Annotated in this window: 457 protein-coding genes and 7 tRNA genes (1 of these 464 cut by a window edge); 235 read left to right on the top strand and 229 right to left on the bottom strand. The window is 68.5% G+C overall.

Translation table 11 applies throughout. From position 1 onward, the window contains the following. Together NOW55_RS14700 and NOW55_RS14695 are read left to right on the top strand one after the other, a co-directional pair. Positions 1–1,649, top strand: partial view of an ATP synthase subunit A gene (locus NOW55_RS14700; protein WP_256400867.1) — the 3' portion only. It extends 121 nt beyond the left edge of the window; 1,649 of the gene's 1,770 nt are visible here — the last part of the coding sequence; the start codon falls outside the window, past its left edge; it ends in the stop codon at positions 1,647–1,649. 2 nt (positions 1,650–1,651) lie between these two features. Next, positions 1,652–3,067, top strand: a complete 1,416-nt coding sequence (locus NOW55_RS14695; RefSeq protein ID WP_256400866.1) for an ATP synthase subunit B — start codon at positions 1,652–1,654, stop codon at positions 3,065–3,067. 60 nt (positions 3,068–3,127) lie between these two features. Here the strand turns inward: NOW55_RS14695 and NOW55_RS14690 are convergent, their stop codons facing one another. Beyond that, positions 3,128–3,292, bottom strand: a complete 165-nt coding sequence (locus tag NOW55_RS14690; RefSeq protein ID WP_256400865.1) for a DUF8143 family protein — start codon at positions 3,290–3,292, stop codon at positions 3,128–3,130. Positions 3,293–3,358: 66 nt separating this feature from the next. Between NOW55_RS14690 and NOW55_RS14685 the strand changes: the two genes are divergently transcribed. The 3 genes from NOW55_RS14685 (at position 3,359) to NOW55_RS14675 (ending at position 4,768) form a co-directional block, all read left to right on the top strand. Further along, positions 3,359–3,577 (top strand): zinc ribbon domain-containing protein, encoded by a 219-nt coding sequence (locus NOW55_RS14685; protein WP_256400864.1) that lies wholly within the window; start codon positions 3,359–3,361, stop codon positions 3,575–3,577. A 72-nt stretch (positions 3,578–3,649) separates the two neighbouring features. After that, positions 3,650–4,333, top strand: coding sequence for a V-type ATP synthase subunit D (locus NOW55_RS14680; RefSeq protein WP_256400863.1), 684 nt, complete (start codon positions 3,650–3,652; stop codon positions 4,331–4,333). Between the two features lie 42 nt (positions 4,334–4,375). Beyond that, positions 4,376–4,768, top strand: a complete 393-nt coding sequence (locus NOW55_RS14675) for a DUF6276 family protein (RefSeq protein ID WP_256400862.1) — start codon at positions 4,376–4,378, stop codon at positions 4,766–4,768. A 123-nt stretch (positions 4,769–4,891) separates the two neighbouring features. Here the strand turns inward: NOW55_RS14675 and NOW55_RS14670 are convergent, their stop codons facing one another. From NOW55_RS14670 to prf1, 3 genes are all read right to left on the bottom strand, one after another. Beyond that, the gene (locus NOW55_RS14670) at positions 4,892–5,656 is read right to left on the bottom strand and encodes a helix-turn-helix transcriptional regulator (RefSeq protein ID WP_256400861.1); all 765 of its coding nucleotides are present in this window, start codon (positions 5,654–5,656) and stop codon (positions 4,892–4,894) included. A gap of 44 nt (positions 5,657–5,700) precedes the next feature. After that, positions 5,701–6,183, bottom strand: coding sequence for a hypothetical protein (locus tag NOW55_RS14665; protein WP_256400860.1), 483 nt, complete (start codon positions 6,181–6,183; stop codon positions 5,701–5,703). A gap of 158 nt (positions 6,184–6,341) precedes the next feature. Further along, positions 6,342–7,583, bottom strand: coding sequence for a peptide chain release factor aRF-1 (gene prf1 / locus NOW55_RS14660; RefSeq protein WP_256400859.1), 1,242 nt, complete (start codon positions 7,581–7,583; stop codon positions 6,342–6,344). A gap of 261 nt (positions 7,584–7,844) precedes the next feature. Here prf1 and minD point away from each other — a divergent pair, with 261 nt between their 5' ends. Together minD and NOW55_RS14650 are read left to right on the top strand one after the other, a co-directional pair. Then, the gene (gene minD, locus NOW55_RS14655; RefSeq protein WP_256400858.1) at positions 7,845–8,771 is read left to right on the top strand and encodes a cell division ATPase MinD; all 927 of its coding nucleotides are present in this window, start codon (positions 7,845–7,847) and stop codon (positions 8,769–8,771) included. Positions 8,772–8,824: 53 nt separating this feature from the next. Continuing rightward, positions 8,825–8,956: a hypothetical protein gene (locus NOW55_RS14650; protein ID WP_256400857.1), complete on the top strand. Its 132-nt coding sequence runs from the start codon at positions 8,825–8,827 to the stop codon at positions 8,954–8,956. A 1-nt stretch (position 8,957) separates the two neighbouring features. Here NOW55_RS14650 and argS read toward each other — a convergent pair whose 3' ends face one another. From argS to NOW55_RS14635, 3 genes are read right to left on the bottom strand one after another with little or no spacing between them, the layout of a single operon-like run. Beyond that, positions 8,958–10,712, bottom strand: coding sequence for an arginine--tRNA ligase (gene argS, locus NOW55_RS14645; RefSeq protein ID WP_256400856.1), 1,755 nt, complete (start codon positions 10,710–10,712; stop codon positions 8,958–8,960). Positions 10,713–10,761: 49 nt separating this feature from the next. Then, complete coding sequence (locus NOW55_RS14640) at positions 10,762–10,986, bottom strand: hypothetical protein (RefSeq protein ID WP_256400855.1); 225 nt, start codon at positions 10,984–10,986, stop codon at positions 10,762–10,764. A 51-nt stretch (positions 10,987–11,037) separates the two neighbouring features. Continuing rightward, positions 11,038–12,228: a DUF7544 domain-containing protein gene (locus NOW55_RS14635; protein WP_256400854.1), complete on the bottom strand. Its 1,191-nt coding sequence runs from the start codon at positions 12,226–12,228 to the stop codon at positions 11,038–11,040. Positions 12,229–12,561: 333 nt separating this feature from the next. On the opposite strand from NOW55_RS14635, the gene twy1 reads away from it, so the two are divergent. Further along, positions 12,562–13,539, top strand: coding sequence for a 4-demethylwyosine synthase TYW1 (gene twy1 / locus NOW55_RS14630; protein WP_256400853.1), 978 nt, complete (start codon positions 12,562–12,564; stop codon positions 13,537–13,539). Here twy1 and NOW55_RS14625 read toward each other — a convergent pair. Then, complete coding sequence (locus NOW55_RS14625) at positions 13,533–16,061, bottom strand: sensor histidine kinase (protein WP_256400852.1); 2,529 nt, start codon at positions 16,059–16,061, stop codon at positions 13,533–13,535. The genes twy1 and NOW55_RS14625 overlap by 7 nt on opposite strands. A 438-nt stretch (positions 16,062–16,499) precedes the next feature. On the opposite strand from NOW55_RS14625, the gene NOW55_RS14620 reads away from it, so the two are divergent. Continuing rightward, positions 16,500–17,204, top strand: a complete 705-nt coding sequence (locus NOW55_RS14620; protein ID WP_256400851.1) for a DUF120 domain-containing protein — start codon at positions 16,500–16,502, stop codon at positions 17,202–17,204. Continuing rightward, a complete protein-coding gene (ribB, locus tag NOW55_RS14615) occupies positions 17,188–17,907 on the top strand; it encodes a 3,4-dihydroxy-2-butanone-4-phosphate synthase (protein ID WP_390293479.1) in 720 nt (239 codons plus the stop codon). The genes NOW55_RS14620 and ribB overlap by 17 nt, the downstream gene beginning before the upstream one ends. Before the next feature lie 108 nt (positions 17,908–18,015). On the opposite strand, the gene NOW55_RS14610 is transcribed toward ribB, so the two are convergent. From NOW55_RS14610 to NOW55_RS14600, 3 genes are read right to left on the bottom strand one after another with little or no spacing between them, the layout of a single operon-like run. Next, entirely contained in the window at positions 18,016–19,026 is a 1,011-nt protein-coding gene (locus NOW55_RS14610; protein WP_256400850.1) for an ABC transporter ATP-binding protein, read from the bottom strand. Then, positions 19,019–20,947: an ABC transporter permease gene (locus NOW55_RS14605; RefSeq protein ID WP_256400849.1), complete on the bottom strand. Its 1,929-nt coding sequence runs from the start codon at positions 20,945–20,947 to the stop codon at positions 19,019–19,021. The genes NOW55_RS14610 and NOW55_RS14605 overlap by 8 nt, the downstream gene beginning before the upstream one ends. Positions 20,948–20,951: 4 nt before the next feature. Then, the gene (locus tag NOW55_RS14600) at positions 20,952–22,034 is read right to left on the bottom strand and encodes a thiamine ABC transporter substrate-binding protein (RefSeq protein ID WP_256400848.1); all 1,083 of its coding nucleotides are present in this window, start codon (positions 22,032–22,034) and stop codon (positions 20,952–20,954) included. Positions 22,035–22,184: 150 nt separating this feature from the next. Between NOW55_RS14600 and NOW55_RS14595 the strand changes: the two genes are divergently transcribed. Next, a complete protein-coding gene (locus NOW55_RS14595; protein WP_256400847.1) occupies positions 22,185–23,399 on the top strand; it encodes an AI-2E family transporter in 1,215 nt (404 codons plus the stop codon). Here NOW55_RS14595 and NOW55_RS14590 read toward each other — a convergent pair. After that, positions 23,396–24,175, bottom strand: coding sequence for a sulfurtransferase (locus NOW55_RS14590; RefSeq protein ID WP_256400846.1), 780 nt, complete (start codon positions 24,173–24,175; stop codon positions 23,396–23,398). The genes NOW55_RS14595 and NOW55_RS14590 overlap by 4 nt on opposite strands. Positions 24,176–24,452: 277 nt before the next feature. On the opposite strand from NOW55_RS14590, the gene NOW55_RS14585 reads away from it, so the two are divergent. From NOW55_RS14585 to thsB, 4 genes are all read left to right on the top strand, one after another. Then, a complete protein-coding gene (locus NOW55_RS14585) occupies positions 24,453–25,313 on the top strand; it encodes a sulfurtransferase (protein ID WP_256400845.1) in 861 nt (286 codons plus the stop codon). 103 nt (positions 25,314–25,416) lie between these two features. Then, positions 25,417–26,535 (top strand): hypothetical protein, encoded by a 1,119-nt coding sequence (locus NOW55_RS14580; protein ID WP_256400844.1) that lies wholly within the window; start codon positions 25,417–25,419, stop codon positions 26,533–26,535. Between the two features lie 25 nt (positions 26,536–26,560). Beyond that, entirely contained in the window at positions 26,561–27,316 is a 756-nt protein-coding gene (locus NOW55_RS14575; RefSeq protein ID WP_256400843.1) for an SOS response-associated peptidase, read from the top strand. A gap of 205 nt (positions 27,317–27,521) precedes the next feature. Then, on the top strand, positions 27,522–29,174 hold the full coding sequence (gene thsB, locus NOW55_RS14570; RefSeq protein WP_368407771.1) for a thermosome subunit beta: 1,653 nt from the start codon (positions 27,522–27,524) through the stop codon (positions 29,172–29,174). A gap of 128 nt (positions 29,175–29,302) precedes the next feature. Here thsB and lrp read toward each other — a convergent pair whose 3' ends face one another. After that, entirely contained in the window at positions 29,303–29,761 is a 459-nt protein-coding gene (gene lrp, locus NOW55_RS14565) for an HTH-type transcriptional regulator Lrp (protein WP_256400842.1), read from the bottom strand. 126 nt (positions 29,762–29,887) lie between these two features. Here lrp and glnA point away from each other — a divergent pair, with 126 nt between their 5' ends. Further along, entirely contained in the window at positions 29,888–31,240 is a 1,353-nt protein-coding gene (gene glnA, locus NOW55_RS14560; RefSeq protein ID WP_256400841.1) for a type I glutamate--ammonia ligase, read from the top strand. Between the two features lie 51 nt (positions 31,241–31,291). On the opposite strand, the gene NOW55_RS14555 is transcribed toward glnA, so the two are convergent. The 3 genes from NOW55_RS14555 to NOW55_RS14545 form a co-directional block, all read right to left on the bottom strand. Continuing rightward, positions 31,292–31,969: a ribonuclease BN gene (locus NOW55_RS14555; protein WP_256400840.1), complete on the bottom strand. Its 678-nt coding sequence runs from the start codon at positions 31,967–31,969 to the stop codon at positions 31,292–31,294. Beyond that, positions 31,962–32,846, bottom strand: a complete 885-nt coding sequence (locus NOW55_RS14550; protein WP_256400839.1) for a YihY/virulence factor BrkB family protein — start codon at positions 32,844–32,846, stop codon at positions 31,962–31,964. Before NOW55_RS14550 ends, NOW55_RS14555 begins: the two co-directional genes overlap by 8 nt. Positions 32,847–33,014: 168 nt before the next feature. Continuing rightward, complete coding sequence (locus NOW55_RS14545; protein ID WP_256400838.1) at positions 33,015–34,124, bottom strand: tRNA (guanine(26)-N(2))-dimethyltransferase; 1,110 nt, start codon at positions 34,122–34,124, stop codon at positions 33,015–33,017. A gap of 275 nt (positions 34,125–34,399) precedes the next feature. Here NOW55_RS14545 and NOW55_RS14540 point away from each other — a divergent pair, with 275 nt between their 5' ends. Then, on the top strand, positions 34,400–35,479 hold the full coding sequence (locus tag NOW55_RS14540; protein ID WP_256400837.1) for a hypothetical protein: 1,080 nt from the start codon (positions 34,400–34,402) through the stop codon (positions 35,477–35,479). On the opposite strand, the gene NOW55_RS14535 is transcribed toward NOW55_RS14540, so the two are convergent. Next, positions 35,480–36,094 (bottom strand): hypothetical protein, encoded by a 615-nt coding sequence (locus tag NOW55_RS14535; protein ID WP_256400836.1) that lies wholly within the window; start codon positions 36,092–36,094, stop codon positions 35,480–35,482. Between the two features lie 223 nt (positions 36,095–36,317). On the opposite strand from NOW55_RS14535, the gene NOW55_RS14530 reads away from it, so the two are divergent. After that, a complete protein-coding gene (locus tag NOW55_RS14530; RefSeq protein WP_256401429.1) occupies positions 36,318–36,638 on the top strand; it encodes a hypothetical protein in 321 nt (106 codons plus the stop codon). Here the strand turns inward: NOW55_RS14530 and NOW55_RS14525 are convergent. From NOW55_RS14525 to hisH, 3 genes are all read right to left on the bottom strand, one after another. Then, positions 36,635–38,863, bottom strand: a complete 2,229-nt coding sequence (locus NOW55_RS14525) for a PPC domain-containing protein (protein ID WP_256400835.1) — start codon at positions 38,861–38,863, stop codon at positions 36,635–36,637. The genes NOW55_RS14530 and NOW55_RS14525 overlap by 4 nt on opposite strands. A 227-nt stretch (positions 38,864–39,090) precedes the next feature. Next, entirely contained in the window at positions 39,091–39,828 is a 738-nt protein-coding gene (locus NOW55_RS14520) for a PPC domain-containing protein (RefSeq protein ID WP_256400834.1), read from the bottom strand. A gap of 180 nt (positions 39,829–40,008) precedes the next feature. Then, positions 40,009–40,671 (bottom strand): imidazole glycerol phosphate synthase subunit HisH, encoded by a 663-nt coding sequence (gene hisH / locus NOW55_RS14515; protein ID WP_256400833.1) that lies wholly within the window; start codon positions 40,669–40,671, stop codon positions 40,009–40,011. Between the two features lie 464 nt (positions 40,672–41,135). Between hisH and NOW55_RS14510 the strand changes: the two genes are divergently transcribed. The 3 genes from NOW55_RS14510 to NOW55_RS14500 are packed head-to-tail and all read left to right on the top strand — an operon-like array spanning position 41,136 to position 43,807. Further along, positions 41,136–41,963: a PhnD/SsuA/transferrin family substrate-binding protein gene (locus NOW55_RS14510; RefSeq protein WP_256400832.1), complete on the top strand. Its 828-nt coding sequence runs from the start codon at positions 41,136–41,138 to the stop codon at positions 41,961–41,963. A gap of 37 nt (positions 41,964–42,000) precedes the next feature. Further along, positions 42,001–42,756: a phosphonate ABC transporter ATP-binding protein gene (phnC, locus tag NOW55_RS14505; RefSeq protein WP_256400831.1), complete on the top strand. Its 756-nt coding sequence runs from the start codon at positions 42,001–42,003 to the stop codon at positions 42,754–42,756. A gap of 1 nt (position 42,757) precedes the next feature. Further along, a complete protein-coding gene (locus NOW55_RS14500; protein WP_256400830.1) occupies positions 42,758–43,807 on the top strand; it encodes a PhnE/PtxC family ABC transporter permease in 1,050 nt (349 codons plus the stop codon). Here the strand turns inward: NOW55_RS14500 and NOW55_RS14495 are convergent. The 3 genes from NOW55_RS14495 to NOW55_RS14485 are packed head-to-tail and all read right to left on the bottom strand — an operon-like array spanning position 43,804 to position 45,198. Beyond that, positions 43,804–44,403 (bottom strand): uracil-DNA glycosylase, encoded by a 600-nt coding sequence (locus tag NOW55_RS14495; RefSeq protein WP_256400829.1) that lies wholly within the window; start codon positions 44,401–44,403, stop codon positions 43,804–43,806. The genes NOW55_RS14500 and NOW55_RS14495 overlap by 4 nt on opposite strands. A 56-nt stretch (positions 44,404–44,459) precedes the next feature. Continuing rightward, positions 44,460–45,017, bottom strand: a complete 558-nt coding sequence (locus tag NOW55_RS14490; RefSeq protein ID WP_256400828.1) for an endonuclease dU — start codon at positions 45,015–45,017, stop codon at positions 44,460–44,462. Positions 45,018–45,021: 4 nt separating this feature from the next. Continuing rightward, positions 45,022–45,198 (bottom strand): DUF5786 family protein, encoded by a 177-nt coding sequence (locus NOW55_RS14485; protein ID WP_256400827.1) that lies wholly within the window; start codon positions 45,196–45,198, stop codon positions 45,022–45,024. A gap of 145 nt (positions 45,199–45,343) precedes the next feature. On the opposite strand from NOW55_RS14485, the gene NOW55_RS14480 reads away from it, so the two are divergent. Beyond that, complete coding sequence (locus NOW55_RS14480; RefSeq protein WP_256400826.1) at positions 45,344–45,958, top strand: MBL fold metallo-hydrolase; 615 nt, start codon at positions 45,344–45,346, stop codon at positions 45,956–45,958. Between the two features lie 69 nt (positions 45,959–46,027). Here NOW55_RS14480 and NOW55_RS14475 read toward each other — a convergent pair whose 3' ends face one another. The 4 genes from NOW55_RS14475 to NOW55_RS14460 all read right to left on the bottom strand — a co-directional run bounded on the left by NOW55_RS14475 (position 46,028) and on the right by NOW55_RS14460 (position 49,518). After that, positions 46,028–46,177 (bottom strand): 50S ribosomal protein L40e, encoded by a 150-nt coding sequence (locus NOW55_RS14475; RefSeq protein ID WP_089732234.1) that lies wholly within the window; start codon positions 46,175–46,177, stop codon positions 46,028–46,030. 496 nt (positions 46,178–46,673) lie between these two features. Then, positions 46,674–47,171 carry a DUF367 family protein gene (locus tag NOW55_RS14470; protein ID WP_256400825.1) on the bottom strand — a complete coding sequence of 166 codons (498 nt, stop codon included), beginning with the start codon at positions 47,169–47,171 and terminating at the stop codon, positions 46,674–46,676. A 36-nt stretch (positions 47,172–47,207) separates the two neighbouring features. Further along, a complete protein-coding gene (locus NOW55_RS14465; protein ID WP_256400824.1) occupies positions 47,208–47,624 on the bottom strand; it encodes a hypothetical protein in 417 nt (138 codons plus the stop codon). Positions 47,625–47,763: 139 nt separating this feature from the next. Next, on the bottom strand, positions 47,764–49,518 hold the full coding sequence (locus NOW55_RS14460) for a Rieske 2Fe-2S domain-containing protein (RefSeq protein WP_256400823.1): 1,755 nt from the start codon (positions 49,516–49,518) through the stop codon (positions 47,764–47,766). 111 nt (positions 49,519–49,629) lie between these two features. Here NOW55_RS14460 and NOW55_RS14455 point away from each other — a divergent pair, with 111 nt between their 5' ends. Together NOW55_RS14455 and NOW55_RS14450 are read left to right on the top strand one after the other, a co-directional pair. After that, entirely contained in the window at positions 49,630–50,508 is an 879-nt protein-coding gene (locus NOW55_RS14455; protein ID WP_256400822.1) for a redoxin domain-containing protein, read from the top strand. 73 nt (positions 50,509–50,581) lie between these two features. Beyond that, positions 50,582–50,926, top strand: coding sequence for a nuclear transport factor 2 family protein (locus NOW55_RS14450; protein ID WP_256400821.1), 345 nt, complete (start codon positions 50,582–50,584; stop codon positions 50,924–50,926). Positions 50,927–50,953: 27 nt separating this feature from the next. Here the strand turns inward: NOW55_RS14450 and NOW55_RS14445 are convergent, their stop codons facing one another. Beyond that, complete coding sequence (locus NOW55_RS14445) at positions 50,954–51,184, bottom strand: SHOCT domain-containing protein (protein WP_256400820.1); 231 nt, start codon at positions 51,182–51,184, stop codon at positions 50,954–50,956. A 61-nt stretch (positions 51,185–51,245) separates the two neighbouring features. After that, complete coding sequence (gene serS / locus NOW55_RS14440) at positions 51,246–52,622, bottom strand: serine--tRNA ligase (protein ID WP_256400819.1); 1,377 nt, start codon at positions 52,620–52,622, stop codon at positions 51,246–51,248. 142 nt (positions 52,623–52,764) lie between these two features. Here serS and uvrB point away from each other — a divergent pair, with 142 nt between their 5' ends. Both uvrB and NOW55_RS14430 read left to right on the top strand, forming a co-directional pair. After that, positions 52,765–54,834 carry an excinuclease ABC subunit UvrB gene (gene uvrB / locus NOW55_RS14435; RefSeq protein ID WP_256400818.1) on the top strand — a complete coding sequence of 690 codons (2,070 nt, stop codon included), beginning with the start codon at positions 52,765–52,767 and terminating at the stop codon, positions 54,832–54,834. Between the two features lie 81 nt (positions 54,835–54,915). After that, positions 54,916–55,647, top strand: coding sequence for a DUF4013 domain-containing protein (locus tag NOW55_RS14430; RefSeq protein WP_256400817.1), 732 nt, complete (start codon positions 54,916–54,918; stop codon positions 55,645–55,647). Here NOW55_RS14430 and NOW55_RS14425 read toward each other — a convergent pair. The 3 genes from NOW55_RS14425 to NOW55_RS14415 all read right to left on the bottom strand — a co-directional run bounded on the left by NOW55_RS14425 (position 55,644) and on the right by NOW55_RS14415 (position 60,402). Beyond that, a complete protein-coding gene (locus tag NOW55_RS14425) occupies positions 55,644–57,395 on the bottom strand; it encodes an excinuclease ABC subunit C (RefSeq protein ID WP_256400816.1) in 1,752 nt (583 codons plus the stop codon). The genes NOW55_RS14430 and NOW55_RS14425 overlap by 4 nt on opposite strands. A gap of 468 nt (positions 57,396–57,863) precedes the next feature. After that, positions 57,864–59,948 (bottom strand): DEAD/DEAH box helicase, encoded by a 2,085-nt coding sequence (locus tag NOW55_RS14420; protein ID WP_256400815.1) that lies wholly within the window; start codon positions 59,946–59,948, stop codon positions 57,864–57,866. Between the two features lie 82 nt (positions 59,949–60,030). Then, entirely contained in the window at positions 60,031–60,402 is a 372-nt protein-coding gene (locus NOW55_RS14415; protein ID WP_256400814.1) for a cupin domain-containing protein, read from the bottom strand. A gap of 98 nt (positions 60,403–60,500) precedes the next feature. Between NOW55_RS14415 and NOW55_RS14410 the strand changes: the two genes are divergently transcribed. Then, on the top strand, positions 60,501–61,664 hold the full coding sequence (locus tag NOW55_RS14410; RefSeq protein WP_256400813.1) for a CBS domain-containing protein: 1,164 nt from the start codon (positions 60,501–60,503) through the stop codon (positions 61,662–61,664). A gap of 430 nt (positions 61,665–62,094) precedes the next feature. Here the strand turns inward: NOW55_RS14410 and NOW55_RS14405 are convergent. Next, positions 62,095–62,167: transfer RNA gene (locus NOW55_RS14405), tRNA-His, on the bottom strand. A gap of 123 nt (positions 62,168–62,290) precedes the next feature. Between NOW55_RS14405 and NOW55_RS14400 the strand changes: the two genes are divergently transcribed. Then, complete coding sequence (locus NOW55_RS14400; RefSeq protein WP_256400812.1) at positions 62,291–62,749, top strand: DUF5814 domain-containing protein; 459 nt, start codon at positions 62,291–62,293, stop codon at positions 62,747–62,749. On the opposite strand, the gene NOW55_RS14395 is transcribed toward NOW55_RS14400, so the two are convergent. Beyond that, positions 62,746–63,159: a DUF8146 domain-containing protein gene (locus tag NOW55_RS14395; RefSeq protein ID WP_256400811.1), complete on the bottom strand. Its 414-nt coding sequence runs from the start codon at positions 63,157–63,159 to the stop codon at positions 62,746–62,748. The genes NOW55_RS14400 and NOW55_RS14395 overlap by 4 nt on opposite strands. Positions 63,160–63,345: 186 nt before the next feature. On the opposite strand from NOW55_RS14395, the gene NOW55_RS14390 reads away from it, so the two are divergent. Then, entirely contained in the window at positions 63,346–64,074 is a 729-nt protein-coding gene (locus NOW55_RS14390) for an SHOCT domain-containing protein (protein ID WP_256400810.1), read from the top strand. A 43-nt stretch (positions 64,075–64,117) separates the two neighbouring features. On the opposite strand, the gene NOW55_RS14385 is transcribed toward NOW55_RS14390, so the two are convergent. Beyond that, the gene (locus NOW55_RS14385; protein ID WP_256400809.1) at positions 64,118–64,720 is read right to left on the bottom strand and encodes an RPA family protein; all 603 of its coding nucleotides are present in this window, start codon (positions 64,718–64,720) and stop codon (positions 64,118–64,120) included. A gap of 1 nt (position 64,721) precedes the next feature. Beyond that, on the bottom strand, positions 64,722–65,651 hold the full coding sequence (locus NOW55_RS14380; protein WP_256400808.1) for a replication factor A: 930 nt from the start codon (positions 65,649–65,651) through the stop codon (positions 64,722–64,724). A 271-nt stretch (positions 65,652–65,922) separates the two neighbouring features. On the opposite strand from NOW55_RS14380, the gene NOW55_RS14375 reads away from it, so the two are divergent. Both NOW55_RS14375 and NOW55_RS14370 read left to right on the top strand, forming a co-directional pair. Further along, positions 65,923–66,213 carry a DUF7091 family protein gene (locus NOW55_RS14375; RefSeq protein ID WP_256400807.1) on the top strand — a complete coding sequence of 97 codons (291 nt, stop codon included), beginning with the start codon at positions 65,923–65,925 and terminating at the stop codon, positions 66,211–66,213. Further along, complete coding sequence (locus NOW55_RS14370; protein ID WP_256400806.1) at positions 66,207–67,214, top strand: mannose-1-phosphate guanylyltransferase; 1,008 nt, start codon at positions 66,207–66,209, stop codon at positions 67,212–67,214. Before NOW55_RS14375 ends, NOW55_RS14370 begins: the two co-directional genes overlap by 7 nt. A 3-nt stretch (positions 67,215–67,217) precedes the next feature. On the opposite strand, the gene NOW55_RS14365 is transcribed toward NOW55_RS14370, so the two are convergent. Next, positions 67,218–67,655, bottom strand: coding sequence for a type II toxin-antitoxin system VapC family toxin (locus NOW55_RS14365; RefSeq protein WP_256400805.1), 438 nt, complete (start codon positions 67,653–67,655; stop codon positions 67,218–67,220). A gap of 5 nt (positions 67,656–67,660) precedes the next feature. Further along, the gene (locus tag NOW55_RS14360) at positions 67,661–67,858 is read right to left on the bottom strand and encodes a hypothetical protein (RefSeq protein WP_256400804.1); all 198 of its coding nucleotides are present in this window, start codon (positions 67,856–67,858) and stop codon (positions 67,661–67,663) included. A gap of 116 nt (positions 67,859–67,974) precedes the next feature. Between NOW55_RS14360 and NOW55_RS14355 the strand changes: the two genes are divergently transcribed. Next, positions 67,975–69,375 carry a hypothetical protein gene (locus tag NOW55_RS14355; protein ID WP_256400803.1) on the top strand — a complete coding sequence of 467 codons (1,401 nt, stop codon included), beginning with the start codon at positions 67,975–67,977 and terminating at the stop codon, positions 69,373–69,375. Positions 69,376–69,417: 42 nt separating this feature from the next. Here NOW55_RS14355 and NOW55_RS14350 read toward each other — a convergent pair whose 3' ends face one another. Beyond that, the gene (locus tag NOW55_RS14350; protein WP_256400802.1) at positions 69,418–70,200 is read right to left on the bottom strand and encodes an SDR family oxidoreductase; all 783 of its coding nucleotides are present in this window, start codon (positions 70,198–70,200) and stop codon (positions 69,418–69,420) included. Positions 70,201–70,628: 428 nt separating this feature from the next. Further along, a complete protein-coding gene (locus NOW55_RS14345) occupies positions 70,629–71,099 on the bottom strand; it encodes a TRAM domain-containing protein (RefSeq protein WP_256400801.1) in 471 nt (156 codons plus the stop codon). Between the two features lie 303 nt (positions 71,100–71,402). Between NOW55_RS14345 and NOW55_RS14340 the strand changes: the two genes are divergently transcribed. Both NOW55_RS14340 and NOW55_RS14335 read left to right on the top strand, forming a co-directional pair. Further along, the gene (locus tag NOW55_RS14340) at positions 71,403–72,896 is read left to right on the top strand and encodes a M61 metallopeptidase family protein (RefSeq protein WP_256400800.1); all 1,494 of its coding nucleotides are present in this window, start codon (positions 71,403–71,405) and stop codon (positions 72,894–72,896) included. Positions 72,897–72,956: 60 nt separating this feature from the next. After that, on the top strand, positions 72,957–73,637 hold the full coding sequence (locus NOW55_RS14335) for a hypothetical protein (RefSeq protein WP_256400799.1): 681 nt from the start codon (positions 72,957–72,959) through the stop codon (positions 73,635–73,637). On the opposite strand, the gene NOW55_RS14330 is transcribed toward NOW55_RS14335, so the two are convergent. The 7 genes from NOW55_RS14330 to NOW55_RS14300 form a co-directional block, all read right to left on the bottom strand. Further along, positions 73,638–73,898 carry a hypothetical protein gene (locus NOW55_RS14330; RefSeq protein WP_256400798.1) on the bottom strand — a complete coding sequence of 87 codons (261 nt, stop codon included), beginning with the start codon at positions 73,896–73,898 and terminating at the stop codon, positions 73,638–73,640. It abuts the gene before it with no gap. 114 nt (positions 73,899–74,012) lie between these two features. After that, entirely contained in the window at positions 74,013–75,008 is a 996-nt protein-coding gene (locus tag NOW55_RS14325) for a radical SAM protein (protein ID WP_256400797.1), read from the bottom strand. A gap of 183 nt (positions 75,009–75,191) precedes the next feature. Then, on the bottom strand, positions 75,192–75,491 hold the full coding sequence (locus NOW55_RS14320) for a putative quinol monooxygenase (protein WP_256400796.1): 300 nt from the start codon (positions 75,489–75,491) through the stop codon (positions 75,192–75,194). Positions 75,492–75,591: 100 nt separating this feature from the next. After that, a complete protein-coding gene (locus NOW55_RS14315; RefSeq protein ID WP_256400795.1) occupies positions 75,592–76,167 on the bottom strand; it encodes a cysteine hydrolase family protein in 576 nt (191 codons plus the stop codon). After that, positions 76,164–76,946 (bottom strand): YqcI/YcgG family protein, encoded by a 783-nt coding sequence (locus NOW55_RS14310; RefSeq protein ID WP_256400794.1) that lies wholly within the window; start codon positions 76,944–76,946, stop codon positions 76,164–76,166. The genes NOW55_RS14315 and NOW55_RS14310 overlap by 4 nt, the downstream gene beginning before the upstream one ends. A gap of 90 nt (positions 76,947–77,036) precedes the next feature. Then, positions 77,037–78,119: a molybdopterin-dependent oxidoreductase gene (locus NOW55_RS14305; protein ID WP_256400793.1), complete on the bottom strand. Its 1,083-nt coding sequence runs from the start codon at positions 78,117–78,119 to the stop codon at positions 77,037–77,039. A gap of 832 nt (positions 78,120–78,951) precedes the next feature. After that, positions 78,952–80,166, bottom strand: a complete 1,215-nt coding sequence (locus NOW55_RS14300) for a potassium channel family protein (RefSeq protein ID WP_256400792.1) — start codon at positions 80,164–80,166, stop codon at positions 78,952–78,954. A gap of 128 nt (positions 80,167–80,294) precedes the next feature. Here NOW55_RS14300 and citZ point away from each other — a divergent pair, with 128 nt between their 5' ends. Then, positions 80,295–81,431, top strand: coding sequence for a citrate synthase (citZ, locus tag NOW55_RS14295; RefSeq protein ID WP_256400791.1), 1,137 nt, complete (start codon positions 80,295–80,297; stop codon positions 81,429–81,431). A gap of 346 nt (positions 81,432–81,777) precedes the next feature. On the opposite strand, the gene NOW55_RS14290 is transcribed toward citZ, so the two are convergent. Beyond that, complete coding sequence (locus NOW55_RS14290) at positions 81,778–82,230, bottom strand: DUF8060 family membrane protein (protein ID WP_256400790.1); 453 nt, start codon at positions 82,228–82,230, stop codon at positions 81,778–81,780. After that, on the bottom strand, positions 82,227–83,237 hold the full coding sequence (locus NOW55_RS14285) for a DUF7490 domain-containing protein (protein ID WP_256400789.1): 1,011 nt from the start codon (positions 83,235–83,237) through the stop codon (positions 82,227–82,229). The genes NOW55_RS14290 and NOW55_RS14285 overlap by 4 nt, the downstream gene beginning before the upstream one ends. Positions 83,238–83,355: 118 nt before the next feature. Between NOW55_RS14285 and NOW55_RS14280 the strand changes: the two genes are divergently transcribed. After that, positions 83,356–84,810, top strand: a complete 1,455-nt coding sequence (locus NOW55_RS14280) for a sensor histidine kinase (protein ID WP_256400788.1) — start codon at positions 83,356–83,358, stop codon at positions 84,808–84,810. Between the two features lie 9 nt (positions 84,811–84,819). On the opposite strand, the gene NOW55_RS14275 is transcribed toward NOW55_RS14280, so the two are convergent. Then, entirely contained in the window at positions 84,820–86,187 is a 1,368-nt protein-coding gene (locus NOW55_RS14275) for an MATE family efflux transporter (RefSeq protein WP_256400787.1), read from the bottom strand. Between the two features lie 78 nt (positions 86,188–86,265). On the opposite strand from NOW55_RS14275, the gene NOW55_RS14270 reads away from it, so the two are divergent. Together NOW55_RS14270 and ilvA are read left to right on the top strand one after the other, a co-directional pair. Next, positions 86,266–86,667: a gamma-glutamylcyclotransferase family protein gene (locus NOW55_RS14270; RefSeq protein WP_256400786.1), complete on the top strand. Its 402-nt coding sequence runs from the start codon at positions 86,266–86,268 to the stop codon at positions 86,665–86,667. A gap of 304 nt (positions 86,668–86,971) precedes the next feature. Continuing rightward, positions 86,972–88,183, top strand: a complete 1,212-nt coding sequence (gene ilvA, locus NOW55_RS14265) for a threonine ammonia-lyase (protein WP_256400785.1) — start codon at positions 86,972–86,974, stop codon at positions 88,181–88,183. Here ilvA and NOW55_RS14260 read toward each other — a convergent pair. Continuing rightward, positions 88,159–89,085: a hypothetical protein gene (locus tag NOW55_RS14260; protein ID WP_256400784.1), complete on the bottom strand. Its 927-nt coding sequence runs from the start codon at positions 89,083–89,085 to the stop codon at positions 88,159–88,161. The genes ilvA and NOW55_RS14260 overlap by 25 nt on opposite strands. A 53-nt stretch (positions 89,086–89,138) precedes the next feature. Between NOW55_RS14260 and NOW55_RS14255 the strand changes: the two genes are divergently transcribed. The 4 genes from NOW55_RS14255 to NOW55_RS14240 all read left to right on the top strand — a co-directional run bounded on the left by NOW55_RS14255 (position 89,139) and on the right by NOW55_RS14240 (position 90,558). Further along, complete coding sequence (locus tag NOW55_RS14255; protein WP_256296294.1) at positions 89,139–89,519, top strand: Rid family detoxifying hydrolase; 381 nt, start codon at positions 89,139–89,141, stop codon at positions 89,517–89,519. Continuing rightward, the gene (locus NOW55_RS14250) at positions 89,516–89,716 is read left to right on the top strand and encodes a DUF7981 family protein (RefSeq protein ID WP_256400783.1); all 201 of its coding nucleotides are present in this window, start codon (positions 89,516–89,518) and stop codon (positions 89,714–89,716) included. Before NOW55_RS14255 ends, NOW55_RS14250 begins: the two co-directional genes overlap by 4 nt. A gap of 48 nt (positions 89,717–89,764) precedes the next feature. Continuing rightward, a tRNA-Ser gene (locus tag NOW55_RS14245) sits at positions 89,765–89,846 on the top strand. A gap of 97 nt (positions 89,847–89,943) precedes the next feature. Continuing rightward, a complete protein-coding gene (locus NOW55_RS14240) occupies positions 89,944–90,558 on the top strand; it encodes a rubrerythrin family protein (RefSeq protein ID WP_256400782.1) in 615 nt (204 codons plus the stop codon). Position 90,559: 1 nt separating this feature from the next. Here the strand turns inward: NOW55_RS14240 and NOW55_RS14235 are convergent, their stop codons facing one another. The 5 genes from NOW55_RS14235 to NOW55_RS14215 all read right to left on the bottom strand — a co-directional run bounded on the left by NOW55_RS14235 (position 90,560) and on the right by NOW55_RS14215 (position 95,664). Beyond that, on the bottom strand, positions 90,560–90,832 hold the full coding sequence (locus tag NOW55_RS14235) for a DUF7553 family protein (protein WP_256400781.1): 273 nt from the start codon (positions 90,830–90,832) through the stop codon (positions 90,560–90,562). Next, a complete protein-coding gene (locus tag NOW55_RS14230; protein WP_256400780.1) occupies positions 90,829–92,307 on the bottom strand; it encodes a hypothetical protein in 1,479 nt (492 codons plus the stop codon). Before NOW55_RS14230 ends, NOW55_RS14235 begins: the two co-directional genes overlap by 4 nt. Before the next feature lies 1 nt (position 92,308). Further along, a complete protein-coding gene (locus NOW55_RS14225; RefSeq protein WP_256400779.1) occupies positions 92,309–93,226 on the bottom strand; it encodes a hypothetical protein in 918 nt (305 codons plus the stop codon). Positions 93,227–93,316: 90 nt separating this feature from the next. After that, complete coding sequence (locus NOW55_RS14220; protein ID WP_256400778.1) at positions 93,317–94,258, bottom strand: DUF7536 family protein; 942 nt, start codon at positions 94,256–94,258, stop codon at positions 93,317–93,319. Positions 94,259–94,311: 53 nt separating this feature from the next. Beyond that, positions 94,312–95,664, bottom strand: a complete 1,353-nt coding sequence (locus NOW55_RS14215; RefSeq protein ID WP_256400777.1) for an MFS transporter — start codon at positions 95,662–95,664, stop codon at positions 94,312–94,314. A gap of 193 nt (positions 95,665–95,857) precedes the next feature. Here NOW55_RS14215 and NOW55_RS14210 point away from each other — a divergent pair, with 193 nt between their 5' ends. The 5 genes from NOW55_RS14210 (at position 95,858) to NOW55_RS14190 (ending at position 100,361) form a co-directional block, all read left to right on the top strand. Beyond that, positions 95,858–96,571 carry a hypothetical protein gene (locus NOW55_RS14210; protein WP_256400776.1) on the top strand — a complete coding sequence of 238 codons (714 nt, stop codon included), beginning with the start codon at positions 95,858–95,860 and terminating at the stop codon, positions 96,569–96,571. Between the two features lie 88 nt (positions 96,572–96,659). Further along, positions 96,660–97,616, top strand: a complete 957-nt coding sequence (locus NOW55_RS14205) for a succinylglutamate desuccinylase/aspartoacylase family protein (RefSeq protein WP_256400775.1) — start codon at positions 96,660–96,662, stop codon at positions 97,614–97,616. A 78-nt stretch (positions 97,617–97,694) separates the two neighbouring features. After that, the gene (locus NOW55_RS14200; RefSeq protein ID WP_256400774.1) at positions 97,695–98,804 is read left to right on the top strand and encodes a pyridoxal-phosphate dependent enzyme; all 1,110 of its coding nucleotides are present in this window, start codon (positions 97,695–97,697) and stop codon (positions 98,802–98,804) included. Continuing rightward, positions 98,805–99,338, top strand: a complete 534-nt coding sequence (locus tag NOW55_RS14195; protein WP_256400773.1) for an NUDIX hydrolase — start codon at positions 98,805–98,807, stop codon at positions 99,336–99,338. Positions 99,339–99,425: 87 nt separating this feature from the next. Continuing rightward, positions 99,426–100,361, top strand: a complete 936-nt coding sequence (locus NOW55_RS14190; RefSeq protein ID WP_256400772.1) for a branched-chain amino acid transaminase — start codon at positions 99,426–99,428, stop codon at positions 100,359–100,361. Between the two features lie 10 nt (positions 100,362–100,371). Here NOW55_RS14190 and NOW55_RS14185 read toward each other — a convergent pair whose 3' ends face one another. The 9 genes from NOW55_RS14185 to NOW55_RS14145 form a co-directional block, all read right to left on the bottom strand. Next, positions 100,372–101,106, bottom strand: coding sequence for an ABC transporter ATP-binding protein (locus tag NOW55_RS14185; protein WP_256400771.1), 735 nt, complete (start codon positions 101,104–101,106; stop codon positions 100,372–100,374). After that, positions 101,103–101,933, bottom strand: coding sequence for an ABC transporter ATP-binding protein (locus NOW55_RS20825; protein WP_256400770.1), 831 nt, complete (start codon positions 101,931–101,933; stop codon positions 101,103–101,105). Before NOW55_RS20825 ends, NOW55_RS14185 begins: the two co-directional genes overlap by 4 nt. 3 nt (positions 101,934–101,936) lie before the next feature. Further along, positions 101,937–102,980, bottom strand: a complete 1,044-nt coding sequence (locus tag NOW55_RS14175) for a branched-chain amino acid ABC transporter permease (RefSeq protein ID WP_256400769.1) — start codon at positions 102,978–102,980, stop codon at positions 101,937–101,939. Beyond that, positions 102,980–103,858, bottom strand: a complete 879-nt coding sequence (locus NOW55_RS14170; RefSeq protein ID WP_256400768.1) for a branched-chain amino acid ABC transporter permease — start codon at positions 103,856–103,858, stop codon at positions 102,980–102,982. Before NOW55_RS14170 ends, NOW55_RS14175 begins: the two co-directional genes overlap by 1 nt. An 18-nt stretch (positions 103,859–103,876) precedes the next feature. Further along, complete coding sequence (locus NOW55_RS14165; RefSeq protein ID WP_256400767.1) at positions 103,877–105,220, bottom strand: ABC transporter substrate-binding protein; 1,344 nt, start codon at positions 105,218–105,220, stop codon at positions 103,877–103,879. A 187-nt stretch (positions 105,221–105,407) separates the two neighbouring features. Continuing rightward, entirely contained in the window at positions 105,408–106,157 is a 750-nt protein-coding gene (locus tag NOW55_RS14160; protein WP_256400766.1) for an SDR family NAD(P)-dependent oxidoreductase, read from the bottom strand. A 47-nt stretch (positions 106,158–106,204) separates the two neighbouring features. Beyond that, a complete protein-coding gene (locus NOW55_RS14155) occupies positions 106,205–107,674 on the bottom strand; it encodes an aldehyde dehydrogenase family protein (protein ID WP_256400765.1) in 1,470 nt (489 codons plus the stop codon). Positions 107,675–107,722: 48 nt separating this feature from the next. Beyond that, on the bottom strand, positions 107,723–108,376 hold the full coding sequence (locus NOW55_RS14150; RefSeq protein ID WP_256400764.1) for a DUF502 domain-containing protein: 654 nt from the start codon (positions 108,374–108,376) through the stop codon (positions 107,723–107,725). 39 nt (positions 108,377–108,415) lie between these two features. Beyond that, positions 108,416–109,255 (bottom strand): proline dehydrogenase family protein, encoded by an 840-nt coding sequence (locus NOW55_RS14145; RefSeq protein WP_256400763.1) that lies wholly within the window; start codon positions 109,253–109,255, stop codon positions 108,416–108,418. Between the two features lie 326 nt (positions 109,256–109,581). Between NOW55_RS14145 and NOW55_RS14140 the strand changes: the two genes are divergently transcribed. The 7 genes from NOW55_RS14140 to NOW55_RS14110 all read left to right on the top strand — a co-directional run bounded on the left by NOW55_RS14140 (position 109,582) and on the right by NOW55_RS14110 (position 117,397). Beyond that, positions 109,582–110,127 carry a CDP-2,3-bis-(O-geranylgeranyl)-sn-glycerol synthase gene (locus tag NOW55_RS14140; RefSeq protein WP_256400762.1) on the top strand — a complete coding sequence of 182 codons (546 nt, stop codon included), beginning with the start codon at positions 109,582–109,584 and terminating at the stop codon, positions 110,125–110,127. 472 nt (positions 110,128–110,599) lie between these two features. Beyond that, positions 110,600–111,130: an orotate phosphoribosyltransferase gene (gene pyrE, locus NOW55_RS14135; protein ID WP_256400761.1), complete on the top strand. Its 531-nt coding sequence runs from the start codon at positions 110,600–110,602 to the stop codon at positions 111,128–111,130. 181 nt (positions 111,131–111,311) lie between these two features. Next, on the top strand, positions 111,312–113,255 hold the full coding sequence (thrS, locus tag NOW55_RS14130) for a threonine--tRNA ligase (RefSeq protein ID WP_256400760.1): 1,944 nt from the start codon (positions 111,312–111,314) through the stop codon (positions 113,253–113,255). 102 nt (positions 113,256–113,357) lie between these two features. Further along, positions 113,358–114,074 (top strand): phosphoribosyltransferase family protein, encoded by a 717-nt coding sequence (locus NOW55_RS14125; RefSeq protein ID WP_256400759.1) that lies wholly within the window; start codon positions 113,358–113,360, stop codon positions 114,072–114,074. 34 nt (positions 114,075–114,108) lie between these two features. Continuing rightward, entirely contained in the window at positions 114,109–115,005 is an 897-nt protein-coding gene (locus NOW55_RS14120) for a DUF4129 domain-containing protein (protein ID WP_256400758.1), read from the top strand. Beyond that, positions 115,002–116,912, top strand: coding sequence for a DUF58 domain-containing protein (locus NOW55_RS14115; RefSeq protein ID WP_256400757.1), 1,911 nt, complete (start codon positions 115,002–115,004; stop codon positions 116,910–116,912). The genes NOW55_RS14120 and NOW55_RS14115 overlap by 4 nt, the downstream gene beginning before the upstream one ends. Beyond that, the gene (locus NOW55_RS14110; RefSeq protein WP_256400756.1) at positions 116,909–117,397 is read left to right on the top strand and encodes a DUF7519 family protein; all 489 of its coding nucleotides are present in this window, start codon (positions 116,909–116,911) and stop codon (positions 117,395–117,397) included. The genes NOW55_RS14115 and NOW55_RS14110 overlap by 4 nt, the downstream gene beginning before the upstream one ends. 23 nt (positions 117,398–117,420) lie before the next feature. Here the strand turns inward: NOW55_RS14110 and NOW55_RS14105 are convergent, their stop codons facing one another. Beyond that, complete coding sequence (locus NOW55_RS14105; protein WP_256400755.1) at positions 117,421–119,343, bottom strand: DEAD/DEAH box helicase; 1,923 nt, start codon at positions 119,341–119,343, stop codon at positions 117,421–117,423. A 246-nt stretch (positions 119,344–119,589) separates the two neighbouring features. Here NOW55_RS14105 and NOW55_RS14100 point away from each other — a divergent pair, with 246 nt between their 5' ends. The 3 genes from NOW55_RS14100 to NOW55_RS14090 all read left to right on the top strand — a co-directional run bounded on the left by NOW55_RS14100 (position 119,590) and on the right by NOW55_RS14090 (position 121,762). Continuing rightward, positions 119,590–121,101 carry an NCS2 family permease gene (locus NOW55_RS14100; protein WP_256400754.1) on the top strand — a complete coding sequence of 504 codons (1,512 nt, stop codon included), beginning with the start codon at positions 119,590–119,592 and terminating at the stop codon, positions 121,099–121,101. A gap of 68 nt (positions 121,102–121,169) precedes the next feature. Then, on the top strand, positions 121,170–121,415 hold the full coding sequence (locus NOW55_RS14095; protein WP_256400753.1) for a glutathione S-transferase N-terminal domain-containing protein: 246 nt from the start codon (positions 121,170–121,172) through the stop codon (positions 121,413–121,415). A gap of 74 nt (positions 121,416–121,489) precedes the next feature. Continuing rightward, entirely contained in the window at positions 121,490–121,762 is a 273-nt protein-coding gene (locus NOW55_RS14090) for a DUF5808 domain-containing protein (protein WP_256400752.1), read from the top strand. Position 121,763: 1 nt separating this feature from the next. Here the strand turns inward: NOW55_RS14090 and NOW55_RS14085 are convergent, their stop codons facing one another. Further along, entirely contained in the window at positions 121,764–123,419 is a 1,656-nt protein-coding gene (locus tag NOW55_RS14085; protein WP_256400751.1) for an NADH-quinone oxidoreductase subunit D, read from the bottom strand. Positions 123,420–123,539: 120 nt separating this feature from the next. On the opposite strand from NOW55_RS14085, the gene NOW55_RS14080 reads away from it, so the two are divergent. The 4 genes from NOW55_RS14080 to NOW55_RS14065 all read left to right on the top strand — a co-directional run bounded on the left by NOW55_RS14080 (position 123,540) and on the right by NOW55_RS14065 (position 126,059). Further along, entirely contained in the window at positions 123,540–124,193 is a 654-nt protein-coding gene (locus tag NOW55_RS14080; protein ID WP_256400750.1) for a helix-turn-helix domain-containing protein, read from the top strand. Between the two features lie 65 nt (positions 124,194–124,258). Then, positions 124,259–124,822: an XTP/dITP diphosphatase gene (locus tag NOW55_RS14075; protein WP_256400749.1), complete on the top strand. Its 564-nt coding sequence runs from the start codon at positions 124,259–124,261 to the stop codon at positions 124,820–124,822. 214 nt (positions 124,823–125,036) lie between these two features. Beyond that, positions 125,037–125,816: an SDR family NAD(P)-dependent oxidoreductase gene (locus NOW55_RS14070; protein ID WP_256400748.1), complete on the top strand. Its 780-nt coding sequence runs from the start codon at positions 125,037–125,039 to the stop codon at positions 125,814–125,816. Positions 125,817–125,855: 39 nt separating this feature from the next. After that, positions 125,856–126,059, top strand: coding sequence for a hypothetical protein (locus NOW55_RS14065; RefSeq protein ID WP_256400747.1), 204 nt, complete (start codon positions 125,856–125,858; stop codon positions 126,057–126,059). On the opposite strand, the gene NOW55_RS14060 is transcribed toward NOW55_RS14065, so the two are convergent. The 4 genes from NOW55_RS14060 to NOW55_RS14045 all read right to left on the bottom strand — a co-directional run bounded on the left by NOW55_RS14060 (position 126,060) and on the right by NOW55_RS14045 (position 128,368). Next, the gene (locus NOW55_RS14060) at positions 126,060–126,530 is read right to left on the bottom strand and encodes a DUF7384 family protein (protein WP_256400746.1); all 471 of its coding nucleotides are present in this window, start codon (positions 126,528–126,530) and stop codon (positions 126,060–126,062) included. Continuing rightward, on the bottom strand, positions 126,520–126,654 hold the full coding sequence (locus NOW55_RS14055; RefSeq protein ID WP_256400745.1) for a hypothetical protein: 135 nt from the start codon (positions 126,652–126,654) through the stop codon (positions 126,520–126,522). The genes NOW55_RS14060 and NOW55_RS14055 overlap by 11 nt, the downstream gene beginning before the upstream one ends. After that, positions 126,651–127,514 (bottom strand): dihydrodipicolinate synthase family protein, encoded by an 864-nt coding sequence (locus NOW55_RS14050; RefSeq protein ID WP_256400744.1) that lies wholly within the window; start codon positions 127,512–127,514, stop codon positions 126,651–126,653. Before NOW55_RS14050 ends, NOW55_RS14055 begins: the two co-directional genes overlap by 4 nt. A gap of 197 nt (positions 127,515–127,711) precedes the next feature. Further along, positions 127,712–128,368: a potassium channel family protein gene (locus NOW55_RS14045; protein ID WP_256400743.1), complete on the bottom strand. Its 657-nt coding sequence runs from the start codon at positions 128,366–128,368 to the stop codon at positions 127,712–127,714. Between the two features lie 217 nt (positions 128,369–128,585). On the opposite strand from NOW55_RS14045, the gene NOW55_RS14040 reads away from it, so the two are divergent. The 7 genes from NOW55_RS14040 to NOW55_RS14010 are packed head-to-tail and all read left to right on the top strand — an operon-like array spanning position 128,586 to position 136,350. After that, complete coding sequence (locus tag NOW55_RS14040; RefSeq protein ID WP_256400742.1) at positions 128,586–129,848, top strand: ABC transporter substrate-binding protein; 1,263 nt, start codon at positions 128,586–128,588, stop codon at positions 129,846–129,848. 3 nt (positions 129,849–129,851) lie between these two features. After that, positions 129,852–130,871 (top strand): branched-chain amino acid ABC transporter permease, encoded by a 1,020-nt coding sequence (locus NOW55_RS14035; RefSeq protein WP_256400741.1) that lies wholly within the window; start codon positions 129,852–129,854, stop codon positions 130,869–130,871. Further along, positions 130,868–131,980, top strand: coding sequence for a branched-chain amino acid ABC transporter permease (locus NOW55_RS14030; protein ID WP_256400740.1), 1,113 nt, complete (start codon positions 130,868–130,870; stop codon positions 131,978–131,980). Before NOW55_RS14035 ends, NOW55_RS14030 begins: the two co-directional genes overlap by 4 nt. Beyond that, positions 131,977–132,846: an ABC transporter ATP-binding protein gene (locus NOW55_RS14025; protein ID WP_256400739.1), complete on the top strand. Its 870-nt coding sequence runs from the start codon at positions 131,977–131,979 to the stop codon at positions 132,844–132,846. The genes NOW55_RS14030 and NOW55_RS14025 overlap by 4 nt, the downstream gene beginning before the upstream one ends. Next, on the top strand, positions 132,843–133,601 hold the full coding sequence (locus NOW55_RS14020) for an ABC transporter ATP-binding protein (RefSeq protein ID WP_256400738.1): 759 nt from the start codon (positions 132,843–132,845) through the stop codon (positions 133,599–133,601). Before NOW55_RS14025 ends, NOW55_RS14020 begins: the two co-directional genes overlap by 4 nt. A 14-nt stretch (positions 133,602–133,615) precedes the next feature. Continuing rightward, positions 133,616–134,122 (top strand): LUD domain-containing protein, encoded by a 507-nt coding sequence (locus tag NOW55_RS14015; RefSeq protein ID WP_256400737.1) that lies wholly within the window; start codon positions 133,616–133,618, stop codon positions 134,120–134,122. Further along, complete coding sequence (locus NOW55_RS14010; RefSeq protein WP_256400736.1) at positions 134,119–136,350, top strand: LUD domain-containing protein; 2,232 nt, start codon at positions 134,119–134,121, stop codon at positions 136,348–136,350. Before NOW55_RS14015 ends, NOW55_RS14010 begins: the two co-directional genes overlap by 4 nt. On the opposite strand, the gene NOW55_RS14005 is transcribed toward NOW55_RS14010, so the two are convergent. The 4 genes from NOW55_RS14005 to NOW55_RS13990 all read right to left on the bottom strand — a co-directional run bounded on the left by NOW55_RS14005 (position 136,284) and on the right by NOW55_RS13990 (position 141,174). Continuing rightward, positions 136,284–137,867, bottom strand: a complete 1,584-nt coding sequence (locus NOW55_RS14005) for an Hvo_1808 family surface protein (RefSeq protein ID WP_256400735.1) — start codon at positions 137,865–137,867, stop codon at positions 136,284–136,286. The two genes, NOW55_RS14010 and NOW55_RS14005, sit on opposite strands and share 67 nt — an antisense overlap. 45 nt (positions 137,868–137,912) lie before the next feature. Continuing rightward, the gene (locus tag NOW55_RS14000) at positions 137,913–138,512 is read right to left on the bottom strand and encodes a class I SAM-dependent methyltransferase (protein WP_256400734.1); all 600 of its coding nucleotides are present in this window, start codon (positions 138,510–138,512) and stop codon (positions 137,913–137,915) included. 62 nt (positions 138,513–138,574) lie between these two features. After that, entirely contained in the window at positions 138,575–140,749 is a 2,175-nt protein-coding gene (locus NOW55_RS13995; RefSeq protein ID WP_256400733.1) for an amino acid permease, read from the bottom strand. Continuing rightward, entirely contained in the window at positions 140,746–141,174 is a 429-nt protein-coding gene (locus tag NOW55_RS13990) for an NAD-binding protein (protein WP_256400732.1), read from the bottom strand. The genes NOW55_RS13995 and NOW55_RS13990 overlap by 4 nt, the downstream gene beginning before the upstream one ends. Positions 141,175–141,407: 233 nt before the next feature. Between NOW55_RS13990 and NOW55_RS13985 the strand changes: the two genes are divergently transcribed. Then, positions 141,408–141,905 carry an Lrp/AsnC family transcriptional regulator gene (locus NOW55_RS13985; RefSeq protein ID WP_256400731.1) on the top strand — a complete coding sequence of 166 codons (498 nt, stop codon included), beginning with the start codon at positions 141,408–141,410 and terminating at the stop codon, positions 141,903–141,905. Between the two features lie 65 nt (positions 141,906–141,970). On the opposite strand, the gene NOW55_RS13980 is transcribed toward NOW55_RS13985, so the two are convergent. From NOW55_RS13980 to NOW55_RS13965, 4 genes are all read right to left on the bottom strand, one after another. Next, a complete protein-coding gene (locus NOW55_RS13980) occupies positions 141,971–142,342 on the bottom strand; it encodes an Hsp20/alpha crystallin family protein (protein WP_256400730.1) in 372 nt (123 codons plus the stop codon). A gap of 215 nt (positions 142,343–142,557) precedes the next feature. Beyond that, positions 142,558–143,802 carry an RNA-guided endonuclease InsQ/TnpB family protein gene (locus NOW55_RS13975; RefSeq protein WP_256400729.1) on the bottom strand — a complete coding sequence of 415 codons (1,245 nt, stop codon included), beginning with the start codon at positions 143,800–143,802 and terminating at the stop codon, positions 142,558–142,560. Between the two features lie 103 nt (positions 143,803–143,905). Continuing rightward, positions 143,906–143,977 (bottom strand) — tRNA-Thr (locus NOW55_RS13970). Positions 143,978–144,032: 55 nt separating this feature from the next. After that, positions 144,033–144,707, bottom strand: coding sequence for a DUF7114 family protein (locus tag NOW55_RS13965; protein WP_256400728.1), 675 nt, complete (start codon positions 144,705–144,707; stop codon positions 144,033–144,035). A 59-nt stretch (positions 144,708–144,766) separates the two neighbouring features. Here NOW55_RS13965 and NOW55_RS13960 point away from each other — a divergent pair, with 59 nt between their 5' ends. From NOW55_RS13960 to NOW55_RS20820, 3 genes are all read left to right on the top strand, one after another. After that, positions 144,767–145,456, top strand: coding sequence for an enoyl-CoA hydratase/isomerase family protein (locus NOW55_RS13960; protein ID WP_256400727.1), 690 nt, complete (start codon positions 144,767–144,769; stop codon positions 145,454–145,456). 77 nt (positions 145,457–145,533) lie between these two features. Further along, positions 145,534–146,190 (top strand): SDR family oxidoreductase, encoded by a 657-nt coding sequence (locus tag NOW55_RS13955; RefSeq protein ID WP_256400726.1) that lies wholly within the window; start codon positions 145,534–145,536, stop codon positions 146,188–146,190. Between the two features lie 58 nt (positions 146,191–146,248). Then, positions 146,249–146,881, top strand: coding sequence for a MoaD/ThiS family protein (locus tag NOW55_RS20820; RefSeq protein WP_256400725.1), 633 nt, complete (start codon positions 146,249–146,251; stop codon positions 146,879–146,881). On the opposite strand, the gene NOW55_RS13945 is transcribed toward NOW55_RS20820, so the two are convergent. Then, positions 146,882–147,679 (bottom strand): NAD+ synthase, encoded by a 798-nt coding sequence (locus tag NOW55_RS13945; protein WP_256400724.1) that lies wholly within the window; start codon positions 147,677–147,679, stop codon positions 146,882–146,884. It lies immediately after the preceding gene. A 183-nt stretch (positions 147,680–147,862) separates the two neighbouring features. Here NOW55_RS13945 and NOW55_RS13940 point away from each other — a divergent pair. The 3 genes from NOW55_RS13940 to NOW55_RS13930 all read left to right on the top strand — a co-directional run bounded on the left by NOW55_RS13940 (position 147,863) and on the right by NOW55_RS13930 (position 148,770). Then, positions 147,863–147,933 (top strand) — tRNA-Gly (locus NOW55_RS13940). Positions 147,934–148,328: 395 nt separating this feature from the next. Further along, on the top strand, positions 148,329–148,589 hold the full coding sequence (locus NOW55_RS13935) for a hypothetical protein (protein WP_256400723.1): 261 nt from the start codon (positions 148,329–148,331) through the stop codon (positions 148,587–148,589). A gap of 1 nt (position 148,590) precedes the next feature. After that, positions 148,591–148,770: a hypothetical protein gene (locus NOW55_RS13930; RefSeq protein ID WP_256400722.1), complete on the top strand. Its 180-nt coding sequence runs from the start codon at positions 148,591–148,593 to the stop codon at positions 148,768–148,770. Between the two features lie 97 nt (positions 148,771–148,867). Here the strand turns inward: NOW55_RS13930 and NOW55_RS13925 are convergent, their stop codons facing one another. The 4 genes from NOW55_RS13925 to NOW55_RS13910 all read right to left on the bottom strand — a co-directional run bounded on the left by NOW55_RS13925 (position 148,868) and on the right by NOW55_RS13910 (position 151,440). Then, positions 148,868–149,020, bottom strand: coding sequence for a DUF7331 family protein (locus tag NOW55_RS13925; protein WP_256296383.1), 153 nt, complete (start codon positions 149,018–149,020; stop codon positions 148,868–148,870). A gap of 63 nt (positions 149,021–149,083) precedes the next feature. Next, the gene (locus NOW55_RS13920) at positions 149,084–149,362 is read right to left on the bottom strand and encodes a DUF7577 domain-containing protein (RefSeq protein WP_256400721.1); all 279 of its coding nucleotides are present in this window, start codon (positions 149,360–149,362) and stop codon (positions 149,084–149,086) included. Between the two features lie 57 nt (positions 149,363–149,419). Further along, positions 149,420–150,505 (bottom strand): PQQ-dependent sugar dehydrogenase, encoded by a 1,086-nt coding sequence (locus tag NOW55_RS13915; protein ID WP_256400720.1) that lies wholly within the window; start codon positions 150,503–150,505, stop codon positions 149,420–149,422. A 35-nt stretch (positions 150,506–150,540) separates the two neighbouring features. Next, complete coding sequence (locus tag NOW55_RS13910) at positions 150,541–151,440, bottom strand: acyltransferase (RefSeq protein ID WP_256400719.1); 900 nt, start codon at positions 151,438–151,440, stop codon at positions 150,541–150,543. Between the two features lie 298 nt (positions 151,441–151,738). Here NOW55_RS13910 and NOW55_RS13905 point away from each other — a divergent pair, with 298 nt between their 5' ends. Continuing rightward, complete coding sequence (locus tag NOW55_RS13905) at positions 151,739–152,791, top strand: aldo/keto reductase (protein ID WP_256400718.1); 1,053 nt, start codon at positions 151,739–151,741, stop codon at positions 152,789–152,791. A gap of 324 nt (positions 152,792–153,115) precedes the next feature. Here NOW55_RS13905 and NOW55_RS13900 read toward each other — a convergent pair whose 3' ends face one another. After that, positions 153,116–154,621, bottom strand: coding sequence for a heme-binding protein (locus NOW55_RS13900; RefSeq protein ID WP_256400717.1), 1,506 nt, complete (start codon positions 154,619–154,621; stop codon positions 153,116–153,118). Positions 154,622–154,761: 140 nt separating this feature from the next. Between NOW55_RS13900 and NOW55_RS13895 the strand changes: the two genes are divergently transcribed. Continuing rightward, positions 154,762–155,289: a PadR family transcriptional regulator gene (locus tag NOW55_RS13895; RefSeq protein ID WP_256400716.1), complete on the top strand. Its 528-nt coding sequence runs from the start codon at positions 154,762–154,764 to the stop codon at positions 155,287–155,289. Between the two features lie 305 nt (positions 155,290–155,594). On the opposite strand, the gene NOW55_RS13890 is transcribed toward NOW55_RS13895, so the two are convergent. The 4 genes from NOW55_RS13890 to pyrH form a co-directional block, all read right to left on the bottom strand. Then, a complete protein-coding gene (locus NOW55_RS13890; protein ID WP_256400715.1) occupies positions 155,595–157,382 on the bottom strand; it encodes a site-2 protease family protein in 1,788 nt (595 codons plus the stop codon). A 94-nt stretch (positions 157,383–157,476) separates the two neighbouring features. After that, entirely contained in the window at positions 157,477–157,674 is a 198-nt protein-coding gene (locus tag NOW55_RS13885; protein WP_256400714.1) for a hypothetical protein, read from the bottom strand. Between the two features lie 23 nt (positions 157,675–157,697). After that, complete coding sequence (lysS, locus tag NOW55_RS13880) at positions 157,698–159,356, bottom strand: lysine--tRNA ligase (RefSeq protein WP_256400713.1); 1,659 nt, start codon at positions 159,354–159,356, stop codon at positions 157,698–157,700. 101 nt (positions 159,357–159,457) lie between these two features. After that, on the bottom strand, positions 159,458–160,174 hold the full coding sequence (pyrH, locus tag NOW55_RS13875) for a UMP kinase (protein ID WP_256400712.1): 717 nt from the start codon (positions 160,172–160,174) through the stop codon (positions 159,458–159,460). A 90-nt stretch (positions 160,175–160,264) separates the two neighbouring features. On the opposite strand from pyrH, the gene NOW55_RS13870 reads away from it, so the two are divergent. From NOW55_RS13870 to NOW55_RS13855, 4 genes are all read left to right on the top strand, one after another. Next, on the top strand, positions 160,265–161,095 hold the full coding sequence (locus NOW55_RS13870; RefSeq protein ID WP_256400711.1) for a molybdopterin synthase: 831 nt from the start codon (positions 160,265–160,267) through the stop codon (positions 161,093–161,095). Positions 161,096–161,359: 264 nt separating this feature from the next. Next, positions 161,360–161,611, top strand: coding sequence for a DUF7123 family protein (locus NOW55_RS13865; RefSeq protein ID WP_256400710.1), 252 nt, complete (start codon positions 161,360–161,362; stop codon positions 161,609–161,611). A gap of 263 nt (positions 161,612–161,874) precedes the next feature. Further along, positions 161,875–163,017 (top strand): site-2 protease family protein, encoded by a 1,143-nt coding sequence (locus NOW55_RS13860; protein WP_256400709.1) that lies wholly within the window; start codon positions 161,875–161,877, stop codon positions 163,015–163,017. A 194-nt stretch (positions 163,018–163,211) separates the two neighbouring features. Further along, a complete protein-coding gene (locus NOW55_RS13855; protein WP_256400708.1) occupies positions 163,212–164,183 on the top strand; it encodes a formyltetrahydrofolate deformylase in 972 nt (323 codons plus the stop codon). Here the strand turns inward: NOW55_RS13855 and NOW55_RS13850 are convergent, their stop codons facing one another. Then, complete coding sequence (locus NOW55_RS13850) at positions 164,184–164,360, bottom strand: DUF7576 family protein (RefSeq protein WP_256400707.1); 177 nt, start codon at positions 164,358–164,360, stop codon at positions 164,184–164,186. A gap of 74 nt (positions 164,361–164,434) precedes the next feature. Then, a complete protein-coding gene (locus NOW55_RS13845) occupies positions 164,435–166,273 on the bottom strand; it encodes a DEAD/DEAH box helicase (RefSeq protein WP_256400706.1) in 1,839 nt (612 codons plus the stop codon). 112 nt (positions 166,274–166,385) lie between these two features. Here NOW55_RS13845 and NOW55_RS13840 point away from each other — a divergent pair, with 112 nt between their 5' ends. Next, positions 166,386–166,853, top strand: a complete 468-nt coding sequence (locus NOW55_RS13840) for a GNAT family N-acetyltransferase (RefSeq protein ID WP_256400704.1) — start codon at positions 166,386–166,388, stop codon at positions 166,851–166,853. A gap of 39 nt (positions 166,854–166,892) precedes the next feature. Here the strand turns inward: NOW55_RS13840 and NOW55_RS13835 are convergent, their stop codons facing one another. After that, complete coding sequence (locus NOW55_RS13835; RefSeq protein ID WP_256400702.1) at positions 166,893–167,912, bottom strand: phosphoribosylaminoimidazolesuccinocarboxamide synthase; 1,020 nt, start codon at positions 167,910–167,912, stop codon at positions 166,893–166,895. Between the two features lie 458 nt (positions 167,913–168,370). On the opposite strand from NOW55_RS13835, the gene cofH reads away from it, so the two are divergent. Beyond that, a complete protein-coding gene (gene cofH / locus NOW55_RS13830) occupies positions 168,371–169,777 on the top strand; it encodes a 7,8-didemethyl-8-hydroxy-5-deazariboflavin synthase subunit CofH (RefSeq protein WP_256400701.1) in 1,407 nt (468 codons plus the stop codon). A 68-nt stretch (positions 169,778–169,845) separates the two neighbouring features. Continuing rightward, positions 169,846–170,127, top strand: coding sequence for a hypothetical protein (locus NOW55_RS13825; protein ID WP_256400700.1), 282 nt, complete (start codon positions 169,846–169,848; stop codon positions 170,125–170,127). Between the two features lie 15 nt (positions 170,128–170,142). Here NOW55_RS13825 and NOW55_RS13820 read toward each other — a convergent pair whose 3' ends face one another. The 6 genes from NOW55_RS13820 to NOW55_RS13795 form a co-directional block, all read right to left on the bottom strand. After that, complete coding sequence (locus NOW55_RS13820) at positions 170,143–170,421, bottom strand: winged helix DNA-binding protein (RefSeq protein ID WP_256400699.1); 279 nt, start codon at positions 170,419–170,421, stop codon at positions 170,143–170,145. A 69-nt stretch (positions 170,422–170,490) separates the two neighbouring features. Beyond that, positions 170,491–171,636 (bottom strand): 7,8-didemethyl-8-hydroxy-5-deazariboflavin synthase subunit CofG, encoded by a 1,146-nt coding sequence (gene cofG, locus NOW55_RS13815; RefSeq protein WP_256400698.1) that lies wholly within the window; start codon positions 171,634–171,636, stop codon positions 170,491–170,493. A 259-nt stretch (positions 171,637–171,895) separates the two neighbouring features. Then, positions 171,896–172,513 (bottom strand): 2-phospho-L-lactate guanylyltransferase, encoded by a 618-nt coding sequence (cofC, locus tag NOW55_RS13810; protein WP_256400697.1) that lies wholly within the window; start codon positions 172,511–172,513, stop codon positions 171,896–171,898. A gap of 43 nt (positions 172,514–172,556) precedes the next feature. Beyond that, positions 172,557–173,372 carry a DUF4398 domain-containing protein gene (locus NOW55_RS13805; protein WP_256400696.1) on the bottom strand — a complete coding sequence of 272 codons (816 nt, stop codon included), beginning with the start codon at positions 173,370–173,372 and terminating at the stop codon, positions 172,557–172,559. Further along, positions 173,350–174,522, bottom strand: a complete 1,173-nt coding sequence (locus NOW55_RS13800) for a tubulin/FtsZ family protein (protein WP_256400695.1) — start codon at positions 174,520–174,522, stop codon at positions 173,350–173,352. Before NOW55_RS13800 ends, NOW55_RS13805 begins: the two co-directional genes overlap by 23 nt. 205 nt (positions 174,523–174,727) lie before the next feature. Beyond that, positions 174,728–175,633, bottom strand: a complete 906-nt coding sequence (locus NOW55_RS13795) for a complex I NDUFA9 subunit family protein (protein WP_256400694.1) — start codon at positions 175,631–175,633, stop codon at positions 174,728–174,730. A 256-nt stretch (positions 175,634–175,889) separates the two neighbouring features. Between NOW55_RS13795 and tmk the strand changes: the two genes are divergently transcribed. Continuing rightward, complete coding sequence (gene tmk / locus NOW55_RS13790) at positions 175,890–176,477, top strand: dTMP kinase (RefSeq protein WP_256400693.1); 588 nt, start codon at positions 175,890–175,892, stop codon at positions 176,475–176,477. Here tmk and NOW55_RS13785 read toward each other — a convergent pair whose 3' ends face one another. After that, the gene (locus NOW55_RS13785; protein ID WP_256400692.1) at positions 176,478–176,801 is read right to left on the bottom strand and encodes a DUF7991 family protein; all 324 of its coding nucleotides are present in this window, start codon (positions 176,799–176,801) and stop codon (positions 176,478–176,480) included. It lies immediately after the preceding gene. A 71-nt stretch (positions 176,802–176,872) separates the two neighbouring features. On the opposite strand from NOW55_RS13785, the gene pdhA reads away from it, so the two are divergent. Further along, the gene (gene pdhA / locus NOW55_RS13780; RefSeq protein ID WP_256400691.1) at positions 176,873–177,919 is read left to right on the top strand and encodes a pyruvate dehydrogenase (acetyl-transferring) E1 component subunit alpha; all 1,047 of its coding nucleotides are present in this window, start codon (positions 176,873–176,875) and stop codon (positions 177,917–177,919) included. Positions 177,920–177,939: 20 nt separating this feature from the next. Here the strand turns inward: pdhA and NOW55_RS13775 are convergent, their stop codons facing one another. Continuing rightward, positions 177,940–178,170, bottom strand: coding sequence for an Lrp/AsnC family transcriptional regulator (locus tag NOW55_RS13775; RefSeq protein ID WP_256400690.1), 231 nt, complete (start codon positions 178,168–178,170; stop codon positions 177,940–177,942). A 98-nt stretch (positions 178,171–178,268) separates the two neighbouring features. Here NOW55_RS13775 and NOW55_RS13770 point away from each other — a divergent pair, with 98 nt between their 5' ends. Next, positions 178,269–178,955: a potassium channel family protein gene (locus NOW55_RS13770; protein ID WP_256400689.1), complete on the top strand. Its 687-nt coding sequence runs from the start codon at positions 178,269–178,271 to the stop codon at positions 178,953–178,955. A 2-nt stretch (positions 178,956–178,957) separates the two neighbouring features. Then, entirely contained in the window at positions 178,958–179,188 is a 231-nt protein-coding gene (locus tag NOW55_RS13765) for an Lrp/AsnC family transcriptional regulator (RefSeq protein WP_256400688.1), read from the top strand. Between the two features lie 7 nt (positions 179,189–179,195). Here NOW55_RS13765 and NOW55_RS13760 read toward each other — a convergent pair whose 3' ends face one another. The 7 genes from NOW55_RS13760 to NOW55_RS13730 all read right to left on the bottom strand — a co-directional run bounded on the left by NOW55_RS13760 (position 179,196) and on the right by NOW55_RS13730 (position 183,004). Then, entirely contained in the window at positions 179,196–179,684 is a 489-nt protein-coding gene (locus tag NOW55_RS13760) for a DUF5813 family protein (RefSeq protein WP_256400687.1), read from the bottom strand. Between the two features lie 58 nt (positions 179,685–179,742). Continuing rightward, positions 179,743–180,297, bottom strand: a complete 555-nt coding sequence (locus NOW55_RS13755) for a DoxX family protein (RefSeq protein ID WP_256400686.1) — start codon at positions 180,295–180,297, stop codon at positions 179,743–179,745. A 52-nt stretch (positions 180,298–180,349) separates the two neighbouring features. Next, entirely contained in the window at positions 180,350–180,748 is a 399-nt protein-coding gene (locus NOW55_RS13750; RefSeq protein ID WP_256400685.1) for a DUF7522 family protein, read from the bottom strand. Between the two features lie 587 nt (positions 180,749–181,335). Then, a tRNA-Leu gene (locus NOW55_RS13745) sits at positions 181,336–181,420 on the bottom strand. A gap of 40 nt (positions 181,421–181,460) precedes the next feature. Then, positions 181,461–181,802, bottom strand: a complete 342-nt coding sequence (locus NOW55_RS13740) for a ferredoxin (protein WP_256400684.1) — start codon at positions 181,800–181,802, stop codon at positions 181,461–181,463. 65 nt (positions 181,803–181,867) lie between these two features. Then, positions 181,868–182,380 (bottom strand): hypothetical protein, encoded by a 513-nt coding sequence (locus NOW55_RS13735; RefSeq protein ID WP_256400683.1) that lies wholly within the window; start codon positions 182,378–182,380, stop codon positions 181,868–181,870. Positions 182,381–182,461: 81 nt separating this feature from the next. Continuing rightward, positions 182,462–183,004 carry a peptidylprolyl isomerase gene (locus NOW55_RS13730; protein ID WP_256400682.1) on the bottom strand — a complete coding sequence of 181 codons (543 nt, stop codon included), beginning with the start codon at positions 183,002–183,004 and terminating at the stop codon, positions 182,462–182,464. A 159-nt stretch (positions 183,005–183,163) separates the two neighbouring features. Between NOW55_RS13730 and NOW55_RS13725 the strand changes: the two genes are divergently transcribed. After that, positions 183,164–184,144, top strand: a complete 981-nt coding sequence (locus NOW55_RS13725; RefSeq protein WP_256400681.1) for a succinylglutamate desuccinylase/aspartoacylase family protein — start codon at positions 183,164–183,166, stop codon at positions 184,142–184,144. 21 nt (positions 184,145–184,165) lie between these two features. On the opposite strand, the gene NOW55_RS13720 is transcribed toward NOW55_RS13725, so the two are convergent. Further along, positions 184,166–184,576 carry a cytidine/deoxycytidylate deaminase family protein gene (locus NOW55_RS13720; RefSeq protein ID WP_256400680.1) on the bottom strand — a complete coding sequence of 137 codons (411 nt, stop codon included), beginning with the start codon at positions 184,574–184,576 and terminating at the stop codon, positions 184,166–184,168. 90 nt (positions 184,577–184,666) lie between these two features. Between NOW55_RS13720 and NOW55_RS13715 the strand changes: the two genes are divergently transcribed. Next, positions 184,667–185,275: a class I SAM-dependent methyltransferase gene (locus NOW55_RS13715; RefSeq protein ID WP_256400679.1), complete on the top strand. Its 609-nt coding sequence runs from the start codon at positions 184,667–184,669 to the stop codon at positions 185,273–185,275. Between the two features lie 24 nt (positions 185,276–185,299). Here the strand turns inward: NOW55_RS13715 and NOW55_RS13710 are convergent, their stop codons facing one another. After that, entirely contained in the window at positions 185,300–186,370 is a 1,071-nt protein-coding gene (locus tag NOW55_RS13710) for an anthranilate phosphoribosyltransferase (RefSeq protein WP_256400678.1), read from the bottom strand. 129 nt (positions 186,371–186,499) lie between these two features. Between NOW55_RS13710 and ahbB the strand changes: the two genes are divergently transcribed. The 6 genes from ahbB to NOW55_RS13680 all read left to right on the top strand — a co-directional run bounded on the left by ahbB (position 186,500) and on the right by NOW55_RS13680 (position 192,572). Further along, positions 186,500–187,555, top strand: a complete 1,056-nt coding sequence (gene ahbB, locus NOW55_RS13705; protein ID WP_256400677.1) for a siroheme decarboxylase subunit beta — start codon at positions 186,500–186,502, stop codon at positions 187,553–187,555. A gap of 442 nt (positions 187,556–187,997) precedes the next feature. Next, positions 187,998–189,239, top strand: coding sequence for a proteasome-activating nucleotidase Pan2 (gene pan2 / locus NOW55_RS13700; RefSeq protein ID WP_256400676.1), 1,242 nt, complete (start codon positions 187,998–188,000; stop codon positions 189,237–189,239). 78 nt (positions 189,240–189,317) lie between these two features. Then, positions 189,318–189,791, top strand: coding sequence for a pyruvoyl-dependent arginine decarboxylase (locus NOW55_RS13695; RefSeq protein WP_256400675.1), 474 nt, complete (start codon positions 189,318–189,320; stop codon positions 189,789–189,791). Between the two features lie 437 nt (positions 189,792–190,228). Beyond that, on the top strand, positions 190,229–191,521 hold the full coding sequence (locus tag NOW55_RS13690; RefSeq protein WP_256400674.1) for a phosphoglucose isomerase-related protein: 1,293 nt from the start codon (positions 190,229–190,231) through the stop codon (positions 191,519–191,521). A gap of 37 nt (positions 191,522–191,558) precedes the next feature. Then, positions 191,559–192,377, top strand: coding sequence for a CPBP family intramembrane glutamic endopeptidase (locus NOW55_RS13685; RefSeq protein WP_256400672.1), 819 nt, complete (start codon positions 191,559–191,561; stop codon positions 192,375–192,377). 57 nt (positions 192,378–192,434) lie between these two features. After that, a complete protein-coding gene (locus NOW55_RS13680; protein ID WP_256400671.1) occupies positions 192,435–192,572 on the top strand; it encodes a CopG family transcriptional regulator in 138 nt (45 codons plus the stop codon). Here the strand turns inward: NOW55_RS13680 and NOW55_RS13675 are convergent. The 3 genes from NOW55_RS13675 to NOW55_RS13665 form a co-directional block, all read right to left on the bottom strand. Continuing rightward, positions 192,569–193,033, bottom strand: a complete 465-nt coding sequence (locus NOW55_RS13675) for an NOB1 family endonuclease (RefSeq protein ID WP_256400670.1) — start codon at positions 193,031–193,033, stop codon at positions 192,569–192,571. The two genes, NOW55_RS13680 and NOW55_RS13675, sit on opposite strands and share 4 nt — an antisense overlap. Then, positions 193,034–193,279, bottom strand: coding sequence for a PRC-barrel domain-containing protein (locus NOW55_RS13670; protein WP_089736018.1), 246 nt, complete (start codon positions 193,277–193,279; stop codon positions 193,034–193,036). It lies immediately after the preceding gene. 85 nt (positions 193,280–193,364) lie between these two features. Then, positions 193,365–193,631, bottom strand: a complete 267-nt coding sequence (locus NOW55_RS13665) for a hypothetical protein (protein ID WP_256400669.1) — start codon at positions 193,629–193,631, stop codon at positions 193,365–193,367. 131 nt (positions 193,632–193,762) lie between these two features. Between NOW55_RS13665 and infB the strand changes: the two genes are divergently transcribed. Beyond that, complete coding sequence (gene infB, locus NOW55_RS13660) at positions 193,763–195,574, top strand: translation initiation factor IF-2 (RefSeq protein ID WP_256400668.1); 1,812 nt, start codon at positions 193,763–193,765, stop codon at positions 195,572–195,574. A 19-nt stretch (positions 195,575–195,593) separates the two neighbouring features. Here infB and NOW55_RS13655 read toward each other — a convergent pair whose 3' ends face one another. Continuing rightward, on the bottom strand, positions 195,594–196,055 hold the full coding sequence (locus tag NOW55_RS13655) for an NUDIX hydrolase (protein ID WP_256400667.1): 462 nt from the start codon (positions 196,053–196,055) through the stop codon (positions 195,594–195,596). A 45-nt stretch (positions 196,056–196,100) separates the two neighbouring features. Further along, complete coding sequence (locus tag NOW55_RS13650) at positions 196,101–196,496, bottom strand: DUF5811 family protein (RefSeq protein ID WP_256400666.1); 396 nt, start codon at positions 196,494–196,496, stop codon at positions 196,101–196,103. Between the two features lie 159 nt (positions 196,497–196,655). Between NOW55_RS13650 and NOW55_RS13645 the strand changes: the two genes are divergently transcribed. Continuing rightward, entirely contained in the window at positions 196,656–197,282 is a 627-nt protein-coding gene (locus NOW55_RS13645) for a DUF8526 domain-containing protein (protein ID WP_256400665.1), read from the top strand. On the opposite strand, the gene NOW55_RS13640 is transcribed toward NOW55_RS13645, so the two are convergent. Then, positions 197,283–197,939: an ArsR/SmtB family transcription factor gene (locus NOW55_RS13640; protein WP_256400664.1), complete on the bottom strand. Its 657-nt coding sequence runs from the start codon at positions 197,937–197,939 to the stop codon at positions 197,283–197,285. A gap of 60 nt (positions 197,940–197,999) precedes the next feature. After that, positions 198,000–198,905 carry a hypothetical protein gene (locus tag NOW55_RS13635; RefSeq protein WP_256400663.1) on the bottom strand — a complete coding sequence of 302 codons (906 nt, stop codon included), beginning with the start codon at positions 198,903–198,905 and terminating at the stop codon, positions 198,000–198,002. A gap of 176 nt (positions 198,906–199,081) precedes the next feature. On the opposite strand from NOW55_RS13635, the gene NOW55_RS13630 reads away from it, so the two are divergent. The 5 genes from NOW55_RS13630 (at position 199,082) to hisS (ending at position 204,433) form a co-directional block, all read left to right on the top strand. After that, complete coding sequence (locus tag NOW55_RS13630; RefSeq protein ID WP_256400662.1) at positions 199,082–199,480, top strand: DUF5802 family protein; 399 nt, start codon at positions 199,082–199,084, stop codon at positions 199,478–199,480. A 77-nt stretch (positions 199,481–199,557) separates the two neighbouring features. Next, positions 199,558–200,451: a Vms1/Ankzf1 family peptidyl-tRNA hydrolase gene (locus NOW55_RS13625; protein WP_256400661.1), complete on the top strand. Its 894-nt coding sequence runs from the start codon at positions 199,558–199,560 to the stop codon at positions 200,449–200,451. A 222-nt stretch (positions 200,452–200,673) separates the two neighbouring features. Then, on the top strand, positions 200,674–201,687 hold the full coding sequence (locus NOW55_RS13620; protein WP_256400660.1) for an N-acetyltransferase DgcN family protein: 1,014 nt from the start codon (positions 200,674–200,676) through the stop codon (positions 201,685–201,687). Beyond that, complete coding sequence (locus NOW55_RS13615) at positions 201,684–202,709, top strand: dipeptide epimerase (RefSeq protein WP_256400659.1); 1,026 nt, start codon at positions 201,684–201,686, stop codon at positions 202,707–202,709. The genes NOW55_RS13620 and NOW55_RS13615 overlap by 4 nt, the downstream gene beginning before the upstream one ends. A 410-nt stretch (positions 202,710–203,119) precedes the next feature. Beyond that, positions 203,120–204,433 carry a histidine--tRNA ligase gene (gene hisS / locus NOW55_RS13610; protein ID WP_256400658.1) on the top strand — a complete coding sequence of 438 codons (1,314 nt, stop codon included), beginning with the start codon at positions 203,120–203,122 and terminating at the stop codon, positions 204,431–204,433. Between the two features lie 12 nt (positions 204,434–204,445). Here hisS and NOW55_RS13605 read toward each other — a convergent pair whose 3' ends face one another. Then, a complete protein-coding gene (locus NOW55_RS13605) occupies positions 204,446–204,865 on the bottom strand; it encodes a hypothetical protein (RefSeq protein WP_256400657.1) in 420 nt (139 codons plus the stop codon). Positions 204,866–204,960: 95 nt separating this feature from the next. On the opposite strand from NOW55_RS13605, the gene truA reads away from it, so the two are divergent. Continuing rightward, positions 204,961–205,782 carry a tRNA pseudouridine(38-40) synthase TruA gene (gene truA / locus NOW55_RS13600; RefSeq protein WP_256400656.1) on the top strand — a complete coding sequence of 274 codons (822 nt, stop codon included), beginning with the start codon at positions 204,961–204,963 and terminating at the stop codon, positions 205,780–205,782. Position 205,783: 1 nt separating this feature from the next. Here the strand turns inward: truA and NOW55_RS13595 are convergent, their stop codons facing one another. Continuing rightward, on the bottom strand, positions 205,784–207,091 hold the full coding sequence (locus tag NOW55_RS13595; protein WP_256400655.1) for a M28 family peptidase: 1,308 nt from the start codon (positions 207,089–207,091) through the stop codon (positions 205,784–205,786). A 151-nt stretch (positions 207,092–207,242) separates the two neighbouring features. Here NOW55_RS13595 and pepF point away from each other — a divergent pair, with 151 nt between their 5' ends. Then, positions 207,243–209,036, top strand: coding sequence for an oligoendopeptidase F (gene pepF / locus NOW55_RS13590; RefSeq protein WP_256400654.1), 1,794 nt, complete (start codon positions 207,243–207,245; stop codon positions 209,034–209,036). 57 nt (positions 209,037–209,093) lie between these two features. Here pepF and NOW55_RS13585 read toward each other — a convergent pair whose 3' ends face one another. The 8 genes from NOW55_RS13585 to NOW55_RS13550 all read right to left on the bottom strand — a co-directional run bounded on the left by NOW55_RS13585 (position 209,094) and on the right by NOW55_RS13550 (position 215,899). Further along, a complete protein-coding gene (locus tag NOW55_RS13585; protein WP_256400653.1) occupies positions 209,094–209,351 on the bottom strand; it encodes a DUF8006 family protein in 258 nt (85 codons plus the stop codon). 49 nt (positions 209,352–209,400) lie between these two features. Then, positions 209,401–209,616: a DUF7996 family protein gene (locus tag NOW55_RS13580; protein WP_256400652.1), complete on the bottom strand. Its 216-nt coding sequence runs from the start codon at positions 209,614–209,616 to the stop codon at positions 209,401–209,403. A gap of 201 nt (positions 209,617–209,817) precedes the next feature. Further along, positions 209,818–212,916 (bottom strand): FAD-binding and (Fe-S)-binding domain-containing protein, encoded by a 3,099-nt coding sequence (locus tag NOW55_RS13575; protein ID WP_256400651.1) that lies wholly within the window; start codon positions 212,914–212,916, stop codon positions 209,818–209,820. A gap of 93 nt (positions 212,917–213,009) precedes the next feature. After that, positions 213,010–213,159 carry a hypothetical protein gene (locus tag NOW55_RS13570; protein ID WP_256400650.1) on the bottom strand — a complete coding sequence of 50 codons (150 nt, stop codon included), beginning with the start codon at positions 213,157–213,159 and terminating at the stop codon, positions 213,010–213,012. A 397-nt stretch (positions 213,160–213,556) separates the two neighbouring features. Continuing rightward, positions 213,557–214,144, bottom strand: a complete 588-nt coding sequence (locus NOW55_RS13565; RefSeq protein WP_256400649.1) for an archaellin/type IV pilin N-terminal domain-containing protein — start codon at positions 214,142–214,144, stop codon at positions 213,557–213,559. A gap of 51 nt (positions 214,145–214,195) precedes the next feature. Further along, positions 214,196–215,083, bottom strand: a complete 888-nt coding sequence (locus tag NOW55_RS13560) for a haloalkane dehalogenase (protein ID WP_256400648.1) — start codon at positions 215,081–215,083, stop codon at positions 214,196–214,198. Between the two features lie 76 nt (positions 215,084–215,159). After that, a tRNA-Ile gene (locus tag NOW55_RS13555) sits at positions 215,160–215,233 on the bottom strand. Positions 215,234–215,311: 78 nt separating this feature from the next. Then, a complete protein-coding gene (locus NOW55_RS13550) occupies positions 215,312–215,899 on the bottom strand; it encodes an FxsA family protein (protein WP_256400647.1) in 588 nt (195 codons plus the stop codon). 138 nt (positions 215,900–216,037) lie between these two features. Between NOW55_RS13550 and NOW55_RS13545 the strand changes: the two genes are divergently transcribed. The 5 genes from NOW55_RS13545 (at position 216,038) to NOW55_RS13525 (ending at position 221,598) form a co-directional block, all read left to right on the top strand. Continuing rightward, positions 216,038–216,799, top strand: a complete 762-nt coding sequence (locus NOW55_RS13545) for a hypothetical protein (RefSeq protein ID WP_256400646.1) — start codon at positions 216,038–216,040, stop codon at positions 216,797–216,799. 412 nt (positions 216,800–217,211) lie between these two features. Further along, positions 217,212–218,093: a hypothetical protein gene (locus NOW55_RS13540; protein WP_256400645.1), complete on the top strand. Its 882-nt coding sequence runs from the start codon at positions 217,212–217,214 to the stop codon at positions 218,091–218,093. A gap of 459 nt (positions 218,094–218,552) precedes the next feature. Beyond that, the gene (locus NOW55_RS13535; protein WP_256400644.1) at positions 218,553–220,226 is read left to right on the top strand and encodes a DUF255 domain-containing protein; all 1,674 of its coding nucleotides are present in this window, start codon (positions 218,553–218,555) and stop codon (positions 220,224–220,226) included. A gap of 115 nt (positions 220,227–220,341) precedes the next feature. Further along, positions 220,342–221,145, top strand: a complete 804-nt coding sequence (locus NOW55_RS13530) for a TrmB family transcriptional regulator (RefSeq protein WP_256400643.1) — start codon at positions 220,342–220,344, stop codon at positions 221,143–221,145. Positions 221,146–221,208: 63 nt separating this feature from the next. Beyond that, positions 221,209–221,598, top strand: coding sequence for a hypothetical protein (locus NOW55_RS13525; protein WP_256400642.1), 390 nt, complete (start codon positions 221,209–221,211; stop codon positions 221,596–221,598). A gap of 13 nt (positions 221,599–221,611) precedes the next feature. Here NOW55_RS13525 and NOW55_RS13520 read toward each other — a convergent pair whose 3' ends face one another. Further along, positions 221,612–221,890: a DUF7521 family protein gene (locus NOW55_RS13520; RefSeq protein ID WP_256400641.1), complete on the bottom strand. Its 279-nt coding sequence runs from the start codon at positions 221,888–221,890 to the stop codon at positions 221,612–221,614. A gap of 24 nt (positions 221,891–221,914) precedes the next feature. Next, positions 221,915–222,445 carry a DoxX family membrane protein gene (locus NOW55_RS13515; RefSeq protein WP_256400640.1) on the bottom strand — a complete coding sequence of 177 codons (531 nt, stop codon included), beginning with the start codon at positions 222,443–222,445 and terminating at the stop codon, positions 221,915–221,917. 162 nt (positions 222,446–222,607) lie between these two features. On the opposite strand from NOW55_RS13515, the gene NOW55_RS13510 reads away from it, so the two are divergent. Then, complete coding sequence (locus NOW55_RS13510; RefSeq protein WP_256400639.1) at positions 222,608–224,143, top strand: amidohydrolase; 1,536 nt, start codon at positions 222,608–222,610, stop codon at positions 224,141–224,143. A gap of 18 nt (positions 224,144–224,161) precedes the next feature. On the opposite strand, the gene NOW55_RS13505 is transcribed toward NOW55_RS13510, so the two are convergent. Together NOW55_RS13505 and NOW55_RS13500 are read right to left on the bottom strand one after the other, a co-directional pair. Then, on the bottom strand, positions 224,162–224,488 hold the full coding sequence (locus NOW55_RS13505) for an AzlD domain-containing protein (protein WP_256400638.1): 327 nt from the start codon (positions 224,486–224,488) through the stop codon (positions 224,162–224,164). Continuing rightward, positions 224,485–225,234, bottom strand: coding sequence for an AzlC family ABC transporter permease (locus NOW55_RS13500; RefSeq protein ID WP_256400637.1), 750 nt, complete (start codon positions 225,232–225,234; stop codon positions 224,485–224,487). Before NOW55_RS13500 ends, NOW55_RS13505 begins: the two co-directional genes overlap by 4 nt. A 196-nt stretch (positions 225,235–225,430) precedes the next feature. Between NOW55_RS13500 and nadA the strand changes: the two genes are divergently transcribed. The 4 genes from nadA (at position 225,431) to NOW55_RS13480 (ending at position 229,836) form a co-directional block, all read left to right on the top strand. Further along, positions 225,431–226,555, top strand: coding sequence for a quinolinate synthase NadA (gene nadA / locus NOW55_RS13495; RefSeq protein WP_256401428.1), 1,125 nt, complete (start codon positions 225,431–225,433; stop codon positions 226,553–226,555). Between the two features lie 3 nt (positions 226,556–226,558). Continuing rightward, positions 226,559–228,061, top strand: coding sequence for an L-aspartate oxidase (locus NOW55_RS13490; protein WP_256400636.1), 1,503 nt, complete (start codon positions 226,559–226,561; stop codon positions 228,059–228,061). After that, the gene (gene nadC / locus NOW55_RS13485; protein WP_256400635.1) at positions 228,061–228,870 is read left to right on the top strand and encodes a carboxylating nicotinate-nucleotide diphosphorylase; all 810 of its coding nucleotides are present in this window, start codon (positions 228,061–228,063) and stop codon (positions 228,868–228,870) included. The genes NOW55_RS13490 and nadC overlap by 1 nt, the downstream gene beginning before the upstream one ends. Positions 228,871–229,017: 147 nt before the next feature. Continuing rightward, positions 229,018–229,836 carry a hypothetical protein gene (locus NOW55_RS13480; RefSeq protein WP_256400634.1) on the top strand — a complete coding sequence of 273 codons (819 nt, stop codon included), beginning with the start codon at positions 229,018–229,020 and terminating at the stop codon, positions 229,834–229,836. A 31-nt stretch (positions 229,837–229,867) separates the two neighbouring features. Here the strand turns inward: NOW55_RS13480 and NOW55_RS13475 are convergent, their stop codons facing one another. After that, positions 229,868–230,125: a DUF5789 family protein gene (locus NOW55_RS13475; protein ID WP_256400633.1), complete on the bottom strand. Its 258-nt coding sequence runs from the start codon at positions 230,123–230,125 to the stop codon at positions 229,868–229,870. Between the two features lie 129 nt (positions 230,126–230,254). Between NOW55_RS13475 and NOW55_RS13470 the strand changes: the two genes are divergently transcribed. Further along, complete coding sequence (locus NOW55_RS13470) at positions 230,255–230,722, top strand: hypothetical protein (protein WP_256400632.1); 468 nt, start codon at positions 230,255–230,257, stop codon at positions 230,720–230,722. A 2-nt stretch (positions 230,723–230,724) separates the two neighbouring features. On the opposite strand, the gene NOW55_RS13465 is transcribed toward NOW55_RS13470, so the two are convergent. Further along, positions 230,725–231,624, bottom strand: a complete 900-nt coding sequence (locus tag NOW55_RS13465; protein WP_256400631.1) for a DUF7351 domain-containing protein — start codon at positions 231,622–231,624, stop codon at positions 230,725–230,727. Between the two features lie 378 nt (positions 231,625–232,002). Here NOW55_RS13465 and NOW55_RS13460 point away from each other — a divergent pair, with 378 nt between their 5' ends. Further along, entirely contained in the window at positions 232,003–233,211 is a 1,209-nt protein-coding gene (locus NOW55_RS13460; RefSeq protein WP_256400630.1) for an MFS transporter, read from the top strand. 78 nt (positions 233,212–233,289) lie between these two features. After that, complete coding sequence (locus NOW55_RS13455; protein WP_256400629.1) at positions 233,290–233,754, top strand: pyridoxamine 5'-phosphate oxidase family protein; 465 nt, start codon at positions 233,290–233,292, stop codon at positions 233,752–233,754. Between the two features lie 20 nt (positions 233,755–233,774). On the opposite strand, the gene gpmI is transcribed toward NOW55_RS13455, so the two are convergent. Together gpmI and NOW55_RS13445 are read right to left on the bottom strand one after the other, a co-directional pair. Continuing rightward, complete coding sequence (gpmI, locus tag NOW55_RS13450; RefSeq protein ID WP_256400628.1) at positions 233,775–235,349, bottom strand: 2,3-bisphosphoglycerate-independent phosphoglycerate mutase; 1,575 nt, start codon at positions 235,347–235,349, stop codon at positions 233,775–233,777. Positions 235,350–235,766: 417 nt separating this feature from the next. Then, positions 235,767–236,024 (bottom strand): hypothetical protein, encoded by a 258-nt coding sequence (locus tag NOW55_RS13445; protein ID WP_256400627.1) that lies wholly within the window; start codon positions 236,022–236,024, stop codon positions 235,767–235,769. Positions 236,025–236,127: 103 nt separating this feature from the next. Here NOW55_RS13445 and NOW55_RS13440 point away from each other — a divergent pair, with 103 nt between their 5' ends. Beyond that, positions 236,128–237,387, top strand: coding sequence for a DNA double-strand break repair nuclease NurA (locus NOW55_RS13440; protein ID WP_256400626.1), 1,260 nt, complete (start codon positions 236,128–236,130; stop codon positions 237,385–237,387). 18 nt (positions 237,388–237,405) lie between these two features. Here NOW55_RS13440 and NOW55_RS13435 read toward each other — a convergent pair whose 3' ends face one another. Continuing rightward, positions 237,406–237,741 (bottom strand): DUF7113 family protein, encoded by a 336-nt coding sequence (locus NOW55_RS13435; RefSeq protein ID WP_256400625.1) that lies wholly within the window; start codon positions 237,739–237,741, stop codon positions 237,406–237,408. Between the two features lie 114 nt (positions 237,742–237,855). Between NOW55_RS13435 and NOW55_RS13430 the strand changes: the two genes are divergently transcribed. After that, complete coding sequence (locus NOW55_RS13430) at positions 237,856–239,703, top strand: ATP-binding protein (RefSeq protein ID WP_256400624.1); 1,848 nt, start codon at positions 237,856–237,858, stop codon at positions 239,701–239,703. An 80-nt stretch (positions 239,704–239,783) separates the two neighbouring features. Beyond that, on the top strand, positions 239,784–240,212 hold the full coding sequence (locus NOW55_RS13425) for a universal stress protein (protein WP_256400623.1): 429 nt from the start codon (positions 239,784–239,786) through the stop codon (positions 240,210–240,212). A gap of 2 nt (positions 240,213–240,214) precedes the next feature. Here the strand turns inward: NOW55_RS13425 and NOW55_RS13420 are convergent, their stop codons facing one another. Next, a complete protein-coding gene (locus NOW55_RS13420) occupies positions 240,215–241,441 on the bottom strand; it encodes a KaiC domain-containing protein (protein WP_256400622.1) in 1,227 nt (408 codons plus the stop codon). A gap of 217 nt (positions 241,442–241,658) precedes the next feature. On the opposite strand from NOW55_RS13420, the gene NOW55_RS13415 reads away from it, so the two are divergent. From NOW55_RS13415 to hmgA, 4 genes are all read left to right on the top strand, one after another. Continuing rightward, entirely contained in the window at positions 241,659–242,483 is an 825-nt protein-coding gene (locus NOW55_RS13415; protein ID WP_256400621.1) for an NAD(+)/NADH kinase, read from the top strand. Between the two features lie 66 nt (positions 242,484–242,549). Beyond that, on the top strand, positions 242,550–243,482 hold the full coding sequence (gene mptA / locus NOW55_RS13410; protein ID WP_256400620.1) for a GTP cyclohydrolase MptA: 933 nt from the start codon (positions 242,550–242,552) through the stop codon (positions 243,480–243,482). A gap of 309 nt (positions 243,483–243,791) precedes the next feature. After that, the gene (locus NOW55_RS13405; RefSeq protein ID WP_438266576.1) at positions 243,792–246,650 is read left to right on the top strand and encodes a vWA domain-containing protein; all 2,859 of its coding nucleotides are present in this window, start codon (positions 243,792–243,794) and stop codon (positions 246,648–246,650) included. A gap of 39 nt (positions 246,651–246,689) precedes the next feature. Continuing rightward, a complete protein-coding gene (hmgA, locus tag NOW55_RS13400) occupies positions 246,690–247,901 on the top strand; it encodes a hydroxymethylglutaryl-CoA reductase (NADPH) (protein ID WP_256400618.1) in 1,212 nt (403 codons plus the stop codon). Here the strand turns inward: hmgA and NOW55_RS13395 are convergent, their stop codons facing one another. Genes NOW55_RS13395 through NOW55_RS13385 form a run of 3 tightly spaced genes read right to left on the bottom strand, consistent with a single transcriptional unit; the run spans position 247,902 to position 249,152 of the window. Beyond that, the gene (locus tag NOW55_RS13395) at positions 247,902–248,255 is read right to left on the bottom strand and encodes a hypothetical protein (protein ID WP_256400617.1); all 354 of its coding nucleotides are present in this window, start codon (positions 248,253–248,255) and stop codon (positions 247,902–247,904) included. Positions 248,256–248,304: 49 nt separating this feature from the next. Next, positions 248,305–248,634 carry a hypothetical protein gene (locus NOW55_RS13390; protein ID WP_256400616.1) on the bottom strand — a complete coding sequence of 110 codons (330 nt, stop codon included), beginning with the start codon at positions 248,632–248,634 and terminating at the stop codon, positions 248,305–248,307. Then, the gene (locus NOW55_RS13385) at positions 248,631–249,152 is read right to left on the bottom strand and encodes a DUF5817 family protein (protein WP_256400615.1); all 522 of its coding nucleotides are present in this window, start codon (positions 249,150–249,152) and stop codon (positions 248,631–248,633) included. Before NOW55_RS13385 ends, NOW55_RS13390 begins: the two co-directional genes overlap by 4 nt. A gap of 82 nt (positions 249,153–249,234) precedes the next feature. Here NOW55_RS13385 and NOW55_RS13380 point away from each other — a divergent pair, with 82 nt between their 5' ends. Then, positions 249,235–250,650, top strand: coding sequence for a PAS domain-containing protein (locus NOW55_RS13380; protein WP_256400614.1), 1,416 nt, complete (start codon positions 249,235–249,237; stop codon positions 250,648–250,650). Positions 250,651–250,659: 9 nt separating this feature from the next. Here NOW55_RS13380 and NOW55_RS13375 read toward each other — a convergent pair whose 3' ends face one another. Together NOW55_RS13375 and icd are read right to left on the bottom strand one after the other, a co-directional pair. Continuing rightward, positions 250,660–251,037 (bottom strand): hypothetical protein, encoded by a 378-nt coding sequence (locus tag NOW55_RS13375; protein ID WP_256400613.1) that lies wholly within the window; start codon positions 251,035–251,037, stop codon positions 250,660–250,662. Between the two features lie 271 nt (positions 251,038–251,308). After that, a complete protein-coding gene (icd, locus tag NOW55_RS13370; protein ID WP_256400612.1) occupies positions 251,309–252,583 on the bottom strand; it encodes an isocitrate dehydrogenase (NADP(+)) in 1,275 nt (424 codons plus the stop codon). A 179-nt stretch (positions 252,584–252,762) separates the two neighbouring features. Here icd and NOW55_RS13365 point away from each other — a divergent pair, with 179 nt between their 5' ends. Together NOW55_RS13365 and map are read left to right on the top strand one after the other, a co-directional pair. After that, positions 252,763–253,668: an isoaspartyl peptidase/L-asparaginase gene (locus NOW55_RS13365; RefSeq protein ID WP_256400611.1), complete on the top strand. Its 906-nt coding sequence runs from the start codon at positions 252,763–252,765 to the stop codon at positions 253,666–253,668. Positions 253,669–253,995: 327 nt separating this feature from the next. Further along, positions 253,996–254,898: a type II methionyl aminopeptidase gene (gene map / locus NOW55_RS13360; RefSeq protein ID WP_256400610.1), complete on the top strand. Its 903-nt coding sequence runs from the start codon at positions 253,996–253,998 to the stop codon at positions 254,896–254,898. 39 nt (positions 254,899–254,937) lie between these two features. On the opposite strand, the gene NOW55_RS13355 is transcribed toward map, so the two are convergent. Further along, positions 254,938–255,138 (bottom strand): DUF7835 family putative zinc beta-ribbon protein, encoded by a 201-nt coding sequence (locus tag NOW55_RS13355; protein ID WP_256400609.1) that lies wholly within the window; start codon positions 255,136–255,138, stop codon positions 254,938–254,940. A 257-nt stretch (positions 255,139–255,395) separates the two neighbouring features. On the opposite strand from NOW55_RS13355, the gene NOW55_RS13350 reads away from it, so the two are divergent. The 3 genes from NOW55_RS13350 (at position 255,396) to NOW55_RS13340 (ending at position 257,350) form a co-directional block, all read left to right on the top strand. Beyond that, positions 255,396–255,950 (top strand): HIT family protein, encoded by a 555-nt coding sequence (locus NOW55_RS13350; RefSeq protein WP_256400608.1) that lies wholly within the window; start codon positions 255,396–255,398, stop codon positions 255,948–255,950. Positions 255,951–256,031: 81 nt separating this feature from the next. After that, positions 256,032–256,955 carry a cation diffusion facilitator family transporter gene (locus NOW55_RS13345; protein ID WP_256400607.1) on the top strand — a complete coding sequence of 308 codons (924 nt, stop codon included), beginning with the start codon at positions 256,032–256,034 and terminating at the stop codon, positions 256,953–256,955. A gap of 50 nt (positions 256,956–257,005) precedes the next feature. Further along, on the top strand, positions 257,006–257,350 hold the full coding sequence (locus NOW55_RS13340) for an avidin-fold protein (protein WP_256400606.1): 345 nt from the start codon (positions 257,006–257,008) through the stop codon (positions 257,348–257,350). A gap of 91 nt (positions 257,351–257,441) precedes the next feature. Here NOW55_RS13340 and NOW55_RS13335 read toward each other — a convergent pair whose 3' ends face one another. Both NOW55_RS13335 and NOW55_RS13330 read right to left on the bottom strand, forming a co-directional pair. Further along, entirely contained in the window at positions 257,442–258,182 is a 741-nt protein-coding gene (locus NOW55_RS13335) for a competence/damage-inducible protein A (protein WP_256400605.1), read from the bottom strand. Positions 258,183–258,215: 33 nt separating this feature from the next. Further along, complete coding sequence (locus NOW55_RS13330; protein ID WP_256400604.1) at positions 258,216–259,472, bottom strand: tRNA (N(6)-L-threonylcarbamoyladenosine(37)-C(2))-methylthiotransferase; 1,257 nt, start codon at positions 259,470–259,472, stop codon at positions 258,216–258,218. A 168-nt stretch (positions 259,473–259,640) separates the two neighbouring features. Here NOW55_RS13330 and NOW55_RS13325 point away from each other — a divergent pair, with 168 nt between their 5' ends. Next, positions 259,641–261,557 carry a PGF-CTERM sorting domain-containing protein gene (locus NOW55_RS13325; RefSeq protein ID WP_256400603.1) on the top strand — a complete coding sequence of 639 codons (1,917 nt, stop codon included), beginning with the start codon at positions 259,641–259,643 and terminating at the stop codon, positions 261,555–261,557. An 18-nt stretch (positions 261,558–261,575) separates the two neighbouring features. Here the strand turns inward: NOW55_RS13325 and deoC are convergent, their stop codons facing one another. Next, positions 261,576–262,217 carry a deoxyribose-phosphate aldolase gene (gene deoC / locus NOW55_RS13320; RefSeq protein WP_256400602.1) on the bottom strand — a complete coding sequence of 214 codons (642 nt, stop codon included), beginning with the start codon at positions 262,215–262,217 and terminating at the stop codon, positions 261,576–261,578. A gap of 126 nt (positions 262,218–262,343) precedes the next feature. Between deoC and NOW55_RS13315 the strand changes: the two genes are divergently transcribed. The 4 genes from NOW55_RS13315 (at position 262,344) to NOW55_RS13300 (ending at position 266,372) form a co-directional block, all read left to right on the top strand. After that, positions 262,344–263,471, top strand: a complete 1,128-nt coding sequence (locus tag NOW55_RS13315; protein ID WP_256400601.1) for an Ig-like domain-containing protein — start codon at positions 262,344–262,346, stop codon at positions 263,469–263,471. Between the two features lie 99 nt (positions 263,472–263,570). Next, on the top strand, positions 263,571–264,530 hold the full coding sequence (locus tag NOW55_RS13310) for a ribose 1,5-bisphosphate isomerase (protein ID WP_256400600.1): 960 nt from the start codon (positions 263,571–263,573) through the stop codon (positions 264,528–264,530). An 84-nt stretch (positions 264,531–264,614) separates the two neighbouring features. Beyond that, positions 264,615–265,490, top strand: a complete 876-nt coding sequence (locus NOW55_RS13305; protein WP_256400599.1) for a DUF63 family protein — start codon at positions 264,615–264,617, stop codon at positions 265,488–265,490. Continuing rightward, positions 265,491–266,372: an ATP-dependent ribose-1-phosphate kinase gene (locus tag NOW55_RS13300; RefSeq protein WP_256400598.1), complete on the top strand. Its 882-nt coding sequence runs from the start codon at positions 265,491–265,493 to the stop codon at positions 266,370–266,372. It abuts the gene before it with no gap. An 8-nt stretch (positions 266,373–266,380) separates the two neighbouring features. Here NOW55_RS13300 and NOW55_RS13295 read toward each other — a convergent pair whose 3' ends face one another. Together NOW55_RS13295 and NOW55_RS13290 are read right to left on the bottom strand one after the other, a co-directional pair. Next, positions 266,381–266,590, bottom strand: coding sequence for a hypothetical protein (locus tag NOW55_RS13295; RefSeq protein WP_256400597.1), 210 nt, complete (start codon positions 266,588–266,590; stop codon positions 266,381–266,383). Between the two features lie 72 nt (positions 266,591–266,662). Beyond that, positions 266,663–266,884, bottom strand: a complete 222-nt coding sequence (locus NOW55_RS13290) for a hypothetical protein (protein WP_256400596.1) — start codon at positions 266,882–266,884, stop codon at positions 266,663–266,665. 86 nt (positions 266,885–266,970) lie between these two features. Between NOW55_RS13290 and NOW55_RS13285 the strand changes: the two genes are divergently transcribed. From NOW55_RS13285 to NOW55_RS13265, 5 genes are all read left to right on the top strand, one after another. Further along, entirely contained in the window at positions 266,971–267,372 is a 402-nt protein-coding gene (locus tag NOW55_RS13285) for a VOC family protein (RefSeq protein ID WP_256400595.1), read from the top strand. A 41-nt stretch (positions 267,373–267,413) separates the two neighbouring features. After that, entirely contained in the window at positions 267,414–267,851 is a 438-nt protein-coding gene (locus NOW55_RS13280) for a hypothetical protein (RefSeq protein WP_256400594.1), read from the top strand. 37 nt (positions 267,852–267,888) lie between these two features. Next, a complete protein-coding gene (locus tag NOW55_RS13275) occupies positions 267,889–268,620 on the top strand; it encodes a guanosine phosphorylase (RefSeq protein ID WP_256400593.1) in 732 nt (243 codons plus the stop codon). A 128-nt stretch (positions 268,621–268,748) separates the two neighbouring features. Then, positions 268,749–270,224: an HPP family protein gene (locus tag NOW55_RS13270; protein WP_256400592.1), complete on the top strand. Its 1,476-nt coding sequence runs from the start codon at positions 268,749–268,751 to the stop codon at positions 270,222–270,224. Between the two features lie 66 nt (positions 270,225–270,290). Then, positions 270,291–270,695, top strand: coding sequence for a DUF7522 family protein (locus tag NOW55_RS13265; RefSeq protein ID WP_256400591.1), 405 nt, complete (start codon positions 270,291–270,293; stop codon positions 270,693–270,695). Here the strand turns inward: NOW55_RS13265 and NOW55_RS13260 are convergent. Next, a complete protein-coding gene (locus NOW55_RS13260) occupies positions 270,692–271,879 on the bottom strand; it encodes an NAD-binding protein (protein ID WP_256400590.1) in 1,188 nt (395 codons plus the stop codon). The two genes, NOW55_RS13265 and NOW55_RS13260, sit on opposite strands and share 4 nt — an antisense overlap. 131 nt (positions 271,880–272,010) lie before the next feature. On the opposite strand from NOW55_RS13260, the gene NOW55_RS13255 reads away from it, so the two are divergent. Genes NOW55_RS13255 through NOW55_RS13245 form a run of 3 tightly spaced genes read left to right on the top strand, consistent with a single transcriptional unit; the run spans position 272,011 to position 274,771 of the window. After that, positions 272,011–273,261 carry a potassium channel family protein gene (locus NOW55_RS13255; protein WP_256400589.1) on the top strand — a complete coding sequence of 417 codons (1,251 nt, stop codon included), beginning with the start codon at positions 272,011–272,013 and terminating at the stop codon, positions 273,259–273,261. Next, positions 273,258–274,454, top strand: coding sequence for a TrkA C-terminal domain-containing protein (locus NOW55_RS13250; RefSeq protein ID WP_256400588.1), 1,197 nt, complete (start codon positions 273,258–273,260; stop codon positions 274,452–274,454). Before NOW55_RS13255 ends, NOW55_RS13250 begins: the two co-directional genes overlap by 4 nt. Before the next feature lie 20 nt (positions 274,455–274,474). After that, positions 274,475–274,771, top strand: coding sequence for a ubiquitin-like small modifier protein 1 (locus tag NOW55_RS13245; protein ID WP_256400587.1), 297 nt, complete (start codon positions 274,475–274,477; stop codon positions 274,769–274,771). Positions 274,772–274,792: 21 nt separating this feature from the next. On the opposite strand, the gene NOW55_RS13240 is transcribed toward NOW55_RS13245, so the two are convergent. Both NOW55_RS13240 and gatD read right to left on the bottom strand, forming a co-directional pair. Next, positions 274,793–275,743 carry a GNAT family N-acetyltransferase gene (locus NOW55_RS13240; RefSeq protein ID WP_256401427.1) on the bottom strand — a complete coding sequence of 317 codons (951 nt, stop codon included), beginning with the start codon at positions 275,741–275,743 and terminating at the stop codon, positions 274,793–274,795. A gap of 2 nt (positions 275,744–275,745) precedes the next feature. Further along, entirely contained in the window at positions 275,746–276,993 is a 1,248-nt protein-coding gene (gene gatD, locus NOW55_RS13235; RefSeq protein WP_256400586.1) for a Glu-tRNA(Gln) amidotransferase subunit GatD, read from the bottom strand. Positions 276,994–277,275: 282 nt separating this feature from the next. Here gatD and NOW55_RS13230 point away from each other — a divergent pair, with 282 nt between their 5' ends. Together NOW55_RS13230 and NOW55_RS13225 are read left to right on the top strand one after the other, a co-directional pair. Further along, complete coding sequence (locus tag NOW55_RS13230) at positions 277,276–277,794, top strand: DUF8056 family protein (RefSeq protein WP_256400585.1); 519 nt, start codon at positions 277,276–277,278, stop codon at positions 277,792–277,794. A 45-nt stretch (positions 277,795–277,839) separates the two neighbouring features. Beyond that, positions 277,840–278,313 (top strand): DUF5812 family protein, encoded by a 474-nt coding sequence (locus NOW55_RS13225; RefSeq protein WP_256400584.1) that lies wholly within the window; start codon positions 277,840–277,842, stop codon positions 278,311–278,313. Positions 278,314–278,341: 28 nt separating this feature from the next. Here the strand turns inward: NOW55_RS13225 and NOW55_RS13220 are convergent, their stop codons facing one another. After that, the gene (locus tag NOW55_RS13220; RefSeq protein ID WP_256400583.1) at positions 278,342–278,659 is read right to left on the bottom strand and encodes a DUF7968 family protein; all 318 of its coding nucleotides are present in this window, start codon (positions 278,657–278,659) and stop codon (positions 278,342–278,344) included. Between the two features lie 171 nt (positions 278,660–278,830). On the opposite strand from NOW55_RS13220, the gene secF reads away from it, so the two are divergent. Together secF and NOW55_RS13210 are read left to right on the top strand one after the other, a co-directional pair. After that, on the top strand, positions 278,831–279,736 hold the full coding sequence (gene secF, locus NOW55_RS13215; RefSeq protein WP_256400582.1) for a protein translocase subunit SecF: 906 nt from the start codon (positions 278,831–278,833) through the stop codon (positions 279,734–279,736). Then, complete coding sequence (locus tag NOW55_RS13210; protein ID WP_256400581.1) at positions 279,733–281,292, top strand: preprotein translocase subunit SecD; 1,560 nt, start codon at positions 279,733–279,735, stop codon at positions 281,290–281,292. Before secF ends, NOW55_RS13210 begins: the two co-directional genes overlap by 4 nt. 18 nt (positions 281,293–281,310) lie before the next feature. On the opposite strand, the gene NOW55_RS13205 is transcribed toward NOW55_RS13210, so the two are convergent. From NOW55_RS13205 to NOW55_RS13195, 3 genes are all read right to left on the bottom strand, one after another. Then, complete coding sequence (locus tag NOW55_RS13205) at positions 281,311–281,736, bottom strand: universal stress protein (protein ID WP_256400580.1); 426 nt, start codon at positions 281,734–281,736, stop codon at positions 281,311–281,313. A gap of 36 nt (positions 281,737–281,772) precedes the next feature. Beyond that, positions 281,773–282,414 (bottom strand): ribonuclease HII, encoded by a 642-nt coding sequence (gene rnhB / locus NOW55_RS13200; protein WP_256400579.1) that lies wholly within the window; start codon positions 282,412–282,414, stop codon positions 281,773–281,775. Between the two features lie 593 nt (positions 282,415–283,007). Beyond that, positions 283,008–284,324, bottom strand: a complete 1,317-nt coding sequence (locus NOW55_RS13195) for a tRNA pseudouridine(54/55) synthase Pus10 (protein WP_256400578.1) — start codon at positions 284,322–284,324, stop codon at positions 283,008–283,010. A gap of 508 nt (positions 284,325–284,832) precedes the next feature. On the opposite strand from NOW55_RS13195, the gene NOW55_RS13190 reads away from it, so the two are divergent. From NOW55_RS13190 to katG, 5 genes are all read left to right on the top strand, one after another. Next, complete coding sequence (locus NOW55_RS13190; protein ID WP_256400577.1) at positions 284,833–285,864, top strand: lysylphosphatidylglycerol synthase transmembrane domain-containing protein; 1,032 nt, start codon at positions 284,833–284,835, stop codon at positions 285,862–285,864. An 86-nt stretch (positions 285,865–285,950) separates the two neighbouring features. Then, positions 285,951–286,406, top strand: coding sequence for a 30S ribosomal protein S19e (locus tag NOW55_RS13185; protein WP_256400576.1), 456 nt, complete (start codon positions 285,951–285,953; stop codon positions 286,404–286,406). 51 nt (positions 286,407–286,457) lie between these two features. Continuing rightward, on the top strand, positions 286,458–286,808 hold the full coding sequence (locus NOW55_RS13180) for a DNA-binding protein (RefSeq protein ID WP_256400575.1): 351 nt from the start codon (positions 286,458–286,460) through the stop codon (positions 286,806–286,808). Continuing rightward, positions 286,808–287,398, top strand: coding sequence for a DUF7411 family protein (locus tag NOW55_RS13175; protein ID WP_256400574.1), 591 nt, complete (start codon positions 286,808–286,810; stop codon positions 287,396–287,398). Before NOW55_RS13180 ends, NOW55_RS13175 begins: the two co-directional genes overlap by 1 nt. 177 nt (positions 287,399–287,575) lie before the next feature. After that, entirely contained in the window at positions 287,576–289,723 is a 2,148-nt protein-coding gene (gene katG, locus NOW55_RS13170; RefSeq protein ID WP_256400573.1) for a catalase/peroxidase HPI, read from the top strand. Between the two features lie 53 nt (positions 289,724–289,776). On the opposite strand, the gene NOW55_RS13165 is transcribed toward katG, so the two are convergent. The 3 genes from NOW55_RS13165 to NOW55_RS13155 all read right to left on the bottom strand — a co-directional run bounded on the left by NOW55_RS13165 (position 289,777) and on the right by NOW55_RS13155 (position 291,905). Beyond that, the gene (locus NOW55_RS13165) at positions 289,777–290,493 is read right to left on the bottom strand and encodes a transcriptional regulator TbsP domain-containing protein (protein ID WP_256401426.1); all 717 of its coding nucleotides are present in this window, start codon (positions 290,491–290,493) and stop codon (positions 289,777–289,779) included. Positions 290,494–290,573: 80 nt separating this feature from the next. Continuing rightward, positions 290,574–290,915 (bottom strand): DUF7972 family membrane protein, encoded by a 342-nt coding sequence (locus NOW55_RS13160; RefSeq protein ID WP_256400572.1) that lies wholly within the window; start codon positions 290,913–290,915, stop codon positions 290,574–290,576. 117 nt (positions 290,916–291,032) lie between these two features. Next, on the bottom strand, positions 291,033–291,905 hold the full coding sequence (locus tag NOW55_RS13155; protein WP_256400571.1) for a PspA/IM30 family protein: 873 nt from the start codon (positions 291,903–291,905) through the stop codon (positions 291,033–291,035). Positions 291,906–291,959: 54 nt separating this feature from the next. On the opposite strand from NOW55_RS13155, the gene NOW55_RS13150 reads away from it, so the two are divergent. Continuing rightward, complete coding sequence (locus NOW55_RS13150) at positions 291,960–292,562, top strand: alpha/beta hydrolase (protein WP_256400570.1); 603 nt, start codon at positions 291,960–291,962, stop codon at positions 292,560–292,562. 3 nt (positions 292,563–292,565) lie between these two features. On the opposite strand, the gene NOW55_RS13145 is transcribed toward NOW55_RS13150, so the two are convergent. The 7 genes from NOW55_RS13145 to trmY all read right to left on the bottom strand — a co-directional run bounded on the left by NOW55_RS13145 (position 292,566) and on the right by trmY (position 298,087). Next, a complete protein-coding gene (locus NOW55_RS13145; protein WP_256400569.1) occupies positions 292,566–293,159 on the bottom strand; it encodes a P-loop nucleotide/nucleoside kinase family protein in 594 nt (197 codons plus the stop codon). Between the two features lie 96 nt (positions 293,160–293,255). Beyond that, a complete protein-coding gene (locus tag NOW55_RS20815; protein WP_256400568.1) occupies positions 293,256–295,052 on the bottom strand; it encodes a DUF4013 domain-containing protein in 1,797 nt (598 codons plus the stop codon). Between the two features lie 118 nt (positions 295,053–295,170). After that, on the bottom strand, positions 295,171–295,566 hold the full coding sequence (locus tag NOW55_RS13135; RefSeq protein ID WP_256400567.1) for a type II toxin-antitoxin system VapC family toxin: 396 nt from the start codon (positions 295,564–295,566) through the stop codon (positions 295,171–295,173). 233 nt (positions 295,567–295,799) lie between these two features. Further along, positions 295,800–296,459: a hypothetical protein gene (locus tag NOW55_RS13130; RefSeq protein WP_256400566.1), complete on the bottom strand. Its 660-nt coding sequence runs from the start codon at positions 296,457–296,459 to the stop codon at positions 295,800–295,802. 119 nt (positions 296,460–296,578) lie between these two features. Beyond that, positions 296,579–296,651 (bottom strand) — tRNA-Pro (locus NOW55_RS13125). A gap of 54 nt (positions 296,652–296,705) precedes the next feature. Then, positions 296,706–297,440 (bottom strand): hypothetical protein, encoded by a 735-nt coding sequence (locus tag NOW55_RS13120; RefSeq protein WP_256400565.1) that lies wholly within the window; start codon positions 297,438–297,440, stop codon positions 296,706–296,708. 50 nt (positions 297,441–297,490) lie between these two features. Further along, a complete protein-coding gene (gene trmY, locus NOW55_RS13115; protein WP_256400564.1) occupies positions 297,491–298,087 on the bottom strand; it encodes a tRNA (pseudouridine(54)-N(1))-methyltransferase TrmY in 597 nt (198 codons plus the stop codon). Between the two features lie 590 nt (positions 298,088–298,677). Between trmY and thiL the strand changes: the two genes are divergently transcribed. From thiL to NOW55_RS13095, 4 genes are all read left to right on the top strand, one after another. Next, positions 298,678–299,583: a thiamine-phosphate kinase gene (gene thiL, locus NOW55_RS13110; protein ID WP_256400563.1), complete on the top strand. Its 906-nt coding sequence runs from the start codon at positions 298,678–298,680 to the stop codon at positions 299,581–299,583. A 93-nt stretch (positions 299,584–299,676) separates the two neighbouring features. Further along, a complete protein-coding gene (gene purS, locus NOW55_RS13105) occupies positions 299,677–299,931 on the top strand; it encodes a phosphoribosylformylglycinamidine synthase subunit PurS (RefSeq protein WP_256400562.1) in 255 nt (84 codons plus the stop codon). Continuing rightward, positions 299,928–300,608: a phosphoribosylformylglycinamidine synthase I gene (gene purQ, locus NOW55_RS13100; protein ID WP_256400561.1), complete on the top strand. Its 681-nt coding sequence runs from the start codon at positions 299,928–299,930 to the stop codon at positions 300,606–300,608. The genes purS and purQ overlap by 4 nt, the downstream gene beginning before the upstream one ends. Positions 300,609–300,722: 114 nt before the next feature. Continuing rightward, positions 300,723–303,866, top strand: a complete 3,144-nt coding sequence (locus NOW55_RS13095) for a PAS domain S-box protein (RefSeq protein WP_256400560.1) — start codon at positions 300,723–300,725, stop codon at positions 303,864–303,866. On the opposite strand, the gene NOW55_RS13090 is transcribed toward NOW55_RS13095, so the two are convergent. The 5 genes from NOW55_RS13090 to NOW55_RS13070 form a co-directional block, all read right to left on the bottom strand. After that, a complete protein-coding gene (locus NOW55_RS13090; protein ID WP_256400559.1) occupies positions 303,867–304,970 on the bottom strand; it encodes an archaeosine biosynthesis radical SAM protein RaSEA in 1,104 nt (367 codons plus the stop codon). It abuts the gene before it with no gap. Positions 304,971–305,022: 52 nt separating this feature from the next. Next, positions 305,023–305,304 carry a DUF7521 family protein gene (locus NOW55_RS13085; RefSeq protein ID WP_256400558.1) on the bottom strand — a complete coding sequence of 94 codons (282 nt, stop codon included), beginning with the start codon at positions 305,302–305,304 and terminating at the stop codon, positions 305,023–305,025. Then, positions 305,301–305,672 carry a winged helix-turn-helix domain-containing protein gene (locus NOW55_RS13080; RefSeq protein ID WP_256400557.1) on the bottom strand — a complete coding sequence of 124 codons (372 nt, stop codon included), beginning with the start codon at positions 305,670–305,672 and terminating at the stop codon, positions 305,301–305,303. The genes NOW55_RS13085 and NOW55_RS13080 overlap by 4 nt, the downstream gene beginning before the upstream one ends. A gap of 64 nt (positions 305,673–305,736) precedes the next feature. Then, complete coding sequence (locus NOW55_RS13075; RefSeq protein ID WP_256400556.1) at positions 305,737–306,798, bottom strand: halocyanin domain-containing protein; 1,062 nt, start codon at positions 306,796–306,798, stop codon at positions 305,737–305,739. A 32-nt stretch (positions 306,799–306,830) separates the two neighbouring features. Then, entirely contained in the window at positions 306,831–307,232 is a 402-nt protein-coding gene (locus NOW55_RS13070; protein WP_256400555.1) for a VanZ family protein, read from the bottom strand. Positions 307,233–307,319: 87 nt separating this feature from the next. Between NOW55_RS13070 and NOW55_RS13065 the strand changes: the two genes are divergently transcribed. After that, positions 307,320–307,733 (top strand): GIY-YIG nuclease family protein, encoded by a 414-nt coding sequence (locus NOW55_RS13065; RefSeq protein WP_256400554.1) that lies wholly within the window; start codon positions 307,320–307,322, stop codon positions 307,731–307,733. Here NOW55_RS13065 and NOW55_RS13060 read toward each other — a convergent pair whose 3' ends face one another. After that, positions 307,734–308,147, bottom strand: a complete 414-nt coding sequence (locus NOW55_RS13060; protein ID WP_256400553.1) for a DUF8048 family protein — start codon at positions 308,145–308,147, stop codon at positions 307,734–307,736. Positions 308,148–308,373: 226 nt separating this feature from the next. Between NOW55_RS13060 and NOW55_RS13055 the strand changes: the two genes are divergently transcribed. Next, the gene (locus NOW55_RS13055; RefSeq protein ID WP_256400552.1) at positions 308,374–308,976 is read left to right on the top strand and encodes a riboflavin synthase; all 603 of its coding nucleotides are present in this window, start codon (positions 308,374–308,376) and stop codon (positions 308,974–308,976) included. Here NOW55_RS13055 and arcS read toward each other — a convergent pair whose 3' ends face one another. The 9 genes from arcS to NOW55_RS13010 form a co-directional block, all read right to left on the bottom strand. Further along, positions 308,977–310,728, bottom strand: coding sequence for an archaeosine synthase subunit alpha (arcS, locus tag NOW55_RS13050; protein WP_256400551.1), 1,752 nt, complete (start codon positions 310,726–310,728; stop codon positions 308,977–308,979). It abuts the gene before it with no gap. A gap of 76 nt (positions 310,729–310,804) precedes the next feature. Continuing rightward, positions 310,805–312,280, bottom strand: coding sequence for a tRNA guanosine(15) transglycosylase TgtA (tgtA, locus tag NOW55_RS13045; RefSeq protein ID WP_256400550.1), 1,476 nt, complete (start codon positions 312,278–312,280; stop codon positions 310,805–310,807). Positions 312,281–312,347: 67 nt separating this feature from the next. Then, positions 312,348–312,524, bottom strand: coding sequence for a hypothetical protein (locus NOW55_RS13040; RefSeq protein WP_256400549.1), 177 nt, complete (start codon positions 312,522–312,524; stop codon positions 312,348–312,350). 175 nt (positions 312,525–312,699) lie between these two features. After that, positions 312,700–312,876, bottom strand: coding sequence for a hypothetical protein (locus tag NOW55_RS13035; RefSeq protein WP_256400548.1), 177 nt, complete (start codon positions 312,874–312,876; stop codon positions 312,700–312,702). 54 nt (positions 312,877–312,930) lie between these two features. Continuing rightward, complete coding sequence (locus NOW55_RS13030) at positions 312,931–313,488, bottom strand: NUDIX hydrolase (RefSeq protein WP_256400547.1); 558 nt, start codon at positions 313,486–313,488, stop codon at positions 312,931–312,933. A 45-nt stretch (positions 313,489–313,533) separates the two neighbouring features. Continuing rightward, entirely contained in the window at positions 313,534–314,424 is an 891-nt protein-coding gene (locus tag NOW55_RS13025; protein WP_256400546.1) for an alpha/beta fold hydrolase, read from the bottom strand. A gap of 65 nt (positions 314,425–314,489) precedes the next feature. After that, positions 314,490–314,957 carry a pyridoxamine 5'-phosphate oxidase family protein gene (locus NOW55_RS13020; RefSeq protein ID WP_256400545.1) on the bottom strand — a complete coding sequence of 156 codons (468 nt, stop codon included), beginning with the start codon at positions 314,955–314,957 and terminating at the stop codon, positions 314,490–314,492. A 90-nt stretch (positions 314,958–315,047) separates the two neighbouring features. After that, positions 315,048–315,839, bottom strand: a complete 792-nt coding sequence (locus NOW55_RS13015; protein ID WP_256400544.1) for an ABC transporter permease — start codon at positions 315,837–315,839, stop codon at positions 315,048–315,050. Then, positions 315,836–316,762: an ABC transporter ATP-binding protein gene (locus NOW55_RS13010; RefSeq protein ID WP_256400543.1), complete on the bottom strand. Its 927-nt coding sequence runs from the start codon at positions 316,760–316,762 to the stop codon at positions 315,836–315,838. The genes NOW55_RS13015 and NOW55_RS13010 overlap by 4 nt, the downstream gene beginning before the upstream one ends. A gap of 422 nt (positions 316,763–317,184) precedes the next feature. Here NOW55_RS13010 and NOW55_RS13005 point away from each other — a divergent pair, with 422 nt between their 5' ends. From NOW55_RS13005 to NOW55_RS12990, 4 genes are all read left to right on the top strand, one after another. Then, complete coding sequence (locus tag NOW55_RS13005) at positions 317,185–318,486, top strand: LVIVD repeat-containing protein (protein WP_256400542.1); 1,302 nt, start codon at positions 317,185–317,187, stop codon at positions 318,484–318,486. Positions 318,487–318,803: 317 nt separating this feature from the next. Then, the gene (locus NOW55_RS13000) at positions 318,804–319,043 is read left to right on the top strand and encodes a hypothetical protein (RefSeq protein ID WP_256400541.1); all 240 of its coding nucleotides are present in this window, start codon (positions 318,804–318,806) and stop codon (positions 319,041–319,043) included. Between the two features lie 36 nt (positions 319,044–319,079). After that, positions 319,080–319,352, top strand: coding sequence for a hypothetical protein (locus NOW55_RS12995; RefSeq protein WP_256400540.1), 273 nt, complete (start codon positions 319,080–319,082; stop codon positions 319,350–319,352). Between the two features lie 64 nt (positions 319,353–319,416). Further along, a complete protein-coding gene (locus tag NOW55_RS12990; protein ID WP_256400539.1) occupies positions 319,417–319,749 on the top strand; it encodes a hypothetical protein in 333 nt (110 codons plus the stop codon). Positions 319,750–319,751: 2 nt separating this feature from the next. On the opposite strand, the gene NOW55_RS12985 is transcribed toward NOW55_RS12990, so the two are convergent. Further along, a complete protein-coding gene (locus tag NOW55_RS12985) occupies positions 319,752–320,540 on the bottom strand; it encodes a M14 family metallopeptidase (protein WP_256400538.1) in 789 nt (262 codons plus the stop codon). A 162-nt stretch (positions 320,541–320,702) separates the two neighbouring features. On the opposite strand from NOW55_RS12985, the gene NOW55_RS12980 reads away from it, so the two are divergent. From NOW55_RS12980 to NOW55_RS12960, 5 genes are read left to right on the top strand one after another with little or no spacing between them, the layout of a single operon-like run. Beyond that, positions 320,703–322,346: an ABC transporter substrate-binding protein gene (locus NOW55_RS12980; RefSeq protein ID WP_256400537.1), complete on the top strand. Its 1,644-nt coding sequence runs from the start codon at positions 320,703–320,705 to the stop codon at positions 322,344–322,346. A gap of 6 nt (positions 322,347–322,352) precedes the next feature. Continuing rightward, the gene (locus NOW55_RS12975; protein WP_256400536.1) at positions 322,353–323,402 is read left to right on the top strand and encodes an ABC transporter permease; all 1,050 of its coding nucleotides are present in this window, start codon (positions 322,353–322,355) and stop codon (positions 323,400–323,402) included. Beyond that, a complete protein-coding gene (locus NOW55_RS12970; RefSeq protein ID WP_256400535.1) occupies positions 323,402–324,469 on the top strand; it encodes an ABC transporter permease in 1,068 nt (355 codons plus the stop codon). The genes NOW55_RS12975 and NOW55_RS12970 overlap by 1 nt, the downstream gene beginning before the upstream one ends. Then, a complete protein-coding gene (locus NOW55_RS12965; protein ID WP_256400534.1) occupies positions 324,466–325,665 on the top strand; it encodes an ABC transporter ATP-binding protein in 1,200 nt (399 codons plus the stop codon). The genes NOW55_RS12970 and NOW55_RS12965 overlap by 4 nt, the downstream gene beginning before the upstream one ends. Continuing rightward, complete coding sequence (locus tag NOW55_RS12960; RefSeq protein WP_256400533.1) at positions 325,662–326,759, top strand: ABC transporter ATP-binding protein; 1,098 nt, start codon at positions 325,662–325,664, stop codon at positions 326,757–326,759. The genes NOW55_RS12965 and NOW55_RS12960 overlap by 4 nt, the downstream gene beginning before the upstream one ends. Before the next feature lie 13 nt (positions 326,760–326,772). Here NOW55_RS12960 and NOW55_RS12955 read toward each other — a convergent pair whose 3' ends face one another. Both NOW55_RS12955 and NOW55_RS12950 read right to left on the bottom strand, forming a co-directional pair. Next, on the bottom strand, positions 326,773–327,537 hold the full coding sequence (locus tag NOW55_RS12955) for a hypothetical protein (protein ID WP_256400532.1): 765 nt from the start codon (positions 327,535–327,537) through the stop codon (positions 326,773–326,775). A 23-nt stretch (positions 327,538–327,560) separates the two neighbouring features. Next, the gene (locus tag NOW55_RS12950) at positions 327,561–328,064 is read right to left on the bottom strand and encodes a GNAT family N-acetyltransferase (protein WP_256400531.1); all 504 of its coding nucleotides are present in this window, start codon (positions 328,062–328,064) and stop codon (positions 327,561–327,563) included. A 126-nt stretch (positions 328,065–328,190) separates the two neighbouring features. Between NOW55_RS12950 and pyrG the strand changes: the two genes are divergently transcribed. Continuing rightward, positions 328,191–329,873 (top strand): CTP synthase, encoded by a 1,683-nt coding sequence (gene pyrG, locus NOW55_RS12945; protein WP_256400530.1) that lies wholly within the window; start codon positions 328,191–328,193, stop codon positions 329,871–329,873. After that, positions 329,873–330,790 carry a glutamine-hydrolyzing GMP synthase gene (gene guaA, locus NOW55_RS12940; RefSeq protein WP_256400529.1) on the top strand — a complete coding sequence of 306 codons (918 nt, stop codon included), beginning with the start codon at positions 329,873–329,875 and terminating at the stop codon, positions 330,788–330,790. The genes pyrG and guaA overlap by 1 nt, the downstream gene beginning before the upstream one ends. A 221-nt stretch (positions 330,791–331,011) precedes the next feature. Here guaA and NOW55_RS12935 read toward each other — a convergent pair whose 3' ends face one another. After that, positions 331,012–331,440, bottom strand: a complete 429-nt coding sequence (locus NOW55_RS12935) for a GNAT family N-acetyltransferase (protein WP_256400528.1) — start codon at positions 331,438–331,440, stop codon at positions 331,012–331,014. Between the two features lie 76 nt (positions 331,441–331,516). Between NOW55_RS12935 and thiC the strand changes: the two genes are divergently transcribed. The 3 genes from thiC to NOW55_RS12920 all read left to right on the top strand — a co-directional run bounded on the left by thiC (position 331,517) and on the right by NOW55_RS12920 (position 335,607). Beyond that, positions 331,517–332,932: a phosphomethylpyrimidine synthase ThiC gene (gene thiC / locus NOW55_RS12930; protein ID WP_256400527.1), complete on the top strand. Its 1,416-nt coding sequence runs from the start codon at positions 331,517–331,519 to the stop codon at positions 332,930–332,932. A gap of 66 nt (positions 332,933–332,998) precedes the next feature. Then, a complete protein-coding gene (locus tag NOW55_RS12925) occupies positions 332,999–334,426 on the top strand; it encodes an alpha/beta hydrolase (RefSeq protein ID WP_256400526.1) in 1,428 nt (475 codons plus the stop codon). Positions 334,427–334,707: 281 nt separating this feature from the next. Continuing rightward, positions 334,708–335,607, top strand: coding sequence for a PhzF family phenazine biosynthesis protein (locus tag NOW55_RS12920; protein ID WP_256400525.1), 900 nt, complete (start codon positions 334,708–334,710; stop codon positions 335,605–335,607). Here NOW55_RS12920 and NOW55_RS12915 read toward each other — a convergent pair. After that, positions 335,604–336,299, bottom strand: a complete 696-nt coding sequence (locus NOW55_RS12915; RefSeq protein WP_256400524.1) for a hypothetical protein — start codon at positions 336,297–336,299, stop codon at positions 335,604–335,606. The genes NOW55_RS12920 and NOW55_RS12915 overlap by 4 nt on opposite strands. 114 nt (positions 336,300–336,413) lie before the next feature. Here NOW55_RS12915 and NOW55_RS12910 point away from each other — a divergent pair, with 114 nt between their 5' ends. After that, positions 336,414–336,908: a CinA family protein gene (locus NOW55_RS12910; protein WP_256400523.1), complete on the top strand. Its 495-nt coding sequence runs from the start codon at positions 336,414–336,416 to the stop codon at positions 336,906–336,908. Next, positions 336,905–337,405 (top strand): metal-dependent hydrolase, encoded by a 501-nt coding sequence (locus NOW55_RS12905; RefSeq protein ID WP_256400522.1) that lies wholly within the window; start codon positions 336,905–336,907, stop codon positions 337,403–337,405. Before NOW55_RS12910 ends, NOW55_RS12905 begins: the two co-directional genes overlap by 4 nt. A gap of 11 nt (positions 337,406–337,416) precedes the next feature. Here NOW55_RS12905 and NOW55_RS12900 read toward each other — a convergent pair whose 3' ends face one another. Next, on the bottom strand, positions 337,417–338,151 hold the full coding sequence (locus NOW55_RS12900) for a PHP-associated domain-containing protein (protein ID WP_256401425.1): 735 nt from the start codon (positions 338,149–338,151) through the stop codon (positions 337,417–337,419). Between the two features lie 219 nt (positions 338,152–338,370). On the opposite strand from NOW55_RS12900, the gene NOW55_RS12895 reads away from it, so the two are divergent. The 5 genes from NOW55_RS12895 to NOW55_RS12875 all read left to right on the top strand — a co-directional run bounded on the left by NOW55_RS12895 (position 338,371) and on the right by NOW55_RS12875 (position 343,823). Then, positions 338,371–339,333, top strand: a complete 963-nt coding sequence (locus tag NOW55_RS12895; RefSeq protein ID WP_256400521.1) for a phytoene/squalene synthase family protein — start codon at positions 338,371–338,373, stop codon at positions 339,331–339,333. 43 nt (positions 339,334–339,376) lie between these two features. Beyond that, positions 339,377–339,583, top strand: a complete 207-nt coding sequence (locus NOW55_RS12890; RefSeq protein ID WP_256400520.1) for an HVO_0649 family zinc finger protein — start codon at positions 339,377–339,379, stop codon at positions 339,581–339,583. 63 nt (positions 339,584–339,646) lie between these two features. Next, a complete protein-coding gene (locus tag NOW55_RS12885; RefSeq protein ID WP_256400519.1) occupies positions 339,647–340,549 on the top strand; it encodes an HFX_2341 family transcriptional regulator in 903 nt (300 codons plus the stop codon). Positions 340,550–340,628: 79 nt separating this feature from the next. Then, positions 340,629–340,958 carry a hypothetical protein gene (locus NOW55_RS12880; RefSeq protein ID WP_256400518.1) on the top strand — a complete coding sequence of 110 codons (330 nt, stop codon included), beginning with the start codon at positions 340,629–340,631 and terminating at the stop codon, positions 340,956–340,958. A gap of 237 nt (positions 340,959–341,195) precedes the next feature. Further along, positions 341,196–343,823 carry a valine--tRNA ligase gene (locus NOW55_RS12875; RefSeq protein ID WP_256400517.1) on the top strand — a complete coding sequence of 876 codons (2,628 nt, stop codon included), beginning with the start codon at positions 341,196–341,198 and terminating at the stop codon, positions 343,821–343,823. A 19-nt stretch (positions 343,824–343,842) separates the two neighbouring features. On the opposite strand, the gene NOW55_RS12870 is transcribed toward NOW55_RS12875, so the two are convergent. Together NOW55_RS12870 and NOW55_RS12865 are read right to left on the bottom strand one after the other, a co-directional pair. Further along, a complete protein-coding gene (locus NOW55_RS12870; RefSeq protein WP_256400516.1) occupies positions 343,843–344,676 on the bottom strand; it encodes a type II CAAX prenyl endopeptidase Rce1 family protein in 834 nt (277 codons plus the stop codon). A gap of 60 nt (positions 344,677–344,736) precedes the next feature. Continuing rightward, positions 344,737–345,960, bottom strand: a complete 1,224-nt coding sequence (locus NOW55_RS12865; protein WP_256400515.1) for an MFS transporter — start codon at positions 345,958–345,960, stop codon at positions 344,737–344,739. Positions 345,961–346,111: 151 nt separating this feature from the next. On the opposite strand from NOW55_RS12865, the gene NOW55_RS12860 reads away from it, so the two are divergent. Then, the gene (locus NOW55_RS12860) at positions 346,112–346,540 is read left to right on the top strand and encodes a hypothetical protein (RefSeq protein ID WP_256400514.1); all 429 of its coding nucleotides are present in this window, start codon (positions 346,112–346,114) and stop codon (positions 346,538–346,540) included. Between the two features lie 89 nt (positions 346,541–346,629). Here NOW55_RS12860 and NOW55_RS12855 read toward each other — a convergent pair whose 3' ends face one another. Next, positions 346,630–347,004 (bottom strand): Ig-like domain-containing protein, encoded by a 375-nt coding sequence (locus NOW55_RS12855; protein WP_256400513.1) that lies wholly within the window; start codon positions 347,002–347,004, stop codon positions 346,630–346,632. A 34-nt stretch (positions 347,005–347,038) separates the two neighbouring features. Further along, complete coding sequence (locus NOW55_RS12850; RefSeq protein ID WP_256400512.1) at positions 347,039–347,776, bottom strand: DUF1405 domain-containing protein; 738 nt, start codon at positions 347,774–347,776, stop codon at positions 347,039–347,041. A 483-nt stretch (positions 347,777–348,259) separates the two neighbouring features. On the opposite strand from NOW55_RS12850, the gene pdxS reads away from it, so the two are divergent. Further along, entirely contained in the window at positions 348,260–349,168 is a 909-nt protein-coding gene (gene pdxS / locus NOW55_RS12845) for a pyridoxal 5'-phosphate synthase lyase subunit PdxS (protein WP_256400511.1), read from the top strand. Positions 349,169–349,178: 10 nt separating this feature from the next. Here the strand turns inward: pdxS and NOW55_RS12840 are convergent, their stop codons facing one another. Genes NOW55_RS12840 through NOW55_RS12830 form a run of 3 tightly spaced genes read right to left on the bottom strand, consistent with a single transcriptional unit; the run spans position 349,179 to position 350,847 of the window. Further along, complete coding sequence (locus NOW55_RS12840; protein ID WP_256400510.1) at positions 349,179–349,610, bottom strand: hypothetical protein; 432 nt, start codon at positions 349,608–349,610, stop codon at positions 349,179–349,181. Between the two features lie 4 nt (positions 349,611–349,614). Next, complete coding sequence (locus tag NOW55_RS12835) at positions 349,615–349,926, bottom strand: hypothetical protein (RefSeq protein WP_256400509.1); 312 nt, start codon at positions 349,924–349,926, stop codon at positions 349,615–349,617. Positions 349,927–349,965: 39 nt separating this feature from the next. Continuing rightward, on the bottom strand, positions 349,966–350,847 hold the full coding sequence (locus tag NOW55_RS12830; RefSeq protein WP_256400508.1) for a homoserine kinase: 882 nt from the start codon (positions 350,845–350,847) through the stop codon (positions 349,966–349,968). 535 nt (positions 350,848–351,382) lie between these two features. Here NOW55_RS12830 and NOW55_RS12825 point away from each other — a divergent pair. Further along, the gene (locus tag NOW55_RS12825; RefSeq protein ID WP_256400507.1) at positions 351,383–352,762 is read left to right on the top strand and encodes an NAD(P)/FAD-dependent oxidoreductase; all 1,380 of its coding nucleotides are present in this window, start codon (positions 351,383–351,385) and stop codon (positions 352,760–352,762) included. Positions 352,763–352,960: 198 nt separating this feature from the next. Further along, positions 352,961–354,187, top strand: a complete 1,227-nt coding sequence (locus NOW55_RS12820) for an outer membrane protein assembly factor BamB family protein (RefSeq protein WP_256400506.1) — start codon at positions 352,961–352,963, stop codon at positions 354,185–354,187. A gap of 98 nt (positions 354,188–354,285) precedes the next feature. Here NOW55_RS12820 and NOW55_RS12815 read toward each other — a convergent pair whose 3' ends face one another. Beyond that, complete coding sequence (locus NOW55_RS12815; RefSeq protein ID WP_256400505.1) at positions 354,286–354,876, bottom strand: DUF6149 family protein; 591 nt, start codon at positions 354,874–354,876, stop codon at positions 354,286–354,288. 115 nt (positions 354,877–354,991) lie between these two features. Here NOW55_RS12815 and NOW55_RS12810 point away from each other — a divergent pair, with 115 nt between their 5' ends. From NOW55_RS12810 to NOW55_RS12750, 13 genes are all read left to right on the top strand, one after another. Next, complete coding sequence (locus tag NOW55_RS12810; protein ID WP_256400504.1) at positions 354,992–356,245, top strand: NAD(P)/FAD-dependent oxidoreductase; 1,254 nt, start codon at positions 354,992–354,994, stop codon at positions 356,243–356,245. A 97-nt stretch (positions 356,246–356,342) separates the two neighbouring features. Then, on the top strand, positions 356,343–356,579 hold the full coding sequence (locus NOW55_RS12805) for a hypothetical protein (RefSeq protein ID WP_256400503.1): 237 nt from the start codon (positions 356,343–356,345) through the stop codon (positions 356,577–356,579). 61 nt (positions 356,580–356,640) lie between these two features. Then, complete coding sequence (locus NOW55_RS12800; RefSeq protein ID WP_256400502.1) at positions 356,641–357,048, top strand: DUF7124 domain-containing protein; 408 nt, start codon at positions 356,641–356,643, stop codon at positions 357,046–357,048. 50 nt (positions 357,049–357,098) lie between these two features. Beyond that, complete coding sequence (locus tag NOW55_RS12795) at positions 357,099–357,365, top strand: hypothetical protein (RefSeq protein ID WP_256400501.1); 267 nt, start codon at positions 357,099–357,101, stop codon at positions 357,363–357,365. Between the two features lie 45 nt (positions 357,366–357,410). Then, positions 357,411–357,941, top strand: coding sequence for a DUF5815 family protein (locus tag NOW55_RS12790; RefSeq protein ID WP_256400500.1), 531 nt, complete (start codon positions 357,411–357,413; stop codon positions 357,939–357,941). A 75-nt stretch (positions 357,942–358,016) separates the two neighbouring features. Then, the gene (locus tag NOW55_RS12785; protein WP_256400499.1) at positions 358,017–358,253 is read left to right on the top strand and encodes a helix-turn-helix domain-containing protein; all 237 of its coding nucleotides are present in this window, start codon (positions 358,017–358,019) and stop codon (positions 358,251–358,253) included. Between the two features lie 206 nt (positions 358,254–358,459). Beyond that, complete coding sequence (carB, locus tag NOW55_RS12780) at positions 358,460–361,798, top strand: carbamoyl-phosphate synthase large subunit (protein ID WP_256400498.1); 3,339 nt, start codon at positions 358,460–358,462, stop codon at positions 361,796–361,798. A 98-nt stretch (positions 361,799–361,896) separates the two neighbouring features. Beyond that, positions 361,897–363,456 (top strand): methyl-accepting chemotaxis protein, encoded by a 1,560-nt coding sequence (locus NOW55_RS12775; protein WP_256400497.1) that lies wholly within the window; start codon positions 361,897–361,899, stop codon positions 363,454–363,456. Next, complete coding sequence (locus NOW55_RS12770) at positions 363,453–364,439, top strand: 2Fe-2S iron-sulfur cluster-binding protein (RefSeq protein ID WP_256400496.1); 987 nt, start codon at positions 363,453–363,455, stop codon at positions 364,437–364,439. The genes NOW55_RS12775 and NOW55_RS12770 overlap by 4 nt, the downstream gene beginning before the upstream one ends. After that, positions 364,436–365,089: a hypothetical protein gene (locus NOW55_RS12765; protein WP_256400495.1), complete on the top strand. Its 654-nt coding sequence runs from the start codon at positions 364,436–364,438 to the stop codon at positions 365,087–365,089. Before NOW55_RS12770 ends, NOW55_RS12765 begins: the two co-directional genes overlap by 4 nt. Continuing rightward, the gene (locus NOW55_RS20810; RefSeq protein WP_256400494.1) at positions 365,086–365,682 is read left to right on the top strand and encodes a plastocyanin/azurin family copper-binding protein; all 597 of its coding nucleotides are present in this window, start codon (positions 365,086–365,088) and stop codon (positions 365,680–365,682) included. The genes NOW55_RS12765 and NOW55_RS20810 overlap by 4 nt, the downstream gene beginning before the upstream one ends. An 11-nt stretch (positions 365,683–365,693) precedes the next feature. Then, positions 365,694–365,846 carry a hypothetical protein gene (locus NOW55_RS12755; protein ID WP_256400493.1) on the top strand — a complete coding sequence of 51 codons (153 nt, stop codon included), beginning with the start codon at positions 365,694–365,696 and terminating at the stop codon, positions 365,844–365,846. Between the two features lie 130 nt (positions 365,847–365,976). Next, positions 365,977–366,708, top strand: coding sequence for an NAD(P)H-binding protein (locus NOW55_RS12750; protein ID WP_256400492.1), 732 nt, complete (start codon positions 365,977–365,979; stop codon positions 366,706–366,708). A gap of 131 nt (positions 366,709–366,839) precedes the next feature. Here the strand turns inward: NOW55_RS12750 and carA are convergent, their stop codons facing one another. Beyond that, the gene (carA, locus tag NOW55_RS12745) at positions 366,840–367,904 is read right to left on the bottom strand and encodes a glutamine-hydrolyzing carbamoyl-phosphate synthase small subunit (protein ID WP_256400491.1); all 1,065 of its coding nucleotides are present in this window, start codon (positions 367,902–367,904) and stop codon (positions 366,840–366,842) included. A 104-nt stretch (positions 367,905–368,008) separates the two neighbouring features. Here carA and NOW55_RS12740 point away from each other — a divergent pair, with 104 nt between their 5' ends. Beyond that, entirely contained in the window at positions 368,009–368,422 is a 414-nt protein-coding gene (locus NOW55_RS12740; RefSeq protein WP_256400490.1) for an Lrp/AsnC family transcriptional regulator, read from the top strand. Positions 368,423–368,587: 165 nt separating this feature from the next. Beyond that, positions 368,588–368,854 (top strand): hypothetical protein, encoded by a 267-nt coding sequence (locus NOW55_RS12735; protein WP_256400489.1) that lies wholly within the window; start codon positions 368,588–368,590, stop codon positions 368,852–368,854. Between the two features lie 89 nt (positions 368,855–368,943). Here NOW55_RS12735 and NOW55_RS12730 read toward each other — a convergent pair whose 3' ends face one another. Further along, positions 368,944–369,591, bottom strand: coding sequence for a PHP-associated domain-containing protein (locus NOW55_RS12730; protein WP_256400488.1), 648 nt, complete (start codon positions 369,589–369,591; stop codon positions 368,944–368,946). Between the two features lie 53 nt (positions 369,592–369,644). On the opposite strand from NOW55_RS12730, the gene NOW55_RS12725 reads away from it, so the two are divergent. From NOW55_RS12725 to NOW55_RS12715, 3 genes are all read left to right on the top strand, one after another. Then, positions 369,645–370,538, top strand: a complete 894-nt coding sequence (locus NOW55_RS12725) for a diacylglycerol/lipid kinase family protein (protein WP_256400487.1) — start codon at positions 369,645–369,647, stop codon at positions 370,536–370,538. A gap of 42 nt (positions 370,539–370,580) precedes the next feature. Then, positions 370,581–371,159 carry an NUDIX hydrolase gene (locus tag NOW55_RS12720; RefSeq protein WP_256400486.1) on the top strand — a complete coding sequence of 193 codons (579 nt, stop codon included), beginning with the start codon at positions 370,581–370,583 and terminating at the stop codon, positions 371,157–371,159. Positions 371,160–371,253: 94 nt separating this feature from the next. Continuing rightward, positions 371,254–371,568, top strand: a complete 315-nt coding sequence (locus tag NOW55_RS12715) for a DUF7853 family protein (protein WP_256400485.1) — start codon at positions 371,254–371,256, stop codon at positions 371,566–371,568. On the opposite strand, the gene NOW55_RS12710 is transcribed toward NOW55_RS12715, so the two are convergent. Then, entirely contained in the window at positions 371,565–371,891 is a 327-nt protein-coding gene (locus NOW55_RS12710; protein WP_256400484.1) for a DUF7977 family protein, read from the bottom strand. The two genes, NOW55_RS12715 and NOW55_RS12710, sit on opposite strands and share 4 nt — an antisense overlap. Continuing rightward, complete coding sequence (locus NOW55_RS12705; protein ID WP_256400483.1) at positions 371,881–372,921, bottom strand: zinc-binding dehydrogenase; 1,041 nt, start codon at positions 372,919–372,921, stop codon at positions 371,881–371,883. The genes NOW55_RS12710 and NOW55_RS12705 overlap by 11 nt, the downstream gene beginning before the upstream one ends. A gap of 89 nt (positions 372,922–373,010) precedes the next feature. Between NOW55_RS12705 and NOW55_RS12700 the strand changes: the two genes are divergently transcribed. After that, complete coding sequence (locus NOW55_RS12700) at positions 373,011–373,571, top strand: MogA/MoaB family molybdenum cofactor biosynthesis protein (protein WP_256400482.1); 561 nt, start codon at positions 373,011–373,013, stop codon at positions 373,569–373,571. 497 nt (positions 373,572–374,068) lie between these two features. Here the strand turns inward: NOW55_RS12700 and NOW55_RS12695 are convergent, their stop codons facing one another. Further along, on the bottom strand, positions 374,069–374,392 hold the full coding sequence (locus NOW55_RS12695; protein ID WP_256400481.1) for a DUF7126 family protein: 324 nt from the start codon (positions 374,390–374,392) through the stop codon (positions 374,069–374,071). A gap of 147 nt (positions 374,393–374,539) precedes the next feature. On the opposite strand from NOW55_RS12695, the gene NOW55_RS12690 reads away from it, so the two are divergent. Both NOW55_RS12690 and NOW55_RS12685 read left to right on the top strand, forming a co-directional pair. After that, on the top strand, positions 374,540–375,232 hold the full coding sequence (locus NOW55_RS12690) for a phosphoribosyltransferase (RefSeq protein ID WP_256400480.1): 693 nt from the start codon (positions 374,540–374,542) through the stop codon (positions 375,230–375,232). Between the two features lie 108 nt (positions 375,233–375,340). Beyond that, complete coding sequence (locus NOW55_RS12685; RefSeq protein WP_256400479.1) at positions 375,341–375,886, top strand: YbhB/YbcL family Raf kinase inhibitor-like protein; 546 nt, start codon at positions 375,341–375,343, stop codon at positions 375,884–375,886. Between the two features lie 72 nt (positions 375,887–375,958). Here NOW55_RS12685 and NOW55_RS12680 read toward each other — a convergent pair whose 3' ends face one another. Further along, a complete protein-coding gene (locus NOW55_RS12680; protein ID WP_256400478.1) occupies positions 375,959–377,404 on the bottom strand; it encodes an MATE family efflux transporter in 1,446 nt (481 codons plus the stop codon). A 134-nt stretch (positions 377,405–377,538) separates the two neighbouring features. Between NOW55_RS12680 and NOW55_RS12675 the strand changes: the two genes are divergently transcribed. The 4 genes from NOW55_RS12675 (at position 377,539) to NOW55_RS12660 (ending at position 380,585) form a co-directional block, all read left to right on the top strand. Then, positions 377,539–378,726 (top strand): outer membrane protein assembly factor BamB family protein, encoded by a 1,188-nt coding sequence (locus NOW55_RS12675; protein WP_256400477.1) that lies wholly within the window; start codon positions 377,539–377,541, stop codon positions 378,724–378,726. After that, complete coding sequence (locus tag NOW55_RS12670; protein ID WP_256400476.1) at positions 378,719–379,189, top strand: hypothetical protein; 471 nt, start codon at positions 378,719–378,721, stop codon at positions 379,187–379,189. The genes NOW55_RS12675 and NOW55_RS12670 overlap by 8 nt, the downstream gene beginning before the upstream one ends. A 32-nt stretch (positions 379,190–379,221) precedes the next feature. Beyond that, positions 379,222–380,079 (top strand): S-methyl-5'-thioadenosine phosphorylase, encoded by an 858-nt coding sequence (gene mtnP, locus NOW55_RS12665; RefSeq protein WP_256400475.1) that lies wholly within the window; start codon positions 379,222–379,224, stop codon positions 380,077–380,079. Positions 380,080–380,147: 68 nt separating this feature from the next. Continuing rightward, positions 380,148–380,585, top strand: coding sequence for a hypothetical protein (locus NOW55_RS12660; RefSeq protein WP_256400474.1), 438 nt, complete (start codon positions 380,148–380,150; stop codon positions 380,583–380,585). Between the two features lie 19 nt (positions 380,586–380,604). Here NOW55_RS12660 and NOW55_RS12655 read toward each other — a convergent pair whose 3' ends face one another. The 6 genes from NOW55_RS12655 to NOW55_RS12630 all read right to left on the bottom strand — a co-directional run bounded on the left by NOW55_RS12655 (position 380,605) and on the right by NOW55_RS12630 (position 388,247). After that, positions 380,605–381,555 (bottom strand): HEAT repeat domain-containing protein, encoded by a 951-nt coding sequence (locus NOW55_RS12655; protein ID WP_256400473.1) that lies wholly within the window; start codon positions 381,553–381,555, stop codon positions 380,605–380,607. Positions 381,556–381,877: 322 nt separating this feature from the next. Continuing rightward, positions 381,878–382,543, bottom strand: a complete 666-nt coding sequence (locus NOW55_RS12650) for a helix-turn-helix domain-containing protein (protein ID WP_256400472.1) — start codon at positions 382,541–382,543, stop codon at positions 381,878–381,880. 95 nt (positions 382,544–382,638) lie between these two features. Continuing rightward, the gene (locus tag NOW55_RS12645; protein WP_256400471.1) at positions 382,639–383,808 is read right to left on the bottom strand and encodes a segregation/condensation protein A; all 1,170 of its coding nucleotides are present in this window, start codon (positions 383,806–383,808) and stop codon (positions 382,639–382,641) included. Next, entirely contained in the window at positions 383,801–387,388 is a 3,588-nt protein-coding gene (smc, locus tag NOW55_RS12640; RefSeq protein WP_256400470.1) for a chromosome segregation protein SMC, read from the bottom strand. Before smc ends, NOW55_RS12645 begins: the two co-directional genes overlap by 8 nt. Positions 387,389–387,421: 33 nt before the next feature. Then, positions 387,422–387,757, bottom strand: a complete 336-nt coding sequence (locus NOW55_RS12635; protein ID WP_256400469.1) for a DUF7518 family protein — start codon at positions 387,755–387,757, stop codon at positions 387,422–387,424. An 82-nt stretch (positions 387,758–387,839) separates the two neighbouring features. Next, positions 387,840–388,247 (bottom strand): hypothetical protein, encoded by a 408-nt coding sequence (locus NOW55_RS12630; RefSeq protein ID WP_256400468.1) that lies wholly within the window; start codon positions 388,245–388,247, stop codon positions 387,840–387,842. A gap of 532 nt (positions 388,248–388,779) precedes the next feature. Here NOW55_RS12630 and metG point away from each other — a divergent pair. Then, the gene (gene metG / locus NOW55_RS12625; protein ID WP_256400467.1) at positions 388,780–390,885 is read left to right on the top strand and encodes a methionine--tRNA ligase; all 2,106 of its coding nucleotides are present in this window, start codon (positions 388,780–388,782) and stop codon (positions 390,883–390,885) included. Positions 390,886–390,918: 33 nt separating this feature from the next. On the opposite strand, the gene NOW55_RS12620 is transcribed toward metG, so the two are convergent. Further along, positions 390,919–391,206 carry a GYD domain-containing protein gene (locus tag NOW55_RS12620; RefSeq protein WP_256400466.1) on the bottom strand — a complete coding sequence of 96 codons (288 nt, stop codon included), beginning with the start codon at positions 391,204–391,206 and terminating at the stop codon, positions 390,919–390,921. Between the two features lie 139 nt (positions 391,207–391,345). Between NOW55_RS12620 and pyk the strand changes: the two genes are divergently transcribed. From pyk to NOW55_RS12595, 5 genes are all read left to right on the top strand, one after another. Further along, a complete protein-coding gene (gene pyk / locus NOW55_RS12615) occupies positions 391,346–393,115 on the top strand; it encodes a pyruvate kinase (RefSeq protein ID WP_256400465.1) in 1,770 nt (589 codons plus the stop codon). Between the two features lie 24 nt (positions 393,116–393,139). After that, positions 393,140–393,493, top strand: a complete 354-nt coding sequence (locus NOW55_RS12610; protein WP_256400464.1) for a DUF7312 domain-containing protein — start codon at positions 393,140–393,142, stop codon at positions 393,491–393,493. Positions 393,494–393,547: 54 nt separating this feature from the next. Beyond that, positions 393,548–394,120, top strand: a complete 573-nt coding sequence (locus tag NOW55_RS12605; protein ID WP_256400463.1) for an NfeD family protein — start codon at positions 393,548–393,550, stop codon at positions 394,118–394,120. 68 nt (positions 394,121–394,188) lie between these two features. Further along, positions 394,189–395,364, top strand: coding sequence for an SPFH domain-containing protein (locus NOW55_RS12600; protein ID WP_368407775.1), 1,176 nt, complete (start codon positions 394,189–394,191; stop codon positions 395,362–395,364). 61 nt (positions 395,365–395,425) lie between these two features. Continuing rightward, positions 395,426–396,043 carry a winged helix-turn-helix transcriptional regulator gene (locus NOW55_RS12595; protein ID WP_256400461.1) on the top strand — a complete coding sequence of 206 codons (618 nt, stop codon included), beginning with the start codon at positions 395,426–395,428 and terminating at the stop codon, positions 396,041–396,043. Here the strand turns inward: NOW55_RS12595 and NOW55_RS12590 are convergent, their stop codons facing one another. Then, positions 396,044–396,505, bottom strand: coding sequence for an HTH domain-containing protein (locus NOW55_RS12590; RefSeq protein ID WP_256400460.1), 462 nt, complete (start codon positions 396,503–396,505; stop codon positions 396,044–396,046). A gap of 191 nt (positions 396,506–396,696) precedes the next feature. After that, entirely contained in the window at positions 396,697–396,930 is a 234-nt protein-coding gene (locus tag NOW55_RS12585; protein ID WP_390293600.1) for a DUF7123 family protein, read from the bottom strand. A 196-nt stretch (positions 396,931–397,126) separates the two neighbouring features. Here NOW55_RS12585 and NOW55_RS12580 point away from each other — a divergent pair, with 196 nt between their 5' ends. Next, the gene (locus NOW55_RS12580; RefSeq protein ID WP_256400458.1) at positions 397,127–398,962 is read left to right on the top strand and encodes a flippase-like domain-containing protein; all 1,836 of its coding nucleotides are present in this window, start codon (positions 397,127–397,129) and stop codon (positions 398,960–398,962) included. Here NOW55_RS12580 and yjjX read toward each other — a convergent pair. Then, a complete protein-coding gene (gene yjjX, locus NOW55_RS12575) occupies positions 398,959–399,477 on the bottom strand; it encodes an inosine/xanthosine triphosphatase (RefSeq protein ID WP_256400457.1) in 519 nt (172 codons plus the stop codon). The two genes, NOW55_RS12580 and yjjX, sit on opposite strands and share 4 nt — an antisense overlap. A gap of 232 nt (positions 399,478–399,709) precedes the next feature. Between yjjX and NOW55_RS12570 the strand changes: the two genes are divergently transcribed. From NOW55_RS12570 to NOW55_RS12555, 4 genes are all read left to right on the top strand, one after another. After that, the gene (locus tag NOW55_RS12570) at positions 399,710–400,672 is read left to right on the top strand and encodes a transcription initiation factor IIB (protein WP_256400456.1); all 963 of its coding nucleotides are present in this window, start codon (positions 399,710–399,712) and stop codon (positions 400,670–400,672) included. A 120-nt stretch (positions 400,673–400,792) separates the two neighbouring features. Beyond that, positions 400,793–401,470: a type I 3-dehydroquinate dehydratase gene (locus tag NOW55_RS12565; RefSeq protein ID WP_256400455.1), complete on the top strand. Its 678-nt coding sequence runs from the start codon at positions 400,793–400,795 to the stop codon at positions 401,468–401,470. A 241-nt stretch (positions 401,471–401,711) separates the two neighbouring features. Continuing rightward, positions 401,712–402,092: a zinc ribbon domain-containing protein gene (locus tag NOW55_RS12560; protein WP_256400454.1), complete on the top strand. Its 381-nt coding sequence runs from the start codon at positions 401,712–401,714 to the stop codon at positions 402,090–402,092. A gap of 221 nt (positions 402,093–402,313) precedes the next feature. After that, positions 402,314–403,810, top strand: coding sequence for a DUF7289 family protein (locus NOW55_RS12555; protein ID WP_256400453.1), 1,497 nt, complete (start codon positions 402,314–402,316; stop codon positions 403,808–403,810). 1 nt (position 403,811) lies between these two features. Here the strand turns inward: NOW55_RS12555 and NOW55_RS12550 are convergent, their stop codons facing one another. The 4 genes from NOW55_RS12550 to NOW55_RS12535 form a co-directional block, all read right to left on the bottom strand. Further along, entirely contained in the window at positions 403,812–404,156 is a 345-nt protein-coding gene (locus NOW55_RS12550) for a DUF7347 domain-containing protein (RefSeq protein ID WP_256400452.1), read from the bottom strand. After that, the gene (locus NOW55_RS12545) at positions 404,149–404,865 is read right to left on the bottom strand and encodes a hypothetical protein (RefSeq protein WP_256400451.1); all 717 of its coding nucleotides are present in this window, start codon (positions 404,863–404,865) and stop codon (positions 404,149–404,151) included. Before NOW55_RS12545 ends, NOW55_RS12550 begins: the two co-directional genes overlap by 8 nt. A gap of 186 nt (positions 404,866–405,051) precedes the next feature. Then, on the bottom strand, positions 405,052–406,233 hold the full coding sequence (locus tag NOW55_RS12540) for a 3-dehydroquinate synthase II (RefSeq protein WP_256400450.1): 1,182 nt from the start codon (positions 406,231–406,233) through the stop codon (positions 405,052–405,054). Between the two features lie 249 nt (positions 406,234–406,482). Next, positions 406,483–407,799 (bottom strand): phosphoribosylamine--glycine ligase, encoded by a 1,317-nt coding sequence (locus NOW55_RS12535; protein WP_256400449.1) that lies wholly within the window; start codon positions 407,797–407,799, stop codon positions 406,483–406,485. A 183-nt stretch (positions 407,800–407,982) separates the two neighbouring features. On the opposite strand from NOW55_RS12535, the gene NOW55_RS12530 reads away from it, so the two are divergent. Continuing rightward, entirely contained in the window at positions 407,983–409,251 is a 1,269-nt protein-coding gene (locus tag NOW55_RS12530; RefSeq protein WP_256400448.1) for a carboxypeptidase regulatory-like domain-containing protein, read from the top strand. A 32-nt stretch (positions 409,252–409,283) separates the two neighbouring features. On the opposite strand, the gene NOW55_RS12525 is transcribed toward NOW55_RS12530, so the two are convergent. Continuing rightward, positions 409,284–409,802: a gamma carbonic anhydrase family protein gene (locus NOW55_RS12525; RefSeq protein WP_256400447.1), complete on the bottom strand. Its 519-nt coding sequence runs from the start codon at positions 409,800–409,802 to the stop codon at positions 409,284–409,286. Between the two features lie 150 nt (positions 409,803–409,952). Here NOW55_RS12525 and NOW55_RS12520 point away from each other — a divergent pair, with 150 nt between their 5' ends. From NOW55_RS12520 to NOW55_RS12510, 3 genes are read left to right on the top strand one after another with little or no spacing between them, the layout of a single operon-like run. After that, positions 409,953–412,028: a type II/IV secretion system ATPase subunit gene (locus NOW55_RS12520; RefSeq protein ID WP_256400446.1), complete on the top strand. Its 2,076-nt coding sequence runs from the start codon at positions 409,953–409,955 to the stop codon at positions 412,026–412,028. Next, positions 412,025–414,082: a type II secretion system F family protein gene (locus NOW55_RS12515; protein ID WP_256400445.1), complete on the top strand. Its 2,058-nt coding sequence runs from the start codon at positions 412,025–412,027 to the stop codon at positions 414,080–414,082. The genes NOW55_RS12520 and NOW55_RS12515 overlap by 4 nt, the downstream gene beginning before the upstream one ends. A 16-nt stretch (positions 414,083–414,098) precedes the next feature. Then, positions 414,099–415,766, top strand: a complete 1,668-nt coding sequence (locus tag NOW55_RS12510) for an Ig-like domain-containing protein (protein WP_256400444.1) — start codon at positions 414,099–414,101, stop codon at positions 415,764–415,766. Positions 415,767–416,020: 254 nt separating this feature from the next. Here the strand turns inward: NOW55_RS12510 and NOW55_RS12505 are convergent, their stop codons facing one another. Together NOW55_RS12505 and NOW55_RS12500 are read right to left on the bottom strand one after the other, a co-directional pair. Further along, the gene (locus NOW55_RS12505; protein WP_256400443.1) at positions 416,021–417,058 is read right to left on the bottom strand and encodes an NAD(P)/FAD-dependent oxidoreductase; all 1,038 of its coding nucleotides are present in this window, start codon (positions 417,056–417,058) and stop codon (positions 416,021–416,023) included. A gap of 212 nt (positions 417,059–417,270) precedes the next feature. Beyond that, entirely contained in the window at positions 417,271–418,467 is a 1,197-nt protein-coding gene (locus NOW55_RS12500; RefSeq protein ID WP_256400442.1) for a redox-regulated ATPase YchF, read from the bottom strand. A 212-nt stretch (positions 418,468–418,679) separates the two neighbouring features. Between NOW55_RS12500 and msrB the strand changes: the two genes are divergently transcribed. After that, complete coding sequence (gene msrB / locus NOW55_RS12495; RefSeq protein ID WP_256400441.1) at positions 418,680–419,096, top strand: peptide-methionine (R)-S-oxide reductase MsrB; 417 nt, start codon at positions 418,680–418,682, stop codon at positions 419,094–419,096. 24 nt (positions 419,097–419,120) lie between these two features. Here the strand turns inward: msrB and NOW55_RS12490 are convergent, their stop codons facing one another. Then, complete coding sequence (locus tag NOW55_RS12490; protein WP_256400440.1) at positions 419,121–420,059, bottom strand: PfkB family carbohydrate kinase; 939 nt, start codon at positions 420,057–420,059, stop codon at positions 419,121–419,123. 99 nt (positions 420,060–420,158) lie between these two features. Between NOW55_RS12490 and NOW55_RS12485 the strand changes: the two genes are divergently transcribed. After that, entirely contained in the window at positions 420,159–421,115 is a 957-nt protein-coding gene (locus tag NOW55_RS12485) for a nucleoside hydrolase (RefSeq protein WP_256400439.1), read from the top strand. A 30-nt stretch (positions 421,116–421,145) separates the two neighbouring features. Here the strand turns inward: NOW55_RS12485 and NOW55_RS12480 are convergent, their stop codons facing one another. The 4 genes from NOW55_RS12480 to NOW55_RS12465 form a co-directional block, all read right to left on the bottom strand. Beyond that, a complete protein-coding gene (locus NOW55_RS12480; RefSeq protein WP_256400438.1) occupies positions 421,146–421,997 on the bottom strand; it encodes a VOC family protein in 852 nt (283 codons plus the stop codon). A 133-nt stretch (positions 421,998–422,130) separates the two neighbouring features. Further along, on the bottom strand, positions 422,131–423,177 hold the full coding sequence (locus NOW55_RS12475) for a hypothetical protein (RefSeq protein ID WP_256400437.1): 1,047 nt from the start codon (positions 423,175–423,177) through the stop codon (positions 422,131–422,133). 330 nt (positions 423,178–423,507) lie between these two features. Then, a complete protein-coding gene (locus NOW55_RS12470; protein WP_256400436.1) occupies positions 423,508–424,851 on the bottom strand; it encodes a S8 family serine peptidase in 1,344 nt (447 codons plus the stop codon). A 156-nt stretch (positions 424,852–425,007) separates the two neighbouring features. Further along, a complete protein-coding gene (locus NOW55_RS12465) occupies positions 425,008–426,420 on the bottom strand; it encodes an FAD-binding oxidoreductase (protein ID WP_256400435.1) in 1,413 nt (470 codons plus the stop codon). Between the two features lie 143 nt (positions 426,421–426,563). Between NOW55_RS12465 and NOW55_RS12460 the strand changes: the two genes are divergently transcribed. Further along, positions 426,564–427,481: a helix-turn-helix transcriptional regulator gene (locus NOW55_RS12460; RefSeq protein ID WP_256400434.1), complete on the top strand. Its 918-nt coding sequence runs from the start codon at positions 426,564–426,566 to the stop codon at positions 427,479–427,481. 328 nt (positions 427,482–427,809) lie between these two features. Here the strand turns inward: NOW55_RS12460 and NOW55_RS12455 are convergent, their stop codons facing one another. The 3 genes from NOW55_RS12455 to NOW55_RS12445 form a co-directional block, all read right to left on the bottom strand. Next, positions 427,810–428,025 (bottom strand): hypothetical protein, encoded by a 216-nt coding sequence (locus NOW55_RS12455; protein ID WP_256400433.1) that lies wholly within the window; start codon positions 428,023–428,025, stop codon positions 427,810–427,812. Positions 428,026–428,282: 257 nt separating this feature from the next. Beyond that, the gene (locus NOW55_RS12450; protein WP_256400432.1) at positions 428,283–428,558 is read right to left on the bottom strand and encodes a hypothetical protein; all 276 of its coding nucleotides are present in this window, start codon (positions 428,556–428,558) and stop codon (positions 428,283–428,285) included. Between the two features lie 111 nt (positions 428,559–428,669). Beyond that, entirely contained in the window at positions 428,670–429,746 is a 1,077-nt protein-coding gene (locus NOW55_RS12445) for a DUF7972 family membrane protein (RefSeq protein WP_256400431.1), read from the bottom strand. 358 nt (positions 429,747–430,104) lie between these two features. Here NOW55_RS12445 and NOW55_RS12440 point away from each other — a divergent pair, with 358 nt between their 5' ends. After that, positions 430,105–432,285 (top strand): hypothetical protein, encoded by a 2,181-nt coding sequence (locus NOW55_RS12440; RefSeq protein WP_256400430.1) that lies wholly within the window; start codon positions 430,105–430,107, stop codon positions 432,283–432,285. A gap of 61 nt (positions 432,286–432,346) precedes the next feature. On the opposite strand, the gene NOW55_RS12435 is transcribed toward NOW55_RS12440, so the two are convergent. The 4 genes from NOW55_RS12435 to NOW55_RS12420 form a co-directional block, all read right to left on the bottom strand. Continuing rightward, positions 432,347–432,796 carry a universal stress protein gene (locus NOW55_RS12435; RefSeq protein WP_256400429.1) on the bottom strand — a complete coding sequence of 150 codons (450 nt, stop codon included), beginning with the start codon at positions 432,794–432,796 and terminating at the stop codon, positions 432,347–432,349. A 42-nt stretch (positions 432,797–432,838) separates the two neighbouring features. Beyond that, on the bottom strand, positions 432,839–432,997 hold the full coding sequence (locus NOW55_RS12430) for a DUF7978 family protein (protein ID WP_497007274.1): 159 nt from the start codon (positions 432,995–432,997) through the stop codon (positions 432,839–432,841). Further along, positions 432,961–433,218 carry a hypothetical protein gene (locus tag NOW55_RS12425; RefSeq protein WP_256400427.1) on the bottom strand — a complete coding sequence of 86 codons (258 nt, stop codon included), beginning with the start codon at positions 433,216–433,218 and terminating at the stop codon, positions 432,961–432,963. Before NOW55_RS12425 ends, NOW55_RS12430 begins: the two co-directional genes overlap by 37 nt. Before the next feature lie 62 nt (positions 433,219–433,280). Continuing rightward, entirely contained in the window at positions 433,281–434,054 is a 774-nt protein-coding gene (locus tag NOW55_RS12420; RefSeq protein ID WP_256400426.1) for a Nif3-like dinuclear metal center hexameric protein, read from the bottom strand. A gap of 309 nt (positions 434,055–434,363) precedes the next feature. On the opposite strand from NOW55_RS12420, the gene NOW55_RS12415 reads away from it, so the two are divergent. The 6 genes from NOW55_RS12415 to NOW55_RS12390 all read left to right on the top strand — a co-directional run bounded on the left by NOW55_RS12415 (position 434,364) and on the right by NOW55_RS12390 (position 440,106). Next, positions 434,364–435,197, top strand: coding sequence for an RAD55 family ATPase (locus NOW55_RS12415; RefSeq protein WP_256400425.1), 834 nt, complete (start codon positions 434,364–434,366; stop codon positions 435,195–435,197). A 57-nt stretch (positions 435,198–435,254) separates the two neighbouring features. Beyond that, positions 435,255–436,139 (top strand): AAA family ATPase, encoded by an 885-nt coding sequence (locus tag NOW55_RS12410; protein WP_256400424.1) that lies wholly within the window; start codon positions 435,255–435,257, stop codon positions 436,137–436,139. After that, the gene (locus NOW55_RS12405; RefSeq protein WP_256400423.1) at positions 436,136–436,711 is read left to right on the top strand and encodes a DUF8135 domain-containing protein; all 576 of its coding nucleotides are present in this window, start codon (positions 436,136–436,138) and stop codon (positions 436,709–436,711) included. The genes NOW55_RS12410 and NOW55_RS12405 overlap by 4 nt, the downstream gene beginning before the upstream one ends. An 18-nt stretch (positions 436,712–436,729) precedes the next feature. Continuing rightward, complete coding sequence (locus tag NOW55_RS12400; RefSeq protein WP_256400422.1) at positions 436,730–437,050, top strand: transcription factor S; 321 nt, start codon at positions 436,730–436,732, stop codon at positions 437,048–437,050. Between the two features lie 84 nt (positions 437,051–437,134). Beyond that, a complete protein-coding gene (ppc, locus tag NOW55_RS12395; RefSeq protein WP_256400421.1) occupies positions 437,135–439,822 on the top strand; it encodes a phosphoenolpyruvate carboxylase in 2,688 nt (895 codons plus the stop codon). Positions 439,823–439,914: 92 nt separating this feature from the next. Beyond that, positions 439,915–440,106, top strand: a complete 192-nt coding sequence (locus NOW55_RS12390) for a DUF7576 family protein (protein WP_256400420.1) — start codon at positions 439,915–439,917, stop codon at positions 440,104–440,106. A 41-nt stretch (positions 440,107–440,147) separates the two neighbouring features. Here NOW55_RS12390 and NOW55_RS12385 read toward each other — a convergent pair whose 3' ends face one another. Continuing rightward, positions 440,148–442,460, bottom strand: a complete 2,313-nt coding sequence (locus NOW55_RS12385; protein ID WP_256400419.1) for a bacterio-opsin activator domain-containing protein — start codon at positions 442,458–442,460, stop codon at positions 440,148–440,150. Between the last annotated feature and the right edge of the window lie 206 nt (positions 442,461–442,666).

Here is a 442,666-nt window from a genome sequence, read left to right as displayed (position 1 = left end):
ACGAGGGCCTGATGGGCGAGGTCATCGAGATCGAAGGGAACCTGTCCACGATACAGGTGTACGAGGAGACCTCGGCGGTCGCGCCGGGCGAACCCGTCGAGAACACGGGCGAGCCGCTCTCCGTGGACCTCGGGCCGGGCATGCTGGACACCATCTACGACGGCGTCCAGCGCCCGCTCGACGTTCTGCAGGAGAAGATGAACTCTGCGTTCCTCGACCGCGGTGTCGACGCGCCGGGTATCGACCTGGAGCGGACCTGGGAGTTCGAGCCCGCCGTCGAGGTCGGCGACGAGGTCGAACCTGGGGACGTGGTCGGCATCGTCGAGGAGACCGTCACCATCGACCACAAGGTCATGGTGCCGCCGGGGTCGGAGGGCGGCGAGGTCACCGCCATCGAGGCGGGCAACTTCACCGTCGAGGACACGGTCGCCGAGCTGGACAGCGGCGAAGAGATCCAGATGCGCCAGGAGTGGCCCGTCCGGTCGCCGCGCCCGAGCGCGGACAAGCAGACGCCGACGACGCCGCTGATCTCGGGTCAGCGCATCCTCGACGGCCTGTTCCCGCTCGCGAAGGGCGGGACGGCCGCGATTCCGGGCCCGTTCGGCTCCGGGAAGACCGTCACGCAACAGAGCCTGGCGAAGTTCTCGGACGCGGACATCGTCGTCTACATCGGTTGTGGCGAGCGCGGCAACGAGATGACGGAGGTCATCGACGACTTCCCGGACCTGCCGGACCCCCAGACCGGGAACGCGCTGATGGCCCGGACCTGCCTCATCGCGAACACGTCGAACATGCCGGTGGCGGCGCGTGAGTCCTGTGTGTACACGGGCATCACCATCGCCGAGTTCTACCGCGACATGGGCTACGACGTCGCGCTGATGGCCGACTCCACCTCCCGGTGGGCGGAGGCCATGCGCGAGATCTCCTCCCGGCTGGAGGAGATGCCCGGTGAGGAGGGCTACCCCGCGTACCTCGCCGCGCGCCTCTCGCAGTTCTACGAGCGCGCCGGCTACTTCGAGAACATCAACGGCACCGAGGGCTCGATCTCGGTCATCGGGGCGGTCTCGCCGCCGGGCGGTGACTTCTCCGAGCCGGTCACCCAGAACACGCTGCGCATCGTGAAGACGTTCTGGGCGCTGGACGCCGACCTCGCCGAGCGTCGGCACTTCCCCGCCATCAACTGGACCGAGTCGTACTCGCTGTACCAGGACCAGCTCGACCCCTGGTACCGAGAGAACGTCGCAGAGGACTACCCCGAGGTGCGCCAGTGGGCGGTCGACACCCTCGACGAGGAGGGCGAGCTCCAGGAGATCGTCCAGCTCGTCGGCAAGGACGCCCTGCCGCCGGACCAGCAGCTCACGCTCGAGGTCGCGCGCTACCTGCGCGAGGCGTGGCTCCAGCAGAACGCGTTCATCGAGGTCGACCAGTACTGTCCGCCGGAGAAGACCTACGGGATCCTCACGGCGATCAAGCACTTCAACGACGAGGCCTTCGAGGCACTCGACGCAGGCGTGCCGGTCGAGGAGATCCAGAACATCGACGCGGCACCGCAGCTGAACCGCATCGCGACGACTGAGGACGACGAGGCCGAGGAGTTCACCGAGGAACTCGAAGCCAACATCACGGAGCAGCTCCGGGAGCTGTACTAACAATGAAGGAGTATCAGACAATCACGGAGATCAGCGGTCCGCTGGTGTTCGCCGAGGTCGACGAGGACATCGGGTACGACGAGATCGTCGAGATCGAGACCCCGAACGGCGACATCAAGCGCGGTCAGATCCTCGAATCCAGCAGTGGCCTCGTGGCCATCCAGGTGTTCGAGGGGACCGAGGGTATCGACACGAAGTCGTCCGTCCGGTTCATGGGCGAGACGATGAAGATGCCCGTCACCGAGGACCTCCTCGGGCGGGTGCTCGACGGCTCCGGCAACCCCATCGACGGCGGGCCGGACATCGTCCCCGACGAGCGTCGGGACATCGTCGGCGCGGCGATCAACCCGTACGCTCGCGAGTACCCCGAGGAGTTCATCCAGACGGGTGTCTCCGCCATCGACGGCATGAACACGCTGGTGCGCGGCCAGAAGCTGCCGATCTTCTCGGCGTCCGGCCTGCCGCACAACGACCTCGCACTCCAGATCGCCCGGCAGGCGACCGTGCCGGAGGAGGACGAGGGCGAGGAGGACGAGGACGGCTCCGAGTTCGCAGTCGTCTTCGGTGCGATGGGTATCACCGCCGAGGAGGCGAACGAGTTCATGGCCGACTTCGAGCGCACCGGTGCGCTGGAACGCTCCGTCGTCTTCATGAACCTCGCGGACGACCCCGCAGTCGAGCGGACGGTCACGCCGCGGCTCGCACTGACGACCGCGGAGTACCTCGCCTTCGACAAGGGGTACCACGTGCTCGTCATCCTGACGGACATGACCAACTACTGTGAGGCACTGCGCGAGATCGGTGCCGCACGCGAGGAGGTGCCGGGCCGCCGTGGCTACCCCGGCTACATGTACACCGACCTCGCCCAGCTGTACGAGCGCGCCGGTCGCCTGAAGGGCGTCGAGGGCTCCATCACGCAGATCCCCATCCTCACGATGCCGGGTGACGACGACACGCACCCGATCCCGGACCTGACCGGGTACATCACCGAGGGCCAGATCATGATGGACCGCGACCTGGAGAGCCAGGGACTGAAGCCGCCGATCAACGTCCTGCCCAGCCTCTCCCGGCTGATGGACGACGGTATCGGCGAGGGTCTCACCCGTGCGGACCACGGGGGGGTCTCCGACCAGCTCTACGCCGCGTACGCGGAGGGTCGGGACCTGCGCGACCTCGTGAACATCGTCGGTCGCGAGGCGCTGTCCGAGCGTGACAACAAGTACCTCGACTTCGCCGACCAGTTCGAGTCCGAGTTCGTCGACCAGGGCTTCGACACGAACCGCAACATCGACGAGACGCTGAACATCGGCTGGGACCTCCTCTCGACGCTCCCGAAGACGGAGCTCAACCGTGTCGACGAGGAGCTCATCGAGAAGTACTACCAGGAAGACACCGAGGCCGAGGCCGTCGAGGCCTGAGTCCGGACGGCGTTTCTCTCTCTCACTCTCGTCTCGACCACCCGCCAGCGGCGCGGCCGGTCACTCCCGGCGGTCGCCGTCGTCGGTGTCGTTGCGAACCCGGCGCGCGGCCTCGCTGCGGTCCAGCACCTCGTTACCCGTCGTCTCGGATTGGATGACGGCATAGAGCACCAGCGGGCCGACGACGGCGAACAGGAGTATCAGGAGGACGAACAGCCCGGTCATGGTTGCACGGTCGTCTTTTCACCGGAGGTGACAAAATATTCAGGGAACGAGCCGGTAGATGGGAGCATGTGCCCTCCGACCACAGACGACTACGACGACGGCTGTCCGAAGTGCGGTCACCGCGAGACCGAGATCGACCAGATATCGACGACCGGCTCCGGCCTCTCGAAGATGTTCGACATCCAGAACCGTCGGTTCAAGGTCATCTCCTGTGTGAACTGCGGCTACTCCGAGCTGTACAAGGGGACCTCCGACGGCGACCTCGCCGACCTGTTCCTCGGCTAGGGCCGGTCTCACGCGCTCGCACGCGGGACCAATCGTAAAGGGTTAACAGGCTGGCCGCGCAAGCCTCCCCTAATGGCCAAGGACGTCAAGCCCACCCGGAAGAACTTGATGGCGATCGAGGACCGCATCGAGTTGTCCGAGCGGGGCCACGACACGCTGGAGCAGAAGCGCGACGGCCTCATCATGGAGTTCATGGACATCCTCGACGAGGCACAGGACGTCCGTTCGAACCTGGAGTCGGACTACGACACCGCCCAGAAGAAGATCAACATGGCCCGTGCCATGGAGGGCGACGTCGCGGTCCGTGGGGCTGCGGCAGCGCTGAAGGAGCACCCGGAGATCACCACCGAGTCGAAGAACATCATGGGCGTGGTCGTCCCGCAGATCGAGTCCTCGAAGGTGAAGAAGTCCCTCGGCGAGCGTGGCTACGGCGTCCTCGGCACGTCCGCCCGCATCGACGAGGCCGCCGAGGCCTACGAGGAACTGCTGGAGAGCATCATCCTCGCCGCGGAGGTCGAGACGGCGATGAAGAAGATGCTCACCGAGATCGAGACGACCAAGCGCCGCGTCAACGCACTGGAGTTCAAGCTCCTGCCCGACCTCCGGGAGAACCAGGAGTTCATCGAGCAGAAGCTCGAGGAGCAGGAGCGCGAGGAGATCTTCCGCATGAAGAAGATCAAGGACAAGAAGGAGGCCGAGGAGGCCGAACTCGAGGCCGAGGCGGAGCGCGAGCGAGAGGCCGTCAGCGCGGACTGATTCCTGCCTAGCTTTTAGAGGTGCCCCTCCCTTGTGGGGCGTATGCAATGTTCGAACTGTCGCTCTGATACGGTCGCGTTCGCCGTCCCCGACGACGTCTCCGAGTTCGCACCCGGAAACGGCTCTGCGGCGGCTATCTGCACGTCCTGTCTGAATGTCTATGCCGTCGAGTCGCCCGACGAGGACGCGGACCTCACCGCGGTCAGCGAGGCGTTCGACGTCGACGAGGAGGCCGCCGTCGAGATGGCGCTCGTGGTCGGCCTGCTCTCCTCGCTCGCGCTGAACCGGTCGAAGATCGAGACGCTGCTCGAACACGTCGAGGACCGAGGGGTGGACCCGATGCTCGTCCTCGAGGAGCTGGAGGCCGACACGGGCCTGAAGCCCACGGTCGCCATCGGACGCCGCCGCAGTCAACTCGAACAGCTCATGGGTTGACGAAGCTTTTTTGTACCGGAACTCGGCCGGTGAGCGCCCCCGTCGGCAGGTAACGCTACTTCGGCACTCGCCATAGCAACCAGCGCCGCGCGATGCGGCCAGACGGGGCAGGTCGTCGACGGACTACGGGGGACGACTCTCGGCACGCGCGCTGTACCTGTCGAACACCTCGGTCGCCCAGGCGACGGCGGCCGGGTTCTCGTTGAACAGGATGCCGGCGAGTCTGGACGACGGGCCGTAGACGAGGACTACGGCCATCGCCCAGTCGTCGGCGAAGCCGACGCCGAGACCGAACGGGAGGTGGTCGACCACGCACATCTCGAAGCCGGCCTGCCCCATGGGGGGTATCTTGTCGCCGAGATTCGACTCCAGATGAGCGGCCATCTCGCGGGTGAACACGAAGGAGAGGTCGAGTCCCTCCTCGACCACCTGGTCGTGGAAGAACTGACCGAAACCCGTCCCGGTGTCCATCGCCGACATCCCCAGGTAGCGGTCGGACCGGCGGATGGTCTCCTTCAGTCGTTCCAGCGGCGCGGCCGGCGACGGCGGTTCGGCCCGCTCGACCTCGACGCCGGCCAGCATCTCGCGTCCGAGTTCGCCGCCGTCGTCCAGCAGGTCGAGCAGCGGCCCGGCGCGGTCCACGCCGTCGAGTTCGGCGACGTGTGCCGCCCGTGACTCCGCAGCGAGCCGGCCCGAGACGGTCGCCGCGTAGCCGCCGTTCGTCCGCTCGACCAGCCCGACCGCTTCGAGGTCGCGGATGCCCCGGTCGATGGTGGACCGGGAGGCGTCGACGCGCTCCTCCAGTTCGCGTTTGGCGAGCGGTTCCGCGACCAGCAACGCGAGCAGGTCGCTGCGGCGGTGCAGCGTCCGTGCCAGGTCGTCGACCATTCGTCAGACTCGTCGGTGTGGACCGACTTACCGTTGATGGGTGGTCACTCGCCCGATTTCCAGTGGTAGTGGATGTGGTAGTACTGGTCGTCGAGTTCGACGAAGAACTCGTCCTCAAACAGCGTCCCGACGGTGTTGCGGAGGTATTCGACGGTCGCTTCGGCAGCGTCGCTCGGTGGCTCCGACTCGAACGTGCCGTCTCGAATCGTCGTCCGTAGCGTCTCCAGAACCTCGATATCGACCGATACCGGGTCCACGGAGTGGACGAGCCGGTCGAGGGTGAATTCGCAGAACTGCTCCTGCGTGTCGAATGCGTGTTCGACACTGTACTCCGCTTCGTCGTCGCCGGTAATCGTGATGTCGATGTAGAAGTAGTTCGTCTCGTTGCTGACGAACAGTGCCTCTTCGAAGGCGTAGTCGCCGGTCGCGTTCCCAGTCTCGATCGCTTCTTCAACAGGACCGATATGCCTCCTATCGACGTTCTCGACCGCTCTCAACGGCCACGAGCAGACGTCAGACTGGGTCATCGGCTCGGATTCGAGCCGAATCTTCGAACTGCCTCCGGTGTTCCACAGACACCCGGATAGTCCAACGGCTGACAGGGAAGAAATACCAGCAGCAATCACCGAGCGTCGGTTCATATCACCGACGATGACCAATCCCCGTAAATGTCTTCTGCAGAGATTTAGACTCCCGTAGAGTACCGCAGCAGGCCCGAGATGCCGCCGAAGGCGTTGTAGAGCTGGTCGCCCTTCTCGAAGTCGGTGGAGATGAACTTCGTCTCGGTGCCGCGCTGGTCGGCGATGTTCATGAGGAACTCGATGGCGTCCTCGCGCTCCTGCACCTCGGCCTCGGTGCCGTCGTCGCAGGTGTGGGTCGGCGTGTTCTTGCGGGAGTCGATGAGCTCGTACTCCTCGGTGCCGTCGGGGCAGTCGTAGGTGACGACGTCTTTGCGGAGGTCCTCGGAGATGAGCAGCGTCTCGACCGACCCCATGACGAGGTTCTCGCGGGTGGGCTCGAAGCCGTATGTGGCCTTGTTGCCGTCGTGGAGCTGCTTGAAGAACTCGTTCATCAGGTCCTTGTCCTCCATGATCTCCGCGTCGGCGAGCACGTCGTCGGCGGCGTCGACGAGGTCGTAGAGGCCGGACTCGTCGGTGTAGGCCACGTCGAACTTGCCCAGCACCTTGTCCTGGAGCTCGTGGTGGAGGTAGTCGCCGTCGAGGAACTCGTCCTTCGTCGGGGAGGGACCACCGACGAGCACACCCTGGAGCTCGTGGCGCTCGGGGACGAACAGGTCGTTCGCCATCTCCGCGACCTCCTGGTAGAAGTTGTCGATTGCCTCGAGACGGAGGCGGGCGAAACGCTGGGCGGACTGGCCACCCTTGCGCTGCTTGCCCGGGACGAGCGAGGAGGCGGACTTGACGGGCTCGACGCGCTTGCCCCGGAGCCAGCCGACGTTGGCCTCGCGCCGGTCGAGCACGATGAGGCCGTAGAGGCCCTTGTCCGCGAGCATGTGCTCCAGCGGCTCGGTGAGGAACGCCGAGTCGCAGTGGTAGCGGAACGACTCGACGGACTGGGGCGGCGATTCGAGCACCTTCGTGACCATGTCGGTCTGGCCGCCGCCGGAGTTGACCGCGCCGGAGAACAGCACCATGCCGTTCTCGGGCGGGTTGTCGTAGTACCGCAGCCGGTCCTTGATGCTGGTGAGCGCGTCCTGGACGTTCGTGCGGGTCTGCTTCGACTTGATGTTGGACGCCTCGCTATGCTCCTGTGTGACGTGGGCGACCACGTCGCTGATCCGCCGGTCCTCGGGGACGTAGATGGTGACGAGCTGTGTTCCCGACCCCTCGTAGTCGTCGAGTTCCTCGATAACCCTCCGGAACTCGTACTTCTTGCGGTCGGACTCCTCGCCCTCCTGCTGACTCATTGGCGGTTCTAGGCCCCGCAGGCGGTAAGTAACTGTTCCTTGCACGGCAGACTATCGCGTGCGGCGGGTTCTCAGTCGTACGCCGGGCCACGGTTTATGTACGAGCGGGCGGCCAGGGCCGGCGTGACCTGACGACGGTCGCCCCGGCGGCCGAGGCGGGTGTGCGGCAACCCCCGGGGTGTGCGGTGATTGCCGCCTGCTCGACACTCCGGAGCCGTGGCTTCATGTTTTATTAGTCGTCCGTGACTCTATCCGAGATACATGAACACGCAGGAGACGGTGTACGCCATCGCCAGCGGCAAAGGCGGCGTGGGCAAGACCACGACGACGGTGAACCTGGGCACTGCGCTCGCGGGGGCGGGCAACCGCGTCGTGATCGTCGACGTCGACCTGGGCATGGCGAACCTGGCCGGATTCGTGAGCCTCTCGCCGGAGGACACGACGCTCCACCAGGTCCTCGCTGGCGAGGCCGACGTGACGGAGGCGACGTACGAGCTCGCGGACGGGATCTGGGCGGTCCCGAGCGGTATCGAGCTCGACAGCTACGCGTCCGTCAAGACGGAGAACCTCCGGGACGTCGTGACGGAACTCCGCGAGCAGTTCGACTACGTCCTCTTGGACGTCGGTGCCGGCGTCAGCCACGAGACGGTGCTCCCGCTCGGGCTGGCCGACGCCGTCGTGCTCGTCTCGACGCCCGAGCCGGCATCGGTACAGGACGCCCAGAAGACCTGTGACCTGGCCGACCGGGCCGGCGGCACCATCGCCGGACTCGTCCTCACCCGCACGCGGCCGTCGGGCGACATCGACCACGAGGGAATCGCGGAGAAACTCGACGTCCCGCTGCTGGTCACCATCCCCGAGGACCCGACGGTGCGGGAGAGCGTCTACGCGGGGACGCCGCTGGTCGTCCACGACCCCAAGAGCCCCGCCTCCCGGGCGTACCGCTACCTCGCGGCGCGCCTCGTCGGTGAGGCCGACCCCGAGGACAGACCGACGTTCGAGGCACCGACGCAGTCCCGTTCGCAAGCACCGTCGAGCGGTGGACGCGAGGACGACAGCGGGGAGGACGAGGCCAGCGCCGCGAGCGAGGACGACGTCTCCGCCGCCATCTCCGAGATCGACGCCGACTCCGAGACGGACGGTGGCCAGCCACGCATCGACATCCCCGACGCCGAGTCCGATACGTAGGCCGACGGACGCGACTGGAAACCGTTATGGGTCGCCACGTCGCAGTATCGACCATGGCAAACGACGATAACTCGGTTCCGCTCTCCTGGGTACTGTTGTTCGTCGCACTGGCACTGGGCGCCGGCGTCGCTGCGGTCATCTTCGCCGGTGGAAGTCTGATGGCGTGGACCGCACCCCTGTTCTAACTCACATCGAGCGCGGCGCGGCCACGCCCAGCGCCGAGAGTGCGTTCGCGATCGTATGCCGTGCGGCTGCGACCAGCGCGATGCGCGCGTCACGCACCGCCTCGTCCTCTGCGCCGAGCACCCGGCACTCGCGGTAGAAGGCGTTGAACGTCTCCGCGAACTCGCGGGTGTAGGTCGCGACGGTGTGGGGTTCGAGGTCGTCCGCGGCCTCGTCGATGACGCCGGGGAACCGTGCGATGACACGGAGCAGGTCGCGTGACTCCTCGCGTTCGAGGACGCTGGCGTCGACCGACTCCGGCACGGAGTCGACCTCGTCGAGGATGCCACAGCAGCGCGCGTGGACGTACTGGACGTACGGCGCGGACTGTGCCTCGAAGTCGAGCGCCTGGTCCCACTCGAACGTGATGGCCTTCGTCGGCTGCTTGGAGACGATGTCGTAGCGGACGGCACCGATACCGACCTGGTGGGCGATGCGCTCGACGTCCTCCTCGTTCAGGTCGTCGTCGCGGATACGCTCCTCCATGCGCGTCTCGACCTCGTCACGGGCGCGGTCGATGGCCTCGTCGAGCAGGTCGTCGAGGTCGACGCCGGTTCCTGCGCGGGTGGACATCCCGAGGCCACCCGGGAGATTGACCCACGAGAAGATGACGTTCTCCAGCTGATCGACGTCGTTGCCGAGCAGGTCGAGCGTCTGTCGGAGCTGGTCGGCCTGCAGCTTGTGGTCCTCGCCGAGGACGGTGACGGCGCGGTCGTAGTTCTCGAACTTCCACTCGTGGTGGGCGAGGTCGCGGGTCGTGTAGAGGCTGGTGCCGTCCGAGCGCAGGAACACCATCTTCTTGTCGATGCCGTACTCGGAGAGGTCGAGCTGCCAGGCGTCCTCCTCGTAGACGGCCTCGTCGAGCTCCTGCAGGCGGTCGACCACGTCGTCGGTGGTGCCGTCGAACATGAACCGCGTCTCCTTGACGAACTCGTCGAACTCGGCGGGCAGACGGGCGAGGCACTCCTGCATCCCGGAGAGCACCTGGTCGACGACCTCGCTGACGCGCTCGTAGGTCTCTTCGTCGTGCTCCTCCAGTCCCTGCATGATGGACTGGATCTCGGCCTCGGCCTCGTCGACCTTGTCCGCGGGGCCGTCCTCGAGGAACGCGTTGCCCGTGCGGTAGTAGCGCACGAGGTCGTACTCGATGCGGTCGCGCTCCGGTTCGGCGTCGAGGTCCGCCTCGTCGAAGTGCTCGTAGGCCCACGTGAACACGGCCATCTGCCGGCCGGCGTCGTTGACGTAGTAGTGGCGCTCGACGTCGTAGCCGGCGAACTCCAGCACGTTCGCGACGGCGTCGCCGACGATGGGGTTGCGGGCGCGGCCGACGTGGACGGGCCCGGTCGGGTTCGCGGAGGTATGCTCGACGACGACGCTTTCGTCGCGGTCGGGGAGGTGGCCGTAGTCATCGTCCTGTGCGGCCGCCAGCGTCGCCTCGAAGTACGCCTCGCTCGGAAGGAAGTTGATGTACGGTCCCTGCGTGGTCACGTCGCCGACGTAGTCGAACGTGTCGGGGTCGATCTCGTCGGCGATGTCGGCGGCGACCTTCGGCGGTGGCGCGCCGACCTCGCCGGCCAGCCGGAAGGCGACGCTCGACGCCAGCACGGCGTCGACGTCTTCCGGTGGCTCTTCGATGCCGAGGTCGTCTGTCGGGAGGTCGAGCGCGTCGAGGGCAGCCTCGATGGCGGCCGCGACCTCCTCGCGGACGGCGATGAACATACCGCCACGTACCGCTGGCGACTGTAAATGGGTTTCTGAATGGGATACCTCAGGTCTCGGCTGTCACGGCGACCGCCTCGCCCGGTTCGTCGTCGCCGCTGGTCAGCAACCAGAGGAGGATGAGCACACCCTCGATTCTGGCGGCCGTGTACACCCACCGTCGGAGCTCCACGTCGTCGGACTTCGTCGCCAGTCCCATCCAGAAGTCGACGACGCGACGGGGTGCGAGCAGTTCGGCCAGTCCGAGGAGCGCCAGGAGCGTTCGGAACATCATACGTTAACGTACACCATGGTAGCGCAAGAAGCTACCCCCTGACCGGACCGGTCAGACGGCCATCTGTTCGCTCCAGTACCGGTCCTCGTCGCCGCGCCAGCGAGCGTGGTCGTCCTGCTCGGCGGTGCCGGTGTCGTTGCGCGCCCCGTCGTCACCGCCCCCGTCGCCGTCGCCGTCACCGCCGCCGTCGCCGCCACCATCGCCACCCCGGAGTCCGCCCGTGCCGTCGTCCTCATCGTCCTCGTCGGACCCCCGGACCGCGGCGCGCTGGTCCGGCACCACGTCGAAGCCGGGTTCGATGTCACCGAGGACGAGCAGCGCGTAGTACCGGAGATAGGTCTGCACCGGCACCTGGACGAGCGCGGCGGCCGCGAGGACCGCGAGCCCGAACAGCACGGCCGTCACGGCGAGGACCGCGAGCCCGGCCGGCTCGAACACCGCGAACAACCCGACGCCGAGCACCGCGAGCAGGCCGAACGGAATCAGCAGGACGAGCGCGACGACACCCGTGGCGATGGCGACGACCATCCCCCCGACGAACGACAGCACCACGCCCGCGACGGCGTAGGCGAGGTACTGGGTCCAGTGGCGGCGGATGGAGCCCCAGAGCCGGCCCCACGCCGAGAGCACGGTGCGCTCCTCGCGCAGCATGATTGGCACGACGAACACGGTGGTGAACCCGTCGACCACGCCGACGACGATGGCGAGCACGATGAAGAGCGGGAGCAACAGCAGGAACGCGCCGACGGCGAGCCCGCCGGTCGTCGGTCCGCCGTCGAGGCCTGCGAGGAGGAACGGCAGCGCGAGCACGGCGACGCTCCCGACGACGACGAGCCCGAGCACGAGCCGGAAGCCGAACAGCCGCCCCCCACGTCGCCAGTGCTCGTTCCAGTAGCCCCGGATCTCGACCGTCTCGCGCCGGAGCGACTCGACGAAGACGAACTCCATCACCGCGCCGACGAAGGCGAACGCGAGCGCGACGAGCAACACGACCAGCACCACGGCCCCGACGACCAGCCAGAAGCCGCCGCCGGGGTCCTGGAACGGCTGGCCTGGCTGCATCGTCCCGCCGCCCGAGTCCCCGCCGAAGCCGAGCTGTCCGGAGTTGCCGCTCACGCCGGGCAGCCCGAGGAAGAACACGACGACGGCCAGCTTCACCCAGAGCGTCCGGTCGATGGGCGTGAGGAGGTTCCGCGTCGCCCGGTACGCGTCGTCGATGGCTTCCAGCGCGTAGAGCGTCATGCGGCACCGTTCGGCGGAGAGCGATATTGGTAGCCGGTGATTACGGTTCCCTGGCGTGCAGCTAGCGCCGGCCGCGGAACGACCCGAGCCCGCCCGAAAGTTTACGACTATTGTAAACTTCATCCGGGTCATCGCCCGCCCAGCCGGTATGGCGTGCGGGGGGCGAGATTCGAGGTGCGGTCGCTGGCGGGCGGACTGACAGCGGCGAGACGCACGGGGGGTTCTGGCTGTTGGCGGTCGCCAGCGAGTCGGCGTGGCGAGTGCGCAGGGGGCACGAAACACCGAGCACGGGAGGAACGGATTCTTTAGGACTGGGGCCCGTCCACTCGTCCAATGAGCGAGTCCGACGGCCCGATGCAGGTCGACGACCCGAACTACCACAGCGTCAACCACACCGCGGCCCAGACCTGCGGCTGGACGAAGAACGCGCTGACGGGCGAGGGGAAGTGCTACAAGTACGCCTTCTACGGCATCGAGTCGCACCGCTGCATGCAGATGACGCCGGTGGTGAAGTGCAACGAGCGCTGTGTGTTCTGCTGGCGGGACCACGCGGGCCACGCCTACGAGCTGGGCGACGTGGAGTGGGACGACCCCGCCGCCGTGGCCGACGCCACCGTGGAGCTCCAGCGCGAACTGCTGTCGGGGTACGGTGGCAACGACGAGGTGCCCCGGGAGGTGTTCGAGCAGGCGATGGAGCCGCGCCACGTCGCCATCAGTCTGGACGGCGAGCCGACGCTGTATCCCTACCTCCCCGAGCTCATCGACGAGTTCCACGCCCGCGACATCACGACGTTCCTGGTCTCGAACGGCACGAACCCGGAGATGCTGGCGCGCTGTGAGCCCACCCAGCTGTACGTCTCGGTGGACGCGCCGGAGCGGCACACGTTCGACAGCGTGGTCAAGGCCGTCGAGGACGACGCGTGGGAGCGCCTCGTCGACACGATGGACGTGCTCGCCGGGAAAGCGGAGACCCGCACCGTGCTGCGGACGACGCTGGTGAACGGCGAGAACATGCGCGACCCGGACTGGTACGCCGCGTTCTACCGGCGCGCGAAGCCGGATTTCGTGGAGCTGAAGGCGTACATGCACGTCGGCCACTCGCGGGGCCGGCTCGACCGGTCGGCGATGCCCGACCACGAGGACGTGCTCGCGTTCGCCGAGGATGTCGCCGCGCACATGCCCGAGCACGACGAGATCAAGGACGTGCCGAGCTCGCGGGTCGCGCTGCTGGCCCGCGACGCGGACACGTGGGTGCCGAAGCTGAACAAGGACACCGAGTTCTGGGAGCAGGACCCGCTCGTCGACTACTGACCGCGGAGCTGCAGTACGACGACGCTTCCCTCCGCCGGCGTCTCGAACGTGAGCGTCCCGCCGAAGCTCTCGACGATCCAGTTGATCGCCCAGAGGCCGAGCCCGCTGCCGTGCTGGAGCTGGGTGATGTCGCGCTCGCCCGTGACGAGGTCGCGCTCCTGTTTCGGGATGCCCGGGCCGTCGTCGGCGACGCGTATCTCGACGCCCTCGTCGGTCGCCTCGACGGTCACGTCGACCGAGGGCTGCTCGTCGTTGTGGTCGACCGCGTTCTCGATGGCGTTCGACAGCGCGAAGACGAGCCGCCGGTCCGCGACCGCGGTCGCCGACTCGGGTGTCGACACCGTGAGGTCGGCGTGCGGGAACCGTTTCCGGGCCGTCTTCGCGGCCTCGTCGACGTACCGTGTCACGTCCGTCGGGCCGAGGTGGTCGCCGTCGCGGTCGAGCGCGCGCTCGACCCGGCGGGCGGTGTCGCTGAGGTCCGCCACCTGGTTGGCCTCCCGCCGGATGGCGTCGAGCAGGGCCGGGTCGTCGTCGTACCGTCGCTGCAGCTGCTCGGCGTACCCCTCGATGAGGTTCATCTCGGTGCGGAGGTTGTGCCGGAGGACCGTATGCAGCACCTCCAGCCGGCTCTCGCGCTCCTTCTGTTCGCTGATATCGGTGTAGATGCAGAACCCGCGGCGGTTCGTGCCGGCCCCGAAGCTGACGCCCCGGAAGAGGAAGTGGCCGAGACCCGTACTCGTCGAGCGCTCGACCTCCTTCGTCTTGACCTCGCCGTGGACGACGGCGTCGTCGAGCTGTTTCGCCTGCTCGCGGTACTCCTCCGGTACGATGAGGTCGTTGACCGACTCGCCGACGGCGTGCCCGGCGCTGATGCCGAACGTCCGCTCGAAGGCGGGGTTGACGCTCTCGACGATGGGGTCCGCCTCCTCGAAGGTGAACTCGACGAGTGCGTCAGGGATGTGGTCGAACAGGTACCGGAACCGTTCGTTCTCGATGGCGAGGCGCTGTCGCGTCTCTTGGAGCGCGCTCACGTCGCGGACGACCGCGACGGTGCCGGGGTCGTCGCCGTCGTCGTTCGGTAGGAGGGCGATGTCGACCTCGACCGGCCGGCGCTCGCCGTCACGTGTCTCGACTTCCGTCTGGATGGTGCGCGAGCGCTCGTCACAGCTGCGGAGCTCCGCGACGACCTCCCGACTGCGTTCGAGCGTCTCCCGGTCGACGACCACGGCGGGCGACGCGCCGACGAGCTCCTCGCGGTCGTAGCCGCTGAACTCCGCGAACGGCTCGCTGACGTAGACGAAGTGGCCGTCGGCGTCGAGGACGTACAGCATGTCCTCGACCGACTCGATGACACGCTCGAACAGCTCGAGCCGTTCGCGGCGTTCGGTCCGGTCGAGTGCGGTCGTCGCGTTCGCCGCCAGCAGCTCTGCGGTCTGGCGTTCGACCGCGCCGAACTCCTCGCCGGGCGCGACGCCGGCCGAGAGGGTGCCGTGCTCGCCGAGCGGCAGGTACAGCACCGCCGACACGCCCTCGACGTCGACCGTGTCGCGGTAGGACGGCTCACCGGCGTCGAACACGGTCCCGGGGCCACCCTCGCCGACGGCGTAGGTCGGGCGGTCGCCGAGCGTCTCGGAGATGGCGGTCGTCCCCTCGACGGGGACGAGCCCGTCGGTCCCGGGCTCGTGGAAGCGGACGACCGAGAGGTCGAGCGAGAGCAGCTCCTCGGTCGCGGCAACCAGCTGGCTGGCGATCGCTTCGGGCGATTCGGCCTGCATCATGTCGTGGGTCGTCTGGAGCAGTCCGGGCAGCATCTCCTCGTACCGCTTGCGCTCCGTGATGTCGTGGAAGAACACGGAGAGGCCGTCGTCCGTTGGGTACGCCCGGTTGGAGGTCCACAGCTCGAGTGGCTCGTAGTACTCCTCGAACGAGACCGGCTCGCCCGTTTCCACGGCGTGTGTGTACTGTTCGTAGTACGTGTGCTCGGTCGCCGCCGGGAAGGCGTCCCACACGTTCTCGCCGACGAGGTCGTCCGGGGTGGTGTCGAGCATTTCGGCACCGCGTTCGTTGATGTACGTGAAGTTCCAGTCGGTGTCGAACGAGAGGTACGCCTCGTCGATGCGTTCGAGCACGGATGCCTGGTCGTCGGGGTCCTCCACCGGCGCGACCATGCTCCCGGTGGCCGCCGGCGCATCGTCCACGACGGCCCGGATGCGCTCGACCACGTCGTCGCCGCCGTGGAGGTAGTGGACCGCGCCCCGTGCCGCGGCGGCGGATGCGGCCTCGCCGTCCGGCTCCGCGGTCCGGTAGAACACCGGACAGTGGGCGTCGATGGCGTCGAGGACGGCGAGCCCGTCGCGACCGTCGCCGAGTTCGTGTTCGAGGAGCACGCAGTCGACGTCCGCATCGAGTCGGTCGTTCGCGGCGGCCGCTGACGACGCGGTGACGATAGTCCAGCCCCGTGGGACACTCGGCGAGGAGTCACCGGGACGACGGACGTGGAGTAGCGTCGCTGTCTCCGACACGATAGTTCGACAGTCGTTTGCCTATCACCGAAGATAACGCTTCTGGCCTCCGCGGGGTGCAGCCCGCGTTCGACCGCGGTGCCGGCCGTCGACTCGGTGACCGCCAGCTCGCCGCCCAGCGACCCGACGGCCGTCGCGACGACCACCGCCGTGTTCGGGCCAGGTGCTGTCACGCTCGCCGGCGACCAGCGCCTGCTCGTGTGACGGGAGACCGGGCCGGTCGCCGCCTCGCTCACGTGCCACACGAGGCTGGATTCGAGCTCACGGGTCTGGCCTGTGCCACCCGCCGCGACCGACGCGTTTTAGTCACACGACGACAACTTTCCACACGAGTCTCGTTTCTACGATGCCGTCACGACCGCGTGACGCCACCGTCACGAATATGTTACGCATTCCGGATTCGGTATGCTTATCCGGAACGAGTCCCAACTTCGAGCCATGTCAGAGACAGCGTCGTACGCGGTCGGCCACGACGAACTCGCCGTCGCGAAGCTTCTCGCGCTCGATGGCGGCATCGACGGCGAGCTGAAGGTGTCCTGCTCGGGGCTCGCCGGGCGGCTCGACGCATCCACCCAGACCGCCTCCCGACGCCTCCAGCGACTCGAGGACGCCGGCTACATCACCCGCGAGACCGTCAGCGACGGCCAGTGGGTCCAGCTCACCGACGAGGGCGAACGCGCCCTGCGCGCCGAGTACGAGGACTACCGCCGCGTCTTCGAGGGCACGACGAGCGTCGAACTCACCGGGACGATCACCAGCGGGATGGGCGAGGGCCGCCACTACATCTCCCTGCCGGGCTACATGCGCCAGTTCGAGGAGAAGCTCGGCTACGAGCCGTTCCTCGGCACGCTCAACGTCGATCTCGACGACGAGAGCGTCCGCCGGCGCACCGCCATGTCCGCCATCGAGCCGGTCCACATCGACGGCTGGGAGGACGACGAGCGAACGTACGGGCCCGCCGTCTGTTTCCCCGCCACCGTCGAGACCGTCGACGGGACCACCTACGAGAACGCACACACCATCGCCCCCGAGCGCACCCACCACGACGAGGACCAGCTGGAGGTCATCGCGCCCGAGAAGCTCCGCGACGCGCTCGACTTGGGGGACGACGCCGAGGTGACCGTCAATGTCCGGGAGCAGTGAGATGACCCGGTCACAGCACCACGACGGCGAGGTCGACGCGGACGTCCCGGTCGACGCCGACGACGCCGTCGACCGCGCCGTCGCGGCCTTCCGCGCCGGCGAACCGGTCTGCATCCACGACGCCGCCGACCGCGAGGGCGAGACGGACATCGTCTACCCCGCCCACGGCGTCACGCCCGACGCCGTCCGCCGGATGCGCAACGACGCCGGCGGCCTCGTCTGCGTCGCCCTGCCCGACCAGGTGGCCGACGCCTTCGACCTGCCGTTCATGCAGGAGGAACTGGACCACCCGCTCGCCGCCGACCACGAGCTCGGCTACGACGAGCGCTCGTCGTTCTCACTGACGGTGAACCACCGCGACACGTTCACCGGCATCCCCGACGACGACCGCGCGCTCACCATCACGAAGCTCGCCGAGGCCGCCACCGACCCCGACGGCTTCCCGTTCGTCGACGAGTTCCGCGCGCCCGGGCACGTCCACCTGCTCCGGGCCGCCCCCGGCCTGCTCGACCATCGCCTCGGCCACACCGAACTCGGCATCGCCCTCGCCGAGGAGAGCGAGGTCGCCCCCGCCGTCGTCGTCTGCGAGATGCTCGACGACGAGACCGGCGGCGCGCTCACGCCCGCCGACGCACGCGCCTACGCCGACCGCGAGGGCATCCCCTACGTCGAGGGGGCCGACCTCGTGGCGCGGCTGGGCTGACGGACCCGTCGTATCTCCCGGCTCGGACCCGACGGTACGGACCGGACACAGCACTGTAGAGCCCGCCATCTCGCGTGCCGGCCGTCTCCCCCTGGGCCCGACCGTCTTCTACAGCAGACGACCGTGCTCCGGAGCGAAGCCCAGTTCGACGCGCTCCCCACGCTCGGGCACCCCATCGTCGGTCCGCCAGACGACCGTCCGCCCGTCCCAGTCGCAGTGGACGCGGGTCGCCTCGCCGAGGAACTCCGACTGCTCGACGGTGACCGAAAAGCGGTTCTCGGGCGCGTCCCGGCGGAGGTGCTCCGGGCGCACGCAGAGGGTGGTGTGGCCGGAACCGGCGTCGAGCCCGTCGACGGTGAACGTGGTGCCGTCGACGCGGACGCCGTCGGCGACGCGCTCGCCGTCGAACAGGTTGTTCTCGCCGACGAACGAGGCGACGAACCGGCTCCCGGGCTCGCGGTACACCTCGCGGGGCGTCCCGACCTGCTCGACGCGGCCGTCGTGCATGACGGCGACGCGGTCGGAGATGGCGAGCGCCTCCTCCTGGTCGTGGGTGACGTAGACCGTCGTGATGCCGAGCTCGGTCTGGATGCGCTTCACCTCGCGCCGGAGCTCCTCGCGGAGCCTGGCGTCGAGTGCGCTCATGGGCTCGTCCAGCAGCAGCACGTCCGGCTCCGGGGCGAGCGCGCGGGCCAGCGAGACGCGCTGTTGCTGGCCGCCGGACAGCTCGGTCGGGTCGCGGTCCTCGAAGCCGTCGAGGTCGACGAGCGAGAGGAGCTCGGCCACCCGGCTGTCGGGGTCGTCGACCTCGTGGAACCGAAGCCCGTAGCCGACGTTCTCCGCGACGGTCATGTGCGGGAACAGCGCGTAGTTCTGGAAGACGACGCCCACGTCGCGCCCTTCGGGCGGGACGCCGGTCATCTCGCGGCCGCCGAAGCGGACCGAGCCGGCGTCGGGTTCCTCGAAGCCGGCGATGGTGCGGAGCGTCGTCGTCTTGCCGCAGCCGGAGGGGCCGACGAGCGTGAAGAACTCGCCGTCGGCCACGTCGAGGTGCACGTCCGAGAGCGCGACCGCGTCGCCGTAGCGCACCGAGACGCCATCGAGGGTGAGCTCAGCCACGCTCGACCCTCCCGCCGAGGCGGTCGACCACGACGAAGCTGGCGGCGGTGACGACGAGCAGGACGGTTCCCATAGCCATCGCCGGCCCGAAGCGACGGCCGAGGTAGCGCTCGACGGCGACGGGCATCGTGTAGGTCACCGTGTCGCCTGCCACGTCGCTCGCCAAAATCACCGTCGAATCGAACTCGCCGATGCTGATGGCGAACGCGAACGCGGCTCCGGCGACGAGCCCGGTCGCGGCCAGCCGGAGTTCGATGTCGAGGAACGCCCGCACCCGGCTCGCACCGAGGCTCCGGGCGGACTCGACGAGGCGGGGGTCGACGCCGGCGAGCTGTGGCGCGACGTTGCGCACGACGAACGGGTAGGCGGCGACGGCGTGGGCGGCGACGATGGCGACCGCGCCGGTGAGGACGAACCGCCAGCCGCCCGGGAGCGAGATACCGAAGACGAGCCCTCGGAGCAGGCCGATGCCGAAGACGATGCCCGACACGGCGAACGGGAGCATCGTCGCCGTCTCCAGCAGCGACCGCCAGCGTCCCTCGCCGGTGCTCGCCACGGAGACGACGAGCCCCATCGGGACGGCGATGGCGACCGTCGCGACCGCGAACAGCAGCGAGTTCCGGATGGCCGGCAGCGGCTTCGTCTGGAAGCTCGCGCCCGCGGCCTGTCGCTGGAGGAGGAACTCGTAGTGCCGGAGCGTGAAGCCGCTCCCGTCGGTGAGTCCCTCCAGCACCATGGCCGCGAGCGGGCCGACGAACAGCACGAACACGACGACGGCGTAGCCCGTGATGGCGAGCCGGCGGGCGTCGAGCAGGCCCGCGAGACGGGGGCCGGAGAGCCGGGAGGGGGTGGCGTCGCGTGCGCGGCCGAACAGCCGCTCGCGTGGTGGCCCCTCGCCGGGACTCGCGGCGCGCTGTGCGGACTCGTAGCGCAGGTAGGCGTAGGTCACGCCGAGCGAGATCACCGTCTCCAGCACCGCGAGCGTCGCGGCCTCCTCGAACGCGAGGGTCTCGGTGAGCCGGTGGTACACCCAGACCTCGACCGTCGCCAGCTCGAGGCCGCCGATGGCGAGGACGATGGGGAACGTGAGGAACGTGAAGAGGAACGTCAGGAGCGCGCCGGTCGCGATGGCGGGCGTGAGCTGCGGGAGCACCACGTCGCGGAAGGCACGGCGGCGGTTCGCGCCGAGGCTCCGGGCGGTCTCGACGGCCCGGTAGTCGACGGACTCCCAGGCGGCGGTGGCGACCCGGGTGACCAGCGGCGCGTTGTAGAACGCGTGGGCGAGGATCACGACGAACAGCGGGTTCGTCTCGATGAGCTGCTGTGGCCCGAGTCCGACGACTGCGAGCACGTCGTTCAGCAGCCCGGCCTGGCCGAACGCGGCGTAGAAGCCGCTCGCGACCATGATGCCCGGGAGGACGAACGGGACGATGGTCAGCGACCGGAGCGTGCGCCGCCCCGGGAACTCGAAGTTCGCCAGGACGTACGCCCCTGGCAGGCCGATGGCGACGCTGGCGAGCGTCGACAGCGCGGCCTGATACGCGGTGAAGCCGAACAGCCCCTTCCGGAGCGGCGGCGTGTCGACACCGCCGAGCCCGACCGAGACGCCGCCGAACCACGAGAGCACGTTGTCGACGTGATAGCCGACGGCGAGCGGCCGGGCGAACACCTCGGCGAGCACGCCGGTGTAGAACGGGTCCGTGAGGGTGGTCACGAACGAGTCGAACGGGCGGGCACCGCCGAACGCTTCGGCGAACACCAGGCCGACCGGGAAGTAAAGCACCAGCAGCAGGACGAGCGCGGTGACGACCGTCGCGACGACGGCGAGTCCCCGGAGCGTGCGGTCGGTCGACACCGTGCGCTTCCGGTCGGCGTCGGCCGGTCCCCGCTCGGCGACGTCGTCCCGCGCGCCCCGGCTCATCGCGTCAGTTGCTCGCGATGGTGCGGGCCCACTCCTCGACCCAGCCCGAGAGGTTGCCGTCGAGCTCCTCGTAGCCGAAGGAGACGGGCTCGGGTGGACGGAAGGCGTACTGTGCGAACGAGTCGTCGAGGTCGACCTGGTCGTCGCTCACGGCGGGGAACTGGACGTTCCGGACCGCGATTTCGGCCTGGGTCTCGCCCCGGAGCATGAAGTCGAAGAAGTCCGCGGCGAGGTCGACGTTCCCGGTGCCCTCGACGACGGCCATCCCCTCGGGGTTGGCGTAGCCCTGGTCGTTGAGGAAGCCGATCTGGTGCCGGCTCATCGGGAGGTCGTCGACGTTGGCGAACACCTGGTCGGTCGAGTAGGAGACGACCATCGGCCGCTGGGACTCGAGGTACGCGCTGTAGGACTCCCACCAGCTGCCGAGGATGCGAACGTCGTTGGCCTGGAGGTCGCGCCAGTAGTCGAGGTAGCCGTCGGTGCCGAACTCGTTGATCGTCCAGAGCAGGAACGCCTGCCCGGAGTCGGCGCTCTGGGCGTTCTGTGCGAGCAGCGTGCCCTCGTAGGCCGGGCTGGTCAGGTCCTCGAACGTCGTCGGCTCGTCGACCTCGTCCTCGTCGTACACGAGGCTGATGTAGCCGGTGTCGTAGGGGAGGACGCGGCTCTTGGGGTCGCCGAACTCCAGCTCGGGGCGGACGTGGCTCGCGTTCGGGACCGAGTCGCGGTCGAGTTCGGCGAACAGGCGGGTGTCGTCGCCGAGTGTGGCGTCGATGGTCACGAGGTCGTCGACGTTCAGCCCGACGTAGACGTCGGCGTCGACGGACGCGCCCTGTTGCTTGCGCTGAACGTAGTTCGTGACGCCGTTCTCGGGCGTGACGTACTCGACGGTCACGTCGTCGTACTCCGCCTCGAAGTTCTCCTTGATCCACCCGCCGGGGCTGGACGACGGCGAGTCGACGAAGGACTCGTACGTCGCGACCGTCAGCGTGCCGCTCGGCTCGCCACCACCACCGTTCTGGGTCAGGCAGCCGGCGAGCGAGAGTGCGCCCACCGACCCTGCCCCACTCAGGAACGCTCTGCGTCTCATTATCGGGTAATTGCACTCGGTGGTACAAAAGGGGCGTGATGTGGCGAGACGGCCACGAGGCCGGCGGTTTGTGGCGATTCCCGGCAGCCCACGTCGGTCGAGTCGGGTGGGCGATGTATTTTTTGCCCCTCGGGGTGACGTATGCAAGCGATGCAGTTGAACCGCCGACTCGGACTCGCGCTGGTCGTCGTCGCCGCGGGGGCGCTCACCTGGTGGGTCATCTCCGAGGTGTTCGGCACGGTGTTCTTCGCGTTGACGGTGGCGAGCGTCGTGCTCCCGCTCCAGAAGCGACTGGTCGGGCGTGGCCTCCCGAAGTACTGGGCGGCGGTCGTCACCACCGGTGCCACCTTCATCGGTGGCGTGCTCGTGTTCTCGCCGCTGTTCGTGGTCGCGTACCTCCGTCGCGAGCAGCTGTTCGGACTCGTCGAGACGCTCCCGGAGACGTTCTCCGTGGTCGTCTTCGGGCAGACGTACGAGCTCTCCTTCGAGGAGATGCAGGCGATGGTGCTCGACTTTCTGACGGTGGTACTGGAGGACGCGGCACGCGCCGCGCCGGACCTCAGCCTGAAGATGCTCGTGTTCGTGATGGTCCTCTTCGGCTTCCTCATCGGACAGGACCACGCCTACCGGACCGCCCTCGGCGTGGTGCCCGTCGAGTACCGCGATGCGGCGCAGGCGCTCCACGAGCGCACGAAGGACACGTTGCAGGCGATCTACCTGCTCCAGATCGCCACGGCCGTCGGGACGTTCGTGATGGCGCTGCCGACGTTCTGGGCGCTGGGCTACGACTACCCCGTCACGATGGCGGTCATCGCGGGCGTCCTGCAGTTCCTCCCGGTCATCGGGCCGAGCCTGCTCATCGGCGCGGTCGCGCTCTATCACCTGAGCGTCGGCGACGTGGACGCGGCGATCCTCATGGTCATCGTCGGAGGCGTCGTCATCGCGTACCTGCCGGATGCAGTCATCAGGCCACGACTGGCGTCGATGACCGCCGACATGCCGGGCAGCCTCTACTTCGTCGGCTTCATCGGCGGCCTGCTCACGGTCGGCCCGGTCGGGGTCATCATGGGCCCCCTCGCCGTGGCGCTGTTCACCGAGAGCGTGAATCAGCTCTCCGAGGAGGTGCCCGAGGTTCCGGTGCCGGAAGAGCAGATGCCGACCGACGATGAAGCGGAACAGACTGGGGACGACGGCGTCGGGAGCGACTGGACCGAGAGGGTCGAGGGACCGCCGTCGGATGCCGGACCGGACACGGATAGCGCCGGGCCGGACGGTGATACCGGCTCCGGCAGCGGTGCCAACACGAACGGCGGAACAGATGCCGGGACCGCATCCGACGACCCGTCCCCGAGCGGCCACGACTAGCTGGTCTCGATGGGGCCGTCGACGGTCTCCCACTCGGTGAGGCTCCCCTCGAAGAAGGAGACATCTTCGTAGCCGAGGTGGTCGAGAACGAGGTAGGTGTGGCTGATGCGCCGGGCGGTGTTGCAGTAGAGGATGACCCGCCGGTCGGGCGTGATTCCGCGCGACTCGAGTAGTTCCCTGAGCTCGGCCTCGGGTTTCAGTCCACGTGTCTCCTCGTCGACGAACTCGCGCCAGTCGAGCAGCTGCGCGCCGGGGATGTGGCCCTCCTCGTACTCCCAGTCCTCCCGGGTGTCGACGAGGACCGCGTCGGTGTCGAGTGCGGCGAGTACGTCCTCGGCGTCGACCAGCGGCCAGTCGTCGTCGAACCGGCCCTCGTACTCGGTCTCCTCGACGTTCGGGCTCCCGCTCTCGGTCGCGTGGTCGAGTCGCCACGCGGAGAAGTCACCGTCGAGCAGGTGGACGTCGTCGTGTCCGTACGCAAGTGCGGTGACGACGAACCGAGCGGCGAACACGCCGTGGGTGTCGTCGTAGACGACGAGCGTGTCGTCGTTCGCGACACCCGCCCGGGAGAGCAGCGCGTTCCAGTCCTCGACGTCGGGGAGGGTGCCGGGGGCGTCGCCTTCCTCGTCACGGAACGAGTCGAAGGGGACCGACACCGCACCGGGGATGTGGCCGATGCCCTCGTACTCCCAGGCGTCGCGCACGTCGACGACTCGCACCGGGTCCAGTTCGGCGGCGAGCCACTCGCGGGAGACCACCCGTGGCACGTCTGTCATGGGCGGTCGTACGGGACGGGCCGGTTAAGCACCCACGATGCCGGCGGAACCCCCCGTCTCGTAGAGCGCGGCAACCGTTGCCGATTGTTGGCCCGCGAACACATGTCCGCCGATGGAGGGTTCGGGGGGTGACCGCGCCGTGGGGGCCGCCCGTGCACCAGCTGCTCACGACCACGACCCGGACAACCACCGGCGATTCTCTCCGCTTCGGCCGATGACCGGCGGACGATGCCGGTGTGGAACAGGAATATACCCCTGTAGCGATAACTAGGGGTGTATGACTGACTACGCGAAAGACGTGCTCGTCTCGGCCGACTGGGTCGAGGGGCACCTCGACGAGTTCCAGAGCGACGACCCCGCACACCGCCTCGTGGAGGTCGACGTGGACACCGAGGCGTACGACGAGGGCCACGCCCCCGGCGCCATCGGCTTCAACTGGGAGACACAGCTCCAGGACCAGACCACCCGCGACATCCTCACGAAGGCGGACTTCGAGGAGCTGCTCGGCAGCCACGGCATCACCGAGGACTCCACGGTCGTGCTGTACGGCGACAACTCGAACTGGTTCGCGGCGTACACCTACTGGCAGTTCAAGTACTACGGCCACGACGACGTGAAGCTCATGGACGGCGGCCGCGACTACTGGCTCGAACACGACTACCCGCTCACGACGGACGTGCCGGAGTTCGACGCCGTCGAGTACACCGCCAGCGGCCCGCGCGAGAGCATCCGCGCGTACCGCGAGGACGTCGAGAACGCCATCGAGCGCGGCGTCCCCCTCGTCGACGTGCGCTCGCCCGAGGAGTTCACGGGCGAGATCCTCGCGCCCCCGGGACTGCAGGAGACCGCCCAGCGCGGCGGCCACATCCCCGGCGCACAGAACATCTCGTGGGCGGCCGTGACGAACGACGACGGCACGTTCAAGACCGCCGACGAGATCAAGGAGCTGTACGCCGACAAGGGCATCGACGGCGACTCGACGACCGTCGCCTACTGCCGCATCGGCGAGCGCTCGTCGGTCGCCTGGTTCGCGCTCCACGAGCTGCTCGGCTACGAGGACGCCATCAACTACGACGGCTCCTGGACCGAGTGGGGCAATCTCGTGGGCGCACCCATCGAGAAGGGCGACGCGGAGTAGGCGACTCCCGACTCCATCGCGACTCCAGTGGTACCGTTTTCTCCAGCCTCGTTCCTGACAGCGGGCAGTAACTTTATCGCATCGTCGCGTGTTGGCGATGGACATGAGGGAGGACCTCGATTTCCGACACGCGACGGCGATGGGGGTCGTCGTGACGCTGCTCATGCTCGCGTTGCTACCGACAGCGCCCGCAGTCCCGCTCCTGTTCGGGCTGACGGCGACCGTCGTGCCGATGCTGCTCGCGACGGCGGAGCGGAAACGGTACGCGGTGGCCGGGACCGCGTACTGCCTCGCGCTGGGGCTCGCGCTGGCGGTGGTAGATACGGTCCTCGGGCTGGCCGAGGGCAACACGCTCGTCACCGGGCTGCTCGTGTTCGGCGCGGGGAGCCTGCTCGTGGTCACGGCGAAGGCGGTCGGGCGGCGGCTGGCCAGGCGGACGATCGGCCTGCTCGTCGGCGAGGAGTACGCCGCCCGGGTGTTCGACGCGATAGCCTCCATCGCGGCGCTGGCCGGACTGGTGTGGACGGTGCTGACCGCTGCGGAGAAGGTGAGCCGCTACGCGGGCTTCGGCGTCGGCGGCACGGCGACGCTCGCACTGAGTCTGGTGGGTGTCGAGTACAACGTGACGGTGCCGATGCTCGGCGGGGAGGTCGACGCCGTGCTGTTCCTGTTCGTCGGCTGCATCCTCGCGGGCTTCTACACGTTTGAGTCGCTGCACACGACCTGGCTCGCGGCGAAGGAGACCGCGAAGAAGAGCGTCGACGCGGGCGGGACGGTGAAGTCGAAGACGGCCGCGGCGGTGGCCGACCGGCGGGGCGGCGGCTCCGGCGGCAGCGAAGGGCGCTACGACCCGGACGTCGAACCCGGGGAACCGGAGCCCACCGAGGCACGGACGAGCCGGCGCGACCCGGACCGGCGTCGTGACCGCGACGGTCGACGGGAGCGGCGTGGACGGAGCGACCGCGACCGGCGGGGCCAGCACGACAGGCGCAGCCGGGACGAGCGTCGGGAACGGCGTGGGTCCGACGAGCGCCGGGAGCGGCGTGACACCGACCGACGGCGGGAGCGGCGTGGGTCCGACGAGCGCCGGGAGCGGCGTGACACCGACCGACGGCGGGAGCGGCGTGACACCGACCGACGGCGGGAGCGGCGTGACACCGACCGACGGCGACGCGACCGCCGTGGGGAGGACGAGGACGACGACCGCGATGCACGCTCGTAAGTAGGTCCCGTGCGTACGTGCGGCCATGTGTGGACGGTACAGCCTGTTCGTCGACTCCGACGAGCTGGCGTCGGCGTTCGACGTCCGGGTCCCCGAGCGGTTCGAGCCGCGGTACAACGCCGCCCCGGGGCAGGACCTCCCGGTGATCCGGAGCGACGGCGACGACGAGCTGACGTACGCGAACTGGGGACTGGTCCCGTCGTGGGCCGACGACCCGGCCGACGCGAGCAAGCCCATCAACGCGCGCTGTGAGACCGTACGGGAGAAACCGACGTTCCGTGGGGCGTTCGAGTCGAACCCGGGGGGCGACGGTGGCGACGACGAGGCCACGGCCGGCCGTTGTCTCGTCCCCGCCGACGGCTTCTACGAGTGGGTCGAGACCGGTAGCGGCGGCAGCAAGCAGCCCTACCGGGTGACGATGCAGGACGACGAGCCGTTCGCGATGGCCGGCCTGTTCGCGGTCTGGGAGGGCGTCGAGCGCCAGCCCGGCCTCGACGCGTTCGCCGGCGGCTCGGCGGAGCCGGAGACGAAGCACCACGTCTCGTTCACCGTGCTGACGACGGAGCCGAACGAGCTGGTGGCGGACCTCCACCACCGGATGGCGGTGCTGCTCGCGCCCGAGGAGTACGGGACGTGGCTCCACGGCGACGCCGACGAGGCGGCGGCCCTGCTCGACCCGTATCCGGCCGACGGGATGCGGGCCTATCCGGTGTCGACGGCGGTGAACGACCCGTCGAACGACGGGCCGATGGTGGTCGAACCGGTCGACGCAGAGGGGTAGCCCGACGGGTTCGTCGGAAGTATATAAAAGACCGGGTGAGGGTCGAAGTCGGCCCGCCTGTGTCGTGTTACTTGTTGTCAATGTGTGCCACAGAGCCGGGCATTGTATTGCGGTTTCACCGGCCACTCCCCGTTCGTGGGTAGTCGGCGACTCGCACCAGACCACCAACTTTTATATAGAATCACATTCATAGATTCGAGTGACCATGAGCCAGCGAATGCAGCAGGGACAGCCGATGATCGTGATGTCCGAAGAATCCCAGCGCGTCAAGGACCGCGACGCGCAGGACTACAACATCCAGGCCGCTCGCGCGGTCGCCGATGCCGTACGCTCCACACTCGGCCCGAAAGGGATGGACAAGATGCTCGTCGACTCGATGGGCGACGTGACCATCACGAACGACGGTGTGACCATCCTGAAGGAGATGGACATCGACAACCCGACGGCAGAGATGATCGTCGAGGTCGCCGAGACCCAGGAGGACGAGGCCGGCGACGGCACCACGACGGCCGTCGCGATCGCGGGTGAGCTCCTGAAGAACGCCGAGGACCTCCTCGACCAGGACATCCACCCGACCGCCATCATCAAGGGCTTCCACCTCGCCAGCCAGCAGGCCCGCGAGGAGATCGACGACATCTCCGAGGACGTCGACGCCGACGACGAGGACCTCCTCCGGAAGGTCGCCGAGACCTCGATGACCGGCAAGGGTGCCGAACTCGACAAGGAGCACCTCGCCAACATCATCGTCGAGGCCATCCGCTCGGTCACCGTGGAGGGTCAGGTCGACATGGAGTACCTCAACATCGAGACCCAGACGGGTCAGTCCGCCTCCAACTCCGAGCTCCTGAAGGGCGCGGTCATCGACAAGGACCCCGTCCACGACAACATGCCGAAGTCCGCCAAGGAGGCGAACATCCTCCTGCTCAACGAGGCCGTCGAGATCGAGGAGACCGACGTCGACACCGAGGTCAACGTCACGGACCCGAGCCAGCTCCAGCAGTTCCTCGACCAGGAGGAGAAGCAGCTCAAGCAGAAGGTCCAGCAGATCATCGACTCCGGCGCGGACGTCGTCTTCTGCCAGAAGGGCATCGACGACCTCGCCCAGCACTACCTCGCGAAGGAGGGCATCCTCGCCGTCCGTCGCGTGAAGAAGGCCGACGTGCGCTTCCTGCGTGAGATCCTCGGCGCGAACATCGTCTCCGACCTCGACGACTTCGGTCCCGAGGACCTCGGCTTCGGCAACGTCGAGCGCGACGAGGAGGACGAGCTGTTCTACGTGAAGGGCGCGGAGAACGCCCACGGCGTGACGCTCCTCCTGCGCGGCTCCACCGACCACGTCGTCGACGAGCTGGAGCGCGGCGTCACCGACGCGCTCGACGTCGTCGCCCAGACCGTCTCCGACGGCCGCGTCGTCGCCGGCGGCGGTGCCATCGAGGTCGAGGTCGCGGACCGGCTCCGCAACTTCGCCGACGGCGTCGAGGGCCGCGAGCAGCTGGCCGTCGAGGCCTTCGCCGACTCGCTGGAGCTCGTCCCCCGCGTCCTCGCCGAGAACGCCGGGCTGGACTCCATCGACACGCTCGTCGACCTGCGCGCCGCCCACGAGAGCGGCGAGAAGCGCGCCGGGCTGAACGTCTTCAGCGGCGACGTCGAGGACACGTTCGAGGCCGGCATCGTCGAGCCCGCTCACTCCAAGGAGCAGGCGCTGACCTCCGCCACCGAGGCCGCGAACCTCGTCCTCAAGATCGACGACATCATCGCCGCCGGTGACCTGAGCACCGACAAGGGCGACGACGAGGGCGGCGCACCCGGCGGCATGGGTGGCATGGGCGGTATGGGCGGCATGGGCGGTGCGATGTGAACACCGGCTAGGTACCCCACATCCCCACCTGCGCCCGGACAGCTCCCGAACGAGTTCTTCTTTCGCGGACCGACCCGGAGAGCGGCGGCTCCGTCGGAGGTGCTGACGGGGCGAGAACAGCCGACGCCTCAGTCGCTCAGTTCGAGCGCGAACTGCTCGTTCTCGCAGACCGAGTTCAGCACGACGCTGGTGTTCGACTCCTTGATGTCGGGGTCGGTGAGCAGCCGCTTGATCTGGTCGTTCATCCCGTCGGTGTCGGTGAACTTCCCGATGGCGATGACGTCGTAGTCGCCGGTGACCTCGTAGACCGAGACCATCTGCTTCTCCGAGCGGAGCCGCTCGGTGATGTCGGGCAGCGCGTTCCCCTCGACCTTGAGCTGGAGGACGGCGGTCACGTCGTAGCCGAGCAGGTCGTAGTCGACCTTCGGTGTGTAGCCCCGGATGACGCCCTCCTCTTCGAGGGCGGAGACGTGGTTCGAGACGGTCGTCACGGAGACGTCGAGCTGCTCGGCGAGACTCCGCAGGCTCGCGTCACCGTTGTCCAGAAGTGCATTCACCAACTTCGCGTCGAGATTTTCGTACGTCATTGTATCCACGGTACGGCTCCAGCCATTAGAAGTTTACGAACATCCAATTTCATCCCCAGCAGTCGAGATTTGCGTATAACAGCAGGGTTTTAGTACTGGCAATAGTTGGATTAGCCGACCAGAAAGATGACAAGCGGAAACTTCAGCGCGGAGGAGGAGGCGGTGCTCGAACAGATCGAGGAACAGAACGTGGACTTCCTGCGGCTCCAGTTCACGGACATCCTCGGCACCGTCAAGAACGTCTCCGTCCCGGCGAGCCAGGCCGAGAAGGCGTTCGAGGAGGGGATCTACTTCGACGGGTCGTCCATCGACGGCTTCGTCCGCATCCAGGAGTCGGACATGCGCCTCGAACCCGACCCGAGCACCTTCGCCGTGCTCCCGTGGCGGAAGACCGAGGAGAGCGCCGCGGCACGGCTCATCTGTGACGTGATGGACACCTCCAGCGGCGAGCCGTTCTCGGGCGACCCGCGTGGCGTCCTCAAACGCGCCATCGAGCGCGCCGAGGAGCTCGGGTACGACATCAACGCCGCCCCGGAGCCGGAGTTCTTCCTGTTCGAGGAGGACGAGGACGGCCACGCGACGACGAAGACCAACGACGCCGGCGGCTACTTCGACCTCGCGCCGAAGGACCTCGCCAGCGACGTGCGCCGTGACATCATCTACGGCCTGGAGTCGATGGGCTTCGACATCGAGGCGTCCCACCACGAGGTCGCCGAGGGCCAGCACGAGATCAACTTCACCTACGACGACGCGCTGTCGACGGCCGACAACGTCGCGACGTTCCGGTCGGTCGTCCGCGCCATCGCGGCCGAGCACGAGCTGCACGCGACGTTCATGCCCAAGCCCATCCCGCGCATCAACGGCTCCGGCATGCACACCCACATCTCGCTGTTCCAGAACGGCGAGAACGCGTTCCACGACGACGACGACGAGTTCAACCTGAGCGAGACGGCCAAGCAGTTCACCGCCGGTATCCTCGAACACGCGCCCGCCATCACCGCCGTCACGAACCCGACGGTGAACTCCTACAAGCGCCTCGTCCCCGGCTACGAGGCCCCGGTCTACGTCGCGTGGTCCGACCGCAACCGCTCCGCGCTCATCCGCAAGCCCGCCGCCCGCGTCCCGGCGGCGAGCCGCATCGAGGCCCGCTTCCCGGACCCGTCGTGTAACCCGTACCTCGCGTTCGCCGCGCTCATCCACGCCGGCCTCGACGGCATCGAGAAGGGCCTCGACTGCCCCGCTCCCGTCCGCGAGAACATCTACGAGTTCGACGAGGCAAAGCGCGAGGAGTACGGCATCGAGACGCTCCCGTCGAACCTCGGCGAGGCCGTCGACGCGCTGGAGGAGGACGAGGTCGTCGCGAACGCACTCGGCGAGCACGTCTACGAGAAGTTCGTCGAGGCCAAGCGCTCCGAGTTCAAGGACTACCTCGTCGACGTCTCCCAGTGGGAGCTCGACCGGTACCTCGAGAAGTTCTAGAGCTCGACCCGTCTTTTCGTCGTTTCGGCGTCCGGCCAGCGAGCGTCGGCGCTAGCTCGACCGCCACTCCTGCACGCGGTCCCGGAGCCGCCCCGGAATCCCGAGGACGGAGAACGTCAGCCCGAACAGCACGAACAGCACGTAGAGCCCGAGCGTCGACAGCCAGATGATGATCATCGCGAGGACGACCCAGCCGTCGCCCTGGAGCCGCGGCGTGTAGAGCAGCCCGAGCGTCATCACGGTGCCGTAGAGCAGGACGACGTACGGGCCCCAGCCGCGGGCGTGACCGCGGCGGAGCTTCCGGCGCACGTAGCGCTTGAGCTCGCCCCGCATCTCGTCGCGGTCGACGGTGCGGGACTGGACGTCGTCCTCGAACTCGGCGAGCTCCTCGCGGAGGTCGGCGACGGAGTCCTTGCTGGCGCGGCTGCCCGCCACCTCGTCTTCGAGGTCGGCCAGCCGCTCGTACAGCCGGTCGATCTCGCGTTCACGGTCGGTCCGGTCGTCTTCGTCGTCGCCGGAGCCGTCGCTGCCGGTTCCGCCGTCGCCGTCTGGACCCCCGTCGCCGGGCCCGTCGCCACCTGCGCCGCCAGCGTCGCCGGAGGTATCGCCATCGTCCGGTCCGTCGTCCGCGGGCGGTTCCCCGCCCGCGTCCTCCTCGCTCGCTGGTGCGTCGTCGTCGGTCGCGTCGGTGCCCTGCTCGGTGGGGTCGTCCGTCTCGTCCTCAGGCATCGTCGCTGTTCCTTGTCGCTTCGTCCTGTCGCAGGCCCGCGCTTTGAAGGTGCCGGTCGAGCGTCGCGTCCAGCTCCTCGGTCGCGATGGGCCGGCCGGCGAGCACGGCGTTCAGGGACGCCCCGACGAGCAGGACGAGCGCGCCGAGGTAGAGCCACGTCACCAGCAGCAGGATACCGCCGACGAAGCCGTACACCGCGTACGCCGTGGCGTAGTCGGTCGCGTAGACGGAGAAGACGATGCTGAGGACGGTCCAGCTCAGCGCCGCGAACACCGAGCCGGGCAGCGCCTCGCGGATGGTCACCTCGGCGTGCGGGAAGATGTAGTACAGCGGGAAGAACACCAGTCCGAGCGCGACGATGGTGACGAGCGCGCCGACGACGCTCCCGTACGGCAGGTCGAGCAGGCTGACCGCGACCGTGACCACCGCCGCAACCACGCCGGCGAGGCCGACGGCCGCGAGGCCGATGCCCGCCTCGACGAGCTGCTCGCCGAGTGGCTCCTCCAGCCCGCGGCCGTACACCGCCGAGAACGACCGGTCGATGGCGCGGAACACCTTCAGCGCGGACCAGACGAGCACCACGAGGCCGACGATGGTCGCGCCGCTGCGGCCCTGGCCGCCGACCAGTGCATCCCGTAGCACCTGCTGGCTCGCCGGCGTGAGCGTCTCGCCGAGCATCGCGACCACGTCGTTCGCGAGCTCCTCGCCGCCCACCGCCGTCGCCACCGCGACGACGAGCAGTGCGAGCGGGAACAGCGAGACGAACGCGTAGTAGGCGATGGCCGCCGCGAGGAACGTCAACTGCTCGTCCCGTGCGATGGCGACGACCGCCACGACGAGCGACGCGACACGCTTGACCGCTGGCGGTAGTGACACACCGTCAACTACGACGACTCGCCCAAAAAGCCCGTCGCCGAAGTGATGAATCCGGGGTCCCGGAGCCGACATCGACCGGGACATCCCCTGTTCCCGGCCCGGAAGTTTACGAATATTGTGAACTATCGCCCCGCGGGATGGCTGCATCGGCGTCCGACCACCCCGGACTCAGATCTCCTTCGTCGCCTCGCGCATCTCGGGGATCGCCGCGTCGCTCTTGAACGTCGTGCCGCCGTAGTGCGCCCGGGAGGCGGCGAACCCGGCCTCGCGAAGCGCCGCCAGAAAGTCGTCCATGCCGCTGGCCCCGCGGCCCCAGAGCTTGCAGAGTCGGTGCTGGTCGTAGTGGCTGGGCTCGTCGAGCTCGGATTCGAGGGTGTCACAGAGGTCGCGTGCGCGGTCGGCGGTGCCCATGTCGTCCGTGATGCGCGCTCGGACGTCGGCGACGAAGCCGGGGTCGCGGTAGGGGCCGAGCCAGAGCGGCCCGGCGGTGAGTACCCGGTTGCCGTCGCAGCGGGGGCACGTCTCGGGCGGGTGCGGAATAAGGCCCTGCTCGGGGTCGCGCCGGAGGCAGTCCTCGCAGTGGTGGAGGAAGCCGAGTTCGTCCATGCTGGCGTTGGCGTCGGTCGCCCGTCCGGAGAGGTCGAGGTAGGTCCGGACGTAGTGGCTCGTCGCGTGGGTGAAAAGCGGCGTGATGCCGGTGTCCCAGCGCGCGCCGGCCCGGGCCAGCGCACCGAGCAGGATGCGGACGCCCATCTCGGCGTGGTAGTCGGTGTTGCGCGGGACGGCGGCGTACGAGCGCACGCCGGAGTCGAAGTGCGCGCCACAGAGCGGGGCGGTGTCGGTGGCGGTGATACAGAGCAGGTCCCGGGTGTTGGCGAAGGCGGCGTCGGCGAAGGGCATCGGCGTGCCGAACGGGTCGAGGTCCACCACGTCGAAGTAGTCGTCGTGCATGAGGGCGTTGACGTTCCGGTGGACGACCGCGCCGTCGAGGTCGTTCCGGGCGAGGTTCTCTCTGGCGAGTTCGACCGCCTCCTCGTCGATGTCACAGCAGGTCACGTCCCAGCCCTCGGCGGCAGCCCGGGCGCCCCTGACTCCGGAGGCCGTCATCGCGTCGAGGTAGGTGTCGGCACGCTCCTCGTGCTCGCGGTACGCCCGGAGGACCGCGACGGTCAGGTCGCGGTTGAACTCCTGGACCGGGTTGAAGAAGACCGACTCGTGGGTGCCCTCGCCGTCCTGCTCGGGCACCGAGACCGTGACGTTGCCCTCCGTGACGTCCATGCGGGTTCGTGGGCGGCGGTGGGCGAAAAGGGATGCGATGTGGTCGTTTTACCTCCGCTCTCCACGAACACAAGTTATTTGCAGGCACTATTGGTACTGGCTATTGGAAATTCATGAAGTTGAGAGGTTCGAAACTTGAACGAATGGGCCGGCGTCGATTTATGAAAGTAGCTTCAGCAATCGGTATTTCGGCTTCTTCTCTCCGATTGGGTTCCCAAGACGGACTAGTTTCTGCTATGGGTAACCCGAGAAATGAGGTCTCATATGTTAGCCGAATGGAAGTAGTTGAGGATGATGATGGCACGCCTATTGCACGGGAGCCTGTATATAAGACGTGCCCGCGAGACATATGGGTCGATATTAAAACATCCGTTGCCGCACAGAATCAGGTCTCTCAAATCGTCAATAGACGATTTAATTCCGACAATCTTGAGGTCACGATGGCTAAAAACCGGAACTCGCCGACAGGATACGTAATCAATGTAGAATACTGTGTGACCAATCTTCCGGATGGTTCCACCGAGGAGCCACAAGCCTCATTTGAGACCGTTCAGGACACACTCCCAAGCACAGTTGGAGCGACAGTCGGACAAGATCAATGGCGAGCTAGTCGGGACAGTATTCCGGTCCACCTCAATAGATCTCGTAAAGAACAACTTCAGGGGTCGGGAGATGCTGAATATGCGCCCAGCAACGACTGTGACAGTAATCCAGTTAATTATAGCCATGACTGGTCAAACATACCGGCAGGATGTGCTCTCACTGGGTATCCCGCTGGTGGTTCCGCCACAGCGAACGGAACCTTCTGGCATTGGGATTACTCAGAATACTGCCTAATCACAGTCGGGCACACAGTAAAAGATCCTGACTCGACCTATGCGACCTGGGGAAATCCCGATAAGTCATCGATTGATGGCTATGTGTTGGATAAAGTAGAAGAACTCCCTCGGGATTATGCGTTGTTGAGGACACACGACGGAGACACCCAACAAAGAATTCGATCTGGAGGGAATAATCCGACGACAGATTTTGATGTTCTTGGTGGTGTGACTGACGACGAGATACAGACGGAATATCTGGAGAACCAGAGTCAAATTAAACTACAGGGACATACGAGTGGTCGTCTATCTACTTTCGCAGTGGAATGGGAAGGACTCCCGTCTGAAACAGGATTTAGTCGAGTTATCGTTGATGAAGAAGTCTGTACTGGAGATTCAGGTGGGTTAATTTTCGACGAAACGGATGATGGTATTGGCGCAAATATTCTAGGGATGATCGCTCGTGATGATGTTGGACAGACAAGATGTATAACTGCGGAATCAATTGAGAATGCGTACAACGGATTTTATCATTAGCTAGGCTGTGCTTCTCGACTCATAATTTGTGGCTGGACCCAATTGCTCTACCTCCACGTATCTCACAAAGACTGAGAATCTATGAGTAGCCGTCCTACCAGCAAACCGGATTGTTGACTCAACTGTTTTTGGTGTTTCATTGATTAGCTGAGAGAGACTGACATCTGGTTCAGCTACGACATCGCCCGAATCGTCTACTGCCACATTGTATTTCATCAACAATTCGAAATTTGACTCATCAGTATGGGCGACAGACGAGTTGAGATGGTCCATTGAGGCGACCTGATCAACTAGATGCTCGTGTACTGCGATAGCCCCCTCAGTTGCAGATTTTACATGTGCCCAATCTTCAAATGGCTCGTGACTATATTCTGGCTCGTCCCATCCTCCGCCAGTCGCGGGGTACCGAACGGTATTGTTCGATTCGATGTACTCGTACTCTGGACTATCTACCTCGGTTCGGGTGGATATCTCCTCACCTTCTGCTCGGGTTTGTTCGCCGGCTGCTAATTCCGGTGGTGTGGATCCACTTCCTCCAGAGTTGAGGCCAGCGAGACAACCAGCGATGGCGATTGCTGTGCCAGTCGTAACGAGAAGTCGTCGTCGGGAGGGCATACCCTAACCAACGGTGATATTCAATAAATGTCTTCGGGAAAGTGAAGTAGACGTTCCGTGTCGAACCCAGCCGCTATCACTCCGCACAAGCAACGACCCCTACCCGGACCGAACTGTTTTCACACCCCCGACCGAACGACGGGACAGTGACCGAGGGCATCGTCGCCGGGTGGTTCGCGTGACCGACGCGGAGCGCGAGCGTGCGGTCGCGGAGTGGCAGGCGATGCTCGAGGAGGCGGGCGAGCTGACCCCTTCTGCGGTCGAGAAGATCATGGCCGTCCACGGCGACCGCGGCAAGCACGCCATCGAAGCGGTCTCCGAGGAGCGCGTGAAGCGGTACCGGGATTTCACCGTCGTCGTCGGCTACGAGGACGAGTACATCGTCGAGGACGGCGGCTGTACGTGCAAGGACGCCGAGTACAATCTGGACCCGGACGACCCGACGGAGTTATGCTGGCACGCCCTGGCGGTCCCCATCGCCGAGCGGGTCGGCGCGGTCGACCACCACGACATGTGGTACTCCGAGGTGCGGGAGTTCCTCTAGGCCCGTCGGACCGTGAGCTCGTACTCGAACGTCGCGCTGTACGAGAAGCTGGTGGCGATGATGGTGTACTCGCCGGACTGCAGCGTGACGCCGGTGATGGCGGAGTCGAGGCCGCTGTAGTCGTCGTTCTCGCCGATGACGGTCCCGCTCGGGTCGAGCAGGTAGAGGTAGGTGTCGCCGTCGGACGTCATCGAGATGTCGACAGTCGTCGTGCTGTCGATGGTCAGCGTGACGGGCTCGTAGTAGCCGTTGAACCGGTCCTCACGAGGGTCGCTCGTATCGAGGACACCGGTGCGGGTCTCGCCGACGGAGATGGACCGGAGGTCGCTGTCAATCTCGGTGACGGAGAGCTCGTACTCGAACGTCGCGTCGTACGAGAAGCTGGTGGCGATGATGGTGTAGTCGCCGCTCTCGGAGAGGGTGAACGCCGGAATCTCCGAATTGAGGCCGTTGTAGTCGTCGTTCTGGGCGACGATCTGTCCGCTCGGGTCGAGCAGGTAGAGGTAGGTGTCGCCGTCGGAGTTCATCGAGATGGTCACCGTGCTGCCGGTCGGCGCGTCGAGCGCGATGGGCTCGTGGTAGCCGTTGAACCGGTCGCTCTGGGGGTCCTCCGGTCCCAGTTCGCTGGTCAGCGTCTCGCCGGGGGCGATCGACTGCTCGGGCGACAGGTCCGTCCCCTCGGTGACGGAAAGCTCGTACTCGAAGGTGTCCTCGTCGGAGAAGCTGGTGGCGATGATGGTGTAGTCACCGCTCTCGGAGAGGGTGAGCCGGTTGATGCGAGAGTTGAGGCCGTCGTAGTCGTCGTTCTCTGCGACGACGGTTCCGCTCGGATCGAGGACGTAGAGGTAGGTGTCGCCGTTCGCGGAGCTCATCGAGACGTCCACCGTCGTGCCGGTGGGTGCGTCGAGCGTGACCGGCTCGTAGTAGCCGTTGAAACGGGATTCACGGGGGTCGTTCCCGTCGATGCCACCGGTGCGGGTCTCGCCGAGCGAGATGGAGCGCAGGTCCGGGAGCGGCTCGCTCTCGGTGACCGAGAGCTCGTAGGAGAACGTCGCGGTCGGGTCGAAGCTGGTGGCGAGGATGGTGTAGTCGCTGTCCGGGCCGACCGCGAACCGCGAGATACGCGAGTCGAGGCTGTCGCCGGCGTCGTCGTTGGCCGCGACGACAGCGCCCTCCGCGTCGAGGACGGCCAGCAGGGTGTCGCCGTCCGGGGAGGACATCTCGATGTCGACCGTGACGTCGCTGCTGACGTCGAAGCCGATGAAGTCGTAGTAGCCGTTAAGCGCCGCGCTCTGGGCGTCGTCTGCGGAGAGCTCGCCCTGGACCGTCTCGCCGACCGAGACGGTCTGCGACGGGGTCGCGTCGGAGACGGAGAGCTCGTACGAGAAGGTCGCGTTCGGCTCGAAGCTGGTGGCGATGATGGTGTACTCGCCGGGCTCGGGGAGCCGGAGATTGAGGATCATCGAGTTCAGGCCGTTGAAGTCGTCGTTCTCCGCGATGACGTTGCCGTCCGGATCGAGGAGGTAGAGGTAGGTGTCGTCGTCCGCCGAGGACATCGCGACGTTCACCGCCATCTCGCTCCCGACGTCGAGCGTGACCGGCTCGTAGTAGCCGTTGTACTCGTCGCTCTGGGGGTCGCTGCTGTCGATGGTCCCGGTCCGGGTCTCGCCGACGGCGATGGAGCGCAGGTCGGACTGCACCTGCGTGAGCGAGAGCTGGTACTCGAAGTCGATGGTGTCGCTGAAGCTCCCCGCGAGGATGATGTAGCCACCGTCGGACGGGAGCTCGAACCCGCCGATCGCCGAGTTGAAGCTCGTCGCGTCGTCGTCGTTCTCCTCGAGTACGTTCCCCTGTTCGTCCAGCAGGAAGAGGTAGGGGTCGCCGCCCGGAGAGGTCATCGATATCTGCACGACGTCGCCGGCCGAGCCGACGAACGTGTACGGCTGGTAGTACCCCTCGAACTGGGGGTCCGACGGGGCGCTGGCCGTGAGCTCGCCCGAGACGCTCGCGCCGTACTCGATGCGCGTTGCCTCGCCCTCGACGGGGAGGTCGATGGGTTCCGCGGTCGTCGTCGGGGCCGTCGGCGTCGAGTCCGTGGTCCCGTTCGCGGTGCCGTCTTCCAGATCTGTTTCGTCGAGTAGTCCTGTACACCCGGCGAGTCCACCGGTCAAGGCTGTCGCACCGGCCAGCAGGAACGACCGGCGTCGTTTGTCTTCGAGAGACATTACTACACAGATGAATGTTTTCAGGTGATTATTCTTTTGGTAGATGGCTCGTCGTAATATGGGCGTGCCTCTGCGGTAGTTCGGCGGTCTGTCGGCGTCATGTCCCGGTTCCCCGCGTTCCGGCGCGCAGGGACATCTCCGACGGAAATAGTCACTGGACGTTCAAAATCGGAAACATGTCGAGGATTCGAGCAACGGGCCGCACGTACGGTGCCGCCGTTGGGCCACTACACCGCCCGGACGGTGAGGTCGTAGACGAACGTCGCGTCCGGCGAGAAGCTGGTGGCGATGATGGTGTAGTCGCCACTCGCGGAGAGGGTGGCGTTCGGGATACGCGAGTTGAGGCCGTCGTAGTCGTCGTTCTGGGCGACGACGATGTCGTTCGGGTCGAGCAGGTAGAGGTACGTGTCGCCGACGGTGGAGGTCATCTCGATGTCGACCGTCGTCCCGCTCGCGGCGTCGAGCGTCACGCGCTCGTGGTAGCCGTTGAACTGGTTGCTCCTCGGGTCGTCTATGTCGAGCGTGCTGGTCTTGGTCTCGCCGACGGCGATGGAATCGATGTTCGCCTGCACCTTCGACAGGCCGAGCTCGTAGCCGAAGCCGACGCCGGACGCGTAGCTCCCGGCGAGGATGCCGTAGCCACCGTCGGCCGGGAGCTCGAACCCGCTGATGGCCGAGTTGTAGTTCCCGAAGGACACGTCGTCGTCCGATTCGAGCGTGTTCCCGTCCTGGTCGATGAGGAAGAGGTACGGGTCGCCGCCACCCGACCGCAGGGTGATGTGTACGATGTCGCCCTCGGACCCGCGGAACGCGTACGGGTCGTAGTAGCCCTCGTAGTCGCGGTCGGAGGGCGAGTCGGTCGTCAGGCGGCCGCTGACGGACGCCCCGTAGTCGATCTGCTCGGGGTTGCCGTCGACGGAGAGGCTGACACTGCCGCCCCCGGTCAGGCTGTCGATGGTTCCCATGCAACCCGCCAGTCCACCACTGAGCACCGCGGCTCCTGCCGCCAGGAACGATCGGCGTCGCGTGTCGTCGAAAGACATTGTTCTCAGATGACTGTTTCTCCGTGATTATTCTTTTGGCTCCCCCTCGGATGAAAACTGGGCTGTCCGGGCCGCGAAGCGGTGTGGCTCTCCGTCCCGCCGTCACTCCGCGCAGAGGTCGACGAAGTTGCGCAGGATGGTGAGTCCGGTCTCGCCGGACTTCTCGGGGTGGAACTGGGTGCCGAAGACGGTGCCGTCGTCGTTGGCGACGATGGCCGGGAACGAGCGGCCGTAGTCGGTCGTCGCGACGACCGCGTCCTCGTCGTCGGGGACGGCGTAGTAGGAGTGGACAAAGTAGGCGTAGCGGCCGTCGACGCCCTCGACGAGCGGGTGCTCGCGCTGCACCGAGAGGTCGTTCCAGCCCATGTGGGGGACCGTCTGGCCCGCCTCGAAGCGGACGTTCCGGCCCGGGATCAGGTCCAGGCCCTTCACGTCGCCCTGTCCCTCGCGTTCGGCCTCCTCGCTCTCGGTCAGCAACATCTGCATCCCGAGACAGATACCGAACAGCGGCGTGTCCGACTCGGCGACATCGACGAGTGCGTCCCGCACCGACTCGGCGTTCTCCATCCCCTCGCCGAACGCGCCGACGCCCGGGAGGACGACGCCGTCGGCCGCCGCGAAGGCCTCGGGGTCGCTGTCGATGCTGACCGACGCGCCGGCCCGTTCGAGTCCACGGGAGACGCTCCGGAGGTTCCCCAGCCCGTAGTCCACCACGACGACATCCGCGAGGGTCTCCCGCTCGCGCTTCCGCGACTGCGTGCTCATGGCGGTAACTTGCTCCCCGCCGCGCAAGTGCGTTTCCGTTGCGGTGACGCTCGCCTCGCCGACGCTCTGTACGGATGTCCGAAGGCCGAATCTCCGCCCCGTAACCGACGTACAAAGCACCCTCCACTCTACATAGTGTCGACGAACGCTACCGGCCCCGGGGCGGAACCGGACGGGGTGTCCATCCTCTATCGAGAGGACATATCGTTCGAACTATCGGAGAGTGGAGGACGGAACATCCGCCGGCCGCTGCGGAATCGGAACTGTCCACGTGCGGTCCTACAGACTGTCCCGTACGTAGGCCTATGTAGATAGATTAGGAACTTTTATTAGAGACATCAAGAACTATGAATTGATTCGCAATGGAAAGTCGACGCAGCTTCCTCAAGGCCGCTGGCGCAGCGACAACGGCTGGGATGGTGGGTACCGCAGGATGTCTCGGTTCGTTCGGAGGCGACCCGTACGTGGACGGGAGCCTGACGTTCCTGATGTCCCCGACCGAGCCACAGGACCAGATGAAAGCACAGTACGAGCCGATCGGCGAGCGCCTCGTCGACCACCTCGACCCCATCGGGGAGGACGACCTGGAGATGCGCTACTCCGAGAACTACGCCGCGACGCTCGAAGGACTCAACAGCGGCAACGCCGACGTCGCCGAGACGGGGCCGTTCGCCGCCGCGCTCGGCGTCAACTCCGACAAGGTCGACATCGTCCTCCAGCGCAAGGCGTTCGGTGGCTGGGAGTACTCCAGCTTCATCGTCGCCCCCCAGGGCTCGGACATCACCGAACCCGCGGACCTCGAGGGTGCCGACATCGCCTTCGCCGACGCACTGAGCGCGAGTGGCTCGCTCTACCCGCTCGCGATGATCAAGGAGGAGAGCGACCTCTCGCTCCCCGACGAGCCCGGGTCTGCGACCGGTGCGGACTTCAACCCGCAGTGGACGACCCACATCGAGGCGTCCAACGCGGCGGCCGACGGACAGGTCGACGCGGCCGGCGTCGGCGACTTCGCCTACTACGCGAACGAGGACGACCTGCAGGTCGTCGCAGAGCGCAGCGGGATTCCCCGCGCGCCGATCGTCGTCTCGCCCGAACTCAGCGACGACGAGAAGGAGAAGATCATCACCGCGTTCACCGAGGCACCCGACGAGATGTACTACGGTGCCGACGGCGAGGCTGACACCGACGACGACGTGTGGTTCGACGACGTCCGCGAGCGGGGCGTCGACACGTACGAGCCGGTCGTCGAGACCGCCGAATCCCTCGGCTACGGCGAAGAGATCTTCGGGTAGAACTGGTCGACAGCCAATTTCGTTTTAGCACCGCACAATGGCAACGATTTCCGTCAACAACGTATCGAAAATCTACGGCGACACGGTCGCACTCGACGACGTCTCGTTCGAGATCTCTGACGGCGAGTTCGTCGTCCTGCTCGGTCCGTCCGGAGCCGGGAAGTCGACACTGCTTCGGATACTGAACGGCCTCACGACGCCGACGGAGGGGACGGTCGAGTTCAACGGACAGGTCGTGGACTCGATGCCCACGAGCGACGTCGGCATGGTGTTCCAGATGCACTACCTCGTCGAAGGGCTCAGCGCGTACAAGAACGCACTCTCCGGTGCGCTCAGTCGCTCCTCCACGGTCGGAAGCCTCCTCAACCGCTTCAGCGAGGAGGACAAGCGGATGGCGCTCGAGGCGCTGGACACCGTCGGCCTCCTCGAGGAGGCCGACCAGCGTGCGAGCAGCATGAGCGGTGGGCAGCAACAGCGCGTCGGCATCGCGCGTGCGCTCACCCAGAATCCGGAGCTCCTGCTCGCGGACGAACCGGTCGCCAGTCTCGACCCGAAGGCCGCCCAGGACGTCATGGAGTACATGCGTCGGGCGGCGATGGACAGAAACCTCACGTCCATCGTGAGCCTCCACCAGGTCAACATCGCCCGCGAGTTCGGCGACCGCTTCATCGGCCTGAACGAGGGCGAGCTCATCTTCGACGGGGACCGCGATGAACTGACGATGGACGTCGTCGACCGTATCTACTACGGCGACGAGACGGTGCAGAGCGACGAAGGAATCCAGCACATCTAACATGGCGACAGAAGACTCACCACGAGACGACAGCCGGATTCGAGAGAAGCTCGCACAGCTTGACCGCGCCTCCCGGAACCGGCAGCTCCTCTATCTGGCCGGCATCCTCGTACTGCTCGCGGTGACGGCCGCCGGGCTGTGGTTCGTCGAACTCACCGTCGGGCTACTCTACCGGAACCTTCCGGGCTGGACCGAGTTCCTCGGTGGCTTCTTCCCGCCGGACTTCGTCGACTTGACACAACAGACGAAGGAGCGCGGTATCGGCGGTCTCGACGCCATCGTCCAGACGATACTGCACCCGCAGTGGTTCGTCTCGTCGGTCCTCAACGCCGAACTGGGCGAGGCGAGCGTGCTCGTCAGCGCGGCCGTCCTGACCGTCATCATGGGGTTCCTTGGGACGGTTCTGGGCTTCCCCCTCGCGCTCCTCCTGGGCATTCTCGGTTCCGAACGGGTCGTGCCGTTCCCGTTCAACTTCCTGTTCCGGGGCATCATGAGCACCATCCGGGCGGTGCCCGCACTGATCTGGGCGCTCATCTTCGTCCCGCTGACCGGCTTCGGTCCGGTCACCGGGGTGCTCGCCATCGGGACCGACACGATCGGCAACCTCGGCCGCCTGCTGACGGACGAGCTCGAGGAGGTCGAGGACGGGCCGATAGAGGCCGTCGGGTCGACCGGTGCGTCCCGTCCGCAGACGATCATCTTCGGGATGCTGAGCCAGGTGTACAACGGCTACGTCGCCTGGACGCTGTACGTCCTCGAGATCAACACCCGCATCGCCATCGGCCTCGGGGTCGTCGGCGTCGGTGGCATCGGGCAGTACATCGACGCGAAGATCAGCCTCGGTGCGTTCGGGACGCCGAGCGCGTACCCGCAGGCAGCCGCCGGGATCATCGTCGTCATCGCCATCGTCCTCACCGTCGAGATGCTCTCGTCGCGCATCCGGTCGTACATGCGCCCCGGCGAGAACGAGGGGCGTGGGCTGCTGGACATCATCCGCGGCCTGGGTGACACCAAGAAGTGGCTGGGGACCGAGAACCCCAAGAAGGACTAGAACTCGCCGAGACGGGACTGCCCGTCGCTTCCCTCCTCGCGGCCGCCGACCAGTTCGGCAGCAGTTTCGAGCGCCGAGCGGAACGTCTCCTTCTGGCTCGGGTCGTACAGCGTCGCCGCCGGGTGGACACAGACGAGCACGCGCCGTGGCTCGCCCTCGATGCGGACGTCGGTCACCTCGCCGGCCTCCTTCGTCACCGCCACGGAGCGCCCGAGCAGGTGTTCGGCGGGCACCTTCCCGAGCGTGACGAGCACCTCGGGGTCGACGAGGTCGACCTCGCGTTCGAGGTAGGGCCGACAGTTCTCGAGCTCGTCGGCGTGGGGGTCGCGGTTGTCCGGGGGCCGGCAGCGCACGCAGTTGGTGATGCGGACCGTCTCGCGGTCGAGGCCGACCTCGCGGAGCGTCTCGGTGAGCACGTCGCCGGAGCGGCCGACGAACGGCTCGCCCTGCTCGTCCTCGTTCGCGCCGGGGGCCTCACCGACGAACAGCACGTCGGCGTCCGCGGGGCCGACGCCGTTGACGATCCGGCTGCGAGAGTCACAGAGCGCCGGACAGCGCTCGCAGTCGTGGACCTCCAGCCCGTCCATGGTCTCCATACGTCTCCACGCGTGGGCGGGCCACCTAACCGCTACGCTCTGGTATCGCCGGCGTCTCACTCCGCTCGACGGAGCGCGTCACCGGCACGCGCTGCGAACCGGGCGACACGCAGCGGCTCCGGTCGGCCGCCCTCGGGCGTGAACGCCCGGACCACGTCGCGGGCCTCGCTGTCGTCGACGCCGACGGCGCGGACGTACACCGTCTCGCCGTTGACCTCGACCGGTGTTCGCGGTGGCTGGCGACGGTACAACGCGAGTCGTCGCTCGCGTTCTTCGCCGTCGAACGCCTCCTCGATGGCGGGTTCGAGCCCGGGGCTCGCCTCGAACGTCACCGAGAGGACGGGCCGGTCGACCGCGTCGGCGACGGCGCGGAGGTCGACGACGTTGTACCACGCCAGCGCGATCCCGGCCAGGACGACGTAGCGCACGTCCTCGCGGCCGAGTCGCTCGAACGTCTCGACGACGGCGTCGGTCGCGTCGCTCCCGCCGACCGTACACGTCGCAAAAGAGAGGCCATCGACAGTCCGATCCGCTCTCACGACGACACCGGCGAGCGTGCTCACGTTCCCCTGCGTGGACTCGGCGATGCCGACCGCCCGCACGCCGGTCTTCATCGTGTCAGCCGTCGTCTTTGATGTCTTTCAGTCGGTCGATGAGTTCGTCGTTGCTCGCCCCGTTCTCGAACTCGATCCGTCCCTGGTGGTCTGTCTCGCGCGAATCGACCGATTCTTCGTCGAGATCTGTGTCGATGCTCTGGTTGTCCTGTTCCGATTCGTCGTAGCTCCCGAAACCCATACACTGTACAATAATCGTGGAGGACTCAAAAAAATCACGGCGGCCGTCCCGTCTGTATCGCCCCCAGAGATTACCACCGGAGTCCAAATAGGTACTCGTTGCAGGCTCCAGTCAGCACTTAAGGACCGCTGCCATACGCCGCTGTATGGAAGTCCACAACGTCACTGCCGACGCGGAGACGTTCACCTGCAACGCCTACCTCGCCGTCGGCGACCGGACGGTGCTCGTCGACGCGGGGGCGATGGACGGCGTCGTCGACGTCGTCCGCGAGCACACCGACCACCTCGACGCGGTCGTGCTCACCCACCAGCACGGGGACCACGTCGCCCAGCTCGACGCCGTCTGCGAGGCGTTCGACGACCCGGACTGTTACGCCTACGGCGACCACCCACGACGCACCCACGCCATCACCGACGGCGACGACCTCGTCATCGGTGACGAGCGCTTCGAGGTCGTCTACACTCCCGGGCACGCCGCCGACCACGTCTCCCTGGTCAGCGACACCAGCCTGTTCAGCGGCGACGTCGTCGTCCACGACGACGGCGCGTTCGACTACGGCAGCTTCGGGCGCACCGACATGGCCGGCCAGTCCCGCGAACGCCTCATCGAGAGCATCAGCACGCTGCTCGAACGCATCCCCGACTCCGTCGAGCACATGTACGCCGGCCACGGCAGCGTGTTCCACGGCGACGTCCGCGACGTGGTCGAGACCGCGCTCGCCCGCGCCGAGAAGCGCGAACCGAAGTACCCCGACGAGTAGGGACGACCGACAGCTCGCGTGTGAGCGTCGCCACTCCGCACACGAGTGAGACGAGAAAGACGACCGCGATTATGCCGCGCGCGCTTCCTTCGCCTTCGGGCGGAGCTTCTTGTAGCCGCACTTGCGGCACTTGTCCGCCCGCTTCGGGTTCCGCGCGTTGCAGCGCATGCAGATCATCTTCTCGAGCGACCGTTTCTCCGCAGCCTCGAATCGTGCCATACTCCTCCCTACACCGTGCTGCGGGTAAAAGCGTTTCCGAGTGCGTCCGCGAGCTGTAGTCTGTTTCGAAGTTGGAGAGGGGACCGATTCGAACAGCCGGAACGTCCGGTCTGTCGTTGGAGACTCTGCTGTCGACAACAGCCAGAAAGCCCCAAGGCGCTCGGCTCCCGCGACTCGCTGCGCGCTTCACTCCGTTGCAGTGCTTGCGTCGTGGGGGTTCGCCGAGCGCCTCGTCCCTTTCAGTCCGCCCGACCGCACCGCACCTCGTGCCTCCCCAGCCGATTCGCTCGGTCGCAGGCTCCCTCGCGCGAGTTCGGCTCGCGGCCTTCGGCACGCGAGACAGCCGCACGCCGGTAGGAACGCCCGGCGACTATCGCTGAGCAATCATTCAAATACGAAGCCGGAGCCAGAACCGCCGTGACCTGAGAACGGTCGCGCGGGGGCCGAGGCGGGAGCACGGCACACCCCTGCGCGCCAGCAGCGTGCCGTCTGTTCGCTATTCCGATTCCTCGGCGAGGTAGTCGTCCTGGACCGCGACGACCTCGGTGGAGTCGGCACAGTCCGCGTAGCGCCGCAGCGGCTCCTCGTTGAGTTCGAGGAACGTCTCGCCCCAGGTGAACTTCGCGAGGATGCGCTCGGCGTGGTCGCGCTCGCCGAGGATGCACAGCGCCGCGGCCAGCGCCTCGACGGTCGTCAGCGCGAACGGCTTCCCGAAGTTCACCGGGTTGGCGGCGACGAGAAACGGGAGCGCCCGGTGGTCGCCGCGGAGGTCGAACGCGTCCACGTCCGCGCTCTCCCACGAGCAGTCGAGCGCGACGAGGGTGTCGGGGTCGTCGGCCGGCGAGAGCGCCTGCTCCGCGTGCGGGTCCAGCACCAGCCCGTACGGCGTCGCCCGGTTCGAGCGGTGCAGCTCGGCGAGGTCGAACTTCGCGAGCTTCCGGGCGGTGCACTTGTCGGGGTCGTCGTCGCCCTCGTACCGGACGTGGAGCTTCACACTCCCAGTACCCCGCCGGTGGCCAAAAGCGACACGCTACACCAGCCGGTCGTACAGGGCGTCGAGGTCGACCAGCGTCAGCTCTCGCTCCTGCATCGTCGCGATGTGGTCGGCGCGCTCGCCGACCGTCTGGCCGTCCATCGACTCGAACAGCTCCGCGAGGAACGGCTCCATGGCGTCCTGCAGCTCGTCGTAGGTCGTCTCCACGTGGCCCATCCGAAGGTCGACGAGGACCGTTCCACCACGCTCGGCCACGTCGTAGCCGAGGAACCGCGGGTGGACCACCCGCTCCAGCCGCGCGAGGTCGTAGAGCCGCAGCAGGGCGTGGATCGAGCCGTAGCCCTGGTACACCGTGTCGCCGTCGGTCTCGACGGCGAACTCCACGTGGTCGGACGGGCCTGTCACCGCCGCCTCCCAGCCGCCGTGGACGCCGTCGAGTCGAAACCGTACCATGGTCGAGGGGTGGTTCCGAACCGGGTAAAAGGATTCGAGAGTCGTCGGCCCGCGGTACCGAGGCCGACTCCCTCGCTGGGCTGCTCGCGGGTCGCTGCGCTCCCCGCTCGCGGTACCGAGGCCGACTCCCTCGCTGCGCTCAGTCGTCGGCCTCGCCTTCCTCGTGAACCGCCTCACCACGAAGCAGCCGCGACGCGATGGTGAACGTCTGCTCGGCCTCCCGGCGCGTCGGGAAGTGCGCCGCCAGATAGCGCGCGACGGCGACCATGGCGACACGCCGGTCGTGGTCGTCTGTCGCACAGTCGAACTGGCGGAAGCCGGCTTCGAGCGCCTGCAGCGTGTGGAACCCCGCGTCCTCGCGGAGCAGCGCGTGGCCGAGGCGCCGTTTCAGGTCGGCAGGGTCACCGCCGGAATCGAGGAACCCGGCGACGAGCCGGCCGGCCTCGTTCACCCGGCCCTCCGTGTCGAACATCTCGTCGAGGTCGTCGAGGATGGCGTCGGGTGCGCGCTGCGTCTTGCCGGGTCCCGGAACTGGGGCTGGCGGCGTGTTGAGGAACCGGTCGAGGTAGACGTTCACCGCGCCGTCGAGCACGCCCCGGTAGAGCACCGGGTCGTCGACCCGCCGCGTCGCCTGGTGGACCGCGTTCGCGTAGGTGAACGTGTGGTGCACCGTGTTCCAGTCCGAGAACTCGTTGCTCGTCCCGAACTGGGCGACGCGGGTCGCGGCGGCTGCGGCGACCGCGCTCGCGAGCTGCTGCGGGGTCGCCCCCTCGGCGATGGCGTCGCGGATGCCGTCCACGATGGCGTGCGGGTCGTCCGAGAGCAGGAGGTCCCGGAACTCGTCGGGTTCGGTCCACGAGTCGTCCGCACCGCGAGCCGCGAGGTCGTCCAGCTCCGCGGTGACGTCCTCGACCAGTCCCGCGAGGTCGACCGGCTGTCGCCACGAGGAGAGCTCCTCGCTGCGCTCGGCGTCGGTCAGCGACGGGATCAGGCTCGCGAGCGTGTCGTCGGCGTGGTCCCAGCCGACGTGGTCGAGCGTCTCGATGGCCTTGTTCACGAAGTCGAACGTGTGCCCGGTGTCGAGGTAGCGGTGGTCGGTCGCGGCCGCGTATAGCATCCGCTCGACGGCATCGCGGTCGCAGGCGGCGACGGCGGTCCGGAGCACGCGCTCCGCGCCGTCCTCGTCCCGTACTTCGACGTTCTCGCGGAACCACGACGCGAGCCGGTCGGGGTCCACGTCCTCGCGCTCGAACGGTGGCTGTGCGAATCGCGGCGGCTCGCCCGCACAGTCCGAGGCGACGTGCCGGAGCCCGGTGTACATCGCCCGTTTTCGGTCGTCCGGGTCGAGTTCGAGCGCGACGTTCGCCATCGCGGCGAGGATGGTGAGGCCGGACGACCAGCCGCCCTCGCGGTACTGCGTGCCAAAGCGGACGCCCCGGTCGAGCACGTCGGTCCGGTCGACGCCGGCGTCGTCGAGCCCGATGACTGCCTTCGCGACGACGAGCCGCAGGTTCTCCTCCAGCCCGGTCTGGAGCCGACTCCGCCAGTGCTCGGCCGGCGGTGCGTCCCGTCGTGGCTGCGGCCGGACGAACACCTCGCCGTCGCGCACCTCGACGGGGTACGTCGCCACGTCGTCGGCCCAGGGGTCGAACGTGTCGCCGCAACCGAGTTCGAACCGGGCGTGATGCCAGTGACAGGTGAGGACCCCCTCGTCGACGGTGCCCTCGACGAGCGGGAAGCCCATGTGGGGGCAGCGGTTGTCGACGGCGCGGACCTCTCCTTCGTGGTGGAACAGCGCGATGGCGTGGCCGCCCTCGGTGACGAGTGTGCGGCCCTCGTCGCGGAGTTCGGCGAGGGTGCTCACCCGGACGAACTCCTTGTCGGTTGTTGCCATGGGTGGTGTTGGCGTGCCAGCGTGAAAACCGTTGGCTGGCGGCGGTGTCGCCCCGTGGCCCCCATCTGGTGAGCAACCACGGTTAAGTCGACGGGGCCGATAGAGTGGCGCATGCTTTCTGTCGGCTCCGAAGCCCCGAACTTCTCCCTGCCCGGCGTCGAAGGGGACGAGTTCGACGAGTTCTCCCTCGCGGGCGCGCTCCGCGAGGACCTCGTCGTCATCGCCTTCTACCCCGCCGACTTCAGCCCGACCTGCACCAGCGAGCTCTGCACACTGCAGGATATGGACCTGCTGAACCTCGACGCCGACGTGACCCTCTTCGGCATCTCCGGGGACTCGATGTACAGCCACCGGCGCTTCGCCGAGGAGTACGACATCTCGTACCCGCTGCTGGCCGACAGCATGGGCGAGGTCGCCGCGGAGTACGGCGTCTGCATGCCGGACTGGCGCGGGCACCGGAACGTCCCGAAGCGGTCGGTGTTCGTCATCGACGAGCGCCAGCGGGTGCGCTACGCCTGGTCGACCGACGACCAGAGCGTGCTCCCGGACGTGGGTGCGGTCCGCGCGGCCATCGACGACGTGCGCGACGACCGGACCGCAGTTCAGCGGTACGCTCGCGGGCACGAACACCTCGGGGCTGGCCGGGGCCGGTTCGAGACCGCCTGGAGCGAGTACGAGGTCGGCGCGTGGCTCGGCGCTGTCGAGCACTTCGACGAGGCGGTGGCGTACTTCGACGCGGCGAGCGAGAGCCTCCGCTCGGCCGAACGCTTCGCGGAGTCCGAGCGCGTCGAACGGGCGTGCCAGGACGCCGGCGACCGGGCCGACGACTACCGGCAGGCGGCACGGTGGTACGCCCGCTCGGCGGAGCACTACGCCGAGGGGGACGCGGAGCTTGGCGACGAGTACCGGAGCGACGCGGAGGGCCCGCACGAGGCCGCCAGCACGGGCGACGAGCTCCCGCCCCCGTCGTCGCTGTTTCCGGAGGAGTAGTTGCGGCGCGCGGCCGACCGACGCTCGTCTCGCGGACCACTGGGTTTCTGTGGCCGGCGACCGAAGCCGGTGTATGCCCACCGACGACCCGGTCGCGACGTACTACCGTACGCTCGACGACCACGACTACGAGACGCTCCGGTCGGTCCTCTCGCGCTCGTTCGTCCAGCACCGGCCGGATCGCACGTTCGAGGACCGCGAGTCGTTCGTCCGGTTCATGCGCGACGACCGGCCGTCGTCGGAGACGACGCACGAGCTGGATGGGCGTTTCCGGCGGGAGGACGACGAGTCAGAAGCGGGTTCGACCGTGCTGGTGCGCGGCCGGGTTCGAAACGGTGAGGAGACACTGCTCCGGTTCGTCGACGCGTTCACGCTCGCCGACGGGCACATCGAACGCGTGGAGACGTACACGCGGTAACAGGGTCGGTGATAGCGAGGTGTGCGGTCACTCGCTCTCCAGCGTCTGCTTCCGGCGCTCGAACTCGGCCTCGTCCATCTCGCCGCGGGCGTAGGCGATGCGCAGTTCTTCGAGGGCACGGTCCGAAGATGACTGCTGGGAGCGCGCCGCGTGGAGAACGCCCGCGAGGAGTACCAACGCGACCGGGAGCGAGAAGACGAACAGGATGATGACGAGCTCGGGAGCCCCGACGCCGCCGAAGAACGCTGGAGGGAACATACGATAGCCACGCCGCCACGCGGAAAAAGCGTTTCGCGGGCGGTAGGCCGCCAGTGTCGGGTTACTCGTCCGTGCCGAGCGCGCTCTCGCCGACCTTCTCGTGGCCCTCGATGACCTCCGTGCCGCCCATGTACGGCTGGAGGGGTTCGGGCACGTCGACGGTGCCGTCCTCGTTCTGGTAGTACTCGAGGATGGCGACCATCACGCGGCCGACGGCGGTGCCGGACGCGTTGAGCGTGTGGAGGTACTCGGCCGATTCGTGGTGCTCCGGCCGGTAGCGGATGCCCGCCCGGCGCGCCTGGAACTCCTCGAAGTTGGAGGCGCTGGAGACCTCCAGCCAGCGGCCGCCCATGCCCTCGGGGGCGTCGTCGCTGTCGGTGCCGGGGGCCCAGACCTCGAGGTCGTACGTCTTCGCGGAGGCGAACGTGAGGTCACCCGTACAGAGGTCGAGCACGCGGTAGGGGAGCCCGAGTCGTTCCAGCACCTCGGCGGCCTCGGCCGTGAGTTCTTCGAGGCGGTCGTAGCTCTCGTCGGGCTCGACGAAGTTGACCAGCTCGACCTTGTTGAACTGGTGGACGCGGACGATGCCTCGCGTCTCGGTGCCGTGTTCGCCCGCCTCGCGCCGGAAGTTCGGCGTGTACGCCTGATGCTTGAGCGGGAGGTCCTCCCGGAGGAGGATGTCGTCGCGGTACATGTTGGTGACCGGTACCTCCGCGGTGGGGCAGAGCCAGAGGTCGTCGTCCTCGTACTCGTCGAACTCGTCGCCGCCGATGCGGTAGGCGTCCTCGTTGAACTTCGGGAGCTGCCCGGTGCCGCGCATCGAGGTCGACTTCACGGGGACCGGGGGGAACACGTCGACGTACTCCTGCTCGCGGTGGACGTCCAGCATGAACTGGATGAGCGCGTGCTCGAGCCGCGCGCCGTCGCCCTTCAGGAAGTAGAAGCCGGCACCCGTGGTCTTCGCGCCGCGGGCCTCGTCGATGATGTCGAGCTCCTCGCCGAGGTCGTAGTGCGGGGTCACCTCGTCGGGCAGGTCGCGCAGGTCGTCGAAGCCCCGGCGTTCGACCTCGACGTTGTCGGCCTCGTCGTCGCCGACGGGGACGCTCTCGTGGGGGACCTGCGGGAGTTCGAGCATGGCCTCCGCCAGCTCGTCCTCCAGCTCGTCGGTCCGGTCCTCGATGTCGGCGAGCTCCTGCTTGAGCTCGCTGGACCGCTCGATGGCCTCCTCGGCCTCCTCGTGCTTTCCGTCCTGTTTGAGCTGGCCGATCTGCTTGCTGACCTCGTTGCGTTCGTGTCTGAGGTCGTCGCCTCGCGCCTTCAGTTCGCGCCACTCCTCGTCCAGTTCCAGGATCGCGTCGAGGTCCACGTCGTAGCCTCGATCGTCGAGGCTCTCGCGGACTTCCTCGGGATTCTCCCGGAGGTATCGGCGGTCGAGCATTTGCAAGGTGGTTGCTGTGGGTCGGGGAAAACCGTATCGGATGTGTGTTGTGGCGTGTCAATGCCTCTCGGTGTCGTGGGACGCGACCGCCGTCACCCGCGAACGCACGACTCTTTGCCCTGGCTCGCATACGGTGGCCAAGATGAGCGACGCCAACTCCGGCCCTCTCTCTCCCGACCGTCCGGACGCCCAGACGCCGTTCCGGGTGGACGCACCGTTCGAGCCGGCGGGCGACCAGCCCGAGGCCATCGAGTCGCTGGTCGACGGCTTCGAGTCCGGCGCGACCGAGCAGACCCTGCTCGGCGTGACGGGGTCGGGCAAGACCAACACGGTGTCCTGGACCGTCGAGGAGCTCCAGGAGCCGACGCTGGTCATCGCACACAACAAGACGCTGGCGGCACAGCTCTACGAGGAGTTCCGCGAGCTGTTCCCGGACAACGCGGTCGAGTACTTCGTCAGCTACTACGACTACTACCAGCCGGAGGCGTACGTCGAGCAGACGGACACCTTCATCGACAAGGACGCCTCCATCAACGACGAGATAGACCGACTCCGGCACTCTGCCACACGTTCGCTGCTCACCAGAGACGACGTCATCGTCGTCGCCTCGGTGTCGGCCATCTACGGGCTGGGTGACCCGGCGAACTACGTCGACATGGCGATGCGGCTGGAGGTCGGCGAGCGGGTGGGTCGCGACGAGCTGCTCGCCCGGCTGGTCGACCTGAACTACGAGCGCAACGACGTGGACTTCACACAGGGCACGTTCCGGGTGCGTGGCGACACCGTCGAGATCTACCCGATGTACGGCCGATACGCGGTCCGGGTGGAGCTCTGGGGCGACGAGATAGACCGGATGGTGAAGATGGACCCGATGCAGGGCGAGGTCGTGAGCGAGGAGCCCGCGGTGCTCGTCCACCCGGCGGAGCACTACTCCATCCCGGAGGAGCGTCTGGAGCGTGCGATGGCGGAGATCGAGGAGGACATGGCCGACCGGGTGCGGTACTTCGAGCGCAAGGGCGACGCCGTCGCCGCCCAGCGCATCGAGGAGCGCACGACGTTCGACCTGGAGATGATGCAGGAGACGGGCTACTGCTCGGGCATCGAGAACTACTCGCTGCACCTCTCCGACCGCGAGTCCGGGGAGGCACCGTACACGCTGCTCGATTACTTCCCCGACGAGTTCCTCTGTGTCATCGACGAGTCACATCAGACCCTTCCGCAGGTCAAGGGCCAGTTCGCGGGCGACAAATCGCGGAAGGACTCGCTGGTCGAGAACGGCTTCCGGCTGCCGACGGCGTACGACAACCGCCCGCTCACGTACGAGGAGTTCTTCGAGAAGACCGACAAGCGGCTGTACGTCTCGGCGACGCCGGGGGACTACGAGCGCGAGCACAGCGACAACATCGCAGAGCAGATCGTCCGCCCGACCCACCTCGTCGACCCCGCCGTCGAGGTCGCCCCGGCGACGGGGCAGGTCGACGACCTGATGGACCGCATCGACGAGCGCGTCGAGCAGGACGAGCGCGTGCTCGTGACGACCCTCACGAAGCGGATGGCCGAGGACCTCACCGAGTTCCTGGAGGAGTCGGGCGTCGACGTGGCGTACATGCACGACGAGACGGACACCCTGGAGCGCCACGAACTCGTCCGCGCGCTCCGGCTCGGCGACATCGACGTGCTCGTCGGCATCAACCTGCTACGGGAGGGGCTGGATATCCCCGAGGTCAGTCTGGTGGCCATCCTCGACGCCGACCAGGAGGGCTTCCTCCGCTCGGAGACGATGCTCGTCCAGACGATGGGCCGGGCAGCAAGAAACGTCAACGGCGAGGTGGTGCTGTACGCCGACGACCACAGCGACGCGATGGACGCCGCCATCGAGGAGACACAGCGCCGACGGCGCATCCAGCAGCAGTACAACGAGGAGCACGGCTTCACGCCGACGACCATTGAGAAGGAGGTCGGCGAGACCAGCCTCCCCGGCGCGGAGACCGACACCGGTGGGCTGGCGAGCGACGAAGCCCCCGAGGACGCCGAGGCGGCCGCCGCGCGCATCCAGCGCCTCGAGGACCGGATGCAGGAGGCCGCGAACAACCTGGAGTTCGAACTCGCCGCGGATATCCGCGACCGCATCCGCGACCTCCGACGGGAGTTCGAGGCGCTCTCCGACCCCGAGGACGGTACCATCGAACCCGAGCCCGACCCCGAGTTCTGAACGGGCCTTCTCACCGCAGTCAGGGTCGATTCGTCGTATCGATGTCCGAACATTTTTCAGCTGCGCGCTGGACTTCGACCCATGGTAGTGGACTCACTGAAGTTCCCGACGAAGGGAGAGGACGGGATGATGCGGGCCATCATCGGCGGTGGCCTGCTGCTCGCCTCGGCCATCATCCCGCTGCTCCCGCAGCTGATCGTGAACGGCTACAGCCTCCAGTCGATGCGGGCCGGCGCCCGGAACAACCCGAACCCGCCGGAGTTCGAGGACTGGGAGTCGCTGCTGAAAGACGGCGCGCTGATGTTCGGCGTGACGCTCGTCTACACCCTGATACCGGTGATGCTGCTGTTCGGGGTGTTGTTCCTCGGCTTCTTCGTGTTCTCCTTCGGCGCGGCGGCCGGGAGTGCCGCCGGTGAGGGTGGCGCAGCCGCCGGCGGCGGTATCGGACTCATCGTCATGCTCCTCCTCGGGGGACTGGCGTTCCTCCTGCTCATGCTCGCGTACTACCTGATGCCCGCCGCACTGGTCGGCGTCGCGACCGAGGAGGAGTTCATGGCGGCGTTCGACTTCGACTCCGTCCGCGAGATTGCGTTCACGAGCGACTACTTCGTCGCGCTCGTCGTCGCCGCCGTCGTGAACTTCCTCGCGTTCCTCGTCATCTTCCCGCTGATGTTCCTGCTCGTCGGCTTCCCGCTCGCGTTCATCATGCAGGCTGGCATCTTCCACTACCTCGGCACCGTCGCCCGCGACATCGCGACGACCGGAACCGGGGGGCCCCGCACCAGCGAACCCCACACCGGCGACGCCTTCTAGAGCCGCCGACGCAGCTGTTCTGCGGTCTTCTCGCCGACGCCCTCGACGGCCAGTAGCTCGTCGACACTGGCCTCGCGGACGTTCTCGACGCTCCCGAACCGCCCGAGCAGCCGCCGCCGCGTCTCGGGGCCGACTCCGGTCACGTCGTCGAGCACCGTCGACACGTCGTCCCGGATCGTCTGGTGGTACTGTACGGCGAAGCGGTGGGCCTCGTCGCGGACGCGCTGGAGCAGGTGGAGCTGTGGCGCGTCGTCGTCCCAGTCGAACGTGCGGTCGGGCGTAATCACGAGCTCTTCGGCCTTCGCCAGCGCAACGCATGGGACGTCCCAGCCCGTCGCTTCGAGCGCATCCATGGCCGCCGCGAGCTGGCCCTCGCCGCCGTCGATGAGCAGCAGGTCGGGGTCGGGGCGGTCGTCACGCCCCGCCAGCGCGCGCTCGGCCCGCCAGCGGACGAGGGCCCGCATGTTCGCGTAGTCGTCGTTCGTCTCGTCGAGCTTCTTCCGGCGGTAGTCCGACTTCTCGGCGCTCCCGTCGACGAAGCAGACGTTCGAGCCGACGACGGCCGTCCCCTGGGCGTGGCTCACGTCGAACCCCTCGATTCGGGAGATTCGGGGACGTCCCAGTTCGTCGGCGAGCGCCGCCGACTCGTCGCGGCGACCGACGTTCCGGCGGGCGTTCTTCAGCGCCAGTTCGACCAGCTTCGCCTCCCGGCCCGCGCCCGGTACCCGGACCGCAACGTCCGCCGCGTCCAGCCACGCCGCCACCTCCTCGTCGCCGTGGTGCTCGGGGAGGATGATCGCGTCGGGCAGCGACCGCTCCGCGTAGTACTGCACGAGGAACGCCGCGAGGACGGACGGGACCGCATCCCCCGACTCGCGGTCGGTTCCCTCCGATGCGGCGACGGCGTGGCGGTCCCGTTCGACCAGCTGGCCACCCTCCGCGTGGAGCCTGGCGACCGTCGCATCGTCGCCCCGCAACGCCACTCCGAGCACGTCGACCGACCGTTCGTACTCGTCACGGCCGCTGACCGCCTCGCCGCCGCTGCCGTGGAACGACGCCACGACTTCGAGCCGGTCCCGCAGGTTCGCCGCGCGCTCGAACGACTGCGACTCGGCGGCCTGCTCCATCTCCCGGCGGAGCGGGTCGGCCAGCACGCCCGTCTCCCCGGCGAAGAACTGCGTGACGGCGTCGACGTCCGCGATGTAGTCCTCCCGGGAGATCTCGTCGGTGCACGGCGCGGTACAGAGCCCCATCTCGTGGTCGAGGCAGGGTCGCTCGCGTCCCGCGAACTTGTGGTCCGAGCAGCCCCGCACGCCGAACGTCTCCCGGAGCGCCTTCACGACCGTCTCGACGGTGCCCATGCTCGTGTACGGGCCGAAGACGGTCGCGCCCTCGTTCGGGTCACGGGTCACCTCGATGCGGGGGAACTCGTGGTCGGTCAGCTGGACGAGGGGATACGACTTGTCGTCCTTCAGCCGCACGTTGTACCGCGGCTGGTGGCGCTTGATGAGGTTCGCCTCCAGCAGCAGCGCCTGCGTCTCCGTGTCGGTGACCGCCACGTCGAGGTCGTCCGCCCGCTCGACCATCCCCGCGATGCGAGCCGACCGCGGGTCCGCGTACGACCGGACGCGCGAGCGCAGATCCACCGCCTTCCCGACGTACAGCACCGTGTCGCCCTCGAAGAACTGGTAGACCCCCGGCTCCGTCGGGAGGTCGGTCGCGTGCTCGCGGACCGTCTGCGCGTCCATCGGTTCTGATTTGGTTAGGTGGCGCGACGGCATGGGGGTTACGTCTGCGGTCGCGAATCCGGCGTCGAGACGCCGAAAGTTTACAATATACGTAAACCTTCGTCGACGGCATCGCCCCGCCAGCCGGGTGGCGCGCGGCTGGGGAGCGTGCCGAGCGTAGCGAGGCCGCGAGCCATCCGCGCGAGGGACGAGGAGCGCAGCGCCAGCGAGCACCGGAGTCGGCTGGGGAGGATTGAGGGGCGGTGCGGTCGCTGTGGGCGGGACTGAAAGGGGCGACGTGCTCGTCGAGCGAGACGAGACTAGGACCGCAGCGGAGCGAGGACCGCAGCGAGTCGCAGCCGACGAGCACGTCGGGGCTTTCAGGTTGTTGGAGTCGGCGTGCTATCCCCGGACAAGCGGGGCTTTCTGGCTGTTCGAGTCACCAGCAACAGCACTCACGGGAACGTGTCGGTCAACAGAAACGCAACCTCACAGCTCCGTCTCGCGCAGCTCCAGGTCGGCGACGACCTGGTACGGGTGCTTCTCCTTGCGAATCCCGTCCAGAATCGCGAAGGCGTCGCCGGGCGTCAGGAAGTGCTCGCACACGACCCGCCCGAGCGGCGTCGGCTCGAAGCCGTCGATGAAGCCGTACTCCAGCAGCTTGCCGATGGCGTGTTTCGTGGGGATGTCGCCGAGCATCCGGTCGTTGAGCGCCTTCGCGGACTTCCCGGCGACCGCCACGTTGGCCAGCGTCTCCTCGACGGCGGCGTCCTCGTCGTACCGGGTGATGACGGGCTCCATCTCGCCCTTGAGCAGCTTGAACGCGACCTCGTCCTCGGACATCTCCATGGAGTTGTGGTAGGTGCACTCGGGCTCGACGAGCATGTACACCTTCCCGCGGTCGTGGTAGTCCGGGCGGCCCGCCCGCCCGAGCATCTGGCTGAACTCCTGCACCGAAAGCCACTCGATGCCCATGGCGAGCGAGTCGAAGATGACCTGCGAGGCGGGGAAGTCGACGCCCGCCGCCAGCGCGGCCGTGGTGACGACCGCGGAGATCTCCTGGTCGCCGAACATGCGCTCGACCTTCTTCCGGCGGCCGTAGTCCAGCCCGGCGTGGTAGGGCGCGGCGCTGTACTCCAGCTTGCGGGAGATCTCGTGACAGCGCCGCCGCGAGTTGGTGAAGACGATGGTCTGCCCGCGGTAGCCCTTCGAGGACTCGCGGTCGAACTCGCGTTTCACGAGCCGGTTGATGATTCTGGGCTTCTCGCGGCCGTCGGCGAAGGTGACGTGGCGCTCGATAGGGACGGGTCGCTCCTCGAACTCGATGAGCTTCGCGCGGAGCCCCCGGGCGAGTTCGGTGGGGTTGCCGACGGTCGCGGAGAGGTACACCCACTGCGCGCCGTCGTATCCCTGGCGGCGTTTCTGACGCTGCTCGCTGTAGTGCTTCAGCCGGGAGATGAGCCCGTCGAGGCGGTGCCCTCGGCCCTCCTCCTTGAGCGTGTGGACCTCGTCGATGACCACGGTGCCGATGTCGCCGAGGTCCTTGCCGGTCCGCAGCGCGTGGTCGATGCCCTCGTAGGTGCCGACGATGACGTCGGCGGAGGGGTCGAAGCGCGAGCCGGAGTCGTTGACGCGGCTCGCCCCGACCCGGATGGTGACGTCGACGAGGTCGCCGTACTCGTCCGCGAAGTCCTCGTGCTTCTGGTTGGCGAGCGCGACCAGCGGGACGAGGAAGAGCATCTTCCCCTTCCCGTCGAGGACGTTCTGCAGGCCGGCCAGCTCGCCGATGAGCGTCTTCCCGGTCGCCGTCGCGCTGACGACGAGCTGGTCGTCGCCCATCCCCCGCGGGCCATCGCCGTTTCGCTCGCCGAACAGGCCGTTCTCGACGGCGAGGCTCTGGACGGGCAGCAGGGTGTCGAACCGCTGTTCGAGCAGCCCCTGCAGCTCCGGATGCAGGTCGAGGCCGTCGACGGGGACGAGGTCGATGTCGTCCGTCGTCGCCGATATCTCGTCGAACTTCGTCAGGTCCGGGTCGAGCTCGCCCTTGAGCAGGTTCTTGATGCGTTCGATGTCCTGCACGTCGAGCAGCAGCTCCTCCAGGCGCTCCTTCGCGGCGCTCGTGAACTCGCCGTGGAACGCGAGCTCCTGTTCGAGCTCGCGGCGGGCGCAGTCGGTGCAGATCCAGTCGTCGCCCGACCTGACCGCGGTGTCGGTCGTGACCGGGGAGTAGCGGCCGGCGGAGGCGCAGTAGCGGCAGGTCCGGACGACCTTCGCGTCGAGCTGGTAGCCGTCGAGCATCGCCTGGAGCTCCTCGCGAGCCCGGGTGGAGGTCTGTTCGGAGATGCGGATTCGGCCGGCGCGTCTCGCGATCTCGACGAACTCCTCGGGGCTGCGTGGCTCCTCGCTGGAGTCGCGGACGACCCGGAACTTGCCGGGTCGGGGACCCGCGCTCGTCTCCTTGAGCTCGAGCTTCGAACGGAAGACCCGCTCGCCGTCGCGCTCGACGACCGCGAGGTAGTTCCTGCCGGCCTCGTGGAGGAACAGGGTGTCGACGCGCTGGACCTGTCGTGACACGCGATTCGGTACGAGAGCGGGGTATTTCAGGGGTTCGGAACGGTCTGCGGGAGGGCGGTGTGGCCGTTCGGTTCCGTCGCCCCTACTCCTGCAGCTGTATCTCGTCGTCGCCGTTGGGCACCGCACAGAGGAACGCCCCCTGCCCGTCGCCCTCGTTGCGGTACCAGTGGACGACGCCGGCCGGGATGAGGAGCGAGTCGCCGGCCGAGACGGTGTACTCCTCGTCGTCGATTCCCACCACGTACTCGCCTTCGAGCACGTACTGCTCGTGCTCGACCGCGTTCGTGTGCCTGGGCACCTCGCCCCCGGCGTCGAGGGTGAACCGTCGGATGGCGAAGTTTGGAGCACCGTCGTCGGCGTCGATAAGCACACCCTTCGACAGCCCCTCGGCGGCGTCGACTGGTTCGTACGAGACGTCATCGCTGCGGCGGAGCACGGCTGTCGGGTCGGACATGCACGACGGTACGGCCGAGGGGCACTTAACCGGTTCCGACCCGCCGGCCGACGGTTATCGTCCCCCAATTTAAGAGTGGTCGGCGGCTACTCCGTAGCATGCGAAGCTTCAGGATCGGGTCGGTGTTCGGCATCCCCATCAAGCTGGACCTGACGTTCCTGCTGGTGCTACCGCTCTTTGCGTTCCTCATCCAGCAGCAGGTGCGCTCGGTGACGGACCTGCTCAACCAGACGATGGGGGCGAACCTGCCGGTCGACCCACTGCTGGCCGGCTGGATGCCGTGGGTGCTCGGGTTCGCGGTCGCCATCGGCCTGTTCGTCGGCGTCGTGCTCCACGAGCTCGGGCACTCGGTCGTCGCGATGCGCTACGGGTTCCCCATCGACTCCATCACGCTCTGGATCTTCGGCGGCATCGCCTCGCTCTCGGAGATGCCCGAGGACTGGAAGCAGGAGCTCCAGATCGCCATCGCCGGGCCGGTCGTCTCCATCGCCGTCGGCGGTCTCTCCTACGGCGCGTTCCTGGCCGTTCCAACGGGCCTGCCGTCGGCACGGTTCGTCCTCGGCTACCTCGCGCTGATGAACGTCGCGCTCGCCCTGTTCAACATGCTGCCCGGCTTCCCGATGGACGGTGGCCGGGTCCTGCGTGCGCTGCTCGCCCGCACCCGACCGTACGCGAAGGCGACGCAGATGGCCGCCGAGGTCGGGAAGGTGTTCGCGCTCCTGCTCGGGCTGTTCGGCCTGCTCAACTTCCAGTGGCTGCTCATCGGTATCGCCTTCTTCATCTACATCGGCGCATCCTCCGAGGCCCAGCAGGTCGTGATGAAGGCCGCCTTCGAGGGTGTGACGGTGCGGGACGTGATGACGCCCGCCCCCGACCTGCACACCGTCACGCCCGACACCAGCGTCTCGGAGCTGATGTCGCGGATGTTCTCCGAGCGCCACACCGGCTACCCGGTCATGACCGACGGCGACCTCGTCGGCCTCGTCACGCTGGAGGACGCTCGCGGCGTCAAAACCGTCGAGCGCGACGCCTACACCGTCGAGGAGATCATGACCCGGGAGCTTCACACCATCCCCCCGGAGGCCGACGCGATGGAGGCCCTCCAGACGATGCAGTCCGAGGGCGTCGGCCGCCTGCTCGTCGTCCGTGGCGAGGACCTCGTCGGCCTCATCTCACGGTCGGACCTCATGACCGCCTTCGACGTGGTTCAGGAGACCGGCTCGGTCGAGCCGAGCCGCCGGACGTCCGTCCGGGAGACGTGACCTGCCGCTGGTGAACCCTGTCAGCCGCCGCCACCGTCCGCGCCGTGAGCGGGCTTCTCCACCTCCTCCTTCCGTTTCTTCAACTTCCGTTCCTTCCTTCCGCCGTCTTCGGTTCCTGCGGCCCCGCGTTCGCCTCTCGTTCGGCCTCCGTGTGGCTCATCTGCACGGCGACGCAGGCGAGAGCGACCAGAAACGACGGGGCGGCGTAGTCACGGTGTGCCTCGCCCTCGTAGCCGAGCACCGCGAGGCTGCGAGTGAGGTTCGGTTCTCGCCTTTCGGCCTTGTCACTCCTCCCTGCGGTCGTCGTGAAAAGGTCCGGGTGCGAGAATCGAACCGAAGCCAGACGTGCTCGCTCCGCTGCGCGCGACTGGCAGGGTTCGATTCCCTTACGACGGACCTACCGCTCCTCACGTCCGTTCGTCGCGAGAAGGTCCGGGTGCGAGAATCGAACCCGCGTCTCAGCCTCCACAAGGCTGAAGGATAGTCCACTACCCTAACCCGGACACGCACCAGAACGTACCCGGGTCGAACTCAAATACGTTACGACTCGGTGGGGGCTCCGTCATGCGGTGTCACGGTCGGAACCGCGACGCTTTTGCCCGTCACGACGCTACCGTGGGTCAAGCGTGGCCATCACGGACAAGATATACGTCAAGAACCACCGGCAGCTGAGCTCCCAGCTCGACACGAACATTCCGAAGGGCGTGTTCAAGGGGGCGACGCTGGACATGCTGTTCAACGGTGGTGAGGCGCTGGAGAAGCTCGACGAGACGACGCGCGAGCGTGTCCTCGACTTCTCGAAGGACTTCATGGACTGCGGCTGTGACAACAGCCCGTACTGTGGCCACCCCGAGGAGAAGTTCGTCCGCTACCTGCTCGAACTCCGCGCACAGGGCCTTCGCCCGTCGGCTATCGTCGACGTGATGGGCGACGACTACATGGTGTACGCCTACGAGGGCGACGTGCTCTCCTTCCTCGACAACTCGGTCCGCACGCTGGAGGCGATGGAGGAGCTGGCGCGGGTCGAGGGCAACGAGGAGGCCCGGAAGGCCGCGAAGCGCGAGAAGGAGACGCTCTCCGGTTAGCCGAGCTGGTACGGCTCGTCCTCGTCGTCCTCCGCTCCGTCCAGATCTTCGAGGTGGATGACGTCCTCCTCGCCGCCGTCGTCGACGCGCTCGCGGAGGTAGGTGACGTACTGCTTGTACTCGTCGAGCTGCTCGCGAAGGTGGTCGGCCTCGAGTTCGAGGCGTTCGTGCTCGCGGACGAAGCTCTTCGGCACCTCGACCTTCGGCGGCCACCCTTCGTCGACCGACTTCTCTTCCGGTGCCTCGTGCTCGGGCACCACCGCGACCTGCCCGTCGTGAGCGACGAGCATGTCGACGTAGTCGCGGAACACCGCCGACAGCGAGATGTCGCGCTCCTCGGCGATTTCCTGCAGCGTCTCGAACGCGTCCTCGTTGACGCGGAACGAGACCGTCTTGTTCTTGTTGCCCATGCTACCCGTAACTGTCACACAGCCACTTGAACGTTCGTCAGACGCTCGGTGCGGTGGTACCGCTGGCCGCCGGACGGGGCAGCAGTGCTCGGTCGGTTCGCCCGGACCGACACCGTCAGCTCCGAATCCGGACGGCAGCGTCGTCCCGACCACAATCTTCTTTGTTCGTTTCAGCGAGTGTTGGGTATGAATGGTACCGATGGGCCACGCGTCGAACCGTCGGGGACCGGTCCGACGCCAGTGCTGGTCGGTGCCATCCTCCTGAGCGTCCTCGTCGTGCTCGCCACCACCCTGCTCCCGCTGTTTTTCGTGTTCGGGTTCGGCGGCGGTTCCCTCGGGACCCTGCTCTGGTACCTCCCGTTCCTGGTGCCGTTCCTCGTCGTCGGGGTCGTCGGTCTCACCGTCTGGCTGTCGGTCCGCGGCTCGTCGGCGCAGGCAGGCGACGACGAGCACGCGGCGGCGGACCCCCTGGACGTCCTCGAAGCCCGGTACACGGACGGGGAGATAGACCTCGAGGAGTACGAACACCGGCTGGAACGGCTCTTCGAGCTCGACGGCGAGTTCGACGCACATCCACGGGTCGAACAGCTGGCGATCCGCTACGCACGCGGCGGAATCGACCGGGACGCACTCGCCGCCGGCATCGAGCGTCTCGACGCGGCCGAACCGGCGGTCCGACCGGAAGAGCTCGACCAGTTCCTCGGGTCCGACACCACGGCCGCTGGAGGTCCTACCGTGTTCGATGACGACGTGGCGAGCGTGACGTTCACGGTCGACCGGGTCGCGGGGCAGAACGACGACCCGACCGCAATCGAGCTCCTCCGGCAGCGGTACGCCGAGGGCGCGATCTCCGACGAGGAGTACGAACGGCGACTCGAACTGCTCCGCGAGACCGAACGCGGGACGGAGCGGTAGCTCGCGGTCGCTTCCGAGACGGAAAACATCGCCGGGTGGCCCTTCAGGCCGTCGCTTCCGGCTCCTCGTCGACGTCGACGCCGTCGAGGCTCTCCAGCGCGGTCAGGACCTCCTCGCGGTAACTGTCGAGCAGGCTCGCGTCGTAGCGCTCGGTCGCCATCGCGGCGTACTCGTTGGTGTCGTCGTCGTACGCCTCGATGCGGTCGAGGGTTCGCTCGGCCGTCTCGACGACCCAGCGGTCCCGGGTCGCCTCGTCGACGGCGGTGATGGACTCGGGTCGCAGCGAGACGTTGATGCTGCCGTCGTCGGTCTCGAACGTCCGGGGCTTGCCGACGACCGAGACGTACGCCGGCGGCTCCGTATCGCGGAGGAACGCCGCCGCCTCGGGCTGGTACTGCCCGGCGTAGATGAAGAACGTCCCCGTGGGGTCGACCACGCGGCCGCGCCAGTACTCCGAGTCGTCGCCGATGTCCTCGGTCTCGGTGAGCGTGCCGACGACGAACACGCGGTTCGCGCGGTCGCCCGTCGGCAGGAGCGCGAAGTTCGGTGCGCGCTCCTCGTCGGACTCCTTGAACGTGTACGTCGCGTCGTTGAACTCGCGTGCGAAGACGCGCTTTGCGACCTCGCGGGTGGGTGCCTGGCTCATGTCACATCGACCTCGCTCGGATGAGCGTCGCCTCGGTGTCCGGACGCTCGGTCAGTTCCTCGACGTCGTCGGCCAGCACGTACCGGCCGAACGTCGGGCCCGTCACGCGGTAGTACACTCCCATGACCTCGTCGCGGATCTCGTCGGCGACGACAGTCGTGTCGAGTGCGTCCATGGCCATGTCCTTGGCCTCCTCCAGCGAGATGTCCGCGACGTCCTCCGTCGCGGCCTCGTTGAAGATGACCTCGTGGGCGTCGACGCCGTCGTCGATCACCGCCTTGATGCGCAGGTCGAAGGTACCCTCGACCTCGCCGTGTTCCGCACAGCGTCCGTTCTGCAGGACGCGCGTGCAGTCCTCCTCCGGACAGCGCTTGATGAGGCCCGAGCCGGACTGGATGTCGACGAGCGCGCCCTCGATGGTGACGTCGTCGTCGCCGACCTCGATCTCCTCGTCGAACTCCTCGATGGTCGTGGTCCGGTTGAGCTTCACGGAGTACTGACCCTCGTACTCGTCGGTGACGACGTTCGAGAGGCGGTACACCGCCCCCTCCTCCAGCTCCGGCAGCTCGGAGGTGGTGAACGAGACGAACTTCTTGGTGCCGGACTCGTCGCCGACCAGCCCGACCTGGGCGATGGAATCGGAGCGCGGCTCCCAGAGCTGGGTGACCTTCACCGTCAGGTCGACCCACTGCTCGTCCTGGTCGATGTCGCCCAGCTCTACCTCCTGGCTGGACCCGCCCGCGAGCTCGTCGCGGTCGACACCGGTCTCGTCGACGTAGTGGCTCCGGACGCTGCGCGTTGCCTCGTCCATCGGCACCTTGAACTCGTCGACCAGTCGTTCCAGTCGTTCCTCGATTTCGTCGACGGACACGTCCGCGTGTCCGGAGAACTGTTCGTGTAGGTCTTCGGCGTGCTGTCGCACATCGGTCATGGTTGGCTCTGTCTCCGCGTGTGTTCAGTGGGAGACGTATCGACGTTGGGTCGCGATGGTATTTAAGCTGTGGTAAGCGCGGTGAAAGTGGAATCGGTGTCTGGGTGCGAAACGACGGTTTCTGGGCGTGAACCGGCCCTCTCGCCCGGTTCGGGCGGGGGCGAAGGTGGACGACCGACGCGACTTTGTGGCCCGCCCCGCTACGGATGCCCATGCGAACCGGTCCGCGCCGACGCCACGCTCGAACGCCCGCCGCCGGGCGGTGGTCCCGGTGACCGACGGGGGAGCCGGCGACGACGGCATCGGCGGCTACATCCGCCGCGCCATCCGCTCGGCCGGCCGCCAGTACGAGCAGTCCCGGGAGCAGTTCACCACCGGACGCACCGTGAACCGGCTCCCCGCCGACGAGTACGGTCGCGCGAAGATCGTCTGCCGTCGCCACGCCGACCGGCGCGCCGTCATGCTCTCCGAGCAGGGCGTCCCGCCGTGTTTCGACGCCGAGAACCGCGACTGCCAGGGCTGTCTGGAGGACATCCGCGAGGGAGTGATAGAGACGTGGTGACGACGGTCGCGCTGGTGCTCGCCGGTGGCACCGGCACCCGGCTCTACCCCGCCAGCAGGTCTGACCGCCCGAAGCAGTTCCTCGACTTCGTCGGCGACGGCTCGCTGCTCGCCAGAACGGTCGACCGCGTCGCCTTCGCCGACGAGGCGTACGTGCTCACCGGCGAGCGCTACGCCGAGGCGGTCCGCGAGCACGCGCCCCGTGCCGGCGTGCTGGTCGAGCCGGAGGGGAAAGATACGGGTCCCGCACTCGCCTACGCCGCCCGGCGAATCCGCGAGCAGGTCGACGACGCCGTCCTCTGCTGTGTGCCGAGCGACCACCACGTCGACGGCGACTTCGCCACCGTCGCCGAGCACGCCTGCCAGGTCGCCGTCGAGACGGACGGGCTGGTGACGATGGGCGTCGAGCCGACCAGAGCGGCGACCGGCTACGGCTACATCGAGCCGGCGGACGACCTCGCGGATGGCGTCGCGCCTGTCGCATCCTTCCGCGAGAAACCAGACGCCGAGACCGCCCGCGAGCTGGTCGACGACGGCTGTCTCTGGAACGCCGGCATCTTCGCGTGGACGCCCGACGCCTTCCTCCGGGAGTGCCGGGGGACGCCGCTCGACCCCATCGCCACGGCCGACGACCCCGCGGAGGGGTTCGCCCGCGCCGAGGCCGTCAGTGTGGACTACGCCGTGCTCGAACGCACCGACGACGCCTACGTCGTCCCGGCGACGTTCGACTGGGACGACCTCGGCGCGTGGGACGCACTGGAACGGCTGACCGATGCGGGCCTCGGCGTCGAGAATCAGGGCGGAAACGCGATGCTCGGCGACGGACTCAGCATCGACGCGTCAGGGAACGTCGTCGCCAGCGACGACAAACACGTCTCGCTGGTCGGCGTGGACGACCTCGTCGTCGCCGCCTTCGACGACCGGGTGCTGGTCGTGCCGAAAGGAGAGGCCCAGCGGGTTCGGGAGGTCGTTTCGGAGTTGCGCGAGGAGAACCTGTTCTGACGTTCAGCCGTCCGGATTGACGGTCTGCAGTCCACGGTCGTTCGCGACTGCGACAAGGTCCGAATCGGCGGAGACGAATACGACATCCGCCTCCTCCCCATCCAGCGCGAGGGCGGCGGCAAGCTGGAGACTGTCGAGGGTGCGGAGGTCGTCTTCCAGTATCAGGTCGAAGGAGAACTGCTGAATCGACTCTTCCATCGGGACGATAACGAAGTCGTCCAGTGCCTCCCTGAAGAACGCAGCGAGCAGGTCGTCGGTGTCGGACTCCGATATCTGGTCGCGGTTGTACTTCCGTCTGAACGCCGAGATGGTCTCGATGACGGCAAGCGAGGTGATGGTCACCCTGCGGTCGTCCTCGACGAGGTCGTCGACCAGCTCGGTTCCCGGTTCCTCGTAGTACCGCTTGACGAGCGCAGACGTATCGAAGAACAGAACCTCCATGGCCGCTACAGCCGCTCGTCGCGGTCAGCCCGGACGATCTCGGACAGGTCGTCACCCTCCCGGACGGCTCGGCGGAGTTCCTTCAGGTCGGCCTCGTTGCGGTCCGAGACGAACTCGCGCATTCGCCGCCGGAGCGCCCCCGTCTTCGCCTTGTCCAGGACCCGTCGCCCGTCGAACTCGGGGTCGTCCGCGGTGTCGCTCATGCCCCCACGTTGGGCGTCACCTCTTAAATTCCTTCGCCGGCCAGCGACGCCCGTCGAGCGTTCGGGGAGTAGGTATATCAACTCGTAATCACAAGCGACCGAGAGAGGAGATTCCAGTGGGCGAGAACGATTCTGCCGACGCTATCGAGGAGTGCTCGGGTGGCGACGCCGTGTGGACGCGACGGCGCGCGCTGAGTGCGCTGGGTGCAGGTGGCGTCGGCCTGCTGGCCGGGTGTACGGGCGGGTCAGACGAACCAGCACAGACCACCGAGCGAACGAGGACGGCGGCGACCAGCGCCCGGCCGGAGACCGCGACGCCCACCGCGACGGAGGAAACGACGGCGACGACCGACCGACTGCGGAACTACCGACTGCACCTAATTCTGGGACGGAACCGGAGCGTTCGGGACGAGATCTCGACCGACCAACTCGACCAGTACCGCGAGGAGTTCGGCACGGACGTCGTCACGGAGGCCAGCGTGTTCTCGGAGCCGGCCGAGGACCGCTGGCGGAACATGGAGGTCGACCTGCTCGCGCTGGAGTGGTGGCACGACAACGATTACGAGAACATCCAACACGACGAGGGCTCGCAGTTCGTCGAATCAATCGGAACAGAATCAGAACCAGGAACAATCGAACACCAAGCCAAAAACAATCCAAGAAGGTATATTTATCCAAATGCTGAAGAAGATGGTTTTGGAAGTTTTAACTATAGCGAATTTTCTAGTTCAGAATCGGTCGGAGAAGCGCTTAACTGGCTTCAAAAATACTTATTTGAGTGGCAAAGAAACTACAACGACTCCGGTCCAATCTCAACAGACGATGAACTATACGCAGCAACCCTACAAGAAAGCCTAGATACCCATACTAACATAGACTCACATTTCTGGGCGTTCGACCTACCAGAAGCCAGTAGAAGCACACACGGAAACGGACTTGTATACGACCAAACCAACAATGAACTCCGGATCATGGAAACAATAGGGAGTCCAGAAACATGGGATGAAGAAAATGGGCCTCAGTACCATCCTCTTGTTGAAGATTCTAACTATCTTAACGAGGATCATGATGCTTATGATGCTTGGTGGCACCCACTACGGTTCGCAGACGACCACCAGCAGAACACAGTTGAAGGATTTTCTGACAGCCTAGACTTCGAAGAAAGGAAGAAGTCAGCAGCTTCAATGCTACTGGGAATGGCAACAGGGTCTGATACCGACATAGAGATTGGAAGTCTCACCGATGTCGGAATTACTACAGAATACCTCGTAGACTTTACAGAAAAGCTGAGAAACTGGAATACAACTGAAGAATACGATGCCGCCTTCTTCGAAGAAATCCAAAGTCAGGCCAAAGTCTACAACAAACTAGCATCAGAAGAAGACGAAAACTACGTTATCTACGGTACAGTCGACGATCCACAGTTCGCTCGGGTCGATTCCAGAAATCTAATAGACCGAATCTGGGGAGACCAGCGCGGAAGGTACGACGACTTCGGCGAACATATCGAAACCTGAGCACGCCGCGACGCTTTGAACCGCTACACGTTTGTTATCCCTTTAGCTCCGAAGCCGCCCACCGTCGACCGGCACCGACGCCCCGGTGACGAAGCTCGCGCGGTCCGACGCGAGGAACGCCACCACGTCGCCGAGCTCGTCGGGGTCGCCGATGCGGCCCATCGGGATGCCGTCGGCCCAGTCCTCCAGGCCCTCCTCGTAGGTGGTGTACTCGCCGCGCTCCAGGGACTGCTCGACCAGCTCACCGATGCGGCTGGTCTCGTGGGCCGCGGGCAGGACGACGTTCGCGCGCACGTCCGGGGCCCACTCGCGGGCGACGGTCTTGGCGACGCCGACGACCGCCCGACGGACGCCGTTCGAGAGCACGAGCCCGTCGATGGCCTCCTGGACGCTCGTGGAGGTGATGGCGGTCCAGGTCCCGCCGTCACCGTCGGCGAGGTGGGGGTGGGCCTCCTTGAGCGTCCAGACCGCGCTCATCACGAGCAGGTCGTACGCCTTGTAGAAGTCCTTCTCCGTCATGTCGAGGAACGGCCCCGAGCGTGGCCCGCCGGCGGAGGTGACGACGTGGTCCAGCCCGCCGAAGGCCTCGACCGTGGTCTCCACGAGGTCCGTGATGTCGTCGGGGTCGGTGATGTCGCGCTGTCGTGCGAGCACGTCGCCGTCCAGTCCTTCGAACTCCGCCTCGGCTTCGGCCAGCCGGTCGGCGTCCCGGCCGCAGATGGTGACGTTCGCGCCCTCGCGGGCGAGTGCCTTCGCGCTCGCGAGCCCGAGCCCGGCCGAACTCGCCGTGACCAGTGCCGTATCGCCGTCGAGATGCAGGTCCATGTTCCGGTGGACGCGCGCCGAGGACTAAGCGTTAGGGACGGCGGAAAACCCGGGCTGTGTCCGCGTAGCGACTATCGACCATCCGCGCGAGGGACGAGGAGCGCAGCGCCAGCGAGCACCGCAGGAGGCTGGGGAGGCGTGAGGTGCAGGGTGGGACTGAAAGGGGCGAGGTTCTCGGCGAACCCGGAGCCCGCAAGCACCGCAGGAACGAGGAGCGCAGCGCGGCTCCAGGGAGTCGAGAACCTCGGGGCTTTCTGACTGTTCGAACCTATTGAGTCACTTTCCAGAGCACGAATCTTCGGGGTCACCTCAGTGAGGCTGCGTCTCTGTACAACATGAGCGACTCTACAACTCAGGTTGCGAACTCAGACACAGAATAGGCCGGTCGGTGGACTGTCCAGGTGCCACGACGCGGGTTCGGTTCGCCGTCAGTTGCCCCAGAAGTTATCGCGGCTTCCGAGGCGTTCGCGCTTGGGCGGTCTGTTGCTCGTGTCCTCCTCTCCCTCGTCCTCGCCGTCGTCGGCGTCGCTCTCCTCGCCGTCGTCGTCTTCGTCGAGCTCGCCCTCCATGGGGAGGCGTTCGACCTCGTCGGCGCGGGCGTGGTTGTTGTGGACCTTCGTGATCTTCACCTTCGCACGGGCCTCGGGGAGGACGCCATCGACCATGACGATGAAGCCGTCCTCGGTGCGGCCGACGCCGGCACCGGACTCGTGGATGTCGGTGACCTCGACGACGATCTCCTCGCCGCGTTTGACGGGCTGGGTCTTCAGGTCCGAGATGGGCTGGTCGTAGTGGCCACACCACTCCATGCCACCGCGGTCACCGTAGTGGTTGCAACCCATCCCCGAGATCCGCTCCTGAAAACTGGGGCAGTCGTCTGCGAGTGGACAGTCCGGCATGGAATCGTGTAGCGGGGCGGGCGTCTAAACGCTTGCGCATCGGGGGACGGACCGGCTGGAGCGGCCGTAGCTGCCGTGAGGGCGCGGACTGGCTTCGGGCTGTCCAGCCCCGCGACGATATGGGTCGTCCGGCCCCGCGAACGACCGCCAGCACGCTCGCACGCGAGCCGGTTCCTCGCACAACCCGATTTGGTATTACGGGTGCAGTATTGCAAGAAAAGCGCAGGTAGCGGCCCTCTACGGCCCGAATCGTTAACAGTTACCGTCGCTTCGAACCGGATACAGACGGAGTGCGGAGACCAGATGACAACCGCCCGCCAACTACAGTCTGTGGCGGCGGTGCTCGTCCTGCTGCTCGTCGCGACGCCGCTGGTGGGGGCCACGGTGGTCGACGCGAGCGCGGCCTCGCCGCGTCCGGACGACGCACCGGCGACGCAGCCACGGTCGGGGGTTGGGGGAGCGTCCGACGACGGACTGTCGGTCCGGTACGAGCTGTCGCCGGTCGACGCGGCCGACGGACGCGTTCGCGTGCGTGCCCAGTTCCGACTCTCGGAGTCGGTCTCGCGGGTCGCCATCGCCGTCCCGGACGGCGCGAGCGTCGAGTCCGTCGCCGGCTTCCACGACGCGGAGGACGGATACGACTACCGGTGGGCACAGCGGGGCGACGCCTCGATAACCTACGTCGTCGACGCCACGCGCTTCGCCAACGGCGGGCTGGAGTCCATCTCGACGCAGGAGTGGTCGTTTATCCACGAGCGGGCCGTCGGCCTCGCCACCCTCGACTGGTGGTACTACGGCGAACAGCCGGGGAGCAGCCGCACCCTCGCGCTCGGCGAAGACGTCGAGGGCTGGGCGGGCGACGACGTCGCGGTGGTCGGCCCGGTCACGGTCACCGAGGAGCACCGCGACGGACACACCTATCGGGTCGTCAGGCCCGACCGGGCCGACGGCGCGCGACCGACCGACGAGATCCTCGACCTGCTCGCCGCCGCCGACGAGTCCTTCCCGGTTGGCGACCGCGGCGAGTCCACGACGGTCGTCCTCCCGCCGGCGGCCATCCGCTCGGGTGGGCTGGCGACCGTACGTCGTGGTCCCGACCGCGAGCTCTGGGCACACGGCTCCACGGAGGTGTTCGCCCACGAACTCGTCCACGTCCGCCAGACGTTCACGCTCGCCGACGGCAGCGACGGTCCGTCGATGCGCTGGCTGCTGGAGGGGCTGGCCGAGTACCAGACCGCCGTCGTCGAGCTCCGCGCCGGCCGACTGTCGGTGGACCGGTTCCGCGAGCGCGTCACCACCGACGCACACGCCGACGCGACGCTCGCCGACCGCTCGACCGGGGAGTCGTCGAACGTCCCGTACGACAAGGGCGAGCGGGTGGTCGCCGCGCTCGACGCCGAGATACGGCTGGCGACCGACGGCGAGCGCAGCATCGTCGACGTGTGGCGACTGCTGAACGCCCACGACGGCCCCGTCAGCTACGCCGACTTCGTGGCGATGGTCGAGGCCGTCGCCGGAACCGGGATGGAGAGCTGGCTCGACCGCTACGTCCGGACGGACGCGGCCCCGACCGTGCCCGAGGAGGCACCCGGACTGGACACGATTCCAGACGAGCCGCCGACCGCGCTCGACGCCGACGTGGCAGCGGCCGGTGGTGACGCCGCCGACCCCGCCGCCTCGCCCGCGGACACCACGAGCGTGGCCGCACTCGGCGTCCAGCCCGCCGTCGCGGGGGTGCTCTCGCTGATCGCGGCCTTCCTGAGCGTGGTACTCGGCCTGTTCGTCGTGGGCGAGTAGTCGCGCGGAGACACAGCCGCGAGCGTAACCGTTTCCCCCGTTCCACCCCGAGCCGTGGGTATGTCCCGGCGGGTCCCTGAGATGGCCATCGTCGTCGGCGTGCTGTTCGCGTCAGGCTGGCTCGCGTTCGTCCTCCTCGTCGAGGGCGACCGGCTGCTCCGCGAGCTCGCTGGCATCCTCCCGGTCGTGCTCGTCGCGGCCGCCCTCTGCTACCCCTTCGCGGCGTGGGCCGTCTACTTCGACGACGACCCGGCGTCGACGTTCCCGCCGATTCCGGTCGCGGGCGTCGCCGGTCTGGCCGCGCTCGTCCCGGTCGTCGCGGGCGCGCTCGGCGGCCAGCCGCTGTTCGGACTGCTGGTCGGCACCGTCGTCGCGCTCCCGCCGGCGGCCTACGCGCTGGTCTACGGCGACTCGCTCCCGCCGGCCCGGGCGACGCTCGCAGGCGGGACGGTCGTCGGCGTGGGCGTGGCGGCCGTCGGTGTCGTCGCCGGCCAGCCCTACCTCGCCGCGCCGGTCGCGCTGGCCGCGTTCCTCGGCGGCGTCGCCGTCCACGACCGCGCCGGCGCGCCGCTGCTCTCGGCGACGCTCGTCTTCGGCGCGACCGCGCTCGTCGTGTGCGCCCTCGTCGCCGGTAGCGTCGCCCTCGGACGCACCCCGTCGGCGTCGCTCGCGACGGCGCTCACGGTCGGCTTCGGCGGTGCGGTGGGTGCGCGGTTCCTCTCGCGGCCGTCGCGCTGGTAGTCAGAGCAGACTGATTCCCCACGCGACCAGCGCGAGCGCCGCGAAGACGGCGACGATGACGAGGCCGGGCGTCTCCGGCACCGCCGGGTCGTCGGCCGTGAGCTGTTCGTAGGTAGCCGCGAGCACCATCCCGACGCCACCGACGGCCATCAGGACGCCGCTGACGCTGAACTCGCCCGCGATGAGCGATGGGAGGCTGACGGCGGCGAGGACGCCGCCTGAGACGACGAGCGACGCGTGGTAGAGGAGGGCGCGTTCCATGGACGACGCTTCGTCGCTATCGCTGATATATCCTTTCGTGGAGAGGTCCGGCTGTCGCGGTGGGTCGCTCGACACGAAACCGGGGGTGGAAAAGACGCGTCTCGACCTGCGTTCTTACGCCAACGGCGTCCGCTCGACCACCTGACCGTCGTACGTCGGGTACTGCTCGACGATCTCGCCCTCGTCGAGGTCGCCGTCCTGGATCATCTCCTCGAGCAGCCACCAGGCGACCTCGACGTGGGTCGACTTGACCGTGTAGAACTCCTCGGGGACGCCCAGCGCCTCGAAGCGCTCGGGTTCCGTGTACGTCTTCCCGTAGACGAGCGTGCCGTCGTCGGTCACGTCGTCGAACTCCCGGCGGACGTTCCGGGCCATGCGCTTCAGCCGGCGGCGGTGCTGGGCGGCGTCCTTGAAGACGCTCGTGCAGAAGTACACCCGGTCGTGGTCGCCCATCACGTCGAGGATGGCCTCGCGCGACCCGTCGACCGCGCTCATGTGGTCCTCCTTCAGCTCGAATCCCTCCTCCTGCATGCGGCGGTAGTTCCCGTCGCTCATCTCGAACTCGTTGACGTTACAGAAGTCGGCCGCGCCCTCGTCGAGGAACTCCAGGAACTCCTCCTCGGGCCGGATGCCCGGGATCTCGAACGCCGGGGTGAGGCCCTCCTCGCGGGCGATGTAGAGTATCTCCTCCCACTCCGTGCCGTGCATGTCGCCCCAGAGTTCGAGGGGCGGGTGGAAGCGGATCTCGTCGAGGCCCGCCTCCGAGAGCCGGCGCATGTTCTCCCGGCCGCCCGGGATACCGGTGTAGAGGTGCGTGTGGTGGTCCTCGCCGAACTCCTCCTTGAGCAGCGAGAGGTAGTGACACGTCCGGTCCATCGCCTCCTGGGGCTCGCCGCCCGTGATGGACGTTCCGAGCGCGTCCATCCGCTTCGCCTCGATGATGACGTCCTCGTCGGACTCGACGAGGCGCTCGTTGGCGTAGACGTCGGTGACGTTCTTCCGGTTCTCCCCGAGCGGGCAGTAGAAACAGTCGCGCTGGTCGCAGTAGCCGTAGACGAACATGACCATCTTGCCGCCCTCGGCGCACTGTTCACAGCCCTTGGAGATCATTCGTTGTACTGTTTGACTACCCGGAGCGGGAAAAAGCGTGCGAAACGCGGTCGGAGAAGTGGGTGCTGGTGCGTCGGGAGGATTGGTGGTGGATAGTTCGTGGAACGACGCTCACTGGGTGGACACTCCGAACGGGCAGTGAACCGACCGCCGAACGAGAAACAGGCACATCCGTGTGTGGATTCACGCAGACGGATGCTGAGTCGATTTCTGCTCGATGAACTCGAGCTCGGTCAGTTCGGGCTGGCCTTTCACGCCTGCCTCTTCCAATCGCTCCTGCATCTCCTCGGATGCGAAGAATGCACGCGGGTCTTCCCCGTCAGCCCACTCGAAAAGGACGACGGCCTCGTGTGGGTCGTCTACGCTCTGGAAGACCTGATATCCCTGTTGTCCGTGGTCTGTACGGAAGTCCTCGAACCCGTCGAACGCCGATTTCCACTCGTCGAAGTTCTCGACAGACGCTTTTCCAAGTAGGTACGTCAATTTCTACACCAACTTCCATGTAGGATTCGCGGGCGGATTAAGCTAGCGCAGTCTAAGATGACACTGGGTAGGCAAGATGGCTTCATCTTCCGTCTCTCGTCTACCGTTCTCGAGACGTGTCGAGCAACGAACCGGTCGTCACGACCTCGGCGAACTCCCCGGACAGCTGCGCCAGTGCGGCGCGGTGGTTGTCTTCCGCCGAGATCGTCCCGCCATCGGGAACCGCCCGCGCGTACGTCGCCGTCGCGTCGGAGACCACGACCGGTTCGAACCCCCGGTTCTCGGCCATCCGGGTCGTCGTCGAGACGCAGTGGTCGGTGGTGAACCCGCAGACGACGACGCGGTCGTGGGGCGTCTCGCGCAGCCAGGGTTCGAGGTCGGTCCCGACGAACGCGCCGTTGACCGACTTGGCGAAGACCGGCTCGTCGTCGTGGGGTTCCAGCCCCTCGATGAAGGCGTGGCCGGGGGCTTCGGGCCGGAGCGTGGAGTCGGGCTCGGTCGAGTCGTGTCTCGCGTGGGCGACGGGCCAGCCCTGTTCGCGCCAGTGGGCGAGCAGGTCGGCGATGCGGGCCTCGGCGTCTGGGTTGTTCCGGTCGCCGCGGTCGGGGTCCTCGAAGGCTCGCTGGGCGTCGATTACGAGCAGTACGTCCGGGCTGCCGGTCGACTCGTCGTTCACACCCGGACCTCCAGCGGGCAGTCCGCCAGCTCGCGCTCGTCGTTCGGGAGCACGTACTGCTTCCACTCGTGGCTCTCGTCGTCCTCCCAGTCGCCGAGGTGGGCGTGCGGGCAGACGTCGTCGTAGCCCTCCAGGCGGTCGTGGATGTCCTCGCGTGCGCGCCGGCCGGCCACGGTGTCGCCGGTGACGCCGTCGAAGACGCTCCGGGGCTGGACCGTGACTTCGAGGCCATGGGGGTTGAACCGGCTGTGTCGGCGGTCGTGTGCAGGCGTGCGGGCCGTCGGGAAGACGGGCTCGCCGGCGTAGCAGAACTCGAACTGGTGGTGGTCGGGGTCCGCCGGGAACGCCTCGGGCCAGGGCTCGGGGTCGTGGTCGTGGAGGAACTGGAGTACCTCCCAGTAGCGGTCGTGCCAGTGCTCCTCGGGCTGCTCGCCGTCGACGTTCCTGAAGAACGCGACGAGCGACGTCCGCGGCGAGTGGTGCTCCTGGGTGCGGAGGTACGCCCGGGTCACGTCGGCGAAGCGCGCCAGCGACTCGTCGTCGAAGCCGGGGACGAACGTGTACAGCGCCCAGCCCTGCTTCTCGGAGTCGACGCCGAAGAAGCAGGGGAAGGGCGTGCCGTCGCGCTCGCCGAGCATGTCGGCGCGGAAGGTCTCGTAGTGCTCGCGCGCCCAGTCGGGGAGCGCCCCAGCCGCGAGGCGGTCGTGCAGGCGTTCCTGGTCGAACAGGCGGACGAGGTCGGTGTCGGCCAGTGTCGGGGTGGTGGCCGTCCTGCTCATACGAACACGTTCGGGCGTGCTGGCTTGTACCTGTCGCGGTTTCCCAGCGACTGGAAGCGCGTCCAGTTCCGCCGCCTCGTTGCCTCGCGGTCAGCTGTCGCCGTCGAACCCCGAGACGAGCGTCGCCACCCACTGCGCCGGGTCGGGGTCGTGGCGTACCTCGACGGCCTCGACCCACTTCACCCACTGGAAACCCCGGCGACCCGGCGCAACGAGTCTGCACGGGAAGCCGTGGCCGTGCGAGAGCCGCTCGTCGTCGACGTGCGTCGCGAGCAGGGCGTCCCGGGCCTCGCTCGTGGGCAGACTCCACCGGTAGCCCGTCACCGACCGGAACCGAACGTAGCCCGCGTCGGGGTCGGCCCCGGCGGCGTCGAGCAGCTCCCCCACCCCGACCCCGCGCCAGTCGTGCTCGGAGTACCAGCCGCTCGTGCAGTCGAGCAGCGCGCGCTGGTCGGTGCCGGCGGTCGGCGCGTCGCCGTCGGATTCGGGCGCGAGCAGGGTACCCTCGGAGAGCGACAGCTCCTCCGCGACCGCCCCGCGCACGTCGAGCGTCCACGACGCCGCGTCGACCGGCTCGGGGTCGTCGGCGACCCACGAGGTGACCGGGAAGGCGTTCCCCTCGTCGCTGCCTTCCTCGCGGGAGCCGGTGAACCGGCGGCTCGGGACGAGGTCGCCGGCGACGGACTGCTTGAGCCGCCAGGCCGCCGCGCCGCCGACGAGCAGCCCGCCGACCCGGAGCGCCTGCCGTCGCTCGGTCACCGTCTCGCGGTCGGGCAGCCGGAACCGCGCCGCGAGGTGGACGAGGAGCACCGGGAGGAGGAGCGCGCCGAGGTAGCCGTGGAGCACCAGCAGCGTGACTCCCGAGATCGGCGATTCCGCGCCGAGCGTCCACGCGACACCGGTCACGAGCGCGGCGACGGCCAGCATCGAGAGGAGCACGCTCACGGCGACCGTCCGGGTCCACGAGCCCGCGACGCGCTTCCAGACGCGGCGGAACTTGAACCCCAGCAGGACGACGAGCGTCACCCCGACGACGCCGTGGACGACGAACACCCAGCCGTCGTCGGGTCGCGCGGTCAGGCTCAGGAGCCCGGTCGCGCCGGCGACGAGCACCGACACGAGGATGCCCGCGTCGACCACCCGGGGCGACGGTTCGAACGGGAGACGCCGCATACCCGCGAGTTGGGCCCCGAGGCGTAAGAGCGCTCGTGTCGGCGGGGCTGGGATGGCATCTGAACCGCCAGAGTTTACAAATATTGTCAACTATCGGCGTGCGTCGACCTCTGACCAGCCGGCAGGCGCGCGGCTGTCTCGGAATCGCGGAGCGATTCCGATGGCCAGTGAGAGCTTGCTCTCACCCTGGCGAGACTGCGCGAGCGGTGCGCGGTTCGGAGCGAGCGAGAACCGCGACTGCGAACGGGGAGCTTGCGGCCCGTGAGCGACAGCGAGCGCGTCGAGCCATCCGCGCGAGGGATGAGAAGCACAGCGAAGCGGGCATCGGTCACGAAACGCGTGCGTTTCGTGAGCCCGCCGGAAATCTCTGATTTCCGGAGATGCAGTCGGCTGGGGAGGCGTGAGGTGCGGTTGCGGTGCTGTCGGGTGTCCCCGTGAGCGAGCCTGCGAGCGAACGGGGGCTCGTCGGACCACAGGTCCGACGGTGGGACTGAAAGGGGTGGGCGTCTCGACGAACCCCGGCGACGCTCCCGTGAGTGAGCGCTAGCGAGTGAACGGGAGGCGGCGAGACGACGGAGGAGTCTCGCCAGCTAAGCACCGCAGGCACGAGGACTGTGGTTCGAGAGAGCGAAGCTCTCTCGTCATCACGAAAGACGCCGGAGGCGTCTTTCGAACGACAGCGAGCCGCGGGAGTCGAGACGCTCGGGGCTTTCTGGCTGTTGTCGGTGCAAGCAGTTCTCACCGATGAAGGGGCTTTCTGGCTGTCGTCGGCTCCAGCGATTCCCACGGCTCACAGGACTCTCTCACCGGTTTTCTCGTTAAAATTCAGTTCTCAGTCCACGTCGAGCGAGTCGTCACCCGTCAGCGCCGACAGCCGCTCCGCTCCGGCCCGGGTCCCCTTCGCGATGAGCACGTCGCCGGGCTGGAGCAGGGTCTCGGGGCCGGGAGAGATCTCCCAGTCGTCGCCGTCGGCGTCGGTGTGCCGGACCGCGATGACCCGCATCCCGGTCTCGGTGCGGACCATCCGCTCGCCGAGGGTTGTCCCCGCCAGCCCGGAGTCGGGGACGACGTCGAGGCGGACGACGACCTCGTCGGACTCGAAGACGGCCTCGGCGACGACGGGGTGGGTGCCCATGCCGCGGAGGACGCCCTCGGCGATCTCCAGGGCGGCGTCGGAGATGACCTCGGTCGCCTCCGCGATGTGCATCAGCCCGCGCAGCGAGACGGGGTCGTCCACCCGGCTGGCGGCCCGGAGCACCCACGCCTCGAAGCGGGATTGGAGCGCGTCGACCTCGGCTTCGAGTTCGGCGACCTCCTCGGCGAGTCCCTCGCTGCCGTACAGCACTGAGCCGTAGGCCAGGTCGACGCTGAGTTCGCTCATGTTCTTCATGAGGACGATGGAGTCGACGGCGCGATCCAGGTCCTCGATGCCGGCCTCGACGGGCTCGGGGGCGACGTACTCGCTCCCGGTCACGTCGGCGTAGACGGGCGCGACGTTCCCCTCGGTACCGCGCAGGAGGAGCACGTCGCCGGCGTGGATGTAGTCGTCGCGGTCCGGGTTCAGCAGCCAGTCGCCACCGCGCCGGATTGCGATGACGCGCACGCCGGTCTCGGTCTCCAGATTCAAATCGCGGAGGGTCCGCCCGGCGACCGGCGAGTCCTCGGCGACCGTCGCCCGCGCCACCGTCTCGATGGCCTCGGGGAGCGCGGTCCGGAGTGCGTCGGGGAGGCCGATCTCCTCGATGACGACCTTCGCCACGTCGCCGGTCGCGTCGCTGATCTTCTCGGTCGCGCCGACGACGCCCAGCACGGGCGCGAGCGCCTCGGCGTCCTCCGGCGACCGGGCGGCCATCATGAGGCTCATCCGGGCGCGCATCTGGAGCACGTCCATGCGCTCTTCCAGCTCCAGCACCTCCTCGGCGACCTCCCGGCTCCCGAGCAGCACCGCCGAGAACGACATGTCGATCATCAGCTCGGCGGTGTCCTTCATCTCCGCGAGCACGGCCTTCACGCTCACGGGCTCGTACTCCACGTCGCCGACGTCCATACGTCGGGGTTCTCCGGGACGGAAGAAAAGCGTTCGGCCGCCTGTTCGGGACGACAACCGGCAAATTAGCACGGTAGGGTAGCGAGTAAAGGGCAATGTTTTTCGGTGAAGGTTCTAAAGCTCAGCGTATGTCTGACGACCTCAAGAAAGGGCTGGAGGGTGTTCTCGTTGCCGAGTCCGAGCTGAGCTTCATCGACGGCGACGAGGGCCGCCTCGTCTATCGTGGCTACGACATCGAGGACCTCGCCCGAGACGCCAGCTACGAGGAGGTGCTCTACCTCCTCTGGCACGGCCGACTCCCGAATCGGGACGAGCTCGACGAGTTCTCCGAGTCGATGGCCACCGCACGGGAGATCGACGACGGCGTCATGGCGACGGTGCGCGAGCTCGCCGCCGCCGACGAGGAGCCGATGGCCGCGCTCCGGACCGTGGTGTCGCAGCTCTCGGCGTACGACGACGACGCCGCGGCAGACCCGACGGACGAGGCGGCGAACCTCCGGAAGGGCCGGCGCATCACGGCGAAGATCCCGACCATCCTCGCCGCGTTCGTCCGCGTCCGCAACGGCGACGAGCCCGTCGCACCCCGCGAGGACCTCGACCACGCGACGAACTTCCTCTACATGCTGAACGGCGAGGTGCCCGACGACGTGCTCGCCGAGACGTTCGACATGGCGCTCGTGCTCCACGCCGACCACGGCCTGAACGCCTCGACGTTCACGTCGATGGTCATCTCCTCGACGCTCGCGGACCTGCACTCCGCGATTCCGGGCGGTATCGGCGCGCTCTCGGGTAGCCTGCACGGCGGTGCGAACCAGGACGTGATGGAGGCGCTGCTCGAACTCGACGACTCCGGCAAGGACCCCGTCGAATGGGTCGAGGACCGCCTCGATGCCGGCGAGCGCGTCCCCGGCTTCGGCCACCGCGTCTACAACGTCAAGGACCCCCGCGCGAAGATCCTCTCCGAGAAGTCCGAGGCGCTCGGCGAGGCCGCGGGCACGCCCCAGTGGCACGACTACTCCGTCGCCATCGAGGAGTACCTCACCGAGGAGAAGGGCCTCGCGCCGAACGTCGACTTCTACTCCGCCTCGACGTACTACCAGATGGGCATCCCCATCGACATCTACACCCCCATCTTCGTCATGAGCCGTGTCGGCGGCTGGGTCGCCCACGTGCTGGAGCAGTACGAGGACAACCGGCTCATCCGGCCGCGCGCCCGCTACGTCGGCCCGATGGACGAGGAGTTCGTGCCGGTCGACGAACGGTAGAGCGCGACCGCCTTCTTTCTGCGGAACAGCCGGTCGGACGGCCACGACCGGAGGGAGTAGCCGTTTCACCGCGGCGTACGGAGTGAGCCGCGACCGTTTTTGGCCCAGCTTTTTCGAGGAGTGGTGCGCCGGGGGCGCACCCGACGACGAAAAAGGTGGTCAGTCGGCACCGGCGCGTTCTCGCCAGCCGCAGGCGGGACACAGCAACGAGCCGCCGGCATCGTGGGCGGCGGTCGTACAGCGTGGACACGTCATGTGGGTCACCTCTTCCCACGTAGGAGGCGACCGGACGGCTTGACCGTTGCGTGAGTCTGCGACGCAGGGGCGGGCCCAGTGCTGGTGGCGGTCACCCGGCCAGCTCCCGGGTGATGCGCACGACGCCGACGAGCGTCAGGCACAGCAGCACGAGCGAGACGGCGCTGCGGACGAGCGAGCGGTACTCGGGGCCGACCCAGTCGGTGATGGCCTGCATGGTGCTGCCGTAGAACTGGAACAGCAGCACGACGCTGAACAGGCCGAGGACGGCCAGCGCGACCCAGAGGACGTACCGTCGGACGCGGCCGCCCTCGTGTTCGTCCCCGGGACGCTCCGGTTCGGCCTCGTCGACGACCGGCTCGTCGGCCCGGTCCGGTTCGGTGGTGGCGGGGTCGTTCTCGGCCTCGGTGACAGGCGGCTCGTCGGTGGACGGGTCGTCGACGGGAGGGCCCTCTCGGGGTGCGTCCTCGTCGAACTCGAACCCGGCATCGGAGTCGGTCGTGTGCGGTTCGTCGCCGTCGTGGGTGGTGTCGTCGTCGGTCATCGTCGGAGCCTCCGTGCGAACAGGGCGGTCGCGAGCAGTCCGGCGAGGGCGACCGGGACGCCGAAGCCGGGCTGGCCGCCGCCGTCGGCCGCCGCCTCGGTCCTCTCCGGGGGGCGGCCGGCCCCGCCGTCGTCGGCGAAGTCACCGCTCCGGAAGCCGTCGGTGTCGGTGGGTTCGTCGACGCTGAGGCCGGTTCCCGGGCCGAGGTTGGCGACCGACCGCTGGGTGTCGACGACGGTGTCGCCGCGCCAGAGGATGGCGTCGAGGTAGTAGTCGTAGCCGTCGGGGACGGTCAGCTCGGCGGTCGGGGTGACGGTCTCGCCGGGGTCGACCCGCCCGACGTCGACGGTCGTCCGGTCGGCGACGACGTTCGAGCCGTTCTGCCGTGCCTTCAGGACGAACCGGAGGTCGTCGGCGGGCGCGTCGCCGGTGTTCGTGAGGTACGTCGTCACGTCGAGGGTGGCCTCGTCGGCCGACACCGAGGCGATGCTGTACTCGATGACGGGGAGGTCGGCACCCGCGAAGTCGTGGAAGGCGACGGGCGTCCGCTCGTACTCGGGGACGAGGCTGTCGACGCCGGAGACGGTCCGGCTCCCGGTATCGAGCCGGCGGCCGTCGCGGTAGAGGACGGCCTCGATGCGGTAGCCACCCTCGCGGGGGACCGCGAGCGTCCCGGTGGCGTTGACCTCCCGCCCGCCGGTGAGTTCGCCGAGCGGGAGCGTCCGTGTGTCGGCGACGACGCCGCTCTCGTCGTCGACGGCGCGGAGGACGACGCTGACGTTCGGTGCGGGGTTGCCGCGGTGCTCGATGTACGGGGTCACGGCGAACGTCGCCGTCCCACCGGAGACGTTCTCGACGGCGATGGTCAGGTCGGAGATGGAGCCGACGCCGGGGTCGGTGGGCTCCGACGTGGGGGACTGGACGGCGTCGGGGACCGCGACGAGCACCCCGGCGGTGGCCACGAGCACGAACAGGGCGACCCCCGCCAGGACTGCTTCGGTTCGCATACGGCCATGTCCAACGGTGTCTGTAAATGCTTTGTGTGGGCTGTCGTGTGAGGACTGGCCACAACCCATTTCATTCCCTCACCCGTCTACCGACCGTACTCGGGGCACGAACACTGGCATGTCCGACACGCAACGCCCGTCCGTCCTCTGTGTCGTCGCGGCCGACGAGCGTCGTGCCTCCCTCGTCGATGCGTTCGACGAGAGCATCAGTGTCGAGACGATGGCGTCCGTCGATGACGCGGTGGCGATGCTCGAGACATCAGTCGGCATCCACTGCGTGCTGCTGGGCGACGACGTTCGAGACGGCGACCTCGTCGAGGCCATCGAGCAGTTCGATGGGCTGATCCTCGACCCGCCGGTCGTCGCCGTCGCCGAGGACCGGGTCGACGTGGCGGCGGCGGCGCTCGACGCCGGTGCGGTCGACGTGGTCGACGACGGGAGCGCGGTGGCCCGCCGGCTGGCGGTCGGACGGGCTGTCCGTGCCGCCGAGCGCTGGATCCGGGAGACGGAGTCCCGCTCGATGTCGAAGGTCCGGACGCTGTTCGAGAACACGAGCGACGGCATCGTCGAGGCGAAACTCTCCGGCGAGACGGCCATCATCCAGCAGGCGAACCACGCCTTCGCGTCGATGTTCGGCGCGGAGCCAGGCACGCTGGTCGGCCAGGACCTCGACGAGGTGGTGCTCCCGCCGTCACGACGGACCGAGGGACGCGACATCAACCGCCGCGTCGCGAACGGCGAGCGCGTCGAGACGGAGGTGCGTCGGTTCGCCGCCGACGAGGTCCGGACGTTCCTGCTCAGGAGCGTCGCCGTCACCAGGGGAAGCGACCGGGCGTACTTCGTCTACACGGACGTGACCGAGCGACGCGAGCGCGAGCGCGAGCTCCAGCGCCAGAACGAGCGCCTTGACGAGTTCGCCGGCATCGTCAGCCACGACCTCCGCAACCCGTTGACGGTCGCCCGCGGCCACCACGAGCTGCTCGACGACGAGTACGACCACCCCTCGCTCGACGAACTGGGCTGGGCGCTCGACCGCATGGAGTCGCTCATCGCGGACGTGCTCCAGCTGGCACGGACGGGGAAGACCGTCGACGACCCCCAGCCGGCGTCGCTCAAGCACGTCGTACGGGAGGCGTGGTCGTACTGCGACACCGCGTCAGCGAGCCTGACCGTCGTCGAGCACGACGGGGCGCTGCTGGCCGACCCGGAGCGCCTGAGCGCGCTGTTCGAGAACCTCTACCGGAACTCGGTCGCCCACGTCGGCGACGACGTGGCGGTCACCGTCGAACGCGCCGCTCGCGGCTTCGCGGTCGCCGACGACGGCCCCGGACTGCCCGTGACCGACGCCAGTCGGGCGTTCGAGCAGGGGTTCACGACCGCCGAGAACGGCACGGGCTTCGGACTGGCCATCGTCGAGGACATCGCCGAGGCCCACGGCTGGACGGTCAGGGTCGACCCGACCCACGACGGCGCGCGCTTCGTCTTCGAGGGCGTCGAGTGGGTCGACGCCGACCGGCTCGACCCCGGCGAGCAGTCGGGTGATGCGGCGGTCGACGAGGACGCCGGGGTCTGAAGCCGGGCGTCAGTCCGCCCCGCTCCCACGTTCTGCCATCATCCGTGCGGCCCGGCTCGCCCAGTCGCCGTACCGGAAGCCGAGCGCGACGACGACCGCCGCGAGCCCGTAGTAGCCGATGATACCGCCGTACGCGCCGACGACGCCGTAGCCGAGGACGACGCCGACGACGTAGCTGAAGCCGAGGAAGAAGACACCGAGCCCGAGGATGCGGGCGACGAACGGCGTGCGCGTCTCGCTGCCGCCCTGCAGGCTGCCGGAGAAGACGACGAACGTCACGAGCGCCGGTGCCGCGAGGCCGTAGGCCCGGGCGAAGTCGACGGCGTAGCCGACGGTCGCGGGGTCGCGGGTGAAGATGCGCACGAACAGCGGTGCGGTCACGACCAGGACGAGCCCGATGCTCCCGACGGTGACGAGCCCGAGCAGCGCGGTCGCGTAGCCGTTCTCGCGGGCCCCCTCGGGGTCGCCGTCGCCGAGGGCCTGTCCGACGACGACGCTCGCGGCGACGCTGTACCCCCGCGAGAGCGGCCCGGTGACCTGCTGGTAGAGTCGACGACCGACCTGGAACGCGGCGTTGACCTCGGTGCCGAAGCCGAGCAGCAGCGCGTTGAACGGGAACTCCGCGAACGTCTCCACGAACCCCTCGACGACCCGGGGTGCGGAGACGACGACCAGCTGGCGGGCGATGACGGGGTCGGTGGGCCGGGCGAAGCTCGCGCTCGTCCGGCCCGCGAACATCACCGCACAGAGCACGACCGCGGTGAACACGTTGCTGAAGGCGGTCGCGGCCCCGACGCCGACGATCTCGTAGCGCGGCACGCCAAAGAGTCCGAGGCCGAGCACGACGCTCCCGACGATGTTCAGCCCGTTCGAGACGACGTTGACGTACATCGGCGTACGCGTGTCGCCGGTGCCCTGCAACGACCGGGCGGCGATGAGCGACACCTGGCGGGCCGGCGCGGTCGCGAAGACGATGGCGAGGTAGGTGCCGCCGAGGCTGGCGACGGTGTCGTTCGCGCCGAGCAGGGCGATGGCCCAGTAGCCGAACAGCAGCCCGAAGACGGCGAACGGGATACCGGTGACGAGTCCGAGCAGGACCGCCTGCGTGACCGCCTCGTCGCGGTTCGCCGCCGCGCCCGCGCCGGTGTCCTGGCTCGACAGCGCGATGGCCCCACCGCCGAGCCCGAGGCCGATGCGGAGCGGGAAGCGCGAGTAGAGGTCGGCCAGCCCGATGGCCGCGATGGCCGCCGGCGAGAACAGCCCCGTGACGATGATGTCGGTGGTGCGCATCGCGGTGCGCACCGTCTGCTCGACCATCACCGGCCACGAGAGCCCGAGGACCCGCCGCCAGACAGCGTACAGCCGACCCCGGTCCATGGTCGGTCTGCGTCGCTCGGTGCCTTTGTGCTGTCGGAAGCGGAAGGGTGACGGCCGCGGCCGCCGTCGTCGAGACCGATGGACGTCTTCGTCTACGGGACTCTCACGGACCCCGACCGCGTCGCTGCCGTGCTCGACGACTGGTCGCTCGGGCCGGACGCCGTCCTCCGGGGTGCCCACCGCGTGGAGGGCCGGTACCCGACGCTCGCCCCCGGCGGTGAGACGGTGGGTCGTCTCCTCCGAACGTCGGATATCGACGCGCTCGACCGCTACGAGGGCGTCGAGCGCGGGCTGTATCGACGCGTCGCTGTTCCACGCGGTGACGGCCGGGCAGGCGAGCCGGTACAGGTGTACGTCGGCGACCCTGCCAGGCTCGGCGCGGCCGACGGGTCGACGTGGCCGGACGGCGACCCGCCGCCGCTCGCCGTGCTGGCCGAACTGGTTGCGGCCGGCTGTACCGTGGTATCGTCGCCCGAATGACACCCGGCAGACGAACGTCTGACGGCCGTTTCGAGACGCCGCAGTCTTGCGGTTATACTTTCACCCCGGATGGCTGGCGTTTATATACATCCGGTTCGAGAATTCAGTTGCACGTCACACGCGTGCTATCCCGTATTCCCCTTTGGGCGACCTCGGTGGGCTCCCCGTACCCCCGACGGGCGTCTCTTTCCGACACCGCCGAGCCGCAGGCTCGCGTGTGACCCGCAGAGGAGCGCCGTCCGCGACGACAGCATCGGGTACCGATACGGCAATATTAACCGGGCGGCGGTCCAACCCCGCGATTATGCTCGAACTCGACGACGTTCTCGCCGCGGAGCCGCGAGTCAGGGAGACATCGCGGCACACACCCATCGAGTACACGCACACCTTCTCGGACATGACGGGCGCGGAGGTCCACCTGAAGATGGAGAACTTCCAGCGCACCGGCTCGTTCAAGATCCGGGGGGCGACGAACCGCATCGCCACGCTCTCCGAGGAGGAGAAGGCGGCGGGCGTCGTCACGGCGAGCGCGGGCAACCACGCACAGGGGGTCGCACTGGCGGCCACCCGCTCGGGCGTCGACGCGAAGATCGTCATGCCGGAGTACGCACCCATCTCGAAGATCAAGGCGACCCAGAGCTACGGCGCGGCGGTCGTCCTCCACGGCGCGGACTACGACGAGGCCGCCGAGAAGGCCCACGAGTTAGAGCGCGAGGAGGGCCGCACCTACGTCCACGCGTTCGACGACGAGATGGTGATGGCCGGGCAGGGCACCATCGGCCTGGAGATACTGGAGGACCTCCCCGAGGTCGAGACGGTCGTCGTCCCCATCGGCGGCGGTGGACTCATCTCCGGCATCGCGACCGCTATCAAGGCACAGAGCCCGGACACGCGGGTCATCGGCGTGCAGGCCGAGGGCGCGTCGAGCGTCGCCCAGTCGCTCACGAAGGGCCACCGGGTCGAGCTCGACCGCGTCGACACAATCGCCGACGGTATCGCGGTTCGCGGTCCCGGCACGCTCACCTACGAGGTCATCAAGGAGCGCGTCGACGAGGTCGTCACGGTCTCCGACCCGGAGATCGCGATGGCGCTGACGTACGTGCTGGAGCGCGGGAAGACGCTGGTCGAGGGTGCCGGCGCGGCACCGCTCGCGGCGCTGCTGTTCGACAAGTTCGACTACGAGGAGGGCGAGGTCATCGTCCCGGCGATGTGCGGGGGCAACATCGACCTGAACATGCTGACGACGGTCATCATGCGCGGTCTCGTCGCGACGGGCCGGTACGTGAAGATACGGACCGTGCTCCGTGACCGTCCCGGCTCGCTGGAGGACCTGCTGCACGTCATCAGCGAGAAGAAGGCGAACATCTACGCCATCCAGCACGACCGCACCTCGCGACAGATCGGCATGGCCGACACCGAGGTCGAGGTCGACCTCGAAACCCGGGGGAGAGACCACATCGACGAACTCCTCGAGGCCATCCGCGACGCCGGCTACGAGGTCGAGGTACTGGTCTGACCGGCGTACCTGACCGTCAGGAACTGTCGCCCGCACAGCCACATCTCGTGGGTGGCGACGACGGCGGCCCCCTCCGTTCTCCGCACGTCCGTCGGCGCAGCCGCCGAGTCCGCGGGCCACACCCGGAACCGCTGTGCCATCGGCAGCTCGAACGCGCCCGCCGGTGTCACCAGATAGAGGCCTGGGTCGCCCGGTGCCTCGGTCGTCAGCTCGACCGCGCCGCTGTCCAGATTCCGGAGCGAGAGGACCGTCGAGAGGTTGCACCCTGGGAGGGGGACCGCGATGTTGACGTACCGCTCGCCGTCGGCGACGTGCGAGCCGTAGGCAGCGACGAACACCCCCTCACCGGTGTCGGTGTCGGTGCGGACCCACATCCGCGCACCGTCCCGCGGGTCCAGTGCTGGGTCGATGCGTTCGAACTGGCTCTCGAGTCGGACCGTCCGGCCGTCGCCCGGGGCGGGCAGGTTGAGCTGCTCGATCGTGCCCGTCAGGAAACCCGCCAGCCACGCGCCGGTGCGGAAGGGGCGGTGCCACTCCGCAGTCAGGGAGAGCTCGTACTCGCTGGTGCGCTCGTAGAACGCCCGAACTTCGGGGTCGACCAGTCCGGGGTCGAAGCCGTCGTGGGCGAAGGCGGTCATGTCGTCCATCTCGCCGACGGGGTGGTCGCCGGTGCCGACGCCGGCGCGCGCGACCCAGTCGCCGCCGATCCGGCCGCCGGCGGTCAGCGGACTCAGGGGGATATCTGTCACGCGCGAACCAGCGAGTCGGCGGGCTGCGTAGCCCAGGCCGACGAGCGCGACGGCTCCGGCGAGGGCCTGGCCGGCGGTTCCACGACGCTCGTCCATCGTCCCGATACGTGCGGGCGGTGGGTCAAGGAACGTCCGGTTCCAGACGACCGGCACCCCTGCTCGGGAAGTCGTCAGTGTTTAAGACGGAGGGCTTCGTCGCCCCGAGTATGAAGCGAACCATCAGCACCTCCGACGCCCCCGCGGCCGTCGGCGCGTACAGTCAGGCGACGACCAACGGCGACGTCATCTTCACGGCCGGCCAGATCCCGATGACGCCCGACGGCGAGCTGCTCGACGACGAGTCCATCACCGTCCAGACGCGCCAGTCCCTGGAGAACATCGAGGCCATCCTCGACGAGGAGGGCGCGAACATGACGGACGTGCTCAAGGTGACCGTCTTCATGGACGACATCGAGGACTTCGACGAGATGAACGACGCCTACAAGGAGTACTTCGTCGACAACCCGCCGGCCCGCTCGGCCGTGGAGGTCGCGAACCTCCCGAAGGGCGTCGGCGTCGAGATCGAGGCCATCGCCGACGCGGAGTGAACGAACGCACGAAGTCGGCCCTGCTGTGGGGTGCGGTCGGCGTCTTCGCCTTCCTCACGCTGCACCAGGGCTACGTGGCGCTGGGCGGCGAGAGCATCGGCATCCTCCCAGCAGTCGGCCTGGGATTCGTCGTCGGCACGGTCGTCGCGGCGGCGGCGTACGTCGGCGAGGTCCGGCTGTTGCGGCGCGGTCGGTGACCGAAGAAACGTAGCCGTTAAATGCGGCACCCGAGTATCGACGAACGAGCCAGGATGGCCGAACGGTAAGGCGCACGCCTGGAAAGCGTGTTCCCTTTCGGGATTCAGGGTTCAAATCCCTGTCCTGGCGTTTTTCGCGACGCAATACGGCGAGTCATACGTCACGAACCCCGGCAGGTCGTGCGGCCGACGGAGGTTACAAGCGCCCACGCGTCGAACCGCCGGCCATGGACACAGCGGCATTCGTCGAGGCGGTCGAGGACGGGAACCGGACGGAGCTGTCGCGGCTCGGCTCCTCGAAGTCACTGTACGCGCTGACGGGCGGGGAGATGGACGAGGAGCACATCTTCGCCGTCGCCGAGGCGCTCGCGAGCGCGCAGGCCGACCGGTACGAGGCGTGGGCGGCGGACGCGGACGGCGAGCTGGCCGACGCGCTCTCGGCAGCGGCCGACGCGGAGCGGGAGCGGGCGGCCGACGCCGCGGGCGAGACGGACGAGACCGTCGAGGGCGGACTGTTCGACGGGCTCGACGACTGCGAGGGCGCGGTCGAGCACGCCGGCGGCTTCGTGGCGGCGACCGTCGTGACCAAGAAGCTGCAGGAGCAGCTCGTCGGCTTCTTCGTCGGGCAGGCCGACCCGACGACGGCCCAGACGTTCCGGAGCTACGGCGAGGAGCTGGGCGAGCGACGGGAGGCGGCGCTGGCGGCGCTCGAATCGGTCTGTGCGGACGAGTCTGACTGGGAGCGCGCGGAGGAGGCGGCTGGTGGCGTGGTCACGACGGCGTACGAGGTGTACGTCGACCGGCTGGAGGCGATGGGCGTGAACCCGAAGCCGGTCTGCTGACTCAGACGCCGGGCAGCGTCTCGCGGTAGGTGTGGACGTGGTCGAGCGCGGCGTCGATCTCCTCGCTGACCTCGCCGCCTTCCTCGGTCGCGATCTCGCCGAGGATGCTCTCGTGGCGGGCGAGGCGACCGTGGTCGGGGCCGCGCTCGGCCTCGGCGTGGCGCTCGAACTCATCTGCCTGTCGGGACAGCCGGTCTCGGGCGTTGGTGTCGGTGGCTGCCTGTGCAGCGGCGCGGACGTGCTCGGCGGCGGTCTCGAGCTGCTCGCGTGTCATGCGTGGACGTACGACGGCTCGGGGGTTGTCGTTTGTGGTGCTGGCGATGCCTGCGCGAACCGAGGAGGCGGTGCCGTGGAGACGAACGGTGGCGAGGACGGCGAACCGGCGGTCACGGGTCCGGTCGTCGCCGTGGCGACCGCAGGTGCGGCGTCGGTGGTCGCGGTGGCGTTCGCCGCCGACAGGTTCGTCGTGAGGACGACCGTCTCCCGGTCGAGGGACACGTCGAGCGCGTCCAGGAGGCTATCTTCGCCGACCGCGACGACGACCGTGGTGTCGTCGGGGCGGACGGTCGTCGCTCGAACGTCGTCGAGTCGCCAGCGGTCACCCGTCCGCTGGCCGTCGGCGTCGAAGGTTGCGTTCATCGCGTCGCGGAACTCGGTCGCGTCGGCCGCGGTGTCCCACCGGGTCACCCAGACGAAGCTCGCGTTCGCGGTCGGCCGCTCGCGGTAGGTGACGAGGCGGTCGTTCCCCCAGCCGGCCGCGGCGTCGGCCGCCGTCGGGACGGCGACGCCGTTCTCCAGGACGACGCGGGTGTACGCCTCGCCGAGCGTGTCGGTGGTCGAGCCGCGCCAGGTGTTCCCCTCGGCGATGGTCCGGACGTACAGCTCCACGGGCGGTTCGCTGCCCGGGTCGAGACCGTGAAGCACCTGCTCGCTGGTCGTCGGGGGGCGCTCGTAGAGCCCCTCGACCCTGTCGAGCCCGGACGACTTGTTGCGGACGTACTCGTAGCCGAACAGGTACGCGCCCTGGCCGTGACGGAAGGGTGTACCGGGGGTCGCCTCGCTGTACAGCGTCGTCGTGCGCTCGCCGCCGGTCGGGGCGTCCAGCCCGTACGTCTCGACGTACCGTGTCTCCGTCCAGACGGCGACACCCTCGACGATACTCCGCGAGGTCCAGCGGGCGTCCGTGCTCGTGCCGCCGACGTTCCGGCGGACCGCGGACACCTGGTTGCGCTGGAACTGGACGACGTGGACGAACTCGTGGGCGAGGACGACCTCCAGCGCGACCGACGAGCCGTCGCCGGGGTAGATGCTGACGCCGCCGAAGGGGCTCGTCGCGCCGTTGGGCGTCCCCCGAAGGTCGGCGTCCCTGCCGTCGGTCTCGACGCCGACCAGCGCGCCGAAGCGGCCCGTCCCGGTCGGTCGTGGTCGGTCGGTCGCGTTCGTCCGGAACCACGAGGAGGCGTTCTCGACGGTGACCTCGGCCGGTGGGTCGGCGGACACCCCGAGCAGCGACTCCACACGGTCGAACACCGGTGCAGCGGCGAACGAGAGGCTGTCGCCCCGGTAGCGGATTCCGGTGTCGGCGTCGTCCGCCGGAGCGTCGGTGGTGGCGGCGGGGCGCTCGGTCGTCGTGGCCGGTGCCGTCGTGGCCGCGGCCGTCTCCGGGCGGCTGACCTCCTGTGCGCCACAGCCCGCGAGGACGACCAGCAGGGCACAGGCAAGGACGCCCAGACGACGACCGCGACTCATCTCAGGCACTCACCCGCCGTGTGGTCGTGGCGACGCTCCGGTTCCCGCCGATGGGGACCGCGCCGTCGGCCTCGGGCGGCAGCGTGACGGTCGCGCCCTGGTCGTAGGCGACGAAGTCACGTTGCACGTCGACGACCTGCTGGAGCTCCTGTCCGCGGATGGTGACTGTCTCGTTCACGTGGATGTCCGAGCGCAGCACGCGGTCCGTCTCGGTCGAGACGTAGAGCGTGGCGTCGAACCTGTGGACCTCGCCGCCGGCGAAGTTGACGCCGCTCAGCTCGGCCAGTTCGGCGTCGCTCGGCCGGAGCGAGAGTACGTACGCCTCCTCGCCGCGGACGGTCTCGGTACCGGTGACGCTGAGGTTCTCGGTGACGTTCAGCAGGTTCGTGTGCAGCGAGAGCGCGCTCCGGTTCCGCCAGAGTCCGTCGTAGCGGTCGGCGACGTTCTGGGTCACCCACTGCGAGCCGTACTGCTGCTCGAACGCCGGGCTCCGGACGTACAGCGAGTCGTTCAGCAGGTACGTCGTCTGGTTCAGGGTCCGTCCCCCCGTCCGGACGGTCTGGTCGACGACGAGCCGGCGCTGCTCTGCGTCGATGGTCACGCCGAACGTCGCGCTGGTGGACTGGCTGGCGGCCGCCGTCGAGACGGTCTGGTCGAGCACGCCCTCGAGCCGGACATCGGAGACGCCGCGGAGCGCGGTCAGCGCGGACCGACGGATCTCGCGCTCCTCGGCGTCGGAGAACGCGGACTCGCCGTCGTCGGTCGGGGCCGTGGTGGCGTCGGTCGCCGATACTTCGGTCGCCGTTCCGTCCGCCGGTGCGGTCGTCGCCAGTCTGCCGTCGCCCTGGTCCGCACAGCCGGCCAGCACCGGCGTCGCGAGCAGGACGACGACCAGGAGGAGGGCCCTCGTTCGTTGCATCGTCTATTCCCGGCTTGGGACCGGGTACCTATAACCCGTCGGGCGGCTTTTCGCGGTCGGAAAACTCGGCCGTTCGTCGGCGCGGCGGGTTCAACTGCCGTCGTCGAGCAGGGAACCGACCTCGTCGGGCGACCAGTTCGCGGGCGTCGGCGAGCCCCGGAGCGCGACCCCGAGGGCGACCCAGGCGAGGGCGGCGGGGACGACCGCGACCGCGCCGGAGACGGCGACGACGTCCGCGAGTGCGACTGCGACGGTCAGCGCGCCCAGCGCCGAGAGGGCGATGGCCGCGTCCGCGAGCAGCCCGAGCTCGTCGCGCGCAGCGGCCGCGAGCAGCGCGGTGCCGACGGCGAGCGTGCCGACGCTCGCGACGAACGGTGTGAGCGCGGGCTCGACGCTCGCACCGAGGAACGGCTCCGGTGTGAGCAGGGCGGCGACGTGGACGCCACCGACGCCGGCAGTCGCGATGACGGTGCCGACGCGGTCGAGCGGACTCCCGAGCCGCTTGACCCGGGTGTGGGCCGCCCAGACACCGGCCACGACGAGGAGGACGGGGACCGAGATCCACGGCCGGACGGCGTCGGCGGCGGGCGCGAAGCCGGCGAGCGTGCTGGCCGTCCAGAGCAGCCCGCCGACCGCCGCGAGACCGCCGCCGCGGCGGACCCACTTCGGCGGCGAGGCGACGGCCCGTGCGAGGGTGCGCACGGTCAGCGCGGTCGTGACGAACAGCGCGGTGGCGACTGCGACGACGAACCCGAGGACGACGTACAGCAGCGGCGACTCGGGGCGTCCCCGGACGCCGGGCGCGACGCTCGGAACCGTGACGAAGAAACCGTACAGCGCGACGGCCAGCACGATGCCGGCGACGACACCGACACGGGCGTGCCGGCGGAACCCGAGCGCCTCGAAGAACCGGAGGAGGGGTGGCCGGCCCGGCCGGTGGTCGTCGGGTGCGGTGGCCTCGGGGCCGGTCGCCACGGTGCCGTCGGCCTCGGCTGCCGGGTCGCCGTCGGCGGACTCGGTGGCGTCTGTCACGGGCGGGTGTTGGGACGAGAGCGACAAATCGGCGTCGGTCTTCTGCCGACGGCTCAGGCGTAGGCCGCGAACTCCTCGCCGCGGAGGAGGAAGTACGCCGTGCCGAGCAGGCCGACGACGGTCGCGAGACCGAACGCGACGGCCGGGCCTGAGTAGCCGAGGTAGCCCGCTGACCCGTACAGCAGTCCGCCGAACGCGGCGCTCGGGATGGTGAGCGTGTTCCGGACGAGGTAGTACGAGCCCGTCACCCGCCCGCCGGTGTTCTCCTCGGCGGGGCCGACGATGAGCGCCTTGTGCGCCGGGAGCCCGGCGAACCGGAGCCCCGAGAAGGCCCAGATAGCCCCGACGACGACCGCCTCCGAGAGCGCGACCGTGCCGAGGATGGGCAGCGAGTCGAGGACGACGCCGCCGTCGGGAGCCGCCACGAGCATGACGGGGAAGACGGCGTAGACGAAGAAGCCGAGGCCGACGACGGGCTTGAGGCCGACCCGTCGTGCGAGGTTCGCCACGGGCACCATCGTCACCAGCGCGACGGCCATCTCGACGGCGAGGAACACCCCGAACAGCGCCGCCGGGGAGAGGTAGAACCCGAACAGGGTGGCGTCGGTCGCCAGGTAGCGCGTGACGACGAGGACGGCGAAGCCGTACACCATCCCGTTGGCGAACCGGACGAGCGTGTCGCCGACGAGCAGCGGCCGGAGCGGGTCCGGCAGGTTCGCGAGGTCGGACCTGATCTGCGAGATGCCCTCGAACTCCTTGCCCAGCGAGTCCTCCTCGGCCTCGTACAGCACGTGCTGGGTGAGCGTCCCGACGAGCGCGAAGCCGACCGCCACGGCGAGCACGTACTGGAACCCGGGGTCGAAGCCGTAGGCGGCCAGCAGGCCGGCGGCGACGAGCGGGCCGATGAGGAACGCGGTCCGGCGGAACGTCTCCGTGCTGGCGAACCCGGTCGCGAGCCGGTCGTTCGACACGCTCTGTTTCACGACGGCGAACGTCGCGCCCAGCCCGAACGACTTCCACGCCTGCGCGAGCACCAGTCCGACGAACACCCACACCCACGCCGGAATCCCGGCGATGGCGAGCGCCGGCGCGAACACCCAGACCGCGAAGCCCAGTGCCGAAGCCAGCCCGAACAAGGTGAGCGCGGTGCGGGAGCCGATGCGGTCCGAGATGGCCCCACCCGGATAGGGGTACGCCGCGCCGATGAGGTTCCCGAAGCTACCGTAGAGGCCGACGACGAGTTCGGTGCCGCCGAGGAAGAGGATGTACTCGCCCATGTACCGGCCCGTCATCTGGAAGCCGAGACTGAACGCGAACATGGCGACCGAGAGCACGAACACGTCCCGCTCCAGCGCGAAGAACTGCCGGAAGTAGGTGAACGCGCCGGGCGTGTCGGCGTCCGCCATGGATGGCTGGAGGTGCGTGCGTCGCCGGTATAGAAGGTTCGGTCGCGGAGTACGGAGAGAACGTAGTCGTATCGAGTTCGGCGTACCCGACGACCTGGATGACGAGAGAGCTGCTGTATTCGTCTATAGGCCTCATCGCCGTCCGAGAACAGCCGTCCCAAAACACTTGCCACAGCCTTCGGTACTACTCTCCATGCTCTCCCCGACGCGCCGGCGGCTACTCGGAGCAGCCAGTACGGCTCTCTCCCTGGTGGTCGCCGGGTGCTCCTCCTCGGAAGGAGGACAGGATGGACCGCCACCAACATCTCTGGGGCCGACTGAACGGACGACACACACCGAATCACCCCCGACAACGACCGAGGCCGCTACGGAACCGACGACCACGACATGGACGCCCGTAGACGACGGAACCGCCGACCCTGCCCCCACGTGCGGGGAGAAGTACCAGTCCATCGAGCCGTACTGGGTCGTCCAGAGCTACGACCCACTCGCGGGGTTCGAACTCAAGCTCGATAGCCAGTCCATTTCGATTGGAGAGCGGTTCGGAGCAACCCTCACGAACATCTCGGGCGAGTACAACGGCACCGGAAACAGGAGAAAAATCGACATCCAGTACCGCAGTGAAGACGGCTGGCATACGATTCTGGGTTGGGAAGAGGCGTTCGCTGGCTGGACGGATATCGGCGTGGGGCACGACCCCGGAGAGGGGTTCCGGTGGGAGTTTCCCTTCACTCAGGAGGGTATCTCGGAAGCAGTAAATCGTCGACTGGAGTTCCACGCGTGTCGCCCCATCCGTGCCGGCGAGTACCGGTTCGTGTACTGGGGCGTGACGACCGAGCTGGCGGTCGAGGAAGACTACGAGACGGACTACGCCATCGCCGCGCCGTTCACCGTGGTCGCGGAGTGACCCGACTGGGAATCACGGGTCGTGACAGCTACGGGCCGCCCCACCGCAGACAGAACACCTAAAGGCGGACCGGCCTTTGGCTACGCTAATGACGACCCTGGGAACGGCCAGCGCTGCTCCCGGCGAGGTCGACACCGGTCGCCTCACCGTCGGGGAGACCCGCGACGGCAGTCCCGTCGGCCTGCCCGTCGCCGTCGTGAACGGCGAGCGCGAGGGCAAGACGCTCTACATGCAGGCGGCGAGCGACGGGAACGAGTTGAACGGCGTCGGCGTGATTCGCGAGGTGTTCCCGAAGCTGGACCCCGCCGAACTCGCCGGCGAGATCCGCATCGTCGGCATCGTGAACTTCCACGGCTTCCAGATCGACTCGCACCGGAACCCCATCGACGACACGAAGCTGAACCGGACCTACCCCGGCGACCACGAGGGTACCTCCTCCGAGCGCATCGCGGCGGCGACGTTCGACGCGGCGCGTGACGCCGACCTCATCCTCGACCTCCACCAGGGGTCGGACAGCCGGATGATACACGAGACGCGGGTGCGGTGTGGCCGCCGACACCGGCTGCACCAGCAGTGTCTCGAACTGGCGAAGGTGTTCGGCGCGGGGCACATCCTCGACCAGAAGGGTCCGGACGGCCAGCTCGCCCGTGCGGGCCCGGACGAGGGCATTCCGACCATCGACCCCGAGCTCGGCGGCACCGTCGGCTTCGACACGGGGAGCGTCGCCGTCGGCGTCGAGGGCGTGTTCAACGTGCTCCGGCACTACGAGTTCATCGAGGGCGACGTGGACCTGACGCCACAGACCCGCGCGTCGGGGTTCGACCAGTACGGTGCGCCCGCCGGCGGGCTCGTCGACTTCACGGTCGACCTCGGCGACCGGGTCAAGCGCGGTGACACGCTGTTCCGCGTCACAGACCCGTTCGGTCAGCTCAAAGCCGAGGTGACCGCGGACTCGAACGGCCTGTTCTGGCGGACCCGCCGGCTCCCGCAGGTCGCGACCGGCGAGTACGTCTGCTCGGTCGGCACCGACCTCGACAGCTACTGATTGCCCGGCACACCTATCAGCCAGCCCTTCGACCACCCAGTCAGACGCGACATCAGTCACACACCTCCACCCCCTCACATGACACTCCAGAACCTCTACTGCCAGGCCTGCGGTGCGGAGTACGACGCCGGTCCTGACGAGCCGTGGCGCTGTTCCTGCGGCCACGCGCTGGACCTCGAGACGCCACCCCTCCCCGACGGCGACCCGCTGCCGGTGAGCCAGCTCGACACCCGGCGCGGGCTGTGGACGTTCCACGAGTTCCTCCCGGTCGACCGCGCGGTCACCCTCGGCGAGGGTTTCACACCGGTCGTCGATGCGGACCGCTGGGATGCCGAGTTCAAGCTCGAGTACGTCTCCCCGAGCGGCTCGTTCAAGGACCGCGGCGCGACGACGACGCTCTCGCGGGCCGCCGCGCTCGGCGTCGACAAGGTCATCGAGGACTCCTCGGGCAACGCCGGCGCAGCCATCGCGACGTACGCGGCCCGCGCGGGCATCGAGGCCGACGTGTACGTGCCCGCCGACGTGAAGCAGTCGAAGCTGATGGCCATACAGCGCTCCGGCGCTCGCCCGGTCCGAATCGAGGGCAGCCGCGAGGACGTGACCGACGCGGCCATCGAGGCCGTCGAGGCGGGCGAGGGCTGGTACGCCAGCCACTCCTGGAACCCCGCGTTCTACGCCGGCACGATGACATTCGCCATCGAGCTCGCGGCCCAGCGCGACTGGACGGTGCCCGACTCGGTCGTCCTCCCGGTCGGTCACGGCACGCTCGCGCTCGGCGCGTACCGCGGCTTCGACCTGCTCGAACGCGCCGGCATCGTCGACGACGTGCCGCGACTGCTCGCCGGGCAGGCCGCCGGCTACTCCCCCCTCGCCGACGAGTTCCGGGGGCTCGTGGCCGAGGACGAGGACGACACCGAGAACGAGATCGCAGACGGCATCCAGATCGCCGAACCGGCGCGCCACGACCAGCTTCTGGCAGCCATCGAGGACACCGACGGCGACGCCATCGCCCTCGGCGAGCACGTCGTCGAGAACACGCTCGACACGCTCCACCGCGACGGCTTCTACGTCGAGCCGACCTGCGCGGTCGCCCCGGCTGCGCTCACGAAGTACCGCGAGCTCGGGGTCGTCGACGACGACGAGGACGTGGTCGTCCCGCTCACCGGGAGCGGCCTGAAGACGATGTAGATGACGACCTACCCCGCCAGCTTCTGTCCCGACTGCGGCACCGAACTCGTGGAGCGTCACCTCGACGGGCGCGAGCGTCGTTACTGCGAGTTCTGCGAACGGGTCGTCTGGCACAACCCCGCGCCGTGTGCCGGTGTCGGCGTCGTCGGCGAGGACGGTGTCTTGCTCGCCCAGCGGGACGTGCCCCCCGGCCGTGGCGAGTGGAGCATCCCGGGCGGCCACCTGGAGGCCGACGAGCCCGCACCCGTCGCCGCGGCACGCGAACTCGAAGAGGAGACCGGACTCCACGTCGACCCCGACGAACTCGTGCTGGTCGACTGCTTCCACACCAGCAACGGCGACGGCAAGTACGTCGTCTCAATCGGCTACGCGGTCGCCGCTGACCGCTGTGCAGGGACGGCGACGGTCCGCGACGAGGTGCAGGCCGTCGGCTGGTTCACGCCCGAGACGTTCGCGGCGCACGACGGCGTCCTCCACGGTGACCACAGGGGGCGGTTCCGTGCCGCCTGGGACTGGTTCGGTTCGCGGGCCTGAGCGCCGCTCCCGACCGTTCTCGCGACGATGGTGACCGTCGGGAGCAAATCGCCCACACCTATATGGGACGCAAGCGTTGCCACGAGCATGAGCTTCGCCGAGATGGACGTGGACACGATCTGGATGGACGGGGAGTACGTCGACTGGGAGGACGCACAGATTCACGTGCTCACCCACGGACTCCACTACGGGACGGGCGTCTTCGAGGGCGCGCGGTGTTACGACACGGAGAAGGGCCCGGCCATCTTCCGCTGGGACGACCACGTCGAACGGCTGTACGAGTCCTGCAAGCCGTACGAGATGGAGATCGACCACGAGCCCGCCGAGATCACCGAGGCGACGAAGACGCTCATCGCCGAGCAGGACCTCGCCTCGTGTTACATCCGGCCCATCGTCTTCTACGGCTACAAGAGCCTGGGCGTCTCGCCGGGTGACTGCCCGACCCGGACCGCCATCGCGTGCTGGCCGTGGGGCACCTACCTCGGCGAGGACGCACTGGAGAACGGCATCAAGGTGAAGGTGTCGTCGTGGCGCAAGCACGCCTCCAGCCAGATCCCGACGAACGCGAAGACGACCGGTCTCTACGTCAACAGCCTGCTCGCCGGCGAGGAGGCCCGTCGCAACGGCTTCCGCGAGGCGATCGTCCTGAACAAGGAGGGCAACGTCGCCGAGGGGCCCGGCGAGAACATCTTCCTCGTCCGCGACGGCGAGCTGTACACGCCCGGGCTCTCCGAGAGCATCCTCGACGGCATCACCCGCAACACCGTCATCACGCTCGCCGAGGAGATGGGCTACGAGGTCCACGACAACGTCTCCATCTCGCGTGGCGAACTCAACACCGCCGACGAGCTGTTCTTCACCGGCTCCGCCGCCGAGGTCACGCCCATCCGGCAGGTCGACAACGTCGAGATCGGCGACGGCTCGCGCGGGCCGGTCACCGAGGAGATCCAGCAGCGCTTCTTCGACGTGGTCAACCGGCGCACCGACGACCACGAGGAGTGGTTCGACTACGTCGACGCCTGAGGTCGGCGACTCACGTTCCGAGGTAGAGGTCGCGGACGCGCTTCGAGTCGCGGATGGTGTCGGCGTCCGCCTCGAACCGGTTCTCGCCCATGTCGAGGGCGTACGCGCGGTCGGTGACCTCGAGTGCGGCCAGCACGTTCTGCTCGACCATCAGCACGGCCGTCCCGGCCTCGCGGATGCGGTCGACGTGGTCGAACGCACGCTCGATGAGCTTCGGCGCGAGCCCCGCCGACGGCTCGTCTATCAACAGGAGGTCGGGGTCGGGGACGAGCGCCCGCGCCATCGCGAGCATCTGCCGTTCTCCACCCGAGAGCGTCGACGCGTCCTGGTCCTGTCGCTCGGCGAGCCGCGGGAACAGCTCGTACATCGTCTCGCGGCGCTCGGCCGGTGCCTCGGCGTGGATGGAGCCGATGTCGAGGTTCTCGGAGACGGTCAGGTTCGGGAAGACGTTCGCCGTCTGTGGGACGTAGGCGACGCCGTTTGGCACCATCTCGTTCGAGCTGAACCGGGAGAGGTCCCGGCCGTCCAGCTCGATGGTGCCGGCCCAGAGCGGGAGCTGCTTGAACAGCGCCCGCATCAGCGTCGACTTCCCGGCACCGTTGGGGCCGAACAGCAGCACGACCTCGTCGGCCTGGACGTCGATATCGACGCCGTAGAGCACCTGGAGGTCGCCGTAGCCGGTCTCGATGTCCCGTGCGGAGAACAGCGCGTCGTCGAACCGGCGCACGGACCCGATGTCGCTCATCGGTCGACACCTCCGAGGTAGGCCTCGACGACCCGTTCGTCCTGCTGGACGATCTCGGGCGGGCCGACGGCGAGCGTCCGGCCGTCGTGCATCACGACCACGCGGTCGCAGTGTGCCATCACGACGTCCATGTCGTGTTCGATGAAGAGGATGGTCCGCCCGCGGTCGTTCAGCTCCTCCAGCCGCGCGAGCAGCTCCTCGGTCAGCGACGGGTTGACCCCGGCGACCGGCTCGTCGAGCAGGATGATCCGCGGGTCCATCATCAGGACCCGGCCGAGTTCGAGCAGCTTGCGCTGGCCGCCCGAGAGACCGCTCGCGTACTCGTCGGCGAGGTGGTCGAGCTTGAGGAACTCCAGCGTCTCGTCGACGGTCGCCTGTATCTCCGCCTCCTCATCGCGGATGGTCCCCGGCCTGAACAGCGCGCCGAGTGCTGTCTCGCCGGTCTGCTCGCGGGCCGCGAACGCCATGTTCTCGCGGACGGTCATCCCCCGGAACGTCTTCGGGGTCTGGAACGTCCGCCCGACGCCGCGTCTCGCGACCTTCGTCGGCGAGAGCCCGTGGATGGGCTCGCCGTCGAGACGGACCGCCCCCTCGTCGGGCGTGTGGACGCCGGTGATGCAGTCGAACAGCGTCGACTTGCCGGCCCCGTTCGGGCCGATGAGCCCCGTGATGGACGCCTCCTCGACGCCGAAGGTGACGCCGTCGTTCGCGACGAGGCCGCCGAAGTGCTTCACGACGCCGTCGACTTCGAGGAGGTCGGCTCCGTCGTCTGTGGTGCTGCCGTCGGGTGCGCTGCCGTCGGTCGGCGACTGCTGGTCCGTGCTCACGGTTCAGTCCTCCTCCCCGAGCGCCTGTATCTCGGAGGGGTCGCCGAACAGCCCCTCGGGCCGGTACCTGATGACGAGCACGAACAGGACCCCGATGACGACGAAGCGCATGCTCGGGATGAACGACGGGTTGTTCGGGAGCGGCCCGAACAGCGCGGGGAGCACGCCGCTCAGCGCGTCCGGCAGTGTCGACTGGATCCAGTTGTACACCGTCGTGATGAAGCGGGTCGACTCCTGGAACGCGACCACGGTGAACGCGCCGACGACCGCCCCGGTGTTCGAGGCGGCTCCGCCGAGCAGCATCGCGGCGTAGACGGTGAACGTCACCGCCGGGACGAACTGCGCGGTCACGACGCTCCCCAGGTAGTGGGCGTAGACGCCGCCGGCGAACCCGGCGATCATGCCGCCGATGACGAACGACTTCAGCTTGACGACGTTCGTGTCCTTCCCGAGCGTCTTCGCCGCCGCCTCGCTCTCGCGAACGCCCTTCAGCAACCGGCCGAACGGCGCGCCCATCAGGCGTTCGAGGAGCAGGTAGACGGCGAGCATGCTGCCGGCGGCGAAGATGAGGTACGAGAGCTGCCAGACGTCGGCCGAGAGCATCGCCCGGCCCGGCTTCGGGACGTTGTTCATCCCGAAGGAGCCGTTGGTCAGCCACGCCTCGTTGACGAGCACGTCGCTGAACACGCCCGCGAGGGCGAACGTCGCGATGGCGAGGTAGTGGGTCCCGAGCCGGACACTCGTCAGCCCGATGAGGAACGCGAGCGCCCCACCGACGACGGCGGCCGCGGCGAGGCTCACCGGGAACGCGTACGGCATCGGGAGGTTGAACCAGATCTGGTAGCTCGCGTTGGTCACCTGCGACGGCGGGGGCATCGTCACGATGGCCGAGGCGTACGCGCCCGCCGCGAAGAACGCGACGTGCCCGAAGTTCAACAGCCCCGTGTAGCCGTAGTGGACGTTGAGCCCCAGCGTCAACAGCCCGTAGATGCAGCCGATGGTCGCCACGGTGACGAGGAACGCCGCCCAGCCGGTCAGCAGCGCCATCAGAACTCACCTCCCCTGATGCCCTCGGGCCTGACGAGCAGGACCGCCACCAGGATGACGAAGGCGTACGCCCGGGTGTAGTTCGCCGAGAGGAACGCCGAGCCGAAGTTCATCGTGATGCCGATGGCGAACGCCCCGAGCATCGCACCGTAGGGACGGCCGATGCCGCCGAGCAGCGTCGCGGCGAAGATGACGATGAGGTACGTAAAGCCCACGCCGGGGCGGAACGGCGCGAACAGGATGGCGTAGAGGACGCCCGAGAGCGCCCCCGCCGCCGCGGAGATGAACCACGTCTGCCGGACGACACGCCGCGTGTCGATGCCGGCGATCTCGGCGAGCGACCGGTTCCCGCTGGTCGCGCGCATCCGCTTTCCCAGCATCGTGTGCTGGAGCAGCAGATGCACCAACAGCATCGTCACCACGCCGACGACGACGACGCCGACCTCGAGGTCGGTCAGCTGGACGCCGAAGTAGTCCTTCCGGCGCAGCAGCGGGATGGGGAGCTGGCGTGCGTCGACGCCGACCCACCCCTGGAGCAGGTTCCGGAGGATGAACGAGACGCCGATGGACGTGATGAGCAGCGGGAGCGCCCCACGGTGGGAGATGGGCTCGAAGAACACCCGCGAGACCAGGACGCCGAGCAGCCCGACGAGGACGACCGCGACGGCGATGGCGGCCGGCAGCGGGAGCGACAGCCCGAACAGGCCGCCCGCGATGAACACCGTGAGGTACGCGCCGTAGGTGAGGAACTCGCCGTACGCGAAGTTGATGAACCGCGTGACGCCGTAGGAGAGGGTAAGGCCGACCGCACCGACGGCGATGACGCTCCCCTCGACGATGCCGAACACGAACGTCTGTATGAGATTGTCGAAGACCATGCTAGAGGGGGCGGCGGCTCAGAGCGCCTCGGGCGGCAGCCGGCCCGCCTCGGTCCACTCCCCGTCCTGGGCTCGCTTGATCGAGAAGGGGGCGACGATGTCGCCGTCGTCGTCGAAGTCGATGGGGCCCACCAGCCCCTGGTAGTCCACGTCGGTGCCGTCCGCGATGGCCGACGCACCGTCGGTGTAGTTGGTTACCTCCTGCTCCGGCGGGCGGGCGACCGTCGGGATGGCAGACGCGATGTTCGCGCCGGTCATGTCGTCGCCGTCGGCCGCGACCTGGGCCATGGCGAGTCCGAGCACGTTCATCGCGTCGAAGGTGTTCGTCGCGAACACGCGCGAGCCCTCGTCCCAGCCCGCGTACTCGGTGATGGCGTCGAAGAACTCCTGGAGCCGGCCGGCCTCCTCGGCCGGCTGGTACGTCGCGGCGTTCAGGCCGAGCATGTCGTTCGTGACGCGGTTGTCGCTCTGGGAGAGGAAGTCCTGGTTGGTCTGGTCCTGGGTCGCGAACCAGTTGCCCTCGTAGCCCGCCTGGAACCCCGCCTCGGTGATCTTGATGCTGTCCTCGACCGACGCGACGAGCACCGTAATCTCGGGGTCGGAGTCCATCATCGACTGGACCTCCGAGGTGTAGGAGGCCTTGCCGGTCCGGATGTCCATCGCCGTGGTGATGGTCCCGCCGAACTCCTCGAACGCGGACTGGATCGGCTCCTTGAACGACTGGAACACCTCCTCGTTGCCGACCATGAGCGCCATCCGTTCGTAGTCCTGGATGGAGTTGTACTGTTGGTCGCGGGCCGCCCGGGCGATGGCTCGGCCCCCGAGCGAGTCGGAGGAGACCGTCCGGAAGACGTACTCGCCACCACGGTCGTCGAGCGAGGTCGTCCCCGCCGTCGGCGTGACGACCGGTACCTCGTTCTCGACGAGCGTGTCGATGACCGCCGACATGGTGATGCTCGTCGGGCCGATGACCGCGTGGACGTTCTCGACGTTGACGAGGCGGTTCGTCGCCGAGACGGACGCGTCCGGCGACGCCTCCGTGTCGCCCTGGACGATGCTCACCTGTCGGCCGTCGATGCCGCCGCCGTCGTTGATCTCCTCGACGAGCATCTCCACGACAGGCAGGACGTTCGCGCCGACCCAGGCGTAGTCGCCCGAGAACGGCAGCAACACGCCGATGCGGATGTCGTCACCGCCACCGCCGCCGGCACCACCGCCACCGCCGTCCGTGTCGGTGTCGTCGCCCCCGCCCGGGGCCGTGGTCTCGCCGTCCCCGCCGTCCCCGCCGAGACAGCCGGTCAGCGCGGTGAGCCCTGCCAGTCCGCCCGTGTACTTGATGAGTCGACGTCTGTCGATAGCCATGCACACATATCACTATTTTCCATTATAAAGTCGTTTGTAGAGGGGAAAAACTCGCCAGAAGCCGGTCGAACGGCGGGAACGTCGGTGGTCTCGTCGAACGGGGCCGCCCCGCCGGCCGTGCAGCCGGTGCAGTCGTCGCTCCGACGCGTCGCCGGAGCCGCGGACTGGCTCTCCAGTCACACGGGGGTCAGATGTCCCGCCCGCCGTCGACTTCGAGGGCCGTCCCGGTTATCATCGACGCCTCGTCGGACGCCAGGAACGCCGCCGCGCTGGCGACGTCGCCGGGCTCTGCGAGCCGGCCGAGCGGGATGGTGTCGGCCATGTCGGCGACGGAGAGCTGGCCGCTCGCGAACTCCGGAAGCATCTCGGTGTCGGTGGCGACCGGGCAGATGGCGTTGACGCGGATGCCGTCCTCGGCGAGCTCGTGTGCGAGCTGCTTCGTGAGGGTGATCATCCCGCCCTTCGACGCGGCGTAGGCCGACAGGCCGGTCCGGGGCCGGATGCCCGACGTCGAGGCGGTGTTCAGGACGACGCCCGCCGCGGCCTCGCGCAGGTGCGGGACGGCGTACTTCGCGCCGAGGAACGCGCTCTTGAGGTTCACGTCCTGTATCCGGTCCCACGTCTCCTCGGTCACGTCCTCGACCGGCGTCGACCGCTGTGGGATGCCGGCGTTGTTGTGCAGCACGTCGAGCCCCCCGTAGGTGTCGACGGCCCGGTCGACGAACGCCTGCACGTCGTCGGGGTCGGACACGTCGGCGACGACGGGCTCGGCCTCGCCGCCGTCGGCGACGATCCGGTCGGCGGTCTCCGTCGCGCGTTCCTCGTCGAGGTCGACGACGACGACCGACGCGCCCCGCTCGGCGAACAGCTCGGCGGTGGCCCGTCCCATCCCCGCCCCAGCACCGGTGACGACGGCGGTCCTGTCTTCGAGTGTCATGGACTCACAGAGACGGAGTGACGACAAAAGCCTCCGGGTCCCCCGTCTCAGGCCCCGGGGAGGTCGTCGCCGGCCCCGGAGTCGAGGTTGACGGCGACGTTCTTCGTCTGGAGGTAGGAGTCCAGCGCCGCGAGACCCTTCTCACGGCCGATACCGGAGCGCTTGTAGCCGCCGAAGGGGGTCTGGTTCGTGTCCCCGAACCACTTGTTGACGTAGACGTTCCCGGCTTCGAGGCGCTGGGCCGCGCGGTGTGCGCGGCGAACGTCGTTCGTGAACACCCCGGCGACGAGGCCGTACGCCACGTCGTTGCCGATGGCGACGGGGTCCTCGTCGTCGCCGTAGGGGATGACGGCCAGCACCGGGCCGAAGATCTCCTCCTGGGCGACCCGCATGTCGTTGTCGACGTCCGTGAGCACCGTCGGTTCGACGAAGTAGCCGTCCCGGTCGAGCGCTTCGCCGCCGGTCGCGACCGTCGCGCCCTCGGCGATACCGACGTCGACGTAGTCGAGCACGCGCTCGAAGTGGTCGGCGCTGTTCAGCGGCCCCATGTCCGGGTCCTCGTCGCCGGGGGCCAGCTCGTAGGCCTCGGCGCGCTCGACGATGCGCTCGACGAACTCGTCGTAGTGGTCCTCGTGGACGATTGCCCGGTCGGCCGCCGAGCAGACCTGCCCAGCGTTCGTGAAGATGCCGCGGTCGACCCACGAGACGGCCTCCTCGAGGTCCGCGTCGGGGTAGACGATTGCGGGGTTCTTCCCGCCGAGTTCGAGCGTGACCGGCGTGACCTCCGCCGCGGCCGCCTGCATCACCCGCTGGCCGGTGGCGACGCTCCCGGTGAACGTGATGGTGTCGACGCCCTCGTGACCCGTCAGCGCCGCGCCGGTCTCGCCGCCGCCGGAGACGACGTTCACGGCGGACTCGGGGACGCCGGCCTCGTGACAGAGCTCCGCGAGCCGGTAGGTCGACAGCGGCGTCGTCGGGGCCGGCTTGACGACCGCCGTGTTCCCCGCTGCCAGCGCCGGCGCGACGCCCCGGGCGAACAGGTTGCCCGGGAAGTTCCACGGCGTTATCTGGGCCGAGACGCCGTACGGCTCGCGGACGGTGAAGTCGACCTGGCCCGTGCCGACCGGGACGCTCGTGCCCTCCAGCTTGTCGGCGGCTCCGGCGTAGTACTCGAAGTAGCGGGCCGCACTCAGCACGTCGGAGCGGGCCTGCGAGAGCGGCTTCCCCTGGTCCTGGGTCTCGATCTCGGCGAGCTCGTCGGCGTGTGCCCGGATGCGTTCGGCGGCCCGGAACAGCGTCCGGCCGCGCGTTGCGGGGTCGGTGTCACGCCACTCGGGGAAGGCTGCCCTGGCCGCCCCGACCGCGCGGTCGACGTCCGACTCGCCGGCGACTGCGACCGCCGCGAACGACTCCCCGGTCGCCGGGTCGACGGTATCCACGTACGCCCCCTCCGCCGGTGGGACGCGCTCCCCGCCGATGAGCAGGTCGTATCGTTCGGTCGAGCGCGCTCTCTCCATGACCCAGCCTACTGTCGCTGGTCACTTGATACCCGCAGTTGGGGGCAACTACTCGTCGTCCTCGACCTCGACCAGGTCCTCGACCGCCGAGCCACCCATCCGGTCGGAGTCGCCGAACCCGGCCGAGAGGATGCGGGTGAGTGCGTCCTCGACGCGCTCGTCCGTCTCCTCGATGTCCGCGGGGTCGACCTCGATGACGAACCCGGTGGTGATGTTCGGCGCGGTCGGGAGGAACACGACCTCGCGGCCGTCCTCTGTCGACTTGCCGGTCTTGAACGCGGTCATGCGCATCCCCTGCCACGGCTCGACGCGGACGGGCGTCTGGAGTGAGTCGGTGCCGCCGAGTGCGGTCTCGGCGGCCATCTTCGAGGCGTTGTAGACCACGCGCAGGCCGGGGACGCGGTTGGCCATGTTGTCGATGAGCCCCTCGGCGAGGTTGCCGACCGCGGTCCGCATCAGGTAGCCGACGGAGAAGACGAAGACGACGAAGACGGCGAGAACCACCAGCACGCGGAGGGGTTCGACGAGCGCGTTCGCGACGGCGGAGGACACCCCGAGGTCGGTGAGCAGGCCGACCTTGATGACGCGCTGTGGGGTGATGGCGGAGATGACGCCGTACAGCCAGGCGATGACGTAGGCGCTGACGAGCACGGGCAGGACGACGATGAGACCCGACGCGAAGTCCCGTTTCCACGACGACATACACGCGACAAATCCCACTGCGGGGTTATGTCTCTGTTCCTATCGGCCGAGGACCGCCCGTAACGCGAACCTGACGTTTTCTTTCCGTTCACGGACCCGGCGGTAGAAGTACGAGAGCCACTTCCCGCCGTAGGGCGCGTACTGCCACACCTCGACGCCCTCCGCGGCGAGGTCGAACTGCGCGTCCTCGCGCACGCCCATGAGCATCTGCACCTCGTAGGGGGTGCCGTGTTCGGCGTGGAGGTCCCGCGCCATCGCGATCATCTCCGGGTCGTGGCTGCCGACCGCGATGCCGTCGTCGAACTCCTCGAACATCTGCTTGAGGAGGTCGCGGTACTGCTGGTCCACCCGGGACTTCTCCTTGTACGCGACCGACTTCGGCTCGTCGTAGGCACCCTTCACGAGGCGCACCTTTCCGGGTACGTCGGCGAGCCGTTCGAGGTCCTCGGGCGTGCGCTTCAGGTTCGCCTGGATGCAGACCCCGACGTTGCCGTCGGTCTCGTGGGCGTACTTCTCGAACGCGTCCAGCGTCGCGTCCGTCGTGTGCCGGTCCTCCATGTCAACCCAGACGAACGTGCCACTCCGGTCGGCGACCTCGACGATCTCGCCGAGCAGCTCGTCGAACACGTCGTCGCCGACGTCCAGCCCGATCTGACTCGGTTTGATGGAGATGCAGGCGTCGACCTCGGTGTCGCCGATGTCCGCGACCAGCTGCTTGTACGTCTCGGCGTCCGCCTCCGCTGGCCCGCGCTCGTCGTAGTGCTCGCCGAGCAGGTTCAGGATGACCTTCACGTCCCCTTCGTTCAGCTCCCGGGCGTGCGCCAGTGCCTCCGCTGGTGTCTCCCCGGCGACGAACCGGCTCGCGATGGGTGGAATCATGCCCGAGAGTGGGGGCCCGTGGTACAAGAGGATTGATGTACCGGGCTGGACCGTGTCGACGGTGATTCCGTGGGTGTCCTGGGATGCGCGTCGTTGGGAGTTTACGGAGATCGTAAACCTCCGACCTGCACCGACACCTGACTAACCGGGTGGCGCGCGGCTCGCGAGACCGCGAGCGCAGCGAGTTCCACGTCTGCCGAGGTCGTCTGACTGTTCGCGGTATCCGTCATCCAGTAGCCGCACGCGAACCACCTTCCGGCAACCCGGACACGACATATCGACGACAACCCAGACGCCTTAAGGGGGCCGGTCCACATCCCTCGAACATGGACGTCGTGTCGACGCTGGTCGTCGCCTTCTGGGCGATGCTCCCCGCGTACGTGCCGAACAACGCGGCGGTGCTCGTCGGCGGTGGGCGGCCCATCGACGGTGGCCGGAACCTCGGCGAGCGCCGCATCCTGGGCGACGGGAAGACCTGGCGCGGGACCGTCCTCGGGACGCTCACCGGCGTCGCGCTCGCGCTCGTCCTCACCGAACTCGCCGCACCGGTCGGGGACGCCGCCGGCATCCCGCTGCCGACGTTCCCGCTGCCGGTCGCGTTCGGGCTGGCGTTCGGCGCGATGCTCGGCGACGTCTCCGCGTCGTTCCTCAAACGGCGGACCGGTCGGGACCGTGGGGCCGCCTTCCCCGGCCTGGACCAGCTGGACTTCGTCGTGGGCGCGCTCGCGCTCGCCGCCGTGGCGGACCCGGCGTGGTTCGGCGAGTGGTTCACCATCCCGGTGCTCGCGGTGGTGGTCGTCGTGACGCCGCTGCTGCACATCGGGACCAACGGGGTAGCGTACGTGCTCGACCTGAAACAGGAACCGTGGTGACGAGGGTGCTGGTCTGATTCTGTTCGATCTGGTTGTGGAGTCCCTGGACGTTCCTCGGTAGTCCTCTCAATCGTGGGGATTGCTGGAACCACGAACAGCCAGAAAGCCCCGGCAGGCTACGCTCCCGCGACTCGATGTGCTCCTCGTTCCTGCGGTGCTTGCTGCGTCGGGGTTCGCGTAGCCTGCCGCCCCTTTCAGTCCCGCCCACCGTAACCGCCCTCGAACCTCCCCAGCCTCCTGCGTCCCCAGAAATCTTCGATTTCTGGTGTGCTCACGAGACGCGGAGCGTCTCGTGACCGGTGCTCGTTCCTGCGCTCCTCGTCCCTCGCGCGTGCACGACGAGCGACACTCGCTGCGCTCGGTACGCTCGTCGGCGCGCGCCACCCGGCTGATTCAGTTTCATCGCCACCAGCCAAAACACCCGCGAACGAATCCACGGGCCTTATTGTCGCCGGGTGCCCCTCTCAGTGCAATGACCGACGACGACCTCATCGCGGCGCTGGTGGCGGCCGACGCGGTGCGCTTCGGCGAGTTCGAGCTGAGCCACGGCGGCACGAGCGAGTACTACGTGGACAAGTACCTGTTCGAGACGGACGTGGACTGCCTGCGTCGCATCGGCGACGCGTTCGCGGAGCGCGTCGAGGACACGAAGCTGGCGGGCGTGGCACTCGGCGGGGTTCCGCTCGTGGTCGCGACTGCGCTGGCGGCGGACCTGCCGTACGTCATCGCTCGCAAGCAGCAGAAGGAGTACGGCACCGCGAACCTGGTCGAGGGCCGCCTGGAGGCCGGCGAGGAGGTCGTCGTGGTCGAGGACATCGCCACGACGGGGCAGTCCGCCGTCGACGCCGTGGAGGCACTCCGCGATGCCGGCGCGGTCGTGAACCGGGCGCTCATCGTCGTCGACCGCGAGGAGGGCGGCCGCGAGAACCTCGCCGACGCCGGCGTCGAGATGGAGGCACTCGTGACGGCGACCGACCTGCTCAGTCATGCCGACGACGCGTAGAATCGTGCGATAACGTACCACAGCGCGCATCGCAACCCTTTTCTTGCAGTCTCGGCTATTGAGATGTACGATGGTAGGTGTCTGCTTTACAGGCCGGGCGGCAGCCCACTTCTAACAACATCAACGTCCACCTACCGTTCTCCGCGTTCGCAGACACCGACCAGCAACATCCACAACAGCCATGTCCCAGTCAGAATCCGAGTCACAGATAGCGGTCGTACTACCGGACGGATCGGAACTCTCCGTCCCCGAGGGAGCCAGCGTCGAGGACGTCGCCTACGAGATAGGCCCCGGCCTCGGCCGCGACACCGTCGCGGGCAAGATAGACGGCGACCTCGTCGCCAAGGAGGCCGTCGTCCACGACGGCGCGGCCATCGAGATCGTCACCGACGGCTCCGACGAGTACCTCGACGTGATGCGACACACGGCCGCCCACGTCCTCGCACAGGCGGTGAAACGACTGTACCCCGACGCGAAACTCGCCATCGGCCCACCGACGGACGAGGGCTTCTACTACGACTTCGACGACATCGACGTCGACGCCGACGACCTCGCCGACATCGAGGCCGAGATGGCCGACATCGTCGAGGCCGACCTCGAACTCGAACGTGAGGAAGTGTCCTACGAGGACGCGACGGAGCGCCTCGCCGACGAGCCGTACAAGCTCGAGCTGCTCGACGAACTCCACGAGGAGGGGGCGGAGATCACGTTCTACTCGCAGGGCGACTTCGAGGACCTCTGTGCCGGCCCGCACGTCGAGTCGACGGGCGAGATCGGCGCGTTCGACCTGCTCGAGATCGCCGGCGCGTACTGGCGCGGTGACGAGGACAACGAGATGCAGACGCGCATCTACGGGACGGCGTTCGAGAGCGAGAGCGACCTCGAACAGTTCCTCGACCGGAAGGAGGAGGCCGAGCGACGCGACCACCGCAAGATCGGCAACCAGATGGACCTGTTCTCCATCCAGGACGTGACGGGACCGGGGCTGCCGCTGTACCACCCGAACGGGAAGACGGTGCTGCGCGAGCTCGAACGGTTCATCGAGGACCTCAACCTGGACTCCGGCTACGAGTACGTCGAGACGCCGCACCTGTTCAAGACGGACCTCTGGAAGCGCTCGGGCCACTACGACAACTACGAGGACGACATGTTCCTCTTCGAGGTCGACGACGACGAGTTCGGCCTGAAGCCGATGAACTGCCCGGGCCACGCCGCCATCTTCCAGGACCAGTCCTGGAGCTACCGCGAGCTCCCGGTGCGCTACGCCGAGGACGGGAAGGTGTACCGCAAGGAGCAGTCAGGCGAGCTCTCCGGGCTCTCCCGCGTCTGGGCGTTCACCATCGACGACGGCCACCTGTTCGTCCGCCCCGACCAGATCGAGGCCGAGGTGGAGCAGATCCTCGACGCCATCGACACGGTGCTCGACACGTTCGAGCTCGACTACGAGGTCGCCCTCGCGACGCGCCCCGAGAAGTCCGTCGGCAGCGACGAGATCTGGGAGAAGGCCGAGTCCATCCTCGAACGGGTCATCGAGGAGCACGAGGACGACTACGTCGTCGAGGAGGGTGACGGCGCGTTCTACGGCCCGAAGATCGACTTCGCGTTCGAGGACGCCCTCGGCCGCAAGTGGGACGGCCCGACGGTCCAGCTCGACTTCAACATGCCCGAGCGCTTCGACCTCTCCTACGTCGGCGAGGACAACGAGCACCACCGCCCGGTGATGATCCACCGCGGCGTCTACGGCTCCTACGAGCGCTTCTTCATGGTGCTCATCGAGCACTTCGAGGGCAAGTTCCCGTTCTGGCTCGCGCCCGAGCAGGTCCGCATCCTCCCCATCTCGGACGACAACCTCGACTACGCCCACGAGGTCGCCGAGGAGTTCGGCGAGTTCCGCGTCGAGGTCAACGACCGCGACGCCACCATCGAGCGCAAGATCCGGGGCGCGCACAACGACCGCGTGCCGTACATGATCATCGTCGGCGGCAACGAGGAGGAGGCCGGCAACATCTCGGTGCGCGACCGCAACGAGAACCAGGAGTACGACGTCGGTATCGACGAGTTCCGCGACCACCTCCGCAGCGAGCGCGACGAGAAGCACGTCGCGCCGGACTTCCTGCTGGACTGAGCGGTCTCGCGGATTCGACGGGACGGATGTTACACGACTGTGTGTAATCACCGGCCTATTCGTTTCGACGTATTCATAGTTGTGTAGTCGTGTATACTCGCTATGAACCGCGCAGAGAAGGCGGCGCTCCAGCTTCGCGCCGTCGACGTGCTCCAGATGCTGAAGGAGACGCGCACCTACGACGAGCTCGCGGAGGTCACCGGTCTCCCGGCGGGCGATCTGAACCGCTACGTGAACGGTCACGTCCTCCCGAGCGCCGAGCGCGCCCGCGAGGTCGTCTCCGGCGTCGGCCACGACGCCCTCGGCGACGAGCTCGAGGCCAGAATCGAGGTCGACGACGAGGGGTACGTCGACAACTCCGCCGCCGTCTTCGACCAGGCGTTCCTCGACCTCGTCGCGCCCGTCGCCACCGACGCCTACGAGTTCGAGCGCCCCGACGCCGTCCTCACGGCCGCCACGGACGGCATCACGCTCGCGGCGGCGATGGCGAGCTACTTCGGCGCGCGCTGTGTCTACGCGAAAAAGAGCAAGGAGACCGCCGTCGAGGAGTTCGTCGAGGCCCGCCAGCGCCTCCAGTCCGGCATCGAGCTCACCTACTACCTGCCCGCCTCCTCCCTCTCCCCCGGCGACACGGTCCTGGTCGTCGACGACCTCATCCGCTCCGGCGAGACCCAGGAGCTGCTGCTCGACATCGCGGACCACGCCGGTGCGGAGGTCGGCGGCGTCTTCGCCCTCATCGCGGTCGGCGACGACGGCATCGAGCGCGCGGCCGCGCTCACCGACGCGCCCGTCGGCGCGCTCGTCGACGTCGAACCCTGAGCCTTTTCCTCGCCGCGCTCGCGCTTGTGACCGGATGCGACCTCGCGCCCTCCTCGCGACGGCCGTCGGCCTCCTCGGCATCGTCGCGCTCGCAGCAGCCCTCTCGACGTCAGAGACGCCCGTCACGGCCAGCGTCGGAACCGGTGGCGGGCGGGGCGTCGCCCGTGCGTTCGTGGCGGCCGTCAGCCTGTTCGCGCTCGTCGCCGTCCCGCTGCTCCTGCCCGCGCTCCGACGGGAGAACCCGACCGAGACCGTCGACCCCTGGCTGGCCGGGGTCGCTGTCCTCTCGCTCGGTGCTCTCGTCGCGGTCGTCGCGTTCCTGCTGACGACCGCCGTCGGTGGCGGCACATCGAGGCCAGCCGGTGGCGGGCTGGCTCCCCTCGGGGCCGGGAACCGGTCCGCGTCGATGCCGGCGACGGGCCCCGGCGGCACGGGACTCGCCGGGCTGGCCGTCGTCGGGGCCGTCGGGCTCGCTGGCCTCGGGCTCCTCTGGTTCCGACTCCGGAACCCGGAGCCGTCGCTCGACGAGGGAGCCCCCGACGACGCGGCGGCCCGGGAACGCGTCGCCGCGACGGCCGGCACTGCCGCTGACCGCCTCGCCACAGGCGACCGCCCCGTCGACAACGTCGTCTATCGGGCGTGGCGCGAGATGACGGCCGCACTCGACGTCGGGGAGCCAGCGGCGACGACGCCCGGCGAGTTCGCCGCGGCGGCGGTCGACGCGGGCCTCGGCCCCGACGCGGTCGCCGAACTGACCGACGTGTTCGAGACGGTGCGCTACGGCGAGGCCGACCCCGCGAGCTACGCGGACCGGGCACGGCGGGCGCTGGAGCGCATCGAGCAGACGACCGACGTGGACGACGCCGCCCCGACGACCGATGTGGGCGACGCCGACCCGACGAGCGAGGGCGACGTGGAGGGGGACCGATGAACCGCCCGCTCACGGTCGGCGGTGCGGTCGCCGTCGCCGTCGGCCTGGGTGGGCTGCTCGACGTCGGGACCGCTGGCGCGGTCGTCGCTGCCGTCGCGGCGCTCGGCCTCACCGCGTGGCTCGCCAGCAGCGTGGTCCTCGCCGAGGACGACGACCGCGGACTCCCCGCCGTCGAGTTCGCAGCTGGCACCGACCCGCCGGGGGCGACCCTCACGACCGCACTTGGTCAGTTCGTCGGCAGCGGGCGTGTCGGACGCGCCACCCGCGACCTACGGGGGGCACTCTCGGCGGCCGCCGTCTCGGTGCTCGTGCGCGACGGCGACCGAACTGTGGCCGAGGCCGAGGCGGCGCTCGCGGACGGCAGCTGGACCGCCGACGAGCGTGCAGCTGCGTTCCTCGCCGACAGCGAGTCGGGGGAGAACAGCGACGAAGACCGCTCCTGGGCCGACCGCCTCCCGTTCCGTGGCGGGCCGTCGGTCCGGGACGACGTGCGGCGGACGGTCGACGCGCTGGCCACCGTCGCTGGCGTCGGCCACTCCGGCGACGACCCTGGCTGGTTCGCGGTCGAGACGTCGCGGCCGGTCGAGACGGTGCCGTCGCTGCCCGCCGACCACGACGGTGGCCCGGTCGTCCGCGAGCGCCGTTCCACGGGACGCTGGCGCGGGCTCCGCGCGCTCGGCGTTGGCACGCTCGCCGTCGGAACGCTGCTGCAGTCCCCGTCCGTCGTCCTGTTCGCCGCCCTCCCGTTCGGCTACCTCGGTGCGGCACGGCTCGGGTCCGCGGGGCTCAACGGGGAGTACGTCCCCGAGCTCGCCGTCGAACGCTCGCTGCCCGACGATGGCGTCGCCCCCGGCGACCGCGCCCCGGTCGAACTCGTGGTGCGGAACGAGGGCGACGAGCGCGTCGCTGACTGCCGTCTGGTCGACGGGGTCCCCGCCGGCATCCGTGTCGTCGACGGCTCCCCACGTGCTGCGGTCGCGCTGGCACCGGGCGAGTCGACGACCCTTCGGTACGCTGTCGCCGCCCGCCGCGGCAGCCACACGTTCGACCCGACGCTGGCGGTCGTCCGGGATGCCGCGGGGACGACCGCGGTCGAGTGCCTGCTCCCCGCGGATTCGACGCTCCGGGTGCGGCCCCGGTTCGAGGCCGCGTCGACGGTGCCGCTCCGTCGGCAGGGGCCCCGCGCAGCCGGCGAGATACGGACCGGCGATGGCGGCGAGGGGACGACGTTCCACGCGACCCGCGAGTACCGCCGAGGCGACCCACTCTCGCGGGTGGACTGGCGGCGCTGGGCCCGGACGGGGGAGTTCGCGACCGTGGAGTTCGAGCGCGAGCGCGCCGCGACCGTCGTCTTCGTCGTCGACGCCCGGGGCGCGGGCTACGTCGCCCCCGACCGGGAGTCCGAGCACGCCCTCGACCGGGCACTCGGCGCGGTCGCGTCGCTGTACCCGGCGCTGACCGCTGCCGGGAACCGGGTCGGCCTCTCCGCCGTCAGCACGGCCGATTGCTGGGTGCCACCCGGGGCGGGGAAGGCCCATCGCGCCCGGTTCCGCGAGACGCTCGCGACGCACCCCGCACTGTCGTCGGCCCCGGAGGGGACGAACCTCGCCGCACGGACCGCCGTCGAACGGCTTCACCGGCGGCTCCCGACGGGCGCGCAGGTGCTCCTGCTCTCGCCGCTCTGTGACGACTACGCCGCGCAGGTCGCCCGACGGTTCGAGGTCGGCGGCCACCCCGCGACGGTCGTCAGCCCGGACCCGACGACGACCGACTCGCCCAGCGGGACGCTCGCACGGCTCGCCCGGCAGAACCGGGTCCACGACCTGCGGGAGGCGGGCGTGACGGTCGTGGACTGGGCCTGGGACGAGCCGCTGTCGACCGCACTCGAACGGGGTGAGCGACTGTGAGCCGCGCCGGACACACGGCGGCGTGGGCGAGCCTCGTCGCCGCCGGGGTCGCGGTCGTCGTCGCCGCCCTCGCTGGTGTCGCCACTCTCGGGCTCGCCACCGTCGGTGTTGCGCTCCTCGCCGCGGGGGTGTGGCGTCGTGTCGGGGCCGCCGTCACGTTCGGCGCACTGGGACTCCTCTTCGCGGTCCTGCTCGCCGGGACAGTGCTCGCGCCACTGCCGACGCTGCTCGGCGGGCTGGGTGCGATGGTCGCGTGGGACGCCGGCCAGCACGCGAGCGAGCTCGACCGTCAGCTCGCCCCCGAGAGTCCGACCAGAGCCGTCGAACTCCGCCACCTCGGCCACTCGCTCGTCGTCGGGGCGGTCGGCGTCGGCGTCGCCTACGGCGGGTACCTGTTCGCAGTCGGCGGCTTCGAGGCTGGCTCGGCGGCGCTCCTGTTCGTCGGGTGTGTCGCACTGCTGGTCGCGTTCGGGCGGGAGTTCTGACCGCCTGCACGCGCCGCCTCCGCTCAGGCCTCCCGCTCGACCAGCGCCTCGCGTGTCTCGCGGATGACCCGGGCGACGCGCTCGACCTCGCCGCCCTCGTCGGCGATGTAGCCCGCGATGGACTCCGTGGCAGCGAGCAGCCACGCCGCCCGTTCGGCGATGCGGCCCACGTCGCCCGGCCCGACGCCGTACTGCTCGGCGAGCTCGTCCAGCGCGACGCCGTCGGCCCAGTCTGCGAGCATCAGCGCGGTCTTGAACACGTCCAGCCAGCGCTGGAAGTCGCCGTCGAAGCTCATCACCGACTTCGTGAGCTCGCCCTCGCGCCGGGTCGCCGCGTCCGTCACCCTGCCGGCCTCGTCGTTGCGGACGTACAGCGTCGGCATGTCGCTCGTATCGCAGACGAGTTCGAGCACCGTCAGCGAGGTCACACGTGGGAGGTCGCCGGCTCTTTCGATGGCGTCGACGACGGACCGGCCGGTGACGGGGTCGACGTAGACGCGGGAGACGAGCGTGCCGAGCCGGGTCGCGGCGAGCCCGTCGCGGCGGTCGAGCATCCCCGCCGCGGCGAGGTAGTCGAGCACGTCGCCGACGACGGAGCCGAGCTCGTCGGCGGCGCGCTGATGACCGTAGAACGTCTCGTCGAGCAGGTCGAGCACCTCGGCTCTCGAATCTGCGAACCCCGACGCGACCGTCGAGAGCACGTGCGTGCGCAGCGCGCGTTCGCTGTCGAGCTTCGAGGTGACGCGCTCGGGCTCGGCACCGACGTACCGGCCGCGCAGCTCGTCGGCCTCGCCTGCGTCGCTGGCGACGAGCAGCGCCTCGCCGTAGGGGTCGAGGTGGGGTCGGCCGGCCCGGCCGAACATCTGGTGGACCTCGAGGACGGGGAGCGAAGCCATCCCCTCGCCGTCGAAGCGCTCGTGGTCGCGGACGACGACCCGGCGGGCCGGGACGTTCACCCCGGCGGCGAGCGTCGGTGTGGCGACGATGACCTTCAGCTCGCGGTCCCGGAAGGCGTCCTCGACGACCCGGCGCTGGTCCGCCGAGAGTCCGGCGTGGTGGAACGCGACGGCGTTCGCCGCCGAGCGTGCGAGGTCGGTGCCGGTGCCGGTCGTCGCCAGAAGCCGGAGTTCCTCCGCGACCTCGGCGGCGTCGTCGAGGAACTCGTCGCCGAGGTCCTCGGCGAGCGCCTGTGCGGACCGGCGCGAGGAGACGAACACGAGGCACTGCCCGCCGTCGTCCACGGCGTCGCGGGCGAGCGCGATGGCGGGCTGGTCGCCGCCGGTCGGGATGTCGCGCTCCTCGCCGTCGTCGAAGACGGCCGTCTCCTCGGCGTAGACGCCGGTCTTCAGCTCGACCGGTCGCCAGTCGCTCGCGACGAGTTCGGCGTCGAGCCAGTCCGCGATCTCGGCGGCGTTGCCGACCGTCGCGGAGAGGCCGACGAGCTGGATGTCGGGGGTGAGCCGGCGGAGCTTGGCGACGGTCACCTCCAGCGTCGGCCCGCGGCCGTCCTGGTCGAGCAGGTGTATCTCGTCGACGACCGCGCAGTCGACCGCCGAGATCCACTCGGCCCCGTTCCGAATCGCCGAGTCGACCTTCTCGCTGGTGGCGACGACGATGTCGTGCTCCGCGAGGTCCTCGTCGGTCGCGTCGAAGTCGCCCGTCGCGATGCCGACGCTCACGTCCGGCAGTTCGGTGAACTCGTCGTACTTCTCCGTCGCGAGCGCCCGCAGCGGGACGACGTACACCGCCGGGCCGTCGCTGGTGAGCATCGCCAGCTGGGCGACGAACGTCTTGCCCGACGCGGTGGGGACAGCGGCGAGGACGCGCTCGCCCTCGCAGACCCCCGCCTCGACGGCCGCCACCTGCGGCGGGTAGAGCTCCTCGACGCCCTGGGCCTCGAAGTGCGCGACGAAGCGCTCGGCCAGCGGCAGGTCCGCGACGTGCATCTACCACCGTGTTCGGCGGGATGGTATAAAAAGTGGAGCCGCGAGCGGGGGGTGTGGACGGCCGCAGCCGGTGCTCGTGCCGAGGCAGCCGTGCCCGGCCGACCGGGTGAGCCGTCGGGCAGGGCCACCGACGGGGCTCCGTTTCCCGGGGTACAATCGTGTAATTATCCACGTGCGTGTACAACTTCTCGCCTGTTTTCCGAAATGGTTTAGTACGGCAGATTTGTGGTTGGTCGTACGTGCATTATGGGTTCCAGTGACAGTGCGGCGGGTGGCTCGGACTCGGGTGGTGGGTCCAGCTGGTTCGCCGACTACTTCGGATTCGGAGCGCACGGTACAGACCTCAGAACCGAGCTACTGGCGGGGTTGACGACGTTCCTGACGATGAGCTACATCATCGTCGTCAACCCGGCCATCCTGAGCATCGTCATCACTCCCGAGGCGCTCGGGGTCGAGCCAGGGATGGAGTTCCAGCTCCTCGCTGTGACCACCATCATCTCCTCCGTGGCGGCGATGCTGGTGATGGCGTTCTACGCGAACCGACCGTTCGGGCTCGCCCCCGGGATGGGCCTGAACGCCTTCTTCGTCGCCGTCGTCCTGACGATTCCGTCGGTGACGTGGCAGGTCGCCCTCGCGGCGGTCTTCGTCGAAGGGTTGCTGTTCATCGGGCTGACGCTGGTCGGTCTGCGCGAGTACGTCATCAACCTCTTCCCCGAGCCCGTGAAGTACGGCGTCGGGCCCGGAATCGGGCTGTTCCTCGCGCTCATCGGGCTCCAGCAGATGCGAATCATCGCCGGCGACATCGGTATCGTCGAGGTGCCGACCGACGCCGGGAACTTCGTGACGCTGAACCCGGTCCTCGCACAGGACGCCATCGCGGTCGTCTCCATCGTCGGCGTGTTCCTGACGCTCGTGCTCTACGCCCGCGGCGTCAAGGGCTCCATCGTCGCCGGCATCCTCGGGACGAGCGTCATCAGCTACGTCGTCGCGGCGCTGGGCGTGACAGCCGACATCGGGTCGCTCCCGGTCGAGGGCGAGGGCATCAAGCTCGCCGCCGCGACGTCGAGTCTCGCACCCGGCGTCGGCGACCTCAGCTACTCCGCCGCCGACTACGACATCACGCCGCTGCTCGGCGCGTTCCTCGACGGGTTCGCGGACGTCGGGGCGCTGACGTTCGCGATGGTGATGTTCACGTTCTTCTTCGTCGACTTCTTCGACACCGCCGGCACGCTCGTCGGCCTGTCCAACGCCGCGGACATGACCGACGAGAACGGTGAGGTCCCCGAGATCGAGAAGCCCCTGCTCGCCGACGCAGTCGGAACGACCGTCGGCGGCATCGTGGGCACCTCCACGGTGACGACGTACATCGAGTCCTCGACCGGCATCGAGGAGGGCGGCCGCACCGGCATGACCGCACTGGTCGTCGCCGCGCTGTTCCTGCTCGCCCTGGTCGCCATCCCGTTACTCTCGGTCATCCCGTCGTTCGCACCGTACGTCGCGTTCGTCATCGTCGCGGTGTTCATGCTGCGGAACGTCACCGACATCGACTGGCAGGACAACGCGAGCGCGGTCACCGGCGGGCTGACCATCTTGCTGATGCCGCTGACGACGTCCATCGCGACCGGCATCGCTGGCGGCCTGCTCGCGTACCCCCTCGTCTCGGCGGCCCAGGGCGACTTCGAGGACGTACGTCTCGGCCACTGGGCGCTGGCTGGCTTCGTCGTCGTCTACTACGTCGTCCGGACCGTCTACATCTGACTGGTCTGGCGACCGCGGCGCACACGACCGCCGTCCCTTTTATGACGAGGCACCAACCGGTGACCAGCATGTCCACGCTCGAACTGTACGACCTGCCCGGCTGTCCGTTCTGCGCGAAGGTGAAGACCAAGCTCGACGAGCTCGGCCTCGAGTACGAGACCCACGAGGTCCCACGCTCGCACGGTCAGCGAACCGAGGTGAAGGCGGTCAGCGGCCAGACGGGCGTCCCTGTCCTCGTCGACCCCGACAACGGCGTCGAGGGGATGCCAGAGTCCGACGACATCGTCGCGTACCTCGAGAAGCACTACGCGTAGGACCCCTCCTCGCCGTCGGGGGAACGGTCGGCGCGACGACAATCTTCTTAAATCAACCGCACGTACGTACAGGTATGCCCAAGAAACCGAGTTCTGGCGAGATTCTGGGGGTTCCGTACAACTTCGAACGGCCGAGCCTGAGCCGCATGGTCTCCTCGTACTGGGAGCCCGGCGAGGGGATGCTCGTGAAGAAGCCGTTCGGCATCGGCTACACGCTGAACCTGGCGAACTGGCGCTCGTGGGTCGTCATCGCGGTCGCCGGCGGGCTGCTCTGGCAGGAGCGCGGCTCCAGCTCGGAGGCCGGGGAAGAGGAGGACGAGGCCGTCGAGGTCATCGTCGAGGACTGACTCAGCGGTCGACTTCTCCCATGATCGTATCGAGGCTGCCCAGCGACGCGACCAGGTCGGGGACGTACTCGCCCTCGGCGATGGCGGGCAGCGCGGAGAGGTTCGAGAAGCACGGGCTCCGGATCTTGAACCGGGCGGGCTCGTCGGTACCGTCCGAACGGATGTAGATGCCGAGCTCGCCCTTCGCGCCCTCGACGGCGCGGTAGACCTCGGTGTCGGCCTCGGGCTTGAGGGTGCGTGGGACGTTCGACTGGATGGTGCGGTCTTCGTCGGGCCAGTCCTCGAGGACGTCGACGCACTGCTCGATTATCTTCGCGGACTCCTCGACCTCCTGCAGGCGGACGAGGACGCGGGCGAAGTTGTCGCAGCCGTCGCGCGTGACGACGTCCCAGTCGAGCTCGTCGTAGTAGCCGTACGGGTCGTCGCGGCGCAGGTCGTAGTCGATGCCGGAGCCGCGGGCGACGGGGCCGGTGCAGCCGTACTCCTTCGCGACGTCGGGGTCGAGGTGACCGGTGTCGACGCAGCGGAGCTGGAAGACCTCGTTGCTCGTGAGCAGGTCGTGGTACTCCTCCAGCGCGGGCGGGAGCGTCGCCAGGGTCTCGCGCACGTCCGCGAAGAACGCCTCGCGGGGGTCGGGGAGGTCCCAGGCGACACCGCCGAGTCTGAGGTAGTTGAACATCATGCGCTGGCCGGTGAGCTGTTCGAGCAGTCCCAGCGCCTTCTCGCGGTCGCGGATGCCGTACTGGAAGACGGCGGTGAACTCGCCGAACACGTCGAGCGCGTACGTCGCGATGGCGAGCATGTGCGAGGCGATGCGGCAGAGCTCCGCCCCCATCGTCCGGATGACCTGTGCGTACTCGGGCACCTCGATGTCCGCCAAATCTTCGGCGGCACGGGCGTACGCCCACTCGTTCAGCAGGCCGGAGGAGGCCCAGTCCCAGCGGTCGGGATAGGGCATGATCTGGTGGCGGTAGGTGCCGTTCTGGCACAGCTGCTCCTCGCAGCGGTGGATGAAGCCGATGTCCGGGTCCACGTCGACCACGGTCTCGCCGTCGAGGACGGTCTCGACGTGCAGGACGCCGTGGGTCGACGGGTGATGCGGCCCGATGTTGAGGAAGAGCGTGTCCTGTTCGCGTTCGTCGTCGTGCAGCGGGTTCGCGTGCTCCTCCAGCGGGACGACCTGCGGCTGGTCCTGGTCGTAGTCCAGCGAGAGCGGGTGGCCCTGCCACGTCCGGGGCAGGAGGATACGCCGCGGGTCGGGGTGGTCGCCGTAGTCGATGCCGACCAGGTCGTACGCCTCCCGCTCGTGCCAGTTCGCCGTCTCGTAGACGGGTGCGGCGGACTCGCTCCACGGCTCGTCGACGGTCGTCGGGACCACGACGCTCAGCTCGTCGGTCGGGTCGTCGTAGCTCTTGAGGTGGTAGATGGTCTCGTAGCGGTCCTCGTACTGCTGGGCGGTGACGCAGGAGCAGTGGTCGTAGCCCGCCTCGCGCTTGAGGAGTGCGAGGACGGTCCGGACCTGGTCGGGCCGGACGACGATGCCCGGCGCGTTCAGGTGCTCCTCGCGGTCGAGGACGTACTCGCCAACCAGCCCGTCGATGTCCGGCTCTGTCGCCCGTTCCGGCGACACAAGCGTCTCGGCCGTCCCCCCGCTCATCGCACGATACCCCCTGTGGGACTCGTCGGTCGCTCCATACCGGCATTCGTGGCCGCGGTGCCACGGCGCTTCGGTCGCAGTCGCTAGGGGATTTAAGTCACACGTGCGAACCCGTGGTCGATGAAGTACCTGCAGGTCACACTCAGGCACTCGGCGGAGACCATCCACCCGATGCACGAGTTCGTCTGCGACCACGGGGGGTACGACGAGTACGACCTCGTCAACTGGAACTTCGCCACGCCCGACGCGAACACGCTCCTCTTCCACGTCCGCGGCCCCCGCGAGCCGTACGAGGCGGCGTTGCGGGAGGTCGATGGCGTCCGGTCGTTCGAGGTGGCCCCGCTCGGTGACGACCGCTTCTACGTCTACGTCATGGACGACCCCGACGAGACCGGCGAGGGCCTGATGGCGGCGTTCTCGCGACCGAGCATCGCGGCCGTTCCGCCGCTGTCCTACCGGATGGACCGCTCGGTGTCCATCGGCGTCCTCGGGGAGCCCGACCGCCTTCGGGAGGTGTTCGAGGCGACGCCGGACGGCATCCGTGTGGACATCGAACGCGTCGGCGAGTACGCCGCCGACCCCGCAGCCGCCGGGGCGCGACTCACCAACCGCCAGCGCGAGGCCGTCCAGGCGGCACAGGATCTGGGCTACTACGAGGTTCCTCGCGAGGCGACGGTCGCCGACGTGGCAGACGAGCTCGACTGCTCGACGGGCACCGCCGCCGAACACCTCCAGAAGGCCGCCGCGGAGCTGCTCGGCGACCTCGACTGCTGACGCCCGTCCGTCGCGGCTCGCCCGCGACCGACGGCTCTTTGGCCCCGACCCGCCGACGCTATCGCATGACGATTCGCTTCGTGACGAGCAACGAGGGGAAGGTCCGCGAGGCCCGCGAGTACCTCGCCGAGCCCGTCGAGCAGGTGAACTACGACTACACCGAGATACAGAGCGACGACCTCGGCGACATCGCCGCCCACGGCGCCCGCGAGGCGTTCGAACACCTCGGCGGCGAGGAGCCCGTGCTGGTCGACGACGCCGGGCTGTTCTGCGACGCCTTCGACGGCTTCCCCGGCCCGTACTCGGCCTACGTCCAGGACACCGTCGGCGTGCAGGGCGTGCGCGACCTCGTCGCCACCGCCGACGACGACCGCGCGCGCTTCCGGACCGTCCTCGCGTACTGCGACGGCGACGAGGTCAACACGTTCGAGGGCGCAGTTCAGGGCCGTATCGTCGACCCGCGCGGCGACGGCGGGTTCGGCTACGACCCCATCTTCGAGCACGACGGACAGACCATGGCCGAGATGAGCACCGCCGAGAAGAACGCCATCAGCCATCGCGGTCGCGCGCTGGCGAAGTTCGCGGACTGGCTCGCCGCCGAGCCGGCGGAGCGCAAGGGCCCCCGCTAGTTCCTCACCGGTCACCCGACAGTTCAAGTCCGAAGCCGGGGCCAGGCTCGGCGTGTACTGACTACCGGCCCCCGGCGGCCGAGGCGGGTGCGTGGCGCACCGCCGGGGGCACTGCCGCGCCGCCTGTCCGCTACTCCCTGTCCGCCAGTCCGGACTCTCCGTCGGTCCAGCCGAAACCCGAAGCGTTACTCTCCCGGCGTCCGCCGTTGCCGATATGACACGCGACACCGCCCTCATCACCGGCGCGTCCAGCGGCATCGGCCGCGAGCTCGCCAGACAGTTCGCCCGCCACGGCCACGACGTCGTCGCCGTCGCCCGCAGCGAGGACATCCTCGACGGGGTGGCCGAGGAAATCGAATCCCGGTACGCCGTCGACGTGACGCCGCTCGCGATGGACCTCGACCGGGACGGCGCGAGCCAGGAGCTGTACGACGCGGTCCACGAGCGCGACCTCGGGGTCGGCATCCTCGTGAACAACGTTGGTATCGGCACCTACGGGCCGTTCGCCGACGCCGACCTTGACGAGGAGCGCACCCAGCTGCGGCTGAACGTCGTCACGCTCGTCGAGCTCACCCGGTTGTTCCTCGACGACTTCACCGACCGCGACCACGGGAAGATCCTCAACGTCGGCTCGACGGCCGGCTTCCAGCCCGGGCCGTTCATGGCCGGCTACTACGCAAGCAAGGCCTACGTCAACTCCTTCACCGAGGCGCTCGCCGAGGAACTGCGCGACACCGGCGTCTCCGCGACGGTTCTGGCCCCCGGGCCAGTCGACACCGACTTCCAGTCCCGCGCCGGCATGGAGGACTCCGCGGTCGGCTCGACGTACAAACAACCCGTCGAGGACGTCGCCAAGGCGGGCTACACGGGACTGATGAAGGGCAAGCCGGTCGTCGTCCCCGGGCTGCCGATGAAGGCGCTCTACCTGCTCTCGCGGGTGACGCCACGACCGATCCTCCGGCGGGTCGCCCGGCGGGTCAACGAGGAGCGGTAATCGGAAGTTCTATCGGGGCCACGTCCCGCGGTTTCGGTGATGTCCTCCGACTCGATGGTCCAGCGACTCGGTCCCCATCAGGCTGCCCTGTTCGCCGCCACCGGAAGTGCCATCATGCTCCTCCTGGCGGCTGGAGTGCTCTTCGTGTCTGACTCCTCGGTATACTGGGTCCTCCTCGCGGTCGCACCCGTGGACCTCGCGCTCGTCTACGTCCTCCTGAAGCGAACCTTCGAACGGACCTGATCAGGCTCTCGGGTCGCGGTCCGGCCCAGGGTACTCGCCACCGACGACGGCCTCGTACAGGCTCTCGGCGTCGAACAGCCGCGCGAACGCGTCCGGCGTCCGGACGCTGAGCGACATCCGGCGGTTCAGGTTCGCCCCGGCGTCGACGCTCCCGAGTCCCTCGTCGAAGCTCAGGAGGTGGGCGGCCTGCCCGCGGTAGGCCGACGCCAGTCCGGGATGGTCCGTCGCTGGATGGTCCACCGGCTCGCGCTCGGCCTCGATGCGCTCGCGCCAGTCCGCCGCGAGCGACGCGTCCGTCAGCTCCGAGAGGACCGCCTCGGCGTCGTCGAGCAGGTGGTCGCTCGCGACGAGGGTCACCCAGTCGTGTCGCCGGACGTGGTCCATGGCCGCACGGCTCGCCCCGCCACAGCAGACGTCGGCGGCGAGCACGTCGGCGTCGGCGACGACGCGGGCGGCCGACTCAGCGCTCATCGTCGCCTCCGTCGTCGGCGTTCTCGTCGCCCCTCTCGCGACGGTGCTCGGTGAGCGTCTCGCGCACGTCCTCGACGGTCACGTCGTATTCGGCGGCCCGGTCGAACAGCTCGCCCCAGCTCATCGTGCGGCCTCCACGAGTTCGGCGAGCTCGGTCGCGGCGTCCTCGTCGACCGGGCGGAACGGCCGTCGCACGTGCCCGGCGGGGAGCGACCGCGAGCGCATCGCGGCTTTCAGTCCGGGGACGCCGTACCGGGCGGTGACCGCGCGGTTCAGCTCGACGAGCGACCGGTTCAGGTCGCGTGCGCCGTCGGCGTCGCCCTCGGTGTGACGGTCGTAGATGTCGCTCGCGAGGCCGGGGACGACGTTCGCCAGCGCGAGCACCCCGCCGGCTGCACCGTGGTCGAGGCCGGCGGCGTAGATGCTCCCGCTCCCGACGAGGGCGGAGAAGTCGGCGTCTTCGGTCATGGCGGCCGTGCGCTGGAGTCGTTCGAGGTTCCCGCTGGAGTCCTTGATGCCGCCGACGTTCGGGTGCGTCGCCAGCGACTCGACGGTGCGCGGGTCGAGCGCCGTCTCGGTGTACTTCGGCACGCTGTAGAGGTAGACCCGGATGGGGCTCTCGTCGGCGAGGTCGCGGTAGTACGACGCGAGCGCCCTCTGGTCGTGCCGGAAGTAGTACGGGGTGACCACGAGCGCGGCGTCGGCACCGGCCGCGCCGGCAGCCTCGGTGTCGGCGAGTGTCTCGCGGTAGCCCGGCTGGCCCGTGCCGGCGAGGACGGGGACGTCGCTCCGGTCGGCGACGATCTCGACGACGCGCCGGCGCTCTGCCGCGGTGAGCAGTGGTGCCTCGCTGTTCGACCCACACGGGACGATGAAGTCGACGCCGGCGTCGGTGACACGGTCGACGAGCGCGCGGAGCGCGGGTTCGTCCACGTCGCCCGCCTCGTCGAAGGGTGTCACGAGCGGCAGTCCGGTGCCTTGCATGGTGGGAGTGAGTCGGCGGGGCGTCAAAAGCGAACCGCTGGTGGGGTATCGCCGCCACCGTGTGACGAACGTCTGACGTAACTTTAAGGCCAATCGAGGTCACGCACCGGTAGGGCGCGCACGACGGCCTCGAACTCCCATCCTAAACGTCGCGCGCCCGGTAGCTGTCTCTTCCCCCCCTTTCCGCCGACACGACCTCAGGCCGCGGTGAGTGCCTGCCGTACCGAGTCGACACCCGTCTGTTCGACGACGACGGCGAGTCGGTCGCCCGCGTCGATCGACGTCGAGGGGAGCGGAATCGTGAGCGGGCCGTCGCTCGGCCCGTGGGCGTAGACGCGCGCCTGCTCGGGCAGGTCGACCTCGACGACGCGCTTGCCGACGAGCTTCGAATCTTCGGGAATCTCGAAGACGGAGAACTGCAGGTTCTCGGTCACGTCGGCGAGGACGTTGAAGTCGCCGCCGAGCATCGCGGTCTTCGCGCCGGCGGCACCCAGCCGCTCGGGGTAGATGACCTCGTCGACGTCGCTGGCGTACTTCTCGTAGATGTCCTCGCGGTAGTCCTCGTCGATGCGGAGGACGGTCCGCGCGCCGTTGTGCTTCCCGATCATGCAGGCGGTGAAGTTCGCGTTCAGGTCGGGCGTGAGCGCGGCGATGGCGTCGGCGTCGGCGATGCCGGCCTCCTGGAGTACGTCCTCGTTCTCGGCGTCACCCTCGACGACGGTGAAGCCGTCGTTGCGCGCGCGGGCCACGCGGTCAGGGTCGTTGTCGACCACGACGACGTCGTGGCCCTCCTCGCTGAGGATGCGGCAGGTTCTCGTTCCGACGCGACCGTATCCCACGATAACGAACTTCATGGGGGACGCTACGCGAGCGGGGGGTAAAAAAGATAGTCCCGGGACGGCCGGGCGATGCGGCGTCGTTCAGTGGCCCCCGTCGGTCCCCTTTCGACGTGACGGTCGTGACGGCCGTTCGTTCGAGTGGCTTGAACCCACCGGTCTGACAGGCTGAACCCGCCGTCCACACTCGATTTCACTACGTAGGTTTATTTATGGTCGATTGTTAGTCCAGTTCATGAGTGGCAACAACACTCGGGAAACGGTGGACAGGCGCACGGTACTCCGCGCGGCTGGCGCGGCAGGTATCGGTGGACTCGCGGGCTGTCTCGGCGGCGGTGGTGGCGAGGGCGGGGCCAACGAGCTGACGGTCGGCTACGCAACGTCGCTGTCGGGGCCGTTCGCGGTGTTCGGCCAGTCAGCTCTGGACGGGGCGATGCTCGCGGCCGAGGACCTGGAGGAGGAACTCGACGTCAGCATCACGGTCGAAGAGGGCGACACGCAGCTCGACCCGCAGACGGGCGTGAGCCAGCTCCAGCGGATGGTCACCGAGGCCGAGGCGGACTTCACGATGGGGGCTGTCTCGTCGAGCGCCGCGCAGGCGATGGCCTCCTGGGCGAACGAGAACGAGGTCATCTACATGCCGACGGGGGCACACGGGGACGGCCTGACCGGCGAGGCGTGCGGGCCGTACTCGTTCCGTCCAACGGCGTCGAACTCCATGCTCGCGGCGAGCATCGGCGCGGAGATGGCCGAGAGCGCGGACAGCTGGTACCTGCTCTACTCGGACTACGCGTGGGGCCAGACCGCACAGTCGGCGGTGACCCGCATCCTCGAGGAGCAGGGCAAGGAGGTCGTCGGGCGGTCGGCGACGCCGTTCCCGGCGGACGACTACTCGCCGTACCTGAACGAGGCGGACAACTCCGGCGCGGAGGGCATCGGGATGCTCATCGCCGGACTGGACCTGCGGAAGGCGACGAACCAGCTGGTCTCACAGGGCATGCAGGGGAACTACACGCTCGCGATGCACCAGCTCGAGGACGCCGTCTTCTGGGGACTGGACCGTGAGTCGGCCGGAATCCTCGACTCGGCGGGGCAGGTCTGGGGGCCGGCGGTCGACACCGACGCGAGCGTCGACTTCTGCGAGCGGGTCGCGGAGTACTCGGACACGGACCCGTACGTCCGGCACTTCCTCGGGTACCTCTCGATGGACCAGGCGGTGCGCGCGGCCGTGCGGGCGGACTCGACCAACGCCGACGACATGCGCGGGGCTCTGGAGGGCCACGAGGTGACGTCCGTGGCCGCCGACATCAAGGGCGGCGACAGCGGGATGTACTGGCGCGAGGGCGACCACCAGCTCATCCAGCCCACCTACACCGTGGAGGCGCTGCCGGTCGAGGAGATGTCCGAGGACCCCTACAAGCGGTGGTTCCAGGTCGTGAACACGTTCGACGGCGACGACGTGGCGCGCCCGGTGTCCGAGACCGGCTGTTCGATGTGATCGATGAGCACGACGGAACTCACCCGTGAGGACCTCGCGACGGTCTCGCCAGCCTGGTGGGCCGCCGCGGTCCTCACCATCGTCCTGCTTGCGGTCACGTTCGCGGTCGAGCCGGGGCTGTTCATCGACCAGGCCATCGGCGGCCTCGTGTACGGGATGGTGCTCGTGCTCGTCACGCTCGGGCTCTCGCTCATCCTCGGCCTGATGGGTATCGTCAACTTCGCCCACGGCGCGTTCTTCATGCTGGGGGCGTACCTCTCGTACTCGGTCGTCGTCACGCTCGGCCTGCCGTTCTGGGCGGCGCTGATACTCGCACCGCTCATCGTCGGCGTGGTCGGCGTCGTCCTGGAGATCACCGTGCTGCGATACCTCTACGGCTCGGACCCCATCGTCAGCCTGCTCGCGACGTTCGGCCTGACGATGATGATCGAGGAGGTCATCCGTGCGTACTGGGGGACCGCCCCGCTCGAGATCTCCCGACCGGCGGTGCTCACGCGCGGGACGGACCTCGGCGTGACGACGGTGCCGACCTACCGGCTGTTCCTGGTCGGCGTGGCGGTCGTCACCATCGTCGCGGTGTACCTGCTCATCTCGCGGACCGACTTCGGGCTCACGGTCAGGGCCGGGGTCCAGGACGGCGAGATGACCGAGTTCGTCGGGGTGAACCTCCCGGTTCGCTTCACCGCGATGTTCTTCCTCGGGGCGGCGCTGGCCGGCTTCGCCGGCGTGCTGTACTCCGCCGAGACGGGCATGCGGACGACGATGGGCGAGACGTTCGTCATCCTCGCGTTCGTGGTCGTCGTGGTCGGGGGTATCGGGAGCCTGTTCGGGAGCGTGGTGAGCGGCATCCTCATCGGCGTGTCGGCGTACCTCACGCCGGTCGTGCTCACCGCGCTCGCGGAGGTGACGAACCAGCCGTGGCTGGCGCTCCAGATCCGGGACCTCGTCCCGTACCTCGTGATGATACTCATCCTGCTGTACCGGCCACGGGGGCTGTTCGGCGAGGAGGGGTTCCTCGAATGAGCGGCGAGACGGCGACCGGCGGCGGGTCGACCGAGACGCTGGACCGCGCCCGGGCGCTGTTCTGGCGCTACCGGGTGCCGCTCGGGCTCGTCCTGGTCGTCCTGCTGTTGCGCCCGGTCATCTCGCACCCGCTGTTGCTGGGCTACGAGGCCGTCGCGGCGACCATCCTCATCTGGATGGTGTTCGTCGCGGCGTTCAACCTGCTCTTCGGCTACGCGGGGCTGCTCTCGTTCGGGCATGCGATGTTCCTCGGCTTCGGGATGTACGCCGCGGCCATCGGCGTCTCCGGCCGGGCCGGCGCGCCCGAACTGCCGTTCCCGGTCGCCGCCGCCATCGGCATCGGCGTCGCGGCGACGGTCGGCTACCTGCTCGGGCGGCTCACCGTCGAGAAGGGCGAGATCTACTTCGCCTTCCTCACGCTGGCGGTCGCACAGGCCGTGGAGTTCACCGCGAACCGGAACCCGCTGAACCTCACCGGCGGCTCGAACGGCGTCACGCAGAACGTGCTGCCGTCGTGGATCGAGTCGACCCGGGGCCAACTCGTCGTCGTCTTCGGGGGCCTCGAGGTCGACTGGTACTGGTTCGTCTCGGTGGTGTTCCTCGTCGCGATGCTCGCGCTCTGGCAGATCGTTCGCTCGCCGTTCGGGCGGTCGCTCATCGCCATCCGCGAGAACGGCGACCTCGCACGGGCGATGGGTATCGACACGACCCGGTACAAGGTGCAGGCGTTCACCATCAGCGCCGCGTTCTCGGCGCTCGCCGGGTCGGTGCTGATGGTCGACCGGTACGGCGCGTCACAGGAGACCCTCAGCGTCATCACCAGCGGCGACACCGTGCTGATGGCCGTCCTCGGCGGAGTCCGGTACTTCTTCGGCCCCATCGCGGGCGTGTTCGTCTGGCAGTTCGCCGAGGAGTTCCTCAACGAGTTCGAGGTGCTGCACCTCGGGTTCGCGAGCGTCGACCTCTCGGGGGTGCTGACGCACTGGCACTTCTTCCTCGGCGCGCTGTTCGTCGTCATCGTCGTGGTGGCCCCGCTGGAGGGCATCTGGGGCTACCTGCGTGACTGGATGCGCGGCCTCTACGGTCGGCTCAAGGGGGTGGCAGAATGAGCGACACCGCCGACGCATCCGGCGAGGCTACCGACGACGTGGGAGCGACGGACGCCGGCCACGAGGCCGACGCGGTGCCGTCGCCGGACCCCGCCGTCGACCCGACCGACGCCGTGCTGGCGACCGACGAGCTGCACCGGACGTTCGGCGAGGTCACGGCGGTCGACCACGTCTCGCTCGGCGTCGAGCGCGGCGAGCTCCGGGCCATCATCGGCCCGAACGGCGCGGGCAAGACGACGCTGTTCAACACCATCATGGGGACGCTCCCGCCGACCGACGGACGGGTGTTCCTCGACGGCGCGGACGTCACCGACCGCGCCGAGCACGAGCGACCGCACCTCGGACTGGCGCGGTCGTTCCAGTCGAACGAGCTGTTCGAGGACCAGACGGTACTGGAGAACGTCCGCGTGGTCGTCCAGACGACCCAGCGCGGCGCGTTCAGCTTCGACCTGTTCCGTGACCATCGGTCCGTGGGCAGGGAGCGAGCACTCGAACTGCTCGACACGGTCGGGCTCGACGCCCCGCCGACGACGCTCGCGAAGAACCTCCCCCACGGCAACCAGCGCCGCCTCGGCATCGCGATGGCGCTGGCGACCGACCCCGAGGTGCTGCTGCTCGACGAGCCCACGTCGGGGATGAGTCCCGGCGCGACGACGGCGACGGCGACCCTCATCGAGGAGATACGGGACGAGCTCGGGCTGACGGTCGTCCTCATCGAGCACGACATGGACGTCGTGCTCTCCATCTCGGACCGCATCTCGGTGCTGAACCGCGGCTCGGTCATCGCGACCGGGCCGCCCGAGGAGATACAGGCGAACGACGCGGTACAGGACGCGTACCTCGGCGGTATGCGGGAGGAACTATGAGCTCTGACTGGGACGCCAGCACGGCAACGGACACGACGGAACCGACCACCCCGCTGCTCGAAATCGACGGCCTCGAAGCCGGCTACGAGACCGGGCAGGTGCTGTTCGACGTGGACCTCGCCATCGACGAGGGCGAGCTCGTCTCCCTGCTCGGCCGCAACGGCGCGGGGAAGACGACGACGATGCACGCAATCATGGGGGCGGACGAGCCCGCCGTACTCGGCGGCGACGTTCGCTACCGCGGCGAGTCCATCGTCGGGTGGCCGTCGCACCGGCGGGCGAACGCCGGCATCGCAATCGTCCCCGAGAAGCGGCGCTGCTTCCCACGGCTCTCGGTCGTGGAGAACGTCCGGCTCGCCATCAACCACGCCGAGAACCCGCTCGGGCTGGACGAGGCGCTCGCGTTCTTCCCGGAGCTGGACGACATGCGCAGAAAGGAGGCCCGCAACATGAGCGGCGGCGAACAGCAGATGCTCGCCATCGCCCGCGCGCTCGCGGCGAACCCGGACCTGATGCTGCTCGACGAGCCGTTCGAGGGGCTCGCGCCGTACATCGTCCGGCGCATCGAGGACATCGTCGCGGACATCAACGCCGAGCAGGGCATCACGGTGTTCTTCGTCGAGCAGAACGTCGCGGCCGCACTCGCCATCGCGGACCGGCACTACGTGCTCGACGAGGGTCGCATCGTCGACGAGGTGACGAGCCAACGCATCCGCGAGGACGCGGAGTTCCGTCAACGATACCTCGGTGTGTGACGTTGCATCGGACAGTGACAGTCACCGACGACTTTCTGGACGCGCTCGCCGACCTCGGCGTCTCGCACGACCAGACGACGCTCGACGACCTGCCGGCGACACTGGCCGACGCGGTCGACGACCCGGCGGTCGGTGTGCCGCTGCACGTCGACGCCGCCCTGCCCGAGTCGGTCGCGACGACGTTCACGCCGAGCGAGCTACAGGACGCGGCGACGGGCGTCACGCCCGCCAGACTCGGCATCGCCGAGTACGGGAGCGTCCTGATACGGTCGAGTGCGGGCGGTGACGAACCCGTGAGCCTCTACCCGGAGCGACACGTGGCCGTCCTCGCAGCCGAGGATGTCGTGGCGACCGGCCGCGACGCGGTCGACTGGCTGGCCGACGAGGTCGCCGCCGGTCGCGGCTCGCACGTGCTCGCGACGGGAGCGTCCGCGACGGCGGACATGGGTGGGCTCGTGGAGGGCGTCCACGGCCCGAACGAGGTCCACGTCGTGCTCGTCGAGGAGGTGAGCGACGAGTGAGTTCGGAACGCAAGCGGAAGGCAGCTCACATCCGGCATCTGCTCGACACGGAGGGGCCGCTCATCGGTCCGAAGGTCAGCTCGAAGAACCGCGACCGCTACGATGCGGCCGAACGGTTCGAGTCGTGGGATAGCGCCCGCGACGAGGCCCGCGCGATCAAGGAGGCCGCCATCGCGGACCTGCCGGACCTGATCGAGCGGCTGCGGGAGTCGGTCGAGGAAAACGGCGGCACCGTCTACGTCGCCGACGACGCGGCCGACGCGAACCGCTACGTCACCGAGCTCTGCGCGGAGCAGGGTGCGGAGACGCTCGTGAAGTCGAAGTCGATGACGACGGAGGAGCTGGACCTGAACGACGCGCTCGCGGCCGCCGGCGTGGACACCTACGAGACGGACCTGGGCGAGTTCGTGATACAGCTGGCCGACGAGACGCCGAGTCACATCGTCGGCCCGGCGCTGCACAAGTCCAGAGAACAGATCGCCGACCTGCTGAACGACGTGTTCGAGCCCGACGAGCCGCTGGAGACGGCCGAGGAGATGACCCGGTTCGCCCGGGACTACCTCGGCGAGCGCATCCGGGAGGCCGACGTGGGTGTGACCGGCGCGAACTTCGTCTTCGCGGAGTCGGGCTCGATGGCGCTCGTGACCAACGAGGGCAACGCCCGGAAGTGCGCGGTGACGCCCGATACGCACGTCGCCGTCACCGGCATCGAGAAGATACTGCCCTCGGTCGACGACTTCGGCCCGTTCGTCGACCTCATCTCGAAGGCGGCGACCGGGCAGGACATCTCGCGGTACGTCTCGCTGTTCACGCCACCGACGGCCTCGCCGACGCTGGACTTCGAGTCGGACGAGCCCATCGAGTTCGGCGATTCGACCGCCGCGTCCGGGGCGACCGCGAGGACCGACGACCCGAACCCCGACCGGGAGTTCCACCTCGTGCTCGTCGACAACGGCCGCACCGAGATGCGCGAGGACGACCAGTTGCGGGAGACGCTGTACTGCATCCGGTGTGGCGCGTGCTCGAACTCGTGTGCGAACTTCCAGGCCGTCGGCGGCCACGGCTTCGGCGGCGAGACGTACTCCGGCGGCATCGCGACCGGCTGGGAGGCCGGCGTCCACGGCATGGACAGCGCCGCCGAGTTCAACGACCTCTGCACCGGCTGCTCGCGCTGCGTCGACGCCTGCCCCGTCAAGATCGACATCCCGTGGATCAACACGGTCGTCCGCGACCGGCTGAACCGAGACGCCGACCCGGACACGTTCGACCACCTCGTCTCCGGGCTGACGCCGGACGAGGAGCCGTCCGGGCTCGCGCTGGACAAGCGCCTGTTCGGCAACTTCGAGCGGCTCGCGAAGCTCGGCAGCGCGACCGCCCCCGTCTCGAACTGGCTCGCCGACGCCGGGCCGGTCCGGGCCGGGATGGAACGGTTCGCCGGCGTCGACCGTCGGCGAGACTTACCGAAGTTCCAGCGGGAGACGTTGGTCGACTGGTTCGACGGACGGGGGCCGCGAGTCGCCAGCGACGACGCCGAGCGCGAGGCGGTGCTCTACCCCGACGCGTACACCAACTACGTGCTGGTCGACCGCGGGAAGGCGGCGGTCCGGGCGCTGGAGGCACTGGACGTGCGCGTCCACGTGCCCCGCGTCCGGTCCTCGGGGCGCGCGCCGCTCTCGCAGGGGATGATCTCCACCGCGGAGGACCACGCCCACCACGTCTACGCCGGGCTGGCCGAACACATCGACGCCGGGCGCGACGTGGTGGTCGTCGAACCCTCCGCGCTCGCGATGTTCGAGCGGGAGTACGGGCGACTCCTGACCCCGAAATCCGCAGACCGGCTGGCCGACGCGAGCTACGAGGTCATGGAGTACGTGTACGGCCTGCTGGAGAACGGTGGCTCGCCCGACGCGCTCGGGAGCCCGCCGGAGGCCGTCGCCTACCACAGCCACTGCCAGGGTCGCACGCTCGACCTCGAACCGTACACCGTTGCCGTGCTGGAAGCGTGCGGCGCGACGGTCCGAACCTCCGACGTGGAGTGCTGCGGGATGGCCGGCAGCTTCGGCTACAAGGAGACCTACTACGAGCTGAGCATGGACGTCGGCGAGGAGCTCGCCGACCAGTTCGCCGACGAGCCGGTCGTCGCCGCGAGCGGCACGTCCTGTCAGGAGCAGCTCGACGCGATGCTCGGCGGCGAGGTTCCGCACGCCGTCGAGTTGATCGCGCCCTGAGCGGGCGAGACGTCGGCTGCGGTCACCCGGCTGTTCTCCGGATGCACCTCCGACAGCGCCGACCGGTCCGGCCCGTTGACGATGGTCACCGTCTCGCCGGAGACGCGGACCGAGAAGGCATCGGCGAATTCACCGTCCGGAACGACCCAGCGGCCGTCGTCGCGCTGGCCTGCGCCGTGGTACTCGAGGAGGTCCCGATACGCGCTCGCGAACTCGCGAGCCTCGGCGCTGGAGTCCCACTCGATGCGCCAGACGTAGCCCGACTCGTCGCCGTTGCGGTAGGCGTACAGGCGGTCGCCGCCCCAGCCGGCGCTCGGGGCGAGGTCGTAGGTGAGCCGTGGCCCCGGGCCGTCCTGCCGGAGGAACGCGTCCCGCTCGACGAGACTCCCCTCCCGGTCGTCGTACAGCGTGTAGGCGAACATCGTCGCGAGGCTCGCCTCGCCGAGGGTCCGGCCCGCCGGCTCGCCGGCGGTCACGCGCTCCCAGTCGTCGCTGCTGCGGTCGGGGACCGAGACTGACTCGGCCTCCTCCGGATCCGAGTCCCAGTGGATGACCTGCTCGCTCGACAGCGGCGGTTCCTGGTAGAGTTCGGCGACGCCGTCCCAGCCCCCGCGCTCGTACACCCCGGCGACCATCGACTCACCCGCGGCGTACGGGAAGTACGACTGGAGGTAGATACCCACGTTCGGACCCGCGCTGCCGGCGGCTGCGTCGCCGCCCCCGCCGCCACCGGAGCCCCCGTCGCCACCGTCCGAATCGCTGCTGCTCTCGTCGGCCCAGTCGCTTCGACGCAGGCAGTCCCACTCCTCGCCACAGCGCGCCTCGTACCGGCGCTCGGCGAAGTTCGCGTCGCCCTCGATGAGCGCCCGGAGCGCGACGATGCCGTCCTGCGAGATGTTCTGGGGGATGCGGGTCTGCCGGAGCGGCCCACGGAACTGGTAGGCGTGGACGAGTTCGTGGCCAAGCGTCAGCTCGGCCAGTCTGGGCGAGTCCGAGTTCGAGACGACGACGATGCGGTCCTGCTGGGTGTCGTAGTAGCCCTGGACGGACGCCTCGCGGGTCGCCTCCTCGGCCTCGCCCGCGTCGGTCGTCTCGCCGACGACGAACAGCGCCTCGAACTCGGCAGCGCGTTCGGCCGCGGCGGCGCGCTGGGCAGCCGTCGTCGACCCGTCGCCACCGCCGCCCGCGCTGTACTCGGAGCGGTTGATGAGCTCGACGTCGACGGGCTCGTCGAACTCCACGTCCCTGACGACCTCGACGCGGGCCATCGCGCGGGAGACGAGCGCCTGCAGCTCGGCCTCGGTCAGGCCGTCCTCGGGGTCGACGTCCAGTGACTCGTTGTGCCAGTAGCCCCGTTCCCAGCCCTGCACGTCCGTCGTCGGGTCGGTGACGGTGGGGTCCGCCGCGAGCGAGTCGTCCCCCGCCGGCGGGTCGGCCTCCTGTGCACCGAGCGCGGTGCAGCCTGCCAGCGCGACTATCGCGAGTGTGACGACGACGAGCAACGAGGACCTGCGCATTCACCCGTCGTTCGGACCGGCCGGACAAAAGGCGTCCGCCCGTCGCTACGCCACCCGAGCGACCACCTGCACCCAGCCGTCCTGGCTCGCGACCTCCTCGGCGTCGGCCGTCTCGACGTGGGTCGGGTCGAAGCCGGCGTCGACCAGCAGTTCGCGCACCGCGTCCGCCGTGTGGCGCTCGAAGAACCGGCCGTCCCCGTCGAAGCCGCTCTCGTCGCCGCGCTTCAGCGAGCAGTACAGGGTCCCGCCGTCGTCGAGCACCCGCGCGAACTCCGCGAGCGTCGCCGGCATGTCCTCGCGTGGCACGTGCAGCAGCGACGCGCAGGCCCAGACACCGTCGAAACTGTCGTCGGCGAACGGGAGGTGGCGCATGTCGCCCAGCGCGAACCGGGCGTCGGGGACGTTCGTACGGGCGCTTTCGAGGAACGACGGCGTCACGTCCAGCCCGGTCACGTCGTCGCCGCGGTCGGCGAACGTCTCCGCATCCGAGCCGGGACCGCAGCCCACGTCGAGGATTCGCCGGCCGTCGAGCGCGTCGAAGAAGGGCTCGCCGAACCGCTCGGCGATGGACTCGCGTCGGTACTTCTCGACGAAGGCGTCGCTGTTGGACTCGTAGATGGACCGTGTTCGGGCGACTTCGTCCATGTCGTCGTCTGCTCCGCGTCCAGTCATCAATCTTTGGCGTGCGGTCGACGACCCGTGCCGGCTCAGTACACCAGCCGTTCGAGCAGGCGGCGCAGGAGCCCGGGCCGCCCGGACTGCGTGGGGTAGACGGTGACGGTCGTACACTGCGGGCTCGGGAACGCCGGACGGTCGTCGAACAGCACGCTCCGGAGCCGGTGGTCGGCACCGCGACGGACGACCACGTCCGGGCGCGATTCGCGGCCACCGTCGGTGCGGACGGGTGTCGACTCGACCGGCACGGAGAGGAGCGACGACAGGTCGGACTGGTACGCCCCGACGGTGGCCCGGTACTGCTCGGGGGTGTCGCTGTCGACGGGGTACCAGAGCGAGATACGGCCGTCGTTGGCCCTGGCGACGGTCTCCGCGACCGAGACGGCGAGGGGGTCGTACGGGCCGACGCCCGCGAGGACGACGTGCTGGGGGCGGTCGTACCCGAGGTTGTCGACGAGCAGCACGTCACACGGCGCGTTGCGGACGACCCAGTCGATGGGGTCGCCGAACAGCCGGGAGCGGAGCCGGAGCGGCTCGTGCTCGGCGAGCACCGTGTCGACCCCGCGGTCGGCGGCGACGTTGACGATGGCGTGTTTCGTGTCGTGGCTGACGACCTCGTCGGCCTCGATGTCCACACCGAACTCGCCCGCGAGCTCCGTGACCCGCGTCTCGAACGAGAGGTCCGACGAGGACTGCACGGTCATCTCCTCGGTCAGCGGGGCCTGGTCCGGGACCTCCTCGAAGCGGACCGCGACCACTCGCCCGTCGTGTGGACGGACGAGGTCGGCAGCGAGCGCGACCAGCGAGCGCTCCCGGTCTGCACCGATGTCCTTCGTGAGGGCGACGAGCACCTCGTGGGTCGGCTCGGACGGGCCGTCCGCGACGTCGGTCAGTGCGGAGCGACTGACCTGCCGACGGATGGCGTCCTTCGCGGTCCCCTCCCGGTCGACCCGCGGTCGGACGTAGAGGAGGTACCAGCCGATGCTCGCGACCGTGATGACGACGGCCCCGACGAGCGCGACCGTCCCCATCTGGGTCAGCAGGGCGACGCCGGCGACGACTCCGAAGATCTGTACCCAGGGGTACAGCGGCGAGGTGAACTCGGGTTCGTACGTCGCCTCCCCCTCACGGAAGGCGATGACGGCGAGGTTGATGAGCGCGAACACGAGTATCTGGAACGCGCTCGCGAGCTTTGCGATCTCCAGGATCGGCACGAACGCGATGAGCACGAGGAGCACCGCTCCGGTGAGGGTGATGGAGGTCACGGGCGTTCCGAACCGCTCGCTGATGGACGAGAGCGACGGCGGTGCGAGTTTGTCCCGGCTCATCGCGAACGGGTAGCGCGACGAGGAGAGGATACCCGCGTTCGCGGTCGAGATGAGTGCGAGGATGGCGGCGAGGATGACGGCGAACACGCCGGCGGGCCCGAGCGTCTGCTCCGCCGCGACCGCGACGGGCGTGAGCGACCCGGCGACGCTGCCGGGGTCGGTCACCCCCACCAGCACGGCGACGATGGCGACGTACAGGACGGTCGTGAACGCGAGCGACCCGAGGATGCCCAGCGGGATGTTCCGGCCCGGGTCCTCGACCTCCTCGGCGACGCTCGCGACCTTCGTCACGCCCGCGTAGGAGACGAACACCAGCCCGGTCGCGGCGAGGAGCCCGCCGACGCCCGCGTCGAAGAAGTTCGCGTAGTTCGCCGACTGGACGGCGGGCGCGCTTCCGGCGGCGAACCAGCCGAGTGCGGCGAGCATCACGACGACGATGCCGAGCTGGAGCTGTCCGGTCTGCTTCGCGCCGACGACGTTCACCAGGATCAGGAGCGAGGCGAGCCCGAGCGCGACGGGCTTCAGCGGCAGGTCGAACAGCAACAGCAGGTAGGGCACCCCGCCAACGAGCGCGAGGGCTCCCTTGAACGAGAGCGAGAACCACGTTCCCACGCCCGCGATCGTGCCGAGCAGCGGGCCCATCCCACGCTCGATGTAGATGTACGTCCCGCCGGCCTCCGGCATCGCCGTCGCCATCTCCGACTTCGAGAGCGCCGCGGGAACGACGAGGATTCCGGCCAGGAGGTAGGCGACGATGACGAGCGGGCCCGCGATGCCCAGTGCCAGCGCCGGGAGGATGAAGATGCCGCTCCCGATCATCGCGCCGATGCTGATGGCGAGGACGGACGGCAGCCCGAGGTCCCGTTCGAGTTCCTTCATAACGCCTCCGTGACGCTGACCGAGAGGGCGGTCGTCGCACAGATCGACTCGTGGCCCGCGTCCTCGAGCAGACGGACCGTTTCGGGACTGTTCGCCAGGACGACGATCCGGTCCGGCTCCAGGTGGACCCGGACGAGCTGTGCCACGAGCAGGTTCCTCCCGTCGTCGTCGGTCGTCACCACGACCGTCGAGCCGGGCCCGATGCCGGTCTCGGTGAGCGCCCTGACGTCGGTGGGGTCGACGCTGTGGGACGGAACCACCGACGACTCGTGGGTGTCGTCGACGAAGCTGGCGGTGTGGCCTGCTTCCCCGAGGTATCTGGCGATCTGTTCTCCGACGTGACCGCCGCCGAGGACGTACCAGGCCTCGTCGGCACTGGCTGTCGATGGCTCGTCTCGGCCGCGTGTGTTCGAGGCATATCTCATGGTCAATCTCGGTGCTGGCCGGACGGAGTCCGTGCGGCCACACCTGACTGCGTACACCACTGTCGGAGACGGAACAGCATAAACTAGCCGATTTATTTGACGAACCGTCAAACAAAGCCGAATAAATATCCATTACTGTCTTCTAACTGGCGTTGCCCGGTCACGCCTCGTTCACGGGGCCGCGGCCGGAGCCAAACAATGAATACCTGGCTGGCCGAGGACACAGACAGTAGATGAAAGACGGAACACTCGACACTGTCGACAGACGCATCCTCTACCACCTCCAGCAGGACGCCAGGCACACCTCGTCGAGCGACATCGCCGAGCAGCTCGACATCTCGCCCAGCACCGTCCGGACCCGCCTCAACGCACTGGAGAAGAGCGGCGTCATCCGGGGCTACCACGTCGACATCGACTACGACCTCGCCGGCTACCCGCTCTACACGAAGATAATCTGCACCGCGCCGGTCCCCGACCGCGACAGGCTCGCGAACCGCGCCCGGGAGGTCGACGGCGTGACCGCAGTCCGCGAGATCATGACCGGCGAGCGGAACGTCTACGTCAACGCCATCGGGACGGACCACGACGACCTCAACCGGATCGCACAGGAACTCGACGAGCTCGGACTCAAGGTCGTCGACGAACAGCTCATCCGCGACGAGTACGTCTGTCAGTACCACGGCTTCCTCGACGACGACGGGGAGCCACCCGGGTCTGACTCCGACGCGTAATCGCGACGAGAATGAGGTCCGGAGCCCGTACCTCCCCGTCGAGGCCCCGGACGGTGCGGCTCCGGTCAGCTCTCGACCGGAATCTGCTTGCCGGTCGCGGTCGCGTCCGCGACGACCGGCAGCGTCACTTCGAGGATTCCGTTGTGGTACTCGGCCGTGATGTCGTCGTCCGCGACGGCCTTCGGGAACCGGAACCGGCGGTGGTACGTCTTGCGCTGGTTCCGGGCTTCGTCCGCCTGCTCGGCCGCGATATTCAGGACGCCCTCGTCCCACGCGACGGTGATCTCCTCGGGGTCGAACCCGGGGAGCTCGACGCGCAGGACGAACTCGTCCTCTTCCTCGTACAGTTCGTAGTCGTCACGACCGGTTCGGAACAGCTGGCTCGGGAAATCGAGGCTCTGCATCCACGAGTTCGGTGTACTCCTGGGCAGTGCCATTGCTGGTCACCTCGAATGCAGATAGTTCTATGTTCGCGGTTCGCAAAGAATTTTTCTGATGGTTCGTGACAGATTGGAAGTGTGATTGGTCGGTGCTGTGACGGAGTCCTCGTCGGGGTGGACGCTCTATCGGAACGAGCTGTCGCTTCCCATTGGGTGTCTCGCGAGAAAAGCCTAGGCCGGGATATCGACTGTCCACCCCCGCTTCGCTCAGTCTACAACTTCGCTTCCGATGGGGCGGACTCGTCCGTGAACTCGGCCTCGAACCCGTCGGGGTAGGCGGTGAATCCGCCGTTCGGCGTCACAGTTCCGGACTTCAGGGCGAGTCGACCGTCGCCCGTCCGCCGGGACGACTGGTGGCCCCTGCGGACGTACCGCATACCGATGTTCTTCGCTGCGTTGTAGTCCGCGTTCGCTGCCGCGCCACACTCCTGGCAGCGGAACTCGTCGCGCGAACGCCGGTTCTCGGCGGCCGTGAACCCGCACTCGACACAGCGTCGTGACGTGTTCGCTGGTTCGACCCGTTCGACCGCGATGCCGACCGCCTCCGCCTTGTAGGCGACGTACTCGGAGAGCGTTCGGAACGCCCAGCGGTGTCCCCACGCCGCACGGGTCTGGGTTCGAATCTCCGTGAGGTCTTCGAGAGCGATGACGTCGCAGTCGTACCGCCGTGCCTCTCCGACGATTTCGTTCGCTGCGTTGTGGAGCACGTCCCGGACGTACCGGAGCTGGCGTCCGCTCGCACGGTCGAGTGTCCGGTGGGCGCTCCGCGTGCCGGCCTGCTGGAGTCCGGCGCGTGTCCGCTCGAACTCACAGAGCCGATGGGTGAGTTCGCGGCCGTTCACGAAGCAGGCGGTGCTCGTGACGGCGAGGTTCTCGATACCGAGGTCGACCCCGAGGACCGTCCCGTCCTCGGCGGTCGTTTGCCCGGTATTCGGCCGTCGGAACCCGAGATGCAGGAAGTACGCGCCGTCACGCGCCTTGAGGGTGCTCTCGGTCAACTCCCATTCGTCGGTATCGAGGAACTGCCACTGGTAGCCGTCCCCGTCGTCCGGAAGCACGAGCGGACACCGGACACGGTCCTCGACCGTCGCCAGCGACACCGTCCCGTCGTCGAACAGGGTCATCGTCCGTGCGTCGTAGGTCACCGTCGGTGCGGTGAAGCGAGGTTTGCTGGTCTTCTTCCCCGTGCGCTGTCGTTCGACACAGCCGGTGATCGCGTCTGCTGCCTGGTGGGTCGCCAGCACGGCGTGCTGGCTCCCGAGACGTGTCTTCTCGCGAACAGCGTCGTACGCCAGCGGTTGCACATCCTGCTTCGTGTGGCATCGGTTCCAGGCCATCTCGGTCGCGAGCTGACAGCCACGCTTCCACTCGGCAATCGTCTCCTCCAGCGTTATGCGCTGCTCTCGCGTGACCGACAGTCTGGTTATCGCAGTCCGTCGCACGTAGGTCGCTGCCACAGTTTATTTCGTGGCCCTAACTGTGAAAACACTTCGGGTGTGGCGACTCCGATAACCCTACGGATACCGGCACGAGGAACCAAACCGACTCGGGGAAGAAGCAAGCCTGAGGCGGGATTTGAACCCGCGCTCTCGTCCTTACCAAGGACGCGCTTTACCGCTAAGCTACCCAGGCACCGAAGTGCATCCTATCGTTGCCCGGTGTAGTTTTAATGGGTTTCGATTCTGGCCTACGAATCCGTCGCCGACTGGCGGACGTGGTCGTCGGCCCTGCTGGCGGTCTCGTTGGCCGTCGCGCCGACGTTGAGGTCGGTCGCGGCGGGGAGTGCGTCGACCGCTGGCAGCGGCTCGCTCCCGTCCGTGGGCACGAGGCCGGTGAGCTGGGCGAACAGCTCTGTGGTGGGGGTGGCACCGACGGCGGTGGTGCCGGCGACGGCGGCGAGTTCGAACACGTCGCGTTCGAGGCTGGCGTCGAGGGCGGTCGTGTCGGCGTCGGGCTGCCGGCGGTCGGTCTGGTCGCGGCCGAAGTCGCGGACGGTGTCGACGGCCGTGACGGCGGCGTCGGTCCGCGCGAGTAGGTAGAAGCCGCGGGAGACGAGCACCGTGGCGGCCAGCGAGTCGAGGTTGGCCTGCGTGTGGTCGTCGTCGTGGGTCCAGGGCTCGTCGTGGGCGAGCGAGCGAGTGAGCCGGAGGCCGTCGTAGACGAGCTGCACGCCGGCGGCCCGGTCGACGACGCTCTCGACGTCGACGTCGTCGTCGCAGGCGCGGGCGCAGCGGAGCGTCACCACGCCGGGGGCCATCGGCGCGGCTGCCAGGCGGGTCGCGATGTCATCGCGGAGCCGGTCGGGGTAGATGTCAGCGAGCGCCTCCTGGGCGGCGCGCCTGCACGTTGCGGCCTCGTCCATTGCCGTCGACTAGCGGGGGGAAAGGCAAAGACCTTTGGAAAGCGAAGACTCGCCAAGGTATGATCGAGACGGCAGTCGACGGCGGGGTGACCCGGGTGATGCTCTCGCGACCGACCCGCCGGAACGCGTTCACCGAGGCGGGACTGCGAGCGTTGCGGTCGGCGGTGACCGGGGCGGAGACGCCGGTAGTGCTGCTCACCGGCGCTGGCGACGCGTTCTCTGCGGGAGCCGACCTGGCGGTCGTCGCGGGACTCGACCGCGAGGGGGCGCGCGAGTTCGCACGGCTGGGCCAGTCCGTCGCGACCGCCATCGAGGAGGCCGAGGCGGTGGTCGTCGCGGGCATCGACGGGCCGGCACGGGGCGGCGGCGTGGAGCTGGCGCTCGCCTGCGACGTCCGGGTCGCCACGCCGCGAGCGACGTTCGCCGAGACGGGCGTCTCCCTCGGGCTGTTCGGGGCGTGGGGCGGGACGGCTCGGCTCCCGCGGGTCGTCGGCGAGGGCGAGGCGATGGACCTCGCGCTGTCGGGTCGGACGGTCGACGCCGACGAGGCCCTGCGGATGGGGCTCGTCTCGCGCGTGGTCGACGAGCCGGCGGCGGTGGCAGCGGAGATCGCCGCGAACGACCCCGCCGCGCTGCCGGTGCTGAAGCGACGGATGCGCGACGACGCGGACCAGGCGGTCCAGCACGCCCGCGAGGCCGACGCGTTCGCCGACCTGGTCGAGCAGAACGCGTCCGACCTCTCGTGGTGACGGCACCAACCTGACACCTGTACTACCAAACCGCGCTTCAGCGAGCGCTTTTGGGCCCGTCGGCACTGGCTCTTCACATGACAGGAACCGCAGTGATCGCGGGTGTCGGACCGAAGATCGGCGAGGCGGTCGCACGCGAACTCCACGACGCTGGCTACGACGTGGGGCTGTTTGCCCGGACGGAGGCGTTCATCGAGGACCTGGCCGCGGACCTCGGAGCGGGTGCGCTCGCCGTTCCGACGGACGTGACCGACCAGGCGTCCGTCGAGGCGGGGATGGCCACGGTGCGGGAGACGTTCGGCCCCGTCTCGGCGCTGGTGCTGAACGCGACGGGCGGGGGCGGCCGCCCCGTCGGGCAGGCGAACGCGGACCGACTCCGTGCTATCTTCGACGTGCGCGTCGCCGGGTCGCTCACCTGCGTCAACGCCACCTTGTCGGACCTGCGCGAGACCGAGGGCACGGTAATATTCAGCGGGACGACGTACGCGGACTCGCTCGTCCCCGAGCAGCTAGAGTGGGGCGCGGTCGGCCCGGCGGCGCGGGGCCTCTCGAAATCGCTCGCGACGGCGCTCGACGACGTGCAGGTCACCTACGTCCGCATCGGGAGCCGGGTCGACCCTGTGGGCGAGGTCGATGACGACGCCCTGAGCGCTGCCGAGGTGGCGTCGACGTACCGCGGGCTGGTCGAGCGCGACGCCGCGGTCACGCGGGAGCTGGACCTGCGGCGACGGTAGTGCGTTTCGAGGGCGACGACACGGAAAATATGAGTACTCTCGGGTCCAGGTGGGGGATGTGCACGAGTGCGACTACTGTTCGGAGTCGTTCGAGGACGAGGAACCGTACCTCGAACACCTGCGGGACGAGCACGGCGATGACCTCGGCCCCATCGAGCAGCGACGGGTCGACGCGCTGGGCGGCGACGACGACGGGATACCGGGGTTGGTCTACGCCGCGGTCGCCGTCGTCGGCCTCGTCCTGCTCGGGGGTGTCGTCGTCGGCCTGCTCGGTGGTGGCGGCGGTGGTGGCAACGGGCAGCTGAACGACAGCGCGCCACAACAGCCGGTCGGGCTGGGAACCATCCACGAACACGGCGGGATGACCGTCACCATCGACGGGCGCACGCTCGACTTCAGTCAACCGCAGTACCAGGTCTCTCAGACGGGCGAGCGGTACTTCCACTACGAGAACGGCGACGGCTCGCGGTGGCACGTCCACGGCGACGGCGTCACGCTGGAGTACGCGCTGGAGGCGCTGGACATCGAGGCTGCGTCCGACGCGTTGGCCTTCGACGGGACGGTGTATCGGACCAGCGAGGGTGACACGGTCCGCTTCGTCGTCAACGGACAGCCGGTGGACCCGACGACGTACGAACTCCAGCAGGGCGATCAGGTGGAGGTCGTGGCGACGAGCAACTCGAGCGCCTGATTACAGGTCGGCCGGTTCGGGTGCGGGCGGCATCGACCGCTTGTGGGCGCTGTTCTCGTACAGTTCGCGGACAGTTCCGACGACGCTCTCCTCGACGCCGAGCTCGCGGGCCGTCGCGACGGTGGAGACCCCGCCCTCGATGTGCAGCGCGATGACCGCGTCGACGACGTCGTAGCCGACGCCCATCTCGTCCTCGTCGGTCTGGTCCGCCCAGAGCTCCGCCGTCGCGGGCTTCTCGGCGAGTTCCTCCGGTGCGCCGAGGTCGCGGGCGAGCTGGCGGACCTGCTGCTTGTAGCAGTTGCCGATGGGGTTGCAGTCGACGGCCTGGTCGCCGTACTTCGTGAAGTAGCCCGTCAGCGCCTCGGCCTTGTTCCCGGTGCCCAGCACCACGCGGTTCTCCTCGTTGGCGACGTAGTAGTTGAGGACGCCCCGCACGCGTGCAGCGGTGTTGCCCACGGCGACGGTGTCCTCCCGTGCGTCCGGGATCGAATCGACGATCTCGTCGACGATGCCGCCGATCTCGACCACGTCGTACTCGATGCCGAGGTCCTCGGCGACCCGTTCGGCGTCGCTCATGTTCGCCTCGCTGGAGACGCGCGAGGGGAGGACGAGCCCGTAGACGTGCTCGCGACCGAGCGCCTCGACGGCGAGGTAGGCGGTCGTCGTGCTGTCGACGCCACCCGAGAGCCCCAGGACGGCCCCGTCCGCCCCCGCGTCGTCGACGACGTCCTGGATGAAGCTCACGATGTGGGCACGCTGTGCGGCCAGTTCCTCGTCTCCGAACCGGAGGTCTATCATCGTGCATCGCTTGGGTGTACAGGACCAATAACGTTCCTCGCCCGTCGCTGGAACTGGACGAGCGTCCAGTCCGGCGAAACGCTACGTTCAAGTGGCATCGGGGGGAAGGAAGTGATGGAATCACTGCGAGTGAGCGCCGTTGGTCGACGGAGCGAAGCGATGTCGACCGCGGCGAGTGACCGAGCGCCGTTGGTCCAGTGGTAGGACAGTGGCTTCCCAAGCCACTAGCCCGGGTTCAATTCCCGGACGGCGCATGCTTGTCTCGAACGAAGTGAGAGACAGCATCGCCAACGGGAATTGAATCAGGGAGCGAGCGAAGCGAGCGACCGTGGTTCAATTCCCGGACGGCGCATGTTCTGCCGAGCGAACGACCGTGGCGGTCGCCACGAGAGGGGTGCCCCCGTCCGTGTTCTACAGGCCCCGATTGAACGCGAGAAACCTGTGGTTTCGAGCCTGTGGCGAACGGTCATCGGAATCGGTTCGAAATCACCCCGTAACAGCTTCCTGCCGCTCGGAATCCCGGGAGGGGACGACGAATTGAAGACGGCATTATCTGCCTCCGGTCGCTTACACCCGACAGTCCGTTGAGGTAATCGGTGGTTAGCTATGTCATCCGGTATCAATGTTATGGCCGGGGAGTTGGAAGGCCGTGAGTCAGAACGTACACTCCGATACTGGGGGTATCGATCCACCTGCGGCGGGTGAGACGCAGCAGACGGGGGAGTCACTCGTGTTCGACGTGCTCTCCGATTCGACCGTGACGGAGCGGTGGCCACAGCTCGCACGTGGCTACTCGGGGAACGATTTCGCGACCATCCGTGCCACCGTCGCGGTCGAGTGGGACGACATCGAGCACGAGGACCTCGACGTCGAGCCGGCGGACCTGCTCGACTGTGCGGAGGGGGACTGAGATGCGCTTCCCGACCATGGTTCGACTGGTGGTCGGTCTGGCGCTGTTCGCGCTGGCCGCACTCGGCCTCGCGTGGTCGTTCGAGGGGGCGATGTACGCGCTGGGCTCGGTCGGCATGCTCGCAGTCTGTCTGTTCACCGTCGCACTCGCGCTCGAACCGGAGCTCCGGGGCGCGTACTGATCCCACACCGGCGTCGTCCCACTGACGCCGTCGATCTCGGTGACGGGACAGCCGTGGCTCCGGAACGTGAGCGACGTAGAACCGGGGACTGGGTGGCCTACCGCGAGGGCGACGACCGATGGTCCGTCTGCTCGGTGATGGCGACGGTGGTGTCGGACTCGATCCAGGCGTCCAGGTTCTCCCGGTCGTAGATGATGAGTCCGTTGACCGTCTCGCGTCCGACGTACCGTTCGGAATCCGTGTCTTCCATTCGAGTCGATACAGGATTCCGCCGGGCTGGGCTTATGTTTGCTGGCCGGAATGGCCACAACACCTAAGCCCCGGACAGCGATTTCGCGCAGTTGCGGCAGTACCGGTAGCGCGAGTCGGGCTCGTTCGACGCGCCGCAGTGTGGACAGCGTCGACTGTCGGTCGCTCCGGTGTCGCGGACCGACGTGTTCGCCACGACCCGGTCGACGCCCGCGGGGTCACCACCGGCCGGGTCGGGCGTGGGGTCGTCGTCGACCTGCCGGCGGTAGTAGACGTACACGGCGAGCTGGAGGACGGCGAACACGACGAGGTAGCCGAGGGTCCAGTCCCAGACGTTCGCCATACTGTGACATTGTGTGTCACGGGACTTATAGCGTTCGACGGTGGCGGGTGGGGTGTGTCACGGCGGCCGAACGCGGTAGATCTCGTCGTCGGTGGGGTCCGGGTCGCCGCGACCGTCCTGATTGCTCGTCGTGAAGTAGAGGTGGTCGTCGGGCCCGGTGAACGTCGTCCGGATTCGGCCGAGGTCGCCGTACAACGTTCGCTGCTCGGGGTCGCCGTCGCCGAAGGTGACCTGTCGGAGATGCGTCCCCGTGAGCGCGCCGACGAAGAAACTGCCCCGCCAGCGGTCGATGGGACCGGTGTAGTGGGTGATGCTTCCGGGGCCGATGAGTGGGTCCTGCCACGAGAGCACGGGGTCGACGAACCGGTCGTCGTCGGCAGCCCCGGCGACCTCGGGCCAGCCGTAGTTGCCGCCGCGTTCCAGGCGGTTGAGCTCGTCGACCAGGTCGGGTGTGTTCTCGACGACGTAGACCGCGTCGTCGGCGAACGTGAGCCCGCGCGGGTTACGGTGGCCGTAGGTGTACACCGGGGAGTCGAACGGGTTGTCGGGATGTGCCTCGCCGTCCCGGGTGACCCGGAGCACCTTCCCGGCCAGCGAGACCCGAGACTGGGCGTTCTGGGGCTCGCCGGCGTCGCCCGTCGTGACCCAGAGCGCGCCCTCGGGGCCGAACGCGATCCGGCCCCCGTTGCTTACGGTGTTGCCCGGTATCCCGTCGAGGACGACCGAATCCACCGCGAACTGTCGGCTGGCGTCGAGCCGGAGCACCCGGTTCCGTAGGCCGTTCTCGCCGTCGTACGTCTGGTAGACGTAGAGGTCCGTCGGTTCGGTGGGGTCGAACGCCAGCCCGAGGAGGCCGGCCTGCCCGTAGGCGGCCGTGTCTCCAGTCAGGTCCCCGACCGGCCCGAGGTTGTTCCCGGTCGCCCTGACCACCCGGCCGGGGCGCTCCGTGACGAAGAGGCTCCCGGTTTCGGGGTGGAACGACGCACCCCACGGCGTCTGGAGCCGCATCCGCACGCGTTCGAGGCGCAGGGGAGCGTCCTCGTCGATCGGCGTCTGCTCGCCGTCACCGGGCGGATCGAGACAGCCGGCGACGCCGCTGGCGAGGCCAGCACCGACCGTGGCGAGGAGGCGACGACGCTTCATCACCCCGACCTTTCACACGACAGAGTAAAAACCTGTTACTTCGGGGGCGACAGGTCACGGCCGAACTCGTCGAAGGTGTCGAGGTCCTCGGGCAGTTCGTACGCGAGCTCGCGGTCGTCCCGGCGGTCGACGTTGGCGTCGTCGAGCGGTTCGGCGATCTCCTCCCAGCCGGGCTTGACGCGGACACTCTTAGCCGGCTGGCCGACGGCGACGTGGTGGTCGGGGACGTCGCTGCCGACGATGCTCTTCGCGCCGACGACGGCGTTCTCGCCGATGCGACAGCCCGCCCGGACCATCGAGTCGTAGGTGACGCGGGCGTCGTCCTCGACGATGGTGTGGTAGTTCGAGACCGCGGTCTGGTCGACGATGTCGTGGTCGTGGCTGTAGATGTGGGCGTCGTCGGAGATGGAGACGCGGTCGCCGATGGTCAGCTTCCCGCGGTCGTCGAGGTGGACGTCGTCGTGGACGACGACGTTGTCGCCGACGCTGATGTTGTGGCCGTAGGTGAACGAGATCCCTTTGAAGAACCGGCAGTTCTCCCCGCACTCCTCGAACAGATGACCAGCTAGCATCCGTCGGAAGCGCAGCGCGAACTCGACGTTGTCGGCCATCGGTGTGGCGTCGAACTGCCGCCAGAGCCACTGGAGGTGCTTCGAGCGGACGAACCGCTCCTCGTCCTTCTCGGCGTAGTACTCCGACTCCAGCGTGGTGTTGCACGGGTCGTAGCCCTGGAGGCGGACGCGCTCGGCCGGCGAGACCTCGGCGTCGTTCTGCCAGCGCTCGTACGCGTCGCGGTCCCCGTGCAGGTCGACCAGCGTCTCCTCGACGACCGTACAGGTGTCCTCGTCGGACGAGAGTCGCTCGTCGACCTCGTCGATGAACGCCCGAACACCGGCCTCCGCGTCAGCCGGGAGCGAGACGTGCCGTTTCGTCATGCCCGCCCATTCGGCGGGCAGCCGTATGGACCTTCTGTTGTCCGAACTCCGTGCATCACCGGGAGGGCGTCGGGGCGATACGGTCGCTCGACCCGATATCACGACCCGGTGGCGACGACCCGTGCGCCGAAGAAGCACTGGCAGTTCCCGGGGTTACGGTCGTCCTAACGCTCGTCCCCGCCGTCGCGCTCGTGTTCGCGTTCGACGCGGACCTGGTGGAGGCCGAGCCGAGGCGACCGTTCCCGCGCGCCGAGAACGAAACACACCCGCTAAGTGCCACCGTTCCCTAGCCGGGGATATGCAGTACCGCGAACTCGGTGACTCGGGCGTCGAGGTGTCGGAAATCGGCTTCGGCGCGTGGGTCGTCGGCACGGACTGGTGGGGCGACCGCACGGAGGAACAGGCGGTCGAGATGCTGCAGTACGCCCACGACCAGGGAATCACCTACTTCGACACCGGTGACGTGTACGGCCACGGCCGCAGCGAGGAGCTCGTCGGCGAGGCCCTCGGTGACCGTCGCGACGAGGTGACCGTCGCGACGAAGATCGGCTACGACTTCTACAACAACCCACAGGCCGGCCACGGCGAGCTCCCGAAGGAGATCACACCGGAGTGGATCCGCACAGCCACCGAGCGCAGCGTCGACCGCCTCGGCTTCGACCATATCGACGTGCTCCAGCTGCACAACGCGAACGTGGACGAGGTCGACGCGGACGTGCTCGAGGTCCTCGACGAGCTCCGCGAGGAGGGTCTCGTCGATGCCGTCGGCTGGGCGCTCGGGCCCTCCATCGGCTGGCTCGCCGAGGGCGACATGGCCATCGAACAGGAGTTCGACTCCCTCCAGCTCGTCTGGAACGTGCTCGAACAGGAGGTCGGCGGCCACTTCCTCGACACCATCGAGCGCACTGGTTCGTCGACGAGCCTCATCCCCCGTGTCCCGCACTCCTCCGGTCTGCTGAACGAGCAGGTCACGCCGGACACCGAACTGGACGACGACGACCACCGCTCCTACCGGCCCGACGAGTGGTACGAGACGGGCTGGGAGAAGGTCGAGGCGCTGCGGTTCCTGGAGCGAGACGGCGAGCGGACGATGTCCCAGGCCAGCATCCAGTGGCTACTCTCGCACAGCGAGGTCGCGACGGTCACGCCGACGTTCCGCACGACGGCGGACATCGACGAGTGGGCAGCCGCGAGCGAGGTGCCGCCGCTCACCGACGAGGAGGTCGCGCGCGTCGCCGACCTGTACGCCGACGACTTCGGTATCGACCGCGACGACGGGATGGACGTGCTCCGCTCGTCGGTCGGCGGCGATGACATCGACGCGGCGGACATCGACAAGCAGGCGACGTAGCTGCCGCTCGCTAATCGGTCCATTCCCCTCGAAAACGGGCGATTACCTTTCTGTATCGGGGTGCACGCTACTCCTGCTCTCGGTTCCGACGGCCGGACACCGTCGAGCGAGAGCGTGACCGATTCGGGTCCGCACGAACCCTCCGGCCGCGCAGGCTCCCCCCACTGGCGCGGCCGAAGGGTGGTCGTCGTGTTCACCGGGAACACGCTTCCGATACCCCTTTCTTTCCGGTGGAGTGTCCCCGACTGCGGGCGAATTCCCCTCGATATATTTCACTTTCACTCCGCAGTCTCGGCGACGGCTCCGTCGTCCCCGGCGTGCCGGTCAGGCCAGGAAGACGTGGCGCGGACGGTCCGCCAGCACGTCACGGCCCCAGTCGACCGTGTCCGAGAACGCGTCCGACCGGAAGAACGCCATGGCGTCGTCCTGGGACTCCCAGCGCGAGGCGATGAACATGTCGTTCTCGTCCTCGCGGTTGGCGAGCAGGTCCGTGGTGATGTGGCCCTCCATGTCGCCGAGGACCTCGCCGACGGTGTCGAACTTCTCGACGAAGTCCGCGCGCTTCTCCGGCTTCGTCGTGTAGAACATCCCCATCGTGCCCCAGGTGTCGGCGTCGGCGTCGTCGCCGGCCTGGCGGACGATGCCGGGCAGGTCCGAGAGGAAGCCGCTGGCGGTGTCGGCGGCGGACTGGGTCTGCCAGACGCTCGCGACTGCGGCGGGGGCGTCGCCCTCGGACTGGTACACGGCGGTCTTCACGTGGGAGTCGTAGTGCTCGAAGTTCGAACGCAGGCCCGCGACCTCGTCGAACAGCTCGTCGGGGTCGGCGTCGGAGTAGAGCACGACCGCGTAGACGTCCTCGCCGTGGGGCTGGCCGCCGTAGACGCCATCCTCCTCGAGTGCGGAGCGCACGTCCGCGCCGTGGTCGGTGGCCGGTCGTTCGGCCTCGTCGTCGTGGGGGGACGCGTCGCCTTCGCCGTGGTGGTTGCCGCCTTCACCGTGCGCGTCGCCGTGGTCGTGACCGGCCTCGCCGTGGTGATGGCCGCCTTCCTCGGCCGGGACCGCCTCGCCGGCCATGAACGCCGGGAGGTCGCTCGGCTCGAACCGCCGGCCCGTGTAGAACTGGCCGAACTCCGCGAACCGGGAGGTGGACGGGTCGAAGCGCATCTCGTACAGCAGCTCTTTCACGTCGGTCATGTCGTCGGCCCAGAGGGTGACGCCCCACTCGTGGTCGTCGAGGCCGACGCTGCCCGTGATCATCTGCTGGACCTTGCCGCCGTAGCCGCGGCCGATGTCGCCGTGGCTCGCCATGTGCTCGGCGCGCTCGTCGAACGGCATGTCGTACCAGTTGTCCTCGCCGGTCCGGCGCTTGGACATCGGGTAGAAGGAGACGTAGTCCATGGCCGGGATGTCCGGGTGGAGGCGCGACTGGATGTACTGCGCCAGCCCGGAGTCGTCGTCGACCTCGCCCTCGAAGTACTCCCGGGCGCGCTCGGTGTAGCCCGAGGCTTCGGTGACCGAGACGTACGAGCCCGTCTGCTCGGTGAAGCCCGCGTACTCCGTCGATTCGAAGCCGCGTTCGAGCTGGTCCAGCTCGTCCAGCGTCGGACGCAGGTGCAACACCATGAGGTCGGCCTTGTGGCCGAGGATGGAGTACACCGCCGTCCCGCCCGTCTCGGGGTCGCTGTGCGTGTCGAGGAACGCGATGCCCTCCCCGACGGCACGCTCGCGCGTCCGCTCCGGCGCGTCGCGCCACGCGTCCCAGTCCACGGTCCGGAAGTCGTGCAGTGCGTACCAGCCTTCCTCGGTCACCGGAGGTTCGCGTCGCTGCATGGCCGAGCGTTCGGAGAGGACCGGTAAGGACGTGTTGATTCGTCGCAGGTCGGGAGACGATGGCGTGACGCGACCGAGAAGCTGGCAAGCCATCCTCAGTATCGAAACCCTTTCACGTCCACCGCGGGTACCACGCGACAATGCGGAAAAGCGGTCCACCGAAGGGACTAATCGCCTATCTCGTGCTCGAACTGCTCGCGGAGAAACCGCGGTACGGGTACGAGATACTCAAGGAGATACGGGAGCTCAGCGGTGGCCACTGGGAGCCCTCCTACGGCTCGGTCTACCCCATCCTCTACAAGTTCGAGGACGAGGGCTGGGCCGAACGCATCGAGCGCGAGGACGAACCCGACCGCAAGTACTTCGAACTGACCGACGACGGGTTCGAGGAGCTCGACAGCCGCCGCGAGGACTCCGCGATGAAGGCCAAGGAGTTCGCCGACGTCATCCTCGGGTTCTACCACGTCTACGTCGCCTTCTCCTGCGACGACCGCTTCGAGGTGCCCGCCGTCGAGGGCGAGTGGCGCTTCGACGAGACGTTCTCCGCGTGGATCGTCGAGCAGATGATCCGCCACCACGAACACTACTACAGCGACGAGTTCGACCGCATCGACGCGACCCCCGATGAGTTCTACGGGGACCACGGCATCGACCTCGACGAGGAGTAACTGGCCATCGCAGTTTACGTCTAATGTAAACTTTCCTGCTGGCGATGTCGTCCAACCAGCCGACAGGCGCGCGGCTGTCTCGGAATCGCTTGCGATTCCGATGGCCAGTGAGAGCTTGCTCTCACGCTGGCGAGCGTGCCGAGCAGTGCGCGGTTCGGAGTGAGCGCTAGCGAGCGAGAACCGCGACTGCGAACGGGGAGCGTAGCCCGCCGGGGCCGCGTGGCTGTTCGTGGTTCGAGCGAGTTCCACGACCGCCGGGGTCACTGACGGGCAGGTACGCAGGCGCTAACGTCCGCGCACAGCCCTCAACCCGCTAAGAACTGCGGCCCGACGACCAGCACGACGAAGCTGAGGAACATCGTCACGCCGATGGTCGTCGTCACTGCACTCACACGCCGACGGGTGACCTCGACCGGCAGCCGCGAGAGCACGGCTTCGGTCGAGGTTCGGAGCAGGTGGCCGCCGTCGAGCGGGAACGCGGGGATGCAGTTGAACGCCCCGAGCTGGACGTTGATCCAGCCGGTCCAGAACAGCGCGTTCGCCAGCGCGAACAGGACGCCCGCGCCGAGGAACTCCAGCGGGCCGCTCGCGACGAAGAAGTTCGATATCTCGCCGATGAAGCCCGCGAAGTTGTACGGGAAGTCGCCGCCGGGCATCACGGCCGCGATGGGCAGGACGAGCACGAACAGCACCTTGCCGACGAACGACTGGGCGAACGAGTTGAGCATCGACTGGTCGCCGCCGCCCAGGATGGCGAGGTACGACTCGGCGGGGTAGTAGTTCAGCCCCACGTCGTCGACGGTCACCCCGCTGACGCCGCTGGCGAGGGGTGCGACGCCGAGGAAGCTGCTGCCGTCCTCCTGCGTGCCGAGGGTGACGTCGTAGCTGGCGCGCTCGCCGTCGTCGTAGAGGACGACCTCGACGGACTCACCGGGCTCGGCGGTGTCGATCGCCTCGCCGAGTTCGCTGTACGAGATGACGCGGGTGTCCCCGAACCGGGTGACGACGACGCTCTCGCCGGCCGGTGCGCCCTGTTCAGCCAGCGGCTCGCCCTCGATGGGCCGGAGGTAGGCTCCGGCGACGAACTCCTTCGTCTCGCCGTCCTTCGTCGTCACCGCCACCGGGCCCGGGGAGGCACGGACCGCGTCCTCGAAGCCTGGTGTGGTGGAGACAGCCGTCCCGTTCACCGCAGTTATCGTATCGCCCGCGGAGAGGTTGGCCGGGCCGTCGGTCAGCGCACCCGTCACGAGCACGCTGCGGTTCATCGTCACCGTCCGGTCGCCGTTCACCTCCAGTTCGAGCCGGCTGGCGTTCTGCTCGTCGACGAGTTCCTGGAAGTGGCTGTTGTTCTCGACGGGTGTCCCGTCGGCCGCCGTGATGCGGTCACCGCCGTCGATGCCGGCGTCGGCTGCCGCCGAGCCGGGGAGCGCGCCGCCGACGAGCGCGCCGCTCGCGACGCCGATGGAGCCCGCGACCGGCCCGAACAGCAGCGCGAACGCGACCACGGTGATGGCGAAGTTGTTCGTCACGCCGGCGGCGAACATCCGCGACTGCGCGCCGCGGGAGGCCTTCCGGCGGTTCTCCTCGTTCGGCTCGACGAACGCCGCGACCGGCAGCACCGCGAGCAGGCCGATGCCCATCGACTCGATCTCGATGTCCTCGACGCGGCAGAGCAGGCCGTGGCCGCCCTCGTGGACGACCAGCCCGACGAGCAGCCCGAACAGGATGCCCGGTGCTGCCGCCACCGGCAGGAAGTCGTTCACGCCCGGGATGACCAGCACGTTGCGGGGCTGGTTCACCGCGCTCGGTGCCGGCGGGTTCTGTATCGTCAGGATCGCGCCCTGGAGGAGGAAGAGGAACGCGCCGAACATCACCACGAGGGCGATGCCGAGGCCGATGTTCGACCAGGCACGCCAGAACCGCTTCGGTTGGGCCAGCCAGTTCAGGAACTTCCGCCCGCGCTTCGTGTGCACCAGCAGGATCGGTCCCTGCGTCGAGACGTACGACGGGAGGAGGTCCTCCTTCTTGGCCGCCCAGACCAGCATCCAGTAGAGGACGAAGCCGGCGATACCCAGCCACAGGGTGGAGACCATTGCGAGATACTGAGGGAGGAACGGGGAAATGCGTTTGGTTTGGCGGTGTTCGTCGGCTGACGGGTCGTGGTTCCGTGGGTCGAACTCGGCCCGTTCAGAACCTGTCGAGGGCCATGTAGAGACCAACTGCCGTCGCCCCGCCGAGGAGGAGCGCCAACGGGAGGCCGAGCGTGCCGAGCCCGAGCAGCAGTGGTGCGTACATGGCGAACGTCACGGCGACGAGCACCCCGACGAGTGCGAAGCCGAGGCCGTTTACGACATCGAGCCAGGAGACCGACCGGTTCTTTGTCATTGTGTGACAGCTTACGTCTGGGCTCAGCGTTCCCGCCGCAGTCGCGCGACGACGAAGTCGCGGTCGAGCTTCCCGAGGAATGTGCCGAGCTGTGGCCCCTGCTCCTCGTCGAAGAAGAGGCGGTAGCCGGCGGTGAACAGGCCGCCGATGTCCATGTCGTTGCGCTTGGCCGTCTCGTAGATCTCGCCCTGGATGGCGTCGCCGTCGTGGCCCTCGGCGACGAAGTCTGCGAGTTCGTCCAGCGCGTCCTCGGTCGCGGGTTCGAGGTCGACGTCGGGCAGCTCGGCCCGCTTGAGCTCGTAGTTGAACTCGTTGTCCGTGCGCCGCGCCCAGTTCCGGGCGCGCTCGACGCGGGCGAGGGCGGCCTCGACGGTCTCCTCGTCGGCGTCCTCGGGGATGTGGCCCTCCTTGCGGGCGACCTGCTCGCGGAGGTCCGGGTCGTCGAACATCCCGAGGACGGCGGCGAACGTGAACGGGAGCCGGATCCGGTCCGGGTCGACCGCCTCGACGACGAAGGGGTAGACGCGCTCGGCCCGGGCGGTCTCGTCCTCGGTGCCCTCGACCTCGCCGAAGTAGAGCCTCTCGAAGCGGTCGAACTCGTCGACGAGCTGGTCGAGGCGCTCGATGGAGAAGTCCCGCGCCTTCTTCGGGTTCTTCGCGAAGAAGAACCGGACGACCTCGGGTTCGAGGAGTTCGAGCACGTCCTCGACGAGGACGACGTGGCCCTCGGAGGAGGAGAACGACTTCCCGTCGAGGGTGAACCACTCGTACACCATCGGGACCGGCGGGGTGTCCCCGAGGACGTTCCGGGCGATGTCGTCGCCGGACGGCCAGGAGCCCTCGGCGTGGTCCTTCCCGAAGGGCTCGAAGTCGACGCCGAGGACGCGCCACTGCGCGGGCCACTCGAAGCGCCAGGGGAGCTTGCCCTCGCGCAGGGTGGCGGTGCCCTCGTGGCCGCAGCCGGAGACGACGTTGTCGCCGGCCTCCATGTCGGTGCAGACGTAGTCCACCTCGCCGTCGTCGGGGCGGACGTCGGTGATGGTCTCGGTGACCTTGCCGCACTCGCCGCAGATGGGGTTGAACGGGACGTAGTCGGCGTCGACCTTGTCCTGGTACTTCGCGAGGACGGTCCGGGCCGTCTCGCGGTTCTCCAGCAGGAAGCGGGTCACGTCCTCGAACGAGCCGTCCTCGTACAGCTCGGTGTTCGAGACGAGTTCGATGGGGACGCCGAGGGCGTCGGCGCTGGACTGGATGAGCGCGGAGAAGTGCGCGCCGTAGGAGTCACAGCAGTCGAACGGGTCGGGGATGTCGGTGTAGGGCTTGCCCAGGTTCCGCCCGAGCGCGCCGGCGTTCACGTCGCCGAGGTCGACGAGCTCGCCGTCCAGGTTCGCCAGCTTCCGGGGGAGCTTCCGGAGCGGGTCGCGGTCGTCGGCGGTGAACACCTGCCGGACCTCGTGGCCGCGCTCGCGGAGCACCGCAGCGACGAAGAACCCCCGCATCACCTCGTTCATGTTGCCGAAGTGCGGGACCCCGGAGGGCGAGATGCCGCCCTTGATGACGATCGGCTCGTCGGGCTCTCTGGCTTCGATGGCGTCGGCGATCTGGTCGGCCCAGAAGACGTGTCGTCGCTCGTCGTCGTCCGCCTGGAGGGTGTACGGACTGGTCGCCTCGTCGACGCTCACCGGGCGCTCACCCCGGCGTCTGTCCTCACAGCGCGTGTCGATTGCATGACTGTGGCTACCCGATTGGCGTGCTTAAGGGTTGTCAAGCAGAAGCAGCGGGGCTACTCGGCCCAGTAGGTGAGCTCGTTGCCGGTCCCCTCGGGGATGATGTCGGTGCCGTCGTGTTCGCCGTAGCGGACCGCGGTGAGGACGCGCTCGGGGTCGTTGCCGTCGAGGACGATGGTCCGCATCCCGGAGCGCTGGATGACCTTCGCGGCGAGGAGGTCGACCGGGGCGGAGAGGCCGGCGTTCATCTCCAGACCGGCGATCACGTCGACGAGTTCGCTCGCCGTCAGCTCCTCGTAGCGTTCGGCGTCGTCGTCCTCGGCGGGGTCGGCGGAGAAGACACCGGGGACGGAGGTCGCGTACACGAGCAGGTCCGCGCCGACGTACTCCGCGAGCGCGGCACTCACCGCGTCGGTGGTCTGTGCGGGGGCGACACCGCCCATGACGACGACGTCGCCGTTGCGCATCACTTCACCGGCAGCTTCGTAGTTCTTCGCGGGCGCGGTGACGACGTTCTCGCCGAGCGCGGAGATGAGCAGACGGGCGTTCAGGCGGGTGACGTCGATGCCGATCTGGTCAAGTTCGATCTCGTTGGCCCCGAGGTCTCGGGCGGTGCTGATGTAGTCACGTGCGACGCCACCGCCGCCGACGACGGCGGCGACCTGGCATCCGTCCGCGACGAGTTCGTTGACAACGTCCGCGTACGCGGTGACCCGGTCGGGGTCGAGTTCCGGCGCGAGGACGCTGCCGCCGACGGAGACGACTACCTTCATGCTACCGGCCAGTAGCCGACTGCGTCTCTTAAGGATTGCCAAGTACCCGTCGGCGACACCTACAAGCGACTCCCGACTGACCAGTCCGGTATGCACGTACTCGCAGTGGTCGGACCCGACGACGCGGGACGAGCCGACCTCGTCGACCAGTTCGTCGACGCGTTCGCGGCCGACGGTCCGGTCGCGGTCGTGACCGGCGACGACGACCCGGTCCTCGACTCCGGCGGGCTGTCCAGACACGCGGACGACCGGGTCCGAACCGGCGTCTCGGTCGGTGCCGACGGCTGGGTCGCCGCCGGCACCGACCGCACGCCCGGCGAGGTCGTCGACGACCTCGCGCCGACGCACGACTACTGCATCCTCGACGACGTGCGCGAGGCGACGGTGCCCGGAGTCGTCCTCGGCGGGGTGGACTACGGGGGCGACGCGTTGGCGAGGGGAGAGACCGCGAGCGCCGTGGACGTCGATGCGACGGTCACTGCACTCCACGACCGGCTCCCCCGCGAGACGCTCGAATCGCTGGTGGAGCGCGCGAAGCGGGCTCCCGGAGCGGAGCTGTCGGGGGCGGTCGCCACGTTCACGGGCCGGGTCAGGTCGCGGGACGACCCGGACGACGAGCGCACGACTCACCTGGAGTTCGAGACGTACGAGAGCGTCGCCGAGGAGCGCATGCGGACCATCGAGGCCGAACTCGAGGAGCGCGAGGGCGTCCACGAGGTCGTCATGCACCACCGGACGGGTGTCGTCGCCGCGGGCGAGGACATCGTGTTCGTCGTCGTCCTCGCCGGCCATCGACCGGAGGCGTTCGCGACAGTCTCGGACGGAATCGACCGCCTGAAGGACGAGGTTCCCATCTTCAAGAAGGAGTCGACGACCGACGGCGAGTTCTGGGTCCACGAGCGAGAACCGGGCGGTGAATGAACGCGCCTGACACGTCTCGACGGTTATTTTCACGGGTCAGGCGTGGAAAGCTGTTTTCTGACGCGCGTCAGACGACAACCAGATTCAAAGGGTTAGTGGCGGTTTTAAAAGTTCTAACGTCCTCTGGTGGCTCTATTTCTGGTCCAAGAACTCGCGTGAAACGTCCGCTTACCCCGATTTTACTCGAAATATATCAAAACAGCCCGAAGCAACTGCCCTTTATAACCTATCCCAGTGGCTTGGGGTGGATGAGGCGAACGCAACATGAGCGCTACACAGAACCCCTCCGCTGACAGTACGCCCGCCAACAAGGAGACGCACCTGCAGGAGTACCTGCGGGAGAAGGCGACCGACGGCGAGATGTACTTCAAGTCGAAGTTCATCGCGGACGACGTCGGCCTCTCCCCGAAGGAGATCGGTGCCCTCATGGTCAAGCTCAAGGACTCGGCCACCGACCTCGAGATCGAGAAGTGGTCGTACACGAGCGCGACGACCTGGCGGGTCGAGCCCGTCTAGGCCCTGGAACGGTCCCCCACCCTGGCATCCCACACCAGCGACCCACTACCACACCAGCGACCCACTACCACACCAGCGACCAACCACCACACCGCTCGACTACACCGCTCCACCACCCCGAACCCACCACCATCCGAATCCCACGCTGGGATTCACACGGGGCCCCGACGCGTCGGCCCACTGGTCCCCGACGCCTCACCCGCCACGTGCGACCCATCGTGCCGCCGTGGCTTTTTACGACGTGACGACTAACCCACTCGCACATGGCCGCCGATGAGCCGCCGTCACAGTCCGTTCCGGAGGCAGGTCCCCCACCCTCCGCCCTCGCCGACGAGTTCTACGTCGAGGACGTGCGACGAGACGGTGAGACGATCTATTACTACGGCACGCCGCTTCGAACCCCGGAGATGACCATGCGGAACGTCTGGGGTGCGTTCCACGAGGCCGGCTACGATGCGGAGCTGACGACCTCTGCAGGCCGGTACGTCATCGTCGCCGAACCGACGAGCCACGGCCCCGACGGGATTCCGTGGACGAACGTCCTGCTGTTCCTCGCGACGGTCGTCTCGACGCTGTACGTGGGTGCCCGGTGGTTCTACGTCGACCCCGTCGCACACCCGGTCGAGGCGGTGCTGACGGCGTGGCCCTTTTCCGCCGCCGTCCTGTTCGTCCTCGGCACGCACGAGCTCGGCCACTACGTGATGAGCCGGTACCACGACGTGGACGCCTCGCTGCCGTACTTCCTGCCGTTCCCGACGCTCATCGGGACGATGGGCGCGGTAATCCGGATGCGCGGCCGCATGCCCGACCGGAAGGCGCTGTTCGACATCGGCGCGGCGGGTCCGCTGGCGGGACTGGTCGCGACGGTTCTCGTCACCGTCGTCGGGCTGTACCTGCCCCCGGTCGTCGCACCGGAGAGCTTCGCTGCCAGCCCCGACGCCGTCACCATCCGCCTGAGCTTCCCGCCGCTCATCGAGGGAATCGCCCTCCTGACGGGACAGAAGCTCTCGTACGCGGACCCGACCGTGAACGCTCACCCGGTCGTCATCGGCGCGTGGGCCGGCGCGTTCATCACCCTGCTGAACCTCATCCCCGTCGGTCAGCTCGACGGCGGGCACATCATGCGGGCGATGTTCGGTGATGCCCACGACACCGTGGCGACGCTCGTCCCCATCGGGCTGTTCTCGCTCGCGGGGTACCTGCATTTCATCGAGCACATCGCGTGGGACTCGGTGTTCATCTGGGTCTTCTGGGGCGGCTTCGCCGCGTTCATCGCCGCCGCGGGTTCCGCGACACCGGTCAGCGACGCGGAGAAGCTCGGCCGCGGCCGGATGGCGCTCGGCGTGTTGACGTTCGTGCTCGGCCTGCTCTGCTTCATGCCGGTGCCGGTCGCCATCGTCGGCTGACCCCGAAAGTTTACAAATATCGTAAACCCCGCAGCCGCATCGACGACCGGCACTCTCGACTCGCCTTCGTCCCGGCCGAGCTCCGCCACGACGCGTTCTAACACGACCCATTGCGCGGATGCGAACGCTTTTGCACGCCGACGGCCTGAGCGGAGAGTGATGTCTCCGACGACCAGTGACCGGAGGTGGTACCGATGACGACAGAGCTTACCGAAATCACGGTGGTCGGAGGAGACAAGACCGGACTCATCGCACGCGTCACCAGCCTCCTGTTCGAGCGCGGCATCAACGTCGAGGACCTGGACCAGGCCGTCCGGGACGACATCTTCCGGATGACCCTGCACGCGGACACCTCGGAGATGGTGTGCAAGGCGGAGACGCTGCGTGACGACCTGCACGACCTCGGCGACGAGCTGGGCGTCGACGTCCAGGTTCGGTTCCCCGCCGACCGCGAGACCCAGCAGATCGCCGTCCTCGCCACCAAGGAGAGCCACTGCCTCGAACGCCTGTTCCAGGCCTGGGCCAGCGGCGACCTGGGCGCGGACATCTCGGTGGTCATCGCGAACCACGACGACCTCGAACCGCTCGCACGGAAGTACGAGGTGCCGTTCCACGACGTGGGCGACGAGAAGGGCACGCCAGACGAGGGCGAGATACTCGAACTGCTCGGCGAGTACGACGCCGACCTCATCGTCCTCGCGCGGTACATGCGGATCCTCAGCCCCGACGTCGTGTTCCGCTTCGAGGACCGCATCATCAACATCCATCCGAGCCTGCTGCCTTCCTTCCCCGGCGCGAAGGCCTACCGGCAGGCGCTGGAGGAGGGCGTCCGCATCGCCGGTGTGACGGCCCACTACGTGACGACGGACCTCGACCAGGGACCCATCATCACCCAGCGGGCGTTCGACGTGCCCGACGACGCCGACATCGCGACGATGAAGGAGCGCGGGCAGCCCCTGGAGGCGGACGCGCTGCTGGAGGCGGTGCGGCTGCACCTCAACGGCGACGTCTCCGTCCACCGCGGTCGGACGCGGCTCAGAGAGGAGAGCGAGCGCTACCAGCTCGGGCTCTCCAGAGAGGCGCGCGACGCGAACCCCGACCGGCCCGTCGACGGACTCGGCGAGATCGTCGCCGGGTCGGCTGGTGAGGAGTCCGCGGACGACTGATTAGCCGTCCCATTCTTCGAGACAGTCGTCGTCACAGAAGTGGCGATGCTCGACGTTGCTGTCCTCGACCCACGAGCGCACCCGGTGGTCGTCGCCGGTGACGGCCGCGCCGCAGACGGCACAGGCCGGGGCGTCCTCGGGGTCCACGTCGCCGATGTCCGATGTCGGGTCGACCATGCTCCCCCTTCGCACGCCGAGGGGGTCAACACTCCCGACGACGGCAATTCTTCGGTCGCCACCGCGCTCGTCCATCACTCCACCGCCTCGGCCGGGCCGTCGCGTACACCGATGCCCTTCGAGGCGAGGTGGCGCACCTGCCGCTTCGCGAAGCCCTCCTCCCGGGTCCCTCGGGTCGCGAGCACGTAGACGAGCGCGGTGCCCTCGGGGCGCATCGTCCGGCCGGCACGCTGTGCGCCCTGCCGTCGCGACCCGCCGAGCCCGGAGGCGATGACGGCGAGTTCGGCGTCGGGCAGGTCGATGCCCTCGTCGCCGACACGGGAGACGACGAGCGTGCGGCGGTCGCCGCGGCGGAACTCGGCGAACAGCTCCCGGCGGCGCGCGTGGGGCGTCTCGCCGGAGATGAACGGCGCGTCGAGCGCCTCGGCGAGCTGCTCGCCGTGGTCGAGGTACTCGACGAACACGAGCGCCTTCTTCTCGGGGTGCTCGGCGAGCAGGTGCTGCGTCTCGGTGACCTTCGCGGGGTTCATCGCGGCGAGCTGCCGACGGTGGTGGCCGGGGTCGGCGCTGGCGTGCTCGCTCCGTGCCTCGTCGTCGGCCCACGGGACGTAGCGGATGTGGACCTCGGGCTCCTGCACGTAGCCGGCCTCGAACAGCGCGTCCCAGTCGGTGCCGATGGGCGGTCCGATGAGCGTGAAGATGTCCTCCTCGCGGTCGTCCTCCCGGACCGGCGTCGCGGTGAGCCCCAGCCGGTGCTTGGACTGCAGGTCCGCGGTGCGTCGGCGCACGTCCGAGGGGATGTGCTGGCACTCGTCGTAGACGACGAGGCCCCACTCGCGCGAGTCGAACAGCCCGCGGTGGCGGTCCATCCCCGCGATCTGGTACGTGGCGACCGTGACCGGCCGGATGTCCTTGGTGCCGCCGTGGTACTCGCCGACCTGCTCGGGCGTGAGCGACGTGTGGGTCAGGATCTCGTCGTGCCACTGCCCCGCGAGCTCGCGCGAGGGGACGAGGATGAGCGTCTCGCCCTCGATCTCGGCCATGACGCCCATCGCCGCGACGGTCTTCCCGCTGCCCGGCGGGCCGACCATCACCCCCGACTTCGCCTCGATGAACCGGTCGACCCACGACTGCTGGTAGTCGCGCAGGACGAGCCCGAGCTCCATCGGCAGCTCGTCGCCACCTTCGAGGTCCCGCTCGTCCTGCACCGGGTAGCCCGCCTCGTACAGCCGGCGTTTCACCTCGGCGAGTTTCTCCTCGGCGACCCACGCCGTCACGTCGTCGATGGGGGCACGGATGCAGTCCTCGGGCAGCTTCTCCAGCGCGACGTTGCCCATGAGGCTCTCGTTGGCGGCCTCGAGCACCACGTAGCCGTCCTCGTGCGTGCGGAGGACGAACTGGTTCGCGCGCTTCCACTGGTCCTCGACCCACGCCTCGAACTCCGGCGCGCGCTCGGGGAGCACCTGCCGCATCGTCCGCTGGAGCTTCTCGAACGACTCGTAGGGTGCCTGCCAGATGTCCTGCTGGCGCACCTCGTAGAGGTAGCCGCCCGACCGCGTCGTGTCGACGAGGTGGGCGAACTGCGAGCACTGCGCCCGCGTGAACTGCTTTGGCTGGTCGACGACGAACTGCCGGCGCTCCGGGAAGAAGACGACCCGCTCCCGTTCGAGCATCGCGCCCCAGTCGCTCGGGTACCAGATGGTCGGCTCGACGCCGGCGTCGGTCCGCTCGACCGCGCCCTGCGATTCGAGGGCTTCGAGCGCGTCCGTGGCGGCTGCCTGCGTGGTGTCGAGCCGGCGCGCGAGCTGGGCGGCCGTGATGACCGGTCGGCCCTGCGCGTCGAGTGCGTCGTAGAACTCGTCGACGTCGATGGTGTGGTCGACGTTCCGGGCTTCGGAGTGCTCCTCTGTCACTGTCGGTCTCTAGGGCGGTCCGGGGGCAAGCGTGTTTCGAGTGCGCCCCCGGGCCTGTGAACATCTAGCACGCCGTCCGGACGTTTACGAGCGATGGCGGGGTAGTCGTCCTATGGAACTCGTCGAAGCCACCGCCGACGACCTCGACGCGCTCGTCGACCGCTGGTACGCCCTGGCGGAGGCGATGGAGGCCCACGACGAACTGAACGAACTCGTCTACACGGACGTGGACGAGGTGCCCGCGGACGGCTTCCGGGCCCACCTCGACGACGAGGAGATCACCGACTATCTCATCGTCCACGGGGGCGAGACCATCGGCTTCGTCACCCTCCGCGAGGGCACCCACCCGGCTCGACGATACTCGCAGTACCTCCGCATCGTGAACCTCGCTATCGACGAGACGTACCGGAATCGCGGTCACGGCGCGGCCATCGTCGACCGTGTGAAAGCACTGGCCCGCGACCGGGGTTGCGACCACCTGAAGGTCTCCTGCGAGTGGGAGAACGAGGGCGCGCGGCGCTTCTACCGGGACACAGGGTTCCGGCCGAAGCAGGTCGACTTTGCGCAACCGCTGGAGTGAGGTGCGACCGGCGACGGGGTGCAGAAACAGGGAGCCGACTCAGAGCCGGCTGACGGCCCCGATGGCCGAGTCGAGCGGGGGCGCGTCGAACAGTTCGAGGCCGGTGTAGGCGTTCGCACCGGCGGTGTAGAGGTCGCTGGCGACGGTGAGTACGTCGTCGTCGAGGGGTTCCGGCTGGACCTCACAGAGCGACTTCCAGTCGGCGACGTTCTCGGCCTTCGCGCGCTCCTTCGCCGCGGTGACAGCCGCGACCCAGTCGGGCTGGGTGCGCTTGTGGTACTGCCGGATGACCTCCTTGCTGATCTGGGTGCCCTCGTAGCTGAAGCGGTTCTCGTCGAACGTGCCGACCACGTCGGCGACGCGGACCTCCCCGTCGAAGTAGAGGCACTCTATCTTGCCGTCCTCGTGGGTCATGTTCCCGGATCCGGCCTGCTCGGTGACGACGCGGTTGACCTCGCGGGCGACGGCTTCGAGGTCGTCGATGTTGGCGACGCCCGCGATGGCGTCGGCCTCCGAGCGTGACAGGTACCGGTCGGACTCCTCGAACTTCGTGGAGAACTCGACGACGGGTTCGTCGAGGTCGACGGCCTCGTCGGGCCACTCGTCGAAGTCCAGGCCGTGCATGACCGGGTCGGTCCGGCCGCGCAGGCTGGAGCCGACGGGGACGCGGTTCCGGAAGACGATCTCGAGCGGGACGAGGTAGTTCGACCCGGCCTCGGCGTGGAACGCCTCGTAGTCGTAGTCCCGGCCCTCGTGTGGGAGTTCCGGCACCTGCGTGAGGTCGATGGCCATCTCCCAGGGCGGCTGGTCGGCCTCTCGCAGCGGGAGGGTCTCGCCGTTGCGGACGACGCCGCGGTAGTGCGTCGGGATGCCCGCCTCCTCCAGGAGTTCGAAGTTGAACGCGCCCATCGAACAGAGCGACGCGCCCTTGTTCGCGATGGTGTCGGGCATCTTCCCCCAGTCGAAGACGGAGTAGTCGTCGGTGAAGACGAACGCGCCACGGCCCAGCTCGTCGGCGGTCGCCGGCTCCTCGATGCGGAACTCCTTCACGCTCGTCACGGACGCTCCCTCCGCAGGCGAGTGCTCATACTCGAACGGGCGAAGCCGTCACTAAAGAAGGTTTCACTACGCGGTCGATGGAGCCAGAACCGGGTGCCGTTGCTCCCGAACCAGCCGGGTGGCGCGCGGCTGGCGAGCGTGCCGAGCGGAGCGAGGCCGCGAGCTATCCGCGCGAGGGATGAGCACCGGAGGGAGCGCTAGCGACTGAGGAGCGCAAGAGGTTGGGGAGGTGTGAGGTGCGGTTGCGGTCGGGTGGGACTGAAAGGGGCTGGCCGCTCGACGAACCCCGACGAAGCAAGCACCGCAGGCACGAGGAGCGCAGCGAGTCGCGGGAGTCGAGCGGCCAGGGGCTTTCGAGGTGGTCGAAACGCGCTAACGACAGTCGGGTCTCGACCAGACGAACACGACTAACGGCCGGTTCCACTACCCTTTTGGGAGTCAAACGCGACTCCAACACAATGGCCGACTCGTCCGAGCACGCCGCGGCGGACCTGCCCACGGACGGCTTCGACTACGAGCACGTTCCCGTGACCGACCAGTCCTTCGAGAACGCGCTGGCGAAGGCCCGGAACGGGGAGCGACTCGCCGTCGCGGACGGCATCGAACTCATCACCACCGGCACCGACGTCGACGGCATCGACCAGTCCCGCAAGGAGCTGGTGCTGGAGGCCGCCGACCGACGGCGCGCGGAGGTCGTCGGCGACGAGGTCACGTTCGTCGCCAACCTGAACAACAACGTCACGACGGCCTGCAACACCGGCTGTCTGTTCTGCAACTTCAAGGACACCGCCCACGCGTTCGAGGCGGACAGCGACGTGGAGCACGCGGGGTTCACGAAGACGCCCGAGGAGTCCCGCGAGGTCGTCGAATCCATGCTCGACCGCGGTATCTACGAGGTCACCTCCGTCTCCGGCCTGCATCCGGGATTCGCGCTGAACGAGGAGCACCACGAGATTCTCAGAGAGTCGGACTGGAAGGAGACGAACTACAAGCCGCCCGAGCGCTACACGGCGGACCCCGGAACCTACGTCGAGCAGATGGCGGCGATGTCCGTCGGCGACGTCCACCTGCACTCGATGACGCCGGAGGAGGCGTACCACGCCCGCCGGGGCACAGACTGGAGCTACGAGGAGGTGTACGGCGAGCTGCAGGACGCTGGCCTCGACTCCGTCCCGGGTACCGCCGCCGAGATCCTCGTCGACGAGGTACGGGACGTCATCTGCCCCGGGAAAATCCGGACCGACGACTGGCTGGAGGCGATGGAGGCCGCCGCGAACGTCGGGTTGGGGCTCACCGCGACCATCATGTACGGCCACGTCGAGAACGAGGCCCACCGGGTGCTGCACCTCGACAAGGTCCGAGAGCTGCAGGAGCGCGTCGACGGCGCGATCACGGAGTTCGTCCCGCTCTCCTTCATCCACCAGTCCACGCCGCTCTACGAGCACGGCGTCGTCGACGGCGGCGCGAGCGACGACGAGGACGAGCTGATAATCGCCGTCTCCCGGCTCTACCTCGACAACGTCGACCACGTGCAGTCCTCGTGGGTGAAGTACGGCGACGAGCAGGGGCTGAAGATGCTCAACTGCGGCGCGGACGACTTCATGGGTACCATCCTCTCCGAGGAGATAACGAAGCGCGCCGGCGGCGAGTACGGCGAGTTCCGCTCGTTCGACCGGTACGTGGAGATGATCCGGGCCATCGGCCGGACCCCGGTCGAGCGTTCGACGGACTACGAGCAGCGCCGTGTCGTCGACGGCGAGCCACCGTACGGCCCGGAGCTCGGCCCGTGTGCCGACGGGACGCCGCTGCTCCGCGAGGACGAGGGAGCGAGAGCCGGCGGCGACGGGCTCGCGGCCGACGACTGACCGGGACCGCGGCGACTGCCCCGGACCGAACCGCATACTGTTTGTCCCAGCTCGTTCTACTCGCGGTCATGAACACGCTCGCGCCCGCCGACGGCGAGGACCGCTACCGGCTCCCGCAGCACGCCCACATCGTCGTCTACGAGCGCGACGGCGGTCGCGGGCTCCTCACCGTCTACGACTGCGGCGCGGCACAGAAGCCGCCCACGGCGCAGCTGCTGGGCGAACTCGGCAGCGTCCGTGCCGACCACGAGGTCCAGTCGAACCCGACGGGCTACGTGGTTCGGATGCGCGAGTCGTCGGTCATCGAACGGCAGGGGGAGGGCCACTGGGTCGTCAGGGCGGCGGAGTGAATCGCGGGCTGGTTCTCAGGGTCGGATGCGTCGCTGGCGGAGCAGCGTCCGGAGGTACTGCTCCCCGTGTGCCGTGATGCTGTAGGAGCCGTCGGTTCGGGCCCGTACGTACCCTGCACACTGGAGGCGATGGCAGAGGTGGTCGACGGTCGTCGGGTCGGCGTCGACCGCGCTCGTCAGCTCCGCGATGGGCATGGCGGGGCCGGCGTCGAGCACGTGGAGTATCGCGAGATCGGGCGGGCTGTCGGTCGTCGGAGTCTCGGCAGGGTGGTCGGTGTCGTGGGTCTCGTCCATCCCACTCGTGGCCACGGGTGGATTCGGCAAGAAGCTCACTAGGAGGCGTATCGAGCGCTCACGAGGGGTCTATAGCTCGACCGCCGCGCCGTCGAGGACGCGCCGGTAGCGTCGGCCCGCCGGGGTGTCCCCGGTGAGGGCGTCCAGCACCGGGTCGTCGAGCCAGCCGTCGCCCGGCGCGGGCTCCCCGTCGAAGTCGTCGGAGCGAAGGTCGGCCGGGAGGTAGCGTTCGTAGACTGGCAGGCGTTCGCGGAGGGGGACGCCGGCCTCGTCGGCGATGTCCCGCAGTTCCCGAAGGGCGGGCCACTCGTAGTCGGGGTTGATGAAGTCGTCCGTGACGGGGGAGACGCCGCCGAGGTCGTCGACGCCGCAGTCGAGCAGCTCGCGGGTCGGCGAGAGGTTCGGGGGCACCTGCACCGACACCTCCTCGGGGAGCACCCAGCGGGCCATGGCGACGACCCGGCGCATCGTCTCCACGCCGGGGTGCTCGAACCGGGAGCGCTCGTTCGAGACGACGTTCTGGACGATGACCTCCTGGACGTGGCCGTAGCGCTCGTGCAGGTCGCGGATCGCCAGCAGGCTCTCCGCTCGGTCGCGCCAGTCCTCGCCGATGCCCACGAGGATGCCCGTCGTGAACGGCACCCGGAGCTCGCCGGCGTTCCGGATGGTGTTGAGCCGCTGCCCGGGTGATTTCACCCGGCGACCGGCGTGGGCGTCCACGTCGGCGGTCGTCTCCAGCATCACGCCCATGCTGGCGTTGTACGGCGCGACCATCGCCATCTGCTCGCGCGTCTGGTCGCCGGGGTTCGAGTGCGGGAGGATGCCCCGGTCGAGGGTATGCCGGCAGACCGCCCGGAGGTAGTCGTGGATGTCGTCGTAGCCCCAGCGGTCGAGCTGGGCGTGGATCTCGTCGTAGCGGTCGTCGGGGTCGTCGCCGAAGGTGAACAGCGCCTCCGTACAGCCCGCGTCGATGCCCATGTCGAGCGTCTCGTTCACGTCGTCGTCGTCCATCAGCGTCGCCTCGCCCGGCGGGTCGAAGAACGTGCAGTACGTGCAGGTGTAGCGGCAGGCGGTCGTCAGCGGCAGGAACACGTTCCGGGCGAAGGTGAGCTCCGACGCCGGCTCCACGTCCTCCGGGGTGACCGAGAGCGCCGCCTCCACCTCGCGCTCGTCGAACGACAGCGAGACACCGTACTCGTCGGCCCCCGGAATCATGCTCGGGGATGCGTGGTGGACGGGCAAAAGGGTGTCTTCATGGGACGGATTCGTCCGAAGAGGCGATGGCTTCGGGACAACCGGGTCGCGTGTGACTCCGAAGGGGACGGTCTCGAAACAGGAGGGGTTCTCCACATCGCGCGCTACCCGTATCCAGAGAAAGCCAGAAGGGAGGTGGTGGTGGTGGTGGTGGATTCGCGCGCAGAGGCCTCGCGCATTCACACAGACGGACCGTCCCTACATCAAGCCGCGTTCGGACTCAGTCGTCGACTCGCACGGCGTTCACGCGGCCGTTTCCACGCTCGATTCGAACCCCGTTGTTCGCGAGCCAGGTGGCGGCCCGGCCGTCGCCGTGGACGAGCACCTCGACGAGGTCGGCACGCTCGTCGACGTCGGTGGCTAGTCGGTGGGAGTCGACCACCGTCACCTCGGCCCCGACGGCAGCGGCTGCCTCGCGGTGGTCGAGGTAGGACGCGCCGTGGAAGTCGGTGTGGAACTCGTCGTCGCGGACGACGAGGGCGTTTGTCCCGGCACCGCGCCCTGGGGCGATGACGACGTCGCCGTCGGCGTCGAACAGTCGGTCCAGCACGGCGGATGTCACGAGCGGGAGGTCGGCCATCACGACCGCCACGGACCCGTCGTCCTCGTCGAGGACGGCGTTCACGGCGGTCGTCAGCGACCGGTCGTCGACGCGGACGCTGGCGTCGACGTCGACCGGTGCTGTCGCGAGGACCGTCGGTGTCCGGCCCGCGTTCCGGACCGCGTCGAGCACGTCCGCGAGCATCGCCCGCGCGAAAGCGGCGCGCTCGTCGGCGTCGAGGACGCCGGAGAGGCGGGTCTTCGGGTTCTCGGCCGCGAACGGCACGACGACACGCATGGCTGGGCGTCGCCGGTGAATCGCAAAGAACGTTCCGAACCGCTCAGCCGAGGCGGCTGTAGTCGTCCTGCTGCTGGCGGTACCAGTAGACGCCGCCGCCGATGAGGGCGATGACGACGATGCCGACGCCGGCGTACAGGAGCAGCTGGTTGCGCTGCTCGGTCGACTCAGTGGCGTTCTGGGCGCTCTGGGCCTCCTCCTGTGCGCGCTCGGCGAGGTCCTGTGCGTTCCCGAAGTTCTCACCTTCGTAGGCGGAGATCGCCGACTCGAGCGTGTCCTCGGCGGTCGAGGTGTCAGCGCCAGCCTCCTCGGCTGTGCCGATTGCCTCCTCGGCCGCACCGATGGCCTGCCGTGCTGCCTGGCTCTCCGAGGTGAAGTGGTGGGCCTGCTTCGTCGCGATCTCGTTCGAGGTGCCGCCCTCGCGGACCTGCGTCAGCGACGCGACGACGAACTCCTCCTCGTCGGCGTAGGTGAAGTTCCCGATGCTGGGCACCGTGCCGGTCACCTCGACGGTGACCTGGTTGGCGTCGTTCGCCTCGGCGTCGATGTTCGAGTAGTTGAACGACTGCCCGTCGAACGACTGGCTGTCGATCTGGTTCCCGGTGTCCGTGTCGGTGGTCGTCACCGTCCACGTCACGTCCTCCAGTTCGGTCTCACCACGCAGCGTCCACGACGTGTAGTCGGGGTTCTGGTACAGCTCCCCGAGGGTCATCGTCGCGGTGTAGTCTTCTCCGACCTGTCCTTCTGCGGGTACGTCCTCCTCGGTGACCTGCACGGCCACGGCTGTGCCGGCCGCGGCGAACGCCAGCAAGGCCACCGCAGCGAGGATCGCCCACCTAGAAAAGCGGCTCGAGCTCATCCTCGTCATCTTCGACTAGGCTCTGTAAGTTATCTTCGCTTTCCTCGCGGATGGCCTCGATGTTGTCCTGGGCCTCGATGGCGACCTGCTGGAGCTCCTTGATCCGCGGGACGTTGTTCACGCCCGACAGGAGGATACAGGACGCGACCTGGGGCTCGCGCAGCGGGTAGTCACCGCCGCGGACCTCCATGGAACCGGTCTGCTCCTCGAGCCACTTCCGCCCGCGCTCTATTCCTTTCCGGTTGAGGTGCTCCGTGGGACCCGCCATGACGAGCAGGGCACGCTCAGCGCCCTCTATCTCGCAGGGGAGCGTGAGCCGGCCGAGTGCGGCCTTGCGCACGAGCGACGTGATGCGGTTGGTCGTGTGTGCGGTGTCGACCTGTTCGTCGTCGCCGCCGGTGAACCGCGAGAGGAGACCGCCGTCGTCGGACAGCTCGACCTCCTCGGTCGCGTAGCCGACGGTCGAGATGCCGCCCCCGGCGAGCGTGTTGATGATCTCCGAGGAGTCGACGACGGACTCGCCGACCTCGTCGCCCTGCCCGACCTCGCCGGCCCCGAACAGGACGCCGAAGCGGCGGACGATCTCCTCGTTGATCTCCTCGTAGCCGCCCTCGACGGACTCGCCGGCCTGCCGCCAGGAGTCGTTGTCGAAGACGAGCAGGTTGTCGACCTCGCGGACGAACGTCTGGAACGACCGCGCGGCGTTCAGCGTGTAGATGCCACCCTCGTCCGAGCCGGGCAGGACGCCCAGTCCGTACACCGGAATCGTGTAGATGCGCTTGAGGTGCTTCGCGAGGACGGGTGCGCCACCGCTGCCGGTCCCACCGCCCATCCCGGCCACCACGAGGAAGGCGTCGATCTCGTGTGTCGGGATCGAGTCGATGGCACCCTGTACCTCGTCGATGTCCTCCTCGGCGATCTCCGCGCCGAGCTCGTTGTCAGCGCCCACACCGTGGCCCTTCACCCGGGATTGGCCGATGAGGACGCGGTTCTCGTTCGGAATGTTCTCCAGACCCATCAGGTCGGCCTTGGCCGTGTTCACAGCGATGGCGGCACGTACGATGCCGCTCCCTGTCCGTTCGTCGTAGTCGACGAATCGGTCGACGATCTTCCCGCCGGCCTGACCGAATCCAATCATCGCCAGTTTCATTTGAAAGGGGGCTCCGTTGGTTTGTCAAGAGAGGGATGAAGGATATAAGCCTTTGGATGGTCCCACTCTCCAGCGTGTGTCATGTTCGCAAAAATAACCGTCCGATGGGCCTGCTATCGTCCGAATTGGCCGTTCAGTAATTCTCAATTATTCCGTGACATTACCCCCGTCTATTTAAACTCCGTCCACCATGTCGGTTCTCCGGTCAGGCGGTGACTTTCGCCGGGTTCTCGACGCCGAGATACGACGCGAGCGTCGTCAGTTCGTCGGGTTCGACGCCGAAGGCCGTGATGTCGTTCTCGGCGACCCGGTTGTCCTCCTTGAGGGACCGGATCTGGTCGGGGCCGAACGGGAAGAACGGTGCCGCCCCGGCGATGGTCGCGCCGATCTTCGCCAGCGAGAGCGGGATGGGGACGATGGTGAGTGACTTGCCCTCGGCAGCGTAGGCCAGCTTCGCCACGTCCGCGAGCGTGAGCACCTCCGGGCCGCCGATCTCGTAGGCGTGGCCGTCGTGCTCGTCGTCCTCGACGGCGTCGGCCATCATCGGGACGAACTCCTCGATCCAGATGGGCTGGAACGGCGTCTTCCCACCGCCGGGGAAGCCCGTGATGTACGGCGTCGTCAGCTTCTTCGTGAAGGAGACGAACTCGCCGCCGTCGCCGAACACCACGGAGGGCCGGAAGACGACCCACTCCAGCGACGAGGACCGGACGATCTCCTCGGCCTGCCCCTTCGTGCGGAGGTACGCCGTCGCGGCGTTCGGGTCCGCGCCCAGCGCCGACATCTGGACGAGCTTGCCGACGCCGTGTTCCTCGCAGGCGCGAACGACGTTCTCCGTCCCCTGGAGGTGCACGGACTCGTGGCTGAGGTTCCCCTTCGGCTTGAACAGCGGCGACAGCGCGACGAGGTTGACCGCCACGTCCTGCCCCTCGAAGTGGGACTCGATGGACTCGTAGGCGCTCACGTCGCCCATCGCCGTCTCGACGGTGTTCGGGAGGTCGGCGTCGTCGGGACTCCGCGCGAGGGCGGTCACGTCGTGTCCCCGGTCGGCCAGCTCTGTGCACAGTCGGCGTCCGATGAAGCCGGTTCCGCCCGCGACGATTACCTTCATACGTCGGATATTGGTCAGGAATCAGGATAAAGGCTCGCCCAACGGCAGTCGGGGGACCTGTCCGACGACATCGAACTCCCGCACGGTCGTGAAGGGTCCGTCGGCAGCTAGTCGCCATCTCACAACTATCAGAATCGGGATGAGATACGCCGTTTCCGCGGGTACGGTGTCGTTACCGACGTCCCGGAGCCACCGGACGGCCGCAGACAGCGACGACTCCGACAGACAGATACGGCACCCCGGAGAACGTCCGGCCATGCTCGTCACGCTGGAGGGACTCGACGGCAGCGGCAAGACGACGGTCTGGGAGGCGCTGCACGACACCTACCCCGACGCGACGTTCACCCGCGAGCCGACCGAGTCCTGGTACGGCGAGGCCGTCGACCGGGCCATCGCCGACGACGACGCCGACCCGCTGGCCGAACTGTTCCTCTTCATCGCCGATCACGCCGACCACCTCTCGCGGGTCGTCCGCCCCGCGCTGGCCGACGGCGACCTCGTCATCTCGGACCGCTACTCGGACTCGCGGTACGCCTACCAGGGCGCGACGCTGGCGGGCGAGGTCAAGCGCCCGATGGAGTACATCCGCGGCGTCCACCAGCCCTTCACGCACCCGCCGGACGTCACTATCTACCTCGACGTGGACCCCCGCACCGCCATGCAGCGCTCGGGCGCGACGAACAAGTTCGAGCAGTCGAAGTACCTCACCGAGGTGCGACAGAACTACGAGCAGCTGATGGAGTGGCAGCCCGAACGGTTCGTCCGTGTCGACGCCACCCAGTCGCCGGAGGGCGTCCTCGACGACGTGGAGGACGTACTGGAGCGGCTTCTCGACGCGGAGTGATCACTCCTGCATCGTATCCGGTAACTCGATCTCGTCCGGTGCCGGCATCCAGAAGAAGTCGACGCTCACGCCGAGTACCAGCGGGAGCGCGATGGCGACCAGCAGCGCGAGGCTCTGTGAGCCGAGGTCCGCCCCGAGATTGAGCACGCCGGAGATGGCGAGCGTCGTCGCCAGCAGCGCGACCGGTGTGAGCAGCACGACGTAGACGACCGACCCCCAGTCGGTGTCCAGCCGTTGGCGGAAGAACCGGGTGGAGACGGCCGCGATGGCGGTGTTGACCGTGACGAGGACCAGCAGGCCGATAGCGCCGACCAGTGAGACCATATCCACTCTAGAGACGGCAGGGCCTTTGACGTATCGGAACGGCTTTCAACCGCGCTGAGTTTGCAACCAACATGCATCGAGTCATCGGAGAACGGGACGTCGAGGAGACGCCGTTCTCGCCCGAACAGGCCCGGACGCTCTACCGAGACATGGTCCGGGCGCGCCGGTTCGACGAGCGTGCGCTGGCGCTCCAGCGTCGCGGCTGGATGAGCGGCTACCCGCCGTTCAAGGGGCAGGAAGCGTCGCAGGTCGGCGCGGCACACGCCATGGCGGAGTCGGACTGGCTGTTCCCGACGTATCGCTCGAACGCGATGCAGATCGCCCGTGGAGTCCCGATGAGCGACCTGCTGCTGTTCCGGCGCGGCCGGGCGGAGTTCGACTCCGGCCACACGCTCCCGGTGTTCCCGCAGGCGGTCCCCATCGCGACGCAGATCCCCCACGCGACCGGCGCGGGGATGGCGATGAACTACCGCGACGACGACGGCGCGGTCGTCTGCTACTTCGGCGACGGCGCGACATCGGAGGGCGACTTCCACGAGGGGCTGAACTTCGCCGGCGTCTTCGAGACGCCGACGGTGTTCTTCTGTGAGAACAACAACTGGGCCATCTCGCTCCCACGCGACCGACAGACTGCGGCGGCGTCCATCGCCGACCGTGCCGAGGCGTACGGCTTCTCCGGCGGCCAGGTCGACGGGAACGACCCGCTCGCGGTGCTCGAGTTCGTCGCCAGCGCGCTGGAATCCGCCCGCGACGGCGAGCCCGTCCTCGTCGAGAGCCTGACCTACCGACAGGGTGCACACACCACCAGCGACGACCCTTCGCGCTACCGCGAGGAGGAGTCGGACCTGCCCGAGTGGCGGACCCGCGACCCCCTCGACCGGTACGAGGAGTACCTCCGCGACCAGGGGCTCATCAACGACGCGTACGTCGAGACCATCCACGAGGAGGCCGACGAGGAGCTCTCCGATGCCGTCGACCGCGCCGAGGCGAAGGAGCCCGCCGAGCCCGAGGAAGTGTTCGACTCGGTCTACGCCGAGCTGCCGCCGCGGCTCCGGAAGCAGCGCGAGGAGGCACTCTCGTTCGCCGAGGAGTACGACGTCCAGGAACTGGAGCACTAGCGCCAGGGCGACGCGGCTCGTTACTGCAGCGAGATGTAGGTCTTCGTGTCGGCGACGCCACCGAGCTTCTGCATCTCCCCCGTCACCGTGTGCAGCACGTCGTACACCTCGTCGGCGTCGACCTCGGTGATGATGTCGTAGTTACCGGCGACGATGTGGGCCTCGGTCACCGCGTCGAGGCCACGGATCGAATCGAGGAGTTCCTCTGACTTTCCCGCTGCGGTCTTCACCATGATGAACGCGTGAACCATTCGTGCTGTGGTACTATGTCACATGGCAAAAACCTTCCCCCGGCACGGGGACCGCCGCCAGGGTAAGTTATTCAAGGTGGGTGAGCGTATGCTGTGATATGCGGTTCGTTATCATTGGCGCTGGTCGAGTTGGACTGCGCACGGCGCGCGTGCTCAGAGACGAGGGGCACGACGTCACGCTCGTCGAGCGCGACGAACGGAAGATCAAGCGTGCACGCGAACAGGATTTCGATGTCGTCGAAGGGGACGGCTCCCGCGAGGACGTTCTGGAGGAGGCAGGTATCGCCGAGGCCGACGCCGTCGGTGCGCTGACGGGGGACCTGAACACGAACTTCGCGGCCTGCATGATCGCCGACCACAACGGCGCACGCACCATCATGCGCATCGACGAGGACTACCGCGAGGACATCTACCGGAAGTACGCCGACGCGGTCGACGAGATCGTCTACCCGGAGCGGCTGGGCGCCATCGGCGCGAAGAACGCACTGCTCGGTGGCGACATCCACGCCATCGCAGACATCGCACAGAACCTCCAGCTCGTCGAGCTCACCGCGACCGAGGAGTCGCCGATGCGGGGCTACTCGCTCTCGGAGGTCGAGCTCCCGGCTGACGCGACCGTCATCGCGTTCGGGAAGGCCGAGGGCTCGCTCATGATCCCGGACCCCGACGAGTCGCTCGAGCTCGGTGACCGTGTGGTCGTGCTCGCGGACTTCGACGTGCTCGCCGACGTGCGCCGGCTCATCGTCGGCGACGCCAGCCGGGCGGCACCCGCGGGAGGTGTCTGATCGTGGTCACAGCGTACATCATGATCAAGGCGAACACGGGCGAGGCGGACAGACTGAAGGAGAGCATCGAGGCGAGCGAGGGCGTCGAACACGCATACATCGTCGCCGGCGACGTCGACATCATCGCGAAGGTGACCGTCGACTCCCCGGGCGCGGTCAAGGACATCGCGGCCTCGAAGATACAGAGTATTCGCGGCGTCGAGGACACACAGACCTACATCGCGATGGACTGAGCCGAGGTCACCACCCACTGCCCCCGCCGTTCGTCGCGGTCGTGAGCAGGTCGCCGGCCGGTTCTTCGTAGTCGTAGCCCGGAATCAGCCCCTGTACGTACGTTCCCTCCGCGAACTCGGCGAGGACCTTCGCGTCCTCCACACAGGTCTTCACCCGTCCGGAGCGGTAGCTGAACGTCGCGACGACCGTCTCGCCGCGGCGCTCGACCGTCGGCTCGTCGTGGTCGACGGTCTTCGTCGGGTCGAACGAGTCTTCCAGGCGGAGCGCCAGCGTCTCGTACCAGCCGTCCTCGACGACCGGTGGGACCGTCTCGTCGGCGACGACGGCGTCGAGCGTCGGCAGCCGCACGGTCACCTCGAAGGCGGTCCGGTCGTCGTCGGTGCTCGACGCGGTCGCCCGCACGTCGAACGGGGTCGTCGTCAGGTCGTAGCCGTCGTCCTCCCGCGTGAACGCGTCGTGGCGCTCGAAGGCGTGCTCGGCGGACTCGGATGTCATGACCCACGCTAGGCCGTCGAAAAGGATGGACGTTACGTTCCGTGCCGGTCCGTCCCGTTCAGCCGAGCAGGTAGCGCATCCACGGGTAGGCCTCGACGAGCGGCTGCCCGCCGACGTCGTACTGTTCGACCCTTGCGTCGAGTCCGAGGATGCGCCCCGCCCCGAAGGCGGCGACGGAGAGGAACACGAGCATATAGGCGAAGTCACCGTTGATGTAGCCGTGGGAGATGTCCCAGTTGCCCAGGTAGAACAGGAGCATCATGAACGCGCCCCAGAACGCGGCCAGTCGAGTCAGGAGGCCAACGATGAGGCCCAGGCCGATGAGCACTTCGCCCCACGGGACCGCGATGTTCACGAAGTCGACGAACCAGCCTGTCTCGCCCATCGTGACGAACAGGTCCGCCACGGGACTCCCGTTCGCCGGGGGCGCGTTCTGTAGGTAGCCCGACGCGCTGAAGCTCCCCGAGAGCACCTTGTCGATGCCGCTCTGGAAGAACGCGATTCCCATCATCAGTCTGAGCGCCAGGATGAACCAGACACTCAGCGAGTGCAGTTTGCCGGTCGCCGTGTAGCTCCCGAGTGTGCTCGTGAGACGGACTTCTTGCGATGACATGTCACTGGTAATCGACACACCTCCCGGTTAAAAAACTAGGCGTTGGACTCGGCTACTCCGACGCCTCCGCCTTCTCGTCGGCGTTCAGCACACCCCGGACCGCCATCTCGACCTCGTCGAAGTTCGACAGCGTCAGCCCGTCGGTCGTGACGAACACGCCCTCCGTCTCCGTCGTCACCCGCACGAGGAAGCCGTTCTCGAACACGCGGATGGTGTACTCGTACTCCCCCAGCTCGGACTGCTGGTACGCCGCCTGCGTCGTCTTGAACCCCCGCCACTCGTGACCCACGAACGTCGTCAGGTCCGCGTCCCGCTCCAGGTCGCTCCGCAGGTACAGCTGCTCGAAGTCGTCGCGGGTGAAGTACGTCACTGACCGTAGACTGTCGCCGATGGTCGTCCGGCACGCCGATACGATCCGGTCCGCCTGCCGCTCGGTCACCAGGCTGGTCATGGCAGTTGTCGTCCATCCATGGACATAAGACCGCCGTTGTGTACGGCTCGCGGTTCGAGCCGCCGAAACTGTCGTTCGGTGATTTGTCACTGACCGTTATATTTACGTGTTCCTGCGATGTATTCGGTTGTGGTTCCTGAGTATTCGGGGCCCGGCCGACGAGACATCTGTCATGACCACAGGTCGCGTTGGTCGCGGCGGCTGCCTCGCCATGCCCGGCAGCCGCTTTCTGCGAGCCCGATGTCGACGCCAGCGACTGGCGTGGCTCGCTGGCCCTCACTCCCCGGCATCTTCACCTCGTGCCGCTGTCATTTCCCGGTCGGCTGCCCGGGTGTGGGCTTCGAGTGGGGGATGGGCCCGAACGACCTCCCCCGCCCGCACAGACGTCTCTCACTGGCGTTCGAGTCGGTATGCGAGGGGCAGGATTCGAACCACGGTCGGACGTGCTCGCTTCGCTCCACGGTTCGCTGGCGCTCACCGCTCCGCTGCGCACTCCCTAGCGGTCACGCCTCCCTCTCGCTGCGCGCGCCCTCCCTGGTTCGAATCCTTTCTCGCATACACGTCTCTCACTGGCGTTCGAGTCGGTATGCGAGGGGCAGGATTCGAACCCGCGAACCCCTACGGGAGCGGATCTTAAGTCCGCCGCTTTTGGCCTGGCTCAGCCACCCTCGCGCGGTCGGGGATTCACCCGGGGCGTTCAATACGGTTTCGCTTACCAGTCCACGCTGAGGGTGCCGTCGCCGTTCGGGTCGGGGGCGATCTCCTCGTCGGTGCGACGGTCGACGACGTGGATGATGCCGCGTTCCTTCTTCGCGGGACAGACCTCGGCGGCGCGGACGTTGTGGTCGAGCTCGTCCTCGCCGAAGAAGTAGGTCTTCGGACGGGCCAGCCCGGTGTCGATGTCGAGGTCCCAGTTCGCGGACACCTCGGCGCACTTGCCCGCGCCGAAGCACTTGTTGGCCTCGAAGATTATCTTGTAGGGCTTCTCCTCGACCGGTGGGGCGTCGGACTCGCCGATCTCGCTCGGCGTGTGGGCGTCCTCGGCGTCGCTCATGGTTCGCGTTCGGGGCCGGGCCGACTTTCGTGTGTCGGTTCGGTCGACTGTCGTCCCGTCGGTGGTCAGTACGACCACACGGCGGCGAGGATGCCGGCGGTCTGGCCGACGCCGACGAGCGCGAAGCCCAGGAGGGCGACCGGCTCCGAAGCCGAGAGGACGGGCGAGAGCAGGTACGCCCCCGCCCCGACGGCGCTCAGGGCTGCACCGACCTGATAGACGCGGGGGGCGCGGTCGACGTTCTCGCCGGTGTAGAGGTACGCGCCGGCGGGGACGAGCATCCAGCCGGCGACGGCGACCTTCGCGAGCGTGGTGTTCACCGGGTCGGCGAAGACGGCGGCCGTGCCGACGGCGTTCAGCACGATGCCGACGAGGAGGACGACCTTCCAGGCGAGCAGCACGCCCTCCTGCATGTCGCGCCATGAGAGGAGGGTGAACGCGACGAGGAGCACGTCCATCACGACCATGCCGATCCGGACGGCCTCGAGCCCCGCGAGTTCGACGTGAGCGGCGGCGGCGAACGTCCACGCGAGCGGGACGAGCAGTCCGGGGCCTGTCTCCCGGAGACGTCGGAGCATGGTGGCACATCGAGGGGCAGCGAAAAGAGCGTACTCCCTGACTGACGGGGTGAACCGAGAACTCGTGGTCGACTGTCGGCGTTACTCGTGGACGTCGATGCCCTCGATGACGGCCTCCTCCTGGGGCTGGTCGCGGGGGCCGGTCGGGAGCGAGCCGATCTTCTCGACGACGTCCATGCCGTCGGTCACCTTGCCGAAGACGGCGTGCTTGCCGTCGAGGTGGGGCTGTGCGGCGAGCGTGATGAAGAACTGGCTGCCGTTGGTGTTCGGGCCGGAGTTCGCCATCGAGAGCACGCCGGGACCGTCGTGGCGGAGGTCGTCGTGGAACTCGTCCTCGAACTCGTAGCCGGGGCCGCCGCGGCCGGTGCCGGTCGGGTCGCCGCCCTGGATCATGAAGTCGCCGATGACGCGGTGGAACGGAACGCCCGCGTACAGCGAGTCGCCGCGTGTCTCGCCCGTCTCGGGGTCCTCCCACGTCGCCGTCTCGACTGCTGGGTCGTCGTTCGCGGCCGGGTCGTGCTCCGCGAGGTTGACGAAGTTCTCGACGGTCTTCGGGGCCCGGTCGTCGTACAGCTCGACCTCGATGTCGCCGTGGTTCGTGCGGATGGTTGCGGTCTTGCTCATACTCCCACCCAGGAGCCGGCTCGGGAAAACCTTGTGGATACACTGACGGGAGTCCGTCGCGGCCGTCTGGCTGGCGGTCCGTCCCGTTCGTGTCGGCGACTCGTCACCCCAGCGTGCCCCCATGGATTCAATACCGAGGCCGTCGAAATCTTCGAACGAATGACCCGCTCGGCGCGTCACCGACGCGAGCGCGTGACACTCGCCCGACTCCCCTCGGGCGTCGAGGTCACGACCACGGTTCACAGCTACGAGGGCCCGGAGGACGGACCGACGGTGTACGTGCAGGCGGCCCAGCACGGCCGCGAGATAAACGGGACCGAGGTCCTCCGCCGGCTCCACGACGAGCTGCCGACGACCGACCTCGCCGGGAAGCTGGTCGCGGTGCCGGTCGCGAACCCGCTCACGTTCGACCGTGTCTCCTACACCACGCCGGAGGTGCTCGACTCGGTCAACCCGAACATGAACCGCGTCTGGCCCGGCGAGTCGGACGGCAGCCTCCACCAGCGCATGGCGGCGACGCTCTGGACGTACGCCGGCGACGCCGACGCCATCGTCGACCTCCACACGGGGAGCCCGTCGATGCTCACCCACACCGTGTTCACGCAGGGCGACGACCACTCGCGCGAGCTGGCGGAGGCGTTCGGCACCGACATGTTGCTCGCCGAACCCTCGGGCGGGGACGCCCCCGAGGCCTGGCACCGTCGGGGCTTCGACGGCAAGCTCCGTGTCGCCGCCAGCGCGGAGGGCATCCCGGCAATCACACCCGAGCTCGCCCACAACAAGCAGATCGTCGAGGACGCGGTCGCGACGGGCGTCCGGGGCGTGCTGAACGTCCTCCGGCACCTCGACGTCCTCGATGGGCAGGTCATCGCCGGGGAGCCGCCACGTGTCGCCCGGAACCACCTCGGGCGGGTCGACGCCGAGGAGTCGGGGCTGTTCCGGCCGAACCCGGCACTCGAACTCGGACAGCTCGTCGAGACCGGCGACCACCTCGGTCAGGTGTACCACCCCTCGACGTACGAGGTGCTCCAACGCGTCGAGAGCACCCGCGACGGCATCTGCTACGCCATTACCCGCGAGGCGACCGTGAAGGGCGGCGACCGGCTCGCGAGCGTCGCCATCCCCGTCGAGGAGGAGTAGCCGTCCCGTCGGGCGGCTGTCTCAGGCCCGCGCCGGCAGCAGCTCCGAGAGCGCGACCTTCCGCAGCTCGCCGTCGAGTCTCACGATGACGTCGAGCGACGGGTCGTAGTCGTACAGCAGCTCCCGGCAGACGCCGCAGGCCGAGATGACGACCGCCTCGTTCGCGGCGTCGTCGTCCCGGAACCGCACCGCGACCGAGCAGTCGAACGACTCGTGGCCGTCGGCGAGTGCGTTCTCGAGGGTGACCGGCTCGCAGTGGACCGTCGCCTGGTCGACGGTCGACTTCAGGTTCACGGCGGTGTAGACGGTGCCGTCCGCGGCCCGGAGCGCGGAGGCGACGCGGTGGCGGTCCGGGTCGAATCTGGCTGCCAGCGTCTCGGTTGCGGCGTCGACGAGCTCGTGGTCGGCGGCGTACAGGGGTCGGGCGTCCATACCGGGGCTTCGACTCCGGCGGGGAAAAGCACCCGTCAGACGGCGGGATACCGTAATCGTGATTACAGCCTGACCACTCGGTTCGAGCCCATGTCCGACGACCCTGCTGCCTGGTGGGACGAGGCGTACGAGCGCGACGCGGCTCCGTGGGACACCGGCGAACCACAACCGGCACTCGCGGGCGTCGCCGACCGCCCGGAGCGATGGCGCGTGCTCGACCCCGGCTGCGGCACCGGCACGCACGCCGTCCACTTCGCGAGCCAGGGCCACGACGTGGTCGGGGTCGACGTCTCCGAGAACGCCGTCGAGCGGGCCCGGTCGAAGGCCGACGAGCACGGCGTCGCGGCGACGTTCCACGTCGACGACGTGCGCGAGCTCGACGCCGTCGCCGGTCCGTTCGACGCGGTCGTCGACAGCGGGATGTTCCACGTCTACGCCGGTGCGGACCGCGAGCGGTACGTCGATGCGCTGGCCGACGTGGTCGCCGAGGCCGGCCGGGTCTTCCTCGTGGCCTTCGGAGCCGACGCGCCGGCAGACGACGGGCCGACGCCGGTCTCGCACGACGACGTGCGGGCAGCGTTCGCCGACGGCTGGACGGTCCGCGAGGTACGCGACACGCGGTTCGAGACGCGACACGGCGCAGTCCCCGGGACGTACGCCGTCGTCGAACGGACGCGTGAGAACAGCGCGGCGGAGTGAAGGCGGAACGACGGAAGACAGCAGTCAGAACGCGCGCAGATCCTCGAGCACCGCGGCGGCGTCGCCCGACGCGATGGTCTCGCGGGCGAGTTCCAGCCCCTCGTCCAGCGAGTCGACGTCGTCGCGGGCGTACATCCGGAACGCGGCGTTGAGCGCGATGGCGTCGGCGAACTGGTCGTCGCGGACGCCCGAGAGGACGGCCTCGGTGATGGCGGCGGAGTCCGCGGCCACGTCGTCGACGCCGAGGTCGGCCTCCTCGAAGTCCATGCCGAACTCGGCGGTCTCGATCTCGTAGTCCGTGAGCTCGTCCTCGCTTGCTCTCCACTCGGCTACCTTCGTGTAGCCGGGTCGGATGTCGTCGTAGCCCTCCATGCCCTGGAACATGACGACCTTGCCGACATCGAGTTCCTCGCTCGCGGCGAACGTGTTGCAGGTCTTCTTCGCGAACGCGAGGTGGTAGAACGAGCCGAGGTGGACGTCGGCGTTGGCGGGGTTGGCGAACGTCTCGATGGTGTTGACGAACGTCCGGACGCCCATCTGGTCGCGGCGCTCGAACAGCTCGTCGATGCCGGGGTTGAACGCTGGCTGGTAGTAGAAGCCGAAGCCGGTGTCGTCCACCATGTCGGCGCTCTCATCCGGGGACAGTTCGGTCCGGACGCCGAGCGCGTCGAGCACGTGCTTGTAGGCGTCCTGCTTCTGCGTCGGGACGCGGTCGCCGCTGTGGGCGACGACGGGTGTGCCCGCGGCGGCGGCGACGATGCCCGCGCCGACGCCGAGGATGGCCGTCCGGCCCTTGCCGTCGTAGTTCGCGCCGCAGTCGACGGGGTCGCAGTCCGGCTCGGCCGTGACGACGCTCTCCTCGCGCATCACGTCCGTGTAGGCAGCCAGCTCCTCGGGGTTGTTGCGCTTCCAGCGGTTCGCCAGCCAGAACGCCCCGAGTGTCGTCGGGTCGGGCTCGCCGCCGAGGATGCGCTGGAACGCCTCGCGGGCCTGCGCCCGGTCCATGTCCTCCGCGGACTTGTGGCCGGAGCCGACGACCTCCGTCATCAGCCGCTTCAGGGGCCATTCGCCGTACTCGCGGGTCGCTTGTGCCATACGGCTCCGTTGGGACGGTCCGAGGAAAAGTCGCCCGGTCCGTTCTCGGGTCGTGGGAGTCGCCGGTGACGGTGTGCACTCGCATCGCCCTTCGAAACACGTACCTTGCACAGGTCCCTAGCGCCGACGATGAACACGCAGTCGGGCGACTGGCGCGAGGAGGTAGACGAGGTCGACGCCCGCCTCATCGACGGCTACCAGTCGGGCTTCCCGGTGGCCGAGCGCCCGTTCCGCATCGTCGGGGAGGAGCTGGGTGTCACGGAGTCCGAGGCGTTCGAGCGCGTCAAGCGGCTCAGCGACGAGGGCGTCTTCCGGCGTTTCGGGGCCGTCCTCAACCCGCCGGTCATCGGCTCCTCGACGCTCGCGGCGGTGCAGGCCCCGGAGGACCGGTTCGACGAGGTTTCCGAGGTCATCAACGGCTACCAGCAGGTGAACCACAACTACCGGCGCGAGCACGACTGGAACATGTGGTTCGTCGTCACCGCCGGGTCCAGAGAGACGCGGGACCGCATCCTCGACGAGATCGAGGCGGAGACGGGCTGTGAAGTCCTCAACCTCCCGATGCTGACGGACTACTACATCGACCTGGAGTTCCCGGTCGTCAACGCCGACCGGTTCGCACGGGAGTCGGTCGAGTCCACCGAGGTCTCCGCGACGCGCATCTCCGAGAACGCGACGGGCGACCTCTCGCGGTTCGACGCCGAGCTCCTGCTCGCCATCCAGTCGGGCTTCCCGCTCTCGGAGACGCCGTACCGCGACATCGCCGCCGAGATAGCCCCGGAACTGGACGAGGACGTCACCGTCGAGATGGTGTTAGCGGGCGTCGAACGGCTCCGCGACGGCGGCTGCATCAAGCGCGTCGGTTGCATCGTTAACCACGTCGTCACCGGCTTCTCGAACAACTGCATGGTCGTCTGGGACGTGCCCGACGACGAGCTCGACGAGCGCGGGCTGGCGGTGGGCGAGCTTCCGTACGTCACCCTCTGCTACCACCGCCCGCGCCGGCCCGAGCAGGACTGGCCGTACAACCTCTTCACCATGATTCACGGCCGCGATCCCGACGCGGTCGACGAGAAGGTCGACGAGCTCGCCACGGAGTACCTTCCGGTCGACCACGAACGACTCTACTCGACGGAGACGCTCAAGCAGACGGGGGCACAGTACGAGGAACTCGTCGGGGAGTAGTGCGGTGGCGGTGACAGTCGACGTACGGCCGCGAGCGCAGCGAGCGGCCGTTTCGCCGCGACGAGCGGTGCGCGGTTCGGAGCGAGCGCAGCGAGCGAGAACCGCGACTGCGAACGGGGAGCGAAGCGACCCGTGAGCGCAGCGAGTCGCGGCCCTTTTTGGCCCAGCTTTTTCGAGGAGTGGTCGCGAGCGGAGCGAGCGACCCGACGATGAAAAAGGTGGTCGGCCGTGAGCGGAGCGAGCGACCCGACGATGAAAAAGGTGGTCGGCCGTGAGCGGAGCGAGCGACCCGACGATGAAAAAGGTGGTCGGCCGTGAGCGGAGCGAGCGACCCGACGATGAAAAAGGTGGCCTGAGGACCGACGATTATGAACCTTCTGCACTCGGGCTCTCTCCCCAACCCAAAGGCTATTTTACGCCCATCGCATACGACCGATAACTCATGTCCCGGAGTCCTTCGCTGCCCGACCGTCCGCGGTTAGACCTCGACCCGGACATGTCGGAGGAAGAGCGGCTCTCGGCGTTGCGCGAGCACTTCACCGACGTCACAGAGGTGCACGACAAGCTCTCCAGCCAGCTGGAGGCCGCCCACGAGCGCCGCGACGAGCTGAAAGAAGAGGTCGACCAGACGGAGCGGGAGAACGAGGCGCTGAAGACGTCCTCGCTCTACATCGCGACCGTCGAGGAGATCGACGAGGAGGCACAGGAGGCGGTCGTCAAGCAGCACGGCAACAACCAGGAGGTGCTCACCGACGTCTCACGTCGGATGAGCGAGGAGCTGCAGGCGGGCGACCGCGTCGCGGTCAACGACTCGTTCTCGGTCCAGACCATCCTGGCGAGCGAGACCGACGCCCGCGCGCAGGCGATGGAGGTCGACGAGAGCCCCGCGGTCGAGTACGCCGACATCGGCGGCATCGACGAGCAGGTCCGCGAGGTCCGCGAGGCCGTCGAGGAGCCGCTCATCAACCCCGAGAAGTTCGACACGGTCGGCATCGACCCGCCGTCGGGCGTGCTGCTGTACGGCCCGCCGGGGACGGGGAAGACGATGCTGGCGAAGGCCGTCGCGAACGAGACCGACGCCACCTTCATCAAGATGGCCGGCTCAGAGCTGGTCCGCAAGTTCATCGGCGAGGGCTCCCGGCTGGTGCGTGACCTGTTCGAGCTCGCCTCGGAGCGCGAGCCCGCTATCATCTTCATCGACGAGATCGACGCCATCGCGGCGACGCGCACGGAGTCCAAGACCTCGGGCGACGCGGAGGTCCAGCGTACGATGATGCAGCTGCTCTCCGAGATGGACGGCTTCGAGGCCCGGGGGAACATCCGCATCATCGCCGCGACGAACCGCTTCGACATGCTCGACCGCGCCATCCTCCGCCCCGGCCGGTTCGACCGTCTCATCGAGGTGCCCGAGCCCGACGCGGAGGGCCGCGAGCGCATCTTCGAGATCCACACCGAGCAGATGAACGTCGCCGACGACGTGACCTTCGCCGACCTCGCCGAGGAGACGGCGGGCTACTCCGGCGCGGAGATCGCGAGCGTCGCCACCGAGGCCGGCATGTTCGCCATCCGCGACGGCCGCACCGAGGTCCGCAAGACCGACTTCGTCGAGGCACTGGAGAAGATCGAGGCCGACGACGGCGGCGAGTTCGTCCCCTCGGCCGGCCACGCGACGTACCACTACTGAACGGCGAGTCGACACCGAACCGCGGACTCCGGGACCGCGAACCGCAACTTCCTTTCTCCCGCGCCGACTCGCTCGACCATGGAGCCCATCCGCATCGTCTGGGGCCACGCCACCGGCCCGACCGAGATGGCCGCCTATGACGCGGCCCTCGCGGCGGCCGGCGTCGAGAACTACAACCTCGTCGCCGTCTCGTCGGTCATCCCGGCCGACGCGACCGTCGAGCTCGCCGGCACTGCCCCCGACCTCGGTCCCGTCGGGAACCGCCTCACGGTGGTCGAAGCCTGTGCCACGGCGACCGAGCCCGGCCACGTCTCGGCAGGGCTCGCCTGGGCTACCTCGCCCGACGGCGGGCTGTTCTACGAGGCGGCCGGCCCGACCGACGAGGCCGACATCTCCGAGCGCGTGCGGCGTGGATTGGCGGCAGGAGAATCGCTGCGTGACTGGGATTTCGGCGACCCGCACGTTCGGGTGGAGAGTGCGTCGGTGGAGCCCGGGACCTACACGACCACGGTGGTACTGGCGGTGTACGGCGAGTCCGAGCCGATTCTGTGACTGAACTGGGTGTCTATGGCTCTCGTTTCGAGTTACAGTATCACGTGAGCTGGTTCCGACGGTAGCCAGAAAGCCCCGAGACGTTCGACTCGGGGGCCTCGCTACGTCCCCGGAAATCGGAGATTTCCGGTGTGCTCACGAGACACTCGCGTCCCGTGACCGGTCCTCGTACCTGCGGTCCTTGCGTCGGCCGCCGTCGTCGAACGTCTCGCCCCTTTCGGTCCCACCCCGCGACCGCACCGCACCTCACGCCTCCCCAACCGATTCTCTCGGTCGCAGGCTCCCTCGCTCATCCCTCGCGCGGATGGCTCGACACCCTCGCTTCGCTCGGCGTCTCGCCAGCCGCGCGCCGTGCCGGCTGGTCCTTGTCTCGTTGCAGTCAGCCGGACACGGGAGCGATGAGAACGCCTTTCACTCGAACCGTCGACGCTCCAGATATGAACGTGGACATCGGCAACGCGCTCTCCGCGGAGGCGTCGCCCGGAATCTCGCGGGAGAACCTGGACAGACTGAACGAGCAGGTCGCGGCGGCACACGAGCGAATCGAGCAGGGCATCACGGACCGGGAGCACGGATACGCGGCGCTCGCGCTGCCGGAGACGGTCGACACGGACGCCATCGAGGCGGCGGTCGAGCCGTTTTCCGACAGCGAGGCGGTCCTGACGGTCGGTATCGGCGGGAGCGCGCTTGGCGCGGCGACCATCGCGGACGCGCTGGAGTCCGACGTCGAGGCGCACTTCCTCGACAACGTCGACCCGGAGCAGGTCGCGGGGCTGCTCGCCGACCTCCCGCTCGAATCGACGACGGTGAACGTGGTGTCGCGGTCGGGGACGACGGCGGAGACGCTGGCGAACTTCCTCGTCGTGCGCGATGCGATGGAGGAGGCGGGCGTCGACTGGACCGACCGGACGTTCGTCACGACCGGCGAGTCGGGGCCGCTCCGGGAGCTGGCCGACCGGCACGACCTGCCGTCGCTGCCGGTGCCAGACGGCGTCCCGGGACGGTTCGCGGCGCTCTCGACGGTCGGGCTGGCGTGTGCGGCCATCCAGGGCCACGACCTCGACGCGCTCGTCGCGGGGGCGGCCGCGCAGAAGGAGCAGCTCTCGGACTCGCTGTTCGAATCCCCCGCCTACGCCTACGGTGCCATCTGCTACGCGCTGGACGTGCGGGGCGCGAGCGTGAACGCGATGCTCCCCTACGCGGAGTCGCTGGAGACGTTCGCGGAGTGGTTCGCACAGCTCTGGGCGGAGAGTCTGGGCAAGGACGGGCTCGGCCAGACGCCGGCACGGGCACTCGGTGCGACCGACCAGCACTCCCAGCTCCAGCTCTACCGGGCCGGCCCCCGGGACAAGATGGTGACGTTCGTCCGGCCGCGCGAGCGCGAGGACCGGGCTATCCCCGAGACGGAGTTCGAGGCGCTGTCGTACCTCGGCGGGACGGGGCTGGGCGACCTGCTCGACGCCGAGTTCGAGGCCACGGAGGCGAGCCTCGCGGCGGCGGGCCGCCCGAACGTCCGGGTCGAGATCGACCGCGTGGACGAGCACGGGCTCGGCGAGCTGCTGTACGCGATGGAGGCAGCCTGCGTGCTCGCCGGCGAGCTGTACGGCGTCGACACGTTCGTCCAGCCAGCCGTCGAGTGGGGGAAGAACGCGGCCCGTGGCCTGCTCGGCGGCGGCGATTTCCCCGAGGCCGACGCGGTCGAGGAGAAGCGCACGCTCCGTATCGAGTAGCAGAGAACCTATACTGTTCGCGCCGATACCCACGGACATGGACGAAAGCTTCGCCGACGGGCGCGGCAGCTCCTCCCCGAGGGGCGGTGGCTCCCCCGTCGACATCTTCAAGACGTTCGTCCGGTTCCTCCTGCTCGGGTTCGGGAGCCTCGCGCTGCTGTTCGTCATCCAGATCGCCCTGTACCTCGTCACCGTCAGCGTGCTCGGCCCGGTCCCGGACGGCGGTCTCGAGGTCCAGCTCATCACGTTCCTGAGCCTCGGTCTGGGGACGCTCATCGTCGCGGCGGCGTACCTGGAAAACTCGGGCCGGGACTGGTCGTTCGTCGACGTCGAACTGCCGTCGCTGCGTGACGTCGCCTGGACGATCGGGGGGTTCGTCATCCTCATCCTGGGCTTCCTCGCGGTCATCTCACTGTTCGACCTGCTCGGGCTCTCTCCCGCCGAGCACAGCAGCACGGACTCCATCATCAGCGCGACGCCTGAGGTGATACTGCTCGTGCTCGTCGCCCAGTTGCTCGTCGTCGGCCCGGGCGAGGAGCTGCTGTACCGCAACGTCATCCAGAAGTCGCTGTACGACGTAGTGACCCGGCCGGTCGCAGTGGTGCTCGCGAGCGTCATCTTCTCGCTGGTCCACATCCCGGCGTACTCCGCTGGCGGGGCGAGCCTCGGTGGCGTCGCGACCACGCTCGCCGCGATCTTCGTCCTCTCGCTCGTCCTCGGCGGGGTGTACGCCCGCACCGAGAACGTCGTCGTCCCGGCGGTCATCCACGGGAGCTACAACGTCCTCTCGTTCTACTCGACCTACGCAACCGGCGGCGAGGGTGGCGGAACCGAGGCGTTGCTGTGGCTGCTCTGACGTGTCGTACAGCCGTCTGACGAAGGTTTTTCGACTTACAGAACGTAGCCACGGAAGATGGCAAAGCGCTACGCGGTCGTCTGCGAGGACGACGTGGGCGAGCGCATCGAGCGGCTCGCCCGCGAGTACGACCTCACCGAGCAGGCGGTCCTCAGACAGCTGATCGAGCGGGGCCTCGAACAGACGGAGGGTTAGGAGTTCGAGGGGTTCTTGCGGGAGAGCGGGCTGCCGCAGATCGGGCAGCGGTCCTTCTGTTCGTCGAACTCACGGCCACAGCCCTGGCACTGGAACAGCCAGTCTCGGCGCTCGTCGATGCCGTCACGGGCGATGACCTCGACGGCGACGTTCAGCTTCTCGGCGACGTTCTGCATCGCGTAGTCGTCGGTGACGAGCGTGCCGTCGAGCTCGAACGTGGCGGCGACGAGGCGAACGTCGGTGTCCGAGAGCACGGAGAGGTCGCCGGTCTCGCGGGCGGCGCGTCTGACCCGTTCGGTCGTCTCGGAGTCGGGGATGTGGATGTGCATCCCCGCGCCCTCCATGGCGTCGTAGCGGTAGACGCTCTCGCCTTCCAGCTCCTCCCGGACCATCGGGATGGTGGCGGTGTCGTTGGACGTGTGGTACTCGTTGATGAATGCGGAGGAGTCGAGAACGTACATCTAGCGTTCGACGACGATGTAATCCTTCACCGCCTGGACGTGTCCGACGGGGATGCGGAAGCGACCGCCCTCGTCTCGCTCGTAGGAGACGCTGCGCGTCGGCGTGTCCTCGTGCGGGTCGACGAGGAGGTGGTGGAGTTCGCCGCTCTTGAGGTCCATCGTGATGTTGTACACGATGCCGAGTTCGGTACCGTCGGAACCCATCACGTTCTTGTCCGACAGGTTCTCAGCGAGTACGTCTGGCATACTATGGCCTTTCCCCACGACCGGTAATAAACGCCACGGGGACGGTCGGACGCACGGCTGACGCGCCGGATTCGCGTCCCGTCTGTCACAGGAACCGACGGAACTGCCAGTACAGTCCCGAGAGCGCGTTCCGGAGCCCGGCGACGGGTCGGAATCCGGCGTCAGGGTCGGCCGCGGCCTCGAACTCGGCGTCGAGCTGGTCCGTCGCGACGTGGCGCACGTCACCTGTGCTCTCGCGGCGGCCGTGCTCGTCGGTGACCCGGAGCAGCGCCACCTCGTCGGTGACGCCGACGACACGGTAGACGGGCGCGTCGTCGCCGGTCGGTCGGTAGTGGTCGCCGATGCTGGGCATGGCTCACGCTGCTCGCGCGGCGCACATGAATGGGTCGCTCCGTGTGAACCGCTTCCACCGGCCGTGGCGTAACGGTGGAGTTATACGCCGTCCTGCGAAGGTTTAGACGACACTTCTTCAGGGTGGCACTCATGTCGGATTCGGATACAACCCCCACGGACACATCGGCGGACGCACTTCGAACCCCCATCGTCGCGGTCCTCGGCCACGTCGACCACGGCAAGACCAGCCTGCTCGACAAGATCCGCGGCTCGGCGGTCATCGAGGGCGAGGCCGGGGCCATCACCCAGCACATCGGCGCGACCGCCGTCCCGCTCGACGTGGTCTCCGACATGGCGGGCGAGCTGGTCGACCCCGACGACTTCGACCTGCCCGGCCTGCTGTTCATCGACACGCCCGGCCACCACTCCTTCACCACCCTGCGCTCCCGCGGCGGCGCGCTCGCCGACATCGCCGTCCTCGTCGTCGACGTCAACGACGGCTTCCAGCCACAGACGCTGGAGGCCATCAACATCCTCCAGAACACCCAGACGCCCTTCATCGTCGCCGCCAACAAGGTCGACACGGTGCCGGGCTGGAACCCCAACGAGGACAGCCCCATCAAGCCGTCCTACGACGCGCAGTCCGACCGCGTCCGCGGCGACCTCGACGACCGGCTCTACGCCATCATCGGCGAGCTCTCCGATCAGGGCTTCTCCGCCGACATGTACTGGCGGGTGCAGGACTTCCAGAACAACATCGGCGTCGTCCCCGTCTCCGCGATGACCGGCGAGGGCGTCCCGGACCTCCTCGCCGTCATGATGGGGCTCTCCCAGCGGTACATGAAGGAGGAGATGGCCATCGACGTCGACGGCCCCGGCGTCGGGACCGTCCTCGAGGTGAAAGAGGAGCGCGGCTTCGGCACCACCGTCGACATCGTGCTCTACGACGGCACCATCCACGAGGACGACACCATCGTCGTCGGGGGCGAGAACCAGCCCATCGTCACCGAGGTCCGCGCCCTCCTCCAGCCCCGCCCGCTCGCCGAGATTCGCACCGAGAGCCGCTTCGAACAGGTCGAGAGCGTCGGTGCCGCCGCCGGTATCAAGGTCGCCGCACCGGACCTCGACGAGGCGATGGCGGGCGCACCCATCCGCGTCGTCGGCGACCGCGACCTCGACGAGGTCATCGAGGAGGTCCGCGCCGAGCTCGCCCAGGTCGCCGTCGACACCGAGGAGGACGGCGTCGTCGTCAAGGCCGACACGCTCGGCTCGCTCGAAGCGATGGCCGACGCGCTCTCGGAGGCCGAGATACCCATCGTCCGCGCCGAGGTCGGCGACATCGCCCCGCGGGACGTGGCCGTCGCCTCCACCGCGGAGGACGAGCTCCACCGCGCCATCCTCGGCTTCAACGTCGACGTGCTCGGCGACGCCGCCGACCGCGCCGACGTCGAGGACGTGAAGATATACACCGACGACGTCATCTACCAGCTCGTCGAGGAGTACGACACGTTCGTCGAGGACCAGCGCCAGTCCCAGCAGGACACCGTGCTGGAGAACATCGCCCGGCCCGCCCGCTTCCAGATCCTCGACGACCACACCTTCCGACAGAACGACCCCGCCGTCGTCGGCGTCGAGATCCTCTCGGGCACCGTCAAGAAGAACCAGTACGTCGTGAAGTTCGACGGCAACGACCCCGTCCGCGTCGGCGAACTCAAGGGCATCCAGGAGCAGGGCGAGGACGTCGACGAGGCCCGCGCCGGCAACCGCGTCTCGGTCGCCATCGACGGCCCCACCGTCGGCCGGCAGATAGAGGAGGGCGACGAGCTCTGGATCGAGCTCCCCGAGAAGCACGCGAAGATCCTCGAACAGGAGCTGAAGGAGGAGATCCCGATGGACGAGCGCGAGGCGCTGTCGATGTACCTGGAGAAGCAGCGCAAGCGGGACCCCTTCTGGGGGAAGTGAGTGGTCTGATTCTGCGGTCTCAGCGCTCGGCGACGTGACCCGCACCGTCGCCGTCGCCGTCGAGCAGGGTGACCAGTCCCTCGGGGTACAGCGGCTCCGGGCCATCCTGCACCGATTCGAGGTCGAACCAGCCCGCATCGTACTCGACGGCCCCGCCGTCGTCGACGCCCGAGAACTGCTCGCGCCCGTACAGCGACTCGTCCGCGAACGTCGCTTCGCGGAGGACGACGAGTTCGTGGTCGGGCTCGCCATCCCAGCTGAACCGGTTCTCGATGGTGCCGAGCGTCGGTCCGGCCGCGATATCGACGCCGAGTTCTTCCCGAAATTCGCGTTCGAGCGCCGCTGCGCTCGCCTCGCCGAACTCGATGCCGCCACCGATGGGTCGGTAGAAGTCGCCCTCGCCGGGGTCCGTGAGCCGCTGGAGGAGGTGCTCGCCGTCGCGTTCGATGATGCCGAGGACTTTCGTCTGGATGGGTGGCATGGACCGCGGAGAACGTGACTGCCCGGAGTAAAGATGACGGTTCCGTCAGCGTGCCGTCGGCGTCACGGAGCCCGAGAGCGCCTGTTTCACCTGGAGCGCCGCCGAGGCAGCCAGTCCGCGGGCGACCTCCGCCTGGTCCTCGGGGTCGATGAGGTCGTCGTCGTCGAACTCGTCGACGTCCGGCGTGAAGCCCGCGCTGATGGGGTTGCCGATCGGCGGCTGGACGGCGACCGTCGCCTGCGGGCCGCCGACGCCGTTGGAGATGTCGCCGTCGACGACGTACTCGTCGGGGAGGAACTCCCGGGTCAGAGCGGCGATTCGGGAGACGTCCGCGCGGAGCCGCCGCTTCTGTTCCGCCGTGAGCTCGGGCACGTCGGCGGACGCACGCTTCCCTGCCTGCGTGCTGCCCGGAAGACCAGCGTACGGAGTGTTTCCATTCATAAAACTCGCTACTCCGGCTATGGTCGGATGGCCTAAAAGTCGTTCGGCTACGGAACTCGGGTCGCGGGTGGACTCTGGGGGTTTCGGACCCACACAGCCCATCGCCTCCACTCCCGACCGACGAAAAGGCTCTTGTCCGAACACCCGATACATCCACCCATGGCAGACGGCTCGGAGGAGAAGACCGTCGACAAGTCGACGGACGAGCTCCTCGCAGAGACGGACGACCTCCTCTCGGACCTCGACGGCGGCGGCGGGGACACCGGCGAGAAGCGTCAGTCCGAGCGGTCCACCCGGAGCACGCCCTCCACCGCGCAGGAAGACGACGGCGGCTTCGACCTCGGCTTCGGCTCGGACTCGTCGACGCAGGCCGAGCAGTCCCAGCAGTCCGAGTCCGACGGCGAGGGCTGGCGGGGCTACTTCAATCCGAAGTCGTTCCTGCTGGCGACGCTGCTGTTGACCGTGGGCTACGTTGCGGGTGGGTTCGTCCCCGTCCTCGGTGGGCTGGCGAGCTGGGCGGGCCTGGTCGGCGCGGCGTTCCTCTACGGGCTCGGCACGTCGAAGGGTCGCTACCCCGAGACGGCGCTGGCGGGTGCGGGTGTCGGGCTCGTGACGACCGTGCTGACGAGCCTGCGCTTTATCGCGTTCGCGAACGGCCAGCTGCTGCTCGCGCTCGGGGCGGGCCTCGGGCTGGTCGGCGCGCTCGTCGGGTACTACTTCGGCTCCGACCTGCGGACGGGACTCACGAGCGACCCGGACGAGTTCGAGGACGACCTGCGCTGGTAGTCAGTCGGCGAGCTGCCAGCCATCGGAGCCGTAGCGCACGAGCCCGTTGTCCTGCAGGTCCGCGAGCACGTCCTCGACCATCCCCGGCGGTGCGTCGACGCTGTTCCCGATCTCGACGGCGGACTTCGGTTCCGAGCGCACCGTGAGCAGCACGTCCGCGTAGAGCCGGCTGTCGCTGCCAGCCCCCACGGACTCGGTGATGCGGTCGAGCACGTCGGTCATGCGGCCCTGGACCCAGCGCTGGGCCATCGAGAGCTCGTTCTCGAGTTCCTCCAGCCGAGAGAGGTCGGCGACGAGGTCGTTCGTGTTCTCGCCCTCCTCGGAGTACTGCACGTCGAGCTTGAGGTGGCGACACGTGGTCATGTCGAGGCTCTTCGAGGCGGGGTAGGCGCTCTTGGTCGCGAAGGCGTAGGGGGAGACGTTGACCTCGAGCCGGAGGTTGCGCGCGATGTGGAAGTACTTGCGGCGCTGGTCGTCGGTGTGGCTCTCGATGAGCCCGGCGTCCTCGAGCTTCCGGAGGTGCTCGATGACGGCCTTGGGGCTGACGCTCAGGTACTCGCTGATTTCGGTCACGTAGCACGGTTTCCGAGCGAGCAGGCGCAGGATACGCCGTCTGTTCTCGTTCCCGAGCAGGTCGAGCAACGCCGCTGAATCCATCTAGCTGTGCCTTGGCGATTAGCGCGTAAAAGCGTCACCCCTCCGGTCCGCCGCCGTCACTCAGACTGTGGCCTGGCGAATCGGCTCGAGCAGGACGGTGTCGGCCGGGTGGATGCTGGCGTCGTCGGTCTCGCCGTCACCGTCGCCGCCGTTACCGCCGTTGCCGCCGGTTCCTGCACCGGGGCCGTCACCGTCGGAGCCGTTGTCGCCGCCAGCGCCGTCGTCAGCGCCACCGGGCCCGTTTCCCGGGCCGTCGGAGACGTTCCCGCGCTGCTCCTCGGTCTGACCGGGGTTGTCGCCGGGCCCGCCCTCGCCGGTGCCGCCGGTCTCGTTCCCGCAGTTCGGACGGTCCTCCTCGCAGCGCTCGCGGTCGAGGCCGGGCACGCTCTCGGGCGGACCGCCCGCACCGAGTTCGCGGGCCATCTCGGCGATCTCCGGGCCGGTGAGCTCGCTCGCGTTCTGCCGGATACGGTCGAGCTGGGTGGTGTTCACGCCGGCCTCGCGGGCGGCGTCTTCGGTCTGGTTCAGTGCGGAGCCGAGGGCGGCGAGCCGGCTCGTCAGCGACGCCAGCTGTGCGCGGTAGGCCACGCGGCTCATCTCGTCACGGCGTTCCTGGAGCCGCTGTCGCTGCTCCTGCAGTGCGTCGAGTCGCGCTTCGAGGGCGTTCGTCCGGCCATCGACGAGCCGGGCTCGCGTCGCGTTGTCACCGGACCCGTTGAACGCGGCCCCCCACATGCCGCTGTCGACCTCTCCGTTGGCGTCGGCGGCGGCCGACTGGGCGAACGTGGAGAACGCGCCACCCATCGACCGGTTCGAGGAGTTGTTGTCCCCGGGTGGCGTCTGGACCGGGTCGTCCGTGGTGGCTGCGTCGACCGCCGTCGAGGGGCCGGGGCGGTCCGCGACCGCCACGGGGAGGGCTGCGACGGTGAGCATGACGCAGGCCAGTACGGCGAGTGTGCGCTTCATCACCCGCTCCTAGGTCTGTCTACCCTAAAAACCTCCACCACCGTTCGGACGGTTCACCCGTTCGTGCGGGACCGTTCAGAACCGTTTTCTCGGTCGCAGTCGGTCGATTTGCGGTCCGATATAAATACTGCCCAGTACCCTTTTGGGTGTCAATGTCTTCCATACAAGTGCACAGCATGTTCGAATCGTTCTCGAGTAGCTACTACTTCGGGCGGTTGTACGTCACGCCGTCCGAGGGCGACGAGCCCGTGATGCAGCGCGAGCAGCACGAGCGCGTCGCCGAACAACTCTACCACGACGGGAGCGGCGTCACCCGGGTCGACAGCCCGCTGGTGATGAAACTGGACACGGCCCACCTGGCCGTGCGCGGCGAGGATGGGGTCCCCGCGGACACACTCGCCGTACCGCAGTCGCTCCTCGAGCAGACCGACATCAGCAACCCGCCCGCACTCACCGAGGTGTTCCTCGCGAAGGCGGACCGAGCCTCACAGCTGCTCCAGTTCACGGGCTACGGGGAGGCCGACCCGTCGGACCCGTCGGACGAGTTCGACGTGGGGCCGAACGCGGGCACCTGAGCGCCCGCGGCCGCTTTTGTTCGACGGGCGGCCCGACTGCGCAACCTAGAAGTGCGCGGCCTTCCCGGATGCGTACGATGCTCGACGAGCTGCTCGGCCGCGCGGCGCTGAAGGAGCGCATCGATGAGCTGGAGGCGGAGACCGAGCGTCTGTCGGCCCAGCTCGAGGCGGAGTCCGAGCGCCGCACAGACGCCGTCAGCGCGAGACAGGACGCCGAGGAGCGCGTCAACCGGCTGGAGGACCGCATCGCCCAGCTCGAGGGCGAGCTCGACCGTCGAGAGGACGACGGCGACGACCTCGCGTTTCGGAGTCGGACGGACCTCCACGCCGAGCGACTCGACACGGTGCTCACACGGCTGGAATCGGTCGAGACCGAGGCCGAGGGCTTCCTCTCGGCGGCTATCGGCGACGACGAGGGCGCACCCGACGCCGTCGACGACCTGCTCGGCGACCGCGCCCGGCTCGCCGAGGAGGCCGCGCCCTGCCTCGTCTACGCCGACGACGCCGGGCTCGTCTCCGCGGTGCTGGAACCGCCGGTCCAGCCCGAACCGTTCTGCGAGTGGGGCGATTCGGCCCGGATCGACCGGTCGTGGTGCCAGCCGACGGGCCGGTTCGCCCTCGCGCTCGTCCGCGCCGACGTGTTCGCAATCGGCGAGTACGACGGCCGCGAGCGGCGCTCGATGCGCTCGTTCGAGAGCGACGTGAAGAGCGACCACTCGAAGGGCGGCTTCTCGCAGGGCCGGTTCGAGCGCATCCGCGACGAGCAGATCCAGGACCATCTCGCGGAGTGTCGGGAGGCGATCGCGGAGCGGGATGCCGACCGGCTGTTCGTCGTCGGCGACCGGCGGTTGGTCGGCGAGTTCTCCGACGAGGCGGCGGCCACGGCGGCCGTGGACGTGAGCGAGAGCGGTGCGGCGGGGCTGGACGCCGCACTGCACGAGTTCTTCACGACCCGACTGTCGACGTTCTGAGCGTCGTCTCTGTGGGGTGATGGTGGTTCGAAGACGGCGAGAAGGGCCATGACTCGACGGCACCCTCACTCCCACGCGACGGACCCCTCGCCGGCTAAAGTTTACGTCTATTGTAAACTCCGGGGCCGAGATGGCCGAGGCAGGCGACTCCTCCCGTGGTCCGAGATCCGACCACCTTGCCTCCCTGAGAACGTTTTTCCCGCCACCCGGCGAAGCCCGACCATGCGAATCGCCATCCTCGCCCACGAGAAGTTCCCCGACCGCGCGAAGACCGCGCTCGGGCTGCTCCGCTACAGCGACGACGAGGTCGTCGCGGTGCTCGACCGCGACAACGCCGGCAGTCGGGTCACCGACTTCGTCGGCGACGTGCAGGACGCGCCGGTCGTCGCGTCGATGGCCGACGCGCCCGACTGCGACGCGCTGGTCGTGGGCATCGCGCCCATCGGCGGCGGCTTCGAGGAGTCCTGGCGCGACGACGTGCGGACGGCGCTCCGGAACGGCTGCGACCTCGTCTCCGGCCTGCACTACTTCCTCGAGACGGACAGCGAGTTCCGCAACCTCGCTGACGAGCACGGCTGTGACATCTGGGACGTGCGCAAGCCGCCGGACGACCTGACCGTCGCCGAGGGAGTGGCGGGCGAGGTCGATGCCGAGATCGTGCTCACCGTCGGGACGGACTGCTCGGTCGGGAAGATGACGGCGACGATGGAGCTCTGTGAGGCCGCCCGGGCGGCCGGCCACGACGCGGCCGTGGTTCCGACGGGCCAGACCGGCATCATGATCGAGAACTGGGGCGTGCCCGTCGACCGTGTCGTCAGCGACTTCACCGCCGGCGCGGTCGAGTCGATGATTCTGGAGAAGGGCGAGGAGCACGACTACCTGTTCGTCGAGGGCCAGGGCTCCATCGTCCACCCGGCGTACTCCGCCGTCACCTGTGGCATCCTCCACGGCGCACAGCCCGACTCGCTGGTGCTCTGCCACGAGGCCGGGCGCGAGGCGGTCCACGGCTACGAGTCCTTCCCGCTCCAGCCCGTCGAGACGTACGTCGAGCTGTACGAGGAGCTGGCCGCGCCGGTCCGCGAGGCGAGCGTCGTCGCGGGCGCACTGAACACCGTCGGCGTCGAGGACGACGAAGCAGCCCAGGACGCCGTGGGGGAGTTCGCCGACGCGCTCGACGCACCCGCGACGGACCTCGTGCGCTTCGGGGCCGACGACGTGCTGGAGGCGATCCGATGAAGCTCACCGTCGAGCGCGTCTCCCTCGAACTCGCGGAGACGTTCACCATCTCGCGGGGGTCCACCGACAAGACGGACAACGTCGTCGTCCGGCTCGCGGACGGCGAGCACGAGGGCGTCGGCGCGGCCGCCCCCTCCACCCACTACGGCGAGACCGCGGGCACCGTCGAGGCCGCCATCGAGCGCCTCCGGCCCACCGTCGAGGCCGTCGACGACCCGTTCCAGGTGGAGCGCGTCGAGCGCGAGCTCGCCCACGAACTCGGGCGCAACCCCGCGGCGCGCTGTGCGGTCTCCATCGCGCTGCACGACCTCGTCGGCAAGCGGGTCGACCTCCCCCTCTGGCGGTACTGGGGGCTCGACCCCGACGCTACCCCCGATACGTCCTACACCGTCGGCATCGGCGACCCGGAGACGATGGCCGACGGCGCGCGACGCGCCGCCGACGCCGGCTACACCACGCTGAAGGTGAAGGTCGGCACCGACGACGACCGCGCCCGGGTCGACGCCGTCGCCGAGGCCGCCCCCGACGTGACCCTGCGCCTCGACGCAAACGAGGCCTGGACGCCGAAGGAGGCCGTCGCCAACGCCGAGTGGCTCGCCGACTACGACGTGGAGTTCCTCGAACAGCCCGTGCCCGCGGCCGACCCCGAGGGCCTGCGCTACGTCTACGAGCACTCCCCGCTCCCGGTCGCCGTCGACGAGTCCTGCGTCACCCTGCCGGACGTGCCCGCCGTCGCCGACCGCGCCGACGTGGCCGTCCTGAAGCTGATGAAGTGCGGGGGGCTCGTCGAGGCCCGCCGGATGGTCCACGCCGCCCGCGCCCACGGGCTGGAGGTCATGCTCGGCTGCATGATCGAGACGGACGCCGCCATCTCCGCCGGCGGACAGCTCGCGCCGCTCTGTGACTACGTCGACCTCGACGGCTCGCTCCTGCTCGCCGACGACTCCGACCCGTACGACGGGCCTGTGCGGGCGGGTGGTTCTATCGAGCTCGACGACACGCCAGGTATCGGACTGCGGTAACGACGATTCCCCGATTTTCCACGTGGCGCGCGGCTGGCGAGCGTGCCGAACGAAGTGAGGCCGCGAGCCATCCGTGCGAGGGACGAGAAGCGCAGCGAAGCGAGCATCGCAGTCGGCTGGGGAGGCGTGAGGTGCGGTGCTGTTCGGTTGGGGGGGGGATGAAAGGGGTGCCTGCTCGGCGAACCCGGACCCGACAAGCACCGCAGGCACGAGGAGCGCAGTCGGGGTCCCGGGAGCCGAGCAGGCAGGGGCTTTCTGGCTGTTCTCGATGCAAGCGAGTCCCACGACCGCCGAGCGTTTCTGGCTGTTCGAGGAGCAGTCTGTTCCCACGACTAACTTCAGGAACACGAATCCACCCACGACAAGCGATGATGGAAGCTTTCAAGCGCGCGCTGACCGAATCCCGCTCCATGTACGAGGGACTCAAAGGGTTCCGTGACGTCTACCCCGCGGAGATGGCGGCCTACCGGGCCGTCATCGACACGGTCGAGGACACGGCACGGAGCTACGGCTTCCGCGAAATCTCGACACCGGCGCTCGAACGAACGGAGATGTACGTCGACAAGTCGGGCGAGGAGATCGTCGAGGAGCTGTACGCGTTCGAGGACAAGGGCGGCCGGGACGTCTCGCTGACGCCGGAGCTGACGCCGACGGTGGCGCGGATGGTCGTCGCGAAACAGCAGGAGCTCTCCAAACCCATCAAGTGGTTCTCGACGCGGCCGTTCTGGCGCTACGAGCAGGTCCAGCAGGGCCGGTTCCGCGAGTTCTACCAGACGAACGTCGACATCTTCGGGTCGGCTGAACCGGAGGCGGACGCCGAGGTGCTCTCGTTCGCGGCGGACATGCTGACGAACTTCGGGCTCTCGGGCGACGAGTTCGAGTTCCGCGTCTCGCACCGTGACATCCTCGGGGGGCTGCTCCGGGAGTTCGACGCGGACGTGGACACGACGAATGCCATCCGCGCGGTGGACAAGCGCGCGAAGGTGCAGGAGAACGAGTACCTCGACCTGCTGTACGACGCCGGGCTCACGTACGACCAGGCCCGCGAGTTCGACGACCTGCTGCTCGCCGGCGACGACGACCTCGACGCGCTCACGGAGTGGTCCGAGAGCGAGCAGGTCCACGACGCCGTCACCAACCTGCAGGACGTGCTCGCCGCTGCGGACGACTTCGGCGTGCGCGAGTTCTGCGACGTATCGCTGACGACGGCCCGGGGACTCGACTACTACACCGGCGTCGTCTTCGAGTGCTTCGACTCAACGGGCGAGGTCTCCCGCGCGGTGTTCGGCGGCGGGCGCTACGACGACCTCATCGAGTCCTTCGGCGGCCAGCCCACGCCCGCGGTCGGCGTCGCGCCGGGCGTGATGAACTCCACGCTCCCCCTCCTCCTCCAGCGCGCCGGCGTCTGGCCCGAGGAGGCCGTCTCGACGGACTACTACGTCCTCTCCGTCGGCGACACCCGCCCCGTGGCGGCCCGCGTCGCCCGCGACCTGCGCGAGCGCGGCCACGTCGTCGAGACGGACGTCTCCAGCCGGAGCTTCGGCGCACAGCTCGGCTACGCGGACTCCATCAACGCCGAGACGGTCGTCGTCGTCGGCGAGCACGACCTGGAGAACGACGAGGTGACGGTGAAGGACATGGAATCCGGCGACGAGACCACCGCGCCGGTCGACGAGTTCCCGGGCGAGCACGACCGCCCGACGTACGGCACGTTCGCGGAGTAGGCGGCCGCGGTTTCAGTTCGACTCTATCTCCCGTCGCGTCCGGTCGATGATGGCCGTCTGGACCATCGCGCCCGGCGTCTCGAAGTCGGTCGTCCGCGCGAGGAACGTGCTGTTCGCCGCGGCCGGGTTCTCGCCGTCCGGGCTCTCGCCGGCGAACGCGGCTGCGATCTCGCTCCCGGTCCACGGGCTCGCTTCGAGGAACGACTCGAAGTCGCCGAACTCCGTGTAGGCGGCCATGAACGCGGGCGTAAAGAGCGTCGCCAGGTCCGCCTCGCCCTCGGCCACCGCCTCCGCGAGCTGGGCGCTCTCGCCCAGTACGTCCGTGATTCGGGCCACCTCGTCGGCCGTGTACTCGCCCTCGTCGACACCGAGCTGTGCGGCGAGGTCCGCGCCGACCACCTCCGCGACCTCCGCGCCCGTGAACGTCTCCATGCCCGTAGGTGTGTGCGGGGGCTCCTAACCCTGTTGGCGGCCGCCCGCACTAGGGCGACGAGGGGATTATACTCGACCGCGGCGAACCACCGGCCGTGCCACGGCGCGCCTTCCGAGTCGCCTACGACGGCCGGCCGTTCCACGGCTTCCAGCGCCAGCCGTCGGTCCCGACGGTCGAGGACACGCTGTTCGACGCGCTGCGAGACCTCGGTGTGCTCGCCGACGACGCGGACAAGCCCTCGGGCTACGCGGCCGCGGGCCGGACCGACGCGGGCGTGTTCGGGCTCGGCCAGACCGTCGCGTTCGACGCTCCCGACTGGCTCACGCCCCGGGCGTACAACGGCGAGCTGCCGGCGTCGGTGCGGGCGTGGGCGTACGCCGACGCTCCCGACGGATTCCACGCGACCCACGACGCAGCGAGCCGGGCGTACGAGTACCACCTGTACGCGCCCGACGCCGACCTGGAACTGGCCGGCGAGGCGGTCGACCGGCTCCGCGGGACCCACGACTTCCGGGACCTCTCGGCGGTCTCGGCCGGGAACACGACCCGCACGCTGACGACCGCGACGGTCGAGCGCGACGACGACTTCCTGGTCCTCGGGGTCCGCGGCGACGGCTTCCTCCACGAGCTCGTCCGGCGGCTCGTCTCGCTGGTGCGGGCGGTCGCCACCCGGGAAGTGCCGGTCGGGCGCGTCGACAGCGTGCTCACACCGGGGACGCTCCCGGACCACGAGATCCCGCCGCCGGCTCCGCCGGGCGGGCTGGTGTTCGTCGACGCCGAGTACCTCGGTCTCGACTTCGAGCCGGACTCGCGAGGAACGGAGAGCGTCCGGGAGGTGTTCGGCGACCGGGCGGCGCGAGCGACGACCCGGAGCCGGCTCTGCAGGCGGGTCGCGGACGGTGTCGACGGGGACTGAGTCAGGACTCCGGCCAGACGCCGGCGGCGCGCATCCCCGGCTCGTACTCCTGGTCGCGGAGGGCATCCAGCAGGTCCGCCCGCGAGACCCGGCCGGGCTGTGTCTCGGTCAGTCGCTGGACCAGCAGACTCGTCAACATCGCGTGACTGCGAAGGTTCCGGGGGTCGGCCTTGTCCAGCGTGTCGGCGCGGGTGTGGGTGACGCCGCGGCCGCGCTCGCCGCTGTCGGAGTGGAGCTGGAGCGCGGGCACACCCGCCGTGAGGAACGGCCAGTGGTCGCTCCACGGGTGCGGGTCGGGTCGCACCTGCACCGGGTGGTCGGTGTCGTCGGCCAGCTCCTCGACGAGCCCGGCGAGCTCGTCGCTGCCGTGGCTGAACGCGACGAGGTCCCGGTGCCGGCCCGCGCCGTCGACGTTGACGACCGCCCGCACGGAGCCGGTATCGAGCTCGCGGGCCAGTCCGTGGCTCCCGATGAGGCCGACCTCCTCGCCGCCGACGGCGGCGACGCGGACCCGACAGCCGAGTTCGAGTTCGGAGAGCGCGCGGGCGACGCCGACGACCACCGCGACGCCGCAGCCGTTGTCGAGCGCACCCTCGCCGACGTCGTGGGCGTCGAGGTGTGCGAGGACGAGGACCTCCTCGTCGGTGTCCGGCCCGAGACTGCCGTGGACGACGGGCGTCTCGCCCTCGTCGCTCGTCGCGTCGACCGACACCCGGACCGCGCCGTCGCGCTCGGCGTACCGGCGGAGCCACTCGCCGGTCTCGTGGGAGACGCCGATTCCGGGTACTGCGCCGCCCTCGTCGAACCGGAGCGAGCCCGTCGGCGGGAGCTGCCCGGAGACGTGGTTCGCGAAGACGAACGCCTCCGCGCCGGCGTCGACCGCGTGGCCGTACTTCTCCATCCGGTGGACGATGCGGCGGTCCGGCGGGGTGTCCGTGCTCGCGACGACGACGGCTCCCTCCACGTCGGCCTCGTCGATCTCCTCTGGCGTGCCGTAGCCCACGTCGACGATGGGGGCTCGTACCTCGCCGGCGGGCGAGTACGGCAGCGCGATGGCCTCGAAGGTGCGGGGCGTGGGCTCGACGACGCCGAACTCGGTTCTGCCGCGGGTCCAGCGCGTCATCGGCACCGCGAACTCCGTGACGTTGCGGACCCCGGCGGTCTCGAACGCGCCACCGACGAGGTCGGCCGCGCGCGCCTCGCCGTGGTGACCCGCGAGCCTGTCGTCCAGTTCGCAGAGCGAGCTGAGCACGTCCCACGGTTCGTCGTCGCGCCAGAGTCTGCCGAGGACCGTGTCTACGTCGGTCATGACAGGTTGTGCGTGCGGAGACGGGAAACGTGTTGTGTCGAGGGCGGGCTGCTGGCGAGCGACAGCCAGCAGACCCCGGGATGGCGGCGGGCTCCCCGGGGACGAGAGAAGGTGACAAAGCTTACGAACGCCGGGTTCCGAACCGAAACACATGAGCTCAGTTCCCGAGCGGTCCGAGGTCGACACCGAGTACAAGTGGGACCTCGAATCGGTCTACGCGACGGACGAGGAGTGGGAGGCGGCCTTCGAGGACGTGGAGGCGCGACTCGAAGACCTCGAACACTACGAAGGGGAGGTCACGGAGGACGGCGAAACCCTCCTCGCGGTCCTCGAACTCCGCGACGAGGTGATGCGCGAGGTGGCGACGGTCGTGGCGTACGCCCGGATGCGCAAGGACGAGGACACGACGGACCAGACGTACCAGGGCTACAGCACGCGGGCGCAGTCGCTCTCCGCGGACGCCTCCAGCGCGGCGTCGTTCATCGAGCCGGAGATCCAGTCCGCGACGCGCGAGGAGATTGAGTCGATGGTCGAATCGACCGACGGCCTCGCCGAGTACGACCACTACCTGGACGACGTGCTGCGGATGAAGCCCCACACGCGCTCGGCGGAGGTCGAGGAGCTGCTCGCCGACCTCTCCGAGGTGACCGGCGGCACCGGCGAGGTGTACACGATGCTCTCGAACGCGGACATGGAGTTCCCGACCGTCGAGAAGCCCGACGGGGACGCGGTCGAGATCACCCAGAGCAACTTCACGAACCTGCTGAAGGAGCCCGACCGCGAGTTCCGCCAGGAGGTGTACGAGGGCTACTTCGAAGAGTGGGGAGAGGTGCGCAACACGGTCGCGACGGCGTACGAGAACTCCGTGAAGGCGGACGTGAAGCTGGCGCGGGCCCGGAACTACGACACCGCCCGCGAGGCGTCGCTCGACGGGCCGAACGTCCCGGTCGAGGTGTACGACAACCTGCTCGAGACGGTGCGTGACAACCTCGACAAACTCCACCGCCACGCCGAGCTGAAGGCCGACGCGCTCGGCGTCGACGAGCTGGCGATGTGGGATCTCTACATGCCGATGACCGAGACCGAGAGCCCCGACGTGGCGTACGAGCAGGCCACGGAGTACATCGTCGAAGCGCTCGGCGCGCTCGGCGACGAGTACCAGGGGCGCGTCGCCGAGGGGCTGGAGTCCCGCTGGGTCGACGTGTACGAGAACCAGGGCAAGCGCTCGGGGGCGTACTCCGGCGGTACGTACGACACCCAGCCGTTCATCCTGATGAACTACCAGGACGACATCTCCTCGATGTTCACCCTGGCCCACGAGCTGGGCCACTCGATGCACAGCCAGTACACGAAGCAGGAACAGCCCTACATCTACTCGGGCTACGAGATCTTCGTGGCGGAGGTCGCCTCGACGGTCAACGAGACGCTGCTCACCCAGCACCTGCTCGAGACCGTCGAGGACGAGGAGTTCCGTCGGCACGTCCTGAACGAGTACCTGGAGCGGGTGCGCTCGACGCTGTACCGGCAGACGATGTTCGCCGACTTCGAGCACCGGACCCACGAGATGGTCGAGGCGGGCCAGCCGCTCACGCCCGACGCGCTCGACGAGACCTACGGCGACCTCAAGCGCGAGTTCTACGAACCCGCCGACGTGGACGAGCACATCACCCGCGAGTGGATGCGCATCCCGCACTTCTACTACTCGTTCTACGTCTACCAGTACGCGACGGGCATCTCGGCGGCCGTCGCGCTCGCCGGGAAGATACTGGACGACGACCAGCCCGAGGCGGCGGCGAACTACCGCGAGTTCCTCGCGAAGGGCTCGCGCGAGTACCCCCTCGAACTGCTCCAGGGTGCGGGTGTCGACATGAGTTCACCCGAACCGATCCAGGCGGCACTCGACACGTACGGCGACTACCTCGACGAGATGGAAGCGCTGCTGTAGGGGACGCGGTCGTCTTCTTCGTCGAAACGGTCGAGAGAACGGGAGACGGCTGCCGGTCTACTTGTTCGCCATGACGACGAGCATCGGCCCCACGACGAGCAGGCCGAGCCCGAGGAACCGATACTGTACCGGGGCGAGGCTCGACGGCGTCACCACGAAGATCGCACCGAAGGTGACGACGACGAGGCCGACTGTCTTCAGGGACTTGAGCGGGAGCGTCCCGAGTACGGAGAGGACGAACACGAAGAGGAGCGCTTGCCCCACGTTGTAGTTGAGCAGGAAGCTGTCGATGACCTGCAGTGCGAGCCCGTTCATTTCTAGTATCGTCTCCCGGCGGTGCAGTCTTAACGCTAACGAAAGGACGCTATTCTGGACCGGTCAGGTCGATGGGTCGGATGAAGGCGTACCAGAACGCCAGCGCGAAGCTACCGTACCCGAGCGCCCAGACCACCGTTCCGAGGAAGGAAAAGCCCGCGCTCGTCAGCAGATACTTGAGCACCCCGGGAACGATGACGGCGAACGCGACGGTCAGCCCGGCGAGCACCGTCCGGCGCTCGTCGAGGCCCGTGGTTGCTGTCATGGCCACGGCTTCGGACTGGAGAAGCGTCAATGCCCCGGTTCGTGCCGACGGGAACGGCGCGGGACCGGGGCGGACGGGGTGGACGCACGCGGACAGGTGAACCATGGAGCGTGCGAGTGCGTCCATTCGAGGCTACGGAATCCAGCGTAAAAAAGCTCTCTCCGGCCGCAACACGTGCGATTCTTGTAGTATTGCCAACCGCTATCCCCGGTCGAGTGCGTCTGCGAGGCGTACGATTGGAGTCGGTGGCTCGCCCGCCGTCACCGCCGCGTCGCCGAGCACGTCGCGGTCCGCGAGCTGGGTGCGACAGGACGCGCCGGGTGCGACGACGCGGTCGCCGTCGCTCTCGTCGACCTGGTCGTAGAGGATGCGCGCGATGGCCGCGCTCATGCCGCGATGTTCGGCCTCGTAGCCGAAGCTCCCGGCCATGCCACAGCAGGTGGAGTCGAGCGGGTCCACCGCGTAGCCCGCCCGCCGGAGCACGGCGACGGCGTGGTGGTCCTTCGCGGTGGCCTTCTGATGGCAGTGGCCGTGGTAGGTGAGCGACTCGCTGGGCGCGTCGAACGCGATGTCGTCGTCCAGCCGGAACGTGTCGAGGTACTCGCAGACGCCGAAGGTCGCATCGGCGAGGTCGCGCACCGAGTCACCACCGAGCAGGTCCGGGTAGTCCGACTGGAGCATCACGGCGTTCGACGGCTCGACGAGGACGACGTCCCAACCGTCTCGTACTCGCGGTGCGAGCCGAGCGACGTTCTCGCGTGCGGTCTCGCGGGCCGCGTCGAGCAGCCCCTTCGAGTACGCCGGTCGGCCGGTGTCGCCGACGCCGTCCGGCACCTGCACGTGGACGCCAGCGGCCTCCAGCACCTCGACGGCGGCCATCCCCGCGTCGGGGTCGGTGTAGTTCGTGTGCGTGTCGGGGTAGAGCACCACCCTGCGGTCGGCCTCGTGTTCGGGGATTGCGGGGCCCCCACGGGCCGCGAACCGGTCGCGGAACGTCTCGCGGTGGAACGTCGGCAGGGAGCGCTCGGCGTCGATGCCGAGCAGTCGTTCGCCGACGGCACGGGCGGGGCCGAGATCGCCCAGCCAGTTCGAGACCGGGGCGAGTGCACTGCCGACTCGCGAGAGCTCGTGGATGCGGCCGAAGAGGCGGTCGCGCAGGGGGACGCCCTCGCGCTCGTGGTACTCGTGGACGACCTCGGCCTTGAGCTTCGCCATGTCGACCTCGCTCGGGCAGTCGTGGGCACAGCCCTTGCAGCCGATGCAGAGGTCGAGCACCTCGTCGACGAACTCGTCGCTCGTCGAGTCGTCCGGCAGGTCGCCGGCCATCGCCGACCGGAGCATGTTGGCGCGGCCACGGGTCGAGGTGATCTCCTCGCGGCTGGCCCGGTAGGTCGGGCACATGACGCCGCCGGTGGTGTGCTGGTCGCCGCGACAGCCCCCACAGCCGTGACAGAGCTCGACCATCCCCTGGAAGCCGTTCTCGTTGTCCCACTCCAGTTCGGGCTCGAAGCCCGCGTCGAACGCGTAGTCGGGGCCGTGGCGCAGGTTCTCGGTCATGTCTACGTCGCCACAGACCTGCCCCGGGTTGAGGAGCCAGTCCGGGTCGAAGGCCGACTTCAGCTCGCGGAACGTCTCCCAGAGCTCGTCGCCGTACAGCTTCCGGTTCCACTGGGTGCGGGCGCGCCCGTCGCCGTGCTCGCCCGACACCGAGCCGCCCAGCTCCACCACGAGGTCGGTGACGGCGTCGGCGATGGACTCCATCGACTCGACGCCCGCCGTCGTCTTCGCGTCCACCAGCGGGCGGACGTGGAGCACGCCCGGCCCGGCGTGGGCGTAGAAGCTCGCGAACGTGTCGTGTTCGTCCAGGATCTCGTGGAAGCCCTCGACGAACTCGGGCAGCGACTCGGGCGGGACGGCGGTGTCCTCGATGAACGAGACGTGCTTCGCGTCGCTGGTCCGCGAGAGCAGGATCGGGAGCCCGGACTTCCGGAGCTTCCAGATCTCCGCACGCTCATCGTCGTCGTGGGCCTCCAGGGCGTCGAAGGCGCGGGGTGGTTCGTCGCTCGCGGCGTCCTCGGCCGCCGCGTCGCCACCCTCGACCACTGCGGGCACTCGGTCCGCGAGCAGGGACGCGACCGCGCGCTCGCTCGCGACATCGTCCCCGGCGTAGAACTCCACGAGCAGGGTCGCCCGGGTCCCCTCGGGCAGTCGACCGGCAACGTCGGCGAACTCGGCGGTGTCCCGCGCGAGGTCGAGCAGCACCTCGTCGACGAGCTCGACCGCGGCGGGGTCGTGTTCGAGGATGGCCGGCACGTCCGCCATCGCGGTCACGAGGTCGTCGTAGCACAGCAGCGCGAGCGACTTCGTCTCGGGGACGGGTTCGAGCGACACCGTTGCCTCGGTGACGACGGCGAGCGTGCCCTCGCTGCCACAGAGCAGCTTCGCGAGGTTGACCGTCCCGCCGTCGGCGTCCGGTTCGCCAACGTCGCGGGTCGCCCCCTCCGCGTCCTCGACGAGCCAGTCGAGGTTGTAGCCCGAGACGTTGCGCTTCAGGTCGGGGTAGCGGTCGCGTATCTCGTCGGCCTCCTCGTCGAGGACCCGGGCGACCTCGGCGTGGATGCGGGCTTCGAGGTCGCCGTCTGGGTCGGCCCGCTCGTGGAGTTCGTCGACCGTTATCTCGCCGAACTCGACGACGGTGCCGTCGGCCAGGACGACCTCGCAGGACTCGACGTAGGCGTCGGTCTTCCCGTAGCGCAGCGAGTGCGCGCCCGTCGAGTTGTTGCCGATTGCGCCGCCGAGCGCGCTCTTGTCACCCCAGGCGGGGTCGGGTGCGAACTTCAGGCCGTCCTCGACGAGCCGGTCGTTCAGGTCGCCGAGGCGGACGCCGGGCTGGGCGCGGGCGCGTCGCTCGTCGGGCGCGAGCGACTCGACGGTGTCCATGTACCGCGTGAAGTCGAGCACGACCGCCTCGTTGACCGTCTGTCCGGCCAGCGAGGTGCCGCCGCCGCGTGGCAGCACCGGGATACCCTCGTCGGCGCAGTAGCCGACGACGGCGGCCACGTCGTCGGTCGAGCGCGGAAAGACGACGCCGACGGGTAGCTGCTCGTAGATGCTCGCGTCGGTCGCGTACAGCTGGCGTGAGTAGGAGTCGAAGCGCACGTCGCCGTCGACCCGGCTGGAGAGCGCGTCGACGAGGTCGGGACGGGCCACGTCGTCGCTCCGGTAGTCGTAGGTCGCCGCCGCGTCGCGAGCGTCGAGCGTGGTGTCGCGGTCGCGGGCAGCGTCGGGGTCGCTGGCCATGGCGGAGACTGTGGCAGCCAGCGGTGTAAAACGTGGCGAGTGCGGCAGGTCGTGCGACCCGTCGCGCCGGTGTCGGCGCGCCGTCGGGTGTGCTCAGTCGGCGTCCGCCCGGCGTGCCTCCTGGCGGTGGCGACGGGCGAGCGCGACCAGCCGGAGCCCGGCGGACTCCAGCGCGTCGTAGTCGTCGCTGGCGGCCGCGAGCCTGGCGGCGTCGAGCGTCTCGCCGATGTCCTGGGTGGCCATACGCCTCTGTAGGGTCACGCGACACATAATCGCCAGCCTAGCGTGGTGAAAGTGAAAGTAGACGACGGCGTCGGTCCCTAGCTCGGTTTCGGGTGGGCTGTACGTCGCCGTCTCTCGGGACGGTTTGGCCGAATCATTAAAATGCTCTTCGTCCAGTTTGGGAGTAGGATGGGACCGCTGACAGCAGTCAAACGCCGTCTGCAGGGCGTCGTTTCGACACGGGAGTTCGGGGGCGAGTACACCTGCCAGTCCTGTGAATCACGGTTCGACGTTCAGTACCACACGTGCCCGGCCTGTGGAAGCTACAGCGTCGAACGACTCGACTGGTAGGCCCTCGACGGCGTCGGTTCGTCCGACGGCCGACTACCGAATCGGTTCCCGGTCACGTTCCTCGCGCTCAGACGCCGACCCACTGCTTTCCCTCGAGCGCGGCCGGCGGTGTCAGCGTTACCGTCGTGCGCATATCGTCCTCCGTGACGATGGTGAGCCCTGCGTTCGTCCGCCAGGTGATACCGGCGGGACCGTCCTCCACGCCCGCGCGGATGGCCTCGACCGCGACGAAGATGTGGAACGTGTCCGTCTCGTCGTTGAGTACCGGTGCCGAGTCGTCGGCGTCGACGGGCGCGGCGACGCTGAAGTTCGTCGCGTTCGCGGTCTGGTTCGTGAAGTTCAGTGTCGCCGTGGTGTCGTCGTCGGTGTAGTGGATTGTCGCGTTCCGGAGGTCGCTCTCGTTGGTCCCCGAGCCGAGTTTCACGCTGAGGCGAACGTAGCGGACGCTCTCGCCGTCGTCGTTCACGCGCCCGACCTCGTTGACGACGGTCAGGCCGGTCCCGATGTCGGCGATGGTCGACTCGGTCTCGTCCTCGGCCTGCAGCCGGATGGCGTTCGCCCCGCCCAGTAGCGCGCCACCCGCGATGGCCGCGACGGTGACGAGCGCGACGAACATGACGAGGGTCCCGATGCCGGCCTGGCCCCGACGCTTCATACTGCTCACACGTGTCGGCGGCCACATAGTTCTGTCCGCCGGGCAACCGAGCTAGGTCCGGTCGACGAACGCGACGACGTGCTCGGCGACTGTCTCTCCGGCGTCCTCCTGCAGGAAGTGGCCCGCCCCTTCGACCCACACGTCGGGCTGGTCGGCCGCGGTCGGGAAGAACCCACGCAGTGGGTCGCGGTTCGAGCGCATGATCGGGTCCGAATCGGAGAACAGCACGAACGCGGGTTCCTCCCAGTCGGCGAGACGCTCGCGCGTCGCCCGCATCACGTCCGCCCCCTCGTCGTCGGGCGACAGCGGCACCATCCCCGGCCAGGTCCGCACGCTGGCCTTCACCGCCTCGGTGTGGAACGGCGCGCTGTAGGCGTCGAGCACGTCATCCGAGAGCTCGCTCGTACAGCCGGACTCGACGAGCCGGGCGACGTCCAGCGTCTCCGCGGTCTCGACGGCCTCCCGGAACTCGTGCCACACGTCGGGCATCTCCTGCGTGCCGTCGGGGATGCCCGTGTTCATTGCGACGATGCGGTCGAACCGCTCGGGGTGGTGTGCCGCTGCCGCGAGCCCGAGGATGCCGCCCCAGTCCTGACAGACGAGGGTGAGGCCGTCGAGGTCGAGCTCCTCGAGGAACGCCACGAGCCAGTCGTAGTGCGCGTCGAACGAGTACGCGTCCTCGTCGGTGTACTTCTCCGAGCGTCCGAACCCGACGAAGTCGGGCGCGACGACGCGGCCGTGCTCGGCGAGCGTCGGGACCATCTTGCGGTAGAGGAACGAGTACGTCGGCTCGCCGTGCAGACAGAGGAACGTCTCCGAGCCCTCACCCTCGTCGACGTAGGCCATCTCCGGCTCGCCGACGCTGACGTACTCCGCGTCGTAGTCGTAGCCCGGCAACCCCTCGAACCGCGCTGCTGGTGTCCGAACGAGTTCGGCCATGGTGCACGCGACTCTCCCCGGAGGCAAAACCGTTCGGCCGTCACGCACTGCTGGTCGGTCGTGGGTCCGCGAAAAGTGGGCCGACTCGGATTTGAACCGAGAGCCTCCACCTTATCAGAGTGGCGCTCAACCTGATTGAGCTATCGGCCCGAAGGCTGCGATTTTGAGTTGAGTGGTGGAACGTTTAAACGTTTCTTTCTCGCAGTCCATCGGCACGCCGTCGCACGCTCAGTCCTTCTCCTCGAACTCGATGTCGTAGGCGTCGTCGCCGAGGTCGTACACGTCGTCGTCGGGGTTACCGCCGACGTCGCCGGAGCCAGCGCCCGGGCCGCCGAAGCCGCCGCCACCGCCGCTCGCGCCGCCGACGTTCTCGAACGGGTCCTCGTCCTCGGGGAAGCCGTAGGTCCAGACGTTGCCCGAGGCCATCCCGTCGACCTGCTTGTCGATGTACGGCGTGACGACGTACTTCTTCAGGACGACGCGGATGGGCACCCGGGTGACGGGGATGGTGAGCAGGACGCCCAGCGCGTCGGTGACGAACCCGGGCGTGAGGAGGAACGCCCCGGCCGCGATGAGCAGGCCGCCGTCCATGAGCTCGTTCGTCGGGGCCTTCCCCTCGGCGAGCTTGCGCTGTATCTTCCGGATTGTCCTGCGGCCTTCGGCGCGGACGAGGAACATCCCGATGAGCCCGGTCAGGACGACCAGCGCGACCGTCTCGATGGGACCGAGGAAGCCCCAGGCCGCGATGGCCACGAGCAGGATCGCATCGAGCAGGGGGATGAGCAACAGCAGCCCGATGTACCGGAGCGTTCGCATGTCCGGGTGTAGCGGGCCACCCCTCAAAGCCCTTTTTCTATTTTTATGACCGTGAGTTGCGCCAGTATTTCTTATATTCGAATACCTATCGCTCCGAACCAAAGATTTATTATTATTGGCTATTTCTATCGGAATACAATGGCATCTGACAGAGATGAACCCATGAAGAAACAGGAGCTAATCGGGTCAATGGACGACGGTTCAGAGTCTGTAACAGAACAACCAGAAGATGATATATTCTCTCGACGGAAGGTACTTGGAGGACTGTCAGCAGGGGCTGCATCACTCGGGTTCACTGGAATCGCTTCGGCGATTGATCCCACTGGTGACGTTACAGCAGAAATCAGACGACAAGAGATTATCAGTCAGTACCAACCGGAAGAGGATGCAATTGAGACGGTGAACGAAGAGGCTTCCGAGCTGCTGGAATATCTGCGTCGGGAAGGTTATATCGAGTCAGCCGACGTGGCAGAGGTAAACCATGATAGGGTTCAGGTCTATACTGATAACAAGCCAGTTCCTGCCGATGGGACAGAGGAAGAAGCACAGGAACAACGGGCACACATTCACATCCGCAAAGAAACCGAGGATAGAACAATTGGTATCAACGTAGAACCTGAGGTTGGAAGACAGTACGCCGTGATTATACCAACCACCGAAAATTCGGATGAGGCCACCGTCATAAGTATAACTGATGGCGAGATACAGAGTGATGATGGATGTTACTATCTTGACAACGCGTGTACCACAGGGGTAGCAAACTGTGGGTGTAGAGAGCGCGACGTAGTCTGCTGTACTAAAACTCTCGATTGCTATACAAATGGTGGGTCTCTAAGGTATTGCTGCTGTCCCCAAGACTCTTACAACTGCTGCCATACTTGCTTTGGCGGCGCATGCTGAATTGACCATGGAGAAAGGAATCGCTATTTTAGTCGTTGTATTGGTCTTGGCTGGGTGTGCTAGTTTCGGTTCCAACACAACAGACACTGTTGAAACCACCTCAGATATAACAGAAGAAACAGACGTAAGAGAACAGACGACAACAAATGAGAACGAAACAAATTCACCTGAGGTGAGGGTCAGAGGTGATACATTAGCCATCGACGTACGACCCATCGCCGAGTACGTCCAGCGTGTCCAACCGAGTAACGTCTCCTCCGTTACGGTGAACGTGGACCAGAGAAATAACATGTCCGCAGTGGCCTCGAAAGGAGGGACCTCGGGACTCCACTACGTTTTTGCACGCACGGAAGTGACGTCTTTCCCCGCTGGTGGAGGGGTTCTCATCGGAAGTGGCGGTCCGGTCAACGTCATGTACGGGCCGAACGCGTCGGATTCGATCATCGCGAACGTGCTGGCGCACGAGCTATCGCACCGGTACCAATCGGACGGTCGACGAGAGCAGTTGCTCGACGAGATTGGTCGCGAGTACCTCCAGACGACCGACGGCGGAGCCGTGCAGAGAGCACTCGTCGAAGGCGGCCCGACCTACGTGGCGGACACCTACGCCGACGAGCACCTGTCCGACTCGCGGAATCTGAGCGAGGAGATTGCACCCCGGTGGGACGACTTCGGTATCGTCCGTCGTGTCATGTGGTCGGGCCACTACCTCGGCGCGGCCTACCTCCACCAGCGCATCGACTCGCCACAGCAGCTCGACGAGGTGTACGCCGACCCGCCGCGGACCACCGAGCAGGTCCTCCACCCCGAGCGCGGCGACGAACCGCCCCGGAACCTCACCGTGACCGCCAACACCTCCGCGTCGGCGTGGGAGACCGGTCGTCGGGACGTACGCGGGGAAATGTACACCCGGATCCTGCTCGGGCCCGCGCTCGGTTCGGACCGTGCGGCCGAGGCCGCCGCCGGTTGGGGGATGGACCGCGAGGTCGTGTTCTTCCAGGGCAGCGACCAGGGCCACGCCTGGGTGCTCCGCTGGGACGACGCCGCCAACGCCACCGAGTTCGAGGGCGCGTTCGAGGCGTTCCTCGACCAGCGCGCGAACGCGACCGACGGCCGCTGGAGCCACGACGGGCACGCCTTCGACGTGTTGCGCGTCAGCGACGAGACGGTCGTCGTGCTCTGGGGCGACGCCGGCTTCGTCGACGGCGCGACCGTGACCGGCGACGACGGGAGCATCACTGTGATGCCGCCGGCCACCAACGAGAGCGCGCGTCGTGTCCCAGTCCTCGGGTGACGACCCGAGCCTGAGTTTCCGTCTGGCGCGCGGCTGGCGAGACGCGCGACCGCAAGGGAGCGTGTCGAGCCGAACCCGTGCGAGGGGCGAGAAGCGTGGTTCGAGAGAGCTTCGCTCTCTCGTCATCACGAAAGACGCCGGAGGCGTCTTTCGAACGACAGCGCCAGCGAGCATCGCAGTCGGCTGGGGAGGCGTGAGGTTCGGTCGGGTGGGACTGAAAGGGGCGAGTGGCTGGAGGAAGGCGGGCGACGCAAGGACCGCAGGCACGAGGACCGCAGCAAGCCCCCCGACTCCAGCCACTCGGGGCTTTCTGGCTGTCCTTCTCTCTTGCCGTTCTCGTCAATGAAGGGGTTTTCTGGCTGGTACCGAAGGGAGTATCGAACGCACAGGTGACCCGCAGTCCTCCAACCAATACCGACAACACGCAACCCTTAGGCACGCACACCCGAAGCCCAAGTCATGGACGAGTCCGCAGTCGAGACGCGCGTCGAGTGGCGGGAGTGGGGCCAGGACGCCTTCGACGCAGCAGACGCTCGAAACAAGCCGGTCCTCCTCTCGCTCTCCGCAACCTGGTGCTCGCACTGTCACGAGATGGACCGGGAGACGTACGACGAGCCGCGGATCGCGGCGAACGTGAACGACGGGTTCGTGCCGGTCAGAGTGGACGTCGACCGCCATCCCAGAGTACGAGATCGCTACAACATGGGCGGGTTCCCGTCGACGGTGTTCCTCACGCCCGAGGGCGAGGTCCTGACGGGCGCGGGCTACCTCGGCGTGGACGGGATGCGGCAGGTGCTCGACTCGGTGCGGGAGATGTGGGACGGGAAGGGGGCGTCCGCCGGGAGAGTCCCGCGGGCGCTCCAGGGGACGGACACCCCCGCGGGAGAGCTCACGCCGGACATCGAGTCGAACCTGGTCGGCCAGCTCATGGCGGCGTACGACGAGCAGGCGGGTGGCTGGGGCGAGGCGGAGAAGTTCCCGCTGCCGCGGACCATCGAGTTCGCGCTGAAGCGTGAGCGGGAGCAGGCGCTACGGAGCCTGAACGCGGTGAGCGCGAACCTGCTGGACGACTACGAGGGCGGATTCTTCCGGTTCGCGGGCAACCCGGACTGGACCGACGTGCACTACGAGAAGGTGCTGGACACGAACGCGGCGCTGGTTCGGGCGTTCGCGAACGCCTACCTGCTGACGGGGAAGGAAGAGCTCCGCCAGCCCGCGGCGTCGACGGTGGACTACCTGACGACGACGCTCTGGACGGGCGAGGCGTTCGCGGGGAGCCAGGCCGCCGGCGAGGGTCGGGACTACTACACGGCGGCGGCGAGCGACCGCGAGGACGCCCCCGCCCCGTCCGTCGACGACACCGTCTTCGCGGACTGGAACGCGCTCGCGGTCGATGGCCTCCTCACCTACCACGGCTACACCGACGACGAGGGTGCGCGTCGGTACGGCGAGCGCGCGCTGACCCATCTCGTCGACGACCTCGTGGACGACGGCGTGGTCACGCACTACCGGACCGCCGACGAGGTGGGCGCGTCGGGGCTGCTCGTCGACCACGCGCGGGTCGTGGGGGCGCTGACGCGTGCGCGGCAGGTGCTCGGCCCGGACGCGCTCGCCGATGCGAACGCCGACGCGACCCCGACCGAGATCGCTCGGGCCGTCGCGGACCACACGATAGAGACGCTCCGCTCCGGCGAGTCGTTCGTCGACGGCCCCCGGGAGGGCGCGGGGCTGCTCGACCGTCCCCTGCGCCCGCTCGACGGCAACGTGGAGTTCGCGGACGCGCTGGTCGACCTCGCGGTGCTGACGGGGGAGGAGCGCTACCGCGAGGTGGCCCGGGGGACGCTTGCGGCCTTCGCGGGCGCGGCGGACCGCTTCGGCGTGCGCATCGCGGCCTACGGGAGCGCGGTGTCGCGGCTGCTGAACGAGCCGCTCGTCATCGCCGTGACGGCCGACGCGGGGAGCGACCTCCACCGTGCCGCGCTCAGGATGGCAGACCACGAGAAGGTCGTGGTGCCGGCCGCCGAGGGGTTCGAGGCGAGCGAGGCGGCCTATGTGGTCCGTGGCGACGAGACGAGCGAGCCAGCCACGACGCCGGAAGAACTCAGCGGGCGCGTCTCCGAGCTGGTGCGCTGAACCATCGGGGCGCACCCAGGTGGCCGCCGACCCGACGCCTGCGTGCGGTTCGGGACACCTGCCGACGAAACAACTACCGTTGTGTTTATGGTTCTCCACTGAGACACTGTTTATTATGGCGAGTTTGAGGGACCTGGGTCTGTCGGAGTACGAGGCGAGAGCCTACCGAGCGCTGTTGAACACTGGTCCGACAACGGCCAAGGAGTTGTCCCGGGCGAGCGACGTGCCGATGGGCCGCATCTACGACGTGCTGAACAGCATCGAGCAGTACAATCTCGTGCGGTCACAGACCGCGAGCCGCCCGAAGAAGTACGTCGCGGTGGAGCCATCGACCGCGCTCGACCGCCTGCTGGACGACAAGAAACGCGAGCTGGAGGAGAAGGCCGAGCAGTACGAGAACATCGTCGACGAGCTGTCGGACGAGCTCGACGCCGCCGAGCCCGTCGAGGAGCAGTTCTGGACCGCCTCCGTCGGCGAGGAGGAGACGACCGACCTGCTGCTCGAACGGCTCACCGCGGCCGACGAGCGCATCATCATGGTCGCCTCGACGCCGTCGCCCCAGTTCGACGTGACCGAGGTCGGCGACCAGATCGTCGAGGAGCTGGAGGAGGCCATCGAGCGCGGCGTCGACGTCGACGTGCTGCTCACCCGCGAGATGGTCGCCTCCCTCTCGGAGGAGGTCGGCCGCCGCTACCGGGAGCGCCTCTCCGGCGAGGACTCCTTCCAGGTGCGCACGAGCGAGGAGGTCACGGGCACGTTCAACCTCATCGACGACATGGAGGTCGTCATCCAGGTGCCGAACCCGCTGGGCTCCCGGGAGACGTTCGCGATGATAGACCTCAAAGACCCCGAGTTCGCGGGCGAGGTGTACGCCGAGTTCGAGCCGACGTGGAACGATGCGGAGCCGCTGAGTTTCTGAACCGGCGACGGCGTCTGCTGTCCGGAAAAGGTACTTACCAGTGGGGATAGATGCTCTACGGGCATGAGACGCCGTGCCCTCCTCGCGACGACCGGCGCGCTGGCCTCGTTGGCCGGGTGTTCAGTACTGTCCTCCGGGTCCGCGACGCTCGATTTGTCCGTATTCAATCACGACGACAGTCCGTACACGGTCTATATCGAGCTGTTGCGTCCAGGCGAGAACCGGTCGCGAAGTGAGGCACTCGTTTACGACGCTCGCTTCGATGTCCCTGCCGACGGCGGTGAGACCCGTGAGGCGGTCGTCGAGAAGCGGCCCTACATCGCACGTTACGACGCCTACGAGGACGACAACTTCCTGACCGACCAGGACCACTTCCACTACTACCCTCACGACGACGGCGACGACTTCATCGCCTTCGATATCGACGACCAGGGAACGCTGACGCACCGCTGAGCCGCCAGGCGGCTCACTCGACCTGCTGGTAGAGCGCTACCGCCACGAGCGCGAAACCGACCGCCAGCGCGACGGCCTGTCCCAGTCGCCGCACCGTCGGGTCGAGCCCCACCAGCCCGTCCGCGACGCCGAGCACGCCGGCGGCCGTCAGCGCGGCCAGCCCGACCGCCAGCCAGAGCAACGGCCGCGAGGCGGTCCGTCGATGTGCGCGGTAGGCGACGTGCGCGACGACGCCGCCGAGCGCGACCGAGACCGCGTTCGCCAGGACGGCGAACGGTGTCGTGGAGACCATCGTGGAACGGGGACCTCGGCCGGGTCACCCGAGCAGGTACTGGACCGGACGGTTCTCCCGGACGAAGTCACGCTCCTCGAGGTACGCGTCCACGCCGAGGATGCGGCCGGCCCCGAACGCGCCGAGGCCGAACAGCAACAGCGCGTAGACGATGTGGGAGTCGATGACGATGCCGTTCGCGAGCGGCAGGCTGGCCGCCCAGTAGAACAGCATCATGATCGCGCCCCAGAACGCGCTGAAGCGGACGAACGCGCCGAGCAGGAGCGCGAGCCCGACGAGCGTGAGCCCCCATGCGTTCAGCGGGTCGATGAGCCAGACGTACTCGTTGGCCATGGTCGCCCACATCCCGCCGAAGGGGTTGCCCTCGGGGATGGCGTTCAGCAGGAAGCCACTCGCCGACCAGTCCGGGTCGAGGACCTTCGTGATGCCCGCGTAGAAGAACGTCCAGCCCATGATGAGCCGGAGGCCCAGCAGCGCGTAGCCGACCCACGTCGCGGAGTAGTTGAACCGGGCGCTACGTCCGAACAGCTCGGTCTCGAGTTCGTTGGTTGCCATGGTCGGTCACCTCTACACGTGAACATGGTCGGGGAAACCCCTTCAACCGGGGTTCCGGTTCCCAGACGCTGAAAAGCGGGGCCGCGACGGGTGCGTTCCGGGTCGGTCGACGAGACCACCGCATCCGGAACGGTTTTGCCCACGGCAGGCGGGGCTGGGAACATGACCACAGCGGCCGACCGCGTCCTCACGAACGCGGAGGTGCACACGCTCGCCGACCCCGACGAGACGTACGAGGCAGTCGCCGTCCGCGACGGCGAGGTCGTCCGTCTCGACAGCGCGTACGAGATCGACTTCCTCGTCGGCGTCGACACCGACGTCGTCGACTGCGGGGGACGGACGGTGCTCCCGGGGTTCGTGGACGCCCACACGCACATGCAGCAGCTCGGGCAGTACCAGGTCCACGCGGACCTCTCCGACGCGGGCTCGGTCGACGAGGCGGTCGAGACGCTCGCCAGCGACGCGGCCGACGACGGCGACTGGCTGCTCGGGTTCGGCTGGGACGAGTCCGGGTGGGACGAGCCACGGTACCTCACGCGTACGGACCTGGACCGCGTCAGCGACGAGCGCCCGGTCGCCGCGGTCCGGGTGGACATGCACACGGCCGCGCTGAACTCCGTCGCGCTGGAGCGACTCCGGGACGCGATGCCCGCGGAAGACGTCCGCACCGAGGACGGCGAGCCGACCGGCGTCGTCGTCGAGGACGCCGTCGAGCCGGTGTGGGACGCCATCGACCCCGACCCCGCCGAGACGCGCGAACTGCTCACGGCGGCGCGGGACTACGCCCACCGCCACGGCGTCACCTGCGTCCACGACATGGTGCGCCAGTCCCACGCGCCGCGTGTCTACCGCGAACTCGACCTGGCCGACGAGCTCGACCTGCGGGTCCGCATCAACTACTGGAGCGACCACCTCGACGCGGTGCTGGATGCCGGTCTGCGGACGAACCACGGCAGCGAGTTCGTGCAGGTCGGTGCGATCAAGTCGTTCACCGACGGCAGCTTCGGCGGCCGCACCGCGAAGCTCTCCGAGCCCTACGCCGACGACCCGGAGGAGACCGGCACCTGGGTCGTCGACCCCGACGAGCTCCGCGACATCACCGCGGAAGCGGACGACGCCGGGCTCCAGTGCACCGTCCACGCCATCGGCGACGAGGCCGTCGAGGAGACGCTGTCGGCGTTCGAGGCGACGGAGGACCCGGGTGCGGCCCGCCACCGCGTCGAGCACGTCGAGCTCGCCACCGACGAGCACGTCGAGCGCTTCACCGAGTCCGGCATCGTCGCCTCCTGCCAGCCGAACTTCCTCCGCTGGGCGCAGGATGGCGGGCTGTACGACCAGCGCCTCGGCGAGGAGCGCCGCACGGTGTCGAACCGCTACCGCGACCTGCTCGACGCCGGCGTGCATCTCGCCTTCTCCAGCGACACCATGCCGATGGACCCGCTCCTCGGGGTCTGTCACGCGGTCAGCGCGCCGAGCGAGCACCAGCGCATCTCCGTGACCGAGGCGCTACGGGCGTACACCCTCGGCGGCGCGTACGCGGGCTTCGACGAGGGCCGCATGGGCACCGTCGAGGTCGGGAAGCGGGCGGACTTCGTGGTGCTGGAGGCGTCGCCGTGGGACGTCGGCGCCGAGGAGATACGGGATATCGACGTGGCGATGACGGTCGTCGACGGCGAGGTCGTCCACGACGGGCGGTAGTCAGGCGGCGCTCTCCGCTCAGACCGCCAGCAACAGCCACAGCGCCCCCATCCCGGCCGCCAGCGTCCACGCCATGCTCTCGGTTCGCCAGGCGACGACGGTCGCAACTCCGCCGGCGGCGACCTTCGGCGTCAGGACCGCCACGGTGCCTTCGGGTGCGACCAGCGACGGGAGCACCAGCCCCGCCAGCACCGCGGCGGGGACGAGTTCGAGCGCGCGTTCGGCCAGTCGAGGCACCTCGTCGACGCGCTGGAACAGCACGATGAACGACACGCGGACGAGGTAGCTCCCGACGGCGGCCGCGACGAACGCCGCCCAGAGGACCGGGTCGGACGCCGAGGTCACGGCTCGCCCTCCGTGGTGCCGTCTGGCGTCTCGTCCGGGCGGTCCGCTGGCGGTTCGTCGTCCGTGCCGTCGGGGTCCGCCACGAGTCCGAGACCGACACCAGCGAGTGCTGCGATGACCAGCCCGAGGTCGAACGGGACGCCGAGGCCGGCGGTTGCGCCGACGCCGCCGGCGGCCGCCGCGACGACCCCACCGCGGTCCCGGACGTTCGGGACGAGCAGCGCGAGGAACAGCAGCGGGATGGCGAACTCCAGATGCCACGCGGGCGGGAGTCCGGTCCCGAGCGACGCGCCGGCGGTGACGGAGACGGTCCACGTGGCCCACAGCGGGAGCGCGGTGCCGAAGTAGTACGCCCGCCGGTCGACGGACCCATCTGCCCGGAACTTCGCCACCGAGAGGGCGTACGTCACGTCCAGCAGGAAGAAGGAGAGCACGAGCCGCGAGCGGCGGGAGAACGACTGGAGGTAGGGAGCGATGCTCGCGCTGTACATCGCGTAGCGCAGGTTGACGACGATGGCGGTGAGGACGGCGACGGCGACCGGCGCGTCGCGGGCGAGCAGCTCCATCATGGCGAGCTGGGCGGCCCCGGCGAACAGCAGGGCGGCCGACCAGAGCGCCGTCACGGGATCGAGGCCGAGGTTCGCGGCCGCGACGCCGACGACCAGCCCGAACGGGACGTTCGCCGGCAGTGCCGGGAGGACGGCGCATGCGCCGTCGACGAACGCCGAACGCGCGGTCGAGGTCACGTCTCGGCATCGTCTACGGGGTTCCTGTACGTTGTCGTTCCGGCAGTCTGGGGCACGGAAATCAGTGTGAACGAGTGTCACGAACTCCGGGGTAAGAGTGACTTCCAGCCGCCATTCTGCCTCTTTGAAGAGAAAAGTTATTCAATGTCCGGAACAGAGTTGCAAGTTACCCACAGGTGGACTAAGCGTGCCAAGAATGGAAACCGCGGACTTCGATACGGAGCTCAGTCTCTTCAAGTACGACAACCTGGAACAGCTTCCGCCGGAGTACCGCGACCTCGACGAGGCCGAACGAACCGAACGGATCGAGGCCGCCAAGGCCGAACTCGGCGACGACGTGGTCATCCTGGGCCACAACTACCAGCGCCGGGAGATCGTCGAGCACTCCGATTTCATCGGCGACTCCTACCAGCTGAGCAAGGAGGCCGCCGAGGCCGACGCGCCCTACGTCATCTTCGGCGGCGTGACGTTCATGGCGGAATCCGCCGACATCATCACCGACGACGAGCAGTCCGTCATCCTCCCGTCGATGGAGGCCTCCTGTCCCATGGCGGGGATGGCCGAGGCGCTCCAGGTCGACGCGGCCTGGGAGGAGATCACGAACGCGGCACCCGACGCCGACATCGTCCCCATCACGTACATGAATAGCTACGCCGACCTGAAGGCGTTCTGCGCCGAGCAGGGCGGGCTGGTCTGTACGTCCTCCAACGCCCACCGCGCGTTCGAGTGGGCGTTCGAGCGCGGCGACAAGGTGCTGTTCCTGCCGGACAAGCACCTCGGCGAGAACACGGCCCACCGACTCGGCATGCAGGAGAACATGGCCGAGTGGGACCCGTGGGACCCCGAGGGCAAGGACGCCGAGCAGGTCGCCGAGTCGGACATCATCCTCTGGGACGGCTACTGCCAGGTCCACGAGCGCTTCCGCGTCGACCACATCGAGCAGGTGCGCGAGGAGCACCCCGACGCGAAGGTCGTCGTCCACCCCGAGTGCCGCCGCGAGGTCGTCGAGGCTGCCGACAGGGCCGGCAGCACGTCGACCATCACGCAGACTATCGAGGACGCCGACCCCGGCGACACCTGGGCCATCGGCACCGAGATTCACCTCACGAACCACCTCGCTCGCTGGCACCCCGACGTGAACGTCCTCCCGCTGTGTGGCGACGCCTGCATGGACTGCAACGCGATGCGCCAGATCGACCCGAACTACCTCACCTGGGTGCTGGAGGAGCTGGTCGAGGGGCGCGAGCGCAACGTCATCGAGGTCGCACCCGAGGAGAAGGAGCTCGCGAAGGTCGCCCTCGACCGGATGCTGGAGGTCTGACCGATGGCACGAGAAACGGACGTACTCGTCGTCGGCACCGGCATCGCGGGCTGTGCGGCCGCGCTCGGTGCTGCGCGCGAGGGCGCGGACGTGCTCGTCGTCACGAAGGCCGCAAAGCCCGAGGACGCCTCCTCGGACTGGGCACAGGGCGGCATCTCCACGACGGGCACCGACCCGGAGACGTTCAAACAGGACATCCTCGACGCCAGCGCCGGCACCGCCGACGAGGACGCAGTGGACGTGCTCGTCGACAACGCCGACGCGGCCGTCCAGGACGTGCTCGTTCGGACGCTCGGCGTCGACTTCGACGTCGCCGCCGACGGCGAGGCCGGCGAGTTCGACTACACGCGCGAGGCGGCCCACTCCGAGGAGCGAATCCTCCACGTGGACGCCTCGACCGGGCGGCACATCCTCCGGCCGTTCCTCAACCACCTCGCGGACCACGACTCCGTCGAGATTCTGGAGGACACCGCCGCACTGGAGCTGATAACGCACGAGGGCCGGGTCCACGGCGCGATGCTCGACACCGAGAAGACGGGCGAGCCGGTGTACGCCGGCACCACGGTACTCGCCACGGGCGGCATCGGCGACCTGTTCGGCCGGAGCACCAACCCGGCCGGCTCGACCGGTGACGGCATCGCGATGGCAGCCCTGGCGGGTGCCGACGTCGCGGACATGGAGTTCGTGCAGTTCCACCCGACCGCCTACGCTGGCGACGACCCGTTCCTGCTCTCGGAGGCCATCCGGGGCGAGGGCGGACTCCTGCGAAACGGCGACGGCGAGCGGTTCATGCCGGAGTACCACGCGGACGCCGAGCTCGCCCCCCGCGACGTGGTCGCCCGGGCGGTGCAGGACGAGATAGACGCGACGGGCGAGGTCACGCTCGACGTGTCGACGCTCGACGAGCCGTTCGACGAGGCGTTCCCGGACCTCGCCGCGAAGTGTGAGGAACGCGGCGTGGACTGGGAGTCGGGCATCCCGGTCGCACCCTGCGAGCACTTCCTCTGTGGCGGCGTCGACGTCGACCACGAGGGCAGCGCGAGCCTCGACCGCCTGTACGCCGTCGGCGAGTGCGCCCGCACGGGCGTCCACGGCGCGAACCGCCTCGCCAGCACGAGCCTGCTCGAAGGGCTCGTCTGGGGCTTGCGCGCCGGCGAGGACGCGGTCGGCGTGGAACCCGAGGCCGTCGAGGCTCCGGAGCTGCTCGACCGCGACCCGGATCTACCGGAGCGGTTCGCCGGCGAGAAGTTCCACCGGCTCCGGCGCACGATGGACGAGTACGTCGGTCTGCGACGGAACACCGGGGACCTCGGCCGCGCACAGGCCGTCCTCCGACGGCTGAAGGGGGAGGTCGACGCCTACGTCCGCACCCGGACCGCGCGCGACCTCTACGAGCTCCGGAACGCGAGCGTCACGGCGCTGCTCGTCGCGCGGGCCGCCGCCGAGAACACCGAGAGCGTCGGCTGTCACTACGTCGAGCAGCCGGCGGCGGCCAGCCAGAACTGATGCTGCACGACAGCCAGGTCGAGGCGTGGCTCCGCGAGGACCTCGGCCACCACGACGTGACCAACGAGGTGCCCGGGGAGACGGCGGGTCGTCTCGTCGCCAAGGAGGGCGGCGTCGCCGCCGGCCTCGACGCCGCCGAGCGCGTGTTCGACTACCTCGACGTCGACGTGACCGAGCGCGTCGAGGACGGGACACGGATCGACGCCGGCGAGGTCGTGCTCCGCGTCGCGGGCCCCGCCAAGGCGGTCCTCCGCGGCGAGCGCGTCGCGGTCAACGTCGCGGGCCACGCCTCCGGCGTCGCCTCCCGGACCCGCCGCGCCGTCGACGCCGCCCGCGCGGTGGACGACGACGTGCGCATCGCCGCCACCCGGAAGACCACGCCCGGGCTGCGGGAGCTGGAGAAGCGCGCGGTCGTTGCCGGCGGCGGCGACACCCACCGGCTCGACCTCTCGCACATGGTGATGGTGAAGGACAACCACATCGAGGAGCTCGGGCTCGAATCGGCGGTCGAGCACTTCCGCGAGCGCGTCTCCTTCGCCACCAAGATAGAGGTCGAGGTCGAATCGCCCGCGGACGCCCCACGCGCCGCCGACGCTGGCGCGGACGTGGTCCTGCTCGACAACATGAGCCCCGAGCGCACGACCGAGGCGGTCGACCTGCTGCCCGACGGCGTGCTGGCGGAGGCCTCGGGAGGCATCACCGTCGGCACCGTGCCGGACTACGCGACGACCGGGGTCGACGTCGTCTCGATGGGCTCACTGACACACTCCGCGGCGAGCCTGGACTACTCCTTCCGGACCGGTGAGTGAGGGTATCGCAGCCGGTCTCCCTCACGACACCCCGGACACTAAACACGTAGCGCCCCCGTTCTTTGACCAGCGCTATGTTAGCAACGGACATGGAAGCTGGATGGACGGGACTCGCGACAGTCCACGGACTCGGGGGTGAGTCGACGGATGGTTCGTAAACACACCTACTACCGAGCGGTGTCGGTGCTCTGGTTCTTCGGGTCGATGGTGGGGTTCATCGTGGTGGGCCTGGGGATGCTCGAGCCGACGGTCCCGGCGTCGCTGGTCCCCAGTCGGGCTGTCGCCTTCGGCGGCGGTGTCGGCGTGGGGCTCGCCGGCCTGGCGGTCATACAGTTGTTCCAGGCGAGAGCCTGGGTCCGGGCGGGCCGGGGCGCGGACCTCTCGTCCCAGGGTCTCGCGCTGCCCCTCCGGACGCCCGACATGGTGGGCGAGGTCGACGGCCGGCCCGTCCGAGCGTTCACGGTCAGTCGGTCGACCGGCGGCGGGGAATCGAGCGGCAAGTCGACGTTCACCCGTGTCGAGGCCGACCTGGACGAACCGGCCGGGACGGGCTGTCTGGTCTACCCCCACGGCGACGTGAGCGCCGGCGACGAGGCACTGCGTGACCTCCAGCTGCCGAGCGCCAGCGTCGACGGCGTGCTCGCCATGGGCCCCTCGGAGGAGTTCGCCCGGGCGGTCCTCACGCCGGCCGTCGTCGACACCCTCGGGGAGGCCGACTCCGTCGATGCCGTGTACGCGGGCGACGCCGGCGGACTGGTGGCGGAGCTGGTGTCCGCCAACGACAGTTCGTTCCTCGGCGGGCTGGCCAAACGGGCCATGAAGTCGCTCCCGGGTGGCGAGTCGTCGGCCGGCATCGAGACGAAGGGGGCAGTCCTCGACGCCGACATGCTGGCCGACCAGACGCGGGCCGTCGCCGCCGTCGCCGAGGGTTTCGAGCAGGCCGCCGGCACTACTCCGGCGGCGTGAGGGAGGCTGGCGACCGCCCACCCGCGACCGCCTACCCTTCGCCCTCGGACTGGAACGGCTCGCCGACGGAGCGCCGCGGGAGCAGGCTCAGTACCTCGCTCCTGAGTTCGTCCACGGAGGCGAAGGTGTCGGCGTCCGACCCTGCGACAGTCTCGGCGAGGTTCGCCTCGCCGTCCGCGAGCTGGAGGGTCACGTCCTCGCAGTCGGCGGCCACCTCGTCGGGGTCGACCGGGTAGTCGAAGTCGGTGAGGAGTCCGTCGAGTTCGTTGAGCTTGATCTTGCGTGCCATCGTGTCGAGGTTCGCTCCCGCGGCCGATAGCCGTGGTTACCGGTTCCGTGTCGGATTGTTGTGGACCCGCCGCCCGCCTCGCCGTCGCGACCGTAACCGTTACACTGGACCGCGGCCGTACGCGTCACAATGACCGCGGAGAACCGGACGCCCCCCCGCATCGCCCTCGTGTCGGTCGCCGCCCTCTGCAGCGTTGCACCGCTGTCCGTCGTCGCGCTGCTGAGCGGTGCCGCCACCCTCGCGGGCTGGCTCGGCGTCGCCCCGCTCGCGGGTCCCGTCGAGACGGCCGTCGCGGTCCTCGCGGGCGTCCTCGCACTCGTCGTGGCCTCCGTCGCCGTCGACGTGGCGTTCGACGGCGCGGACGGCGTCCGCACGGGCGGCCGCTGGTCGGCGGTCCGCCTCGTGGCCGTCTGGAGTGTCGTTCTCGCCACCGCCCTCGTGATGCTCGACCTCGCGGTGGCCCTGCTGCTCGCGGTACCCGGCCACGGCTACTCGCCGTTCGTCGCGGCCATCCCGCTCGTGTTCCTCGCCGCGTTCGCCGTCGCTGCCGTCCGGACGCTCGTGGCGTTCCGGGACGGCTTTGCGAGCGCGCGCTGAGCCTACTCGGCCAGCACGTCGACCACGTCGGCCCCCTCGACGCTGGCGACCAGCTCCCCCTCCTCCCCCGGCACCCGGACGGTCACCCGCCACGGCTCGCGCGACTCGATGGTCGTGTACCGGTCGCTCACGCAGAGCGCCAGCTCCCAGAACGGCGGCTCGCGCAGATCCTCGCCCCGGTTCCGGTGGAACGCCACCACGTCGGGGTGGTCGAGCAGCAGCATGCCGAACGATGGGAGCACGGAGAAATCGCAGCGGACGCAGTCGAACGCCGGCAGCGCCTCGTAGCCCCACTCCGGCGGGATGTCGGTCGTCACGTGGCCGTCCATCCTCGCGGTGCACTCCGGGCAGACCCCGTCGGTCGCGAAGGAGACCCGGTGGCGGACCAGCCGGTCGAAGGCGAACAGCACGTCGTCGAGCGACCGTTCCGCGAAGCCGCCCGGCGGGAAGTCGTTGCTCGTCAGGCCCGTCTCGCAGGCTGCACAGCGGACGTGGAGCTTCTCGTCGGCGTAGGAGACGCGGAGGTCGGCGTCGCCGCACTGTGGGCAGCTTCCGTCGATGGGCTCGTCCGCCAGCGCGGCGCGCTCGGTGAACGTCCCCGCCCTGATGGCGCGGACGACCTTCCGGGCCGGGTAGCGGGCCCGGTAGCCGTCCCCGGTGTGCTCGACGAACCGGTCTCTGAGCTCCTGCAGGTGGTAGTTGAAGTGCGCCGAGTCGTCGGTGTCGACCTGCGCGTGGAGCGCGGAGAACGACACCGGGTCGCTCCCGTAGCCCGCCGCGTCGGTGAGTTCGACCAGCCCTTGGAGCGTCTGGAGGCGTGTGCCGTCGCTCAGGAGTCTGAACGCCTCCGTCGGTGGGAGTGTTGGCTCCTCGTCGTCGGTGTCGGCTTCCTCGGTCGGCATCTGGTTCGTGTCTTGGATTGGTGTTGTCCGGTAAAGTCGTCTGGGTGTTGTGTGGGTGGATTCGGGGGCCTCGCTGCGCTCACGGGTCGCTAGCGCTCCCCGTTCGCATCGCGGTACTCACTCGCTCGCACTCGCTCCGAACCGCGCACCGCTCGGCACGTTCGCCAGCCTGAGAGCAAGCTCTCGCTGGCCATCGGAATCGCGGAGCGATTCCGAGACAGCCGCGCGCCACCCGGCTGGTCGGACGATGTCGCCGACGTGAGTTTACAATATCTGTAAACCTCGAACGGAGGTACAGCCGCTACCGAGTCCTATCAACCACGGTACAAAATCGCGCTTCAGGGAACGCCTATGGGCCGTGTCCGTCGAAATTGGAGTGTGAGCCGCCCAGCCCTCCCCTCCGCTTCGGCCCTCCCCTCCGGTCCCGTCGCGAAGTACTACCTCTACAAGCTGACGGCGACGGCCGGGCTGACGGTCCCCGTCTGGGTGCTGTTCCTGCGCGCCCAGCACCTCAGCTACACCGAGATCATGCTGCTCGACGCCATCTGGTGGGTCGGTCTCACCGCCGGCGAGATACCGACGGGCTACGTCGGCGACCGGATGGGCTGGCGCAACAGCCTCGTGGTCGGCAACGCGCTCCGGGCCGCCGCCGTCGTGGTGATGGGGCTCGTCTCGACGTTCGCCGCGTTCGCCGCCGTCTACCTGCTCTGGGCGCTGGGTTCGACGCTCATGTCGGGGAGCACCGACGCCTGGCTGTACGAGACGCTGGAGCGACAGGGCGACGCCGACGCGTTCGCCCACTACCGGGGTCGCGGGCAGTCGCTGAAGCTGGGCGCGGGCGCGGCGGCTGCGGTCCTCGGCGGCTACCTCGGGACGGTGAGCTTCCGGCTGCCGTTCCTGCTGACGGGCGTGCTGTGGGCGGTCGGCGCGGTCGTGCTGGCGACGATGCCGGCGGTCGACGTGGCCGCCGACGACCGGTTGACCGCGTTCGAGGCGCTGCCGGTGCTGCGCGAGCGCCTGCTCTCGGTCGAGCTCCGGGGCGTCGTGCTCTGGGTGGCGGTCGTGCTGGCCGTCGTGAGCGCGACGGGGCGGCTGACCCAGCCCGTCGCCGTGGACCTCGGCGTCCCGGCGGCGTGGCTCGGCTGGCTCTACGCCGGGTTCACCCTGCTCGCCGCGGTCGCGAGCGACCGGTCGGCGTGGCTCCGGGACCGCTTCGGCTTCGACGGGTGGCTCGTCCTCGCGCCGGCCGTCCTCGGCGGGTTCCTCGCGGCGGTCTGGTTCGCGCCGGTCGTCGCCCTGCCGGCGTTCGTGCTGGTCCGCGCGGTCCGGACGCCGACGGAGACGCTCGCCAACGAGTACGTCAACGACCGCGTGGCGACGGCCGGCCGCGCCACGACGCTCTCCGGTGTCTCGATGGTCAACGCCGTCGTCGCCATCCCCTTCGGTGTCGCGCTCGGCGCGGTCGCCGACCTGTCGCCGTACCTCGCGCTGGCGGGCATCGGTGCGGTGCTGCTCGCGCTCGCCGGCGTGGTCGGTCTCGGTGGCCTCGTCGCGACGGGCGAGACGGAGCCGCGCCCGGCGGACTGAGGCCATCCCACGCAGTTTTGACAGCGAGGAGATGCTTCTGTGGCGCGATTTATGGGTCCGGACGCCGATATCTCACATATGGACGACAACAGCCCCGTGACGATGTCTGTCGAGGACCGCGACGCGTTCCTCGGCACCGGCGGGACCGGCGTGCTCTCGCTCTCGACGGACGAGGCCGACGCACCGCACGCGATCCCCGTCTCCTACGGCTACGACGCCGTCGAGTCCACGTTCTACTTCCGGCTGGCCGTCGGGGAGGACCGCGAGAAGGGCGAGCTCGACGGCCGGGCCGTGACGTTCGTCGTGTACGGGCGTGACGGCGGCGATGAGGAGGACGGGGACTGGCAGAGCGTCGTCGCGAAGGGCACCCTGGCGGACATCGAGCGCGACGACGTCGCGACCGAGAGCCTCGCTGCACTCGACCGCGTCACGATCCCGCTCGTCGACATCTTCGGCGCACCGACGAGCGACGTGGCGTTCCAGTTCCTCCGGCTGGTCCCCGACGAGCTGTCCGCCCGCGAGGAGAGTCCGACGTCCCGCTGAGACCACCGGCGGCGGCCGACTCAGGCGTCGTCCAGCAGACTCCGGCCGGTCATCGCGGCCGGCTGGTCGACCCCGGCCAGCGCGAGCAGCGTCGGCGCGACGTCACAGAGCGAGCCACCCTGATGGACCTGCGTCCCGCCGTCGTCGCCGTCGGGCGAGAGGTAGACGAACGGCACGTCGTTGTACGTGTGCGCCGTGTGCGGGTCGTCCTCGGTGCCCATGTCGTCGGCGTTGCCGTGGTCGGCCGTCACGATGGCGTGCCCGTCGGCCGCCTCGACGGCCGCGAGCAGCCGCCCGAGCTGGGTGTCGACCGCCTCCACGGCCGCCACGGCCGCGCGGTAGTCGCCCGTGTGGCCCACCATGTCCGGGTTCGCGTAGTTTAGCACGAGCACGTCCGGGTCGTCGCGCTCGATGTACCGGATGGCGGTGTCGGTCACCGCCTCCGCGCTCATCTCCGGCGTCTCGTCGTACGTCGGCACGTCCGGGCTCTCGATTATCTCGCGTGACTCGCCGGGGAACTCGACCTCCCGGCCGCCGTTGAGGAAGTAGGTGACGTGGGCGTACTTCTCCGACTCCGCGAGCCGGAGCTGCGTGAGCCCAGCCTCGGAGACGACCTCTCCGAGGGTGTCGGCCGGCTGGCGCGGGGCGAACGCGACGGGCAGGCCGAACGTCCCGTCGTACTCAGTCATCGTCACGACCCGCACCGCGGGCGGGTCCGGCCAGTTCGCGACGGACTCGTCCTCGGGCTCGATGTCGGCGAGCAGCCGGGTCAGCTGGCGCGCGCGGTCCGACCGGAAGTTGAAGAGGAGGACGGCGTCGCCGTCGTCGACCCCGGCGTGCTCGCCGACCGTCGTCGCCTCGACGAACTCGTCGGTGTCGCCCCGGTCGTAGCTCGCCTCGACGGCCGCCACCGCCGTCTCGGCGTGGTGCTCGGCCTCGCGCTCGACGATGGCGTCGTACGCCGCCCGCGTGCGCTCCCAGTTCCGGTCGCGGTCCATCGCGTAGTACCGGCCGGTGACGCTGGCGACGTCGCCCGTGCCGTACTCCGCGACGACGGATTCGAGCTCGGCGAGATAGCCCGCGCCCGACCTCGGCGGCGTGTCCCGCCCGTCGGTGAACGCGTGGGTGACCGCCGGGGTGCCCCGCTCCGCGGCCAGCTCGATGAGCGCGTGGAGGTGTGCCTGCGAGGAGTGGACGCCCCCATCGCTGACGAGGCCCATGAGGTGCACCCGGCCGCCGTGCTCGTCTGCGTGGTCGAACGCCGACGTGATGGCCTCGTTCTCGTCGAACGCGCCGTCCGCATCGTCCACGGGTGCGTCCGCGTCCCCGCGCCAGCGCGCGATGGCGTCCTCGATGCGCGTGTACTCCTGCATCACCACCCGACCCGCGCCGATGTTCAGATGCCCGACCTCCGAGTTTCCCATCTGCCCGCCTGGGAGGCCCACGCGCCGGCCCGTCACCGCTAGTCTACCGTACGCGCCCTCCCGGCTGATCCGGTCGAACACCGGCGTGTGGGCCGCCGCGACGGCGTCCCTGTGGTCGCCCGGGTCGTCGTTCAGGCCCCAGCCGTCGAGGATCACGAGTGCCGCCTTCATGTTCGAGGTGTCGTGGGTCTGCTCAATGAATCGTTCGTTCGCCCCTCGTATGTGGTTCGCCGACGCCGTCACCAGTCACACGGCCAAGACACCCCGCGCCGGCAGGCGCGTGGGTGTCGAGGGGGAGGGCTAGCGCGGTGCGGTCGCGGTGCGGTCGCGGTGCGGTGCGGGGTGGGACTGAAAGGGGCGGCGGGCTACGCGAACCCGGACGAAGCAAGGACCGCAGCGGAGCGAGGACCGCAGCGAGTTCTCCGCGAGCTTGCGAGCGGAGGGCAGCGAGACGACGAAGGAGTCTCGCCAGTCCCGGGAGCGTAGCACGCCGGGGCTTTCTGGCTGTTCGTGTCGCCAGTCGATCCCCCGACTCACGCAACAGGCGCACCCACGCCACGAGGAACGGTGAAACAGAACGAAGACGAGTTACTCGGACACGAACTCGGCACCGCAGTCGCCACAGCGCGACCCGTTCCCGGGTCGCGTCCGCTGGGCGAAGACGGCCCCGCAGTCGTCGCAGACCATGAACAGGCGGTGCTCGGGGTCGACGCCGGCTTCGAACGACATCTCGACCCAGGCGTCGGGGTTGTCGGGGTCGAAGATGCGGACGCCGTCGTCGGTCCGCCGCCAATCGTACTCCGCGTCGTCGCCGGTCTGGACGGGGTCTGCACCCAGGTCTGGCATCACGACTAGCTGCGACGCGCCGAAACATAAGGCCGTTGATAAATTTGAACACGGAACCGAGTTAACCGTCGGTTTTTACCCGCTGCGGGAGAACCGCCGGGATATGACGCTCGACCCGGTGCACTTCGACGGCATCGCGGAGCTGGCCCGCCGCATCCGGTACGACGTGGACGAGTCGGACCACCGGGAGTTCGCGGAGACCGTCTGGAACGAGTTCCTCGACCCGCTGGTCCACGACGGCCGGACGGTGCTCGAACCGCTCGACGGGCTGGCCAGGCACTCGGCACCGGTCGAGGACGTGGCGCTGACGGAGACGGCGTTCGACACCGTCCACGGGCTGGACTCGGGCACCATCAACCCGACGACGTTCACGAACGGGCTGGTGCTGGACATCGCGCAGGCGGCGATGTCGTCGACGCCGTCGGACCTCGGGCTGCATCGGGCGCGTACCCTCGTGATGACCGTCCACACGAACGACGCGACGGTCGACGTGGACGAGGCCGACTGGTCGATGGGCGACGAGGGGTTCATCCGGTCGCAGATACGTCACGCCCCGCACGTCAACCGGTTCGAGGAGGGCGTCGTCCACGCGCTGGCGCTCTACCTCGCCGAGTCGCACCACGCGCTCACGCAGGCCGAGGTCGTCGACGACCTGCTCGTGCTCGACGGGCCGCTCTACCCGAAGGGGCTGCTGAAGTGGGCCGACCGCCACCCCGAGCTGGCGACGCTGCTGGCCGAGGAGGACCAGCCGAAGGAGGTCGTCGGCAACTACGTCGAACTCGTCGAGACGTTCGTCGCCCGTGACGTGCCGCTCGTCGGCTTCGTCAAGAACCCCGCCTCGAAGGTCGTCACGCAGGTCGTCCGGAAGACGGGCGGGCAGGCCCCCTGGGTCGACGACTCGGCGTTCTTCTCGCGGGTGCTCGAACGCCGCGAGCAGGGCGACGACGGCGAGTACAAGCGCGACACCGGCACGCTCACCTGCACGAACTGGTTCCGCTCGCGCGGCGGCGTCGACCGCCCGCTCTCGACCGACGGCGACGCCCTCGGCGTGGAGCGCCGGCTCGAAGACACCGAGTACGAGGTCACCTTCTGCATGGTGTACGACCCGCGCGAGGACATCGTCTACCGGCTCGAAGCGCCCTACGCGTTCACGAAGGACGAAGACCTGCGCGAGGAGCTCCGGCTGTTCGCGATGCAGGAGGTCGCCGCCGAGTCCGGGCCGCCCCGCGCCGTCTCGAAGGCCGACGAGCTGGCGCGCATCAGTCGTGACGAGAAGCGCGCGCTCCGGGAGACGCTGGAGGAGAGCTTCGACGCCCGGCGCGCCCGGAACTACGACGACGTGCGCTGGGGCGACGGAGAGTAGCACTCAGGCCGGCCGTGCTCAGGCCGGCTCTGCCTTCGTCGTCGTCACCTCGACGTCGGCGGGGTCGACGCCGATGCGGGCGAACTGCGTGCGGACGTGCTCTTCGGCCGCCTCGACGGCCTGCTCCTTCGTGTCGAAGCCACGCGGCATCGGGGACTCGAAGGCGACGTTGACCGTCTCGCCGTCGACCTGCTGTACCGTGCCGCCGCTCTCGACCGCGTAGAACTCGTCACAGACCCAGACGTACGGCGCGTCCTCGTCGGGGGCACCCCGGAACTGCGGGGCCTCCTCGCCGCGTTCGTAGATGGTCCCCGTCAGGTCGGTGTCGGCCGCACTTCCGCGTACGAGCAACATGGCCCGCTCCTATGTGCCGGGGTCGGATAAGGACGCGGGCTACGGGGATTGTTGGCAGGTAGCATGGTCTCAGCATGGGAAACGGGTTTGACCCCGGGCATCATTGCCCCGGACATGACTGACCTCGGCGATTTCGGCGACTTCGATGGCGGCGACGACGGGGGCGGGTCGTCGGGCGACGACGGCACGCCGGCGGACGACGGCGGCGCGGGCGGCGAGAGCGAACCGACACCCACCGGCGGCTCGTCGGCCCGCGAGGACGAGTTCGAACCGCTCGACGTCTCCCCCCGGGGGAGCGACCGCGGCATCGGCACCATCGCGGTCTCCGAGGGCCTGCAGATCTGCGAGCGCGAGGAGGACACCCAGCTCCGGGCGTACGTCACGACGGGCAACCGGCCGAACGTCCGCATCGGCTCGTACCTGCTCGTCCCCTACCCCGACGGCGAACGGCTGTTCTGTCGCATCACCGGGCTGGAGTACGCCCAGGCGTTCCACGCCGACGACGCCACCGAGATACACGCACGGCGGGCGATGCGCCGCGACGGCATCGACGAGGCCGACTACAAGTTCATGGCGACGCTGGAGCCGATGGCCGTGCTGTTCGAGCAGGACGGCGAGCTCACCCGGCGGATGGTCGACCGCGTCCCGAAACCGGAGACGGTCGTGCGCGAGGCCGCCGACACCTCCGAGATCAAGACCGGGCTGAAGATGCCCGAGGACGGCGTGTTCATCGGCCACCTCTCCGTCGGCGGCGAGAAGGTCACGACCAATGCGGAGCCGCCGACCATCGACTACCGGCTGAAGGACGACTACGACTCGGGCGACCCGCTCGTCTTCCGGCACACACTCGTCGCCGGCGGCACCGGCTCGGGGAAGACCCACGGCGCGAAGAACATCCTCCGGCAGTACGTCGCCGACGAGCGTACCTACCCCATGGAGGACGGCCGCTCCGTCACCCCGGCGCTCGTGATGTTCGACCCGCAGGACGAGTACGCCCAGATGCACGACGACAACCCGGAGATGACCGACGCGTTCGCCCGCCGGCTCGAACGCGAGGGGGTCGCCCACGGTGGCGTTTCGGACACGACGGCGTTCGTCCCGAAGGTCGGGCAGGCGACCTACGCGGCCGACCACCACCGCGCCGAGCAGGTCGAGTTCACCGTGCCGTTCTCGATGGTGCGCTCGCGCCCCTGGCTCGTCGCCAGCGCGGGCCTGAACGACAACCAGTACCCGGCGCTGAAGTACCTCCTCAAGCGGTTCTTCGACCAGCACGGGAACGAGGGCACCTACGAGCAGTTCCGCCGGTTCCTCGACGACCCCGCGCTGAAGGAGGAGCTCGACGAGTCCGGGCGCGTCCACGAGGCGACCTTCGACGCCGTCAAGCGCCGCACCTACGGCTTCGGCGACGTGTTCGACCAGGCCGCCCGGCCGATCACCGAGCTCGTCCACGAGTTCGTCCGCCCCGGCGGGGTTTCGGTCGTCCCGACCTACCACGTCAACGACACCCGGGCGACGACGACGGTCGTGCTCGCGCTCGCCAGCCTGCTCGTCGACGAGAAGCTCTCGAACGACCCGACCCACGACCGCATCAAGGAGACGCCGCTCGTGCTCGGCATGGACGAGGCACACAACTTCCTCACCGACGCCGACAACGTGCAGGCCCGGAAGGTCATCTCGAAGTTCACCGACGCCGCCAAACAGGGCCGGAAGGAGCGCCTCGGGCTGTTCCTCATCACGCAGGACCCCCAGGACATCGCCGACCCGGTGTTCAAGCAGGTGAACACCAAGGTCGTGCTGAACCTCGGCGACGAGGACGCCATCAAGTCCGTGAACATCCCGCCGAACCTGGAGAGCAAGGTGCCCTACATGGAGAAGGGACAGATGGTCGTCTACTCGCCGGACAACTCCGAGCCCGTCGAGTGCATCGGGCTGTCGACGTGTGTGACGGAGCACGGGCGGTAGTCGGTCGCGTCGCTTCGAGCGCGCGAATCCCCCGACAGCCGGGTGGAAGCTTTACTACGCCTCCTGCGCTATCCTCTAGCATGGACCGTCGCGTGCTCGTGGCCTACGACGACTCCGTCCAGTCGACGGAGGCGCTGGAGTTCGCCCTGGAGGAGTTCGCGGACGCGACGCTGGTCGTGCTCACCATCGTCGACCCGGCGGAGGCGAACACCCGGCGGGCGTTCTCGATGCCGACGTTCGCGAGCGAGTGGTACGAGGAGGCCCGCGAGGACGCGGACGAGCTGCTGGCGGAGGCGACCGAACTCGCCAGCGCCGCGCACGTCGACATCGAGACCGAGCTCGCCGTCGGGCGGCCGCCGAAGACCATCGTCGAGTACGCGAAAGAGCACGACTGCGACCACATCGTCACCGGGAGCCACGGACGCTCGGGCGTCTCGCGCATCCTGCTCGGGAGCGTCGCCGAGACGGTCGTCAGGCGGTCGCCGGTGCCCGTGACGGTCGTGCGGTAGGTTCAGAAGATGTTCGCCTGCCGGTGGACCGAGATGCCCTTGTCCGTTATCTCGTAGGGCTTCGTCTCGCGGGAGTGGTTCGCGTCGCGGATCTTCTGGATCTCCACGGCGAGGCGCGTCTCCCTGAAATCGGAGGGTCGGACGTACTGGAGGATGAACACCGCGTCGGTGAGGTACTCGACGATGCCGTGGCGGGAGACGAACGGCGAGTCCTCGCTGGCCTCGCTCGTCAGCATCGTCGTGATGCCGGAGTTCTTCAGGCTCTGCGTGAAGTCGTACACCTCGGTCCGGCGCTTGGCGCGGGAGTCGTACATCATCTCCAGCAGCGAGACGGAGTCGAGCACGAGCCGGGTCGCGCCGAACTGCTCGATGAGCCGGGGGAGGTCGGACCGGATGGAGGCGAGGCTGTTCGCCATCTCGATGGGATCGATGTCGACGATAGCGAGCCGGTCGTCCTCGACGTACTCGTCGAACGGCATCCCCTTCTCGACGGCGGAGTTGATGACGCGCTCGCTGCTCTCCTCCAGCGTGATGAAGATGGCGCGCTCGCCGTTCGCCAGCGCCTCGTTCAGGAACTGCAGGCCGAACGTCGTCTTCCCGGTCCCGGCCGACCCGATGGTGACCATCAGCGAGCGCTCGGGGACGCCCCCCTGGATCATCTCGTCGAGGCCCTTGATGCCGAGGTCGACGCGCGGCAGGTCCGAGTCGAACTCATCCTCGTCGAAGCTGGTACCGCCCAGGCTGGCCCCACCGCCCATGTCGAACTGCTCGCCGCCGTCGCCCATGTCGAACTCGCCAGGGTCGAACTCGCCGACGGTCCCGTCCATCTCGCCGATGTCCGCGTCCATCCCGCCACCGCCGGCGTCCGCGCTGTCGGGAAGCTGGATGTCGCCCATCGCCGCGCCGAAGTCGTCGTCGAACAGCCCGCCGTCGTCCGGGGCGTCATCGCCGTCGGTACCGTCGTCGCCGGTGGTTGCGGCGTCGCCGCCAGCGTCGGCTCCATCGTCGTCCACGTCGGGGTCGAGCGCCTGCCAGGCGTCGGTCTCCGTCGGGTCCGCGGTGGTGTCCTCGACCGTCGTCCCGTCGTCGGCTGGCGCTCCGTCGTCGGCGTCCGAGGCTGCCCGCCCGTCGGCTTCGTCGCCACCGTCGGTGTCGTCCCTCTCCTGGTGCTGGTCGCGGCGCTCACGGACGGCCTGCTCGAACCAGTCCAGGTCGTCGTCGTCACTCATGGCACGCCAGCTCCGTTGGGGCGGACGGTCCGGGACGGCGCCGTGGGGTGCGGGGCGTCACCGTCGACGTGGGCGTCGAGGGGAACATCTGGGTGTGTGTCCGGCCGGTCGGCACGCTGCCGCCGGACGGTTCGTACAGCGCAAGCAAAGCCCTACATATAAATTAACCTTGTTGCCATCCGGAGGCTTTTATCCCCCGTCCCCGCTACCGTCGGGTATGAAGGTCGGCTTGGTCGCCCAGAAGGAGAACGCTCGCGCGGCCCGCCTCGCGGAGCGACTCCGCGGGATGCTCCGCGAGCAGGACGCGACGGTCGTCGTCGACACGGCGACGGCTGCGGCGCTCGACGTGCCCGGTGTGGAGCCGGCGGCGATGGACGACGCCGACCTCGCGGTGAGCATCGGCGGCGACGGGACGTTCCTCTTCACCGCCCGTGGCGTCGGCACCGTCCCCATCGTCGGCGTCAACCTCGGTGAAGTGGGGTTCCTGAACGCCGTCTCGCCCGGGGATGCAGTGGACGTGGTGCGCGAGGAGGTCGAGCGCTTCGAGTCCACGGGCAGGGTCCGGACTCGCGAGATGAGCCGCCTGCGTGCCCGTGGCGACGGCTGGGACCTCGACCCGGCGGTCAACGAGATCGTCGTCCAGGGCGCCCAGCGCGGCCACGGCAACGGCGGCGAGTTCGAGGTGCGCGTCGACGGCGAGCTGTACAGCGGCTCGGCGGCCGACGGCGTGCTCGTCGCCACGCCCGCCGGCAGCACCGCCTACAACATGAGCGAGGGCGGGCCGCTCGTCCGCCCCGAGGTCGACGCCGTGGTCGTCACCGAGATGTGCGCCGACGACCCGATGCCGTCGCTCGTCTCCGCCGCCGACAGCACCGTCACCGTGCGTATCGACGACGCCGAGATGGGCTACGTCATCAGCGACGGCCGCGCACAGCAGGAGCTGGAGCCGCCGACCACGGTCACCGTCGAGCGCGCCAGCGAGCCGGTCAGGCTGGCCGGACCGCCAAGCGAGTTCTTCAAGGCGCTCAACAAGCTCGACTGACCGCGATACGGGCAAACCCCCTGACTTTCGAAAGCACTAATCAACTCACGGCCCTACCCGGGGGCAATGAGTGAACAACTCCCCGACGTGCAGGCGTCGAGCCCCGACGTGACCGTCGGGCTGAGTCAGGTCGGCGTGACGGGCGTCGAGAAGCTTGTCAAGCTGGCCCGCCCGGACAAGCGTCCCATCGTACTGACGGCGGAGTTCGAGGTGTTCGTCGACCTCCCGTCGTGGCGCAAGGGCGCGGACATGTCCCGGAACATGGAGGTCATCGACGAGACGCTGGAGGCCGCGACCCGCGAGGAGGCCTACCGCGTCGAGGACGTCTGCGGCGACGCCGCCGAGCGGCTGCTCGCCAAGCACGACTACACGAGCAAGGCCGAGGTCCGCATGGAGGCTGAGCTGATGACCCGGGAGAAGACCCCGGAGTCGGACAAGGAGACCCAGTCGACCATCGACGTCATCGCCTCCGCGACCGCGACCGAGGAGGGTACCCGCGAGGAGATCGGTGCCCGCGTCGTCGGGATGACGGTCTGTCCCTGCTCGCAGGGGATGTCCACCGCCCGCGCCCGCCGCGTGCTCGACGACCTCGGTGTCGACGACGACACCGCCGAGGCGTTCCTCGACGAGGTGCCCCAGCCGGGCCACTCCCAGCGCGGCCACGCCACGCTGACCGTCGAGAGCGAGGACGCCCCCGAGGTCGACCTGATGAACCTCGTCGACGTGGCTCGCGACGCCATGTCGGCGCGCATCTACAACCTCGCGAAGCGCCCCGACGAGGACCACATGACCTACCACTCCCACGCCAACGCGAAGTTCGTCGAGGACTGCGTGCGCTCGATGGCTGAGGACGTGGTGACGGAGTTCCCGGACCTGCCCGACGACGCCGTCGTGACGATGAAACAGTCGAACGACGAGTCCATCCACCAGCACAACGCGCACGCCGAGCGCATCGTCGAGATGGGGTCGCTGCGGGGCGAGGTCGACGGCGCGAACTGAGTTCTTCGACGCCGGGCTCGCACTCCTGACGAACGCCCAGCCCGCAAGACAGCCGACGACGAGCAGGTACACCGGCCCCCAGCAGAGCGTCTCGACGCACTCGTCTCGGCGCTCGGTCGGACCTTCTCGGCCGGCTCGCCGACTCCCTCTATCGATTGTCGAGCGAATAGCGGCACTATCTTTCTGCCCAGTCCCGTGATAGACCAGACTCGAAGGGAGGCTGTTTTCTGCCCGGCCAGCCTATTTTTTACACCCTAGACAATAGATTTAATATGTCTTCGGAGATACTATCTTGGAACGAGGTCGCACATGAGGGGACAAGGCACATCGACGGAGCGGGCAAGAGGCGTATCCGAGATCACAGGTGTGGTCCTGTTGTTCGGGATCGTCATCGCAGGGGCAGCGATACTGTTCGTCTCCGGAACGGCGGTGACGGAGACCATCCAGGACAACAACGAGGTCGAGTCGGCCGAGATCGCGATGTCGAACGTCGACAGCGAGCTCGGCTCGCTCTCGATGGCCGACTCTGGCACCGGACGGGAGCTCGACCTCGGCAGCATGTCGGCCAACGACGCCGTCATCAACCAGACCGGTCAGATACGCGTCAGCGTGAACGACCGGAACGCCTGTGCGGCGACGGTGCCGCTGACGGCGCTGGAGTACCACCACGACAGCGGCACGACCATCGTCTACGAGTCCGGCGCGGTCTGGCGTGCCGACGAGAACGGCGGCGTCTCCCAGCTCAGCGCCCCGGGCGTGCGATACCAGGAGCAGACCCTCCAGCTGAACCTCGTCAACCTCTCCGGGACCGTCGACGACTCGACTGTCGACGTCCAGAAGAACAGCACGCGCTCCGCGGCGATGTCCGAGGCGGTCCGTTCTCAGCTCTTCTCCGGTGCCTGTGGCAACCCCGACAGCTTCCGCAACCTCACTCTCTCGGTGACGAGCACGTACAACGAGGCGTGGCAGCGCCACCTCGAGGCCGAGTTCGGACAGAGTCAGGTCAGTCGAACCGGTCCCGAGACGGTCGCGGTCGAGATCCCGCGTTCGATGCTCCCGCCGGAGTACGACAACCGGCGGAACACGGTCGTCGACTTCGAGGACGGACGGCTCATGACCGGTCAGATCGTCTCCGAGGGCACCCTCGGTCTGGCGGCGGCCGGTCTCCCGAGCGGCGACGATGTGCTCGCGATAGACAAGGGCGAGGGCAACACCTACCAGAGCTCGCTCACCCTGCTCGGCGCCGCCAACGCGAACGCCTCCACCCAGGCGGTCGAGGAGAACACCCCCGGCGACCCCCTCGTCGGCTGGAACAACTCCACGGTGACGCTCACGGACGGCTCGACCGTCGAGCTCACCCACGAGGAGCCGATCTACGAGCAGCAGCAGCAGTGGAACAACTGGACCGAGGAGGTCCCCACGAACGAGACCCTCGAGATCGTCTTCGTGATGGACGAGTCCGGCTCGATGGCCGACGGCTCCAAGATGGAGGAGGCCCAGGCCGCGGCCCACGACTTCATCGAGGTGGTCGAGACGACCACCAACGGCACCGAGCCACGGTACAGCGTCGTCGGGTACACCTCGAACGCGGGCTGTTCGAACTGGTACCGGGACTACCATCGGGGTCAGTATCGGTACGTCTGCGAGGCACCGTCACCTGCGAACGTCGTGGAGCACCACCCGCTGAACACCGACGAGGCGGGTGCCCACGACGCCATCGACGGCCTCGAACCGCAGGGCAACACCCCGATCAGCCAGTCCATCGAGGAGGCGGCCAACATCCTCCAGAGCCAGGGCAACAGCTCGAACGAGCAGTTCGTCGTGCTCCTGACCGACGGTCAGCACAACGTCGACGACGACCCGAACGGCTACGTGCGCTGGCCCGACGAGGCGGCAGAACAGGAGATCCCGGACGGTGTGACCCTGCACAGCGTCGGGTTCGGTGAGCCGGACGACGAGATTCTCGAGGCCACCGCCCAGGCGACCACCGGCGGCGAGTACTACCCGGTCTCGGACTCGGACGACCTCAGCGAAACGTTCGAGGAGATCGCCGAGAACGTCAGTACCCGCACCGTGTACCACAACGAGAGCTACAACGAGACGGTGCTCGTCGGCGTCGAGGAGACCACCGAGACGGTCTCGGTGTCCAACACCAGCCAGTTCGACGTGAACTTCTCGACGACCCGGACGCTCACCGAGGCGGAGGCGGAGAACCTCTCGGTCGGCGAAACCGTCTGGGTGAACGGCACCGGCTCGCTCACCATCGACGAGAACGAGACCGTGTCCATGGAGTTCACCGTCCAACGGTTCGACGAGGCGTCGAACTCGACGTACACGACGACGGTGTCCAGACCCGTGGAGTTCTCCTACGAGGACACGCTCACCGGAGAGGTGAACGACACGGTGACCCTCGAGAACCGCCACCTCGACACCGACACGACGTACCAGCACTACCTGCTGCATCCGCAGGCGACACTCAGCGTCGAGACGGACGGCAGTACGACGACGCTCTGGGACGGGCGGAACCTGAACAACTGGACCGCAGACGGCGTCAGCCTCGACTCGTTCGCGAGCGAGGAGTTCGCGCTCGTCGACGGCGCGGAGACGGACTTCCAGCCGACGTTCCGCGAGTGCGTCGCGAACGAGACGACCGGCGGCGTGGTCACCATCGGCGGGACGGACTACCAGCAGACCTACTGTACGGCTGCCGGGAGCACGATACTGGGTGACGGGGAGAAGGAGGTCCACATCTACGGCAACGACACGCAGATACTCGCCAACTCCAGTCTCGCGTGGCAGGAGTCGGTCAGGGAGATGCTCGACACGCCGGACGGGCAGTACTACCGGGAGACGCCGAGCGGGGACCTCTACACCGACCTGCCCTGTGACAACCAGGCGGTCGTCGTCGTGGAGTCGACGGACAACGAGACCCAGAGCGACGCGAACAACATGGTGTTCCTCGCGGAGGTCGGCCGCTGTGCGGAGGACGTCGAGATGAGTTACCTCGTCGGCGTGGACGTGAGCGTGGTCTCCACGACGGAGAACTCCACGCGCGTCGTCGCCGGGCCGCCGGTGGCCAGCGTCGACGCCGGCCCGCTGCTGTCGGCTGACGCGTCCACGCGGTCGACGGCGGTCGTCCGCGCACCGACCCGCGAGCGCGCGGCCTGAACCGACAACCGTTAAGCGGTATCGGGTGCGAGTGCCGGTATGACAGACCCGGCGACGCTCGCCGACCGCGTTCGAGCGGGCGAACTGCGGCTCCACGAACTCGAAGCGCACGCCGACCACGACACCGCCGCGGCAGCGCGCAGACTCGTTCTCGAGGCCGAGACCGACGCCGACCTCTCGACGACCGGCAGCTACGCGTTCGACGCCGAGGTCGCGGACTCGGCCATCGAGAACATGTTCGGCGCGACGCAGATGCCGGTCGGCGTCGCCGGCCCTGTGACCGTCGACGGTGGGGCGGCCGACGGCGAGTACTACCTGCCGCTGGCGACGACGGAGGGGGCGCTCGTCGCCTCGGTGAACCGCGGGCTGTCGGTCATCGAGTCGGCGGGCGGGGCGGAGGCCCGCGTGACGAAGTCGGGGATGACGCGCGCACCGGTGTTCCGGACCGGTGGTATCGTGGAGTCCGCCGAGGTCGTCGAGTGGGTGCGTGAGCACGAGGCCGAACTCGCGGCGGCGGCGGAGTCGACGACGAACCACGGGGAGCTGCTGGACGTGACGCCGTACGTCGTCGGCGACTCGGTGTACCTCCGGTTCCGCTACGACACGAAGGACGCGATGGGGATGAACATGGCCGCCATCGCGACGGAGGCGGCCTGCGAGGTCGTCGAGGCCGAGACACCGGCCGAACTCGTCGCGCTCTCGGGCAACCTCTGTACGGACAAGAAGCCGGCGGCGATCAACGCCGTCGAGGGACGCGGCCGGTCGGTCACGGCGGACGTGCTCATTCCGGACGACGTCGTCGAGGAGCGCCTGCACACGACGGCGGCGGCCATCGCGGAGGCGAACACGCGCAAGAACCTCGTCGGGAGCGCGAAGGCGGGTTCGCTCGGTTTCAACGCTCACGCTGCGAACGTCGTCGCGGCGTCGTTCATCGCGACCGGTCAGGACCCCGCGCAGGTCGTCGAGGGGTCGAACGCCATCACGACGGCCGAGGAGCGCGAGGACGGGCTCTACCTCTCCGTCTCGCTGGCCTCGCTGGAGCTCGGCACCGTCGGTGGCGGGACGAAGCTGCCGACGCAGTCGGAGGCGCTGGAGCTGGTCGGCCTCACCGGCGGCGGCGACCCGCCGGGAGCGAACGGCGACGCGCTGGCGGAGGTCATCGCGGCCGGTGCGCTCGCGGGCGAGCTGTCGCTGCTGGCGGCGCTCGCGTCGAACCACCTCGCGTCGGCCCACGAGGAGCTGGGCCGGTAGTCAGCGCCGTTCGAGCGTCCGGCGAGGGTCCACCCGGCCGACGAGCGCGCCGCCGCCGACGACCGCCGCGGCGGCGAGGACGGCGGGGGAGACGCCGAGGAGCAGCGGGGTCGCCACGCCGACGCCGACCGCGAACTCCGCGAGCCCGCGGCGGCCGCCACGTTTTCTGACCGTTCGGACCGCGCCGAGACCGAAGGCTGCGAGGCAGCACAGGCCTGCGAGGGGGGCGACCTCGAAAGCGGCACCGGCGACGAGTACCGTGCCATCGCTGCCGCGGCCGACGATGACGAGGGCAAACAGCGTCGCGACGAACTGCGCGCCGACGACGGCGAGACCGACCGTCCGGTCGTTCATGTGCGGAGCTAGCCGGCGGTGGACAAGAGCCTGCTGGCAGGGGCGGGTGTCAGCGCTGCCGTCGCAGTCCGTCAGCCAGCGCGAGGCACGCGCCGAGGACGACGGCGATGCCGAACAGGAGTCCGGCCTCGCTTCCGAGTGCGGTGGCCCCGAAGACGACCGCGAAGCCGACGCCGGGGACCGCGTGGGCGACGCCGACGAACCACCGGCCGCGGGAGAGGAACAGCACGCCGCCGAGCGAGAGCCCCACAGCGAGCACGCCGACCGAGACCGCGACCGGGCCGAGCGCGACGGGGCCGACCAGCGGTTCGGCGAACAGCAGGAGCCCGGCCAGTCCGACGAGCGTCCCGACGGCGTAGCGGGGGCGGTCGTGGCTCACAGCAGGCGGTATTGCCCCCGGCTCTCGGTGACCTCGCCGCGGCGGGCGAGCTTCGTCAGCGCGCGTTCGACGTAGTCGGCGGGGACGCCGCGTTCCTCGGCGTAGGCGACGACCTCCTCCTCGGTCGGTGCGTCGAGGTCGCGGAGGGCGTTCTCGACCGTCTCCTTCCGGCTGGTCGAGCCACGGGCCTCGGTGGCGCTGTCGCCCGCCTCGGTGACCCGGTCGACGTCGAGTCCCGACGCCTCGAGGAACTCGTCGTCGTCGAGCACGCCGTCGGCCACGTCGTCCTCGAGCTCGGCGAACGAGTCGACCTGGGCGAACGCGTCGCCCTCGCCTTGCCGGTTCGCGAGCATCGAGGCACGCACCTCGCGGGCGTGGTCGAGGTCGTCCGTCTCGACGAACGATCGGACCTTCGAGAACTGCTTGCGAGCGCCACAGGTGCCACAGCGTGTGGTCTCGGGCCGCCCCTCGACGATCCGCAACGCGCTGCAGTCGCTACACCCGACCACGTGGTACATATCCGGCACTGGGGTCTCGTCCGATTTGAACCTTCGTCTCGTCGGGCACAGGGCTGAAGGTGTCCGCGTTCGTGGTCGCTGTATGAACAGTCCGTCGTTCGCCGCGCGCGTCCCGTCCTGGACACCGAAGCCGGACGTGGACGACGAGTCGTCCGTGCTCGTGGTCGCAGCGGACGGCGACGGGGACGTGTCCACGCTCGCGCGGACCGACGGCCTCGACGTCGTCCGGGTAGACGGCCTCGACGCGGTGTCGACTGCGCTGGCCGACGGGGCCGTCGACTGCGTCGTTCACGCCGACGGGTCGGACGTGCCCGCCGTGACCGAGACCCTGCAGGTGGTCCGGGACGTGAGTGCGACGCCGTACGTGCTCTACGCCCGCGAGCCGGACGTGGCGACGGTGGACGAGGTGCTGATGCAGTCGGGAACCGCGTACGTTCCACGGCGCGGGAGGGACGCCGCGGCGCGGCTCCTCTCCCAGATCCGGCGGTTGACCTCGGAGCGCTCGCTGCGGCAGGCCCTCGAGCTGCGCGAGCGGGCGCTCGACCAGGCGACGGTCGGCATCACGGTGGCCGATGCCGACGAGTCGCTGGTGTTCGTGAACGAGGGGTTCGCCGAGCTGACCGGCTACGACGCCGACGAGGTCGTCGGGGTCAACTGTCGGTTCCTCCAGGGGGAGGGCACCGACGAGGGGACGGTCGCGGAGATACGGGCTGCCCTCGACGCCGGCGAGCCGATCTCGACGGTCGTCAGGAACTACCGGAAGGACGGCACGCCGTTCTGGAACCAGCTGGACATCACGCCGGTCGACGACGGTTCGGGGACGGTCACCCACTACTTCGGGTTCCAGCAGGACGTGACCGAACGGGTCGAGCTCCAGGAGCGTCTGCGCGACCGCAACGAGCGGCTCGACGAGTTCGCGGAGGTGGTCAGCCACGACCTCCGTGGGCCGCTCTCGGTCGCCCAGGGGTATCTCGACGGGCTGGAGGACGAACGGGTCGACGCGGCGGCCGACGCGCTCGACCGGATGGAGCGGCTCATCGAGGACGTGCTGACGCTGGCACGCGAGGGTCGCTCGCGAGCCGAGACGGAGCCGGTCTCCCTCGAGGCGGTCGCGACACGCGCCTGGACGACCGCGGAGACGGGCGACCTCGACGTGGAACTCGGTGACGGCCTCGGGACGGTCGAGGCGGACCCGGAGCGGCTCCAGACGCTGTTCGAGAACCTGTTCCGGAACGTGGTCGACCACGCGCCGGGTGCGACGACGGTTCGCGTCGAGGCGACGGACGCCGGGTTCGCGGTCGTCGACGACGGACAGGGCATCGACCCGACGGTCGCGGACTCCCTGTTCGAGCAGGGTATCACGACGGACGACGACGGGACGGGCTTCGGGCTCGCCATCGTCTCGACGGTCGCGGAGGCGCACGGCTGGTCGGTGGCTGCCTGCTCGGGTGAGAACGGTGGGGCGCGGTTCGAGGTCGACTGCACCGGCGGTGCCTGACGCCGGCGGTCACCCGAACATCGGCCCCGTCGCGAACGACGGCCCGTCGTCGTCATCGTCCGAGTCGTCCGTCGACTGGTCGGACTCGGTCGCTCGCGGTTCACCGCCGTCGGCGGCGGCCGCTGCCTCGGCTCGTCGCTGTTCGGCGAGCTCCTCGGCGCGTCGGTCCTTGTGGGCGGCGAGGTCGCGGGCGTACGTCGCGATGGCGCGTTTCGTCTCGGCGCTCTGCATCACGAACACCTCCGTGATGTACTTCGGAACCTCGGTCGAACGGGCGCGCTGTGCCTCGTACGCCACGATGTCACGCAACGTCTCTGGGTCGTGCTCCTCGAAGTGCTCGACGACGAAGTCCGGCACCTGTTCGGATGGTCTGGGGGGAGATGCCATACCACATGGATGTGGTCACTAATAGAAATAAGTTCTAGTTATTTCACGAACGTCTGATAGTACGTTCGACGCTCCGTGAATCCGGGGGACCGCGGCGGGATGGCTTCGAGACGGCCGCCGAACGGTTCGTGGCACGGGTCCGCCGCACCGACCAGCTGTTGGAAAAACAACAACTGTCGGGTTTCGGATCATCACCCGCCGGGTTCGATGCACGTCGTGACGACGACGATAGAAAACCGGGGCTGCGAGACGGTGGTGGCGCGAGCTGTGTCTACGAGAGCGTCTCGATGTTCGCGACGATCTCCTCGGCGTACTCCGTGGTCGAGAGCTTCTCGCCGCCCTCGATCTGGCGCTCGAGGTCGTAGGTGACCTTGCCGCTGGAGATGGTCTGCTCGACGGCGTCGCGGATGAGCGCGCCGGTGTCCTCCCAGCCCATGTACTCGAACATCAGGCGGCCGGAGAGGATGAGCGCGGTCGGGTTGGCCATGTTCTGGCCCGCGCGCTTCGGCGCGCTGCCGTGGACGGGCTCTGCGAGACAGCGACCCTCACCGAAGTTCGCGCCGGGCGCGATGCCGAGGCCGCCGATCTGTGCGCCCGCGGCGTCGGAGAGGTAGTCGCCGTTGAGGTTCGGCATCGCGAGGACGTCGAACTCGTCGGTGCGGAGCTGCATCCACTGGAGCATCGCGTCGGCGAGGCGCTCCTCGACCATGACGGCGTCCTCCGGGATGTCGACCTCGTCCTGCTCCTCCCAGAGCGAGTCGGGTGCGGCGAAGACCTCGTCGTCGGGGTACTCCTCCTCGGCGACCTCCATGCCCCAGGTGCCGAACTGTCCCTCGGTGAACTTCATGATGTTGCCCTTGTGGACGAGCGTGACCGTGTCGCGGTCGTTCTCGATGGCGTAGTCGATGGCCTCGCGGACGAGGCGCTTGCTGCCCTTCTCGGAGATCGGCTTCAGGCCGAGGCCGATGGGGCCCTCGTGCATGATGCCGTCCATGCCCATCTCCTCTTCGACGAACTCGCGGACCTGCTCGACCGCCTCGGTGCCCTGCTCCCACTCGATGCCGGCGTAGACGTCCTCGGTGTTCTCGCGGAACGTCACCATGTCCATCTCCTCGGGTGCCTTCATGGGGGACGGGACACCGTCGAGGTAGTACGTCGGGCGGACGTTCGCGTAGAGGTCGAGCGTCTGGCGGAGCGCGACGTTCAGGCTGCGGAAGCCGGCACCGACGGGTGTCGTGAGCGGGCCCTTGATGGCGACGCGGTGGTCGCGGATGGCGTCGACGGTCTCGTCGGGGAGGTTGACGTCCTCGCCGTAGATCTCTCGGGCGGACTCGCCGGCGTACACCTCCATCCAGTGGACTTTGCGTCCGGTCGCCGCGGCGGCGGCGTCGAGAACCTTCTGGGCGGCGGGACCGACGTCCTTCCCGATGCCGTCACCGTGGAGAATCGGGATGATGGGCTCGTCCGGAACGGACAGCTCCTCGCCGTCGGCCGTGATCTTCTCGCCCTCGTCGGGTATCTCGATATGCTCGTAGTCGGAGCTCATTGTCACCTGAAGCGACGAACAGTGCGGGTAAAAGGCCTGCCATTTGCCGCTGGGCGGCAAGTATCGCGGCCCGACCGGCGGTCGGGTCGCCACGTCTCCGGTCCGATGTCTCCGCGGCTATCCACGGTGGCTGCTCCCGACCACCCGCACTTTTGGGGTCCCCCGCGGAACGCCCGTCCATGCAGGTCATCGTTCACGGTGGTGCGGGCGGAGTTCCAGACGACCCCGAACCCCGACAGGCAGTGCTCGACGAGGCAGCGGAGCGCGGCGCGGCGGCCACGACACCGCTCGACGCGGTCGAGCACGCGGTGCGCGTCCTCGAGTCCTCGCCCCGGTTCAACGCGGGTGTCGGTGCGTGTGCGCAGTCCGACGGCATCCTCCGGACCGACGCGGGCGTCATGACCGACGACCGGTCGGTCGGCGCGGCGGCCTCGATGCCGGGCGTCGAGGCGGCGGTGAGCGTGGCGCGCTCGGTGCTCGAGGAGACGCCCCACATCCTGCTCTCGGGTGTCCACGCTGTCGACTTCGCCGCCGCGCAGGATATCGACGCCGAGGTCGACCTCTGGACCGAGAGCACACGCGGGCGGTTCGCCGACGCTGACGTGCCCGACGGCGACATGGCGGCACAGGCCCGCTGGGTCGCGGAGACGTTCGGTGGCTCGACGGCGGACCCCGACGCGGAACAGGAGGACGCCGGCGCACCCGCGGGGAAGGACCACGATACCGTGGGTGCCGTCGCGCGGGACGGCGAGGAGTTCGCCGCCGCGACCTCGACGGGCGGGCGCTGGCTCGCGCTCGCGGGCCGGGTCGGCGACGTGCCACAGGTCGGGAGCGGGTTCTACTGCTCCCCGGCGGGCGGCGCGAGCGCGACCGGCGCTGGCGAGGACATCGCCCGGGTGACGCTCTCGCGACGTGCGGTGCGCTACCTGGAGGCGGGGCTGGACGCCCAGGCCGCGGCGGACCGCGCCATCGACGAGTTCGGCGAGCTGACGGGTGCCTCGGCAGGTGTCATCGTCGCCGACCACGAGGGAACGGGTGCGGCGTACAACAGCGAGGGGATGCAGACGGCGGTCGTCCGGGAGTAGGGTTCGACGACCGCCGATACCGACGACGGCTGGCGGTCATCCGTGGATTTACGACCAACTTACCCCCGGTAACTGCCGATTGTTCGACGACTGTCGTAGCGTAGCTTTATGACCGTCGAAGTAGTTCCACCTTCCATGCTCGAACAGGTACAACACGGCCGCACACGGCAGTGTCCAGAGTGTCAGACAACGACAGTGAACGTCCAGGGGGTCGACGCCTGCCCACGCTGTAACTGGATCGACCGGTAGGGCCGCGGGGGGTGGAGCGATTCACGACGTGGGCGGCGGATGCGCAACCTCTTTTTCCGACGTGCGCGAAGGGCGCGTATGAGCGAGCCCGAGGTCGATCTTGACGCCGAGAAGTACGAGAAGCACCGCGAGGCCGGACGCATCCTCGCACAGGTGCGCGACGAGGCTGCCGACCGACTGGAGGTCGGGACGGGCTACCTGGAGATCTCGGAGTGGGCCGAGGACCGCATCCGCGAACTCGGCGGCACGCCCGCGTTCCCCGTGAACGTGAGTGTCGACGAGGAGGCCGCCCACGGCGCGGCCGGGCCGGGCGACGAGCGCACCGTCGGCGAGGAGATGGTGAAGCTCGACATCGGGGTCCACATCGACGGCTGGCTCGCGGACACGGCGATCACCGTCGACTTCAGCGGCAACCCGGAGCTCGTCGAGGCCGCCGAGGAGGCGCTCGACGCGGCGCTCGAAACCGTCGAGCCGGGTGTCGAAACCGGCACCATCGGGGCGGCCATCGAGGAGGTCATCGACGGCTACGGCTACAACCCCGTGGTGAACCTCACCGGGCACGGACTGGGCCACTGGGAACAGCACGTCAGCCCGAACATCCCGAACCGGGCGGTGAAGCAGGGGACGACCCTCGAGGTCGGCGACGTGGTCGCCATCGAACCGTTCGCGACGGACGGCTCCGGTAAGGTATCGGAGGGCCAGCAGGAGGAGATCTACTCGCTGGAGCGCGAGGCGTCGGTCCGCGACCGGAACGCGCGCAAGGCGCTCGAACAGATCACCGAGGAGTTCCAGACGCTGCCGTTCGCGACGCGCTGGCTCGACGTCTCCCGGCCGAACATGGCGCTGCGGCGGCTCAAATCACAGAACATCGTCCACGGCTACCCGGTGCTCAAGGAGGACGACGGCAAGCTGGTCAGCCAGAAGGAACACACGATAATCGTCACCGAGGATGGATGCGAAGTGACGACGGCGTCGGAGTGACGCCGCCGTCGGATACCGTTGGCCGCGGTCCTGTCACCGTCAGGCGTTGTTCATGCGCTGGCTCTCGCGGGTCCCGCACTGCTGGCACTCCGTGACGCGGTAGGGTTCCCGGGAGAACTGGGAGTTCTCTTTCTTCGTGCTCTCCGTGACGAGCTGGACGGACACCTGGTGGATGGTGTCGCTGCCGCAGCTGTCACAGTGTTCGGTCCGCCCGTCGATTGAGTTGTCAGTCGTCGCCATCCAAACAGTGAGTGGTCACCTGGTGGTATAAAAAGAGCCGACCGTTCAGCACCGAAAACTAACCGAAACTGATTGTTGTTGGTATCTGAGTAGTTGGTAACTAATTATGGCGTAACCGGTCGTTTACCGGGCGAACTATCGGTGCTTGTAGTCCCGAAACCGGGTCTTGAACCCGGTATTGCGGCCCTTTCATGTCAGGTCGGTAGAGTGGTGGCGGGGTTCGTGGGATTCAATGCCTCCCCGGCCGGACTCGCACCATGGACCAGGTGTTCGCGCCGTGGCGCATCGACTGGGTCGAACGCGACGGCACCGATGACATCGACGGCTGCCCCTTCTGTGAACTCCCCGACCGGGACGCCGACCGCGAGTACCGCATCGTCGCCCGGAACGAGGCTGCGTTCGTCATCCTGAACAACTACCCGTACAATCCGGGCCACGCGATGGTCATCCCGTACGAGCACACCGGGGATTTCCGGGACCTCGACGACGAGACGCTGCTGGCACATGGACGGCTGAAGCAGCGCACGTTCGACGCGCTCGACGAGGCGATGGGCCCGGACGGCTACAACGCCGGGCTGAACCTCGGCGGCGGCGCGGCAGGCGGCTCCATCGACGACCACCTCCACACCCACGTCGTCCCGCGGTGGCAGGGCGATACGAACTTCATGCCGGTCGTCGGCGACACGAAGGTCATCGTCGAGGCGGTCTCGGAGACCTACGAGCGGCTGCACGAGGCGTTTGCCGCACAGGACGGCGCGGTCGTCGACGGCGACGAGACGGCGGTGCTGTTCCCCGAGGACGGCTCCGAGTGACCCACCGCTCGTCGCTCACATCCGCTTGCCCTCCCTCGAAACAGTCCTTCTAAGTACCGGCCGACCGACTACTCGTCACGAATGGACGACCGCCGACAGACCGTCCGCCGGGTCGGAGCCGTCGTGCTGCTCGCCAACGTCGCGCTGGCGCTGGCGAAGGGCGCGGTGTACGTCGAGAGCGGGAGTCTCGCGGTCGGCTCCGAGGCGGTCAACAGCCTCTCGGACTCCGTCTACAGCCTCGTCGTCCTCGTCGGGCTCTACCTGACGACCCAGCCGCCGGACTTCGAGCACCCTCACGGCCACGAGCGCATCGAGCCGTTCGTCTCGCTGTTCGTCGCCGCCGGTATCTTCGCCGCCGGTGTCCTCGTCTTCTGGCAGTCGAGCACCACGCTGCTGGCCGGTGACATCGCCGTCCACGCGACGCCGGCCGGTATCGGCGTGCTCGCGGGCTCCGCTGTGCTCAAGATCGGGCTCTACCGCTACTGTCTGACACGGGGCTCGGACGCGAACTCCCCGGCGCTGGTCGCAACGGCGCTCGACAACCGCAACGACGTGCTCACGGCGCTGGCTGCACTCGTCGGCGTCCTCGGTTCGGCCGCGGGCTACCCGGTGCTCGACCCGCTGGCGGCCGCGCTCGTCTCGCTCGGTATCCTCTGGACGGGCGTCGAGATCGTCCGCGACAACGTCAACTACCTCGTCGGCGGCGCGCCGCCGGACGACCTGCGTGCGGAGATCGTCGAACGTGCCACTGCCCATCCCGAGGTCGAGGGCGTCCACGACGTCGTCGCCCACTACGTCGGCCCGGAGATCGACGTGAGCCTCCACATCGAGGTCGAGGGCGACCGGACCCTGTTCGAGGCCCACGACATCGAGAGCGACGTGGTGCAGGCCATCCAGGAACTCCCCGAGGTCGACGACGTGTTCGTCCACATCGACCCGAAGGAACTCGGCGAGTGGAAGGAGGACGAGGAGGCGGAGCGACTGGTCGGCAACTCCGGGGAGTGACTGGTTGCGGCTCCCCGAACAGTTAGATGCGCTCCCCCGGTTGTCCGGGTATGACCGACGAACTCTCGCTCGACGGGCGCACGCTCGTCGGCGTCGCGAACGACGAATCGGGCGAGGTCAGCGCCGACACCCGGTTCGAGTTCGAACAGGACGGCGACCGAATCCACGCTCACTACGCGGGCGGCACCATCGTCGAGGGGCACCTCGTCGGCACGCTCGCGGACGGTCGCTGGGACATCCGCTACGTCCAGCTCCACGCGGACGGCGAGACGGCGACTGGACACTCCGTCGGCACCGTGACCCTCCTCGACGACGGACGCGTCCGGGTCGACGACGAGTGGGAGTGGGAGTCGAAGGAGGGGCGCGGTGCGTCGGTGCTGGAGGAAGTGGAGTAGGGCGACAGGGGAGGACCCACGACGGGTCCCCCGGCGAACTGCTGCCGGACACAGGCCGACTGTCGCTGCCCCGGTCCACGCCACCGTCCCGCTACTCCGGCGGCTCGCAGGTCTCGACGTGGTCCCGGAGCCACGCGACTGCCGCAGCGACCGCGTCCGGGTCCGACCCCGACACTCGGATCCGCCCCGGTTCGTCGACCGGTGCGGGGTAGCTCCCGACGGCCACGTCGAACCGCTCGCGAACCACACCGAGCGCGCCGCCGAGTGCGCCCTCCGGTGTCGGCGTGTACACCGTCTCGCTGGTCCGGTCGCCGGCGAACTCGTCGGCGACGACGGCGAACATCGCCCGCATCTCTTCGGGGATGCCTGGCAGGACGTAGACGTTCGCGACGACACAGCCGGGGGCCCAGCTCTCGTCGGTCACCAGCGTGCGGGCCCCCTCGGGGAGCGACGCCACCGCGTCGAAGTCCACGTCGAACTCGTAGTCGGCGGCGAGGTCGGGGTTCGCCTCGCGGAAGGCCTCGGCCCGCCGTACCAATCGCTCGCGCTGGTCCTCGCGGACGACCATCGGCCGGTCGAACGCCCGGGCGACGGCCTCGACGGTCACGTCGTCGGGCGTGCCGCCGATGCCGCCGGTGACGACGACGGCGTCGAACCCCGCGGAGAACTCGCGGACCCACTCGGCGATGACCGCCTCGTCGTCGGGCACCGTGAGGATGCGTGTGACGGTGACGCCGCGCCCGGTCAGCTCCTCGGCGAGCCACGCGGCGTTCGTGTTCGTCGTCTCGCCGGCGAGCACCTCGTCGCCGACGGTCAGGATGGCGACCTGCATCAGACTGGACCTCCCATCAGGCTGGACCCCACATCAGACCGGCGTCCCGAAGGCGTAGACGGTGTTCTGCCCGGTCACCTCGAGGTCGACGAAGTCGCCGGGTTCGAGGCCGTGCTCGGTGGCGTTCCGGACGATGATCTGCCGGTACGCCGAGTCGCGGCACTTCACCGAGTCGCCGGTCCCCTGCTCGACGACGAGGCAGTCCGTCTTCGTCTCGCCGACCATCGCCGCGTAGGCGTCGCCGACGACCGCCATCTTCAGCTCGGACATCGCCTTCGAGCGGTCCTTCTTCGTCTGCCCGCCCAGGCCCTTCATCTCGGCGGCGTCGGTGCCGGGGCGCTTCGAGAACCGCGTGACGTTGATCTTCTCGGGGCGCGTCTCGCGCAGCAGCGCCATGCTCTGTGCGTGGTCGGCCTCTGTCTCGGTGGGGAAGCCGACGATGAAGTCCGTGCTGAGTGTCCAGTAGTCGAGCGCGTCGTCGAACGCCTCGACGACCTCCAGGTACTCCGAGACCTGGTGCTGGCGGCGCATGTCGCCGAGCACGTCGTCGCTCCCGGACTGCACCGGCGCGTGGAGGAAGTCGTACAGCTCGTCGTGTTCGGCGAACACGGCGGCCAGCTCCTCGCGGATGCCGTGGACGCCCTTCGGGTTCGCCATGCCGACGCGGACGCGGAACTCGCCGTCTATCTCTGTGCAGATGCGGTCGAGCAGCGTGTGCAGCTTGCGCTCGCCCGTGTCCCAGCCGTAGACACCGGTGTCCTGCCCGGTGATGCGGAGCTCCCTCGCGCCGGCGTGGACCAGCGCGCGTGCCTTCTCGAGGTTCTCCTCGACCGACGGCGACTCGATCTTGCCCGTCGCCTGCTTCGTGATACAGTACGAGCAGTCGCTCATGCAGCCCCGGGCGATGGGGAGGATACCGACGACGCCGTCGAGCACCGGCTCCACGCCGGGGCCGGGCGTCGGGCACTCGCCGTTCGTGACAGCGGTCGGCACGTCGTCCCAGTGGAGGATCTGGGCGTCGACCGCCTCGTCGCGGAACTCCTCGCCCTGGGCCAGCGCCATGCAGCCCGTGACGATGAGGTCCGCCGTCTCCGATTCGAGTTCTTTGGCCCGACGGAGCATGTTCCGCTCCGTCTTCTCGACTACCGTACAGGTGTTCAGTATCGCGACGTCGGCCTGCTCGGGGCCGTCGACGCGGTAGTGTCCCGCGTCGCGGAGCGCCGACTCGATCTGTCGGCTCTCACCCCGGTTGGAGGTACAGCCGTACGTCTCGATGTGGTATCGGGCCATTCCTACCATCTGTTGCCGGTGCGCGTTCAAAAGCGCGACGATAGGGCGCGCACGTCGGTGTGCCTGGGGTTCTCGTGCAGCAACATTCCGTGGGGTTCTTGCGGCAGTTTCACACTCTGAAACCAAGGCGATGGGGTTATAACATCTCAGTTGCAACACATGATTGCTATGCGAACACACAGCCGCGCACTCCTCGCACTCGCGCTCGCCGCCCTGCTCGTCACGAGCACGGTCGGCGCAGTCGCGGTGGGGGGCTCCTCGCTGTCCGCCCTGAACGACACGCAGGAGCAAGACGACCTGGAATCGGCAGACGAAATCTACGTCGAGGACGACGGTGACGCCGTCCTCGTCTACCGCGACGACACGAGCGGCTCCGGCACCGGCCACTACGGTGCCGACCTCTCCGAGGGCCTGTTCCACGTGTTCCTCAACGACACGATGGACGAGGCACCCGAGGACAACGTCTCCGGCGACGCCTCGTTCGAACTCACGCCCGAGTCCATGACGGGCGACGGTTCGTTCGCCATGGACACGCCCGACTCCATCGAGGACCTCTCCTTCGATGCCTCGGCCGAGCAGACCCGCGAGAACGCCCAGGGCTCCGTCTCGTTCGACGGGACGTTCACCAGCGAGTCCGGGACGGCCTCGACGGGCACCTCGATGGTCGAGTCCCTCTCGACCGAGGGCTCGATGACGACGACCGGGAGCACGTTCTCGACCGACGGCTCCGTCAGCGCGACGTTCTCCGAGGACCCCGGCGTCGACGAGATGCAGTTCGCGTTCACGCTCGAGGAGCGCGAGGACAGCTACGTCCTCTCCGGCGAGCAGGACTACGTCGTCGGCTCCTACAGCGCCGACTCGTGGAACACCCGCGAGAGCGCCCGTCGGAGCCTCGAGTCGCAGTTCGGGCTCGTCGCCCGCCAGCTCGACGGTGATGTCTCCGTCACCGTCGAGTCGCACTCGTTCGACAGCGACACCAACCGGGTCGATATGGCCTACACGGTCGAGTTCACCGGCGTGGACGAGGCCGTCTCCGAGCAGCTGACGACCTCCCTCGCCTCCTCCCAGCAGATGAACCTCTCGGAGAGCGAGGCCGAGGAACTCGCCGAGCGGATCCAGTCCGTCGAGCTGACCGAGCTCTCCGCGTCCGTCGACGTGACGAGCGAGGAGGCCAGCGCGAGCTGGTCGGTCCAGATCGACGACTACGACGAGGCCTCGCTCGCGATGCTCGACATCATGGCGGCCTCCGAGATGAGCAGCGAGCAGCTGAACCTCGAGGAGAGCCGTGCACGCATCGAGGCCCAGTCCGCAGCCGACCTCCAGCGGACGTACACCTGGAGCGGCTCGGTCTCATCGCCCGACGGGAACACCGCGGAGGTCGAGTTCTCCGCCGACTACGGGACCGAGAACTGGGCGACCTACGTCGAGGAGCTCGAGAGCCGGGGCGTCGAGTGGTCCGGCAGCACCGAGTTCTCCGCGAGCGCCCGGACCGAGAACGGCGAGCTGACCGCGGAGATGTCCGCCACCTTCGCCCAGGAGGAACTCGTGAGCGGTGCCATCGACAGCATGCTCCAGTCGAGCGAGGGCACCGGGAGCGACCAGTCCCGCGCCATGCTCGAGGCGTTCCAGCAGTCCGAGTTCGAGACGGCCAAGATGGACGTCTCGATGGAGGACCGCACCGTCACCTTCGAGGCCGGCGCGAGCTTCGACAACGTCTCCGCCTTCCGCGACGTGCTGGAGGAGGAGTACGGCGATGACATCAACGTCGCCAGTGCCTACGGCGAGATGGACGACGGCGAGTCCGTGAGCTACGTCCGACTCTCCGGTGCCGTCTCCGGCGACGCCAGCGAGTCCGACGTGCGCGAGCTCGCGGTCGTCGGCGACGAGACGGAGGTCTTCATGCCCGGCGACTGGGACCCCGACGAGAGGGAGTTCCCCGAGATGGACACCCAGGAGGCACGGAACTATCTGAACGTCGACGACGACGGCGGTGGCCTGCTCGGCGGCATGCCCGGCTTCGGTCCGGCCGTCGCGCTCGTCGCGCTCGTCGCACTCGCACTGTTCGGCCGCCGTCGCGCCGAATAAGGAAGCGCCGCCCTCCGTCTACTCGCTTTCTTCGAAGTCCTCGACGATAGCGACGCCGCTGGACGCGCCGATTCGCACCGCGCCGGCGTCGAACATCGCCTTCGCCTCCGCCCACGAGCCGACACCGCCGCTCGCCTTCACGGGGAGGTACTCGCTCATCAGCTCGACGTCCGCGACCTCCGCGCCGCCGTCGGCGAAGCCGGTCGAGGTCTTCACCATCTCGGCGTCGGCGTCCGCGGCGGCCTTGCAGGCGGCGTGCTTCTCGTCCGCCGTCAGCAGCGCCGTCTCGATGATGACCTTCACCGGCACCGGCACCGCGGCGACCAGCTCCTCCAGCTCGTCGTGGACCGCGCCCGCGTTCCCACTCTTCAGCCGGCCGACGTTGATGACCACGTCCAGCTCGTCCGCGCCGTTGTCCCAGGCATCGACGCCCTCGTCGCGCTTCACCTCGGGCGTGTTGTTGCCGTGCGGGAAGCCGATGACCGTCGCGACGGTCACGTCGGGTGCGTAGTCGTTGGCCTCCTCGACGTAGCACGGCGGGATGCAGGCGTTCATCCCGTACTCGGCGGCCTCGTCGAGGACGCGCTCGACGTCGTCCAGCGTCGTCTCCGGGCCGAGCACTGTGTGGTCGATGCTCGCGGCGAACTCTTCGCGGTTCATGGCTCCCCGTTGTGGGCCAGGGGGTATAGTAGTCGCCGGTCGTCGGTCGGCAACGGTCCCGTCAACGTGGTCGCCTGCCCCTCGCAGCGACCCAAAGCATTTGTATCCTTATTCGAACATGTCCGTATGCAACTGCCCTCCCGCCGTGCGCTCCTCTCCACGGTCGGTGGTGGTCTCTCGGGAGCACTGGCCGGCTGTCTCGACCGGGACCGAACCGGTACCGAGGCTGCCGAGACATCGACGGGAACCGCCACCGCCCGTCCCACGGCGACCGAACCGCTCCAGACGGCCATCACGGACGGGGCGCTGGATGCGCACGTCAGCGTCCACAACGACGGAGACGCACCGGCGACCGTGACGGCCGAACTCCGCCGCGACGGCACGGTCGTCGACGAACGGACGCGGGACGTGAACGACGGCGTCGTCGCGTTGCTCTTCTCGGTCCCGGAACCGGGGTCGTACACAGTCTCGGCGAGCCTTGATGCCGGCGGCAGCGCGACCCACGACTGGCGGGTCGAGGCGGGGTATCGGGGGTCGCTCACCGTGCAGGTCGATGGTTCGGGCGAGCCATCCTTCGAGGAGACGCTGGTCGACCGCGCCTGCGCGACCGGCGAGGGGACGACGACGTCGCTCCCGTACTCGATACCCGACGCGCCGGAGACGCACACGCGCGGCCGAGCCGAACTAGCGAACGAGTCTGGGGACCCGGTCACGGTGACGCTCGCCGTTGCCCACGACTCGCTGACCTTCTTCGAGTGTACCTACGAACTCGACGCGGACCAGACCGTCGCCGTCGAGGGGCTGACCGCAACCGCCGGGGAGTACACCGTCGATGTCGATGTAGAAACTGGCGGCCGAACCGTCTCGCGCTGGCGTATTCCACCGGACTACGCCTGGCCGCTGCTCAGCATCACCGTCCCCGCTGAAGGCAATCCGCTCGTCGGGTGTGGTGAGGGAGGAGACGTACAGGTCGCGGTCGACAACGCGACGGACTCGGCCGTGGCGGCGACGCTGGCGCTGGAACGCGACGGTCAGACGGTCGGCGAGCAGTCGCTCGACCTCCCGGCTGGCGGTTCGGAGGACATCGCGCTCTCGACGCCTGTCGGTGACTTCTACTCGCTGGTCGTCACGGCGGACACCGGGACCGCATCCGCGGCGGTCGTCAGGTGCTACTGCTACAGGTCCGTCAGGACGGGCGTCACGCTCGATGCGGGCAGGCCGCGAATCGACACGGGCGTCCGGCGCTGTACCTGAACTGCCTGTGCCCGGAACCGTCCGTCTTCCTCTATCGCACTCCCGAGACACCGCTTCGCGCCGCGCCATTTTTGTGTCGTGGCGGTCGAGTTGAAGGATATGACCGACGTACATCCGGACGTTGCCGACATCGCCGACGACATCGCCACGATGGAGATCCGCGGTGCGGCGGCCATCGCGAACGCGGCCGCCGGGGCGCTCGCGACCCAGGCCCGCGAGTCCGACGCGAACTCGCCCGCGGCGTTCCGCGGGGAGCTCAGGCAGGCGGCGAAGACGCTGTACGAGACGCGACCGACGGCGGTGAGCCTGCCGAACGCGCTCCGGTTCGTGATGGCGGACGTGTCAGGCGACACCGTCGCGGAGTTGCAGGAGTCGGCGGTTGCCAGCGCCGAGGCGTTCCAGCGCGAGCTCGACCAGGCACAGGAGCGCCTCGGCGAGGTCGGCGCGAACCGCCTTCGCGACGGCGACGTGGTGATGACCCACTGCCACTCGACGGACGCGTTATCGTGCGTGAAGGCGGCGCTCGATCAGGGCAAGCACATCGAGGCCATCGTGAAGGAGACCCGCCCGCGCAAGCAGGGCCACATCACCGCCGAGGAACTGCGCGAGTGGGGCGTCCCCGTCACGCTCGTCGTCGACAGCGCGGCGCGCCGCTACCTCGACCGTGTCGACCACGTGGTCGTCGGCGCGGACTCCATCGCTGCCGACGGGAGCGTCATCAACAAGATCGGTACGTCGGGGCTGGCGGTGAACGCCCGGGACCGCGGCGTCCCCATCATGGTCGGCGCACAGACCATCAAGCTCCACCCGGACACGCTGACGGGCCACACCGTCGAGATCGAGATGCGCGACGAGTCGGAGGTCCTCGGCGGGGCCGAGCGCGAGCGCATCCAGGGCGACCCCGACGGCTTCACCGTCGAGAACCCGGCGTTCGACGTGACGCCGCCGCGATACGTCGACGCCATCGTCACCGAGCGCGGACAGTTCCCACCCGAGAGCATCGTCGTGCTCATGCGCGAACTGTTCGGCCGCGACACGGACCGCCCGTGGGAGGCGTGAACGGCAGGCAGCGCGTCGGTGTATTAACTTTCCGGCCGTAGCCGACCGGAACCTTCTTTCGTGTTGCTCTCACGATATGCGAGCATGGTACTTGCAGGGGCAGAGCTACCGCCGCTTCTCTACGCGGTGCCGCTCGTGCTCGCCTTCCTCGGGGTGGTGGCGTTGCTCTGGGCGGTCCACCCGCCCGTCACGGACTGGACAGCGGTCGCCTTCGTCCCGTGGATGCTCACGGGGGCGATCCTCCACGTCCTCTACGTCCTGGACGTCTACCCCGCCTCCATCGAACCCCTGTTCGGTACGCTCACCGTCTACATCACGACGGCGACGGCCGCGGGACTCGTCTGGATACTGATGACGTTCCTCGCCGCGGTCCGCCAGCACTTCCACGCCGACCGCGGACTTGGCACCGTGGGCACCGGCTTCGGCGTGACGTTCGTCATGTTCGCCATCCTCACGTCGGTCGAGAGCGGGACGTTCACGCCGTTCTGGTCGGTCATCGGTGCCGTCATCGCGGCCATCGTCGCGGCCATCGCCTGGGTGCTGTTGAGCCTGCGCTACACCGAGGTCGCCGCCAAGGCCGGCCGGACCGGCGCAATCGTCGTCTTCGCGCACACGCTCGACGGCATCACGACCGCCATCGGCTACGACCACCTCGGCGGTGGCGAGCGCGTCGTCCTCTCGAAGTACATCCTGCAGGCGGGCGAACAGCTCCCGACGTACGACGCCATCGGCGCGGGCTGGCTGTTCGTCCTCGTGAAGGTGCTGCTGGCGCTCGTCGTCGTCGCGGCGTTCAAGGAGTACATCGACGAGCAGCCGCGCCACGGCCGACTCGCGCTGACGTTCGTCGCCGCGGTCGGACTCGGCCCCGGCCTGCACAACCTGCTGCTGTTCATGGTCTCGAGCGACGTGACGGCCGCCGACGTGCCGCTCGCAATCGCACACGTCGCGGGGGTGGCCTGAGTGCCGCGGGTGCTCACTGCGGGCCACGTCAACTGGGACGTGACCCTCCGCGTCGACCGCCTGCCCGAACCCGACGGCGAGTCACGCATCAGTTCGCTGCGCTCCTCCGGCGGCGGGAGCGCGGCCAACGTCGCCGTCGCGCTCTCCGGGCTGAACGTCGACACCGGACTCGTCGGGAGCGTCGGCGACGACGAGAACGGGCTGCTCGCCCGGCGCGAACTCGACGAGGCCGGCGTCGACCTCGATGGCCTGCTGACCGTCCCCGACGGCCAGACCGCCGTGAAGTACCTGCTCGTCGACGAGCAGGGCGAGGTGGCGGTGCTCGGCAACGACGGCGCGAACGAGGCCGTCACGCCCGAGGACGTGGACCCCGACTACGTCCGCGCGGCCGACCACGTCCACCTGACGAGCCAGCGCCCCGACACCGCGGCGTCCCTCGCCGAGACCGCCTCGGAGGCCGGCGTCCGCGTCAGCTTCGACCCGGGCCGCCGGCTCGCCGACCGGGACTTCTCGGCCGCGCTCGACGCCGCGGACATCCTGTTCCTGAACGACCGCGAGGCAGAGAGCGTGCTCGAATCGGAGTACCCCGGCTCGGAGTTCGACGACCGCGTGCTCGTCGTCAAACGCGGCAGCGACGGCGCGGTCGTCCACACGCCCGGCGGGACCTACGAGCACCCCGGCTTCGGCGTCGACCCCGTCGACACGACCGGCGCGGGCGACGCCTTCGCGGCGGGGTTCGTCGCCGCGCTGCTCGAATCGGAGGACTACGAGCGCGCCGTCGAGCACGGTAACGCCTGCGGTGCGCTCGCCGCCGCCGAGGAGGGCGCTCGCGCCGCGCCGACGGCGTCCGAGCTGCGGGCCTTTCTGGGCGAGGCGTTCTGACCGCCGGCCTACCGGTGTCTGGCGCGGCGGACGAGGAAGACGGCGAGTCCGAGGGCTCCCCCGATGACCAGCGCGAAGGTCGGCGACACCGGTTCGCTGGTGGTCCACGTCCCGAGTCCGGTGACGGCGGAGAGGTCCCCGACACCCGCGACGGCCAGCCCGGTGAGCGCGTCCCGGCCAAGCTGTTCGCGGCTGTCGGTCTCCGGCTCGAAGTCCATGGTTCGACCCCTCACACCTCGAAAAAGAGGGTTCCGGCCGCTCGGCGTGCGTGGCCCGTGGCCGTCCAGGCCTCACCGCCGCGGCGCGGTCACGGCGTCCCAGTTCACCCGGTGGGCGAGGAACACCGCCACGAACGTCACCGCACCGAGCCCGAGCGCGACCGGCAGCGGAAGCTGCGGCACGCTGACGTTGCCCGGCGCGCCGATGCCGAGCGCGGTGAGCAGCGTGATGGCGACGCCGTACATCGACGCCCGGACCGCGTCCGCCCGGGTGTCCGTGTCACTCGTTCCCATCTCGTCGCCGTCCGCACGCCGGGGGCAAAGTTGTTCTGCCCGGTCTCCGCCGTAACGGCTACGCTGCTGTCGACCGTCCCGTCACCATGGACCCACGAATCAGCATGGTGACCCTCGGCGTCGAGGACCTCGACCGCGCGACCGAGTTCTACCGCGACGGGCTCGGCCTGTCGGAGCGAGAGTCCGAAGGCGACATCGCGTTCTTCGAGACGGCGAGCACCTGGCTCGCGCTGTACCCCCGTGAGGAGCTGGCCGACGACGCGACCGTTTCGGCGGAGGGCTCGGGTTTCCGGGGATTCTCCCTGGCGCACAACGTCGACTCCGAGGACCGCGTCGACGCCGTACTCGCGGAGGCCGAGGACGCCGGGGCGGAGATCGTCAAGCCCGCACAGGAGGTGTTCTGGGGCGGCTACTCGGGCTACTTCGCGGACCCGGACGGCTTCCTCTGGGAGGTCGCCTGGAACCCCGACTTCCCGCTCGACGGCTGACGCCCCACGGGATTAAGGACCGACCGGCCGAAGCCGACGCCATGTCGACGGTGACGACGCTCGCGGTGTGTGCGGCCGCCGGGTTGGCCGGCGCGCTGGTGATGGACGTGCCGATGGTGCTGCTGTCCGAGGGATTCACCCCCGCGTCCGTCGCCGCGTCGAAGCTCCAGCGCCGGCCTGTCGAGGAGGTCTCGGGCCTCGCGGCGCAGGTCGTCCACCACGGGATGGGCATCGTGGGTGGGCTCGGCCTCGGCGTCGCCGTCGTCGTGCTCGAACCACGCCTCGGGACGTGGGCCGCCGTCGTGCTCCCGGCGACGGTGTTCACCGTCTTCGTCATGAACTTCTTCGGCTTCGCCGTGCTCCCGACGGCGGGCTTCGGCGACGACAGGCGCGAGACCACGTTCCTCCAGTGGCAGTTCTCGGCGGTCGTCTACGGGGTCACGCTGACGGCCGTGGCGCTGGTCGGCCTCGGCGCGTGACGAACGTTTTTTCTCGGGCACCGGCGAAGCCGTGGGTATGACACAGCCGCACCTGCTCGTCGAGGAGGGGGACGTACACGACATCGCGCTCATCCCGGGCGACCCGGGCCGCGTGGACCGCATCGCCGGCCACTGCGACGACAGCGAGGTCGTCGCCGAGAACCGCGAGTACAAGCTCGTCAACGCGACCTACGAGGGCGTCGACCTGACCATCTGCTCGACGGGCATCGGCTGCCCCTCCGCCGCCATCGCCGTCGAGGAGCTCTCGAACGTCGGCGTCGAGACGTTCATCCGCGTCGGGACGACCGGCGCGCTCCAGCACGACGTCGAGATCGGCGACATGATCATCGCCACCGGCGCGGCGAAGAACGAGGGCACGAGCAAACGGTACGAGGCCGTCGAGTACCCCGCAGTCCCCGACTTCGACGTGATGACCGCGCTCGTCCACGGCGCGGAGGCCAACGACGAGGACGTCCACGTCGGGCCCATCGCCAGCGACGACGCCTACTACGCCGAGACCGACGAGTACGTGCAGGACTGGGAGGAGGCGGGCATCCTGAGCGTGGAGATGGAGGCCGCGACCGTGTTCACGCTCGCCCGCCGGAAGGGCCTCGCCGCGGGTGCCATCTGCACCGTCGACGGCAACCTCGTGAAGGGCACCCAGAAGGGCACCGATACGGAGGACGAGGAGCTGCCCGAGAAGGCGAAGAACAACGTCGGCCGCGCCATCGACATCTCGCTGGAAGCGGTGCGGGCGCTCACGGAGTAGGGCGGTTCCGGTGGTCGTTTTCGGCGAACCGTCGACGGTTCGAGCCGAACGTTCACGAGCGGTGTAACCCGGCCGATCCGCCAGCACACGACAGAACCGTTTTCTCGCTGGCGGGGGAACGGCAGGTCATGCTCTCGGGTCTGCGAGCGCGCCTCGACCGGCTCCTCGCTCGCATCCGTCGCGTCGAACGCCGCGAGCTGCGGGACTTCCGGCGCTGGGTCGAGCACACGAACAACCTCCTGCACCTCTCGGTGCTGGTGTTCGTCCCGCTGCTCATCGCGCTCGTCACGTACCTCTCGAACGCCTCGACGGCGCTGTCGTTCCTGCTGTTTCCACCGCTGGCCTCGGGGACGTACACCCTGTTCTCGGACCCGGAGGGGAAGTACGCCTCGCCGCCGAAGTTCGTCGGCGGGATGACCGCCGGTGCGGTGTGTGGCTTCCTCGCGCTCGAGCTCTCCGGCGTCGCCGGCATCAACGGCTCCGGTGTGGGCTTCCAGTCGGTCAGCGCACTCGACGCCGGGCTCAGCATCTTCCTCACCGGCGCGGTGACGTGGGCGCTCGACCTGGAGGAGCCGACCGCGTTCTCGACGGCGCTGCTGACCCTGCTCACGGGCGGGTCGCGCGGCGAGTACGTCCTGAGCGTCGTGCTCTCGTCGGCGTTCGTCGCGACGGCGTTCTACGCCTGGCGCGAGCTGTTCTACGGCCGGCGTGCGGAGTACCTCTACCGGACGACGCAGGGCGACGACCACGTGCTCGTCCCGGTCCGGGGGGAGACAGCGGACGAGACGGCGATGTTCGCCGCGCACATCGCGGCGGCACACGACGCGGGGAAGGTCGTCCTGCTCGACCTGGTCTCCGAGGACGAGATCGCCGAGGCCGAGGCTGGCCTCCGGCGCACTGCAGACGAGGCGACCGCCGCCGACACGGGTCCCGCCGACGAGGCCGGCGACCGGATGACGGAGGCACAGGAGCAGGTCGCGGGCCAGGCCGCGATGCGGCTGGAGCGCCTCGCCGGCCGCATCCGGACCCGTGTCGGCGTCCCCTGCGAGGTCGTCGTCGCGAGCGAGGGCGGGAACCCGGACGGTGTCGTGCTCCAGACGGCCGACGAGACGAACTGCGACCTCGTCGTGACGCCGTACGAGGAGCGCCACGGCAGCCTCTCGCCGTTCGTCAAGTCGCTGTTCGACAGCGCCATCGACGTGGTGGCGTTCCGCTCGGTGTCGGCGAGGTCCCGCTGGCGGCGCGTGCTCGTCGCGGTGGCCCGGCCGGGGGACAACGCCCACGCGATGCTCGATTTCGCCCAGCGCGTCGCCCGCGCCACGGGGACGGTGAGCGTCTGCACCTGCATCGACGGCGAGAGCCAGCGCCGCCAGGCGGAGTCGATGCTGGTCGACCTCGTCGACCCGTTCGACGGCACGTTCGAGACGCGGGTGTCACGGGACTCCATCCAGCGGTTTCTCTCCGCGAACGCGCCGTCGCACGACCTGATCGTCGTCGGGGCCAGCACCGACCGGACCGCCGCCTCGCGGTTCCTCGCACCGCCGACGTTCGAGAAGGTCCGCGACCTCGACTGTGACGTGGCCATCGTCCACCGCGGAGGGTGAGGGGTTCCGTCGTCCAGTGGCCGGGACGAGAGCACGATTCATGTCCGTGGGGTGCGTACACGCACCATGGTAGTTTCAGACGAACTCGAGGAGCGACTCGTCTCGACCTGCAGAACCGGGTTCGGCGACACACTCCGGTCCGTCATCCTGTTCACGCCCGACGAGTGGACGCTGAGCTACGTCCGGTCGGACCTCCGGGAGCTCGAGCCCGCCCTCCGCGACGTGAAGGCCGAGATCGTCGAGAACGAACGACTCGGGTTCACCTCGCAGGAGACATATCACTCGTTCGCGGGCGAGGCCCCGGAGGGTGAAACCCTCGGCGCGTACCGGTTCACGGTCCGCGCGTTCGACCACGGCTACCTCTGCCGGGTCATCGTCGGCGAGGTGGGGGTCGTCGCCACGACCGACGAGATGAACATCGACACCTTCGAGGACGTGGCGACGACGCTCCGGAAGCTGATCGCCGACTAATCCTCCGACTCGGTGGTGCCCTCGTCCTCCAGGATCTTCTCGGCCACGTCCTCGGTGTCGCCGCGTCCGAGGGCTGACTCGACGAGCAGGTGGCCGCCGATGGCCGCCGGGCTGATGACGGTGTCCGCGCCGGCGCGCTTGAGCTTCTTGACGTTCTCGCGGTCGGTCGCCGCGGCGACGATGCGGACGTCCGGCCGGAGCTGTCGAGCGGTCAGCACCGCGAGTGCGTCCTCCGCGTCGTTGTTCGTCGCGGTGACGACGGCGGTGGCGTCGGCGAGCTGGGCGCGCTGGAGCGGCTCCTCGTCGCTCGGGTCGGCCGTGATGACGTTCATGCCGCGGTCGGAGAGCTCTGCGGCTCGTGCCTGGTCGGGCACGATGACGACGAACGGGACATCGCCCTCCGTGAGTTCGGTCAGAATCGGTTCGGTCAGGTCCCCGTAGCCGAGGACGATGACGTGGTCTTCGAGCAGGTCGAGCTGTGTCTCTGTCATTCTCCCAAGTGCGCGTTGAAACCGGGCTTCGAGCAGCGGTGCGAGCAGCGTCCCCAGTGCGACCGTGAAGCTCACGACGCCGAGGACGACGACCGAGAGGGCGAACAGCCGCCCCCGCGTCGACGTGGGGGCGGGGGTCACGTCGCCGTAGCCGACCGTGCTGGCGGTGACGATGGTGTAGTAGAACGCGTCGACCAGTCCGGTCGAGCCCTCGCGGATGGCGGGGAACTCGTCGCGGAGCGCGTACGCGCCGACGGTGCCGTACACCTGGACGCTCGCGAGGATGACGCCAGCGGCCAGCTGCGAGGTCGACAGCGAGAGCTTCCGGTCGAAGCGACGGCGGTTGACCAGCAGCCCCGGGATCGCCAGCAGCGACAGTCCGACGAGCGGGTACGAGTACGGACTGGTCTGGATGACGCCCTGCAGCGCGGTCAGCGGCAGCAACAGCAGCGCGCTGTACCACGCGCCCCGTCGCCGCCGCCGGAGTGCGTACGCGCTGAACAGCAACAGGAAGCCGGTCATCGTGCCGGTGAACCCGGCCGTCTGCTGGACGGCCTCCGGGACGTACGGTGAGAGTGGGCCTGGTCGGGTCGTCCCGATGCTCGCGATGCCCGTCGCGATGGAGAGGACGGCCGATGCGGCCGTCAGTGCGACCGGCAGCCGTGCGCTCGTCAACCTGTCCAGCAGTCCCATACGGCGGGAGTGCACGGGGCGGATGAAAAGGTTCGCGGTGTCGGTATCCGACCGTCCGTCGCGACGCCTGGTTCCCGGCATGCCTCCCCGTCGGCGACACCGATTTACCGACGGCCGCCGAGGGCAGGGACATGGCGCCGCTTCCCGTCGAAGTCCTCTACGGCATCTATCTCGGCCTGCTCACGGGCATCATCCCCGCGCTCGTCTCTGGGTCGCTCGGCTTCCTGTTCAAGTACGTGACCGGTGTCACCCTCCCCGGACTCGGGGTGGTGGTGCTCTCCGTTGCCATCGCCGGCATCAACGGCGGGCTGATGGGGCTGCTGGACCCCACGGTGTCGAGTTCGCCCCGTCTGCTCGTCGCGGTCGTCATCATCATGATGCTCTCGCTGTGGGCCCACAGCCAGGGCGACAAGCTCGGCGCGTCGATGCCCAAGCGGGTGACGCTCGCGTCGCTCCGTCGTCGCAACATCTCCGCGGACGTGGTCGACATCGTCGGCGGCGTCGGCAAGGTCACGCTCCAGCCGGCCGGTCCGGTCCGCGACATGGAGGGCTACCCGCCGCTGCCCGCGGACCTCCGCGAGACGCTCGGCGAGGGCTCGTGGGCGTTCCCGGCGGACCTGCCGCTGGCCGAACTGGAGAGCCGGCTCGCCGACCGCCTCCGGACGGAGTACGACCTCGCGGACGTCGCGGTGACGCTCGACACGCAGGGCCGGGCGACCATCGCGGCCGCCCCGCCGGCGAGTGGGCTCTCCCGGCGCATCCCGCCGGGCAAGCGCGCGGTGTCGGTCACGACGCTGCTGCCGACCGGTGCGGCCCGCGGGGACTCGGTCGTCGTCCGAACCGGTGAGACGCGCGTCGCGGGGACGCTCCTGAGTGCGAAGAGCGACGGCTCGCCCGCGCCGGCTCCGCCGAAGCCGGATCCCGACGACGGCGTGGCGACCGACGGGGGAACCGACGACGGTCCGGCCCCCCCACCGACCGCCCCGACGACGACCGGGGGGGAGGGGCGACTCACGGCCGCGGTCACCCGCGAGCAGGCCCGGACGCTGCTCAACGTGGACCGGGCGCAGGTCGCAGTGACCTCGCGTGGCACCCGCCGCGAGTTCGAGCTCGTCTCGCTGCTCAGGCGCTCGGGACGGCGCTTCCGGAAGGTGTCCGTCCGCGCCGACGGCCCGCTCGACGGCGTCACCATCGGCGAGGCGACCATCCGGGACAGCTACGACGTGACCGTCCTCGCGCTCCGGCACCCGTCCGACGAGACCAGCGGCAACCGGTCGTGGTCGTTCTCGCCACGTGGCGACGCCGAGCTCACGGCGGGTGACGAGCTGTTCGTCGTCGGCCGGCAGCCCGCGCTCGTCGCGTTCACGGAGGCGGTGGCGTGACCGCCGTTCCCGGCGGCACGGCCGTCGTCGCACAGATCGACCTCGGCTCGTTCGACCTCGTCGCCGAGACCGCGCGTATCGCTGCGCTCACCGGTCTCGCGACCGTCGTCGCGACCGCTGCGGCCATCGTCTACCGGTGGTACACCCGCGAGCGAGTACCGGAAGGGGTCTCCATCCTCCTGGGCGTCAGTGCCGTCGCGCTGGTGCTCAACACGGAGGAGACGCTCAGGCTCGTCATGGAGGGTCGCGATGGCCTCCCGGCGGAGACGACCGCCATCGTGACCGTCGCGACGTTCGTCGCCGCCGCGCTCGGCACCGGGCTCGGCCGACGAATCGGTGACGGGGTCGCGTCGAACGCCTTCGCGGTGACGGGCACTGCGCGGCTCGACCGCGAGGTCTCCCAGCTGGTGCGGGCGGTCGGCCGCGTCGTCACCGTCACGCTCCCCGACGACGTCGACGACATCGACGGCTACGACCCGGTCGACCCCGAGGTGAAGGCGGAGCTCGCGGGCACGACGTTCGTCTTCCCGCGACGCATCACCGTCGCGGACCTGCACGACCGGGTCGTCACCCGGCTGAAGGACGACTACGGCGTCGGCCACGTCGACGTGGAGCTGGAGGCCGACGGCACCGTCGAGTACCTCGCCATCGGCTCGCGTGCGGCGGGGCTCGGCCCGACGCTCGCGCCGGGCACCGTCGCGGTCGCGGTGCACGCCGACCCGGCGAACGGGGCCAGCCCGGGTGATATGGTGCAGGTGTGGGAGCGCACCGCCGACGAGGGGCTCGTCCGCCGCGCGACCGGCGAGCTCCGGGCGACGACCGAGAAGGACGTGGTCACCATCGCCGTCGACGAGACCGACGCCGAGGCGCTCTCGGACACGACGACGTACCGGCTCGTCACCCTGCCCACGGAACCGTCGGCCGACCGGGAGTTCGCGTCGCTGCTGCGTGCCGCCGACGAGACGATGAGCGCGGTCGAACTCGCCGAAGGCAGCGAGCTGGTCGGTCGGAGCGTCGCCGACCTCGACGTGACGCTGGCGGCCATCCGCGCCCCCGACGGTGGCGTCACCGCCACACCGCCCCGGGGCACCGAACTCGTCGCGGGTTCGACGCTGTACATCGTCGAGCGACCCGAGGCGCTCCGGCGGTTCGAGGCACTCGCCCGTGGCGAGGAGGCGAAACCGCTTTCCTGACGGCGTCGTACGGTACGCTCATGCAGTGGAAGCTGTTCGCGGACATCGCGGAACGCGCCGGCACCGACGCGGTCACCGTCCAGGTTCCGAGCGACGACCCGACCGTCGGCGACGCGCTCGACGCGCTCTTCGAGACGCACCCCGAACTCCGCGAGCGCGTGCTGGCCGACGGCGAGCCGGAGTCCCGTGCTGGCATCGCGCCGGACGTGAACGTCCTGCTCGACGGCGCGGACGTGTTCGCGACGGCCGACGGGCTGGCCACCGAGGTCGGCAAGGGGGCGGAGCTGGCGCTGTTTCCTCCGGTGAGTGGTGGGTAGAACTCGGGCGTCGTCGTGGCGCTACCCGTGGTTCGCGCGGTAGTCGGCGGTCAGGTCCGCGGCCATCACGAAGTCGGGTTCGTCCGAGATACCGGCGCGGAGCAGCGAGCCGTCGCTGACGTAGTCGACGGTCTCCGGGATGAGCACGCGGACCCGGTCGGCACCGAGTTCGGCGGCGTCGCGTTCGATGGCGGCGACGAGCGTTCCGGCCGCCTCGACGTCGTCCCACGCGGCGACGCCGTACTCGGCGAAGCGGAACGTCTCGCCGTCGTCGTCCTCGCGCTCGTAGTCGCGGACGCGGTAGGTGACGCCGCGGGTCCCCGTCGAGGAGGTGACGGCCGCGAGCATCGTCTCGTCGGCCGCGCGCTCGAACAGGGCGGGAGTGAGCTCTGCGACGGCCCAGGACTCGTCCATCGCGAGGCCGACGCCGTTCAGGTGCTCGCGCGCTGCGGAGTCGGTCCAGTAGGTCCACGCCGCGCTCGGGTCGTCGGTGGTGTCGAGGGAGCCCTCGGCGTCCGCGTCGGGGTCGGGTTCGAGCCAGCGGAACTCCGTCTCGGGTTCGAAGCCGACGCCGCGTGAGTGGCCCAGCCCCATGACGTTCCACGAGAACACCATGTTCCGGGCGACGGTCGCGCCCTGCTCGCGGGCCCAGTCCCACATCTCGTGGGTGAGTTCGAGACCGATGCCGACGCCGCGGTAGTCGGGGTGGGTGCGCATCCCCTGGCACCATGCCTCGCGCTCGGAGAGGAGGACGGTCTGGGCGATGGAGACCACGGTGCCGTCGACCGCGGCGACACAGGTGAACTGCTCTTCGTACTCCTCCTCGTCCTCGATCCAGTCGTGGTAGATGCGCGGGATGTAGTCGCTCCCGTCGCGGTCCGCCCAGGTGTCGCTGGTGAACGCGACCACGTCGTCGTAGTCCTCCGGCGTGGCGCGGCGGTAGGTGACGTCCTCCCGGCGGTCGAGGTCCATGGTCACGCGTTCCACGGCCGCGACTGTTCGGATATCTCGCCGGCGAGCGGGGTCCGCATCGTCCTCGCCACGTCGTCGGCGTTCGCGAGCGCCCACATCAGCTTCACCTTCGCGGTGCCGGGGAGCATGTCCTCGCCCTCGACGACGCCGGCGTCGAGCAGGTCGCGCCCGGTGTCGTACACCCGGTCGCAGACCCGGCCATCGATGCACTGGCTGGTCATCACGACCGTCGTGCCGTCGTCGACGAGCGACTCCAGCTGGTCGATGCGGTCGCTGTGGACGTGCCCGAGCCCGGTGCCCTCGATGACGAGGCCGGACTTCCCTTCACAGCAGTCGAAGAACGCGGGGTCCATGCCGGGTGTGAACTTCACCAGCTCGACGTCCTCGGCGAGGGCCGGCTCGACGTCGAGGTCGGTCGCGCCGCGTTCGTCGTACTCGCCGCGGAACTCGACGGTCTCGGTGTCGTAGTCGACGATGCCGAGCGGCTCCGCGCCGACCGTCTCGAAGGCGTCGCGGCGCGAGGTGTGGTTCTTCCTGACGCGCGTCCCGCGGTGGAGCGCACAGACGTCGTCGCTCTCTGTCGCGTGCATGCAGACCATGACCTCCGCGGCGTCCGCTTTGGCCGCCTCGACGGCACAGACCGCGTTCATCACGTTGTCCGAGGACGGCCGGTCCGCGGAGCGCTGGCTGCCCGTGAAGACGACGGGGACCGGCGTGTCCAGCATGAACGCGAGCGCCGACGCCGAGAACTGCATCGTGTCGGTGCCGTGCATGACGACGACGCCGTCCGCGCCGGCCTCGATCTCCTCGTGGACGGCCTCGGCGAGGTCCTGCCAGATGGGCACCTCCATGTTCTCCGAGAGGATGTTCGCGACGACCCGACCCCGGTAGTTCGCCCGGCCCGCCAGGTCCGGGACCGCCCGCAGCACGTCCTCCGCGTCGAAGCGCGCCGTCACCGCGCCGGTCCGGTAGTCCACCGTCGACGCGATGGTCCCGCCGGTCGAGATGAGCGCGATGGTCGGCAGGTCCTCGTCGAACTCGACGGCCGAGGAGTCGGACTCCTCGCCCGCCGAATCGATCTGGTACACGTCCGACTCCAGCACCTCGGTCTCCGCCCCCTCGCGCTCGATGCCGACGTTGTAGCCGCCGTCCAGCTTCACGACGAGCTGGTCGCCGGTCGACGACGGGAGCAGCACGCCCTCGTACTCTCTGTCCGCGCGTTCGACGCGGACGCGGTCGCCTGGGTTCATGGCTCCGGGTTCGCCTCGGTCGGACGTAAAGCCATCCGTTCCGTCTCGATTTGTCTCGGTCGCCGCTGGGGATTCTCACACGACGATTGAGAGCTTCGAAGCGGTTGGCTCGAACGCCGTGGGGCTCGCTGTCGGTTCAATCGGTTCCCACGATTAGAGGGGATTTCTGGCTGTTGTTCTCTGCGATTCCTGCCCACGCAGACCGAGCACCGGAGCCACAATCACAACCAACTCCCAGTAATTGTCGCGGGGCTTATCTCGCCACGGTCCAAACCTCCGGTAATGAGCGAGCAGTCGACCGGCAGGTACAGCGTCATCAGGCGCTCTGTCGCGAAGGGTGTCCGGAGCGAGTCGTACCTCCTGCGCGCCTACACCGTCGTCGGGGTGCTCGCGTCGGCGTTCATCGCCCTCCTCCTGGTTCTCGCCATCCCGCAGTGGGTGAAGTGGACGCTGGGACAGGGGGAGCTGAACACGTTCTCGCGGGCGATGCTGCCGTGGCTGGCGATGCTGCTGGTGGGACCGCTGCTCGCGCCGCCGTTCTACGCGGCGCGGCGCGCCGGGCGGGGCGACAGCAGCCGGCGGACGGACTTCTGGCTGGCGCTGGCCGGCTTCGCGTTCCTCGCGTCGCTGTACGTGATGCTGCTGGTGTCGGCACCGGCGGAGTACCGGGACCCTGCGCCGGACGTGCCGCTGCTGGGCGCGTTCGTGGAGTTCTGCTACGCGCTGGACCCCGTCTTCGCGTTCGCCCCGCCGGTCGTGGGCGTGGTCGTCATCGTCGCGGTGGAACGGCTGGCGCGGTGACCCCGTGACGAAATCCGGAAATGGCTCGACCGCCTAGCCCGGAGCATGACCGAGAAGACAGGGACGTTCCTCGTCACGGAGGCGGACACCGAGTCCGCTATCCTGCGGGACGTGGAGACGGGCCAGATTCACACGCTGTCGGAGCACGACGGCTACGAGCAGGGGGAGGTCGTCGACGCGACCATCGCGCCGGAGCCGCCGATGGATGTCGTCTGGACGGTCGTCGAGGAGTCGTCCCGCCGGACCGTCGAGCTGGTGGACAGCGACCTCTCGCCGACGAAACAGGCGATGGAGATCGCGGAATCGCAGCCGGTCGGCGAGGTCGAACGCGTCGAGCGCGCCGGGACGGGCGAGATACACGTGCTCTCCGTGCCGCCGGAACAGGTGGACGACGCGGTCGAGGACGTGCTCGAGGACGAGGAGACCGTCGCCCGCGCCGCCCGCGTGGACGCGGTGCGGGTCGAGGTACGGAGCGACCCGGAGGAGGGCGTGCTGAACGTGCGGTACCTGCCGGACTGAGGGGCGGACCGACGAGAACCGACTGCGTCTACTCGCCGGCGGGACCGGCGGCGCTCTGGACCTCCCAGCCGCCGCCGATCTCGCAGGCCTCGCGGACGGTGTACTCGATCTCGGTGTCGGGGCCCATCGTGGAGCCGCCTTCCACCTCTTCGACGCGCAGGGGGACGTCGTAGGTGCTGCCACAGCAGCCGACGTCGACGAACTCCTCCCAGATGTCGCCGACGTGCACCTCGTCGTGGGTCCGGCGGAGCCAGGCGTGGTAGTGGCCGGTGTCGACCTGCTGGCGGCTCCAGCCGGAGAGGTTGACCGGGTACGAGAGCACGATGCGGGTGGCGTGAGTGCGCATACGTGAACACAGGTGCCAGCCGTCCAAAAGGGTGACCCGGGTCGGTACGGCGCGCGCCAATCCGACAGTCACCGAGCAACGGCGGTTATGGGCGTCGTAACGCGGTCTTTTCGACCGGCGGAGCGGCCAAAGATAAGAAGGCTTAGGTGGGCTGATGCCAGAGCCGCCTGCATGAGCAAGTTCGAGGTACCGGAAGTCGACTACACCCGGTACTCGAACCGCCAGCTTGCGGCGGTGCCCCTCGCCGTCCTCGCCGTCGCGCTGGTGGTTCTCGCCGGGTGGTACGTCATGTTCGGAACGCCGGTGTCGCTGGGAACCGACTTCACCGGCGGGACCGAACTCACGGTACAGACGGATACGCCGCGGGGCGAGATCGACCAGGCGTTCGAGGCCGAGGTGCTGTCGACACAGCGGATCCGGGACCCAACCTCGAACAACCCGACCTACGTCGTCACCTTCGGGAGCGAGACGAACGGCACGGTGCTGGCCCAGCAGGCGACCGACAATCTGGAGCCAGCGTGTTCGAACCCCGAGAACTGTGAGATCGTCCTCTCCAGACAGACGGTGTCGCCGGCGTTCGCGTCCGGCGCACAGAACACGGCCATCCTCGGGCTCGTCGTCGCGTTCACGGGCATGAGCCTGCTCGCGTTCGGGCTGTTCCGGACGTTCGTTCCCTCCGTGGCCATCGTCATCTCCGCGTTCTCCGACATCGTCATCCCGCTGGCGGTGATGAACCTGCTGGGCATCGAGCTCTCGCTGGGGACCGTCGCTGCACTGCTGATGCTCGTCGGCTACTCGGTGGACTCCGACATCCTGCTGAACAACCACATCCTCCGCCGGTCCGGTGGCTTCTACGAGAGCACCAAGCGCGCCATGGACACCGGTGTGACGATGACGCTCACGTCGATATCCGCGATGGCGGTCATGGCCGTGACCGCGACCATCTTCGGCATCGACCTGATGGCCTCCATCGGGGTGGTGCTGGTGCTCGGGCTGACGGCCGACCTCATGAACACGTACATGCTGAATCTGAGTCTGCTTCGCTGGTACAAGCTCGGGGAGGTGACGCCGGAATGAACGTCCGCGAGAACTGGCGGGTCATCCTGCTCGCCATCATGCTCGTCTCGAGCGGCGTCGTCCTGTTCGTGCCCGGCGTCGTCGGTGGCTCGGGCGACAGCGGGCAGATATCGAACCTCCAGTACGGCATCCAGCTCGACGGTGGGACGCGACTGCGCGCCCCGGTCGTCGGGATGACCGCGGAGGACGTGAGCTTCGCGGGGCAGGACCAGGGCCAGGCCAGACAGGCGATGGCCGACAACCTGAGCGTCCCGACACGGGACGTCTACTTCCAGGTGAACCGGGAGACGGGTGTCGGCACCGTCGAGGTGTTCAACGACTCGGTCAGCGAGACCGAGTTCGCGACCGTGCTGAACCAGGTCGGCTTCCGGACCAGCGACGACGGGCAGTTCGGCGAGGGCGACATCCGCGACGGCGTGACCGCCGACACCCGCCAGCAGATCGTCGACACGCTCGACCAGAAGCTCGCGGAGTCCGGCCTCACCGCGGGGTCGGCACGCGTCGCGACGACGCCGCAGGGCCAGAACTACATCGTCGTCGAGGCCCCGAACCAGGGTGCCGAGGAGCTGGAGCGGCTGGTCGCCCAGCGCGGCTCGGTCGAGCTCGTCGCGCGGTATCCGGGCGACAACGGGACGATGCAGGAGACGACGCTGGTCACCCGCGAAGGGATCGACAGCATCGGGAGTCCGGAGCCGGGCGATAGCAGCCCCTATCAGGTTCCGGTCGTGCTGAATCAGGAGGGTGCCGAGCGGTTCACGCGCGTGCTGAACGAGAACGAATTCACCACGACGGGCGCCGGATCGACGGCCTGTGGCGGTGCGGAGAAGAACGACCGCGGCTACTGTCTGCTGACGGTCGTCGACGGCGAGGTCGCGTCCTCGCACTCGCTCGCCCCGAGCTTCGCCGACATCATCCGGGCGAACGAGTTCTCCGACGACCCCCGCTTCGTGATGGGTGCACAGAGCCGCGGCGAGGCCGAGACCATCGCGGTCGGCCTGCGCGCCGGCTCGCTGCGCGCGCCGCTCGACACGGAGGGTCGCCAGGTGTACACGCTCGAACCCGCGCTCGCCGACCGCTTCAAGGTGAACTCGCTCATCACGGGTATCATCGCGGTGCTCGCGGTCAGCGGTGTCGTCTACCTGCGCTACGGCGAACCGCGCGTCGCGGTGCCGATGGTGCTGACGGCGCTGGCGGAGGTCGTGCTCCTGCTCGCGTTCGTCTCCGCGGTCAGACTGCCGCTCGACCTGTCGCACATCGCCGGACTCATCGCCGTCATCGGGACGGGGGTGGACGACCTCATCATCATCGCCGACGAGGTGATGGCCGAGGGTGACGTGAACTCCGCACGGGTGTTCCAGTCGCGCTTCCGCAAGGCGTTCTGGGTCATCGGTGCGGCCGCGGCGACGACCATCATCGCGATGGCGCCGCTGGCGGTGCTGAGTCTCGGCGACCTGCGCGGATTCGCCATCGTCACCATCCTCGGCGTGCTCATCGGGGTGCTCGTCACCCGGCCGGCCTACGGTGACATCCTGCGCTGGCTGTCGGTCGAGAAGTAGCCGTTCGGTCCCGTTCTTCTACTCGTCGTTGCTGACCACCAGCACGGGCATCGACGACTGTCTGACGACGCGGTCCGTGACGCTCCCGAGCAGCAGTCCCTTGAGCCCCGAGCGACCCCGCGTCGCCATGACGATGCAGTCGATTCCCCGGTCGTCGGCGTAGTCGAGGATGGTCGTCGAGGGGTCGCCCTGCAGGACTTCCGTCACGGCCTCGACGCCGTGCTCTCGGGCGCGCTCTTCCACGTCGGCGACGACGCGTTCGCCCTCGGTTTCGAGGGCGTCGACGACCTCGCCGCCGATGGTCGTGACGCTGTCGCGGTTCGTGTCGGCGACGTACAGCACGTGTAGTCGCGCGCCGTAGGTCGCGGCGAGGTCGACGGCGTACTCGAACGCCTCCTTGCTCGGGTCGCTGCCGTCGGTCGGGAAGAGGATGTCGTCGTACATGGCCCGACGTTGACCCGCCAGCGTCAAAGGGGTTGCTCAGAACTCGTCCAGCCCGGCTTGCTCGGCGGCGGCCAGTGCGTCCGCGCACGTCGACCACGTCTCCCGGGCGAAAGGCGGTAGCTCGCCCGTCTCGGCGACGTAGTCAGCCAGGAACTTCCGAGTGGTGCCGTCGCTCGGATAGCCCGACCCCACGGGCCCGTACTCGTCGGCGAGCGCGGCCATCTGGGCGTCGCGCTCGACCTTCGCGACGATGCTCGCCGCCGCGACGACGCGGTCAGACTCGTCCGCGCGATGTGCGGGGACGACCGTCACGTCGCCGTCGGCCGCGTCGGCGACCCGTCGGCCGAACCTGGCAGCGTCCGTGTCGCCCGCGTCCACGACGCCCCGGGCCCCATCCACGGCGGCGGCGTCCAGCGCCGCCGCCTGCGCCGCGACGGTCAGCGAGTTCATGTCCGTCGCCGGGTTGTCGATTCGCTCGGGCGTGATATCGGCGACGCCGACCTCGATCCGGTCGTCGTCGTGGATGGCGCTCGCCAGCGTCTCGCGGCGCTCCGGGCTGAGCCGCTTCGAGTCGTCCACGCCGTCCGGGAGGATGTCGGCCCGCGGGACGACCACCGCCGCCGCCCACATCGAGCCGAACACCGGTCCCTTGCCGGCCTCGTCGACGCCGAATCGCATCTGGACTGGGTTTCTGTGCGTGGTGTCTTGGTCGTTTTCGTTGCTGTCTGTGCCTGCTGGTCGTGACTGCTCACCCTCATCGGTGACGACAGCAGCTTGAAAGCCCCGGGCGTCTCGTGACCGATGCTCGCTGTTGCTGCGCTTCTCGCCCCTCGCGCGGAATGGCTCGCGGCCTCCGGCACGCCCGCCAGCGTGATAGGCGGCCTCCGGCACGCCCGCCAGCGTGAGAACAGGCTCTCGCTGGCCATCGGAATCGCGCCGCGATTCCGAGACAGCCGCGCGCCACCCGGCTGGTTCACCGATGCCGCCCAGAAAAGTTTACGTTAGGCGTAAACTTCTGAGCCGAGCAGCGGCGCGCTCCGGCCGGGTCGAGAGCCGTCGCTCCACGGCTACTGGCGTCCCGAAAGAGGTGGAAGGTGTACTCAGTCGTCGGCGGCGGTGGGCATCTCCGCCAGTTCGTCGTCGGCGTCTTCGTCGGAGCTCTCGTCCTCGATGTCCTCGATGGCGGTGTGTTCTATCTCGATGTCATGGTGGCACATTGGGTGACCCCTCGTACCGTGACAACGATTCGCACGGTCAAAACAGTTCCCCCGCTATCGGAGGTAGTCGGGGTCGTCGAACGGCTCGTCCTCGCCCTCGACGGCGAGCACGTCGAGCGCGGTGACGGTCGCCTCGACGCCGAGCAGGCCCGCAAGCGAGGGTTCGGTACGGCCCTCGTCGCCGCTGATGAGCTCCTTGATGTAGAGGCCGCCCTCGCCGTGGACGTCGACGGTGGCGTGGCTGTCGTCGTCGAGGTCTGCGGAGATCTCGTAGACGGTGCGCTCGCGGTCGAGCTTCGCGCGTCGGTGGTCGACCCGATGCGGGGTGTGCTGGCGCACGGTGGTCCCGGAGAGCGTGGCGACGGCGTCGGCGAGCGCGTCGGCGTCGACGGGGTCGTCGAACTCGACCTCGGCGCGGTAGGTCTTCGAGGCGTCGAGCTCTTTCACGCGTTCGACCATCTCGTGGGTGGCGAGCCGGAGGTCCTCGACCTCGACTGCGCCGGCGGCGTCCTCGTTGATGCGCCGCTGGAGTGCCTCAACGTCGGGGTCGCGGCTCCGGGGCCGTTTGACCTCCGCGACGAACGGCCGACCCGTGCCGAGCATGAGTGCGTCGACGTCCTCGCGGCCCGCGCCGTGGAACAGCGCCTCGTCGCCGTCCATCGCGTCGAGGACGTGCGGCGTGACGTGCTCCTCGACGCTCATGTCGTAGAGGTAGCCCGAGCCGCCGCAGTGGTCGCAGGGCTCCTCGCCGTCGTCGCCGAGCTGGACGCCGGAGCCGCCGCACTCCCGGCAGGGCCACTCCGTCTGGGGGATGTCGCGCTCCAGCTTGCGGTAGCGACCGTAGACGAACGCCGGGTTGACCTGCACCTCGACGGCGTGGCTGGAGGGCTCCTCGGCGGCCGCGTCGAGGTTCACCAGCGCGAGCACGTCCGGGCGCTCGAAGTCGACCTCGGTGTCGGTCAGGCGACCGACGCGCTTGCCGACCTCGCGGTTGAACTCGCTCTTGAACAGCTCGCCCGCGTCCGGGTCGAGCCCGGCGTCCTCGCGCAGCAGGCGGTCGTTCTCCTCGACCAGGGGCGGCGCGCGCGTGCCCACCTGGTACGTCTCGAACTCGATGTCCGCGAGACCGTCGGCGACGAGCTCCGCGTACTCGTCGAAGCGGCCACAGAGGCCCTCGCAGACCCAGCACTCCTCGGGGTCGACCGGCTCGTACGGCTCGTCCGCGGCCAGCGCGAGCGAGACGCGCAGTCCCTTGCCCCGCTCGGCGTTCGTCAGCCCGAAGCTGCGGTCCGCGAAGGGCCGCCCGAGGCAGGCGTCACAGACCGGTCCGGTCGCCAGCATCGCCCGGACCGCGTCGTCGAAGTCGTTCATGTCCCACGAAAGCGGCGCTGTGCGTTAGTGCCTTGCTATCTCTCGTGTCCCGTCCGTCGTCGATGCCTGGCTCGACGATGCCGTCACGAACCACGCGGCCAAGACACCCCGCGCCGGCAGGCGCGTGGGTGTCGAGGGGGAGGGCTGGCGCGGTGCGGTCGCGGGTGCGGTGCTGTGCGGGGTGGGACTGAAAGGGGCGGTGCTCTCGACGAAGGCAGGCGACGCAAGGACCGCAACGGAGCGAGGGCCGGTCACGGGACGCTCGCGTCTCGTGAGCATCTCGCAGAATCGAAGCGTTCTGACGACGCAGCGAGCCTCCCGAGTCGAGAGCACCGGGGCTTTCCGGCCGTCGGCGGTTCAAGCGATTCCCACGACGGGCGGGGCTTTCCGGCTGTTGGCGGTCCAGAAGCGCCCCACCCGTGGGCGTTCCAGGGAGGTGACTCCCAGCAACCCCCAGTCCCACCCGGACAGGCGGTGGCTTCAAGCGCCCGACGGTCGACGTGCCGTTATGGCTGGAGACTGGGACTACCGCGCCATCGTCGCGGGCTTCCTCGGCGCGCTGGTCGTCCTCGCCGTCGTGCTCTGGGTGGTCGGCATCGGGGAGATACTCGCCCAGCTCGGCCGGGTCGACCTGCGCTTCGCGGTCGTCCTGCCGGTGTTCGCGCTCGGCTGGCTGTTCTGCTGGGGGCTGGCGCTCCGGTCGGTACTGGGGACGCTCGGCATCTCGCTGTCGGTGACGAAGGCGTTCCTCGTCTTCCTCTCGGCGACGTTCGTCAACAACATCACGCCGTTCGGACAGGCGGGCGGCGAGCCGTTCACCGCGCTGCTCATCGCTCGCGTCTCCGAGAGCGAGTACGAGACGGGGCTGGCCGCCATCGCGAGCGTCGACGCCGTCAACTTCGTCCCCTCCATCGCCATCGCGTTCGTCGCGGTGAGCTACTACGCGGTGACCGTGGCGGTGACCGACCGGCTGCTCGACGTGGCGCTGGTGATGGTCGCACTGACGGTCGTCGTCGGCGTGACGGCGGCGCTCGCCTGGCGGTACCGGTACGGGCTGGAGACCCGGGTCGTCCGTGTCGTCTCGCCGCTGGTCCGCCGTGTCGGGCACGTCGTCCCCCGGATGAACCCGCCGAAGCCGAAGGCCATCCGTCGCCGCATCGAGAACTTCTTCGCGACCATCGAGCGCGTCGCGCAGGACCGGCGCTCGATGGCGATGACGCTCGCCTTCTCGACGGCCGGCTGGCTCATGCTCGTCACCTGCCTCTGGCTCTCCTTTTTAGCGCTCGGCCTCCGGGACCCGGACCTGCTCGCCGCCGCGATGCTGGGGGTCCCCCTCGGCGCGCTCGCCAGCGTCACGCCCCTGCCGGGTGGACTCGGCGGCATCGAGGCCGTGCTGCTGATGGTGCTCCCGACGGTGACCGGCGTCGGCGCGGCGACCGTCGGCGCGGTCATCCTCGTCCACCGCGTCGCTTCGTACTGGATTCCGATGCTCGTCGGCGGCGGGGCGACGGCCGCACTCGGCACGGCCCAGCGCGGCTGAGAGCGGCCGACGACGCCCGTCTCCGGTGACGACAGGCCGGCAGGAAGACGATGCCCTTTTAACCTGCGCGAGGGAACCAAGATGCAATGACGACGATGTACGACGTTCCGGCCGACGACCTCATCGAGGCCGTCGCCGCCGAGCTCGAGGATCGACTCGACGAGCCCGAGTGGCTCGAATTCAGCAAGACAGGCGTCAACCGCGAGCTCCCGCCGGAGCAGGAGAACTTCTGGGCCATCCGTTCGGCCTCGCTCCTCCGCAAGGTCGCCGACACCGGCCCCGTCGGTGTCGACCGCCTCTCCACCGAGTACGGTGGCTCGAAGAACGGTTCGACGCGCTACCGCGTCGCCACCGCCCACCGCGCCAACGGCTCGAAGAAGGTCATCCGCGTCGCCCTCCAGCAGCTCGAGGAGGAGGACCTCGTCGAGACCGCCGAGGGCGAGGGTCGCCGTATCACCGCCGAGGGGCGCAGCCTCCTCGACAACATCGCCGACGACGTGATGCAGGAGCTCGACCGGCCGGAGCTCGAGCGCTACGCGTAACGACAGCGAACAGTCGAAACGATTTTCCTCCACAATCGACAAGCGAGTAGTATGAGCGGCAGTCCCGACGACGACGAACTCGAGGAACTTCGCGAGAAGAAGATGGAGCAGCTGCGCGAGCAGCAGGGCGGCGGTGGCGACGCCGAAGCCCAGGAGGCCATGCGCGAGCAGGCCGAAGCCCAGAAGCAGGCGCTGCTCCGGCAGTACCTCACCGACGGGGCCCGCAAGCGCCTCAACTCCGTCCGGATGTCCAAGCCGGACTTCGCAGAGCAGGTCGAACAGCAGGTCGTGGCGCTCGCCCGGTCCGGTCGCATCCAGGGGCAGATCGACGAGGAGAAGATGAAGGAACTGCTCCGCGAACTCAAGCCGGACTCCCAGAGCTTCGACATCCGTCGGCGCTGATGCAGCTCGGGCTGCTCTACAGCGGTGGCAAGGACTCGACGCTCGCCGCGCTGCTCTGTGACGAGTTCTACGACGTGACCCTGGTCACCGGTCACTTCGGCGTGACCGACGACTGGGAGCACGCCCGCGATGCCGCCGAGGCCGTCGGCTTCCCCTTCGAGCGTCTCGAGCTCGACCGCGAGGTCGCCGAGAACGCCGTCACCCGGATGCGCGCCGACGGCTTCCCCCGCAACGGCATCCAGCAGGTCCACGAGCACGCGCTGGAGCGACTCGCCGCACAGGAGTTCGACGCCATCGCCGACGGAACCCGCCGTGACGACCGCGTCCCGACCATCTCCCGCGCTCAGGCCCAGAGTCTGGAGGACCGACACGACGTGGACTACGTCGCGCCCCTCTCGGGCTTCGGTCGCAACGCCGTCGACAGGATCGTCGAGTCGAAGCTCTCCGTCACCGTGGGCCCGAGCGAGGAGATCCGCCGCGCCGACTACGAGGCAGAGCTCCGGCCCCTGCTCGCCGAGCGCGACGGGCCGGATGCCGTCGGCGAGGTGTTCCCGGACCACGACCAGACGTACGTCACCGGGACGGACTGACCGGGTCCGGTTCGTGACCGCCGTCGCTCGGGCCGTCCCCGACGGGGACGCCCAGAACCGGACAGGGGGGTTACGGATGCCACGGGTTCACAAAACCGGCAGATTTCTTCGGTTGTCCCGAACTGTTAGTTTCCGAATTAGGTAACCTTAACAGGCGATAGCAACAATTTCTCTCCGATGAGTAAGACAAACCAGGACTGGTGGCCGACCCTGCTCAACGTGGACATCCTCGACCAGAACGCCCGTGACGTCGGGCCGACGGACGAGGAGTTCGACTACGCGGAGGCGTTCGAATCCCTCGACTTCGCCGAGGTGAAGGCCGACATCGAGGCCGTGATGACGGACTCCAAGGACTGGTGGCCCGCCGACTACGGACATTACGGGCCGCTGATGATCCGGATGGCCTGGCACAGCGCCGGGACCTACCGCACGGTCGACGGCCGTGGCGGCGCGGCCGGCGGCCGACAGCGATTCCCACCGCTCGACAGCTGGCCGGACAACGCCAACCTCGACAAGGCCCGCAGACTCCTCTGGCCGGTCAAGCAGAAGTACGGCCGCAGCCTCTCGTGGGCGGACCTGCTCGTCCTGGCGGGCAACGTCGCCCTCGAGTCGATGGGCTTCGAGACGTTCGGCTTCGGCGGCGGCCGTGAGGACGCCTGGAAATCGGACGACGCCATCGACTGGGGGCCCGAGGACGAGATGGAGACCTGGGACCGCTTCGACGGGGACGACTTCCTGCAGGAGCCCCTCGGTGCGTCGGTCATGGGCCTCATCTACGTCAACCCCGAGGGCCCCGAGGGCGAGCCGGACCCCGAGTGGTCCGCCGACCGCATCCGCCAGACGTTCAGCCGGATGGCGATGAACGACGAGGAGACCGCCGCACTCATCGCCGGCGGCCACACCTTCGGGAAGGTCCACGGTGCCGACGACCCCGAAGGCAAGCACGGCTCCCCGCCCGCCGACGCCCCCATCGAGCAGCAGGGGCTCGGCTGGCAGGTCGAGGGTGCCGACGGCCCGGTCAAGGGGAGCGAGATGATCACCAGCGGCATCGAGGGCCCCTGGACGCAGAACCCCGTCGCCTGGGACATGGGCTACCTCGACAACCTGCTGGATTACGAGTGGGAGCCTCACAAGGGTCCCGGCGGTGCGTGGCAGTGGAAGCCAGTCGACGAGGAGCTGGCGGACACCGTCCCGTCCGCCCACGACCCGTCGGAGACGGACACGCCGATGATGCTGACGACGGACGTCGCCCTCAAGCGCGACCCGGAGTACCGGGAGATCATCGAGCGCTTCCAGGAGCACCCCGACGAGTTCCAGGAGGCCTTCGCGAAGGCCTGGTACAAGCTCATCCACCGTGACATGGGCCCGCCGCAGCGCCTGCTCGGTCCCGAGGTCCCGGACGAGGAGATGCTGTGGCAGGACCCCGTCCCGGACGCCGACTACGTGCTGGTCGGCGACGAGGAGGTCGCCCAGCTCAAAGAGGAGATACTCGAATCGGACCTCTCGATATCGCAGCTGGTCAAGACCGCGTGGGCGTCGGCGTCGACGTACCGCGACAGCGACAAGCGCGGCGGCGCGAACGGTGCGCGCATCCGGCTCGAACCCCAGCGGAGCTGGGAGGTCAACGAGCCCGAGCAGCTCGAGACCGTGCTGGGGACCCTCGAGGAGATCCAGGCGGAGTTCAACGAGTCGCGCTCCGACGCCACGCGCGTCTCGCTCGCCGACCTCGTCGTGCTGGGCGGCAACGCGGCCGTCGAGCAGGCTGCGGCCGCGGCCGGCTACGACGTCGAGGTGCCGTTCGAACCGGGCCGTGTGGACGCCTCGCAGGAGCAGACCGACGTCGAGTCGTTCCAGGCGCTCAAGCCGAAGGCCGACGGCTTCCGGAACTACGTCGCCGACGAGGCCGAGCGCGACCCGGAGGAGATTCTGGTCGATACGTCGGAGCTGCTGAACCTGACGGTGCCCGAGATGACGGCGCTCGTCGGCGGTATGCGCACGCTCGGCGCGAACTACGCCGACACCGACCTCGGCGTGTTCACCGACCAGCCGGGGACGCTGACCAACGACTTCTTCGCCACCCTGCTCGGCGAGGGCGTCGAGTGGGAGCCCGTCTCGGAGGAACGGCTGGCGTTCGAGGGCTACGACCGCGAGACGGGCGAGCTGGCGTACGAGGCCAGCCGCGTGGACCTCGTCTTCGGGTCGAACGCCCGGCTCCGGGCCGTCTCGGAGTTCTACGGTGCCGACGACGGCGAGGAGCAGTTCGTCGAGGACTTCGTCGACACGTGGAGCAAGGTCATGCAGCTCGACCGCTTCGACCTGGAGTGAGCGGTCGGTAGCTTCCGGACCGCCTTCTTCTGCCGACACCCGCGAGCGGGCGCTCAGCTCAGCAGCGTCGTCGTCACGGACGCGACGTCGCCAGCCGGTGCGTCCTGGAACTCGGACCGGGCGAGCTCGAAGCAGTCGGCCTTCAGCACGCCGGCGGTGGCGAGCTCGTCGCGACGGTTCGCGACGGTCGCGGGGCTCGCGATGCCGTTGGTCGCCGCCCAGTACTCGACGGTGGCGACGTCCATGTCGGCGCGGGCGGCGGCGACGAGGGCGACCGTGACCACGTCGGGCCCGGGGCCGTCGCCACGGGCGGTCGTCATCGCGGCGTAGAGGGCTTCGAACTCCGCGGCGGTCGGACGGCCGAGACTCTCCGCCAGCGAGTCGGTCAGGTCGTCGAGCGTCTGCGGGTCGTCGACGTCGGCGGGACCCGGGACGGGCAGGCCGAGACGGACGTAGGCGGCGCGGGCGATGAGTATCGCCGCGACGCCGTAGGTCCCGGCGAAGAGGAGCTTCAGCGCCGGCGAGAGCGCCGTCTCGACGAGGAGGTAGCCGACCAGCACGGCTGCCAGCGCGAGGGCGAGGAGTTCGAGCGCGACGATGGCGAGGTTGGCCGCGGCGTCGCGGCCGACCGGCTCGCCCGGTGTCCGGTACCGGGCGTCGGCCAGGAGCTGGTCCCGTCCGTTGCTGGTCGTGAGTCGCCCGCGCCAGAGCTGGACGAGCCCGACGCCGAGCAGCCCACAGAGACCTACCGCGATGACCGGAACCCACATCACGGCTGTTGGGTCACGCTACTGCGACTATACGCTTGTGGCCGGTGCCAGCGGTGATACCCGTCGCTCCGGTCGCCCGCTCAGGCGTCGTCGAAGTCGAACGAGCGGTCGGTGTTCCGCAGGATGAACGGCCCGATGGAGAGGGTCCGCTTGGCGACCGTCGCGACGCGGAGGACGTACGCGAGCAGGATGGCGAACGGGACGACTGCGACGGTGTTGGCGAGTGCGAACACCAGCAGCACGTCCGCGACGCCGAGGGTCGAGCCGGCGAGCCCGAGCACGACGGTGCCGACGAACACGAACGCCGCGATGCCGGCCGCGACGACCCACCGGTTCGCCTCCAGCAGGACGCGCAGTTTCCAGCTCGACTCCTGGGCGCGGCTCCGCATGCTGTCGTCGCTCGCACCCTCCGCTTCGTCCATACGGCGAGCGACGGGAATGATGGTGAAAAGCGTGGGGTCGAACTCCGTAGGGGGCCGTCCGGGCCGGGGAGGTAGCGTTTCGGGGACGTCAGCAGGATGGGAACAGTCGGCGGGCGGTTACGCGTTCGAGTCCTCCTCGTCTTCGAGCTCCTCCAGGTCGGCCTCGACGGCCTCGTCGCCGGAGCCGCCGGACTCGGCGGCGTCCATCTCGGCCTCGAGCTCCTCCAGGTCCGCGGAGACATCCTCGTCGCTGGTCTCGGCGTCGGCGGACTCGGCGTCGGCGCCGCCGCCGCCCTTGCCCATGTCGGCCTTGAGGGTGTCGAGCTCCGCCTCGACGTCGCTGGACGCGCCGAGCTCCTCGAGCTCGCGGTCGATGGAGTCCTTGTCCGAGAGCACGTCGTCGAACGCGCCCTCGTCGTACAGCTCGTCCATGGCGGCTGCGCGGGCCTCCATGTCCTGCGTGCGTTCCTCGGCGCGCTCGATGGCCATCCCGACGTCGTCCATCTCGTCGCCGACGCCGGTCATGGCCTCGGAGACGCGGTTGCTCGCCTCGGCGGCCTCGTAGCGGGCCTTCATCGACTCCTTCTTCGTGCGGAACTCCTCGATGCGCTGCTGGAGGGTCTCCTTCTTGTCGACGAGCTGGTCCTGCGTGCCCTGGAGCCGCTCGACCTGGGCGTCGAGCTCCTCCATCTGGCGCATCTTCGTCTTCTTCTTCTCGAGGGCGCGGCGCGCGAGGTCCTCGCGGTCCTGCCGGACGGCCTCGCGAGCCTGCCGGTTGTGCTTCTCGACGTCCTCCTCGAGCCGTCGCTTCTGCATCTCCAGGCGCTTCTTCTGTGTCGTCAGGTCGGCGATGCCGCGCTTGACCTTCTGGAGCTGGTCGCGCATCTGCTCGTAGGAGTAATCGAGCGTCTCCGTCGGGTCCTCGGCCCGGTTCAGCAACGAGTTGATCTTCGATTTGAGGACGTACGACGTCCGCGATAGTATTCCCATATTGCGTTATTTCACTCCGTGAACTTAAAAACGTCACTCTCCGAAGGTGTACGTGTGACAGCCGATACAGTTCTCGTACCCGGCGGTCGGGACGTCCGTGCGAACCTCGACGAAGCGCCCGCCGACGCCGACGCCTGCGTCGTCGCGTGCCCACCACACCCACAGCATCGCGGCCACCGCGGCGACAAGCGGCTGGTCGCCGTCGCCGACGCGCTGACGGCCGGCGGCGTGGACTGCCTGCGCATCGACTACGGCGACTGGGACGAGGGCTACGGCGAGCGCGAGGACGTCCGCAACGCCGTGCGCTGGGCGGCCGACCGCTACGACTGCGTCGGCGTCTTCGGCTTCAGCTTCGGCGGCTGTCTCGCCATCCTCGCTGCCGCGAGCGTCGACGTACCCGTCGGCGCGGTCAGCGCGCTCGCCCCCGCCGACCGGCTCGCCGCCGACCTCGACGCGGTCGCCGCGCTCGACGAGGTCGACTGCCCGGTGCAAATCTGCTACGGCGAACGCGACGACGTCGTCGACTGGGAGCGAATGGTCGAGCGTGCGGAGGAGCTGGGCGTCGAAACGGTCCGCTTCGGCGCGGACCACTTCTTCGTCGGCCAGCACGGGAAGGTCGCCGACGCGGCGTCCGAGTTCCTGTTGCGCGAGCTCTGACGGTCACTCCCCGGCAGGGACGCCCGACACCTCCGCCACGTGGAACAGTTCGTCGACCCGCGCGAGCGTCGCGTCGAGGTCGCGGGAGTTGTCGACGACGACGTGGTCGCACTCGACGGGGTCGAACAGCTCGCGGAACCGCGAGTGCAGGTCCGGGTCGGCGTCGCTCTCGTCGTCGGTGCGCTCGCGGATGCGTCGACGTGCGACGGCCTCGTCGCACTCGACCTTCACGAGCTGGAAGTCGACGTCGAGGTCCGCCGCGAGGTCGACGACGTCCTCGCGGAAGCGTGCCTCCTTGAACGTCCCGTCGAGCACCGCCGTCTCGCCGTCCTCGACGGCCTCGCGGCCGCGGGCGAGCAGTTCGGCGTACACCGCGAGCTTCTCCGTCTCGGTGTAGTCGGGGTCGGGAAAGAGCTCCTTGCGCACCACGTCGGTCCGGACGAGCCGGCCGTCGACGCGGTCGGTCACCGCCTCTGCGATGGTCGTCTTGCCCGCGCCGGGCAGTCCACAGACCACTAGCAACATCGGCCCCTGCTTGTGCGTGGTGTGGCCGCTGTGGTTGTCCACGAGCGCGCGGTGGTTCGTCGGTCGGCCCATCCGTATCCGGCAGTTCCCCGGTGCCCGGCCGTCATTGGGAGACAGACGACACCGAGCCCACATGAAACTGTGGAATCCGTCGCGGAACGGGGGCTGTCAGGCACCGTAGATCCTGGCGTAGGCGTCCGCGAACTGCTTCGAGAACACCGTGCCGAGGTACTTGATCTTCACCGGCGTGACGACGACGGTGATGAGCTGGACGACCGGGATGAGCGCGATGACGAGCGAGATGGCGAACGCGATGCCGGCGACGATGCTCACCTTCACCCAGGCGACGAACCACGTCCCGCTGACGAGGACGCGCGCCAGCTTCGGCGAGAACCCGGACAGCATCGAGCCGGTCTCGGCGAAGCGCGCCACCCCGGCCGAGCCCGCGTAGCCGAACAGCGCGGTCAGTCCCAGCCAGATGACGACCCCGGTGAGCAGGCTCCCCAGCCCCTGCTGGAAGTTGCCGTTCAGGATCGCCGTGATGCTCCCCAGCACGAACACGACGAACGCGAGTAGCGGGATGACGCCGTAGACGCCTGCGATGATGGAGCCCTTGATGCCGTCGACCAGCAGTCCACCGGGGTCCGAGAACGACGGCGGCTCGGGGTCGCCGGCGAGCCGCTGGCGCATCACGCGGACGTAGTACCCCGTCAGCAGCCAGCCCGGCACGATGAGGAACGTCAGGTACTCCAGCACCGTCCCGATGGCGATGGTCTTCCACCACCCCTCCTCGTTCATGGGGTACTTCATGTCGGTGCCGAGGCTGTCCGGCCCCCGCGTGTCGGGATGCTGGTCTGCCGACCGGTCCACACCGTCGCCCGGCGTACGGACGCCTCCCCCGCCCGCGCCGCCGGTGTCCTCCCGCGGCGGTTCGCCGTCGTCCCCCCGCTGTCCCGTCTCGGACCCCTGCTCGCGCGGTGGCGGTTGCTCGTCCCGCTCGACCGCCTCCGTCCGCGTCGTCGTCCCGCCGCCGGGCGTACCGTCGCCGACGGGCTCTTCGCGGCGGCCTCGGCGGTCGGTCTCCCGGTGACTGTTCGATGCCGGTGGCGCGTCGGCGTGCCGGTCCCGTCGGTCGTCGCGGTGCACCGGTTCGTCGCGCCGGTCGCGTTCCTGGTGTCCCGGCGCTGGCTCTGGGTCGCGACGGCTCGACTCGGGCTCGGGGTCCCGCCGTCGACCGCCCGGGTCGTGCGCTCGGCGCTCGTCGTCGTGGGACCGACGGCGGTCGTCGCCACGGCCCCGCCGCCCGTGGTCGGCGGAACGCTCACGACGGCCGCGGGACTCGTGACGGTCGTCGCGTCGGTCCGTCTCGCGCTCCCCGTGCCGGCGGTCGGCAGCACGAGGCTGGCGGTCGTCGTCGGCACCGGGGTCCTCGCGGTTCCGGGCCGGTGTGCGGTCCCGGTCCGCTCTCGGCTCGTCCGCCCGCCTGTCTCGACTGTCGCTGCTGTGTCGGTCGCCCCGTCGTCCGGAGCGGTCGGGTCCGTCGTCGGGCCCACGTCGTCCGGAGCGGTCGTGGTTCGGTTTCCGTCGGTCCGTGCTGGCGGCCGCCGACTGACCGTCGTCCCGGTCCCGTCGACTGCGCTTCGAGTCCGGCGACGTCTTCCCGGTCTGGTCGACGCCACAGCGCGGGCAGATGTCAGTCGACGGGTCGAGACTCACGCCGCAGTTGCGGCAGTCGCGCTGGCCGCTCCCGTCGTCTCTCGCCCGCCTGTTTTCTACCGTCCGCCTGTCGTCTCTCGCCCCGTCGCCGCTCCGCCGCCGGGGTGAACGAGCCGTCCTGTCCCGCTCGCTCTCGTCGCTCCCGGGGCGTGTCGTCCCCGACCGCCTGGCGGACGTTCCGCGGCGGCCACCTTCGGCCTGTTCGACGCCGCAGCGAGGGCAGACGTCGGTCGACGGGTCAAGACTCACACCGCAGTTCGGACACTCCCGACGCCCCCCGTCTGCGCGCCCACCCCCGGTATTGTCTTTCGGTGACATTCGCAACTGGTACCCACTGCGCGAAGCTGTCACTTGGGCGTACTGGCCGTCAGGGCTCGGGCGCGACCGCACCCTGGGCCTGTTTCCGCTCGTCGAACGTCGCCAGGTCCGCGCCGAGGTCCGCCGCCATCGCGAGCAGCGTCCAGTCGTTGTTCGTCAGGTCCTCGCCACGATCCGTCCCGTCGCGCATCGCCTTCGCCAGCCCGAAGTCGTCCATGTCCGCCTCGTACACCTCCACCTCGTCGACGATGTCCGCACAGGCATCCCCGACCGCCGTCCCGTCCATCCCCGCCCCGTCGACGAGGATCGACTGCAGCTCCAGCATCGTCAGCGTCGACGTGGCGAGGTCCTCGGTCTCGTTGAGGAACGCTCGGGCCGTCCCGCCGTGCTCGTCGTCGGCGACCAGCGCGGCGAGGAAGACGTCCGTATCGACGACGGTCGTCATTCGCGCTCCTCCCTGACGGCCTCGACCGGGTCGACGTCGGCGTCACCGAAACGGCCGAACAGGCTGTCGCCGAGTGGCTCGTCTGACATGGCGTCGTGCTCGTCGGAGTCGTCCATGGCATGGCCTGGGAGGCCGTGGGGAGTAAAACGTTCGGCTCGGGCCGGTCCGAGACGACGAGCGTGCTGTACCCAGCCGCGAACAGATGAGCGCGAACGCGACGGGCTACCGCCCCCTCACGATAGCTCGATGAACGGTGCGATGCTGCCAGCGATGAAATCCGCGAACTCCAGCGAGTCGAAGCCCGGGGAGTAGACGTTGAGATAGCCGCTCTCGGTGATGTCCAGTTTCACCGTCTCGCCCGATTGGCTCTCGTACGTCACACCCAGCTGGTTCAGTCTCGCCTGGTCGACCACGCCACCGAACTCCCCGTCACCGAGGATGTCGTCGCCGTACACGACGCCGTTGTCCGCCTGGCCGTCGTGGTCGTAGAAGCCCACCTTCCACGCCTCGGCGGACTCGACACTGCCGATGTAACCATCGAGGTCGATGGTGGCTCGCTCGATGTCGGCCTCACCGACCCGCCCGATCAGATCGAACGCGAACGACCCATCACCGCTACTCACGACCACGAACTCCCCAGGGACGGTGAGGAATTCGGTGTACTCGGTGATCGTCCCCTCGTCACTCACCTCCTCGATCTCCGTTCCTCGGATCGTGTACCCCGTGTCCTCCAGGTTCCGTTCCCTTGCGGCCGCCCCGACGACCACCCTGTTCCCAGCTTTCGTCTGGGTGAATCGACCGACCTCGATGACGGAGTTGCCGTCGTCATCGAACTGAGACGTAGTGAGTCCGTTCAACGAGCCATCTATCTTCGCGATAACCCCTGCGTTCATTCCGACGGAGAGTCAATCTGCTTCCACTTAAATCTCGGTGCGGGTCGGACACGCGGCACGAGTCGTTCACCCACGACGGACTCCTGGCAGGCGCTCGTCGGTGCAGAATGCGGGATAAGTGGGCCGGCGCGAATTTGAATCGCGGTTACGGCCACCCGAAGGCCGAAGGATACCAAGCTACCCCACCGGCCCGCATTCGAGATAGACGAGTGGGCGACTTTTAACGCTTCCGAATCGCCCGACGATTCACCGGTCGACGCGGAGTTCGTCGAGGTGGCCCTCGAACTGGAGATCGTGGCCGTGGACGGTGGTCACGCGCACGGCGTCGGAGGAGAAGCTGGACTCGACGCGGTACTCCTCGTCGTCGTCGCCGTCGACGTAGATGGTGGAGCCGCCGATGTAGCTGGTGTCGGCGCTGGTGACGTCGCCGGAGACCGTCTCGGTGGGGGCGGAGCCGTCACCGGTGTCGCGACGGAGGTCGAAGTGGACGCGGTCGCCCTCCACGACGTCGTCGAGGCCGGAGTCGAGGACGGTGCCGAGGTCGGAGCCGTCCTCCTCGGGAGTGCCGCCGTCGGCGACGACCTCGGTCGCGGACGTCGTGCCGGTGCGCGATTCGGGTGCCGTCTCGGGGACCGATGCACAGAACTCGTCGAACACGTCGGTGCAGTCGGGACAGAGCACGTATCGGTCCTGGTCGACATCGAGCTGTGTCGCGCCGGCGTCGGGGGTGACGTCGCCGCCACAGAGGCTGCAGTCGTGGTCGGCGAGGGTGGCGCGGTCGATCATGTGACGGTGCTGCATGTCGGCGGCGAGTGCGCGGACGTCATCGAAGCAGTGGTCGCAGGCGAAGCGCTCGCTCGTCTCGACGGTCGCGGCGTCGCCATCGACCCGACGGGTGTAGATGCGATGGACGGTGTCGGTCGCCGTCGGGGTGACGATGCGCGTACAGAACCGGCAGGTGTCGGGGGAGTCGGTAGACATGAATCACCCTCTGAAGGCCAGCTACTTAATTTCGACCTTCTACTCGACTGTCAGAAGCGCGTGTAGGCGTCGGTGTCGAGGTAGTGGTGTGCGACCGTGACGGCGTGGTCGGCGTGCAGCAGCGTCGGCCCCAGCCGGAGGCGCTGGTCGGCGGTTTCGGCGAGCATCGTTGCCTCAGCGTCGGTGAAATCGCGGTGGTCCGAGAGCACGAACGTCGGGTTCTCCGGCGGCTTGACCTCGTTGGCGGCCTCGCCGTCCTCGTGGAGCTGGACCACGGTTCCGTCCCGCGCGCACTCCTCGAGCACCACGTCGAGCCCCACCCGCCGGATGCTGATGCCCGGCGACGACTCCGCGGGCTGGTGGCCGATGGCATCCTCGCGGTGTTCCAGCGCCGTCCGGACCAGCGCGGCGGTCGAGCGTTCGTCCGGGTGCAGGTTCCGCACCGTCGCCCCGTCCACGGTGACGGTGAACTCGTCCTGCAGGACCAGATGCACCCGCACGTCGTCGCGCAGGCCGTGACTCGTGAGGAACGCCGCGTTCAGACACCGACAGAGCAGGTCGAGCCGCCCCGCCTCGCTCGCGAGCGCGTCCAGCGAGAAATCGGGCGACGTGGGGACCTCGTGACCGCAGATGACGAACTGTCGCATATCGTCTGTTGTGGCTGGTGTGGGTTTAGTCGCGTCGAACCCGCTTTTGAAGGGTTGAGTTGATTCGGTCTCTGCTCGCGATGCTCCCAGGCCAGGTTCGATTGTCGTGGGAACGCGCTGGTACTCGAACAGCCAGAAAGCCCCGAGGCGCTCGGCTCGGGGGCTTCGCTGCGGTCCTCGCTCCGCTGCGGTCCTCACTTCAGCCGCCGTCGCCGAGCGCCTCGCCCCTTTAGTCCCGCCCCGCACAGCACCGCGCCAGCCCTCCCCCTCGACACCCACGCGCCTGCCGGCGCGGGGTGTCTTGGCCGTGGGGTTGGTGACGGCGTCGTCGAACCAGCCGGCATGGCGCGCGACTGGCGAGCGTGTCGAACGAAGCGAGACCGCGACCCATCCGTGCGAGGGATGAGAAGCGTAGCGAGCATCGCAAGCGGCTGGGGAGGTCTGAGGTGCGATGCTGTGCGGTCGGGTGGGAGTGAGCGGGAGGGGGCGTTCTGACTGTTCGAGTCCACTGCTGTTCCTCCTGCAACCTCGCTGAATCACGTGTTCGGACCGCGTTCCTTTTGCCGACCGCCACGAAACACACGGCCGACATGAACGAACGGGCGGCGCTTTCGCTCGTCGGCGACCTCGTCGACCACGCGGGGGACGACGCGGCGGTGGTCGACGGGACGGTCGTGACGACGGACATGCTCCACGACCGGACGGACTTCCCCGCGGGGACGACGCGGTACACGGCGGGCTGGCGGGCGGTCGGCGCGTCGCTGTCGGACGTGGCGGCGACTGGTGCGGAGGCGACGGCGGCGGTGGCGGTGTACGCGGCACCGGAGTTCGAAGAATCGGAGCTCCGCGATTTCCTGCGGGGCGCGACGGCGGTCTGCGAGACGGTCGGCGCGGAGTACGTCGGCGGGGACCTCGACACGCACCAGGAGTTCACGGTGGCGACGACGGCGCTCGGGCGGACCGACGAGCCGGTGGGCCGGGCTGGCGCGGAGCCGGGCGACCGGCTCTGCGTGACCGGGACCCTCGGCCGGAGCGGCGCGGCGCTCCGGCTGTTCGAGGCGGGCGAGACCGAGCGCGCGAACGAGCTGTTCCGGTTCGAGCCGCGGGTGGCCGCGGGGCTGGCGCTGGCCGGGCATGCGACGGCGATGATGGACTCCAGCGACGGACTCGCGCGCTCCTGTCACCAGCTCGCCGAGGCGAGCGACTGCGGGCTGGCGCTCGACGGCGACGCGGTGCCGGTCGACGACGCAGTCCAGGAACTCGCGGGGAGCGAGGCGACGGTCCGCGAACTGGGCTGGTACTTCGGCGAGGACTTCGAGCTGGTCTGTACGGTGCCCGCGGACCGGGTCGAGGACGTCCGTGCCGACTGTCCGGTGCCGCTGTCGGTCGTCGGGGAGGTCACCGAAGCGGCGGACGGAGAACCGGGTGACGACGACCCCATCGTCACCGTCGACGGCGAGCCGCTCCCGGACCGTGGGTTCACCCACGGCGAGTGACGCCGGGGGAGTGCGCGCCGACGACTATCCACGAACGTGCATCACAGCCGCGAGTCACAAGAGTTTTTGAACACGAACGCGCCTGTCCAGGTGATGAGCGCCTACACCGCCACGGTGACCGTCCGACTCAAGCAGGGAGTCCTCGACCCCGAGGCCGAGACGACCAAGCGCGCGCTGGAGCGCCTGGGCTTCGAGCTGTCGGGGCTGCGCTCGGCCGACCGCTTCGAGGTCGACCTCGACGCCGACGACGAGGACGCCGCCCGCGAGCGCGCCTCGGAGATGGCAGAGCGCCTGCTCGCGAACCCGACCATCCACGACTACGACGTGGAGGTCGTCCCGCGCGAATGACGGTCTCGGTCGTCCGCTTCGGCGGCTCGAACTGCGACCGCGACGCCCTCCGTGCCCTCACCGACCTCGGTATCGACGCCGAGATCGTCTGGCACGAGGACGGCCTCCCCGCGGACACCACTGGCGTCATGCTCCCCGGCGGCTTCTCCTACGGCGACTACCTCCGCGCCGGCGCGATGGCCGCCCGCTCGCCCGTCATGGACGAGGTGCGCGAGCTGGCGAGCGAGGGCGTCCCCGTCCTCGGAGTCTGCAACGGTGCACAGGTCGGCTGCGAGTCCGGCCTCACGGAGGGGGCGTTCACCACGAACGCGAGCGCCCGGTTCCAGTGCGAGCACGTCCACGTCCGCGTCGAGCGCGCCGACACGCCCTGGACCGCCGGCTACGAGGCGGGCGAGGTCATCGAGCTGCCCATCGCCCACGGCGAGGGACGCTACGAGATCAGCGAGGACCGACTCACCCAGCTGGAGACCAATGAGCGAGTGCTGTTCCGCTACTGCGACGCCGACGGCAACCTCACCGACGAGGCGAACCCGAACGGCTCGAAGCACAACGTCGCGGGCGTCGTCGGCGAGCGCGACTCCGTGGCAGTGCTGATGCCCCACCCGGAGCGCGCTGCGCTCGCTGACGTCGGCGGCACCGACGGTCGGCCGCTCCTGCGCGGCTTCGCCGCCGAGTAGGGCGATTCGACGCGGGGTCAGGTCCCGAGTCGAGGCTCGTAACGGCTAAAGCATTAAAGACGGTGGCTGTCCTCGGCTCGTGTAACTGGTGGCGCGTGTGCCGCCGAGAGTCGCATGAACGGACGTACGAGACGCGTCCTGCTCGTCGCTCCCCCCGGCGACGTGCGGACGGAGATGGTGGAGTCGCTTCCATGGACGATGAGTACCGCAGCCGATACCGCGTCGGCTCTGGACGTGCTCGACGGTGACGTCGACTGTGTCGTCGCGACGGACACCGTCGCGGGTGACCCTCTCGACCTGCTCGAGTCGGTCCGCAGGCGGTGGCCGGCGCTCCCCGTCTTCCTTCTCGCCGAGGACGGCGACGAAGCGCTGGCGAGCGAGGCGGTCGCGGCCGGCGTCGACGGCTACGTCCCCACCTCGGCCGGCCCCGACGTACTCCGCGACCGCATCGCCGCCGTCGTCGAGCCGGAGGACAGCCTGCCCCTCGACAGCGAGCTCGACCGGCTCAGACTCGTCTACGAGCAGGCACCACTCGCCGTCGTCGAGGTGGACGCCGACGGCCACATCACCGCCTGGAACGACGGCGCGGCCGACATCTTCGGCTACGAAGCGTCCGAGGCCATCGGCGAGCCCGTCGTGGAGCTGCTCGTCCCACCCGACGAGCGCGAGGCCGTCCGGCCCATCGCGGACGCCGCGCTCTCGCCCGACGGCGAGGTGCCGTCGGTCAACGTGAACCGGAACGTCACCGCCGACGGGACGGAGCTGACCTGCGAGTGGTACAACACGACGCTGACCGACGACGGGACCGTACTCGGCGCGCTCTCGTTCGTTCAGGACGTGAGCGACCGCGTGAACCGCCGCGAGACCGTCGAGTCCCTCCAGGCGATGACGAGCGAGCTCGTCGGCGTCGAGGAGCCGACACGCGTCGCGGACTTCGCGGTCGAGGCCGCACGGACCGTCCTCGACCAGCCCTACGCCGGCGTGTTCTTCTACGACGACTACAGCGAGGTGCTCGTGCCCGTCTCGGCCACCGACGAGGTCGCCAGCCACTTCGACGAGCCGACCACGCTCGGCGCGGACGACGGGCTCGTCTGGAACGCGTTCGAGAACGGCGAGACGGCCGTTATCAACGAGGCGGCGACGGCCCGGACCGCGATACCCCCTTCACTCGACCTCGAGAGCGCCATCGTCGTCCCACTGGGCGACCACGGCATCCTCGTCTTCGGTGCCCGGGCACGCAACGCCTTCGACCGAACCGACGTGCAGATGGTGAACATCCTCGCGTCGACGACGCAGGCCGCCCTCGACCGGAGCACCCGCGAACGCGACCTCAAACGGCACCAGACGATCGTCGAGGCGGCTGGCGACGGCGTGTTCGCGCTCGACGAGTCGGGCCACTTCCACGCGGTCAACGACGTGCTGGCCGAGATGACCGGCTACGAACGCGAGGACCTCATCGGCCGCCACGTGGACGAGGTCCTGCCCCGGGAGCACATCGAGCGCGGTCGCGAGGAGTTCGCGGCGCTGTCCGACGGCGAGACACGGACGTTCGAGCTCGATTTCGGGGACGAGGAGGTCGTCGAGTACGAGGCGACCATCGCGGTGCTCCCGCAGGAGACGACCTTCGAGGGCACCGCCGTCGTCGTGCGGGACATCTCCGCACGCAAGCGCATGGAGGCCGAACTCGTCGAACAGAAACGCAAGATAGAGGCGCTACACGCGATCGCCTCCGACCTCGACGACTGCGAGACGCGTGATGAGATCTGGGCGCTGACCGTCGAGGCCGCCGAGCGCGTCCTCGACTTCGACATCTGCTGTGTCGACGAGGTCGCCGACGACTTCCTCGTCTCCCGCGCGCTCTCCTCGGAGATCGAACCGGAAGGCTACAGCGAGCGCGCCCCCATCACCCAGGGCCTCGCGGGGAAGACGCACCGCACGGGGGAGTCGTTCCTCATCGACGACGTGACCGCCGACAACGCGGCCGAACCGGAGGACCGGACGTACCGCTCGTTGCTCTCCGTGCCCGTCGGCGACGAGGGCGTCTTCCAGGCCGTCTCCGACGAGGTAGATGCCTTCGACCGGACGGACCTCGAACTCACGGAGCTGCTGCTGACCCACGTCGCCGACGCGCTCGAACGCGCCTCGTTCGAGGCCGAACTCAAGGACGAGCGCGACCGGTTCGCCGCGCTGTTCCAGAACGTGCCCGACCCCGTCGTCTACGCGGTCCACGAGGACGGCTACCCGACGGTCGTCGAGATAAACAGCGCGTTCGAGCAGGTGTTCGGCTACGACGCCGACGAGATCGTCGGCGGCAACCTCGACGAGTTCATCGTCCCGCCGGACCGGGAGACCGAGAGCGACCACATCAACGACCAGGCCTACCGGGGCGAGCTCGTCGAGCGCGAGGTGAAACGACGCACGACCGACGGCCTGCGTGACTTCCTGATGACCGTCGTCCCCGTCGACCTCGACGAGTCCTCCCCCCGTACCTTCGGCGTCTACACCGACATCACCGAACGCAAGGAGCGACAGAAGCGCGTCGAGATCCTCAACCGCGTGCTCCGACACGACCTGCGAAACGGCATGAACATCATCAAGGGCTCGGCGGAGATGCTCGGCGACGTGGTCGACGGGACCGCCGCTATCGGCTACTCCGAGACCATCATCGACCGCGCGGACGACCTCATCAGCCTCGCCGAGAAGACCCGTGCCGTCGAGCGCACCCTCGACCGCGACCACGCGGCGACCGGCCCGGTGAACGTCCACGAGAGCGTCAGCACCTCCATCGCGCAGGTCGCCGAGGAGCACCCCGAGGCCGAGTTCACGACCGACCTGCCGGAGTCGGCGCAGGTCCGTGCCGACGACCTGCTCCGGACCGCCATCTTCCACGTCATCGAGAACGCCGTCGAGCACAACGACACCGGCACGCCGAACGTCCACGTGAGCGCGCGCCGCGGCGAAACCGACCCGGACGTGCTCCAGGTGTCGGTCGCCGACGACGGCCCGGGTATCCCCGCCTCCGAGCGCGCACTCATCTCGGAGGAGCAGGAGATCACCCAGCTCAGGCACGCCAGCGGGCTCGGCCTCTGGCTGGTGAACTGGGTCGTCACGCAGTCGGGTGGCTGGATCAGCTTCGAGGACAACGAGCCCCGCGGCAGCGTCGTCACGCTGCACGTGCCACTGGCGATGTCGTCTGCGTCGGAGGCCTCGGACGAACGGACCGGGACTGGCGAGAACGAGACGACGCCCGTGGAGTGACTACCGCGCGAGCGGCATGTTGTAGCTGGTCTCGCGCTCGACGACCGCCTCCCACGTCAGCTCGCAGTCGCAGGACACCTGCTCGAACACCGACGGGTCCTGTCGTACGTCGAAGTCCTTGATGGCCGTCTGGACGCGGTCGTCGCAGTCGCCGCAGTTGTGCGCGCCGCGGTCGGAGCCGTGGCCGACGGGGTCGGAGACGACGATGGCGTCGCAGCCGGCCGTCGATTCGAGCACGTCCGCGACCGACCAGAGCCACGGCGGCCTGTAGCCGCCGCGGAAGAACAGCTCGTCGACCATCGTGTAGCGCTGGACGTTGCAGGGGTTCATCGAGACGGTGTGACAGCCGTCGACCTCGCTGCAGCGACGCACGGAGGACTTCATGTCGTCGAGCGCCTCCGGCTCCGAGAGGAACGGCGGCTTCATCAGCAGGTACGCCTTCACGCCGGCGTCGCCCTCCCCCTCGCCGCTCGCCTCGTCCGCCGCGACGGCCTCCGAGCAGGCATCCTCGAAGTCGGCGAAGTCGAAGTACTTGTTCACGCAGTCGTGGCGCACGCGGTCGGTCGCGGTCTCCAGCCCGATGGCGACGTCGGTGTCCAGCCCGTGGCTGGTGAACTCTCCTATCTTCTCGCGGTCGACGAAGTCGGGCAGCGACTCGACGACGATGCGCTCGCGGTCCGCGAACGTCTCCGCGATGGCGCGGCGCGTCTCCCCGCCGACCTCGCGCTCGTCGAGGAAGCTCCCGGAGGTGTAGATCTTCACGAGGTCGCTCGGCCCGTCGGCGTTCTCCGCCTCGTGGTCGAGACAGACCTGGATCTGGTCCATCAGCGCGTCGTGGCTCACCGAGCCGCCCTCGACGGACTCGGCGACGTAGCCACACATCGTGCAGCCGCCGGCGCGGGCCCACCGGCAGCCACCGGTGTTGAGGATGATGGTCAGGCTCTGGAACACGCCGCCGGGCGTGTTGTCCTCGTCGATCCACACCCGCGTCGGCTCGTGAGGGTCGTACGTCTCCTCCTTCTCGGCGCGGATGCGACGCATCACCTGGTTGTGGGCGTCCATCCCCTTCCCCTGCTCGTACACTTCGGGGCTGGGCTTGCTCATTGCCGGAGAACAACGGTCGTGTGCGTAAATCCGCTTCGGGTCGGCGGAGGGCTCAGTCCGCGTACAGCGAGTAGAGGATGACGCCGAAGCCGACGGTGGTCAGCAGGCTCTCGATGGCCAGCGCGACGGTGCGGTCGGCGGGGCCCATGATGAACTGGTCCATCGCCCCGGCCAGCATCGCCCCGAGCGTGACGAAGCCGAAGCCGACCGCCAGCGCGCGCAGCGCGGGCGAGCCGGTCCGGCGGTACGCCTTCGCCGCGAAGTAGGTGATGAGGCCGCCGAAGACGAGCGCGAGCGTCTTGAACGCGATGACGAGGGCTGAGAGGTGTGTCATGTCTCCTTGCGCACCTCCTCCCACATCGACGCGAGGCGTTCGTCTGGCGTTTCGGGCGGCCGAGCGATGCGTAGTTCGAGCGAGTTGTCCTCGGCGAGCATGATTGTGACGTCCTCGAAGTTGACCCGGTACTGCGACGTGTGACGGCCGTCCGGACGGAGCTGGGTCTCCTCGACGAGCAGCGACGACTCGGTGAGCCGTTCGAGCTTCCGGTAGGTCGTCGAGAGCGGAATCCCGCACTCGTCGGAGAGCTCACTGGCGGTCATCGGCTCGTCGAGCGCCTCGATGATCGCGTGGCAATCCTCGTCGTCGAGGGCGTCGACGACCGCCTGGAACTCCGGTTCGTCCGTCGCGGACGGGTCGTACATCCGTACCCGGCTACTCCGAACGGGGGCACTAATACAGTTCGGTTTTTGATGCGACCGCCGTCGGTCAGTTCCCGCCGCTGGGCTCGTCGTCCGGGCGTCCGTCGGAGCCGAGCGCCATCGCGACACCGACGAGCGCGGGGAACAGCAGCAGCGAGCCGAACCCGCCGACGAAGGCGAGCTCCAGGGGTTCGATGCTGGACTCGCCGACCGGCCGCGGTTGCGCGGTGGGCTCGGTCCAGCCCCCGGCCTCGCTCTCACCGCTGCCGCCGGCTTCCGCCGCACCGGTCACGACGACCGTACCCTTCATCCCCATGCCCTCGTGGGGTTCGCAGTAGTATCTGTGGATGCCGGGCTCCTCGAACGTCCGTGAGTAGGTGTGGCCGGCCTCGCCGACGAGTTCGGAGCCCCAGTCGCCGGACTCCGGAAGGACGTTGTGGACGCCGCCGTCGCCGGTCCACTCCCAGACGACCTCCGTACCGGGGTCGACGCGGACCGCCGGCGGGGCGAAGCCGAACGCGCCGCCGTTGGCCTGGCTCCCGACCTGCACCGTCACGCTGTCCGTGCCGGTCTCGTTCGCGGTCGACTCGTAGTTGCCCACGTCGTCGAACCAGCCGCCGTAGTCCGGTTCCTCGAAGCTCTCCTGGCCGCCGTCGCTGCTCCCACCGCCAGACGGGCCGGCGTCGCCGACCACGACGACACCTTTCATCCCCATGCCCTCGTGGGGTTCGCAGTAGTACTTCACCACCTGCACCTCCTCGAACGTCCGTGAGTAGGTGTGGCCGGCCTCGCCGACGAGTTCGGAGCCCCAGTCGCCGGACTCCGGAAGGACGTTGTGGACGCCGCCGTCACCGGTCCACTCCCAGACGACCTCCGTGCCGGGGTCGACCCGGATGGCGGGCGGCGAGAAGCCGAACGCGCCGCCGTTGGCCTGGCTCCCGACCTGCACCGTCACGCTGTCCGTGCCGGTCTCGTCGACGACCCCGTCGTAGTTGCCGACGTTGTCCAGCCAGCCGTCGAACGTCGGCTGGTCCTGTGCGGTCACCGTCGCGCCGGTCGCCGCGAGCCCGGCTCCGACGCCGAGTGCCCGGAGTGCGGTCCGTCGCGTGCAGCTCTGCTGTCGGCTCATACACGACAGTCGCATCGCCGGAGAAAAGCCGGTTACGAGCGTTCCCAGCCGCTGGGAGACCTTTTCGACGCGAACTGCCAGCCGGCCACGCCGACGACAGCGCCGACTGCGTTCGCTGCCCCGTCGACGAGCGAGGCCGTCCGCCAGGGGACGAACGACTGGAGCAGCTCCACGCCGAAGCCGACGGCGACGGCGACTCCGACCGCCAGCAGCGCCGCCCGCGCCGTTCGACGGCCGAGTGCCCGGGCGACCAGCCCGCCGAGCACCGCGTAGGCGAGCCCGTGTTGCCACTTGTCCGCCGCCAGGACGCCGAACGGACCGGTCGTCGCCGTCGCCGCGCCGGGCGGGTCGACCAGCGAGGCGACGAGCACGACCGTCCCCCAGCCGACCGCTGGGCCCCACAGCCACGCACGTCGGCGGTCGAGTCGAGTCACGCTCCCGACTCGGGGGCGACGACACAAAAGTCGGTCGCGTCGTCGCGGACCGGCGGCTTCTTGCGGTCGCCACCACCACGTCAGCGCATGGCCGGCGGAACCTACACGCTGCTCGTGGAACTCGAACGCCCCGTCACGCTCGAAGTCGGTGCCCTCGGCGAGGTGGCGCTGGACGCGGGCTGGTACGGCTACACCGGGAGCGCGCTCGGCAGCGGCGGGTTCTCGCGGCTGGACCGCCACCGCGAGGTCGCGTCTGGCGAGCACGACGTGCGCCACTGGCATGTCGACTACCTGCTCGGCCACGATGCGGCGACGGTCCGGGGCGACATCCGCACCGCCGATGACGTGGAGTGCGCCGTCGCACGGCAGCTCCCCGACGCGGTCGTCGGCTTCGGCTGCTCGGACTGCGAGTGCACCAGCCACCTGACCCGGGCCGACGACGAGGCGTCGCTCCGGGGCGTCGTCGAGGACGCCCACCGGGTCGCCAGCGACGAGGCCTGACTACCGTGTCCCGCCGTCGGTCGTCGTGTTCCCGCCGTCCGTCGCGGCCTGCGGCGTGTCCTTCCCGATGACGACGCACTCGCGCACCTCGAGTGCCGCCGCGAACTCCTGGACCCGGTCGGCCTCCCGCGCGAGCCGCCGAAGATGCTCGATGTGGGCGCACTCGACCGCCCGGGAGTCGGTCGAATCGAAGCCCAGGCGGTCCCCGATGGTCGCCCAGTGGCCGCCTTCGACGAGGAAGACGAACGCGTCGCTCGTCTCGTGGACGCACTCGTAGCGGTTCCGGTAGTCGTCGACCCGGAGGCCGAGGTCGGCCTGCACGACCCCCACGAGCTCGGGGACGCGCCTGTGCGGCAGGCCGGCTGTCGCTGCTGCGAACAGCACCGCCTCGTCTCGGATCGGGTAGTTCTCCATCCTCCTCACCCCGGAAGGCCACCGGTTCGTGGGCCGCTCGAGTCGCTCCGCGCTGGTCTCCCCCGCCCGCAACCATCCTGTCCCGTCACGCACGACTCGAGGCTCATCGGGTACACACAGCAACTCAGCACCTATAAACTCGGCAGGCAACCAGTTGGTAGCCGACGCCTTCACGAATCTGTGATTCATAACGGATTTACAATCTCGGCGGCCCCGTCGAACTGCAATGTACACTGGTGTCGTCCCCGGGACAGGCCGGGTGACCGCGAGCGAGCCCGTCGGAGAGGGCCACGAACTGCGCATCGAGACGAACGGACACGTCGACCCCGCACCGGGCGACAGCGTGGCGGTCGACGGCGTCTGCCTCACCGCCACCGCCGTCAGCCCCGACTGTTTCGAAGCGTACTGCAGCGGCGAGACCGTCGCACGGACGCTGCTCGCCGACCGACCCGTCGGGACAGCAGTCAACCTGGAGCCGCCGCTGACGCTCTCGGACGGACTCGACGGCCACCTCGTCCGGGGCTGTGTGGAGACCACGACCGAACTGCTCGCCGTCGAGTCGACGGGGACCGGCTGGCGCTACGAGTTCGCTGTCCGCGACGGCTTCACCGGCCTGCTCGTCGAGAAAGGCGGTGTCGCGGTCGACGGTGTCAGTCTCACCGTCGCCGACCTCGAAACAGACCGGTTCGCCGTCGCCGTCATCCCGGAAACGCGCGAGCGAACGACACTCGCCGGGCGCGAGCCGGGCGAGCGCGTCCACCTCGAGGCCGACCCGGTCGCGAAGTACGTCGCCAGACAGGCCCACGTCGCCGGCGAACGGTCGACCTGACTACTTCTCCGCGACGTGGCGGACCGACGCCGCCTCGCCGCGCGTGCTCTCGACCATCGCCGCGCCGTGCATCTGCGCACGACCGATGGCGTAGGCCGCAGGGCCCTCGATGACGACCTCGTCGCCGACGCGGATGTCCTCGTCGGCGTCGACGACGCCCGGCGCGAGCACGCTTCCGTGCGGCACGAAGCCATCGATCTCGACGCGCTTCGTCGGCGCGTCGCTCGCGTCCCAGCGGCGGGCCCCCTCCAGGGTGAACGAGAGCGTGCCATATCTCGGCACCTGTGCGGCGAGCTGGGTGCCGTCGTCGTCGCGGACCTGGAGCTTCGGGTACCGGCTGGTGGTCTGGAACGACTCGAACAGCGCGTCGCCCGCGCCGTCGCCGAGCTGGACGTCCGCCAGCGCACGGACCGTGTTGTGCTCCCGTTCGCGCTTGCTGTACGCCGATTCGCCGTCCAGGGCGTCGCGCAGGTTCCCGAGGCTCTCGCTCGTCGTCGGGTGGTCCACGACGGGGTACTCGACGGGGACGTCGAGGTCGTCCTCGATGCGTTCGAGGATGGGCCGATAGTCGTCCGGAACGTGTGCGACGATGCGTGGGTAGTCGCTCCGGTCGAGGTAGCGCCCGAGCACCTCGCTCACGAACTCGACCTCGTCCGCGCTCCAGCGGCCCGTCACCACGGAGTCGTAGTGCTGGGCCGGGTACGTCGTCTCCAGCTCCTGGGGGACGACGCCGATGGGCGATGTCATCGAGACGATGTGGCCCCGGAACTGGATGGCGTCCATGTACTGCCGGTGGCTCTGTGACTCGCTGTAGGGTTTCGCGGCCGAGCACGGGACGAGCACGAGCGGGTGGTCGTCGAACCGGCTCCGGTACCGGGTCGTCACGCGCTCGGCGAAGCGCTGGATCTCGACGCGGCGGATGGTGTCCTCCGTCGCCGCGTCGAGGTCCGCGCCACGGTAGACGGGCGTCCGCGCCTCCAGATAGCCGTACTGCTGGTCGAGCTCCCGAAAGAGCGCCGTGAGCCACTGGTCCTGTCGGGCCTGGCCCTCGATGTAGTCGCGCAGACGGCCGTCGCGGATGCGTCGGCGGACCCGGCGTAGCTCGGCCTCCAGTACGTTGACGTTGTGCGCCGCACAGTCCTCGCGGTCGAACTCCTCGCGCGGTTTCGAGCAAGCCGGACAGGCACACGGGAGCTCGTCGAGGTCCGCCAGGAAGTACGCGTCGTCGGTCGTCAGGTAGCGGCCCTCGGTGCCGCGGACGTACGCCCGGTGGGCGTCGAACAGGTCGACACCGGCGTAGGCGAGGACGGCGACGTTCCGCGGGGTGGCGACGCCGGAGAGGTAGAGTCCGGTGTCGTCCGGGATGGCCTCGCGGACGCCGAGCACGAGGTCCTTCATGCCGGCGCCGTGGCCGAGCGAGCCACCGGCGTCGGAGACGACGTAGGCGTCAGCGCCGTGGTCGGCGGCCGTCTCGGCGGAGACGACGGCGGCGCTCGGATAGTCCACGTCCGGGTAGTCGACGGCGAAGGAGTCGGCGACCTCGTCGGCGGTGCCCGCCGGGAGCCCCCGGTGCGGGAGGACGGTCAGTCGGGACTCGTCGCCGTCGGGGAGCTCGCGCTCGCCCGTCCAGAGGCTCCCGGCGTCGTCGACGTAGTCGTCCACGAGCGCCGGCGTCGTCACCGGCTCCGTCAGCCGGAGTTCGGCCAGACGGGCCGCGCCGTCGCGCTCGAGGACCTCGAAGTAGTCGGTCATGGCACGGTGTCGGGGGCCGACGGACTACTATCTTGTCTTGTGCGGCGGCGCTCGTGGTGGTGCGAGCGCCCCGTCCTCAGCGGTCACCGTGCCAGAGGCTCTCGACGGTCATCGACTCCGGAACGAGCGCGAGCGCACTCTCCGGCCAGTCCTCGTGGGCGAGCGTGAACGACACGTCGGGGTTCCCCTCGGCGAGCCGTGCCACGCCGCGGGCGGCGGCCTCGTAGGCGTCGCGGTCGAGCCGGCTCGGCATCTCCGCGGTCAACGGGTAGGTGTTCCGCAGCGCCTTCGGGAACGGGCCGAACGGTGGGACGACCGGCCAGGACTCGTCGAACTCCGACGAGTGGTCGCCCTCGGTGAGGAGCACGTCGCCCGACGGCGAGAGCCGGTCCAGCCGCTCGTGGTGCCGGACGACCTCCGGCCGCTGTGCGCTCTCGTTCGAGAGGTAGAAGAAGGAGCCCTTCGAGGCGGGGTCGGTCTCCTCGAGCTGGGCGGCGTGGTCGGTGAGCGCACGGTAGCCGTCGAGCATCGCCGGGTGGGCACGGGCGCGCCGCTCGACGAGCTCCAGCAGGTCGCCGTCGCGGATGGCCTGCTTGATGGTGCGCATCTCCGCGAACGTGACGTGGAGGTTGTGTGCGGCGAGTGCCTCCTCGCGGTCGCGGTCGTCCATGGCGCGGAGCGACTCCGGCGTCTCTTCGACGCAGACCGGACACGAACAGGGCATGTAGTCGAGCTCGTCGACGTGCTCGGTGCCGTCGACGGTGAGGTACCGGCCGTCGCGGGCGTACAGCGCGTACGCCGCCGAGTCGAACAGGTCACAGCCCATGGCGACGGCGAGCGCGAACATCATCGGGTGGCCGGCACCGAACAGGTGGACCGGACAGTCACGCGAGAGCCCGCGCTTCGCGGCGGCGACCACGTCGACCATGTCGTCGTAGCGGTAGTCGTTCAGCAGCGGGACGACCGCGCCGACGGGGAACACGTCGAGGTCCGTGCTCGCGGCGTGAGCGCCGGCCTCCTCGCGGAGGTCGAGGTGGGTCGAGCCCTGCACCGGCGCGTTGACGAGCATGTCGCCCACGTCGATGGTCTCGGCGAGTTCGAGGCGCTCCTGCGTGGTGCGGAGCTCGGACTCGGCGCGCTCGTGGGAGACGTCCGGCGGCGTCGGGATGTCCACGGGCGTGCCGATGTCGCTGCCGATGTCGTGCTGGAACTCGAGGATCTCCTCGGTGTTCGTGTCGATCGCCCCGTACTCGGCGAGCTGGAAGCTGCCGGAGTCGGTGACGATTGCGCCGTCGAAGTCGAGTAGGTCGTGGAGCCCCTGCTCGCGGGCGTCGGCCTCCAGCCCGTCGGTCGTCTTGATGATGTAGGAGTTCGTGATGATGATCTCCGCGCCGAACTCGTCGGCCATCCGCGCGGGCTCGATGGTGACGATGTTCGGGTTGACGACCGGCATCAGCGCGGGGGTCTCGACGGTGACGCCGGCGCGGGGGACGGTCAGCTCCCCGATGCGACCGCCGGCGTCGCTGTCGCGGACCTCGAACTGCTCTCTCATTGGCGTCGGCTACCCGGGCACCGGCGGTAAGGGTGTCGTTTGGCAGCGAGGAGAGCGCTCGGCGGGGCTATCGGTAGCGAGCCGGCACGCTGTCGGGGCGGCGTGCCTCCAGATACACCGACGCGGCGGCGAGCAGCGCGAAGGGGAGGCCGGCCCCGACGGCGAAGCCGTAGCTGACGAGGACGACCAGCCCGACGAACCGCACCGCGAGCGTCGTGCGGTGCGAGAGGACTCGGTGCTGCACACGTGAGTTACGCGCCGTGTCGACAAAACGGCTGTGGTAGGGGTTGGCAAGGGGCGAGCAGGCGACGCGCGGGGCTACACGCGACGGTGCGTCGCACACCGGCCTCGGCCGTCGCGTGGCGGGGCTCAGGCCACGCCACGTCTGGCCGCGGCTTCCGATATGAACCTCTGGGTCGTCAGTCCCGGAGGTCCCAGACGACGATGGCGACCAGCACCGGGAACGCGACGACGAACAGCGCCTGGGTGACGACGATGTCGGCCCCGCCGAGGAACGCTGCTGCGGCCGTAGCGCCGAGCAGCACCGCGATGCCCATCAGCAACCCGATAGTCCGGGGCGACAGATTCTCGGCCATGCCACGAGGTCGCGTGGCACGGAAATCAGTCTACTGGCCTCGCCGGTCGTCGAATCAGGCGCTATCGCCGAACAGCTCGTGGAAACAGAGCGCGGTGACGGCCCGGCCGTCACGCAGGTCGCCGTCCCGGGCGGCCGCGAGGAGCTCGTCGTAGGGACGGGTGTCGACCAGGATGTGCTCGTCGTGGTCGAGGTCCTGGTCGGCCGAGGGCTCGCAGTCGCGGGCGACGAAGTGGTGGTGGACGGAGTTTCCGATGCCGTTGGCGGGTTCGACCGTGGTGAGGGGCTCGACGCTCCCGGCCTCGAAACCGGTCTCCTCGCGGAGCTCGCGCCGGGCGGCGAGCGCGAGGTCGTCGTCCCCGGGTTCGACGCTGCCGGCGGGGAGCCCGTGGTTGACGCGGCCGACCGCCTGCCGCCACTCGTCGATGACGACCACGTCGCCGTTGGGGGTGAAGGGGAGGACGACCACCGCCGGGGGCTCGTCGACGTAGTCGTAGTCGGTGCGGCTACCGTCCGGTAGCGTGACCTCGTCGTGGACGATGTCGAAGCCCGGGCACTCGTAGGCGACGTGGGAGGACTCGACGGTCCACGCCAGTTCCTCGTCGTCTGTCATGCTCGCCCCTCGGTGATGGAGGGCAAAAAGCGTGCGTCTCCCGGCTCAGTCGCGGTCTCCGAAGAACTCGACCAGGGAGTCGGCCACTGCCTCGGGCTCGTCGAGGTGGGGCCAGTGGCCCGCGTCGGGGAACCGCACGATACGGAGGTCCGACACCCACTCTCCGAGGCCTTCGGTGAGCGCGGGCGAGAGCGCGTCGTCGTCCACGCCCCAGAGGAGCTGCGTCGGCACGTCGACGTCGAGCGGCGGTCCCTCGCCGCCGACGAGCGGGAGCATCGACAGGCCGAGCGTGCGGAACAGCGCCCGGTAGTAGTTGATGGCGGAGGTGGGGGTCCCGGGGAGGGTGAACGCGTGCTCGAACCGGCGGACGTCCTCGGCGGAGCAGGCACCCTCGCTGTTGGTTCCCTCGGCGAACAGCTCGGGGAATATCCGGCTACTGGCGGCCGCGAACAGCCGTTCGGGCAGCCACGGCACCTGGAACCAGAAGGCGTACCACGAGCGCCGGAGCTGCCCCGGATTCCGGGTGAGCTCGCGCTGGAACGCGCCGAGGTGGGGTGCGTTCAGCACGGTGAGCGTCTCGACGACCTCGGGGTGGCGTGCGCCGACGTCCCAGGCGACGACGCCGCCCCAGTCGTGGCCGACGACGTGGGCGGTCTCCCCGAACTCGCGGACGAGTCCGTCGACGTCGCGCGAGAGCCTGCCGAGCGTATAGGCGTCCTTCCCGTACGGTTTCTCGGAGCTATTGTAGCCCCGCATGTCCGGCGCGACGACGTGGTAGCCGGCATCGGCGAGGGCGGGGATCTGTCGGTGCCAGGTGTACCAGTACTCGGGGAAGCCGTGGAGGAGGACCACCGTCTCGTCGGCTGGGTCTCCCGCTTCGACGTAGTGGAGGCGCACGTCGTTGACGATGGTCTGGGCGTGCTCGACGTCCGACATGTGTGGTGGTTCGCAGGCCGTCCTGAAAGGCGCTCCCCTCCCGTGTCGGGTGCTCGTCCCCGAGCCTACTCCTCGAATCCCGGCGGGAGCCCGGTCTGCTTGATGCCCGACCAGTCCGCCACCACGAACCGGTAGAGCGCGACCTCGACCTCGTCCATCGCCCGCTCGAACAGGTCGGGTCGCCAGGCGTTCTCCAGCGCGTCGCGGGCGGTGTCCATCTCGTCGTCCGGCACCGGCTCGATGCGCCCGGTGAGCCGGACGCTCTGCCAGGTGAACGGGGTGTCCGCGCGGTAGACGAGGAACGCGGCGGTCTCGGCGCGGTCGCTCAGCTCCCGCTTCTCGCTGCCGGAGCCGACGACGAACGTGAAGTAGAGCGTCTCGTCGCCGTCGTAGCCGAACGACAGCGGGAGGAGGGCGGGCGCGCCGTCGGCGGGCAAGCCGAGCACGCCAGTTCCCTGCGTCGTCAGGAACGCACGGACCGCATCGTCGTCCATGTGCTCGATGCCGTACGCAGCGAGGTCTTCGAGCGTCATACGTGAACGTACGCCATGGAACGGCTCAAATGTGTCTGTGGCTCCAGCGCGCTGGGAATCGGCGGCGGTGAGAACGGAACGTCCGCGGCCTCACTCCGTCAACCCGTAGCCCCGCGCGAAGAGCGCCACGTCAACCGCGAAGACGACCCCCGTCGCGACGAGCAGGATGCCGAGCGAGAGGGCGGGGTCGCGTTCGGCGTAGCCGAGGAAGCCGTAGCGCACGGCGTCGACCATGTGGACCATCGGGTTCGCGAGCGAGACGGTGTACCAGACGCCGTCGAGCGCCGACAGCGGGTAGAAGACGCCCCCGAAGAACACCAGCGGACGGATGAGGAACTGGTTGAGCACCGTGAGGTAGTCGAAGTCCCGGGCCCAGAGCCCGCCGACGATGCCGAAGCAGGCGAACAGCGCGGAGACGGCGACGAGCGAGACTGCGAGGTAGACGGGGTGGGCGACGGACACGATGTCGTAGCCCGGGTGCGCGAGGGTGAACACGACGCCGATGACGCTGATGATGACGCCGACGAGCACGCCCCGAAGGGCGCTGGCGGCGACGTACGCGAACGAGAGCTGGCGGTACGACAGCGGCGACGTGAGCACCTCGTGGATGTACTCGTTCCAGCGCCCGTGGAAGATGGAGAAGGAGGCGTTCTCGAAGCCGTTGGACACCGCCCCGAGGACGACGAGGCCGGGCAGGACGAACTTGATGTACGGGATGCCGTCGCCGTAGCTGCCGATGCGGCTGCCGAGGATGACCCCGAACACCGCGAAGTAGAGCACGTTGTTGATGAAGGGCGGGAGGAACGTGTTCCGTGGCCGGCGCACGTACCGCAGTATCTCGCGCTTGAGGAGCGCGCGGGTGCCGACGGCGAGGCCCCTCATCGGTCGTCACCCGTCAGCTCGACGAAGATCTCCTCCAGACTGGTGCGCGAGATGTCGAGGTCCACGACCACGTGGCCCATCGCCTCCAGCTCGTTCAGCAGGTCCGGCGTGACCGCGCCACCGTTCTTGGCCCGGACGACCAGCCGGTCGCCGTCGAGGGCGACGGACTCGACGCGGTCGAGCGTGTCCCCGAGCGGCGGCGTCTCGGCCGGCGCGTCCCGGAGCGTCACGGTGACGGTATCCGTCCCGCGGTCCATCAGGTCGTCCGGCGTCGCCACCTCGACCTTCCGGCCGTCGTCGACGACGGCGACGCGGTCGCAGAGCCGTTCTGCCTCCTCGATGTAGTGCGTGGTGAGCAGGACCGTCGTGCCGTTCTCGTTCAGCTCGCGGACGACCTCCCAGAGGTCGTGTCGGAGCTGGACGTCGACGCCAGCTGTCGGCTCGTCGAGGATGAGCAGCTCGGGATCGGTGACGAGCGCGCGGGCGAGCAGCAGCCGGCGTTTCATCCCGCCGGAGAGCCAGTCGAAGCGCTCCCTGCGCTTGTCGTAGATGCCGACGCGTTTCAGCGCCTCGTGGGCCCGGTCCAGCGCCTCGTCCTCGGGGATGCCGTGGTAGCCCGCCTTGTGGACCAGCACCTCCTCGATGGGGAAGAAGCGGTCGACGTTGAACTCCTGGGGGGCGAGCCCGATGGCGTCCCTGGCCTGGCGGTACTCGTCGACCACGTCGTGGCCGAACACCTCGGCGTGGCCGCCGGACTTGCGGACGAGCCCGACGAGGACGTTGATGAACGTCGTCTTGCCCGCGCCGTTGGGGCCGAGGAGCCCGAAGAACTCTCCCTCCTCCACCCGGAGCGAGAGCCCGTCGAGCGCCCGGATCTCGCCGTAGGACTTCCGGAGGTCCCTGACTTCGATGGCAGCAGTCATCGAAGTGGCTTCGGCGGCGTTCGCTGGTAAGGGTGTTGGATGCGGGTCGGCGGACTGCCCTCGCGACGCGTTCACGCCCCGGAAAAGTATACGTGCATTACGGACGGAAACAGTGGACGACCGACAGCGTCCCCCGACCCCGTTGCTGGAGCGATGGCCGACGAGTTACCACCCCGGACTATCGATACCGATGGGGGACGGCTAGTACTAAAACCAACCAGATTGGGCTCTCGAAGCGGCGGTTCAGGCGGTTTCTACTCGGTTACGGGACGGGGTCGCGTGCGTACCGGGATTCGACGGGACCCGGTGATTTATTAGCCGGTTGCGGTGGTTCTTGAACAGTCTACCGGTCGTTCACCTATTTTCGAACGGTATACCGGCCAATTAATTATGAGATACTCTACCGCATCTGGAACTGGAGCATGAAATCGACCCGTCGAACGCTGCTCACGATACTAGGTAGCACCGTCGCAGTCGGTGGCATCGGCACGACAGGCGCGCGCACACCACCCACGAAAGGTCGCATCAGGAAGCTCGGCCACTCACTGCTCTCCGACCCGGCCGGAGGGTACGCCGAGGAGGACGTACGTGCAGACGGCCAGTACGCACTGCTCGGCAGTTTCACCGGCCCTGGTGGATCGTTCCTCGTCGACATCAGCAACCCGCACGACCCGACAGAGGTACACGAGTTCCCGACACCGTCGGACGGCGTCCGTCACGCCGACGTCCAGTTCGACCGCCGCGACGGCCTCTACTACCGCAGCCGCGAGGGCGGCGGCGGGGATGGCGAGCCGCCGAACGGTGTCGACGTCATCGACTACGGCTACGACGAAGGCACACCCGAGGACCCGGTCAAGGCGTCCCGGATTCCCGCAGGGTCGACCCACAACGTCGAGTCCCATCCGGAGGGCGACGTCCTCTACACGACCGAACACGACGGCGTCGGCGTCTGGGACACCAGCGACCCGACGGACGTCACCGGCGGCGACGTCGTCAGCCCGGACCCGGCCGGCGACTGTCACGACATGGTCGTCGACACCGAGCGCGACCTCCTCCACTGTGCGTTCATCGGGGGCGGCTTCGACGGCTACGTCGCGATGGACATCAGCGACCCGCTCTCGCCGACCGTGGCCGGGAAGTTCAGCTACGAGGGGCTGCCGGACTACACGGAGGAGCGCCTCGAGGCCGGCGAACCCGGCTTCAGCAACTGCCACTACGCGAGTCACGACCCCGACCGAGACCTCGTCGTCGTCGGCGACGAGATCGGGTTCGGTGCTCCGGGTGGGAAGCACATCTTCGACATCGGCTGGGGGGACGGCTCCGTCGAGGACCCGGAGCACGTCGGCTTCACGTACTCGCCCAACGCCCAGATGATGGACGAGGCGGACGAACTGTTCGACTGGACGACCCACAATCATCAGGTCATCTCGAAGGGGAACAACTCACTGCTCGTGAGTGGAGACTACCACGAAGGCACCGTCGTCTACGACATCTCCGACCCCACCGACCCGACCCCGGCCGACCAGTACCGGACCGACGACATGGCGGACCAGGCCGACGGTGCCGGATTCGTCGGCGAGGCCCCCATGGCGTGGGGTGCGAACTACAGCGAACAGCGCGACCTCGTCGTGACGGGCGACATGCAGACCGGCATCTACGTCTTCAAGGTGACGCCTGCCGCGGCGAGGGGCGGGGGTGGCGGAGCTGGACCCGAGACGCGGTGACGAGGCCGCTGTCGGGAAGCCACGAGCACACGCCGACGGCCGGTTCGCCCCGTCTGGACTGCAGCAGCAAGGTCGACCGACGGCCTCGCTCGCCGACGGCCGCGTACCGGTGAGACGTGGGTCGGTCGACGGCGCAGACGTCCGAGGCTGTCGCTGGCATGGTCGGTTCACCAGCCGGAAGCAATCTGGTAACCACCGTGCGGGTATCCTGAAAATAGCTTCATGGCGTGCCTTCGAGTAGCACTCGCTTACCGAACGATGACCGAGCCATGAATCAGGACGAAACGACACCGTCGGAGACTGGGAGACTGTACCAAATGGCTGGCGTCACCGGGCTCGGCTGGACCGTCTCGCTCCTGGCGTATCTGTCGACGTTACTCGGCTACGGGAACGTCGTCGTCGCGCGACTCGTCGGCAGTCCCCGGGCGCTCCTCTACCTCGGCGGCGGCCTGCTCGTGGCGACGCTGGGGCTCGACAGACTCCAGAACAGGGGCTCCGACGAGGACGATGGCCGGATGGAACCGGCAGGTGCCGTCGCAGACGACCAGCCGGAGTGACAACACATTTGACCGCCGCCCGAGAACCCACGCCCGATGAGCACGTCGACGGCCCGTCGCTGGCTGCCGGAACTCGGGATGTCGCTCGCCCTCGTCGGTGGCGTCGTCGCCTTCTACGCCCTCTTCGCACCGGGGATGGGCTGTCGCGACCACGCGCTCTCGACGTGGGGCGTCTCGGTCGCGCTGGACGGCGTGATGCTCCAGATCGCCGACTGTGGCAGGTACGCGGTCACCGTCGACCTCCGGCTCGCGGTCGGCGGCCTCGGCTGCCTGCTCGTGGGCTGGGCGATCGCCAGATACAGCACCTGAACGTGTCGACCAGTCGACGCGCCGTAACGCAACGATTAGGAGCTGCGGCCTCGGAATTTACCCCATGACAGGTGACATCGACGACGCGGTCGACGAGCTCGCCGACGTGCAGGCAGGGTCGGACCTGGACTCGGTCCCCATCGTCGACGTGACGGAGACGAACGCGACGGTCGCGGTGACGCTCGGGCTCCCCTCGGGCAACGAGTTCGTCGACGAGTTCACGAAGCCGCCGGTGTGGGGCGCGAACTGCGAGCTCCAGTCGTTCCTCGACGCGATGGACGTCGGGCCGAACGAGCTGGACGAACTTGTGGGCGAGACCGTGCCGGCCGAGCGCGAGGTCGGCACCAGCGGCCTGGAGTTCAGCATCGACCGCGAGACGGTGTTCGGCGGGAAATAGGACTACTCGTCGTCGTCGACGGTCGAGAGCGGACCCCGAAGCTGCGCCGCGAAGCCGACGCTCTCGTCGTAGCCGTCGGTCGACATCAGCACCGGGTAGAACGGCTCGTCGAAGGTGAGCTCCTCCTCGCCGCGGCGGGCGAACGGCTCGCCCGCGGGCACCACGACGAAGTTCTCGCCGAGGAACTCGTAGCCCGCGCCGTCGACGCGCTCGGTCACCTCGAAGACGGTCGGATCGCTGACGGCGGCCTCGCCCTCCACGACGCCGTAGGCCGCGAGCACGTTCCTGACGACCCGCTCGGCGTTGTCGACGGCGGCCTCGCTGCCCTTGTAGCCGCACTCGACCGCGACGCCGTCGACGTGGTTGGTCAGGCCGCCGGGCTCGGTACGGATGTCGACGGCGCGGTCGAGCCCGGTGCGTTCGATGAGCTCCCGCGACCGGGGGGTGAGGCGCTGGTAGAGCGCGAACGGCTCGTCGGTCGAGACGGTCGAGTGGAGGTCGAGCACGACGAGGTCGTCCAGCTCGTCGAGCAGTTCGCTGGCCAGTCGGGCCTCGTGCGACGCCGCATCGGGGTCGCCGGGATACGCACGGTTGAGGTCCTCGTCGACGAACCGCTGTTCGAGCTCGGCGGCGCGCTCGTTCCCCACGACGAACGTGACCGCACCGGTGAGTTCGAGGTCGTCGTCCGCGAGGAGGCGCTCCATGGCGCGCTCGCCGCAGGGCTCGTCACCGTGCTGACCGACGACGACGGCGAGCGCCGGCTCGCCGTCCCCGAGTGTGTGGACCCGCATTGGTGGTACACTCTCCGAACGTCCGTATTTAACTGCTTCTATCGAGCGAGCCGTCGTGCGCGACGGACACCTGCTGGTCGAGGGACGGGTCGGTTCCGTTCACCCTCCGAGATAACCGTTCGCAAGGGTGGATTTATAAGGTGGTATTTGGTAGTACGATGCATGCCAGAGAATGGTACTGACCGACGTGGCTTTCTGAAGTACGCAGGCGGAGCAGCGGTCACGGCATCCCTCGCTGGTTGCCTCGGTGGTGGGGGCGACGGTGACGGGACCGACACCCCGGCGGACACCGAGACGGAGGGGACCGACGGCGGTGGTGGCGGTGACGATACCGAGACCGACGACGGCGGCGAGGAGCTGCCGGACTTCCCGGTGACCGTCACGCAGGGCAACATGCCCTCCGGACTCGACCCGCACGACCACCGCGAGACGCCGACCGACGTGGTGATGCTCCACGCGTACGAGGGGCTCATCACCCGCGACGCGGCGGGGGCGGTACAGCCCGCACTGGCGACCGACTGGTCGCGCGTCGACGGCGAGGAGGCCGCGGAGTTCCAGGTCCGAGAGGACGTGACGTTCCACAACGGCGACACGTTCGTCGCGGGCGACGCCGCGTACAGCATCAACCGCATCGTCGACCCTGACACCGGGTTCGCGAGCCCCCAGAGCGACCAGCTCGCGGGGGTCTCCGGTGCGAGCGCACCCGACGACACGACGGTCCGCGTGACGCTCGACGGGCTCAACCCCATCGTGTTCTCCGAGTTCGCGACCTACTGCGACATCATGCAGCAGTCGTGGGTAGAGGACCGCTCGAAGTCCGAGATCGGACAGGACATGAACGGTACCGGCGCGTTCCAGCTCGACAGCTACACGCAGGACGAGCAGGTCGTCCTGACCCGGTACGAGGAGTACTGGGACGACCCGGCCGAGGTGTCCGAGCTCACGTTCACCGCGGCGGCCGAATCGAGCACCCGTGTCAACCAGCTGCTCCAGGGCGAGACCGACATCATCGTCAACGTCCCGCCACAGGAGGTCAACCGCATCAACAACAGCGACGCCGGGAGCGTCGCCGCAGCACCGAGTACGCGCATCATCTACAACGCGATGCGCTACGACGTCGAGCCGTTCTCCTCCCAGCAGTTCCGCCAGGCGATGAACTACGCCATCGACCTGGAGAGCATCGTCTCGAACGTCCTCGGCGGCTTCGGTGCCCAGACGGGCCAGCCGACCCTGCCCGAGTTCGTCGGCCACAACCCGGACGTGGACCCGTACTCGTACGACCCCGACGAGGCCGAACGGCTCGTCGACGAGTCCGGCCACGCCGGCGTCGAGATCGAACTCAACACGCCCGTCGGGCGCTACCTGAAGGACCTCGAGATCGCCCAGGCGGTCGCGGGCTACATCGACGAACTGCCGAACGTCACCGCGACGGTGAACCAGCGCGACTTCGGCTCGCTCGTCGACGAACTCCTGACCGGCAACATCGAGGACAAGCCGCCGTGGTACCTCATCGGCTGGGGCGAGGCGACGTTCGAGGGCGCGCTCGTCATGACTGCGCTGCTCTCGACCAACGGCGCGCTCACGAGCTGGAGCAACGAGGAGTTCGACTCGCTGCTGGAGACGGCCGGCAACAGCACCGGCGACGAGCGCATCTCCGCGCTGCAGGAGGCCAACGCACTCGCCCACGAGGAGGCACCCTGGATCTTCCTCAACCAGCAGTTCAGCGTCTACGGCGTCAGCAGCCGCGTCTCGTGGGAACCCCGCTCCGACGAGCGTATCGACGCGTACGCGATGAGCCAGGCGTAAGCTCTCATGTCTCTCGCCCGGTTTTTGATAAAGCGACTACTGCAGGGCGTGTTCGTGGTCTGGGGAGTGATCACTGTCGTGTTCGGCCTGCGCGTCATCGCGCCCGGTGACCCGGCGAACGTGCTGTTGCCACCCGATGTCGCCCCCGAGGTACGACGGCAGGTCGTCGCCGACCTCGGACTCGACGAGCCCCTGTACGTGCAGTACTGGGAGTTCATCAGCGGGATGGCCGTCGAAACCCCGCTGGGGCTGTACCGGCTCGCGACCGGTCGCCCCGGTGGTGACTTCGGTCTCGGACTGTCGCTCACGTCTCAGACACCGGTCGTCGACCGGGTCGCCCGTAGCCTCCCGGCGACGCTCGAACTCGCCATCATGGCAACCATCGTGGCCGTCGTCATCGCCATCCCCCTGGGGGTCATCAGCGCGACGAACCGGCACTCCGCCCCGGACTACGGGGCGACGCTGTTCTCGCTCGCCGGCATCAGCACCCCCAACTTCTGGCTCGGCGTGATGCTCATCATCGTCCTGTCGGTGCAGTTGAACCTGTTCCCGACGAGCCAGCGCGCCATCGGCATCCCCGGTGTCGTCGACCTGCTGGTGGCGGGACAGCTCGGGGCTGCTGGCGACGGTTTCCTGACCTGGCTGTGGTACATCACACTCCCGGCGGTGACGCTCGGGACGTACTTCACGGCGCTCATCACGCGACTGACCCGGAGCGGGATGCTCGACGAGCTCGGCAAGACGTACGTCCGCGCCTCGCGGGCGAAGGGGCTGCCGGAGTCGCTCGTGCGCTACAAGCACGTGCTCCGGAACACGCTCATCCCCATCATCACGGTCGTCGGGCTCCAGCTCGGCACGCTCATCGGCGGTGCGGTCATCACGGAGTTCGTCTTCGACTGGCCCGGTCTGGGGCAGGTGCTCATCAACAGCATCAACTCGCGTGACTGGCCGATGGTACAGGGCTCGCTCATCGTCATCTCCGTCGGCTTCGTCGTCGTGAACATCGTCGTCGACACGCTGTACACCTTCGTGAACCCACGGGTGGGATTCGACTGATGATATCGCCACGTACACTCCGCAGTTTGAAGCGCGGACTGAACCGGAACGCCCTCGCCAAGGTCGGCATCGTCGTCGTCGTCGTCGTGCTGCTGGCGGCGATCTTCGCGCCGTTCGTCGCACCCGACAAGCCGGGCAAGCAGAACCTGAACGAGTCACGCAAGCCGCCCATCGGCTTCGAGAAGGCGACGACGCAGGAGGTCCCGGTTCAGGAGAACGGGAGCGTCGTCTTCGAGGACGGTCAGCTCGTCACGGAGAACCGGACCGTCTACGAGAACGCGACGTGGGACCATCCGCTCGGGACCGACGGGAACGGTCGCGACATCCTCTCCCGGCTGATATACGGGGCGCGGGTGTCGCTGCTCGTCGGCCTCCTCGGGACGGGGCTCGCGATGCTTGCCGGCGTCAGCGTCGGCCTCATCGCGGGCTACTACCGTGGGAAGGTCGACGACGTGCTGATGCGCAGCGCCGACGTGATGCTCGCGTTCCCGTCTATCGTGCTGGCCATCGCGCTCATCGGCGTGCTCGGCGATGCGCTCGAACGGTCCGTCCCGGACCCGTTCGTCCAGACCGGGCTCGCCGAAGCGTTCCGGTCGGCCGTCGGCCTGCCGACGGGGATGCCCGAGAGTACGGTGTTGCCGGGGACCATCATCGTGGTCGTCGCGCTCGTCAACTGGGTGTGGTTCGCCCGCGTCGCCCGTGGCGAGGCGCTGAGCCTCCGCGAGGAGTCCTACGTGAAGGCGGCCCGCGCCCTCGGCGCGAACGACGCGACCATCATGTTCCGGCACGTGCTCCCGAACGCTATCACGCCGATACTCGTGCTCGGGACCATCCAGATCGCCGCCATCATCCTGCTGGAGAGCGCGCTGTCGTTCCTCGGGTTCTCCTCGGCGAACATCTCCTGGGGCTTCGACATCGCCCTCGGCAGGCAGTACCAGTCGACGGCCTGGTGGATCTCCGCCATGCCGGGGCTGGCCATCGTCATCACCGTCATCGGGTTGAACCTCGTCGGTGACTGGCTCAGAGACGCCCTCGACCCCGGTCTCGGGGGGGAGGGTGGCGTATGAGCGGTTCCACCTTCCACCGCGACGACCTGCTCCGCGTGGAGGACCTCACGACGCGGTTCTACACGGAGGAGGGCCAGGTCAACGCCGTCGAGTCTGTCTCGTTCGACGTGCGGGACAACGAGATACTCGGCATCGTCGGCGAGTCCGGCTCCGGCAAGTCGGTCACGGCCCTGTCGACCATCGATCTCGTCGACTCGCCCGGGAAGGTGACCGGCGGCGAGGTGTGGCTCCGGGACGTCGACCTCGCCGAGGAGTTCCGCGAGGGCAACCCGGAGGCGGTCGACGGCGACTTCGTCGACCTCCGACAGCTCCCGAAGGGCGTCCGTCGCTCGCTCCGGGGGACGAAGTTCAGCATGATCTTCCAGGACCCGATGAGCAGCTTCAACCCGTCGCTGACCGTCGGCGAGCAGATCGCCGAGGCCGTCGAGGTGCAGCGTCGTGCGTCCGCGAACCCGCGACGCACCCGCTCGCGGACGCAGGGCTACGGGCTCGGGAAGCTCCTCGTCGACAGCGTCGTGCCCGGCCGGGAGTACACCAGCGACGAGAGCCACGAGCGCGCCATCGAGCTGCTGGACCAGGTCGGTATCCCCGACCCGGTCGAGCGTGCCGACGAGCACCCCCACCAGTTCTCCGGTGGGATGCTCCAGCGCGCGATGGTCGCGCAGGCGCTCGCCGGCGAGCCGGACGTGCTGTTCGCCGACGAGCCGACGACCGCGCTCGACGTGACCATCCAGGCGCAGATCCTGGACCTGCTCCGTGACATCCAGCAGGAGCAGGGGATGAGCGTCGTGCTCATCACGCACGACCTCGGCGTCATCGCCCGGATGTGCGACCGCGTCGGCGTGATGTACGCCGGCGAGATCGTCGAACGGGGCTCGCTCGAGGCGGTGTTCGACGACCCGACCCACCCCTACACGCAGGGGCTGCTCGGCTCCATCCCGGACGTGGACGACCCGGCACCGCGGCTCGAACCCATCGAGGGGAACGTCCCGAACCTCATCGACAGCGAGATGCCGGACCGGTGCTACTTCGCCGACCGGTGTCCGAAGGCGATGGAGGCGTGTCTGGAGCACCCCGACGAACGCGCGGTCGAAGGGGAGACGGCCCACACGGCCCGCTGTGTGCTCGCCGACGGCGAGTACGACCCGGCGACCGCACTCGACGAGTCGTACTTCGAGGGAGGTGAGGACGCATGAGCAGTGAGGGCTTCGACGAGACGACCGGCGGACCCATCCTCCAGGTCGAGGACCTGGAGAAGTACTACTACGAGAACGATACGCTGTTCGACCGCGTGCTCGGCAGGGAGCCGACGGCGGTCCGTGCGGTCGACGGCGTCTCCTTCGAGGTGCAGCAGGGGGAGACGCTCGGACTCGTCGGCGAGTCCGGCTGTGGCAAGTCGACGACCAGCGAGACGTTGCTTGGCCTGCGCGAGGCGACCGGCGGCTCGGTCCGCTTCGACGGCAGGGACGTGTTCAGGATGACCGCAGCGGAGCGGAAGGAGTTCCGGCAGGACGCCCAGATCGTCTTCCAGGACCCGTTCTCCAGCCTGGACCCGCGTATGACCGTCGGTGAGATCGTCACCGAGGGCCTGCGCATCCACGGGCTGGCCGGCAGCGACGAGCGCAACGAGCGGGCGAAGGAGCTGCTCGAACGCGTGGGACTGTCGGCGCGACACGTCGACCGCTATCCGCACGAGTTCTCCGGCGGACAGCGCCAGCGCATCGGCATCGCCCGGGCGCTCGCGCTCGACCCCGAGTTCATCGTGCTCGACGAGCCGGTGTCGGCGCTCGACGTGAGCGTGCAGGCGCAGGTGCTCAACCTGCTGGAGGACCTGCAGGAGGAGTTCGGGCTGACGTACCTGTTCGTCGCCCACGACCTGAGCGTCGTCCGGCACATCTCCGACCGCGTGGCGGTGATGTACCTCGGGAAGATCGTCGAGACGGGGCCGGTCGACCAGATCTTCGAGAACCCCCAGCACCCCTACACGCAGGCACTGCTGGACAGCGTCCCGCGGGCATCGACCGACGAGTACGGCCGCCGGGGCGGGACCCTGGAGGGCGACGTGCCCTCGCCGCGGAACCCGCCGCCGGGCTGCCGGTTCCACACCCGGTGCCCGCACGCTCGTGACGCGTGCACGCAGGAGCTGCCACCGGACTACGACACCGGCAAGCGGCACGAGGCGGCCTGCTTCCGGGTCGACGAGACCCACGAGTACTGGGAGAGCGAGCCGCTCCCGCACGCGAGCGAGGACGCTTCGGTCGGTGGCGGTATCGCCGACTCCAGCGACTGAGTGCGGCTCTCGGTCACCGCCGTCCCGTCTTCTCCAGCTCCAGCCCGAGCGCGTCAGCGACGGTCTCGAACGCTCCTGCGACGTCCGCGTACCGGTTCGGCGAGTCGAACTCGAACCGCTCGGGCCGGTTCGGGCCCAGGAGTGTACCGACGGTCGCGAGCAGCCCGTCACCGGTGGCCCACGTCAGCCGGATGGCGCGGCCCCCGTCGTCGAACGCGATCCCGTCGAGCGCGCCGAGACCGAAGCAGGTCGAGCCGTCGACACAGAGCGACGGCGGCGTGAGTTCGTAGTGGGTGCCGTCCGCGTCCCAGGCCGCGAGCGTCCCGGCCGGGAGCAGCCCTGCGTGCTCGTCGGCGACGGCACACGAGACGGAGTCGACGACGCCCTCCGCCGCCGTGGCGTCCACCGTGAACGTCGTGTGGTCCGGAACGTAGTGCAGGAGCTGCCGTCCGTCCCGGGACGCGTCCAGCCGTTCGAGCGTGACGAACCGGTGGACGTCGGTCAGGTTGAGGAGGGCGGCGAGGGGTTCGCGGACGCGGTCGACGGGCGCACGGAGGACGCCATCGTCGACCTGCTCGGTCGCGGCCCGGAGCTGTTCGGCGAGTTCGGGGTGGTCCGACGCGAGCGCCCCGGGGTCGAGATGCAGCGTGACGGCGTCGGCGTGGTCCAGCACCGCCCCGACCGCGGCCGCCGTCGCACTCGCCTCGGCGGTTGCGTCGCCACTCGTCGTGATGACGAGGGTGTGCGTCGGGTCGAACGGATGGTCCTGGCCGGCCATGACGTATCGGACGCGCTGGACGCTCAGTCGAGTCGCTTCTCGTACACGTATCGTTCGGTTCCGAACCGCTCGTCGGTGGTCGTCCGACGGTCGTCGAAACCGACCGACTCGTAGAACCGGACGCCGACGTCGTTCTCGGCGAACACCGAGACGCGGAGCCGCTCGAAGCCGCGGTCACGGAACGCCCGTTCCAGTCGGTCCAGCAGTGCCCGGCCGAGCCCCGCACCCCAGTGGTCCGGGTGGACGTAGATACGGTAGAGGTCGGCCACATCGTCCTCGTCGTCCGGAACTCCCTCGACGTACCCGACGACGTCGTCGTCGACTGCGGTGACGAAGAACGGGCGCTCGTCGGGCTCGACGTCGTCGTGGACGAGTCGTTCCGGATCGTACCAGCTCGCGACGACCTCGTCCACTTCCTCGGGACCGAGGATGTCGTCGTAGACGGCGTGACAGGCGGCGTCGGCGACGCGCTGGACTGCGCGGGCGTCGTCGGTCGTGGCCTCTCGAACGGTGGGCGAACCCGTCATTGCCCGTCGGTTCCGTCGCGGCACGGGAAAGGCTGACGGCGACGTGACATACCGTCGCAACGACACTCCCTCGCAAGGCTGGCCGCCCTCCGAAATCGTTTTCATCCGGCCCCGCGCACCATCGGTATGCCGACCGATTCCGAAACGGGGTACGACCCCACACTCGGGAACAAATTCATCTTCGTTACAGGCGGCGTGATGTCCGGGCTGGGCAAGGGTATCACGGCCGCGAGCACAGGCAGACTACTGAAGAACGCCGGGTTCGACGTGACGGCGGTCAAGATCGACCCGTACCTCAACGTCGACGCCGGGACGATGAACCCCTACCAGCACGGGGAGGTGTACGTCCTCAAAGACGGCGGCGAGGTCGACCTCGACCTGGGGAACTACGAGCGGTTCCTCGACGAGGACATGACGTTCGACCACAACGTCACGACGGGCAAGACGTACAAGCACGTCATCGAGAAGGAGCGCGCGGGCGACTACCTGGGCAAGACGGTCCAGATCATCCCGCACATCACGGACGACATCAAGCGCCGGGTGCGCGAGGCGGCCGAGGGCACGGACGTCTGCATCGTCGAGGTCGGGGGCACCGTCGGCGACATCGAGGGCATGCCGTACCTGGAGGCGCTGCGGCAGTTCGCCCACGAGGAGGACGAGGAGGACTTCCTGCTCACCCACGTCACGCTGGTGCCGTACTCGAAGAACGGCGAGCAGAAGACCAAGCCCACCCAGCACTCGGTGAAGGAGTTGCGCAGCATCGGTCTCCAGCCCGACGTGCTGGTCGGTCGCTGCGACGACCACCTCGAACCCGAGACGAAGGAGAAGATCGCGCTGTTCTGTGACGTGCCGACCGACGCCGTGTTCTCGAACCCGGACGTCGAGGACATCTACCACGTCCCGCTGATGGTCGAGGAAGAGGGCCTCGACGCCTACGTCATGGACCGGCTCAACCTCGACGCGAAGGCGCTGCCCGAGGACGAGCGCGACAACACCTGGCGCAAGCTCGTCACCCGCGAGCGCGAGGGCGAGGTCGACATCGCGCTCGTCGGGAAGTACGACCTCGAGGACGCCTACATGAGCGTCAACGAGTCGCTGAAACACGCCGGGCTCGCGAAGGGCGTCGACGTGAACGTCGTCTGGGTGGACTCCGACGAGATGGTCAACGCCGACTCGGATGGAGTCCACCGCGAACGGCTCGAATCCGCCGACGGCATCGTCGTCCCCGGCGGCTTCGGCTCCCGTGGCACCGAGGGGAAGATCCACGCCATCCAGTACGCCCGTGAGCACGGCGTGCCGTTCCTCGGCCTCTGTCTCGGCTTCCAGATGGCCGTCGTCGAGGTCGCCCGCGACGTGCTCGGCTACGAGGACGCCCACAGCGCCGAGATGGACCCGGACACGACGAACCCGGTCATCGACATCCTGCCCGAGCAGTACGAGGTCTCGGACATGGGTGGGACGATGCGGCTGGGCGCACACCAGACCGACATCACCCCCGGCACGCTCGCCGAGGCGGTGTACGACGCGACGGCCTGCACGGAGCGCCACCGCCACCGCTACGAGGTCAACCCCGAGTACTTCGAGGACTTCGCGGAGACGCCGCTGGTGTTCTCCGGCCGCGCGGGCAACCGGATGGAGATCCTGGAGTACGAGGACCACCCGTACTTCCTCGGGACGCAGTTCCACCCCGAGTTCCGCTCCCGGCCCGGCCGGGCGTCCCCGCCGTTCGTCGGCCTGCTGGAGGCCGTTATGGAACTGGCCGGCGTCGAGGGTGCGGACAACGGCCTCGACAAGGAGGTGACCGCCTGATGGTGAACGTGAACGAGTTCATCGACGAGAAGGTCGCCGAGATATCCGAGGCGGTCGGCGACGCGAACGCCGTCATCGCGCTGTCGGGCGGTGTCGACTCCTCGACCGCGGCCGCGCTCGCCTACGAGGCCATCGGCGACCAGCTGACCCCGGTCTACGTCGACACCGGCCTGATGCGCAAGGGCGAGACCGAGGAGATCCGCGAGACGTTCGACTACATGGAGTCGCTCCGCATCGTCGACGCCCGCGAGCGGTTCCTCGACGCGCTGGCCGGCGTCACGGACCCCGAGGAGAAGCGCCACGTCATCGGCGAGGGGTTCATCAGGGAGTTCGAGACGGTCGCCAACGAGGTCGACGCCGACTACCTGGTGCAGGGCACCATCTACCCCGACCGTATCGAGAGCGAGGGCACCATCAAGTCCCACCACAACGTCGGCGGGCTCCCGGATGTCGTCGACTTCGAGGGCATCGTCGAGCCGATGCGGGACCTCTACAAAGACGAGGTGCGCGAGGTCGCCCACGCCCTCGACCTCGACGAGCTCGTCGCCGAACGCATGCCGTTCCCCGGCCCCGGGCTCGCGGTGCGCATCATCGGCGAGGTCACCGAGGAGAAGCTCGACGTCGCCCGCATGGCGAACCACGTCGTCGAGGAGGAGCTGGCGGAGCACGAGCCCTGGCAGGCGCTCGCGGCCGTCCTCGGCAAGGCGACCGGCGTCAAGGGGGACAACCGCGTCCACGGCTGGGTCGTCGCCGTCCGCTCCGTCGAATCCCGCGACGGCATGACCGCCCGCGCCCAGGAGGTCGACTGGGACACCCTCCAGCGCATCCAGTCCCGCATCACCGCCGGCCACGACAACGTCTCCCGTGTGGTGTACGACGTGACCCACAAGCCGCCCGCGACCATCGAGTACGAGTAGCGCTCTCCCTGTTCTTTCGTTCGCAGGTCTGGTAGCCGAGATTGTCGAGTCTACCAGCCAGAAAGCCCCTTTCAGTCCCGCCCCGCACCTCGTGCCCCCCAGCCGATTGCGTCCCCGGAAATCGAAGATCTCCGGTGGGCTCACGGGACGCGAGCGTCTCGTGACCGCTCCTCGCTCCGCTCCGGGGCGGAAATGTACATCATTCGCAACCAGTCGCCGGCTCACTCCTCGCCGATGCGGATGAACATCCCGCGCGAGTCGGGCGCGGTGGGTTCGAACCCCCAGTGCTCGTAGAACCCCTCGACGTCGGCCATGAGGTTCACGTAGGCCGATTCGGGCGCGGTCTCGCGGAGGTGGGTGACGAGCGCGTCGGTAATCTCGGTGCCGAGGCCCTGTCCCTGATGGTCCGGATGGACGACGATGTCGGTGAGCTGGAAGACGGTGCCGCCGTCGCCGACGATTCGACCCATGCCGACGACGGTCGCGTCGCCGTCCTCGCGTGCGACGACGGTGACCGCGTAGTGGCTGTTCGGCACCCCTTCGCGGGCGGCCTCGACGGTCCGGTGGGCCATGCCGGCCGCGTCCCGGAGCTCGACGAACCGCTCGGGTGTGGGGGGTTCCTCGCGGAGTTCGTACGTCGACGTGTCCATACGTCTGCTCCACAATGCCGGGCGAAAACGCTGTCGAACAGCAGGGTTATAACCTAGTAGTATTACCTAGTAGTCGATGACGCAGATACGCGAAGCCAGGAACGGAGTCGTCACCCCAGCGATGCAGCGCGTCGCCGAGCGCGAGGGCGTCGAGCCGGCGTTCGTGCGCCAGCAGGTCGCCGAGGGGCAGGCCGTGATTCCGGCGAACGTCCACCACGAGAGCCTCGACCCGATGATCATCGGCCGGGAGTTCTCGACGAAGGTGAACGCGAACATCGGCAACAGCGACACCACGAGCAGCATCGAGGAGGAGCGCCGGAAGCTCCACGTCGCGGTGAGCCACGGCGCGGACACGGTGATGGACCTCTCGACCGGGGAGGACCTGGACCGCATCCGCGAGGACAACGTCGAGCGCTCGCCGGTTCCCATCGGGACCGTGCCGCTGTACGAGGCGCTGAAGCAGGCGGGCTCGCCCGAGGACATCACGCCCGACATCCTGCTCTCGGTCGTCGAGAAGCAGGCGAAGCAGGGCGTCGACTACATGACCATCCACGCGGGCATCCTCGCCGAGCACCTGCCCCTGACCGACGGGCGCGTCACGGGCATCGTCTCCCGCGGCGGCTCCATCATGGCGTCGTGGATGGAGGCCAACGGCGAGCAGAACCCGCTGTTCACCCACTTCGAGGACATCTGCGAGATATTCGCCGAGCACGACGTGACGTTCAGCCTCGGGGACAGCCTCCGTCCCGGCTCGGTCGCCGACGCATGCGACGAGGCGCAGTACGCCGAGCTCGACACGCTCGGCGAGCTGACGCGGGTCGCGTGGGACCACGACGTGCAGGTGATGGTAGAGGGTCCCGGGCACGTCCCGATGCACAGGGTCGCCGAGAACGTCGAGCGCCAGCAGGCGGTCTGCGACGGCGCGCCGTTCTACGTGCTCGGGCCGCTCGTCACCGACATCGCGCCGGGCTACGACCACATCACGAGCGCCATCGGGGCGGCGATGGCCGCCGAGGCGGGTGCGGCGATGCTCTGCTACGTCACGCCGAAGGAACACCTCGGGCTGCCCGAGGAGCAGGACGTCAAAGACGGGCTGGCGGCGTACCGAATCGCCGCCCACTCGGCCGACGTCGCGAACGACCGCCCCGGCGCGCGCGACTGGGACGACGCGCTCTCGTCGGCGCGGTACGAGTTCGACTGGCGCGAGCAGTTCGACCTCGCGCTCGACCCCGAGCGCGCTCGGGAATTCCACGACCAGACCCTGCCGGGTGACAACTACAAGGACGCCCGCTTCTGCTCGATGTGCGGCGCGGAGTTCTGCTCGATGCGCATCGACCAGGACGCCCGCGAGGGTAGCGACCGCGAACGCAGCGTCGAGGTTCCGGACCTCGCGGAGAGCGAGGCCGCAGAGGTGAACCGGCCGCCCGTGGGAACGCACGACGCGAGCGCGATGGCCGACCGCATCGTCGAGCGCGCGAGCTCCGACGACTAACTGTCAGATTTCCTCTCGAAGATCCCTTCGCCACAGACTTTTGTTCGCACCGGAGAAGTCGGAAGCATGGACGCGCCCACCCGCCGTCGCCTGCTGGCCGCGCTGTCGGCCACGGCGGCGACCGCCCTCTCCGGCTGTTCGAGCGACGACGGTACCGCGAGCGAGACACCGACCAGTACGCCGACGGGGACGCCGACCGCCACCCACACCCCGACGGCGACAGAGGAACCGACGACCCGGGAGACGACGGCCGAGGAGATGGTCGACCCGGAGGTCCTCCGGACCGAGGCCCGCGAGCTGACCGTCGCGCTCGCCGACGGCGAGTACGAGCGCGTCTCCGACGCCTTCACCGACGAGGCCGCCGAGGTGCTCACGCCCGAGCGTCTCGAGGGTGCCTGGCGGCAGACGACCGGCGACCGCGGCCCGTTCCGGGCCATCGCGAACGCCACCCACACCGCGAACGACGACGGGACACACCTCGTCGTGGTCGAGGCCACGTTCGAAGGGGGCGTCCTGACCTTCCGGTGGACGTTCGACGCGAGCGGCGAGCCGGTCGGGCTGTTGATCCGGCCGCCACAGGGCGAGTACAGCCCGCCGGAGTACGTCGACGAGTCCGCATTCGAGGAGGCCGAACTGACCCTCCCGTCGCCCGCCTGTGACCTCGGCGCGACGTTCTCGATGCCCACCGGTGACGGCCCCGTGCCGGGCGTCGTCCTCGTCCACGGCACTGGCCCGAACGACCGCGACGTGACCGCCGGCCCGAACAAGATCTTCCGCGACCTCGCCCACGGCCTCGCAACCCGGGGCTACGCCGTCCTCCGGTACGACAAGCGCACCTACGCCTGCGACGTGAGCGCCACCGACGACGTGACCATCGACGACGTGACCGTCGACGACGCCGTCACCGCCGTCGAGCGCCTCCGCGAGGAGGACCGGGTGAGCTCGGTCCACGTCGCCGGCCACAGCCAGGGCGGACTCGCCGCTCCGCGCATCGCCCAGCGCGCCGACGCCGACGGGATGGCCCTGCTCGCCGCGCCCGCCGGCAACCTCTGGGAGCTGATCCCCATGCAGAACCGCCACATGCTCGGACTCGACGGCGAGATAAGCGACGCCGAGCAGCGCCGCCTCGACGAGATAGCCGCCGAGGCCGAGCGCATCACGAACGGGGACTTCTCCGAGGACGAGGACATCCTCGGTTTCGACGGGAGCTTCTGGGCCAGCCTCCGCGCGTACGACCAGACCGCCGTCGCCGCCGACCTCGACATCCCCGCCATCGTCCAGCAGGGCGGACGCGACTTCCAGGTGCCGCCGTCGGACATCGAGGACTGGGAGGCCGCCATCGGCGACGACCGCGGTACCTACCACAGCTACCCCTCGCTCGACCACCTGCTGTTCTCCGGCTCCGGCACGTCCAGCCCCGCGAAGTACTACGAACCGAACAACGTCGACGTGGACGTCGTCGCCGACCTCGACGCGTGGCTGGCCGCGCGGTGACCCCGAACGCGACGTGAGCTGGCGGCCCGGGTTTACGATTATCGTAAACCTCCTACCGTGGCGCGCGGCTGTCTCGGAATCGCGGCGCGATTCCGATGGCCAGTGCGAGCTTGCCCTCACGCTGGCGAGCGTGCTCTCGCACTGGACGGGCACCGCGGGATGCCTGCGACCGAGGAGCGGTTACGAGACGCGAGCGTCTCGTGAGCCTCTCGCGGAATCGAAGCGAACCACATCGACCGATGGACGCCACTTTGATACCGGCCCCGTCCCTCGGAACCGCCATGGATACCTATCGCGCGCTGCAGGTCGACGCCTTCACCGACGAGCCGCTCTCGGGCAATCCGGCGGGCGTCATCCCGGACGCGGACGGGCTGGAGGCGGAGCGGATGCAGGCGGTCGCGGCGGAGCTCGCCGTCTCGGAGACGGCGTTCGTCCACCCGAGCGGGAGCGCGGACTTCAGGCTGCGCTACTTCACGCCGACGACCGAGGTGGACCTCTGCGGGCACGCCACGGTGGCGACGTTCGGCCACCTGTACGAGGACGGGGTGGTCGACGCGGACACGTACGCCGTCGAGACGAACGTGGGCGTGCTCGACGTGACCGTCGAGGAGGACGGGACGGTGTGGCTCGACCAGGACACGCCGACGGTCGTGGAGGTCGAGCTGGAGTACGACCGGGTTGCCGACGCGCTCGGCATCGACCCGGCGACGCTGCAGGACGTGGGCGCGGACCTGCCGCTCGCCATCGCGGAGGCGGGGGTGCGCTACCTCGTCGTCCCGGTGAACTTCCTCGAACACCTGGGCAACGTCGACCCGGACCTCGGCGCGATCGAGGCGCTCACGGACGAGGTCGAGGCGACCGGGCTGTACGCGTTCACGTTCGACGCCCTCGACGCCGATGCACAGCTCCACGCGCGGATGTTCGCGCCGGCGGCGGGCATCCCCGAGGACCCGGTCTGTGGGACGGGTGCGGGTGCGGTGACGGCGTATCTGGACCACTACGGCGCGTTCGCGGACGAGTTCCCGGACGAGGTCGTGATAGAACAGGGGCACTTCGTCGACCGGCCGGGACGGGTGCGCGCCCGCACCGCGCCGTTGCGCGTCGGCGGCCGGAGCGTCACCGCGCTGGACGGCTCGCTGGTGGTTCCCGAGGCCGACGAGGACGAGATTCTGGAGGCCTAGGGCAGCGGGTCGTCGTCGTCGGACTGCTGCTTGCGCCGGGACCGCTTCTCGTCGCCGGAGACGGCGTCGGTCGCACGTTCGCTGCGGTCGTCGTCACCGTCGCCGCTGCCCGACCGGGACGAACTGCCGCCGCCGGAGCGTGTGGACTGCTCGCTTCCGGAGCGGCTCGAGGACCGGTGGCTCCCGGACCCACCGCCGGAGGCGCTCGAACTCCCACCCGCTGACCCACCGCTGGAGCGACTGGCCGTGGTGCTGGTCGAGACGCTTGTCCCGGCCGAGGGGGCGTCGTCGGTTGCGGTGTCCCGTTCGATCTTCCTGATCTCCGAGCGGAGGTCCTTCTCGACGCCGGAGATCTGGTCGTTCACCACGTCGAGTATCTCGCTCTTGAGCTGCTCGTCGTCGGTGTCGTCGGACTCCGCGGCGATGGCCCGCTCCATCGTCTTCGTCAACGCGATGGACTTGCCGAGCTGCCAGACGACGAGGCCGACGACCGACAGTACGACGGTGATGACGGGGTTCGCCGCCGCGATGGCGGGGTCGAACTCCGCCGGGAAGTCGTTGAACAGGATGGTGATCGTCTCGCCGAGGCCAAGGTAGAAGCCCAGCCCCACGAGCGCCATGCCGATACCGAACGACAGCCACGAGAGCAGTCGGTAGAAGCCGACCAGTTTGAACGTCTGCCTGGTATCCATGGCCGAAGGGTCACGACGACAGACCATAACGCCTGCGGCTACCCGGTGCGGCGAACGATACCCGGCCAGCGGATAGCCCCACGATTCAAACCACTCGACTGCGTGGGTTCGGACATGACGACACAGGTTGACCGACTCGGTGACGAGCTCCGCGACCGCGGAGAGACGCTGGCGGTGGCGGAGTCGTGTACGGGCGGACTACTCGGGGCGCGAATCACGGCGGTTCCGGGCGCGTCGGACTACTTCGACCGGGGGCTCGTGACCTACGCCTACGGCGCGAAGGAGCAGCTGCTGGGCGTCGACCGCGAGGCACTGGACGAACACGGCGCGGTCTCCGAGCCCGTCGCCCGGCAGATGGCGCGTGGTGTGCGCGACACCGCGGACGTGACGTGGGGCGTGGCGACGACCGGCGTCGCCGGCCCCACCGGCGGCACCGAGGAGACGCCTGTGGGGACCGTGTACATCGGCGTCGCCTACGCCGGGCCGTGGGGGAGCGGCTCCTCCTACGCGACCGTCGAGCGCTACGAGTTCGACGGCGACCGCGACGCCGTGCGCGAGCGGACCGTCGACCGGGCGCTCGCGGACCTGCTGGCGGAGGTGGGGGAATGAACAAGAAGGGCCACGTGATGAACGGCGTCCTCCTCTCTATCGGCATCGGCTACATCCTCGAACCCGCCGGCACGGAGGCGACGTTCGTCAAGATTCTGGAGGTCGGGCTGCCGATCACGCTCGGCGCGCTCTTCCCCGACGTCGACACCGAGTTCGGCAAGCACCGGAAGACGCTGCACAACCTGCCCGTCCTCGGGCTGTTCGTGGCGTTCCCGTACCTGTTCGGCAACCTCGAGTTCGTCTGGATCGGCGTGCTCACCCACTACGTGCTCGACGTGATGGGGAGCAAACGGGGTATCGCACTGTTCTACCCGTACTCGAAGGAGTTCGGGCTGCCCATCGGCGTCGCGGTCAAGAGCAAGCACTCCGACCTGATGACGATCGTCATCACGGGCTTCGAGCTGGTCGTCGTCGCCGCCATCGTGTTCTACACGCCGTGGGACACGCTCCAGTTCGGCGACAGCATCCAGCAGGGGATCCGGGCAATCGGCGCGTAGGACCGCGAGGATCAGTAGACTGCGATGTCGTCGAACCGGCCCTCGTAGGCGATGTGTCCCGGGTGGGTCGGCTCGGTGCCCTGGAGGAACAGCCGGTCGATCTTCGACCACGAGTTCTCGTAGCCGAGGTGGGCGAACTCCGCGAGACAGCGGAGCTGATGACGGATGCCGGTCCGTCGCCCCACGGTCCGCGGTGCGCCGTCGCGGAGTGCGTCGACGAGGTCGTCGGGTCGGTCCAGCTCCCGTTCGAAACGGGTCCACACCTCGCCGACGCTCGATTTCAGGTGCGCGTACGACGAGCCGAACGGCGGCCAGCCGCCCTCGTCGACGATGCGGCGCGCCCGCCGCCCGGCGCGGGAGAGCAGCTTCGGGTTGTACGCCTCGACGCCGTGGATGCGGTCGCCGTAGGCCGCCAGGTCGGCACCCGTCAGGCTGACGTTCAGGAAGCCGGGGTGCGGTGCGAGGACGACCGCGTCCTGTCGCTGGAGCTCGCCCATCGCACCCTCGAGGGTGATGAAGTCGGGGACGGGCTCGTCCAGGCCGACCGCGAGCAGGTGCTTGCGGGCGTGCCAGCTCCCGGTGAACAGCTCGCGCCCCGGGACCACCAGCAGCTCGTCGTCGCTGAAGGCGGCCGCCCGCTCGCGGATCTCGGGCAGCCTGACGAAGTGCGGTGCGTACACGAGCGCGTCCAGCCCTGCCGCTTTCGCCCGTTCGACGATCGCCTCGTCGAGCACCTTCACGTGCATGTCGACGCGGAAGCCCTCGCTGTCGCTCACGTCGGGACGTTCCCCCACGCCGAATTTATCCGTTGCGCTTCTGGGATGTGGTTCGGCTGGGCGTCGTGATCCCGGACCCGACCGGACTCGTGCGGTGAGCCCAACTGGTTTTGCACGGCACCTATTTTTATACAGGGCGTGTACTTCGATACGAGTAGCCCTCGTAGCCCTCACACACCGGACACCACCATGAAGAAGGACCAGGTCAAGGCAGGAAAGTCGATCCAGCAGCAGACGGGGCGAACGTTCCACCTAGCGACGCGACTCCTCCCGAAACGCATCAGACACGCGACGTACGTCCTGTACGGGTTCTTCCGCATCGCCGACGAGATCGTCGACGACCCCGACGCCCCCGGGCCCGACGAGCAGGCTGCACAGCTCGCCGACCTCCGCGCCGAGGCGCTCGGCCGGCAGCCCACTGACGAGCCCGTCATCGCCGCCTTCGTCGACCTCTGTGCGGAGCACGACATCGACGACGAGTGGGTGATCGAGTTCCTCGACGCGATGGAGAGCGACATCGACACCGACCGCTACGAGACGTACGCTGACCTCGAAGACTACATGCGCGGCTCCGCGGCCGCCGTCGGCGTCATGATGACCGACATCATGGAGCTCGACGAGGAGGAGTACGAGCGGGCGCTCCCCCACGCCATCACGCTCGGCGAGGCGTTCCAGCTGACCAACTTCGTCCGCGACGTGCGCGAGGATGTCGTCGACCGCGACCGTGTCTACCTGCCCATCGAGACGCTCGAACGCCACGGCGTCGACCGCGACCAGGTCATGCGACTGGAGACGAGTGAGGCGTTCCGCGCGGCCGTCGAGGAGGAGCTCAAGCGGACCGAGGGGCTGTACCGGGAGGGCGTCGCCGGCATCCGCTTTCTCCCCGAGGACTGCCAGTTCGCCGTGCTGCTGGCGGCCGTGCTGTACGCCGAACACCACCGCGAGATCCGCGCGGTCGACTACGACGTCATCACCCACGAGCCGAGCCTCTCGACCGCCCGGAAGCTCCTCCTCGTCGCGAAGACGCGCTGGCACTGGCTCTGGAACAGGGACCCCGAGGCCGTCTTCCACCGCGTGAGCGCCGTGCCCGCCGGAGAGGCCAAGCACCACGAGCACGGCCGCGGCTGGATGCGCTGGCTGCCGACGCGGTGAGCGGGAGACAGGATTTATAGCTCGCCGAGTCGTGTGATACCGTATGGCACACAGGCGCGGGAGTGGGTCGACCCCGCTGGACCGGTTGACATCGCACTACGACGACGTGGATCTCCGGTGTCCGAGCTGTGGCTACGAGGACGACGACGGGCACTGGAAGGCTGAGACGAACGGACGCACCGTCCTCTACCGCCACATCTGTCCGAGCTGTGGGACGATCCGCAAGCGGACGCTGAAGCTGCGGTCGTAGCGGAGGCTGTTCCAGGCGAGACGGAGTACAACCCTTTTGAGCACGTCGGGCGAACGGACGCGCATGCAGACCCACATCGTCCCGGTCGGGTTCGACTACGACCGGCTCATCGCGCCCCTGGTCCGCGACCAGTTCGACGTGGACCGGGTCATCCTGCTGGAGGGCGCGGTGGGGAGCGAGGCCAACGTCGAGTACTCACAGAACCTCTCGCAGAAGCTGGAGACGGACTTCCAGAACCTGCTCGGCGCGGAGACCGAGCGCATGGTCGTCGCGGACGTGTACGACTACGACGCCGCGTTCGAGCAGGCGTACGACCTCATCGTCGAGGAGCTCGACCGGGGCAACGAGGTCTGGGTGAACATCGCCGCGATGCCACGGACCGTCTCCTTCGCCTTCGCGACGGCCGCCCACTCGCTGATGGTCGAGCGCGAGGAGGACCGCGAGTCCATCCACACCTACTACACCGCCCCCGAGAAGTACCTGGAGACCGAGCTCGCCGAGGAGCTGCGCCAGCAACAGGAGCTGCTCGGCGACCTCGCCGAGTCCAGCCTCGACGACGACCTCCGCGACCGTGTCGTCGCCCGCCTCGACGCCGCCGACGGCCTGCTCAAGGAGTTCGACGAGCGCGGCACCACCATCGGCGCGAAGGAGATCGACGGCAGTCACGTCATCGAGCTGCCCGTCGCGTCGTTCTCCAACGTCAAACCGTTCGAGGAGGTCATCCTGTTCGAGCTCGGCGAGGAGGGCGAGTTCGAATCCGTCTCGGAGCTCGCGGAGGCGCTCTCGCGCGAGCTCAACGAGGAGTACACCGACTCCTTCCGCTCGAAGGTCATCTACAACGTCGACCGGTTGGGCCCCGGTGGGAAGGGGTACATCGAGCAGGAGTCCGCCGGGAAGTCCTACCGGACCCGGCTGTCGCGCATCGGCGAGCTGTGGGTGCGGGCGCACTCCGACCGGGAAGCGTAGTCGGCCCTGCCGCACCTCGACGACGCGGAACCTCCCTCGCTCAAAATATATAGGTTTCGACAACCAACGTAGGGATACGATGAGCAAACTCAAGAAAGGCGTCGTGGCCGTCGGCGGACTCGCCATCGGACTCCTCGCACTGCGCGCGGTGCGCGGGCGTCGCTCGGACGGCGAGGCGGAACCGGACGCGGCAGACGAGGCGGCGGAAATATCGGTGGAAGCCCACGAGACGGAGACCGAAGCGGCGGCCGAGGCGGAGTTCGAGGTGGCCGAGTCGGAGCTCGAGGCAGCTGGCGCGGACGTCGAGGAGGGGCTGGAGACGGCCGCCGAACACGCGACCGCCGCGATCGACCACGCGGGTGCCGCGGTGAGGCTGGCGCTCGAGGCCAGGCGCGAGAAGGCCGAATAGGGAGTGGCGACCCAGCACTGACGCCCGTGACCGACCGGCACGCCACCGCTGACTTTTTAAGCCAGCCACGTCCATCTCCCAATATGGAGCACACCCCTGTCGCCGTAGTACGTACGTAGAGCCAGACAGCGGTGTGCGTCGTTCTCTCGAACTCGCACGCGAGGAGCGGCGGCACCGTCGACCCGCATCGATTGTATTAAACGGCGATTGGACCACTGACAGCACAACGAGCACTACATGCCAGACGGAGACTACGACCCCCAGGCGACCGAGGAGAAGTGGCAGGACCGCTGGGTCGACGAGGAGACGTACGCGTACGACCCCGAAGACGAGCAACTGGACCCGAACACGGTGTACAGCATCGACACGCCGCCGCCGACGGTCTCGGGCAGCCTGCACATGGGCCACCTGTACGGCCACACGCTGCAGGACTTCGCGGCGCGGTTCCACCGGATGGACGACGACGCGGTGATGTTCCCGTTCGGCTATGACGACAACGGCATCGCCTCGGAGCGGCTCACCGAGAGCGAGCTGGGGATCCGGCACCAGGAGTTCGAGCGCCGCGAGTTCCAGCAGAAGTGCCGGGAGGTCTGCCAGCAGTACGAGGCCGAGTTCACCGAGAAGATGCAGGACCTCGGGATGAGCATCGACTGGTCTCGCACCTACAAGACCATCGAGCCGCGGGTCCAGCGCATCTCCCAGCTCTCGTTCATCGACCTGTACGAGCAGGGCCGGGAGTACCGGAAGAAGGCACCGGCGATCTGGTGCCCCGAGTGCGAGACGGCCATCTCGCAGGTCGAACAGGAGGACGCCGAGCGCCACACGCACTTCAACGACATCCGGTTCGACCTGACCGAGCCGACCGAGTCGGGCCGCGAGAGCTTCGTCATCGGGACGACGCGTCCCGAGCTCCTGCCGGCGTGTGTCTCCGTCTTCGTCCACCCGGACGACGAGGAGAACGCCGAACTCGTCGGGGGGACGGCGGAGGTCCCCATCTTCGGCCACGAGGTCCCCATCATCGAGGACGACCGCGTCGACCTGGAGACGGGCACCGGCGTCGTGATGTGCTGTACGTTCGGCGACCAGAACGACATCGAGTGGTACCAGGCCCACGACCTGCCGCTGCGCGTCGCCATCGACGAGTCCGCGACGATGACCGACCTCGCGGGCGAGTACGAGGGCATGAGCACGCACGAGGCGCGCGAGGCCATCGTCGAGGACCTGGACGACGCCGGCCACATCGAAGGCCGGGAGGAGCTGACGCACACGGTCCAGGTCCACGAGCGCTGCGAGACCGACGTCGAGTTCCGCGTCTCCAAGCAGTGGTACGTCGAGATCCTCGACCACAAGGAGGAGTACCTCGAGGCCGGCGAGCAGATGGACTGGTACCCCGAGAAGATGTACACGCGGTACGAGCACTGGATCGAGGGGCTGGAGTGGGACTGGCTCATCTCGCGTCAGCGCGACTCCGGCATCCCGTTCCCGGTCTGGTACTGCGCCGACTGTGGGAAGGAGGTCGTCGCCGAGAAGGCGGCCCTGCCGGTCGACCCGCTCTCTGACGACCCGCCGGTCGACGCCTGCCAGGAGTGCGGTCACGACGAGTTCGAGCCTGAGGACGACGTCTTCGACACGTGGGCGACCTCCAGCCTGACCCCGCTGGTCAACGCCGGCTGGGACTGGAGCGAGGACGAGGGCTTCACCATGGACGACCCGGAGCTGTACCCGTTCGACCTGCGGCCGCAGGGCCACGACATCATCAGCTTCTGGCTGTTCCACACGGTCGTCAAGTGCTACGAACACACCGGCGAGGTCCCGTTCGACGCGGTCATGATCAACGGACACGTCCTCGACGAGAACCGCGAGAAGATGTCCAAGTCGCGTGGCAACGTGGTCGAGCCCGCCGCGGTCGTCGCCGAGTACCCCATCGACGCCATCCGGTACTGGGCCGCGAGCACCGCGGTCGGCGACGACTTCCCGTTCAAGGAGAAGGACATCGTCGCCGGCGAGAAGCTGCTGCGCAAGCTCTGGAACGCCTCGAAGCTCGTCGAGCACCTCGCGCCCGACCCGGTCGACGAGCCCGACGAGCTCGCGCCGCTGGACGAGTGGATTCTGGCCGAGCTCGACGCCATCGTCGCCGAGACGACCGAGCAGTTCCGGAACTACGAGTTCGCGAAGGCCCGGGACCGCCTGCGGACGTTCTTCTGGAACACGTTCTGCGACGACTACCTCGAGATCGCCAAACAGCAGGTAGACGAGCAGGCCGACCCGCGGTCGACGCAGTACGCACTGCAGACGGCCCACCGGACGTTCCTGGAGCTGTTCGCGCCGCTCGTGCCCCACATCACGGAGGAGCTGTGGCACGACATGTACGTCGACGGTGACGCGACCGACAGCATCCACACCCGGGACTGGCCCGAACCGAAGGGATACGAGGCCGACCTCGCCGGCGGCGAGGCCGCGATGGCCGTCATCGGCGCGCTCCGGCGCTACAAGTCCGAGAACCAGCTGCCGCTGAACGAGCCGCTCGACCACGTCGCGGTCTACGGGAACGTCGACGGCTTCACCGACGCCATCGCCGGCGTCATGCACGTCGCGGAGTTCGAGCTGCTCGACGAACCGCCGGAGATCACGACCGAGGTAGCCGACATCAGCCTCGACTACGCCACCCTCGGCCCGAAGTACGGTGGGACGGTCGGCGAGTTCGACGCCGCCATCGAGGCCGGCGAGTACGAGCTCGACGGCGACACGCTCTCGCTCGCGGGCGAGACACTGGAAGCCGACGAGTTCGAGGTCCGTGAGGAGCGCACGTACTCCGGCGAGGGCGAGATGCTTTCGGCCGACGAGGCCGTCGTCATCGTCAACTGACGGCTCCCGGACCGCGGTTCTACGTCTTCTCCTGCGGTTCGACGGACCGGACGAGCAGCCGTTCGGCCGCGACGAGGACGACCAGCGAGACCAGCGCGGTCGCCAGCAACGGCACCTGCACGGTCCGGAACGCGTCGAGCCGACCCGACTCGGCGAGCGCCCGTGTGACGCCGAACAGCGCCATGCAGTTGTGGAACACGAGCGCGCCGTACAGCGACCGGCCGACGAAGAAGAACAGCCCGGTCCCGAGGCCCACCACGGTCAGGACCGCGATGGTCCCCGGCTGGTCGAACGGCGGGCTGTGCGCGACGTGGTAGAGCCCGAAGGCGACGCTCGACAGGACGAGTGCGAGCCCGGCGGCGACGGGTCCGGGGACGCCGCGCTGTCGCAGCCACGCCTCCACCGTGCCGCCGAGGAGGGCCCAGCAGACGACCAGTTCCGCGATGGAGACGGTGAGCACCTGCGCGAAGGCGTTCGTGAGGACGGTCGGGTCGGTCGACGGTGGGTCCTGCGCGAGGAACAGCCCGCCGCCGGCGACCCCGCCGGCGAGGACGGCGAGGAGCGTGCGCCGGGCTGCCCCGAATCCGAGCTGTTCGCGCGTGAGCAGGCCCCCGGCGACGAACCGGCGCGCCACCCAGAGGGCGAGGAGAGTCCCCACGACGACGTTGGCGACGAGGGCGTACACGAGCCGGTCGCCGACGGCGTCGGGTCGCAGCAACGTGCGGAGTCGGCCTTCGAGCAGGTACGTCACCGCCGTCCAGACGAGGTAGGTCGCGACTGCGACGGCCAGCACCCGGAACGGCGGGGGTTGCCGCCCGGAATCGCCCGGTACCGTGCCCGCTGCGGTGTCCATGGCTGTGACAACGACCCGATGGCCCATCGTTCTGGACTCGTTACCACCGTCGAGTTCCGGTCACTCCGCGACCGGAACCTCCCACAGCAGAATCAGCGCGGAGCCGACGACGAGCACCGCCCCCGAGACCGCGAGCGCGACCAGCGGCGTCGTCGCGTCCGAGAGCACGCCGCTGCCGAGCTGGAACGGCACGACGGTCAGGCCGCTGACCATCGCCAGGGCGCTCAGCGTCGTCGCCCGGCCGACGGTGTCGATGCGGTCGTTGACGTACTGGCCGGCGAGCGACCGCGTCACGTCGGCGAGCCCGCGGGCGAACAGGAACGCCGGGAGCGCGAGAATCGGGAGGAAGTACAGCCCGGCGAGCGCGCCGCCGACGGCGAAGGGGAGGACGAGGAACCAGGTCCGCAGGCCGATGCGGTCCTCGATGGTTCCCGTGTAGTAGCTCAGGCCCGCGCCGACGAGGCTGTACGCCGCGTAGAAGGCACCGAGGAGGGGCTCGACCTGCGCGGGGGCGACGCCGAGGTCGACGACGACCGTCTCGAAGACGGGCTGGAGGTAGACGAACACGAGGTAGGTGACGGCGGCGTACAGCACGTAGTAGTAGACGACGAGCGCGCGGATGTCCCGCCGGCCGAGCATCGACCGGATGAGCGTCAGCGATTCGCGAAAGCCCAGCGCGTCGGCCGCGCTCGCCTCGTACGTGTCGGACTCCTCGACGGTCAGGAGGACGAGGACGCCGACGGCGGTCACGCCGGCCGCGACGAACCACGGGTACGAGAGGTCGACGCTGCCGAGCGCGCCGCCGGCGACGGCCGCGCCCGCGCCGACCGCCAGCGAGACGGACTCGCCGCGGCCCCGGACGTGCGCGAACTCCTCCTCGGCGAGGTCGTCGGTGAGCGTGTCGTAGAGCCAGGCGTCCTCGCTGCCCGAGCGGAAGTTGTAGCCCATCGACCAGCAGACGTAGAGCCCGGCGAGCGCGAGGAACGAACTCGCGAGGCCGATGCCGACGAGCGTCAGCGCGATGAGGACGGTCCCGGCGAGCAGGCTGTTCCGGCGGCCGACCCGGTCGCCGACGTAGCCCGTCGGCACCTCGCCGAGGACGGTCGTCAGGTTGTAGATGGCCTCCAGCGTGGCAATCTGCGTGAAGTTCAGCCCCTGCTGGAGGAAGAAGAGGTACATGACGGGCCGGTAGAACTCGACCGCCTTCGTCGCCTTGTAGAGGTAGTACTTCCCGACGCTGCTGCTCGGGAACCAGCTCCGGTCGGCCGTCCCCGTCTCAGCCATTCGGGCCGACGTACCGCGGTCACCCACAACTGCGTTGCGGTCGCGGCGGTTCGCCCGTCGCGGACTGGCTTTCGCTCTCGTGCGTGCCGTGCTCCCAGCCGCACCGCGGTTAATACGGGCCCGGGAGTCACGAGTGGTAGGTAGATTACAGATGGTAACCGTAACTTTCGCTTCCGGCCTCGCCGGTGGTCTCGTCGCGACGATAGCCATGACCGTCTTCATGCTGGCGCTCGGGGACGACTCCCCGCCGCCGACGGCGGCGCTGTGGGCGAAGTTCGTCGGCGATGAGGGCCCAGAATCGTACGTCCCGCAGGGGATGCTCCTGCACGTGCTGTACGGCGTCGGTGCCGGCGTCGCGTTCGCGCTGGCACTCCCGCTCGCCGTCGGCGAGGTGACGCTCGTGAATGCCGTCGGGCTGGCGGTCGCGTATGCCGCTGTCCTCACGGTCGTCGGCGCGGTGGTGTGGATGAAGGGCGTGCTCGGGATGGACCCCGGCCGCGCGACCGCCATGCAGTTCGGCTTCTTCCACCTCGTCTACGGGCTGGTGCTCGGCGGGTTCGTCGGTGCGGGCCTGGTCTAAGCATCATTCCGGGTCGCCCGGATCGTCGCTTGTCACACCCCTGCAGTGGACCCGCGGTCGACTGGCCCGGTGGCTGCATCCGGTCGAGCTCAACAGGTGACGTACCCGAATTCCACGCCACCGGGCACGGCAACGACGGTCGTCTGGGTACAGCCCGACGCCGACCAGGACTTCTGGACCGGTTCGCCGCCGTCGACCGAGATGATGAGGTCGTACGTTCCGAACTCGACGAGATCCTCGAGTTCCCACTCGCCGTCGGGGCCGAGGTCGACCCGTTCCGACGCCACCTGCTCGCCCGCCTCGCGCTCGACGAGAATCTCGACAGTCGCGGGGTCATCACGTTCGTTCTCGACGCGGAGGTCGTTCGCCCACTCTGCGTTGTCGGGAGCGAGGAGGTCCGTACAGCCGGCCAGCCCGACGACCGACCCGAGAGCTGCACCGTGGAGGAGCGTGCGGCGGCGCATGCCCGGTGCTACCGAGGCCGGGTACAAGTGCTTTCTACCGCTCGCGCGCCAGCCGTCCCTCCAGCTTCTTCACCCGCGTCGACAGCGCGAGGAACGTTGCGAGCAGCGTCAGCACGACGGCCCCGGCGGCGGCGACGCGGTGCGGCCCGGGCGTGTGGACGATGGCTCCGTCGACGAGGTCCTCCGCCGGGATGAGCGTGTGGTGTGGCGTCCCGACGATGGGGACGAAGTAGTCCACCACGTCGTTGAAGCCGTACCAGGCCAGCGCGACGGCGACGGCCCTGACCGGGAAGTCGGAGATGCGGTGCAGCACGAACCCCTGGAGCACCATCGCGAGATGGCTCCAGAACAGGAAGTTGTACATCGCCCAGTGCAGGTCCGCGAAGTCGCCTTTGAACGCAAGCAAGACGAACGGCGTCCACGCGCCGAGTTTGAGACAGCCGAAGAACGCGAGCGCGGAGAGGTACTCGTTCGGCCGGTCGAGCAGCCAGGCCGCGAAGGCCAGCGCGATGAAGAGTGTGGCGACGGGGCTGTCCGGGACGACCGGCCACGCGACCACCGGCTCGATGGCGAACTGGCTCAACTCGGCGACGAACCCCGGCGCGAACGGGTCGATGCCGTAGTAGTAGAAGCCGAAGGCGGTGCCCAGGACGTTCGTGAGGACGACCAGCCATGCGAACGTGAGCCCCAGGTCCTCGACCACCTCGGGGACGGGCGCGACGTACCACGGGAGGTTCTCGCGTTCGGGCGGGTCGGCGAGTGGCCACTGCATCGTTCGCCGTGTCGGACGGTCCTATGATAGCCGTGACGGTTCCCGTTCGTGTGCGTTCGGGTTGGTCCGTCGAATTTTCTCGACCCGACAACAACCAGAAAGCCCCGAGCGTCTCGACTCGGGGGACTCGCTGCGCTCCTCGTGCCTGCGGTGCTTGCGTCGTCCACCGTCGTCGAGACGCTCGCCCCTTTCAGTCCCACCGTCGGACCTGCGGTCCGACGAGCCCCCGTTCGCTCGCAGGCTCGCTCACGGGGACACCCGACCGCAACCGCACCGCACCTCACGCCTCCCCAGCCGATTCGCTCGGTCGCAGGCTCCCTCGCTCATCCCTCGCACGAGTGCGGCGAGCGGCCTCGCTTCGCTCGGCACGCTCGCCAGCCGCGCGCCACGTGGACTGCGGAATCCCGAGTCGGTGCAGAAACCTCCAACTCGTCCCGTCCCCGGAAAGAACCGGTTAAGTGGGACCGAACCCAAGTCGGCGACATGACCGAGGAGACTGACCTGGAGGAACTCAAGCGCGGGACCGAACTCGTCAAGCGCGGGTTCGCCCGGATGCAGAAGGGCGGCGTCATCATGGACGTCGTGGACGAGGAACAGGCGAAGATCGCCGAGGAGTGCGGTGCCGTGGCGGTCATGGCGCTGGAGGCCGTCCCGGCGGACATCAGAAAGCGCGGCGGCGTCGCGCGGATGGCCGACCCCGCGGATGTCGCCGACATCGTCGACAGCGTCTCCATCCCGGTGATGGGGAAGTCTCGCATCGGCCACCGGAAGGAGGCCGAGATCCTCGAAGCGGTGGGCGTCGACATGATAGACGAGTCCGAGGTGCTCACGCCCGCGGACGATGCGTACCACATCGACAAGCGCGAGTTCACCGCGCCGTTCGTCTGCGGTGCCCGGAACCTCGGCGAGGCGCTGCGCCGCATCGACGAGGGCGCGGCGATGATCCGGACGAAGGGCGAGGCCGGCACGGGCGACGTGAACCAGGCCGTCCACCACCAGCGCACCATCAAGGGTGCCATCCGCCAGCTGGAGGGCATGAACTGGGAGGAGCGCGAGAAGTGGGCCCGCGAGCACGAGGCACCCGCGGGGCTCGTCCACGAGACCGCCGAGATGGGTCGGCTCCCGGTCGTCAACTTCGCCGCGGGCGGCATCGCGACGCCGGCCGACGCGGCGCTGATGATGCACCACGAGTGCGACGGCATCTTCGTCGGCTCCGGTATCTTCGGCGCGGAGAACCCCCGCGAGATGGGCACGGCCATCGTGCAGGCGGTGAACAACTGGGACGACCCGGAGACGCTCGCGGACATCGCCTCCAACCTGGGCAAGAGCATGAAGGGCGACGCCAACGTCGACCTGCCCGAGGAGGAGAAGATGCAGGGTCGCGGCGTCTGAACGACGGCACTCAGTTCTCGTCGCTGTCCTCCGTACTGAGCCGTGCGATCAGGGTGTCGAACGGCGGCCCGCCGAGGAGCAGCATCGTGCCGGCCAGTGCGAGGTAGCCACCGAGGCCGCCCCAGAGCATCGCGAACACGAGCGAGGGCGCGACGAACGCACCGACGACGGCGACGAGGACGACGCTCGTGACGGCGAGCGGTCTCACGAGCGGGCGCTCCCACATCGACCGGACCCACGCCGCGCTCGACGGGCTCGTCGACAGGAGCAGTTCGACGACGACCACGCCCGCGGCGGCCGCGAGGAGGACCGTCGTGTGGACGTCGACCTCGACGGCGAACCCGATGCCGACGACGATGGCCAGCGCGACCGCTGCGAGGACTGCGTCCTCGGCCAGTCGTTCCCGTCCGGACGTCCCTCCGACGCTCCCCTCCTCTGTCATCGGTTCACTCGAAGACCCCAGTCAGGATAAAACCCAGTCCGAGGAACCAGGTGCCGACGACGACCCCGACCAGCCCGTAGTGATAGACGGCCGCGAGCGTCGGGAGCGTCGTCGGGTCCGCGGCGGCGACGGTCACCAGCCGCGAGAGCGCCGCGTCGGTGGTCCCCGCCTCGAGTCCGAGGGCCGCGCCGGTGCTCGCCGCGACGAGGAGCGCCGCGACGGCGAGGCCCCCGCCGAGTCGCTGGACGAGCCGACCGTACCACTCGACGGTGCCCGGCTCGCCGGCGAGTGGATGCTCCGGACGGCTGGTTGCCACACCGTCCCATGACACGCCTTGTCAATATAAATCCACGGCTCAGCGGAACAGCTCCGCGCCGTCGCCGACGGCGGTCTGGTACGCCCGGGCGTCGACGCCCGCCTCGTCGAAGCCCGAGACCATCGCGGCGGCGACCCGCCGCCGGTCGTCGGGCCGGCGACAGACGGCGAGGACGCCCGGGCCGGCACCGCTGATGGTCACCCCGGTCGCGCCCGCGTCGAGCGCGGCCTGCTTCGCCTCGTCGTAGCCACGCACGAGTTCCGCGCGAGCCGGCGTGACCACGGACTCCTGCAGCCCGCGGCCGACGAGTGACGGGTCGTCGCGGGACATCCCGACCGCGAGCGTCGCCGCGCTGCCGACGGTCTCGACCACGTCGTCCATCGCCACCGTCTCCGGCACGACCTCGCGAGCGTCCCGGGTCGAGACCACGATGTCCGGCAGGCAGACCACCAGCGGGAGGGAGGCGTCGACAGACGTGATACCGTCCGCCCGCGCGATGGTGAACCCGCCGACGATGGCCGGCGCGACGTTGTCCGCGTGGGCCGCTCCGGAGACGACCGCCTCGCCCTCCGCGGCCGCCCGGACCAGCTCCTCGTCGGAGTGGCCCCGGTCGTACAGCGCGTTGAGTGCGACCGCCGCACCAGCCGCGCTCGCCGCCGAGGAGCCCAGGCCGGAGGCCGGTCGGACTCCCTTGTCGATGTGGATTCGGGCCGGCGCGTCGAGCTCCTGGGCGACCACGCCCGCCGTGTTCTTCGCCGGGTCCGTCGGGATGTACTGGCTGCCAGCGCCGGTCACCTCGATGGTCGTCTCCGGGGCCTTCTCGACGCGGACCACGTCCGCGGGGGCCGACAGCGCCAGCCCGAAGACGTCGAAGCCGCTCCCCAGGTTGGCGCTCGTGGCCGGTGCGCGGACGGTGAGCATGCACGCTCCTTTCGATAGTGCGGGCAAAAACCTAGCGGACGGAGCCGATTCTGCGTTCGTGAGGACACTGGCTGGATGATGTGTCGAGTGGGTCTGAAACATCGAACAATCAGAAAGCTCCGCCAGTCGTCGAACTCCATCCCACCACGAACAATCAGAAAGCCCCGGCGGTCTACGCTCCCGCGGCTCGCTGCGGTCCTTACGTCGCCGGGGATCGCGTACCCGCCGCCCCTTTCATCCCCGCCCGCAACCGCACCGCACCTCACGCCTCCCCAGCCGATTCGCTCGGTCACAGGCTCCCTCGCTCATCCCTCGCGCGAATGGCTCGCGGCCTTCGGCACGCTCGCCAGCGTGAGAGCACGCTCTCACTGGCCATCGGAATCGCAAGCGATTCCGAGACAGCCGCGCGCCATGCCGGTTGGTGAGGGATGCGATGCACGGAGTAGTTTACAACGTTTGTAAACTCCAGAGTCAGACACGAACGCACCGACGGGCATCCAAAAGACCCTTCGCCCCCGGTGTCCGACCACGAACCATGACAGTCGGCATCGTCGGCGGTGGCATCGCCGGACTCGCCGCCGCGTACCGCCTCCAGCGCCACGGCCACGACGTGCGCGTCTTCGAGGCGAGCGACGACCTCGGTGGGTTGGCCGCCGTCTACGAGACCTCGGGCGACCCCATCGAGAAGTTCTACCACCACCTCTCGAAGTCCGAGGAGACCATCGTCGAGCTGGCCGAGGACCTCGGCGTCGGCGACCGCGTGGAGTGGATCTACGGCAACGACGGCTACTACGTCGACGGCGTCGTCCACCCCCTCAACACCATCTGGGAGATCGCGGCCTACCCCCACATGAGCCTCTACGACAAGTTCAGACTCGGGATGCTCACGATGGAGATAGACGTCCGCGGCGGGATTCCGAGCTTCGACACGTACGATGACCTCGAGGCGTACGAGGACGTTCCCATCCGCGACTTCCTGGTCGAGCACACGACGACGGGCGTCTACGAGAACTTCTTCGAGCCACTGCTCGACGCGAAGTTCGGCGACCGGAAGGACGACGTCTCGGCGGCGTGGCTCCTCGGGCGCATCAAGTTCCGGGGCGAGCGCGACCTCCTGAAGGGCGAGCAGCTGGGCTACTTCGACGGCAGCTTCGCGGTGCTCGTCGACGCGCTCATCGAGGGCGTCGGCAGGGAGCACGTCCAGACGGGTGCGCGTGTCGTCGACCTTCAGACGGGTGACGGGAGTACCGCGACGGCCGACGGCGGCGCGGTGGCGGCCGAGGCCGCTGGCACCGAATCCGTCGCGGTCGAGTCCGTCACCGTCGAGACCGAGGACGGCCGCGAGACCCACGACCTCGACGCGCTCGTCGTCGCCGCGATGCCGAACGTCCTTGAAGAGCTCACCGGCTTCGAGTGCGACATCGACTTCCAGGGCGCGGTCTGTGCGGTCGTCACGATGTCCGAGCCCCTGATGGACGAGACGTACTGGCTCAACGTCGCCCACGACGCCCCCTTCGGCGCGCTCATCGAGCACACGAACTTCGTCCCGCCCGAGCGCTACGGCGGCGACCACCTGCTGTACGTCGCGAGCTACGTCCAGTCGCCCGAGGAGTGGCTCTGGCAGGCCGACGACGACGAGGTCGAGACGCGCTGGCTGGACCACATCGGCGAGATGTTCCCCGACTTCGACGAGGCGCGGGTCGAGGACGTGCGCATCTCCAGAAATCCCCGCGCCGCCCCGGTCTACGAGCGCGGCTACCTCGACATGGTCGTCCCGTACGATCTCGCCGACGAGGTTGCGGAGGGCGTCTACTACGCCGGGATGGCGAGCCGCGCGCAGTATCCCGAGCGGTCGCTCAACGGCGGCATCCTGGCGGGGTACGAGTGCGCGGACCGCATCGACGGGAAGTTCTGAGCGAAGCGTGAGACGGCCGGAAAGCGTCTTTCCACGGCGAGTGTCGGCACTAGGTGTCGCAGCGTACGCCTCCATCAGCCGTATTCGGTGGTACCACCACAGAGGGGTCAGCAGAGGGAGGCAGACACGTGCTCCGGGATTGAAGGGAGGGCCGACTGGGACAAAACAGTAACATGGATCGGGTTAGTCGGAGGACATGTGCCAAAGATAACACGTCGGGAGTGGTTTCGTACGGTCGGAGTAGTCGGGACCGTTGGAATCGCCGGATGTAGCACGGCCGTCGACGAGCCGACGACAACGGAGAACGCCGCCACGGAGACAGACTCGGCAACTGGGACGGATTCACCCACGGAGACAGAGTCGACGACCGAGACGGACTCCGGCACCGAGCCAGATGGTTGGTCGATGTTTCAGTACGACCACGCAAACAGCGGTTCAGTCGCAAGCGAAACTGGACCGACGACCGATACTACCCAGCGATGGAGCTTCGAACTCGACGGCGGTGTGACCACGTCGCCGGCGATCGTTGATGGAACCGTCTACGTGGGGAACAGTAGCACAGGGGTGTACGCGGTGGATTCGGGGACGGGCGAGCAGGAGTGGGTTCTCGATTCGATCGGCGGTACGTTCTCTTCGCCTGCAGTCGCCGACGATATCGTCTACGTCGGCAGTCGGGACTCGGATCTGTACGCAGTGAACACGGTCACAGGTGACCAGGAATGGGTGTTCGAGACGGACGGCTCCGTGGCGTCGTCGCCGGCTGTCGTCGACGGCACGGTCTACGTCGGCTGCGGCGATGCGAATCTCTATGCGGTAGAGACGACTACGGGCGGTCGACAGTGGCGCTTCGACGTGGGGAGTGTCGTGATTTCGTCGCCGGCGGTGGCCGATGGGACGGTCTACGTCGCGGGAATGCAGACCGACCTGTACGCAGTGGATGCTATCACCGGCGACCAGCGGTGGGTGTTCGAACAGCTGGAGGGTGCGTACTCGTCGCCTGCAGTGGTGGATGGGACGGTCTACATCGGCAGTTACGACGGGAACCTGTACGCGGTCGATGCCGCTTCGGGAGCGCAGGAGTGGTCTTTCGAGACTGGGGAGTCCGTCGCTTCATCACCGGCGGTCGCAGGCAACACAATTTACGTCGGCAGTATGGACAACAGCCTCTACGCGGTCGATGCCGATTCGGGCGACCAACAGTGGGAATTCGAGACAGGCGACTCTGTGGGGTCTTCGCCGGCGGTCGTGGACGGCACGGTCTACGTCGGCGGGTACGACGGAAATCTGTACGCAGTGGACGCGGATAGTGGCGACCAGGTGTGGGTCTTCGAAACGGATGACCGAGTGCTGTCACCCGCGGTCGCGGACGGCACCGTCTTCGTCGGAAGTCACGATACCTACCTCTACGCGTTGGGTGAACAGTAGGCGCGTTCGTCGCACGTCGATTCAGAAGCCTCCCTACGAATCCAACACACTGTGGGGTGCCCCATCGGTCACTCGAGGCGGGACATCCCGTCGTGGTCTCAGCCCTCGACCTCGTCCGGGTCGACGCCGGGGGCGTCCTCCGGGGAGACGTCCTCGGGTTCGTCCTGGCCACCGACGACGACCTCGCCGTCGGCTGTCTCGACGTACACGTCGTCGGCGAAGCCGCCCTCGGCGTGGGGGTGCTCCGGGTCGTCCAGCTTCTCGGGCGTCGAGGGAGCCTCGGCGACCCCGTCCTCGGGCGTGAACTCGCCGAGCGGGTCGTCGATGGTGATGCCGTGGTCCGCGAAGAACTCGCGGTAGCGGTCGTAGTGCGCCTCCAGCTCGTCGGCGGGGAACTCCATCATCTCGGTCCAGCCGTGGTTGTAGAAGTCGAAGTTCGCCTGGACGTGGGTGATCTCGCGGGCCTCCGCCTCGGGCATGTAGTCGAGCGCGGCGAGGTAGGTGTCCATCGTCGCGTCGAAGAAGTCGTCGAGGTGCTCGCGGCGCTCCTCGCGGTGGGCCTCGTCGGCCCGGTCGAGGAAGATGCCGGTGTGCATGTCGACCAGTTTGTCGTTCGCCACGACGCCCACGACTGGTGCCGTCAGGGCCGCCTTGAACGCGAAGTGCTTGACGTTCTGGCGTATCTTCATATCCGGCGGTTGGGGACGGACCATCAAGAACGTCTCGACGGCTCGTCGCCGACAACGATTCGACCGTTTGCGAAGATAGCAATCCACTTTAACCCCCGCACCAAACCGTCGGGACATGACCGAGTCGTACGTCATCATCGGCGATGGCATCGCCGGTGGGTCCGCGGCGAAGACACTTCGGGAGGAGTCGCCCGACGCCGACATCACCGTCATCACAGATGAAGGTGAACCCCTCTACAATCGCATTCTGATCAAGGAGTACGCGAAGGGGAAGATCCCGATGGAGGACCCCCTGTTCCTCCACGACGAGGAGTGGTACGAGGAGCGCGACATCGAGCTCGAACTGAACACCCACGTCACTCGCATCGACACGGAGGGTCACGTCGTCCACACGCACGAGGGCGACGACTACGAGTACGACGGACTGCTCGTCGCGACCGGCGGCACCCCGCGACAGCTCCCCGTCGACAACTCCGACGCCGACGGCATCCACCACTTCTGGACGTTCCAGGACGCCCGCGGCATCGCCGACCACGCCGAGGAGTCCGAGTCCGGTATCGTCGTCGGTGCTGGCCTGCTCGGCATCGACTTCGCGGCCATCTGTGGTGCACGCGGCATCGAGGCGAACTACCTCATGCGCGGTGACTGCTGGTGGCGCTACGCGCTCAGCGAGGACGGCGCGGGAATCATCCACGACGCGCTGCGCGAGCTGAACGTCGAGCCGGTCTTCCAGTCCGGCGTCGACCACTTCACCGTCGACGACGACGGCCACGTCACGGGTGCGGTCGACCCCAACGGCGAGGAGTTCGAGGGCGAGTTCGTCGGCGTCTCCATCGGCCTCGACTTCAACACCGAGTTCCTCCGGGGAAGCGGCATCGAGACGGACGGCGGCATCGTCGTCGACGAGTTCATGGAGACCAACGTCGAGGACGTCTACGCGGCCGGCGACATCACCCGGTTCTACGACGTCATCCTCGAGGAGTACGCCCAGAACGGCTCCTGGGACTCCGCGAAGAAGCAGGGCGCGGTCGCCGCGAAGAACATGACCGCAGCTGACGGCGAGGCGGAGGAGTTCCGCCACGTCTCCTCGTACTCCATCTCGCACTTCAAGGACCTCCCGTTCGTCTCCTTCGGCCACCCGACCATCGGCGACGACGACCGCGAGCGCAAGTACTCCGACACCGAGTGGCGTCGCCTCACCTTCATGAACGACAAGCTCATCGGCGGCGTCCTCATCGGCGACCTGAAGCTCCAGTCCGCCTTCAAGCGCATCATCCGCGAGGAGCGCGACCTCGAAGGGCAGAAGGACCTGCTGCTCGAGGAGGACTTCGAGCTCGAGATGCTCGACGCGGCGGCACAGGAGCAGTAGGCGACGACTCAGTTCCCGTCTTTCCGACGCTGTCCCCTGGTTTCACGTCCGGGAGGCGAAGGTTTAAGCTACATCATGCCATACGTTGTCATGGCCCATGGCAGTTGGTACTACTTCGGGACGACACGTTCACCTCGCCGCACGCGAGGTCGAGATGGTTCCTGCAGACGCGACGGCGCTTCGCCACGTCGACCAGCTCGACGACCAGGCGTTCGACCAGCTCCTGCGACTCGTCGACGGCGACACAGTGAACGTGCAGCGCGCCGAGGAGGCACCCTTCGAGGACGGCGAGATAATCGTCCACACTGCCTACTACCGGGTCACGATTCAGTAGCTCAGTACCCCTACTCCCGCCAATCGACATCGTTTTCAGCGCGCCGAGGCGAGGTTCCCGCATGAACGGCGACGGCACGATGACGCTGGCGCTCGAACTCTCGGCGCTGGAGCGTCTCGCGAACCCCGAGGCGGTGTTCGACGACGCACGGCGCTGGAGCAAGTACGTCGGTGTCGTCTCCGACAAGCCCACCTACGTCGTGACGAACTTCACCCGGAAGAACCGCATCCGGCAGGACTTCTTCTCTGGGCCTCGCGGCAAGGGCGAGAGCCTGGAGAGCGTCGGCGAGCAGTTCGACACCGACCGCCACGTCTTCGTCGGCACCACCGACGAGGACGCGGACCTCGCCGAGGAGGTCGGCTGGGAGTACCTCCCCATCGAGGACGCCGCCGACGCCGCGGGCTGGGAGATGGCCGAGCCCGAGGACGAGGCGGAGCCCGAGGAACCGGTGCGGGACGACTGGCCCTGAGCGGTCCGTCAGCGTCTGCTTTTATCACGACTGCGCCTGTCGGTCGGTGTATGGGAGACGACATCTCCGTAGACGTCGAGGTCGAGGTCGAGGTCGACCGGGACGAACTCGAGATCGAGGTCGGTGACACGCGCACCGCCGAGGCCGAACTGGAGGCCGACGGCATCGAGATCGAGGTAGAGGTCGAGGTGGAGGCCGAAGGGGACGAGGAGACGGCCGAAGAAGTGGAAGACGAGGAGGAAGCGGTTGAAGCAGCGGAGGGCGAGGAGGAGGACGCCGAAGACGAAGCAGACGACGCCGAAGACGACGAGGAGTAACCGCAGAGCGCGTCACTTTTCCTTTCGGAACGCCGAGGGAGCCGTATGACCGAGCCACGCGTCCCCGGTGGGTCCGGGACGGAGCTGTCGCTGCCGGACGGTCCGACGGTCGACGTCGGCGAGATCGACCTCGGGATGCGGGAGTACGTGCGCGACGGCGAGCGCTACGCGGTCGTGATGGACGTCCATCCTCCCTCGCGGTTCTTCCCGGAGTCGCTGGTCGAGGTGCTGCGGGACACCATCGAGCCGGCCGACGAGTTCGACGAGTTCGGCACGGTCCACATCATGGGTATCGTGATGGAGGAGTTCCCGGAGAGCGTCGCCAGCGCGGACGTGTCCGACGACGGCACCGTCGGCTGCTCGATGATCTGGCTGGCCGACTTCACGGACCGGCGACTGCACGAGATCGTCGTCGAGCTGGTCGTCGAGCTGATGGAGCACGCCGTCAGCCACAGCGACGACGACACCGCCATGTCCGAGTTCGAGCGAGAGATGCTCGAGTTCGACGTGAGCGAGTTCGTCGAGGCGTACCGCGAGCAGCGCGACTTCGAGAGCGAACACGACCGCGCGCTCTGAGCCACGGGCGTGGGTGTGATTGTCTGACGTGCGTCTGACGCCGATTTATGCCGCTGGAGGCCGTCTACCGCGTATATGCAGACCCGCCAGGGCGAGTTCGAACGGATACGCACCGTTCTCGCGGAGGCGGACACCGACGAACCGATGTCTGCCCGGGAGATCGTCAGAATCCTCGAGGAGCACGACCTCGAGATCGACAGCCCGCACCGGGTTGCGACCGTGCTCGGCAGGCACGCGGAGAGGGGCGACGTCGAGGTCATCCGGTCGCAGCCGTACCGGTACCGGGTCCAGACGTCGGACGCATCGGGGTAACGTCGCGCCGTCGCGGGGGTGCGTTCGGGTGACAGTCCACGGGTAGCGACTGCGTTCTCCGGCAACTTCGTCTCAGGCACCGCGACGAGCGGCGGCTGTGTGCCGCGCCAGCACGCCACGGATTCGAATTTCGAAACGGCATTACGTTTCTCGTAGTGTATCGTGGCGTTTATTACGATGTGCGAACTGGGTACCGACAGACAACCATGACCGGCGGGACAGCGGACGACACCGGCGACGGACGCACGATTCTTCTCATCGGCAGCGGTCCCATCCAGATCGGGCAGGCCGCCGAGTTCGACTACTCCGGCGCGCAGGCGTGCCGGGCACTCCAGGAGGAGGGCGCGCGAGTCGTCCTCGTCAACTCGAACCCGGCGACCATCATGACGGACCCGGAGATGGCCGACAAGGTGTACGTCGAGCCCATCACGACCGACGCCATCGCGGAGATCATCCGGAAGGAGCGGCCCGACGGCGTGATCGCCGGGCTGGGCGGCCAGACCGGGCTCAACGTCACCGCGGAACTCTCCGAGGAGGGAATCCTGGAGGAGTACGACGTGGAGATAATGGGCACGCCGCTGGACACCATCTACGCGACGGAGGACCGCGACCTCTTCCGCCAGCGGATGGAGAAGATCGGCCAGCCCGTCCCGGCGTCGACGACCATCTCGCTCGACGACGACGAGTCCGTCAGCGCGCTCACCGAGGACGATCTGGTCGAGCGCGTCGAGGACGCCGTCGACGCGGTCGGCGGTCTGCCGGTCATCGCACGCACGACGTACACGCTGGGCGGCTCCGGCTCCGGTGTCGTCCACGAGATGGACGAACTCGTCAGCCGCGTGCGCAAGGGCCTGCGCCTCTCGCGCAACGACGAGGTGCTCATCACCGAGTCCATCGCGGGCTGGGTCGAGCTGGAGTACGAGGTCATGCGCGACGCCGACGACTCCTGTATCATCATCTGCAACATGGAGAACCTCGACCCGATGGGCATCCACACGGGCGAGTCGACGGTCGTCACGCCCTCGCAGGTCATCCCCGACGACGGCCACCAGGAGATGCGCGACGCCGCACTCGAGGTCATCCGCGAGCTCGGCATCCAGGGCGGCTGCAACATCCAGTTCGCCTGGCAGGACGACGGCACCCCCGGCGGCGAGTACCGCGTCGTCGAGGTGAACCCGCGCGTCTCCCGCTCCTCCGCGCTGGCCTCGAAGGCGACTGGCTACCCCATCGCCCGCGTGACGGCGAAGGTCGCACTCGGCAAGCGCCTCCACGAGATCGACAACCAGATCACCGGCGAGACGACAGCCGCCTTCGAGCCCGCCATCGACTACGTGGTGACGAAGGTGCCACGCTGGCCCATCGACAAGTTCGAGGACACCGACTTCACGCTCTCGACGGCGATGAAGTCCACCGGCGAGGCGATGGCCATCGGCCGCACGTTCGAGGAGAGTCTCCTGAAGTCGCTGCGCAGCTCCGACTACGACCCCGCCGTCGACTTCGGCGAGCTGGAGGACGACGAGCTCACCGAGCAGTACCTCGAACGTCCGAGCCCGGACCGCCCGTACGCGATGTTCGAGGCGTTCGAGCGCGGCTTCTCTGTCGACGACGTCGTCACGGCGACGGGCATCTACGAGTGGTACGTCGAGCGCTTCCAGCGCATCGTCGAGGCCAGCAAGGAGGTCGTCGACGGCGAGTTCACGCCCGCGGCGACCGCGGGCTTCACGAACGCCGAGATATCGGCGCTCGCGGGCAACGTCTTCGAGGACAGCAGCCTCACGTGGCTGCCGGAGACCCGCGGCGCGTGGCGGACCGCCGAGGCGACCGACCCGCCCGAGGCGGTCTCCGGCGAGGCCGGAGCCGAGGCCGCGGGCGGCGCGGCGGTCGAGACCACCGACGAGGGGGTCCCGGTGTCCGCCGCCCGCGCCGGCGTCGGCCAGGTCGAGGCCGACGTGCCCGGCCGCACCTACAAGCAGGTCGACACCTGCGCCGGCGAGTTCGAGGCGTCGACGCCGTACTACTACTCCTCGCGCAAGCCCGAGTGGTTCTCCGGCCCCTACGAGGGAGCCGAGGCCGCGGCGGGCGAACTGCAGATAGACCGCGACGCCGAGAGCGTCGTCGTGGTCGGCGGCGGTCCCATCCGTATCGGCCAGGGCGTCGAGTTCGACTACTGCTCGGTCCACGCCGTGCAGGCCCTGGCGGAGCTGGATGTCGACGCGCACGTCGTGAACAACAACCCCGAGACCGTCTCGACGGACTACGACACCTCCGACGGGCTGTTCTTCGAGCCCATCACCGCCGAGGAGGTCGCCGACGTCATCGAGGTCACCGCCGCGGACGGCGTGATGATCCAGTTCGGCGGGCAGACCTCGGTCGACATCGGCGAGCCGCTCGCCGACGAGCTCGAACGCCGCGGTGTCGAGTGCGACATCATGGGTACCTCGGTCGAGGCGATGGACCTCGCGGAGGACCGCGACCGCTTCAACCGGCTGATGGACGAGCGCGGCATCGCCCAGCCAGAGGGCGGGAGCGCGACCAGCGAGGAGGAAGCCCTCGAACTCGCCCGCGACCTCGGCTACCCCGTCCTGGTCCGCCCGAGCTACGTCCTCGGCGGCCGTGCGATGCGCATCGTCCACGACGACGCCGAGCTGAGGGAGTACATCGAGGAGGCGGTGCGGGTCTCCCCCGACAAGCCAATCCTCGTCGACGAGTTCCTCGAGGACGCCATCGAGCTGGACGTCGACGCCGTCTCCGACGGCGAAAGCGTGCTGCTCGGCGGCATCATGGAGCACATCGAGTCCGCCGGCGTGCACTCCGGTGACTCCGCCTGCGTCATCCCGCCGCGCTCGCTCGACGACGCGACGGCCGCACGGGTCCGCGAGGTCGTCGAGGAGATCGCCGACGCGCTCGACACTGTCGGCCTGCTGAACGTACAGCTCGCCGTGAAGGACGGCGAGGTGTACGTGCTGGAGGCGAACCCGCGCTCCTCGCGGACGGTCCCGTACGTCTCGAAGGCGACGGGCGTCCCCATCGCGAAGCTCGCCGCGAAGGTCATGGCCGGCGAGACGCTGGCCGACCTCGACGTGGCGGAGCAGGTGCCGACGCACTACTCGGTGAAGGAGGTCGTCCTGCCGTTCGACCGGCTGCCGAACTCGGACCCGCGGCTCGGCCCGGAGATGAAGTCCACGGGCGAGGTCATGGGCACCGCGAGCACGTTCGGGATGGCCTACTGGAAGGCCCAGGACGCCGCGGGTAACGCCATCGAGCCCGGCGGTGTCGCCGTCGTCGACCTCGAGGTCGAGGGCTACGACGAGTACTTCGACGTGACCGAGTTCGACGACGTGGAGGACGCCATCATCGAGGGCACCGTCGACCTCGTCGTCAGCGACGACGTCGACGCGCTGAAGACCGCGGTCGAGGAGGAGGTCGCGTACATCACCACCGAGGCCGCCGCCGAGGCGTTCCTCGAGGGACTGGCCGCGAAGGAGGGCGACCTCGAGGTGCTGCCGGTCCAGGAGCGCCCGCGCACCGAGCAGCGCTGGGGCTGAACCCGCGACGACAGATCCGGCTGCAGGCGTCGGGATTTGGTGCCAATTTGGGACGGAACTGGGAAAATTCACTTTTACCAATACGTTCAGGTACGCCCATGGTAACTGGGGTACTCGGAGGGGCGACCCGTCGGCTCCGTCGCGCAGTCGACCCGCGGGCGTCGCTGACGGGGAAGTTCGTGACAGCCGCGGTCGCGTCGACGGTCGTCGCGGTCGCCGTGGTGACGGTCGCGGTGTGGCAGGCGACCGTCCACCTCGCGACGACGTACGGGGAGGCACAGGCGATCTACCGCGGCGGCATCCTGGCGCTTGCCGTCGTGGTCTCGGGCAACGTCGTCGCGCTCGCACTCGTCGAGCGGTCGGTGGTTCGTGGGGTCAGGAGCCTCGACCGGGAGACGCGCCGGGTCGCGGAGACCGGACGGTTCGAGACCACCTTCGAGCCGACGCGCCGCGACGAGGTCGGCCAGCTGGCCTGGAGCGTCGCCGAGCTCCGCGACCAGCTCGCGTCGCAGGTCGACACCGTCGAGTCGCTGAACCGCGAGCTGGCGACGACGGCGACCGCACAGACCAGAACGCTGTCTGCGGCCCGTCGCGGCGACCTCACCGGCCGGATGGACGAGGAGACCGGCGTCCTGCAGTTCGACGCGCTCGCGACGAGCTTCAACGGGATGATGGAACAGATGGAGACGATGGTCGCCGAGGTCCGGTCGTTCTCGCAGTCCGTCGCCGACGCCGCCCGCGAGGCCGACGAGAACGCGACCACGGCCCGCGAGGGGACCGTCGAAGTGACCCAGGCGACCCAGTCCATCAGCGAGGGCGTCGACGGCCAGCACGCCCAGCTCGAGGAGACCGCCCGAGCGATGGCGGACCTCGTCGACCGCGTCGAGGCCGTCGCCGACCGCGCGGAGACCGTCGCCGAGAAATCGGAGGCGGCGGCCGCGGCGACCGACGAGGGTGCGGCCGCCGCGACCGACGCGCTGGACGCCGTCGGGACCATCGAGGAGCGGACGGCGTCGTCGGTCGACGAGATCGAGTCGCTCTCGCGGACCGTCGCGGACGTCTCCGACCTCGCGGACCGGGTGCGCGACCTCACCGAGCAGACCGAGCACCTCGCGATGAACACCGAGCTGGAGGCGAAGAAGACGAACGACGACGGCAGCATGAGCCACCTCGGCAGGCAGATACGGACGCTCTCGAACGACACCGAGGCGGCGGCAGCCGAGATAGAGGACGCGCTCCGGTCGGTCGAGGCCGACACCGAGTCGGCGCTCTCCGAGATCGAGCGCACGCAGGCCGCGGTCGAGCGCGGCACCGACACCATCGAATCGGCGCTGGGCGCGTTCGACGCCGTCGAGGAGGTGGTCGACGAGACCGCCGCCGACGCCGCCCGGATCGACGCGGCGACGGACGCCCAGACCGAGCGGGTCGCCGAGATGCGCTCGAACGTCGAGCGGGTCCGGGAGATCGGTGCCGAGACCGCGATGGAGGCCTCGCAGGTGGCGACGACCGCCGGCGAGCAGGAGACGGTCATCGGAGTCATCGAGCAGCGCGTCGACTGGCTCGCCGAGAGCGCCGGGAAGCTCGAACGGGCGCTGGAGCAGTTCACCGTCCGTTCGGCGGAGTCGAAGGCCGGGGCCCCGGTGGAGGGGCGTCGATGACCGGCGACGCCGGTCCGACGGCGGACGGCGACGCGGCCACGGGGCCGGGCGACGCGACCAGCGAGGGCAACGCTGGGACGGGCGGGGTCGGCTCCGACGACGAGTCGACCGATGCCGCCGTCGGTCCGTCGCCAGACCTCGGGCCAGCGGACGCGGTCCGCGCACAGCTCGACGCGCTCGCGGCGGCCGCGGTCGACGTCGCGGCGGCACGTGCCGACGGGGCGGTGCCGGCGAGCGTCCGGACGCTGTTCGACTTCTCGGCACCGGCCTACCGGACCGCACACGGCTCGCTCGACGGCTTCGCGACGACGCTGCTCGGTCCCATCTACGACCGGCTCCTCGGTGCGTACGCGGTCGAGCGCGGACCGACCGAGCGCGAGGGCGAGACGTTCACGCAGGCCGTCCTGGTCCGACATCCCGACGGCGAACGCACGTACGAGTTCACCGTCGCTCGACAGTCCGACGGCAAGTACGCGGGCTGCTGGATGACGACGGCCATCGACCTCGTCTACGACGGTCGGAGCCCGACGTTCCGGCGGACCCCGACGGTCAGGTTCGAGGACCGCGAGGTCACCTGCGAGGTCGGCGACCAGCTCCGCTCCGTGCTGCTCGCCGCCGAGGGCAACTCGCCGCACAACGACGTGACGCAGGTCGCCAACTGCGGCGGCAACGGCCTCTGTGGCACCTGTGCCGTCGCGGTCGACGGCGAGGTGAGCCAGGCGGAGTCTCGCGAGCGACGCCGGCTGGACCTGCCGCCGCACGACGAGGAGAGCGGGCTCCGGCTCGCCTGCCAGATCCGCGTGCAGGGCGACGTGACCGTCAGCAAGCATCGGGGCCTCTGGGGACAGCACGTCGAGGAGGTGGCCACGGACGACGGGTCCGAAGCCTCCGACGACGACCCGCCCGACCCGATTCCCGTCACCGACGCGGAGTACGCCGGTACCTACGACTACGTCGCGCTCGCCGGCGGTGACGCGCGATGATGGACACCGACGCGGCCCAGACCGACGAGGCGATGCGGGACGGGCTCGGCATCGACAGCCTGCTCGCCCTCGGCGGCGTGTTCGGGTTGCTCGGCTGGGGTCTGACCCAGCTCCTCGCGAACCGGCCCGGCTTCGCGCTCGACGCGGTCGGTGTCGAGGGCACCGTCGTCGTGGTCGGCCTCTGGGCGGCCGCGACGGTCGCGCTGGTCGGCCTCGGTCTGCTCGCCGGCGCGCGGACGGTGCGATACAGCCCGCTGCTGTGGCTGTGGGTCGTGCTCGTCGCTGCCGCACTCGCACTCGACGTGGCGGTCGTCTACGGCGTGGTGTCGTCGCCGGAGCTGGCGCGCACGCTGCTGTGGACGCCGTGGCCCGTCGTGCTCGCGCTCGGCTACCTCGTCACCGGCGTCGTCGCCACCCACCGGGCCCGGGCGGCGTACCTCGTCGGTAGCCTGGCCGCCGGGCTCGTACTGCTCGCGGCCGTGCTGTTCCCGCCGACGGTGCCGGGCTGGGCGTTCGCCGCGACCGGCGTCGTCCACGCCGTCCCGCTGCTGGTCGACGCCCGCCTCGGCGGCGGGACCGACGAGCAGCCGGTCGGGACGGGCTATGAGTTCCGCGACGTCCCGGCCGCGGGCACGGAGGAGGAGCCGTGAGCCGCGACGAGCGTGGCTCGACTGACGGTCGGGAGCGGAGCCGGCGCGACCTGCTCCGGACGACCGGGGCAGCCATCGCCGCGGCCGTCGGCACCGCGGGCTGTCTCTCGAACCCGTGGGGGCCGGCGCGGCGAGCCACGGACCGCGGGGCGGGAGGCGGCGGGACGAACGCGGACGCGACGACGTCGACATCCAGGGCGACAGCCGAGAACGACGCGACCACGACGGCCGAGACGGAGCCGACGGCGGCCGCGAGCGAGACGAGCGCCCCCGAAACGACCGGCCTGCCGCCCGTGGAGCGCGAGCCGGACCTCGTCGTCGAGGTCGCAGCGGACGGCTTCAGCTTCGCGCCGGAGACGTTCTCCGTCGCGGCTGGCGACACCGTCCACTGGGTGTGGCGGAGCTCCGGGCACAACGTCCGAATCCGCGAGAAGCCCGACGGCTCCGACTGGACCGGCACGCCGGGGACGGCCTCGGACACCTACGACGAGGGCTACCTGCACGCCCACACGTTCCGAGCGAGCGGGCGGTACGAGTACTTCTGTGCGCCCCACCAGACGCTCGGGCTGGAGGGCTCGTTCGACGTCGAGTAGACTGCTGACAGATGTCGGACCCGGGCGACGGCGACAGGGAGGCCGTCACGGACGGCGGCTACGAGGTAACGGGCTGGGGACCACGGACGCATCTCGACCGGTTCGCCGTGTTCGTCTACGGCGGCAGCGTCCGGCCGACGCTCGGGATACTCACGGCCGTGTGAAGACGCGTCGGAACCACCAGCGGGACCGCCGGTCTCCCCGCGGCGAGTTCGGCGACGAGTCCGGCCGTTGAGGAGGTGACCAACTGGTTGCGCGGAACGCTTTACTCACCCCGGCACGTAGGTTGTCACCGTGTCGCACGAATCGTACCGCGTGCTGGTCGCAGACGCCTCGACACCGGTCGGTCGGGCACTCGTGAACTACCTCGCGGACACCGACTACGTGGTGCGTGCGCTCGTCCCAGACCGTGGCGAGGAATCCCTCGCGCGCCAGGCCGGCGCGACCGAAGTCTGCATCGGGGACCTCACCACTGGACGTGGACTCGATGGTGCGGTCAGGGACGTCGACGCCGTCTGCTGTAGCGTCAGGGACGGCGGTCTCTCCCACGCCTTCGGGCGGCTCGACGTCGGCGTCGGGGTCCGGAACCTCGTCGACGCTGCGAGCGACGCCGACCGTCCGTACGTGGTTCTCCACTCGAAGATCGGTGTCGGCGACTCCGAGAGCGGCATGGTGCTGCCGGTCAGGCTGTTCAAGTACAGGATACTCGGCGCGCTCGACGCCACCGAGCGCTACCTTCGGGACTCCGGTGTCCCGCACACCATTCTGCGGACCGGGCGGACGACGGACGGAGAGGGAACCGAGTCCGTTGCGACGAGCGAGGGCGAGGACACCGTCGCCGGGCGCATCCCCCGGCCGGACCTCGCGTGGGTGATGGTCGCCGCGCTCACCACGCCCGAGGCACGGAACCGGACGTTCGAGGTCGCCGAGGTCGCCTCGCCGACCCACGAGGGCGTCGAGTTCGAGTGGCGTGGCCCCGAGGCCGGCCTCGTCGCGCGTCGGTCGGGCTACTCCATCCCGTCCTGACGGACTCTCCCGTCGCCGTTCGTCCCGTCGAGACAGGGAGTTCACACGCTGCGTAGACGCTGTGGCGAGACGATCGAGCCGGTGGCTCCCCGGCGAGCGCGAGAGAACGAGTGGGGACGCCTACGTCCCGCTCAGTCGGCGACGATGGTTCGCTTCGAGGCGGTCATCCCGAGCACGTCGTCGAAGAAGGAAAGCGAGTCGTGCGGGCCGGGGTTGGCCTCGGGGTGGTACTGGCGCGTGATGATGTCGAGGTCATCGCTGTCGAGGCCCTCGGGGGTGCCGTCGTTGACGTTGATCTGCGAGACCTCGAGGGCCTCGGGCGCGTCGGCGACGGTGTAGCCGTGGTTCTGGGTGGTCATGACGACGCGGCCGGAGGCCTCGTCGCGGACCGGCTGGTTGACGCCGCGGTGACCGAAGTCCATCTTCTCGGTCGTCCCACCGAGCGCGCGGGCGACGATCTGCTGGCCGAGACAGATGCCCGCGATGGGCACCTCGCCGACGTAGCTGTCGACGAGGTCGACGGCTGCGTCGAAGTTCTCCGGGTCGCCCGGGCCGTTCGAGATGAACAGGAGCTCCGGGTCGATTTCGGCCACGTCGTCGGCGGTGGCGTCGTAGGGGAGCACGTGGACGGTCGCGTCGCGCTCGACCAGCGAGTCGACGATGGAGCGCTTCGCGCCGCAGTCGACGAGTGCGACCGTCGCGCCGTCGCTGTCGGCGTTGTGCACGACGGGCTCGTCGACGGACACCTGTGCACCGATGTCGGTGTGGTCGCTCATCGGGACGCAGTCCGCGAGCTCGGCGAGCGCATCCTCGGGGGTCACGTCGTCGCCGACGGCGATGCCACAGGCCATCGCACCCTCCTCGCGGATGTCGGTGACGAGGTCGCGGGTGTCGATGTGGTCGACCGCCGGGACGCCCTCCTCGGTGAGCCACTCCGCCACGTCGTCGGTCATCTCGCGGGTGACGGCGGCGCGGGGGTGGACCCGGTCGGACTCGAAGCGCTCGGACCGCACGCCGTAGTTCCCGATGAGCGGGTACGCGAAGGTGAGTATCTGTTCCTCGTACGACGGGTCCGTGAGGCTCTCCTCGTATCCCGTGTACGCCGTCGTGAAAACCAGTTCGCCGGTTGCTGTGCCTGGCGCACGACCACGTGCCTCGACCACGTGGCCGCCCTCCAGTGCTACGTAGGCGTCCATCGTTACGAAGTACGTATGATGCCACGTCAATAAACCTTGCTTTCGAAGCGTCGTTACGAATTTCGTAATCGTCAAGTGGGCCCCGGTGGTAGGTGACCACCTCCATGGACGAACTCGACCGCGAGATACTGAACATCCTCCGGCGGGACGCCCGGACGCCCTACACCGAGATCGCCGAGGAGGTCGGCACGAGCGAGGGGACGGTCCGCAACCGGGTCGAACGGATGACCGGCGACGACGTGATCGAACGGTTCACCGTCGCCACGCGCACGGGGAACGTCAAGGCGATGATCGAGATCGGCGTCGCGATGGACGTCGAGACGACCCAGATCTCCGAGCGGATGGCCGACTGGACCGAGGTGGACTTCGTCTGGCAGGTCTCCGGGGAGGAGGACGTCGTGCTCGTGGTCGACTGCGCCGACACCCAGGGTGTGAACGACCTCATCACGCAGGCCCGCGAGATGGAGGAGGTCGTCTCTACGAAGACCCGACTCATCCTCGACGAACGGCTCGGCTGAGGTAGTAACGGCTGGTTGCCACGCGGTATGCAACCATTACGCCCCCCGGGTGTCTATCGATTCCGCCGATACCGACGGCCACAAACACTTTATACCGCGGTGGTTCTGGTAGGTAACCAACAGATAACTATATCTGGTAACCAACGGAAACGCTAACTGGTTCACATGGCCACCCCCAGCAAACGGTTCGGTGAGGACGACGTCAAACTGGAGGCGAGCGTCGACACGGGCGCGGCGTTCGTGATGATGATGCTCGCCCAGATGGTGTTGCTGTTCACGTTCTGGATCACGCTCTGGCCGACCGCGTTCGGCATCCCGCAGGACGTCCGACTGGTGACTGCCATCGGCGGCTTCTTCAGTGGCGCTGCCGTGCTCGGGCTGTACGGCGGTATCAAGTCGCTGATGGCACAGACGGTCGAATCCGAGGTTTGAACGGCACGAGATAGGGGTTGGGTGGTCATCCCAGGGGAACGGGCTGCGGTACCGGCGTGCGGCGGTGCAGGTGGCGGTGAGTAGAGTCGTCAGTGGCCTTTTCCGCGGTGTACCACGTCGTACAGCGGTGCGAGCGCCCGGTCGAGCCGCGTCGGCGCAGTCCGAACCGAGACGCGCCCGTCACGGATCGCGTCGACGACCGCCGCTGCCGTCGGTTCCGGCGCGTCGACGACGGTGTGGGCGCGCCCGACCTCGAACGGGAAGTGCGCGTCGCTCCCACCGACCAGCGGGAGGTCGCGCCGACTCGCGATTCGCTCCACGCGGGTGCGGCGTTCGAGATGCTTCCCGTTGAGTTCGACCGCGTCGAACGGTGCATCCACCTTGCGGAGGTCGCTGTTCCGGAACGGATGTGCCATGATGGCCGCGCAGTCCCGGTCGTGGGCCAGCTCCACCGCCTCGGTCGGCGAGAGCTCGCCGGGGACCGTCCGTCGTGGCGGGTCCGGACCGACGACGAGGAGGTGGCCGCCGCTCGTGGAGATCTCGATGCCCGGGAGCAGCACCGGGTCCGCGGCGACGAACGGCGTGTAGTAGTCGTGGTTGGTCAGCGCGAGCGCGTCGAGCCCTCGCCAGCGGGCCACTGCCGCGAGTGCCCGGACCCCCATCGGGTCGAACCGGTCGCCGAGGCGCTGCCGGCCGTGGAAGAATCGCGTGTGGGTGTGCAGGTCGAGGGCGAACACGACTCGCCAGTCACGGGCCAAGGCCTTTGTCGTTGCGTCACCACCAGCGACCGATGACCGACTCAGTACTCCTGTTGAACCCGAAGAGCGCCGGCGGTCGACACACCGACAGAACGCAACGGCTGGCGGCCACGGCGGGCTTCGAGGTGCGCGAGTCGACGGCGCGCGGCGAGACGTACGACCTGGCGCGGGCCGCCGCGGGGGAGGGCATCGCGACCATCGCGGCCGGCGGCGGCGACGGCACGCTCAACGAGGTCGTCGCCGGCATCGACGACGCGGGCGCGCTCGCGGAGACGACCGTCGGCGTCGTCCCGGCGGGGACCGGGAACAACTTCGCGGCGCGGGTCGGCATCCGGGGTCTCGAGCACGCCTTCGACGTGCTGGACACCGGTCGCCGTCGCCGCATCGACCTCGGCGACGCGAACGGCCGGCGGTTCGTCAACTCCTGTGTCGGCGGGTTGACCGCCGACGCCAGCGTCAGCACGACGCCGGAGCTCAAGAGGAGGTGGGGGGCGCTCGCGTACGTCATCGCCACGCTCCGCGAGTACCGCACCTTCGAGGGCATCGACGTCGAGATCCGCGACGACGAGGGCGCGGACGTGTGGACCGGGTCCGCCATCGGCATCCTCGTCGGCAACGGTCGGCGGTTCGTCGGTGAACCCGGCACCCAGGCAAACATGGAGGACGGCCTGCTCAACGTAGTCCTCATCGAGTCGAAACCCGCGTACTCGCTGGCGACCGAGGAGGCGGTCAGCCGGTTCCTCCGCCGGGACGCCGACCACCTGACGCGGGTGCTCGCGCCGCGACTGCACCTCTCGGTCCACGGCGACGAGCCGGCCGGCTTCAGCCTCGACGGCGAGCGCCTCGCCACCGACGAACTCACCGTCGAGTCCCGGCCACGCTGTCTGGAACTCCCGGTCGGTGAACGGTATCGCCCCGAGCCGTGACGAGTCGAAGTCCATTTTAGCAGGGTGCTCGATTGTTGAGCCATGAGTACGTCTGACCCGTCCGACGGCGCGGCCGAGGACCTCCCGCACAAGAACGCGGGGCAGGAGGTCATCGCGGTCGACCCGGACGACAACGAACAGGGACTCGTCAACCGGCTGGATGCCCACACCGGTGAGGGCATCCGCCACCGGGCGTTCACCTCGCTCGTGTTCGACGAGGACGAGAACATCCTGCTCGCACAGCGCGCCGCCGACAAGCGTCTCTGGGGCACCTGGTGGGACGGCACGGTCGCCTCGCATCCCGTCGAGGGCCAGAGTCAGGAGGAAGCGACCCGCGAGCGCCTCGAGGAGGAACTCGGCATCACGCCCGACCAGTACGACAACCTCCAGCTCACGGACCGCTTCGAGTACAAGCGCTACTTCGAGAACGCCGGCGTCGAGCACGAGGTCTGTGCCGTGCTGAAGCTCACGCTCACCGACACCACGCTCGACCCCGACCCGGCGGAGGTCGAGGGCCTGATGTGGGCCCCCTACGAGCACCTCCACGACAACCCCGAGTTCTACCGTCAGCTCCGCCTCTGTCCCTGGTTCGAGATCGCGATGCGCCGCGATTTCGACTGAGGGTCCGGGCTGGCCCGTGGAGAGTATGTGTTAACACGTAGCAAGGATTATGTCGCGGTGGGTCGTAGCATAGCCTGGAGGCGGTCATCCACAGATGTCGTCAGCACGAAATCCACCGAAATCGACCGGCTTGACGCTCTCGCGTGGCGAACTGTGGCTCGTCCACCACGTGATGGTCGAGCGACTGACGGGGCACGACGAGGACGACCCACAGCCCTGGTGGGCCCTCAACATCGCCCGGAAACTCGAGGCCGGCGAGCCGACACTGACGACGTTCGAGGCGTGGCGACTGCGGCGTGACCTGCTCGACTACGCGGAGCGGGACGGGACGCCGGTGTCGGACGTGGCCCAGGCGCAGGCGATCGTCGACCAGCTGGAGTCAACGTTCGGCCGGGTCCCCCTGAGCTAGGGCCGCGTCGTCCCCCAGACCGCGACGAGTCCGAGCAACAGCGCCGGCAGCATCGGGAACGCGAGCAGCGCGACCCAGTACGGCAGCGACGGCGGCCGGTAGAGGATGACCACCGGCATCACGAGGAAGGAGAAGGCGACCACGGCGACGACCACCCAGCCGCGCCAGTTCCACTCCCGGTCGACGGCCTCGGGGTGGGTACCCTCGGCCGGTCGGTGGACGTAGCCCTCGCTGTCGTCGTCGGCCGTCTCGGTACCCCCGTCGATGGTGGGCGTCCCGCTCTCCCCGGCCCCCTTCTCCGGCGATTCGGCGTCAGAGCTCACTGTCCGGAATTACGACCACCTTCCCAAAGCCCTCACGGTTCTCCAGTAGCTCGTGGGCGCGGCCCGTCTCGCTCATCGGCAGCGTCTCGCGGATGCGCGGCTCGAACGTGCCGTCCCAGACGAGTTCGAGGACCGTCTCGGCCTCGCCGGGGGTCGCCATCGTCGAGCCGATGATCTGGAGCTGGCTCCAGAACACCCGGTTGACGTTCGTCTCGGCGTACGGGCCGGTCGTCGCGCCGCAGGTGAGCAGGCGGCCGCCGGGCGCGAGGCACTTCAGCGAGTCCTCCCACGTCTCCTCGCCGATGTGGTCGACGACCACGTCGACGCCCCGCCCGTCGGTCGTCTCGCGAATCCACGACGCGAAGCGCTCCTCCTCGTAGTTGCAGACGTGGTCCGCACCGCAGTCGCGGGCGTACTCCAGCTTCTCCTCGCTGCTCGCGGTGGCGTACACCTCCGCCCCTGCGTAGTCCGCTATCTGGACCGCCGCGTGGCCGACCCCGCCCGAGGCACCGAGCACCAGCACGGACTCGCCGGCGGTCACGTCGCCGCGCGAGACGAGCATCCGCCAGGCGGTGCCGAAGACGAGCGGTGCGGCCGCCGCCGTCTCCCAGGACACGTCTTCCGGCACCGGAACCAGGTTCTCGGCGGGCAGGGTGGCGTACTCGCTGTGGACGCCGGGGAGGTGCTCGCCGATGACCTTGAAGCTCCGCGAGAGCGTCGGGTCGCCCTTCCGGGTGAACTCGTCGTCGTCGGTCGCGGTTCCGGACCAGACCGCGACGTGGTCGCCCGGTTCGAAGCGCGACACGTCCGCGCCGACGGCCTCGACGACGCCCGCAGCGTCGCTTCCGGGGATGTGTGGCATCTCCAGGTCGAGGCCGGGGAGCCCTCGCCGGGTCCACACGTCGAGGTGGTTGAGCGCGCCGGCCTTCACGTCGACCAGCACCTCGTCGTCGTCGGGCTCCGGTGTCGGGTAGTCGTCGTACTCGATGACGTCGGCGTCGCCGTGCTCGGAGAACTGGACCGCTTTCATGCGCAAGGCGACTCGCGGCGCTGGCAAAAGCGTGCCGACGCGGGCAACCCGGACAAGAGCTATGCCGTCGCCGCCGGAACCCGTCGGACATGAGCGAGCACGCCGATGACGGACGCGACGCCGATGACGGACGCGACCCCCATTCGGACCACGGACACCACCAGCACGACGACCACCACCTCGAGGTCGCGGTCCTCACGGTGTCGAGTACGCGCACGCTGGACGACGACTCCTCGGGCGACCGCATCGAGACGCTCCTCACCGACGAGGGCCACGAGGTCACCGTCCGCGAGCTCATACCCGACGAGTACGACAGCGTGCAGGGGACGGTCGACCGGCTCGTCGACCGCGACGACGTGGACCTCGTCGTCACGACCGGCGGGACGGGCGTCACGCCCGACGACGTGACCGTCGAGGCCGTCGGACCGTTGCTCGACAAGGAGCTCCCCGGTTTCGGCGAGCTGTTCCGACGGCTCTCCTACGAGGAGATCGGCACCCGGACCATCGCCACACGGGCGATGGCCGGCATCGACAAGGGCGTGCTCGTCTGCTGTCTGCCGGGGAGCGAGGCCGCGGTCCAGCTCGGTGTCGCGGAGCTCGTCGTGCCCCAGGCCCCACATCTGGTCGGGCTGGCACGTCGCGAGGACTGAGCCGACGGCTGGCGGGTGTTCGGGTCGTCGAAAGGGAAGGGGGAGTGATGCTGGATGATATCCAGTACCGGGAGACCACGCCTGTCAGGGAACGAGGGAGTGACCCTCTGACACCGACCTATCTGTGTCCTCGTGGTCTCCACCCGATGGGAGTGCACCTATCTACTTGAACCGGTACAACCGTACAGACGATTTAGCGGTTCTGAACGGTCTTGAACAGTCGTGCGTTCGTCTCGTCGCTGGAGAACGTGCGACTGTATCGCACACGGTACGACGACCGAAATCGGTCGAATCCCGGACCTTCGAGCCGTCTCCCTGTCGAAACCGTTGTACTCTGTGCGCGACGCCCCCGTCGAGTGAAACGTGTCGTCGTGCACCACACCGTCTCGCGCGCGGTCCAGTCGGCCAGTCACTGCGTCCACGACGACCAGTGCCGTCGTCCCTGCCGGCCCGGCCGCGCCGGTCACGACTGGGACGGACCAGAGCACAACAGCTCGTTACTGGCCAGCCAGCTCCTCGGCGACCGTCGCCGGATCGAGCAGCGCCGGATCCACCGCCAGGTCGGCCTGGCCGCTGACGAACTCCGGCAGCGAGTCGTCGGAGTAGACGACGACCCGCACGTCCGGGTTCAGGTCCTTCGCGACCGGGATGCCGGTCGCCTGCCCCACGTCGGTCAGGACGAACAGCTCCGCGTCGACGATTCCGGCCTCCTCCAGCCCGGGGCGGTTCGCGACGCCGTCGACGACGTGGACCGTGAACCCGACTGCCTCCAGCTCGCGTACCAACTCGTGCTCGTCGTGTCCAGCGAAGATCGCGTGCATCACGTGGACGAACGAGGGGGGAGGCTTTGTGCCTTTCCCGTCCGAGCCGCGGTTCGCTACCTGCGACCTCGCTCGAGCGCCACCGACGGACACGGACACTCGCGGAACCTGAAAACGGTTAAGTGCCGACACGCGCGAGTCCCGGGTATGAGCGACCTCCCGGAGGATTTCAACTGCACCATCACGAACTGGGAGTACATCTACGGCCTCTGTCGGGACGTCAGCGAGGACGTCAAGGAGGACTCCTTCGAGCCGGACGTCATCGTCGCACTCGCCCGTGGGGGCTGGTTCGCGGGGCGGTGTATCTGTGACTTCCTCGGGATGGACGACCTGACGAGCCTGAAGATGGAGCACTACGTCGGCACCGCCCAGAAGGCCGACGAGCCGCAGGTCCGGTACCCGATGCCGGAGGGCAGCGTCGAGGGCAAGGACGTCCTCATCATCGACGACATCGCGGACACCGGCGGGAGCATCCGTCGCGCCGAGGAGTACGTCGAGGAGCGCAACGCGGGCACGGTGAAGACGGCGACGCTCCAGCTGCTCCAGACCAGCGAGTTCGAGCCGGACTACGTCGGCGAGCGGCTGGAGGAGTGGGCGTGGATGGTGTACCCGTGGAACTTCATCGAGGACATGATCGACATCATCTCCGGGCTGATGGAGCGCCACGAGCAGTCGTCGTTCCAGAAGGCGGACATCCGGCACTTCCTCGCTGAGGACCACGACCTCCAGCGCATCGAGATGGAGATCGCCCAGCCGAACCGCATGAGCGAGGTGCTCTCCGAGATGGAGCGCCGCGACATCGTGGCGTCGACCGACGAGGGCGGCTGGACGCTGACCTGAGTCGACTCGGCTGACTGGGAGTTCGGCGCGCACCGACCTGGCGGTAATATTTAGCTCTGGTTCTATCCGTACAAAGATATTTGTTGTGGGGTCGTGAAATCGCGGTGGATGATAGCAGACCTGACCGCAGCGCTGGAGGACGCAGCACCGCTCACGGTGACCAGTCCGGACTTCGAGGACGGGGAGCGACTCCCCGACTGGACCGGGTTCGTAAACGAGAACGAGCGCCCCGAACTCCGGATCGAGGGCGTACCCGACGCGGCCGAGTCGCTGCTCGTGACCATGGTCCATCCCGAGGCGGCCGACGTGGTCGACCACGGGTGGGTGCACTGGCAGGCCTGGGGTGTGGATCCAGAGACGACCGTCCTCCCGCGAGGTGAACCGCTCGACGGAGCGACCGAGGGGTACAACGACTTCCTGCGGCAGGGGTGGGGTGGCCCGTCACCGCCGCCGGAGCAGGTCGAGACCTACCGGTTCAGGGTGTACGCGCTCGACATCGACCTCGACCTCCCGCCGGCGACGCGTCGTGCTCGCGTGGCGTCCACCGTCGGCCTGGAGGGGTCGGTGCTGGCCGCGGGGGAGCTGACCGGGGAGTACGGCGCGGACCAGGGTACCGTGTTCGTGACGGAGGGTCCGAGGGGCCTGCGACCCTGACCGACGGACGAGACGACCGGTCGACGGTCGGTGGCCGACCCTGACCGGGTGACCGACGGTCGCCCTGCGTTGTCAGTCCGCACCGCTCTCGCTCACGCCGTCGGCGACCACCGGCTCCCGTTCCCGGCCATCGTCGACGAGACCGGTCTTCCACGTCCCGCGGGTGAACCAGAGCATCGCGGCGATAGCGCCGACCACGTCGCCGAGTGCGACGGCCGCGAAGACGCCCGTGGCGTCCCAGCCGAGGACGAACACGAGCACGTACGTCGTCGGGACGCGCACGAGCCAGAGCGCGACCACCGAGAACACCAGCGCGGTCTTCGTGTCGCCGGAGCCGCGGAACGCACCGAGGAACACGGGGAACAAGCCCATGAACACGAACGCGGGGGCGGCGATGCGGAGGTACTCCGCCCCGTAGACCAGCGTCTCGGCGGCCTGTGCGGTGTCGGCCGTGAGGAGCGGGCGCAGCACCAGCGTCGGCACCGCGAAGATGACGAGTGCGACGACGAACAGGCTGACCGCGGCGAACTTCGCGGCGAGCCAGGTCGCGCGCTCGGCGCGCTCCGGTTTCTCCGCGCCGAGGTTCTGGCCGACGACGGTGTTCGTCGCCTGTCCGAGCCCCATCGCGGGGAGGAACACCAGCGAGATGACGCGGTTGCCCAGCCCGTACGCGGTGACGACCGCGGGCGGGAACGTCGCGACCATCCCGGTCAGCGCGATGAGCGCGAGCGAGGTCATCGACTGCTCGGCCGCGGAGGGGACGCCGATGCGGACGATGTCCCGGATGGTCCCGAGGTCGGGTACGAGGTCGGACGCGCCCACGTCCGGCCCGGCGTCCGTCCAAAACAGCAAGTAGAGGCCGAGCAGCGTGGCGACGCCGCGGGAGAACACGGTCGCCAGTGCCGCGCCCTCGATGCCGAGTTCTGGGAACGGGCCGACGCCGAAGATGACCAGCGGGTCGAGCACGACGTTCAGCGCGACGGAGACGAGCATGATGCGCAGCGGCGTGCGGGTGTTGCCGTAGCCCCGGAGCAGCGAGACGAAGACGAAGAAGCCGAACAGGAACGGCATCCCGAGGAAGAAGATCCGCATGTAGTCCGCGGCGAGCGGGACGATGACGCGCTGGGTCTCGGGGTCCGCCGGCAGCACGGCGAGCATCGGGTCCGTCAGGACGTAGCCCACGGCGCCGATGACGACCGAGAGCACGCCGACGAAGCCGACGGTCTGGCCCGCGACGAGGCTCGCCGAGCCGTCGCTGTCCGCCCCGGTGTACTGCGCGACGAGGATGGCACCGGCGGCCGTGAACCCGCCTCCGACGGCGATGAGGAAGAAGATGAGCGGGAACGCGAGGCTCAACGCCCCGACGGCGTTCGAGGAGTACGCGCCCAGCCACGCCGTGTCGGCGAGGTTGTAGGTGACCTGCAGCAGCTGGATGGCCACCAGTGGCCACGCCAGCCGGAGCATCGGCCGGGCGAGCTCCCCCTCGGTGAGCTTCGTGTTCGTGTGCGATTCGACCATTACGAATCGAAACGTTCCGCAGTCGTATCAATGCGAGTAGTGGTCGATAGCACGTGACACGGGTGCGGAGTACACGGTTCGTGGCCGCCGTCGACACACATTTCATTCCCCGGCTCTCAAGGCGGAACCGAGACATGTCCCCGACCCGACTCTCCCGTCGTAGTCTGCTCGCCGCCGGCGTCGGCACGCTGGCCGGCGGGCAGCTCCTGCGGCCCTCCACCTTCCGCGACGCGTTCGACGCCGACCCGTCCGTGTCGACCGACGAGTGGCTACTGCCCGGGCGGTCGCCCAGCCGGCGGAACCACGTGCCCGTCTCCGGTGGCACCGAGCTTTCACTCTCCTGGGAACGGTCGTTCGACGGCGACTCCGGCTACCGGGTCGTCGTCGCCGACGGTCGGGCCATCGTCTCCGTCACGGACGACGCGGTCTACGCTCTGGAGGTCAGCGACGGCTCCATCGCGTGGCGCGCCCGTCCACGCACCGGATCGGGATACGGTGTCGCACTCGGGGGCGAGCACGTCTGCTGTTCGACCGGCGACGGGTTCTACGTCCTCGGGCGTGAGGGGAACTCGAAGTGGTGGCTCCCGGGCTACGACTACCGAACCGTGGAGCGAGCGGGCTTCCTCTCCACCTACCTGCCGGTCGGGTCGACGCTGTTCACCGTCGGGCGGGGATTGGAGGCCCGTGGAATGGAGTCCGGCCTCCGACACTGGGTGGGCGAGCGACCCGACGGCAGCCGGCTGGTCGCGAACCCACTCGCGTTCGCCGACGGGACGCTCTACTGCGCGGGGGGTCGCTACGGGAACTACCCGTTCGTCGCTGTCGACGCCGAGGACGGGACCCAGCAGTGGGCGACGGCGGCGTTCGAGTACGAGAGCCGGCACCTCGCCGTCGACGGGGACACGCTCCTGGCGACGGGGGAGACCGAGGGGGGCGGTCGCATCCAGGCGTTCTCGACCGACGACGGTGCACTCCGCTGGCAGCGGGCGACGTCGACACAGCTCCTCGACCCGACGGTCGCCGACGGTCTCGTCGTCTGTGCCACCGAGGGCAGGCGACTCCACGCGTTCGACCGCGCGACCGGCGAGCGGCGCTGGACCGTCGGCAGGCAAGCAGGAGTGCACGAACTGCTCCGCACCGACGACCATCTCTACGTCCACACTCCCCACGGGGTCGAGGTGCGTGACCCGTCGACCGGGGACAGACAGGTGCGCCACGAGATCGCCGGCTCCGAACCGAACGGGTTCGCCTACGCCGCGGGACACCTGTTCGCGCTCCGCGGCGGCCGCCTGTTCGCGCTGGAGGTGGTCGACGGTGCCTGAGCCGTCCCGACAGGGCGAGGTGCCGACCCTCAGCGACGACCCGTCGCTGGTCCAGCGGTTCAGGATGTCCCTCCCGCTGCTGCTGCCGGCGTGGCTCGTGACGTACCCGCTGCGCTGGCTGCTCGACCGGCAGACGATGGTGCCGGACCTCGTCGCCCTCCCGCTCTGGGTCGTCCTCGGGCTCGCGTTCGCATTCGGCGCGACGCACCCGGACCGGGACGAGTTCGCCGCCGTCGTGTTCGCGGTTGCCGTCGCAGCCGTCTTCTTCGTCGCACAGGGCGTGCTCGCGCCGCCGTTTCCGGCGGTTCGGGGACAGCCGCTGTACCTCGCTGGCCCGATACTGAACGCCGTTGGCGCGGGACTCCTCGGCTACCTGGTGGCGTACCGGGGGGGACTGGAGACCGTCGTCGGGCTCTACACGGACGACGAGCCGGGCCCGGACGGTCCGCACGACGACTCGTAGCCGTTTTACGCGCGCCCCGAGTTCGTGGAAGCATGACTATCGGCGTCATCGGCGGCAGCGGCATCTACGAGGCCCTGCCCCTCGAGAACGTGGAGCAGAAGCGTGTCGACACGCCGTTCGGCGAGCCCTCGGACGAGGTCACGCTCGGCGAACTCGCGGGCAAGGAGGTCGCGTTCCTCCCCCGGCACGGCCCCGACCACCAGCACACCCCGACGAACGCGCCGTACCGGGCGAACATCTACGCGCTGAAGTCCGTCGGCGTCGACCGCGTCATCGCGACGAACGCGGTCGGCAGCCTGCGCGAGGACCTCCCGCCGCAGACGCTCGTCGTGCCGCGGCAGATCTTCGACCGGACGAGCCACCGCGAGCACACCTTCTTCGGCGACGGCATGGTCGTCCACATGGGCTTCGCGGACCCGTACGACCCGCCGATGGTGGACCACCTCGCCGACGCGGCCGAGCGCGCCGACACCGACGCGGACGTCGAGGAGGGCGGCACCTACGTCTGCATCGAGGGGCCGCAGTACTCCACCCGGTCGGAGTCCGAGTTCTACCGCGAGCAGGGCTGGGACGTCGTCGGCATGACGGCGATTCCGGAGGCGAAGCTCGCCCGCGAGGCCGAGATGTCCTACGCGACGGTCACCGGCGTCACGGACTACGACGTCTGGAAGCGCGACAGCGAGGTCACGCTCGACGAGGTGCTGGAGAACGCCGCCGCCAACCAGGAGTCCATCAACGCCGTCGTCGAGGAGGCCGTCCGGTCGATGCCCGACGACTTCGAGAGCGACGCCTGGTCCGCGCTGGAGGGCACCATCAACACGCCCAGCGAGGCGATCCCCGAGGACACCCGCGAGCGCGTCGACCTGCTGGCGGGTCGGTACCTCGACTGAGCGTCGGCTCCGTCGCGTCGCCAGCCCCACCGACCGATTTTTGCCGTCGCGTCGCGTCCGTCACTCGCATGGACGCAGACGACGAGCTCGTCGAGCGCATCGCGGCACAGCTCGACGCCGACGAGGAGACGGCGCGTGGATTCCTCGAGGGTATCGACGCCGCGGTCGGCTCCATCTGTCCGCTGTGTCGCGAGGGCTACGTCGTCGAGACCGACGACGAGCGGTTCTTCCCCTCGCGCGGGCGGCAGGCACGCTCGCTGAACCTCGGCGTGATGGAGCTATCGCTGTCGAAGTCGCGGGAACTGCGCGAGACGAACGAGGAGCAGGTCGTCGCGCCGTACACCTGTACGTCGGCGAACCCACCCGAGGTCTGTGCGCTCGCGGGGCTGTTCCACGAGCAGGTCGCCGTCGAGACCGTTCGCGGCGTCGCCGAGACCGACCGCGCCGTCGACCGGCGGCGGTCTTACGTGGTCGACCGGCTCCGCCGCGGCAGCGAGCGCCTCTGACCGTCGCTTCCTCCCGTGGTCACTCGCCCGACTCGAGCAGCTGCTCGACCGGCGCGTCGATGTCGTCGGCGAGCCACCAGAGCCGCTGGCGGAGGTCATCACCGATGGTCACCGAGCCCGAGTACTCGGTCGCGACGGTGACGAACGCCGTCGCGGCGGCACGGCTCACCCGGTCGTCGTCGTCCCCGATGGCGGTCGTGAGCGCGCTCAGTGCCTCGGGTATCCGGTCCGGATGCTCGACCCCGACTCGGCCGATGGCGTACGCCGCGGCCAGCCGCTGGCTCGTCGGCGCGTCGAGGACGAGCTCGGCGAACAGCTCGTCGACCTCCGGGACGGTGGCCGGGTCGGACACGGCGACGGCGGCGAGCAGGTCGATGGAAGCGGTCTGGAGCGCGGGCACGGGCTCGCGGGCGTTCGCAACCGCGTCGTCCACGACGGGGAGCACCTCCTCCGGGTAGCGCGTCGCCACGTCGGCCAGCGCACCGGTCGCGTACGTCCGGACGTCCCACTCCTCGTCGTCCGTCGTCGCGTCGCGGAGGCCCTCGACAGCGTCGAGGACCGTGCTGGGGCCCGAGGCGGCGAGCTGTGCGAACACGGACGCGACCGCCGCGCGCACGTACGGGTCGCCCGTCGAGAGCGAGGGTGCCAGCGACTCGACCCACGCGCTGAACGTCCGTGGCGCGCCCGCCGCGGTGGCGGCGAGCGCGTCGGCGGCACGGCGGCGGGCGCTCGCGTCGTCGTCGTCGAGCTGTGTGATGAGGGCGTCGACGCAGTCCACGAGCGCTTCCGGCTCGGCGCCGGCGATGTGGTACAGTGCGTCCGCTGCGCTCGCCCGCGTCGTCGCGTCCCCGGCCGCGAGCAGGTCGCGTAGCTCGTCGACGTGCGCGACCGCGCCGGCCGGGTCGTCGCGCGCCAGTTCGCACAGCTCCTCTGCACGGTCGGTGTCGTCGGACCCACTCAGCAGTCCCATCTACCGGTACGTCGTCGTCGGAGACCAAGAATCCCTGTCATCGGGTCGAAAACGCCCGCGGTGGGCTGGCGAACGCAGATCGCGGTGACGTCTGACGGATGTGATGGGCTTCGACTGACGGTGGATGCGGTGTGGGCCAGCCAGCCCAGCGAGCGTTCTGGCGTCGCAGATCGCCTGACATCGGCGACCTCGCGTGCCAGACCGCCGCCCCCTTTCCCCCTCTCTGTGACCGGGACGACGGTCGCGTGTACATATTTCTTATGGCCCCTTGATACCGATGCTTGCTATCTCAACTGGTTTATATCTGTGACCGGGACGGCGCTCAGCCGCGTCGAGGCACCGGCTCGTCGAGTTCCTGGTCGAGTGCGTTCTGGAGCACGGTCTCGGTCGCTCGTCGCAGCCGTTCGGATGCGGCCTGGTTCGAGATGTCGAACTCGGCGGCGATGTCGTCGAGCGTCGACTGCCGCGGGATGGCGAAGTAGCCGGTCTCGACGGCGAACAGCAGCGCCTCACGCTGCTCCGGTGTCAGCCCGTAGGCGCCGTCCGCTTCGTCCGTGCCGTCGGCTGACCGACCCAGCCGGTGCAGGTCGAGTTCGTAGCCGTGCTCTCTGGTCCGTTCGTGAAAGCGCGTGACGCTCGTGTCGTCCGGGAACCTGACGCGGAAGAACCACCGGTCGGTCGCCCGTGCCTCGAGCACCGCCGCGTTCGTGTCCACGAAGATGGACAGCAATCCGGTGGGCTCCGTCCCCCACCGGAGCCGGTAGAGAACGCGCGCATCGTGTCTGTCGAGCACGTCGTAGCCGACGTCCGCCGCCGACCCGTCGATCGCCCGCTCGAACCCGTCGGTGTCTCCGGTCACCCAGACGTACGGCGCCACGTCCCCCGACGTGGGCACGATCGGTTCGAACTGTAGCTGGACCTCTCCCCCGCCGACCGACGACGGACCGAACGCGTCCGTGTCGACCGAGAACTCCGCAATTACCCCCATACAAAACGTACAGGATATTTGAACATATCTATCTTCGGGTCGAAGACAGCGATATCGACCCCTCAAAAACGGGGCGCGTGCGGAGCTGTCCGCGTTCAGTCGGCGACCGCCTCGTCCGAGACGGCGGTCGCGGCCGGGTCCTGCACCCAGAGGTCACCGAACAGCTCGTCCTGCTGGAGCGTGACCTGTCCGCGGTGTGCGAGGAAGAGCAGCGCGAGAAACGTCAGGACGCGTGAGCCACCGCTGTCCTGTACCTCCGCGAACAGCACCTCGGCGCGCCCGGCGTCGTAGTGCTCGCGGAGCGCCACCCGCACGTCGTCGATGACCTCCTCGATCTCCTCCTCGTGGGTCGTCCCCGTCACGTCGTCTTCGGTCGGCTCGTCGTCGACGCGGCGGTCGTCGCCCGTGTGGTAGTCGAGCGTCTGCGTCCCGCGGCGGAACCCCTGTGGCGAGTCGCTCGTGTCGTACTCACGGCCCTCCTTCCACCAGGTCCCGCGCTCGGCCTCGCGCAGGTCCCGGACCAGCTCGTCCAGCGTCTCCGGCGTCCCGCGGGCGTGCTTCCGTTCGAGCCGGCGTTCCATCTCGGCCTCCAGCCCCGCAACCGGATCGAAGTCGGGGTCCGCCGGCGGCGACTGCGGCTCGTCCCCGAACGGCTGCTCCCACGGCGCGGGCTCCTCCTCGTCCTGCTTGTCGCTGCCGTGGATGAGCTCGTCGCCCTTCATCCGCAGGAGGACGCTCGCGTAGAACAGCGCGCGTCCCGACGTGCGCAGGTCCACCGACTCCAGCGCGTCGAGGAACCGGTCGGTCACCCGCATGACGTCGATGTCCCACGGGTCGATCTCGCCCCGCTTCGCGAGCTGGACGAGCAGCTCGACCGGCTCGACCTCGTCGTCGTCCGAGTCACCGATGGCGTCGTCGTCCGGCAGGACCGCGTCGAGCTCGTCGTCAGCGGCTGCGTCGTCGTCGCTCGGCTCCTCGTCGTCCTCGCCCGGCAGCACGTCCTCGACGTCGCCGTCGCCGTAGAACTCGTCGGGGTCGGCCGGGTCGTCGCCGCCGTCCCCGTCATCGAGGAAATCGGGCTCCTCGTCCGGCGGTGTCCGGTCCTCGTGTCCCGCGATGGTGAGCATGTCCTCGGGGGTGTCGCCGTTCCGCTCCGGGGACTCCTGTTTCGGGGAATCGCCGTTCTGTTTCACGGACTCACCACGCTGCTCGCCCGAGGCGTCCGGGTCTCCGCTCGACTCCGCCGAAGAGCTCCCATCAGTCATCGGCGGACACCTCCACGTCGCCGGCATCGCCGTCGGACAGGTCGATACCGGTGACCGCAGAGACGTTGTCCTCCTGCATCGTCACGCCGATGGCGCGCTCGGACCGGTCGAGCATCGCGGTCCGGTGGCTGACGACGACGAACTGGGCCTGGCCGGCGAGCTCGTCGACCATCTGGCCGACGCGCTCGGCGTTGACCGCGTCGAGGAACGCGTCGATCTCGTCCAGCGCGTAGAACGGGGCCGGGTTGTGCCGCTGGATGGCGAAGATGAACGCGAGCGCGGTCAGGGACTTCTCGCCGCCGGACATCGCGTCGAGGCGCTGGATGGGCTTGTCCGCGGGCTGGGCCTTCATCGTCAGGCCGCCGTCGAACGGGTCCTCCTCGTCCTCCAGGTGGAGCCGCCCGCTCCCGTTCGAGAGCCGCGTGAAGATGTCCTGGAACTGCTCGTCGATGTCCTCGAAGGCGTCCATGAACGTCTCCTTCTTCTGGGCCTCGTAGGAGTCGATGCGCTCGCGGATGGCGTCACCCTCCTCGACGAGCGTGTCCCGGCCCGCCTCCAGCTCGTCGAGGTCCGCGCGCACGTCGTCGTACTCGTCGATGGCGAGCATGTTCACCGGCTCCATCGCCTCCATGTCGGCCTGGAGGCAGTCGACCATCTCGACGACGACGTCGTGATCGGGCACGTCCTCGGGGTCGTACTCGCCGACCTCCTCGGCCAGCGACTCGATCTCCCAGTCGAGCTGGTCGCGCTTCTCCGTGGAGGAGTCGAGCTTCGACTGTACCGCGTCGACCTGCTTCTGGACCGAGTCGCGCTCGTGCTGGGCCGACTGGAGCTCCTCGCGGAGCCCCTCGCGCTCGTCCTTCAGCTCGGAGAGCTCGTTCTCCAGTTCGAGCACCTCGCGGCGCTTCGATTCGAGTGTCTCCTCCTTCTCGGTGACGTCGGCCTCAAGCTCCTCGATGCGCTCTTCGTGTTTCGCCTTCTCGTTCTGGGCCGCCTCGATGTCGTCGTGGAGGTCCTCGATGGCCTCCTCGGCGTACTGCTTCTGCAGCTGGAGCTCGTTGAGCTCGGCGTCGAGGTCGTCCGTCCGGTCCTCGATGTCGTCGATCTCCTCCTGGATGGCCTCCTTCTTCCGGGTGAGCTCGGGGATGCGCGAGTCCGCGAGCTCGGACTCGATGTCCTCGACCGCCGATTCGAGCTCGGCGATCTCGGCCTGCTTCTCCTCGATGTCGGCCTCTATCTCCTGCATCTCCTCGTCGACGGACTCGCGCTCGCCCTCTATCTCCTCGCGGCGGTCCTGGAGGTCGGCGATGCGCTGCTCGCGCTCGGCGATCTTGCGTTCCGTGCTCTCGATGTCGCTCTCGATGCCGCGCACCTCGTCGACCGCGTCGGACTTGCGGTCGCGGGCGTCGTCGAGGCGCGACTCGACCGCCTGGATGTCCTCGCGGAGCGACTGGCGCTCCGCCTCCAGCTCGGAGATGCGCTCGGCGACGCGCTTCAGCTGCCCCTCGCCGGAGGAGTCGAAGGAGTAGCGCGAGCCCGACGACGAGCCGCCGGTCATCGCGCCCGACTTCTCGACGAGGTCGCCGTCGAGCGTCACCAGCCGGAAGTCGCCCTGCATGTCCCGTGCGGTGTCGAGGTCCTCGACGACGAGCGTATCGCCGACGACGTGGCTGAAGATGCCCGCGTACTCGTCGTCGAAGTCGATGAGGTTGTACGCGAAGTCGACGACGCCGGGCACGTCGGGCGCGCTCGGGAGCGAGCGGTCCCGCATCTTGTTCATCGGGAGCATCGTCGCCCGGCCCGCGTTGCGCGACTTGAGGTGCTCGATGCACTGCTGGCCGACCACGTCGTCGCGGACGACCACGTTGGCCATCCGCCCGCCGGCGGCGGTCTCACACGCCGTCGCGTAGTCGGGGGCGACGCTGCCCAGCTGGGCGACCGCGCCACGCACCCCGTCGATGCCCGAGTTGAGCACCGTCGTCACCGAGCGGCCGAACGAGGAGTCGCCGGTCTCGCCGGCTTTCGCCTCCAGTTCGGCGTACTTCTGCTGTTCGGCCTGGAGGTCGTCCTCGACGGTCGCGAGGTCGTCCTGGTACGACTCCTTCTCGGCCTTGAGGTCATCGACGACCGAGGCGATGGAGTCGACGTTCTGCTCGGCCTTCGCCAGTTCGTCCTCGAGGTCGGACTGCTCCGCTTCGAGGTCCGGAATCCCCGCGCGCTGGTCCTCGATGTCCTCGTCTATCTCGCTGGCCTCGTTCGAGCGGCGGCGACGCTCGTCGACGAGGCGGTCCTTCTCGCGCTGGAGCTCGTTGACCGCGTCGCGCTCGGCCTCGAGCTCCGCCTTCTTCTCCTGGAGGTCGGTCTTCAGCTCGTCGTACTCCGTGTCGATGGCGTCGATCTCGGCCTGGACCTCCTCCAGCTCGCCCTGCTTCGTCGCCACGTCGGCCTTCAGCGAGGACTTCGCGACCTTCGTCTCGCGGATGTCCGCCTCGACGTCGTCGACCTCCTCTTGCTTGCGGTCGATCTTCACGAACGACTCGCGCCGCTTCGTCTCCGCAGCCTCGATGCTCTCCTCGCTCGCCTCGATCTTGTCCTCCAGGCGGGAGATGTCGCCTTTGATGCCCTCTATCTCGCGCTTGATGGCGAGCTGTTCGTCCTCGCCCTTGCGCTCGATCTCGGCGTTGAGGTCCTCGAGGTCCTCCTGCAGGCGGACGACGGTGCCCTGCTTCTGGTCGAGGTCGCGCTGGAGCTCCTCGAGCTCGTCCTGCTTTCGCTCTATCTTCTCCTCGACGGCCTCGCGCTCCTCGCGTTTGTCCTCCAGTTCCGCGGCCTTCAGGTAGCCCTCGTACTGCTCCTTCTCGCGGCGGAGGCGTCGGTAGCGCATCGCCGTCTGGCGCTCGTCCTCGAGCTGTTCGAGGCGGGCCTGCTTCTCCTCGATGCGGAGCTCGGCCTCGTTGATGCGCTCCTGCACCGTCTCCAGCTCCGCGAGTGCGTCCTCCTTCTTCGCGTCGAACTCCGCGACCCCGGCGATCTCGTCGATGATCTCCCGTCGGGAGTGCGGGGTCATGTTGATGATCTCGGTCACGTCGCCCTGCATGACGACGTTGTAGCCCTCCGGCGCGACCCCGGCCTGTGCGAGCAGGTCCTGGATGTCCGAGAGGTTGACCGAGCGGTCGTTCAGGTAGTAGTACGAGTAGTAGTTGTCCTCGGTCTCCTTCACCCGTCGCTTCACCCGTATCTCGTCCACGTCGCCGACGTTGTCGCTGCCGGCGGCGTTGACGACCTGCGAACGGGTGAGCGTGCGGTCCGTGTTGTCGAGGACGACCTCGACGATGGCCTCGCGCGGGCCGCCGGAGCGGTCGCCGTCGTCGTGGCCGGGGTTGTAGATCAGGTCGGTGAGCTTCTCGGCACGGATACCCCGCGTGCGGGCCAGCCCCAGCGCGAACAGCACCGCGTCGATGATGTTGGACTTGCCCGAGCCGTTCGGCCCCGTGACCACGGTGAAGTCCTCGTAGAACGGGATTCGCGTCTTGCGGCCGAAGCTCTTGAAGTTGTCCAGAACGAGTTCTTTGATGTGCATGGTGGTCAGGCGTCGGGGGCCGCGATGGGGGGATTACGCGACGATGATGTCGTCGCCGAGCTCGGACTCCTCGCTGTCGTCCCCGCCTTCCCCCTCGTGGTCCTTAGCGGCTTCGTTCCGGGCCTGTGCGGCCGCCTGCTCCACTTCCTCCTGTTCGGCCTCGGAACGGTCGACGCTCTCGCCCGGTTCCGGCGTGAGCATCTCGTCGACCGACTCGACGCCCGAGTCGGCTGCTCGCTCCTCTTCGAGTTCGGATTCGAGGATGCGAACGCGTTCTTTCGTTTCGACCAGTTCCTCCGTCAGTCCGCGAACGGTCGCTTCGAGCTCGTCCACGGTGGACTCGAGGTCTTCCACCCGGTTCTTCGGCATGTTACGTATCCCGTGCACGGGGAACCATAAACCTGCGTCAGACATCTCCTCTCGTTCTGACAGTTGTTGGCGTGCGAACAGGTCAGATGCTGAGTTCGTGCCAGTCCGTCATCTCACCGCCGTACCCGACCCGGGCCCGGGCCCACACCGTCTCCGGAAGCTGGTCAGCCGTCGACACGTCGCTGAACAGTAACTGTACGGAGACGTACTTGCGCTCGCCGGACAGCCGGACCGAGCGCGCCGCCGTCGCCGTCCGGTCGCCGACCGTCACCTCGCCCTCGGCATCCAGATTCGTCGGCACCGCCCGGTCCACGTAGAGGTCCAGCCCGAGGCCCACGTTCTCGCCGTGCGGGTTCGCGCTCACCCCCGTCACCAGCAGGTCCTCCGGTCCACCGCCGGACTGGGGCGGGTCACCGAACTCCGCACAGCCCGCGAGCGCCACGCAGCTCCCGACGCCGGCGGCTCGTCGCAGGAATCGACGACGGTCCATTGCTGTGTGGTTCGGGGGTCCCGTGGAAAAAGGATGCCGTCGGCTCGCGGTTCGACTCGAACCGTGACCCGAACGAAGCTGGCCGTAACGGGACCAGTGGCAGGGTTGCTCCCCTGTTCGTGGGAACACACCTCGGCTCTGACAGCCGGAAAGCCCCGGGGGGCTCCGCTCCCGCGGCTCGCTGCGTTGTCAGAACGCTCCGCGTACTGACTGCTTGCCAGACGTGGTCTGGCGACGTGGCCAGAAATCGACGATCTCTGGCTGCTGACCGGAACTCGGGGCGTTCCGGGAGTACTAGCAGCGAAGCGTTTTTACAGACTCACGGGCAACCAGCTATCAGTGACGCAGCCGACCCATCGCGTCCCGACGAACCGCCGTATGCGCCCCGCGTGAGCCGTGCGTGGGGATGGACGACGGCGGCCCGGGTCGGTCATGCGACCGCATTCTGCCGCGCCGAACTCCCGACGACGACGGGTATCGCCATCAGACCGGAATCAGCGGGTTTTAGGCCCGTACGAGAGTTCACGACAACATGAGCCACGACGACTTCCCGACGGCACAGCCAGCGGTGGTGACGTGTGGGTTGCCGTACGCGAACGGCGACCTGCACGTCGGCCACCTCAGATCGTACACAGCCGGCGACGTGCTGAGCCGGAGCCTGGAGAAGCTGGGCCAGCAGACGGCGTTCGTCTGCGGGTCGGACATGCACGGCACGCCCATCGCTGTGAACGCGGACGAAGCCGGGGTCTCGCCGGAAGAGTTCGCGATGGAGTACCACGAGCAGTATCAGGAGACGTTCCCGCAGTTCAACGTCGAGTTCGACAACTACGGGCACACGCACGACGAGACGAACACCGAGCTCACCCAGTCCATCGTGGAGACGCTGGAGGAGAAGGGCTACGTCTACGAGAAGGAGATCAAGGTCGCCTGGGACCCCATCGAGGACCAGCCGCTGCCGGACCGCTACGTCGAGGGCACCTGCCCGTACTGCGGCGAGCACGCCCGCGGCGACGAGTGCGACGAGGGCTGTGGCCGCCACCTCGAACCCGGCGAGATAGAGGACCCCGTCTCGACGCGGACGGGGAATCCGGCCGAGTACCGCGAGCGGCCGCACCGGTTCTTCGAGGTGTCCGAGCTGTCGGAGTACCTCAGCGGCTTCCTCGACCGGCTGGAGGGCACGTCGAACGCCCGGAACCAGCCGCGGGAGTGGATCGAGTCCGGCCTCGAGGACTGGTGTATCACCCGCGACCTCGACTGGGGCATCGACTACCCCGGCGAGGAGGACCTCGTGCTGTACGTCTGGGTGGACGCGCCCATCGAGTACATCTCGTCGACGAAGCAGTACAGCGACCGCGTCGGGGCCGACGAGTACGACTGGGAGCAGGTCTGGAAGGAGACGGACTCCGGCGAGGCGGGCGGCGAGGTCGTCCACGTCATCGGTCGGGACATCATCCAGCACCACACCATCTTCTGGCCGGCGATGCTGGAGGTCGCTGAGTTCTCGGAGCCGCGTGCGGTCTGTGCGACCGGTTTCGTCACCATCAACGGGAAGGGCCTCTCCACCTCGCGGAACCGCGCCATCTGGGCGCAGGAGTACCTCGACGAGGGGTTCCACCCGGACCTGCTGCGGTACTACCTGACGACGATGGGCGGCTTCCAGCAGGACCTCGACTTCTCCTGGGACCGCTTCCAGGAGCGCGTCAACGGCGAACTCGTCGGGACGGTCGGCAACTTCCTCTATCGGAGCCTGCTCTTCGCCTACCGGAACTTCGGCGGCACGCCGGACGCCGACCTCTCCGCGGAGGTCGAAGAGCGCATCGAGGAGGCCGTCGACGACTTCACGGCGGCGGTCAACGAGTACGAGATCAGGAAGGCCGGCGACGCCGCGGTGAAGCTCGCCCAGTTCGGTAACGAGTACATCCAGCGCAACGAGCCCTGGAAGCTCGACGACGACGAGGCCGCGCCGGTCATCCGCGACTGCGTCCAGCTCGCGAAGGCGGTCACCGTCCTCATCGAGCCCGTCGCCCCGGAGAAGGCTGAGGCCGCGTGGGCCCAGGTCGGCGGGGAGGGCGACGTACACGACGTGACGCTCGACGCCGCGCTGGAGCCCCCGGCGGCCGAGTTCGACGAGCCGGCCGAGCTGTTCGAGCAGGTCGAGGACGAGCGCGTCGAGGAGCTGAACGAGAAGCTCGCCGAGCGCGTCGCCGAGGCCGCGTCGGGCGACGACGAAGCCGGCGACGCAGACGACGAGACCGAAAGCGAGGAGTCGGGGGGCGACGACGGCTCGGACGTGAGCGACGAACTCGACCCCCTGCTGGACGAGCGCATCGGCTTCGACGACTTCGAGGCGCTGGACATCCGCGTCGGCCGCATCGAGAGCGCCGTGCCCGTCGAGGGCGCGGACAAGCTGGCGAAGCTCGAGGTCGACATCGGCTTCGAGACGCGCCAGGTCGTCGCCGGCATCAAGCAGCTCCACGACCTCGACGAACTGCCGGGGACGAAGGTCGTCCTGCTGGCGAACATGGAGAAGGCCGAACTGTTCGGCGTCGAGTCCAACGGGATGGTGCTCGCGGCGGGCGAGCAGGCCGACCTGCTGACGACCCACGGCGACGCCGAGCCGGGCACGAAGGTTCGCTGAGCGGGCGGCGGACCGGGCGGCTGACCGACGGCCTCAGATGTCGGTGACGAGCTCGGCGAAGTCCTCGGTCGGGATGGCTTCCATCGTCTGCATGTCGAGGCCGTGGCGTTCCATCGCGAGTGCGACGCGGAACGCCTCGTCGCGGCCGGCCGCGTCGAAGACGACGACGAAGTCGTAGTCCCCGAGGATGGCGTAGGTGTCCTCGAGCGTCGCGTCGAACTCCTCGGTCTCGACCTTGAGTTCGCCCCAGACCGTGGCGAGCTCCTGGACGCTGTTGATGTCCCTGTCGCGGAGGCGGACCAGCGATATGTACGTGGCCATGGCGGAGATGATTCGCCGAGGGAATGTGAGTCTATTGCCGAGGGGGATAGGGATGCCCCGGCCATCGGTCGCCTCCCAACACTACTCGAAACCGAGTTAATCATGGGTCTTTTTGACCCGGACGGCCGTATCGAGGGCCATGAGAAACGCGAAGATCGTCTGTACACTCGGTCCAGCGACCGAGTCCGTGAGTGCGATCCGGGAGCTCGCCGAGGCGGGGATGTCCGTCGGACGGATCAACTCGAGCCACGGCACCCTGGAGTCGCGAGCCGAACTCGTCGAGCACCTCCAGCAGGTCGACGAGGAGACGTCCGAGCCGGTCGCGGCGATGGTCGACCTCCAGGGGCCGGAGGTCCGCACTGCGCCGCTTTCCGACCCCATCGTCGTCGAGAGCGGCTCGACGGTCCGATTCGTCGAGGGCGACACCGCCACGCCGACCGAGATCGGCCTCTCCTACGACATCCGGGCGGTCGAACCGGGCGACAGCGTCCTCCTCGACGACGGACGCATCGAGACGACCGTCGAGCGCGTCGAGGACGACGCGGTCGTCGTCCACGTCGATGCCGGCGGCGAGCTCGGCGGGCGCAAGGGCGTCAACACGCCCGGGGTGGACCTGAACCTCGACGTCGTCACCGAGAAGGACCGACGGGACCTCGAACAGGCCGCCGAGCACGAGGTCGACTTCGTCGCGGCGAGCTTCGTCCGGAGTGCGGCCGACGTGGTCGAGGTGTCCGAGGTGCTGGAGGGGTTCGGCGTGGATATCCCGGTCATCGCGAAGATCGAACGCGCCGGCGCGGTCGAGAACCTCGACGAGATCATCGATACCTCGTACGGCGTCATGGTGGCCCGGGGCGACCTCGGTGTCGAGTGCCCGATGGAGGACGTGCCGATGATACAGAAGCGCATCATCCGCAAGTGCCGGGGGACGGGGACGCCGGTCATCACGGCGACGGAGATGCTCGACTCGATGGTCGAGGAGCGCCGGCCGACCCGTGCGGAGGCCTCGGACGTGGCCAACGCCGTCCTCGACGGCACCGACGCCGTGATGCTCTCGGCGGAGACCGCCATCGGCAACCACCCGGCCACAGTGGTCGAGGCGATGGACCGCATCGTCCGGCAGGTCGAGCGCAGCGAGGAGTACGAGGAGCTCAACGAGCAGCGGGTCCCGCCCGCTGGCGACTCGCGGACCGACGCGCTCGCTCGCTCCGCTCGCTACCTCGCCCGCGACGTGGGTGCGAGCGCGGTCGTCGCCGCGTCGGAGTCCGGGTACACCGCGCTGAAGACCGCGAAGTACCGTCCGGGGGTTCCCGTCGTCGCGACGACGCCACGGGACCGGGTGCGCCGGCAGCTCTCGTTGACGTGGGGCGTCGCCGCCCAGTACGCCCCGTTCGACGCCGACGGCATCGACGCAGTCATCGAGAACGCGGTGCAGGCCGCGCTCGCGTCCGGGATCGCCGAAAGCGGCGACACGGTGGTCGTCCTCTCCGGCATGATGACCGAACTGGAGGGCACTCAGACGACGAACACGCTCAAGGTCCACGTGGCGGCGGAGACGCTCGCCACGGGTCGGTCGGTCGTCTCGGGCTACGTGACTGGCCCGGTAGTGCGAACGACCGACGGTGACATCTCGGAGGTACCCGAGGGAGCCGTGCTCGCGCTCGACCCCAGCTTCGAGGGCGAGTTCGAGGGCGACGTGACCCGCATCGGCGGCATCGTCGACGCGCGGCCCGGCATGACCGGCTACCCCGCGATGGTCGCCCGGGAGGTCGACGTTCCGATGGTCAGCGGCGCGGACCTCGCGGCCGTCGCCGACGGCACCACCGTCACCGTCGACGCCGACCGGGGCGTCGTCTACGAGGGCGAGATACGGCGACGGGACGACACCGGTGTGCGACCCACCGGGGTTTAGTAGCCGCGTCACCTAGCCGGACCCATGGAGGACGAATCGACGCGAGACGGGGACGACGGCACGCCCGAGGAGCCGTCACCCCCCGGCCCGTCCACGGACGGCCCCGACGCGACGGAGGACGACCTCGACGCGACGGAGGACGAGCCCGACGCTGCGGACGGCCCCGACGAGTTCGAGTGGGTCGACGACGGTGACTGGGACCCGCCGACCGTCGAGCGGCGCGCGAGCGACGACGCCCAGGCCGTCGCGGTCGGCTACGTGGACATGGACGAGGTCATCGAACCCGGCGACGTGAGTCTGGAGAACGCGGTGTTCGTCGCCATCGGTGTCCTCGGGACCGTCGGGTTAGTGTTCTACATCGTCCAGCTCGCAGGTTGACTCCGGCCCGCGGGTCTGCGAAATGTTAATCGGTCGCGGCTCCTAACTCCGACCATGGCACCGCTACTCGACGTCGACCTGCTCCCGTTCCTGCTGTTTCTGGCCGGTACGGGGCTGATGATACTGGAGGCGCTCGCGCCCGGCGCGCACTTCATCGTCATCGGCATCGCGCTCTTCGTCGCGGGTCTCATCGGGATGCTGTTCTCCCCGCTGGGCACCGCGCCGGCGATGGCGATAATGGTCCTCGCCATCGGCCTCGCGACGCTGTGGGTCTACCGCGAGTTCGACTTCTACGGCGGGAAGGGGACCGGGAAGACGAGCAGCTCCGACGACCTCCACGGTGCGCGGGCGACGGTGACCCGGACGGTCACCTCGACGGAGGGACAGGTCAGGGTCATCGAGGGCGGCGGCTTCAACCCGAACTACAGCGCCCGGAGCGAGTTCGGGGAGTTACCGGAGGGGACGGAGGTCATCGTCACCGACCCCGGCGGTGGCAACGTGCTGAACGTCGCACCGACCGACCGGGAGGACGACATCGACCGCGAGCTCAGGCGGGAACGCGAACGCCGCGAACGCGATTCCTCGGTGGAGTCCGAGGGCGACAACGAGGACGTCGAGCCGGCCTGAGCCGCCCCGCTGTGAACGTGTAGTTCGACCGACAAAGAGGAAGGTTTTTGTCAACTTCGCCGTGAAGTATAGCCATGGAACCGATCCCGCTACAGACGCTCCCGGCGCTCGGGTTCGTATTCGCGCTTATCGGAATCCTGATAATCGTCGCTCTGGCGTCGGCAGTGAAGATCGTCCAGCCGACGGAGAAGCGGACGCTCACCGTCCTCGGTGAGTACCGTGGGCTGCTCGAACCGGGCATCCACTTCGTCCCGCCGTTCGTCTCCAGTACGGTGAGCTTCGACATGCGGACGCAGACGCTCGACGTGCCGCCGCAGGAGGCCATCACGCGTGACAACTCCCCGGTCGTCGCGGACGCCGTGGTCTACATCCGCGTCATGGACGCGGGCAAGGCGTTCCTCGAGGTCGAGGACTACAAGAACGCCGTCGAGAACCTCGCCCAGACCACCCTCCGGGCGGTCATCGGCGACATGGAGCTCGACGACACGCTGAACAAGCGTCAGGAGATCAACGCCCGCATCCGCGAGGAGCTCGACGAACCCACCGACGAGTGGGGTGTGCGTGTCGAGTCCGTCGAGGTCCGTGAGGTCAACCCCTCGAAGGACGTCCAGCAGGCGATGGAGCAGCAGACCTCCGCCGAGCGCCGTCGCCGTGCCATGATCCTCGAGGCGCAGGGTGAACGGCGCAGCGCGGTCGAGAAGGCGGAGGGTGACAAGCAGAGCGAGATCATCCGCGCACAGGGCCAGAAGCAGAGCCAGATCCTCGAGGCGCAGGGTGACGCCATCTCGACGGTGCTGCGCGCGAAGTCCGCCGAGTCGATGGGCGAGCGCGCGGTCATCGACAAGGGGCTGGAGGCGCTCGAACACATCGGGACCAGCGAGTCCACGACGTTCGTGCTGCCCCAGGAGCTCTCGTCGATGCTCGGCCGGTACGGCAAGCACCTCACCGGCAGCGACATCAAGCAGAGCGAGGCCGACCTCGACAGCCGCGACTTCGACGAGGAGACCCGCGAGATGCTCGGCCTCGACGACATCGAGGAGATACTCGGTCAGATAGACCAGGAGGCCGAGATGGACGTCGAGAAGATGGAACAGCAGGCGGAAGCCGTCAAGCAGGGACAGGACCCTCGGAAGATAAAGAGCTCCGACGAGGTCATCGACGAGGCCGACGACGAGTTCACCGGCGGCGACTACGACGTGGAGGAGGAGATGAGCGACGACGAGGAGCTGACCGAGACGGAGTAGTCGAACCACTCCACACAAGCGAAGCGGTTTTATCGCTGGGGAAAGTATCGAATATTAGTATATGGGGGAACCGAGCGACGTCGACGAGCGAAAACGGGCCACGCTCAAGCGGTTCGCCGCAGTCGGAGCGGCAAGCCCGTTCGCCCGGTTCGCGGACGTCGATTCGACCGATGCCGGCGAGAGCGAGGTCCGTGACGCCATCACCGGCTACCTCACCGCCACCCCCGGCGCACACTTCTCGAAGCTCCGCGACGACCTCAAACTGGGCACCGGCGAGACCCAGCACCACCTCCGCCGCCTCGTCGACGACGGGAGCGTCGAGGTGTACCGCGACGGCGACTACAAACGGCTCTACCCGGCGGGCCGCTTCTCCGCCTTCGAGAAGCGCGCGCTCGGCTACCTCCGCCGCGAGACCCCGCGTGGGATGCTCGTCGAACTGCTTCGAACGCCGGAGGCGACGGGGAGCCACCTCGCCGACGCGCTCGACGTCTCCCGACCGACGGTCAGCAAGTACGCGGGCGAGCTCGACGACGCCGGTCTGCTCTCCCGCGAGGACGGCTACCGCGTGGAGCGGCCCGAGACGGTGCTGATGCTCGTCGTCAGGTACGCCGATTCGTTCGACGAAGGTGCGGCGGGTCTGGCCGCGGACGCGGACTCGCTCGTCCGCTTCGACGGCTGATCACGCGACGGTCGGTGACGGTAGCTTCTCCCCGCCGACGCGGTCGACATCCTCGTCGAGTGACGCCAGGTACGACAGCACGGAGACGTGGTCCTCCTCGCCCCGACAGCACGGCAGCACGGCGACGATGTCGCCGTCCCGGCGGACCACGGTACAGATAAGTGGCGTCACGAGCATCTCGTTGTGTTCGCCCGTGATGGCGTTGTCCACGACGCGGTGCGAGAAGGCGGGTTCGAGCGTGACTCCCGCACGCTCTGCCCACGCCGCGAACTCCCGGTACCGGTCGGTCACCTCGCTGGGCACGGTCAGGTCGACCGCGCTCGGCCAGGTGTGGACCTCGTACTCCTCGATGACCCCCCGTTCCGCGAGCTCTTTGACTGTCTCGATGGCGTGTTCTCTCGGTCCGATAGTCGGCGTGTGCGCCCTGACCCACACGTCGATCGTGAGCGGTTCGGTGTCCATGACTCCCGAACTGTATAACACCATCTTTCATTATAAACTTGTGTGCTCGCGGTAGACTCTACGAGAGTGTCCGGTTCGTGGGGGGAGTCACGGTGTGACTGGAGGGCCACAGCGCTCTCGAACGTGGAATGTCGCGGACCCGTCAGGGGCCCGCGAGGAAAGATGACAGACGATCGGGATTGTGAGCCGAGTCAGACCGTGACCTTCCAGGTCGTCGAGGAGGAGTAGCCCCACTTCTCGACGGCCACGTCGAACTCGCCGCGCTGGATGGCGGTCATGTTCGTGCCGACCTCCTTCGCGGTCATGTCGAGGTCGTCACCGATGAGCCGGGACTTGAAGTAGGTCTTCGTCTGACCTTTCTCGCGCAGGTACTCCAGGATCCGGTGCTGCTTGGTCGAGAGGTCGGTCGTCGCGGCCGTGCTCATGCTCATACATCTTCGTATGCGAACCTTCGTCTTAGGGGGTTTGGTACAGCCGGTTAATCGACCCGCGTCTATCGATTTTCGCCCGCGCACTGCCCGGGATGAACCGCGCTCGACTCCCGGTTGGTACGGGTGGTTAACGGGTCAGTCTGGGAACGGTTCAGAAAGTTCTTACCGACGGCTCGCCGAAGAACGCCCAATGAGCGAGGAGTCGGTCTCGGTGAGCGTCGTCCTCCCGGCCTACAACGAGGCCGCGACCATCCGGACGACGGTCGAGACCACGCTGTCGACGCTCGCTGCCTTCCTCCCGGCGGACGCCTACGAGGTCATCGTCGCGGAGGACGGCTGCGAGGACCGCACGCCCGAGATCGCCGACGAGATGGCCGCCGAGGACGACCGCGTCCGGCACTTCCACTCCGACCAGCGGCTCGGCCGCGGCGGCGCGCTCGAACGCGCGTTCCGTGCGAGCCACGGCGAAACGCTGGTCTACTTCGATACGGACCTCGCGACGGACATGCGGCATCTGGAGGAGCTCGTCGAGAGCGTCCGCACCGAGGGGTACGACGTCGTCACCGGCTCGCGCTGGATGGCCGGGAACGTCGCGGACCGGCCCGCGAAACGCGGCGTCCCGAGCCGCGTTTACAACGGGCTCACGCGGCTGTTCCTCCGGTCGGACCTCCGCGACCACCAGTGCGGCTTCAAGGCGTTCGACCGGGAGGCCCTGTTCGCCCTGCTCGACGACGTCGAGGACCAGCACTGGTTCTGGGACACCGAGGTGCTCGTCAAGGCCCAGCGCCGTGGCTTCCGGATGAAGGAGTTCGCGGTCGACTGGGAGCCGAAGGGCGATACGAAGGTCGACCTCGTGCGCGACGTGTTCGGAATGGGCAGCCAGATACTCCGGACGTGGTGGGAGCTGTCGGTCTCCCCGCGCGTGAACCGCCGCGTCGGCATCGTCGCCGGCACGCTGCTCACCTTCGTCGCCGTCTTCCTGATGGCGTTCCTCTACCTCGAACCGGACAAGGTCTGGTCGAACCTGCAGGGGGCCGACCTCGCGCTCGTCGCCGTCGCCGCGGCCATCTACGTCCTCTCGTGGCCGCTCCGTGGCCTGCGCTACCGCGACATCCTCGACGAGATCGGGTTCAGTTCGCGGGTCGGCTTCCTCACGGGGGCCATCTTCATCAGCCAGACCGGCAACCTCGTGTTCCCGGCGCGGCTGGGCGACGGCGTCCGGGCGTACGTGATGAAGGCCCGTCGTGACGTGCCGTACTCCTCCGGGTTCGCGTCGCTGGCGGTCGAGCGCGTCTTCGACCTGCTCACCATCACGGTGCTCGCGGGCTCGGTCATGCTCGCGCTGGTCGCCAGCGGGGACGCGAGCCAGGTCGCCAGCGCGCTCGCGGGGGAGACGGTCGGCCCGCGCTACCAGTCCGCCGCACGGTACGCGAGCTACGTCGCCGCGGTCGTCGGGAGTGTCGCGGTCGTCGCCGTGCTCGCAATCGTCGTCTCCGCGCGCTCGGACCGGAACCTCGTGCGCCCGGTCGTCGACCGGCTCAGCGACGACTCCTACGCGATGGAGGTCGTCGCCGTCGTCGAGCGGTTCGTCGGCGACGTCCAGACCGTCGCGGGCTCGCGGCGCTCGTTCGCGGTCGTCGGTGGCTCGAGCCTGCTCGTCTGGACGCTCGACGTCGTCACGGGCATCGTCGTCATGCTCGCGGTCGGTATCGAGCTCCCGGTCGCGACGCTCGTCGCCGTCGGCTTCTTCGCGGTCAGCGTCGGCAACCTCGCGAAGGTGCTCCCGCTCTCGCCCGGCGGCGTCGGCCTGTACGAGGGCGCGTTCACCGCGCTCGTCGTGGGGCTCGCGCCGGGCGTCACCGTCGAACTCGCCGTGACCGCCGCCATCGTCGACCACGCGGTGAAGAACGTCGTCACCGTCATCGGCGGGCTGGGCTCGATGCTCGCCCTGAACGTCTCGCTCACGGAGGCCGTCGAGGAGAGCACCGAGGCGCGGGAGGCCGACGCGGTCGCGGGCGAGTCCTAGATGTCGTAGCTCGCGGTGACGAACGGGCCGAGCGCGCCCGCGACGGCGGACCGGAGCGCTCCCTCCCTGTCCACCGTGCCCCCGGTGAAGATACCGATGGCACCCTCGCCCCGGGCGACGCCGTCGCGGTCGAACGCGTCGTCCATCACCGGGCCGAGCTCCTCGCCAGCCCGGATGCGTTCGGTGACGCTGTCGGGCAGACGGACGCTCGGGCCGGCGGCGAGTTCGACGCGTTCGCCGTCGGTGACGGCCGCCCACATCACGAGGTAGAGGTCGTCGGTGCCGAGGGTGGCCACCCCGCCCTCGATACCGACGCCGAGGGTGTAGCCGCCGGTCTCGTAGGCACGACGGGCACGGTTCGCCGCGCCGGTTCTCGTCTCGTCCAGCCCCGTCGGCTGTTCGGCGACGCCCGAGTCGACCGCCACCGCGTCGACGGTCGCTCCGGGGAGGTCGCCGATGGCCGCCTCGGTCGCCGCGACTTTCACCGGGTTCTCGCTGCCGACTGCGACTCGCATACAAACTCGTCGCGCTGCGAGCGGGATGTGTGTTGTCCTCTCCACGCCGAAACGACAATATATGAATGTTATGATTTTTATCTACGAACCGCCGTTCTGGACCACGAATCGCGGGGATGCGAAAAGAGTTCCAAAACCTTTATATTTGGGCACTGCGACTCGTGTCTACAGTACCAGCGCTTCCGGTTTCTCCAGGCTGAAACCCTGGCCGGTAGCCCCCGCCTTCGCACCCATGACGAACGCACGAACCCGAACACGACCACGGAACGAGGAACAGACGGACGAACAGACCAAGGACAGCGGCCTCAACTGCCCCGAATGCGGCGGCCACGTCGTCAGTGAGGGCTCTGAGACAGTCTGTGGCGACTGCGGTCTCGTCGTCGAGGAGGACCAGGTCGACCGCGGCCCCGAGTGGCGCGCGTTCGACGCCCAGGAGAAGAACGAGAAGTCCCGCGTCGGCGCGCCGACGACGAACACGATGCACGACAAGGGGCTCTCGACGAACATCGACTGGCGGAACAAGGACGCCTACGGCAACTCGCTGGGCTCGCGCCAGCGCGAGAAGATGCAGCGCCTGCGCAAGTGGAACGAGCGCTTCCGCACCCGCGACAGCAAGGAGCGCAACCTGAAGCAGGCCCTCGGCGAGATCGACCGGATGGCCTCCGCAGTGGGCCTCCCGGACAACGTCCGCGAGACCGCCTCCGTCATCTACCGCCGCGCGCTCAACGAGGACCTCCTGCCGGGGCGCTCCATCGAGGGCGTCGCGACGAGCTCCGTCTACGCCGCCGCGCGCCAGGCCGGCGTCCCGCGCAGCCTCGACGAGATCAGCGACGTCTCCCGCGTCGAGAAGAACGAGGTCGCCCGCACGTACCGCTACGTCGTCCGCGAGCTCGGTCTGGAGGTCATGCCGGCCGACCCCGAGAGCTACGTCCCGCGCTTCGCGAGCGGCCTCGAACTCTCCGACGAGGCCGAGCACCGCGCCCGCGCGCTGCTCCAGAACGCCAAGGAGAAGGGCGTCCACTCGGGCAAGTCGCCGGTCGGCCTCGCGGCCGCCGCCGTCTACGCCGCCTCCCTCCTCACGAACGAGAAGACGACGCAGGCCGCGGTCAGCGACGTCGCCGACATCTCCGAGGTCACCATCCGGAACCGCTACCACGAGCTGCTCGAAGCCGAGGACAACCTCGGCCTCGTCTGAGCGGCAGGCACCGCCGACACCGTATCGCCGCAGGACCCGACTTTCGTTCTCCGCCCCACCGGCCCCGGTAGCGCTGCCGCCATCGCGCACGTTTTTGCCGGTCCGCGCAGTAGCCCGTCCATGGACTTCGACTCGTTCGTCCTCTGTGCGAGCACGGCGGACCTCGCCGCCGAGCCGTCGGCCCGCGAGCACGCCGACGCCGTCGAGTTCCGGATGGATCTCGCGAGCGACCCGCTCGCCGCGCTCGACGGCTACGACGGCGAGCTGCCGGTGTTGGCGACGAACCGGGCCCGCTGGGAGGGTGGCGAGGCCGACGACGACACCGAGCGGCTGGACGCGCTGGCGACGGCCGTGACGATGGACGCGGTCGAGGCGGTCGACGTCGAACTGGCGTCGCTGCAGGACGGCAACGGCCAGCGGGTCGTCGAGCGGGCCCGTGAGGCGGGCGCGAGCGTCGTCGTCTCGACGCACGACTTCGAGGGCGCGGGCGACGCGGAGACGATGGCGACGGCGCTCGACGCCGGGCTCGAACACGGCGACGTGGCGAAGCTCGCGGTCACGGCGACCGGCCGGAAGGACGTGCTCTCGCTGCTCGCACTCACCGACGAGTACGACCGCGCGGACGACGCCGTGGCGACCATCGCGATGGGCGAGGCCGGGCGACACTCCCGGGTCGTCGCGCCGCTGTACGGCTCCCGCATCGGCTACGCGCCGCTCGACCCCGCCGACGCGACCGCCCCGGGGCAGTACGACGTCGCGACGACGGCGCGGCTCGTCGACGAGCTGTCCCCCCGGTGACGGTCGACGCTGGCCAGGCGTTCACCACCGGCGCGCGGCTGGCGAGCGAACCGGCTGGGGAGGCCCGAGGTGCTGTACGGTCGGGTGGGCGGTGCCGGCCGTTCGCATCGCCCATCGCTCGTGTTCGAGAGCGGTCTGATGGTGGGCCGGTCGAGTCGGTCGCGGGACCGCCGACCGAACACGCCCCGAACGACGCTCCAAGACCCGAACCGTATTCAGGGGCGCCGACGCACGTCAGGGTATGGGACGGATCCGGCGGCTCGTCGCGGTGCTGCTCTCCCTCCTGTTCCCGGGGCTCGGGCACGTCTACGTCCGTCGGTTCCAGCGTGGGCTCGGGTTCGCGGTGACGGCGGTGGGCGTCGTCCTCCTGCTCGGGCCGCCGCTCCCGACCAGCGGGCCGGTCGTCGAGTCGGCGCTCGCTGCCTGGGAGGCGGCGTCGTTCGAGGCCAACGTCGCGCTGAGCGCCGTCGAGTTCGCGGCGATGCTCGACGTGTACCTGCTGGAGCGCCCGACGGCCGACGCCGACGCCGACACCGTGGCGAGCTGTCCGAACTGCGGACGCGAGCTGGACGAGACGCTCTCGTTCTGCCCCTGGTGCGCCCACGAACTGCGGGCCGAGTAGTCCAGAAATCACGACAGTATGCTGACACCGTTTCGTGACGAGAGAACGTCACTGCGCCTACCGGGGATTATGCGGGATTGAAGAGCGTTCTCACGCCTTGTAGCCGGTAGTATCGTTCGGTTACCGAGACAGTTCTGCGGCTTAAAACATCGCTATAGTGTTGGAAGAGAAAGACTAACTTGATGTCGTGGTGTGAGTATCTTGTGGCTAGAGACAGGCACATGGATAGCACTACCTCGGAGACCCAGGACAGGGGGGTCTCGGAGCTGTTGGGGCTCGTCTTGCTGTTCGGAATGGTCGCGGTGGGGATCGCGACGATACTGCTGGCCGGTTCGGTGGCCGTCGACAGTATCCAGGAGGAGGCATCGGTGAGTTCGGCACAGATGGGCATGCACGAACTCGACTCGCGGGTCGGCGACACGGCCGGCGGTCCGGTCGGTATCGACCTCGGGAGTCGCGACGGCGTGTACCGGGTGGTCAGGAACGGTTCGGTCACCTTCACGGTCAACGACCGGGCGACCTGCTCGACGACGGAGCCGCTCGGGAGCGTCCAGTACCACGACCGGCGGGGCAACAGACTCGCCTACGAGGCCGGTGGCATCTGGCGGCTCGACAGCGACGGCGGCATCTCGATGGTGTCCCCGCCGCAGATCGACCACGAGGACGGCACGCTGACGATGGACCTGACGAACATCTCGGGCGAGTTCGACGGCGGTGCGGCGGTGATGCGGTCCGACGAGACGGACGACGACGAGATCGTCAGGGAGCTGTACCAGGGCGGCACCGGCTGCTTCCCGCCCCAGAACATCACTATCACGGTGGAGAGCCAGTTCTACGAGGCGTGGGGGCGGTACTTCGAGAGCACCCTGAACGAGTCGACGACCGTCGTCGACGACGACGCCACCACCGCGACCGTCGAACTCCCCATCGACTCGACGTTCTCGGTGAACGCCTCGGACGACTCCGTCACCTCGAGCACGCAGTTCAACGCGACCGTGGAGCTCCTCGGAACCGAGCTGTCGGGGATCAGTGGTGACAACGTGATCTACGGCCCGACGACGTTCCGCGTCGTCGCCGGGAGCAACGAGTACACGCCCTGGCCAGACGGCGACCCGAACGACGGAATCGCCGCAGCGGCCGCCGAGGACGACGTGAACGACCCGACGGAGGGCGAGCACCAGAGCCACCAGCTGACGGACGTCGCACCCGGCACGCCCATCACGGTCCGGGCGACGTCGTGGCAGTGCGGCTCGTGGGAGGATACCAATCAGGACATCACGGTCGGGGGCGACTCCTACGACCAGTGGCGCTGCACCTACGTCGACAGCCAGCGCATCTCGCTCAACTCCTCCGGGGAGAGCTCGAACCTCGTCGTGCTCCAGGACGGCGAACAGGTGCCCAACTTCGGCGCGGCCGGGCCGGAACAGCGCGGTCTCGGCGAGATCCTCGATTCGCGCATCGACGGCACGGGGACCCTCCAGCTCGCGTCCAACGAGTTCGTCTTCCTCTACGAACTCTCCGAGGAGAACGCCGACCCGGACGACGCCGACGGCTCCGGCGATCCGGACTACAACGACGCGGTCGTGCTCGTGACCATCGAGCAGTCGTGGAACGGCATCGGTGACTTCTCCATCAGCATCGAGAAGGACCAGATCATCGTCGAGGAGGACGACGAGGAGAACAGTCGCACCGTACCGGGGCTCGTTCCCACGGCCTGAGCTACGACACCGCGGCGGCGTCGAGCACCGTCGCACCGACGACGAGTCCGAGTTCGGTGAGCTCGTAGCCCGCCGCCGTCTTCTCGACGAGACTGCCGCGCAGACGGCCCAGGTGGTAGTTGAACTGCCCGGAGTCGCGTGTTCCCACGCGCGTCCGGAGCTCGGAGAACGAGAGGCTGCCGTCGGTGGTCTCGTCGGCGTTGGCGACCGACAGCTCGCGGACGATACCGAGGCGTGTGTCGTTGCTGAGCAGCTCGAAGACGCCGCTGAGGTCGAGATCCGAGAGGTCGTCGTCGTCCGCCTCGACGGCCATCACGGTGGCCAGTCCCGGGGTCGCTTCACTCATCGTCGAGGACGACCTCGTCGATCTCGACGTCGGTGACCGTCGGCTGGCCCCCGTCGTCTTTCCCCCACGAGAGCACGGGGTAGACGCGGTAGGTCTCTGCGTCGCTGCCGTCCTCGAAGCGGAGCGTCGCGGGCTCGCCGCGTGCCAGCGACGTGTTCAGCTGCTGGCGGGCCGACCGGTCGAACTGGTTCGCCCCCCGGACGCCCTTGCCCTGGCGGACCGCGACCACGTCGACCTCGAGACCGGCCCGGCTCGTGCGCTGGTTCACCCGCAGCGGGACGGTGTGCTCGGGGTCGTCGAGTCCGCTGAACGTCAGCGTGGCGTCCTCCGCCTCGGCGAGCGCCCCCATCTCGCGTTCGAGCTCCTCGTTGGCCTCCTGCATACCCTGCATCGACGCGCGCAGCGAGTTCGTCACCTGGTCCTTGACCTGTCGGCGGAACTCGTCGACCACGTCGCCGAGGGGCTCGTCCTCCCGACCGGAGGCTGATGGATGCTGCGGGCCGGGCGAGTGGTCCGGCCTCGGCGAGTGGCCCGACGACCAGCCGCCCTCGTTCCAGAACGGCTCGGGGTCCGGCTCCGGCGGCGTCTCCGGGGGCCGGAGCCCACGGTGTAGCACCTCCTCCCAGGAGAGGTCCAGCTCCTGCTTGCGCCGCTTCATCCGCTCGAACACCTCGTCGTCGTCGACCGTGATCCGCACTTCTCGTGCCATGATGTGAGTTCTAGCTGAAGCAGATAATAAATCTTTTGCTAGAAACTCACATAGAACTCACATCGAAGTGGGTTTTGGGGTGTAAATATATGAAATCCAACAGGTGGCTGGCCACGGCGCTGCCGCTGGGCACGTGGTACTGGAGCGGATGGAGCAACGACGGGGAGACGCGACCGCGTCAGCCGGCTACTTCTCGACGATGCTCTCGTCGATGGCCTCGCCGAAGTGCCGCGCGGTGTCCTCGTAGTAGACGAGCAGCTCGTCGCCCTCCTCGACGTCGGTGATGGCCTTCCGGCCGTCGCGCGTCTGGACCTTGATGGTCTCGGCGTTCTGCAGCAGCGTCTCGAACCGGTCGCCGTCGCGCTCGAGCTCGACCCGGAACATCGGGCGTTTCTCGATCTTCGCGCGGCCGACGATGGCCTCGCGCGTGTGTCCCTCGGTGTCGACGACCTGCACCTCGTCGCCGGAGCCGACCTCGCTCAGGTACTTCGTCCCGCCGCCGGGCGTGCGGACGTACGCGTGGACCGCGCCCGCGTTCACGCGGAACGGCCGCGACGCGACGTACGGCGACTCCGCAGTCTCGGCGTGGACGAACACCAGCCCGCGGCTCATCGAGCCGACGAGCATCCCCTCGTCGTGGTCGAGCAGCGAACCGGTATCGACGCAGACCCGGTCCGCGCTCCCGGTCTGTTCGACGGTCCGGACCGTCGCCCACGAGAGGTCCAGCGTCTCGCGTTCGGATTCGTCGCGCACCTCGACGGTGCGCCGGATCTCGTCGGGGTCGTCGCTGTCGAGCAGCACCGCGTCCGCGCCGAGCTCCAGCGTCTCGAACGCCGTCCGGGCGTCCTCGGAATCGGAGACGCCCGCGACCAGGCTCGTCTCCGCGCCGATACGCGCGATGAGGTTCTCCAGCGGGATGATGGTCCAGTCCTCCCCGACGACGATGGTGTAGTCGGCCGTCTCCGCCGCCGCCTCGGCGAACCGTTCGTACTCCTGTCCCAGAATACGGACGTAGGCTCCGTCGGCGTTCCCCCGCCGCAGCGTCGAGAGGTCCGCAGAGCCAGCGAGGTCCGCCGGGAACTCGACCGTGCCGTCGCCCTCGCCCTCCTTCCCGACGACGTACGCGTCGGGCTCGACGGGTTCGTCCGCCGCGTCGTCCTCGCCCTCGGCGTCGTCGATGACGTCCACGTCGCCGCCGCTCCGGAACGCCGCGACGTTCACCGCGCCGAGCTCGCGGACGCGCTCGACGTCCCAGTCGTCGACGAGCACCCAGTCCACGCCGGCCTCCAGGCCGGCCGTGATGCGGCGCTTTCGCGCCTCCCAGTCGCCGACGGCGTCGTCGGCCTTCAGCCAGACTTCGCGTGTCATAATCCAACGGTCGAAGGGCTGTGGCTTGAACGTGGCGTTCGTGACGAGTACGGCAGGTGGTGGTGAGATTGGTAGCAGACTGCGGAGACGGTCCCGGTAGCGTCGACAACAGCCAGAAAGCCCGGCGAGCGACGCTCCCACGGCTCCCTTTCGCCGCTCGCGCAGTCTCGTCAGCGCGCGCCGTCCGGCTGGTCGACTGTCGATGCGGGCCAGAAGTTTACACTGATCGTAAACCTTCTCGGGTTCGCGTTACGACTGCGGCCCGAGATAGCCCCACGCCTGCAGGCGGTCGCCCTCGCCGTCGATCCAGCGCTCGCCGATGTCGTCGCGGTAGTACATGTTGGGCATGACGATGTCGTCGATACGGCCGTAGCACTGCTCGCGGGCCTCCTGCATCGTCTCGCCCTTCCCGGTGACGACGATTGGCATGCCGTTGTCGCCGGCGGCACGCCACTGGCCGTCGACGTTCTTGGCGTCCTCGAGGTGGACGCCGGCGCGGCTCTCGGTCTGGAAGACGACGGCCGCGTTTCTGGAGTTCTCCTCGTAGGTCTTCTCGTCGTCGAACGGGAACGGCGGGAGGACGACGCGGACGGCGATCTGGTAGCCGCGGTGGACGTCAAGGTCGGGGTCGTTGCCGTGGGCGAGGTCGTAGAAGAACTGGCCGGTGTTGGACTCGAAGGACTCCTCCTGGAGCGCGATGGTCGGGTAACCGAACCGCGGGGTGAACTCCAGCGGGTAGATTCCGGTCTCGTTGACGATGCAGTTGATGTCGATGCTGCCGACGTAGCCCTCGTCGGCGAGCCAGCCCTCGAGCCTGCCCAGCGTCTCCTCGAACAGTCGGTTGCGCCCGGCCCAGAACATCGAGGTGCCCATCTCGCCCGTCGAGGGACCGATGTTACCCGGGAACAGCTTCTTGTGCTCGAAGTTGAAGTTCACCTGGTCGACGAACGAGTTACCGTCGAAGAAACCACAGACGGCGACCTCGACGCCCTCGACCTTCCGCTGGAGCTGGAACCCCTTCATCCGGTGGCCCCAGGCCTTCTTGTACGCCCGGAGCACGTCGACGACGTCGCTGCCGTCGTCCTCGTTGCCGACGTACAGCAGGCGCTTGACGTTCTGGACCTCGCCGAGGGGTTTGATGACGTACGGGGCGGGATGCTCCTGGACGTGCTGGATGCCGGCGTCGAAGTCGTGGAACACGTGATGCTCGATGGTGTTCACGCCGTGCTCCTCGAGGACGTCCATCGCGTAGCCACGGTCCTCCTCGAGTCGGTCCGTGTTCGGTGTGCCGCCGACGACCGCGGTGCCCTGCTCGCGGAGCTCCTGGGCGAGCGCGCCGGTGCCGACGTCGTCGCCGACCCAGATGTCGTCGAAGACGACGACGTCGGCCCACGCCACCTCGGCCTCCCAGTCGTCGGTCTTCGGGACGAAGCCGTCGCCGATCTCGTGGTCGCCCGCGGCGTCGATGTAGTACTTCACGTCGTGTCCCTCGCGGTGGACCTGCCAGGCGAGGTCGGTGATCAGTGCGGCGTCGGCGGAGACGAACAGGAACTGTCTGGAGTCCATGGCTGTGTTGGTGTCGGAGCGCACGTCGAGGCGTCCACAGGCAACGACGACCGCCACGGTGAAAAAACGGGTCCGTGTTTGCACTCCGGCACGGTCGGCGCGGCGGTTTCGAGAAGTCGACAGGAATTACAGGCCTCGATACCGGAGAAATTTAAGTGAGTACGGGTTCCACTCTGGGTCAGCATGCGACTGATAGTGGCACTCGTCGGTCTCGCGTTGCTCGTCTCCCCCATGACGGTGGCAGCCGCACCGGCGGCGACACCGGCGAGTACGACCGACGCCGACGTAACACTCCGTGTGACCGTGGTGAACGCGCAGGGCGACCCCCTGGGCAACGCCGAGGTGACGGTATCGTACGATGGGCAGGAACAGACGAGAGAGACGGTGTCGAACGGCGAGGCACTGTTCGACGTCCCCGAGGGCGTGAGCATCGAGATAACGCCGAGCCACCCGATGCTCGTGAAGAACAATCCGGTGACGATCCAGAACGTCGAGGGCAACACCGACGTGACGGTGACCATGTATCCGGCCGCGACCGGGCAGATATCCGTCGTCGACGGCAGCGGCAACGCCGTCGCCGACGCGGACGTCCAGCTCCGGAAGGAGGGTCGGACGGTGCTCGCCGCGACCGGCACGACCGGGAGCGACGGGACGTACACGACGCCGGAGCTCGAACGGGGCAACTACACCATCGAGGTCACGAAGCCGGGCTACTACGAGGAACAGACCAGGGTGACGCTCTCGGGTGACACCGACGTCCCCGTCGAGGTCGAGCAGGGCAGCGTCACGGTCGACTTCAGCGTCGTGGACTCCCACTTCGACCCCGCCGAGCCCATCCAGGCGAACATCGAGATCGAGGACGCGGGCGGGACCATCGGCACGTTCCAGACCGACAGCGGCGGGAGCCGTAGCGTCAGCCTCGACGTGAACACGCGCTACAGCGTGACCGTCGACAGGGAGGGCTACGAGTCCGTCACCAGGTCCTTCCGGATCGGCGAGAACGACCGGAGTCAGACGTTCGAGATCCAGCGGACGCCCCGGCTGACGGTCGAGCCGATGAACACGCAGGTCGTGGTCGGTCAGACCGTCCGCGTCGACGTCACCGACGAGTACGGCGAGCCGGCCGTCGGTGCGGAGATCCAGATCGACGGCGAGACGGTCGGGACGACCGACGAGTCCGGACAGGCGACCGTGACGGTCGAGCAGGCCGGCGAGGTCGGACTCACCGCGGTCAACGGCTCGGTCGAGTCGTCCGCCGTCGTCATCGAGGCGTTCGAGCCGCGGACCGACGCGCCGACCGCGACCGCGACCGCGACGCCGACGGCGGCCGCGACCTCGCAGGCACCGACGACCACCGGGGGCGCAGGCGACGGTGGGACGCCCGGCTTCGGCGTTGCCGTCGCACTCGTTGCGCTCGTCATCGCCGCGCTGTTGGCACGTATCCGGGACTGAGCGAGCGCCGGGCGACTCGCTTCCGACTCCGACTACTCGAACAGCTCTTCGTGACGCGCCGCGAGGTCGGTGTAGGCACCCGACGAGTAGTCGGTCGCTATCTCCTCCGGGTCGACGCTCGTCTCCGACAGTGGCACGACCGTCGCGGGGACGCCGCGCGCGAACGACTCCGCGGGAACCGCGAAGCCGTCGGGGAGGACGGTGCCGGCCGCGACCACGCTTCGCTCGCCGACCGTCGCGCCCGAGTTCAGCGTCGCGTTGATTCCCACCAGCGAGCCGGCCTCGACGATGGCGTCGTTCAGCACCGCGCCGTGGCCGACCATGACACGTTCACCGACCTCGCTGCCGTGGAACACGGCGGTGTCACCGACGTGTGACGCCTCGCCCACGCGGACGGTGCGGACGTCACCACGGAGGACGACGCCCGGCCAGACGCTCGCATCGGGCTCGACGTGGACGTCGCCGACGAGCGTCGCATCGCGGGCGACGAACGCGTCTTCGTGAACGGTCGGCGTCGTCGACTCGAACGCGTAGTTCCGACGGTCTACCATGTCGTTTGGTATCGCGACACAGTACCAAAACGGTTGGTGTCGGGGTCGCTCCCGTTTCCCGATTCTGTCGATTTCCGGGAGTAAGTGGCACTCAAACGTGTTTTAGCGGTAACCTTTACGTCCTCATACAGCGTATACTGGTCGGTTAGTATGGGGGACGACAACGTAACTGAGCAGTCCGACGACTACTCGACCGACTCCGAGGAGACGGTCGAAGTCGCGGACGAGGGTACCGACACCGCCATCTGGGGAGATGGAACGGAGACCACCGCCGAGCCGGCGGGAGACGCCGACGAGGCCGGAGCTGCCGATGTGGATGGCGACAGCGCCATCGATGCTGCCGACGCCACAGTGGCCGAGGCTGCCGACGAGGGGGACGCGGAGCGCTCCCTCTCCAACATCTTCGACGAGCCGGACGACGAGCTCGTGGTCCGACCCGACGGGGCCGACGACGAGACCGCCGACTGGGAGATACTCGACGAGCGACTCATCGAGGACCTCGTGGTCCGACCCGACGACGACGAGGCGAGCGCGGGGGACGACGACGAGCTGACCGAGCTGGTGCTCTGGGTCGAGGCGCAGGAGCCACCCGAACCCGAGGACATCCGCGAGACCGTCCTGTCCGAGGTGAAGGCCCACTTCGACGCGGCCGCCCTCGACACCGAGTTCGCCGCCCGCCCGACCGACGAGTTCATCGACACGCACTGGTTCGACTTCACGTATCTGGACGAGCGCGTCCAGGTCGAGCGCTACTGGGTGAACAAGCCCTACGCGTACATCTCGGTGCTGTTCCACCCGGAGACCAAGGAGTTCAGCTACGAGGTCACGGAGGCCGTCCTCGACGGCTTCGAGCGGTACGTCCGCGAGGACCTCACGCGCATCCTGCGCAACAGCCTCATGTACCACGACATCGGTGACGACGTCGACCGAGAGGCCGTCTTCGAGTCGAAGGCCAAGGAGATCATCGCGGAGCACGCGGCGACGGTGGACGACGGCTCCATCTACAAGCTGCTGTACTACCTGCTGCGGGACTTCCTCGACTACGGGAAGATCGACCCGCTGATGCGCGACGGCAACCTCGAGGACATCTCGTGTGACGGCGTCGACGTCCCGGTGTTCGTCTACCACGGCGGCTACCGCGACCTGCGGACGAACGTCGTCTTCGATCAGGACCGCCTGAACTCCTTCACCGTCCGGCTCGCCCAGCGCGCGGGCAAGCACATCTCCGTGTCGAACCCGCTGGTCGACGCGAGCCTGCCGGACGGGTCGCGTATCCAGCTCACGCTGGGCAGCGACATCGCCACCCGCGGTGCGAACTTCACCATCCGCAAGTTCGCCGACGTGCCGTACACGCCGGTCGACCTCATCAAGTGGAACACGTTCGACGTCGACCAGATGGCGTACTTCTGGCTCGTCATCGAGAACAACCGCTCGCTCGTGTTCGCGGGCGGGACCGGCTCCGGGAAGACGACCAGCATGAACGCGGTCGGCTTCTTCATCCCGCCGAACGCGAAGGTCGTCAGCATCGAGGACACCCGGGAGATCACCCTCCCGCACGACAACTGGATCCAGTCCGTCTCGCGCCCGCCTGTCACCGACGGTGGCCGCGGCGAGGTGTCGATGTACCAGCTGCTCCAGGCGAGCCTGCGCCAGCGCCCCGAGTACCTGCTCGTCGGCGAGATCCGCACCGAGCAGCGCGTCGCGCTGACGTTCTTCAACGCCATCGCGACCGGCCACACGTCCTACACGACCATCCACGCCGACTCCGTCGACGGCGCGCTCGCCCGCCTGCAGAACGCGCCGCTGTCGGTGCCCGTACAGATGATACAGGACCTCGACGTCATCGCCATCCAGAAGCAGATCTTCGACGACGATACCCGCGTCCGGCGCAACAGCGTCGTCGCCGAGATCCGCCCGTCGGACGACCTCTCGCAGGTCGAGGCGAACGACGTGTTCCGCTGGGACCCGTCGGACGACGAGTACGACAGCGTCGGTGACTCCGAGCTACTCGCGGAGATTGCCGAGGAGCGCGGCTGGACCGCCGACGAGCTCGCCGACGAGCTCGCGGTCCGTGCCGAGACGCTCCAGTACCTCGTCGACGAGGACATCACCGACTACGACACGGTCACCGAGACCATCCACCGGTTCGACCGCGACCGCGACAGCGTACTCGCACAGGTGCGCGCCGCCGAGCTGTCCGCACCCGTCGAAGCGGAGGCGCGATGAGCACCCAGGGCGGCGTCCAGACACCCCTCAGCGAGGCCCAGACGCCGCTCCCCGAGTACGAGGTCAGCCAGTACTTCCCGCGCTCGCGGGAGATGACGGCCGAGGAGATGGGCGCGCTCCGCGAGCAGTACGGCTCCATCCGCGCGTACTTCAAGGCCCACCCGGGCCAGTACCGCGACACCCAGCGCTGGCTCAACCAGGCCCGCATCGGCACCACGTACGACGTGTACCTCACGCGGAGCGTCCACCTCGCCCTCCTCGCGGGCGGCGCGGGGGCGCTCCTCGGTGGCGTCGTCGCGTGGCTGCTGGCCGACGCCGGCGTCCTCGCGACGCTCGACTCGCCGCTCTCAGTCGGTGGGAGCCTCGGGACGTTCCTCGCGGCCAACCGGGTGCTGTTCGCGGGGCTCCTGCTCACGCTCGTCGTGGGTGGCACGACCGCCGGCAGCACGTGGCTGTTCCGCTACTACTACCCGCAGAACGTCGTCGCGAACCGCGAACGGGCGATCAACGTGATGCTGCCCCACGCGCTCACCTACATGTACGCGCTGAGCCACGGCGGAATGAACCTCATCTCCGTCTTCGATTCGCTCGCCGAGTCCGAGGACACCTACGGCGAGGTCGCCGCGGAGTTCGACATGGTCGTCCGCGACATGCAGCTGTTCGGCAACGACATGCTCACCGCGCTGCGCAACGCGCGCAACCTCACGCCGAGCGACGAGCTCGAGCAGTTCCTCGACGACCTCATCGGACTCCTCGACTCCGGCGGTGACGTCACCGCCTTCCTCGAGGACCAGGCCGACAACTACACGGAGGCCGCCAAGGAGGAACAGGAGAGCTTCCTCGAGACGCTCTCGGTCCTCTCCGAGGTGTTCATCGTCGCGTTCGTGGCAGCACCGCTGTTCCTCGTCGTGACGCTGATGGTCATCAGCTTCCTCGGCGGCTCGACGCTCATGCAGATGGCCGCGCTCATCTACCTCGGGCTCCCGCTCGGGATGCTCGGCTTCCTGCTGCTCATCGACCTGCTCTCGGCCCCGTACGTCCAACCCGACGATGTCCATCTGGAGGAACAGCGCGAGCGCACCATCGACACCACCACGGTCGAGGACGACGAGCGCTTCCGCACCTACCAGCGGGGCAAGCGCAACGAGCAACTCGTCGCGTTCGCCCGCGACCCGCTCGCCGCACTCCGGCGGAGCCCGCCGTTGACGCTCGTGTTCACGGCACCGGCCGCCGTCGCGTTCGTCGGCGGGATGGTGCTCCGCGGTACGGTGACGCCGTCAGTGGCCGCGCTGCTGAGCGACCCGGTCACGGTGACGACGCTGCTGTTCGTCCTGCCGGCGCTCATCGTCGCGGCCCCGCTGTCGTACTACCACGAACGCAAGCGCCGTCGCGAGAACCTGCTCGCCGCGCGCTTCCCGGACACGCTGAACGTCCTCTCCAGCGCGAACCACATGGGCATCCCGCTCGTGGACGCCCTGGACATGGTCGCACGCTGGTCCAAGGGGAGCCTCGCCGACGAGATCCGCGTCGTGCGCAACGACGTGCGCTGGAACCACGACCTCACCGACGCGCTGCTGGGGCTGGGCAACCGCCTGCAGGTGCCCCACATCAGCCGCACCATCAAGCTGGTCGCCGAGGGCGGCCGGTCGTCCGGTGACATGTCCCGCATCCTCGCCATCGCGGCCGAGGACACCAGGGCGCGCCACCGCATCGAACGGGCCCGCGAACGGGCGATGTCCTCGTATCTGGCCATCGTCATGATCGGCTTCCTGGTGTACCTGCTCGTCATCGTGCTCATCGACGCGAGCTTCCTCGGCGCAATCGCCGAGGCGACCGCGACGGCACCCGAGGACACGCCCACCGGAGCCGGCGTCGTCGGCTTCACGAACGTCCCGCTGGACACGTACCGTGCGCTGTTCTTCCACTCGGTCGTCGTCATGGCGGCCGGGGCGGGGCTGCTCGCCGGCAAGCTCGCGTCGAACGACACGCTGTCCGGACTGAAGTACAGCATCGGCCTGACGTTGGTCGCACTCGCGACCTTCGTCCTGGTCTGAATCAGGGGGGAAATCAATGAACCACAGACACAACACCAACACACTCAGGGGGAACGACCGTGGCGTCTCGCCGGTCCTCGGAGGCATCCTCGTCTTCGGGCTGGTGCTCGCCCTGCTCGTGCTCGCGCAGGTCAGCCTCGTACCGGCGCTGAACCAACAGACCGAGTTCGAACACAACCAGCGGCTCGTCGACGACGCGACCGAGTTCCAGGGGAGCGCGTACCGCGTCGCCACCAGCGGCGGCACCGAGTCCGTCGAGGTCGGCACCGGCGTGCGCTACCGCCCGATGGCGTTCCTCGTGACGCCAGCGGCGGGGAACGGGCGCGTCTACACGGAGGAGGGAACGGTCTCGGTGAGCGGCGCAGTCGCGGCCGACCCCGAGGCCGCCGACTACTGGGACGGCGGCGTCTGGTCCGAGTCCACCCGGACCATCGTGTTCGACCCGGCCTACCGGGAGTACACGACCGCTCCGCGGACCCGCTACGAGGGCACCGTCGTCGTCAACGACTTCGACGGGACCACCCTGCTCGTCGACGAGGGCCGGCTCGTCGATGGGCAGCGCGTCACGCTGCTGACGGTCGACGGCGACCTCTCCGAGGAGAGCAGCCGCTCCGTCGTCCTCTCGCTCCGCGCGGTGAGCACGTCGACCCAGACGGTCGAGCTCCGGAACGAGACGGACCCAATCCGCCTCACCGTGCCGAGCTCGCTCTCGCCCGACCAGTGGAAGGAGGACGTGCTCGCCGACCAGCTCGACGAGTCCGGGCTACCGGACGGCGACCCGAGTGACGACCGCCACGTCCTCGACGTGATCGCCGGGCCGACACCCGGCACCGTCACCGTCCTGCTCGAACCGGGTGTGACCTACGAGTTCACGATGGCCCGGCTGGGCGTCGGCAACGGCTACGACACCTCGCCCGACCCGGCCTACGTCACCGTCTTCGACCGGGGCAACGCGACGCTGCGCCCCGGCGAGCTGACGACGGTCACGTTCGAGGTCCGCGACGCGTTCAACAACCCCGTCGCCGGCGTCCCCGTCTCGACGACCGCGAGTGGCTCGGCACTCGAACTGGACGAGGACAGCACGGTCACGACCGGCTCGGACGGCCGCGCGACGTTCCTCTACCGGGCGAACCGTGACGGACAGACGACCGTGAGCGCCGGCTTCGGCTCCGACACTGCGGCGACCGCCTCGGCCACCATCGAGGTCGTCGACCCCGACGCGGGCGGCGACCCCGACGACAGCGTCGGCGGCGTCATCAACCCCGACACGCAGTCCGGGAGCTTCGCGCTTCGGGATGCGACGCGTCTCGGCAGCGGCCACACGGTCGAGATGACGTTCGACAACGACGGCGTCGACCGGACGCTCACCCACGTCCGCGTGAACCTCTACATGCAGGGTCGCCCCGGGAACAACAACCCGCGGCCCGTGACCGCGACGCTGCTCGACGAGGCCGGCTCGACGACCTACACCGACCTCGACGTCGGCGGACAGTTCGTCAACCTGCCCACGTCCGTCCAGCCGACCTTCGTCGCGGATTCGTCCGTGACGCTGCGGATGGCGTTCTTCACCGACGCAGCCCGTACGACGAACTACTCGGGAGCGAACTCGGACGACTTCTTCGTCCTCGCGCTCACGTTCGACGACGGCTCGACGATGGTGTACTTCGTCCCCTCGTACACCTGAACCGGCCGCGAGGAGGGGTCATCGTTCCCCACGTCGACTCGAACCCTGATTCGACCCTCGATTCTCTCGTGACGGTTAATGTCCCCGCGAGCGACGCTGTAGACGTGCTTGGGCGGCGGACGACGATGCAGTCGGTGTCATCCGCGGGTGGGGCCGCGATGGCAGAGGCGAGAGACGCAGCACGACTCCTGTCATAGTCCGGCGGGTCGCGAGACGCGACCCACCACTGTTCCTGTCGGCCACGAGCGACGGCGCTACTCCTGCGCCGCGATGCGACCGCCGACGGCTCGTCCGTTCTCGAAGGCGACGTGAACGCGGCCCTCGCCGGCGACCCAGTCGCCAGCGACGTAGAGGCCGGCGTCTTCGGCACAGCGGGCGTCGTCGTCGTCGATACTGGAATCCGGTAGCGCGTAGCGCCAGCCCTGGTCGTCGACCCAGTCCGGCTCCGTGAGACGGTCGTCGTCGAGGAGGTCGGCGACCAGCCCGGCCACGGCGTCGGCAGCGGAGTCCAGCGGCTCGTCGTAGTGGTCGACCGACCAGTCCGGGGCCATCTGGACGACGAGCAGGCTCTCGCCGTCGGGGACGTGGCCGGGCTTGCACTCCTCGCGCGAGAGCCAGCCGACGGGGTGCTCGCGGTCGGGGTTCACGAGCGCGTACCACGGCCGGTCGAGCTCGAACGGGTAGTGCAGCAGCACCGTTCGGATGGTCCGGAACACGACTGCGTCGACGGCGGCGTGGAGCCGGTCCAGCCGCTCGTCCGCCCAGTCCGTCGCGGCGAGCAGGTCGGCGGTCTGCGGTGCCGGCGGCGTCAGCACCACAGCGTCGAACGGGCCGAAGACATCGCCGTCGGTGTCGGTCAGGGACCACTCACCGTCCCCATCGCCGGTGATGGACTCGATCCTGGTTTCGGTGTGGACGGCTGCACCGGAGCGTGCCCGGACCCGCTTCGCGAACTGGGTGATCCCCTCGGTGTACGTCCACTTCGGCCCCTCGTCGCCACGCCCCTCGGCGATGGCTCCATCGGCGTCGTGGGTCCACACCGGTCGCTCGATGTCGACGAGGCCGTCGCTCCCGAGTTCGTCGAGGAACTCGTCCACCCAGGCGTCCGCGCCGGGTTTGATGTAGTTCGCACCGTGGTCGTACCGGCAGCCGTGCTTCCGCCGGGTCGCGGCACGGCCGGAGATGCCGCTGGCCTTGTCGAACAGCGTCATCTGGACCGGCGTGTCGCGGCAGGCGTCAGCCACGCCGACACCGGCGACGCCGGCCCCGACGACAGCGATGTGTCTGGTCATCGCCCGACACTGGGGACCACGCCCCCATAGTCCCCGCGCCGGACTCGTTGGGCGACGGCGGCTCGGCCGGTGGACTCGTGGATGGCGAACAGGCGACGCGCTGGCGGGTTCGGTTTGTCACGCGACGGTGCGTCGCACACCGGCCTCGGCCGTCGCGTGCAGGTGGTCAGAACACGCCACGTCTGGCCGCGGCTTCGTTCAAAAAGGCTGGGTCAGTTCGTCGTGACGAGCTCGACGACCTCGCGGTGGTCGAGTTCGGTGTCGCCGCCCATCTGCCGCTTGGTGCGGCAGTTGAGTCCGTGGAGCAGGCCGTCGCCGATGTCGGAGTGGAGGTGGTACGCGAAGTCGCTGGTCGTCGAGCCGCCGGGGAGGAGGAAGCAGTCGCGCATCACGCGGCCCTGCTCGTCGCCCATGGCCTCCGCACCGCCGGGGAAGACGGCGATGACGCCGAGCTCGTCGAACAGCGCGGTCTCGATGGCCTGCTGCACGCCCGTGCCGCCGAACTCGGTGACGAACTCGCGGATCTGTTCGAGGCCCTGCTCCTGTTCGTCGGAGATGTCGGCGACGATTTCGAACTCCTCGTCGCCGGCGTGGTAGTCGACGACGCCCTGGTCGGCCGCGTTCTTCAGCGCCTTCTCGGCGTGGGCGCTGACCGGGACGAACTGGAGGTGGTCGTAGTCGGGGTCCTCGGTTATCTCGTCCCAGTTCGCCTGCGCGGCGGGCGTGTCCATCTTGTTCGCGGCGACGACCATCGGCTTCGTGCGCTTGCGGATCTCGCGGGCGAGGGCCTCGCGGTCCTCGGCCTCCCACGTGTCGGGGTCGAGTTCGAGGTCGAGCGCGAGGATGATCTGCTTTATCTCGTCCTTGTTCGTGCCGAAGGCGGACATCTGGTCGGCGAGCTCGATCTCGATGGAGTGGTCCTCCTTCGCCTGATACCGGTTCTCGAACTTCTCGATGCCCGTCTCGAGGATGCCGACGTACCACTGGTCGAGCTCGTTCTCGAGGAAGTCGATGTCGTCGCGAGGGTCGTGGTCCTCCGTGGGCTCGCCTTCGAGGTCCGTCTCGCCGGAGAAGTCGACGACGTGGACGAGCACGTCCGTCTCGTTCAGGTCGGTGAGGAACTGGTTGCCCAGCCCGCGGCCCTCGTGTGCGCCGGGAACGAGTCCGGCCACGTCGACGAGTTTGGTGGGGACGTAGCGTGTCCCGTCGCGGCAGTAGCCCGTGTCCGGGGTGCAGGACTCGTCGAACTCCGGGGCCGCACAGTCCACGCGGACGTACGCTTCACCGATGGAGGGGTCGATGGTCGTGAACGGGTACGCGCCCTCCGGCACGTCGTTCATCGTCGCCGCGTTGAAGAACGTCGACTTGCCCACGGAGGGCTTGCCGACCAGACCGACGTTGTAGCTCATTGACCCATCGAAGGCCACCGGGCAGTATAAGGCTTGAAATCCGCGTCTACGTTGGTTGTGAGTGTCTTGCACGGGGAGTTCCGGATGGGCTCGTCGTCGGCTAGTGCCACGGCCGGGAGCGGTCAGAACGTCGGACCCTCGCTTCAGGTTTACGAATTTTGTAAACTCCTCCGACCACGGCACCTTTGCCACTCCCGCACCTACACCCGTCTATGAGCGACAGTCCACAGGAATCGAAGAAAGAGGTCCCCACGTCCGACGCCGAGTGGCGGGAGCGCCTCGACGAGGAGGAGTACGAGATACTCCGGAACCAGGGTACCGAGGCGCGCTTCTCCGGGGAGTACGTCGACAACTTCGAGGACGGCACGTACCGCTGCAAGGGCTGTGGCGAGGTGCTGTTCGACGCCGACACGAAGTTCGACCACGGCTGCGGCTGGCCCTCGTTCTACGCCGCCGAGAACGGCAAGATCGAACAGCGCGAGGACCACAGCCACGGGATGCGCCGCATCGAGGTCGTCTGTGCGAACTGCGAGAGCCACCTCGGGCACGTGTTCGACGACGGGCCGGCACCGACGGGCAAGCGCTTCTGCATCAACTCGGTGGCGCTGGAGTTCGAGGACGAGGCGTAGGCGAACACGTCGGACCCGGTTCACTCAGTCGCGGAGCCCGTCGAGCACCTGCGTTCGCGTCGGTACCGCCGTCTGCACGCCTTCTGCGGTCGTCGACAGCGCGGCGGCGACGGCGGCCAGTTCGACCGCGGCTCGCAGCGACGCCCCGTCACCGAATTCGGTCGCGAGGTAGCCGACGAACACGTCGCCCGCGCCGGTCGTATCGACGGGGTCGACGGTCGGCGAGCCGACGTGGAACGCCTCGTCGCCAGTGTCGACCGCGACACCACGTGCACCGAGCGTCCGGACGACCGTCCCGTCGAAGCCGTCGAGCGCGTCCGAAAGGGCGGCCGCCTCGCCCTCGTTTGGGGTCACCACGTCGACGGCGTCGTGGGCGAGCACGGCGTCTGCACCGTCGGCGGGCGCGGGGTCGTAGACGACCGTCGGTCGTCGCTCGACACCCGACAGCTCGTCCAGCGCCGCGAGAATCGCGTCGGCCGGCAGTTCGTTCTGGAGGAGCAGGCAGTCGGCGTCCCGGAGCCGGTCGCCCTGTCGGCGGGCGTACGCCGGCGTCACCCGGCCGTTCGCGCCGGCGACGATGGCGATGTGGTTCTCGCCCGTCTCGTCGACGACGATGGCGGCGTAGCCCGTCGGTCCGTCCACGCGTTCGAGGCCGTCGACTGCCACGCCGCGCGCGGCGAGCGTCTCCACGACCGCGTGCTCGTCCTCGTCGTCGCCGACGCAGCCGAGGAGACTCGCGTCCGCCCCGGCCGCTGCCGCGGCGACGGCCTGATTCGCGCCCTTCCCGCCGAGGAACGTCTCCGTGAGGTCGTCGTGGATGTCGGCCGGGACTGCATCGACGCGGACCGTCTCGCCCGCGCCGGGGAACCAGCCGTGGGCGTCGGCGAGGGCTGCGATGCGGTCGCGCGAGAGGTAGCCGACGTGGTCGACGTTGACGCTGCCGAAGCTGACGACCCTGGCCATGGTCGCTCCGACGCACGGACGGGCAAAGACGGTTCGGCTCTGCCCGTCCGCGTTGCCACGTCCGGACGAACTAAGCCCCGGCGCGGCAGACACCCGCCCATGACCCGTCGCGTCATCGTGGACACGGACACCGCGGGGGACGACACACAGGCCATCCTGCTCGGGGCGCTCTCCGGGGCCGTCGAGCTGGAGCTGCTGACAATCGTCGCCGGCAACGTCGAGTTCGACTACCAGGTCGAGAACGCGAAGTACACGCTCGAGCTGGCCGGCGTCGCCGACGAGGTGCCGGTGTACGAGGGGGCGCGTCGGCCGCTCGTCAAGGAGTTCGAGCACGTCGACCACGTCCACGGCGCGGGCGGCCTCGGCGGCGAGCTGTTCCCCGACACCGGCATCGAGTCCGCCGAGGGCTACGGCCCGGACGCCATCGTCGAGGCGGTCCGCGAGTCGCCCGGCGAGCTGACGCTGGTCTGCATCGGTCCGCTGACGAACATCGCGCTCGCGCTCCGTCGCGAGCCACGCCTCGGCGAGCTCGTCGAGGAGGTCGTCGTGATGGGCGGAGCGGTGAACACGCTCGGCAACGACACGCCCTCTGCTGAGTTCAACTTCTGGGTCGACCCCGACGCCGCGAAGGTCGTCATGCGCGAGCTCGACGTGACGCTGCTCGACTGGGGGCTGACGATGCGTCAGGCGACGCTCGAATCGGACGAACTCGAACCCATCGAGGAGGCAGAGACGCCCTACGCCGACTTCTTCGACGAGATAACGGCGCACCTGCGCGAGTTCAGCGAGGAACGGTTCGGCTCGGACGCGACCACGCAGCCGGACTCGCTCGCGATGGCGACGGTCATCGAGCCGGACCTCGTCGAGGAAGCACCGCGATACCACGTCGACGTGGACGAACGCGAGGGGCTCACCCGGGGCTACAGCATGGTCGACGAGCTCGGCATCACCGACGGCGAGGCCCGCACCCGCGTCGTCGAGTCCATCGACGAGGCACGGTTCAAGACCATCTTCACGGACATGCTCCTGCACGGCGACCCGGACCGGTCGCTGTGAGCGGTCGGGCGTCGACGAGTCGGGGCGGCCTCAGCGCGGGCGCAGCCGGAGCGCGATGCCGTCGGGGTCGGTCAGCTCGATACCGTCGCCCTCGTCTGGCCGCCGGACGGCCACGTCGCCCCCACGGAGTCGGCTCTCGACGGCGTCGAAGCTCGAATCGTCCGGAAGCAACAGCTCGAACCAGCGCAGACCGCGACCCGCCGGCGGGTCGCGCCGGTTGTTCCACGTGTTCAGCCCGAGGTGGTGGTGGTAGTCGCCGGCCGCGAGGAACAGCGCCGCGTCGGCGTATCGCTGCCTGACGGTGAGCCCGAGTGTGTCGACGTAGAACCGTTCGGCGGCCGCGAGGTCGCTCACCTCCAGGTGGACGTGGCCGACCGTCGTCTCGTCCGGGATGCCCGCTTTCCCGCAGGCGAGGTCGGTGATGGCGTCGATGTCGAGCTGGTCCACGCCCATCCGGACGCGGCCGTCGTCGGTCACCGGCCAGTCCGCGCGCGGTCGGTCACGGTACAGCTCGACGCCGTTGCCTTCGGGGTCTGTCAGATAGAGCGCCTCGCTCACCCCGTGGTCGGACGCGCCGGTGAGCCGCCATCGCTCGCGGACACGGCGGAGCACGTCGCCGAGTGCGCCGCGCGAGGGGAACAGGAGGGCGACGTGGTACAACCCCGTCTCGGTCTGGCCGCGCTCGGACGCGTCCGGCGCAGCCTGGAGTTCCAGCAGCGGTTCGGCCGGCGTGCCGAGCGTCACGTTGTCGTCGCCTCTGGCGGTGACGTCGAGCCCGACCACGTCCCGATAGAACTCGACCTGTCGGTCGAGGTCGCTCACGGCGAGTGCGACGCGTCCCGGGCTGGTGTCGGCCGGGAGGTGGGTGTCGCCGTCGTTCATCCGCACTGAATGGTCGCGGATGACCAAAAGCACTCGTGCCGGTGGTCGGACAGGAGCGGTCGGACCCGGAGATAGTACGGCCCCGGCGGACATCGGCGACCACGCAACGTGGTCGTGATGCGCGTCGGGGGGCTCACTCCGAGGACTCGGTGGGCCGGATCCAGGGGAACGAGCCCTCCACGACGACCGTCCGCCCGTCCATCTCGACGGACTGTTCCGCCGCCGTGGAGCCGAGGACCGCTCTGATGTCGGCCTCGTCGTCTACCGACCCCTCGTCCTCGTACTGAAGTGCGATTCCGGACTCCAGTCCATCGGACCGGAACCGGCTGCTCGTCGCGACGCCGACGACGGGGCCGTCCAGCGAGATGGCCTTGAGGTCGGGTATCGGGTCACGATTGGGGTTCCGGTAGTACGAACCGACGGGACTCTCGGTCCCCAGCAGGCCACCACGGGCGTCGAACGACCCCGACATCACGGTCCGTTTCGGTAGCCGGTCCACCAGCGCGTCGAAACCGGGAGACACCTCGCGGAAACGCTGCTCGTCCCCGTTCGAGACGTCGGCCATCGCCTCCACGCGGTCCGTTGGCGTGTTGCGGAACGCACCGCCCTCACGGTCCGTCAGCCGGGTTTCCACCGAGTCGGCGAAGACGAACGTGTCTGCAGTCGTCCCGACGACCAGCGGCCCACGGCTGAACATCGAGAACCCACCGTAGGTCCAGCTGTCCTCGAAGTTGTCGCTAGCCAGCTCCTCGGCGAGCCCGTCGAAGGACCCCTCCAGGACGAGCCCGGCCTCGAAGCGATGTGCCCTGTCGATACGGTCGTATGAGTCGAACAGCGGCACGAGTGCGTCGACGATAGCGTACGTGAGGACGGCGTAGGAGAAGGGGAGCCCAGCCAGCGGGTCGCTCGGTGCGTCCTCGATCCGATCGGGGGACGAACGGACGATTGCCTGGTTCCCTCCCTCGGCCCGCATGAGTTCGAAGTCGACAGTCATGGCCGTGACCCGGTTGCCCGAGTGCGTGCCCGCCGGCACCCACGACGCGTACGTGTTGCGGTCCGCCGCTGGTGGTGGACGTTCGGTCTCCTCCGAGCTCCCACCGACGGTGACCCCCGAACACCCGGCAACGGTCGTCGCCGCGAGCGTCGCTCCCGCCGTCTGCAGAAAAACGCGTCTGTCCATCCGCTCGTGCGGACGCGCATCGAACACAAAGTCGTTTGGGGGTGACACGTTCTGGACTCGCGACCGCCGAAGCGTCCGGCGACGGCGATGCCGTCGTGGTCCGACGGGACGTGGTCCTCCAGGCAGGTCCGGCCTCTGTCGAGACCGTCGAGGGGTCGGCTCACGAACCGGCCGACGCAGGCTCCCGTGCTGCTCACGTGGTGCACCGTTGCACGCCGTCGGTCCAGGCTGGTACCCGGTCGCGGACGGACCCCGCGACGGTCGCTGCCCCGGGCTCGGCGGCCGGTGTTCAGAGAAACGGTCGATGGTGGATGCGCCCCAGTGGTCGACCTACAGCGCGTCGACGATGTTCAGGTAGCCGCTGCCGTAGTACTCCTTGTCGAAGCCGTCGGGCACGTCGGCCGCCCGCTTGAGCGCCGACTCGACCTGGTTCGCGTTGTAGTCCGGGTTCGCGCTCTTGACCAGTGCTGCGGCCCCGGCGACGTTGGGTGCGGCCATCGAGGTGCCGGCAACCCAGCTGTAGGTGTAGTTGACGTCAGAGATGCCGGTGACGTTCTCCTCGTCGTCCGTCTCGTAGGTCGGAATCGCGACGGTGTTCAGCACGAGATCGAGGTACCAACCTTCCGGCTCTTCAGCGGCGGCGGCTGGACTGGTATTTCCACCCGGCGCGCCAAGGTCGACGGCATTGGTACCGTAATTCGTGTAGAACGCCGGGGTCTGCTCTGGCTGCTCGCCGCCGTAGCTACTGGCGTCCCAACCGAAGCCTACTGGACCGGTCGCGGACACCGACAGTGCCTGTGCGCCCTCGTTAGGCAGGCTGATGACGTTACCGTCGTGCTGGAGGTCGGCCGCGTCGTTGCCCGCGGAGATGACCAGCAGGGTGCCCTGGCTGTTCGCGTAGGTCATCGTGCGGTTGAGCACCTTCCCGTAGAACTGGCCCTGCGCCTGCCGCGTCACCGGATAGGCCCCGATGGAGAGGTTCGCTACGTCCGCGCCGATGTTCGCGCTGTAGACAACGGCCGCGAGGATGTCGCCGAAGGACGCGAGCGAACTGGGAGAGAATACGCGGCAGTCGACGAGCTCGGTTCCTGGCGCGGTTCCGATGACGCCGGTGCCGTTGACGCTGGCCCCCACGATACCGCCGACGTGGGTGCCGTGGTAGCCGCCGGCCGGATTGGCGGAACCGAGACCGTCACCGGTGAAGTTCTGCGACAGATCCTCGTTCACTTCCAGGTCCGGGTGACCGGCGGCCACACCCGTGTCGATGATGGCGACCCGGGTCCCCTCGCCCGTTGTCGTCTCGTGGGCCGTCTCGACGTCGAGGTCCTGCTTGTCCCACTGGAGGTCGTAGAGCGGCTCGTCCGTCACGTTGCTCTCCTCCACCGTCGGCGCGTCGGTGTTCACCGCTGGTTCGCCGATCTCGATCAGGGTGTCAGGCGCGTACTCCTTGACCCGGTTCGAGGACGACAGCGCGTCCTCGTCTCCCGAGACGACGGCGAGCTTGGTCCCCGGCATCTCGTGGACGACCTCGACGCCGCTGGGTAGTCCCTGTCCCTTCGTTCGAACGATGAACCGGTCCGTCGATGTCGCCGCCGTGACCGTGGACCCGACCGCGATTCCCCCGAGCAGTGCCCCGCTTACCTTGAGAACGTCTCTTCTGGTACTAGGTACCATGTTACTACCTGACGAGTAGTCGGCCATAAAACTTATCTAATTAAACTGGTCCTGTCGGTAGTTCACTCCGTCGTCCCGGTAATCGCCAGCAGCCCCACTTTTCGAACCGACATCCGTGCGGTTCTCGGCCGGGGTTCGACTGCAAACCGGGCGGGCTCACCGACCACCGTCGCCGGACGGGCGGACGTTCTGGTTCCGATTGAACAGGTTCGTCGGGTCGTAGGCGTCCTTCAGCGCGACCAGCCGGTCGTACGCGTCGCCGAACGTCGCGTGCACCATCTCGTCGTTCTCCTCCAGGAAGCCCGCGAAGTTCAGGTACAGCGAGCCGTCCGAGAACCGCCGCATGTCGTCGAGGCAGTCCCGGACCCACCCGACGTTCGCCTCGTCGGCCTCGGGGTCCTCCCAGTTGGCCTCCACGCCGAGGAGGTACGGGGCCTCACGGCCGCCGAACGCGCTCTCGTCGATATCGACGTCCGCGATGGCACCGCCGAGCTGCCAGACGTCGACCGTCGAGAGCGGGGAGGGTGCCGCGGCGGCCCAGTGCTCGATGCGGTCGATGGCGGCGTCGGACAGCCCGTCGAGGTAGCACGACTTCCAGTAGTAGCGCATTCCGTCGGGGTAGTCCGCGTCGAGGAGCTGCTGGAACTCGACGTACGGCATCGTCCCGCTCACGTCCGCGAGGGGCTCCGCGAACTCCCGGAGGGGCGCGAGCGCGGCCTCGCCCTCGTCCGGGTCGCCCGCGTAGCAGGCCATGATGGCGAACTTCTGGCGGTGGCGGTCACCGGCGTCGAACAGCTCCTCTTCGGGGAGCTCCCCGGCGAAGACGAGACTGCTGATCTCGCGGGGCGCGTCCGCGACGAACTCGCGGTACGCTCGGAGGACCGCCGCCAGCCGGTCGCTCGGGTAGAACACGAGAGCGGTCGCCACCTCGGGGCCGACAGGGTGGAGGTCGAACTCGAAGCCGGTGACGACGCCGAAGTTGCCGCCGCCGCCGCGCAGCCCCCAGAACAGCTCGGCGTTCTCAGTCCCGCTGGCGCGGACGAACTCGCCGTCCGCGGTGACGAGCTCGACGGCACGCAGGTTGTCACAGCTCAGGCCGTGCTTGCATCGCAGGTGGCCGATACCGCCGCCGAGGGTCAGCCCGGCGACCCCGGTGTCGGAGACGACGCCGCCGGGTGTGGCGAGCCCGAACGCCTGCGTCTCGTGGTCGACGTCGGCCCACGTCGCCCCGCTCTCCACCCACGCCGTCCGTCCATCGGGGTCGACCCTGACCGCGGTCATCTCCGAGCAGTCGACGACCAGCCCGTCGTCACACACCGCCGTCCCGGCGACGTTGTGCCCACCACCCCGAACGGCAAGCGGGAGGTCGGTCTCGCGGGCGAACCCGACCGCTCGCTGGACGTCCGCGACGCCCCGACAGCGTGCGATGAGGGCCGGATACCTGTCGATGACGCCGTTCCACACGGCGCGTCCATCGTCGTACCGGGCGTCACCGGGGCGGAGGAGCTCGCCCCGGAGCGTCGCTTCGAGCTGTTCGACCCGTCCGTCGTCGAGTGCTGTCGTCGCCATAGCCGAACAGACGGCAGCGCGGCTGTTGGCCTCACCCATCGGACGATGTTCGCGACGTGAATGCCGTCTCACGTCGTGAACTGTCCGGACTCGTACACGGAGAGTTACTACCCGTCGTCGCGTAGGTCCACGTAGAACCGGCCATGGGAACCGACGAAGACGGCTGGGGAGCCGACCGACCCCGTCCCGGGCCCGGCTCGCCGATACTCGAGGCGCTGCTCGAGAACGCGCGGAGCCGGCAGCACCTCGGACGGCGTCTCGACGGGGCTGGCGAGCGTCTCGGGACCGACTTCCTCGGCGACCTCGTCCGCCACGGTCCCGTTCTGGAGTCGCTCCGCCGGGAACCGCTGGACCGCCGGGAGATCGAGGAGCGCCTCGACGTCTCGCGCGCCACGAGCCACCGCCTGACCCAGTGGCTCGACGACCAGGGACTCGTCGAGAAGGTCGAGGGACGGTTCCAGCTCACCGGTCGTGGCGAGGCCGTCGCCGACGAGGTCCTCCGGTTCGAGGCCAACGTCGGGACCGTCCACCGGCTCGGACCGCTGCTGGACGCCATCTGCGAGGACCACCAGGAGTTCGTCGTCGAGCCGTTCGTCGACGCCACGGTCACCGTCGCCGCACCCGACGCCCCGTACCGGCCCGTCGAGCGGTTCGTCGCACTCGTCGACGACTCCGGGACGTTCCGCGGGTTCAACACCACACACATGGCCCCGCTCGTCCTCGGCGCGTTCCACCAGCGGCTGTTCGACGGGACCGACAGCGAGGTCATCTACCTCCCGAGCATCGTCGAGAAACTGTTCGAGACCTACCCCGAACGGGCCGCCGAGGCCGTCGAACGCGGGCACCTCACGCTCCGGACCCGGGACGACCTCCCCTACGGGCTCGCGCTCTTCGACGACCGCGTCGGTATCGGCGGCTACGACGAGCGGACCGGCCAGATGCAGGTGTTCGTCGACACCGACTCTCCCATCGCCCGCGAGTGGGCCGAACGCGTCTACGCCTCGGTGAGGGCCGACTCGGAGCCCATCGATGCCGACCGGTTCGAGTCGCTCGGCGGGTAGTCCGGAGCGGTTCGGCCGTCGTCGAATCGCTCCCGGCCCCTGCGACGCGGTGACCGACCGGGGAGAGGGAGACCCGCGGACTCACTCGCCGCCAGCGTCGACGCCGCCCGGCACCCGCGGCGACTCGATTCGTGGTCCTCGAAGGCGGCCAGCGCGCGCCCGGTCACGTCCGATTCGAACACGAACTCGTTCCGGAGGTCGTTCACGTACGCCTTCCCCCGGACGGTCCGGTCGTGGAGGTCGTCCCCACCATCGCTCTACACGGGCTCATCACGTCAGGTCGCTCATACGTGCGGGTTGGAGGGCGTCGGCGGCTTCGGTGGACGGTTCAGACGCCGTCGTGCATCGACTCGTTCCCGTCGTCGGCGAGGTTCTTGCAGCGGCCGGTGTCGGCGGTGTCGAACTGGCGCTGGCACTGGGCGGTCCAGGAGACGTCCGTGGGTGGAGAATCGCGTTCGGGGTCGCTCGTCGGTTCGGGGCGGGAGAAGTCGGGCGACTCGTCGATGCGCGGACTCGTGCTGGTGGCGTCGGTACGTGTGCTCATGTGGTGGGTCGTCTGGGTGGTGTTGTGGTCGCCTGCGGTCGATTCGGTGCCGGGTTGGCCGCGCGTGCTGCGAGTACGTGACTCATCGTGCCCCTACCTCTGCACCAATCTATCATAAATGTTCATGTTGGTGTCGGCGTTGCCGCGACGGGCCCACCACCGATGGCGGGGGTGTTCTCCCGCCGACCGCGTATACAGCCGAGCACGACGACTCGGCTGGACGTTCCGGCGATGGAGGACGGTCTCGGACCCGCCGCTCACTCCACGACGATGACACCGAGCGAGTTGAGCACGAGCGCACTCGGGACACCGATGACCGACGCGCCACCCAGCACCCCCTGGAGTGCCAGGACGACGACCGGCGTCATGACCCGCGCGAGGGTGACGGCGCTATCCCGCCAGGTCAGCATCTGAGACATCTGCGTGATGCGGTACATCGCGTACGGGACGCTGATGGCGACCAGGATCTGCAGCAGTTCGCTGTGCATGGCCGTGGAGCGCACCGTCGGGAGGTCCAGTTGCAGGTCGAACATCCCGTGTCAACAGCTACGACGGTGGGGGTGTAAACCACCGATCGGATCATGGTCCCATCGACTGCGCCGTGATTCCGGTTCCGTCCGTAAGTCGACCGTGGGCCGAGTGTCCTACGAGTCGAACTCCAGTTCGACATCTGAATCGAGGGTGAACACGGTCGATTCGAGGGAATGTTTCGAGACGGTGAGGATGCGAAGCATGTACGAACTGAGGAGGACGTAGGGCGAGAGCGCGATAACGAACGCGAGGTTGACGTAGAGGAGCCGCGATCCAAGCCCCAGGAGAGTCGTTCGCGGAAAGAGTCCGGCATCCATCGCGAGCAGCACGTACGCCGTGAAGACGATGACCGGGAGCGAGAGGACGAGGAGGCTACTCGACAGGTTCCCGAGCTCCCGTTTATAGTACAGCGTCGTGAAGTACTCACGACCGGACGCGAGGATCGTTAGTACCTTCAGCAGTGTCGCGAGCGAACTGCGATCCGATTCCGTGAGTTCGTCCCTGTGGACGGACTTCAGGCGGCGGGTCACGTTGATGTGGCGTGCGTAGGGGTACTCGAGAGTGCTCAACAGGACGATAGAGACCTGCGGGTTCGTTCTCCTCATGCGATTCTCGATCCGCGCCAGCTGGGTGTTGATCTCGTCGACGAACGCTAGCAGGTCCGCCCTGGCTCGCTCGTCGTCGGTAGAGTTATCGGAGGTTCGGAGTGATTCCGTTTCGGCGTGGATCGCCCCGATAACGAACTCGAGGAACGGCTGTAGTCCGGACGGGCTGACGCCCTCGTCTGCGAGTTCCTCCAGTTCGACCTGGAAACCGATGGAATCCTCGATGCGTGCCAGTTTGACCTGGAGCGGAGCGAACTCCTGGGCGAGGGCCGCAGTATTGATCGAGAGCACCACCGAGACGAAGAGGATGATGCCCCCGAGCAACGTGTTGAACAGGGTCTGGACCGCTCGCGTCTCGGTGACGAGTCGTTCCATCTCGAACTCCCAGACGGTTCCGATGATAAGCTGCACTGAGAGGATGATGATTGTGGTGACGAGTGCGAGTACCCGCCGGTCCCCGTACAGGAGAACCCACCGAATCAACCGGGCCATCGGATTGTCGGGGTCGGCCCCGGAAGCGCCGGAACCATCGGCTGTATCTGTGAACTGATCGAGAATAAACACCATCACTCCGATTGATTCCACTAGCCGGCGTGCTCTAATTATTAGTAGGCCCTTAGAGACGGTAGGATGCAGATACTGTCGGCAGCAAGAGCCGCGAGTCTCCGACGTTCGCTCGTCGTCTCCTCGAACGGATGGATGGAATGCTGGCCTCGGCACTCATAGGGCTCGTCACCGCCGGGAGCCACCCCGGCTCGGAGCGGGTGCGTCGTCATCGGCCAGCCGGAGCTACACCACCCGCGGAAAAGAGCGTTCTCACTCGTCGCGCCGGCGGGCGATGTGACGTGTCGCGGCTGTCCGGTGCCCCACGCCGGTAGCGTCCCCGAGTACCCCACGCGGAAGGCAGTTATAGTCGGCCAGCCAATGGTTCCGGGAGCGAATCATGTCGACGAACGATGGGGTGACGGATGGGGAACTGGATGAGGACAGCGACGTCGACGACGAGCGGCGACGGCGACTCCTCGTGTACGCGGCGCTCGCGACGGTCGGAATGGGTGGCGCCGCCGGCGCGTGGGCTCTCTCACGGGACGACGACGGGGGCGACACGGACCCGTCGCCGTCCGCAACGGCGACCACATCCGAAGGGACCGAGCGAGCCGACGGTGACACGACCGAAGAGGTCCCCGAACTGGTGGCACGGTACGCCCCGGACCTCTACTTCGGCACGCTCGAAAAGTGGTTCCCGACCGACCCGCGACCGTACGTCGTCGAGACCCACGAGGGCCGGGTCGTCGACGGGTTCGCGGCGCTGGAGGGCTACGCCGCGGCGTACGCGGAGGCGGGGGAACCCCCCGCCCCGGTGGCGTTCTACAACGTCGTCGAAGCAGCCGACGGCGTCGACGCGCTCCAGTACTGGTTCTACTCCACGTTCGACCAGTTCACCGTCAACTTCCACTGGCACGACTGGGAGCTTCTCCAGGTGTTCGTCGATCGGGAGACGGGAGCGCCGCTGTTGCTGTCGGCGAGCGCCCACGCCCGGTCCGTCCCGAACAACGAGTTCCGCGACCCGGCGCTGGGTGGCGACCGCCGCCCGGGCATCCTCACCGAGGTCGGCTCACACTCGAGCGCCAGCGAGGTGAACGAGCTGCTCCCGAGCTTCGAGCGCCTGCCGACCGGTGACCGGGACGCGGACGTCACCAACGAGCTCCTTGGCTTCAGCCTGAACCTGGGGTCGCCGTTCGCGTACGGGCTGCCCCGCGACGAGGGGGCCAGACTCCCCTTCGTCATGCCGGAGCTCGACGGCCACCGCCTCGACGACCACCCGTCGCTGTCGGTCGGGACCGACGACTTCGTCGACGAGAGCGTGACCGTGAGCGGCTGGCGTGACCTCGCACGCCCGCCCGCCGACCTCCCGCTCCGCGAGCCGGGACTCACCTTCGCCCACGTCGACAGCTCGACCGAGGCCGACGTCCGGTACACGCTGGAGCCGCTGTCGAACGTCGCCGACGCAGTCGACGGCTTCGTCGGGCCCCAGCTCAGCTTCGAGTTCGTCATCCCGGGGTTCGTCGAGGACCGCTTCGCCAGCTTTCTCACGTCTGTCGGCATCCCCTGGCAGCAGCCGCGGTTCTCGGACCCCCTGGACGACGTCACCGACCCCGCCCACCGTCGATACATCGACGGGAGCGAGCCGTCGGGCCTGCTCGACCGTGTCGTCGGGCGGGCCCGACAGCTCGGGAGTGGTGCGACGGGTGCACTCGACGGCGTTGCCGACAGCGCCCAGGATGCGCTCGCCGACGTCGCGACCGTCTCGCTGTTCGGGCTGCCGGTCGAGGCCGCCGTCCGCCTCGCCAGCGAGGACCCGGTCGCGACGGTCACCCGTGATGGTGCCTTCGGCTACCTCCACGTCGCCCCCGGTGAGCACCTCCTCGCCCTCAACGGCCCGGGGTACGCACCGCTCGCGCAGCGCTTCGTCCACGAGGGCGGGACGTTCCGTGCCGGGTCGGACGGCGAACTGACGCTCGTCGCGAACGAGGACGCCGGGTGGATCCGCGGCGACGGCCGGACTGCGAACGGGATCACCCACGTCCGGGTCGTCGAGGACTACGCCGGCGTCGTCTACGACGGCGACCCCGCCGAGGACGACCGGTTCGCGGTCGCCGTCCACCGCGACGGGCACTACACCGTCGAGGTCGTGGACGGTGACGGACGACTCGGCGCGTACCGGGTGACACCGGACTCCTTCGACGAGAACGGGGACGTCGTCCGCGAGGTCGTCGAGACCGGCAAGCTGTCGCTGGCGACGACGCTCCGAGACGAACTGGTCGCGCTGCTCGAACTGGCCCGTTCTCTCGCGGACGCGGCCAGTGGGGGCGGCGAGGTGCGGGAGCGACTGGCCCAGGCACTGGAAGCGGCTGAGGGTGCCACTGCCGCCGCACAGCGTGGCGACGGCCGCACGACCGACCGCCAGCTCTCGACCACCGTCTCCTTCCTGACCGAGGCGCTCGAACTCCTGTCCGGGGACGACGGCGCAGGCTACGACGAGGGTGCAGTGGCTGTACTCCTCAGCCGGGCTGAAGCGGCCGTCGACCGGGCGGGCGAAGCCATCGACGCCGAACTCGTGTAGGAGAATCCGATGCGGCGTCGTTGGCCACCCGGAGCGACATCACCCGCGAGAAACAGCGTTCTCACTCGTCGCGCCGGCGGGCGATGTACACGTCGTACTGCGGGGTGTCGGCGACTGGCGAGCCGACGCTGGAGAGCGGGTTCGTCACGCGCCCGGCGTTCTCGCTGCCGACGAAGACGACGCTGACGTCGAGTTCCGCCGCGACCTCGCGGATGCGACGAGCCACGTCGGTCGTCTCGCTGGCGACGGGTTCGACGTTCTCGATGAGCTCGCAGCGGAAGTCGGCCTCGGGCGCGAGGTCGAGCACGCGCTGGCGGAGCTTGCGCTCGATGACGCCCACGTCGAACGTGTCACCGGGGTCCAACCAGTCGCGCTCGCGGGCGTACTCGGGGTCGTCGGGGACGACGGTGAGGACGACCAGCTGTTCGTCGCGGAACGTCGCGAACTCGGTGGCGCGTCGGAGTGCGGTGGTCGACAGCGCCGCGCCGTCGAACGGGACGAGAAGGGTCATGGGCCACGCTACCCCTGCCGGCGGCAATACTCTTTCCCCGGCTCAGGCGACCCGGGCACCGAGGTCGCCGCCGATGCCACCGAAGACGAGGGGGAAGGCGAGCCCGGCGTAGAGGACGGTCTCGACGAGGGCAGGGGCCGCCGGGAACGGTGGGGTGAGGACCGTCACGAGGAGGAGGCGACCGGCGACCGCGCCGAACAGGTATCCGGCCGTGACGGCCGCGCCCGTGACCGCGGCGTCGACCGGCTCGCGTAGAACCGCCAGCCAACCCTGGTGAACGTGTCGGTGAGCAGAGCGTCGCCCGCGACGGCGGTGCGGGCGACGACCAGGCTGCCGGTCAGCAGGTTCCCGGCGAGGAAGGCGACAGAGCCCACGCCGACCCCGCCGAAGAGCGTCGCTTCGTCGAGGGTGGTGCCGCTCATAACAGATGTCGCCCGGCTGTCGAGTTAATCGTTCCGTCCCGCGTCGCGGTGAACGAAACGACTCAGAGGCCGGTTGGAACGTCGAGGAACGTCGTCTCTATCCCCTCGTCCCACGTCTCGACCCAGTCCTGCAGGTTCCGGACGCCGAACGTCTCTGTGGCGTAGTGGCCGGCGAGGAACACGTTCAGGCCGGCCTCGCGAGCCTCGTGGTAGGTCTTCTGCTTGCCCTCACCCATCACGAGCGCGTCGACGTCCTTCGCGCCGGCCTCGGGGACGTAGTCCGAGCCGTCGCCGGTGGCGATGGCCACGTCGCGGATCTCGTCGGGGCCGAAGTCGATGGTCCGGACGGGCTGGCCGCCGGTCGAGAGCTCGCCGGCGAGCGTCTCGCGCAACTCGTCGACGGTGAACGCGTCGCTGGCACGACCGCGCTGGCCGACGTGCTCCGGGCCGACGCGGCCGAACGGCTCCCGGTCTTCCAGCGCCAACAGGTCCGCGAGTCCGGCGGCGTTGCCGAGTTCGGGGTGCGAGTCGAGCGGTAGGTGCGAGACGTAGAGCGCGACGTCGTGGTCGACCAGCGGCGCGACGCGGCCGTACGTCCGGCCGGTGATGCGTTCGATGCCGCCCCAGGAGATGCCGTGGTGGACGACGACGGCGTCCGCGCCCCAGTCGGCCGCCCGCTCGAACGTCTGTCTCACGCCGTCCGTGCAGAAGGCGACGCGCTCGACGGTCCCCCGTTCGGGCCCGACCTGCAGGCCGTTCGCGCTGGCGTCGAGGTCGGCGAAGTCCCCCGTCCGGAGCTCGTCGTCGAGTCGTTCGCAGAACTCGGTGAGTCGCATGGCCGGAGCGAGGACCGCCGCGGAGAAAGACCCTGCGCTCGATAGCTGTGGCTCCCGCGCTGGCGAACAGGCACCACTCCCGCGCCGACGGCGACGTGGCACACACCCGCTGCCCGCCGTCGGACCACTCTCAGGTCACGCCGGGTCTGGCCGCGGGATGTGGTTTAAACGATTGCACAGCCACCGGGGCTTTCTGGCTGTTCGCGGTGCCAGTAGTTCCAACCACAGCGGTACAGGACCCAACTCCCACAGCCAATCCAACCACCAGCCGCCGTAACGGTTACCTACGCACCGACCGACTGCCGGGATATGGAACGGCTGCCGACGGGGATCTCCCGGCTTGACTCGATGATCGGCGGTGGCGCGCCACCCGGGAGCGTCGTGTTGCTCGCGGGCGAGGTCGGGGCCGGCGCCCGGGAGTTCGTCTACACGAGCGTCGCGATGAACGGGCTGAAGGAGTCGGACCAGGAGCTGTTCGACCTGTACTACGGGAACGCGCACGACCAGGCCCGGTTCCCGGAGGAGGTGCACTACATCTCCTTCACCGCCGACAGCAACGCGTTGCTGGAGGAGATGCGGTACGTGATGGACGACGAGCTGGTCGATGCCGGCACGAAGCACGTCGAGTTCGCGGACCTGTCGAGCCAGTACTTCCAGCTGTCGCAGGTGCCCCGGGAGTGGTACTCGAACGCGACGCCGGACATCGGCTCGCTGGGCGACCGGGACCGCCGTGGGACGCTCAACGCCATCGGGGAGTACCTCAACGAGCACGGCGGGGGCAACCTCGTCGTGATCGACTCGGTGACGGACCTGCTGAGTGCGGCCGAGGAGCAGATGGACTGGAACCAGATCACCCTGCTGATGAAGGGACTGAAGAAGGCCTCGTACCGGTGGGGCGGGATGGTGCTGCTGCTGGTGAACACCGAAGCACTGTCGGACCAGCACCTCGGCCGGCTGATGGATGCGACCGACGGGACGTTGCTGTTCGAGTGGGAGTCCGGTGGCTCCGAGCGGGCGCGTACCCTCGTCGTCAAGCAGTTCCGGGGTGTGCTCTCGCGGCTGGAGGACGAGAACATCATCCAGTTCGAGACGGAGATCCACGACGGCGGGTTCGACATCAGCGACGTGCGCAAAATCCGTTGAGGGCCGTCGCTTCGCCTGCAACAAGCCTTAAGCGTTTCCCAGTCGAACTGCGCACGAATGGCGAGCGAGGAGCACGTCGACCTATCCGTGCAGCTACCGCCGGAACTGGGGGAGTGGTTGCACGACCAGGCGAGCGAGCAAGGCGTCCCTCCGGAGGCGTTGCTGGAACAGCTCCTGTCCGCGTACCGGACGGTCTCGGCGGCGAACGAGGACGAGGCGTACGATCTCTCGTCGCTGCTCGAGGGCCGGAGCGGGGAGCTGGACGAGCGCCTCGAAGCGCAGCGCGAGGAGTACACCGAGCTGCTTCAGGACGTCCGCGAGCGCGTCATCCAGGTGAAACACGAGACGGACGAGAAGGCGCCCGCGGACCACAGCCACGAGGAGCTGGTCGCTCGACTCGACGAGCTCTCGGCGACGGTCGAGCAGTTCGACGGGGTCCGGGCGGAGCTCGACGAGCTCGACGACGCCGTCGCGGAGCTCTCGGCGGAGCTCGACGCGGGCTTCGACAACTACGAGACCATCCTGCGGTACCTGAGCGACACCACCGACGACCTCGACACCAAGCTGACGACGCTCGCGCGCCTGACCGTCGACCTCCGCGAGGAGGTGCTGCGGCTGGCCGCGGCGGAGGCGCGCCGGTCGTCGGTCGACACGCTCAGACTCGCGGCCAACCGCGAGGGCATCGAGCGTGCGAAGTGCGAGGAGTGCTCCTCGACGGTCCGGATCGCGCTGCTGACCGAGCCCGCGTGCCCCCACTGCGCGAGCTCGATCACCGACGTTCGAGCGAGCGACTCGTTCGGGCCGTTCGGCTCGAACCGGCTCCTCACGGGTGACGCACCGGCGCTGCCCGAGAGCGCCGAGCCGGACATCGACGAGGGGCTCGACGAGACGTTCTTCGAGGACGACGACCGCTCCGCACCCGACATCGAGGGGAGAGAATGACAGACGACCACGACCCGCTCGACGACCTCGTCGACGAGATGGTGGACACGGAGTCCGTGCCGCCGAGCGTCGACGCCGAGGGCGACGACGAAGGCGACGGGATGGACGAAGCGGACCCGAGCGAGGTCGGGGCCGACGACGACGCACCGAGCGTCGAGGACGTGACCCACGAGGTAACCGGGGCGGACGGGGAGTCCCCGCCGGAGCTGGAGGGCGAGCGTGCGGGCCCGCTCGGTGAGATGGCCGACGAGTTCGAGCGCCGCCGCGAGGAGCGCGATGCCGAGCCGGACGACCTGTTCGAGTCCGTCGACGTCGGCGACGTGGACAGCGATGCGCTCTGGGAGCAGGTGTCGACCGAGGAGCCGACGGCCGAGCCCGAACCCGACGCGCCGGAGGTCCGGACCATCTCGAAGAGCAAGTACTGCCAGCGCTGCGAGTTCTTCACCGACCCGCCGGAGGTCGGCTGCACCCACGAGGGGACGACCATCCGCAGCGAGGCGAGCATGGACGAGTTCGAGGTCGTCGACTGTCCGAAGATACTCGAAGACGAACGACTCGAACGCACCCGGTAGCGAACGTACACTACAACGATGCAATTCTGCGACAACTGCGGTTCGATGATGAAGGCACAGGGCGACGAGTGGATCTGTTCCAGCTGCGGGGCCAGCGAGGCCCGCGGCGGCGACGAGAGCGAGTTCGTCAGCACGGAGTCACAGACCGACAGCGAGGTCATCGAGACCGAGGAGAACGCGGAGTTCGAGGGGAAACCCACCGCCACCGACGTGCGCTGTGACGAGTGCGGCACCGAGAAGGCGTGGTACTACATCCAGCAGACCGCCTCCGCCGACGAGCCCCCGACGCGCTTCTTCAAGTGCACCGAATGCGGGAAGAAGTGGCGGGGCTACAACTGACAGCACGATTCTTTACTCGTAATCGAGTGGCAATTTTCTCCACCGTCTGGGGCCGTTATACGGCTCGCTACCGTACCCCGTGGTATGAGCTTGCACGACAGGAACGTTCGGCAGGACGTCCGGGAGCTCGGCGCGCTCCTGGGTGACGTGCTCGAAGCGCAGTCCTCCACGGGGGCGTTCGACACGGTCGAGTCCATCAGGACGGCAGCCATCGACTACCGACACGGGGAGCGTGCGGACCGCGACGAACTCGTGGCCGAACTCGACGGCATCACGCCGGAGCTGTCGAGCGTCGTCGCCCGCGCGTTCACCACGTACTTCGAACTCATCAACCTCGCCGAGGAGCGCGAGCGCGTCAGGGCGGTCCGTCGTGGCGAGCAGGACGGGACGCTCTCGGATGGCGTCCGCGAGGCCGTCGAGAAGCTGGCCGCGGACGACCCCGAGCGGGTCCAGCAGGTGCTCGACGACGTGCTCGTCGAGCCGACGTTCACCGCGCACCCGACCGAGGCGCGACGGAAGACGGTGAAGGCGAAGCTCCGGTCGGTCGCCGACCACCTCGAGACGCTCGACGAGCAGCGCCTGACCGACGACGAGACCGAGGCCGTCGAACGCGACCTCGAGGCGGAGGTGACGAGCCTCTGGCAGACGCCGCAGGTCCGGGACCGCCAGCCGCACCCGACCGACGAGGCGCGCAACGTCCAGTGGTACCTCGAGAACACGCTGTTCGACGTGACCGCGGACGTGTACGCCGACCTCGAGGACGCGCTGGGCGAGTCGTTCGACGACCTCGACGTGGGCAAGCTGTTCGAGTTCCGCTCGTGGGCCGGCAGCGACCGCGACGGCAACCCCTTCGTCACGCCGGAGGTGACGACCGAGACCCTCTCGCGGCAGCGACGGGTCGTCCTCGAGCGCTACCGCGACGAGCTGAAGTCGCTGTCGGGCATCCTCAGCCAGGACGCCGACCGCATCGACGTCGGCGAGCAGTTCGAGGCGTCGCTGGCGGCCGACCGCGAGCGACTGCCCGGCGTCGTCGACGAGGCCGAGGCGCGCTATCCGACCGAACCCTACCGCCAGAAGCTGAAGCTGATGCGCGAGCGGCTCGACCGCGTGGACGACGTCCGCCCCGGCGGCTACGAGGACGCCGCCGACCTCGCCGCCGACCTCGACGTGCTGGCCGAGAGCCTGCGCGCCAACGGCGGCGAGGTCATCGTCGACGCCCACGTCGAGCCCGCCCGCAGACAGGTCGCGACGTTCGGCTTCTCGCTGGCCAGCCTCGACCTGCGCGACCATCAGGAGAACCACACCGAGACCGTGGCGGCGGCGCTCGCCCGCGAGGGCATCGAGTACGACGCGCTCGACGAGGACGAGCGCGTCGAGACGCTCACCGAAGCAATCCTGCAGGCCGAGCCGGTCGTCGACGTGACCGACACGGCGGGCCTCGACGACATCCCCACCCGCGTGCTCCGACGGTTCGACCACCTCGCGGACTGGCAGGCCGAGTACGGCGTGGACGCCATCGACACCTACGCCATCTCGATGACCGAGGAGCCGAGCCACGTGCTGGAGGTGCTGTTCCTCGCCGACCAGGCCGGGGTCGTCGAACTCCCCGGCTACTGCGGGCTCGACGTCGTCCCGCTGCTGGAGACCGAGAGCGCGCTCTCGGGTGCCCGTCGCATCATGGGTACGCTGTTCGAGAACGAGGCCTACGCCGGGGCGCTCGAAGCCCGCGGGGGCACCCAGGAGATCATGCTCGGCTACTCCGACTCGAACAAGGAGAACGGCTTCCTCGCGGCGAACTGGTCGCTGTACGAGAACCAGCGTCGCCTCGCCGATGTCTGCGACGAGTTCGACGTGACGCTGCGGCTGTTCCACGGCCGCGGCGGCTCCATCTCCCGCGGCGGCGGGCCGATGCACGAGGCGCTGCTCGCGCTCCCCAACCGCTCGGTGACGGGTCAGGTGAAGTTCACCGAACAGGGCGAGGCCATCGCCGAGAAGTACGCCAACCCGCGTGTCGCGGAGCGCGAGATCTCCCAGATGCTCAACGCCCAGCTGCGGGCGCGACGCAACGCCATCGAGACCCCGGAGGAGTCGGTCCCCGATAGCTGGGTCGACGCGATGGAGACGATGGCGGACGCTGCGCGCGACGAGTACCGCGACCTGCTCGAGACGGAGGGGTTCGTCGAGTACTTCGAACAGGCGACACCCATCACGGTCATCGAGGACCTGAACCTCGGCTCGCGCCCGGCCTCGCGCTCGGGCGAGCGCAGCGTCGAGGACCTCCGGGCCATCCCGTGGGTGTTCTCGTGGACGCAGTCGCGCTGCATCCTCCCGGGCTGGTACGCGCTCGCGACCGGTATCGACGCCTACCTCGATTCGGGCGGCGACGTCGAGACGCTGCAGGAGATGTACGACTCGTGGCCGTTCTTCCGGTCGATGCTCGACAACGCCGCGCTCTCGCTCGCCCGGACGGACCTCGAGATAACGACCCACTACGCCGACCTCGCCGAACCCGACCTGCGCGAGCGGTTCTTCCCGCGTGTCAACGCCGAGTACGAGCGCGCGACCGACCTCGTGACGAGCATCACGGAGCGGGAGACGCTGTACGCCCGCGACTGGTACGGCGAGAGCCTCCGCCGACGCAACCCCTACGTCGACCCCCTGAACCTGCTTCAGACGCGACTACTCGCCCAGAGCCACCGCACCGATGCCGAGGAGCAGACGCTCAGGCTCACGGTCAAGGGCATCGCGGCGGGGATGCAGAACACCGGCTGAACCCCTATCCACGTAGGTTCGACTGTGCGACCCAGAGTGGCTTGGTCCCACCCTTACGTGGGTTCATGTCCTAGCGAGGGATGGAAGGGACGATGACCTCAGCAGAGCCAGAGGCGGTCTCGGCGAGCGAGGATACCGAAGCGACCTGTGCGACGTGTGGTGCCCCCGTCGAGACCGACGAGTGGCACCCAGCTGCGTCCACGAAGAGGGGCGACGGAGCCGTCCAAATCCTCTCGTTCTGCGACCACAGCTGTCGGGACCGCTGGCAGGAACGAGCGGAGTAGCCCTCCGCGCACGGAATGCTTCCGTCCGGGACCGCCTGCCGTCAGGGCCGTTCGCCCGCCCTGACGTCGCGTTCGCGGTCGGCCGGTGGCACGTCGAACAGGTCGGTGAGCAGCTTCTGCTGTGCCGCCCGGAGGTGCTCGTGGAACGTCGGCGAGGAGATGCCGAGTGTCGCCGCGATCTCCTCGGCGTCGCTCTCGCGGGGCCACTCGAAGTAGCCGTCCCGTAGCGCGGCCTCCAGCACCTCGCGCTGGCGGTCGGTGAGCTGGTCATCGAGTGTCGACCGGAACTCGGAGACCCGTCGTTCGGGGCGCTTTCGTTCGCGCTTGGTCCGGAGGTCGACGGTCTCGAACATCCCCTCGAGCGAGTCGACCACCGACCGGATGGACCCCGACTTCGGGAGCTCCGCGACGAGTTCCGCCGAGCCGTCCTCGACGACTATCTCGCGGACCGTGCCGCCGTGTTCGGCGAGCAGCGTCGAGATGGGTGGGTCGACGATCGTCATCGTCACGAGCGTCTCCTCGGGGCCCTGGTCGAGCACGGTGAGCCCCTCGACGCGGTCGAACGCCCTGATGATGTCGAAGAACGTCTCGTCGGGGTCACCGGTGACCGTGAAGTACTCGACGAACGTGTGGTCGTCGATGGCGGTCGCCCCGTCGAGTTCGACGACCAGGTCGTGCTCCTCGACGGCCCGGAACAGCGGGTTGGACGCGTCGCGGAGCGCCAGCCCCACCTGGATGGTGCCGTCGGCGATGAGGGCGGCGCGGCGCTCGGTCGCGTTGATGGCCAGGCCGACGACGCTCTGGAGCTGCGAGAGCGTCTCGACCACGCCCTCGCTGAACGCGTCGGGCTTCGTCGCGAACACGGCGACGACGCCGTACTGGGAGCCCTTGTACGAGACCGGCACGGCCGCGACCGACGAGAAACCCCGTTCGCGCGCAGCCTCGACCCACGGGTCGGCGGAGTCGAGCGCGGCGAGGTCGTCGACCAGTTCGACCGACTGGGACGCGACCGCCCGGCCCGCCGGGTGGGTGACCGCCTCGCTGACGGGCACTGTCGACTCGGGCTCGACCCCGTCCTGGCCCGCGCTCGTCGCCGGCTCGACCGTGTCGCGACGGGAGTCGACCCGGCCGAGCCATGCCGCCGCGAACAGCGACGACTCCACGAGCTGTTCGCAGACAGACCGCTCGACCACCGTCCGGTTCGCCGCGGTGACCAGCGTCTCGTTGACGTGCTGGAGGACACGGTTGAGCTGGGCAAGCCCTTCCAGCTCGTCGCGCTGGCGTTCGAGAGCCTGCTCGCGCTCCTTCCGTTCGGTCACGTCGCGGAAGTACACGGACAGCCCCGTCTCGGAGGGGTAGGCCCGGACCGAGAACCACGTCGACAGCGGCGGGAAGTACTCCTCGAAGGAGACCGACTCCTGTGTCTCCATGGCCTGCTCGTACTGCGCCTGGAACCGGCTGTCGACGGCGGCGGGGAACCGATCCCAGACCAGGTCGCCGGCGACCGTGTCGGGGTCGACGTCGATGAGTTCGGCGGCCCGTTCGTTGACGTAGCGGAAGCGGAACTCGGTGTCGAGCGCGAAGAACGCGTCCGTCACCCGTTCGAGGTGGGACTCCAGCTCGGATTCCAGACGCTCGCGCTGGGAGACGTCGCGGACCACGCCCGTGTAGTGTGCGCCGGAGGCCGTCTCGAACCGGCCGAACGTCACGAGGACAGGAACATCGCTGCCGTCGGCGTCGGTCGCGGTGAACCGGATCGGCTGCCACTGGAGGGCCGTGTCCTCGCCGTCCGGCGCGAACGGGGGCAGGAGCGACCGATTACCGCCGTCTTCGGGGAGCAGCGTCGAGAGGTGCTCGCCGACGAGCTCGCCGTCTTCGAAGCCGAAGATGTCCGCCATCGCGGGGTTGGTCTCGGTGACGTGACCGTCGCTGTCGGCGGTCACGACGCCGTCCTGTGCGTGGTGGGCGAACACCGCGAAGCGGTTGGCGGGGTCGGTGAACTCGGCGCTGGTGGAGACGTAGGCGGCGAGCTCGCAGAACGGCACGGGCTGGCCGTCCGAGAGGGTGTGGAGCACGCCGTCGCCGACCACCTCGTCGGCGTCGAGCGCCGGGTTGGTCGTGACGTGCACGAACGGCACCGTGTCCGCGTAGGCGTCGTGCACCTCGGCGAGCCCGTCGTGGTCGCGGTCCTCGCAGACGACCACGCAGTCCGCGCCGTCGGTGCGGAGCCGTCCGGCGAGCTCGTCGACGGCGCCCACGGTTTCGACGGAGAGTCCCGAGCCGGGGCCGTCCGGAAGCTCCGGTTCCGGAGTCGGGTCGGAGGTGAGATAGAGAACCCTGAACTCCTCGGTCATTGCGTCTTCCTCTTCGGGGACTCGGCCGGTAAATGTGTTGTGTTCGGCGACACACGATTCGATCGCATCCGGACCCGCTTGACATCCTCCCCGCCCTAAAGGGCGAGGATTCCCGAGCGTTGGGATATTAAGGTTCGCAACTCACCTGTTCCCTCGGGTGGAACGATCCTGAGGTTTGATTGAACAAGCGAACTGCTGGCCGTGCC

This window comes from Haloarchaeobius litoreus (assembly GCF_024495425.1).
GTDB lineage: Archaea > Halobacteriota > Halobacteria > Halobacteriales > Natrialbaceae > Haloarchaeobius > Haloarchaeobius litoreus.
This window is presented reverse-complemented; position numbering and strand designations above follow the sequence as displayed.

Bases quoted from the DNA above. Each gene is read 5' to 3' on its own strand.
- NOW55_RS14695 (WP_256400866.1), top strand. From the start codon at position 1,652: ATGAAGGAGTATCAGACAATCACGGAGATCAGCGGTCCGCTGGTGTTC.
- NOW55_RS14690 (WP_256400865.1), bottom strand. From the start codon at position 3,292: ATGACCGGGCTGTTCGTCCTCCTGATACTCCTGTTCGCCGTCGTCGGC.
- NOW55_RS14685 (WP_256400864.1), top strand. From the start codon at position 3,359: ATGTGCCCTCCGACCACAGACGACTACGACGACGGCTGTCCGAAGTGC.
- NOW55_RS14680 (WP_256400863.1), top strand. From the start codon at position 3,650: ATGGCCAAGGACGTCAAGCCCACCCGGAAGAACTTGATGGCGATCGAG.
- NOW55_RS14675 (WP_256400862.1), top strand. From the start codon at position 4,376: ATGCAATGTTCGAACTGTCGCTCTGATACGGTCGCGTTCGCCGTCCCC.
- NOW55_RS14670 (WP_256400861.1), bottom strand. From the start codon at position 5,656: ATGGTCGACGACCTGGCACGGACGCTGCACCGCCGCAGCGACCTGCTC.
- NOW55_RS14665 (WP_256400860.1), bottom strand. From the start codon at position 6,183: ATGACCCAGTCTGACGTCTGCTCGTGGCCGTTGAGAGCGGTCGAGAAC.
- prf1 (WP_256400859.1), bottom strand. From the start codon at position 7,583: ATGAGTCAGCAGGAGGGCGAGGAGTCCGACCGCAAGAAGTACGAGTTC.
- minD (WP_256400858.1), top strand. From the start codon at position 7,845: ATGAACACGCAGGAGACGGTGTACGCCATCGCCAGCGGCAAAGGCGGC.
- NOW55_RS14650 (WP_256400857.1), top strand. From the start codon at position 8,825: ATGGCAAACGACGATAACTCGGTTCCGCTCTCCTGGGTACTGTTGTTC.
- argS (WP_256400856.1), bottom strand. From the start codon at position 10,712: ATGTTCATCGCCGTCCGCGAGGAGGTCGCGGCCGCCATCGAGGCTGCC.
- NOW55_RS14640 (WP_256400855.1), bottom strand. From the start codon at position 10,986: ATGATGTTCCGAACGCTCCTGGCGCTCCTCGGACTGGCCGAACTGCTC.
- NOW55_RS14635 (WP_256400854.1), bottom strand. From the start codon at position 12,228: ATGACGCTCTACGCGCTGGAAGCCATCGACGACGCGTACCGGGCGACG.
- twy1 (WP_256400853.1), top strand. From the start codon at position 12,562: ATGAGCGAGTCCGACGGCCCGATGCAGGTCGACGACCCGAACTACCAC.
- NOW55_RS14620 (WP_256400851.1), top strand. From the start codon at position 16,500: ATGTCAGAGACAGCGTCGTACGCGGTCGGCCACGACGAACTCGCCGTC.
- ribB (WP_390293479.1), top strand. From the start codon at position 17,188: ATGTCCGGGAGCAGTGAGATGACCCGGTCACAGCACCACGACGGCGAG.
- NOW55_RS14605 (WP_256400849.1), bottom strand. From the start codon at position 20,947: ATGAGCCGGGGCGCGCGGGACGACGTCGCCGAGCGGGGACCGGCCGAC.
- NOW55_RS14600 (WP_256400848.1), bottom strand. From the start codon at position 22,034: ATGAGACGCAGAGCGTTCCTGAGTGGGGCAGGGTCGGTGGGCGCACTC.
- NOW55_RS14595 (WP_256400847.1), top strand. From the start codon at position 22,185: ATGCAGTTGAACCGCCGACTCGGACTCGCGCTGGTCGTCGTCGCCGCG.
- NOW55_RS14590 (WP_256400846.1), bottom strand. From the start codon at position 24,175: ATGACAGACGTGCCACGGGTGGTCTCCCGCGAGTGGCTCGCCGCCGAA.
- NOW55_RS14585 (WP_256400845.1), top strand. From the start codon at position 24,453: ATGACTGACTACGCGAAAGACGTGCTCGTCTCGGCCGACTGGGTCGAG.
- NOW55_RS14580 (WP_256400844.1), top strand. From the start codon at position 25,417: ATGAGGGAGGACCTCGATTTCCGACACGCGACGGCGATGGGGGTCGTC.
- NOW55_RS14575 (WP_256400843.1), top strand. From the start codon at position 26,561: ATGTGTGGACGGTACAGCCTGTTCGTCGACTCCGACGAGCTGGCGTCG.
- thsB (WP_368407771.1), top strand. From the start codon at position 27,522: ATGAGCCAGCGAATGCAGCAGGGACAGCCGATGATCGTGATGTCCGAA.
- lrp (WP_256400842.1), bottom strand. From the start codon at position 29,761: ATGACGTACGAAAATCTCGACGCGAAGTTGGTGAATGCACTTCTGGAC.
- glnA (WP_256400841.1), top strand. From the start codon at position 29,888: ATGACAAGCGGAAACTTCAGCGCGGAGGAGGAGGCGGTGCTCGAACAG.
- NOW55_RS14555 (WP_256400840.1), bottom strand. From the start codon at position 31,969: ATGCCTGAGGACGAGACGGACGACCCCACCGAGCAGGGCACCGACGCG.
- NOW55_RS14545 (WP_256400838.1), bottom strand. From the start codon at position 34,124: ATGGACGTCACGGAGGGCAACGTCACGGTCTCGGTGCCCGAGCAGGAC.
- NOW55_RS14540 (WP_256400837.1), top strand. From the start codon at position 34,400: ATGGAAGTAGTTGAGGATGATGATGGCACGCCTATTGCACGGGAGCCT.
- NOW55_RS14535 (WP_256400836.1), bottom strand. From the start codon at position 36,094: ATGCCCTCCCGACGACGACTTCTCGTTACGACTGGCACAGCAATCGCC.
- NOW55_RS14530 (WP_256401429.1), top strand. From the start codon at position 36,318: ATGCTCGAGGAGGCGGGCGAGCTGACCCCTTCTGCGGTCGAGAAGATC.
- NOW55_RS14525 (WP_256400835.1), bottom strand. From the start codon at position 38,863: ATGTCTCTCGAAGACAAACGACGCCGGTCGTTCCTGCTGGCCGGTGCG.
- NOW55_RS14520 (WP_256400834.1), bottom strand. From the start codon at position 39,828: ATGGGAACCATCGACAGCCTGACCGGGGGCGGCAGTGTCAGCCTCTCC.
- hisH (WP_256400833.1), bottom strand. From the start codon at position 40,671: ATGAGCACGCAGTCGCGGAAGCGCGAGCGGGAGACCCTCGCGGATGTC.
- phnC (WP_256400831.1), top strand. From the start codon at position 42,001: ATGGCAACGATTTCCGTCAACAACGTATCGAAAATCTACGGCGACACG.
- NOW55_RS14500 (WP_256400830.1), top strand. From the start codon at position 42,758: ATGGCGACAGAAGACTCACCACGAGACGACAGCCGGATTCGAGAGAAG.
- NOW55_RS14495 (WP_256400829.1), bottom strand. From the start codon at position 44,403: ATGGAGACCATGGACGGGCTGGAGGTCCACGACTGCGAGCGCTGTCCG.
- NOW55_RS14490 (WP_256400828.1), bottom strand. From the start codon at position 45,017: ATGAAGACCGGCGTGCGGGCGGTCGGCATCGCCGAGTCCACGCAGGGG.
- NOW55_RS14485 (WP_256400827.1), bottom strand. From the start codon at position 45,198: ATGGGTTTCGGGAGCTACGACGAATCGGAACAGGACAACCAGAGCATC.
- NOW55_RS14480 (WP_256400826.1), top strand. From the start codon at position 45,344: ATGGAAGTCCACAACGTCACTGCCGACGCGGAGACGTTCACCTGCAAC.
- NOW55_RS14475 (WP_089732234.1), bottom strand. From the start codon at position 46,177: ATGGCACGATTCGAGGCTGCGGAGAAACGGTCGCTCGAGAAGATGATC.
- NOW55_RS14465 (WP_256400824.1), bottom strand. From the start codon at position 47,624: ATGGTACGGTTTCGACTCGACGGCGTCCACGGCGGCTGGGAGGCGGCG.
- NOW55_RS14460 (WP_256400823.1), bottom strand. From the start codon at position 49,518: ATGGCAACAACCGACAAGGAGTTCGTCCGGGTGAGCACCCTCGCCGAA.
- NOW55_RS14455 (WP_256400822.1), top strand. From the start codon at position 49,630: ATGCTTTCTGTCGGCTCCGAAGCCCCGAACTTCTCCCTGCCCGGCGTC.
- NOW55_RS14450 (WP_256400821.1), top strand. From the start codon at position 50,582: ATGCCCACCGACGACCCGGTCGCGACGTACTACCGTACGCTCGACGAC.
- NOW55_RS14445 (WP_256400820.1), bottom strand. From the start codon at position 51,184: ATGTTCCCTCCAGCGTTCTTCGGCGGCGTCGGGGCTCCCGAGCTCGTC.
- serS (WP_256400819.1), bottom strand. From the start codon at position 52,622: ATGCTCGACCGCCGATACCTCCGGGAGAATCCCGAGGAAGTCCGCGAG.
- uvrB (WP_256400818.1), top strand. From the start codon at position 52,765: ATGAGCGACGCCAACTCCGGCCCTCTCTCTCCCGACCGTCCGGACGCC.
- NOW55_RS14430 (WP_256400817.1), top strand. From the start codon at position 54,916: ATGGTAGTGGACTCACTGAAGTTCCCGACGAAGGGAGAGGACGGGATG.
- NOW55_RS14425 (WP_256400816.1), bottom strand. From the start codon at position 57,395: ATGGACGCGCAGACGGTCCGCGAGCACGCGACCGACCTCCCGACGGAG.
- NOW55_RS14415 (WP_256400814.1), bottom strand. From the start codon at position 60,402: ATGTCCGACCCGACAGCCGTGCTCCGCCGCAGCGATGACGTCTCGTAC.
- NOW55_RS14410 (WP_256400813.1), top strand. From the start codon at position 60,501: ATGCGAAGCTTCAGGATCGGGTCGGTGTTCGGCATCCCCATCAAGCTG.
- NOW55_RS14395 (WP_256400811.1), bottom strand. From the start codon at position 63,159: ATGGGCAACAAGAACAAGACGGTCTCGTTCCGCGTCAACGAGGACGCG.
- NOW55_RS14390 (WP_256400810.1), top strand. From the start codon at position 63,346: ATGAATGGTACCGATGGGCCACGCGTCGAACCGTCGGGGACCGGTCCG.
- NOW55_RS14385 (WP_256400809.1), bottom strand. From the start codon at position 64,720: ATGAGCCAGGCACCCACCCGCGAGGTCGCAAAGCGCGTCTTCGCACGC.
- NOW55_RS14380 (WP_256400808.1), bottom strand. From the start codon at position 65,651: ATGACCGATGTGCGACAGCACGCCGAAGACCTACACGAACAGTTCTCC.
- NOW55_RS14365 (WP_256400805.1), bottom strand. From the start codon at position 67,655: ATGGAGGTTCTGTTCTTCGATACGTCTGCGCTCGTCAAGCGGTACTAC.
- NOW55_RS14360 (WP_256400804.1), bottom strand. From the start codon at position 67,858: ATGAGCGACACCGCGGACGACCCCGAGTTCGACGGGCGACGGGTCCTG.
- NOW55_RS14350 (WP_256400802.1), bottom strand. From the start codon at position 70,200: ATGGACCTGCATCTCGACGGCGATACGGCACTGGTCACGGCGAGTTCG.
- NOW55_RS14345 (WP_256400801.1), bottom strand. From the start codon at position 71,099: ATGCCGGACTGTCCACTCGCAGACGACTGCCCCAGTTTTCAGGAGCGG.
- NOW55_RS14340 (WP_256400800.1), top strand. From the start codon at position 71,403: ATGACAACCGCCCGCCAACTACAGTCTGTGGCGGCGGTGCTCGTCCTG.
- NOW55_RS14335 (WP_256400799.1), top strand. From the start codon at position 72,957: ATGTCCCGGCGGGTCCCTGAGATGGCCATCGTCGTCGGCGTGCTGTTC.
- NOW55_RS14330 (WP_256400798.1), bottom strand. From the start codon at position 73,898: ATGGAACGCGCCCTCCTCTACCACGCGTCGCTCGTCGTCTCAGGCGGC.
- NOW55_RS14325 (WP_256400797.1), bottom strand. From the start codon at position 75,008: ATGATCTCCAAGGGCTGTGAACAGTGCGCCGAGGGCGGCAAGATGGTC.
- NOW55_RS14310 (WP_256400794.1), bottom strand. From the start codon at position 76,946: ATGAGCAGGACGGCCACCACCCCGACACTGGCCGACACCGACCTCGTC.
- NOW55_RS14305 (WP_256400793.1), bottom strand. From the start codon at position 78,119: ATGCGGCGTCTCCCGTTCGAACCGTCGCCCCGGGTGGTCGACGCGGGC.
- NOW55_RS14300 (WP_256400792.1), bottom strand. From the start codon at position 80,166: ATGGACGTCGGCGACGTGGAGTACGAGCCCGTGAGCGTGAAGGCCGTG.
- citZ (WP_256400791.1), top strand. From the start codon at position 80,295: ATGTCTGACGACCTCAAGAAAGGGCTGGAGGGTGTTCTCGTTGCCGAG.
- NOW55_RS14290 (WP_256400790.1), bottom strand. From the start codon at position 82,230: ATGACCGACGACGACACCACCCACGACGGCGACGAACCGCACACGACC.
- NOW55_RS14285 (WP_256400789.1), bottom strand. From the start codon at position 83,237: ATGCGAACCGAAGCAGTCCTGGCGGGGGTCGCCCTGTTCGTGCTCGTG.
- NOW55_RS14280 (WP_256400788.1), top strand. From the start codon at position 83,356: ATGTCCGACACGCAACGCCCGTCCGTCCTCTGTGTCGTCGCGGCCGAC.
- NOW55_RS14275 (WP_256400787.1), bottom strand. From the start codon at position 86,187: ATGGACCGGGGTCGGCTGTACGCTGTCTGGCGGCGGGTCCTCGGGCTC.
- NOW55_RS14270 (WP_256400786.1), top strand. From the start codon at position 86,266: ATGGACGTCTTCGTCTACGGGACTCTCACGGACCCCGACCGCGTCGCT.
- ilvA (WP_256400785.1), top strand. From the start codon at position 86,972: ATGCTCGAACTCGACGACGTTCTCGCCGCGGAGCCGCGAGTCAGGGAG.
- NOW55_RS14255 (WP_256296294.1), top strand. From the start codon at position 89,139: ATGAAGCGAACCATCAGCACCTCCGACGCCCCCGCGGCCGTCGGCGCG.
- NOW55_RS14240 (WP_256400782.1), top strand. From the start codon at position 89,944: ATGGACACAGCGGCATTCGTCGAGGCGGTCGAGGACGGGAACCGGACG.
- NOW55_RS14235 (WP_256400781.1), bottom strand. From the start codon at position 90,832: ATGACACGCGAGCAGCTCGAGACCGCCGCCGAGCACGTCCGCGCCGCT.
- NOW55_RS14230 (WP_256400780.1), bottom strand. From the start codon at position 92,307: ATGAGTCGCGGTCGTCGTCTGGGCGTCCTTGCCTGTGCCCTGCTGGTC.
- NOW55_RS14225 (WP_256400779.1), bottom strand. From the start codon at position 93,226: ATGCAACGAACGAGGGCCCTCCTCCTGGTCGTCGTCCTGCTCGCGACG.
- NOW55_RS14215 (WP_256400777.1), bottom strand. From the start codon at position 95,664: ATGGCGGACGCCGACACGCCCGGCGCGTTCACCTACTTCCGGCAGTTC.
- NOW55_RS14210 (WP_256400776.1), top strand. From the start codon at position 95,858: ATGCTCTCCCCGACGCGCCGGCGGCTACTCGGAGCAGCCAGTACGGCT.
- NOW55_RS14205 (WP_256400775.1), top strand. From the start codon at position 96,660: ATGACGACCCTGGGAACGGCCAGCGCTGCTCCCGGCGAGGTCGACACC.
- NOW55_RS14200 (WP_256400774.1), top strand. From the start codon at position 97,695: ATGACACTCCAGAACCTCTACTGCCAGGCCTGCGGTGCGGAGTACGAC.
- NOW55_RS14195 (WP_256400773.1), top strand. From the start codon at position 98,805: ATGACGACCTACCCCGCCAGCTTCTGTCCCGACTGCGGCACCGAACTC.
- NOW55_RS14190 (WP_256400772.1), top strand. From the start codon at position 99,426: ATGAGCTTCGCCGAGATGGACGTGGACACGATCTGGATGGACGGGGAG.
- NOW55_RS14185 (WP_256400771.1), bottom strand. From the start codon at position 101,106: ATGAGCGACATCGGGTCCGTGCGCCGGTTCGACGACGCGCTGTTCTCC.
- NOW55_RS14175 (WP_256400769.1), bottom strand. From the start codon at position 102,980: ATGGCGCTGCTGACCGGCTGGGCGGCGTTCCTCGTCACCGTGGCGACC.
- NOW55_RS14170 (WP_256400768.1), bottom strand. From the start codon at position 103,858: ATGGTCTTCGACAATCTCATACAGACGTTCGTGTTCGGCATCGTCGAG.
- NOW55_RS14165 (WP_256400767.1), bottom strand. From the start codon at position 105,220: ATGGCTATCGACAGACGTCGACTCATCAAGTACACGGGCGGACTGGCA.
- NOW55_RS14160 (WP_256400766.1), bottom strand. From the start codon at position 106,157: ATGACACTCGAAGACAGGACCGCCGTCGTCACCGGTGCTGGGGCGGGG.
- NOW55_RS14155 (WP_256400765.1), bottom strand. From the start codon at position 107,674: ATGGAGAGAGCGCGCTCGACCGAACGATACGACCTGCTCATCGGCGGG.
- NOW55_RS14150 (WP_256400764.1), bottom strand. From the start codon at position 108,376: ATGTCGTCGTGGAAACGGGACTTCGCGTCGGGTCTCATCGTCGTCCTG.
- NOW55_RS14145 (WP_256400763.1), bottom strand. From the start codon at position 109,255: ATGATTCCACCCATCGCGAGCCGGTTCGTCGCCGGGGAGACACCAGCG.
- NOW55_RS14140 (WP_256400762.1), top strand. From the start codon at position 109,582: ATGGACGTCGTGTCGACGCTGGTCGTCGCCTTCTGGGCGATGCTCCCC.
- pyrE (WP_256400761.1), top strand. From the start codon at position 110,600: ATGACCGACGACGACCTCATCGCGGCGCTGGTGGCGGCCGACGCGGTG.
- thrS (WP_256400760.1), top strand. From the start codon at position 111,312: ATGTCCCAGTCAGAATCCGAGTCACAGATAGCGGTCGTACTACCGGAC.
- NOW55_RS14125 (WP_256400759.1), top strand. From the start codon at position 113,358: ATGAACCGCGCAGAGAAGGCGGCGCTCCAGCTTCGCGCCGTCGACGTG.
- NOW55_RS14120 (WP_256400758.1), top strand. From the start codon at position 114,109: ATGCGACCTCGCGCCCTCCTCGCGACGGCCGTCGGCCTCCTCGGCATC.
- NOW55_RS14115 (WP_256400757.1), top strand. From the start codon at position 115,002: ATGAACCGCCCGCTCACGGTCGGCGGTGCGGTCGCCGTCGCCGTCGGC.
- NOW55_RS14105 (WP_256400755.1), bottom strand. From the start codon at position 119,343: ATGCACGTCGCGGACCTGCCGCTGGCCGAGCGCTTCGTCGCGCACTTC.
- NOW55_RS14100 (WP_256400754.1), top strand. From the start codon at position 119,590: ATGGGTTCCAGTGACAGTGCGGCGGGTGGCTCGGACTCGGGTGGTGGG.
- NOW55_RS14095 (WP_256400753.1), top strand. From the start codon at position 121,170: ATGTCCACGCTCGAACTGTACGACCTGCCCGGCTGTCCGTTCTGCGCG.
- NOW55_RS14090 (WP_256400752.1), top strand. From the start codon at position 121,490: ATGCCCAAGAAACCGAGTTCTGGCGAGATTCTGGGGGTTCCGTACAAC.
- NOW55_RS14085 (WP_256400751.1), bottom strand. From the start codon at position 123,419: ATGAGCGGGGGGACGGCCGAGACGCTTGTGTCGCCGGAACGGGCGACA.
- NOW55_RS14080 (WP_256400750.1), top strand. From the start codon at position 123,540: ATGAAGTACCTGCAGGTCACACTCAGGCACTCGGCGGAGACCATCCAC.
- NOW55_RS14075 (WP_256400749.1), top strand. From the start codon at position 124,259: ATGACGATTCGCTTCGTGACGAGCAACGAGGGGAAGGTCCGCGAGGCC.
- NOW55_RS14070 (WP_256400748.1), top strand. From the start codon at position 125,037: ATGACACGCGACACCGCCCTCATCACCGGCGCGTCCAGCGGCATCGGC.
- NOW55_RS14065 (WP_256400747.1), top strand. From the start codon at position 125,856: ATGTCCTCCGACTCGATGGTCCAGCGACTCGGTCCCCATCAGGCTGCC.
- NOW55_RS14060 (WP_256400746.1), bottom strand. From the start codon at position 126,530: ATGAGCGCTGAGTCGGCCGCCCGCGTCGTCGCCGACGCCGACGTGCTC.
- NOW55_RS14055 (WP_256400745.1), bottom strand. From the start codon at position 126,654: ATGAGCTGGGGCGAGCTGTTCGACCGGGCCGCCGAATACGACGTGACC.
- NOW55_RS14050 (WP_256400744.1), bottom strand. From the start codon at position 127,514: ATGCAAGGCACCGGACTGCCGCTCGTGACACCCTTCGACGAGGCGGGC.
- NOW55_RS14045 (WP_256400743.1), bottom strand. From the start codon at position 128,368: ATGAAGTTCGTTATCGTGGGATACGGTCGCGTCGGAACGAGAACCTGC.
- NOW55_RS14040 (WP_256400742.1), top strand. From the start codon at position 128,586: ATGAGTGGCAACAACACTCGGGAAACGGTGGACAGGCGCACGGTACTC.
- NOW55_RS14035 (WP_256400741.1), top strand. From the start codon at position 129,852: ATGAGCACGACGGAACTCACCCGTGAGGACCTCGCGACGGTCTCGCCA.
- NOW55_RS14030 (WP_256400740.1), top strand. From the start codon at position 130,868: ATGAGCGGCGAGACGGCGACCGGCGGCGGGTCGACCGAGACGCTGGAC.
- NOW55_RS14025 (WP_256400739.1), top strand. From the start codon at position 131,977: ATGAGCGACACCGCCGACGCATCCGGCGAGGCTACCGACGACGTGGGA.
- NOW55_RS14020 (WP_256400738.1), top strand. From the start codon at position 132,843: ATGAGCTCTGACTGGGACGCCAGCACGGCAACGGACACGACGGAACCG.
- NOW55_RS14005 (WP_256400735.1), bottom strand. From the start codon at position 137,867: ATGCGCAGGTCCTCGTTGCTCGTCGTCGTCACACTCGCGATAGTCGCG.
- NOW55_RS14000 (WP_256400734.1), bottom strand. From the start codon at position 138,512: ATGGACGAAGTCGCCCGAACACGGTCCATCTACGAGTCCAACAGCGAC.
- NOW55_RS13995 (WP_256400733.1), bottom strand. From the start codon at position 140,749: ATGAAGGAACTCGAACGGGACCTCGGGCTGCCGTCCGTCCTCGCCATC.
- NOW55_RS13990 (WP_256400732.1), bottom strand. From the start codon at position 141,174: ATGAGATATGCCTCGAACACACGCGGCCGAGACGAGCCATCGACAGCC.
- NOW55_RS13985 (WP_256400731.1), top strand. From the start codon at position 141,408: ATGAAAGACGGAACACTCGACACTGTCGACAGACGCATCCTCTACCAC.
- NOW55_RS13980 (WP_256400730.1), bottom strand. From the start codon at position 142,342: ATGGCACTGCCCAGGAGTACACCGAACTCGTGGATGCAGAGCCTCGAT.
- NOW55_RS13965 (WP_256400728.1), bottom strand. From the start codon at position 144,707: ATGGACGAGGCCGCAACGTGCAGGCGCGCCGCCCAGGAGGCGCTCGCT.
- NOW55_RS13960 (WP_256400727.1), top strand. From the start codon at position 144,767: ATGATCGAGACGGCAGTCGACGGCGGGGTGACCCGGGTGATGCTCTCG.
- NOW55_RS13955 (WP_256400726.1), top strand. From the start codon at position 145,534: ATGACAGGAACCGCAGTGATCGCGGGTGTCGGACCGAAGATCGGCGAG.
- NOW55_RS13945 (WP_256400724.1), bottom strand. From the start codon at position 147,679: ATGATAGACCTCCGGTTCGGAGACGAGGAACTGGCCGCACAGCGTGCC.
- NOW55_RS13930 (WP_256400722.1), top strand. From the start codon at position 148,591: ATGCGCTTCCCGACCATGGTTCGACTGGTGGTCGGTCTGGCGCTGTTC.
- NOW55_RS13925 (WP_256296383.1), bottom strand. From the start codon at position 149,020: ATGGAAGACACGGATTCCGAACGGTACGTCGGACGCGAGACGGTCAAC.
- NOW55_RS13920 (WP_256400721.1), bottom strand. From the start codon at position 149,362: ATGGCGAACGTCTGGGACTGGACCCTCGGCTACCTCGTCGTGTTCGCC.
- NOW55_RS13915 (WP_256400720.1), bottom strand. From the start codon at position 150,505: ATGAAGCGTCGTCGCCTCCTCGCCACGGTCGGTGCTGGCCTCGCCAGC.
- NOW55_RS13910 (WP_256400719.1), bottom strand. From the start codon at position 151,440: ATGACGAAACGGCACGTCTCGCTCCCGGCTGACGCGGAGGCCGGTGTT.
- NOW55_RS13905 (WP_256400718.1), top strand. From the start codon at position 151,739: ATGCAGTACCGCGAACTCGGTGACTCGGGCGTCGAGGTGTCGGAAATC.
- NOW55_RS13900 (WP_256400717.1), bottom strand. From the start codon at position 154,621: ATGCAGCGACGCGAACCTCCGGTGACCGAGGAAGGCTGGTACGCACTG.
- NOW55_RS13895 (WP_256400716.1), top strand. From the start codon at position 154,762: ATGCGGAAAAGCGGTCCACCGAAGGGACTAATCGCCTATCTCGTGCTC.
- NOW55_RS13890 (WP_256400715.1), bottom strand. From the start codon at position 157,382: ATGGTCTCCACCCTGTGGCTGGGTATCGCCGGCTTCGTCCTCTACTGG.
- NOW55_RS13885 (WP_256400714.1), bottom strand. From the start codon at position 157,674: ATGACAAAGAACCGGTCGGTCTCCTGGCTCGATGTCGTAAACGGCCTC.
- pyrH (WP_256400712.1), bottom strand. From the start codon at position 160,174: ATGAAGGTAGTCGTCTCCGTCGGCGGCAGCGTCCTCGCGCCGGAACTC.
- NOW55_RS13870 (WP_256400711.1), top strand. From the start codon at position 160,265: ATGCACGTACTCGCAGTGGTCGGACCCGACGACGCGGGACGAGCCGAC.
- NOW55_RS13865 (WP_256400710.1), top strand. From the start codon at position 161,360: ATGAGCGCTACACAGAACCCCTCCGCTGACAGTACGCCCGCCAACAAG.
- NOW55_RS13860 (WP_256400709.1), top strand. From the start codon at position 161,875: ATGGCCGCCGATGAGCCGCCGTCACAGTCCGTTCCGGAGGCAGGTCCC.
- NOW55_RS13855 (WP_256400708.1), top strand. From the start codon at position 163,212: ATGACGACAGAGCTTACCGAAATCACGGTGGTCGGAGGAGACAAGACC.
- NOW55_RS13850 (WP_256400707.1), bottom strand. From the start codon at position 164,360: ATGGTCGACCCGACATCGGACATCGGCGACGTGGACCCCGAGGACGCC.
- NOW55_RS13840 (WP_256400704.1), top strand. From the start codon at position 166,386: ATGGAACTCGTCGAAGCCACCGCCGACGACCTCGACGCGCTCGTCGAC.
- cofH (WP_256400701.1), top strand. From the start codon at position 168,371: ATGGCCGACTCGTCCGAGCACGCCGCGGCGGACCTGCCCACGGACGGC.
- NOW55_RS13825 (WP_256400700.1), top strand. From the start codon at position 169,846: ATGAACACGCTCGCGCCCGCCGACGGCGAGGACCGCTACCGGCTCCCG.
- NOW55_RS13820 (WP_256400699.1), bottom strand. From the start codon at position 170,421: ATGGACGAGACCCACGACACCGACCACCCTGCCGAGACTCCGACGACC.
- cofG (WP_256400698.1), bottom strand. From the start codon at position 171,636: ATGATTCCGGGGGCCGACGAGTACGGTGTCTCGCTGTCGTTCGACGAG.
- cofC (WP_256400697.1), bottom strand. From the start codon at position 172,513: ATGCGTGTCGTCGTGCCGTTCGCGGCCGAGAACCCGAAGACCCGCCTC.
- NOW55_RS13805 (WP_256400696.1), bottom strand. From the start codon at position 173,372: ATGAGCTCGAGCCGCTTTTCTAGGTGGGCGATCCTCGCTGCGGTGGCC.
- NOW55_RS13800 (WP_256400695.1), bottom strand. From the start codon at position 174,522: ATGAAACTGGCGATGATTGGATTCGGTCAGGCCGGCGGGAAGATCGTC.
- NOW55_RS13795 (WP_256400694.1), bottom strand. From the start codon at position 175,633: ATGAAGGTAATCGTCGCGGGCGGAACCGGCTTCATCGGACGCCGACTG.
- tmk (WP_256400693.1), top strand. From the start codon at position 175,890: ATGCTCGTCACGCTGGAGGGACTCGACGGCAGCGGCAAGACGACGGTC.
- NOW55_RS13785 (WP_256400692.1), bottom strand. From the start codon at position 176,801: ATGGTCTCACTGGTCGGCGCTATCGGCCTGCTGGTCCTCGTCACGGTC.
- pdhA (WP_256400691.1), top strand. From the start codon at position 176,873: ATGCATCGAGTCATCGGAGAACGGGACGTCGAGGAGACGCCGTTCTCG.
- NOW55_RS13775 (WP_256400690.1), bottom strand. From the start codon at position 178,170: ATGGTTCACGCGTTCATCATGGTGAAGACCGCAGCGGGAAAGTCAGAG.
- NOW55_RS13770 (WP_256400689.1), top strand. From the start codon at position 178,269: ATGCGGTTCGTTATCATTGGCGCTGGTCGAGTTGGACTGCGCACGGCG.
- NOW55_RS13760 (WP_256400687.1), bottom strand. From the start codon at position 179,684: ATGACATCCGAGTCCGCCGAGCACGCCTTCGAGCGCCACGACGCGTTC.
- NOW55_RS13755 (WP_256400686.1), bottom strand. From the start codon at position 180,297: ATGTCATCGCAAGAAGTCCGTCTCACGAGCACACTCGGGAGCTACACG.
- NOW55_RS13750 (WP_256400685.1), bottom strand. From the start codon at position 180,748: ATGACCAGCCTGGTGACCGAGCGGCAGGCGGACCGGATCGTATCGGCG.
- NOW55_RS13740 (WP_256400684.1), bottom strand. From the start codon at position 181,802: ATGAGCGACGCCGAGGACGCCCACACGCCGAGCGAGATCGGCGAGTCC.
- NOW55_RS13735 (WP_256400683.1), bottom strand. From the start codon at position 182,380: ATGCTCCGACGTCTCCGGGAGACAGGCCCCGGACTGCTCGTCCCGCTC.
- NOW55_RS13730 (WP_256400682.1), bottom strand. From the start codon at position 183,004: ATGAGCAAGACCGCAACCATCCGCACGAACCACGGCGACATCGAGGTC.
- NOW55_RS13725 (WP_256400681.1), top strand. From the start codon at position 183,164: ATGACCCGCTCGGCGCGTCACCGACGCGAGCGCGTGACACTCGCCCGA.
- NOW55_RS13720 (WP_256400680.1), bottom strand. From the start codon at position 184,576: ATGGACGCCCGACCCCTGTACGCCGCCGACCACGAGCTCGTCGACGCC.
- NOW55_RS13715 (WP_256400679.1), top strand. From the start codon at position 184,667: ATGTCCGACGACCCTGCTGCCTGGTGGGACGAGGCGTACGAGCGCGAC.
- NOW55_RS13710 (WP_256400678.1), bottom strand. From the start codon at position 186,370: ATGGCACAAGCGACCCGCGAGTACGGCGAATGGCCCCTGAAGCGGCTG.
- ahbB (WP_256400677.1), top strand. From the start codon at position 186,500: ATGAACACGCAGTCGGGCGACTGGCGCGAGGAGGTAGACGAGGTCGAC.
- pan2 (WP_256400676.1), top strand. From the start codon at position 187,998: ATGTCCCGGAGTCCTTCGCTGCCCGACCGTCCGCGGTTAGACCTCGAC.
- NOW55_RS13695 (WP_256400675.1), top strand. From the start codon at position 189,318: ATGGAGCCCATCCGCATCGTCTGGGGCCACGCCACCGGCCCGACCGAG.
- NOW55_RS13690 (WP_256400674.1), top strand. From the start codon at position 190,229: ATGAACGTGGACATCGGCAACGCGCTCTCCGCGGAGGCGTCGCCCGGA.
- NOW55_RS13685 (WP_256400672.1), top strand. From the start codon at position 191,559: ATGGACGAAAGCTTCGCCGACGGGCGCGGCAGCTCCTCCCCGAGGGGC.
- NOW55_RS13680 (WP_256400671.1), top strand. From the start codon at position 192,435: ATGGCAAAGCGCTACGCGGTCGTCTGCGAGGACGACGTGGGCGAGCGC.
- NOW55_RS13675 (WP_256400670.1), bottom strand. From the start codon at position 193,033: ATGTACGTTCTCGACTCCTCCGCATTCATCAACGAGTACCACACGTCC.
- NOW55_RS13670 (WP_089736018.1), bottom strand. From the start codon at position 193,279: ATGCCAGACGTACTCGCTGAGAACCTGTCGGACAAGAACGTGATGGGT.
- NOW55_RS13665 (WP_256400669.1), bottom strand. From the start codon at position 193,631: ATGCCCAGCATCGGCGACCACTACCGACCGACCGGCGACGACGCGCCC.
- infB (WP_256400668.1), top strand. From the start codon at position 193,763: ATGTCGGATTCGGATACAACCCCCACGGACACATCGGCGGACGCACTT.
- NOW55_RS13655 (WP_256400667.1), bottom strand. From the start codon at position 196,055: ATGCCACCCATCCAGACGAAAGTCCTCGGCATCATCGAACGCGACGGC.
- NOW55_RS13650 (WP_256400666.1), bottom strand. From the start codon at position 196,496: ATGAATGGAAACACTCCGTACGCTGGTCTTCCGGGCAGCACGCAGGCA.
- NOW55_RS13645 (WP_256400665.1), top strand. From the start codon at position 196,656: ATGGCAGACGGCTCGGAGGAGAAGACCGTCGACAAGTCGACGGACGAG.
- NOW55_RS13640 (WP_256400664.1), bottom strand. From the start codon at position 197,939: ATGGATTCAGCGGCGTTGCTCGACCTGCTCGGGAACGAGAACAGACGG.
- NOW55_RS13635 (WP_256400663.1), bottom strand. From the start codon at position 198,905: ATGAAGCGCACACTCGCCGTACTGGCCTGCGTCATGCTCACCGTCGCA.
- NOW55_RS13630 (WP_256400662.1), top strand. From the start codon at position 199,082: ATGTTCGAATCGTTCTCGAGTAGCTACTACTTCGGGCGGTTGTACGTC.
- NOW55_RS13625 (WP_256400661.1), top strand. From the start codon at position 199,558: ATGCTCGACGAGCTGCTCGGCCGCGCGGCGCTGAAGGAGCGCATCGAT.
- NOW55_RS13620 (WP_256400660.1), top strand. From the start codon at position 200,674: ATGCGAATCGCCATCCTCGCCCACGAGAAGTTCCCCGACCGCGCGAAG.
- NOW55_RS13615 (WP_256400659.1), top strand. From the start codon at position 201,684: ATGAAGCTCACCGTCGAGCGCGTCTCCCTCGAACTCGCGGAGACGTTC.
- hisS (WP_256400658.1), top strand. From the start codon at position 203,120: ATGTACGAGGGACTCAAAGGGTTCCGTGACGTCTACCCCGCGGAGATG.
- NOW55_RS13605 (WP_256400657.1), bottom strand. From the start codon at position 204,865: ATGGAGACGTTCACGGGCGCGGAGGTCGCGGAGGTGGTCGGCGCGGAC.
- NOW55_RS13595 (WP_256400655.1), bottom strand. From the start codon at position 207,091: ATGACCGACGTAGACACGGTCCTCGGCAGACTCTGGCGCGACGACGAA.
- pepF (WP_256400654.1), top strand. From the start codon at position 207,243: ATGAGCTCAGTTCCCGAGCGGTCCGAGGTCGACACCGAGTACAAGTGG.
- NOW55_RS13585 (WP_256400653.1), bottom strand. From the start codon at position 209,351: ATGAACGGGCTCGCACTGCAGGTCATCGACAGCTTCCTGCTCAACTAC.
- NOW55_RS13580 (WP_256400652.1), bottom strand. From the start codon at position 209,616: ATGACAGCAACCACGGGCCTCGACGAGCGCCGGACGGTGCTCGCCGGG.
- NOW55_RS13575 (WP_256400651.1), bottom strand. From the start codon at position 212,916: ATGGCCAGCGACCCCGACGCTGCCCGCGACCGCGACACCACGCTCGAC.
- NOW55_RS13570 (WP_256400650.1), bottom strand. From the start codon at position 213,159: ATGGCCACCCAGGACATCGGCGAGACGCTCGACGCCGCCAGGCTCGCG.
- NOW55_RS13565 (WP_256400649.1), bottom strand. From the start codon at position 214,144: ATGAAGCGTCGGGGCCAGGCCGGCATCGGGACCCTCGTCATGTTCGTC.
- NOW55_RS13560 (WP_256400648.1), bottom strand. From the start codon at position 215,083: ATGGCCGAACTCGTTCGGACACCAGCAGCGCGGTTCGAGGGGTTGCCG.
- NOW55_RS13550 (WP_256400647.1), bottom strand. From the start codon at position 215,899: ATGCGAACGCTCCGGTACATCGGGCTGCTGTTGCTCATCCCCCTGCTC.
- NOW55_RS13545 (WP_256400646.1), top strand. From the start codon at position 216,038: ATGGCATCTGACAGAGATGAACCCATGAAGAAACAGGAGCTAATCGGG.
- NOW55_RS13540 (WP_256400645.1), top strand. From the start codon at position 217,212: ATGTACGGGCCGAACGCGTCGGATTCGATCATCGCGAACGTGCTGGCG.
- NOW55_RS13535 (WP_256400644.1), top strand. From the start codon at position 218,553: ATGGACGAGTCCGCAGTCGAGACGCGCGTCGAGTGGCGGGAGTGGGGC.
- NOW55_RS13530 (WP_256400643.1), top strand. From the start codon at position 220,342: ATGGCGAGTTTGAGGGACCTGGGTCTGTCGGAGTACGAGGCGAGAGCC.
- NOW55_RS13525 (WP_256400642.1), top strand. From the start codon at position 221,209: ATGAGACGCCGTGCCCTCCTCGCGACGACCGGCGCGCTGGCCTCGTTG.
- NOW55_RS13520 (WP_256400641.1), bottom strand. From the start codon at position 221,890: ATGGTCTCCACGACACCGTTCGCCGTCCTGGCGAACGCGGTCTCGGTC.
- NOW55_RS13515 (WP_256400640.1), bottom strand. From the start codon at position 222,445: ATGGCAACCAACGAACTCGAGACCGAGCTGTTCGGACGTAGCGCCCGG.
- NOW55_RS13510 (WP_256400639.1), top strand. From the start codon at position 222,608: ATGACCACAGCGGCCGACCGCGTCCTCACGAACGCGGAGGTGCACACG.
- nadA (WP_256401428.1), top strand. From the start codon at position 225,431: ATGGAAACCGCGGACTTCGATACGGAGCTCAGTCTCTTCAAGTACGAC.
- NOW55_RS13490 (WP_256400636.1), top strand. From the start codon at position 226,559: ATGGCACGAGAAACGGACGTACTCGTCGTCGGCACCGGCATCGCGGGC.
- nadC (WP_256400635.1), top strand. From the start codon at position 228,061: ATGCTGCACGACAGCCAGGTCGAGGCGTGGCTCCGCGAGGACCTCGGC.
- NOW55_RS13480 (WP_256400634.1), top strand. From the start codon at position 229,018: ATGGTTCGTAAACACACCTACTACCGAGCGGTGTCGGTGCTCTGGTTC.
- NOW55_RS13475 (WP_256400633.1), bottom strand. From the start codon at position 230,125: ATGGCACGCAAGATCAAGCTCAACGAACTCGACGGACTCCTCACCGAC.
- NOW55_RS13470 (WP_256400632.1), top strand. From the start codon at position 230,255: ATGACCGCGGAGAACCGGACGCCCCCCCGCATCGCCCTCGTGTCGGTC.
- NOW55_RS13465 (WP_256400631.1), bottom strand. From the start codon at position 231,624: ATGCCGACCGAGGAAGCCGACACCGACGACGAGGAGCCAACACTCCCA.
- NOW55_RS13455 (WP_256400629.1), top strand. From the start codon at position 233,290: ATGGACGACAACAGCCCCGTGACGATGTCTGTCGAGGACCGCGACGCG.
- gpmI (WP_256400628.1), bottom strand. From the start codon at position 235,349: ATGAAGGCGGCACTCGTGATCCTCGACGGCTGGGGCCTGAACGACGAC.
- NOW55_RS13445 (WP_256400627.1), bottom strand. From the start codon at position 236,024: ATGCCAGACCTGGGTGCAGACCCCGTCCAGACCGGCGACGACGCGGAG.
- NOW55_RS13440 (WP_256400626.1), top strand. From the start codon at position 236,128: ATGACGCTCGACCCGGTGCACTTCGACGGCATCGCGGAGCTGGCCCGC.
- NOW55_RS13435 (WP_256400625.1), bottom strand. From the start codon at position 237,741: ATGTTGCTCGTACGCGGAAGTGCGGCCGACACCGACCTGACGGGGACC.
- NOW55_RS13430 (WP_256400624.1), top strand. From the start codon at position 237,856: ATGACTGACCTCGGCGATTTCGGCGACTTCGATGGCGGCGACGACGGG.
- NOW55_RS13425 (WP_256400623.1), top strand. From the start codon at position 239,784: ATGGACCGTCGCGTGCTCGTGGCCTACGACGACTCCGTCCAGTCGACG.
- NOW55_RS13420 (WP_256400622.1), bottom strand. From the start codon at position 241,441: ATGAGTGACGACGACGACCTGGACTGGTTCGAGCAGGCCGTCCGTGAG.
- NOW55_RS13415 (WP_256400621.1), top strand. From the start codon at position 241,659: ATGAAGGTCGGCTTGGTCGCCCAGAAGGAGAACGCTCGCGCGGCCCGC.
- mptA (WP_256400620.1), top strand. From the start codon at position 242,550: ATGAGTGAACAACTCCCCGACGTGCAGGCGTCGAGCCCCGACGTGACC.
- NOW55_RS13405 (WP_438266576.1), top strand. From the start codon at position 243,792: ATGAGGGGACAAGGCACATCGACGGAGCGGGCAAGAGGCGTATCCGAG.
- hmgA (WP_256400618.1), top strand. From the start codon at position 246,690: ATGACAGACCCGGCGACGCTCGCCGACCGCGTTCGAGCGGGCGAACTG.
- NOW55_RS13395 (WP_256400617.1), bottom strand. From the start codon at position 248,255: ATGAACGACCGGACGGTCGGTCTCGCCGTCGTCGGCGCGCAGTTCGTC.
- NOW55_RS13385 (WP_256400615.1), bottom strand. From the start codon at position 249,152: ATGTACCACGTGGTCGGGTGTAGCGACTGCAGCGCGTTGCGGATCGTC.
- NOW55_RS13380 (WP_256400614.1), top strand. From the start codon at position 249,235: ATGAACAGTCCGTCGTTCGCCGCGCGCGTCCCGTCCTGGACACCGAAG.
- NOW55_RS13375 (WP_256400613.1), bottom strand. From the start codon at position 251,037: ATGGCATCTCCCCCCAGACCATCCGAACAGGTGCCGGACTTCGTCGTC.
- icd (WP_256400612.1), bottom strand. From the start codon at position 252,583: ATGAGCTCCGACTACGAGCATATCGAGATACCCGACGAGGGCGAGAAG.
- NOW55_RS13365 (WP_256400611.1), top strand. From the start codon at position 252,763: ATGCAGGTCATCGTTCACGGTGGTGCGGGCGGAGTTCCAGACGACCCC.
- map (WP_256400610.1), top strand. From the start codon at position 253,996: ATGAGCGAGCCCGAGGTCGATCTTGACGCCGAGAAGTACGAGAAGCAC.
- NOW55_RS13355 (WP_256400609.1), bottom strand. From the start codon at position 255,138: ATGGCGACGACTGACAACTCAATCGACGGGCGGACCGAACACTGTGAC.
- NOW55_RS13350 (WP_256400608.1), top strand. From the start codon at position 255,396: ATGGACCAGGTGTTCGCGCCGTGGCGCATCGACTGGGTCGAACGCGAC.
- NOW55_RS13345 (WP_256400607.1), top strand. From the start codon at position 256,032: ATGGACGACCGCCGACAGACCGTCCGCCGGGTCGGAGCCGTCGTGCTG.
- NOW55_RS13340 (WP_256400606.1), top strand. From the start codon at position 257,006: ATGACCGACGAACTCTCGCTCGACGGGCGCACGCTCGTCGGCGTCGCG.
- NOW55_RS13335 (WP_256400605.1), bottom strand. From the start codon at position 258,182: ATGCAGGTCGCCATCCTGACCGTCGGCGACGAGGTGCTCGCCGGCGAG.
- NOW55_RS13330 (WP_256400604.1), bottom strand. From the start codon at position 259,472: ATGGCCCGATACCACATCGAGACGTACGGCTGTACCTCCAACCGGGGT.
- NOW55_RS13325 (WP_256400603.1), top strand. From the start codon at position 259,641: ATGCGAACACACAGCCGCGCACTCCTCGCACTCGCGCTCGCCGCCCTG.
- deoC (WP_256400602.1), bottom strand. From the start codon at position 262,217: ATGAACCGCGAAGAGTTCGCCGCGAGCATCGACCACACAGTGCTCGGC.
- NOW55_RS13315 (WP_256400601.1), top strand. From the start codon at position 262,344: ATGCAACTGCCCTCCCGCCGTGCGCTCCTCTCCACGGTCGGTGGTGGT.
- NOW55_RS13310 (WP_256400600.1), top strand. From the start codon at position 263,571: ATGACCGACGTACATCCGGACGTTGCCGACATCGCCGACGACATCGCC.
- NOW55_RS13305 (WP_256400599.1), top strand. From the start codon at position 264,615: ATGGTACTTGCAGGGGCAGAGCTACCGCCGCTTCTCTACGCGGTGCCG.
- NOW55_RS13295 (WP_256400597.1), bottom strand. From the start codon at position 266,590: ATGGACTTCGAGCCGGAGACCGACAGCCGCGAACAGCTTGGCCGGGAC.
- NOW55_RS13290 (WP_256400596.1), bottom strand. From the start codon at position 266,884: ATGGGAACGAGTGACACGGACACCCGGGCGGACGCGGTCCGGGCGTCG.
- NOW55_RS13285 (WP_256400595.1), top strand. From the start codon at position 266,971: ATGGACCCACGAATCAGCATGGTGACCCTCGGCGTCGAGGACCTCGAC.
- NOW55_RS13280 (WP_256400594.1), top strand. From the start codon at position 267,414: ATGTCGACGGTGACGACGCTCGCGGTGTGTGCGGCCGCCGGGTTGGCC.
- NOW55_RS13275 (WP_256400593.1), top strand. From the start codon at position 267,889: ATGACACAGCCGCACCTGCTCGTCGAGGAGGGGGACGTACACGACATC.
- NOW55_RS13270 (WP_256400592.1), top strand. From the start codon at position 268,749: ATGCTCTCGGGTCTGCGAGCGCGCCTCGACCGGCTCCTCGCTCGCATC.
- NOW55_RS13265 (WP_256400591.1), top strand. From the start codon at position 270,291: ATGGTAGTTTCAGACGAACTCGAGGAGCGACTCGTCTCGACCTGCAGA.
- NOW55_RS13260 (WP_256400590.1), bottom strand. From the start codon at position 271,879: ATGGGACTGCTGGACAGGTTGACGAGCGCACGGCTGCCGGTCGCACTG.
- NOW55_RS13255 (WP_256400589.1), top strand. From the start codon at position 272,011: ATGGCGCCGCTTCCCGTCGAAGTCCTCTACGGCATCTATCTCGGCCTG.
- NOW55_RS13245 (WP_256400587.1), top strand. From the start codon at position 274,475: ATGCAGTGGAAGCTGTTCGCGGACATCGCGGAACGCGCCGGCACCGAC.
- NOW55_RS13240 (WP_256401427.1), bottom strand. From the start codon at position 275,743: ATGGACCTCGACCGCCGGGAGGACGTCACCTACCGCCGCGCCACGCCG.
- gatD (WP_256400586.1), bottom strand. From the start codon at position 276,993: ATGAACCCAGGCGACCGCGTCCGCGTCGAACGCGCGGACAGAGAGTAC.
- NOW55_RS13230 (WP_256400585.1), top strand. From the start codon at position 277,276: ATGAGCGAGCAGTCGACCGGCAGGTACAGCGTCATCAGGCGCTCTGTC.
- NOW55_RS13225 (WP_256400584.1), top strand. From the start codon at position 277,840: ATGACCGAGAAGACAGGGACGTTCCTCGTCACGGAGGCGGACACCGAG.
- NOW55_RS13220 (WP_256400583.1), bottom strand. From the start codon at position 278,659: ATGCGCACTCACGCCACCCGCATCGTGCTCTCGTACCCGGTCAACCTC.
- secF (WP_256400582.1), top strand. From the start codon at position 278,831: ATGAGCAAGTTCGAGGTACCGGAAGTCGACTACACCCGGTACTCGAAC.
- NOW55_RS13210 (WP_256400581.1), top strand. From the start codon at position 279,733: ATGAACGTCCGCGAGAACTGGCGGGTCATCCTGCTCGCCATCATGCTC.
- NOW55_RS13205 (WP_256400580.1), bottom strand. From the start codon at position 281,736: ATGTACGACGACATCCTCTTCCCGACCGACGGCAGCGACCCGAGCAAG.
- rnhB (WP_256400579.1), bottom strand. From the start codon at position 282,414: ATGCGATTCGGCGTCGACGAGGCCGGCAAGGGACCGGTGTTCGGCTCG.
- NOW55_RS13195 (WP_256400578.1), bottom strand. From the start codon at position 284,324: ATGAACGACTTCGACGACGCGGTCCGGGCGATGCTGGCGACCGGACCG.
- NOW55_RS13190 (WP_256400577.1), top strand. From the start codon at position 284,833: ATGGCTGGAGACTGGGACTACCGCGCCATCGTCGCGGGCTTCCTCGGC.
- NOW55_RS13185 (WP_256400576.1), top strand. From the start codon at position 285,951: ATGACGACGATGTACGACGTTCCGGCCGACGACCTCATCGAGGCCGTC.
- NOW55_RS13180 (WP_256400575.1), top strand. From the start codon at position 286,458: ATGAGCGGCAGTCCCGACGACGACGAACTCGAGGAACTTCGCGAGAAG.
- NOW55_RS13175 (WP_256400574.1), top strand. From the start codon at position 286,808: ATGCAGCTCGGGCTGCTCTACAGCGGTGGCAAGGACTCGACGCTCGCC.
- katG (WP_256400573.1), top strand. From the start codon at position 287,576: ATGAGTAAGACAAACCAGGACTGGTGGCCGACCCTGCTCAACGTGGAC.
- NOW55_RS13165 (WP_256401426.1), bottom strand. From the start codon at position 290,493: ATGTGGGTTCCGGTCATCGCGGTAGGTCTCTGTGGGCTGCTCGGCGTC.
- NOW55_RS13160 (WP_256400572.1), bottom strand. From the start codon at position 290,915: ATGGACGAAGCGGAGGGTGCGAGCGACGACAGCATGCGGAGCCGCGCC.
- NOW55_RS13155 (WP_256400571.1), bottom strand. From the start codon at position 291,905: ATGGGAATACTATCGCGGACGTCGTACGTCCTCAAATCGAAGATCAAC.
- NOW55_RS13145 (WP_256400569.1), bottom strand. From the start codon at position 293,159: ATGGGCCGACCGACGAACCACCGCGCGCTCGTGGACAACCACAGCGGC.
- NOW55_RS13135 (WP_256400567.1), bottom strand. From the start codon at position 295,566: ATGACGACCGTCGTCGATACGGACGTCTTCCTCGCCGCGCTGGTCGCC.
- NOW55_RS13130 (WP_256400566.1), bottom strand. From the start codon at position 296,459: ATGAACGCAGGGGTTATCGCGAAGATAGATGGCTCGTTGAACGGACTC.
- NOW55_RS13120 (WP_256400565.1), bottom strand. From the start codon at position 297,440: ATGTCTACCGACTCCCCCGACACCTGCCGGTTCTGTACGCGCATCGTC.
- trmY (WP_256400564.1), bottom strand. From the start codon at position 298,087: ATGCGACAGTTCGTCATCTGCGGTCACGAGGTCCCCACGTCGCCCGAT.
- thiL (WP_256400563.1), top strand. From the start codon at position 298,678: ATGAACGAACGGGCGGCGCTTTCGCTCGTCGGCGACCTCGTCGACCAC.
- purS (WP_256400562.1), top strand. From the start codon at position 299,677: ATGAGCGCCTACACCGCCACGGTGACCGTCCGACTCAAGCAGGGAGTC.
- purQ (WP_256400561.1), top strand. From the start codon at position 299,928: ATGACGGTCTCGGTCGTCCGCTTCGGCGGCTCGAACTGCGACCGCGAC.
- NOW55_RS13095 (WP_256400560.1), top strand. From the start codon at position 300,723: ATGAACGGACGTACGAGACGCGTCCTGCTCGTCGCTCCCCCCGGCGAC.
- NOW55_RS13090 (WP_256400559.1), bottom strand. From the start codon at position 304,970: ATGAGCAAGCCCAGCCCCGAAGTGTACGAGCAGGGGAAGGGGATGGAC.
- NOW55_RS13085 (WP_256400558.1), bottom strand. From the start codon at position 305,304: ATGACACACCTCTCAGCCCTCGTCATCGCGTTCAAGACGCTCGCGCTC.
- NOW55_RS13080 (WP_256400557.1), bottom strand. From the start codon at position 305,672: ATGTACGACCCGTCCGCGACGGACGAACCGGAGTTCCAGGCGGTCGTC.
- NOW55_RS13075 (WP_256400556.1), bottom strand. From the start codon at position 306,798: ATGAGCCGACAGCAGAGCTGCACGCGACGGACCGCACTCCGGGCACTC.
- NOW55_RS13065 (WP_256400554.1), top strand. From the start codon at position 307,320: ATGGCCGGCGGAACCTACACGCTGCTCGTGGAACTCGAACGCCCCGTC.
- NOW55_RS13060 (WP_256400553.1), bottom strand. From the start codon at position 308,147: ATGGAGAACTACCCGATCCGAGACGAGGCGGTGCTGTTCGCAGCAGCG.
- NOW55_RS13055 (WP_256400552.1), top strand. From the start codon at position 308,374: ATGTACACTGGTGTCGTCCCCGGGACAGGCCGGGTGACCGCGAGCGAG.
- arcS (WP_256400551.1), bottom strand. From the start codon at position 310,728: ATGACCGACTACTTCGAGGTCCTCGAGCGCGACGGCGCGGCCCGTCTG.
- tgtA (WP_256400550.1), bottom strand. From the start codon at position 312,280: ATGAGAGAGCAGTTCGAGGTCCGCGACAGCGACGCCGGCGGTCGCATC.
- NOW55_RS13035 (WP_256400548.1), bottom strand. From the start codon at position 312,876: ATGGCCGAGAATCTGTCGCCCCGGACTATCGGGTTGCTGATGGGCATC.
- NOW55_RS13030 (WP_256400547.1), bottom strand. From the start codon at position 313,488: ATGACAGACGACGAGGAACTGGCGTGGACCGTCGAGTCCTCCCACGTC.
- NOW55_RS13025 (WP_256400546.1), bottom strand. From the start codon at position 314,424: ATGTCGGACGTCGAGCACGCCCAGACCATCGTCAACGACGTGCGCCTC.
- NOW55_RS13020 (WP_256400545.1), bottom strand. From the start codon at position 314,957: ATGACGCTCGAAGACCTCGCTGCGTACGGCATCGAGCACATGGACGAC.
- NOW55_RS13015 (WP_256400544.1), bottom strand. From the start codon at position 315,839: ATGAGGGGCCTCGCCGTCGGCACCCGCGCGCTCCTCAAGCGCGAGATA.
- NOW55_RS13010 (WP_256400543.1), bottom strand. From the start codon at position 316,762: ATGACTGCTGCCATCGAAGTCAGGGACCTCCGGAAGTCCTACGGCGAG.
- NOW55_RS13005 (WP_256400542.1), top strand. From the start codon at position 317,185: ATGAAATCGACCCGTCGAACGCTGCTCACGATACTAGGTAGCACCGTC.
- NOW55_RS13000 (WP_256400541.1), top strand. From the start codon at position 318,804: ATGGCTGGCGTCACCGGGCTCGGCTGGACCGTCTCGCTCCTGGCGTAT.
- NOW55_RS12995 (WP_256400540.1), top strand. From the start codon at position 319,080: ATGAGCACGTCGACGGCCCGTCGCTGGCTGCCGGAACTCGGGATGTCG.
- NOW55_RS12990 (WP_256400539.1), top strand. From the start codon at position 319,417: ATGACAGGTGACATCGACGACGCGGTCGACGAGCTCGCCGACGTGCAG.
- NOW55_RS12985 (WP_256400538.1), bottom strand. From the start codon at position 320,540: ATGCGGGTCCACACACTCGGGGACGGCGAGCCGGCGCTCGCCGTCGTC.
- NOW55_RS12980 (WP_256400537.1), top strand. From the start codon at position 320,703: ATGCCAGAGAATGGTACTGACCGACGTGGCTTTCTGAAGTACGCAGGC.
- NOW55_RS12975 (WP_256400536.1), top strand. From the start codon at position 322,353: ATGTCTCTCGCCCGGTTTTTGATAAAGCGACTACTGCAGGGCGTGTTC.
- NOW55_RS12970 (WP_256400535.1), top strand. From the start codon at position 323,402: ATGATATCGCCACGTACACTCCGCAGTTTGAAGCGCGGACTGAACCGG.
- NOW55_RS12965 (WP_256400534.1), top strand. From the start codon at position 324,466: ATGAGCGGTTCCACCTTCCACCGCGACGACCTGCTCCGCGTGGAGGAC.
- NOW55_RS12960 (WP_256400533.1), top strand. From the start codon at position 325,662: ATGAGCAGTGAGGGCTTCGACGAGACGACCGGCGGACCCATCCTCCAG.
- NOW55_RS12955 (WP_256400532.1), bottom strand. From the start codon at position 327,537: ATGGCCGGCCAGGACCATCCGTTCGACCCGACGCACACCCTCGTCATC.
- NOW55_RS12950 (WP_256400531.1), bottom strand. From the start codon at position 328,064: ATGACGGGTTCGCCCACCGTTCGAGAGGCCACGACCGACGACGCCCGC.
- pyrG (WP_256400530.1), top strand. From the start codon at position 328,191: ATGCCGACCGATTCCGAAACGGGGTACGACCCCACACTCGGGAACAAA.
- guaA (WP_256400529.1), top strand. From the start codon at position 329,873: ATGGTGAACGTGAACGAGTTCATCGACGAGAAGGTCGCCGAGATATCC.
- NOW55_RS12935 (WP_256400528.1), bottom strand. From the start codon at position 331,440: ATGGACACGTCGACGTACGAACTCCGCGAGGAACCCCCCACACCCGAG.
- thiC (WP_256400527.1), top strand. From the start codon at position 331,517: ATGACGCAGATACGCGAAGCCAGGAACGGAGTCGTCACCCCAGCGATG.
- NOW55_RS12925 (WP_256400526.1), top strand. From the start codon at position 332,999: ATGGACGCGCCCACCCGCCGTCGCCTGCTGGCCGCGCTGTCGGCCACG.
- NOW55_RS12920 (WP_256400525.1), top strand. From the start codon at position 334,708: ATGGATACCTATCGCGCGCTGCAGGTCGACGCCTTCACCGACGAGCCG.
- NOW55_RS12915 (WP_256400524.1), bottom strand. From the start codon at position 336,299: ATGGATACCAGGCAGACGTTCAAACTGGTCGGCTTCTACCGACTGCTC.
- NOW55_RS12910 (WP_256400523.1), top strand. From the start codon at position 336,414: ATGACGACACAGGTTGACCGACTCGGTGACGAGCTCCGCGACCGCGGA.
- NOW55_RS12905 (WP_256400522.1), top strand. From the start codon at position 336,905: ATGAACAAGAAGGGCCACGTGATGAACGGCGTCCTCCTCTCTATCGGC.
- NOW55_RS12900 (WP_256401425.1), bottom strand. From the start codon at position 338,151: ATGCACGTGAAGGTGCTCGACGAGGCGATCGTCGAACGGGCGAAAGCG.
- NOW55_RS12895 (WP_256400521.1), top strand. From the start codon at position 338,371: ATGAAGAAGGACCAGGTCAAGGCAGGAAAGTCGATCCAGCAGCAGACG.
- NOW55_RS12890 (WP_256400520.1), top strand. From the start codon at position 339,377: ATGGCACACAGGCGCGGGAGTGGGTCGACCCCGCTGGACCGGTTGACA.
- NOW55_RS12885 (WP_256400519.1), top strand. From the start codon at position 339,647: ATGCAGACCCACATCGTCCCGGTCGGGTTCGACTACGACCGGCTCATC.
- NOW55_RS12880 (WP_256400518.1), top strand. From the start codon at position 340,629: ATGAGCAAACTCAAGAAAGGCGTCGTGGCCGTCGGCGGACTCGCCATC.
- NOW55_RS12875 (WP_256400517.1), top strand. From the start codon at position 341,196: ATGCCAGACGGAGACTACGACCCCCAGGCGACCGAGGAGAAGTGGCAG.
- NOW55_RS12870 (WP_256400516.1), bottom strand. From the start codon at position 344,676: ATGGACACCGCAGCGGGCACGGTACCGGGCGATTCCGGGCGGCAACCC.
- NOW55_RS12865 (WP_256400515.1), bottom strand. From the start codon at position 345,960: ATGGCTGAGACGGGGACGGCCGACCGGAGCTGGTTCCCGAGCAGCAGC.
- NOW55_RS12860 (WP_256400514.1), top strand. From the start codon at position 346,112: ATGGTAACCGTAACTTTCGCTTCCGGCCTCGCCGGTGGTCTCGTCGCG.
- NOW55_RS12855 (WP_256400513.1), bottom strand. From the start codon at position 347,004: ATGCGCCGCCGCACGCTCCTCCACGGTGCAGCTCTCGGGTCGGTCGTC.
- NOW55_RS12850 (WP_256400512.1), bottom strand. From the start codon at position 347,776: ATGCAGTGGCCACTCGCCGACCCGCCCGAACGCGAGAACCTCCCGTGG.
- pdxS (WP_256400511.1), top strand. From the start codon at position 348,260: ATGACCGAGGAGACTGACCTGGAGGAACTCAAGCGCGGGACCGAACTC.
- NOW55_RS12840 (WP_256400510.1), bottom strand. From the start codon at position 349,610: ATGACAGAGGAGGGGAGCGTCGGAGGGACGTCCGGACGGGAACGACTG.
- NOW55_RS12830 (WP_256400508.1), bottom strand. From the start codon at position 350,847: ATGCTCACCGTCCGCGCACCGGCCACGAGCGCCAACCTGGGGAGCGGC.
- NOW55_RS12825 (WP_256400507.1), top strand. From the start codon at position 351,383: ATGACAGTCGGCATCGTCGGCGGTGGCATCGCCGGACTCGCCGCCGCG.
- NOW55_RS12815 (WP_256400505.1), bottom strand. From the start codon at position 354,876: ATGAAGATACGCCAGAACGTCAAGCACTTCGCGTTCAAGGCGGCCCTG.
- NOW55_RS12810 (WP_256400504.1), top strand. From the start codon at position 354,992: ATGACCGAGTCGTACGTCATCATCGGCGATGGCATCGCCGGTGGGTCC.
- NOW55_RS12805 (WP_256400503.1), top strand. From the start codon at position 356,343: ATGGCAGTTGGTACTACTTCGGGACGACACGTTCACCTCGCCGCACGC.
- NOW55_RS12800 (WP_256400502.1), top strand. From the start codon at position 356,641: ATGAACGGCGACGGCACGATGACGCTGGCGCTCGAACTCTCGGCGCTG.
- NOW55_RS12795 (WP_256400501.1), top strand. From the start codon at position 357,099: ATGGGAGACGACATCTCCGTAGACGTCGAGGTCGAGGTCGAGGTCGAC.
- NOW55_RS12790 (WP_256400500.1), top strand. From the start codon at position 357,411: ATGACCGAGCCACGCGTCCCCGGTGGGTCCGGGACGGAGCTGTCGCTG.
- NOW55_RS12785 (WP_256400499.1), top strand. From the start codon at position 358,017: ATGCAGACCCGCCAGGGCGAGTTCGAACGGATACGCACCGTTCTCGCG.
- carB (WP_256400498.1), top strand. From the start codon at position 358,460: ATGACCGGCGGGACAGCGGACGACACCGGCGACGGACGCACGATTCTT.
- NOW55_RS12775 (WP_256400497.1), top strand. From the start codon at position 361,897: ATGGTAACTGGGGTACTCGGAGGGGCGACCCGTCGGCTCCGTCGCGCA.
- NOW55_RS12770 (WP_256400496.1), top strand. From the start codon at position 363,453: ATGACCGGCGACGCCGGTCCGACGGCGGACGGCGACGCGGCCACGGGG.
- NOW55_RS12765 (WP_256400495.1), top strand. From the start codon at position 364,436: ATGATGGACACCGACGCGGCCCAGACCGACGAGGCGATGCGGGACGGG.
- NOW55_RS12755 (WP_256400493.1), top strand. From the start codon at position 365,694: ATGTCGGACCCGGGCGACGGCGACAGGGAGGCCGTCACGGACGGCGGC.
- carA (WP_256400491.1), bottom strand. From the start codon at position 367,904: ATGGACGCCTACGTAGCACTGGAGGGCGGCCACGTGGTCGAGGCACGT.
- NOW55_RS12740 (WP_256400490.1), top strand. From the start codon at position 368,009: ATGGACGAACTCGACCGCGAGATACTGAACATCCTCCGGCGGGACGCC.
- NOW55_RS12735 (WP_256400489.1), top strand. From the start codon at position 368,588: ATGGCCACCCCCAGCAAACGGTTCGGTGAGGACGACGTCAAACTGGAG.
- NOW55_RS12725 (WP_256400487.1), top strand. From the start codon at position 369,645: ATGACCGACTCAGTACTCCTGTTGAACCCGAAGAGCGCCGGCGGTCGA.
- NOW55_RS12720 (WP_256400486.1), top strand. From the start codon at position 370,581: ATGAGTACGTCTGACCCGTCCGACGGCGCGGCCGAGGACCTCCCGCAC.
- NOW55_RS12715 (WP_256400485.1), top strand. From the start codon at position 371,254: ATGTCGTCAGCACGAAATCCACCGAAATCGACCGGCTTGACGCTCTCG.
- NOW55_RS12705 (WP_256400483.1), bottom strand. From the start codon at position 372,921: ATGAAAGCGGTCCAGTTCTCCGAGCACGGCGACGCCGACGTCATCGAG.
- NOW55_RS12700 (WP_256400482.1), top strand. From the start codon at position 373,011: ATGAGCGAGCACGCCGATGACGGACGCGACGCCGATGACGGACGCGAC.
- NOW55_RS12695 (WP_256400481.1), bottom strand. From the start codon at position 374,392: ATGCACGCGATCTTCGCTGGACACGACGAGCACGAGTTGGTACGCGAG.
- NOW55_RS12690 (WP_256400480.1), top strand. From the start codon at position 374,540: ATGAGCGACCTCCCGGAGGATTTCAACTGCACCATCACGAACTGGGAG.
- NOW55_RS12685 (WP_256400479.1), top strand. From the start codon at position 375,341: ATGATAGCAGACCTGACCGCAGCGCTGGAGGACGCAGCACCGCTCACG.
- NOW55_RS12680 (WP_256400478.1), bottom strand. From the start codon at position 377,404: ATGGTCGAATCGCACACGAACACGAAGCTCACCGAGGGGGAGCTCGCC.
- NOW55_RS12675 (WP_256400477.1), top strand. From the start codon at position 377,539: ATGTCCCCGACCCGACTCTCCCGTCGTAGTCTGCTCGCCGCCGGCGTC.
- mtnP (WP_256400475.1), top strand. From the start codon at position 379,222: ATGACTATCGGCGTCATCGGCGGCAGCGGCATCTACGAGGCCCTGCCC.
- NOW55_RS12660 (WP_256400474.1), top strand. From the start codon at position 380,148: ATGGACGCAGACGACGAGCTCGTCGAGCGCATCGCGGCACAGCTCGAC.
- NOW55_RS12655 (WP_256400473.1), bottom strand. From the start codon at position 381,555: ATGGGACTGCTGAGTGGGTCCGACGACACCGACCGTGCAGAGGAGCTG.
- NOW55_RS12650 (WP_256400472.1), bottom strand. From the start codon at position 382,543: ATGGGGGTAATTGCGGAGTTCTCGGTCGACACGGACGCGTTCGGTCCG.
- NOW55_RS12645 (WP_256400471.1), bottom strand. From the start codon at position 383,808: ATGACTGATGGGAGCTCTTCGGCGGAGTCGAGCGGAGACCCGGACGCC.
- smc (WP_256400470.1), bottom strand. From the start codon at position 387,388: ATGCACATCAAAGAACTCGTTCTGGACAACTTCAAGAGCTTCGGCCGC.
- NOW55_RS12635 (WP_256400469.1), bottom strand. From the start codon at position 387,757: ATGCCGAAGAACCGGGTGGAAGACCTCGAGTCCACCGTGGACGAGCTC.
- NOW55_RS12630 (WP_256400468.1), bottom strand. From the start codon at position 388,247: ATGGACCGTCGTCGATTCCTGCGACGAGCCGCCGGCGTCGGGAGCTGC.
- metG (WP_256400467.1), top strand. From the start codon at position 388,780: ATGAGCCACGACGACTTCCCGACGGCACAGCCAGCGGTGGTGACGTGT.
- NOW55_RS12620 (WP_256400466.1), bottom strand. From the start codon at position 391,206: ATGGCCACGTACATATCGCTGGTCCGCCTCCGCGACAGGGACATCAAC.
- pyk (WP_256400465.1), top strand. From the start codon at position 391,346: ATGAGAAACGCGAAGATCGTCTGTACACTCGGTCCAGCGACCGAGTCC.
- NOW55_RS12610 (WP_256400464.1), top strand. From the start codon at position 393,140: ATGGAGGACGAATCGACGCGAGACGGGGACGACGGCACGCCCGAGGAG.
- NOW55_RS12605 (WP_256400463.1), top strand. From the start codon at position 393,548: ATGGCACCGCTACTCGACGTCGACCTGCTCCCGTTCCTGCTGTTTCTG.
- NOW55_RS12595 (WP_256400461.1), top strand. From the start codon at position 395,426: ATGGGGGAACCGAGCGACGTCGACGAGCGAAAACGGGCCACGCTCAAG.
- NOW55_RS12590 (WP_256400460.1), bottom strand. From the start codon at position 396,505: ATGGACACCGAACCGCTCACGATCGACGTGTGGGTCAGGGCGCACACG.
- NOW55_RS12585 (WP_390293600.1), bottom strand. From the start codon at position 396,930: ATGAGCACGGCCGCGACGACCGACCTCTCGACCAAGCAGCACCGGATC.
- NOW55_RS12580 (WP_256400458.1), top strand. From the start codon at position 397,127: ATGAGCGAGGAGTCGGTCTCGGTGAGCGTCGTCCTCCCGGCCTACAAC.
- yjjX (WP_256400457.1), bottom strand. From the start codon at position 399,477: ATGCGAGTCGCAGTCGGCAGCGAGAACCCGGTGAAAGTCGCGGCGACC.
- NOW55_RS12570 (WP_256400456.1), top strand. From the start codon at position 399,710: ATGACGAACGCACGAACCCGAACACGACCACGGAACGAGGAACAGACG.
- NOW55_RS12565 (WP_256400455.1), top strand. From the start codon at position 400,793: ATGGACTTCGACTCGTTCGTCCTCTGTGCGAGCACGGCGGACCTCGCC.
- NOW55_RS12560 (WP_256400454.1), top strand. From the start codon at position 401,712: ATGGGACGGATCCGGCGGCTCGTCGCGGTGCTGCTCTCCCTCCTGTTC.
- NOW55_RS12555 (WP_256400453.1), top strand. From the start codon at position 402,314: ATGGATAGCACTACCTCGGAGACCCAGGACAGGGGGGTCTCGGAGCTG.
- NOW55_RS12550 (WP_256400452.1), bottom strand. From the start codon at position 404,156: ATGAGTGAAGCGACCCCGGGACTGGCCACCGTGATGGCCGTCGAGGCG.
- NOW55_RS12545 (WP_256400451.1), bottom strand. From the start codon at position 404,865: ATGGCACGAGAAGTGCGGATCACGGTCGACGACGACGAGGTGTTCGAG.
- NOW55_RS12540 (WP_256400450.1), bottom strand. From the start codon at position 406,233: ATGACACGCGAAGTCTGGCTGAAGGCCGACGACGCCGTCGGCGACTGG.
- NOW55_RS12535 (WP_256400449.1), bottom strand. From the start codon at position 407,799: ATGGACTCCAGACAGTTCCTGTTCGTCTCCGCCGACGCCGCACTGATC.
- NOW55_RS12530 (WP_256400448.1), top strand. From the start codon at position 407,983: ATGCGACTGATAGTGGCACTCGTCGGTCTCGCGTTGCTCGTCTCCCCC.
- NOW55_RS12525 (WP_256400447.1), bottom strand. From the start codon at position 409,802: ATGGTAGACCGTCGGAACTACGCGTTCGAGTCGACGACGCCGACCGTT.
- NOW55_RS12520 (WP_256400446.1), top strand. From the start codon at position 409,953: ATGGGGGACGACAACGTAACTGAGCAGTCCGACGACTACTCGACCGAC.
- NOW55_RS12515 (WP_256400445.1), top strand. From the start codon at position 412,025: ATGAGCACCCAGGGCGGCGTCCAGACACCCCTCAGCGAGGCCCAGACG.
- NOW55_RS12510 (WP_256400444.1), top strand. From the start codon at position 414,099: ATGAACCACAGACACAACACCAACACACTCAGGGGGAACGACCGTGGC.
- NOW55_RS12505 (WP_256400443.1), bottom strand. From the start codon at position 417,058: ATGACCAGACACATCGCTGTCGTCGGGGCCGGCGTCGCCGGTGTCGGC.
- NOW55_RS12500 (WP_256400442.1), bottom strand. From the start codon at position 418,467: ATGAGCTACAACGTCGGTCTGGTCGGCAAGCCCTCCGTGGGCAAGTCG.
- msrB (WP_256400441.1), top strand. From the start codon at position 418,680: ATGAGCGACAGTCCACAGGAATCGAAGAAAGAGGTCCCCACGTCCGAC.
- NOW55_RS12490 (WP_256400440.1), bottom strand. From the start codon at position 420,059: ATGGCCAGGGTCGTCAGCTTCGGCAGCGTCAACGTCGACCACGTCGGC.
- NOW55_RS12485 (WP_256400439.1), top strand. From the start codon at position 420,159: ATGACCCGTCGCGTCATCGTGGACACGGACACCGCGGGGGACGACACA.
- NOW55_RS12480 (WP_256400438.1), bottom strand. From the start codon at position 421,997: ATGAACGACGGCGACACCCACCTCCCGGCCGACACCAGCCCGGGACGC.
- NOW55_RS12475 (WP_256400437.1), bottom strand. From the start codon at position 423,177: ATGGACAGACGCGTTTTTCTGCAGACGGCGGGAGCGACGCTCGCGGCG.
- NOW55_RS12470 (WP_256400436.1), bottom strand. From the start codon at position 424,851: ATGGTACCTAGTACCAGAAGAGACGTTCTCAAGGTAAGCGGGGCACTG.
- NOW55_RS12465 (WP_256400435.1), bottom strand. From the start codon at position 426,420: ATGGCGACGACAGCACTCGACGACGGACGGGTCGAACAGCTCGAAGCG.
- NOW55_RS12460 (WP_256400434.1), top strand. From the start codon at position 426,564: ATGGGAACCGACGAAGACGGCTGGGGAGCCGACCGACCCCGTCCCGGG.
- NOW55_RS12455 (WP_256400433.1), bottom strand. From the start codon at position 428,025: ATGAGCACACGTACCGACGCCACCAGCACGAGTCCGCGCATCGACGAG.
- NOW55_RS12450 (WP_256400432.1), bottom strand. From the start codon at position 428,558: ATGTTCGACCTGCAACTGGACCTCCCGACGGTGCGCTCCACGGCCATG.
- NOW55_RS12440 (WP_256400430.1), top strand. From the start codon at position 430,105: ATGTCGACGAACGATGGGGTGACGGATGGGGAACTGGATGAGGACAGC.
- NOW55_RS12435 (WP_256400429.1), bottom strand. From the start codon at position 432,796: ATGACCCTTCTCGTCCCGTTCGACGGCGCGGCGCTGTCGACCACCGCA.
- NOW55_RS12425 (WP_256400427.1), bottom strand. From the start codon at position 433,218: ATGAGCGGCACCACCCTCGACGAAGCGACGCTCTTCGGCGGGGTCGGC.
- NOW55_RS12420 (WP_256400426.1), bottom strand. From the start codon at position 434,054: ATGCGACTCACCGAGTTCTGCGAACGACTCGACGACGAGCTCCGGACG.
- NOW55_RS12415 (WP_256400425.1), top strand. From the start codon at position 434,364: ATGGAACGGCTGCCGACGGGGATCTCCCGGCTTGACTCGATGATCGGC.
- NOW55_RS12410 (WP_256400424.1), top strand. From the start codon at position 435,255: ATGGCGAGCGAGGAGCACGTCGACCTATCCGTGCAGCTACCGCCGGAA.
- NOW55_RS12405 (WP_256400423.1), top strand. From the start codon at position 436,136: ATGACAGACGACCACGACCCGCTCGACGACCTCGTCGACGAGATGGTG.
- NOW55_RS12400 (WP_256400422.1), top strand. From the start codon at position 436,730: ATGCAATTCTGCGACAACTGCGGTTCGATGATGAAGGCACAGGGCGAC.
- ppc (WP_256400421.1), top strand. From the start codon at position 437,135: ATGAGCTTGCACGACAGGAACGTTCGGCAGGACGTCCGGGAGCTCGGC.
- NOW55_RS12390 (WP_256400420.1), top strand. From the start codon at position 439,915: ATGACCTCAGCAGAGCCAGAGGCGGTCTCGGCGAGCGAGGATACCGAA.
- NOW55_RS12385 (WP_256400419.1), bottom strand. From the start codon at position 442,460: ATGACCGAGGAGTTCAGGGTTCTCTATCTCACCTCCGACCCGACTCCG.